Source organism: Niveibacterium sp. COAC-50, from assembly GCF_013184235.1.
Lineage (GTDB): Bacteria > Pseudomonadota > Gammaproteobacteria > Burkholderiales > Rhodocyclaceae > Niveibacterium > Niveibacterium microcysteis.
On record NZ_JABCJM010000002.1, the window covers coordinates 229,228 to 680,693 of the forward strand.

At 65.8% G+C, this 451,466-nt stretch carries 426 protein-coding genes, 1 tRNA gene, 1 pseudogene and 3 riboswitches (2 of these 431 only partly in view); of the genes and pseudogenes, 187 read left to right on the forward strand and 241 right to left on the reverse strand.

Translation table 11 applies throughout. The features are described 5' to 3' along the window. The 7 genes from HH302_RS08485 to HH302_RS08515 all read left to right on the forward strand — a co-directional run. On the forward strand, positions 1–544 hold the 3' portion of the coding sequence (locus tag HH302_RS08485; RefSeq protein ID WP_172201296.1) for a riboflavin synthase. 89 nt of this gene lie to the left of the window's left edge; only the last 544 of its 633 coding nucleotides appear in the window; its start codon lies beyond the left edge, outside the window; its stop codon occupies positions 542–544. Then, a complete protein-coding gene (ribBA, locus tag HH302_RS08490; RefSeq protein WP_172201298.1) occupies positions 541–1,638 on the forward strand; it encodes a bifunctional 3,4-dihydroxy-2-butanone-4-phosphate synthase/GTP cyclohydrolase II in 1,098 nt (365 codons plus the stop codon). Before HH302_RS08485 ends, ribBA begins: the two co-directional genes overlap by 4 nt. Before the next feature lie 45 nt (positions 1,639–1,683). Continuing rightward, a complete protein-coding gene (gene ribH, locus HH302_RS08495) occupies positions 1,684–2,157 on the forward strand; it encodes a 6,7-dimethyl-8-ribityllumazine synthase (protein WP_172201300.1) in 474 nt (157 codons plus the stop codon). Then, a complete protein-coding gene (nusB, locus tag HH302_RS08500) occupies positions 2,154–2,630 on the forward strand; it encodes a transcription antitermination factor NusB (RefSeq protein ID WP_172201302.1) in 477 nt (158 codons plus the stop codon). Before ribH ends, nusB begins: the two co-directional genes overlap by 4 nt. Continuing rightward, positions 2,627–3,199, forward strand: coding sequence for a GNAT family N-acetyltransferase (locus HH302_RS08505; RefSeq protein ID WP_172201304.1), 573 nt, complete (start codon positions 2,627–2,629; stop codon positions 3,197–3,199). Before nusB ends, HH302_RS08505 begins: the two co-directional genes overlap by 4 nt. 162 nt (positions 3,200–3,361) lie before the next feature. Beyond that, on the forward strand, positions 3,362–4,498 hold the full coding sequence (locus HH302_RS08510; RefSeq protein WP_172201306.1) for a type IV pilus twitching motility protein PilT: 1,137 nt from the start codon (positions 3,362–3,364) through the stop codon (positions 4,496–4,498). A 145-nt stretch (positions 4,499–4,643) separates the two neighbouring features. After that, positions 4,644–5,030, forward strand: coding sequence for a hypothetical protein (locus HH302_RS08515; protein ID WP_172201308.1), 387 nt, complete (start codon positions 4,644–4,646; stop codon positions 5,028–5,030). A gap of 76 nt (positions 5,031–5,106) precedes the next feature. Here the strand turns inward: HH302_RS08515 and nosZ are convergent, their stop codons facing one another. The 3 genes from nosZ to HH302_RS08530 all read right to left on the reverse strand — a co-directional run bounded on the left by nosZ (position 5,107) and on the right by HH302_RS08530 (position 8,950). Continuing rightward, positions 5,107–7,044 carry a TAT-dependent nitrous-oxide reductase gene (gene nosZ / locus HH302_RS08520; RefSeq protein ID WP_172201310.1) on the reverse strand — a complete coding sequence of 646 codons (1,938 nt, stop codon included), beginning with the start codon at positions 7,042–7,044 and terminating at the stop codon, positions 5,107–5,109. A gap of 137 nt (positions 7,045–7,181) precedes the next feature. Continuing rightward, on the reverse strand, positions 7,182–7,712 hold the full coding sequence (locus tag HH302_RS08525) for a response regulator transcription factor (RefSeq protein ID WP_172201311.1): 531 nt from the start codon (positions 7,710–7,712) through the stop codon (positions 7,182–7,184). Beyond that, positions 7,709–8,950 (reverse strand): HAMP domain-containing histidine kinase, encoded by a 1,242-nt coding sequence (locus tag HH302_RS08530; protein ID WP_172201313.1) that lies wholly within the window; start codon positions 8,948–8,950, stop codon positions 7,709–7,711. Before HH302_RS08530 ends, HH302_RS08525 begins: the two co-directional genes overlap by 4 nt. 117 nt (positions 8,951–9,067) lie before the next feature. On the opposite strand from HH302_RS08530, the gene HH302_RS08535 reads away from it, so the two are divergent. Genes HH302_RS08535 through HH302_RS08565 form a run of 7 tightly spaced genes read left to right on the forward strand, consistent with a single transcriptional unit; the run spans position 9,068 to position 13,756 of the window. Then, positions 9,068–9,619, forward strand: a complete 552-nt coding sequence (locus HH302_RS08535; RefSeq protein WP_172201315.1) for a YqgE/AlgH family protein — start codon at positions 9,068–9,070, stop codon at positions 9,617–9,619. Beyond that, entirely contained in the window at positions 9,619–10,056 is a 438-nt protein-coding gene (gene ruvX / locus HH302_RS08540) for a Holliday junction resolvase RuvX (protein WP_172201317.1), read from the forward strand. Before HH302_RS08535 ends, ruvX begins: the two co-directional genes overlap by 1 nt. Beyond that, the gene (gene pyrR / locus HH302_RS08545) at positions 10,037–10,537 is read left to right on the forward strand and encodes a bifunctional pyr operon transcriptional regulator/uracil phosphoribosyltransferase PyrR (RefSeq protein WP_172202610.1); all 501 of its coding nucleotides are present in this window, start codon (positions 10,037–10,039) and stop codon (positions 10,535–10,537) included. The genes ruvX and pyrR overlap by 20 nt, the downstream gene beginning before the upstream one ends. After that, positions 10,530–11,489: an aspartate carbamoyltransferase catalytic subunit gene (locus HH302_RS08550; RefSeq protein WP_172201319.1), complete on the forward strand. Its 960-nt coding sequence runs from the start codon at positions 10,530–10,532 to the stop codon at positions 11,487–11,489. The genes pyrR and HH302_RS08550 overlap by 8 nt, the downstream gene beginning before the upstream one ends. 10 nt (positions 11,490–11,499) lie before the next feature. Next, a complete protein-coding gene (locus tag HH302_RS08555; protein WP_172201321.1) occupies positions 11,500–12,774 on the forward strand; it encodes a dihydroorotase in 1,275 nt (424 codons plus the stop codon). 9 nt (positions 12,775–12,783) lie between these two features. Next, positions 12,784–13,386, forward strand: a complete 603-nt coding sequence (locus HH302_RS08560; RefSeq protein ID WP_172201323.1) for a cyclopropane-fatty-acyl-phospholipid synthase family protein — start codon at positions 12,784–12,786, stop codon at positions 13,384–13,386. A gap of 43 nt (positions 13,387–13,429) precedes the next feature. Beyond that, positions 13,430–13,756, forward strand: a complete 327-nt coding sequence (locus HH302_RS08565; RefSeq protein WP_172201325.1) for a nucleotide pyrophosphohydrolase — start codon at positions 13,430–13,432, stop codon at positions 13,754–13,756. 15 nt (positions 13,757–13,771) lie between these two features. Here the strand turns inward: HH302_RS08565 and HH302_RS08570 are convergent, their stop codons facing one another. The 6 genes from HH302_RS08570 to HH302_RS08595 form a co-directional block, all read right to left on the reverse strand. Beyond that, positions 13,772–14,377 (reverse strand): response regulator, encoded by a 606-nt coding sequence (locus tag HH302_RS08570; RefSeq protein WP_172201327.1) that lies wholly within the window; start codon positions 14,375–14,377, stop codon positions 13,772–13,774. A 271-nt stretch (positions 14,378–14,648) separates the two neighbouring features. Then, positions 14,649–15,269: a pyridoxamine 5'-phosphate oxidase gene (gene pdxH / locus HH302_RS08575; protein ID WP_172202611.1), complete on the reverse strand. Its 621-nt coding sequence runs from the start codon at positions 15,267–15,269 to the stop codon at positions 14,649–14,651. Further along, positions 15,266–15,556 (reverse strand): DUF167 family protein, encoded by a 291-nt coding sequence (locus HH302_RS08580; protein WP_172201329.1) that lies wholly within the window; start codon positions 15,554–15,556, stop codon positions 15,266–15,268. Before HH302_RS08580 ends, pdxH begins: the two co-directional genes overlap by 4 nt. Beyond that, a complete protein-coding gene (locus HH302_RS08585) occupies positions 15,553–16,119 on the reverse strand; it encodes a YggT family protein (protein ID WP_172201331.1) in 567 nt (188 codons plus the stop codon). Before HH302_RS08585 ends, HH302_RS08580 begins: the two co-directional genes overlap by 4 nt. 34 nt (positions 16,120–16,153) lie before the next feature. Then, positions 16,154–16,966, reverse strand: coding sequence for a pyrroline-5-carboxylate reductase (gene proC / locus HH302_RS08590; protein ID WP_172201333.1), 813 nt, complete (start codon positions 16,964–16,966; stop codon positions 16,154–16,156). 8 nt (positions 16,967–16,974) lie between these two features. Next, positions 16,975–17,682, reverse strand: coding sequence for a YggS family pyridoxal phosphate-dependent enzyme (locus HH302_RS08595; RefSeq protein ID WP_172201335.1), 708 nt, complete (start codon positions 17,680–17,682; stop codon positions 16,975–16,977). An 89-nt stretch (positions 17,683–17,771) separates the two neighbouring features. On the opposite strand from HH302_RS08595, the gene HH302_RS08600 reads away from it, so the two are divergent. The 7 genes from HH302_RS08600 (at position 17,772) to HH302_RS08630 (ending at position 23,683) form a co-directional block, all read left to right on the forward strand. Further along, positions 17,772–18,815, forward strand: a complete 1,044-nt coding sequence (locus HH302_RS08600) for a type IV pilus twitching motility protein PilT (protein WP_172201337.1) — start codon at positions 17,772–17,774, stop codon at positions 18,813–18,815. 151 nt (positions 18,816–18,966) lie between these two features. Beyond that, positions 18,967–20,100, forward strand: a complete 1,134-nt coding sequence (locus HH302_RS08605; RefSeq protein WP_172201339.1) for a PilT/PilU family type 4a pilus ATPase — start codon at positions 18,967–18,969, stop codon at positions 20,098–20,100. 100 nt (positions 20,101–20,200) lie between these two features. Continuing rightward, positions 20,201–20,896 (forward strand): head GIN domain-containing protein, encoded by a 696-nt coding sequence (locus HH302_RS08610; protein WP_172201341.1) that lies wholly within the window; start codon positions 20,201–20,203, stop codon positions 20,894–20,896. Between the two features lie 71 nt (positions 20,897–20,967). Next, complete coding sequence (gene thrH, locus HH302_RS08615) at positions 20,968–21,576, forward strand: bifunctional phosphoserine phosphatase/homoserine phosphotransferase ThrH (RefSeq protein WP_172201343.1); 609 nt, start codon at positions 20,968–20,970, stop codon at positions 21,574–21,576. Positions 21,577–21,623: 47 nt separating this feature from the next. Further along, a complete protein-coding gene (purU, locus tag HH302_RS08620) occupies positions 21,624–22,484 on the forward strand; it encodes a formyltetrahydrofolate deformylase (protein ID WP_172201345.1) in 861 nt (286 codons plus the stop codon). Between the two features lie 327 nt (positions 22,485–22,811). Next, positions 22,812–23,432: a flavin prenyltransferase UbiX gene (locus HH302_RS08625; protein WP_172201347.1), complete on the forward strand. Its 621-nt coding sequence runs from the start codon at positions 22,812–22,814 to the stop codon at positions 23,430–23,432. After that, positions 23,429–23,683 carry a hypothetical protein gene (locus HH302_RS08630; RefSeq protein ID WP_172201349.1) on the forward strand — a complete coding sequence of 85 codons (255 nt, stop codon included), beginning with the start codon at positions 23,429–23,431 and terminating at the stop codon, positions 23,681–23,683. The genes HH302_RS08625 and HH302_RS08630 overlap by 4 nt, the downstream gene beginning before the upstream one ends. 15 nt (positions 23,684–23,698) lie before the next feature. Here the strand turns inward: HH302_RS08630 and HH302_RS08635 are convergent, their stop codons facing one another. The 6 genes from HH302_RS08635 to thiL form a co-directional block, all read right to left on the reverse strand. Further along, positions 23,699–24,751 (reverse strand): two-component system response regulator, encoded by a 1,053-nt coding sequence (locus tag HH302_RS08635; RefSeq protein WP_172201350.1) that lies wholly within the window; start codon positions 24,749–24,751, stop codon positions 23,699–23,701. A 119-nt stretch (positions 24,752–24,870) separates the two neighbouring features. Continuing rightward, positions 24,871–25,359, reverse strand: coding sequence for an N-acetyltransferase (locus HH302_RS08640; RefSeq protein WP_172201352.1), 489 nt, complete (start codon positions 25,357–25,359; stop codon positions 24,871–24,873). A gap of 9 nt (positions 25,360–25,368) precedes the next feature. Beyond that, positions 25,369–25,866: a nicotinamide-nucleotide amidase gene (pncC, locus tag HH302_RS08645; RefSeq protein WP_216661898.1), complete on the reverse strand. Its 498-nt coding sequence runs from the start codon at positions 25,864–25,866 to the stop codon at positions 25,369–25,371. Then, positions 25,863–26,345, reverse strand: a complete 483-nt coding sequence (locus HH302_RS08650; RefSeq protein ID WP_172202612.1) for a phosphatidylglycerophosphatase A — start codon at positions 26,343–26,345, stop codon at positions 25,863–25,865. The genes pncC and HH302_RS08650 overlap by 4 nt, the downstream gene beginning before the upstream one ends. An 18-nt stretch (positions 26,346–26,363) precedes the next feature. Next, positions 26,364–27,230: a DMT family transporter gene (locus tag HH302_RS08655; protein WP_172201356.1), complete on the reverse strand. Its 867-nt coding sequence runs from the start codon at positions 27,228–27,230 to the stop codon at positions 26,364–26,366. Next, positions 27,227–28,183, reverse strand: coding sequence for a thiamine-phosphate kinase (gene thiL / locus HH302_RS08660; RefSeq protein WP_172201358.1), 957 nt, complete (start codon positions 28,181–28,183; stop codon positions 27,227–27,229). The genes HH302_RS08655 and thiL overlap by 4 nt, the downstream gene beginning before the upstream one ends. A 187-nt stretch (positions 28,184–28,370) precedes the next feature. Here thiL and HH302_RS08665 point away from each other — a divergent pair, with 187 nt between their 5' ends. From HH302_RS08665 to HH302_RS08675, 3 genes are all read left to right on the forward strand, one after another. Next, positions 28,371–29,609: a glycerophosphodiester phosphodiesterase gene (locus tag HH302_RS08665; RefSeq protein ID WP_253946076.1), complete on the forward strand. Its 1,239-nt coding sequence runs from the start codon at positions 28,371–28,373 to the stop codon at positions 29,607–29,609. A gap of 147 nt (positions 29,610–29,756) precedes the next feature. Continuing rightward, on the forward strand, positions 29,757–30,554 hold the full coding sequence (locus HH302_RS08670; protein WP_172201360.1) for an ABC transporter substrate-binding protein: 798 nt from the start codon (positions 29,757–29,759) through the stop codon (positions 30,552–30,554). A 147-nt stretch (positions 30,555–30,701) separates the two neighbouring features. Continuing rightward, positions 30,702–31,160 (forward strand): hypothetical protein, encoded by a 459-nt coding sequence (locus HH302_RS08675; RefSeq protein ID WP_172201362.1) that lies wholly within the window; start codon positions 30,702–30,704, stop codon positions 31,158–31,160. Here the strand turns inward: HH302_RS08675 and HH302_RS08680 are convergent. Further along, positions 31,157–31,567 carry a hypothetical protein gene (locus HH302_RS08680; RefSeq protein WP_172201364.1) on the reverse strand — a complete coding sequence of 137 codons (411 nt, stop codon included), beginning with the start codon at positions 31,565–31,567 and terminating at the stop codon, positions 31,157–31,159. The genes HH302_RS08675 and HH302_RS08680 overlap by 4 nt on opposite strands. A gap of 183 nt (positions 31,568–31,750) precedes the next feature. Between HH302_RS08680 and HH302_RS08685 the strand changes: the two genes are divergently transcribed. The 13 genes from HH302_RS08685 (at position 31,751) to ptsP (ending at position 45,885) form a co-directional block, all read left to right on the forward strand. Then, positions 31,751–33,904: a 4Fe-4S binding protein gene (locus HH302_RS08685; RefSeq protein WP_172201366.1), complete on the forward strand. Its 2,154-nt coding sequence runs from the start codon at positions 31,751–31,753 to the stop codon at positions 33,902–33,904. A gap of 10 nt (positions 33,905–33,914) precedes the next feature. Then, positions 33,915–35,180 (forward strand): nitrous oxide reductase family maturation protein NosD, encoded by a 1,266-nt coding sequence (locus tag HH302_RS08690; protein WP_172201368.1) that lies wholly within the window; start codon positions 33,915–33,917, stop codon positions 35,178–35,180. Beyond that, the gene (locus HH302_RS08695) at positions 35,161–36,063 is read left to right on the forward strand and encodes an ABC transporter ATP-binding protein (RefSeq protein WP_172201370.1); all 903 of its coding nucleotides are present in this window, start codon (positions 35,161–35,163) and stop codon (positions 36,061–36,063) included. The genes HH302_RS08690 and HH302_RS08695 overlap by 20 nt, the downstream gene beginning before the upstream one ends. After that, complete coding sequence (locus HH302_RS08700) at positions 36,060–36,875, forward strand: ABC transporter permease (protein WP_216661844.1); 816 nt, start codon at positions 36,060–36,062, stop codon at positions 36,873–36,875. The genes HH302_RS08695 and HH302_RS08700 overlap by 4 nt, the downstream gene beginning before the upstream one ends. Further along, on the forward strand, positions 36,872–37,378 hold the full coding sequence (locus tag HH302_RS08705; protein WP_371814638.1) for a nitrous oxide reductase accessory protein NosL: 507 nt from the start codon (positions 36,872–36,874) through the stop codon (positions 37,376–37,378). The genes HH302_RS08700 and HH302_RS08705 overlap by 4 nt, the downstream gene beginning before the upstream one ends. 45 nt (positions 37,379–37,423) lie before the next feature. Beyond that, a complete protein-coding gene (locus tag HH302_RS08710; RefSeq protein ID WP_172201372.1) occupies positions 37,424–38,692 on the forward strand; it encodes a class I SAM-dependent methyltransferase in 1,269 nt (422 codons plus the stop codon). A 61-nt stretch (positions 38,693–38,753) separates the two neighbouring features. Continuing rightward, the gene (gene gshA / locus HH302_RS08715; protein ID WP_172201374.1) at positions 38,754–40,046 is read left to right on the forward strand and encodes a glutamate--cysteine ligase; all 1,293 of its coding nucleotides are present in this window, start codon (positions 38,754–38,756) and stop codon (positions 40,044–40,046) included. Beyond that, on the forward strand, positions 40,043–40,993 hold the full coding sequence (gshB, locus tag HH302_RS08720; protein WP_172201376.1) for a glutathione synthase: 951 nt from the start codon (positions 40,043–40,045) through the stop codon (positions 40,991–40,993). Before gshA ends, gshB begins: the two co-directional genes overlap by 4 nt. A gap of 189 nt (positions 40,994–41,182) precedes the next feature. After that, a complete protein-coding gene (locus HH302_RS22305) occupies positions 41,183–42,178 on the forward strand; it encodes an FxDxF family PEP-CTERM protein (RefSeq protein WP_253946077.1) in 996 nt (331 codons plus the stop codon). A 178-nt stretch (positions 42,179–42,356) separates the two neighbouring features. Then, positions 42,357–43,394: an FAD:protein FMN transferase gene (locus tag HH302_RS08730; protein ID WP_172201378.1), complete on the forward strand. Its 1,038-nt coding sequence runs from the start codon at positions 42,357–42,359 to the stop codon at positions 43,392–43,394. A gap of 79 nt (positions 43,395–43,473) precedes the next feature. Beyond that, positions 43,474–43,881, forward strand: coding sequence for a PTS sugar transporter subunit IIA (locus HH302_RS08735; protein WP_172201380.1), 408 nt, complete (start codon positions 43,474–43,476; stop codon positions 43,879–43,881). Then, complete coding sequence (locus tag HH302_RS08740) at positions 43,868–44,137, forward strand: HPr family phosphocarrier protein (RefSeq protein WP_172201382.1); 270 nt, start codon at positions 43,868–43,870, stop codon at positions 44,135–44,137. The genes HH302_RS08735 and HH302_RS08740 overlap by 14 nt, the downstream gene beginning before the upstream one ends. Next, positions 44,137–45,885, forward strand: coding sequence for a phosphoenolpyruvate--protein phosphotransferase (gene ptsP / locus HH302_RS08745; RefSeq protein WP_172201384.1), 1,749 nt, complete (start codon positions 44,137–44,139; stop codon positions 45,883–45,885). Before HH302_RS08740 ends, ptsP begins: the two co-directional genes overlap by 1 nt. Positions 45,886–45,907: 22 nt before the next feature. Here the strand turns inward: ptsP and HH302_RS08750 are convergent, their stop codons facing one another. From HH302_RS08750 to HH302_RS08865, 23 genes are all read right to left on the reverse strand, one after another. Continuing rightward, positions 45,908–47,227: a patatin-like phospholipase family protein gene (locus HH302_RS08750; RefSeq protein WP_172201386.1), complete on the reverse strand. Its 1,320-nt coding sequence runs from the start codon at positions 47,225–47,227 to the stop codon at positions 45,908–45,910. A 35-nt stretch (positions 47,228–47,262) separates the two neighbouring features. Continuing rightward, a complete protein-coding gene (locus HH302_RS08755) occupies positions 47,263–50,940 on the reverse strand; it encodes a DUF4157 domain-containing protein (RefSeq protein ID WP_172201388.1) in 3,678 nt (1,225 codons plus the stop codon). Continuing rightward, entirely contained in the window at positions 50,937–52,904 is a 1,968-nt protein-coding gene (locus HH302_RS08760; RefSeq protein WP_172201390.1) for an ATP-binding protein, read from the reverse strand. The genes HH302_RS08755 and HH302_RS08760 overlap by 4 nt, the downstream gene beginning before the upstream one ends. Then, a complete protein-coding gene (locus HH302_RS08765; protein WP_172201392.1) occupies positions 52,901–54,823 on the reverse strand; it encodes a hypothetical protein in 1,923 nt (640 codons plus the stop codon). The genes HH302_RS08760 and HH302_RS08765 overlap by 4 nt, the downstream gene beginning before the upstream one ends. 2 nt (positions 54,824–54,825) lie before the next feature. After that, positions 54,826–56,067, reverse strand: a complete 1,242-nt coding sequence (locus HH302_RS08770) for a hypothetical protein (protein WP_172201394.1) — start codon at positions 56,065–56,067, stop codon at positions 54,826–54,828. 10 nt (positions 56,068–56,077) lie between these two features. Beyond that, positions 56,078–57,391: a hypothetical protein gene (locus HH302_RS08775; protein ID WP_172201396.1), complete on the reverse strand. Its 1,314-nt coding sequence runs from the start codon at positions 57,389–57,391 to the stop codon at positions 56,078–56,080. Next, complete coding sequence (locus HH302_RS08780) at positions 57,388–59,058, reverse strand: hypothetical protein (protein ID WP_172201398.1); 1,671 nt, start codon at positions 59,056–59,058, stop codon at positions 57,388–57,390. Before HH302_RS08780 ends, HH302_RS08775 begins: the two co-directional genes overlap by 4 nt. A gap of 967 nt (positions 59,059–60,025) precedes the next feature. Continuing rightward, on the reverse strand, positions 60,026–62,488 hold the full coding sequence (locus HH302_RS08785) for a phage tail protein (RefSeq protein WP_172201400.1): 2,463 nt from the start codon (positions 62,486–62,488) through the stop codon (positions 60,026–60,028). 153 nt (positions 62,489–62,641) lie between these two features. Further along, complete coding sequence (locus HH302_RS08790; protein WP_172201402.1) at positions 62,642–64,909, reverse strand: baseplate J/gp47 family protein; 2,268 nt, start codon at positions 64,907–64,909, stop codon at positions 62,642–62,644. Further along, on the reverse strand, positions 64,909–65,304 hold the full coding sequence (locus tag HH302_RS08795) for a GPW/gp25 family protein (protein ID WP_172201404.1): 396 nt from the start codon (positions 65,302–65,304) through the stop codon (positions 64,909–64,911). Before HH302_RS08795 ends, HH302_RS08790 begins: the two co-directional genes overlap by 1 nt. Before the next feature lie 904 nt (positions 65,305–66,208). Beyond that, positions 66,209–68,299 carry a hypothetical protein gene (locus HH302_RS08800; RefSeq protein ID WP_172201406.1) on the reverse strand — a complete coding sequence of 697 codons (2,091 nt, stop codon included), beginning with the start codon at positions 68,297–68,299 and terminating at the stop codon, positions 66,209–66,211. A 2-nt stretch (positions 68,300–68,301) separates the two neighbouring features. Beyond that, positions 68,302–69,027 (reverse strand): phage baseplate assembly protein V, encoded by a 726-nt coding sequence (locus HH302_RS08805; RefSeq protein ID WP_216661845.1) that lies wholly within the window; start codon positions 69,025–69,027, stop codon positions 68,302–68,304. Next, complete coding sequence (locus tag HH302_RS08810; RefSeq protein ID WP_172201408.1) at positions 69,006–70,070, reverse strand: phage late control D family protein; 1,065 nt, start codon at positions 70,068–70,070, stop codon at positions 69,006–69,008. The genes HH302_RS08805 and HH302_RS08810 overlap by 22 nt, the downstream gene beginning before the upstream one ends. A 2-nt stretch (positions 70,071–70,072) precedes the next feature. After that, entirely contained in the window at positions 70,073–70,246 is a 174-nt protein-coding gene (locus tag HH302_RS08815) for a hypothetical protein (RefSeq protein WP_172201410.1), read from the reverse strand. A 3-nt stretch (positions 70,247–70,249) separates the two neighbouring features. Continuing rightward, a complete protein-coding gene (locus tag HH302_RS08820; protein WP_172201412.1) occupies positions 70,250–71,053 on the reverse strand; it encodes a peptidoglycan-binding protein in 804 nt (267 codons plus the stop codon). Next, positions 71,053–71,532, reverse strand: a complete 480-nt coding sequence (locus tag HH302_RS08825; RefSeq protein ID WP_172201414.1) for a phage tail protein — start codon at positions 71,530–71,532, stop codon at positions 71,053–71,055. Before HH302_RS08825 ends, HH302_RS08820 begins: the two co-directional genes overlap by 1 nt. Position 71,533: 1 nt before the next feature. Beyond that, a complete protein-coding gene (locus tag HH302_RS08830) occupies positions 71,534–74,296 on the reverse strand; it encodes a phage tail sheath family protein (protein ID WP_172201415.1) in 2,763 nt (920 codons plus the stop codon). A 937-nt stretch (positions 74,297–75,233) separates the two neighbouring features. After that, on the reverse strand, positions 75,234–75,686 hold the full coding sequence (locus tag HH302_RS08835) for a phage tail protein (protein WP_172201417.1): 453 nt from the start codon (positions 75,684–75,686) through the stop codon (positions 75,234–75,236). Positions 75,687–75,701: 15 nt separating this feature from the next. Beyond that, positions 75,702–78,011, reverse strand: coding sequence for a phage tail sheath subtilisin-like domain-containing protein (locus tag HH302_RS22460; protein WP_253946078.1), 2,310 nt, complete (start codon positions 78,009–78,011; stop codon positions 75,702–75,704). 9 nt (positions 78,012–78,020) lie between these two features. After that, positions 78,021–78,866 carry a hypothetical protein gene (locus tag HH302_RS08850; RefSeq protein ID WP_172201419.1) on the reverse strand — a complete coding sequence of 282 codons (846 nt, stop codon included), beginning with the start codon at positions 78,864–78,866 and terminating at the stop codon, positions 78,021–78,023. Next, entirely contained in the window at positions 78,863–79,468 is a 606-nt protein-coding gene (locus HH302_RS08855; RefSeq protein ID WP_172201420.1) for a DUF4255 domain-containing protein, read from the reverse strand. The genes HH302_RS08850 and HH302_RS08855 overlap by 4 nt, the downstream gene beginning before the upstream one ends. Further along, entirely contained in the window at positions 79,469–79,729 is a 261-nt protein-coding gene (locus HH302_RS08860) for a hypothetical protein (RefSeq protein ID WP_172201421.1), read from the reverse strand. A gap of 165 nt (positions 79,730–79,894) precedes the next feature. Beyond that, positions 79,895–80,977, reverse strand: coding sequence for a sigma-54-dependent Fis family transcriptional regulator (locus tag HH302_RS08865; protein WP_172201422.1), 1,083 nt, complete (start codon positions 80,975–80,977; stop codon positions 79,895–79,897). Positions 80,978–81,226: 249 nt separating this feature from the next. Here HH302_RS08865 and HH302_RS08870 point away from each other — a divergent pair, with 249 nt between their 5' ends. From HH302_RS08870 to metW, 3 genes are all read left to right on the forward strand, one after another. After that, entirely contained in the window at positions 81,227–82,849 is a 1,623-nt protein-coding gene (locus tag HH302_RS08870; protein ID WP_172201423.1) for a methyl-accepting chemotaxis protein, read from the forward strand. 234 nt (positions 82,850–83,083) lie between these two features. Beyond that, complete coding sequence (locus HH302_RS08875) at positions 83,084–84,211, forward strand: homoserine O-acetyltransferase (RefSeq protein WP_172201424.1); 1,128 nt, start codon at positions 83,084–83,086, stop codon at positions 84,209–84,211. A 1-nt stretch (position 84,212) separates the two neighbouring features. Beyond that, the gene (gene metW / locus HH302_RS08880; protein WP_172201425.1) at positions 84,213–84,794 is read left to right on the forward strand and encodes a methionine biosynthesis protein MetW; all 582 of its coding nucleotides are present in this window, start codon (positions 84,213–84,215) and stop codon (positions 84,792–84,794) included. A 42-nt stretch (positions 84,795–84,836) separates the two neighbouring features. Here the strand turns inward: metW and HH302_RS08885 are convergent, their stop codons facing one another. After that, positions 84,837–85,649: an HAD family hydrolase gene (locus tag HH302_RS08885; RefSeq protein ID WP_172201426.1), complete on the reverse strand. Its 813-nt coding sequence runs from the start codon at positions 85,647–85,649 to the stop codon at positions 84,837–84,839. 47 nt (positions 85,650–85,696) lie between these two features. Further along, positions 85,697–86,086 (reverse strand): VOC family protein, encoded by a 390-nt coding sequence (locus HH302_RS08890; RefSeq protein WP_172201427.1) that lies wholly within the window; start codon positions 86,084–86,086, stop codon positions 85,697–85,699. 108 nt (positions 86,087–86,194) lie between these two features. On the opposite strand from HH302_RS08890, the gene HH302_RS08895 reads away from it, so the two are divergent. Then, positions 86,195–87,076, forward strand: a complete 882-nt coding sequence (locus HH302_RS08895; RefSeq protein WP_172201428.1) for a LysR family transcriptional regulator — start codon at positions 86,195–86,197, stop codon at positions 87,074–87,076. 20 nt (positions 87,077–87,096) lie between these two features. Here the strand turns inward: HH302_RS08895 and HH302_RS08900 are convergent, their stop codons facing one another. After that, on the reverse strand, positions 87,097–88,500 hold the full coding sequence (locus HH302_RS08900; protein WP_172201429.1) for a PLP-dependent aminotransferase family protein: 1,404 nt from the start codon (positions 88,498–88,500) through the stop codon (positions 87,097–87,099). A 125-nt stretch (positions 88,501–88,625) separates the two neighbouring features. Here HH302_RS08900 and HH302_RS08905 point away from each other — a divergent pair, with 125 nt between their 5' ends. Further along, entirely contained in the window at positions 88,626–89,027 is a 402-nt protein-coding gene (locus tag HH302_RS08905; protein WP_172201430.1) for a hypothetical protein, read from the forward strand. Positions 89,028–89,032: 5 nt separating this feature from the next. Further along, entirely contained in the window at positions 89,033–89,935 is a 903-nt protein-coding gene (locus tag HH302_RS08910) for a DMT family transporter (RefSeq protein ID WP_172201432.1), read from the forward strand. Here the strand turns inward: HH302_RS08910 and HH302_RS08915 are convergent. Continuing rightward, on the reverse strand, positions 89,911–90,450 hold the full coding sequence (locus HH302_RS08915) for a hypothetical protein (protein ID WP_172201434.1): 540 nt from the start codon (positions 90,448–90,450) through the stop codon (positions 89,911–89,913). The two genes, HH302_RS08910 and HH302_RS08915, sit on opposite strands and share 25 nt — an antisense overlap. A 232-nt stretch (positions 90,451–90,682) precedes the next feature. Continuing rightward, a riboswitch (TPP riboswitch) is annotated at positions 90,683–90,776 on the forward strand. A 50-nt stretch (positions 90,777–90,826) separates the two neighbouring features. On the opposite strand from HH302_RS08915, the gene thiC reads away from it, so the two are divergent. Further along, positions 90,827–92,740 (forward strand): phosphomethylpyrimidine synthase ThiC, encoded by a 1,914-nt coding sequence (gene thiC / locus HH302_RS08920; protein WP_172201436.1) that lies wholly within the window; start codon positions 90,827–90,829, stop codon positions 92,738–92,740. 95 nt (positions 92,741–92,835) lie between these two features. On the opposite strand, the gene HH302_RS08925 is transcribed toward thiC, so the two are convergent. Beyond that, positions 92,836–93,774 carry a LysR family transcriptional regulator gene (locus tag HH302_RS08925; protein WP_172201438.1) on the reverse strand — a complete coding sequence of 313 codons (939 nt, stop codon included), beginning with the start codon at positions 93,772–93,774 and terminating at the stop codon, positions 92,836–92,838. Positions 93,775–93,872: 98 nt separating this feature from the next. Here HH302_RS08925 and HH302_RS08930 point away from each other — a divergent pair, with 98 nt between their 5' ends. Continuing rightward, positions 93,873–95,096: an MFS transporter gene (locus HH302_RS08930; protein ID WP_172201439.1), complete on the forward strand. Its 1,224-nt coding sequence runs from the start codon at positions 93,873–93,875 to the stop codon at positions 95,094–95,096. Positions 95,097–95,205: 109 nt separating this feature from the next. On the opposite strand, the gene HH302_RS08935 is transcribed toward HH302_RS08930, so the two are convergent. The 8 genes from HH302_RS08935 to HH302_RS08970 all read right to left on the reverse strand — a co-directional run bounded on the left by HH302_RS08935 (position 95,206) and on the right by HH302_RS08970 (position 100,966). Continuing rightward, positions 95,206–95,790, reverse strand: a complete 585-nt coding sequence (locus HH302_RS08935) for a hypothetical protein (protein WP_216661846.1) — start codon at positions 95,788–95,790, stop codon at positions 95,206–95,208. A 7-nt stretch (positions 95,791–95,797) separates the two neighbouring features. Next, positions 95,798–96,421: a hypothetical protein gene (locus HH302_RS08940; RefSeq protein WP_216661847.1), complete on the reverse strand. Its 624-nt coding sequence runs from the start codon at positions 96,419–96,421 to the stop codon at positions 95,798–95,800. A 173-nt stretch (positions 96,422–96,594) separates the two neighbouring features. Next, a complete protein-coding gene (locus tag HH302_RS08945; protein WP_172201441.1) occupies positions 96,595–97,074 on the reverse strand; it encodes a nuclear transport factor 2 family protein in 480 nt (159 codons plus the stop codon). 35 nt (positions 97,075–97,109) lie between these two features. Further along, entirely contained in the window at positions 97,110–97,709 is a 600-nt protein-coding gene (locus HH302_RS08950; protein ID WP_172201443.1) for a glutathione S-transferase family protein, read from the reverse strand. A gap of 26 nt (positions 97,710–97,735) precedes the next feature. Then, on the reverse strand, positions 97,736–99,313 hold the full coding sequence (locus tag HH302_RS08955; protein WP_172201445.1) for a pyridoxamine 5'-phosphate oxidase family protein: 1,578 nt from the start codon (positions 99,311–99,313) through the stop codon (positions 97,736–97,738). A 68-nt stretch (positions 99,314–99,381) separates the two neighbouring features. Further along, a complete protein-coding gene (locus tag HH302_RS08960; RefSeq protein ID WP_172201447.1) occupies positions 99,382–99,927 on the reverse strand; it encodes a carboxymuconolactone decarboxylase family protein in 546 nt (181 codons plus the stop codon). Positions 99,928–100,162: 235 nt separating this feature from the next. Next, positions 100,163–100,396, reverse strand: coding sequence for a glutaredoxin 3 (grxC, locus tag HH302_RS08965; RefSeq protein WP_172201449.1), 234 nt, complete (start codon positions 100,394–100,396; stop codon positions 100,163–100,165). A 24-nt stretch (positions 100,397–100,420) separates the two neighbouring features. Beyond that, positions 100,421–100,966, reverse strand: a complete 546-nt coding sequence (locus HH302_RS08970; RefSeq protein WP_172201450.1) for a carboxymuconolactone decarboxylase family protein — start codon at positions 100,964–100,966, stop codon at positions 100,421–100,423. 155 nt (positions 100,967–101,121) lie between these two features. Between HH302_RS08970 and HH302_RS08975 the strand changes: the two genes are divergently transcribed. Together HH302_RS08975 and HH302_RS08980 are read left to right on the forward strand one after the other, a co-directional pair. Next, complete coding sequence (locus tag HH302_RS08975; protein ID WP_172201452.1) at positions 101,122–102,021, forward strand: LysR family transcriptional regulator; 900 nt, start codon at positions 101,122–101,124, stop codon at positions 102,019–102,021. 159 nt (positions 102,022–102,180) lie between these two features. Continuing rightward, positions 102,181–103,176: a GGDEF domain-containing protein gene (locus HH302_RS08980; protein ID WP_172201454.1), complete on the forward strand. Its 996-nt coding sequence runs from the start codon at positions 102,181–102,183 to the stop codon at positions 103,174–103,176. Here the strand turns inward: HH302_RS08980 and HH302_RS08985 are convergent. Further along, positions 103,129–104,070, reverse strand: a complete 942-nt coding sequence (locus HH302_RS08985) for a LysR family transcriptional regulator (protein ID WP_216661848.1) — start codon at positions 104,068–104,070, stop codon at positions 103,129–103,131. The genes HH302_RS08980 and HH302_RS08985 overlap by 48 nt on opposite strands. Positions 104,071–104,162: 92 nt before the next feature. Here HH302_RS08985 and HH302_RS08990 point away from each other — a divergent pair, with 92 nt between their 5' ends. From HH302_RS08990 to HH302_RS09010, 5 genes are all read left to right on the forward strand, one after another. After that, positions 104,163–104,402: a DUF2798 domain-containing protein gene (locus tag HH302_RS08990; RefSeq protein WP_172201456.1), complete on the forward strand. Its 240-nt coding sequence runs from the start codon at positions 104,163–104,165 to the stop codon at positions 104,400–104,402. Positions 104,403–104,589: 187 nt separating this feature from the next. Continuing rightward, positions 104,590–104,829, forward strand: coding sequence for a hypothetical protein (locus HH302_RS08995; RefSeq protein ID WP_172201458.1), 240 nt, complete (start codon positions 104,590–104,592; stop codon positions 104,827–104,829). 159 nt (positions 104,830–104,988) lie between these two features. After that, on the forward strand, positions 104,989–106,980 hold the full coding sequence (locus HH302_RS09000; protein ID WP_172201460.1) for a U32 family peptidase: 1,992 nt from the start codon (positions 104,989–104,991) through the stop codon (positions 106,978–106,980). Positions 106,981–107,066: 86 nt separating this feature from the next. Further along, positions 107,067–107,552 carry a hypothetical protein gene (locus tag HH302_RS09005; RefSeq protein ID WP_172201462.1) on the forward strand — a complete coding sequence of 162 codons (486 nt, stop codon included), beginning with the start codon at positions 107,067–107,069 and terminating at the stop codon, positions 107,550–107,552. Positions 107,553–107,654: 102 nt separating this feature from the next. Further along, positions 107,655–108,236 carry an NUDIX domain-containing protein gene (locus HH302_RS09010; protein ID WP_172201464.1) on the forward strand — a complete coding sequence of 194 codons (582 nt, stop codon included), beginning with the start codon at positions 107,655–107,657 and terminating at the stop codon, positions 108,234–108,236. Positions 108,237–108,296: 60 nt separating this feature from the next. Here HH302_RS09010 and HH302_RS09015 read toward each other — a convergent pair whose 3' ends face one another. The 3 genes from HH302_RS09015 to HH302_RS09025 all read right to left on the reverse strand — a co-directional run bounded on the left by HH302_RS09015 (position 108,297) and on the right by HH302_RS09025 (position 111,930). Beyond that, the gene (locus HH302_RS09015; protein ID WP_172201466.1) at positions 108,297–109,025 is read right to left on the reverse strand and encodes a hypothetical protein; all 729 of its coding nucleotides are present in this window, start codon (positions 109,023–109,025) and stop codon (positions 108,297–108,299) included. 75 nt (positions 109,026–109,100) lie between these two features. Beyond that, complete coding sequence (locus HH302_RS09020; RefSeq protein WP_172201468.1) at positions 109,101–110,156, reverse strand: acyltransferase; 1,056 nt, start codon at positions 110,154–110,156, stop codon at positions 109,101–109,103. 133 nt (positions 110,157–110,289) lie between these two features. Continuing rightward, positions 110,290–111,930, reverse strand: coding sequence for a methyl-accepting chemotaxis protein (locus HH302_RS09025; protein ID WP_172201470.1), 1,641 nt, complete (start codon positions 111,928–111,930; stop codon positions 110,290–110,292). Positions 111,931–112,098: 168 nt separating this feature from the next. Between HH302_RS09025 and thiD the strand changes: the two genes are divergently transcribed. The 5 genes from thiD (at position 112,099) to HH302_RS09050 (ending at position 116,821) form a co-directional block, all read left to right on the forward strand. Then, complete coding sequence (thiD, locus tag HH302_RS09030) at positions 112,099–112,935, forward strand: bifunctional hydroxymethylpyrimidine kinase/phosphomethylpyrimidine kinase (RefSeq protein WP_172201472.1); 837 nt, start codon at positions 112,099–112,101, stop codon at positions 112,933–112,935. A gap of 103 nt (positions 112,936–113,038) precedes the next feature. Next, positions 113,039–113,548, forward strand: a complete 510-nt coding sequence (locus tag HH302_RS09035; RefSeq protein WP_172201474.1) for a hypothetical protein — start codon at positions 113,039–113,041, stop codon at positions 113,546–113,548. A gap of 93 nt (positions 113,549–113,641) precedes the next feature. Beyond that, entirely contained in the window at positions 113,642–114,901 is a 1,260-nt protein-coding gene (locus HH302_RS09040; RefSeq protein WP_172201476.1) for an efflux RND transporter periplasmic adaptor subunit, read from the forward strand. A gap of 7 nt (positions 114,902–114,908) precedes the next feature. Beyond that, entirely contained in the window at positions 114,909–116,132 is a 1,224-nt protein-coding gene (locus HH302_RS09045; protein ID WP_172201478.1) for an ABC transporter permease, read from the forward strand. Between the two features lie 2 nt (positions 116,133–116,134). Then, on the forward strand, positions 116,135–116,821 hold the full coding sequence (locus tag HH302_RS09050; RefSeq protein WP_172201480.1) for an ABC transporter ATP-binding protein: 687 nt from the start codon (positions 116,135–116,137) through the stop codon (positions 116,819–116,821). A 14-nt stretch (positions 116,822–116,835) separates the two neighbouring features. Here HH302_RS09050 and HH302_RS09055 read toward each other — a convergent pair whose 3' ends face one another. Then, a complete protein-coding gene (locus HH302_RS09055) occupies positions 116,836–117,219 on the reverse strand; it encodes a hypothetical protein (RefSeq protein WP_172201482.1) in 384 nt (127 codons plus the stop codon). 434 nt (positions 117,220–117,653) lie between these two features. Here HH302_RS09055 and HH302_RS09060 point away from each other — a divergent pair, with 434 nt between their 5' ends. Further along, positions 117,654–120,965: a DEAD/DEAH box helicase gene (locus tag HH302_RS09060; protein WP_172201484.1), complete on the forward strand. Its 3,312-nt coding sequence runs from the start codon at positions 117,654–117,656 to the stop codon at positions 120,963–120,965. A gap of 129 nt (positions 120,966–121,094) precedes the next feature. Next, positions 121,095–121,694 carry a hypothetical protein gene (locus HH302_RS09065; RefSeq protein ID WP_172201486.1) on the forward strand — a complete coding sequence of 200 codons (600 nt, stop codon included), beginning with the start codon at positions 121,095–121,097 and terminating at the stop codon, positions 121,692–121,694. A 9-nt stretch (positions 121,695–121,703) separates the two neighbouring features. Here HH302_RS09065 and HH302_RS09070 read toward each other — a convergent pair whose 3' ends face one another. The 3 genes from HH302_RS09070 to HH302_RS09080 all read right to left on the reverse strand — a co-directional run bounded on the left by HH302_RS09070 (position 121,704) and on the right by HH302_RS09080 (position 124,342). Continuing rightward, positions 121,704–123,158: an ATP-binding protein gene (locus HH302_RS09070; protein WP_172201488.1), complete on the reverse strand. Its 1,455-nt coding sequence runs from the start codon at positions 123,156–123,158 to the stop codon at positions 121,704–121,706. Continuing rightward, the gene (gene ompR / locus HH302_RS09075) at positions 123,155–123,883 is read right to left on the reverse strand and encodes a two-component system response regulator OmpR (RefSeq protein WP_172201498.1); all 729 of its coding nucleotides are present in this window, start codon (positions 123,881–123,883) and stop codon (positions 123,155–123,157) included. Before ompR ends, HH302_RS09070 begins: the two co-directional genes overlap by 4 nt. Before the next feature lie 69 nt (positions 123,884–123,952). Continuing rightward, positions 123,953–124,342: an RNA-binding S4 domain-containing protein gene (locus HH302_RS09080; protein ID WP_172201500.1), complete on the reverse strand. Its 390-nt coding sequence runs from the start codon at positions 124,340–124,342 to the stop codon at positions 123,953–123,955. A gap of 154 nt (positions 124,343–124,496) precedes the next feature. Here HH302_RS09080 and HH302_RS09085 point away from each other — a divergent pair, with 154 nt between their 5' ends. Together HH302_RS09085 and HH302_RS09090 are read left to right on the forward strand one after the other, a co-directional pair. After that, positions 124,497–124,961, forward strand: a complete 465-nt coding sequence (locus HH302_RS09085) for a copper chaperone PCu(A)C (protein ID WP_172201502.1) — start codon at positions 124,497–124,499, stop codon at positions 124,959–124,961. Next, a complete protein-coding gene (locus HH302_RS09090) occupies positions 124,958–125,488 on the forward strand; it encodes an N-acetyltransferase (protein ID WP_172201504.1) in 531 nt (176 codons plus the stop codon). The genes HH302_RS09085 and HH302_RS09090 overlap by 4 nt, the downstream gene beginning before the upstream one ends. Positions 125,489–125,492: 4 nt before the next feature. On the opposite strand, the gene HH302_RS09095 is transcribed toward HH302_RS09090, so the two are convergent. After that, positions 125,493–125,843, reverse strand: a complete 351-nt coding sequence (locus tag HH302_RS09095) for a RidA family protein (RefSeq protein WP_172201506.1) — start codon at positions 125,841–125,843, stop codon at positions 125,493–125,495. Positions 125,844–125,867: 24 nt separating this feature from the next. Beyond that, complete coding sequence (locus HH302_RS09100) at positions 125,868–126,752, reverse strand: PhzF family phenazine biosynthesis protein (RefSeq protein ID WP_172201508.1); 885 nt, start codon at positions 126,750–126,752, stop codon at positions 125,868–125,870. A 181-nt stretch (positions 126,753–126,933) separates the two neighbouring features. Between HH302_RS09100 and HH302_RS09105 the strand changes: the two genes are divergently transcribed. The 3 genes from HH302_RS09105 (at position 126,934) to HH302_RS09115 (ending at position 129,364) form a co-directional block, all read left to right on the forward strand. After that, positions 126,934–127,539: an OmpW family protein gene (locus tag HH302_RS09105; protein ID WP_172201510.1), complete on the forward strand. Its 606-nt coding sequence runs from the start codon at positions 126,934–126,936 to the stop codon at positions 127,537–127,539. 134 nt (positions 127,540–127,673) lie between these two features. Beyond that, positions 127,674–128,552: an AEC family transporter gene (locus HH302_RS09110; RefSeq protein ID WP_172201512.1), complete on the forward strand. Its 879-nt coding sequence runs from the start codon at positions 127,674–127,676 to the stop codon at positions 128,550–128,552. Between the two features lie 77 nt (positions 128,553–128,629). Then, complete coding sequence (locus tag HH302_RS09115) at positions 128,630–129,364, forward strand: hypothetical protein (protein ID WP_172201514.1); 735 nt, start codon at positions 128,630–128,632, stop codon at positions 129,362–129,364. On the opposite strand, the gene HH302_RS09120 is transcribed toward HH302_RS09115, so the two are convergent. The 8 genes from HH302_RS09120 to HH302_RS09155 form a co-directional block, all read right to left on the reverse strand. After that, on the reverse strand, positions 129,365–130,447 hold the full coding sequence (locus HH302_RS09120) for an alkane 1-monooxygenase (protein ID WP_216661849.1): 1,083 nt from the start codon (positions 130,445–130,447) through the stop codon (positions 129,365–129,367). Positions 130,448–130,580: 133 nt separating this feature from the next. Beyond that, on the reverse strand, positions 130,581–131,156 hold the full coding sequence (locus tag HH302_RS09125) for a hypothetical protein (protein WP_172201516.1): 576 nt from the start codon (positions 131,154–131,156) through the stop codon (positions 130,581–130,583). Between the two features lie 71 nt (positions 131,157–131,227). After that, the gene (gene xerC, locus HH302_RS09130; RefSeq protein ID WP_305847221.1) at positions 131,228–132,151 is read right to left on the reverse strand and encodes a tyrosine recombinase XerC; all 924 of its coding nucleotides are present in this window, start codon (positions 132,149–132,151) and stop codon (positions 131,228–131,230) included. A 1-nt stretch (position 132,152) separates the two neighbouring features. Next, a complete protein-coding gene (locus HH302_RS09135) occupies positions 132,153–132,656 on the reverse strand; it encodes a GNAT family N-acetyltransferase (RefSeq protein WP_172201518.1) in 504 nt (167 codons plus the stop codon). An 18-nt stretch (positions 132,657–132,674) separates the two neighbouring features. After that, positions 132,675–133,325: a DUF484 family protein gene (locus tag HH302_RS09140; RefSeq protein WP_172201520.1), complete on the reverse strand. Its 651-nt coding sequence runs from the start codon at positions 133,323–133,325 to the stop codon at positions 132,675–132,677. Between the two features lie 42 nt (positions 133,326–133,367). Continuing rightward, complete coding sequence (gene dapF / locus HH302_RS09145; RefSeq protein ID WP_172201522.1) at positions 133,368–134,198, reverse strand: diaminopimelate epimerase; 831 nt, start codon at positions 134,196–134,198, stop codon at positions 133,368–133,370. A 34-nt stretch (positions 134,199–134,232) separates the two neighbouring features. Continuing rightward, the gene (locus HH302_RS09150) at positions 134,233–134,646 is read right to left on the reverse strand and encodes a CoA-binding protein (RefSeq protein WP_172201524.1); all 414 of its coding nucleotides are present in this window, start codon (positions 134,644–134,646) and stop codon (positions 134,233–134,235) included. 19 nt (positions 134,647–134,665) lie between these two features. Continuing rightward, positions 134,666–135,418 carry a helix-turn-helix transcriptional regulator gene (locus HH302_RS09155; protein ID WP_172201526.1) on the reverse strand — a complete coding sequence of 251 codons (753 nt, stop codon included), beginning with the start codon at positions 135,416–135,418 and terminating at the stop codon, positions 134,666–134,668. Between the two features lie 130 nt (positions 135,419–135,548). Between HH302_RS09155 and HH302_RS09160 the strand changes: the two genes are divergently transcribed. Further along, a complete protein-coding gene (locus HH302_RS09160) occupies positions 135,549–136,631 on the forward strand; it encodes a DUF2157 domain-containing protein (RefSeq protein WP_172201528.1) in 1,083 nt (360 codons plus the stop codon). On the opposite strand, the gene HH302_RS09165 is transcribed toward HH302_RS09160, so the two are convergent. The 5 genes from HH302_RS09165 to HH302_RS09185 form a co-directional block, all read right to left on the reverse strand. Next, positions 136,616–138,019, reverse strand: coding sequence for an exonuclease domain-containing protein (locus HH302_RS09165; RefSeq protein WP_172201530.1), 1,404 nt, complete (start codon positions 138,017–138,019; stop codon positions 136,616–136,618). The genes HH302_RS09160 and HH302_RS09165 overlap by 16 nt on opposite strands. A gap of 47 nt (positions 138,020–138,066) precedes the next feature. Continuing rightward, positions 138,067–138,255 (reverse strand): DUF3460 family protein, encoded by a 189-nt coding sequence (locus tag HH302_RS09170; protein WP_172201532.1) that lies wholly within the window; start codon positions 138,253–138,255, stop codon positions 138,067–138,069. 50 nt (positions 138,256–138,305) lie between these two features. Continuing rightward, positions 138,306–140,549 (reverse strand): bifunctional (p)ppGpp synthetase/guanosine-3',5'-bis(diphosphate) 3'-pyrophosphohydrolase, encoded by a 2,244-nt coding sequence (locus HH302_RS09175; protein WP_172201534.1) that lies wholly within the window; start codon positions 140,547–140,549, stop codon positions 138,306–138,308. A 104-nt stretch (positions 140,550–140,653) separates the two neighbouring features. Continuing rightward, positions 140,654–141,271, reverse strand: a complete 618-nt coding sequence (gmk, locus tag HH302_RS09180; protein ID WP_172201536.1) for a guanylate kinase — start codon at positions 141,269–141,271, stop codon at positions 140,654–140,656. Between the two features lie 3 nt (positions 141,272–141,274). Then, entirely contained in the window at positions 141,275–142,141 is an 867-nt protein-coding gene (locus tag HH302_RS09185) for a YicC/YloC family endoribonuclease (RefSeq protein ID WP_172201538.1), read from the reverse strand. 113 nt (positions 142,142–142,254) lie between these two features. Between HH302_RS09185 and HH302_RS09190 the strand changes: the two genes are divergently transcribed. The 6 genes from HH302_RS09190 to HH302_RS09215 all read left to right on the forward strand — a co-directional run bounded on the left by HH302_RS09190 (position 142,255) and on the right by HH302_RS09215 (position 147,442). After that, entirely contained in the window at positions 142,255–143,214 is a 960-nt protein-coding gene (locus tag HH302_RS09190) for a serine/threonine-protein kinase (protein ID WP_172201540.1), read from the forward strand. Beyond that, positions 143,211–144,128 (forward strand): PP2C family serine/threonine-protein phosphatase, encoded by a 918-nt coding sequence (locus HH302_RS09195; protein ID WP_172201542.1) that lies wholly within the window; start codon positions 143,211–143,213, stop codon positions 144,126–144,128. Before HH302_RS09190 ends, HH302_RS09195 begins: the two co-directional genes overlap by 4 nt. After that, positions 144,125–144,850: a ribonuclease PH gene (rph, locus tag HH302_RS09200; protein ID WP_172201544.1), complete on the forward strand. Its 726-nt coding sequence runs from the start codon at positions 144,125–144,127 to the stop codon at positions 144,848–144,850. The genes HH302_RS09195 and rph overlap by 4 nt, the downstream gene beginning before the upstream one ends. 120 nt (positions 144,851–144,970) lie before the next feature. Beyond that, complete coding sequence (gene rdgB, locus HH302_RS09205) at positions 144,971–145,564, forward strand: RdgB/HAM1 family non-canonical purine NTP pyrophosphatase (RefSeq protein ID WP_172201546.1); 594 nt, start codon at positions 144,971–144,973, stop codon at positions 145,562–145,564. A 152-nt stretch (positions 145,565–145,716) separates the two neighbouring features. Next, positions 145,717–146,940, forward strand: coding sequence for a radical SAM family heme chaperone HemW (gene hemW, locus HH302_RS09210; RefSeq protein WP_172201548.1), 1,224 nt, complete (start codon positions 145,717–145,719; stop codon positions 146,938–146,940). Positions 146,941–147,046: 106 nt separating this feature from the next. After that, entirely contained in the window at positions 147,047–147,442 is a 396-nt protein-coding gene (locus tag HH302_RS09215; RefSeq protein WP_172201550.1) for a hypothetical protein, read from the forward strand. A 21-nt stretch (positions 147,443–147,463) separates the two neighbouring features. On the opposite strand, the gene HH302_RS09220 is transcribed toward HH302_RS09215, so the two are convergent. Continuing rightward, positions 147,464–149,257 carry a DUF885 family protein gene (locus tag HH302_RS09220; protein ID WP_172201552.1) on the reverse strand — a complete coding sequence of 598 codons (1,794 nt, stop codon included), beginning with the start codon at positions 149,255–149,257 and terminating at the stop codon, positions 147,464–147,466. Between the two features lie 75 nt (positions 149,258–149,332). Continuing rightward, on the reverse strand, positions 149,333–149,839 hold the full coding sequence (locus tag HH302_RS09225) for a TlpA disulfide reductase family protein (protein ID WP_172201554.1): 507 nt from the start codon (positions 149,837–149,839) through the stop codon (positions 149,333–149,335). 15 nt (positions 149,840–149,854) lie between these two features. Between HH302_RS09225 and HH302_RS09230 the strand changes: the two genes are divergently transcribed. Continuing rightward, on the forward strand, positions 149,855–150,541 hold the full coding sequence (locus tag HH302_RS09230; protein WP_172201556.1) for a DUF4197 domain-containing protein: 687 nt from the start codon (positions 149,855–149,857) through the stop codon (positions 150,539–150,541). Positions 150,542–150,580: 39 nt separating this feature from the next. Here the strand turns inward: HH302_RS09230 and hslU are convergent, their stop codons facing one another. The 3 genes from hslU to HH302_RS09245 all read right to left on the reverse strand — a co-directional run bounded on the left by hslU (position 150,581) and on the right by HH302_RS09245 (position 153,786). Beyond that, positions 150,581–151,915, reverse strand: coding sequence for an ATP-dependent protease ATPase subunit HslU (gene hslU, locus HH302_RS09235; protein ID WP_172201558.1), 1,335 nt, complete (start codon positions 151,913–151,915; stop codon positions 150,581–150,583). 49 nt (positions 151,916–151,964) lie between these two features. Continuing rightward, positions 151,965–152,504, reverse strand: coding sequence for an ATP-dependent protease subunit HslV (gene hslV, locus HH302_RS09240; protein ID WP_172201560.1), 540 nt, complete (start codon positions 152,502–152,504; stop codon positions 151,965–151,967). 91 nt (positions 152,505–152,595) lie between these two features. Next, a complete protein-coding gene (locus tag HH302_RS09245) occupies positions 152,596–153,786 on the reverse strand; it encodes an STAS domain-containing protein (RefSeq protein ID WP_172201562.1) in 1,191 nt (396 codons plus the stop codon). A 376-nt stretch (positions 153,787–154,162) separates the two neighbouring features. On the opposite strand from HH302_RS09245, the gene HH302_RS09250 reads away from it, so the two are divergent. From HH302_RS09250 to HH302_RS09265, 4 genes are all read left to right on the forward strand, one after another. Further along, on the forward strand, positions 154,163–154,948 hold the full coding sequence (locus HH302_RS09250) for a DUF6502 family protein (protein ID WP_172201564.1): 786 nt from the start codon (positions 154,163–154,165) through the stop codon (positions 154,946–154,948). Further along, a complete protein-coding gene (locus HH302_RS09255; protein ID WP_172201566.1) occupies positions 154,945–156,789 on the forward strand; it encodes a DUF5666 domain-containing protein in 1,845 nt (614 codons plus the stop codon). The genes HH302_RS09250 and HH302_RS09255 overlap by 4 nt, the downstream gene beginning before the upstream one ends. Positions 156,790–156,977: 188 nt before the next feature. Next, a complete protein-coding gene (locus tag HH302_RS09260; protein WP_172201568.1) occupies positions 156,978–158,957 on the forward strand; it encodes a UvrD-helicase domain-containing protein in 1,980 nt (659 codons plus the stop codon). Between the two features lie 74 nt (positions 158,958–159,031). Beyond that, positions 159,032–159,457, forward strand: a complete 426-nt coding sequence (locus HH302_RS09265; protein ID WP_172201570.1) for an STY0301 family protein — start codon at positions 159,032–159,034, stop codon at positions 159,455–159,457. 22 nt (positions 159,458–159,479) lie between these two features. On the opposite strand, the gene HH302_RS09270 is transcribed toward HH302_RS09265, so the two are convergent. The 31 genes from HH302_RS09270 to HH302_RS09415 form a co-directional block, all read right to left on the reverse strand. Further along, entirely contained in the window at positions 159,480–159,755 is a 276-nt protein-coding gene (locus HH302_RS09270) for a MoaD/ThiS family protein (protein WP_172201572.1), read from the reverse strand. After that, complete coding sequence (locus HH302_RS09275) at positions 159,752–160,876, reverse strand: glycosyl hydrolase (protein WP_172201574.1); 1,125 nt, start codon at positions 160,874–160,876, stop codon at positions 159,752–159,754. Before HH302_RS09275 ends, HH302_RS09270 begins: the two co-directional genes overlap by 4 nt. Positions 160,877–160,886: 10 nt before the next feature. Beyond that, positions 160,887–162,185 (reverse strand): hemolysin family protein, encoded by a 1,299-nt coding sequence (locus HH302_RS09280; protein ID WP_172201576.1) that lies wholly within the window; start codon positions 162,183–162,185, stop codon positions 160,887–160,889. A 131-nt stretch (positions 162,186–162,316) separates the two neighbouring features. After that, entirely contained in the window at positions 162,317–163,801 is a 1,485-nt protein-coding gene (locus tag HH302_RS09285; RefSeq protein WP_172201578.1) for a peptide MFS transporter, read from the reverse strand. Positions 163,802–163,923: 122 nt separating this feature from the next. Beyond that, positions 163,924–164,463 carry a hemerythrin domain-containing protein gene (locus tag HH302_RS09290; protein WP_172201588.1) on the reverse strand — a complete coding sequence of 180 codons (540 nt, stop codon included), beginning with the start codon at positions 164,461–164,463 and terminating at the stop codon, positions 163,924–163,926. 144 nt (positions 164,464–164,607) lie between these two features. Further along, positions 164,608–165,768 carry a sugar ABC transporter permease gene (locus HH302_RS09295; protein WP_172201590.1) on the reverse strand — a complete coding sequence of 387 codons (1,161 nt, stop codon included), beginning with the start codon at positions 165,766–165,768 and terminating at the stop codon, positions 164,608–164,610. Between the two features lie 38 nt (positions 165,769–165,806). Then, on the reverse strand, positions 165,807–167,348 hold the full coding sequence (gene xylG, locus HH302_RS09300) for a D-xylose ABC transporter ATP-binding protein (RefSeq protein ID WP_172201592.1): 1,542 nt from the start codon (positions 167,346–167,348) through the stop codon (positions 165,807–165,809). 114 nt (positions 167,349–167,462) lie between these two features. Next, positions 167,463–168,479 carry a D-xylose ABC transporter substrate-binding protein gene (xylF, locus tag HH302_RS09305; RefSeq protein WP_206254821.1) on the reverse strand — a complete coding sequence of 339 codons (1,017 nt, stop codon included), beginning with the start codon at positions 168,477–168,479 and terminating at the stop codon, positions 167,463–167,465. Positions 168,480–168,735: 256 nt separating this feature from the next. Further along, positions 168,736–169,176 (reverse strand): SRPBCC domain-containing protein, encoded by a 441-nt coding sequence (locus HH302_RS09310; protein ID WP_172201594.1) that lies wholly within the window; start codon positions 169,174–169,176, stop codon positions 168,736–168,738. Positions 169,177–169,281: 105 nt separating this feature from the next. Beyond that, positions 169,282–170,205: an MBL fold metallo-hydrolase gene (locus tag HH302_RS09315; RefSeq protein ID WP_172201596.1), complete on the reverse strand. Its 924-nt coding sequence runs from the start codon at positions 170,203–170,205 to the stop codon at positions 169,282–169,284. A gap of 7 nt (positions 170,206–170,212) precedes the next feature. Further along, on the reverse strand, positions 170,213–170,428 hold the full coding sequence (locus tag HH302_RS09320; RefSeq protein ID WP_172201598.1) for a DUF1289 domain-containing protein: 216 nt from the start codon (positions 170,426–170,428) through the stop codon (positions 170,213–170,215). A gap of 1 nt (position 170,429) precedes the next feature. Then, on the reverse strand, positions 170,430–171,458 hold the full coding sequence (locus tag HH302_RS09325; RefSeq protein WP_172201600.1) for a hypothetical protein: 1,029 nt from the start codon (positions 171,456–171,458) through the stop codon (positions 170,430–170,432). A 9-nt stretch (positions 171,459–171,467) separates the two neighbouring features. Beyond that, positions 171,468–172,412: a hydroxymethylglutaryl-CoA lyase gene (locus tag HH302_RS09330; RefSeq protein WP_172201602.1), complete on the reverse strand. Its 945-nt coding sequence runs from the start codon at positions 172,410–172,412 to the stop codon at positions 171,468–171,470. Positions 172,413–172,449: 37 nt separating this feature from the next. Then, the gene (locus HH302_RS09335) at positions 172,450–172,992 is read right to left on the reverse strand and encodes an NUDIX hydrolase (protein WP_172201604.1); all 543 of its coding nucleotides are present in this window, start codon (positions 172,990–172,992) and stop codon (positions 172,450–172,452) included. 76 nt (positions 172,993–173,068) lie between these two features. Beyond that, positions 173,069–174,001, reverse strand: a complete 933-nt coding sequence (locus HH302_RS09340) for a glyoxylate/hydroxypyruvate reductase A (RefSeq protein WP_172201606.1) — start codon at positions 173,999–174,001, stop codon at positions 173,069–173,071. Then, entirely contained in the window at positions 173,998–174,297 is a 300-nt protein-coding gene (locus HH302_RS09345) for a Dabb family protein (protein ID WP_172201608.1), read from the reverse strand. Before HH302_RS09345 ends, HH302_RS09340 begins: the two co-directional genes overlap by 4 nt. Continuing rightward, positions 174,294–176,276, reverse strand: a complete 1,983-nt coding sequence (locus HH302_RS09350; protein WP_172201609.1) for an acetyl/propionyl/methylcrotonyl-CoA carboxylase subunit alpha — start codon at positions 176,274–176,276, stop codon at positions 174,294–174,296. Before HH302_RS09350 ends, HH302_RS09345 begins: the two co-directional genes overlap by 4 nt. A gap of 1,050 nt (positions 176,277–177,326) precedes the next feature. Continuing rightward, positions 177,327–177,824, reverse strand: a complete 498-nt coding sequence (locus HH302_RS09355) for a cupin domain-containing protein (protein ID WP_172201610.1) — start codon at positions 177,822–177,824, stop codon at positions 177,327–177,329. 4 nt (positions 177,825–177,828) lie between these two features. Next, positions 177,829–178,617 (reverse strand): enoyl-CoA hydratase/isomerase family protein, encoded by a 789-nt coding sequence (locus HH302_RS09360; protein ID WP_172201611.1) that lies wholly within the window; start codon positions 178,615–178,617, stop codon positions 177,829–177,831. A gap of 11 nt (positions 178,618–178,628) precedes the next feature. Continuing rightward, positions 178,629–180,236 carry a carboxyl transferase domain-containing protein gene (locus tag HH302_RS09365; RefSeq protein ID WP_172201612.1) on the reverse strand — a complete coding sequence of 536 codons (1,608 nt, stop codon included), beginning with the start codon at positions 180,234–180,236 and terminating at the stop codon, positions 178,629–178,631. A 63-nt stretch (positions 180,237–180,299) separates the two neighbouring features. Next, entirely contained in the window at positions 180,300–181,079 is a 780-nt protein-coding gene (locus HH302_RS09370) for a class I SAM-dependent methyltransferase (RefSeq protein WP_172201613.1), read from the reverse strand. A 1-nt stretch (position 181,080) separates the two neighbouring features. Continuing rightward, on the reverse strand, positions 181,081–181,683 hold the full coding sequence (locus HH302_RS09375) for a 2-hydroxychromene-2-carboxylate isomerase (RefSeq protein WP_172201614.1): 603 nt from the start codon (positions 181,681–181,683) through the stop codon (positions 181,081–181,083). A gap of 11 nt (positions 181,684–181,694) precedes the next feature. Next, positions 181,695–182,297: a 2-hydroxychromene-2-carboxylate isomerase gene (locus HH302_RS09380; RefSeq protein WP_172201615.1), complete on the reverse strand. Its 603-nt coding sequence runs from the start codon at positions 182,295–182,297 to the stop codon at positions 181,695–181,697. A gap of 119 nt (positions 182,298–182,416) precedes the next feature. Next, entirely contained in the window at positions 182,417–183,553 is a 1,137-nt protein-coding gene (locus HH302_RS09385; RefSeq protein WP_172201616.1) for an acyl-CoA dehydrogenase family protein, read from the reverse strand. 187 nt (positions 183,554–183,740) lie between these two features. Beyond that, entirely contained in the window at positions 183,741–184,019 is a 279-nt protein-coding gene (locus tag HH302_RS09390) for a hypothetical protein (protein WP_172201617.1), read from the reverse strand. Positions 184,020–184,210: 191 nt separating this feature from the next. Beyond that, complete coding sequence (locus tag HH302_RS22605; protein WP_256378332.1) at positions 184,211–184,333, reverse strand: hypothetical protein; 123 nt, start codon at positions 184,331–184,333, stop codon at positions 184,211–184,213. A gap of 149 nt (positions 184,334–184,482) precedes the next feature. Beyond that, positions 184,483–185,883 carry a thioredoxin family protein gene (locus HH302_RS09395; protein ID WP_371814715.1) on the reverse strand — a complete coding sequence of 467 codons (1,401 nt, stop codon included), beginning with the start codon at positions 185,881–185,883 and terminating at the stop codon, positions 184,483–184,485. A gap of 307 nt (positions 185,884–186,190) precedes the next feature. After that, on the reverse strand, positions 186,191–187,066 hold the full coding sequence (locus HH302_RS09400; protein WP_216661850.1) for a DMT family transporter: 876 nt from the start codon (positions 187,064–187,066) through the stop codon (positions 186,191–186,193). A 24-nt stretch (positions 187,067–187,090) separates the two neighbouring features. Beyond that, positions 187,091–187,774, reverse strand: coding sequence for an SDR family NAD(P)-dependent oxidoreductase (locus tag HH302_RS09405; protein WP_172201621.1), 684 nt, complete (start codon positions 187,772–187,774; stop codon positions 187,091–187,093). Next, a complete protein-coding gene (locus HH302_RS09410) occupies positions 187,771–188,682 on the reverse strand; it encodes a DMT family transporter (RefSeq protein ID WP_172201623.1) in 912 nt (303 codons plus the stop codon). Before HH302_RS09410 ends, HH302_RS09405 begins: the two co-directional genes overlap by 4 nt. 55 nt (positions 188,683–188,737) lie before the next feature. Next, positions 188,738–190,462: an AraC family transcriptional regulator gene (locus tag HH302_RS09415; protein ID WP_172201625.1), complete on the reverse strand. Its 1,725-nt coding sequence runs from the start codon at positions 190,460–190,462 to the stop codon at positions 188,738–188,740. 342 nt (positions 190,463–190,804) lie between these two features. Here HH302_RS09415 and HH302_RS09420 point away from each other — a divergent pair, with 342 nt between their 5' ends. Then, positions 190,805–193,582, forward strand: coding sequence for an ImpA family metalloprotease (locus tag HH302_RS09420; RefSeq protein WP_172201627.1), 2,778 nt, complete (start codon positions 190,805–190,807; stop codon positions 193,580–193,582). A 59-nt stretch (positions 193,583–193,641) separates the two neighbouring features. Here HH302_RS09420 and HH302_RS09425 read toward each other — a convergent pair whose 3' ends face one another. Together HH302_RS09425 and HH302_RS09430 are read right to left on the reverse strand one after the other, a co-directional pair. Then, entirely contained in the window at positions 193,642–194,838 is a 1,197-nt protein-coding gene (locus tag HH302_RS09425; protein WP_172201629.1) for an acetyl-CoA C-acetyltransferase, read from the reverse strand. 201 nt (positions 194,839–195,039) lie between these two features. Then, on the reverse strand, positions 195,040–196,209 hold the full coding sequence (locus HH302_RS09430; protein ID WP_172201631.1) for an isovaleryl-CoA dehydrogenase: 1,170 nt from the start codon (positions 196,207–196,209) through the stop codon (positions 195,040–195,042). A 215-nt stretch (positions 196,210–196,424) separates the two neighbouring features. On the opposite strand from HH302_RS09430, the gene HH302_RS09435 reads away from it, so the two are divergent. From HH302_RS09435 to HH302_RS09450, 4 genes are all read left to right on the forward strand, one after another. Continuing rightward, positions 196,425–197,474, forward strand: a complete 1,050-nt coding sequence (locus HH302_RS09435; RefSeq protein ID WP_172201633.1) for an MBL fold metallo-hydrolase — start codon at positions 196,425–196,427, stop codon at positions 197,472–197,474. 18 nt (positions 197,475–197,492) lie between these two features. After that, positions 197,493–199,319, forward strand: a complete 1,827-nt coding sequence (phaC, locus tag HH302_RS09440; protein WP_172201635.1) for a class I poly(R)-hydroxyalkanoic acid synthase — start codon at positions 197,493–197,495, stop codon at positions 199,317–199,319. A gap of 119 nt (positions 199,320–199,438) precedes the next feature. Then, entirely contained in the window at positions 199,439–200,740 is a 1,302-nt protein-coding gene (locus HH302_RS09445; RefSeq protein ID WP_172201637.1) for a DUF3300 domain-containing protein, read from the forward strand. 32 nt (positions 200,741–200,772) lie between these two features. Further along, positions 200,773–201,708: a DUF2950 domain-containing protein gene (locus tag HH302_RS09450; protein ID WP_172201639.1), complete on the forward strand. Its 936-nt coding sequence runs from the start codon at positions 200,773–200,775 to the stop codon at positions 201,706–201,708. A 78-nt stretch (positions 201,709–201,786) separates the two neighbouring features. On the opposite strand, the gene HH302_RS09455 is transcribed toward HH302_RS09450, so the two are convergent. Continuing rightward, positions 201,787–203,874, reverse strand: a complete 2,088-nt coding sequence (locus HH302_RS09455; protein ID WP_172201641.1) for a prolyl oligopeptidase family protein — start codon at positions 203,872–203,874, stop codon at positions 201,787–201,789. A gap of 91 nt (positions 203,875–203,965) precedes the next feature. Then, complete coding sequence (locus HH302_RS09460; protein ID WP_172201643.1) at positions 203,966–204,952, reverse strand: questin oxidase family protein; 987 nt, start codon at positions 204,950–204,952, stop codon at positions 203,966–203,968. 90 nt (positions 204,953–205,042) lie between these two features. Between HH302_RS09460 and HH302_RS09465 the strand changes: the two genes are divergently transcribed. After that, positions 205,043–205,483 carry a hypothetical protein gene (locus HH302_RS09465; RefSeq protein ID WP_172201645.1) on the forward strand — a complete coding sequence of 147 codons (441 nt, stop codon included), beginning with the start codon at positions 205,043–205,045 and terminating at the stop codon, positions 205,481–205,483. A gap of 34 nt (positions 205,484–205,517) precedes the next feature. Here the strand turns inward: HH302_RS09465 and HH302_RS09470 are convergent, their stop codons facing one another. Both HH302_RS09470 and HH302_RS09475 read right to left on the reverse strand, forming a co-directional pair. Further along, positions 205,518–207,491 carry a S9 family peptidase gene (locus HH302_RS09470; RefSeq protein ID WP_172201647.1) on the reverse strand — a complete coding sequence of 658 codons (1,974 nt, stop codon included), beginning with the start codon at positions 207,489–207,491 and terminating at the stop codon, positions 205,518–205,520. A 289-nt stretch (positions 207,492–207,780) separates the two neighbouring features. Next, positions 207,781–208,722, reverse strand: coding sequence for a hypothetical protein (locus HH302_RS09475; protein WP_172201649.1), 942 nt, complete (start codon positions 208,720–208,722; stop codon positions 207,781–207,783). A 136-nt stretch (positions 208,723–208,858) separates the two neighbouring features. Here HH302_RS09475 and HH302_RS09480 point away from each other — a divergent pair, with 136 nt between their 5' ends. From HH302_RS09480 to HH302_RS09490, 3 genes are all read left to right on the forward strand, one after another. Next, on the forward strand, positions 208,859–209,743 hold the full coding sequence (locus HH302_RS09480; RefSeq protein WP_172201651.1) for a dienelactone hydrolase family protein: 885 nt from the start codon (positions 208,859–208,861) through the stop codon (positions 209,741–209,743). A gap of 103 nt (positions 209,744–209,846) precedes the next feature. Beyond that, a complete protein-coding gene (locus tag HH302_RS09485; protein ID WP_371814663.1) occupies positions 209,847–210,464 on the forward strand; it encodes a trimeric intracellular cation channel family protein in 618 nt (205 codons plus the stop codon). 123 nt (positions 210,465–210,587) lie between these two features. Then, complete coding sequence (locus HH302_RS09490) at positions 210,588–211,298, forward strand: pseudouridine synthase (RefSeq protein WP_172201653.1); 711 nt, start codon at positions 210,588–210,590, stop codon at positions 211,296–211,298. Positions 211,299–211,323: 25 nt separating this feature from the next. On the opposite strand, the gene HH302_RS09495 is transcribed toward HH302_RS09490, so the two are convergent. Both HH302_RS09495 and HH302_RS09500 read right to left on the reverse strand, forming a co-directional pair. Next, positions 211,324–213,792 carry an IPT/TIG domain-containing protein gene (locus HH302_RS09495; protein WP_172201655.1) on the reverse strand — a complete coding sequence of 823 codons (2,469 nt, stop codon included), beginning with the start codon at positions 213,790–213,792 and terminating at the stop codon, positions 211,324–211,326. Between the two features lie 105 nt (positions 213,793–213,897). Then, on the reverse strand, positions 213,898–214,365 hold the full coding sequence (locus HH302_RS09500) for an SRPBCC family protein (protein ID WP_172201657.1): 468 nt from the start codon (positions 214,363–214,365) through the stop codon (positions 213,898–213,900). A gap of 134 nt (positions 214,366–214,499) precedes the next feature. Beyond that, positions 214,500–214,601: riboswitch (S-adenosyl-L-homocysteine riboswitch) on the forward strand. A gap of 93 nt (positions 214,602–214,694) precedes the next feature. On the opposite strand from HH302_RS09500, the gene ahcY reads away from it, so the two are divergent. The 4 genes from ahcY to metF are packed head-to-tail and all read left to right on the forward strand — an operon-like array spanning position 214,695 to position 218,398. Beyond that, positions 214,695–216,104, forward strand: coding sequence for an adenosylhomocysteinase (ahcY, locus tag HH302_RS09505; protein ID WP_172201659.1), 1,410 nt, complete (start codon positions 214,695–214,697; stop codon positions 216,102–216,104). Between the two features lie 10 nt (positions 216,105–216,114). Next, entirely contained in the window at positions 216,115–216,690 is a 576-nt protein-coding gene (locus tag HH302_RS09510; protein ID WP_172201660.1) for a hypothetical protein, read from the forward strand. 14 nt (positions 216,691–216,704) lie between these two features. Next, positions 216,705–217,562: a TlyA family RNA methyltransferase gene (locus HH302_RS09515; protein ID WP_253946079.1), complete on the forward strand. Its 858-nt coding sequence runs from the start codon at positions 216,705–216,707 to the stop codon at positions 217,560–217,562. Further along, entirely contained in the window at positions 217,562–218,398 is an 837-nt protein-coding gene (metF, locus tag HH302_RS09520) for a methylenetetrahydrofolate reductase [NAD(P)H] (protein ID WP_172201662.1), read from the forward strand. Before HH302_RS09515 ends, metF begins: the two co-directional genes overlap by 1 nt. Before the next feature lie 59 nt (positions 218,399–218,457). On the opposite strand, the gene HH302_RS09525 is transcribed toward metF, so the two are convergent. From HH302_RS09525 to HH302_RS09555, 7 genes are all read right to left on the reverse strand, one after another. Further along, the gene (locus HH302_RS09525) at positions 218,458–219,036 is read right to left on the reverse strand and encodes a DUF924 family protein (protein WP_371814666.1); all 579 of its coding nucleotides are present in this window, start codon (positions 219,034–219,036) and stop codon (positions 218,458–218,460) included. Continuing rightward, positions 219,029–219,520 (reverse strand): GFA family protein, encoded by a 492-nt coding sequence (locus HH302_RS09530; RefSeq protein WP_172201664.1) that lies wholly within the window; start codon positions 219,518–219,520, stop codon positions 219,029–219,031. The genes HH302_RS09525 and HH302_RS09530 overlap by 8 nt, the downstream gene beginning before the upstream one ends. 62 nt (positions 219,521–219,582) lie before the next feature. After that, positions 219,583–220,611 (reverse strand): extracellular solute-binding protein, encoded by a 1,029-nt coding sequence (locus HH302_RS09535; protein ID WP_172201665.1) that lies wholly within the window; start codon positions 220,609–220,611, stop codon positions 219,583–219,585. A gap of 10 nt (positions 220,612–220,621) precedes the next feature. Continuing rightward, complete coding sequence (locus HH302_RS09540; protein ID WP_172201666.1) at positions 220,622–223,168, reverse strand: DNA topoisomerase III; 2,547 nt, start codon at positions 223,166–223,168, stop codon at positions 220,622–220,624. Between the two features lie 102 nt (positions 223,169–223,270). After that, on the reverse strand, positions 223,271–223,759 hold the full coding sequence (locus HH302_RS09545) for a DUF494 family protein (protein WP_172201667.1): 489 nt from the start codon (positions 223,757–223,759) through the stop codon (positions 223,271–223,273). A gap of 14 nt (positions 223,760–223,773) precedes the next feature. Continuing rightward, positions 223,774–224,880, reverse strand: a complete 1,107-nt coding sequence (dprA, locus tag HH302_RS09550) for a DNA-processing protein DprA (RefSeq protein ID WP_216661852.1) — start codon at positions 224,878–224,880, stop codon at positions 223,774–223,776. Continuing rightward, a complete protein-coding gene (locus HH302_RS09555) occupies positions 224,877–225,908 on the reverse strand; it encodes a LysM peptidoglycan-binding domain-containing protein (protein WP_172201668.1) in 1,032 nt (343 codons plus the stop codon). The genes dprA and HH302_RS09555 overlap by 4 nt, the downstream gene beginning before the upstream one ends. A gap of 130 nt (positions 225,909–226,038) precedes the next feature. Here HH302_RS09555 and def point away from each other — a divergent pair, with 130 nt between their 5' ends. The 8 genes from def (at position 226,039) to HH302_RS09595 (ending at position 234,309) form a co-directional block, all read left to right on the forward strand. Further along, positions 226,039–226,542 carry a peptide deformylase gene (def, locus tag HH302_RS09560; protein ID WP_172201669.1) on the forward strand — a complete coding sequence of 168 codons (504 nt, stop codon included), beginning with the start codon at positions 226,039–226,041 and terminating at the stop codon, positions 226,540–226,542. Between the two features lie 60 nt (positions 226,543–226,602). Then, the gene (gene fmt / locus HH302_RS09565; protein ID WP_172201670.1) at positions 226,603–227,538 is read left to right on the forward strand and encodes a methionyl-tRNA formyltransferase; all 936 of its coding nucleotides are present in this window, start codon (positions 226,603–226,605) and stop codon (positions 227,536–227,538) included. Positions 227,539–227,595: 57 nt separating this feature from the next. Next, entirely contained in the window at positions 227,596–228,441 is an 846-nt protein-coding gene (gene htpX / locus HH302_RS09570; protein WP_172201671.1) for a zinc metalloprotease HtpX, read from the forward strand. Further along, a complete protein-coding gene (locus tag HH302_RS09575; protein WP_172201672.1) occupies positions 228,441–228,875 on the forward strand; it encodes a DUF3293 domain-containing protein in 435 nt (144 codons plus the stop codon). Before htpX ends, HH302_RS09575 begins: the two co-directional genes overlap by 1 nt. 206 nt (positions 228,876–229,081) lie before the next feature. Beyond that, entirely contained in the window at positions 229,082–230,350 is a 1,269-nt protein-coding gene (rsmB, locus tag HH302_RS09580) for a 16S rRNA (cytosine(967)-C(5))-methyltransferase RsmB (protein WP_253946080.1), read from the forward strand. Further along, on the forward strand, positions 230,310–230,930 hold the full coding sequence (locus HH302_RS09585) for a DUF4390 domain-containing protein (protein ID WP_172201674.1): 621 nt from the start codon (positions 230,310–230,312) through the stop codon (positions 230,928–230,930). Before rsmB ends, HH302_RS09585 begins: the two co-directional genes overlap by 41 nt. Continuing rightward, positions 230,927–233,050 carry an ATP-binding protein gene (locus HH302_RS09590; protein ID WP_172201675.1) on the forward strand — a complete coding sequence of 708 codons (2,124 nt, stop codon included), beginning with the start codon at positions 230,927–230,929 and terminating at the stop codon, positions 233,048–233,050. Before HH302_RS09585 ends, HH302_RS09590 begins: the two co-directional genes overlap by 4 nt. A 14-nt stretch (positions 233,051–233,064) precedes the next feature. Beyond that, the gene (locus HH302_RS09595) at positions 233,065–234,309 is read left to right on the forward strand and encodes a sigma-54 dependent transcriptional regulator (RefSeq protein ID WP_172201676.1); all 1,245 of its coding nucleotides are present in this window, start codon (positions 233,065–233,067) and stop codon (positions 234,307–234,309) included. Between the two features lie 65 nt (positions 234,310–234,374). Here the strand turns inward: HH302_RS09595 and HH302_RS09600 are convergent, their stop codons facing one another. From HH302_RS09600 to HH302_RS09625, 6 genes are all read right to left on the reverse strand, one after another. Continuing rightward, positions 234,375–235,112 carry an ABC transporter ATP-binding protein gene (locus tag HH302_RS09600; RefSeq protein ID WP_172201677.1) on the reverse strand — a complete coding sequence of 246 codons (738 nt, stop codon included), beginning with the start codon at positions 235,110–235,112 and terminating at the stop codon, positions 234,375–234,377. Then, a complete protein-coding gene (locus HH302_RS09605; protein ID WP_172201678.1) occupies positions 235,102–235,875 on the reverse strand; it encodes an ABC transporter ATP-binding protein in 774 nt (257 codons plus the stop codon). Before HH302_RS09605 ends, HH302_RS09600 begins: the two co-directional genes overlap by 11 nt. After that, positions 235,872–236,972 (reverse strand): ABC transporter ATP-binding protein, encoded by a 1,101-nt coding sequence (locus HH302_RS09610; RefSeq protein WP_172201680.1) that lies wholly within the window; start codon positions 236,970–236,972, stop codon positions 235,872–235,874. The genes HH302_RS09605 and HH302_RS09610 overlap by 4 nt, the downstream gene beginning before the upstream one ends. A 15-nt stretch (positions 236,973–236,987) precedes the next feature. After that, positions 236,988–237,920: a branched-chain amino acid ABC transporter permease gene (locus HH302_RS09615; protein WP_172201682.1), complete on the reverse strand. Its 933-nt coding sequence runs from the start codon at positions 237,918–237,920 to the stop codon at positions 236,988–236,990. Positions 237,921–238,053: 133 nt separating this feature from the next. Beyond that, positions 238,054–239,169, reverse strand: a complete 1,116-nt coding sequence (locus tag HH302_RS09620) for a branched-chain amino acid ABC transporter substrate-binding protein (protein WP_172201684.1) — start codon at positions 239,167–239,169, stop codon at positions 238,054–238,056. 484 nt (positions 239,170–239,653) lie between these two features. After that, entirely contained in the window at positions 239,654–240,952 is a 1,299-nt protein-coding gene (locus tag HH302_RS09625; protein ID WP_172201686.1) for a D-amino acid dehydrogenase, read from the reverse strand. Positions 240,953–241,084: 132 nt separating this feature from the next. Between HH302_RS09625 and HH302_RS09630 the strand changes: the two genes are divergently transcribed. Then, positions 241,085–241,549, forward strand: coding sequence for an Lrp/AsnC ligand binding domain-containing protein (locus HH302_RS09630; RefSeq protein WP_172201688.1), 465 nt, complete (start codon positions 241,085–241,087; stop codon positions 241,547–241,549). A gap of 6 nt (positions 241,550–241,555) precedes the next feature. Here HH302_RS09630 and HH302_RS09635 read toward each other — a convergent pair whose 3' ends face one another. From HH302_RS09635 to HH302_RS09680, 10 genes are all read right to left on the reverse strand, one after another. After that, a complete protein-coding gene (locus HH302_RS09635) occupies positions 241,556–242,953 on the reverse strand; it encodes an MATE family efflux transporter (RefSeq protein WP_172201690.1) in 1,398 nt (465 codons plus the stop codon). Between the two features lie 192 nt (positions 242,954–243,145). Next, complete coding sequence (locus HH302_RS09640) at positions 243,146–243,571, reverse strand: F0F1 ATP synthase subunit epsilon (protein WP_172201692.1); 426 nt, start codon at positions 243,569–243,571, stop codon at positions 243,146–243,148. 59 nt (positions 243,572–243,630) lie between these two features. Continuing rightward, positions 243,631–245,034 carry a F0F1 ATP synthase subunit beta gene (atpD, locus tag HH302_RS09645; RefSeq protein ID WP_172201694.1) on the reverse strand — a complete coding sequence of 468 codons (1,404 nt, stop codon included), beginning with the start codon at positions 245,032–245,034 and terminating at the stop codon, positions 243,631–243,633. 25 nt (positions 245,035–245,059) lie between these two features. Then, positions 245,060–245,929 carry a F0F1 ATP synthase subunit gamma gene (gene atpG, locus HH302_RS09650; RefSeq protein ID WP_172201696.1) on the reverse strand — a complete coding sequence of 290 codons (870 nt, stop codon included), beginning with the start codon at positions 245,927–245,929 and terminating at the stop codon, positions 245,060–245,062. Positions 245,930–245,944: 15 nt separating this feature from the next. Beyond that, positions 245,945–247,483 carry a F0F1 ATP synthase subunit alpha gene (gene atpA / locus HH302_RS09655; RefSeq protein ID WP_172201697.1) on the reverse strand — a complete coding sequence of 513 codons (1,539 nt, stop codon included), beginning with the start codon at positions 247,481–247,483 and terminating at the stop codon, positions 245,945–245,947. A gap of 11 nt (positions 247,484–247,494) precedes the next feature. Continuing rightward, positions 247,495–248,028 carry a F0F1 ATP synthase subunit delta gene (locus HH302_RS09660; protein ID WP_172201698.1) on the reverse strand — a complete coding sequence of 178 codons (534 nt, stop codon included), beginning with the start codon at positions 248,026–248,028 and terminating at the stop codon, positions 247,495–247,497. A 6-nt stretch (positions 248,029–248,034) separates the two neighbouring features. Continuing rightward, positions 248,035–248,505, reverse strand: coding sequence for a F0F1 ATP synthase subunit B (locus HH302_RS09665; protein WP_172201699.1), 471 nt, complete (start codon positions 248,503–248,505; stop codon positions 248,035–248,037). 37 nt (positions 248,506–248,542) lie between these two features. Continuing rightward, positions 248,543–248,788 carry a F0F1 ATP synthase subunit C gene (atpE, locus tag HH302_RS09670; protein ID WP_148579106.1) on the reverse strand — a complete coding sequence of 82 codons (246 nt, stop codon included), beginning with the start codon at positions 248,786–248,788 and terminating at the stop codon, positions 248,543–248,545. Positions 248,789–248,858: 70 nt separating this feature from the next. Continuing rightward, on the reverse strand, positions 248,859–249,719 hold the full coding sequence (gene atpB, locus HH302_RS09675; RefSeq protein WP_172201700.1) for a F0F1 ATP synthase subunit A: 861 nt from the start codon (positions 249,717–249,719) through the stop codon (positions 248,859–248,861). 1 nt (position 249,720) lies between these two features. After that, a complete protein-coding gene (locus HH302_RS09680; RefSeq protein WP_172201701.1) occupies positions 249,721–250,062 on the reverse strand; it encodes an ATP synthase subunit I in 342 nt (113 codons plus the stop codon). A gap of 236 nt (positions 250,063–250,298) precedes the next feature. Between HH302_RS09680 and HH302_RS09685 the strand changes: the two genes are divergently transcribed. The 5 genes from HH302_RS09685 to HH302_RS09705 all read left to right on the forward strand — a co-directional run bounded on the left by HH302_RS09685 (position 250,299) and on the right by HH302_RS09705 (position 254,421). Then, a complete protein-coding gene (locus HH302_RS09685; protein ID WP_253946081.1) occupies positions 250,299–252,179 on the forward strand; it encodes an MFS transporter in 1,881 nt (626 codons plus the stop codon). A gap of 41 nt (positions 252,180–252,220) precedes the next feature. Then, on the forward strand, positions 252,221–252,619 hold the full coding sequence (locus HH302_RS09690; protein WP_172201702.1) for an MAPEG family protein: 399 nt from the start codon (positions 252,221–252,223) through the stop codon (positions 252,617–252,619). A gap of 326 nt (positions 252,620–252,945) precedes the next feature. Then, positions 252,946–253,332 (forward strand): VOC family protein, encoded by a 387-nt coding sequence (locus HH302_RS09695; RefSeq protein WP_172201703.1) that lies wholly within the window; start codon positions 252,946–252,948, stop codon positions 253,330–253,332. Positions 253,333–253,349: 17 nt separating this feature from the next. Then, positions 253,350–253,739: a VOC family protein gene (locus tag HH302_RS09700; protein ID WP_172201705.1), complete on the forward strand. Its 390-nt coding sequence runs from the start codon at positions 253,350–253,352 to the stop codon at positions 253,737–253,739. A gap of 7 nt (positions 253,740–253,746) precedes the next feature. Further along, entirely contained in the window at positions 253,747–254,421 is a 675-nt protein-coding gene (locus tag HH302_RS09705; protein WP_172201707.1) for a YafY family protein, read from the forward strand. Positions 254,422–254,617: 196 nt separating this feature from the next. Here the strand turns inward: HH302_RS09705 and HH302_RS09710 are convergent, their stop codons facing one another. From HH302_RS09710 to HH302_RS09730, 5 genes are all read right to left on the reverse strand, one after another. Beyond that, positions 254,618–255,013 carry a bacteriohemerythrin gene (locus HH302_RS09710; RefSeq protein WP_172201709.1) on the reverse strand — a complete coding sequence of 132 codons (396 nt, stop codon included), beginning with the start codon at positions 255,011–255,013 and terminating at the stop codon, positions 254,618–254,620. A gap of 62 nt (positions 255,014–255,075) precedes the next feature. Then, a complete protein-coding gene (locus HH302_RS09715) occupies positions 255,076–255,624 on the reverse strand; it encodes a chemotaxis protein CheW (protein ID WP_172201711.1) in 549 nt (182 codons plus the stop codon). Between the two features lie 24 nt (positions 255,625–255,648). Continuing rightward, entirely contained in the window at positions 255,649–258,207 is a 2,559-nt protein-coding gene (locus HH302_RS09720) for a methyl-accepting chemotaxis protein (protein ID WP_172201713.1), read from the reverse strand. 36 nt (positions 258,208–258,243) lie between these two features. Further along, positions 258,244–260,577 (reverse strand): chemotaxis protein CheA, encoded by a 2,334-nt coding sequence (locus tag HH302_RS09725; protein ID WP_172201715.1) that lies wholly within the window; start codon positions 260,575–260,577, stop codon positions 258,244–258,246. A 17-nt stretch (positions 260,578–260,594) separates the two neighbouring features. Continuing rightward, positions 260,595–260,894: a lipid asymmetry maintenance protein MlaB gene (locus tag HH302_RS09730; RefSeq protein ID WP_172201717.1), complete on the reverse strand. Its 300-nt coding sequence runs from the start codon at positions 260,892–260,894 to the stop codon at positions 260,595–260,597. 359 nt (positions 260,895–261,253) lie between these two features. On the opposite strand from HH302_RS09730, the gene HH302_RS09735 reads away from it, so the two are divergent. Continuing rightward, positions 261,254–262,417 carry a triacylglycerol lipase gene (locus HH302_RS09735; RefSeq protein ID WP_172201719.1) on the forward strand — a complete coding sequence of 388 codons (1,164 nt, stop codon included), beginning with the start codon at positions 261,254–261,256 and terminating at the stop codon, positions 262,415–262,417. A gap of 37 nt (positions 262,418–262,454) precedes the next feature. Further along, positions 262,455–263,702 (forward strand): cystathionine gamma-synthase family protein, encoded by a 1,248-nt coding sequence (locus HH302_RS09740; protein WP_172201722.1) that lies wholly within the window; start codon positions 262,455–262,457, stop codon positions 263,700–263,702. A gap of 54 nt (positions 263,703–263,756) precedes the next feature. Here the strand turns inward: HH302_RS09740 and dapA are convergent, their stop codons facing one another. The 3 genes from dapA to HH302_RS09755 form a co-directional block, all read right to left on the reverse strand. Next, the gene (gene dapA, locus HH302_RS09745) at positions 263,757–264,647 is read right to left on the reverse strand and encodes a 4-hydroxy-tetrahydrodipicolinate synthase (RefSeq protein ID WP_172201724.1); all 891 of its coding nucleotides are present in this window, start codon (positions 264,645–264,647) and stop codon (positions 263,757–263,759) included. A gap of 355 nt (positions 264,648–265,002) precedes the next feature. Further along, positions 265,003–267,633: a S53 family peptidase gene (locus HH302_RS09750; RefSeq protein ID WP_216661853.1), complete on the reverse strand. Its 2,631-nt coding sequence runs from the start codon at positions 267,631–267,633 to the stop codon at positions 265,003–265,005. A gap of 88 nt (positions 267,634–267,721) precedes the next feature. Beyond that, a riboswitch (cyclic di-GMP riboswitch) is annotated at positions 267,722–267,808 on the reverse strand. A gap of 173 nt (positions 267,809–267,981) precedes the next feature. Next, positions 267,982–269,106, reverse strand: coding sequence for a S1C family serine protease (locus HH302_RS09755; protein ID WP_172201726.1), 1,125 nt, complete (start codon positions 269,104–269,106; stop codon positions 267,982–267,984). A gap of 163 nt (positions 269,107–269,269) precedes the next feature. Between HH302_RS09755 and HH302_RS09760 the strand changes: the two genes are divergently transcribed. From HH302_RS09760 to groL, 5 genes are all read left to right on the forward strand, one after another. After that, the gene (locus HH302_RS09760) at positions 269,270–269,707 is read left to right on the forward strand and encodes an Hsp20/alpha crystallin family protein (protein ID WP_216661854.1); all 438 of its coding nucleotides are present in this window, start codon (positions 269,270–269,272) and stop codon (positions 269,705–269,707) included. 11 nt (positions 269,708–269,718) lie between these two features. Continuing rightward, positions 269,719–270,087: an Hsp20/alpha crystallin family protein gene (locus HH302_RS09765; protein ID WP_172201728.1), complete on the forward strand. Its 369-nt coding sequence runs from the start codon at positions 269,719–269,721 to the stop codon at positions 270,085–270,087. A gap of 84 nt (positions 270,088–270,171) precedes the next feature. After that, positions 270,172–270,795, forward strand: coding sequence for a hypothetical protein (locus HH302_RS09770; protein ID WP_216661855.1), 624 nt, complete (start codon positions 270,172–270,174; stop codon positions 270,793–270,795). Between the two features lie 174 nt (positions 270,796–270,969). Next, positions 270,970–271,284 carry a co-chaperone GroES gene (groES, locus tag HH302_RS09775; RefSeq protein WP_172201730.1) on the forward strand — a complete coding sequence of 105 codons (315 nt, stop codon included), beginning with the start codon at positions 270,970–270,972 and terminating at the stop codon, positions 271,282–271,284. Between the two features lie 34 nt (positions 271,285–271,318). Further along, complete coding sequence (gene groL, locus HH302_RS09780; RefSeq protein WP_172201732.1) at positions 271,319–272,947, forward strand: chaperonin GroEL; 1,629 nt, start codon at positions 271,319–271,321, stop codon at positions 272,945–272,947. Positions 272,948–273,030: 83 nt separating this feature from the next. Here groL and HH302_RS09785 read toward each other — a convergent pair whose 3' ends face one another. The 4 genes from HH302_RS09785 to HH302_RS09800 all read right to left on the reverse strand — a co-directional run bounded on the left by HH302_RS09785 (position 273,031) and on the right by HH302_RS09800 (position 278,312). Further along, positions 273,031–274,761 (reverse strand): phospholipase D-like domain-containing protein, encoded by a 1,731-nt coding sequence (locus tag HH302_RS09785; RefSeq protein WP_216661856.1) that lies wholly within the window; start codon positions 274,759–274,761, stop codon positions 273,031–273,033. 103 nt (positions 274,762–274,864) lie between these two features. Continuing rightward, positions 274,865–275,593 carry an ABC transporter substrate-binding protein gene (locus HH302_RS09790; RefSeq protein ID WP_172201734.1) on the reverse strand — a complete coding sequence of 243 codons (729 nt, stop codon included), beginning with the start codon at positions 275,591–275,593 and terminating at the stop codon, positions 274,865–274,867. A gap of 105 nt (positions 275,594–275,698) precedes the next feature. Further along, positions 275,699–277,297: a GGDEF domain-containing protein gene (locus tag HH302_RS09795; RefSeq protein ID WP_172201736.1), complete on the reverse strand. Its 1,599-nt coding sequence runs from the start codon at positions 277,295–277,297 to the stop codon at positions 275,699–275,701. Positions 277,298–277,409: 112 nt separating this feature from the next. Then, positions 277,410–278,312 carry a LysR family transcriptional regulator gene (locus tag HH302_RS09800; protein ID WP_172201738.1) on the reverse strand — a complete coding sequence of 301 codons (903 nt, stop codon included), beginning with the start codon at positions 278,310–278,312 and terminating at the stop codon, positions 277,410–277,412. Between the two features lie 116 nt (positions 278,313–278,428). On the opposite strand from HH302_RS09800, the gene HH302_RS09805 reads away from it, so the two are divergent. Beyond that, complete coding sequence (locus HH302_RS09805; protein ID WP_172201740.1) at positions 278,429–279,151, forward strand: SDR family oxidoreductase; 723 nt, start codon at positions 278,429–278,431, stop codon at positions 279,149–279,151. A gap of 11 nt (positions 279,152–279,162) precedes the next feature. Then, positions 279,163–279,831, forward strand: a complete 669-nt coding sequence (locus tag HH302_RS09810) for an NAD(P)H-dependent oxidoreductase (protein WP_172201742.1) — start codon at positions 279,163–279,165, stop codon at positions 279,829–279,831. A 45-nt stretch (positions 279,832–279,876) separates the two neighbouring features. Here HH302_RS09810 and HH302_RS09815 read toward each other — a convergent pair whose 3' ends face one another. Further along, entirely contained in the window at positions 279,877–280,776 is a 900-nt protein-coding gene (locus tag HH302_RS09815; protein WP_172201744.1) for an AraC family transcriptional regulator, read from the reverse strand. Positions 280,777–280,918: 142 nt separating this feature from the next. Here HH302_RS09815 and HH302_RS09820 point away from each other — a divergent pair, with 142 nt between their 5' ends. The 4 genes from HH302_RS09820 to HH302_RS09835 all read left to right on the forward strand — a co-directional run bounded on the left by HH302_RS09820 (position 280,919) and on the right by HH302_RS09835 (position 285,228). Then, positions 280,919–283,039 carry a glycoside hydrolase family 52 protein gene (locus HH302_RS09820; RefSeq protein ID WP_172201746.1) on the forward strand — a complete coding sequence of 707 codons (2,121 nt, stop codon included), beginning with the start codon at positions 280,919–280,921 and terminating at the stop codon, positions 283,037–283,039. Further along, positions 283,036–284,118: an endo-1,4-beta-xylanase gene (locus tag HH302_RS09825; protein WP_172201748.1), complete on the forward strand. Its 1,083-nt coding sequence runs from the start codon at positions 283,036–283,038 to the stop codon at positions 284,116–284,118. Before HH302_RS09820 ends, HH302_RS09825 begins: the two co-directional genes overlap by 4 nt. Positions 284,119–284,325: 207 nt before the next feature. Then, positions 284,326–284,760 carry a PsiF family protein gene (locus HH302_RS09830; protein WP_172201750.1) on the forward strand — a complete coding sequence of 145 codons (435 nt, stop codon included), beginning with the start codon at positions 284,326–284,328 and terminating at the stop codon, positions 284,758–284,760. 174 nt (positions 284,761–284,934) lie between these two features. After that, positions 284,935–285,228, forward strand: coding sequence for a hypothetical protein (locus tag HH302_RS09835; RefSeq protein WP_172201752.1), 294 nt, complete (start codon positions 284,935–284,937; stop codon positions 285,226–285,228). 26 nt (positions 285,229–285,254) lie between these two features. Here HH302_RS09835 and HH302_RS09840 read toward each other — a convergent pair whose 3' ends face one another. Further along, positions 285,255–286,163 (reverse strand): YafY family protein, encoded by a 909-nt coding sequence (locus HH302_RS09840; RefSeq protein ID WP_172201754.1) that lies wholly within the window; start codon positions 286,161–286,163, stop codon positions 285,255–285,257. A gap of 90 nt (positions 286,164–286,253) precedes the next feature. Here HH302_RS09840 and HH302_RS09845 point away from each other — a divergent pair, with 90 nt between their 5' ends. The 4 genes from HH302_RS09845 (at position 286,254) to HH302_RS09860 (ending at position 289,801) form a co-directional block, all read left to right on the forward strand. Beyond that, a complete protein-coding gene (locus HH302_RS09845) occupies positions 286,254–286,424 on the forward strand; it encodes a hypothetical protein (RefSeq protein WP_172201756.1) in 171 nt (56 codons plus the stop codon). Between the two features lie 323 nt (positions 286,425–286,747). Further along, complete coding sequence (locus HH302_RS09850) at positions 286,748–287,410, forward strand: hypothetical protein (RefSeq protein WP_172201758.1); 663 nt, start codon at positions 286,748–286,750, stop codon at positions 287,408–287,410. A 173-nt stretch (positions 287,411–287,583) separates the two neighbouring features. Continuing rightward, positions 287,584–288,498, forward strand: a complete 915-nt coding sequence (locus tag HH302_RS09855) for a hypothetical protein (protein WP_172201760.1) — start codon at positions 287,584–287,586, stop codon at positions 288,496–288,498. Positions 288,499–289,042: 544 nt separating this feature from the next. Beyond that, positions 289,043–289,801: a class I SAM-dependent methyltransferase gene (locus HH302_RS09860; RefSeq protein WP_172201762.1), complete on the forward strand. Its 759-nt coding sequence runs from the start codon at positions 289,043–289,045 to the stop codon at positions 289,799–289,801. An 85-nt stretch (positions 289,802–289,886) separates the two neighbouring features. Here the strand turns inward: HH302_RS09860 and HH302_RS09865 are convergent, their stop codons facing one another. The 9 genes from HH302_RS09865 to HH302_RS09905 all read right to left on the reverse strand — a co-directional run bounded on the left by HH302_RS09865 (position 289,887) and on the right by HH302_RS09905 (position 299,696). Next, complete coding sequence (locus HH302_RS09865; protein ID WP_172201764.1) at positions 289,887–290,504, reverse strand: LysE family translocator; 618 nt, start codon at positions 290,502–290,504, stop codon at positions 289,887–289,889. A gap of 70 nt (positions 290,505–290,574) precedes the next feature. Then, positions 290,575–291,378, reverse strand: a complete 804-nt coding sequence (locus HH302_RS09870; RefSeq protein WP_172201766.1) for an AraC family transcriptional regulator — start codon at positions 291,376–291,378, stop codon at positions 290,575–290,577. A 121-nt stretch (positions 291,379–291,499) separates the two neighbouring features. Then, positions 291,500–292,357: an SHOCT domain-containing protein gene (locus HH302_RS09875; protein WP_172201768.1), complete on the reverse strand. Its 858-nt coding sequence runs from the start codon at positions 292,355–292,357 to the stop codon at positions 291,500–291,502. 195 nt (positions 292,358–292,552) lie between these two features. Next, positions 292,553–293,779: a carbohydrate porin gene (locus tag HH302_RS09880; RefSeq protein WP_172201770.1), complete on the reverse strand. Its 1,227-nt coding sequence runs from the start codon at positions 293,777–293,779 to the stop codon at positions 292,553–292,555. 255 nt (positions 293,780–294,034) lie between these two features. Further along, complete coding sequence (locus HH302_RS09885) at positions 294,035–295,129, reverse strand: ABC transporter ATP-binding protein (protein ID WP_172201772.1); 1,095 nt, start codon at positions 295,127–295,129, stop codon at positions 294,035–294,037. A gap of 4 nt (positions 295,130–295,133) precedes the next feature. Continuing rightward, a complete protein-coding gene (locus tag HH302_RS09890; RefSeq protein WP_172201774.1) occupies positions 295,134–296,462 on the reverse strand; it encodes a GH1 family beta-glucosidase in 1,329 nt (442 codons plus the stop codon). Between the two features lie 61 nt (positions 296,463–296,523). Continuing rightward, positions 296,524–297,366, reverse strand: a complete 843-nt coding sequence (locus tag HH302_RS09895) for a carbohydrate ABC transporter permease (RefSeq protein WP_172201776.1) — start codon at positions 297,364–297,366, stop codon at positions 296,524–296,526. A 4-nt stretch (positions 297,367–297,370) separates the two neighbouring features. Then, entirely contained in the window at positions 297,371–298,360 is a 990-nt protein-coding gene (locus HH302_RS09900; RefSeq protein ID WP_172201778.1) for a carbohydrate ABC transporter permease, read from the reverse strand. A 76-nt stretch (positions 298,361–298,436) separates the two neighbouring features. Continuing rightward, positions 298,437–299,696 (reverse strand): ABC transporter substrate-binding protein, encoded by a 1,260-nt coding sequence (locus HH302_RS09905; RefSeq protein ID WP_172201789.1) that lies wholly within the window; start codon positions 299,694–299,696, stop codon positions 298,437–298,439. A gap of 250 nt (positions 299,697–299,946) precedes the next feature. On the opposite strand from HH302_RS09905, the gene HH302_RS09910 reads away from it, so the two are divergent. Together HH302_RS09910 and HH302_RS09915 are read left to right on the forward strand one after the other, a co-directional pair. Then, positions 299,947–300,993 (forward strand): LacI family DNA-binding transcriptional regulator, encoded by a 1,047-nt coding sequence (locus tag HH302_RS09910; protein ID WP_246479732.1) that lies wholly within the window; start codon positions 299,947–299,949, stop codon positions 300,991–300,993. Between the two features lie 85 nt (positions 300,994–301,078). Continuing rightward, the gene (locus HH302_RS09915) at positions 301,079–301,612 is read left to right on the forward strand and encodes a GNAT family N-acetyltransferase (RefSeq protein WP_172201791.1); all 534 of its coding nucleotides are present in this window, start codon (positions 301,079–301,081) and stop codon (positions 301,610–301,612) included. 18 nt (positions 301,613–301,630) lie between these two features. Here the strand turns inward: HH302_RS09915 and HH302_RS09920 are convergent, their stop codons facing one another. The 6 genes from HH302_RS09920 to HH302_RS09945 all read right to left on the reverse strand — a co-directional run bounded on the left by HH302_RS09920 (position 301,631) and on the right by HH302_RS09945 (position 307,094). Next, a complete protein-coding gene (locus tag HH302_RS09920) occupies positions 301,631–302,200 on the reverse strand; it encodes a DUF805 domain-containing protein (protein WP_172201793.1) in 570 nt (189 codons plus the stop codon). Between the two features lie 70 nt (positions 302,201–302,270). After that, positions 302,271–302,954 carry a Fe2+-dependent dioxygenase gene (locus tag HH302_RS09925; RefSeq protein ID WP_172201795.1) on the reverse strand — a complete coding sequence of 228 codons (684 nt, stop codon included), beginning with the start codon at positions 302,952–302,954 and terminating at the stop codon, positions 302,271–302,273. Positions 302,955–303,003: 49 nt separating this feature from the next. Beyond that, positions 303,004–305,157, reverse strand: a complete 2,154-nt coding sequence (locus tag HH302_RS09930) for a TonB-dependent siderophore receptor (RefSeq protein ID WP_172201797.1) — start codon at positions 305,155–305,157, stop codon at positions 303,004–303,006. A 36-nt stretch (positions 305,158–305,193) separates the two neighbouring features. Continuing rightward, on the reverse strand, positions 305,194–305,613 hold the full coding sequence (locus HH302_RS09935; protein ID WP_172201800.1) for a biopolymer transporter ExbD: 420 nt from the start codon (positions 305,611–305,613) through the stop codon (positions 305,194–305,196). Between the two features lie 11 nt (positions 305,614–305,624). Further along, positions 305,625–306,389, reverse strand: coding sequence for a MotA/TolQ/ExbB proton channel family protein (locus tag HH302_RS09940; RefSeq protein WP_172201802.1), 765 nt, complete (start codon positions 306,387–306,389; stop codon positions 305,625–305,627). Between the two features lie 51 nt (positions 306,390–306,440). Beyond that, positions 306,441–307,094 carry an energy transducer TonB gene (locus HH302_RS09945; protein WP_253946082.1) on the reverse strand — a complete coding sequence of 218 codons (654 nt, stop codon included), beginning with the start codon at positions 307,092–307,094 and terminating at the stop codon, positions 306,441–306,443. A gap of 279 nt (positions 307,095–307,373) precedes the next feature. On the opposite strand from HH302_RS09945, the gene HH302_RS09950 reads away from it, so the two are divergent. The 6 genes and pseudogenes from HH302_RS09950 (at position 307,374) to HH302_RS09975 (ending at position 312,884) form a co-directional block, all read left to right on the forward strand. Continuing rightward, positions 307,374–308,333 carry a peptidase U32 family protein gene (locus HH302_RS09950; protein ID WP_246479918.1) on the forward strand — a complete coding sequence of 320 codons (960 nt, stop codon included), beginning with the start codon at positions 307,374–307,376 and terminating at the stop codon, positions 308,331–308,333. Positions 308,334–308,341: 8 nt separating this feature from the next. Continuing rightward, entirely contained in the window at positions 308,342–309,217 is an 876-nt protein-coding gene (locus HH302_RS09955) for a U32 family peptidase (protein ID WP_172201806.1), read from the forward strand. A gap of 78 nt (positions 309,218–309,295) precedes the next feature. Beyond that, a pseudogene (locus tag HH302_RS09960) lies at positions 309,296–309,700 on the forward strand (SCP2 domain-containing protein); the annotation flags it as partial. A 256-nt stretch (positions 309,701–309,956) separates the two neighbouring features. Further along, positions 309,957–310,781 (forward strand): class II glutamine amidotransferase, encoded by an 825-nt coding sequence (locus tag HH302_RS09965; protein ID WP_172201810.1) that lies wholly within the window; start codon positions 309,957–309,959, stop codon positions 310,779–310,781. Beyond that, positions 310,778–311,218 (forward strand): HIT family protein, encoded by a 441-nt coding sequence (locus tag HH302_RS09970; RefSeq protein ID WP_172201812.1) that lies wholly within the window; start codon positions 310,778–310,780, stop codon positions 311,216–311,218. The genes HH302_RS09965 and HH302_RS09970 overlap by 4 nt, the downstream gene beginning before the upstream one ends. A gap of 52 nt (positions 311,219–311,270) precedes the next feature. After that, the gene (locus tag HH302_RS09975; protein ID WP_172201814.1) at positions 311,271–312,884 is read left to right on the forward strand and encodes a hypothetical protein; all 1,614 of its coding nucleotides are present in this window, start codon (positions 311,271–311,273) and stop codon (positions 312,882–312,884) included. Between the two features lie 10 nt (positions 312,885–312,894). On the opposite strand, the gene phoR is transcribed toward HH302_RS09975, so the two are convergent. Both phoR and phoB read right to left on the reverse strand, forming a co-directional pair. After that, positions 312,895–314,214: a phosphate regulon sensor histidine kinase PhoR gene (phoR, locus tag HH302_RS09980; protein ID WP_172201816.1), complete on the reverse strand. Its 1,320-nt coding sequence runs from the start codon at positions 314,212–314,214 to the stop codon at positions 312,895–312,897. Positions 314,215–314,222: 8 nt separating this feature from the next. Then, positions 314,223–314,927 (reverse strand): phosphate regulon transcriptional regulator PhoB, encoded by a 705-nt coding sequence (gene phoB, locus HH302_RS09985; RefSeq protein ID WP_172201818.1) that lies wholly within the window; start codon positions 314,925–314,927, stop codon positions 314,223–314,225. 208 nt (positions 314,928–315,135) lie between these two features. Between phoB and HH302_RS09990 the strand changes: the two genes are divergently transcribed. Next, positions 315,136–316,374 (forward strand): phenylacetate--CoA ligase family protein, encoded by a 1,239-nt coding sequence (locus HH302_RS09990; RefSeq protein ID WP_172201820.1) that lies wholly within the window; start codon positions 315,136–315,138, stop codon positions 316,372–316,374. Between the two features lie 28 nt (positions 316,375–316,402). On the opposite strand, the gene HH302_RS09995 is transcribed toward HH302_RS09990, so the two are convergent. The 3 genes from HH302_RS09995 to HH302_RS10005 are packed head-to-tail and all read right to left on the reverse strand — an operon-like array spanning position 316,403 to position 318,524. Beyond that, positions 316,403–317,185: an SDR family oxidoreductase gene (locus HH302_RS09995; RefSeq protein ID WP_172201822.1), complete on the reverse strand. Its 783-nt coding sequence runs from the start codon at positions 317,183–317,185 to the stop codon at positions 316,403–316,405. Continuing rightward, on the reverse strand, positions 317,182–317,835 hold the full coding sequence (locus HH302_RS10000) for a thiol:disulfide interchange protein DsbA/DsbL (RefSeq protein ID WP_172201825.1): 654 nt from the start codon (positions 317,833–317,835) through the stop codon (positions 317,182–317,184). Before HH302_RS10000 ends, HH302_RS09995 begins: the two co-directional genes overlap by 4 nt. 23 nt (positions 317,836–317,858) lie before the next feature. Further along, complete coding sequence (locus HH302_RS10005; protein ID WP_172201827.1) at positions 317,859–318,524, reverse strand: SPOR domain-containing protein; 666 nt, start codon at positions 318,522–318,524, stop codon at positions 317,859–317,861. A 170-nt stretch (positions 318,525–318,694) separates the two neighbouring features. Here HH302_RS10005 and ubiB point away from each other — a divergent pair, with 170 nt between their 5' ends. The 4 genes from ubiB to mutY all read left to right on the forward strand — a co-directional run bounded on the left by ubiB (position 318,695) and on the right by mutY (position 324,191). Next, positions 318,695–320,218, forward strand: coding sequence for a ubiquinone biosynthesis regulatory protein kinase UbiB (ubiB, locus tag HH302_RS10010; protein WP_172201829.1), 1,524 nt, complete (start codon positions 318,695–318,697; stop codon positions 320,216–320,218). A 194-nt stretch (positions 320,219–320,412) separates the two neighbouring features. Continuing rightward, on the forward strand, positions 320,413–321,978 hold the full coding sequence (locus HH302_RS10015; RefSeq protein WP_172201831.1) for a sodium:solute symporter family protein: 1,566 nt from the start codon (positions 320,413–320,415) through the stop codon (positions 321,976–321,978). Between the two features lie 126 nt (positions 321,979–322,104). Next, positions 322,105–323,169 carry a VanZ family protein gene (locus tag HH302_RS10020; RefSeq protein WP_172201833.1) on the forward strand — a complete coding sequence of 355 codons (1,065 nt, stop codon included), beginning with the start codon at positions 322,105–322,107 and terminating at the stop codon, positions 323,167–323,169. Next, positions 323,166–324,191: an A/G-specific adenine glycosylase gene (gene mutY, locus HH302_RS10025; RefSeq protein ID WP_172201835.1), complete on the forward strand. Its 1,026-nt coding sequence runs from the start codon at positions 323,166–323,168 to the stop codon at positions 324,189–324,191. Before HH302_RS10020 ends, mutY begins: the two co-directional genes overlap by 4 nt. An 84-nt stretch (positions 324,192–324,275) precedes the next feature. Here mutY and HH302_RS10030 read toward each other — a convergent pair whose 3' ends face one another. After that, positions 324,276–324,881: an LON peptidase substrate-binding domain-containing protein gene (locus tag HH302_RS10030; RefSeq protein ID WP_172201844.1), complete on the reverse strand. Its 606-nt coding sequence runs from the start codon at positions 324,879–324,881 to the stop codon at positions 324,276–324,278. 135 nt (positions 324,882–325,016) lie between these two features. Between HH302_RS10030 and recA the strand changes: the two genes are divergently transcribed. The 12 genes from recA to HH302_RS10090 all read left to right on the forward strand — a co-directional run bounded on the left by recA (position 325,017) and on the right by HH302_RS10090 (position 335,420). Then, the gene (gene recA, locus HH302_RS10035) at positions 325,017–326,039 is read left to right on the forward strand and encodes a recombinase RecA (RefSeq protein ID WP_172201846.1); all 1,023 of its coding nucleotides are present in this window, start codon (positions 325,017–325,019) and stop codon (positions 326,037–326,039) included. 20 nt (positions 326,040–326,059) lie between these two features. Next, positions 326,060–326,509, forward strand: coding sequence for a recombination regulator RecX (gene recX, locus HH302_RS10040; protein ID WP_172201848.1), 450 nt, complete (start codon positions 326,060–326,062; stop codon positions 326,507–326,509). Further along, complete coding sequence (lptB, locus tag HH302_RS10045) at positions 326,496–327,218, forward strand: LPS export ABC transporter ATP-binding protein (protein WP_172201850.1); 723 nt, start codon at positions 326,496–326,498, stop codon at positions 327,216–327,218. The genes recX and lptB overlap by 14 nt, the downstream gene beginning before the upstream one ends. Before the next feature lie 16 nt (positions 327,219–327,234). Continuing rightward, entirely contained in the window at positions 327,235–328,710 is a 1,476-nt protein-coding gene (locus HH302_RS10050; protein ID WP_172201852.1) for an RNA polymerase factor sigma-54, read from the forward strand. An 11-nt stretch (positions 328,711–328,721) separates the two neighbouring features. Continuing rightward, the gene (gene hpf, locus HH302_RS10055; protein WP_172201854.1) at positions 328,722–329,045 is read left to right on the forward strand and encodes a ribosome hibernation-promoting factor, HPF/YfiA family; all 324 of its coding nucleotides are present in this window, start codon (positions 328,722–328,724) and stop codon (positions 329,043–329,045) included. A gap of 117 nt (positions 329,046–329,162) precedes the next feature. Continuing rightward, positions 329,163–329,630: a PTS IIA-like nitrogen regulatory protein PtsN gene (gene ptsN, locus HH302_RS10060; protein WP_172201856.1), complete on the forward strand. Its 468-nt coding sequence runs from the start codon at positions 329,163–329,165 to the stop codon at positions 329,628–329,630. Continuing rightward, positions 329,617–330,561 carry an HPr(Ser) kinase/phosphatase gene (gene hprK, locus HH302_RS10065; RefSeq protein ID WP_172201858.1) on the forward strand — a complete coding sequence of 315 codons (945 nt, stop codon included), beginning with the start codon at positions 329,617–329,619 and terminating at the stop codon, positions 330,559–330,561. The genes ptsN and hprK overlap by 14 nt, the downstream gene beginning before the upstream one ends. A gap of 71 nt (positions 330,562–330,632) precedes the next feature. Continuing rightward, entirely contained in the window at positions 330,633–331,097 is a 465-nt protein-coding gene (locus tag HH302_RS10070; protein WP_172201861.1) for a PsiF family protein, read from the forward strand. 112 nt (positions 331,098–331,209) lie between these two features. Then, positions 331,210–331,557, forward strand: a complete 348-nt coding sequence (gene cutA / locus HH302_RS10075; RefSeq protein WP_172201863.1) for a divalent-cation tolerance protein CutA — start codon at positions 331,210–331,212, stop codon at positions 331,555–331,557. Positions 331,558–331,568: 11 nt separating this feature from the next. After that, positions 331,569–333,395 (forward strand): protein-disulfide reductase DsbD, encoded by a 1,827-nt coding sequence (locus HH302_RS10080; RefSeq protein ID WP_172201865.1) that lies wholly within the window; start codon positions 331,569–331,571, stop codon positions 333,393–333,395. Positions 333,396–333,641: 246 nt separating this feature from the next. Further along, positions 333,642–334,235 carry a TetR/AcrR family transcriptional regulator gene (locus HH302_RS10085; RefSeq protein ID WP_172201867.1) on the forward strand — a complete coding sequence of 198 codons (594 nt, stop codon included), beginning with the start codon at positions 333,642–333,644 and terminating at the stop codon, positions 334,233–334,235. Between the two features lie 84 nt (positions 334,236–334,319). Next, on the forward strand, positions 334,320–335,420 hold the full coding sequence (locus HH302_RS10090) for an alkene reductase (RefSeq protein WP_172201869.1): 1,101 nt from the start codon (positions 334,320–334,322) through the stop codon (positions 335,418–335,420). A gap of 79 nt (positions 335,421–335,499) precedes the next feature. Here the strand turns inward: HH302_RS10090 and HH302_RS10095 are convergent, their stop codons facing one another. Further along, entirely contained in the window at positions 335,500–336,042 is a 543-nt protein-coding gene (locus HH302_RS10095; RefSeq protein ID WP_172201871.1) for a Spy/CpxP family protein refolding chaperone, read from the reverse strand. A 143-nt stretch (positions 336,043–336,185) separates the two neighbouring features. Between HH302_RS10095 and HH302_RS10100 the strand changes: the two genes are divergently transcribed. Beyond that, positions 336,186–336,842: an MOSC domain-containing protein gene (locus tag HH302_RS10100; protein ID WP_172201873.1), complete on the forward strand. Its 657-nt coding sequence runs from the start codon at positions 336,186–336,188 to the stop codon at positions 336,840–336,842. A gap of 22 nt (positions 336,843–336,864) precedes the next feature. Here the strand turns inward: HH302_RS10100 and HH302_RS10105 are convergent, their stop codons facing one another. The 5 genes from HH302_RS10105 to thiS all read right to left on the reverse strand — a co-directional run bounded on the left by HH302_RS10105 (position 336,865) and on the right by thiS (position 340,089). Further along, a complete protein-coding gene (locus HH302_RS10105; RefSeq protein ID WP_172201874.1) occupies positions 336,865–337,743 on the reverse strand; it encodes an aldo/keto reductase in 879 nt (292 codons plus the stop codon). A gap of 16 nt (positions 337,744–337,759) precedes the next feature. Further along, complete coding sequence (locus tag HH302_RS10110) at positions 337,760–338,263, reverse strand: GNAT family N-acetyltransferase (protein WP_172201875.1); 504 nt, start codon at positions 338,261–338,263, stop codon at positions 337,760–337,762. 3 nt (positions 338,264–338,266) lie between these two features. Beyond that, a complete protein-coding gene (trmB, locus tag HH302_RS10115) occupies positions 338,267–338,983 on the reverse strand; it encodes a tRNA (guanosine(46)-N7)-methyltransferase TrmB (RefSeq protein WP_172201876.1) in 717 nt (238 codons plus the stop codon). A 99-nt stretch (positions 338,984–339,082) separates the two neighbouring features. After that, positions 339,083–339,868 (reverse strand): thiazole synthase, encoded by a 786-nt coding sequence (locus tag HH302_RS10120; RefSeq protein WP_172201877.1) that lies wholly within the window; start codon positions 339,866–339,868, stop codon positions 339,083–339,085. Between the two features lie 17 nt (positions 339,869–339,885). Continuing rightward, on the reverse strand, positions 339,886–340,089 hold the full coding sequence (thiS, locus tag HH302_RS10125; protein ID WP_172201878.1) for a sulfur carrier protein ThiS: 204 nt from the start codon (positions 340,087–340,089) through the stop codon (positions 339,886–339,888). Between the two features lie 165 nt (positions 340,090–340,254). Between thiS and HH302_RS10130 the strand changes: the two genes are divergently transcribed. Further along, on the forward strand, positions 340,255–342,123 hold the full coding sequence (locus HH302_RS10130) for an autotransporter domain-containing protein (protein ID WP_172201879.1): 1,869 nt from the start codon (positions 340,255–340,257) through the stop codon (positions 342,121–342,123). A 92-nt stretch (positions 342,124–342,215) separates the two neighbouring features. Beyond that, positions 342,216–342,289: transfer RNA gene (locus HH302_RS10135), tRNA-Gly, on the forward strand. 128 nt (positions 342,290–342,417) lie between these two features. On the opposite strand, the gene HH302_RS10140 is transcribed toward HH302_RS10135, so the two are convergent. Beyond that, on the reverse strand, positions 342,418–342,873 hold the full coding sequence (locus HH302_RS10140; RefSeq protein ID WP_172201880.1) for a PEP-CTERM sorting domain-containing protein: 456 nt from the start codon (positions 342,871–342,873) through the stop codon (positions 342,418–342,420). A 335-nt stretch (positions 342,874–343,208) separates the two neighbouring features. Between HH302_RS10140 and HH302_RS10145 the strand changes: the two genes are divergently transcribed. Then, entirely contained in the window at positions 343,209–343,853 is a 645-nt protein-coding gene (locus tag HH302_RS10145; protein WP_172201882.1) for a hemolysin III family protein, read from the forward strand. Between the two features lie 9 nt (positions 343,854–343,862). Here the strand turns inward: HH302_RS10145 and HH302_RS10150 are convergent, their stop codons facing one another. Both HH302_RS10150 and HH302_RS10155 read right to left on the reverse strand, forming a co-directional pair. Further along, positions 343,863–345,041, reverse strand: a complete 1,179-nt coding sequence (locus HH302_RS10150) for an HD-GYP domain-containing protein (protein WP_172201884.1) — start codon at positions 345,039–345,041, stop codon at positions 343,863–343,865. A 93-nt stretch (positions 345,042–345,134) separates the two neighbouring features. Next, positions 345,135–346,814 (reverse strand): hypothetical protein, encoded by a 1,680-nt coding sequence (locus HH302_RS10155; protein WP_172201886.1) that lies wholly within the window; start codon positions 346,812–346,814, stop codon positions 345,135–345,137. Between the two features lie 115 nt (positions 346,815–346,929). On the opposite strand from HH302_RS10155, the gene HH302_RS10160 reads away from it, so the two are divergent. Next, positions 346,930–347,658, forward strand: coding sequence for an NYN domain-containing protein (locus HH302_RS10160; RefSeq protein ID WP_172201888.1), 729 nt, complete (start codon positions 346,930–346,932; stop codon positions 347,656–347,658). Between the two features lie 77 nt (positions 347,659–347,735). Here HH302_RS10160 and HH302_RS10165 read toward each other — a convergent pair whose 3' ends face one another. Further along, positions 347,736–348,017 carry a hypothetical protein gene (locus HH302_RS10165; protein WP_172201902.1) on the reverse strand — a complete coding sequence of 94 codons (282 nt, stop codon included), beginning with the start codon at positions 348,015–348,017 and terminating at the stop codon, positions 347,736–347,738. 162 nt (positions 348,018–348,179) lie between these two features. On the opposite strand from HH302_RS10165, the gene HH302_RS10170 reads away from it, so the two are divergent. Further along, positions 348,180–348,590 carry a PilZ domain-containing protein gene (locus HH302_RS10170; protein WP_172201904.1) on the forward strand — a complete coding sequence of 137 codons (411 nt, stop codon included), beginning with the start codon at positions 348,180–348,182 and terminating at the stop codon, positions 348,588–348,590. A gap of 19 nt (positions 348,591–348,609) precedes the next feature. Here HH302_RS10170 and HH302_RS10175 read toward each other — a convergent pair whose 3' ends face one another. The 8 genes from HH302_RS10175 to HH302_RS10210 form a co-directional block, all read right to left on the reverse strand. After that, a complete protein-coding gene (locus HH302_RS10175; RefSeq protein ID WP_172201906.1) occupies positions 348,610–349,767 on the reverse strand; it encodes a hypothetical protein in 1,158 nt (385 codons plus the stop codon). Between the two features lie 175 nt (positions 349,768–349,942). Then, complete coding sequence (locus HH302_RS10180; protein ID WP_172201908.1) at positions 349,943–350,158, reverse strand: SlyX family protein; 216 nt, start codon at positions 350,156–350,158, stop codon at positions 349,943–349,945. 147 nt (positions 350,159–350,305) lie between these two features. After that, positions 350,306–351,421: a hypothetical protein gene (locus tag HH302_RS10185; RefSeq protein ID WP_172201910.1), complete on the reverse strand. Its 1,116-nt coding sequence runs from the start codon at positions 351,419–351,421 to the stop codon at positions 350,306–350,308. 71 nt (positions 351,422–351,492) lie between these two features. After that, the gene (locus HH302_RS10190) at positions 351,493–351,756 is read right to left on the reverse strand and encodes a hypothetical protein (protein WP_172201912.1); all 264 of its coding nucleotides are present in this window, start codon (positions 351,754–351,756) and stop codon (positions 351,493–351,495) included. Between the two features lie 55 nt (positions 351,757–351,811). After that, the gene (ylqF, locus tag HH302_RS10195; RefSeq protein WP_172201914.1) at positions 351,812–352,729 is read right to left on the reverse strand and encodes a ribosome biogenesis GTPase YlqF; all 918 of its coding nucleotides are present in this window, start codon (positions 352,727–352,729) and stop codon (positions 351,812–351,814) included. A 92-nt stretch (positions 352,730–352,821) separates the two neighbouring features. Next, a complete protein-coding gene (locus HH302_RS10200) occupies positions 352,822–354,375 on the reverse strand; it encodes an ATP-binding protein (protein WP_172201916.1) in 1,554 nt (517 codons plus the stop codon). Beyond that, entirely contained in the window at positions 354,372–358,523 is a 4,152-nt protein-coding gene (locus tag HH302_RS10205) for an ATP-binding protein (protein WP_172201927.1), read from the reverse strand. The genes HH302_RS10200 and HH302_RS10205 overlap by 4 nt, the downstream gene beginning before the upstream one ends. After that, on the reverse strand, positions 358,520–359,686 hold the full coding sequence (locus HH302_RS10210; protein ID WP_206254704.1) for an urea ABC transporter substrate-binding protein: 1,167 nt from the start codon (positions 359,684–359,686) through the stop codon (positions 358,520–358,522). The genes HH302_RS10205 and HH302_RS10210 overlap by 4 nt, the downstream gene beginning before the upstream one ends. Before the next feature lie 229 nt (positions 359,687–359,915). On the opposite strand from HH302_RS10210, the gene HH302_RS10215 reads away from it, so the two are divergent. The 6 genes from HH302_RS10215 to HH302_RS10240 all read left to right on the forward strand — a co-directional run bounded on the left by HH302_RS10215 (position 359,916) and on the right by HH302_RS10240 (position 369,387). Beyond that, on the forward strand, positions 359,916–363,629 hold the full coding sequence (locus HH302_RS10215) for a DUF2339 domain-containing protein (protein ID WP_172201931.1): 3,714 nt from the start codon (positions 359,916–359,918) through the stop codon (positions 363,627–363,629). After that, positions 363,626–364,978: a DUF3999 domain-containing protein gene (locus HH302_RS10220; protein ID WP_172201933.1), complete on the forward strand. Its 1,353-nt coding sequence runs from the start codon at positions 363,626–363,628 to the stop codon at positions 364,976–364,978. Before HH302_RS10215 ends, HH302_RS10220 begins: the two co-directional genes overlap by 4 nt. Before the next feature lie 168 nt (positions 364,979–365,146). Next, entirely contained in the window at positions 365,147–366,802 is a 1,656-nt protein-coding gene (locus HH302_RS10225; RefSeq protein ID WP_172201935.1) for a DUF342 domain-containing protein, read from the forward strand. Between the two features lie 64 nt (positions 366,803–366,866). After that, positions 366,867–367,256, forward strand: a complete 390-nt coding sequence (locus HH302_RS10230) for a hypothetical protein (RefSeq protein ID WP_172201937.1) — start codon at positions 366,867–366,869, stop codon at positions 367,254–367,256. Between the two features lie 279 nt (positions 367,257–367,535). Further along, positions 367,536–368,219 (forward strand): GDSL-type esterase/lipase family protein, encoded by a 684-nt coding sequence (locus HH302_RS10235; protein WP_172201939.1) that lies wholly within the window; start codon positions 367,536–367,538, stop codon positions 368,217–368,219. Positions 368,220–368,328: 109 nt separating this feature from the next. Further along, on the forward strand, positions 368,329–369,387 hold the full coding sequence (locus tag HH302_RS10240) for an acyltransferase (protein WP_172201941.1): 1,059 nt from the start codon (positions 368,329–368,331) through the stop codon (positions 369,385–369,387). A gap of 6 nt (positions 369,388–369,393) precedes the next feature. On the opposite strand, the gene HH302_RS10245 is transcribed toward HH302_RS10240, so the two are convergent. The 3 genes from HH302_RS10245 to HH302_RS10255 form a co-directional block, all read right to left on the reverse strand. Continuing rightward, on the reverse strand, positions 369,394–369,792 hold the full coding sequence (locus HH302_RS10245) for a hypothetical protein (RefSeq protein ID WP_172201943.1): 399 nt from the start codon (positions 369,790–369,792) through the stop codon (positions 369,394–369,396). Between the two features lie 75 nt (positions 369,793–369,867). Beyond that, on the reverse strand, positions 369,868–370,752 hold the full coding sequence (locus HH302_RS10250) for an alpha/beta hydrolase (RefSeq protein ID WP_172201945.1): 885 nt from the start codon (positions 370,750–370,752) through the stop codon (positions 369,868–369,870). Next, the gene (locus tag HH302_RS10255; protein WP_216661858.1) at positions 370,749–372,254 is read right to left on the reverse strand and encodes a wax ester/triacylglycerol synthase family O-acyltransferase; all 1,506 of its coding nucleotides are present in this window, start codon (positions 372,252–372,254) and stop codon (positions 370,749–370,751) included. The genes HH302_RS10250 and HH302_RS10255 overlap by 4 nt, the downstream gene beginning before the upstream one ends. 407 nt (positions 372,255–372,661) lie before the next feature. On the opposite strand from HH302_RS10255, the gene HH302_RS10260 reads away from it, so the two are divergent. From HH302_RS10260 to HH302_RS10270, 3 genes are all read left to right on the forward strand, one after another. Then, entirely contained in the window at positions 372,662–374,650 is a 1,989-nt protein-coding gene (locus HH302_RS10260) for an OPT family oligopeptide transporter (RefSeq protein WP_172201947.1), read from the forward strand. A gap of 103 nt (positions 374,651–374,753) precedes the next feature. After that, the gene (locus HH302_RS10265; protein WP_172201949.1) at positions 374,754–375,890 is read left to right on the forward strand and encodes an FRG domain-containing protein; all 1,137 of its coding nucleotides are present in this window, start codon (positions 374,754–374,756) and stop codon (positions 375,888–375,890) included. Positions 375,891–375,999: 109 nt separating this feature from the next. Beyond that, positions 376,000–378,129 carry a DEAD/DEAH box helicase gene (locus HH302_RS10270; RefSeq protein ID WP_172201951.1) on the forward strand — a complete coding sequence of 710 codons (2,130 nt, stop codon included), beginning with the start codon at positions 376,000–376,002 and terminating at the stop codon, positions 378,127–378,129. Positions 378,130–378,216: 87 nt separating this feature from the next. Here HH302_RS10270 and HH302_RS10275 read toward each other — a convergent pair whose 3' ends face one another. Further along, positions 378,217–379,071 carry an SDR family oxidoreductase gene (locus HH302_RS10275; RefSeq protein WP_172201953.1) on the reverse strand — a complete coding sequence of 285 codons (855 nt, stop codon included), beginning with the start codon at positions 379,069–379,071 and terminating at the stop codon, positions 378,217–378,219. An 88-nt stretch (positions 379,072–379,159) separates the two neighbouring features. Between HH302_RS10275 and HH302_RS10280 the strand changes: the two genes are divergently transcribed. From HH302_RS10280 to HH302_RS10290, 3 genes are all read left to right on the forward strand, one after another. Next, on the forward strand, positions 379,160–379,576 hold the full coding sequence (locus HH302_RS10280) for a helix-turn-helix domain-containing protein (protein WP_172201955.1): 417 nt from the start codon (positions 379,160–379,162) through the stop codon (positions 379,574–379,576). 86 nt (positions 379,577–379,662) lie between these two features. After that, positions 379,663–380,145 carry a hypothetical protein gene (locus HH302_RS10285; RefSeq protein ID WP_172201957.1) on the forward strand — a complete coding sequence of 161 codons (483 nt, stop codon included), beginning with the start codon at positions 379,663–379,665 and terminating at the stop codon, positions 380,143–380,145. A gap of 70 nt (positions 380,146–380,215) precedes the next feature. Continuing rightward, positions 380,216–380,857, forward strand: coding sequence for a c-type cytochrome (locus tag HH302_RS10290; RefSeq protein WP_172201959.1), 642 nt, complete (start codon positions 380,216–380,218; stop codon positions 380,855–380,857). A gap of 77 nt (positions 380,858–380,934) precedes the next feature. Here the strand turns inward: HH302_RS10290 and HH302_RS10295 are convergent, their stop codons facing one another. The 4 genes from HH302_RS10295 to HH302_RS10310 all read right to left on the reverse strand — a co-directional run bounded on the left by HH302_RS10295 (position 380,935) and on the right by HH302_RS10310 (position 383,369). Beyond that, the gene (locus HH302_RS10295; RefSeq protein WP_172201961.1) at positions 380,935–381,105 is read right to left on the reverse strand and encodes a hypothetical protein; all 171 of its coding nucleotides are present in this window, start codon (positions 381,103–381,105) and stop codon (positions 380,935–380,937) included. 164 nt (positions 381,106–381,269) lie between these two features. Next, the gene (locus tag HH302_RS10300; protein ID WP_172201963.1) at positions 381,270–382,592 is read right to left on the reverse strand and encodes a DUF1996 domain-containing protein; all 1,323 of its coding nucleotides are present in this window, start codon (positions 382,590–382,592) and stop codon (positions 381,270–381,272) included. A gap of 122 nt (positions 382,593–382,714) precedes the next feature. Further along, positions 382,715–382,951 (reverse strand): DUF1272 domain-containing protein, encoded by a 237-nt coding sequence (locus HH302_RS10305; protein ID WP_172201965.1) that lies wholly within the window; start codon positions 382,949–382,951, stop codon positions 382,715–382,717. Further along, positions 382,944–383,369, reverse strand: a complete 426-nt coding sequence (locus tag HH302_RS10310) for a rhodanese-like domain-containing protein (protein ID WP_172201967.1) — start codon at positions 383,367–383,369, stop codon at positions 382,944–382,946. The genes HH302_RS10305 and HH302_RS10310 overlap by 8 nt, the downstream gene beginning before the upstream one ends. Before the next feature lie 97 nt (positions 383,370–383,466). Between HH302_RS10310 and HH302_RS10315 the strand changes: the two genes are divergently transcribed. Beyond that, positions 383,467–384,456 (forward strand): helix-turn-helix domain-containing protein, encoded by a 990-nt coding sequence (locus HH302_RS10315; RefSeq protein ID WP_172201969.1) that lies wholly within the window; start codon positions 383,467–383,469, stop codon positions 384,454–384,456. Here HH302_RS10315 and HH302_RS10320 read toward each other — a convergent pair. Continuing rightward, complete coding sequence (locus HH302_RS10320) at positions 384,453–384,842, reverse strand: S-adenosylmethionine decarboxylase family protein (protein ID WP_172201971.1); 390 nt, start codon at positions 384,840–384,842, stop codon at positions 384,453–384,455. The genes HH302_RS10315 and HH302_RS10320 overlap by 4 nt on opposite strands. A 128-nt stretch (positions 384,843–384,970) precedes the next feature. Between HH302_RS10320 and HH302_RS10325 the strand changes: the two genes are divergently transcribed. After that, complete coding sequence (locus HH302_RS10325; RefSeq protein WP_172201973.1) at positions 384,971–385,720, forward strand: diguanylate cyclase; 750 nt, start codon at positions 384,971–384,973, stop codon at positions 385,718–385,720. Between the two features lie 6 nt (positions 385,721–385,726). Here HH302_RS10325 and HH302_RS10330 read toward each other — a convergent pair whose 3' ends face one another. From HH302_RS10330 to HH302_RS10340, 3 genes are read right to left on the reverse strand one after another with little or no spacing between them, the layout of a single operon-like run. Continuing rightward, positions 385,727–386,665, reverse strand: a complete 939-nt coding sequence (locus HH302_RS10330) for a DMT family transporter (RefSeq protein ID WP_172201976.1) — start codon at positions 386,663–386,665, stop codon at positions 385,727–385,729. After that, complete coding sequence (locus HH302_RS10335) at positions 386,662–387,057, reverse strand: VanZ family protein (protein WP_172201978.1); 396 nt, start codon at positions 387,055–387,057, stop codon at positions 386,662–386,664. The genes HH302_RS10330 and HH302_RS10335 overlap by 4 nt, the downstream gene beginning before the upstream one ends. Before the next feature lie 8 nt (positions 387,058–387,065). Further along, entirely contained in the window at positions 387,066–388,004 is a 939-nt protein-coding gene (locus HH302_RS10340) for an isoaspartyl peptidase/L-asparaginase family protein (RefSeq protein WP_172201980.1), read from the reverse strand. Positions 388,005–388,324: 320 nt separating this feature from the next. On the opposite strand from HH302_RS10340, the gene HH302_RS10345 reads away from it, so the two are divergent. Continuing rightward, the gene (locus HH302_RS10345) at positions 388,325–388,708 is read left to right on the forward strand and encodes a hypothetical protein (protein WP_172201982.1); all 384 of its coding nucleotides are present in this window, start codon (positions 388,325–388,327) and stop codon (positions 388,706–388,708) included. A gap of 14 nt (positions 388,709–388,722) precedes the next feature. Here the strand turns inward: HH302_RS10345 and HH302_RS10350 are convergent, their stop codons facing one another. Continuing rightward, the gene (locus HH302_RS10350; RefSeq protein WP_216661859.1) at positions 388,723–389,040 is read right to left on the reverse strand and encodes a DUF3301 domain-containing protein; all 318 of its coding nucleotides are present in this window, start codon (positions 389,038–389,040) and stop codon (positions 388,723–388,725) included. Continuing rightward, positions 389,037–389,255 (reverse strand): RNA-binding S4 domain-containing protein, encoded by a 219-nt coding sequence (locus tag HH302_RS10355; RefSeq protein ID WP_172201984.1) that lies wholly within the window; start codon positions 389,253–389,255, stop codon positions 389,037–389,039. Before HH302_RS10355 ends, HH302_RS10350 begins: the two co-directional genes overlap by 4 nt. 84 nt (positions 389,256–389,339) lie before the next feature. Here HH302_RS10355 and HH302_RS10360 point away from each other — a divergent pair, with 84 nt between their 5' ends. Then, entirely contained in the window at positions 389,340–390,575 is a 1,236-nt protein-coding gene (locus tag HH302_RS10360) for a DUF1615 domain-containing protein (protein ID WP_172201986.1), read from the forward strand. A gap of 48 nt (positions 390,576–390,623) precedes the next feature. Here HH302_RS10360 and HH302_RS10365 read toward each other — a convergent pair whose 3' ends face one another. Together HH302_RS10365 and HH302_RS10370 are read right to left on the reverse strand one after the other, a co-directional pair. Beyond that, positions 390,624–391,061, reverse strand: coding sequence for a pullulanase-associated domain-containing protein (locus HH302_RS10365; protein WP_172201987.1), 438 nt, complete (start codon positions 391,059–391,061; stop codon positions 390,624–390,626). A 90-nt stretch (positions 391,062–391,151) separates the two neighbouring features. Next, positions 391,152–391,739: an ACP phosphodiesterase gene (locus HH302_RS10370; protein ID WP_172201988.1), complete on the reverse strand. Its 588-nt coding sequence runs from the start codon at positions 391,737–391,739 to the stop codon at positions 391,152–391,154. A 188-nt stretch (positions 391,740–391,927) separates the two neighbouring features. Here HH302_RS10370 and HH302_RS10375 point away from each other — a divergent pair, with 188 nt between their 5' ends. Both HH302_RS10375 and HH302_RS10380 read left to right on the forward strand, forming a co-directional pair. After that, positions 391,928–392,470, forward strand: coding sequence for a cytochrome b (locus HH302_RS10375; protein WP_216661860.1), 543 nt, complete (start codon positions 391,928–391,930; stop codon positions 392,468–392,470). A gap of 84 nt (positions 392,471–392,554) precedes the next feature. Continuing rightward, positions 392,555–394,135 carry a diguanylate cyclase gene (locus HH302_RS10380; RefSeq protein ID WP_172201989.1) on the forward strand — a complete coding sequence of 527 codons (1,581 nt, stop codon included), beginning with the start codon at positions 392,555–392,557 and terminating at the stop codon, positions 394,133–394,135. A gap of 105 nt (positions 394,136–394,240) precedes the next feature. Here HH302_RS10380 and HH302_RS10385 read toward each other — a convergent pair whose 3' ends face one another. After that, positions 394,241–394,678 carry a MaoC family dehydratase gene (locus HH302_RS10385; protein ID WP_172201990.1) on the reverse strand — a complete coding sequence of 146 codons (438 nt, stop codon included), beginning with the start codon at positions 394,676–394,678 and terminating at the stop codon, positions 394,241–394,243. 85 nt (positions 394,679–394,763) lie between these two features. Continuing rightward, complete coding sequence (locus HH302_RS10390) at positions 394,764–395,759, reverse strand: DUF4105 domain-containing protein (RefSeq protein WP_172201991.1); 996 nt, start codon at positions 395,757–395,759, stop codon at positions 394,764–394,766. A 123-nt stretch (positions 395,760–395,882) separates the two neighbouring features. On the opposite strand from HH302_RS10390, the gene HH302_RS10395 reads away from it, so the two are divergent. Beyond that, positions 395,883–398,363: a mechanosensitive ion channel domain-containing protein gene (locus HH302_RS10395; RefSeq protein WP_172201992.1), complete on the forward strand. Its 2,481-nt coding sequence runs from the start codon at positions 395,883–395,885 to the stop codon at positions 398,361–398,363. 149 nt (positions 398,364–398,512) lie between these two features. Next, positions 398,513–400,633 carry an acetyl-CoA hydrolase/transferase C-terminal domain-containing protein gene (locus HH302_RS10400; RefSeq protein WP_172201993.1) on the forward strand — a complete coding sequence of 707 codons (2,121 nt, stop codon included), beginning with the start codon at positions 398,513–398,515 and terminating at the stop codon, positions 400,631–400,633. Between the two features lie 31 nt (positions 400,634–400,664). Here HH302_RS10400 and HH302_RS10405 read toward each other — a convergent pair whose 3' ends face one another. The 3 genes from HH302_RS10405 to HH302_RS10415 all read right to left on the reverse strand — a co-directional run bounded on the left by HH302_RS10405 (position 400,665) and on the right by HH302_RS10415 (position 403,958). Beyond that, on the reverse strand, positions 400,665–401,405 hold the full coding sequence (locus HH302_RS10405; RefSeq protein ID WP_172201994.1) for a hypothetical protein: 741 nt from the start codon (positions 401,403–401,405) through the stop codon (positions 400,665–400,667). Positions 401,406–401,467: 62 nt separating this feature from the next. Then, positions 401,468–402,331: an N-acetylmuramoyl-L-alanine amidase gene (locus HH302_RS10410; RefSeq protein WP_172201996.1), complete on the reverse strand. Its 864-nt coding sequence runs from the start codon at positions 402,329–402,331 to the stop codon at positions 401,468–401,470. A gap of 136 nt (positions 402,332–402,467) precedes the next feature. Further along, positions 402,468–403,958, reverse strand: coding sequence for a DegQ family serine endoprotease (locus HH302_RS10415; protein ID WP_172201998.1), 1,491 nt, complete (start codon positions 403,956–403,958; stop codon positions 402,468–402,470). A gap of 168 nt (positions 403,959–404,126) precedes the next feature. Here HH302_RS10415 and HH302_RS10420 point away from each other — a divergent pair, with 168 nt between their 5' ends. After that, positions 404,127–405,050: a hydrogen peroxide-inducible genes activator gene (locus HH302_RS10420; RefSeq protein ID WP_172202000.1), complete on the forward strand. Its 924-nt coding sequence runs from the start codon at positions 404,127–404,129 to the stop codon at positions 405,048–405,050. 11 nt (positions 405,051–405,061) lie between these two features. Here the strand turns inward: HH302_RS10420 and HH302_RS10425 are convergent, their stop codons facing one another. Genes HH302_RS10425 through HH302_RS10435 form a run of 3 tightly spaced genes read right to left on the reverse strand, consistent with a single transcriptional unit; the run spans position 405,062 to position 412,098 of the window. Next, positions 405,062–409,879 (reverse strand): PAS domain S-box protein, encoded by a 4,818-nt coding sequence (locus tag HH302_RS10425; protein WP_172202002.1) that lies wholly within the window; start codon positions 409,877–409,879, stop codon positions 405,062–405,064. 15 nt (positions 409,880–409,894) lie between these two features. Further along, a complete protein-coding gene (locus HH302_RS10430) occupies positions 409,895–410,941 on the reverse strand; it encodes an HD domain-containing phosphohydrolase (RefSeq protein ID WP_172202004.1) in 1,047 nt (348 codons plus the stop codon). A gap of 17 nt (positions 410,942–410,958) precedes the next feature. Then, a complete protein-coding gene (locus HH302_RS10435; protein WP_172202006.1) occupies positions 410,959–412,098 on the reverse strand; it encodes a response regulator transcription factor in 1,140 nt (379 codons plus the stop codon). 214 nt (positions 412,099–412,312) lie between these two features. Here HH302_RS10435 and HH302_RS10440 point away from each other — a divergent pair, with 214 nt between their 5' ends. After that, complete coding sequence (locus HH302_RS10440; protein ID WP_172202008.1) at positions 412,313–412,783, forward strand: Dps family protein; 471 nt, start codon at positions 412,313–412,315, stop codon at positions 412,781–412,783. A gap of 55 nt (positions 412,784–412,838) precedes the next feature. On the opposite strand, the gene HH302_RS10445 is transcribed toward HH302_RS10440, so the two are convergent. From HH302_RS10445 to HH302_RS10480, 8 genes are all read right to left on the reverse strand, one after another. After that, positions 412,839–414,788, reverse strand: a complete 1,950-nt coding sequence (locus HH302_RS10445; RefSeq protein WP_172202010.1) for a prolyl oligopeptidase family serine peptidase — start codon at positions 414,786–414,788, stop codon at positions 412,839–412,841. A gap of 149 nt (positions 414,789–414,937) precedes the next feature. After that, the gene (locus HH302_RS10450; protein WP_172202012.1) at positions 414,938–415,402 is read right to left on the reverse strand and encodes a polymer-forming cytoskeletal protein; all 465 of its coding nucleotides are present in this window, start codon (positions 415,400–415,402) and stop codon (positions 414,938–414,940) included. 82 nt (positions 415,403–415,484) lie between these two features. Then, positions 415,485–415,886: a hypothetical protein gene (locus tag HH302_RS10455; protein WP_172202014.1), complete on the reverse strand. Its 402-nt coding sequence runs from the start codon at positions 415,884–415,886 to the stop codon at positions 415,485–415,487. Next, positions 415,852–416,703, reverse strand: a complete 852-nt coding sequence (locus HH302_RS10460) for a M23 family metallopeptidase (protein ID WP_172202016.1) — start codon at positions 416,701–416,703, stop codon at positions 415,852–415,854. The genes HH302_RS10455 and HH302_RS10460 overlap by 35 nt, the downstream gene beginning before the upstream one ends. A gap of 282 nt (positions 416,704–416,985) precedes the next feature. After that, entirely contained in the window at positions 416,986–417,588 is a 603-nt protein-coding gene (locus HH302_RS10465; protein ID WP_172202018.1) for an SCP2 domain-containing protein, read from the reverse strand. Positions 417,589–417,593: 5 nt separating this feature from the next. Next, a complete protein-coding gene (locus tag HH302_RS10470; protein WP_172202020.1) occupies positions 417,594–418,487 on the reverse strand; it encodes a Tim44 domain-containing protein in 894 nt (297 codons plus the stop codon). 110 nt (positions 418,488–418,597) lie between these two features. Then, positions 418,598–419,335: a bifunctional demethylmenaquinone methyltransferase/2-methoxy-6-polyprenyl-1,4-benzoquinol methylase UbiE gene (gene ubiE, locus HH302_RS10475; RefSeq protein WP_172202022.1), complete on the reverse strand. Its 738-nt coding sequence runs from the start codon at positions 419,333–419,335 to the stop codon at positions 418,598–418,600. A gap of 10 nt (positions 419,336–419,345) precedes the next feature. After that, positions 419,346–419,774, reverse strand: coding sequence for a gamma-butyrobetaine hydroxylase-like domain-containing protein (locus HH302_RS10480; protein ID WP_172202024.1), 429 nt, complete (start codon positions 419,772–419,774; stop codon positions 419,346–419,348). 108 nt (positions 419,775–419,882) lie between these two features. Here HH302_RS10480 and HH302_RS10485 point away from each other — a divergent pair, with 108 nt between their 5' ends. From HH302_RS10485 to HH302_RS10495, 3 genes are all read left to right on the forward strand, one after another. Next, the gene (locus tag HH302_RS10485) at positions 419,883–422,234 is read left to right on the forward strand and encodes a fatty acid cis/trans isomerase (RefSeq protein WP_172202026.1); all 2,352 of its coding nucleotides are present in this window, start codon (positions 419,883–419,885) and stop codon (positions 422,232–422,234) included. Between the two features lie 215 nt (positions 422,235–422,449). Next, positions 422,450–423,742, forward strand: coding sequence for a ferric reductase-like transmembrane domain-containing protein (locus HH302_RS10490; RefSeq protein WP_172202028.1), 1,293 nt, complete (start codon positions 422,450–422,452; stop codon positions 423,740–423,742). A 58-nt stretch (positions 423,743–423,800) separates the two neighbouring features. Continuing rightward, a complete protein-coding gene (locus HH302_RS10495; RefSeq protein WP_172202030.1) occupies positions 423,801–425,021 on the forward strand; it encodes a TCR/Tet family MFS transporter in 1,221 nt (406 codons plus the stop codon). 34 nt (positions 425,022–425,055) lie between these two features. Here the strand turns inward: HH302_RS10495 and HH302_RS10500 are convergent, their stop codons facing one another. After that, positions 425,056–426,669, reverse strand: coding sequence for a diguanylate cyclase (locus tag HH302_RS10500; protein ID WP_172202032.1), 1,614 nt, complete (start codon positions 426,667–426,669; stop codon positions 425,056–425,058). Positions 426,670–426,904: 235 nt separating this feature from the next. Here HH302_RS10500 and HH302_RS10505 point away from each other — a divergent pair, with 235 nt between their 5' ends. Next, positions 426,905–427,237 carry a hypothetical protein gene (locus HH302_RS10505; protein ID WP_172202034.1) on the forward strand — a complete coding sequence of 111 codons (333 nt, stop codon included), beginning with the start codon at positions 426,905–426,907 and terminating at the stop codon, positions 427,235–427,237. 4 nt (positions 427,238–427,241) lie between these two features. Here the strand turns inward: HH302_RS10505 and HH302_RS10510 are convergent, their stop codons facing one another. The 7 genes from HH302_RS10510 to HH302_RS10540 form a co-directional block, all read right to left on the reverse strand. After that, complete coding sequence (locus HH302_RS10510) at positions 427,242–428,039, reverse strand: metal ABC transporter permease (protein ID WP_216661862.1); 798 nt, start codon at positions 428,037–428,039, stop codon at positions 427,242–427,244. After that, positions 428,036–428,935 carry a metal ABC transporter solute-binding protein, Zn/Mn family gene (locus HH302_RS10515; RefSeq protein ID WP_172202036.1) on the reverse strand — a complete coding sequence of 300 codons (900 nt, stop codon included), beginning with the start codon at positions 428,933–428,935 and terminating at the stop codon, positions 428,036–428,038. The genes HH302_RS10510 and HH302_RS10515 overlap by 4 nt, the downstream gene beginning before the upstream one ends. A 20-nt stretch (positions 428,936–428,955) precedes the next feature. Continuing rightward, a complete protein-coding gene (locus HH302_RS10520; protein ID WP_172202038.1) occupies positions 428,956–430,365 on the reverse strand; it encodes a hypothetical protein in 1,410 nt (469 codons plus the stop codon). Positions 430,366–430,431: 66 nt separating this feature from the next. After that, positions 430,432–430,776, reverse strand: a complete 345-nt coding sequence (locus HH302_RS10525) for a hypothetical protein (RefSeq protein WP_172202040.1) — start codon at positions 430,774–430,776, stop codon at positions 430,432–430,434. Between the two features lie 74 nt (positions 430,777–430,850). Then, entirely contained in the window at positions 430,851–431,285 is a 435-nt protein-coding gene (locus HH302_RS10530; protein WP_172202042.1) for a MerC domain-containing protein, read from the reverse strand. Further along, a complete protein-coding gene (locus HH302_RS10535) occupies positions 431,282–431,722 on the reverse strand; it encodes a Fur family transcriptional regulator (protein WP_172202044.1) in 441 nt (146 codons plus the stop codon). Before HH302_RS10535 ends, HH302_RS10530 begins: the two co-directional genes overlap by 4 nt. A gap of 179 nt (positions 431,723–431,901) precedes the next feature. Further along, the gene (locus HH302_RS10540) at positions 431,902–432,204 is read right to left on the reverse strand and encodes a hypothetical protein (RefSeq protein ID WP_216661863.1); all 303 of its coding nucleotides are present in this window, start codon (positions 432,202–432,204) and stop codon (positions 431,902–431,904) included. Positions 432,205–432,498: 294 nt separating this feature from the next. Here HH302_RS10540 and HH302_RS10545 point away from each other — a divergent pair, with 294 nt between their 5' ends. Both HH302_RS10545 and HH302_RS10550 read left to right on the forward strand, forming a co-directional pair. Then, positions 432,499–433,965: a PLP-dependent aminotransferase family protein gene (locus HH302_RS10545; protein ID WP_172202046.1), complete on the forward strand. Its 1,467-nt coding sequence runs from the start codon at positions 432,499–432,501 to the stop codon at positions 433,963–433,965. A gap of 25 nt (positions 433,966–433,990) precedes the next feature. After that, positions 433,991–434,884 (forward strand): GNAT family N-acetyltransferase, encoded by an 894-nt coding sequence (locus HH302_RS10550; protein WP_172202048.1) that lies wholly within the window; start codon positions 433,991–433,993, stop codon positions 434,882–434,884. 120 nt (positions 434,885–435,004) lie between these two features. Here HH302_RS10550 and HH302_RS10555 read toward each other — a convergent pair whose 3' ends face one another. From HH302_RS10555 to HH302_RS10575, 5 genes are all read right to left on the reverse strand, one after another. Further along, entirely contained in the window at positions 435,005–437,521 is a 2,517-nt protein-coding gene (locus tag HH302_RS10555) for a S8 family peptidase (RefSeq protein WP_172202050.1), read from the reverse strand. A gap of 6 nt (positions 437,522–437,527) precedes the next feature. Further along, positions 437,528–438,505, reverse strand: a complete 978-nt coding sequence (locus HH302_RS10560) for an AAA family ATPase (RefSeq protein WP_172202052.1) — start codon at positions 438,503–438,505, stop codon at positions 437,528–437,530. A gap of 331 nt (positions 438,506–438,836) precedes the next feature. Beyond that, positions 438,837–439,883, reverse strand: coding sequence for an AraC family transcriptional regulator (locus HH302_RS10565; protein ID WP_172202054.1), 1,047 nt, complete (start codon positions 439,881–439,883; stop codon positions 438,837–438,839). A gap of 71 nt (positions 439,884–439,954) precedes the next feature. Next, the gene (locus HH302_RS10570) at positions 439,955–440,341 is read right to left on the reverse strand and encodes a type II toxin-antitoxin system RelE/ParE family toxin (protein WP_172202057.1); all 387 of its coding nucleotides are present in this window, start codon (positions 440,339–440,341) and stop codon (positions 439,955–439,957) included. Continuing rightward, positions 440,334–440,639, reverse strand: a complete 306-nt coding sequence (locus HH302_RS10575; protein ID WP_172202059.1) for a type II toxin-antitoxin system Phd/YefM family antitoxin — start codon at positions 440,637–440,639, stop codon at positions 440,334–440,336. Before HH302_RS10575 ends, HH302_RS10570 begins: the two co-directional genes overlap by 8 nt. A 287-nt stretch (positions 440,640–440,926) precedes the next feature. Between HH302_RS10575 and icmF the strand changes: the two genes are divergently transcribed. Both icmF and HH302_RS10585 read left to right on the forward strand, forming a co-directional pair. Continuing rightward, positions 440,927–444,193 (forward strand): fused isobutyryl-CoA mutase/GTPase IcmF, encoded by a 3,267-nt coding sequence (gene icmF, locus HH302_RS10580; protein WP_172202061.1) that lies wholly within the window; start codon positions 440,927–440,929, stop codon positions 444,191–444,193. Between the two features lie 61 nt (positions 444,194–444,254). Continuing rightward, a complete protein-coding gene (locus HH302_RS10585; protein WP_172202063.1) occupies positions 444,255–445,076 on the forward strand; it encodes a hypothetical protein in 822 nt (273 codons plus the stop codon). Here HH302_RS10585 and HH302_RS10590 read toward each other — a convergent pair. Next, positions 445,073–445,690 (reverse strand): TetR/AcrR family transcriptional regulator, encoded by a 618-nt coding sequence (locus HH302_RS10590; protein WP_172202065.1) that lies wholly within the window; start codon positions 445,688–445,690, stop codon positions 445,073–445,075. The genes HH302_RS10585 and HH302_RS10590 overlap by 4 nt on opposite strands. An 83-nt stretch (positions 445,691–445,773) precedes the next feature. Between HH302_RS10590 and HH302_RS10595 the strand changes: the two genes are divergently transcribed. The 6 genes from HH302_RS10595 to HH302_RS10620 form a co-directional block, all read left to right on the forward strand. After that, the gene (locus HH302_RS10595) at positions 445,774–446,832 is read left to right on the forward strand and encodes a prolyl oligopeptidase family serine peptidase (protein ID WP_172202067.1); all 1,059 of its coding nucleotides are present in this window, start codon (positions 445,774–445,776) and stop codon (positions 446,830–446,832) included. Beyond that, positions 446,829–447,668 carry a nuclear transport factor 2 family protein gene (locus HH302_RS10600; protein ID WP_172202069.1) on the forward strand — a complete coding sequence of 280 codons (840 nt, stop codon included), beginning with the start codon at positions 446,829–446,831 and terminating at the stop codon, positions 447,666–447,668. The genes HH302_RS10595 and HH302_RS10600 overlap by 4 nt, the downstream gene beginning before the upstream one ends. 117 nt (positions 447,669–447,785) lie before the next feature. After that, the gene (locus tag HH302_RS10605) at positions 447,786–449,318 is read left to right on the forward strand and encodes a S41 family peptidase (protein ID WP_172202071.1); all 1,533 of its coding nucleotides are present in this window, start codon (positions 447,786–447,788) and stop codon (positions 449,316–449,318) included. Further along, positions 449,315–449,710, forward strand: a complete 396-nt coding sequence (locus tag HH302_RS10610) for a hypothetical protein (RefSeq protein WP_172202073.1) — start codon at positions 449,315–449,317, stop codon at positions 449,708–449,710. The genes HH302_RS10605 and HH302_RS10610 overlap by 4 nt, the downstream gene beginning before the upstream one ends. 139 nt (positions 449,711–449,849) lie before the next feature. Then, entirely contained in the window at positions 449,850–450,797 is a 948-nt protein-coding gene (locus HH302_RS10615; protein WP_216661864.1) for an autotransporter domain-containing protein, read from the forward strand. Positions 450,798–450,893: 96 nt separating this feature from the next. Next, a protein-coding gene (locus HH302_RS10620; protein WP_172202075.1) for a DMT family transporter crosses the window boundary here: on the forward strand, positions 450,894–451,466 show its 5' portion. Its footprint extends 294 nt past the window's final position; only the first 573 of its 867 coding nucleotides appear in the window; its start codon is at positions 450,894–450,896; its stop codon lies off the right edge, out of view.

Consider the following 451,466-nt stretch of genomic DNA (forward strand, 5'->3'; position numbering starts at 1 on the left):
CTGGGATCTTTCCGATGTAGCGCTCGGTGATTCGATCGCCCACAACGGCGTCTGCCTTACCGTGATCGCGAAGGAAGGCCAGCGGATGCAGTTTGACGTGTCGGCCGAAACGCTGGCCTGCACCGTCGGGCTCGCCGAGCCGGGCGAGGTGAACCTCGAGAAGGCGCTGCGTCTGGCCGACCGAATCGGTGGCCACCTGGTCAGCGGCCACGTCGATGGCGTCGGCGAAGTGCTGAAGTTCGCGCCGATCGGCGAGAGCCACGAGCTGGTGATCCGTGCCCCGCGCGCATTGGCCGGCTACATCGCCCGCAAAGGATCAATCACGGTGGATGGTGTGAGCCTCACGGTGAACCGCATCGAAGGCACGGATTTCTCGATCAACCTGATCCCGCACACGGTTGAAGTCACGACCCTCAAGCGCCTCACGCCAGGAACCAAGGTGAACCTCGAAGTCGACCTGATCGCCCGCCACGTCGAGCGCATGCTGGCCTGGGAAAAAGAGGCGTCAGCCTCCGACATGCAGACCGGCGGAGGGCAGTCATGAGCGTCCTGGCACCGATTACCGCAATCATCGAAGACATCCGCGCCGGCAAGATGGTGGTGCTGGTGGATGAAGAGGATCGCGAAAACGAGGGCGACCTGGTTCTTGCCGCCGAGCATGTCACGCCTGAAGCGATCAACTTCATGGCCAAGCATGGCCGCGGCCTGATCTGCCTGACGCTCACGCAACAGCGCTGCAAGCAGCTGGGGCTGGGCTTGATGGTAAAGGACAACCGCTCGCCCTTTTCCACCGCCTTCACCACCTCGATCGAGGCGGCCGAAGGGGTAACGACGGGCATCTCTGCGCAGGACCGTGCGGTCACCGTGCAGGCAGCCGTCGCCCGAAACGCAACGCCGGATTCGATCGTGCAGCCGGGCCACATCTTCCCGCTGATGGCACAGCCCGGCGGTGTGCTGGTGCGTGCCGGCCACACCGAAGCCGGTTGCGATCTCGCACAGTTGGCCGGTTGCGAGCCTGCGGCGGTGATCTGCGAGATCCTCAAGGACGACGGCACGATGGCGCGCCTGCCGGATCTGCTGGAATTCGCGAAGGAACACGACCTAAAGATTGGCGCAATCCGCGATCTGATCGAGTATCGCGCCCAGGCCGAGGTGCTGATCGAGCGCGTCACCGAAAAGACCGTCGATACCGCGCACGGGCCGTTCCAGCTCTGTGCTTTCGCTGACCGGGTATCGGGCGATGTGCATCTGGCGCTGTCGCGCGGTGATGTGCGCCCCGACACCGAGGCGCTGGTGCGGGTGCACGAGCCGGTCTCGGTGCTGGACTTTCTTGACCCCGCCGGCAGTCACCACAGCTTCGGCATTGACGATTCGCTGCGCCGGATTGCCGCGCACGGTAACGGCGTGCTGATTCTGCTGCGCAGGCCCGAAAGCGGCGAAGAACTGATCGCCAAGCTCACGCCGGACAGCAACCGCCGCCCGGCGCTGAAATGGGACCCGCGGATTTTCGGTATCGGCGCGCAGATCCTGCGCAACCTCGGCGTCGGCAAGATGCGCGTGCTCGCAAGCCCGCGCAAGATCCCCAGCATGACCGGCTTCGGCCTCGAAATCACTGGTTACGACGCGCCGACCGCCTGAACCCAAACATCGCACGGCGCCCGCATGGCGCCTACAAGGACTGACATGCCCCGCTTCGAGAAGATTGCCGAGATCACCCCCGACCTCAACGGCGCCGGCCTGCGTGTCGGCATCGTGATGAGCCGTTTCAACCAGTACGTGTGCGAAGGCCTGCTGTCGGCCGCGACCACTGAACTGATCAACCGCGGTGTTGCCCACGATGCGATCCAGATCGCCACCGTGCCGGGCGCACTCGAGATCCCGCTGGCGCTGCAGACGATGGCACGATCCGGCCGTTTCGATGCCCTGATCGCGCTCGGCGCGGTAATCCGCGGCGAGACCTACCACTTCGAACTGGTGTCGAACGAACAGGGCGCCGGCATCACGCGAGTGACGCTCGACGAGAGCATCCCGATCGCGAACGGCGTGCTGACGACCGAGGATGACAACCAGGCCGAATTCCGCATGCATCAAAAAGGCACCGAGGCCGCTCAGGCGGCGATCGAGATGGCCAACCTGCAAAAGGCACTCCGCGCATGAACACCCCAACCCCGAACAAAACGCCGCGCCGCCTGGCGCGCGAACTGGTGCTGCAAGGCCTGTACCAGTGGCAGCTGACCGGCAATTCGGTTCCGATGATCGAGGAACACCTTGAGATCTCGGAAGAAACCGCCGGCGACTGGGTGCGTTCCGATCGCATCCTGCTGCGCGCGCTGCTGACCGGCGCGACCGAGCACGCCAGCGAACTTGAAGCCGAGTTCGTGCCGCACATCGATCGCCCGATCGGGGAACTCTCACCGATCGAACGCGCAATCGTGCTGCTCGGCGTGTACGAACTGAAGCACTGCCCCGAAACGCCGTATCGCGTGATCCTCAACGAAGCCATCGAGCTGGCAAAGAACTTCGGCGGTACCGAAGGGCACCGCTTCGTGAATGGCGTGCTGGACAAGTGCGCAGCGCGGCTGCGCGCGGTGGAAGTGGAACAGGCCAAGAAGGGCGCGCCACGCAAGTGAGCCGCGCGCCGGTTCTGCTCGACATGCCCGGGCAGATCGACACGGCGCGCCTCACGCTGCGCCCGCCCCGCGCGGGCGACGGCGCGGCCGTCATGGAAGCGGTGTGCGACTCGTTGGTGGCGCTGCGCCAGTGGCCGGCAAACCTGCCGTGGGCAGTGCCGGAGCCAACGCTGGAGAGCTTCGAAACCTTCTGCCGGCGCGCCGAAGCACAGTTCGTCCTGCGCGAAGACTTCACTTTCCTGATCCGGCACCGTACCGAGGATCGCCTTGTCGGTGCCTGCGGCCTTCACCGCTTCGATTGGCTCGCGCGACGGTTCGAGATCGGCTACTGGGGGCATACGCCAAGCCTTGGCCACGGCTACCTGAGCGAAGCAGTCCGCGCGATCCGCGACCTGGCCTTGCACACGCTCCATGCTCGCCGACTGGAAATCGTCACCAACGCACGCAACCTCCGCAGCCGCGCGCTGGCAGAGCGTTGCGGCTTTGTGCTGGAACACCTGCGACCGCAGAACACCCCCGAACACGGCGGCGACGCCGGCGAGGCAGCGGTTTACGTGCGTACCGCCTGAAGCGCCGCCCCCCATTCCGGCGCAAATCAGTAAACAGCTAGAATACTGAAATTACGTACAGCCACCGATCTGCTGGCCGCCTGTCGGCGCGCCCGTAGAAATCGGCGCACAGCGGTATATAGTCACGCCCGCACGAACAAAATGCTTGCGCAGGGAGCCTGAATGGAATTCCAGAACTACTCGATGATCGAGACGCTGTCCCCGGCCGAGAATGCGGGCTACCCCGCCCTCGGTACGCTGGTTGAGCAGATCCTGCACCTGCTCAACTCGAACATCGTGTTCAGCGACATCATCATTCACCAGAACAGCCCTGTGATGCTGCGCCAGCCCAAGCGCCTGGTGGCTGCCTGCGACACGCCGGTGACCGGCGAGGATCTGGAGGAGTTCTTCAAGGTCATCGAGCCGAACTGGGAAGAGCGCATCATGGAGCGCGCCTTCGATCGCTCGAAGGATCTCTACAGCGCCCGCATCCGCGCTAACTGCTTCACCTTCCAGGGCCGCAAGCGCCTCGGCTGCGTGATTCGCCGTTTCCCGACCGAGCCGATGCCGATGGAAGACCTCGGTCTGCGCCCGTCGATCCAGGAGCTGGTCAAGCTCAACAGCGGCCTCGTGCTGTTCATTGGCGACACCTGCCAAGGCAAATCGACGACGATCGCCTCGCTGCTCGACGAGATCAACAAGACCCGCTCCGGCCACATCATCACGATCGAAGACCCGGTCGAAACCCTGATCCCGCAGCGCCGTTGCATCATCACGCAACGCGAAGTGGGCGAAGACGGCGACGTTGGCAGCTACTACCTGGGCGCCCTCGATGCACTGCGCGAACGCCCCGACGTCATCCTGATTGGCGAGATCCGTGACGCGCAAACGGCGCAGGAAGCGCTCGCCTTGTCGGAATCCGGCCCGCTGGTGTTTGCCACGCTGCACGCAAAGACCACCGAGCTGGGCCTGCAGAAGATGCTGCGCCTGCTCGGCAACACCGAAACCCAGGCGCAGACGCTGGCCAGCTCGCTGCGCAGCGTGATCTGCCAGGCGCTGATTCCGTCACTGAAGGGCGACTCCTACTACCTCGCCACCGAATGCCTGACGCCCAACGCCGAAGCGCAGGCGCTGATCGCATCGCGCAACGTCGGCGGCATCCGCCCCTTGCTCGACAAGCTCAACGCGGTGCCGGACTCGCGCTCGCACACGATGAACTCCGACCTGCAGATCTTGCTGAAAGCCAAACGCGTCGGTCTCGCCGACGCCCGCAAGGCAACCACCGACCTGGCGCGCTTCCACGAGCTATTCGAACGCTGACCGCTTCGCAGGCAACAAACGAGACGGCGGGCGCTTGCTCGCCGTTTTTCTTTTGCGAAGTGCCGGAAGGCCGGCCGACTCGCGGCCCCCGACAATACGGGGCATTATTCACCGCATCGAAGTTCAGCGGATCGGAGCGCGTCGCATGCAATTCGAATTCGAGTTCTACAGTTCAGAGATCGAACGCATCGAGGCGGAAGGCAGCGAGCTCAAGGTACATTTTTCGGCCGCACATCTGCACGCGGTCGCGCCGGGCGGCACCCGCGTGCCCGGCTACGCCGGCAAGCTCGTGATGCACTTTTCGGACGCCCACTGGAGTGGTGCGCCTGAACGCTGCATCGGAGGGTTGGCTGACGGGAGCCTGTCGGTTGGCGCTGTGCGGCAAACACGCTTCCAACTACCGCTCGACGCATCCGGCTCGATCGTTGCGGAGTTCCGCTTGATCTCCGGTTCGCAGTTTTCCGTACAGGCGGCCCATGTCAGCTGCGCAGCCCCGGCGCCGGACCAGTTCGTCGAGAGTTATGCCTGCTGACGAATCGGCATAAAAAAGGGGAGCGCACGCGCGCTCCCCAACTCTCTTGCCGCCACCTCGGAGGCGGTGCGTTCGATCAGGCTTCCACGATCATGCGCGAGCGCATCTCCAGGTGCAGCGCGTGGCAGAAGTGCGTGCAGTAGATCCAGAACACGCCGACCTTGTCCGCCTTGAAGGTGACCGACTTGGTTTCCTGCGGGTTCACGATGAACTGAACGTCGTACTTCGGGATGCCGAAGCCGTGCGTCAGGTCTTCCACGTTGTCGAGGTTGGTCAGGATGATCGTGACCTCGTCGCCCTTCTTCAGCTTGAACTCCTGCAACTGGTACTGCGGCGCGTAGGACGCGATGCGCACCGTGACCTTGTTGCCCTTGCGCTCCACGCCGGAGTCTTCGGCCTTCTTGGTCGCGAGCGGGAAGTCGTCGAGCTGGAAGACCTGCTTGGTCTTGATGATGTCGCGCTTGACGATGATGAAGTCGTGCGGCTCCGGCCAGACCGGGTCGTCGCGCAGCAGGCGCATCTTCTCGCCCGAGATGTCGATGATCTGTTCGTTCTCGGGGTGCAGCGGGCCGACTGGCAGGAAGCGATCCTTCGAGAACTTGCAGCCGACGTTGAGGTACTTGCCGTCCGCTTCCTTGGTCTCCGACATCGAGGCGTTGATGTGACCTGGCTGGTAGTGCACATCGATGCGGTCAACCACATACTTGCTGTTCTTGTCGCCAGCGTAGAACTTGATCGCCGCGTCGATGTTCCACTTCACGACCTGCGAGTCGAGGAACAGCGTGGTGTAGGCATTGCCGCGACCGTCGAAGGCGGTGTGCAGCGGGCCGAGGCCGACTTCCACTTCGGCGACGATGGTCTTCTTGATGTCGTCGAGCTTGCCGTCGAACCACTCGTGCATCTTGGCGATTTCGATCGTGGTCGTCGTCGGCGAGAGTTTGCCGGCGCAGATGAAGTACTTGCCATCGGGCGAAGCATTCACGCCGTGCGGGTTCTTCGGCACCGGCACATACGCGGTCAGCGCGGTCTTCGGATCCTTGTTGGCTTCCTTGGTGCCGTCGACCACAGGCACCTTGCTGTCGCCGTAGGTCTTGAACTTGCCCGCCTTGACCGCTTCCTCGATGCGCGCAACGTGGAAGAACAGGCAGGCGTCCTTCTCGGCGGACATCATGTCCTGGTAGTGCACGCCCATCTCGGTGTTGTACTGGTTGGTCGCCGCAAAAGCGCCGTCGTAGGTAGTCGCAACGAGGTCGCAGTTGCCGTCGATCACCACCTGCCAGCGCACATCCATGGTCTCGGCGTCCACGCAGGTGAACAGCGAGCGGTAGGTCGCCGGATCATCCGAGGTCTTGCCGTTGTTCGGCAGCGGAATCGAGAACTCGGCGCCGCAGAACACACGCGTCGTGCGATTGATTGCCGCATCGACCGGGTCGCGCTTGTCCGGGAAGATGCCGTGGAAGCCCTGAACGTTCGGAATGTCGGTGATCTTGTCGCATTCCATGATGTCCAGGCGGATACGGGCAATGCGCGAATTGAGCTTGTCGTTCACCCACGCATACTTGCCGTCGTAAGTGCCGTCGGCATAGCTGCCGTGCACATGGTGGGTGTCGCCAACGTGGTACAGCGGCGTGCCATCGGGCTTCGTGCCGATGATGGCCTTGGATTCGTTGGTGGTACCCCAGCCGGTCAGCGGATCGGGCGTGAATACGGGAATGCGCTTGATCTGGCGGCCGGACGGCAAACCCAGCACGCGCACGTCGCCGGAGTGACCACCGGACCACAGGCCGTAGTACTCGTCGAGCTGGCCGGGCTTGATCTCGTGTGCATCGCCGCCTTCCGCCGCGGCTGCCTTGGCGGGGGCGGACTGTGCCGGCGTGGCGCCCTGTTCACCCTTGTTGCAACCGGCCAGACCCAAGGTCGCGCTGGCCAGACCAGCCATCGCCGAGCTGCCAAGGAACTTGCGGCGGCTGACGTCGGGGGTGCTCGGCTCCTGGTGTTCCTGCTTCTTGTCCATGTTCTCTCTCCTCCGGAATGGTCGGCGCGGGCCCACGCCGGTGTGGCACGGGTGCGACAATTTGACGCACGGACTCTATGCGCCGCGCGGAGGGAAAAAATTGACTCGCGACAATTTGTCGCAGGCGCCCCGAAGGCTCAGGACTCGGGCGGGCGCGCGAGCTTGCGCTGCAGGGTCCGGCGGTGCATGCCAAGCGCCCGGGCGGTCGCAGAAATGTTGCCGTCCTGCTCGGTCAGCACGCGATTGATGTACTCCCACTCGACCGCATCAACGCGCATCGGCTCATCAATCGCCTCCGCCTCGGCATCGCCTTCGGTGCGATCAAACGCCGCTTCGATTTCTGCGATGCTCGCCGGCTTGGTCAGGTAGTGCGTGGCGCCCAGCTTGATCGCTTCAACCGCGGTGGCGACGCTGGCATAGCCGGTCATCACGACGATGCGGCAATCCGGCTGCGCGGTTGCGAGCGCCTCGACGACTTTCAAGCCCGACCCATCCGGCAACTTCAGGTCCACCACCGCGCAATCGCTCGGCCACTCGCACGCGGCTCGGCAAGCGCCCGCGACATGCATTTCCGCATGGACCTCGTAGCCGCGCCGCTCAAAGGCGCGACACAGCACCTCGGACAAGGAGGGGTCGTCTTCAACGATCAGCAAACGGCGTACGTTCATGGGCTCAGTGCAGCCAGGGGGAGGGTTATCACCAGCTCGGTACCACCGCGGAACGGGCGTGCGTCCAAGCGGCCGCCGAGCCGGGCGATGGTAGCGTGGCTCAACTCGCCATGACTTTGCGTCGGATCACGCATCGCGTCGCGCAGCGCTTCAGGCACACGCGCCCCGCAGTCGCGCACCGCAATCTGCAGACTGTCGGCCTCCACGCGCGCCGCAAGCGACACCGCGGCGGGCGCCAACGACGCGGCATGGTCAAGCAGCCACTGCAGCGTATGGCCGAGGCTTTGTTCAGCCACGACGGTGTGCGCGCTGTCGCAGTCCAGATCCACGCGCACCTGCGGCTGGCGAATACGCCATTGGTCCGCCAGCTCGGCCAGCCAATCAGCCAGCGGCATGCGCCGCGCGTTTCCGCCGCGTGCTACGCCTGCCGCGCTGGCGAGCGTTTCCATGGCCGTGCGGCAACGGGCCAGTTGTCTGCCAAGTTGCGCCACGTCGCCGCGCAGCGCCGCGGGCAGCACGGCGTCAGCCGCCAAGTCCTCAAGCGTGACGCTCATCGTCGCCAGTGGTGTCGCCAGTTCATGCGCGGTTGTGCTCGCCAAGCCCGCCAGTGCAACCAGTCGCTCCTGGTGCAGTACCGCTTCGCGCGCCGCCGCCAACTCGCGTTCGCAGCGTCGCAGCAAGTCCGCCGCACGTGCCAGGAAGCCCGCCAGCAGTGCAGCGGCCGCAACCACTGTCAGCCACATGCCGGCCTGGTGCAGTGTGAACGCGGCGACGCCGTGCACATGGGGTACCGGGCTCGGCAGCAAAGCCTGCACGCAGTAGCTCGCCACCGCGCAGGCGAACATCGCCCAACAGCCAGCACGCGGCAGCAGGTTCGCGCCTAGCGCGATCGGTACCAGATATGCGCCCACTGCGGGGCTCGCCAGCCCGCCGGTCTGCTGCACCAGCACGGATAACGCCAACGTATCCGCAAGCAACTGAAGGAAGAGGCCGCGCGGCGTCAGCCAGGCCACCTGCCGCCTGCGCAGGGCACACAGCGTTGCAAGGTTGAGTGCCAGCAAGGCCAGTCCGGCCAGTGCAACGCCCTCAACCGGAAGGTGCGCGCCGAACAGCCCGAGCGCGGCAAGCACCCAACACACCGCGACAAACAGCCAGCGCAAGCGCACCAACAGCATCAGGCGCGCCTGCGCAGCGGGCTCGAGCGGCGACAGCGTGCGCGGAAGGCAATGGATCGACATGGGGCGCAAGCCTAGCGCCGGCCCCTGCCGCATGCCCTTGAGCGCAAACAATTACGCAAGCGCCACCGCGGTCACTGCACCCGGCGGCACGCCTGATAGAATGAGGGTGTGGAGCCCATGAACCTGACCCATCATTTCCTGATCGCCATGCCCGCCATGGACGATCCGAATTTCGCCCGCACGCTGACCTACATCGCCGAGCACAATGAAGACGGTGCGCTCGGCGTGATCGTCAATCGGCCGATCGACATGACGCTCGGCGAGCTCTTCAGCAAGGTCGACATCGCACTCGAATCGGCCGACCTGGCACAGCGCCCGGTCTACTTCGGCGGCCCGGTGCAGACCGATCGCGGCTTCGTGCTGCATCGGCCGGCCGGCGAGTGGCATTCCTCGCTGAAAGTGAATGACAGCGTGGCCCTGACCAGCTCGAAAGACATTCTCGAATCCCTCGGCGCGAACGGCGAGCCCGGCGAGGTACTGATCTCGCTCGGTTATGCCGGCTGGTCCGCCGGGCAGCTTGAGGACGAGCTCAAGCAGAACGCCTGGCTGACGGTGCCCGCCGACCTGAGCATCATCTTCGATCTGCCGCCCGAAGACCGGCTCGATGCCGCGATGAAACTGCTGGGCGTGGATTTCACCAACCTCTCGGACGTCGCCGGGCACGCCTGATGGCCACGGTGCTCGGATTCGACTTCGGCACCGCCCGCATCGGCGTCGCCGTTGGCGAGACTGAGGTGGGCATCGCCCAGCCGATTCAGGTGATCCAGGGCGAAGCCAACGATGCGCGCTTCGCCGCGATCGCCAAGCTGATCGACGAATGGCGGCCGACCACCCTGGTCGTCGGCCTCCCCGTGCATGTCGATGGCACCGAACACGACATGACGGCGCGCGCGCGCCGTTTTGCCAACCAGCTCAACGGCCGCTTCCGGCTGCCGGTGATGCTGGTCGATGAACGACTTACCTCGCTCGAAGCCGAAGCGATGCTGCGCGAAGCGGGCCACGGCTGGCGCGGACGCAAGCAACACCTCGATGCCGTTGCCGCGCAACGCATTCTGCAAACCTGGTTTGAAAGCTCACATGCCACCGATGACCTTACCGGACGCTGAGCAGCTGATCGCTGCGCTGACGGAGCAGATCCGTCCCCATGTCACCGCCGACACCGCGATGGTCGGCATCCACACCGGCGGGGTGTGGCTCGCCAAACGGCTGCATGCGGCACTCGGCCTGAGCAAACCGCTCGGCGTGATGGACGTTGCCTTCTACCGCGATGACTACGGCAAGAAGGGGCTGCACCCGAGTCCGCGCAAGAGCGAGATCCCCTTCGATGTCGCGGGCGCACCGATCATCCTGGTCGACGATGTGCTCTACACCGGGCGCACCACCCGCGCCGCACTCAACGAGCTGTTCGACTACGGCCGCCCGGCGCGTGTTGACCTCGCGGTGCTGGTCGACCGCGGCGGGCGCGAGCTGCCGGTTGCGCCGCGCTTCGTCGCGCACACGCTGGAAACCCCGCTCGCCCCCACCGATAGCCTGCAACTCGAAGAGGCCGGCGAAGGCGCACTGACCCTGAGGCTGATCCATGCTTAACCCGCAACTGACCAAGGACGGCAAGCTCGCGCACCTGCTGACGCTGGAAGGCCTGCCCAAGAGCATCCTCACCGATATCCTCGATATCGCGGCGCCGTTCACCGAGGTCGCCGAGCGCGAGGTCAAGAAGCTGCCGCTCTTGCGCGGCAAGAGCGTGTTCAACGTGTTCTTCGAGAACAGCACACGCACCCGCACCACTTTCGAGATCGCTGCCAAGCGGTTGTCGGCCGACGTGATCAACCTGAACGTGTCCACCAGCTCGACGAGCAAGGGCGAGACCCTGCTCGACACGGTGGACAACCTCTGCGCGATGGGCGCGGACATGTTCGTGATGCGGCACGCATCGAGCGGTGCGCCCTACCTGCTCGCCCAGCACCTGCGCGCCACCGGGCGCGACCACATCAGCGTGGTCAACGCCGGCGACGGGCGCCATGCGCACCCGACGCAGGGCCTGCTCGACATGTACACGATCCGCCACTACAAAAAGGACTTCACCAACCTGACGGTGGCAGTGGTGGGCGATGTGCTGCATTCGCGCGTGGCACGCTCCGAGATCGCCGCGCTGACCACGCTGGGCGTGCCGGAAGTGCGTGTGATCGGCCCGAAGACCCTGCTGCCGACCGACGTCGAACGCATGGGCGTGCGCGTCTTCCACGACATGCGCGAGGGCCTCAAGGGCGTCGATGTGGTGATGATGCTGCGCTTGCAGAACGAGCGCATGCAGGGCGCGCTGCTGCCTTCCAGCCAGGAGTACTTCAAGGTCTGGGGCCTGACTCCCGAAAAGCTTGCACTCGCCAAACCGGACGCGATCGTGATGCACCCGGGCCCGATGAACCGCGGCGTCGAGATCGACTCAGCCGTCGCCGATGGCGGCAATGCGGTGATCCTGCCGCAGGTGACTTTCGGCATTGCGGTGCGGATGGCCGTGATGAGCATGCTGGCCGGACACTGAGACCAAGACGATGAAGATCCAGATTGCCAACGGCCGTGTCGTTGATCCGGCCCACAAGCTCGATACCCAGCAAGACGTGTTCATTGCCGACGACAAGATCGTCGCGCTCGGCGCCGCGCCGGCCGGCTTCACCGCGGACCGCGTGATCGACGCGCGCGGCCTGGTCGTAGCACCCGGCCTGGTCGACCTCTCCGCACGCCTGCGCGAGCCGGGTTTCGAATACCGCGCGACCCTTGAATCAGAGATGCAGGCCGCGATGGCCGGTGGCGTCACCAGCCTCGCCTGCCCGCCCGACACCGACCCGGCGCTGGACGAGCCGGGCCTCGTCGAAATGCTGTGTCACCGCGCACGCAAGCTCAACTGCGCGCACGTCTATCCGGTCGGCGCGCTGACCGCGGGCCTCAAGGGCGAACGGCTGACCGAGATGGCGGAGCTGACCGAGGCCGGCTGCGTCGCATTCGGCCAGGCCAACACGCCGATGAAGGACAACCTGGTGCTGCTGCGCGCAATGCAGTACGCCTCCACCTTCGGCTATCGCGTCTGGCTGCAGCCGCTCGATCCCTACATGTCGCGAGGCGTTGCGCATGACGGCGAAGTCGCGTCGCGCTTCGGCCTGACCGGCATCCCGGTCGAAGCCGAGACCGTGGCACTCGCCACGCAACTGCAGCTCGCGAAGACCACCGGCGTGAAGCTGCACATCACCCGCCTGTCGTCTGCCGCTGGCCTCGACCTGATCCGCCGCGCACGCGCGGAGGGGCTGGACGTCACCTGCGACGTCAGCGCGCACCACCTGCACCTGTGCGACATCGACATCGGCTTCTTCAATCCGCTCACGCATCTGGTGCCGCCACTGCGCGCCCAGCGCGACCGCGAAGCACTGCGCGCAGCGCTGGCGAATGGCGAGATCGACGCGGTGTGTTCCGACCACACGCCGGTGGACGACGACGAGAAGCAGATGCCTTTCGCCGAAGCCGCACCGGGCGCCACCGGCCTCGAACTGCTGCTGCCGCTGACGCTCAAGTGGGGCGCGGAGATGAAGCTGCCGCTGCTGACCGCGCTGTCACGCGTCACCGCCGACGCCGCCCGCATCATGGGCATCACCAAGGGCGGCCATCTCGGCGTTGGCGCCCGCGCCGACGTGTGCATCTTCGATGCCGAAGCGCACCGTACCGTCACCCGCGAAAGTTTGCGCAGCCAGGGCAAGAACACGCCCTTCCTCGGCTACGAACTGCCGGGTGTCGTGAAGCACACGCTGGTCGAAGGCCGCGTGATGTTCGGCGGCTGAGCGCACGCGATGCAACATCGCTTCTGGGACGAGCGCTACGGCCGGCCGGGCTACTTCTACGGTACCGAGCCGAACGACTTCCTGCGCGCGCAGGCGGCCGCGCTGCCGATCGGCGAGGTGCTGTGCATCGGCGAAGGCGAAGGCCGCAACGCACTGCACCTGGCGCGGCTGGGGCATCGCGTCACCGCGGTGGATCAGTCCGAAGTCGGCATGGCCAAATTGCGCGAACGCGCTGCGGCAGAGCAGCTGGCGGTCGAGGCGATGGTCGCGGATCTGGCCGAGTTCGATTTCGGCGCAGCACGCTGGACGGCCATCGTGTCGATCTTCTGCCATCTGCCAAGCGCGCTGCGCGTCGATGTGCATCGCCGCGCCGCACACGCGCTGGCGCCCGGCGGGCGCATCATCCTTGAGGCCTACACGCCACGCCAACTGAACTACGGCACCGGCGGGCCAAGCGACCCGGACATGCTGTGCGAAGCGGAGGCGCTGCGCGCCGAACTCGCGCCGCTGACGTTCGATCACCTGATCGAGCTCGAACGCGAGGTCATCGAAGGCCCCGCCCACAACGGCCTTGCGTCGGTGGTGCAGCTCGTCGCGCGGCGGCCAGGATGACACCCCACACGCTCACTACGTTCACGGCCCGTCGCCTACCGCCATGAAACTGATCGACACCGCGGCACTGGAGACGCGCCTCGCCGACTTCGCGCGCGAACGCGACTGGGACCGCTTCCATAACCCGCGCAACCTGATCCTCGCGCTCACCGGCGAGGTTGGCGAGCTGGCCGAGATCTTCCAGTGGCTCACCGACGCGCAGGCCGAGGCAATCATGCAGGGGGACGAGGCCGAGCATGTACGGCAGGAGGTCGCCGACGTGCTGCTCTACCTGATGCGGCTGGCGATGGTCTTGAAGATCGACGTGGATGCTGCCGTGCGCGACAAGATCGCGCTCAACGCGAAGAAATATCCGCCGCTGGCTGAGTAGCGGCTCGCGCGGGGCTCAGGCTCCGCCAAGCAGTGTCGGCGCGCCGTGCTCGACGTTCCAGGTCAGTTCGCTCAGCTGCGTCAGCGCCGCCACACGGCGCAGCAGTTCGCGGTCGTTCCACGGCTTCTGGAAGATGCCGAATACGCCCTCGCAGTCCCGCACCCGGCCCTGCAGGGCTTCGTGCCCGGTGATGGCGATGATCGGTAGTTGTTCGGTCGCGAGACTACCCTGGACCGACGCGATCAGCTCGAAACCATCCATGCGCGGCATTTCAAGGTCGGTAATCATCAGATGGAAGCGCTCACGGGCCAGCGCTTCTTCCGCCTCTACCCCGTCCTGCGCCAGCGTCACGCGGTAGCCCGCCAGTTGCAGCAACTTGGCAAGCTTGGCGCGAACAACCGCCGAATCATCGACGACCAGGATCGATCTTTGGCGCGATGGCGCCTCGGGGCGCTCGCGCTGCTCGGCCGGTGTCAGCGGCTGCGTGCGAAAAATCGGTGCAGAACAGAAGAAGACCAGCGCGAGCCCCATCAACACCGCGATGAGGTAGCCGTAGCTCGACACGATGTCCGCGAACACGTTCCAGCTCTCCAACCATGCGCCCGAGAATACGTTGAGCATTGAATCGACCTCTGTGCGTCGCGCCGGCGGCGTGAAACTCTGACAAAAACGCCTAAATCATGGGCGCGTTCACGCGCGCGCGAAATGCCGTTCGCATTCCTGGGCGCGAAGCAGGTCACATTCGACTTCAATTCTTTCTATATGGGCCTGAGCGGAAGGCGAGTACCGGCGGCGGCGCAGGCAGCGCGGCGACCGAAGTCCCGCGCTTTGGAAACGCGAAAACCGGCGCAATCCGTCGATCGCCGCACGCCTGAGCGCTATCGCCCGCGCATCAGGGAAACAGCGGCGTACCTTTCCAGCTACCGTCTGCCTGCCGTTCGAGGCGAACGCGGTCATGGAGCCGGAAGGCGCCGGCTTTCCAGAATTCGATCACCTGCGGCGCAACGCGGAAACCGGACCAGAATTCCGGCCGCGGAATCTCGCCGATGCCGAACTTGAGCGCGAACGCAGCAACACGCTTTTCCAGCTCCCAGCGCCCTTCCATCGGCTGAGACTGTTTAGAGGCCCATGCGCCGATGCGCGAGTCACGTGCACGGCTGGCAAAGTAGGCGTCCGCCTCTTCCTTGCTGACTGGCGTGATCGTTCCCTGCACGCGGACCTGGCGCTGCAGGCTCTTCCAGTGGAACAGCAGCGCCGCCTTGGGGTGCGCGGCCAGCTCGCGCGCCTTCTGGCTCCCGAGGTTGGTGTAGAAGACGAAACCCTGCTCGTCGAAATCCTTCAGCAACACCATGCGGCAGGAGGGCATGCCGTCCTCGCCCACGGTGGACAGGGCCATCGCGTTCGGATCGTTCGGTTCGTTTGCGGTGGCCTCGGCCAGCCACTCGCCGAAGAGCGTAAAGGGGTTGTCGACTGCGATGCTCACAGCAGCGTCTCCGTTTCGGTATTCACTCAGTGTTCGGTAAGGCGCGCGAGACGCGCCGGATCTGCGTCAGTCACTCGCACGCGCTTCTGGCGCGACGTGGCGCCGGATTCCAGGCTGACCGAGCGCTTGGCAACGCCCAGCGTGGTCGCGATGAAGGCCAGCAGCGCCTCGTTCGCCTTGCCATCCACCGGGGGCGCAGCCAGGCGGATCTTCAGCGCCTCGCCGTGCAGCCCAGCGATTTCGGTTCGCTTGGCGCCGGGCTGGATATGCAGCGCCAGCAAGGCGCTGCCATCGTTGCAGAGCGTCAGCCAGCTCACATCAGTGCGAGGCTGGCGGGTGCCAGGCTTGCCAGCAGGTACACCAGCACCTGCAGGACCAGCAGCAGCACCAGCGGTGACAGATCCACTCCGCCGATCGGCGGCATTCGGCGCTGCAAGGGCAGCAGGAACGGGCGGCACAGTCCATTCACCAGCGGCGCGATCGGCGCGCGAGGATTCACCCAGGACAGCACCGCCGCGACGATCACCACCATCATGATCAGCCGCACCAGGCTGATCATGAACGCCACACTGCCGGTCAGAAGCACCGTGCCGATCAGCGCAGCCGGATCGGCGAAGACGCCTTTGAGTAGCAACACCGCGGCGATGACCAGACATTCGATCAGCCAGGCCGGCACGATGCACGACAGATCCAGCCCGCTGCGCGAACCGAACAGCTTCTGCATCGGCACGACGACCCAGTCCGTCGTCGCGAGAATGAAATGCCCGAGCGGGTTGATGAAGGAGAGCCGCTGCCAGCGCATCAGGGCGCGGACGAGCAGCAGGGATGTGATGAAGCTCCCGACGGCGTTCAGAACCAGAATGACCAGACCCGCAAACATCGTTGTGTATCTCCTTTGCGTTGTGCGGGGGGAATCAATCGCGCCCGAGTTCGTCGCCGAGCTCGCGACCGCGCGCGTCGGCGGCGGCCAGCGCCCGTGCGATCAGGCCTTTGAAGTCATCCTGCTCCATCGACGCGAGTGCCGCGGCGGTGGTGCCGCCTTTCGACGTGACCCGCGCGCGCAGCGTGGCCGCGTCATCCTCACTCGCCGCCGCAAGTTTGGCAGCGCCCAGCACGGTATCGATGGCCAGCGCCCGAGCCACCTCGCGCGACAGGCCAATCGCCTCGCCGCCCTCGATCAGCGCCTCGATGAAATAGAAGACATAGGCCGGGCCGCTGCCAGATAAGGCCGTCACGGCATCAACCTGAGGCTCGCTGTTCAGCCACGCAACCGAGCCGACCGCACCCAGGATGCGTGCCGCGGCATCGCGTTCGTCCGCCGTGACGCTCGTGTCGGCGAAGAGGCCGGCGGCACCCGCACCCACCAGGGCCGGGGTGTTCGGCATCGCACGCACGATTCGGCGATAGCCGCCAAGCCAGCGCACCAGCGCATCGACACGGATGCCGGCGGCGATACTCAGCACCAGTTGCGTCGTCAGTTGGCCGGCAATCGGCGCGAGCGCCTTGCGCATGCTTTGCGGCTTCACCGCCAAGACCAGCACGTCGCACGCAAGCGCTTGCGCATCAACGCGATCAGCAGTGCGCACACCGAAACGCGTTTCAAGCCCCTTGCGGGCATCGGCATTGAGGTCAATCGCCTGCAGGTCGCTCGCCGCGAAGCCGCGTTCGATCAGGCCGCCGATCAACGCGGCCGCCATGTTGCCGCCGCCAAGGAAGGTGATGCGCATAGGGTTCTCTATGGAGTCGATTCAGTAAGAGGGGTGCGAGTGCCGAAAATGGCCGTGCCAATGCGCACGACCGTCGCGCCTTCGGCGATCGCAAGGTCAAGATCGGCCGACATGCCCATCGACAGCGTATCCAGCCCCAACGCAAAGGTTTCGTTCAACTGGTCGCGCAGCGTACGCAGCAGCGCGAAACGGCTGCGAAGCAGGCCTTCGTCCTCGGTAGGCTCCGGTATCGCCATCAGGCCGCGAAGCCGCAGTTGCGGCAGAAGCGAGACTGCGCGGGCAAGTTCGATCACCTCGCCGGGAGCAACGCCGGATTTCGAGGCCTCGCCACTGACGTTCACCTGGATGCAGATGTTGAGCGGCGCGTGATGCGGCGCGCGCTGTTCGGACAGGCGCTGCGCGATCTTCAGGCGGTCGACCGAATGCACCCAATCGAAATGGGTGGCCACCAGGCGGCTCTTGTTGCTCTGCAGCGGGCCGATGAAGTGCCACTCCAGACCCAGCGCAGCGAGCTGTTCAACCTTGGCGCAACCTTCCTGAACGTAGTTCTCGCCAAAGGCGCGCTGGCCTTCTGCGGCGGCCTCGACAACCGCATCCGCCGGGAAGGTTTTGCTGACGGCGAGCAGGCGCACTTCGGCCGGATCGCGGCCGGCACGAAGGCAGGCAGACTCGATCCTTGCGCGAACTGCTTGCAGATTGGCCGAAAGGGCTGTCATATAATCGTTTCGAGTCATTCGACCGGGCTGGCCAAGTATAGCAGCGCGCTTGGCGCCCACTGTCTGCGCCCCGCTTCCAGAGAGACGCCATGGATATCACCGAACTGCTTGCCTTCGCGGTCAAGAACAAGGCCTCCGACTTACATCTATCGGCCGGCCTGCCGCCGATGATCCGGGTCCACGGCGACGTGCGTCGGATCAACCTGCCGCCCATGGAGCACAAGGAAGTGCACGCCATGGTGTACGACATCATGAACGACTCGCAGCGCAAGCAGTACGAGGACGTGTGGGAGACCGACTTCTCCTTCAACGTGCCCAACCTTGCGCGTTTCCGGGTCAACGCCTTCAACCAGGACCGCGGCGCAGCCGCCGTGTTCCGGACGATTCCGTCCAAGGTGCTGACGCTCGAAGAGCTCGAATGCCCGAAGATCTTCAAGGACATTTCTCAGAACCCGCGCGGCATCGTGCTGGTGACCGGGCCGACCGGCTCGGGAAAGTCGACGACGCTCGCGGCGATGATCGACTTCGTCAATGAGAACGAATACGGCCACATCCTCACGATCGAGGATCCGATCGAATTCGTGCACGAATCCAAGCGCAGCCTGATCAACCAGCGCGAAGTGTCGCGCGACACGCAGTCGTTCAACAACGCGCTGCGTTCCGCGCTGCGTGAAGATCCGGACGTGATCCTGGTCGGTGAATTGCGCGACCTGGAAACCATCCGCCTCGCGCTGACCGCCGCCGAAACCGGCCACCTCGTGTTCGGCACGCTGCATACCTCGTCGGCCGCAAAGACGATCGACCGTATCATCGACGTGTTCCCGGCGGCGGAAAAGGAGATGGTCCGTGCGATGCTGTCCGAATCGCTGCGCGCGGTGATCTCGCAGACGCTGCTGAAGAAAAAGGACGCCACCGGCCGCGTCGCCGCGCATGAAATCATGATCGGCACACCTGCGATCCGTAACCTGATCCGCGAGGCGAAGATCGCGCAGATGTACTCGCAGATCCAGACCGGCCAGCAATACGGCATGCAGACGCTGGACCAGTGCCTGCAGGAGCTCGTGAAGCGCAACATCGTAAGCACGGCCGAAGCCCGCCTGCGCGCCGCAAACAAAGACAACTTCCCCGGCTGATACGCATGCATAGGCCCGCTGCGCAAACCGATCTCGAAACTGTGCTGCTTGCCGTACCGGATGTACGGCGGCGCTGCGCGTTTCGACCTCGGTCCGCTCGCAACGGCCTCTGCACACGTCTCCCGCGCGAACAACAAAGGGACTGAACATCATGGAACGCGATCAGGCACTCAAATTCATGCACGACCTGCTCAAGCTGATGATCAGCAAGCGCGGGTCGGACTTGTTCATCACCGCGGGTTTTCCGCCGGCGATCAAGATCGACGGCAAGATCGTGCCGCAGTCGAACCAAGTGCTGACACCACAGCACACCGCTGAGCTGGTGCGCTCGGTGATGAACGACCGTCAGGCCGCGGAATTCGAGTCCACGAAGGAATGTAACTTCGCGATCTCGCCGGCCGGCATCGGCCGCTTCCGGACCAACGCGTTCATCCAGCAAAGCCGGGTGGGCATGGTGTGCCGGACGATTGCGCAGAAGATCCCGACGATCGACGAACTGGGGCTGCCGCCGATCCTGAAGGACATCGCGATGTCCAAGCGTGGCCTGGTGATCTTCGTCGGCGGCACCGGCACCGGTAAGACCACCTCACTCGCCGGCCTCGTCGATTACCGCAACGAGAACAGCTACGGCCACATCATCACGCTGGAAGACCCGATCGAGTACGTCCACCCGCACAAGAACTGCGTCGTGACGCAACGCGAGGTCGGCATCGATACCGACAGCTGGGAAATGGGCCTGAAGAACACGCTGCGGCAGGCGCCGGACGTGATCCTGATGGGTGAAATCCGCGACCGCGAGACAATGGACTACGCCGTGGCCTTCGCCGAAACCGGCCACCTTTGCCTCGCCACGCTGCACGCCAACAGTGCGAACCAGGCGATCGACCGGATCATCAACTTCTTCCCGGAAGACCGTCGTCACCAGCTGCTGATGGATCTGTCGCTGAACCTGCGCGGCATGGTGTCGCAGCGCCTGATCCCGATGAAGGATCGCAAGGGCCGCGTGCCGGCGGTCGAGATCCTGCTCAACTCGCCGCTGATTTCCGACCTGATCTTCAAGGGCGAGATCGCCGAGATCAAGGATCTGATGAAGCGCTCGCGCGAGCTGGGCATGCAGACCTTCGACCAATCGCTCTTCGAGCTGTACGAACAGGGGCTGATCAGCTACGAGGATGCGCTGCGCAACGCCGACTCGATCAACGACCTGCGCCTGCAGATCAAGCTCAACAGCAAGCACTCGGACCGCGACCTGTCGGCGGGCATCCAGAACCTCGACATCGTCTGAACGCCGCACCGCGCTGAATCGTGTCGGCACTTGGCGCCGACACACACTGCATACACATCAAGCGCAGCATGCCGACCTGCCCATTACCCGGAGGCTCGACATGCTGCGCTTGATGCTTTTCACCGCCGTGCTTTCGATCTCGGCGCCTGCCGCTTGGGCCGACAACGGAACCCTCGACAAGGCGCTACCTGCCTTTGATCGAATCGAAGTGAGCGTGCCCTTCGACGTGAGCTGGCAGGCGGGGACACCGCATGTGTCGGCCGAGGGCGATGCCGAATACATCGAACGCCTTCGGTTTGAGGTACGCGACAGCAAACTCTTCGTTGACGCCCGGCCTGGCAACTTAAGCTGGTTCGGGGCCGAGCGCAAGCTCAAGATCCGCATCAGCTCGCCCGGCCTGCGCGAAGCCCGGCTGATCGGCTCGGGCGATCTGATGCTCAATGCGCTGAGCGGCGAGGCGCTCGCGATCAGCCTTTCCGGCTCCGGCGACCTGGTCGCGCACGGCGTCAAGGCGAAGCGTCTCGATGTGCGTTTGTCCGGCTCGGGCGACGTGGTCGCAGACGGCGAAACCGACACCTTGCAGGCCGCGCTTTCGGGCTCCGGCGATATCAAGCTGAAGGCGCTGCAAGCGCGAGAGGCAACGCTGACGCTTGCCGGCTCCGGCGACATCGAAGCGCGCGCCGGCGAGCGCACTGCGGCGAGCTGCACCGGTTCGGGCGATATCGATGTGTATGGCCCCGCCGCGCAGCGCGAAGTCAGCAAGGTCGGCAGTTGCGAGATCGACTTCCACCCGTGACCCAGGCCGCGAGGCTAGCGCGCCGGCCTGTTAGAATTGCAGGTTACCCGCAACCCTAGCCAGGAAGTCCCGTGAAGATCGTCTGTCTCGACCTCGAAGGCGTACTCGTCCCCGAAATCTGGATCGCCTTCGCCGAAGCCACCGGCATCGAAGCCCTGCGCCGCACCACGCGTGACGAGCCGGACTACGACAAGCTGATGAAGTATCGCCTCGACATCCTGGCCGAGAAGGGGCTGGGCCTGCCACAGATCCAGAAAGTGATCGCCGGCCTGTCGCCGCTCGAAGGCGCCAAGGCGTTCCTCGACGGGCTGCGCGAGCAGTATCAGGTCGTGATCCTGTCCGACACCTTCTACGAATTCGCCAAACCCTTGATGGAACAGCTCGGCATGCCGACGCTGTTCTGCCATCGCCTCGAAGCGGACGCCACCGGCAAGCTGGTGAACTACCACCTGCGCATGCCGGATCAGAAGCGCGCCGCGGTGAAGGCTTTCCAAGGGCTCAACTTCAAGTGCATCGCCGCCGGCGATTCGTACAACGATACCGCGATGCTCGGCCAAGCCGAAGCCGGCATCCTGATGCACCCGCCCGAGAACGTGATCCGCGAGTTCCCGCAGTATCCGGTGGCGCGCGACTACGACACGCTGCGTCGCTACATCGACGAAGCCGCCGCCCGCATCTGAGCCTTGCCCGGGGCGCCGGACGGCGCCCCTTCTGGACGCATCCCCCCATGCACACGCAACGCTTCTATACCCTCACCGCCTCCTGCCCCGACCGCGCCGGCATCGTCGCCCGCGTGACCGGCTTCATTGCCGAGCACGGCGGCTGGATCTTCGAATCCAACATGCACACCGATCACGAAGCGCAGCGCTATTTCCTGCGCATCGAGATCCGCGCCAATTCGCTGCCCTTCCTGCTGGCCGAGTTGCGCGAGCGCTTCGCGCCGATCGCGCGCGAGTTCGACATGGACTGGAAGATCACCGACAGCGCGGTGAAGAAGCGAGTCGTGCTGATGGTGAGCAAGCAGGAGCACTGCCTGTACGACCTGATCGGCCGTTGGCAGAGCAAGGAGCTGGACATCGAGATCCCCTGCGTGATCTCGAACCACGACACCTTCCGCGGCTTCGTCGAGTGGCATGGGATCCCGTTCCACCATGTGCCGGTCAATGCCGACAACAAGCCGGCCGCGTATGCAGAAGTGCGCCGCATCTTCGAGGAGGTGCGTGGTGATGTGATGGTGCTGGCGCGCTACATGCAGATCATCCCGCCGGAGATGTGCCGCGACTATCCGGGCCAGATCATCAACATCCACCACAGCTTCCTGCCCAGCTTCGTCGGCGCCAAGCCCTATCACCAGGCGCACACCCGCGGCGTGAAGCTGATCGGTGCGACCTGCCACTACGTCACCGAAGAACTGGACCAGGGGCCGATCATCGATCAGGACGTGATCCGCGTGGATCACTCCGACTCGGTCGAAGACATGGTCCGCTACGGCAAGGACATCGAGAAGGCGGTGCTCGCGCGCGGCCTGCGCTACCACTTGGAAGACCGGGTGCTGGTGCATGGCAACAAGACGGTCGTCTTCCGCTGAACCTGCCCCCGTCCGCAATCAGGGCGCCCGCGAGTGGGCGCCCTTTTTGTTGGGGATGCCGCATAGCCGCCATCTATCGACGGCATCGAGACAGTCGATTGGCCTCAACGCTCGTGGCTACCTAAACTCGGCACATCGATCACACACGACCAGCGGGAGCACGACATGAGCGCCTTCCTCCACACAGCGGCCGAGGTTCTCATCGAGACGCTTGCAGCCCTCGGCGAGGCAGGCTGAACCGCAACACGGCGAGATCGCGCCGACGCGCGGGCACCACGGCCGCATGGCCACGTACAATTGCGCGATGCTCGCTCACGGAGTAAACCGATGACCCGCCGCATCGCCCTTGCCTTCACCGGCGCCTCCGGCATGCCCTACGGCATCCGCCTGCTCGAATGCCTGCTGGCGGCCGGCGTGAAGGTCGAGTTGCTGTACTCGCAGGTCGCCCAGATCGTCGCGCGCCAGGAGATGGATCTCGCGCTGCCGGCGCGCCCAGCCGAAGTACAGGCCCTCTTTGCCGAACGCTTCGGCGCCGCCGAAGGGCAGTTGGCCGTGTATGGCCGCGAAGAATGGTTCGCGCCGCTTGCCTCCGGCTCGAATCCGCCCGACGCGATGGTGATCTGCCCTTGCACGATGGGCACGCTGGCTTCTATCGCCGCGGGCCTGTCGTCCAACCTGATCGAGCGTGCCGCGGACGTTTGCCTGAAGGAGCGCCGCCCACTGGTGCTGGTGCCACGGGAGACGCCCTTCTCCACGCTGCATCTGGAAAACATGCTGAAGCTATCGCGCATGGGCGTCGTGATCCTGCCGCCCAGCCCCGGGTTCTACACGCATCCGCAGACTGTGCAGGACATGGTCGATTTTGTCGTCGCGCGGGTCCTCGATCAGCTCGGCGTGCCCCACACGCTGATCGCCCGCTGGGGCGAGACACCGGAGGTCGATGCATGAGACGCGTAATCTGGACGAGCGCACTGATCGCGCTGACGCTGGCCGGCTGCAGCAAGCTGACGATGCAGAACTATCAGAAGCTGCAAACCGGCATGACGCAGCAAGAGGTGGAAGCCCTGATCGGGTCAGCCGGCAGTTGCGACGAAACGCTGGGCATCCGCGCCTGCACCTGGGGCGATGAAGCGCGCAATGTGAAGGCGAACTTCGTCGCCGGCAAACTCGTGCTGATGTCGGCGCACAACCTCAAGTAGGCGCGAACGCGGGCGTTACAACTCGGCGCGCGTATCGCCAACGTCGAGATAGCGGCGGCGCAGCACCAGGATATCGGGCAGGCAGGCTTCGAAAGCAGCCACCACGGCAGGGTCGAAGTGCCGCCCCGACTGGCCACGGATGTAGGCCAGCGCCTCGTCGAGGGACATGGCCGGCTTGTATGGCCGCACCGACATCAGCGCATCGAACACGTCGGCGATCGCCACCACGCGCCCCTCGATCGGGATCGCTTCACCCGCCAGCCCGGCCGGGTAACCGCTGCCATCCCATTTTTCGTGGTGCGATAGCGCAATCGAGCGTGCCGCGCGCAGCAGGTCGTCGTCGTGAATGCCGATGATCTCGGCGCCGATCGTGGCGTGCAGCTTCATCGTCGCCCACTCCTGCGGATCCAGCGGACCCGGTTTGAGCAGGATGTTGTCCGGAATGCCGATCTTGCCGATGTCGTGCATCGGCGCGGCCATCAGGATCAACTCCGCAGTCGCCGGCCCGAGGCCGTAGGCCAGCGCGATCAGCCTTGCACTCTGGCTCATTCGCATGACATGGTTGCCGGTCTCGTTGTCGCGGAATTCCGCCGCGCGAGCCAGGCAGCCGATCAACTGGCGGCGCGATTCGCTCAGCTCACCGGTGCGCTGCGCCACCATGCGCTCGAGTTCCTGCGTCTGGTCATACAACGCGAGGTGGGTGCGCACACGTGCGCGCACGATCGCAGGGCTGATCGGCTTGGTGATGTAGTCGACGGCGCCAAGCGACAGCCCGAATTCCTCGTCCTCGGCGGCGTCCATCGCCGTTACGAAAATCACCGGGATACGGCGGCGGTCCGGATTCGCCTTCAGGCGCCGGCACACTTCATGGCCGCTCATGCCGGGCATCATCACGTCGAGCAGGATCAGGTCGGGCGGTGCATCCGAGTAGATCTGCCGCAGTGCGCGTTCGCCGCTGTTGGCCACCTTGACGCGGTACTCATCCTTGAGCACCGCGGAGAGCAGGTCCAGGTTGTCGGCGGCATCATCGACGATCAGCACCGTCGGCCGGGAACGCAGGTCAAGCATTGATGCACCCTTCTCGCGCGAACGATTTGCCGCCAGCCCGATGCCGGCGGTTCATCCGGGCCTGCGCGCGGCCCTCACGACCGGTTTACGGGCGAGTGGCCGCCCGCTTGAGCAAGCGCTCATTCGCCCAGCCAGCGCTGCATGAACATCGCCTTGCCCCACGCCGGGTCCAATGCGTAATCGGCAAAGCCACAGGCCTGATACAGCGCACGCGCCGGCGCATTGCCTTCGAGCACCTCCAGCGTCACCTTGCAGCAATCCAGCGACTGGGCCAGCGCGATCACCTGCTGCATCAGCGCGCGCCCGACCCCGCAGCCGCGGTGCGCGGGGAGCACGGCAAAGTCGTGCACATTGAGCAATGGCGCTGCCGCAAAGGTTGAAAAGCCCTCCATGCAGATCGCCAGGCCAGCCGGCTGCTCTTCGACATAGGCCAGCAACACATGAACGCCGGGGCGATCGGCGAGCGCGCGCGGCAGGCGTGCCTTGGCCTGATCGCTGAGCCCGTCGCCACCACCTGCCGGGTCGTGGGCGTAGGCGTCCAGCAGCAGCAGCATGGCGGCTGCGTGTTCGGGTTGGTGCAGGTCGGCGCGGAAGATGTCGAGCTTCATCGTGTCGGTTCAGGTGCGGGTCAATGGGAGTTGAGGCAGCGCCTCAAGCGCGCGAGTCACGGTCTGGCGGCGTACCGCTTCGCGCGATCCGTCGAAGCGGTGCAGTTCTGCAAGGGTAACGCCTGCCCGACTCGCCCAGGCGATCCAGACGGTGCCGACGGGCTTCTCGGGCGAACCGCCGGTCGGGCCGGCGACACCGGAGACCGCGATCGCGTGACTCGCATTCGACCGGGCAAGCGCGCCTTCGGCCATCTCGCGCACCACCGCTTCGCTGACGGCGCCGTGTTCGGCGAGCGTCGCGGCACGCACGCCGAGCATCTCCTGCTTGGCGTCGTTGGAATAGGTGACCCAGCCGCGATCGAACCATGCAGAGCTGCCAGAGGTTGCGGTGATCACTTCTGCGATCCACCCGCCGGTGCAGGACTCGGCGGTTGCAAGCGTGTGTCCGCGGGAGGCGAGCCAGTCGCCGGCGTCCTGCGAGAGTCGTTCGAGCTCGTGTTCCATCAGCCGATCAGCCTTTTCAGAATCGCCAGCACCAGTAGCGCATAACCGGCCGCCAGGAGATCGTCGAACATTACGCCGAGGCCGTGCTTGAAGCGCGCGTCGCACTGGCGGATCGGCGGCGGCTTGACGATGTCGAAGCCGCGAAACAGGACGAAGGCCAGCAGCTGCCACAACAGGCCCGCCGGGGTGAAGAACAGCACCAGCCACATCGCAACGAACTCATCCCATACGATGCCACCGTGGTCGATCTCACCCAGCTTGCGGCCCGTCACTTCAATCGCAAACGCCCCCAGCACGAAGCACCAAGCGAGAAACAGCAGGAAGCTCCATTCGGTGTGGAACAGCCCGCGCAGCATCGGATACAGCGCCCATGCGGCAAGCGTGCCGAAGGTGCCGGGCGCCTTCGGGGCAAGGCCGGACCCGAAGCCCAGCGCGAGAAAGTGCGCCGGATGCGCAAATAGGAAACGGACGGTGGGGCGGATGCTCATGGCGCGATCCTATCAGGCCGCATCGCTGACGGCTGCGGGCGCCGGCTGCCAGGCGGACACCAGCGCAGCACTGGCGACCAGCAGTGCGCCAGCGATTTCGCGAACGCCCATCGCCTCGCCGGCCCACCACCATGAGAACAGCGCGGCGAACACCAGCTCGGTACTCATCAGCATCGCCGCCAGGTTGGCGGGCAGGCGCTGCAACCCCCACTGCATCGCCACGATGATGCCGAGCATCGCAAGGCCGACGAAGGCCGCCATGCCAAGCGGCGCCGCATCCGGGGCCGGCATTTCGCCCTCGGCGAGCAGCCAGCCCGCTGCCAGCACCAGCTCGACAAGAAAGATCAGCGCCACGCGCGGCCGCTCGTCGCCGTGGGGCAGCGCACGGATAAGCACGTTGTAGACCGCGAGGCTGAGCCCGGCGAGGAGCGCCACCCATTCCCACGGCGTGGCGGGCCATGGATAGCCCAGCGCGGGATGCCACAGCATCAGCAGCGCGCCACCGCTGCACAGCGCCAGCGCAACGCAGCCGCGCAGGCCGGGGCGCTCGTGCAAGAGCCACCATGCGAGCGGCACCGTCCATAGCGGTGCGGTGTAGAGCAGCAGCACCACTTTCATCACCGGTGCATGGGTCGCGGCCGCGTTATAGCCGAGGTTGCAGATCGCCGAGGCAAGCGCCATCACGAGCAGCCGCGGATCGCGCAGGAAAGCTGGCAGGCGCCCGCGCGACCAGATCAGCGCGCCAACAGCGCCGAAGGCGAAGGCCAAGGTGTTGGCCTGCGCGCTGCTGAGGCCGCGCTCCAGCAACCAGCGGAACGGCCACCAGATTGCGGCCCAGCACATGGCAGTGCCGATCAGCGTCAGTGCAGGGCGGTTCATGCGAAGTGATCGAAACCGCGAGGGGGTAGTGCCACGATCGCGCCATCGCGCTGGCGCAGTTGCAGGCCGGGTGGGGCCACGCAGGTGCCGATACGGCTCAGCGGCAGGTCAAGCTGTTTTGAGATGGCCGCAATCGCGTCGCGTCTGTCCGGTGCGGCGCAGAAAAGCAGTTCGTAGTCGTCGCCGCCGGCCAGCACACAGCGCTGCGCCAGCGCGGCATCGCCACAGGCCGCTTGCGCGTGCGCCAGCGGCAGCGCCGCCTCGTCGAGCACCGCGCCGCAGGCCGAACGTTCGAGGATGTGCGCCAGGTCGCCGGCAAGCCCGTCCGACACATCCAGCATCGCCCTCGCCACACCACGCAGCGCCAGACCGAGCGCCACACGAGGCTGAGGCCGTTCGAGTGCCTCGACGCAGGCGTCGCGCCAGTCGGCGTCGAGCGGCGTGCCGTCGAGCAGATGGCGCAGGCCCAGCGCGGCCAAGCCCGGCCAGCCGGAAACCCAGATGTCGTCGCCCGCGTGGGCGCCACTGCGGCGGATTGCACCGCCCACCTCGACCTCACCGAACGCGGTCGCGCACAGGTTCAAGGGGCCGCGGGTCGTGTCGCCGCCGATCCAGTCGACGCCGTGGGCCTCGCTGCACTCGGCAAAGCCGCGCGCCAGCGCTGCGATCCAATGCTCGTCGACCGCGGGCAGCGACAAGGCGAGCGTGATCCAACGCGGCTGCGCGCCCATCGCGGCGAGGTCGGAAATGTTCACCGCCGCGGTCTTCCAGCCCAATCGTTCGGCGTCGGTATCCGGCAGGAAATGCGTGCCGGCAACCAGCATGTCGGTCGTCACCACCAGTGCGTGCCGAGCCGACGGCTGCACGATCGCGCAGTCGTCGCCCACCCCCAGCACGGTATGCCGCGTGGGGCGGGTGAAGTGGCGGGCGATCAAGTCGAATTCGGAAGTCATCGTTCTACGGGCAGGTCCGGCGGCAGCGCGAGGCGAGATTATCCCCTGTGCAGCCGGGTACGCGTCAGATGTTGGCGCTGCCACTCGCGCGCCACGCGGCCTGTCATGCGTTTGCCATCAAAGGCTCACGGAGGCGTCATCGGCGCTGCATAGGCTCGGGCGATCCACCCGACCACAGGATCCTTCGATGCACATCCACACCTCGCACCGCCCCCGCCGTCAAACCCTCGCCATTTCCCTCGCCATCGCGGGCATGCTCACGCTTGCCGGCTGTGGTGGCGACGACAGTTCGCCGGCCATCACGCCGACACCGCAAGCCTTTCGCACCCTCGGCGGCACGCAACCGATCGTCGTCGCCCACCGCGGCGCTTCCGGCTACCTGCCCGAGGAGACGCTGGAGGCCTACCAGATGGCGATCGACATGGGCGCCGACGTGATCGAGCCCGACCTGGTGTCGACCAAGGACGGCGTACTGATCGCGCGGCACGACCCCAACCTCGCCTACAGCACCGACGTCGCCAGTCACCCGGAGTTCGCCGATCGGAAGAAGACCACCACGGTCGATGGCGAAGTGCAGACCGGCTGGTTCGCCAGCGACTTCACCCTGGCGGAAATCAAGACGCTGGGCGGCATCTCGACCGACGCCGAGCGCCCCCAGCAGTACAACGGCCTCTACAAGATCGCGACCTTCAAGGAGATCATTGACCTCGCGAAAGCGCAGAGCGCCAAGCTCGGCCGCACGATTGCGGTGTACCCCGAGACGAAGAACCCGAGCTACCACCGCGACCTGGGCCTGCCGCTGGAGGGCGCGCTGATCTCGATGATCAATGCCGCCGGATGGAACAGCAAGACGGCGCCGATCTATGTACAGAGCTTCGAGCCGGGCAGCCTCAAGTACATGAAGGAAAACGGCCTCAACACCAAGCTGATCCAGTTGATCGACGCCGACGACGTGGACCTGAAGACCGGCCAGCTCACCTACGCGGCGCCCAACGACAAGCCTTACGACTGGGCCAAGGCGGGCGACCCGCGCGGCTTCAAGGACATGGTGACGCCGGCCGGCCTCGCCGAGATCGCCACCTACGCCGACGGCATCGGGCCGTGGAAGCCCTACATCGTGCCGGTGAAGGGCACGCTGGATGCGAACGGCGCGGTCAAGGACATGAACGGCGACGGCAAGATCAACTATGCCGATGCAACCACGCAGACGCCGACCACGCTGATTGCCGATGCGCACAAGGCCGGCCTGATGGTGCACGCCTACACCTTCCGCAACGAGAAACGGCGGCTTGCCTTTGACTACAAGGGCAATCCGCAGGCCGAGTACCTGCAGTACTACCGGCTCGGCATCGACGGCCTGTTCTCCGACTTCACCGACACCGCGGTTGCCGCACGCGCCGCTTACCTGAAGGAGCTCGGCCGCTGATTCCCGAGGCGGCGCTGCCCGCGTCGAGCGATCGGCGCGGGCAATATTCCCGCCACCCGGCATGCCTTGAGGGATACGATGCCGGCTGGCGCCGCAGCGTCTGTTGTAGCGGCGACCAGCAACCTCCATCGAGCATCCTGAAGTGCGATGACCCTCCTGCGCAGAGTTCTTGTCCTGATCGCCGCAGCGCTGCTCCTGCTGCCCCCCATGCCGGCCGCCGCCGACTGCACCCTGCTTCGCTACGCAACAAACCCGAACTACCCACCCTTCAGTTGGCCCGGCGAGCACGATGACTACAAAGGCGCCAGCGTCGAACTCCTCAAACTGGTGGCCCCGCCCGGCGTCACGCTGGTGCCGATGATGTTCCCCTGGAAACGCTCGCAAGCCATGGCCGAAGCGGGCCAGATCGATCTCCTGCTGAGTTTGCGCATCACCCCTGAACGCGAGCGCTACCTGAGTTTCACGCGCACGGCGGCCTTCGCCAACCCGATCGTGGTGTTCGTGCCGGAGACCAGCCCGATCAAGTACGCAGACTGGCAAACCCTGAAGAGCTACCAGGGCGGAGTGAGTCTGGGCGACGCCTTCGGCAACGGTTTCGACGAATACATGCGGGACAACCTGAAGGTTGACACCGCGCCGACGATGATCGAGAACTTCCGCAAACTCAAACTCGGTCGCATCGACTACTTCGTCTCCGGCGACTACCTCGGGCGCGCCTACCTGCGCAGTGCCGCTGGCAAAGCCGGAGCGCGCGTGGTCAGCATCGATCCGCCCATCAGCAGCGGCAGCATCCACTTCGGCTTCAGCCGCAGATCTGCCTGCATCGGCCTTCTCAAGGACATGGACGCGCGCCTTTCGGAGCTCAATGCCAAAGGAATACCCGCCAGATTGCTCGATGACGCACTCAGCGCTTTCGCGCTCGAGTCCGGCTATGAGTGGAAGTAGTGCGCAGAAGGCTCAGCCGAGCACGCTTGCATCCACTACCAATCGACTGAACGCCTCCGCGCTGCCGTCCACCACGCTGCGCCGCGAGCGCATCCGTCGCACAGGGCACAGCCTGCCCCGCCAGCTCCCGTGCGGAAGATTCACCTGATGCCCGACTACGAAACCCTCGATGCGATTGCCGACGCCTACACGCCCTTGCTCGGGGGCCTGTGGCTGATCCTGGCGCTGTCGCCGTTGGCTCAGCGGCAGTGGCGTCTCGCCGGCATGCGCATCGCGTTCGGGCTAGCGACACTGGTGGTCTGCTACAGCCTGATGTTTGCCGACAAGGCTTTGGGCCTCTGGCCCGCCGTGGGCCTCGACTACAGCACCCACAGTGCGGTCGCGATTGCCGCGGTCGCCATCCTGTGCACCCTGTTGCCGCGCGGGCGCCCGGTGTGGCTGGCATCGCTGCTCGCCTACTTCGCGCTGATGCTTTATCAGCGTTATCACAGCGTGGCGGACATCCTCAGCACCTCCGCGATCGTCGCACCGCCGATCGTCTGGCTATGCGTGCGCTTCGCCGCCTCGGTGGCGCCGCAGCGCAGCACGCGGGCGCAACAAACCTAGCGGCCGCATTGTTTCGCGGAACCCCCGTAATACACACGGTCGCGCCCCAACTCGAAATACAGCAAATCGTCGGCCGTCGTTCCAATGAAGGCCTCAACCGGCGCGTTCGCCGCGTCCTTTGGCGCCAGGCTGAATCCGATGGCGTCCTGCAAGCTCGCATCGGCCTCGGCGCCGAGGATCTTCAGCACCGGTTGATCATCGACACGCCCAGCAGTCTGCAGGGCGTACAGCGCCACATCCGTCCCCTCCGGCCGGCCGTATGTGAGGCTCACAACATCCCCCGCCTGCGCCATCTCAACGTAGTAACGCGGGTCGGCAGCGCAGAAGCGCTGCGTGAAGTCACCCGCTGCCACGATCGCCGGCATGGCGAGCAAAAGCGGTGAGAGACAGGTAAGCAGTCGGTTCATGAAGAGTCCTGAGCGTCGAGTCAGCGCAACGGCGAACGGCATTCTAATTCGCGACCATCACCAGTCAGCGGACCCTGCTACCTGCGCGCAACAGGACGGATCCCGTTTCTTGCCCCGCGACAAGGAAGCGACCGTCCCCGGACTGCGACACTTTGCCGCACCAAAGGTCCGGAGTGCCTGGCAATGCCCCGTTTCACCCGTTTTCTTCGCGCGACGATCGCCTTGGCCGGCGCGCTCTTGTGCCTGCAGCCCACGGCAGTACAGGCGCTGGCGTATGAAGCCAAGCTCGCGCCTGAACTCTTCACCGCACCGGATCTCTGCGCCTACACCGATTGCAAGGCGGTGCTGCCGGGTGCCGAGCGCTTCTCGCCTCGCGATGGGCAGCCGCGCTTCGCGACCGGCTACAAGGGCGACACGGCGATCGGTTACGTCTTTCTCTCGACCGATCTGGTCGACATCCCGGCCTACTCCGGCAAGCCGGTCATCACGCTGATCGGCATGGACACTGCCGGGCGCTTCACCGGCATCCGCGTGCTGAAGCATTCGGAACCGATCCTGCTCCTCGGGATTCCGGAAACGAAGCTGGACGCCTTCGTCGGCCAGTACCTCGGCAAATCGGTTGCGCAGCATTTCGAGGTCGGTAGTGGTGACAAGCAGACCGTCGGGCTCGATGCAATTTCCGGCGCGACGGTGACCGTCGTTGCCGAAAATCAGGTCATCACCCGCGCGGCGCAGCAGGTGGCGCGCAAGGTCGGCATCCTGAAGAGCGCAGTGCGCCCGAGCGCGCGTTACAAGGACGTCGGTGACATCGCCGACTGGGACTCGCTGGTGAAGGCCGGCGCCGTATCGCGCCTGACCCTGCAGCCGGCCGACGTGGGCGAGCCCGATACCGGCCAGCCTTACCTCGATTTGTGGGTCGGCGTGCTGAACCACCCGACGCTGGGCCGTGCGGTGCTGGGTGCGACCGAATGGCGTGCGTTGATGACGCGGCTCAAGCCGCATGAGACCGCGCTGATGGTGATCAGCGATGGCGCCGGCTCGTTCAAGGGCTCCGGCTTCGTGCGCGGCGGCATCTTCGATCGCGTTCAGGTGAAGCAGGACGCCGACACCTACACCTTTCGCGATCTCGACTACCTGAACCTCTATTCCCTGCAGGCGAAAGGCCACCCGAACTTCCGCGAATCGGGCATCTTCATCCTGCGCGACGCAAGCTTCTCCGCCGCCTGGCCGTTCCGCTTCGTCTACCTCGCCAACAAGCAGGACAAGTCGACCGGTCAGCGCCAGTTCATCAACTTCGAGACCAAGCTGTGGCTGCCGGATGCCTGGCTCGAAGGTGGCCGCCCGGCAGTGAGCGAACCCGAGGCCCCTTGGAAGAAGATCTGGCGCGACAAGGCGCTCAGCATCGTCTTCTTCGTCGCCTTCCTCGCCATCGTCGCCTTCACCTACTCGCGCCGCGACTGGCTGACTGCGCGCGCGACGATCCGCGACAAGCGCTGGGTGGCCTGGCCCAAGTATGTGTTCTGGACGGTCAGCATCGTGTGGATCGGTGGCGTGCTGATGGCGCAGCCCTCGATCACGCATGTGATGACCTGGTTCCACTCCCTGATCTCGCGCTGGGAGTGGGAGCTGTTCCTCACCGACCCCTTCATCTTCATCTTCTGGTGGTTCATCTTCATCACGCTTTTCGTGTGGGGCCGCGGGCTCTTCTGCGGCTGGCTGTGCCCCTTCGGTTCGCTGTCGGAGCTGGCCTACAAGATCGCCGGCAAGCTGGGTTTGAAGCGCTTCCAGCGCCATCTGCCCAAGCCGTTGCACGACAAGCTGAAGTGGGTGAAGTACGGCGTGTTCTTTGCGCTGATGGCAGTATCGCTGTGGTCGATGACTGTGGCCGAACAATTCGCCGAGGTCGAACCCTTCAAAACGACCTTCCTCGTCGGCCCGTGGAACCGCAGCTGGCCCTTCCAGTTGTTCTTCACGGTCGTGCTGGGGCTCTCGCTGTTCATCGAGCGTCCATTCTGCAAATACGTCTGCCCGCTTGGCGCCGGGCTTGCGATTCCAACCAGCTTCCGCCTCTTCGGCCTGCGCCGCAAAAAGGAATGTGGCCCCTGCAAGGCCTGCGCTGTGCAGTGCGGGTCACTGGCGATTGCGGCAGACGGCAAGATCGACCAGCGCGAGTGCCTGCTATGCCTCGACTGCATGGTGTATTACCACGACGCGCACGCCTGCCCGCCGCTGGCGACCGAACGCAAGCGGCGCGAGAAGGCGGGCCTCAAGCTCACCCCGATCGGGCGCGACGGCTACTTCATTCCGATCAAGGAAGTGCGGGGCGAGGCTCCGTAGGCTCAAGCGCATGTGCTCTGCCCTTCGCATCGCCTTCCTGTCGATCACGCTGCTGCTTGCCGGCACGGCCGCTGCCGCCGAACTGCATGTGGCGGCCGGCGAGTCGATTGCGGCAGCGATCGCGCGCGCCCAGCCGGGCGACACGATCCGCGTCGCGCGGGGCCTGTATCGCGAGCACCTGCGGATCGAAAAGCCGCTCACGCTGATCGGCGAGAACATGCCAACGATCAGCGGAGACATGTCGGGGGATGTGATCCGCATCGTTTCGCCCGACGTACGCATCGAGAGCTTCGTCGTACGCGATTCGGGCGACGACCTCGAAAAGCAGCAGGCGGGCATCTACATCCAGCCCGGCGCGCACCGCGCAGTGGTGCGCAACAACCAGCTCGCCTACAACCTGTTCGGGCTGTGGATCGAGAAAGCCAACGACGTGGTGGTGGAAAAGAACCGCATCGCCGGCAAGCGCGACTACCTCTCGCCCAACCGCGGCAACGGCATCCAGCTCTACAACACGCAGGGCGCGAAGATTCTCGACAACCACATCAGCTACTCGCGCGACGGCATCTATGTCGACGTGTCGCACCACGCGCTGTTCCGCGGCAACGAGATCCACGACAGCCGCTACGGCACGCACTACATGAACTCCTACTTCAACACCTGGGAGAAGAACTTCGTGCACCACAACCGCGGCGGGCTCGCGCTGATGGAGGTGCATGACCAGGTGGTGCGCAACAACGTCGCGTGGGCCAACACCGATCACGGCATCATGCTGCGCACGATCCAGCGCGCGGAAGTCAGCGGCAACATCATCGCCGGCAACGGCCGCGGCTTCTTCATCTACGACGCGCAGGACAACACGCTGACCGGCAACCTCGTGGTGCGCAACGAAGTGGGTGTGCACCTGTCGGCCGGCTCCTGGCACAACCTGGTCGACGGCAACGACTTCATCGGCAACCACGAAGGCGTGCGCTACGTTGGCGCGAAGGACGAGGTGTGGGGGCCGAAAGCCGGCAACCACTGGAGCGGCTACCTCGGCTGGGATCGCAACGGCGATGGCCGCGGCGACGTGCCCTTCGAAGCCGCCGACCTGGTGGACCGCCTGATGTGGCGCTACCCCGCGGCCCGCGTACTGCTCAACAGCCCGGCGGTCGAAACCCTGCGCCTTGCCGCCCGGCAGTTCCCGGTGCTGCGCGCCCCCACCGTGGTAGAACCCTCGCCCGCGATGCGCCCCCGCCACCCAGACTGGAGATACTGGCTTGAACGCGCCCGCCATTGAACTTACCGGCGTCACCAAGCGCTTCGGCGAAGTGGAAGCCGTGCGCGGCGTCTCGCTTGCCGTCGCACCCGGTCGCACCTTCGGCCTCATCGGCCACAACGGCGCCGGCAAGAGCACGTTGTTCCGCATGATGCTCGGGTTGATCGCGCCGGACGCCGGAACACTGCGCCTGCTCGGCGAGCCCAGCGACGGCGCGCGCTTCCGCGAGGTGCGCCAGCAGATCGGCTACCTGCCCGAACACGTCGCGCTGTACGACAACCTGAGCGGCCTCGAAACCCTGCGCTTCTACGCCAAGCTGCGCGGCGCGGCGCGCGCCGAGTGCGATGCGGCACTGGAACGTGTCGGCCTCGCCCATGCGGCGACGCGCAAGGTGCGCGGCTATTCGAAGGGGATGCGACAACGGCTCGGCTTTGCGCAGGCGCTGCTGGGCAAGCCGAAACTGCTGTTTCTCGACGAACCCACGAACGGGCTGGACCCGCAAGCGATCCACGATTTCTACCGCGTCATCGCCGAACTCAAGGCCGAGGGCGCAACCGTGGTGCTGACCTCGCACATCCTCGCCGAGATCGAGCAGCGGGTGGATGAGGTGGCGATCCTGCGCGAAGGGCGCATCGTCGCGCAGGGCAGCGTTGCTGAACTGCGCGAACGGGCCGAGCTGCCGGTGCGGCTGATCGTTCGGGTGACGGCCGAAGCGCGCGAGCGACTGATCGCAAGCCTTGGCGCAAGCGCGGAAGACGCGGCCCATGTGGCGCTGAGCGTGAATCGCGGCGACAAGCTCGCGCGCATCGCACAGCTGGCGGCGGAGCCGGGCGTCAGCGACCTGCGGCTGGTCGAGCCTTCTCTCGAAGCCGTGTTCCTCGAACACTCGCAGGAGGCCGCATGAACATCGTTCTGAGGCAAATCACCGCAATCGCCGGCAAGGAATTCCGCGACCGCGTGCGCAACCGCTGGGTGTGGGTGATCGCCACGGTGTTCGCCGGGTTCGCGCTCGCAATTGCGTACTTCGGCGCCGCCAGCGAAGGCCAGGTCGGCTTTCGCGGCATCGACGTGACGATCGCGAGCCTCGTCTCGCTGGTCACCTACCTGATCCCGCTGATCGCGCTGGTGCTGGGCTTCGACGTGATCGTCGGCGAACGCGAGCGCGGCACGATGGAACTGCTGCTTGCGCTGCCCGTAACGCGCGGCGAGGTGCTGGTCGGCAAGTTCGTCGGCCTTGCCGCCACGCTGACGGTGGCCACGGTGCTGGGCTTCGGGCTGGCCGGTGCGGCCTTCCTCACTGCGGGCGGCGACGCGTTGTTCCACTACGCCGGCTTTGTTGCGTCGGCGATCCTGCTCGGGCTCGTGTTCCTCGCGATCGCGGTACTGCTGTCGGTACTGGCAAGCGACCGCGCGCGCGCATCCGGCTACGCGGTCGGCGCCTGGTTCCTCTTCGTCATCGTGTTCGATCTGGTGTTGCTCGGCGGCCTCATCGCCCTGGGCGGCAGCGGCGCAGGTGACGCCCTGCCCTGGCTGCTGCTCGCCAACCCGACCGACGTGTTCCGCATCCTCAACGTGTTCAGCCTCGACCAGGTCGGCGCGCTGTACGGCTTGGCCACCGTCTTCCCGCCCGCGCTCGCCAACCCTGCGGTGCTCGGCGGCGTGATGGCCGGCTGGATCGCCGCACCGCTGGCCCTTGCCTACTGGAGATTCAAGTGAAACCCCGTTTCCGCATCCTGACCCTCGGCCTGTTTCTGGCCGTGGCCGCCTGCAGCAAGGCACCGGTCGACGACAAGCCGGCTTCCATCGCGCGTGGCGACGCGTGCTCGCTGGACGGCATGACGCTGGCCGACTTCCCCGGCCCCAAGGGCCAGATCGTCTGGGCCGACGGCCAGCACGACTTCTTCTGCGATACGCGCGAAATCGTCGCGACCCTGCTCAAGCCCGAACAGCAGCGCGCGATGAAGGGTGCCTATGTGCAGGACATGGCGAAGACCGACTGGGACAAGCCTCAGGACGCATGGATCGACGCGAAGGCCGCCTTCTACGTACAGGGCTCCAAGCGTCACGGCAGCATGGGCCCGACGCTCGCGAGCTTCGCCGAGCGCGGCGCAGCCGACGCCTTCGCACAGCAATACGGCGGCAAGGTGGTGGCCTACGCCGAGATCAAGCCGGACGCCGTGAGCATGGACGGCGGCATGGACCACGACCAGAAGATGTGAGCCCACGCGGGGCAGCCGGTCGGCTTGTGGGACAATGCCGCCCCGATGAACACCGTCTGCAGCCCCGCGCCCACCCGCCCCGATTTGCCCGACTTCAATGTTGCGCAACTCGGACAAGTCTTCACGCCAGAGTCGGTCGTGCAGGCGATGCTGGCGCTGCGGCAGCGCCACGGACGCGTGCTGGAGCCCTCCTGCGGCAACGGTGCCTTCCTGCACCATCTGCCCGGCGCGGTCGGCATCGAACTCGATCCGCGCCATGCCCCGCCCGGCGCCCTGGTCGGCGACTTCTTCGCGCTGCCGGTGCATGAGAAGTTCGATACCATCATCGGCAACCCACCGTACGTCAGGCACCAGGACATCGCCGCCAGCACCCGTGCGCTGCTGCCCAACGCGCTGGGCTTCGATCGCCGCAGCAACCTGTTCCTGTTCTTCATCGCCAAATGCCTGGATCACCTGGCCAGGGGCGGTGAGCTGATCTTCATCACCCCGCGCGACTTCCTCAAAGCCACCAGCGCACGGCCGCTGAACCGGCTGTTGCATGCACGCGGCACGATCACGCATGTGATCGAACTGGGCGACAAGAAGAGCTTCGATGGCGCCCTGCCCAACTGCCTGATCTGGCGCTTTGTCGAGGGCGATTTCTCGCGCCGCACTGCGCTGATCGACGCCGCCCACCACCGCACGCTCGACGGCGCGCTCGCCGCCGCCGCACGCGGCGACTGGGAGATGCGCGACTTCGTCGAACACGCCGGGCAACTCGCCTTCGTGCGCGACGCCCACGAGGTACCGCTGACCGAGGTGTTTGCGGTGCGCGTCGGTGCCGTGTCCGGCGCAGACCCAATCTTCGCCGACCCGCAACACGGCACCCGCGATTTCGTCTGCTCGCGCACCCGCACCAGCGGCGAGACGCGCCGCATGATCTGGCAACCCGAGTCACCCCACCCGGCCTTGCTGCCGCACAAGGCCGCGCTGCTCGCACGCCGCATCAAGCCCTTTGGCGAAGCGGACTGGTGGCAGTGGGGACGCGGCTATCCGCAAAGCAGCGCGCCGCGCATCTACGTAAACCACCGCACCCGGGTTGCGGAACCTTTTTTCCTGCACGACAGTCCCCATTTCGACGGGGCGGTACTTGCGCTTTTCCCGCATCGCCCCGATGTAGGGCTGAATGTGCTGTGTGCGATGCTGAACGCGGTCGACTGGGCGGAGCAAGGCTTCGTCTGCGACGGTCGTTTCATCTTCGGCCAGCGCGCGCTGCAAAACGCCCGCCTGCCGGCAGCGTTTGCGGCTTTTGCACGGAACCCCGACAGCGCCTGAGCGCCGACCCGCGCCGCCTCGTCGGGGTTAAACTTGGCGCCCCGACCGAGGAGACACCCCAATGGTCCCGCATCTGACGACGGCCCTGACCGGACCGCTTCTGGAACTCGAACGCTGCTTCCTCGATAACGCCACGAGCATCGAGGCTTGGCTGCGGCAACAATGGCTCGATCACATGCCGCCCTTCTACGGGTCGGTCGATCTGCGCAACGCCGGCTTCAAACTCGCGCCGGTGGACATGAACCTGTTCCCGGGCGGCTTCAACAACCTGCATGAAAGCTTCCTGCCGCTATGCGTGCAGGCCGCGCAATCGGCAGTCGAGCGCATCTGCCCGGACGCGTCGAAGGTGCTGCTGGTACCCGAGAACCACACGCGCAACCAGTTCTACCTGATGAACGTGGCGCGGCTGGCGAACATCCTCGGCCACGCGGGCCTGAAGGTGCGTATCGGCAGCCTGCTGCCCGACATCACCGAACCGACCACGCTCGATCTGCCGGACGGCCAGAAGCTCACGCTCGAACCACTGGTACGCAAAGGCGATCGCCTGGGCCTGAAGGACTTTGACCCCTGCGCGGTGCTGCTGAACAACGACCTCTCGGCCGGCGTGCCGACAATCCTGAAGGATCTCGATTCGCAGTGGGTGATACCGCCGCTGCACGCGGGCTGGACCACCCGCCGCAAGTCGATCCACTTCGCCGCCTACGACCGCGTTGCCGAGTCGTTCGCGAAGATGCTGAAGATCGATCCATGGCTGATCAACCCCTACTTCGGCCGCTGCGGGAAGATCGACTTCCATGAGCGTGTGGGCGAGGAATGCCTGGCAGCGCAGGTCGATGCCACGCTGACGAAGATCCGCGCAAAGTACGCCGAGTACGGCGTCGAGGATCAGCCTTTCGTGATCGTCAAAGCCGATGCCGGCACCTACGGCATGGGTGTGATGACCGTGCGCGATGCGTCGGAAGTGACCGGCCTCAACCGCAAGCAGCGCAACAAGATGTCGGTCATCAAGGAAGGCATGCAAGTCAGCGAGGTGATCATCCAGGAAGGCGTGCATACCGTCGAACAGGTCAATGGCGGCGTCGCCGAACCGGTCGTCTACATGCTCGACAAGTACGTCGTTGGCGGCTTCTACCGCGTCAATACCGAGCGCGGCATCGACGAGAACCTCAACGCGCCGGGCATGCGCTTCGAGCCACTCGCGTTCGAAACCTGCTGCAATACACCCGACTGCGCACAAGCCCCCGACGCAGCACCGAACCGCTTCTACGCCTACGGCGTGGTCGCGCGGCTGGCGCTGCTCGCTGCCTCAGTCGAGTTGGAAGAAACCGCACCGGCCGAACTGGAACTCGCATGAAAATCGCCTTCATCGTCGATCCGCTCGAAGGACTCAAACCCTACAAGGATTCGAGCATCGCGATGATGCGGGCGGCGCAGGCGCGCGGGCACCAGGTGTTCGCGATCCTGCGCAAGGATCTGCGGCTGCGCGATGGCATCGTCAGCGCGCGCGCAGTGCCGCTCACGCTGGCCGCCGACAATCACGACTGGCACACGGCGGGTGAGCCCGGCGACTTCGCGCTGAGCGACTTCGATGCGGTGTTGATGCGGCAGGACCCGCCTTTCGACTTCGAGTACATCACCGCCACCTGGCTGCTCGAACGCGCCAAGGTGCAGGGCGCGAAGATCTGGAACGACCCGCGCGCGGTGCGTGACCACTCGGAAAAGATCGCAATCACCGAGTTCTCGCAATTCACCGCGCCCACGCTGGTCGCCCGCGCCACGGAAGACATCGGCGCCTTCATCGACGAATTCGGCGACGTGATCCTCAAGCCGCTCGACGGCATGGGCGGCAGCGGCATCTTCCGCGTACGCCGCGACGATCCGAATCGCAACTCGATCATCGAGATGCTGGGCCAGCTTGGCAGCCAGACCATCATGGCGCAACGCTACATCCCGGCCATCAGCGCGGGCGACAAGCGCATCCTGATCATCGGCGGCGAAGTCATGCCCTACAGCCTCGCGCGCATCCCGAAGGCTGGCGAATCGCGCGGCAACCTCGCCGCCGGCGGCCGCGGCGTGGCGCAAGCACTGTCGCCACGTGACCGCGAGATCGCCGAAACACTCGCGCCGGTACTCTGGACACGCGGACTTCTGATCGTGGGCCTGGACGTCATCGGCGATTACCTCACCGAGATCAACGTCACCAGCCCGACCTGCATGGTCGAGATCGAGGCGCAGACCGGCTGCACGGTGGCGACGAAGGTGATTGAAGCGCTGGACGGCGCAACGTCTCAGCAATCCTGAATCCCCGTTCAGCGCTGGCGGCGAGAATTGACGAACCACTGCGCGACTGCCGCCGCCCGATAGCAGCTCGCCAGCCAGGCACGTACGGAAAATTTCACGAACGAAGAAAAATGCAAGGCATCGCCGGTCAAATTCCGGCGATGCCAATGGTATTGTTCGTGCCGTCCGAAACTCAACTGCACGTTCCCCATGAAAATGCTGCGAATCGCTGTACTGCTCGCGTCTGGCTTCGTTGCTTCGACCGTTCAGGCCTCCAACTACGTTGGCACCCGCGCCCTCTACGATGCTGTTCCATCGTCGATCGGGGATATCGTCAATTCGCAGTACGACGTTTCTGCACCGACCGAGAGCGTGTCATCCATTGCCCTGAATGCGAATGGTGGCGATCGATTGGCGAATGCATGGGCGCGGCTGGACACCACCACGGGTGCGTTCAAAGCCATTACTTCGGTGAGCAGCGCTGGACAGTTCGGCGGCCGTACCGCCGCATTTGCGGACAGCGCCATTTCTGACGTTCTGCGCGTCAATTCGGTGAACGCCTTTGAAACGGTGCGTTTCTCGGTGCGTTACGACTCCGTTATCGATACCAGCGCGGTTGCGGCGAGCGACACCCGCTACTCGTCTCCCTACCCGATTCGTCATACCGACAGCGAGTTTGCACTGTCTGTGTGGCACGAAGTTCCGAATCCGGATTACACCGAAGGCGGCGAATCTTCGCCCACTATCCGCGAACAGCTTGGTGGTCAGTTCGGCAGGCTCTGGTCCTACGCGTCCTTCGTAGATCCGGCGACCAACGGTGGCAGCAACATCAAGTATTCCTACTACGAACAGTTGGGCGGCGACGCGGCGAACTATACGGTTGATGCGCTCGGCAGCAAGAGCCACTGGAACGGCAGCCTGAGCTTTGACGTCCTTGTGCCGACCAACACTGATTTGACCTTCGACACGAGTTTCAGCCTCACTGCCTTCTGTTACCAGGCAATCAACTGTACGTCGCAGAACGATTCAAGCCACTCGTTCTACCTGGGCGTAACGGCGCTCGGCGGTACCGTGGTCTCGCAGAATGGTTACGGGTACACGATGGGCGTTCCCGCCGTGCCGGAACCCGAAACCTACGCCATGCTGCTCGCCGGCTTGGGTGTTGTGGCCGCCAAGGCCCGTCGCCGCGCACGCAACCGCGCCTGAGCCGACAGTCGCCGCGCGGCGGGCGTCCAGCAAGCCGCTGCGACCGAAGAAAAAAGGGAGCGACAAGCTCCCTTTTTTTGTTGAGCCGCCGAACATTACATTTGACCGCGGCCGAACTTGGCCCGTGAACGCAAGTGATAGGCTTAAGCCTCCGAAGCAACTGGCGCTGAGCCCATTCATGTCGTTCCTGAGATCCAGCCTTGCGCTGATGGTCGTTGTGCTGGCGCTGGCAGCCTGCGCTCGCGACACCGCCCACCATGAAGAATCCTTCGTCTTCGGCACTCGGGTTGAGATCACGACCTGGGGAGTGCCCGAGGCCAAGGCGCGCGAGGCCGTGGGGGCCGTGCTGCGCGAGTTCGACCGTATGCACCGGGCCTACCATGGCTGGCAGCCGTCGGAACTGACCGCACTGAACGAGGCGCTGGCCCGCGGCGAGACGGCGACGGTGTCGCCGGAGCTGGCCGGCATGCTGAGCGAAGCCAAGACCCTTGCGGCACGGGGCGGGCAGCTCTTCGATCCGGCGATCGGCAAATTGATCGGCCTTTGGGGTTTCCATCGCGACCAGTACGAACCGGTCACCCCGGATCCGGAGGCGCTGCGGGTGACCATGGCTGCGCACCCCTCGATGGAAGATCTGACGATCGATGGCGCCCGCGTCAGCAGCCGCAACCGTGCGGTGCAGCTCGATCTGGGTGGCTATGCGAAGGGCTGGGCTTTGGATCGGGCGGCAACCATCCTGCGTGACCAGGGCGTCGCCAACGCGCTGATCAATATCGGCGGAAACGTGCTCGCCCTGGGCGCGAAGGGCGAGCAGCCTTGGAAAGTCGGCATCCAGAATCCGCGCGGCGCCGGCGCGATTGCCGCGCTCCCGCTGAAAGACGGCGAGGCGATCGGCACCTCAGGCGATTACCAGCGCTTCTTCGAGCGCGACGGCCAGCGCTTCTGCCACCTGATCGATCCGCGTACCGGCAGCCCCGCGACCGAGACACGAAGCCTCACGATCCTGATCACAGCGCGGCCGCGTGCCGGCACTCTGTCCGACGCAGCCAGCAAGCCGGCCTTCATTGACGGCGCACACTGGCGCCAACGCATTGCAGCCTACGGCATCGACCAGGGCCTGCGTGTGGATGCCGCGGGCCGCATCCAGGTCACCGAAGCGCTCGCGCGGCGCATCGAATGGCTCAACGGCAGCAAGCCGGACGAGGTCGTCGAGTAATTGGCGCGACGCAGCACTTTGCCCGGCAGGGTGCTTTAGAATCGCAAGCTACCCTCTGCCCTGCAGACCGGAGTCAGGCATGCTCGGAATATTCCTCGTCACCCACGGCACGCTCGGCGAGTCACTGATCCAGTGCGCCTGCCATGTGCTGAACCGGCGTCCGGCGCAGATCGCGCAACTAGGCGTATCGGCAGCGGACGACCCGCTCGACGCGCTGCCAACAGCACGCGCGCTGATGCAGACCGTGGACAGCGGCGATGGCGTGATCGTGCTCACCGACATCTACGGGGCCACGCCGAGCAACATTGCCCTCAAGCTCCTCAAGCCCGGCGTCGTAGAAGGCCTGGCAGGCGCAAACCTGCCGATGCTGCTGCGAATCCTCACCTACCGCGAAAAGAACGACATCCACACCGTGATCACCAAGGCGATTGCGGGGGGTTGTGATGGCGTGCTCCATATGAAAGTGGATCGGGATGCCAAGAACTGAAGTCGAGATCGTCAACAAGCTCGGTTTGCACGCGCGCGCGTCGGCCAAGCTCACGCAGGTCGCGAGCGCGCATGAATCGGAGGTCTGGCTCGAACGCAATGGGCGTCGTGTCAACGCCAAGAGCATCATGGGCGTCATGATGCTCGCCGCCGGCAAGGGGGCGAAGGTGATCATCGAAACCGAGGGCTCGGACGCCGACACCGCCATGCAGGCGTTGGTCACCCTCGTGGCAAACCGGTTCGGCGAGTCCGAGTAATGCCGCAAACGGTGGCACGGCCGGAATCGGTCTCCTTTGCGCTGCACGGCCTGCCGGTCTCGCACGGGATCGCGATCGGCTACGCCCACCTGATCTCGCATGCGCTGCTGGAAGTGCATCACTACGTGGTGTCGCCCAAGGCCACCGCGAAGGAACTGGCCCGGCTTGACGATGCCATCGCCGCGGTCGGCGCCGAACTCGACGTGCTCCGCCAGACGCAAAGCGCCGCGGCGTCTGAAGTCGCCGTGTTCGTTGACCTGCAGCGCATGTTGCTGCAGGACCCACTGCTGATCGAGGAAGCCCGCGAGCATATCCGCACCCGCCGCTGCAATGCGGAGTGGGCGCTGGTGCAGCAGATGGAAGTGCTGGTCGAGCAATTCGACGCAATCGAGGACGCCTACCTGCGCGAGCGCAAGGCCGACGTCGTGCAGCTGGTCGAACGCCTCGTCAAGAGCCTGCTGGGCCACCCCGGCTACGTACCGCCGAAACAACGTGATGGCTTCGCGACGATCGTCGTCGCGCATGATCTGTCACCGTCCGACACGATCCATTTCAAGGACGCCAAGATCGCCGGTTTCGTGACCGACATCGGCGGCGCCACCTCGCACACCGCGATCGTCGCGCGCAGCCTGGCGATCCCGGCCGTAGTCGGCCTGCAGCATGTGCGCCACACCGTGAACGACGGCGATGTGCTGATCGTGGACGGCACGCGTGGCGTCGTGATCGTCGCGCCGGACGAGCGGGTGCTCGAGGAATACCGCATCCGCCAGGGGCAGCTCGAACTCGAACGCTCCAAGCTCAAGCGGATTACCGGCGCCACCGCACGTACGCTGGATACCGAACGCGTCTTCATCAAGGGCAACATCGAGCTCCCGCGCGACATGCAAGGCGTTCGCGAGGTCGAAGCCGACGGGGTGGGTCTGTTCCGCACCGAGTTCCTCTTCATGGGGCGCGACGAGCTGCCGGACGAGGACGAACAGTTCGAAGCCTATCGCAGCGTGCTCAAGGCCCTGCCGGGCAAGCCGGTGACGATCCGCACGCTGGACATCGGTGCCGACAAGGCGCTGCGCGGCATGGAGGTGCACGGCGATCAGAACCCCGCGCTGGGCCTGCGCGCGATCCGCTACTGCCTTGCTGAACCGCGCATGTTCCTGACGCAGCTGCGCGCGCTGCTGCGTGCCTCGCACTTCGGGCAGTTGCAGATCATGCTGCCGATGCTCGCGACGCTCGACGAGATCACGCAAAGCCTTGCGATGATCGAACGCGCGAAGGCCGAACTGCGAGCCGAGAAAGTGAAGTTCGCCGACGGCGTACCGATCGGCGGCATGATCGAGATCCCCGCCGCCGCGCTGTCGGTCGGGCTGTTCACGCGCAAGCTCGATTTCCTCTCGATCGGCACCAACGACCTGATTCAGTACACGCTGGCGATTGACCGCACCGACGCGGCCGTGTCACACCTGTACGACCCATGGCACCCGGCTGTGCTGATGCTGATCCATCGCACGATCCAGGCCGGCAACCGTGCGGGCGTCCCGGTCTCCGTGTGTGGCGAAATGGCCGGCGACGTGGCGAACACCCGCTTGCTGCTGGGCATGGGGCTGCGCGACTTCTCGATGCACCCGACGCAGATCCTCGAGGTCAAGCAAGAGATCCTGCGTGCCCACACCGGCGAGCTGGCGGTGAAAGTCGGCAAGCTGATGAAGCTCGACGAGCCGGACAAGGTTCGCGAAGCCATCCAGCGGCTCTGAATCCGGCTCGCCGCCTGGCCGGTCAGACGGGTGTCGTCTTCGGCCGCCAGGCCTCCTGATAGGCGCCGATGAGGCTGGCACGGGTGTCCTTGTAGCGTTCCCAGTCAAAACCTTCGAGGAATTCGAGCGCCGTCTTCGCGCCGCGATCGAACAGGTCCAGCTTGGCCGCGTCACTGAGCTGGAAGTTCAACCAGTCGTGGTCGGCCGTATCGATGTAGGCCACCAGTTGGCGGAAGTCCGGGTTCTTCCGGATGAACTCGTAGTCCAGGCAGTGGCGCGATGAGTTGAAGGTCTGTGTGATCAGCTTCAGCGCGCCAGTGATGGTGTGGGCGCGTTCATCCCATTGCAGCTTCACGCCGAAGGTCGGCCGCGTCGGCACCTTGTGCGTGGAATGGAAGACATCGATCGGGAAGTTGGACAGCACGCCGCCATCCACGAACACCGCCTCCGGCGGCGGAAAGCCGATGTTGTCGTCGGCCACCAGCCCGGCCATGTCTTCCCACTGCTTCAGATGGGGCTCGTCGCGCAGGCTCAAGGGCACCCGCACCGGCTTGAAGAAGAGCGGGATCGACATCGAGCAGCGCGCATAGTCCGCCGGGTTCACCGCACCGACATCGGCCCAATAGAGCGCGGCCATGCGCGGGAACTCGACCTTCGTTTCGGTCGCGATGTCCGCGGCCACCACACACAGATAGTCCTTTGCCGGGTCGAGCGGCGGCAGCGCATCCGCACCGTCGAGCTGCGAGGCACGGTGCCGCGTGCCATCGCGCAGGCGCCATCCGGCCGGCGTCGTACCCATGCGCGCCCGCAGCGCAGACGTGGTGGCGACCTCCTTGCCCAGCACCACGTCGCGCATCCAGGCATGGAAGCGTTCGCCGCGGTTCAGCCCGTGGATCTCGTTCATGTTGTCGACCACCTGCATCGCCTTCCAGATGCCCTTCGCGAGCCCGGGCCGCTTGAGCATGGTGTCGATGAAGTCGGGCGCGTCGTCGTCATCGTCGTCCTTGCCGTCGACAAAACTCGCCATCGGCATGTTGGCGACGATCTCGGTCAGGCGCTCGCTCTTCGCCTCGGCGGGCGTGCCCAGGGCAGCGAGCGCCAGCGCAGTGATCGAGCCGGCTGATGCGCCCCCAAGCCCGGAGAAGCGCAGCCCCGCCTGCTCCAGGATGTAGACGTAGCCGAGCAGCGCAACGCCCAGCACGCCGCCGCCCTCCATCACCAGGTCGACATACTGGTGGCCGGCGGCGTCGACCACATCGCTGTAGATCCGCTGATCCAGCCCCCGGGCTTTGAGCAGGGCGACCGTCGGCTTCACGCAATCGAAGAACTGTTGTGCCTGCATGCTTGATCTCCTGTCCGGCGGAGCCGGTCTGACCCTCAGGTCTGTGGAAAACCGTTGGGGAAGTTGGGCACCGATCCGCGCTGCGGGCTGCCCATGCGCTCGTAGCCGCCGCCCGTCTTCTTGCGCTTGAGCTGTTGCCATTCCCACGAAATCGCGGTGGCGAGGAAGCCCTCTTCGGGGGCGGCTTCCGGCGGCGTGGCGACCGGGCTGCGCGGATACTTCACACTGACTTTGTAGTACACGAACTTGCGTGCGGTGTTGATCATCGATTTGAGCGTGCTTTCCACCGCGGCCTGATGCGCCGCGTTGCAGCTGAAGGTGATCGGCGTGAGGTTGGCGATGTTGTCGCCGGGGCCGCCGAGCTTGTTGTTCAGCAGGTGGCCCATCACATAAAGCCGCTTGCCGTTGCGCCGCTGGTTTACCGCGGCCCAGATCGGCGGCACCACTGACGGCGAGCTGCCGGCGCCGTGTTCGGGCGTCAGTGGGTCGGCCGTCATGCTCTTGCCGCCACGTTGCGCATCGACGCCACCGTAGCTGACGCTGGTCGGGATGCCGTCGCCAAGCTCCAGCGCCGGGTCGCTGTCATCCGTCGGCACGCCGGCCTGGCGGAACACGCCGCCCAGCGCGTTCAGGTGCTTCTGTACCGTCTTGGCGTGCTTGTCCGCTTCCGCGTCGTCCTTGGCGTTCTTGCCATCGCGGATCGCCTTGTAGACATCGCGCTTGAGGTCCTTCGCCTGTGACTTGAGGCCGCCGTCGGCGATCTGCCCGATCGCCTCGTCGATCGCCGTCTTCTTGCTCTCAACGTAGATCGCCGGCGCGTCTTCGGTGCCTTCGGTCGAGATCGTATGCGATTCGCCGCTCTTGCTGCGGAAGCCCACGCGGGTCTTCCACCAGTCCGCAATCGCACCGGCCACCGCCTTGATGCCGCGAAGGATCGCATCGATACCCGCCTTGACCTTGTCGATCAGCCACAGGATCGCGTCGTCCACCTTCTTGCGGATCGTGTCGACCAGCTCGCGAATCTTCTTGCCGACGCCGCCCAGCCCGACTTGTTCGGCCAGGAAGCCGATCACCACCGGCATCGCGCGGCGCATCAGCCCTTCCACCCGCGCGCCCGCCTTGTCGATCGCGCCACTCGCGATCTCCGACGCCGAATCGAGCGCACTGATCGCGATGCGGATGATCTGCTGCGCGTAGCGCTTCACGGCCTTGAAGACCTTGTACACCCGACGTGCGATGTCGACGATCTCGGACAACCCGCCGGATGCCGCAGCAGCCGTCGCCACGATCGCGATTTCCTCCGCCACCTTGCCCGCCACCCATTCGGCCACACCCTGCAGCACCGTACTGCCGAATTCCTTGGCCTTGTCGATGATGCCCTTGGTGTTCTCGGCGGGCGACTTGGAGGTGTCGATTGCGCCACGCACCCAGGCGATCGCGCTGCCAAAGCGGCGCATCCAGGTGCGCAGCTTGTCCACCTTCTTCGGGTCAAAGCGCTTCTTCAGCAGATCGAAGATGTGGTTCACCGACAGCCCCAGCACATCCAGCGCGAAACCGAACACTGCCATCGGGTCCTTCCAGCTGCTCGGCGCGCTGATGCCCTTCTCGGCCAGTTCGCCGAACAGCCAGCCCTCGATGCCGAAGCCAAGGTGGCTCAGAATGTTCTTGCCGAATCGCTTGAAACCGGCGCCGGTGGCGCGCACCGCATTGCGCACGAAGTCGATCGGCGCGCGCATCACGCGGTCCCACACCGAGAAGGCCTTGCTGATGAGTTCGCCAAGCAGCTCCGGCGGCACGTCGAAGACCCGCAGCACCAACCGGAAGCTCGCTTTCACCGCCCCCATCAAGTCGCGGTTCTTGAACACCAGCTTGATCAGCGCACGGATCTCCGTCTTCGTGCGAGCCCAAGCCTCGCCGTCGCGCGCGAGCGCTTCGAACAGCTCGATCTGGCGCAGGATGATCGGGATCAGGAAGTCGACAAAGGGGTCGCGGATGCAGCTCGGGATCATGTCCCAGATCTTTTCGGCGAGCAGGATCGGGATGCCCCAAACGTCCAGCACCACGTTGGCGATGCGGCGCAGGAAGTTGAGCGCTCGGCCGAGGAATGCGCCGAGCCGATCCACCATCGCGAGCAGGCCATCGGCCACCTGCATCAGCTTGCCGCCGGCCCAGGCAGCCAGTGCGTCAATCTGGTCCGCCACCCACTGCGTCGCCGACACGATGAACGACAGCCCGACGCCGGCTGCCACACCAACCCAGCCGCCAACCGCCTTCGCCACCCGGCCGATCGCGCCCGTGAGGCCGCGCGCGAGATTCACCAGCCCGCTGCCGAAGCGATGGGCGCCGCGTTGCAGCGTAGGGATCAGGGTGTTCTGCAGGTAGGCACGCGCCTGCACCACCATGCTGCCCTTGCCCCAGTGGGCCTTGATCCAGCGTACGCCCTGCACCACCCCTACCACGGCCGCACCCAGCGCCACCAGCGGCCCGGCAGGCGAGGCCATCACCGCCACCGCGCCCACCACCGTGGCGACCGTCTTGATCTCTTTCTGATAGGGCGCCAGCACTTCCTTCACCGCGTCCCACAGCTTCTCGACCTTGCCCTGCACCCACTGCAGGATGCCGTTCTGGCCCTCCGGGCCGTCGCCGATCCCCAGCTTGTTCTTCACCCAAGTCCAGGCGTCGGCCGAGGCCTTGCGGATCGGTGCGCATTTGTCCCACACCCAGCTCGCCAGTTGTTCGATCTGATCCCACTGCTGCTTGGCGACCTTCTTGATCCAGTTCCACACCGGTGCGCCGACCTTGTCCCACAGCGATTGGCACAGGTCCTCGATCTTCTTCACCACCGGCTGCAGTTTCTCGACGATGGGTTGCAGCAGCTTGGTTGCCAGTTGCTCCACTTTCTCGGCCGCCTGGCGCAGTGGCGTGCAGTCGTTGGCGGCGATCTTCCCGGCCGCCTCCTGCACCCATTGCAGCATCGGTGCAAAGCGGGCAGTAAGTTGTTTGCCGGCCCCGGCCACCGCATACACCGGCGCCATGACGCCGTCGATGACCTTCTTGAAGCCGTTGGTGACGCGCTCCTTCAGGTAATCCAGCACGCCTTGCGGGCCCTTCTGAACAAAGGGCGCCAGTTCGGGCGCATAGCGATTGACCAGCTCCATCGCCAGATCGCCGGCCGCCTGCTTGACCGTATCCACGGCGCCGCCGAGCAGCGCTCGCCCGCGATCGAGCAGGCCCGGCTTCCGCTGCACCGTGTTGCCACTCGTGCGCCCGCTGACGGTGTAACCGCCGCCCGCCACCACCGCGGCGCTCGCGCTACTGGCTTCGGCTTCCAGCGCACCGCCATCGTCGCCAAGGCGCTGCACCTGCGGCCGCGCCGGCCCGCGTTGCTGGATCACATGGGCCACTTCGTGCGCGAGCAGCGCCAGATCGTCCGGCCGCTCGCCCTTCGCGAGCACGATGTCTTCGCCATACGTGAAGGCACGCGCACCGGCCTGGGCCGCCGCCCGCTGTGCCGCGGCGTCGGTATGCACACGTACGCTTGCCAGATCCGCATTGAGGCTCTGCTCCAGGCGGCGACGCACCGGCATCGCGAGCGCCTGGCCAGCACCGAGCCGGCCCGGCATGCGCTGGGCGGTACCCGCTGCCGGGCGCGCGCGCGCGGTAGTGCCCGGTGCAGGCCTCGCCACCACCGCCGCGCGCGCAAGGGCGGTCACGTTTCGCCCTCCTCACGCAGCGGGCAGACCTGGCCGCTCTTGCGATACTCACGGCGAATCGCCGCCTCCAGCGCCGCGGCGTCGATGCGGCTGCCGGCCTCCAGTGCCAGCAGCGCCGCATGCAGCACCACATTGCGCCACTGCCCGCCCGCGAAACTGCAGCGCGCCGCAAAGCGCGCCAGCACCTGTGGTGGCACCGCATGGTCGCGCGGCAGGTGGATCGCAAGGATGCGTTCGCGCACCGTGGCATCGGGCGCCGGGAAATCGATCGTCACGTCGATGCGGCGCAGGAAGGCGCTGTCGATCCGTTCCGCGCTGTTGGTGGTCACCAGCAGGATGCCGTGGAAGCGCTCCACCGCCTGCAGCAGGAAGTTGGTTTCCAGGTTCGCATAGCGGTCGTTGGCGTTGCTGACCCCCGTACGCCCCGCCATCAGCGCATCGCCTTCGTCGAGCAGCAACACCGCATCGATGGCTTCGGCCGCCTCGAAGATGCGCGCGAGATTCGCTTCCGTCTCGCCGATGTACTTGCTGACAGTACGCGCCAGATCGATGCGGAAGGCCGGTTTGCCCAACTGCGCGGCGAGGATGCGCGCAGCGGCTGTCTTGCCGGTTCCGGAAGGCCCTTTGAAAAGCGCCCGCACGCCCGGTGTGAGCCCAGCCGCCAACGCATCGCCTACGCCTTCGGCGAGCCGTTCGCGCTGCCGGCAACGCAGCTCAAGCCAGCGCATTTCCTCAGCCGCGCGGGGCGGCAAGGCCAACTCGCTCCAATCACCCGCGCCCGGCAGGGCCTCGGCCAGCGACGCCAGCGTCGCGTCGCTGCGCGCGGCCAGCAGCTGAGCCAAAGCACGCGCCGGCTCGGGCCGTGTCAGCGCGCGCGCGATCAACCGCTGCCAGATGCCGGCAGGCAAGCGATGCGGCGCGGCCAGGAAGTCAGGGGAATCTTCGAGCCCCGCACTGCGCCACGCGCGTTGCAACATCGCGGCACGCGCCTGCGGCGCGGGCGGCGCCAAGCGGAGCACCGTCACCTGTGGCGGCAGCTCGCCACCGGCCAGGGGCAGCAGGCAGATGTCAGCAAGCGGCGCGACCAACGCCAGCGATTCCGGTAGTTGCCGTCGCGCGTCCAGCACCAGTGCGGCGTCCGACAGCAGTGCGATGCAGCGTGCCGACGCCAGTTCGGCAGCCGACGTCGTTGCGCTCGCGCGCAGGCTCAAGCAAGCGTGGCCGGCCGCAGCCGCGAGCGCAGCCGCGAGCGTCATGCGGCCGCTGCCAGGCAGCCCGCGCAGCGCAAGCGGCCGAGGGGCGTCGGCCGCCGCCTTCGGCACAACCAGAGCATCGAGCGGCGACGCAGCCTCGCGCGGACGCAAACGCAGCGTCGCGTCCTCGACCCGCCGCGCGCACAGCGCGTCCCACACCGCGAGCGGCACCGACAGCGTCCACGCGGCACGCGGGCCTTGCTGCTCGGCGTGCAGCAACCCGGCGTTGAGCAGCGCCTGCAGGCGCTCGCGCACCGCGTCCGGCTCCAGCGTCGGGTGGCAGGCAGCAAGCCAGCCCCAAGCCGGGCGTGCGGTGCCATCCTGCAAATCGGCGGCGAGCGCGGCAAAGCGCGGGTCGTCTTCGATCAGGCCGATCTGGAAGACCAGCCCGATCGCCGCGTCGTCCAGCGCCAGTGCTGCTTGCATGCGACGGACCGGCAGTCCGGTCTGCGCACCCGCCCATGCGTCGGCGGCCTCATGCCAGGCATGCCAGCAGGTCTCCAGCGCGAGCCCTTCGAGTTCCGGGCGGTCGATCTGGTCGAGGTAGTCCTGCAGGAAGGGGTGGTGCGCGAACAGCGCGTCGGGCGAGCCGGCCTTGTGCAGGGCCGGCGCCAGCCACGCGAGCACCGCGCCGAAGAAGAACAGCCGCGCATGGTTGGCTGCCCCCGGCGGCACCTCGGCAAAGGCGATCGGCGCACGCGGCGCGTTCATGGCCCCACCCCTGCGTCAAAGCGATAGCGCAGATCGCAGCCCGCAGCAGGCAGCCAGCCGAGATCGCGGTCCAGGCCAGCGAGGCGCACCTCGATCGGCAACGCGGCAAGACTCATCTGCACCACCACGCGCTCAGCGCTGCGGCGGATCGTAGCCGGCCTGTGCAGCAGGCGATCAGCGGCACTGGCCTGCGGCCATCCGGTCGCGAGTGCGAGGCGCGCACGCACGAAGGGTGCGAAACGTGCGGCCCAGTCGCCCCAAGAGCGAATCGCCCCCGGCACCACTCGGGCGGATGCGCGGACGCGACGGGGTGCAACCCAGCCGGGCCACTGCGCCCCGTCCACCACTTCATCTGCCGGCAGATCGGCGACACAGAAGCCGGCCGGATGCCAAAGGCCGCAACGCCCGTCCGCCTCGACGCGTCGCCATGCGCGCGTTTGTGCGGCCCAGGGTGCGAGCCAATGCGCTGGCAGGCGCCAATCGGCATTCGGGGCGTCCGCCCAGCAGCCTGCCGCACAATCCTGCGGACGGCCGGCTGCATTCGCCAGCCAGGCGCTGAGCGGGTCGGCATCGAAATCCGTGCCAATCAATTCTCGCGCCAGCAGCGCGATGAAGTCCCAAGGGTGCAGCGCAAGACCGCGGTCTGCCGGGCGGGTGAAGTCCGGGTAGAGACCGAGCGCGACCGCCAGGTTGAGCAGATGAAAGGCGCCGCCATACTCGGTGGCGATACCAGCGCCACCCGCATCCACGGCTGGCGCCGCCGGCATGTTGGCCTGCGGCGCCGGAACGGCCAGTACATCAGGTGTGGCGAAGATCGCCGCATCGACCCCATCGCCATCGGGCGACGACATGTTCGGCGGATTTGTCGCGGGCGACGGCGCCGGCAGCCCCCAGCGCATCGGCGGCTGCCGCGCGCCGCGGGTGGTCGATTCGGGCTGTTGCTCCGGCGGCGTGCCCTCAGCTGGCGGCGGCGCAAGCGGATCGTTTGCCGCCTGCAGAATCGACGCGACGGTGCGGCCGATCGCATGGTGAACGCGGATCGGCGCCACGGGCGGCTCGGACGCGACGCCTTGCTGGCCGCCGCGCGCTACGCCGACCGATGGTTGATCGCGCAAGGGCGGCGGCGCGTCCGCTTCGCCGATCTGCATCGCCGCACGATCGGACGGTTCGCGAGTCGGTAGCGCGGCCAACCAGCGCGCCGGCGGCCGGGGCGCTGCGCTGACCGCGGCGGGCGCACGCGCCAGCCCCAACGCAAGCCACAGCCAATGGCGCGCAGCTTCCGGCACGCCCTCAGGCGCACTCGCCGCGCAGTCCGACAGGGCGTGCTCGAGAGCCACCGACGCGGGCGATTCAGCTGGGGTTGCAAGCTGGCCGACTGCGAAGTGGCGGATCAGGGCCTGACGCAACACAAGGGCCTGGGTGCCGACCGCTTGTGCGAAGTGCACCGCGCGCCCTCGTTGGGCGAGCAGCGCCAGTGCGCCGGGCACTGCTTGCGGATGCTGCTGCCACGCGGCGATGACACCGGATGCACCGTGCAGCGGCAGGCTGCACCACCACCAGCAACGCTCGATGCGCTGCGCGAGCAGATCAAGCGCTGCGCACGCGAGCCACTCGGCGGTGTCGGCGAAACACACTGCAAGTGCGTCCGGCATGACGGCCTCGCGCCACGGGTGGCGCGCAGCGGCAAGGCGCGCCTGTGCCTGCCGCACGATCGGCCCCCAGACGGCCGGAGCACGCGACAGCGGTGCGGCGAGCGCATCGTCGGTGAGTACGCCGCCGGCCTCACGCAGGCAGAGGATGGCCGCCCCGGGGTCGAGCCCCGACAGCGCCACCTCGGCGCGGCGCGCAAAGCGTGCAGCAAGCTCGTGCGTCTGCGCGCTGCCACGCACCCGTGCCCGCACGATGCGCAGGCCATCCATGTTCAGCCGCCTTTTCCGCCCTTGGGCGCCGGCTTCTTGCCGGCGGTGCGCTTGGGCGCCGGTTTCACCGGCGCGGCGCGCGCAGGCGACTTCTTCTTTGCTGGCGCACTACGCAGGTTGGTTACCGCGCTCGGCGCCAACGCAACGCCAGACACATTCAGCGCCGGTTGCGTGCTGACTGCAGACGCCGCTGGCGCAGCGCTTACCGTGCTCGCCACGGGCGTCGCCGCCATCACCACCGGTTGCGCCAGTACGGTGGCAATGCTCGGGTTGCTCACCGTCGGCGATACCGTAAGGCCCGCGTTCAGCACCGCGGGGTTCACCGTGAATCCGCCGCTTGGCGCCGGCGCAGTGGTGGCCGCGCTGTTGCCAGCCACTGCCGAAGCAAGCCCGGCGTTGAGCGCGCCGGTGGCGGCAGCGCCAATGCCGCTGGCGACTTCGGTGACGCCAGCGAAGAACAAGCGCAGACGCGGATACGCAACCACTTCCACCTGCAGGATCAGGCCGGGGTCGAAGTTGCCATTCACGCCCAGCGGCTGGAAACCGATCTCGAAGAAGCCGGGGTCCACACGCAACACATACGGCATCACCGTGGCGATGCCGCCGCGGTGATCGGCATCGACCAAGGTGAAGCGGAAGAAGTAGGTGTTGAAGGTCGGGTTGTAGCCGTCGAACGTGAAGCGCGGCGCGATCAGATCCGCGCTGACGAAATTGCCGAGCATCGAGCTGACGCCCCAACGGCTGCCGCTGGTGACGATGCCGCGATTCTGGATCGCGGCGGCGGCCACCACCACCGGTGTCGCCTGCGGCGCGGCAACCGGCCGCCACGCGTTGTTGGAGAAGCCCAGCAACTGCCCTTCGGCCGGCGCATTGGCGAGCACGCTCTTGCCCTGCAACGCGCTGATCTGGTTCGCCGCGGTGGTCCCGGTGACATCCCCCGTCATCGTCGCTGGCCCGGTGTTGCCGGCGAGCGCGTTGAGGCGGTCGATGATCGCGTTCATCAGCGTTGCCGTGATCAGCTCGCCGGGCTGCACATGCGACAGGGTCGCCGTAACGGTGGGCCGCAGCACGCCGGGGTCGATGGTGCCGATGATGCCGGTGTTGAGCAGGCCCGGCGAAATCTGCAGCAGGTCGTCGCGGATCGCGCTGCTGGCGAGCGGTTGTGCAAGGGCCGCGGCGGACGCGCGTTGCACGCCGGTGGCGTTGAGGGCGGTGCTGGTCACGCTCTTGATCAGGTCGGCCATGTCGGTCTCCTCAGAAAGTGGGGTAGCGGTCGTGATCGAAGCGGGCGCGGTTCTCGCGCGACGCCGCAGGAAGGGGCAGATGGCGATGGCCGAAGAGCAGTGCGCCGCTGGCATTGCCGTCGTCGCCACGCAAACGGAAGCGCCAGATCAGCTGTGCCGGTTCGCTCGTCAGGTTGATCGGCGGCAGCATCGCCGCGCCGCGCCATAGCGGTTCGAGCAAGGCGCCATCGAGGAAGTCGTCTTCGCTCACCGCGAGGCCGGCAAAGAAGGTGTCGACATCAATGCCGCGCCGCGTGCTGCTCGCGAGCGGCAGCACGCCCACCGGCGGCAGGTAGCGGAACACGCTGGCCGCCTGCAAGCCAGCAGGCAATACGTCGCCCGCGTTGATCAGCTCGGCAATCTGCAGCGCGAACTGGCGGATGAAGGCTTCGCCCTCTGCCGCGCGGCGCCCGCTGCCGAGCAACAGAAGATCGGCCGCCGAGGCCGGCGCATGCAGGCTGCGACGCACCGCCCACATGTCCAGCCAAGCAAGGCCACCGGGTTGCCAGCCGAACAGCGCAAGCGGCACTTCGTTATCCGCCACCACGCCGGCCGCATCGAGCAGACCGTAAGCGCGCAGCGGGTTATCGAGCCCGCCGAGCGGATCGGCGAGCGCCTCGGCCACCACGTCGCCGCCGAGCGCCGCGAAGGCCGCGAGGTGGCGCGCACGATGCCGGCCGAGCGTGCTGGTGTCGTTGAACAGCGGTGCGTCCGACCCCAACAGCGCACCGGGTATCGTCGCCAGCCGGAAGCGCAGCCCCGACAGCCGCCAACGGGCGCCGCAACGGTTCAACGCCGCGCCGCCCTCGCCCGATACACCGGGCGCCTGCTCGGCGGACAGCGCCTGCGCGGGGCCGACCAGCAGCACCTGCAGCGCGGTGCCGTACTGCACCGAGGGCGTCGGGTTTCCGCTGGGCTTGGGCCCGCACAGGCGGAATTCGCCCGGGCCGAGCGGTGCCGCTGGCGCGTGTGAATCGTCCGGCACCAGCGCGATGCGCAGTGCGGCGGCGAGGCGCAGCACGCTGCCGTCTGGCGCGATCGCGGTGCCGGGCGACAGATCCACTGTGTTGAGCAGTGAACCGTTCGCACTGCGCGCACGAGTGACGACCAGCCCACGGGCGATACCGGTGCCGGCCGCGCTGGCGATGGCGGCATCGCGTGCCGCGCTGGCGGCCTGCTCATCGGCCATGTCGCGGCCGGAGAGCAGGCGCCCGCCGAAGAAGTTCACCGCGCGCAGCGCACCATCGAAGTAGCCGGGTGCCGCGGCTTCAGCCAGCGCGCTCATGGCAGCTCCCCGTACTGGCTGATTTCGACCATCAGCTCCATGCCGTTGTCGAAGCCGATTGGCTTGCCACCGAGCGCCAGCGTGACGACGATGCCCTTTTCGCCAAAGCTGCTGAAGCCCACCGTCAATACCGGGCTGTCGAGCTTGGCCACCGCGATCGCCTTGAGGATGTACATGTGCTTGCGGTCGGCATTGGGCTGGATGTAGCCATCGAAACCGATCGTGAAGGGCGCGCGGTCTACAAGCTCGAGCTTGCCGAACACCGGCCCGCGCGTGCCGTCGAAACCGATGATGCCGGCCGCGACGATCTTCACGCCCGCAGCTGCGGGCGGCGCGCTCACCGCACCGGGCCGCCACGCGTCGATCGTGGCATCCCACACCAGCGCGTCGCCGTTGCTGGGTGCCGTATCGACGACTTTGCGCTTCTGCAGGCCGGCCACCGTGTTGTCGCCCGCGGGGCCGTTCGCGTCACCCCCCAGCACCACCGGCGCGCCATCACCGGTGGGCGCGGGTACTGGTCGCCAAACGCTGCCGTCAAAGCCCAGCAGTTGCCCGCTCGCAGCGCCGGTCGCGACGAGGCCGACGCCCTGCAGGGCGGTGACCTGCGCCGCGGTGATCGCCCCGGTCAGATCGCCGCCGGTCGCCGGCAGCGTCGGCGACCCGTGTGTGTGGTCTGCCCGCGCATAGGCGAGGCTGGCGCCCACCGCAGGGGTCTGGTTGAACAGGGTCTCCGGCACCACATCGGTCGCGGCCGCCGGCTGCGCGGTCTGGCCGACGCCGTAGAGTTCCTGCAGCGTGCGCGTCGGCAGCAGCAGCGGGCGGGCGCTGTCGTCCAGCGTCAGCGAGGCCACGTCGAGCGCGCCGGCATTGAGGCGGAAATGCAGGCTCGCGAGCAGCACCGGTTCTTCCGGATGCAGCGCGGTCGGCGCAGCAGGCGGGCCTGCATCCACCGGCACTTGCGGCCGCACCTCGGTCACCCACACCCGCTCGGCCAGCGCGATCGCCGCATCGAAGTCCGCCACCGCCACCTGCCACGGCCCGCCCACCGCTTCACCGGCGATCAGCGTGCGCACCAGCGCCGGCACATCGGCCAGCGCGAGCGCGGTACCCGCCGAGGGCGCGGGACGGATCGCGCGGATCAGGCGACCGAAGCGATCCGTCAGCCATTCCTCGACCTGTGCCGGCGGTTCGGCGACGAAGGCGAGATGGAAGGTTTCCGCGATCCGCGTCGCGACGCCCTCGCCTTCGCCGCAGCAGGGCGTAACCGGCAGCGGCAGTCGGTCGGTGTCGCACTCGTGGTAGCCGAGCACGACATGCGCGCGCTGGAAGCCCGCGTCGTCCGCCGGCAGCAGCGTCGCCGCATTCGCGCCGACCCAGGCGGCGAAGTCAGCGCACTGCCGTGCATCGACCCGCACCACCTTGCCGGCGACGGTCAGCGCCAGCCCGGGCTCGACCCGCACCTCGCTGCCCGACAGCGACACCGCCAGGCCCAGCGCGGTGCCGTAGCCGTGCAGCACGCGGTTATGCTGGCGATCGCGCTCGAGGAAGTAGAACTGCTCCTGCTCGAATTCATCGGCGCCAAGAATCTGGCCCAGGCTGTAGCGCACACGCTTGTCGGCTTCAGGCGTCGACGGCGTGGCGGCAGTGGAGAAGGCGGCATCACTCATGAGCGATTCTCCCGGAGAGGGATTGTGGTGAACGGGGAGGCCGGTCGGGCCTCAGTGTTTTGAATGCGGTACTCGCGCATCGCCGCGGAGTCGACACCCCAAACGGCGCGCGTGGCGGACTGAGCACGTCTGTCTGGGAGAGTGGTACCAAGCCCGACGCTTGATTTGCGAATTGGCGATTGCGACTTGCGATTGGCGCAGTCGGTTTGCTGGCGTGCGTTGGCCGGGGTCCCGCCCCCGGCTGGCGTGTTACTTCTTTTGCTTCGCCAAAAGAAGTAACCAAGAAAAGGCGACCCGGCGTTCGCGGTCAGGCACTGCGTGCCTGACTTCCCTGCGTTGCTCGCGCGACCGGGGGCCTGCGGAACTCGCCCTCGCTGCGCTCGGTGCTCAAACAGTCCTCGGCCTTCTTCCCGGACGCGCTCCGCTACTCGGCGCTCTCGACGGGACCCGAAAATCAAAACCATCGGTTGAGCAACGATTGCGTGTGTTTCGTAGCCTGGATGGAGCGCAGCGAAATCCGGGGCAGGCGTATCCAGATGCTCAACTGCACATCCCGGATTCCGGCCTTCGGCCTGCATCCAGGCTACGGAAATCCGACAGCGGTGAAACGTCGACGCTTTTCCCTCCCCCTCTGAAACGCCGAGCAGCACAGAAGCATCGGGTTCCGACGCGCACAGCGCGGCGGTGGCGAGGACTGTCCGAGCTCCGAGCGCAGCGAGGGCGAGTTCCGCAGCCACCCGATGCTTCGAGCAGCACAGGGCACCGTGCGCGAAGCGCGCGGCGTTGAAGCGGGGGCCGCTTCTTTGGTTCCTTTCTTGTCGGCACAAGAAAGGAACCCGCCCGCCGGGGCGGGACCCGGCTTCAGCGGGAAGGCCTCCGAAAAGTGCCAACGCGGACCGTAAGCCAAGAGCAGAAAGTTGGGCCGCGCGACGCTTAGCCCAACCCGCGCTGAAAACCATCGCGCCAGTCACGACAACACCCCCAAACTCCCCAAGCGATCCCTATCCACCGCCCACCGCGCCGCCCCTTCCGGCGGCGCAGCCAACCTCGCCATCCCCAAATTCGCGAAATCAACGATGGCCGCCGCAATCGGGTCGTCCGCCGCGAGCTGCGTTTCGTACCCGACGCGCGCAGCCCCCAGGCGGAAGGCGTAGTCGGCCGTCTCCACCGAGCCGGCAACATGGGCCGGCAGCGCAATCGCGAGCACGTCGCGCACACGCGTGAGCGTGGCAGCAGCGCCGACCGCAGTGCGCCGCAGCGGCACCCGCACAACGAGTGTGTGCGCGGCGCCATTCGGGCGTTCGAGGTAGCGCACGTCGCCAGGGCGCTCGGCGAGCGGTGCGTCGTCGTCGAAGATCGACGGGTCGACGCACGGGTCGGTCGCGATGCGAACGAGGCGTTGCAAGGCCGGCAGCGTGCCGCGGCGTGCCAGCAGACGGTGGCCGTAGCGCACCAGCAGGCGGCGCCGGCGTTCATCGAGTTGCGGATCGAGCGCAAGGCCCAACCAGCCGGCCAGCCAGGGCAGCGCTTCGCGCGGCGCGGTGCGTGCGTCGAACAGCAGCTGCACCGCGGCGAGGCGATCTTCCCAGCTGGTGAACAGACCCTCGACGTTGGCGAGGAATCGTTCGAGGAAGTCCGCAGCAATCGCGTCCTCGCGCCAGCAGGCAGGCAGGTAGCGCAGATAGTCGAAGCGCGGGTACCAGATCCGCAGCGCGCCAACGCGTGGCGTGGCGAGGCCGTTGCCGAGCAGTACGATGCGCAGTTGCGCATAGCGGCCTTGCACACCTTGCAGCAGGAGTTCGCGACTGCCGCGTTCGCACTGGATCGGCTGTGCATCGCGGCGCGCGAGCCAGGGCAGTTCGGCGCCGATCGCTCGCGGCACCAATGCGGGTTGATCGCGCCAGGGCGCATTGCGCAGTCCGGCAAGGTCGTCAGCCGCGCGCGCCTGGATTCGGATCGCACAGGCGGGCGGAATCGCTACGTCCATCACGATGCGGTGCCAGGTGCAGCCGGGCTCGCCGGCATCAAAGGGCGGGCGCGCCGCCGTGCCGGGCCAGGTATCGACCTGCAGGCTGCGGCTGTAGCGCGGCCGCCGCTGCACGACCAGCGGCACCCAGTGCCCGTCGCTGTCGTACTTCGGCGCGCCGGCAACCGACACCAGGCCGCGCCCGCCGTATCGCCGCATCGGCAGGAATTCGGGCAGCGGCTCCAGCGACAGCACACCCGCACGCTCCACCAGCAGGATGCGGAAGGCCTGGTTGCCATCGTCGCCCACCACCCACAGTTGCGCGCGTGCCGCGCTGCCGTCGTCCGCTGTGGGGGCCTCGGCCAGAAGCGCATGGCCGGCGAGGCGGAAGGCATCGGCGTCTTCGTCGGCAATCACCGCGCGCACCGCGTCAAGGCTCAGCCGCACGCGCGCCACCGCGGGGTCGGCCGACACGATCACCAGCGCGCCCCAAGGCTCAGCGTCGCCCGCCAGCGGCGTGTCGAGCAGGATCGCGCGGCCATCCGGCAAGGACTCGACCGCGATGGGCGCGCGCAGCGCCAGAGCGATCGCATGGGCAAAGTCGATCCGCTTCGGCGCAGGTGGCAGGGCTCGCGGTCCGCCGCCCTGCGGTCCGAAGTCACCCACTTCAGCAACCGATGCCGCGCCGGCTGGCCCGACGCTGGCGAGTCGGCGATCAAGCCGCCATAGCCGGGCATCGACCGGCATGGCGGGCGGTGCGTCAGCGGGTAGCGCGCGGTCGAGAATCCACAGACCACAGGCATCCGCCGCGATGTCGCAGGGCATGAAGGCGCGCACGCCGGGCGCCGCGTCAGGCCACGCCAACCAGCGTGGCGGCCCGCCGGCGATGAGGTCGAAATCAAGCAGGCCGGCCGGTGCGATGCTGCCGGCGATCAGCCGGTGATCGGGGGTCATCGCGAGGCCGGCGAGTTGTGGCGCGGCTTCATCGGCCACCGAGGCATCACCAAAGCGCGGCTGCCCCACGCCTCGGAACGCCGGCGTCGGTTCGCCCAGCAGCGGCAGCTCGGGGCCGAAGGCCTGGGTCACCGCGCCGACAACTTCCGGCATCGGCCGCGTCACTGGCCAGAACACGCTGAGCTGCCCGCTCTGCGCGCACTGGCGCAGGATGCGGCCGCCGTCTTCGTCGATCCAGAACACATTGCCGTCGGCATCCGCCGCGGCACCGCGGCGGCGCGCGGCGCCGGGCTTCACGTCGAGCGGTGCCGCGCGGAAGCGGAAGGCCTCGCGCGGCAGCATCAGCTCGGCGTCGTCTGCGTCCCAGCCTTCTGCAGCGAGTTCGCCCGCGCTGGCACCCGCCGGCCACAGGGAAGCGAGCGTCGGCGAACCGGCGAGATCGCTGCGCACGCAAGCGCCCCAATCCTCGGGGCCGAGCAGCAGCCAGTAGCGGGAGCCGTTGGAATCCATGTCAGAGCCCGCCCGGCCGCCCGAAGGGCTCTGAAGCCCCCTCGGGGGGGTGGCGCGAGGCATTCGCGAAGCACTGCTTCGCGCTCGCCGAACGGGCCGGCGTCTTTAAGCCGGCCCTGCGCGAATAATTTGAGCGTGGGGGCATCATGGTCCTTAGCACTGATCCGGAATGAAAGGCACCGGCAGGCGGCGATCGCCGCTGGCGCTGCCTGCACGGCCCAAGGTCGCATCGCGCAAGCCAACCAGCGGGTTCTCGCCGGGTGCGAAGTCGCGTGCTTCGACCAGCAGGCCCAGCAGTTCTGGCTGATCGAGATCGGCGAATGCGATGCGCTCGGTCGGTTGCGGGCCGGAAGACGATTCCTCGCCCAGCAGCAGGTCGTTCACCAGCCGCACACCGGGCACCCGCGCGACCACTGCAAGTAGCTGTGCAGCGATCACTGGCGCACGCAGCGGCCAGCCGCCGGGCGTGATGTCGTCGATGCCGCCTGGCCGCGTGCTGGCGTCGGCAAGCGGCAGCGGCGACAGGAAGGCGAGCAGCGCGGCCCGCACCCGCGGCCGCAGCTCGGCCAACGCGACACCGGGATCGGGTTCGAGCCCGACCGCGATCCACAGGCCGCGATAGCGCGGGCCGGTGACGTAGACATCGGTGGTGACGAGGCGGCGCGGATCAAGCCATTCGCACACCGCGCGCAGCACCACCGGATCGGGCCGCGGCGCGGCCGGGTGTTTCGGGTCGCTGGCCGGCACCACCATCACGGTGACGGCCCCCGCCTGCGTGCCCACATCCGCCTTGAAGGCACTCAGCACTTCCACGCGTGCGAGCCGCACACTGGGCGTACGCAGCGCGAGGTCGCGGAAATCTTCCGCCGTCACCGCGCGGTCGCGATGCCGCAGCCAGGCCTGGATGCTGCGCTCGCCCTCATCCGCCGACTCCGCATTGCGCCCACCCCAGGTGGCAATCGGATTCGCAACGCTGAGCCCTGCGGGCAGGCGTGGCCCCAGCTTCACCGCACCCGCGGCGACGTTGCCTTCGGCGCCCTGGGTGATGTCGTAGTCGACGAGGATCGTTGCATCGAAAGGCGGCCGCGCACCGCGCAGACCGTCGCCGAATTTCAGCAGGCCAGCCTCCGCATCCACCGCGAACACGCGGCTCAGCTCGCCGCCGCCAGCGGGTTGCAGGCTCTGTGGCAAGCGCGCGTCGCGCAGCGCGATCTCGGGTGACGCGGCGTACAGCTCGTCGGTCGCGGCCCACGGTGTGCCGGCGACCGAGACCTGCACGCTGCCGGTGACGATAGGCCCCCGCGCGAAGCGGAACTGCTGATCCGGCGCACCGCTGCCAAGCCCGATCACCTCGTTGCGCACCAGGTCGCGCTGTTCAACGGCGCAGGCGTTGATGCCGGCCCACAGCGGCGCAAGACGCGCACCGCCCAGATCGCCTTCCGGCCGGATACGCAGCCACAGCGCCACACGCGCATCGGTCTGCGGATCTTCGAACAGCGGCGGCAGTTCGCCCGAGCCCGCTTCAAGCGGGTCGACATCATCAAAAGTCAGCAGCCCTTCGGCAGCCGGCAGTTCCACATCCAGGCGCAGCGGTTCGACCTCGCCATCGCCGCTCATGCGCAGCGGCAGGCTGCGCCAGCTGGCGAGGCGATCCGGTGGCGGGCCAAGGTGATCGGCCGCAGCGATCTCCACCACCAGCTGCGGGGGCTTGTGCGTGACGCCCTCGCCGGCGGCGAGTCGTCGTGTGGTCGCGGGTTCGGGCGCGAGCACCATGCAAATCGTCAGCACCTTGCTGGCGATCGCGGCGCGGACGTCTTCGCGCGTGGCATTGCGGTCGGCGCTGCGGCGCAGGAGTGCAAGCCAGAAGCACTGGCCTTCGGTTTCGCCGATCTCGGTGCCGGGCGCGCTCGCCAGATCCACGGTCTCGTACAGGCTCAGCTCCGGCGCGGCGCCACCCGACGAGAAGCTGGCGTAGAGATCCTGATACGCGGCGAGCGTCATCGCGTCAGGCGCGGCGAGTGTGCGCTTGAACACCAGCGCGGATTCGACCGGCAGCACATCCAGCCCCTGTGTAGTGCGGAAGGGCAGGCTACCAGCGCGCAGCGGTTCGCCGCGATTGAGCGTGAGTGTCGCAAGCGGGCCGCGCGCATTGTCGAACGCCACCACGCCACGTGCCGGCTGCGCCGGCAACAGCGGCACCCCGAGCAGCTGCAGGAACTTGAGGCGATTGCGCTCCGGAATCTGGTTCGCGCGGTAGAGCATGTTCTCCGCCATGAAGGCGAAGAGCTCCAGTAGCGTGACCCCCGGATCGGCCTCGTTGAAGTTGGTCCACTCCGGTGTGTGCGACGGTATCCGTGCGATCGCCTCATCGGCGATATCGCGGAATGCGCGGTCGTCGAGCTTGGGCAGTTCGATCGGCATCAGCTGCCTCCGAGCGTGAGCGTCAGACCGACCCGTTCCTGCCGGCCGGTCGCAACAAGGCTGTAGGTGATCGTGACGCGCGCCGCAAACGGATCGTCCGGCAGCACATCGACATCGACCTGCGATACGCGGATACGCGGCTCCCATCGCGCCAGCGATTGCTCGACGCGGCCGCGGATCAGCTGGTGGGTGGTAATCGTGTTCGGCTCGAACAGGAACTGCTCGAGCCCGGCGCCGAACTCCGGCACGCCGACGCGCTCGCCGCGGTTGGTGGCAAGGATCAGGCGCACGTTCTCGCGGATGTTGTCCTCGCCCGACGAGCGGGCGAGTCGCCCGTCAGGGGTGATCGTGAGCGGCCAGGCCAGGCTGCGGCCGAGGAGGTGGTCAGCGTTCATGGTCTGGCCTCTACTTCTGTCTCGCGTTCGCAGCCAGCACTCAACTGCGCGTTGAACCGCGCGCTGTGAAGCACAGCAACTTCGGCTACCGTGTGCGGCATGCGATACACGGTGTCGTGGCTCAGCCGCGCGTTGGCCGGGGTCCCGCCCCCGGCGGGCGTGTTACTTCTTTTGCTTCGCCAAAAGAAGTAACCAAGAAAAGGCGACCCGGCGGTCGCGGTCAGGCACGGCGTGCCTGACTTCCCTGCGTTGCTCGCACGACCGGGGGCCTGCGGAACTCGCACTCGCTGCGCTCGGTGCTCAGACAGTCCTCGGCCTTCTTCCCGGTCGCGCTCCGCTACTCGGCGCTCTCGACGGGACCCGAAAGTCAAAACCATCGCTTGAACGACGCTCATGTGTTCTTCGTCGCCTAGATGGCGCGAAGCGAATTCCGACGTGGCCCCAAATGGTTCAGGCGCAGTTCGCGAAGTCCGGCCTATCGCCTGCATCGGGGCTGCGAGATTCAGGCAGCGACGAAACGTCGACGCTTTTCCATCCCCCTCTGAAACGCCGAGCAGCACAGAAGCATCGGGTTCCGACGCACGCAGTGCGGCGGTGGCGAGGACTGTCCGAGCACCGAGCGCAGCGAGGGCGAGTTCCGCAGCCACCCGATGTTTCGAGCAGCGCAGGGGACCCCGCCGCAGGCGGGGCGTTGAAGCGGGGCGACTTTCTTTGGGTACTTTCTTTGTTCGCACAAAGAAAGTACCCCGCCCGCCGGGGCGGGACCCGGCTTCAGCGGACAAACGACCGCAACGCGACACGGCCAATCGCAAGCCGCACGAAGAACGTTGGGCTTCCCGAAGCTCAGCCCAAGCTACGCGACCATTACCCGTGGCACCGTTGCGCCCAGCAAAAAGACCAAAAATCATGACCCGCCCCCCTTCTTCTTCAAGATCGGGAAACAGATCGCAAAGAACGGCAGCCACGCAAAGATCATGTCCAGCAGCGCGACCATCACGAGCAGCAGGATCAATGCGCACAGCGTGATGATCGGAATCGACAGCGAGCAGATCATGCCGAGTTGGTTGGGGTCGTTCTTCGAGCACGGCCCCATGTCGCCGACATCGAGGTCCTTGTGCAGCGGCCACGGCAGCACCGAGCGCACGAGATCGATCAGGCCGAGCCCCTTGGCGCGGGCGACTTGGCCGCAGAGCAGATCGCTCATGACGAAGGCGGTGTTCTTGTCGAACTTGCGCAAGCCCGCGGCGCTGGTGTCGACCGGCAGGCCAATGCGGATCGGCCGCGCGGGCGCGTCGGGGTCGAAGAAGCTGGCGAGCTGGAAGGCTTCGGTGGGTGCCGAGAGCAGCGCACCGTGCTTGAAGCATTCCGGCTTCAGATACACGCAGCGGATCACGAACCAGTTCTCCGCGTCGAGCCGCGGCGGCGCGGTAACGTTAAGCAGCTTGGCGCGATCGGGTGCTGCCGGCAGCGCAGCGGCGGCGAGTTCAACGAGCCGGTTGAGCGCGCGGAAATGGCGACGCTCGAGCGGCGAGATCTGGAAGGCTGCATCCTGTTCCACCAGCGGCATCGGCAATGGCGCATCGGTGGGCACGACGCCGTCGGCGAGCGGATACAGGAAGCCCGGCCAGCCGCGCCGCGCCGCGAGCCCGGTCCAGGCGAACACACCCGATGCCGCTTCCAGCACGCTGCGTGCCGCATCGGCCGCGACCAGCGCAGCACACAGCGAGGACGGCATTGCGAACAAGCGCCGGGCGTTCTCGGAGACCGACTTGCCGGCGTCATAGGCGAGCCCCTCCGGGTTGGCCTGATACGCATTGCCCACCGCCTCGGCGAGCGAGTTGGCGAGCCCGCCCCCGACCTGCGCCGCATCCAGCGCATCGAAGAAGGCGCGCTCCGCCGCGCTCATCGCTGGCAGCGCGGTGCCGGCTGCACGTGCGCGCACTCCCTGCCACACGTTAGGGAGTTCGGCCGCCAGCCAGCCCGCGAAGTCGGTCAGCACATACCAGCCGCCGATCTGCATCGACTCGCGCAGACGACGACGTGCGAGCGTCGAACGCCCCTCTTCGTCGTCGAGGAATTTCTGATCCACCGCCACCGGGCTGATGCGTTCATGGCGGTTGTAGTGCGCCCAACCCTGTTCGATCAGCTGCCGCCAGGGGCCGGTGACGGTCTTGCGCAGCAGCGTGAGGCGCGCGTCATCGTCCTCCACCGCGCCGCTGTCGGGCGCCGGCGGGGCTGCGGCGTCGTCGATTGCGCCGCCGAGGTAGGCCTCGCGCTTGCCGACCGGCACGAGGCCTGCCCACATCCTGCGCGGCCGCTCGCCGGCGGGGCCCGCCTCGCGCCATGCGAGCGGGAACAGCGGCAGCATCTCTTCGCCGTCCGCCGCCGCGTCGCTTGCCGCGGCCACCCAACGCGCACCGACCCAGGCGTACTCCTGCCACTGTTGCGGGTCGTAGGTGGTGTGCGTCGGCTTCGCGAAAACACCTGCGGTATTTGCGGTGGTCGGCAGCAGCCGCCGCACGACGAATCGCACCGCCTCCTTCTTCGCGCTGTCGAGCGCGCGATCCGGCAGACCCGGCACACCGCACACGAGGCTCGCACCGACCAGGTAGTAACGTTGATGCGCGGGCTGGAACAGTTTCAGCGGCCGTTCGACCGGCGCCGCCACCTCGCGCGCCTCAGCCTGCACGTTGAGACGTAGCGGCTTGCCAATGCGCGCGGCAATGCGTCGTGCCAGGGGCGACGCCGCGGGTGCAGGCTTCGGTGTCGCAGGCATGCCGTCGCGCCAGGTTTCGCCACGTGCCTGCAAGGCTGCCAGCGCCGCGGTACGCGCCGCCGAATCGGGCTGCGCGAGGATCGCGGCGATGCGCTCCATGAAGTCATCGTCGGCAAACCGCAGCAAGGCTGGCCGCAGCGTGCGCTCACGCGCCCCGCCCCACAGCGGCGCAGGCGCCTGCCAGACGCTGTCGTGATGAGGGAAGCGCGCGCGGTCCATGGCTACCAAATATTCCCGGCGCCGGGGGTATAAGAAGCGCTGATCACCGAGTTCGAGATCAGCGTGTCGCACTGGACCACGCCGGAGAAGCGCGACATGCCGGCATTCACCGTGACCATGCCGGCATTCACCTCGACCGATGCGCCGGCATTGACGGTGACCTTGGCTGCGGCCTCGATCGTGATGCCCGCGGTTTCGAGCTTGATCGAGTTGCCGTTGGAGTCGACCACCTCGACCTTGCCAGGGCCGTCCTGCAACGTGATCTTCTGGCCGCCCGGGGTTTCGACGATGAACCTCTCCTGCCCGTCCTGATCGTCGAGTGTGAGCTTCACGCCGTTGCGCGAGCGGATCACCTTGCGGTAGTTGTTGCCGGCACCGTCCATCGAATCCGGCGGTGCATCGCTGCCGTTCCACAGTGCGCCGACCACGCAGGGGTGGCGTACATCACCGCCCACAAAGGCCACCAGCACCTCGTCCCCCACATCCGGGATGAACCAGCTGCCGCGGTTGTTGCCGGCCATCAGCGTGGTCAGGCGCGCCCAGCTCTCGTAGTGCGCGCTGCCGGAATCCGGCACCCAGGGCAGCTTCACGCGAACGCGGCCCTGGCCGTCCGGGTCCTTGATGTCGGTGACCTGGGCCGGATAAACGCCGTACCACGGGCCGCCAAGGCCGCTCGCGGCGCGGGTGCGGAGCTCGTCGCTCGGCATCATGACGCGTCCCCGATCCATGCGCGCTCCAGCGCGATGTCGCTGCGCAAGCCGATCCGATTGTCGAAACGATGCGTCACGCCAACAAGATCGTATGCACCCGAAAAGAGCGGGCCGACTTCGGCGATCTCGATCCGCGCGCCGACCTTCAGATCGGCGGTGGTTTCGGCCACACCATGCGCGACGACGAAGCGCCGCGCACGTGCGGCGAGCCAAGCGCGGGCAATCGCGTCGGCCTCGGACTGTGTGGCGGGGAACACATGCGAGACAACTTCGGTGCGCGCCCCGAGTGCCTGCGAAATCAGATCCGCACCGCGAGTGCCGCCGCCCTCGGACGACAGCGACGAGGCCGCCGCCTCGCCGGTCAGCGCGTCCTTCGCCGACACATCCCAGCCGCCCACACGCGCCGTACCGACCTGATGCGCCAGGTCCGCAACGACACGGAAGCTGCGCAGGCTCGCACCGATCGTCAGCGTGAGCGACGAACCGCGCCGGCTGCTGCGTTCGGCCGCATGCAGGGAGCGGTCGTCCACCCAGATCTCGAAACCACCACGCCGCGCGCGTTCGCGCAGGAAGCGCAGGTCAGTTTCGTTCACCTGCGCGAGCACGCGATGCGTATCGCCGGAGAGATTCACCTCCGGCTGCAGGCCGTGATCGTTCGCGATCTGGCGGATCACATCGGCATCGCTCATCTGCTCGAACACCCGCGTGCGGCGCGCCATGCGCAGGCTTTGCAGGGGGTCTTCAGCGAGCACCGTGATGCCCGGCGGCGTGCCCTCTTCAAACGCAGCCTCGATCGCGCTGATGCGGCCACGGAACAGCGTCGCGTCGCCGACACGGATTTCGAGCTGCTTGCCGAAATCGAACACGCGGCGGTCGAAGTACAGGTAGTCCGGTGTGCCGTTGCGCGGGCCCCAGTTCTCCAGCGTCAGGCTGCAATGCGCGAGGCCGGCGTCGCTATCGCTCACCGCGAGTTCGCGCAGCCCGCTGGCGACCTGCGGATAGGTCTCGCCATCGATCACGACGGTCGGGCGTGCGGAGCGAAGGGCTTCCGGCGGCGGCATGTTCAGTCGTCCTTGAGCCGGTCACTGCGGGCAGCCAGCCAGGCCAGCACCGCAGCGAGGGTGTGCGGGTCGGCGGCCGGCGCGCTGTCGGCGGCAGGTGTGTCGGGCGCGGCGCTGGCTGCACCGGACGGTGCGGGCGCCGTCACCACTTCGAAATCGTTGATCACGATCGGCATCGCTCAGCCCCGCCCGATGTTCAGGTTGATCAACTGACCCGGCGCCAGCAGGCGCGGATTCTCGATGCCATTGGCCTGCGCGATCGCCCGCCAGTCGCCGCCCTGCCCGCTCGCGGCGGCCATCTGCTGCAGGCTGGCGCCGGTGGGTGCGGCGGTCAGCGCCTGTGCGCCCGGGCCGGTGCTGCCGGCACCGGCTGCGCCCGGCGCGGTGGCACCCGAACCGCCACCGGTGAGCGGTGTGCGCGGTGCTGCGTCGGGGCGCCCGACCGGCTGCGCGAACTTGAAGGCCGAGATGCGCGGCTGCGACATCGCCAGCGAGACTTGCGCGCGCAGGGGCTTGCCCTCCGGCGCGAAGAACTCCAGCGACTCGTCCATCGAATCGATCATGCCGTTGAACTGGAAGGTGCCCCAGAAGAAGGCCACCGCCGGCGGCACGAACTTCTTCTTGTCCTTCGGTGCCGGCTGCGGGGTGATGAACCACGCGACTTCCTGGGTCAGCTTGCGCACATCGTCCACCTTGCCGGCGCCACGTTCGGCTTGCGGCAGCGCACGCGCCTCGATCGGCGCGGTGGCGTCGAACCACAGCTGCACGGTGAGCTTGGTGGTGCCCGCCCCGACGAACTGGATCGATGGCGGCGCACCGGAATCCCCCCCGCCCTGTGGCTGCTGCACCTGGTTGGCGAAGCTGACCTTGAGGCTTTCCGGGTTGAACTGCACGAACACGCTGCGGCCGCCGGACTTCACGGTTTCGAAGTCCGGTTCGAGTTCGACCAGGCGTGCCTTTTCGAGCGGAATCGCGACCGGCATCAGCGGCCTCCCGGCGGTTTGAGCGACAGGGTTTCGTAGGCGAGCTGCAGTTCCTCCACCGCGACCATGCCGTCCTTGGCATTCAGCGCGGGCGCCTTCAGCTTCACGGGCAGGCAACGCGCAGCAAGGAAGCGCACGCGCTCGGTGCTTCCGTCGGCAGCAAAGATCACCACCTCGCAGTCGGCGCGCACACGCGGGTCTTCGACGGTCTGCTCAACCCATTCCCACAAATCGAAGTTGGCGGTCATGCCGCGCTTGAGCGTGAGCGTGCCGTAGCTCACCGGCGAGGCGAGGCGCACCAGCTGCCCGTTCGCGCCGCCTTCGCGGATCGTCTTCGCCTCCATCGTGATCTCCAGTCCATCGCACTCGGCGAAGGACGCTGCGGCCATGCGCTCGGCGCTGCCCGCGCGATTGATCTCGACCGCAAAGTTGAAGGCGGTGAAGGGATACACGACGGTTTCAGGGCGCGGGTTGTCCATGTCAGCCGGCCTCCACCCTAAGGGCATCGCCATTTCGGACGAGGCGCACGGTCAGGAACTCCAGCGGCGTCGCCGGTGCAAAGCGCAACTCCACGATGAAGCGGCCGTCGTCGCGGTCGCGCTGCTGCCCCGGATTGAGCGTGAGCTGCCACGCCTCGGCCGGTTTTCGCCCGGCAAAGGCACCACGGGCATGCAGTTGCGTGAGCCATGCGGTGAGGCCGCGTTCGACCGAACGCTCCAGCGCAGCGCCGTTCGGCTCGAAGACCCATACGTTGCCTTCGCGGATCAGCAGGCGGCGCAGCAGGCTCATCAGGCGGCGCACATTCAGCGGCACCCAGTCGGGATCGAGACTCAGCGTGCGCGCACCCATCAAGCGCACCCGCAGGCCGTCGTAACGCCACAGGTTGGCGCCTGCACCGAACAGGCGCAGCGGGTCGGCGGGCGGGCGTTCCAGACCAATCGCGTCGGCCACCACTTCGTTCGCGGCGGCGATCCACGCGCCACGCGACAAGGCTCGCCGCGCAATCAGCCCGCAGGCCGCCCCTTCCGGTGCGAAGGCGACCACACCATCGGCCCGGCGGCGGCGCAGCCAGGGGTGGTAGATCGCCGCGTAGGACAGTGCCGCGACCTCGTCGTCACCCAGCATGGATTCGTCGCCGCCCGGGCCGTGGCGCGACAAGGCGGCGATCTGGCGCTGCGCATCGGCGTCGTCCATCCAGGCGGGCGCACCGAGCACAGCAAGGCTGTCGGCCCGCGCCGCGACGATGCGCAACATCGCGCGCTGCACGCGCAGCGCGGTGCGGAGCCCTTCCGGCGCATCCGGCTGCGCTGCCCAGCCGGCCGTTTCCGCCTGCGGCACGATCGCACCGAGCGACCAGTCGCTGTAGCAGCCCGGCGCCGCGACGCGCACCCGCAGGTAGCGCCAGGGTGTGGGTTCGCTGTCAAAGGACCAGCGCGTTTCGCCGCCCTGGTACAGCACCACCGCGTCCTGCCAATCCGGATGGCGCGCGCCTTCAAGGATGAATTGATCCGCCACCGGGTCGGCGGTCCACTGCGCGGTGAGACGCGATTCGCCGTCAACCGCTATCGTCAGCAGCGGCGGCGCCACGCGCACCGGCACGCAGGCGGCAAAGGGGAGCGCCGCACCGCAGGGGCCGGTCGGGCCCGCAACCGGGTCGGACGGCGCCGGTGCGGGCCATGAAGCCGCGTGGGCCGGGCGCCACGGCGGCAGGGCCAGGTCGGGCGCCGCGAGCAAGGTGGCCTCTTCCAGCGCGAGCAGGCTATGCACACCGCGCACCGAGCGCGCCGGCATGCGCGCAGGGTCGAAGGGGAAGCGCAAGGCCTCGGCGCGGGCAACGAGGGTGTGCATCGTCGCGTCCGCGAGGCGCGGGTCGAGGAACAGCGCCGCCGACAAGCGGCGCAGCCCGTCGCGCGCCATGCTGCTGCGCGCATCCTGCACCGCGTCGAGCCAGCTCGGTGCAGCCCATGGAAGACCGATCGGCAGGCAATCGCCCAAGCCACGGCCCGCAATCGGGAACGCATTCGTTCGCGCCTCGGCCCACAGTGCCGCGTGCTTGGCGGGAATCACGACCTCGTGGGCCGGGTCGGCACTCCAGCGCGCATCGTCGCGCGGCAGCGCCTGCCAGGCGCGCGCATGGCCGGGGCACAGGCCAATGTCGGTCAGCGTGCGCGCACCTTCAAGTTCGTCGTCACTCATCAGCGTGATGCGCAGACGTTCGCCGAGCGGCTCGTCGTTCAGCGCGCAGGGCGCGGGCAGTTGTTCCAGCAAGGCCACCTGTGCCTTGAGCGTGACGGTGCTGGCGTCGCGCGCGGCGAGCACACAGTCGCCCAGCGTGGCGAGGAACACCCGTGCGCCCGCCCGCAGCCGCAGCGGATGACCCGCCTGCGGCCAATCCGCGCTGCGAAGCGTGGCCGGCAATTCGATACGCAGCACGCCGCACCATTCCGGGCCGATCGGCAACGGCGCCGCCGCCTGATCGTCCGCCGCAAAGCGCACCGTCACCGACCTTGCTCGCGGCAGCGCAAGGCTGCCGTCGAAACTCGCCGGCATAGCCTTCGGTACGCCGAACCACCAGGATTCGGCAATGCGCGCATCGACACGCGTGCCGTGCTGGCCGTCGTTGCGTTTGAGCACACTGGCAACGCGCAGGAACGTGACGACCCGCGAGAAATCCGTTGCCACAACCACGTCGGGCGCATCGCTGACGAAGCGCAGCAGGTCGCCCGCTTCCGGCAGCGCCGTGCTCGCCGGGTCCAGCGCAATCCGGTGCGGCGCCTGCCCATCCCATGGGTTGCCCGCGCTCAGCACGCCCAGCGCCGCGCGTTCCAACCGCACACCGGCGCGCAAGCCGAAGCCCCAACGCCCGCCGCTCGCCGCACGTGCCTGAACCGCGCGCCAGCCCAGCTTGGTCTCGACCCACAAGCCCGCCAGCGGCAATTTGGCCGTCACCGGCCGCAGCGCTACCCGCACCACCCAGCAGCGCCGCCCACCGTTGGCAAAGAAGCTCTGCACCGCCGGCGCAAGTTGCGCGGTGACCGGCGCACCGCTGCCTGCATCGATGAACAGATCGTGCTCCGGGCCGAACACCGAAGTGAAGGCCGCGTAGTCCTCGCACAGCACCGGCCGATCGATCGGGCCGCGACGCGCGAAGCCGACGAACAGCGCGATGTCCATGCGGGGGAGGCGCTCGTCGAGTGCGACGGGGGCGGATTCGAAGGCGAGACCCGGCAGACGGAGGCTCATCGCCATGGCCTCCGACGCATGTTCTGGCACTGGCGGTCGTGGTCACGCGTTGGCGTTGGCGTGGCTTGAGCTGAAGGCATTGAAGCCCAACGCGCAGAACGACGGATGACGCCTAGCAACCGTGCTTCGGCCGGGGTCCCGCCCCCGGCGGGCGTGTTACTTCTTTTGCTTCGCCAAAAGAAGTAACCAAGAAAAGGCGACCCGGCGTTCGCGGCCCTACGGGCTGCCCTCACTGCGGCATCGCCCGTCGGCCGGCCTCGCGAACTCGGCGCTACGCGCCTCAAACAGCGAGTCCGGACAGCCCCGCCGGCCGACACGTCCGTTCGGCGCTCTCGACGGGACCCGAAATTCAAAACCATCTTCGGCGCGACGCTTGTCTCGTGTTCGCAGTCTGGATGGAGTGGAGCGGAGTCCAGAGCAGCTGCGAGTCGCTCATACTCAGATCCAGGATTCCGGCCTTTCGCCTGCATCCAGGCTACGGAAATCCGACAGCGGTGAAGTGTCGACGCTTTGCCCTCCCCCTCTGAAACGCCGAGCAGCGCAGAAGCATCGGGTTCCGACGCGCGCAGCGCGGCGGTGGCGAGGACTGTCCGAGCTCCGAGCGCAGCGAGGGCGAGGACTGTCCGAGCTCCGAGCGCAGCGAGGGCGAGTTCCGCAGCCACCCGATGCTTCGAGCAGCGCAGGGGACCCCGCCGCAGGCGGGGCGTTGAAGCGGGGCGGCTTTCTTTGGGTACTTTCTTTGTTCGCACAAAGAAAGTACCCCGCCCGCCGGGGCGGGACCCGGCTTGAACGGGAAGGCCAACACAAAACCGCAGCACAAATCGCAAGCTGCACGAAGCACGTTGGGCTTCGCCAAGCTCAGCCTGACCTAAGCCCGCCGCCATGTCGGCTGCGACAAGCGCGAGGCCATCCCGTGCGAAAAGCACGATGCCTCCCCTCACTCCATCTCCAGCCGCTCGTAAGCGAGCACCAACTCCTCCATCGCCACATCCGTCCCCTTGGCGTTCATCGGCCCCGAGGTGTGTTTGATGATGCGGGCGCGCAGCAGCTTCCAGGTCTGCACGACTTCGGTGTGATCCTCGTTCTGTAGCTGGATCGTCACCGTGCGCATTGCGTTCTGGTTGCCGTTGCGGATTTCGTTGAGCCAGTTGTAGAGGCGCAGCGAGCCGATGACGCCGCGCTTCAGGGTGACGTCGGTGCTCTTGTTGAGCCCGGTGATCTTGCGCACCGAGTTTTCACGCTCGTTGCCGTTGCGGTATTCGGCGACGGTGACTTCCATACCGATGCCGGAGACTTCCTGGAAGCCCGCGTCCGGCCCCTCGGTGTTGCCGTCACCGAGGTCGACGAGGAAGTTGAACTGCACATAGGGGCGATCGCGTAGCACGGCCATGGTCGGGGTCTCCAGTTAGCGACGTGCATCGGCAGTCCACTGCCCGATGCGGAAGATGACGAATTCGGCGGGTTTGAGCGGTGCGACGCCGATCAGGCAGATCAGGCGCCCGTTGTCGAGATCGTTCTGCGTCATGGTCGAGCGGTCGCAGCGCACGAAGTAGGCTTTCTCCGGCCGGTCGCCGAGCAGCGCACCGGACTGCCATTCGTTGAGCAGGAAGTCTTCGATCGTGCGACGCACGTTCGCCCACAGACGCTCGCCATTCGGCTCGAACACCGCCCACTGCGTGCCCTTGTCGATCGAGCGTTCGAGGTAGCAGAAGTAGCGGCGGATATTCACGTACTTCCACTCGGGGTCGGAGCTGATCGTGCGTGCCCCCCACAGCCGCATGCCGCGACCTTCGAAGTAGCGGAAGCAATTGATCCCCTCGGGGTTCAACACCTCTTGCTGCGCGCGGTTGAGCATCAGCTCGAAACCGATCGCGCCGCGCACCACTTCGTTCGCCGGTGCCTTCCACACCGCGCGTTCGATGTCGTTGCGCGCGTAGATGCCGGCGACGAATCCCGAGGGCGGCAGCATCAGGTCTTGCCGCGTGATCGGGTCGCGCACCTTGACCCAGGGGTAGTACAGCGCGGCGTACGTCGAATCGAAGCGGGCGCGCATGGTCCGCACGGCGGCGATGGACTGGTCGTTGCCGCTGTCGAGCACGGCGATGCGGTAACGCATGCGGGCGGCGTGTGCGATGACGGTGTTGAGGATCGCCTGCGCATTGCTGCGGGATGCGTCCGACAGCTCGTAGCCGAAGGTGCTGCCCGGTGCCGCGACGATCGAGATGTCCTCGATGTCTTCGAACGATGCGAGGCCGGTCTTGTACGGATCCGTCAGCTCGGCACGGCCGGTGTATTCGGTGGCGGTGAGCGGCGCGCCATCGTTGCCGCCAGCCAGGCGAATCTCCATGCTGCCGAGCGCGCCGTCGGCATCCGGCGCGCGCAGCGCGTTCGCCAGCGTGTTGGTCGGGTCGGCGGTCACGCCAGCGCCGAGCGGGTTGGCCGCGGCATGCGCGCCTTCCAGCGCAGCGATGACCGCGAGCGCGTCGTCAAGGTTCTCGCCAGCCAATACTTCGATCGGAATTTCGCGCGCCTGCGGATCGGCCGCCGGCAGCACGCGGAAGCGCGCGGTGAGCGAATCCGGCGCGCCGCTGCGGGTGTGCGCCGGATCGGCCGCAAGGCCTTCCCAGACTTCAGCGCCGCGCGAGCCATCCATCGGCTCCACCGCGACCGACAATGTCAGCACGCGGACGCGGTTGCGCGCGGCCGGATCGGTGTTGTCCGGATCAAGGTCGGCAAGTTCGACATGCGTTCCGCCGTCGGCAGGCTCGAAGGACCAGGTGCGGGTTTCCGAATCCCAGCGGGCGCGGTGCAGTTGCCCGTTCTCGCCGTCGGCGGTGTCGATCAGCACCAGGTCGTTGTGCAGCAGCGTGGATACGCCCGGTGCGCCGTCGCGCAGCCCGAGCACGTTCTGCCCATAGTGGAAGAACACGCGGATGCGGAAGTTGCCAGCGCGGCCCGGGAAGCGGGCGCGCAACTCAAGGCCGCCGCCAAGCACACGGTCTTCCAGCAAGTTGGCTGCGGAGCGAGCCGCGGTGACCGCAGCTGTCACATCGTCCGGCACCACCGGGACGGCGTTGGCCGCTTCGGCGGCGGTGGCGGCTGCGTCGCTCGCGGCCTTCGCGGTGTCGTGCAAGGGTGCGGCGGCAAGGATCTCCGCAAGTGCCGCCGCTGCTGCGTCCGCAGCGGCGGTTGCGGCGGCACCGTCGCCACTGGTTGCAGCGCTGGCCGCCTCACGTACCTGGCGCACGATCTCCAGCGCGTGGATGGCGTCTTCAGACACCAACAGCGCACGCGCATGGCCATCGCCCTGGGTCTCGCCCACCTCGGCGGCGAGCGCGGCCTCGGCGTCGTCGCTCAGCGTGGCAGGCGGCGGGCCGTAGGGCTTCGGGTTGTCCGGATCGGTGTCGTCGAGGCGGCGGAAGATGCGGCTGATGTAGAGGCGCTTGCCGCCTTCCTCGAAGAAGCTGCGCGCGGCATGCCACAGATAGTTGGTACCGCCGACCGGCGTGCCGCTGTCGTCGAAGGCCAGCGCGCGGCCGTCGCCGTAGAAGTATTCAAACTCGACCAGCCCGGTCAGGATGTCCGGCCGCTGTGTGATCGGGCCGTAGCGGCAGGGGCCGACGAAACCGGTGGTCGTGGTGCTGACGCCTTCGATGGATTTGGCACGGAAGGACGTCTCTTCGACGTACACGCCGGGTGCGAGATATTCGGGCATGGCGAGCTCCTAGGGTTGCACGAAGAGCGCCCGCGCGCCGGGGGTTGCCACCGCAAGCGGCTGGCCATAGCGCAGGCTGATGGAGAGATCGGCGCCCATAACGACAACCGGCGGCTCGCCGGCGGCGGAACGGGCAACGGGCTTGGCAGGCTGAGCGAGCAGATCGCACAGCAGTGGAATCGACGCCGCGGACTGCCGGCGATAACGCAGCGACAGGGTCAGCGGCCAGGTCACATCGAATGCGCTGCGCGTACCGGCGCCCGCATCCGGCGGTTCTGGGTAAGGGAAAGCAAGCAGCGCCTCGCCGCGCGCGTCGGCCAGCCCTGTCGCCAGCCGCGTCGCGCCCTGAAAGACATCGACCAGCGCCCATGCCGCCGGCGGCGCCTTGTCAGGGTCGGCCACCGGCAATTCGCGCACGCTGGTACGAACACAGGCCCAGCCGGCCGGTACGCTGCGCGCCGGCGCCGCGAACAGGGGAATCGGGAAGTGCTCGATCGGCGGATCGCCCGGCGCAACGCCGGGGCAGGCCAGATGGGCGAGCCGGTTCTGCGGCAGGCGGACGCGAAAACGGCTAGGCAGCACCCGGCCGCGCGGATCGTTGACCGCCACCTCGAACAGCCGCGCAAGCAGCGCCGGGTCGTCCCCTTCGCCCGCCTCCCACGCACGCAGGCCGGGCAGACCTTGCGCCGTCCAGTACCCGGACGGCGTGGGCAGCAGCGAGACCGGCGGCAGGCCGCTGTCGGCAAGCACGATGCTCGCCTGCAAGCCCTCGCCCAAGGGCCCGCCAAAGGGGTCTTCGAGGCGCAGGCCGACACCGGGGCGCAGGCGAAGGCGCTCCATCTCGCGCACGCTCACGGCGTCACCTCGCCGACCGGAAACACCCGTTCGAGTACCGGCGCGTAACTGTGCAGCGGCACGCTGGAGTCGAGCAGGACCGCGCGCGCCACATACGTCATGCCGATCACGAGATGCGGTTTGAGCTTGTCCCACAAGCCAAGCCAGTCGGCGATCTGCAACGGGTCGCAGACCACTTCCACGCCTTCGTTGTCCGCAAAAACGTCGCTGGCCGGCGCGTAGTGATTGAGCAGGCTGGCCGGCAGCAAGGGCACGTCCTCGACCTGCCGCATCGCCCAACCCAGCATCATCTGGCTGGTCTCGACATCCTTGTGCCAGCTCACCAGCAGGTAGTGCAGATCCACCGGCAGCGAGGGCCGCAGGCGCGTGCCATCGGGCGCGGTGCGCGGCGGCAGCGAACGCCGCGCGGTGTTGATCGTGACGCGGTGCAGCAAGAGCCCAAAGCCGCCGTCGGTCGCGTCCTTCACGTCCTTGTAGGCGTTGTCGAAGTCGGCTGGCCGCAGCAAGGCGACCGGCAGCTCGGCAAACGCCGCGGGCCGTGCTTCGGCGAGCAGGCCCTGCAGGGTCTTGCTGACAGTCGCGATCGCGTTGGTTCCAGCCACTCAGTGATCCCCCTGACTTGTCTCGCGCGCCACGCGAAAGATCACGCGGCCATCGGGCAAGGTCTGACGTTCAACCCGTGCGTGCGCCACCAGCCAATCAAGTGCCGCCGCCACGTCGCGCGGATCGGCATCGACCCCCTCGGTGGGCAGCCACCATTCGGCAATGCCCAGCTCGCTATCCGCAGCCCCGGGGTGCGCGGAGAGGTAGCTCTCGATCGCTTCGACGACCCGACCCACATGCGAATCGCTGGCTGGACACACGCCAACCTCCATCAGGCGCAACAGCCCGCTTATGCGAATGGCGTGCCAGCTCCTGCGACTAAACGCAAGCGACTGATTTGAATGGGGATTGATTGCTGCCGGGATGCGGCTGCGCCGAACGGCCGGGTGGCTGGCGACCCACCCCCTGGCCGTCCGGCGCCGGCCTCAGGAGTTCAAGCTGCGCCGCTCGAATGCGACCGGCAGATGCCGCCGCGCCGGGGAGCGGCGTTCGCGCGGGGCGGGTGCGATTTCACCCGGGTGGGTCTGGAATGACCCAGTCGCGGGTGTCGAGGCCACGGCGCCGCGGTCAAGGCCGTACTTCTTCAACATCTTGCCGAGGCAGCGGCGTTCCTTGCCTGCGATCCGCGCCGCCAGGCTGACGTTGCCGCCGGCTTCGCGCATCAGGTTTTCGAGGTACTGCCGCTCGAAGCGCTCGATCGCCGCCGCACGCGCTTCGTTGAATGACAGCGGGCCGGATGCGGACGGTCGCGGCACCGGGGCGGACTGGCCACCCAGTCGGAGCACGCCGCCCTCGCACAGCAACAGGCTGCGGTGGACCAGGTTGTCCAGTTCGCGCACATTGCCGGGCCAGAGATGGGTCTCAAGCCATTGCAGGCTCGCCGGGTCGAGCGAGCAGGGACCGAGGCCATAGCGCCGGGCGTAGCGAACAAGGAAGTGCTCGGCCAGCAGGCTGGCGTCGCCCGGCCGTTCGCGCAGCGGCGGCAGCTCGATCGCCAGCACATTGAGGCGCCAGGCCAGGTCCGGGCGAAAGCTCCCGGCTTCGATCAGCGCCGTCAGCCGCGGGCTGGACGCGGCCACCACACGTACGTTCGCCGCCCGTTCGCGGCTGCAGCCAAGCGGGCGATAGCTCTGGTCCTGCAGAAAGCGCAATAGCGAAACCTGAGCGCGCGGCGGCAGCGCATCCAGCTCGTCGAGGAACAGCGTGCCGCCATCGGCCGCTTCGATGAGGCCGCCGCGCGTCTGCCGTGCATCGGTATAGGCGCCCCGCTCTGCGCCGAACAGCTCGCTTTCTATCAGCGCATCGGGCAAGGCGCCGCAGTTGAGCGGCACAAAGGGCGCCTCGCGCCGCGCCGACAGGTAATGGATTGCCCGCGCCGCGACTTCCTTGCCGGTGCCTGTTTCACCGGTGATCAGCACGGGCGCGTCGAAACGCGCCAGGCGCTCGATCAGGCGCAGCGCATGCAGGAAGACCTCGGATTGGCCGATCAGATTCTGCAGTGCAGACATATGAGCCTCCACGTCCGCCCCCCGGCGTGGGACGACAACTCTTTTGGAACGAGTAGTCGTTATAGGTGAGCATCACGCAACCGTCATGTTTTTCGGTCGAACCAGCTCAGCCCGCGCGGGCATGGGAAATTTGCCCCGAACGCCCCAGCCAGCGCGGCCAGGACTTAGCCCGGATTGCTCAAGTTGGCCCGATTCCGACCGATAACGTACTTGTCACTTGCCAGTCCACCTCCCGGAGCCAATAAAAACATGTTCAAGAACCTGCGGATCTCTTCAAGACTGGTTCTGCTTTCGAGCTTTCTGCTTGCGCTCGTCGTGGTCGTCGTCGTGATCGGGCGCAATGGCCTGTCCAGCGCTACCGACAAGATCGAGGCGGCGTACGTCACGCACACGGTGCCGATGTCGCAGCTGGGCGTGTCGCTCGATACGCTGCACCGCAGCCGGATGCGCATCGTGCTGGCAATGGAGACACAGTACGTCAAGACCGCCGAAGAGCACTTCGAGGCCATGCGCCAGCTCGACGCCGAGGCGCTGAAGGGGCTCCAGGCCGCCTTCAAAACCATGACCGACCCGGCAGCGAAGAAGCAGATCAAGGCCTTCCAGACCAGCTACAAGGACTTCACCGAGTCGCGCGACAAGATGATCAAGATGTACGGCGAGGGCGACCGGATGCAGGCAGTGTCCGAATTCCGCTCCAACGCTTTGCCCGCGTTCGAGCAGGCGATCGATGCCCTCACCGCCCTGCTGAAGATGCAGGTGAAGGAGACCGAGAACTCCAATGCCGTCGTGGCCGCCACTGCCAGCAAGATCAAGAACACCACGATGGCGATCGCGCTGGTCGGCCTCATCGCCGCGGCGGCCCTGTCGTTCTCGATCATCCGGTCGGTAACCAAACCGCTCGGGCAATCGGTCAAGCTGGCCGAGAAGATTGCCGACGGCGACCTGAGCACCGAGATCCGCGTCGAGCGCAACGACGAGACCGGCAAGCTGCTGACCGCGCTTGACGCGATGCAGCAGCAGCTGCGCGCGATGATCGGTGCAATCGAGCAATCGAGCGCCAATATCGCCGGCGCCGCCCAGCACCTGAATGGTGCCTATCACGAGATCGAAGGCAGTGCCGCACAGCAGAGCGAAGCCGCCGCCGGCATCGCCGCCGCCGTGCAGGAGATGACCGCCGGCCTCGACCACGTCGCCGAGCGCGCCGCACGTGTGCGCGAAGAAGCCCAGAACGCCCACCGCATGTCGGAAGAAGGCTCGGTGCTGGCCGACGCCGCAAGCGACGAAGTCGGCCGCGTTGCCGAGTCGGTCAATACCGCAGCGTCGAACATCGGCCGCCTTGAAGAACACTCCACCCGCATCAGCGGCATCGCCGGCATCATCAAGGAGATCGCCGACCAGACCAACCTGCTCGCGCTCAACGCTGCAATCGAAGCGGCACGCGCTGGCGAACAGGGCCGCGGCTTCGCGGTGGTGGCGGACGAGGTACGCAAGCTGGCCGAGAAGACCGGCAAGGCAACCAGCGAGATCATGACCGCGCTAGGCGCGATCCACGGTGAGACCGAAAGCGTCGCCCGCGTGATGCGCGCATCGGCCACCCAGGCGAATTCGTCAGTCGAAGCGATCAGCCGCCTCGGCCCGGCCCTCGGCTCGCTCAAGAGCGGGGCCGATACGACCCGCCACGAAGTCGCCGAGTTGGTCGAGACCTACAACGAACAAAGCGCGGCCAGCCATGCGATTGCCGAGCACATCGAGCGGATCGCGCAGATGAGCGATTCGACCAATGCGGCGATCACCCGCAGCGCCGGCTCGGTGAACGACCTCGAATCGATGGCGGCAGAACTCCGCGCAGCGGTATCCAAGTTCAGGCTTTGAGCGGACCGGGAGAGACGCTCCTGACGGCGGGCCGCCCACATGCGGCGGCCCACCGTTTTCTTTCCTGCCTTGATGCGGCGGTTTGACTTCCAGCCGCCCCCGCGTTAGTTTCCTGCCACTGCGCCGATTTGATCTACAGCTTGCGGGCGCAATACAAATCCGGCTAAAGCGAGGGCAGCCCGACCGTTTGCTCTCCGAGAGCCGGTCGGGTTTTTGTTTTTCTGACGGGCAACCATGACTTCTTCCGGATCCGTTGGCGTCGTCTCGCCGCAGACGGCGCATTTCGCAGAGCCGCTCACGCTGAAAAGCGGCGCGGTGCTGCCGGCCTACGATCTCGTCTACGAGACCTACGGCACCCTTAACGCCCAGCGCGACAACGCGGTGCTGGTCTGCCACGCGCTGTCAGGCTCGCACCATGTGGCGGGCACCTACGCCGGCAAGCCCAAGAGCGTGGGCTGGTGGGACAACCTCGTCGGCCCCGGCAAGCCGCTGGATACCAACAAGTTCTTCGTGATCGGGGTGAACAACCTGGGCGGCTGCTATGGCTCGACCGGCCCGACCTCGATCAACCCAGCCACTGGCAAGCCCTGGGGCGCGGACTTCCCCTTCGTGACGGTGGAAGACTGGGTCGCGGCACAGGCCCGGCTGGCCGATCTGCTGGGGATCGAACGCTTCGCGGCCGTGCTGGGTGGCAGCCTCGGCGGCATGCAGGCGCTGGAGTGGACGCTGGCCTTCCCGGACCGCGTGCGGCACGCTGCGATCATCGCCGCGGCGCCGAAACTCTCGGCGCAGAACATCGCATTCAACGAAGTCGCGCGGCAGGCGATCAAGTCCGACCCGCAATTCCACGGCGGCCACTACTACGAGCACGGCGTGGTGCCGGTAAATGGCCTCAAGCTCGCGCGCATGGTCGGCCACATCACCTATCTGTCGGACGACGCGATGGGCGAGAAATTCGGCCGCAAGCTGCGCCACGGCGAGCACAAGTACCACTGGGACGTGGAGTTCGAGATCGAGTCCTACCTGCGCTATCAGGGCGACAAGTTCGCCGGTTACTTTGACGCCAACACCTATCTGCTGGCGACCAAGGCGCTCGACTACTTCGACCCGGCCTTCGACTACGACGGCGACCTGGCCGCCGCGCTCGCGCGTGCCAAGGCCGACTTCTTCGTCGCCTCGTTCTCGACCGACTGGCGCTTCTCGCCGGAGCGCTCGCGCGAGCTGGTGTTCGCGCTGATCCAGAACGGCCTCAAGGTCAGCTACGCCGAGCTGGAAAGCACGGCCGGCCATGACTCCTTCCTGCTCGACGATCCGCAGTACCACGCGGTGTTGCGCGCGTGGTTCGACGGCATTGGAGTTTGAGATGTCTACCCGTTTCGACTTTGAAGTGATCGCGCGCTGGGTGCAGCCCGGCGATACCGCATTGGACCTCGGCTGCGGCGACGGCAGCCTGCTCGCCTTCCTGCGTGACACCCGGGGCATCAAGGGTTACGGCGTGGAAGCGGACCCTGACCGCGTCGTGGCCTGCATCCGCAACGGCGTGAATGTGTTGCAGATCGACCTTGAGAAGGGCCTTACCGATTTCAACGACGGCCAGTTCGATCACGTGATCATGAGCCTGTCGCTGCAGGCGGTGCACCACACCGAGAAGATCCTCGACGAGATGCTGCGCGTCGGCCGCGAAGCGGTGGTGAGCTTCCCGAACTTCGGTTACTGGAAGCACCGGCAGGCGATCCTCAACGGCCGCATGCCGGTCTCCGAGACCTTGCCCTACGAGTGGTACGACACGCCGAACGTCCGCTTCTTCACGATCGCGGATTTCGAGGCGCTGTGCGAGCAGCGCGGCATCCGCATCCTTGAGCGCGCCGCGTTCGACGAAGATAAACCCGTGGCCGAAGAGGCCAACTTCCTCGCCAGCATGGCGATGTACCGGCTGGCACGCTGAAGCACGGCCCGGCTTGCCGGGCCGCCCTGCACCACGCCGGACTCAGACCGCTGCGCCGGCCAGCAGGCTGTGGATCACCCGTTGCACGCCGCGCTCGGTATTGCAGGGCGCGCGGAAACGCGCACGCGCCACGACCGCCGGATGCGCGTTCTTCATCGCATAGGAGTGGGCGGCCTCGTCGAGCATTTCAAGGTCGTTGACGAAGTCGCCGAAGGCCATCGTCTGCTCGCGGGCGATGCCCAGCGCCGCCTGCAACTGCTGCAGCCCGCGCCCCTTGTTGACGCCTGCCGCCATCACGTCGACCCAGCGCTCGCCCGATACCACCGCTTTGAGCGACGGGCCCAGCACGGCGAAGTGCGGGTAGATGTCGCGTTCGGCAGATCCCGGCACGCACAGGGCCAGCTTGAGGAAGTCATCCGCCACGGCGGCGAGGTCATCGACCACTTCCAGCCGCGGGTAGTACTTGGCGACCTCGTCGATGAATCCCGTGCCGCCGCGCTCCACATAGGCCGAGCGTTTGCCGCACATCACCGCGCCGACATCGAGGCCCTGCTGCACCAGCCCGCGCCAGATCGCCACCAGTTCGCTCACATCCGCGCGCGCGAGGCAGCTCGACGCCAGCTCCCGCTCGCCCATCATCACCAGCGCGCCGTTTTCCGCGATCACCGGCATCGTCGCCGCCAGCTCGGGAAACAGCGCCAGGATGCTGTGATACTGCCGCCCGCTCGCCGGGCAGAACACCACATCGCGCGCCGCGAGTTGCGCCAGCGTGTGGGCGAAGTCAGCCGGCAGCTGCTTCTGTTCGTCGAGCAGGGTGCCATCCAGATCGCAGGCGATCAGTCGTATTCCGTTCATCTTTGTTCAACCTTGTTGCGCGTACTGGGCGTGTTTTGAACCGCCCCTCAGATCGTGACTTCGATTCGGTTGTCTTCCGGATCGAGCAGCACGTATTCGTAGTAGCCATCGCCGGTCCAGCGCGGGCCGTCGAGCACGCGCAGCCCTTCGGCCACGCTTTGCGCATGGTGCTGGTCTACCGCTTCCTGGCTGCCGACCGAGAAGGCCAGATGGATCAGCCCGAGACGTTGGGCCGCCACGCTGTCCTGACTGGCGGGGATGCCGGGCATCGCCATCAGCTCGAGCCGCGCGCCATCGGCGAACCTGAGGAAGTAGGAGCGGAAGTCCTTGCGCGTGTTGTGGTAACGATCGCCGGCGGTAGCGCCGAAGCGCGTTTCGTAGAAACGCCGCTGTGCTTCAAGGTCCGCCGCCCAGATCGCGACGTGCTCGATCTTCATGCCTGAATCCTTTCAACCACGCCCCGTCAGCGGGGCCATGACTGCATCTTGCGCGGCGGCCAATCAAAAGCCAAACTTGTATTTCTTCTGTTTTTATAAGTTCTACTTGTGATCAGAACCCTGCTGCATCATCTGCCGGGCTTTGCTGCGGTGGCGCGCCATGCGAGCTTTTCCAAGGCCGCGGAGGAACTGGCGCTGACGCAGGCCGGCGTGAGTTACCAGATCCGCCAGCTCGAAGAACGGCTGGGCTTTCCGCTCTTCATCCGCGGCCATGGCCAGCCGCTCAAGCTCACTGAACGCGGTGCGCTGTTGCTGGAGGAATACCGACTCGCCGAGAAGTCGATCGAGCGCACGCTGGACATGATCCGCGTCGGCAGCGAACGCCAGCGCATCCGCGTCACGGCGCCGGTTGACCTCGGCAGCTGCTACATCACGCCGCGCCTGCCGCAGATCGAGGCACGCGGCCTGATCGTCGACCTGCATCTGTCCGACCAGCCGGTTGCGCTGGTCGATAGCCGCTTCGACCTCGCAGTGCGCAACGAGCCGAACGAGGAACGGCTGGTGCACGAACCGCTGCTGACCAGTGCGAACGTGCTGGTGTGCAGCCGCGCTTACGCCGACGCACACGGCATTCCGGACACGGTGAGCACGCTGGCCCGCCACCGCCTGCTGCTGCGCAATGCCGAGCGCAGCCACAGCTGGGGTGATCTGCTTGCGGTAGCGGGGCTGGAACTGGCATCGTTGGCCGATACGCGGGTGCTCGGCAACAGCTTCGCGCTGCTCGAAGGCGTGCGCGCCGGGCTGGGCATCACGCTGCTACCGCGCTATCTGGTGGCCGAGCAGATCAACCTCGGGCGCCTGCTTGAGATTCCGCTGGCCGACGCCAAACCCGCCGCAACCGGCTTTTACCTGAGCTACTACCCGTCGGTCACCGCGCGGCTGTGGGCCGCCGTGCTGCTCGACTGCCTTGCCAGTGCCGACGCCGTCTAGCGGCCGCTCCGGATCGCGCCTCAGCCCGGCGCGTACTGCGACAGGAAGCGCTCCAGCCGGCGATCGCCGCCGTAAGCGATGTTGATGCGGAAGTACGGCGAGGCCTGCATCTGCGGCCTGAACGTTTGCCCCGGCGCGAGCAGGATGCCGGACTGTGCCGCTGCGTCCACCAGCGGCGCGGCGTCCTCCACGCCGGTCTTGCGTACCCACAGGAAGACGCCAGCCGAGGGCACGTAGGGTACTTCGCAGCCAGTGCGCTCCAGCATCCGCAGCGTGCTGGCGCGCGCGGCGTCGAGCCGTTCGCGCAAGCGTTCGCAGTGGCGGCGATACTGCCCGCCGATCAGCATGCCGTGCACCACCGATTCGTTCATCTCCGGCGAGGTGTTGTTGGTGAGCAGTTTCAGATCACGCAAGGCCGCGATCAGCGCGGGGTTCGCGGCCACATAGCCGACGCGCAAATCCGCCGAAATGGTTTTCGAGAAACTGTTCACGTAGATCACCCGCGCAAGCTGATCGAGCGTTGCGAGCCGCACCGTCGGCGTGGGCTGGAAGCCGCCGAACACGTCGTCCTCCAGGATCGCGAAGTCATGCTGCTCGGCACAGCGCAGCACGCGGTGCGCAACGGCCGGCGAGAGATCGGTGCCGGTCGGATTGTGCAGCGCCGACTGGGTGTAGAAGAAGCGCGGCTTGTGCTCGGCCGCGAGCCGTTCCAGCGCCTCCGGGTCCGGCCCCTGCGCGGTGCGCGGCACGCCGATCAGGCGGGCGCCTTGCAGCCGCAGGTTGCCAAAGAAGGCGTGGTAGCCGGGGTCATCCACCAGCACCGCATCGCCCGGGCGCACCAGATGCCGCGCCACCAAATCCAGCGCCTGTGACGCGCCCTGCGTCAGCAGCACCTGTTCGGGCTGGGCCGCGACGCCGCGCGCCGCCAGCCTCACGCAGATCTGCTCGCGCAACGGCAGGTAGCCCATGGAGTTGCCGTAGCGGGTGAGCCGCGGATTCTCTTCGCGCGCGATCGCCCGCAACTGGCGCCGGATCTCTTCCTCAGGCAGCCACGATGGCGGCAGCCAACCGGCGCTCGCGCGTAGCTGTTCATCCGGCGCATCGAGCCCGCTACGCACCACCCAGGCCACATCGAGCGCGCGATCCGGCACCGGTTCCGCAGCGCGCACCGGCCCGCTGTCGTCGCGTGACTGCACATAGAAGCCGGAGCCACGGCGCGACTGCAGGTAGCCAAGTGCGACCAGGCGTTCGTAGGCCTCGACCACGGTGAAGCGGCTCACGCCGTAGTGCGTGGCGAACTGGCGGATCGGTGGCAGCCGGCTGCCGCCGCGCAGCAAGCGGTCGTCGATCTGCTCGCGCACGCCGCGCACGATCTGCTCCACCAGCGGCAGGCTGGTCGATGTGTCGAGAGTAAGGCTCAGCATGGGGTACTCCGCGTGCAGGTGTCATGGCGAAACGACCGGTACGGTCCCGCACACGCCACAACAAGTGTCAGGGTTCAATGCATCAAGTGTCCGGTATTGTCCGTTCAAACGCAACGGAGGTCACCATGTCGCAGCTCCTCTCACCACAAGCCCCCTCGCAACGGCGCCCCCGCCCGTATGTCCGCTACATCGCCGCCGCGCTGGCCCTGTGCGCCACCACCGCAGACGCTGGCCCGCCGCGCCCGGAAGTGGTCTGGGCCGAACGCCAGATCGTGTTCTGGGCCGAAGCGGACACCGGTGCGGTGCACGCCGTTGGCATCCGGCAAGGCGTCAGCGAATTCGGCGTGCTGCGCGCGCCACAGCGCCGAGGTGTATCGCAGCTGTCGCTGGATGCGCGCAATGCAGTGCTGACGGTTTGGGGCGACGATGCGATCTACCGCTACGACGCACACAACCTGAGGCTGCTGAGCCGTAACGAGACCCGCATTGCGCGTGCGACCACGCAACCGCACCGTTGGGTGGAATGAGGCCGATGCGCACTGCAGCGCCAGCAACCGGCGCCTACCTGCTGGGCTTCCTTGGCGTGGCCAGCTTCAGCCTCACCTTCCCGATGACACGCGTGGCGGTCGCTGAACTGGACCCGGTATTCGTCGGCCTCGGCCGCGCCATCGTTGCGGCGCTGCTCGCGTTGCTGGTGCTGCAATGGCAGCGGGCACCCTGGCCTACGCGGCATCAGGTGCGGCGGCTCGTCGTCGTAGCGCTGGGCGTTGTCGTGGGGTTTCCGCTGCTCAGTGCGTGGGCAATGCGTTCGGTCGATTCAAGCCACGGCGCGATCATCGCAGGCCTCTTGCCACTCGCCACCGCCGCAGGCGGTGCCTGGCGCGCCAAGGAGCGGCCAACGCTGCAGTGGTGGCTGTGCGCAGCACTCGGTAGTGCGCTGGTGCTGGCCCATGCCTTCCGCGTCGGCGATGGCCAACTGGGCGCTGCCGACCTCGCGCTGACGGGCGCCGTGTTGGCCGCAGCGGTCGGCTATACCGAAGGGGCGATGCTCGCCCGCGAGATGCCGGCGGAAAGGGTGATCTGCTGGGCGCTGATCATCGCCGCGCCCCTGATCCTGGTGGTGCTGCTGGTCTATCCGTTGCACTGGCAGCCGGCCTCGCTCGCTGCCTGGGGGGCCTTCGGCTACGTCAGCGCCTTCAGCATGTTCCTCGGCTTCTTCGCTTGGTATCGCGGCCTTGCGAAGGGCGGCATCGCTCGCATCAGCCAGATTCAGCTGCTGCAGCCCTTCCTGACCCTGTTGGCAGCCGCCTTCCTGTTCGGCGAGCTGGTCGAACCCGGCATGTGGCTATTCGCCGCCGGGGTCGTGACCTGCGTGGCCATCGGGCGACGCATGCCAGCGGTGCCAGTGAATCAGGGGAACACGAACAGCCGGTAGCGGCGCGGCAGGCCCGGCCGATACTCAATCCGCCCGCCATTGGCGACCGGCCCGGCAAGGTTCTGGTCACGTGCATAGACCTTGATGTTGCCGGAGGGATTCGCGAGCAGCGAATCGGCGTCACACAGGATCGCCCCGCCTTCGTAGCGCTTCGTGACACAGCGCGAAAGCCAGGCCGGCCCCTTGATCTCCGGTTCGGGCTTGGCGACCGGCGCCGGTGGCAGCGCGGCCTCACCCTCCACCTTGGGTGGCGCAACGGCGGTCGTACCCGCTGCTGCCGCAGCGGCCGCAGCAGCGGCTTTGTCCTTCTCGGCTTTCTCGGCCTTCTTCGATTTCGGTTTGGCTGGCTTCGCCGGTGCCGCCGGCTTGGCCGCGGGTACGACAGGCTCCACCGACGAGATCGCCGGCGCGGGCGCCGGTTCGGGCGGCGCGGGCGGAGGCGGCTCGGGCGCCGTGGCACACGCACCAAGCCAGAGCGCCGCCACCATCGGCAGGATTCGCGCTGTTGCTGACATGCTTGCACCTCCAGTAATCATCAGTCCTTTGTATACCACCGCGCCGATTTCCGCTCGCCCGACCGGATCAACGGTTGCCGCCTCAGGCGCAGCCGCGGGCCCACAAGCTACATAACGGGCCGAGTTCTCACGGCTTGAGACAGGGCGCCGGCTGCGCCCGTTCCCGCCAAGGCGCGCCCAGCCTGGGCGGACAGATCCGACTTGCCAGCCCTTGCCCCATTGGTTAGCCTCTTCGTTTCGCCAGGGGTCCCCGGAAGTCGGGGTGAGAGACACCCTCTGCACCTGATCCGGGTCATGCCGGCGTAGGGAGGCGAAGCCGCCACCGGGCACCCTGCCCGCCTGCCTGCTTCCTCCCCGCCCCAAGAGAGGAAGCACCATGAACGCCAAAGAACAATTCATCGCCTCGAACGCGCATGTCGACGAGGCCGCCATCCAGCCGCTGCCCAATTCGCGCAAGGTGTACTTCGAAGGCTCGCGCGCCGACATCCGCGTACCGATGCGCGAGATCACGCAGGCCGACACGCCCACGGCTTTCGGCGGCGAGAAGAACCCGCCGATCTATGTGTACGACTGCTCCGGCCCCTACACCGATCCGGCGGTGAAGGTGGATGTGCGCAACGGCCTCGCCGCGCTGCGCGCGAGTTGGATCGAGGAACGCGGCGACACCGAGGTGCTGCCGCATCTGTCGTCGGAATACGGCCGTGCGCGGGAAGCCGACAAGAAGCTCGACGAACTGCGCTTCAACCTCCAGCGCAAGCCGCGCCGCGCCAAGGCGGGTGCCAATGTCACGCAGATGCACTACGCCCGCCGCGGCATCATCACGCCGGAGATGGAGTTCATCGCCATCCGCGAGAACCTCAACCGCGCCGCCTACATCGAATCGCTGAAGGCCACCGGCCCCACTGGCGAGAAGATGGCCGCCTTCATGGGCCGTCGTCACCCGGGGCAGAGCTTCGGCGCCGCGATTCCGGACGTCATCACGCCAGAGTTCGTGCGTGACGAAGTCGCCCGCGGCCGCGCCATCATCCCGAGCAACATCAACCACCCCGAAAGCGAGCCGATGATCATCGGCCGCAACTTCCTCACCAAGATCAACGCCAACATCGGCAACAGCGCGGTGTCGTCGTCGATTCAGGAAGAAGTCGACAAGCTCACGTGGAGCATCCGCTGGGGTGGCGACACGGTGATGGATCTCTCGACCGGCAAGAACATCCACGAGACGCGCGAGTGGATCCTGCGCAATTCGCCGGTGCCGATCGGCACGGTGCCGATCTACCAGGCGCTGGAAAAGGTGAACGGCAAGGCCGAAGACCTGACCTGGGAGATCTTCCGCGACACGCTGATCGAGCAAGCCGAGCAGGGTGTCGACTACTTCACGATCCACGCCGGCGTGCTGCTCAAGTACGTGCCGATGACCGCCAACCGCATGACCGGCATCGTCAGCCGTGGCGGCTCGATCATGGCCAAGTGGTGCCTCGCGCATCACAAGGAAAACTTCACCTACACGCACTTCGAAGAGATCTGCGAAATCATGAAGGCCTACGACGTGGCCTTCTCGCTTGGCGATGGCCTGCGCCCCGGCTCAATCTGGGACGCCAACGACGAAGCGCAGCTCGGTGAGTTGAAGACGCTCGGCGAACTCACGCAGATTGCGTGGAAGCACGATGTGCAGGTGATGATCGAAGGCCCCGGCCATGTACCGCAGCAGCTGATCAAGGAGAACATGGACCTGCAGCTGGACTGGTGCGACGAAGCACCGTTCTACACGCTGGGCCCGCTGACCACCGACATCGCGCCGGGCTACGACCACATCACCAGCGCCATCGGCGCCGCGCAGATCGGCTGGTACGGCTGCGCCATGCTGTGCTACGTCACCCCGAAGGAACACCTTGGCCTGCCGAACAAGGACGACGTGAAGGCCGGCATCATCGCCTACAAGATCGCCGCCCACGCCGCCGACCTCGCCAAGGGCCACCCGGCCAGCCAGATCCGCGACAACGCGATGAGCAAGGCACGCTTCGAGTTCCGCTGGGAAGACCAGTTCAACCTCGGCCTCGACCCCGACACCGCGCGCTCGTACCACGACGAAACCCTGCCGCAGGAAGGCGCCAAGGTCGCCCACTTCTGCTCGATGTGCGGCCCGCACTTCTGCTCGATGAAGATCACGCAAGACGTGCGCGACTTCGCCGCCGCGCAAGGCGTGTCGGAAGAAGAGGCGCTGAAGAAGGGCATGGAAGTGAAGTCGGTGGAGTTCGTGAAGACCGGCGCACAGGTCTATCACAAGGTCTGATTCGGGCCTTCTCTTCAAGCACAAGGGCCGCGTCTGCGGCCCTTGTTGCTTCCGCGCTTCCGCGTGACGCAGCAGGCATCCGGCTCCGCCTGGACTCAGACGCCAGCGCGCTTGCTGCAGCTGCGCTCCGCGCCAGGCAGCACATCCATCGCATGCCGCATAAAGTCGACAAAGCTGCGCAGCTTGGCGGGGTAGTGTGCGGCGTAGGGGTACATCAGGTACACCGGCAGCGGCGGTGCTTCCCAGTCGGGGGCAAGCTGCACCAGGGCGCCGCGCTTGAGCTCGTCTTCGACCACCCAGGCGGAAACCACCGCAATGCCGACGTCGCGCAACAGTGCGCTGCGGATCGCGTAGAGGCTGTCCGACGCGATGCGTGGCTGGATCGCGATGCTGACCTCGGTGCCATCGGCATCGCGCAGCGTGACGTCATTCCGATAGAAGGGTCGCAAGGCCAGCCACGGCAGGTCAGCCAAGTCGTCCGGGGTTCGCGGCGCTGGGTGACCATCAAGCAGCGCAGGACTGCCGACAACGATGCGCGGCACCTCGGCCAGCTTGAGCGCAACCACCGATAGATCGCTGACCGCACCCACCCGGATCGCACAGTCGACACCCTGCTCGATGAAGTTCAGCGGCGCGTCGTGCAGCAGCCATTCGACTGAAACCTTGGGGTAGCGCTCAAGATATTCGCTGAGCGGGCCAACCAGATGGTGCTGCCCGAACGCATGCGGTGCGACCACGCGCAGCACGCCTTGCGGCTCGTCGATCGACCCGCGCAGGCCCGACTCGAATTCGCCCCACGCGGCCAGCAAGTCCTTTGCGCGTTCGAAGTAGCGCGCGCCGGCCTCGGTCAACGTCATCGCGTGCGTGGTCCGGTGTAGCAGGGTCAGCCCCAGCGACTCTTCGAGCGCTTTGAGGCGCCGGCTGATGGTGGGCTGGGTTGCATTCATCTGCAGCGCGGCGGCAGAGAGGCTGCCGGCCTCCACGATCCGCACGAAGGTTTGCATCAGCGCGAGGCGATCCAGGCTCGGTTTCATACGTTAAGTGTATAGCCGTTCTTCGCCTCATACGCCTACCGCGCAGACCGGAACGCTCTCAGACTGCCTGCACAAAATCATCCCCATGCAGGTCGCCCATGAACACCCAAGTCCTGTCGACAGAGAAGCCCTTGCAGAACGCCGATACACCGCTTGATGCGGGCCTCGTTTTTCTACTCGCGAGCGCAGCGGGCCTCAGCGTCGCGTCGCTGTACTACAACCAGCCGATGTTGAGCACGCTGGCGGCTGAGTTCCATGCTTCGCCAACCGTCATCGGCCGTATCCCCACGCTGACGCAACTCGGCTACGCGCTCGGGATCCTTTTGCTTGCGCCGCTGGGTGATCGCTTCGATCGCCGTACGATCATCCTGTGCAAGGTGGCGCTGCTCGCGCTGGCCCTGCTTGCAACCGCAGCTGCACAGTCGATCACGCAACTCGGCGCCCTGTCGGTCGTCATCGGCATCACCGCCAGCCTTGCGCAGGATGCGGTGCCCGCCGCAGCGGCACTGGCGCCGGAAAGCCGCCGCGGCAAGATCGTCGGCAGTGTGATGACAGGCCTGTTGCTCGGCATCCTGCTGTCGCGGGTGGCGAGCGGACTGGTAACGGAACTGTTCGGCTGGCGCGCGTTGTTCATGATCGCTGCGGGCTTGGTCGCGCTACTTGGCATTGTGGCCGCGCGCCGCCTGCCCCACTTCGCGCCGAGCACCGATCTGCCCTATGCGGCCCTGCTCGGCTCGCTCGTCACGCTATGGCGGCGCCATGCCGACATGCGGCGCGCTGCCCTCGCCCAAGGGCTGCTCAGCGCGGCATTCAGTGCGTTCTGGTCAACCCTTGCCGTGATGCTGCACCAGCCCCCGTTTGGCTACGGCAGTGCTATCGCGGGCGCGTTCGGCCTTGCCGGCGCGATCGGCGCACTCGCTGCGCCGGTTGCAGGTAGCCTCGCCGACCGCCGTGGGCCCGAACACGTCACACGCATTGGCGCGGTACTCGTGATCATCAGCTTCGCCGGCTTTGCGCTGCTGCCACACAGCCTCGGCATGCTGATCGCCGGAACACTCGTCTTCGACCTGGGCGTACAGGCCTCACTGATCGCGCACCAGAGCATCGTCTATGGCCTGGAGCCCGGTGCGCGTAGCCGGCTCAATGCCTTGCTGATCGGCGCGATGTTCGTGGGCATGGCTGGCGGGTCAGCGCTTGGCAGCCTCGCACTCGATCTCGCCGGCTGGCGAGGCCTGTGCGCCTTCGCCGGAAGCGCGGCACTTGCGGCACTGGCGGTACGTCTGTGGCCGCACAAGGCGTCCGGTGAGCCGATTCATCGCTAACGCCGCGAAGTGACGAACCCTGCACGCAAGATCGACGGACAAAAAATGGGCCGCAAATGCGGCCCATTTCTTTGCGCGCGCCAGCTGCAGCCGGCACCGCCAACAATGCTTAGCGTTTTACCGCAGTGACGAAGTCCGGGTCGTCAAGCAACTTGCCCACGATCTTGCGGAACAGCGCTGCAAACTCGTTCATCGCGGCGGGAATTGCCACAGCACCGACAAACGGCGAATCCCAATCGGCGCTTACGCGTAGTTCCTTGTCATACCGCTGAGTGCCATCACGGGTCACCACAAACCGAGCAGCGAGCGTACCGGCGCCTCGCCCAACGGGTGCATCCAGCACACTATCGGTCAAGGTGCCGGCGATCACCGTGCTCGATGCAGGATCCACCAGTCCGGCCGCTGCCAACTCCGCAGCGAGCGTCTCCTTCAAATGCAGCGCGAAGGATCCGCTTACTGGCGACTGTACCGAGTTCGAACGGACACTCATCGCCTTGTCCATATCGGCAGGCTTGCCGGCTGCAAGGGCGAAGCTGCCAAGCGCAACCGGCGTCATGCCCGCAGCGCGCGCCTTCTGAAGATTTTCGGCGCTTGCTTGCGGCTGACCGAGCATCAACTGCGCGCAGCCGGTCATGGAACCACCCACGGCAAGCCAAAGGGCGATAAGGCTAAGTCGAACGATCACGCGTGTCATCTCAGCCTCACTTGAACGACGGGTCGGTGGACAGATCCCGCAGCGCGGTGCCGACAATCTGGCGCGTCATGGTCCGCACTGCGGCCTCGATGCCCTCAGACTTGACGGCGTTGGCCGGAGCCCCGCCTGAACCCAATACAGTGTGAATCGCATGGCGTGCCGTCTTCACAACCGGTGCAGCGGCCGAACCATCGCTGTAGTTCACGGTGCAAACATACCCATCGGTGACTTGGCTACCCGCTGCACCAAACGTAAGGCCGGTGACAAAGCCCTTCGAGAACGCATCGTCGGTCAGAGGTATGTTGTTCAGCGCGACGCTCAGCAACGCGCCGCCTTCTGCAGGAGTTGTCTTCACTTCAGAGAAAAGACCGCTTTGCTTGATTTGCTGGAGGACCTGGTCCTTCAGCATGCCGGTTGCCGCTGCGTTGGCAGTGCCCTTGGTCTGGAACTCAAACAACACCTGCACTGGCTTCGGCTGGGCCGGCACCTTGTATTCCGTGGCCGCGACGTCTTTCGTTGCCGTATCGACGTAGAAGCTCGCGCAACCAGTTACCAGAGTGGTTCCGACCATGGCAGCACCGAGGGCGGCATGACGAAGCCAAGGGGAAACCCGAGAAAGGACAGTAAGCATTCCAAAACTCCCACAATGTGGCGAAATTGTTATTAGTTCTGAATTTGGCAAGATTTGCCGGACGTGATTCTGCCTGCGGGTTCCGGAACCCGAGCAGAACCACGGCGCGCAGGCTTGCGATTCGTCACAGGAAGCGTCGAAAAGCCCTCATTACCCTTAGCGTCGGCGACAGCCTATAGCCCCAACTCACTCAGCCCCGGATGCTCATCCGGCCGCCTCCCCTGCGCCCAGTGGAACTTGCGTTCCGACTCGGCGATCGGCAGGTCGTTGATGCTGGCGAAGCGGCGGGCCATCAGGCCGTTCTCGTCGAACTCCCAGTTCTCGTTGCCGTAGGAACGGAACCAGTTGCCGGCGTCGTCGCGCCATTCGTAGGCGAAGCGCACCGCGATGCGGTTGTCGGTGAAGGCCCAGAGTTCCTTGATGAGGCGGTATTCGATCTCGCGTGCCCACTTGCGGGTGAGGAAGGCTTCGATCTCGGCGCGGCCGCGCGGGAATTCAGCGCGATTGCGCCATTGGCTGTCGGGCGTATAGGCCAGCGCCACGCGCTTGGGGTCGCGGCTGTTCCAGGCATCTTCGGCCATGCGGACTTTCTGGATCGCTGTCTCGCGCGTGAAGGGCGGCAATGGCGGGCGGGCTTCAGTGGCTTGTGTCATCGGGGACTCCGTTCGATTGGTTTCGGGGGCAGTGCTTACATGCCGGGCATGCCGACGTAGCCGGGCTGCGCTTGCATGCGGACAAGCCATTTGCGCACGGCAGGGTAGGCGGAAAGATCGACACGCCCTTCGGGTGCAAGGGCAATGTAAGGGTAGACGGCGACATCCGCGATGCTGGGGATTTCCAGTGCGACCCAGTCGTGCTGAGCAAGCCGGGTTTCGAGGATGCCGAGCAGGGTTTCGGTGATCTGCGTGGCCTCGTCGACCGCGATGCCGACGCGGCCGAATTTGTGATGCAGACGCAGCGCGTTGGGGCCGCGGGCGACCTCGTTGGCCGCGGTGGATAGCCATGCCGACACCGCCGCGAGCGCGGCCGGATCTTGCGGCCACCACTGCGCACCACCGTAACGGCTGGCGAGGTAGACGAGGATCGCCTGGCTGTCGCGCACGACGGTGTCGCCGTCTGTGAGCACCGGCACTTGGCCGAAGGGGTTCATTGCGATGAAGTCGCGCGATTTGTGCTCGCGCGTGGCGCCGCTCACCACCACGCTCTGGTAGGGCAGGCCGAGCAGGTTCAGCATCAGGCGCACCTTGTGGCTGTTGCCGGAAAGCGGGAATTCGTAGAGCTGGATCATGGTGATTTCCGTGTAACGGTCGGGGTTCAGAGGTCGAGTACCAGCTTGGGCGTGCTGGCGCGTGAAACGCAGATGCACATCTGCCGGCCCTGCGTGCGTTCGCGTTCGTTGAGGGCGGTGTCGGCATGCTGCGGCGTGCCTTCGATGACCTTCACCGCGCAGCTGCCGCAGTTACCGACGCGGCAGTCCGATCGGGCCGGCACACCGGCGGCCTCCACCGCGGCGAGGATGCTCTGCGTCGGCGCGACATGAATCGTCTTGCCGCTGCGGCGCAGTTCCACTTCGATCGCGCTCGTGCGGCCGTCGTCGTTCGGCGCGGCAAAGCGCTCGCTGCGGATTCGCGCGGCGTCAATGCCCAACTCGGCAGCGGCGGTCTGCACGCCGTCGATCAGGCGTTGCGGGCCACACACGTAGATCACCGCATCGGCGGGCGCGCTGTGCAACACCTCGGCCACCGGCATGGCGCGCTGATCGCTGGCCCACACGGTGAGGCGCGCGCCGAACTCGCGCTGCATGCGGTCGCGGTAGGCCATGTCGCCCGCGCTGCGCCCGGCGTAGTGGATCTCGAATGCGCGACCCTGCGCCTTGAGCGCGAGCGCCATCGCCTTGATCGGCGTGATGCCGATGCCACCGGCAATCAGCACCGCCGGGCGCGCATCGTCGTGCAGCGCGAAGTCGTTGCGCGGCAAACCGCAACGCAAGCGCATGCCGAGCTGGTAGTGCTGATGCACGAAGGCTGAACCGCCGCTGCCGTTTTCGTGCCGCAGCACGGCGATCTCGTACGCATCGCGGCGCGCCGGGTTGGAGCTGATCGAGTAGTGCCGCGTCGCCTCGCTGCCATCGGGCAAGCGCACCGGCACCTGCAGATGCGAACCGGCGGTGACCTGCGGCAATTCAGCGCCGAGCGGATGGCGCAGTTCGTAGGCCCGCACGCGGGGGCTCAGTTGCCGCACGCCGCTGATCACCAGCTCCAGTTCGCCGTCGCCGAGTTCGTTCGGTGAGCGTGCGGCCAAGGCACCGGCGCGCAGGGCGCGGTTCTCTTCGAGCAAGGGCGCGATCATCTGATCGAGCTCCGCCTCGGTGAAGCGCGGGGTGATGTGCTGCGGGCAGTTCCACTCGATCGCCTCGACATGGATCAGCACGCCGCGTTCCACGCGGGCGCGGTAGCTGGGCACTTCAAGTTGCGCGATCAGTTCGGGCGCGTCGGCCTCATGCACGATGCGCGCGCGGCCCCAGATCTTGAGGCGGCGGCGGTTCGCGTAGTCCATCAGGATCAGCGAGATGCGCTCGTTGGCGTTGAGGTTGCCGACGCTGAGGTACTGGCGGTTGCCGCGGAAATCGGCGTAGCCGATCGTGCGGGCGTCGAGCACACGCAGGAAGCCGGCCGGGCCGCCGCGGTGCTGCACATAGGGCCAGCCGTTCTCGCCCACGCTGGCCTGGTAGAAGCTGTCGCGCGCCTCGATGAATTCGATGTCGTGGTCTTGCAGTTCGTTGCGGGGGTCTTCCGCCAGCTCGAAGCCGAGATTGTTCTCGCGGCTGCCGTAGCGCGTCTGCGCCGCTTTGACGCTGGGGGTGAAGCTGATGTCGGCGAAGGCGCGGGGCATGGCGAAAGTCCTTTCATTCAGGGGCGGTGGCCTGAGCGCAGGGCGTCAGGCCACCGGGGGGGCAGCAATCAGGCCGCCTTGCGGGTGACGTGCGGGAAATCCACGTCGGTCTCGGCCACGTTGTTGATGTAGTTGGTCAGCACATTGAGCGCGACGTTGAGCACGATCTCGACCACGCTGGCGTCGTCGAAGCCCGCCGCACGCAGGCTGGCCAGGTCGGCATCGCTGACGCGGCCACGCTCGGCAGCCACACGGCGGGCGAACTGCAGCGCGGCGCGGGTCTTCGCGTCAGCCGAGTACGCATCGCGGGCAGCGTCGATTTCCGCTGCGTCGATCTTCGCGACATGCGTCGACAGATACGTGTGGGCCGAGAGGCAGTAGTCGCAGCCGTTGTATTCGGCAATCGCCAGCGCGATGCGCTCACGCAGTTGCACGCTCAGCACGCCCTTGGCCAGCGCACCGTTGAGCGAGAGGTAGCCTTCGAGCGCCGCCGGGCTGTTGCCGACCAGCTTCATCAGGTTGGGGACGACGCCCAGCTGCTTGTGGACCGCGTCGAGCAGCGGCTTGGCGGCGACGGGCGATTGTTCGACGGTGGGGATGGCGATGCGGGACATGGTGTAACTCCTGTGTTCGGTTGGGTTCGGATTCCGCTGCACACCGTGTGCTGCGGGGTGATTGCATTCTTTCAACTTCCGGATTAAAGAAGAATCCGCGCGAAGCGCAATAATTTGTTCCACAAAACGGAACACTGAGGGAACACTTAGCACCGCAGCAGCGCCGGACGCGTGAACGAAAAAAAGGAGCCCGAAGGCTCCTTGTGTGGGGTGTGTGAATCGTGGGGTGGCGCGTTCAGCCTTGCCCGCCGAAATGCGCCTGCAAGTCGTCGAACCCGCCGATGTGGCGCTCGCCGAAGAAGATCTGCGGCACCGTGCGGCGCTGGCTGCGCGCGATCATTTCATGCAAGCGGACGGGGTCTTCGCTGACCTTGATCTCGGTGTAGCGCAGGCCGCGCGAATCGAGCAGCGACTTGGCGGCGGTGCAGAACGGGCAATGCTCGCCCGAGTAAACGGTGATGTCGTCCATCGTGATTCTCCAATCGGTTGCTTATCAGGGGGCTGCGTTGAGCGCGACCTTGGGGAAGTCGATCTCCAGCCGGCTCGCCTTGCCGAGGATGTTGGTCAGCACGTTCATGCCGACGTGGGTGATGATTTCGACCAGGTCTGCGTCGCTGTAACCGGCGGCGCGCGCTTCGGCGATCTCGGCGCTGGTGACGTCGCCGCTGTGCTCGACCAGCGAGCGGGCGAACTTCACCGCGATGGCGGCCTTGGCGTCCTGACTGGTGCCGGCGCGGTTGGCGCTGATCTCGTCACCGGTGAGGCCCGCCTTGCGGCCAATCGCCGTGTGCGCCGAGAGGCAGTACTCGCAGGCGTTCTGCTGCGCCAGCGCCAGTGCGATGCGTTCGCGGGTGGCGGCGTCGAGGCTGCCCTCGTTCGCCACGCCATGCAGGCCAAGGAAGGCGCGCAGCGCAACCGGCGAGTTCGCGAAGACCTTGAGGAAGTTGGGCACCATGCCCAGCTGCGACTGGATCGCTTCGAGCAGCGCCTTCTGTTCGGCGTTGGCGGTTTCGAGGGTGACGACGTTGATGCGGCTCATGGGAATTCCTTTCAATGGAGGTGCTGGGTTTCGTTGCCGCGTCACAGGTGCTCAGCGGATGGATGCATTCTTCCAACTTCCACCGCAGAGAAGAATCCACATCAAATACAATTGATACTTGCGTTTGGTGGAATACAAGAACGGAGCCCGAGCACATGGATCGACTGCATCTGATGAGCGTGTTTGTCGCCGTGGCCGAGGCCGAGAGCTTCGCCGGCGGTGCGCGCAAGCTGGCGATGTCGCCACCGGCGGTCACCCGCGCGATCGCGGCACTGGAAGAGCGGCTCGGCGTGAAGCTGCTGACCCGCACCACCCGCTATGTGCGCGTGACCGAAGCCGGCCAGCGCTATCTGGACGACGCACGGCGCGTGATCGCCGCGGCCGACGAAGCGGACGAAGCCGCGGTGGGCATCAATGCCGAGCCGCGCGGCCACCTGACGATTACCGCACCGGTGCTGTTCGGCCGCATGTACGTGATGCCGGGCATTTCGGACTACCTGCAGCGCTACCCGGACACCACGGTGTCCGCGATGTTTCTCGATCGCGTCGTCAACATGCTCGAAGAAGGCATCGACGTCGGTATCCGCATCGGCGAGTTGGCCGACTCCAGCTACAAGGCGCTGCGCGTGGGCCATGTACGGCGGGTGATCTGCGCGTCACCGGCCTACCTCGCGCAGCACGGCATCCCGCAGCAACCGGAAGACCTCGCAGAACACCCGATCATCGTCGCCAGCAGCCTGAGCCCGACCGTCGAATGGAAGTTCATGCGGGAGGGCAGCCCGATCGCGGTGCGCATCAAGCCCCGCCTCACCGTCACCAGCAACGACGCGGCCATCGAGGCGGCGCTGCGCGGCACCGGCATCACTCGCCTGATTTCGTACCAGATCGCGCCGCAACTGGCGGCCGGCGAACTGAAGGTGGTGCTGAGCGAGTACGAACCGGCGCGCATGCCGATCCATGTGCTGCATCGCGAAGGTCGCAACGCCTCGGCCAAGATCCGCAGCTTCGTCGACCTGATCGCCGAGCGGCTGCGCCGCGACCCCTCGTTGAACTGAGCCCCGCACCCTCGCATTTGCGCTGGGTCACCATCGGCGAACGCGCTCTGTGATGTGCTGTCACTGACGGTTGCTGCCTGGCCACTGATCGGTATCAGGCGCCAGCGGCAAACCGTTTGCAGCCTGTGACCGACCATGAACCCGCGAGCGGAGTCCCGATTGCCGCGACGTTTCGTTACGCTGCTGAGGCGGCGCTTCCCCGCGTTTGAGCAGTTGTGGCTGCGCTTCCCGGACAGCGTGTTCGTGATCCGCTGTGAATCCGATGGACGCTTCGTCATCGAGGCGATCAACCCGGTGCTGGCCGGCGTGATTGGGCGGGCCAGCGATGCAGTCGCCGGGCTTGAGCTGGATGCAGTCGTGCCGCCGGACTACCTGGCCGCCACCCTGCAGCACTATCGCGATTGCGTCGCGAGCGGCGAAGCGATGACCTACGAGGAGACCGGTGGCCCGGCGGGCACTGAGCCCCGCTATTGGCAGACGCTGCTGGTGCCCGCCAGCGACGAGTCCGGGCGGGTCGAGTACATCCTCGGCATCTCGCGCGATGTCACCGCACTGCGCCGCGCCGAAGCCTCATTGCGCGACGCGAACGAGGCGCTCGAGCAGCGCGTCGTCGCGCGCACGGCGGAGCTCGAACACGCCAACCGGCGCCTGACCGACCTCGCCACCCATGACGAACTGACGCGCCTCTACAACCGCCGCCACCTGTTCGAACTGGCCGCGCGGGAATTCAGCCGCGCGCAGCGCAGCGGGCAGCCGCTGGCCGCACTGATGCTGGATCTGGATCACTTCAAGGAGATCAACGATCGCTTCGGCCATGCAGCAGGCGACGATGTACTTCGGCGACTGGCGATCGCGCTGCAGGGCGCCCTTCGGCAAACCGACGTGATCGGCCGCTACGGCGGCGAGGAGTTTCTCGTACTGCTGCCGGACACCGACGCCACCGAAGCCCACCGGACCGCAGAGCGCCTGCGCGCATGCTGCGCGGCATGCGAGCACTGCTGGCAGGGTCGCCGGATCAACTGCACGCTGAGCATCGGCATCGCCCACTTCGACCCTGCGCGCGACGACCGGCTCGACAACCTGCTGCAGCGCGCCGACATGGCTTTGCTACGCGCCAAGGCCGCTGGCCGCGACTGCCTGGTGGTCGCCGCCTAGCAGCGGTGACGTCGCCGCGTAGGCGGCCAGATGCTCGATCAAGGCCTTCACCCGCGCCGGCGTGAAACCCTGCTGCGGCCACACGGCAAATACATCGCGGCCCTCAGGGCGCCAGGGCTCCAGCACGCGCGTCAGCGCACCACGCTCGACCGCCGCATGGCATTCGGTCATCGGGCACAGCAAGAGCCCGAAGCCCTGCTCCGCCATGGTCACGGCCAGCCGCATGTCGTTCACGCGCAAGCGGCTCGCGGTTGGCATCAGCGTCCGCTCGGCGCCGCTCGCCGGATCGCGAAAGCGCCACGCGCGGATCGGCTCGGCCACGATCAGCGCATGCTGCGACAGCGCATCCGGGTCGGCCGGGCTGCCATGCTGGGCGAGGTAGGCGGGTGAGGCGACCAGCACCAGCTCGATCCGCCCCAGCCGGCGTTGCACCAGCAACGAATCCGCCTGCGGGCCAACACGGATCGCGAGGTCGGCGCCGCGCCCGACGATGTCCTGCACCTCGTTGCTGAGCTCCAGCTCCAGGCTCACCGCCGGATAGCGCGCAAGAAAGCCGGGCCAGGCCCCCCGCAGCGCACCGTTGGCAAGGTTCACCGGCGCCAGCACGCGGATCGAACCACTCACCTGATGCATCGATTGGTCGAGCGACTGCGTGGCCTGCGTCAGCGCATGCAGCAGCGGGCGGCACTGCGCGTAGTACTGCCAGCCCTCGGCAGTGGGCACGAGGCGACGCGCGGAACGGTGCAAGAGCCGCACGCCCAGCTGCTGTTCAAGCCGCTGCAGACGGCGCGTCACGGTGGCAGGCGGCGTGCCGCTGCGCGCCGCCGCCTGATTAAGGCTACCGGCCTCCACGATCGCGACGAAAAGCGCGAGGTCATCGAACACATATTCCATTTTTGGAATCCATCATTGAATTTCTGCCCGTAGTTGCATTCAAGCATGAACCCTAGACTCCAATCACGTCTTTCCAAATAAGGAGTCCGAACATGAGCGCCCCACAACGCCAGCGCATCCTGTTCGCTTTGCTGATGTCGCTGTTGATGTCCGCGCTGATGACCGGCTGGGTTACCTGGCTCAACCTGGGCCTGCAGCCCGGCTTCTTCGCGCACTGGCGCGCCGCATTTGTCGCAGCCTGGCCGGCGGCCTTCCTGATCGTCGTCAGCTGCGGGCCGGCCGTGCAGCGTGCAAGCCAGGCACTGCTGGCGCGCATCAGCCCGCAGGGCTGAGTGCGGCACCGCAGCGTTGCGCTCCGGCCTGCGCGCGCCTATCAAGAAGCATGGCGCACCGGTGTGCACGGCATGCGCCGGAACGAAGCCTCACACGAGGCGTCCAACACAGGCGGCGGGCAGGGACCCTGCCCCCGCTACGCGCGGCGCCGCCCACCGGCGGCGCGACAAACAGGGGGAAACCGGCATGGACACGCGATCCACCAAGGCAACGCACGACGAAGACCCGATCGGTGATGCCCGCTTCAGTAGCGAGCGACCGACGCTGTTCGGCGATGTCGGCTTCGACGCCGCCTACGCCACCGAAAGCCACCCGGAAGGCCTGCGCTACGGCGAGAAACCGCGCGCACCGGGTGTCGAACCCCACCGCGCGAAAGCCGACCCAGCGCCGGACGCCGATGGCCACGGGGTCATTTCGGTCGGCTGAACCCGCGCGCGTCCGGCGCCGCCAAGTGCCGGATGCAAAACGATTTTTATCGATCCGACGGGTCGGATCGGGCTACAATCCGCGCCCTCGCGCAGCGGGCCCGGAGAGCTTCGCGCGCCTGCCGCAATCACATCCGCCAGACCCCGACGAGACGCCCCGATGAGCCTGCCCACCCATACGCTTGAACTGCTTTCCCCCGCGAAAACCGCCGAGATCGGCCGCGAGGCGATCCTGCACGGCGCGGACGCGGTGTACATCGGCGGTCCCTCGTTCGGCGCGCGCCACAACGCCAGCAACACGGTCAGCGAGATCGCCGGGCTGGTGGCCTTCGCGCACCGCTACCGGGCGCGCATCTTCGTCACGCTCAACACCATCCTGCACGACGCGGAGCTGGAGCCTGCCCGCAAGCTGGTGCATGAGCTCTACGACGCAGGCGTCGATGCGCTGATCGTGCAGGACATGGGCCTGCTCGAACTCGACATTCCACCGATCGAGCTGCACGCCTCGACGCAGTGCGACATCCGCACCGTCGAGAAGGCCAAGTTCCTCGCCGAGTCGGGCTTCTCGCAGCTCGTGCTGGCGCGCGAGCTGACGATCGAACAGATCGCCGCGGTGCGGGCGGCGGTGCCGGCCGACACGGTGATCGAACACTTCATCCACGGCGCGCTGTGCGTGGCCTTCTCCGGCCAGTGCAACATCAGCCACGCCCACACCGGGCGCAGCGCCAACCGCGGCGACTGCTCGCAGGCCTGCCGCCTGCCCTACACGCTGCAGGACCAGCAAGGCCGCGTGGTGGCTTTCGAGAAGCACCTGCTGTCGATGAAGGACAACAACCAGAGTGCCAACCTCGCCCACCTGATCGCCGCCGGCGTGCGCAGCTTCAAGATCGAGGGGCGCTACAAGGACGCGAGCTACGTCAAGAACATCACCGGCCACTACCGCCGCCTGCTCGATGAGCTGATCGAGGCGCAGCCCGAGCTTGGGCGCAGTTCCAGCGGCCGCACCGAACTCTTCTTCACGCCGAACCCGGACAAGACCTTCCACCGCGGCGCGACCGACTACTTCGCCACCGGGCGCAAGGCCGACATCGGCGCCTTCGACACACCAACCTTCGTCGGGCTCTCGCTCGGCACCATCACCCGCGTCGGCAAGGACAGCTTCGAGATAGACGCGCTCGAGCCGCTCGCCAACGGCGACGGGCTCAACTACATGCACAAGCGCGAGGTCGTCGGCCTGCAGGCCAACGTCGTCGAGAATCTCGGCGCCGGCGAGGAAGGCACACTGTGGCGCGTGTTCCCAAACGAGCCGGTGGCGCAGTTGCCAGGCCTCAAGCCCGGCGTGGCGGTGAGCCGCAACCGCGACCACGCCTGGGAACTGGCGCTGCTCAAAAAATCGGCCGAACGCCGCATCGCCGTGTGGGCGCAGTGCGCTGAAACCGCCACCGGCCTCGCGCTGACGCTGACGGATGAGGACGGTTTCAGCGCCACCGCCGAAGCCACTTTCGACAAGCAGCCGGCGCAGAACGTAGCCCGCGCCGAGTCGACGCTGCGCGAGCACCTCTCCAAATTCGGCGCCACCGAATTCGCGCTGCAGGAACTCACGCTGGCGTGGTCGGCGCCGCTGTTTGTGCCGGCCTCGGTCGCCAACGCGCTGCGCCGCGACGCCGCCGAGCGCCTGATGGCCGCGCGCCTGGCCGGCTGGCAGCGCCCGCTGCGCCGGCCGGAAGTGGAACCGCCGGTGCCCTACCCGGACGAAACCCTGAGCTTCCTCGCCAACGTCTACAACCAGGCCGCGCGCGACTTCTACACCCGCCACGGCGTCAAGCTGATCGCCGCGGCCTACGAAGCGCACGAGGAAGCCGGCGAAGTGCCGCTGATGATCACCAAGCACTGCCTGCGCTTCTCGTTCAACCTGTGCCCCAAGCAGGCCAAGGGCGTGCAAGGCGTGCAGGGTCAGGTACGCGCCGAACCGATGACGCTGGTGAATGGCAACGAACGGTTCACGTTGAAGTTCGACTGCAAGCCCTGCGAGATGCATGTGATCGGCAAGGCCAAGAAGCACATCCTGCAAAGCCCGCCGCCCTCGCAGGTGCCGGCCAGCGCGAAGCTCACCTTCTACAAGCGCCGCGCTGACGCCCCTGCGCTGTCCTGATATCCGCTCGTCGCTGCTGCTTGGGTCCGGAAGGCAGATGGGCCTAGACTGAAACATTGCCCCTGGGCTGACGCACGGCGACAGCAGTGGACGACCTGCTTTTCCTCGACGACAGCGAAGATGCGGAACCCCCTGCCGCCGAGGCTGACGAGGCCGGCTGGGTCGTCTTGGTCGTCGACGACGACCCAGATGTGCATATCGTGACGCGCATGGCGCTGCAGCACTTCCGGTTTCAGGGCCATCCACTCAAGTTCGTCGGCTGCTACAGCGCCAGCGAGACGCTGGCGATACTGCCAACGCTGCCGGACCTTGCGTTGATCCTGCTGGACATCGTGATGGAGAGCGAGGATGCCGGCACCGGGCTCGCCCGTAAGATCCGCGCTATACCGCGCTACGACAAGGTCCAAATCGTCGTTCGTACTGCGAGCGGCGGCTATGGCGGCACTGCAGCGTTTAGCGACATTCCGATCCATGCGTTCATCTGGAAGCACGAGACCGGCAAGGCAGAGCTGGAGCACATCGTCGCTGACGCCCTGGCAGCCCACTGCGCCGCCACACCAGCGCCCGCCTGAGGCTTCGTCCGACTTGCAAGTTGGCAACACGTTCTGCCTACAGCCTTGCCCGATCACTGCCCTCCGCATAGCCTGTGGGGCCCCAACGCTGGAGACTGGCCAATGAGCGTCCGTGACCGAGTCCGAGTGATCGAGGAGCGCCTGCTCTCCGACAACTGGTACATCCTGAAGACCACGCATTTCGAGTTCCGCCGCGGCGACGGGCGCTGGCAGGCACAGCACCGTGAAACCTACGATCGCGGCAATGGCGCGGCGATTCTGCTCTACCGCCTGACGCGACGAAGCGTGATCATGACGCGCCAGTTCCGCTACCCGGCCTTCGTCAATCACTACGACGAGCTGATGATCGAGGTGCCCGCCGGTCTGCTCGACGAGGCCGACCCCGAAACCCGCATCCGCGCCGAGGCCGAGGAAGAAGCCGGCTACCGCGTCGGCAATGTGCGCAAAGTGTGCGAGGCCTTCATGAGCCCGGGCGCGGTGACCGAGCGCCTGCACCTGTTCGTCGCCGAATACGACCCCGGCGACAAGGTCAGCGACGGCGGCGGGCTGGAACACGAAGGCGAAGACATCGAAGTGTTTGAACTCGACTTCGACGATGCGATAGCCATGGTGGCCGATGGCCGCATCTGCGACGCCAAGACCATCATGCTGCTGCAGTACGCGGCGCTGAACCTGTTCCGCTAGGCGCTTCCGACACTGGCGGCGCAAGCATGGGCCGCCACCTGCGTTTGCAGCAAGCCCTCCCTAGAACTTCAGCTCAAGCCCGACTTTCAGATCCGGGCTTGTGCTGTTGCGCGCAGTGTCGACGGCCATGCCGACGCCGTAGCGCAGCAGCACACCATCGTCGAGCAGATAGCGGCCGCTCACGCGCGGAGTGAGCGTTGGTTCCGGCGTGTTGAGCAGGCTCTCGTCGACACGACGCGAGCCGGACGCAGCAATGCCGAACGACAGTGCGGGGCGGTATTCATAGTCGGCGCGCCAGGCGTAGTTCATCTCGGTCTTGCGCAGATCGGCCATCGGCTCTCGCTCGACCGAGATGTCGGCGTCCATCGTCAGGCGACCAATGCGCGAGTGCACGCGCGGTCGCAGCCCCATACCCCAGCGGGCGTCGTCGTCGAACTGACGGTCGAGCCGCATGCCCATGTCGAGCCGCAGCGGCACAGGGCCGAGTCTGAACTTGCCGAAGTCCACGTCGTGATCGAGCCGCAGCGAGTCGAGCCTCGGCCCTCCACCGCCGGTGCTGAGGGCCTCAGTGGCGAAGGAGGTGCTGCCGGCCGCGCTCTTGCCGAAATCCACGCTCATGCCGAGCGTATCGGTGCCGCGCGTAGCGGCGTCGGACTGCGCACGCAGCTTGAGCTGCGGATCGTCCGGACGCACCGTGAGCGTTTGTTCGCGTACGTATTCCGTGCCGCTGGCGGAGGTCGCAACACCGAGCGTTGCGAGCGCCAGCAGGCTCACCTTGCAAGACAACATCGCCCGAGTATCGCGGATCGAGCGGCCACCGCGCGCCCGTCGCGCCCGGCAAATTGCAAGCAAATGCTAAGTCCCTCAGGCGGGCCGCAGACGCGGCCAGGCCAGGGTGCCAAGGCGCGATTCAAAGCCGTGATGAAAGGCGGCACCGGCTGCCACGCTGCCGAGCCAGGCGAGCAGCACGCCCGCACCCTGCACGACCGGATCGGCCGGCAGGTTGGGCCAAACGATCGCCGTAACCGCCATGCAAACCGGGAAATGGATCAGGAAGACGGAGTACGAGATCCGCGACAGGTAGGCGAGCACCCGATGCGAAGTCCAGCCTGCGAGCGATGCATGCCGCTGCGTGAGCGACAGCGCCACCGCCAGTACGGCGGCCAGCGCAAGGCGATCGCGGAAGTCGACCAGCAACGCCAACGTCGCCATTGCCAGCATCAGCACCAGCCAGCTCGCGCGCCCGCATTGAGCCCCCCACCAGGCGAATGCGCCCAGCGCGTACGAACCAAAGAAGTATGGCGCCGCCACATCCCAGGCCGGATCGCGGTTGAAGCCGAACATAGACAGCACGGCGAGCAAGGCAACCAACAGTGGCGGCGGCAAATGGCGGCGCACCACCCGCCAGCGTGACACCTGCATCAACGCGGCGAACAGCAGGAAGAGCTGGAAATCGATCGCAACGTACCAGACCCCGGCCGACAAGGCGGCGTGCCCGACCAAGTCCTGCAGCAGGAACACATGCGCCAGCACTTGTGCCGGCGTCGGCGCGGCGGGCAGCAGGTCGTGGTCAAACTGCGTACGCGCAAACGCCGCCGTGAGCATCGCGATCGACAGTACGACCAGCATCGGCAAGGCGAGCCGCACGTAGCGCTGCCACGCGAGGGCCGGCAGCGAAGTGTCCACGGTAAGGCGCCCCTGTGGCGCGAGGCTACGCGCGGCAAGAAAGCCACCCACCACGAGGAAAGCCTGCACCGCCAGACGTGCGTCGCGGGCCAGCCATTCGAAGAGTGCGGGCGCCAGCACGGCCGCCACGTCGGACATGGGCCCGTAGAACGCGAGGTGGTGCAGAACGATCAGTTGGGATGCAACTGCCTTGATGAGATCGACAAAAGGCAGGCGTGAAGCGGGACGGGTCATCAAACCAGCATCCGGCTGCTGTTCGGCCGGATGGTGAAACGAAAGATCGCGATTGTAACGCCTGCCTCGACAGCGTGCGAGACGTCGTGCGCCGGCGACGCCCAGGGCTTGGCCTGGCGTCGCCGGCGAGGTTCTAGAACAGCTCGACCTCGGTCGCGGCCGTTGCGCCGAGCTTGAAGTAGCCGACGTCCTGCGCCAGGGCTTGCGCGATATGGTCGATCCGGTCGCTGGTGACGGAAACGCTTTCCGACGCGTCGGCGTTTTCGGCCGCCATCTGCGCGATCTGTTCGACCTTGGTGGCGATGTCGTGGGTGTTGGCCCGCTGTTCCGACAGCGCGGTATGAATGCGGCTGACCTGATCGCACGCGCCAAGGGATTCCTGCTTGAGCGCGTCCATCGCCAGGCGCGCATCCTCGGCCATCGCCGCGCTGGTTTCAACGCGCTCGACACCCCGCGAGATGGTGCTGACGACTTCGCCCGTGACCGCATGGACGTCCGCGATCATCTGCGCGATCGACACCGTCGCCCCGCTGGTGCGCTCGGCCAGCTTGCGCACCTCGTCTGCCACCACGGCGAAGCCGCGGCCTGATTCGCCGGCACGCGCGGCCTCGATCGCCGCATTCAGCGCCAGCAGGTTGGTCTGGTCGGCAATCGCACGGATCGTCGTGACGATGCCGGCGATGTCCTGCGCCCGCGCATCCAGCCGAGTAACCTGGCTGGCGGCCTCCTGCACGGTGCGCGCCACCTCCTCGACCTCCTGCCGCACGAAGGAGATGATCTGGCTCGACTCCACCGCCGACTGCCCCATGCTGCGCACATGCGTGTTGGCGTCGCCCGCATCGGCCGCAATTTGCTCGGCGCTGGTCGAGAGCTGTTCCACGTTCGCCGCAATCGCGGCCGCGGCCTCACTCTGCCGCGCACCGTTGGACGCAAGCGCATGCGCCTTGTGCTGCAGCTCGCCGGCCCCGGTGCTCATCTGCACGGCCTGGCCGCGCAAGCTGCTCGCCACATCGGTCCAGCGCGCCCGCATCACGGCAAGCTGGGCCATCAGGCTCTCGGTGTCGCCGGGGCGTACTTCAATCGTATGCGTCAGATCACCCTGAGCGAGATAGCCCGCGAGCTTCGCACCATGCACCGGCTCCGCCCCAATCAAACGGTAGATCAGGCCCACCAGCTTCCACGCCACACCGCTGACCACCGCGCAAATCAGCAGGGCCAGCCCTACCGCCCCCCACAGGGTGCGATCGATCGAGTTCTGCACCCGCACACGGGTTTCATCCTGCAAAGCATTGATGCGGGCACTCAGCCTGTCGATCGCCGCCTGCGCCACCTCGGCCCGCTTGTCGAAACCGTCGGCACCCTTCATGACCTGATTGCCGGCCTCGCGACCGCCTTTGTAGGCCTCGACCATGCGCAAACCCACCTCACGCAGCGTATCGACCTCGCGCGACAGCGCATCGATGTCGGCGCCGAAGGCGGGGGCCAGCGCAGTCAGCTTGGCGAGCGATGCGCGCGCGGCGCTGTAGGCTTTTTCGGCATCCGCCACGCCATCCTGCTCACCGGTGGCCGATGCGTCGGTGAGGAACTGCTGCACCTGCACGATCTGCAGCTTGGTCACCGCCAACTGGTCGACCATCACGTCGGTAACGCTGTGCTCGTATTCACTTTGCGCGCGCAGGGCACTGAGCTGCAGCACGACAACGGCGGCCAGCACCACGACAAGTGCGATCGTGATACCCACGAACGCGAACATGAGGGGGCGAATCTTTTTCATCAGGGGCTTTCGCTTACGGAATTGGCCGGTTCGGACTTTGGAGCACTGCACTGAATACCAGATTACGGCAGCGAATGGCATCCCTACAGGTCAACCGCGCTTGCCAGATGCGATAACCTTGGACCGAGCCGCAGCCAGGGCGGCTCGCAACACGCCAGGAGCCTCGTCTTGTCTTCCCGTATCCCCAACGCGCTGACCATCGCCGGCATCGACCCCTCCGGCGGCGCCGGCATCTATGCCGACCTGAAGGCCTTTTCCGCGCTCGGCGCCTACGGCTGCGGTGTCGTGGCCGCACTGACGGCGCAGAACACCCAGGCAGTCACCGGGGTGCACACGCCGCCCACCGATTTCCTCCGCCTGCAGATCGACACCCTGTTCGCCGACGTACGCATCGACTCGGTCAAACTCGGCATGCTCGGCACCGCAGACATCGTCGCGACGGTAGCCGACCGGCTGGCGCATCACGCAGCGAAGTTCGTGGTCTGCGACCCGGTGATGGTTGCCAAGAGCGGCGATCATCTACTGGCGAAGTCCGCAGTGGCCATGCTCAAGGAAGCCCTGCTGCCGCAGAGCTTCATGATCACCCCCAACCTGCCCGAAGCCGGCGTGCTGCTGGATCAGCGCGCGCCCGAATCGGTCAAGGAGATGTACCGCGCCGCCGAACGCCTGCGTGAGCTGCTGCCGCTTTCCAGCGAGCGCTGGGTGCTGCTCAAGGGTGGCCACCTGCCTGGCGGCGAGTTGATGGATCTGCTGTTCGACGGCGACCGCATGGTCGAGATGCCGGGCCAGCGCATCGAAACCAAGAACACCCACGGCACCGGATGCACCTTGTCTTCGGCAATTGCCGCGCTGCTGCCGCAAGCGGCCGACCAGCTCCGGCCAGTGGAAGCGGCGGTCCGCCACGCCCGCGAATGGCTGCTGCGCGCGATCGCCGCGTCGGGCGAACTGGAGGTCGGCAAAGGCCACGGGCCGGTGCATCACTTCCACGCCCTCTGGCGGCGCTGATTGGGGTCAGCTGCAAGCGGGCGCATGGCGGCTTGCGGCGCCGGAAAATCGGTTGCAATCTGCAGGCGCCGCGATCGCGCGGTCTGACCGGAGGAAGACAGCCATGAAACGCCCTGCGTCCGCCCTTGCCCTTGCTGTATCCCTCGCCGCCAGCCCGATGAGTTACGCGGCGCCGCCTGACGCCAGCGCCGCCTTCACCCAACTCAAGGCGCTTGAAGGCCGCTGGGTCGGTCATGTCCAGAAGGCCGACGGGCCGCCGGCGGAAGTCACATACCGCAACATCTCGGGCGGTACCGCAGTAATGGAAGTGCTGTTCCCCGGCACGCCACACGAGATGACGTCGATCTACCACCTCGATGGCGATCAACTCGTCATGACGCACTACTGCGCGATGGGCAACCAGCCACGCATGAAGCTCGTAGCAGTCGATGGCAATCGCCTGCGCTTTGACTTCACCGGCGGCAGCAACATGGATCCACAGCAATCGACCCACATTCACGGCGGAGAGATCCGGCTGCAAGGCCCTGACACGATAGAGGCCGAGTGGGACGTGTTCGCAAAAGGCAAACCGGCCGGCACCAACCGCTTCTTCCTCATGCGCCCGAAGACCTGAGCGCATTGCAGCGCTGCAACCGCAAAGCGGCAGCGGGAACTGCCGCGCATAATCGCGGTCAGGGCAAACGCCGCCCGAACAGACAAGAACAAGATGCCCACACTGAACCAACTTCGCACGCGTCTGCGCCCCTGGCGCCTGCCCGTCGCCTTCGTCCTGGCGCTGGTCCTGTTGATCGGCTGGATGCTCAGCCGCGGCAAGGAAGTCGAGTTGCGCAGCGCGACACGGCAAGCCATCGCCCAGACGCTGATCGCGACCGGCCGGGTCGAAACGCCTGCCCAGGTGCAGTTGGGCCTGCCTGTGGCCGGCATTGTCGAAACCCTGGCGGCGAAGGAGGGCAGCATCGTCAAGCAAGGCGAGCTGCTGATCGCACTGCGCGCTGACGAAGCCCGTGCCAGCCTCGCCGCCGCCGAAGCGGCGGTGGTCGAAGCGCGTGCGCGGCTTCGGCAGGTGGAACAGGTGGCCGGCCCGGTAAGCAGCCAGCAGCAACGGCAAGCGGAAGAAAACCTGCGTGTCGCCCAGCGTGAATATGAACGGGTTGAAGCGATGATTGCGCAGGGCTTCGTATCGCCGAGCCGGCGTGACGACGCCCGCCGCATCCTGCAGAACGCCGAGGCCGCACTGGCCGCCGCGCGCAGCCAGGCCGCGGCGAACCTGCCCGCCGGTAGCGAGATGGCCGCCGCTGCAAGCCGGCTGGTGCAGGCCGAAGCCAACCTGCGCGCCGCCCGCGCCCGCATGGCCAACCATGAGCTGCGCGCACCGGCCGATGGCACCGTGCTGTCGCGCGAGGTGAACGTGGGCGACATCACGCAGGCCGGCCGGGTGCTGATGCGCTTTGCCGCCGGCGGCACCCTGCGCATCGTCACGCAGATGGACGAAAAGCACCTCGCGCGCCTCAAGCCCGGCGTGGCCGGCAAGGCCGTGGCCGATGCCTACCCGGGCCAGCCTTTCGACGTGGTGATCGACTACGTCGCCCCCGGCGTCGATGCACAGCGCGGCACGGTCGAAGTGAAGTTCTCCGTGCCGCAGCCGCCGGCCTTCCTGCGCCCGGACATGACCGTCTCGGTCGAGATCGTGGTGGCACGCAAGGACAGCGCCGTGGTGCTGCCGCTCGACGCAATCCATGCAGCCGAAAGCGAATCGCCCTGGGTGCTGCGGGTGCGCGATGGCCGCGCCGAACGGGTCGCCGTCACGCTGGGCGTGCGCGGCATGGGTGCCGCCGAGATTGCGAAGGGCATCGACGCCGGCGAGCTCGTCGTCACCGCATCGGAGCCGACCCAGCCCGGCGAGCGCGTGCGCGGCAAGGCACCGCGCAAGGCTGGCCTGCAGGGCGCGCCCGGCATGACGCGCTGAACCGCCGATGCGCATCCGCCTGCCGTTTGAACTGCTCGTCGCGCTGCGCTTCCTGCGCGAGGGGCGTACCCAATCACTGCTGATCCTCGGTGGGGTGACCGCAGGCGTCGCGGTGACGATCTTCCTCACCCACCTGATCGGCGAGTTGCAAAGCTCGATCATCGAACGCGTGCTCGGTAGCCAGCCACATGTGGTGATCCGCCCGCCCGACGAGGTCAATCGCCGCGCGCTGCCTGACGCCCCCGGTACGCTCGCCACCGACCAGCCTCGCGCACAGCGCCTGCGGCCGGTGGATCAGTGGGAATCCGTCGCCAAGCTCGCCGCCGCGACGCCGGATGTCGTGGCCGTGTCGCCGCTCGTCACCGGCCCCGCCTTCGCGCTACGCGGCGAGGCGAGCAAGTCGGTCGCGCTGATGGGGGTCGAGCCGGACGCTTACCGCCGCATCGTGTTGATGGACAAGTACCTCACCGCCGGCCGCTTTGCGCCGTCCGGCACCAACACCGTGATCGGCATCGAACTGGCAAAGGATCTGGGCGTATCGCTCGGCGACCGTATCCGGGTGCAGACCGCCGGTGGCCGCGAAGAAGTGCTGACGATCACCGGGCTGTTCGACATCGGCAACCGCGACCTGAACCGCCGCTGGGTCTTCGTGTCGCTGCGCCTGGGGCAATCGCTGCTCGACCTGGCGGGCGGCGTCTCGCAGGTCGACCTTCGGGTGACGGATATCTTCGAGGCCGAGGCAATCGCCCGCCCGCTTGCCGACGCCACCGGTCTCAAGGTCGAAAGCTGGATGACGACCAACGCGCAGCTGCTCGCCGGCCTGAAGAACCAGAGCACCTCGCTCAACCTGATCCGCAGCTTCGTCACGCTAATCGTCGCACTCGGTATCGCCAGCGTGCTGGTCGTGTCGGTGGTGCAGAAGCAGCGCGAGATCGGCATCCTGCGCGCGATGGGCGCCGGCCGCCGGCAACTGCTGGCGGTGTTCCTGATCCAGGGTGCGCTGGTCGGCAGCGTGGGTTCTGCGCTCGGCGCCTCGCTCGGCTGGGGGCTGCTGCAGATCTTCGCCTCGGTGTTCCGCAACGGCGATGGCACGCCGATCTTCTCGCCCGAACTGCCGGCCAATATCGTCATCGGCGCCTGCCTCATCGCCACCGTGGTCGGCACGCTCGCCGCAATGATCCCGGCGCGGCGCGCCGCCTCGCTCGACCCGGTCGACGCGATCCGGAGCTGACGATGGCGCAGCCCGTGATCCGCCTCGCCGGCATCCGCAAGTCCTACAACATCGGCACCGAAGTCGAGACCGAGATCCTGCACGGCATCGACCTCGACATTGCAGCGGGCGAGTTCGTCGCGCTGATCGGCCCCTCCGGTTCCGGCAAGAGCACGCTGCTCAACATCGTCGGCCTGCTCGAACGCGCCACCGCCGGCCGCATCGAAATTGACGGCATCGACTCGGCGACGCAGGACGATGCGGGCCTCACCCGCCTGCGCAACCGCAGCATCGGTTTCGTGTTCCAGTTCCATCACCTGCTGCCCGCCTTCAGCGCGCTGGAGAACGCGATGATGCCCGGCATCATCGCCGAGGGCCGCGCCACCGACGCCCACGAAGCCGCCGCGCGCGAACTGCTGCGCCGCGTCGGCCTCGAAGCGCATTCGCACAAGAAGCCGAACCAGCTCTCCGGCGGGCAACAGCAACGGGTGGCAATTGCGCGCGCGCTGCTGCTGGGGCCGCGCCTGATCCTCGCCGACGAGCCGACCGGCAACCTCGACACCCACACCGCCGACGAGATCTTCGCGCTGATGCGCGAGGTGAATCGCGAGCGCGGATCGGCCTGCCTGATCGTCACCCACGACCCGCGCCTCGCGGAACGTTGTGACCGCGCAGTGACCATGATCGACGGCCGTCTGCGCGCAGACTGAGCAGCACCGAACGATCAGCGTGAAGAGAAGCGCAGCAACGTCACTTGGACATCGACCTTGAATCCAATCTGGCCCATTCTCGTCGGCATGTCATTCGCCGCGCTTTTGCCGTTAGCGATCGCAACTGCGCTGCGACGACTTAGCAGTTCGCCCGGAACGACGCGTCGGGGGATCTTCCGGTGGGCCGCGAACCCGTTCGCGATAGGATCGGTTGCATTTGGTGGCGCGATGGCTGCGGCACTTCTGTCCGCTTCTTCGTGGGAGATACCCTCGGCCTGCAGGGAGTTTCGAGGCGACGCCCGCCTGATACAGATTAATAAGAACTTCGGCGGTGGCACGCTTGAGCTGAAGACCAGTACAGGAATATCGCGCCAGAGCTTGAATTGCACCGCAGTCACGGATTTCTGCAAATGGCTCCGAGGCAAGAGCGAAACCGGACGTTCTGTTGAATATGTGCCAGTACATATCTGCCTTCGGCACAACAGTGAGAGCGAAGCCGCACAGCTCTCTTGGTCCAGGCCGCCAAGCATTGCGCTAAGTGCGGAGGAAGTGGCAAGACGTGGGCGCCTGCTACGGGCGTCTGACCGGACAACGTTTCTTGTGATTGCGTTCATCGCAATTTCGCTTGCGACCTCGACCCTCGCATGGTTCATCGTCGACGAAGCGCGCAAAAGTCGAGCGAAATAAGGCCGCGAAAGATCAGGGCAGCGCCCTGTTTGTCGGCCTTGAATGTACGCGCTATATCGAGGCACGGATTCGCTCGCTATCAGCCACGCCTTCGTGAGCGACGCGCTAACCGGTATGCTGTTGCACCCCATTTTTTGCCGCGACAATGCCGCTTGCCGATCTGCTCAGCCGCGTTAACGACGACGTGCTGCAGGAACTCTTCACCAGCGCCGCGATTGCGAAGGGCCGCCAGTACATCGGGCGGGTGCGCGAGCTGACCGTCTCTGGCGACGCGCTGAGCGCGCTGGTTACCGGCAGCGCGCCGCGCCCGTACCGCACGACGGCGCGCATCAGCCAGCGCGAACTGCTCGGCGAGATCTCGCTGGAGTTGCACAGCCGCTGCTCCTGCCCGGTCGGCACGCGCTGCAAGCACGTCGTAGCCCTGCTGCTGGCCGCGCAGCGCCCCGGCGCATTGGTGGAGAAGCCGCGAAGCGAAGTGCTCGAATGGGCGCAGCAACTGCGCACCCGGATCGGCAAGCAACGCCTTGGCACCAAGCCCAAGGCGGCAGCCAACCGCCAGATGCTGCATTACACGCTGACGCCCGGACTGCACGGCACCGGCGCGAGCCTGCGCATCGACAAGGTCCGGCGACTCGCCGACGGCGAGATCGCGCAGCGCGAGCCTTGGTACAACATCGATCAGGCGCTCCTCAAGCCACCCGCTTTCGTCGACGACGAGGACCTCGCGGTGTTGCGGCAGATTCGCGCGATTGAACGCAGCAACGCACGCACGAGCGACTGGGGCGAAGTGCCGATCAGCGGACGCTATGGCAGCGCCTTGCTCGACGCCCTGCTCGACACCGGCCGCGCCTTCCTCGGGCAGGCACACGACGCCGTGCCACAAGCGGAGATCCCGTTGCAAAAGGGGCGCAGCCGCAGTGGCCGCATGAGCTGGCAGCCCACTCGCGAGGGCGGCCTGCGCGCACACCTCGACACCACGCCGCCAGCGCTGGCGGTGCTGCACACGCAACCCTTCCGCTACATCGACGCCGAGGGCCGCTGCGGTGTGCTCGACGTGCCCGACGCTGAAGTCGTGGCTGAGGCACTGTCGCTACCGCCGCTCAACAGCGCCGAGTTGAGCCTGGTCGCCAGCGTGCTGGCCGAAGTGGCGCCGAAATTGCCGCCACCCACGCCCGCATCGCTGCCCCGGCTCGAAGCCCCGGCGCGCCCGGTCCTGCGGCTGCAAAGCCTGCATGTGTGGCAGTTGCAGGCGCATCGTGACTACCGCGACACGCTGCACGCCACCTACGACTTTGCACAAGCCGCATTCCGGTATGGCGATGCGGAATTGCCCGCTGGCAGCAGCGAAACGCTGACGACGCTGCCCGACGGCCGTGCCGCCCGCATCGTGCGCGACAGCGCCGCCGAAACCGACGCGCTGGCCGCATTGCGCCGCGCCGGGTTCGCGCCAGTGCCAACGCGCGTGCTGAACACCTTCGAACGCCTGCCCGAAGGCATCCTGGGCCTCGCCAGCGAGACCGCATGGCGCGAATTCTTCACGGCGGAAGCCCCAGCCCTGCGTGCCGCCGGCTGGCAGATCGAATGCGCACCAGACTTCCGCCACCATGTGCTGACAGTCGATGACTGGCATGCCGAGCTGGAAGAGGATGCCAACGGCTGGCTCGCGCTCTCGCTCGGTATCGAGGTCGCCGGCCAGCGGCTCGATCTCGCCCCGCTGCTGCATGCGCTGTTCCAGCGCGACGCCCGCTGGCTGGACCGCGCCGCCATCGAAGCGATCGCCGACGACGAAGCGATCGAGCTGATCGGCCCGGACGGCGCGCGCATTCAGCTGCCCGCGGCGCGCGTCAAGCCACTGGCCTCGACCCTGGTGGATCTGTTCGACACGCCGGGCGCGACGCTGAAACTGAGCGCCCTGGATGCGCCGCGCCTCAAGCAGGCCTTCACCAACGGCGACTGGACGCTGGATGGCGTAGACCGCCTTGCGCCCTGGATTGCGCGCCTCGCCGATGCCGCGAACGTGGCACCGGTGGAACCCCCCGAGGGATTCGCCGGCACGCTGCGCGCCTATCAGCGGGAAGGCCTCGCCTGGATGCAGCACCTGCGCGCACATGAGCTGGGCGGCATCCTGGCGGACGACATGGGGCTCGGCAAGACCGCGCAGACCCTCGCTCACCTGCTGACCGAAAAGTGCGCCGGCCGCATGGACCGCCCCTCGCTGGTGGTGCTGCCGACCTCGCTGGTGTTCAACTGGCAGCAGGAAGCCGCACGCTTCGCGCCGGACCTACGCGTGCTCAAGCTGCACGGCGCCGATCGCCGTGAACACTTCGAATCGATCGACACCCACGACGTGGTGCTGACCACTTACCCGCTGCTCGCACGCGACCGCGAGGCGCTCACCGCGCGCAGTTGGCACTTCCTGATCCTCGACGAAGCGCAGACGGTGAAGAACGTTCGCAGCCTCGCCGCCCAGGTGGTACGCGAAGTCGATGCACGGCATCGCCTCTGCCTCACCGGCACGCCGCTGGAAAACCACCTCGGCGAGCTGTGGTCGCAATTCGACTTCCTGATGCCCGGTTTCCTCGGCGACGCCAAAGCCTTCACGCAGGCCTGGCGCACGCCGATCGAGAAGCACGGCAACCTGCTGCGGCGCGAGCTGCTGGCGCGGCGCCTGGCGCCCTTTATCCTGCGGCGCCGCAAGCAAGAAGTGGCCGCCGAGCTGCCACCCAAGACCATCATCGTGCGCCGCGTCGAACTCGAAGGCCGCCAGCGCGACCTCTACGAGACCGTGCGCGCGACGATGGACAAACGCATCCGCGACGAAGTGGCCGCGCGCGGCTTTGCCCGCAGCCAGATCGTGATCCTCGATGCGCTGCTCAAGCTACGCCAGGTCTGCTGCGACCCGCGCCTGCTGCAGACCCCCGCCGCCGCGAAGGTGAAGGAACACGCCAAGCTCGACCTGCTGATGGACCTGCTGCCCGGCCTCGTCGAAGAAGGTCGCCGGGTGCTGCTGTTCTCGCAATTCACGACGATGCTGGACCTGATCGCCGACGCGCTAGGCGAGGCCAGGATCGCGCATTTGAGGCTGGACGGCAGCACGCGCGACCGCCAAGCGGTGGTGGAAGCGTTCCAGAACGGCGATGCGCCGGTCTTCCTGATCAGCCTGAAAGCCGGTGGCGTTGGCCTCAACCTCACCGCCGCCGACACGGTGATCCACTTCGACCCTTGGTGGAACCCCGCCGCCGAAGACCAGGCCACCGACCGCGCCCACCGCATCGGCCAGACGAAGAATGTGTTCGTCTACAAACTCGTGGTGGCGGGCAGCATCGAAGAGAAGATCCTCGCGCTGCAGGAACAGAAGGCCGCACTCGCCGCAGGCATCCTCTCCGAAGACCACGCGGGCGACGCGAAATTCGACGAAGCCGGGCTACAGGCGCTGTTCGCACCGCTGCCGGACTGATGCCCTGATCGCGGCCAGCGAGCCGCCTTGGCCCTGCGTCAACGACACCGCCGGACCCGCTTGCGATCGTGCGCTGCGGGCCTAGGCTGCAATCAGGCATCTCGCCGTATTTCTCGTGGAGCTTGGATCATGGCCTATGAGACTTTCGTGGCGTTCAAGTCGGACTTCCTCGCCGCACACAAAACCACTTACCAGTTCGACGCAAAAGCGGATTTCGCGCAAGCCGCAACCGCCTTCAGGTACTACCTGCACGGGCTTGAGCAGGGTGCCCGCAGCGGGCTCAACATCGGCCTGATCGAACACCTGCAGGACCTGCTTGCGAAGAACAAATCCGTCTTCGATGGTGGCGGCATCTTTGTCGATACCAGCAACCAGGACCGCTGGCGCCTGTTCTACAACGACGCCTTCATCCTCGGCGGCATCCACTCGCACGGCCCGTTCACGCTGGTACACACCGATCGGCTCGAAAGCGCCTGGGTCGCCGCCGGCAACGATAAGCGCATGGGCTTCGCCGGCGCGAAACAGCTCGACTTCCACGCGGGCGACAAACCCTTCCTGCGCGTGACCCAGCGCGAAGTGCTCGCACTCAACATCTTCGGCTACGCCGGCTCGCCGGGCGAAGACGGCAGCATGGTCTTCAAGTGCACCAACCCGCAGCTGGCCGACAGCGCGACCTTCGTGCGTTACAAGAACGAGGTAGGTGGCGTGGAAAGTGCGCTCGCCGCCTGAGTACCCGCGTTAGCCCTGCAACGGAAGCATCACCCGCGCCAGCAGCCCGCCTTCCGGGCGATTCTCGAGTTCGAGCCGCCCGCCCATTTCGCCGATCAGGCGGTCGACGATCGCGAGGCCGAGCCCGCTGTGGCCACTGCCGCCGCGAGCGGCGTCAAGGCGGGCGAACGGGCGGCGGGCTTCGTCGAGGCGATCGGGCGGGATGCCGGGGCCGTGATCGGCGATCTCGATCAGCGCGTGCGTGCCGTCGCGGCGCAGCGCCAGTTGCACGGGCGGTGCGCCGTAGGCGAACGCGTTACCGAGCAAGTTGGCGACGATGCGTCGCAACGCGGCGGAACGCACCTGCGCGCGCAGGCCGGGCTCGAGGGTGAGCTGCAGGCCCTGATCGCACCAAGGCGCGGCCATCTCTTCGAGCAGCAAGGCGAGCTCGCGGGTTTCGAGCGGCTCGCCACCGGCGCCACCGGCGAAGAGGCGGAAGTGATCGATGATTTCGCCGAGCTGATCGAGTTCGCGCAGCATCGCGGCCTTACGTTTGTCGTCGATGCCCTGCGGACCAGCGGCAAGTTCGATCTGCAGTTGCAGGCGGGTGAGCGGGGTGCGCAGGTCGTGCGCAATGCCGGCCAGCATCGTGGTGCGGTCGCTCTCAAGCCGGCCGAGGCGCGCGAGCATGTCGTTGAAGCGACCCGCGAGCACGCGGATCTCGCTCGCGCCGGTCAACGACAAGGGCTGCGGCGCGCTGGCCGAGCCAACCGCCCCCAGCGCATCGCCCAGGCGACGCAGCGGGCGATTCACCTGCACGACGAGGAACAGCGCGGCCGCAAACGCAATCACGAAGCCGAGTACCGGCACAACGATCGCTGAATCGAAACGGCGGATAGGCGGCGGAAACGGCAGTGCGGAAGCAGGCACCCACAGCCACTTCGGCGCGTCGCCGGCAAGGCGGATCCAGATGCCGGGCCCCTCGCCGCGCATGCCGCCGGGGCGAATCTCGGCACTATGCCCGAGCGCCTGGGTCAGCGCGGTTTCGAACTGTTCAACACGCAGGCCATGGCCGCGCAGATGCGGTGGCACGCCGGGGCCGGCGTCGTTGGGCGGCGGTCCGCCAGGGCCGCCCAGATCACCGTCAGGCGGGAGGCGACGGCCTCCACCGGAAGGCGGCGGCCGACCTTCGTCCGCACCGGGCGGCTGCGCGTGCATCCAGCCGCGGCCCCGGCCGAACATCGGCGGTTCATCGCCCTCGGCGATCCGGACATCGTCGCGCACTGTGCCGCCCGCCTGGGCGAGCTGCGCCTCGGCGGCCTTCACCCGTGCGGCAATTGTTTGCGCCGCCTGGGCGGCACGCAGGTCGGCAACATGGGTCTGCAGCAGCCAGGCCATCAGGCCGTAGCTGCCACCCAGAACGAGGAACAGGATCAGCGCGAGGCGCAGGTTGAGCGACTGCGACCAGCGGCGCAGTCGGCTCATGGGGCGGCGGCGTCGGGCGGATCCGGCACGAACACATAGCCCACGCCCCACACCGTCTGGATGTGGCGCGGGCGTGCCGGATCGGGTTCGACCAAGCGGCGCACGCGCGAGATCTGCACATCCATGCTGCGCTCGTAGGTTTCGGACTCCGGTCCGCGCGCGATTTCGATCAGGCGTTCGCGCGTCAGCGGCTGATGCGGATGGCGCGCCAGCGCCGCAAGCAGGGCAAATTCACCGGTCGTCATCTCGATCCGCTCGCCGCGTCGCCACAGGCTGCGGCTGGAGAGATCGAGCCGGCAATCGCCGAAGCTAACAGCCTCTTCTTCCGGCAGCGGGGCGCCAGCGCGCGGCGCGGTGCGGCGCTTGAGCACCGCGCGGATACGGGCGGACAGCTCGCGCGGCAGGAAGGGCTTGCCAAGGTAGTCGTCGGCGCCCATCTCGATGCCAACGACGCGGTCGATCGGATCATTGCGCGCGGTCAGCATGATGATCGGCACATCGTCACCGGTGGCGCGAATGCGGCGGCAGACCGACAGGCCATCCTCACCCGGCATCATCAGATCGAGCACCAGCAGATCGGGGCGTTCGCGCGGCAGGCGGCGCACCGGATCGGCAGCATCGGCAAACACGCGCGTGTCGAAGCCCTCGCGGTCGAGGTACTCGGCGAGCAGCGCGCGCAGTTCGGGGTCGTCATCGATCACCCAGATCAGCGTTTTTCGTTCCATGCCTGCCACTCTAGCGCGCGCACGCGACGCTGCGCATTCACGATTCTTACAGAGTGCAACCGGCCCGGCTCACGAGCGCCAACGCTCGTAGTCGCGCCGCTCGCGCTTGGTCGGTCGGCCATGGCGTTCGGCGGCCGGCTCCACCTTCAGGCGCCGGGCATCGGCCAACTGCTCGCGTGCGGCGATGCTCTCCGCCGTTTCCTCGTAGAGCAGCTGGGCCACCGGGGCTGGGCCGCGCTTGTCCGCAATGCCGAGCACGATCACCTCGCGGCTGACCGGGCCATTGCTGAAGGCCACGCGGTCACCCGGGCGCACTTCCTTCGCCGGTTTCACGCCCAGGCCATTGATCCGCACCTTGCCACCCTCGACGGCCTCGGTCGCGAGACTGCGGGTCTTGAAGAAGCGGGCGGCCCAGAGCCATTTGTCGATGCGCGTTCGCGCGCCAGGATCCTGATCCATGCGCAGATGTCCTTGCCAATGAAGCAGTGAGAATAGCGCGCGCTCACGCCATGTGCGCGGCAGCAGCGCCGGGCGCACCCGCGGCACAACTGGAAACTCGCCCTACAATCGCGGCTTGCGTTTGATCGGCTCACCCATTTCAAAGGAGTTCCGCATGCGTCACCACGTCATCGCTTCACTGCTCGCCTCTCTGCTCGCATTCGGCACGGGAAGCGCTCTCGCTTCCGACGTCAAGGTCGAAGGCGCCTGGGTACGCGGCACGACGCCGTCGCAGAAGGCCACGGGCGCCTTCATGCGACTGAGCAGCGCACAGGGTGCAGCGCTCGTCGGCGCCTCGTCGCCAATCGCCGGCAAAGCCGAGGTGCACGAGATGAAGATGGTGGCCGACAACATGAAGATGAACCCGGTGCAGAAGCTCGCGCTGCCGGCCGGCAAGACTGTCGAACTCAAGCCCGGCGGCTATCACGTGATGCTGCTCGATTTGAAGGAGCCGGTGAAGGATGGCGACATCGTGAAGCTGACGCTGGAAGTCGAACAAGGCGGCAAGCGTGAGCAGATTACGGTGGATGCCGCCGTGCGGCCGCTTGGCGACATGAGCACGCACGAGCACATGCATTGATCGCAGAGGATCTCCGCTTCCGCATTGCCGGCGCGGCCGATGCGCCGGCCGTCGCACAACTGCACGCAGCGAGCTGGCGCAGCGCCTATCGCGGGGTGCTGCGCGATGACTACCTGGACGGCGCGCTCGCCAGCGAACGGGCCGCGTTGTGGCATCGCCGCCTAGTGGATGGCGTGGACGCCCCGCTGGAGGTAGTGCTGATGGAGGACAGCCGCGGCCTGCTCGGGTTCGGCTGCCTGTGTCCGGATGCCGACCCGGCATGGGGGCCGCTGATCGATAACCTGCATGTACAGCCCGCGCTCAGGGGCGAAGGGCTGGGCCGGCGCCTGATGATGGCGCTGTGCGACCGGATGGCCGCAAGCGCCACCACCACCGGGTTTCACTTGTGGGTGCTGGAGGCCAATCTCGCGGCGCGCGCGTTCTACCGCCGGCTCGGCGGTTGCGAGCAGACGCCCGAATACCATGAGATGCCAGATGGCAAGCGTTACCCCTGCCTGCGGGTGAGTTGGGCCCGCAGGCCGATCTGAGCGCTCAAACCGCCGCGGCGCTGACCACCACTTCGACTCGCCAGCCGGCACGCGCCAGCCCTGCCACCTTGACGCAGGCGCGCGACGGCGCACACCCCGGCACCAGCCAGGCATCCCACACCGCGTTGAAACCGTCGTAGTCGGCCATGTCGGTCAGGTAGACCGTCGCGGTGAGCAGCCGTGCCTTGCTGCTGCCGGCACGCTCAAGCGTCGCCTCAAGCGCGCTCAGCAAGCCCCGCGTCTGCTCGGCGATGTCGCCGTGTTCGTCCGCGGGCACTTCAACGGCGTGCACAACGCCGCCGTATGCCACGGCGTCGGCATAGCGCGGCGTTACGCCGATACGCTGGATATCCATGTCGGTCATTCGTTTCGTTTGAGTTCAGTATGTGAAGAGCTGGCCTTCGCCCATGAAGACGGCTTGCCCCGCGACACGCACCGCAGCCACGCGTCGCTGGCGGATCTCGGTGGTCACAACGATTCGGCTCGGCCGCCCCAGATCCTCACCCTGCGAGATCTCCCACGAGAGGTCCGCTTCGCTGCGCGAGTCATGGGTGCCCAGAAGCCCGCCAAGCGCGGCTGCGGCCGAACCGGTCGCCGGGTCTTCGACGATGCCAAGGCCGGTCGCGAACATGCGCGCATGCAGCAAGGTGGGGCGATCGAGATCCTCGGTGTAGGCGTAGATGCCGTGCGCAAGACCCGCCAGGCCCGTTTGCATCTCGGCATTGTTCGGCACGATGCGCGCGAGCGCCGCGCGGTTGCGCAGCGGCACGCACAAGAACGGCACACCGCACGACGCCACGCTGCTGCGCGGCAGGATGTCGTCCTCGCCGAGGCCGAGCATCGCGGCGATGCGCTGCGGCGCCGGTGCAAAGCTCGGCGCCTGGGCCGCGGCGAATTCAGCCCGTACCGGCTGTCCGCCCTGCACGGTCACTCGCACCGGCACAGGCCCGACGCCCTCTTCCAGCACCAGCAGATGCTCACCATCCGCCATCGGCTGCGGTGCGAAGCGTGCCAGCAACAGGGCGGTGCCAACCGTCGGGTGACCGGCGAAGGGCAGCTCGCTCGCAGGCGTGAAGATACGCACCCGCGCGGTATGGGCCGGATCATCGGGCGGCAGCACGAAGACGGTTTCAGAGAGATTCAGCTCGCCCGCAATCGCCTGCATCTGCCCTGGATCGACTGCAGCACCGTCGGCGAACACGGCCAGCGGATTGCCCGAAAACGGGCGGTCGGTGAAAACGTCGGCAAGCCAGTAGCGGTGCATCGCGGTGCGCTCGAGAAAAAGGTGTTTACAGATCAACCGGTTGCGAAAAAACGACAGTCATTGCAAGCGGCCTGGGCTTGGAATTTGAACACTTGATGCGGCTCAAACGCCAGCGCCCCCCAAAAACCACACTGCACGTGCAGTTTTTCTGCACAGCAACAATCAATCAATTGGGGGAGTTATGTCCAGCATCATCCGGACTGCGATCGCGGGGGCGATCGCGACCAGTATGTTTGCCGCGGGGGCGGCATTCGCTGCCGACGGTAACTGGCTCGTACGTGGCCGAGCCGTTAGCATGATCAATGACAACAGCAACACCGACAACTTGCTGCCGGCAGAAGTGACGGCCAGCGACAAGTGGTTGCCCGACCTCGACATCAGCTACTTCTTCACGCCGAACTTCGCGCTGGAAGTGGTGTTGAGCGTGCCGCAAACGCACGACATCGAGCTCGGCGGCACCAAGATCGGCACCGTCAAGCAACTGCCGCCGCACTTCATGCTGCAGTACCACCACCCGATGGGGGCGTTCAAACCCTACGTCGGTCTGGGCGTGAACATGACGCGCTTCTGGGATGTGGATCTGCCAGCCGGCATCGATATCGAGCGCACCAGCTGGGGCGCTTCGCTCCAGGCAGGCCTCGATTACGAGATCAGCCCGCAGTGGTATCTGAATGCCGATATCAAGAAGACCTGGATCGGCACCGATGTGAAGGCCGGTGGCGTCGTCGTCGATACGCTGAACATCGATCCGTGGTTGATCGGTATCGGCGTTGGCTACCGTTTCTGACCGACACGGCACTGCATGATCAAGGGGCGCTTCGGCGCCCTTTTTGCTGAGCGACGGCGGCTGGCACGTAACACTACGGATGGCCGGCCGGCGCCGGCTGGCTAGAATCCGCTTTCCAACCGGCGGATAGCCTCATGTTCCTGCGCATCGTCTCGATCCTGTTCCCGCTCTTTGCCATTGTCGCCCTCGGCTGGCTGGTTGCACGCCGCGCGAAGCCCGATCTCACGGTCGCGAACAAGCTGAACATGGATGTCTTCGTGCCGGCGCTGGTGTTTGCGGCGCTGGTATCGAAGGAGTTCCACCTCGGCGACTTCCTGCCGCTGGCCGGCATTTCGGTCCTCATGGTCATCGCGTTCGGAGTCGTCGGCTGGATTGGCGCGCACCTGAGCGGCGTAGCGGTGAAGACACTGGTGCCGCCGACGATGTTCAACAACTGCGGCAACCTCGGCCTGCCGCTCGCGGTGCTGGCCTTCGGCGAACAGGCACTGGCGCCGGCCGTGGTGATGTTCATGGTGTCGAACTTCCTGCACTTCTCATACGGCGCCTGGCTGCTCGATCACAAGACCCGGCTCGCGACGATCTGGAAAGTGCCCTCGGTGCTCGCCACGCTCGCGGGCATCGCGGTCGGCAGCGCCGGCATTGCGGTATGGCCGCCGCTGATGCTCGCGATCAAGATGGTTGGCGACATCTCGATCCCATTGATGCTGTTCTCGCTTGGCGTGCGCCTCACCGACGCCAACTTCCACGCCTGGCGCATCGGCGTTGGCGGCGCGCTGCTGCGGCCGGTCGGCGGCCTGCTGGTCGCAGCCGTGGTGGTGTCGGTCGTCGAGCTGCCGCCCTTGCAGCGCGCGCTGGTGATCGTGTTCGGCGCGCTGCCACCCGCGGTGCTCAACTTCATGTTCGCCGAGCGTTACCGACAGGAGCCTGAAAAAGTTGCCTCGATCGTGATGATCGGCAACCTGTTCGCGCTGCTCTTCCTGCCGATTGCACTCGCACTGACGCTGCAGCACTGACAAACGCTTACGTTTCCGACACTTTGTCGATCCACGGCGCCGCGAGAATCGCGGCAGATCGACTACCAGGACCTGCCATGAAACGCATCGCCCTCGCTCTGCTGCTCGGCCCGCTGGTCGCCCTCGCAGAGGAAGCGCCCCTGCCCGCCACCGACGCACCCGCCGAGAAACTGGTCGTAAAAGGCGTACGCGATCCGGCGATCATGCCGTACGCCGACGCCTACAAATTCTTCAGCCAGATCGACCGCGTCGAGCACGACAAGGTACGCATGCGCATGCAGGTGAAATCGGCCGACAAGTCGGTCAAGGCCTCGGACATCAGCATCCGCCTTGTGGGTGACAACACCGACATCGCAGTACCGCTCGGCGAGGAGGGTGACATCGAGGTACCGCGCTCCGAAGCGGCCCTCGCCGACAAGGCCGAGTTCGTCACCAACCAGAAGAAGGACAGCCTGCAGGTGCATCTGACCCTGACGCCCAACCTCCCGGTTGCCGGGCGCGTGAGCTACGCGGACGCGCTGACGTCCGCCGACCAGGCCCGCCGCCTCGTGAAGGAAATCGTCCCCTGGTACTTCCGACTGCTGATCTCGGACCCGAACGCGATACGCGCCTGCTTCGAGCGCGACGGCGGAGAAGCTGCGCTGCTCACCGGCAACGGCAGTGAAGCCCTCGCGATCAAAGGCAAGCGTCAATGCGCCGTGGTGCCGCTGGACCCCAAACAGAGTGATCGCTGGCAAGCATTGGCACTCAGCCCGCCCTACAAGCTCGAATTCACCCACATCGGCTGGTTCTCCGACGGGCTTCCGGACTGATCAAGCAAGCCCCTGCTGCGCGCGCCAGGCCGCCACGCGCGGATCCATCACGCGGCGCCACAGCGGCGGCACCAAGGCCAGCAGCACGAGCGCGGCGTACCCCGCAGGCAACTGCGGCGCGGCCGCCATGTGGCGCAGGATCTGGTAACGCCGTGCGGCGTGGGCGTGGTGATCCGAGTGGCGTTGCAACTGGAACAGCAGCAGGTTCGTCAGCAGGAAGGGGCTGTTCCAGGAATGATGCTCGGTGACCGGCCCGTAGCGGCCGTTGGGCAGTGGAGCGCGGATCAGACCGTAGTGTTCGAGGTAGTTCACGATCTCCAACAAGGCGATCGCGCCGAAGCCTATACCCAGGTAGGCGACCAAGCCGGGCGCCCCCAACCACAGCGCGAAACCAACCGCCCAGGCGAGCGACAGCCCCCACCACAGCAAAAGCTCGTTGCGCCACCACGGCAAATTGCGGCGCGACAGGCGGGCCCGTTCGAGTTCCCAGGCCCGCACCGGATTGGTCGTGAACGCGCGCCACAGGAAGCGATACACGTTCTCGCCCAGGCGCGCGGTAGAGGTATCACGCGGCGTGGCGACATCCACATGATGGCCGCGGATATGCTCGATCTTGAATCCACCGTAGCCGACACTCGCAAGCAGCCAGCCGCCGGCGGCACGCTCTGCGCTGCGAGTCTTGTGGATCAGTTCGTGCCCGACGTTGATCGCCACCGCACCGCCCACGGTTGCAAGCGAGGCGAGCAAGCCGACACGACCGGCCAGCCCCAACGTTGCCTGGCTCACCGCCCATACGCCCCACACCAGCAGAGCGCTCCAGGCCGGCACTGCCAGCAGCGTCAGGGCCGGATACCAGGGATCGGCCAGCAGCGCGCGCTCTTCGTCCGGGCCGGGGTTCGCTGTATCGCGACCCAAGCAGGTGTCGAGCAGGGGCACCAGACCGAACACCACGACCACCGTCAGCCAAGCCCCCCAGTCCGGCACCGCGTAATGCGCGCCGAGCATCAAACCGGCGGGCGGCAAGACCAGCGGAATCAGAAACAGTGCGTAGGCATAGCGCTTGAAACGAATCACCCTTTGCACGCAGCGCCCTCCTGTAAGCCGGCATGTAGCTTACGGTCGGCCCACGGCTTCGCGTCTTGTCGAATCACGTCACGCGAGCAGCCATGAAAAAGCCCCGCTCGCGGCGGGGCTTTCGGGCAACCGGGGCCGACGCTTACTTCGCGCCGATCTCCAGCGCCACGGCTTCGACGTAGGTCACTTCGACCTGGTCGCCAACCTTGACGTTCTTCAACTTCGCCGGATCATCCACCTTCAGGGTGCGCGACTGCTTCGGACCACGCAGCGTTACGGTGCCCGCCTTGTGATCGACCTTCGTCACATCGGCCACGATGATCATGCGGCGGCCCGCTGCGCCGGCCGGCTTTTCACCGGGTGCGGCAGCAACCGCATCGGTGGCTTCACGGCGCTCACGCACGCCCTTGCCGCCCTTCTTCAACTCGAAAGCGATCGCTTCGGCATAGGTCACCGTCAGCACATCGCCAACCTTGATCTGGTCGAAGTTCTTCACCTCGTCGCCAGCGACAACTTCAAACACATTGCCCTTTTCACCCTTGAAGGTAACGGTGCGGGTAGCGGCATCCACCGCTTCGACCTTTGCCTTGGCGCTAACGCGACCAGCGGCACCAACCTTACCCGGGGCCTGGCCCACGGCAACGGCGGCATCCGCAGCCATACCGGCAACTGGGACACACGCAAGCAGGGCAACAAGCAGGGCGGAATGAAGTTTCATGTTTTGCTCCGGCGCAAATGAAGGAACTGCCGATCATACGCGCGCAGACAGTGCGAGCGTTATGACATGACTCACTCTTTCGGCTTTCGCCGCGCACGCGGATGCGCCGCGTCGTAAGCCTTGGCGAGGTGCTGGAAGTCGAGATGGGTATAGATCTGCGTGGTGGCAATGCTCTCGTGCCCCAACAACTCCTGCACCGCACGCAGGTCACCGGACGACTGCAGCAGATGACTCGCAAAGCTGTGCCGCAGCATATGCGGATGAACATGCACGCCAAGGCCGCTGCGCTGCGCCCAGAGCGACAGGCGCTGCTGGACCATGCGCGGGCTGATGCGGCCACCGCGGCTGTTGACGAACAGCGCCACCTCGTCGGCGCGTGCATGCTGGCTGCGTGCAGCCAGCCAGGCCGCCAGCGCCTCACGTGCCTTGGCGCCGACCGGCACGGTGCGCGTCTTGTTCCGCTTGCCGGTCACCATCACTTCGGCCTCGCGCAGGTCGAGTGCCGGCCCGATGTCCAGCCCGGCGAGTTCCGACAAGCGCAGGCCTGACGAGTAGAAAAGTTCGAACATCGCCCGATCGCGCAGCGCAAACGGATCGTTTTCCGCCGCTTGCGGCGCATCCAGCAGCGTCGCAGCCTGATCGGGCGAGAGTGCCTGCGGCAGCGCCTTCGGTGACTTGGGCGGCCGAATGCCGACGACGGGATTGGCGCCCAGCGCACCCGACTTTGCCCACCAGGCGAAGAAACCGCGCCAGCACGACAGATGCCGCGCGATCGAACGCCCGCTCAGCCCCTGGCCATGCAAGCGGGCCACATAGCGCCGGATATCGTGTGGCGAGACCTGTTCGAGCGCCCGCCCGGCGCTCAGCTCGAGCAAGCGCTGCAGATCGCGCCGGTAGTTGCTGATCGTCAGCGCCGCGAGCCGCCGCTCATGCGCGAGCATCGCCAGCCACGCCTCCATCGGCGCCGTGAGCTCCGCTGGTGCTGACAGATCCATCTCAGCCCAGCGCCGGCGAGAGGCGCGCCATGATCACGACATCCTCAAAGCCATCCGGCACCCGCACGGCGAAGCGCTTGAGCCCTTCCTGCACGAATCCATGCTTGCGATACAGGGCGATCGCCGCGGCGTTGTCGGCCCGCACGCTCAGCTCGATACGCAGGAAGCCGGCTTGCGCCGCGCGCGCCAGCGCAGCATTGATCAGCGCATTGCCGATACCGCGGCGGCGCCAACCTGCAACAACGCCGATCCCGAGCAGGCCGACATGGCGTTTGAGTGGGCGACCTTCCGGCGTGATGTCGCACCAGCCAACCAGGGCACCATCAGCGAGCGCGACAACGTGCGGATAGCCGTGCTCGATATTGGCATTGACGAATCGCCCGACCGCGTCGAGCGACGGCGCTTCATAGCTGGCGAGAAAACGCCCTTCGCGGGCCACGCTATCGACCGCCGCGCGAAAGGGCAGGATGTCGTCAGCGCGGATGTTCTCGATCGCGACGCTCATCGGGAGAGCAACGCTGAGCTAACCGAGATGGTTGATCAGCGAAGCGCTGACCAGATCGGCGATGCGCGCCACGTAAAGCGTGCCCATTTCCGGATAGAAGCGCTCGATATCTTCGCTGCCCAGCGCGAGCAGGCCGAACACCACGCCGTCGCGGCGCAGCGGCAGCAGCGCGACCGAGCGCACATGAGCACCGGCCTCGCCAAACCAGCCGACCACTTCCGGCTGCGTCGCCGGGCCGCAGTAGGGGTGGCGCAGATCCGCCGCGAAGAAGCGGAATTCTTCAGAGACGGGCGAGAACTCAACCGTGTCGCGCTGGATGATGCTGTTCCACACACGCAGCGCCACATGCGGCACTGCGAAGTCTTCAACGAGATGCGTGTCGATCACGCCGACCACCGCTTCAACGCTGTTCGACTCAAGCAGGCCCAGCGTCAGCCGATGCACCTTCTCGCCGATCACGTCGTTCTCTTCGCCAAAGCGCACCAGCTCGGCCATCTTCTCCTGCATCAGCTGCAGCTTCTCGCGCATCGCGAGCAACTGGCGCTCGGTCAGCGAGATCGCCTGGCCGGTATCGGGATGCGGCACGGCCAGTTCGGCCAGCAGCGCCGGCTGCTCGTTGAAGAACTCGGGATTCGCCTGCAGGTAGGCAACGACTTCCTGATCGGTCATGCGTGTAAACCTCGTTTCTGCGGTGGCTTGCCACCGCAGTCATCAATCGATTTCGATCTCGCCTTCGAACACCGTAACAGCCGGGCCGGTCATCAGCACCGGCTGGCCCGGGCCAGCCCAGGCGATGCTCAACTCACCGCCACGCGCATGCACGCGCACCGGGCTGTCAAGCAGACCACGGCGAATGCCGGACACCACCGCCGCACAGGCACCGGTACCGCAGGCGAGCGTTTCACCGGCTGCACGCTCGAACACGCGCAAACGGATGGTGTGGCGGTCGACGACCTGCATGAAACCCGCGTTCACCCGCGCCGGAAAGCGCGGGTGGTGCTCGATCAGCGGACCTTGCGTCGCGACCGGCGCGGAATCGACATCGGCCACCACCTGCACCGCGTGCGGGTTGCCCATGCTCACCGCACCGATCGTGATTGTCTCGCCCGCAACGTCCAGCGGCTGGGCCGGCGCATCGGTATCGGAAATGAACGGGATGCGCGCCGGATCGAGCACCGGGGCGCCCATGTCGACCGTCACCAACCCATCGGCACCGAGCCGCGGCGAAATCACGCCCGCGAGCGTCTCGACGCGAATCTCGTCCTTGTCGGTGAGGCCCTTGTCGCGCACATAGCGCGCGAAGCAGCGCGAGCCGTTGCCACACTGCTCCACCTCGCCGTCGAGGTTGAAGATGCGGTAGCGGAAGTCGACGCCGGGCAGGCGGCTTGGCTCGACGATCAGGATCTGGTCGCAGCCCACGCCAAAGCGGCGGTCGGCCAGGAAGCGCGCCCGCTCGGGCGTCATCTCGAAGGGCTGGCGCACCGCGTCGATCACGACAAAGTCGTTGCCCAGGCCCTGCATTTTCGTGAAGCGGAGTTTCATGTGTGCAATTGTCCCACAGGCCAGCGCGGCTCGATCATTCAGTCAGCTGCCGCCAGCGGCGATAGATGCAGTCGTCCATCACCACCGTGGCGCCCGCATCGCGTGCACGCTGAGCAGCCGCCTCGTCGACAACATGGTCCTGCATCCAGATGAAGGGAATGCCGAGCGCTACTGCCTCGTCCACCATCGGGCCGACGCGCTCCGCGTTGATGTAGAAGTCCGCCAGATCGATCTTCTCTGGCACGTCGGAGAGGCGTTTGTAGACCTTCTCGCCGAAGATCTCCGCCGCCGCCGGATGGATCGGGATCACCCGATAGCCTTGCTGCTTAAGGAAGGCGCCGATGTAGTGACTGGGCCGCTCGGGCTTGGGCGATGCGCCGACGATCGCGATCGTCTTCACCTTGCCCAGCGCCGCGCGCAACGCGCTGGTGTCCGGATTCTTGAACATCCCATGCTCCACAGATGTTTCAGCGCGCCTTGCGCTGCGGGGTGGTGCGAATGAAGGGCCGGATCGCCGCAACCTGCCACGGTCGGCACGCCAGTAGCAGGCTCACCGGCTGGCGCTCGCTCTGCGGCAGCGTGCCCTCGTCCCAATGCAGCTCCGCAAACTCACGCGCGAGCTTTTTCAGTCGTTCGGCCAGCGCATGACGCGCACCGGGCGTAAGGCGCCCGTTGAGCAGAAACATCGCCTCGCCGGCGCCAGCGAAGTCGCTCGCGAAGAAGTCCGCCACGTTGTCCTTGAAGGCTTCCATGATCGGCCCGTTCGGCGTCCACGAGAAGGTGCGGGCCACACGCAAACGTATCCGGTTGTTAGGCATCAGCTCGATGAAGCCGATGCGATCGAGCCGCGCGAGCAGGCCGATCAACTCGGCGCGCTCGAATTCGTAGAGCGCAAGCATGTCCTCGAAACCGAGCAGATTGAGTGCGGACAAGGCCGCGAGGAAGAGCTTGGGCTCGCTGACGATCTCGCGCTCCTGCGCGACGGTCAGCCGAGATACCAGCCGTGCCTCGCGATCGAAGCCGCCGGTCAGCTCGGCAAAGTCGATGCCGACCGCATCGCACACGGTATCGAGTCGCGCCAAGGTGAAGTTGCGTTGCGCAAACCAGCGCTTGACGCTGGCCTCTGACTGCCCGACGCGACGGGCCAACTCGGCGTAGGTGATACCGCGCGCCTTGAGTGCGGCTTTCAGCAGATCAACGACTTCCACAGCTTGGGTCATGGTGGCTGGCCAGTAGTGCGTATCAGGAAATGATACCGGCGGCGGCGCGTACCTCGACAGCGAATCCGCCACGCGAGCATCCGGTGCGTGCAGGCACAATGGCGCCATCGCTCCGCCCCAAAGGCCAGACATGACGCTCCGCATTCAACGCGCCGACCTCGATGCCGCCAGCCAGGCCGGTCTGTTGCCCGCCGATTCGGCCGACGCACTGTGGCAGTTCCTTGCCGCCCGCCGCGCCGGCGACCCCGACGCACCGCGTTTCGACTTTACCCATGTGCTGTACTACCTCGGTGGCCTGCTCGCGATCGGCGCGATGTCGCTGTTCATGACCCTGGGCTGGGAGCAGTTCGGCGGCTGGGGCATCTTCTTCATCGCACTGCTGTATGCAGGCGTTGCATGGAAGCTGGCAGAACGCTTCGAGCGTATGGGGCTGGCCGTGCCCAGCGGCATCATGGCTGCGCTGATCGTGGTGCTGGTGCCGCTGGCGGTGTGGGGCCTGCAGAACGCCTTCGGGCTGTGGGCCGAGGCGGAGCACATCAAGGGCTACCGCGATTACCACGTGTACATCGACTGGCGCTGGATCACGCTGGAATTCGCCACGCTGTTCGCCGGCGCGCTGATGCTCTACCGCTGGCGCACGCCCTTCCTGGTCATGCCGATCGCGGTGACGCTGTGGTACATGAGCATGGACCTCGCCGTCTTCATCCTCGCTGCGGACGACAACTACCACTGGAGCGAAGCGTCATGGACCTTCCGCAAGTGGTTCTCGCTCGCCTTCGGTCTGATCATGCTGCTGGTGGCCTTCTGGATCGAGCTACGCAGCCGTTCGCGCAAGGATTACCCCTTCTGGCTCTACCTGTTCGGCCTGATGGCCTTCTGGGGCGGGCTCAGCTCACTCGGCTCCGGCCTGTTGTCCGGCAAGCTGATCTACCTCGCGATCAACCTGCTGCTGATCGGCGTTGGCGCACTACTCGTGCGGCGGACTTTCGTCGTGTTCGGGGCGCTGGGCGTCGCGATGGTGCTGGGCGATCTGTCGCACCACTACTTCCGCGACAGCTGGCTGTTCCCGCTCGCGCTCACGGCGATCGGGCTCGGCATCGTGTTTGCCGGCGTTGCGTGGCGCAAGCATGAAGCGCGGCTGACCGAACAGCTACGTGCGCTGCTGCCTGGCGAGCTGCGCACGCTGATCGAATCGCGTCAGACCACGCGCTGAGGCAGTGCGCGCACCGCGCTGGCGTGACCCGGATGCATCAGCCAGCGCTGCAGCAGCCGCGCGATATCGAGATCGAAGCGGCGCGGCGGCGGCTCGCTGAGCAGGGTGGCGAGCGCCGCCTCGTCGCGCGCGCTGCCAAGATGGCACCACTGGTCGAACACATGCGTCGCTGCGCGGCCACTTTCCTCATGCAGCTCCGCGATCGCCACCGGGCCTGGCCACGGCCACGCGCGCGGCGCGAGTGATGCCAATGCACGCAACAGGCGCGCATCGTGGATCTCCGGCCGCTCGGCATCCACGCAGACACCGTCGCAGCGCTTCAGGCCGTACGCCTGGCAGGCGCCGCGGCCGTTCTCCAACCCCAGGCGCTGCGGACACAGGCGGTGCAGCAATGCAAGTTCGCGCAGCGTGTTGTCGGCCTCGCGCTGGCCGCGGAAGCTGCCAAACACCTCGCGCCACGCAAGCGGATCGCTGCCATGCAGTTCGATCTCTTCGAGCACCGGTGGGCGGCGCCGGTTCGGAATGAAGCTCCAGCCAAGCGAGCGGGTCGGGTATTTCTCGGGCACATGACGGCGCAGCAGGGCCAGCTCGCGCAACTGCGAATCCAGATCGCCCGCAGTGAACTCGGTTTCCACCCTCCGCACCTGGTTGCCCAGCTTCACGCTCTTGGCGTCGCCCCTGCCGGTGAACAAGCCCAGCACCTTCGAACGCAAATGGTTGGAGCGCCCGCACTGCAGCAACTGCCCGCCGGCACCGAACAGCAGATAGACGCCCGGTGCCTCGGGCAATGCTTCGAGATCGCCCTCCGGCAGCTTGGGCACGGCCGCCCCTTCGCTACCAGCACGGCGCAGGGCCAACAGCAGGCGATCATGATCGAAGCTCGCCGCGGCATCCTGCATCAGGCGCCAAACGAGGTCGGCATCGGTCATCGCACGATGGCGGTTCTCCACCGCGTAGCCGTGGCGTTCGATGATCGCGTCCAGACCGTGTCGCGCGTGCTCCGGGTACAGCGCCCGCGACAGCTTCACGGTGCACAGCACCGGCGGGTCGAATGCAATCTGGCGCGCTGCGAATGCTGCGCGAAGGAAGTTGTAGTCAAAACGCGCGTTGTGCGCGACGAACACCGCGCCGGCCAGGCGCTGCGCGATTTCGTCGGCCAGCGCACGAAAGTTCGGCGCGCCGGCGACCATCTCGTTGGTGATGCCGGTGAATTCCTGGATCCGGTACGGAATCGGCATTTCCGGGTCGACCAGGCTGGACCAGCGATCGACCACCTCACCGCCCTCCACCCGCACGATCGCGACTTCGGTGATGCGGTCCCGATGCGGATCAGCGCCGGTGGTTTCTAGGTCGACAATCGCAAGCGGACGTTCAAAGAGCGGATTCATGGGGACCGGAAAAGCGAAAAGCCTCTCGGACGAGAGGCTTCGGGAATTCAGACTTCGCTCTGATAGGGATAGGGCTTTTGCGCGACCTTGGCTTCCGCGTTGCGGCGCGAGGTTTCCAGATCCTGCGGCTTGTCCCACCACAGGGCGCGGCCTTTGCGTTGCTCTTCGGCTTCCTGCGGATGCTTTTCCATCCACTCGCGCATGAATTTGGTGTGCTCGGATTCGTACATCGCCATGGTGATTCCTCCTCAGCCCGCAATTCTAGCAGGCTGAGCCACCCGGCAGTTCAGCCCGGGCGGGCTTCCGAGGCCTTCAGCCGCGCGATGCGGACCACTTCCGGGATGCGGCGCACCGCACGCATCAGCCGCGCAAGGTGGAGGCGATCGCTCACCTGCAGCGTGAAGTAGATCTGGTGGTGCGACGCACCCTCGCCATCCATGCTCACATGCTGGATGTTCGAGTGCTCCTCGGCAATCGCGGCGGCGATCTTAGCCAGCACGCCACGGCGGTTTTCGGTGATCACACGGATCTGCACGTCGAACAGGCGCTCGGTCTCGGATTCCCACTCGACGTCGACCCAACGCTCGCGGTCAGCGCGGTTGCGCGACAGATTGGGGCAGTCGTTCAAATGCACTTCCATGCCCTGGCCCTTGCGCAGCAGGCCGACGATCGGGTCGCCGGGAATCGGCCGGCAGCAGCGTGCGAGCTGCACTGCCATGCCTTCGCTGCCGCGAATCAGGATCGCCCCGGCCGGGCGCGGCCGGATCGGCTGCCCTTCGACGCCCTCGACGCCGACCGACTCGACCACCGTCGCAAGCCGCTTCGCCACCACTGCCGGCAAACGCTTGCCGAGCCCGATATCGGTGTAGATGTCGTTCTTCTCGCGCGCACCGGCGTCGCGCAGGAAGCGGTCCCATACCAACTTGTTCAGCGCCGCCGGCGTCAGCCCGTGGGCACGCAGGGCCTGCGCCAGCAAACGCTCGCCCAGCGCGACGGACTCTTCCTGCTGGGCGGTCTTGAGGAAATGGCGGATCTGCGCGCGCGCCTTGCCCGAACGCACATACGACAGCCACGCCGGGTTCGGGCTGGCATGCGACGCGGTCACCACCTCCACCTGATCGCCGTTCTTCAGCTCGGTGCGCAGCGGCATCAAATCGCCGTTGATGCGACAGGCCACGCAACGGTTACCGATATCGGTATGTACCGCGTAGGCGAAATCGACCACCGTCGCACCGCGCGGCAGATTGAAGATCTTGCCCTTGGGGCTGAACACGAAGACCTCGCCCGGGAAGAGGTCAATCTTCACGTGTTCAAGGAATTCGGTTGAGTCGCCCGATGTGGATTGCAACTCGATCAGCGACTGCAGCCAGTTGTGCGTGCGCTGCTGGATGTCCGACAGCGGGCCTTCGGACTCCTTGTAGAGCCAATGCGAGGCCACGCCGCTGTCCGCCACCTGGTTCATCTCGCGTGTGCGGATCTGCACCTCGACCGGCGTGCCGTAAGGGCCGAACAGCGTGGTGTGCAGGGACTGGTAGCCGTTCGCCTTCGGGATCGCGATGTAGTCCTTGAACTTGCCCGGCACCGGCTTGTACAGCTCGTGCAATGCGCCGAGCGTGAGGTAGCAGGTCGGGATGTCCTTCACGACAATGCGGAAACCGTAGATGTCGAGCACCTGCGAGAAGGTCAGGTGCTTGTCGACCATCTTGCGATAGATGCCGTACACATGCTTTTCACGGCCCCACACTTCGGCATCGATCTGCCAGGTCGGCAGGCGTTCCTGGATCGCGCCGAGCAGCTTGCCAACGATCTCGCGGCGATTGCCGCGCGCCGCGCGCACCGCCTTCGACAGCACGCGATAACGCATCGGATGCAGGTAGCGGAACGACAGCTCCTGCAGCTCGCGGTAAAGATTGTTGAGCCCCAACCGGTTGGCGATCGGCGCGTAAAGTTCAAGCGTTTCACGCGCCACACGGCGCTGCTTTTCCGGCCGCACCGCATCGAGCGTGCGCATGTTGTGCAGCCGGTCCGCGAGCTTGATCAGGATCACCCGCACGTCGCGCGCCATCGCGAGGAACATCTTGCGGAAGTTCTCCGCCTGCGCCTCCTCGTGGGTACGCGCCTCGATCTTGTCGAGCTTCGACACGCCGTCGACCAGCTCGGCGGAGACCTTGCCGAAAGCATCCGCGATCGCCTGCTTGGTGATCTCGGTGTCTTCCATCACGTCGTGCAGCAGCGCCGCGATCAGCGCCTGCGCGTCAAGATGCCATTCGGTAAGGATCTCGGCGACCGCGACCGGGTGCGAGACATAGGGCTCACCACTGCTGCGGAACTGCCCGAGGTGAGCTTCGGCGGAGAATCGCGCGGCCCGCTCAAGCCGCTCACGGTCATCTTCCTTCAGATACTCCGCGACCCGTCGTCGCAGGGTCGAGAGGTCGACGCCTTCAAGCGGATCAATCTCGCCGCCGTGCGGCGCAGCGGCGGCGTTGGCAAGCGTCGTCGGGGTCGGCATCTGTGGCGCGGCGGCTTCCATGCTCACCCCCGGCACCATCGGCGTGCATGCACACGACCCGCCTCGCCCTGCGCGGCCGGTCGACTGCGATGCATGCCATCAGATTCCATGCGCTCTTCCCCGATTCAGTGTTCAGCCCGCAGGAAGGAGAACGCGTCGGCATGACGCGCCTTCTGCACGTTGAGGCGCACGCGGCAGGCGCGGACAACCGCCGCCAGATCCGCCTGAGCCTCGGCTAAGTCATTGTTGATAATACAGTAATGAAATTCGTCCACATGCTCCATCTCGCCCAGCGCGGCATCGAGACGGCGGGCGATCACTTCATCGGCATCAGAGTTACGACCACGCAGACGGCGTTCGAGTTCGTCCATCGACGGCGGCAGGATGAAGATCCCGACCGCCTGCGGGAAGGCGAGCCGAACCTGGCGTGCGCCCTGCCAATCGATTTCGAGCAGGATGTCCATGCCGGTCGCCATCTGCTGCTCGATCCAGGCGCGCGACGTGCCATAGAGATTGCCATGCACCTCGGCCGACTCGAGAAAGCCGCCAACCGCGCGCAGCGCTTCAAAGCTCGCACGATCGGTGAAGTGGTAGTGCTGGCCGTCGACTTCGCCCGGGCGCGGTGCGCGCGTGGTGTGAGAGACCGACAGGCGGATGCCGCGATCACGTTCGAGCAGGCCGCGTACCAGGGTGGTCTTGCCCGCGCCGGATGGGGCGGAAACGATATAGAGCTGTCCGGGCATGGCTTACTCGATGTTCTGAACCTGTTCGCGCATCTGCTCGATCAGCAGCTTCATTTCCAGCGCAATGCTGGACAGCGCGCCAGATACCGCCTTCGAAGCCATCGTATTGGCCTCGCGATTGAGTTCCTGCATCAGGAAGTCGAGCCGCTTGCCGGCCTGACCACCGACCTTGAGCACGCGTTCGACCTCGTCGCAATGCGTGCGCAGGCGGGAAAACTCCTCGACCACGTCGGCACGCTGCGCGAACAGGCTCACTTCCTGGCGGATGCGGTCCTCGTCCAGCGTTGCGACGGCGTCGCGCAACCGGGTGGTGAGCTTTTCCTGATACTCGGCCACCGCGGCCGGCAGGATCGGCTCAGCCTTGGCAACCAACGCACGGATCGCCTGCACCCGTTCGAGGATCATCGCGGCGAGCTTTTCACCCTCGCGAGCCCTCGATGCAACGAGATCATCCAGCGCCAGCTTCACCAACTCGCCGGCGGTCGCCAGCAGGCTCTCGAAGTCCGGCCCGGTCTCGCCCAGCATGCCCGGCCAGCGCAACAGCTCGCCGACCGACAGCGGCGCGGCGTCGGTGAAGCGGTCCCGCAGTTGCGCCTGCGCGGCGCTCAGCTGATCGACCAGGGTCTGGTTGAGCGACAACTCGGCCGGCAGCGCCGCGTTGGCCTGCCAGTAGAGCCGGCACTCGACCTTACCGCGCGACAGCCGCGCCGTGATCGCCTCGCGCAGGGCGGGTTCGGCCAGGCGCAGCTCTTCGGCCATGCGAAAGCCCAGATCAAGGAAGCGCGAATTGACGCTTTTGAGCTCAAGATTGAGGCGCGCGCGACCGCTTTCACGGGCGCAGACCGCATAACCGGTCATGGAATGAATCATCGGAAGCTTCCGCTGTGGCGGCCGTGAAATGACAAATTCACGCGGCCGAATTGCAGGGGTGGGACAAAAAGCTGAAAATCAAGGCCCTTTCGCCGAATGATACGTGCGCCCCGATGCCCGCTCAAGCAAACTGCCCGTTGCCATCCGGCTTTCAGCTGGAGCAGTACCGCATCGAGCAGCAGCTCAGCCTCGGTGGTTTTTCGATCGTTTATCTGGCGACCGACCCGGACGACATGCCGGTGGTCATCAAGGAATACCTGCCGAACTCGCTGGCGCTGCGCAAGGACGGCGAGATCGAGCCGCGCGTACCGGACGAGCACCAGGCCGCCTTCCGCTACGGCATGAAGTGCTTTTTCGAGGAAGGCCGCGCGCTGGCGAGCCTGAACCACCCCAATCTCGTCCGCGTGTTGAACTTCTTCCGGGCCAACAGCACCGTCTACATGGTGATGGCCTTCGAGCGCGGCCGCACGCTGCAGGACTTCATCAACAAGAACAAGGGCGACATCCGCGAGAAGTTCATCCGCGGCGTGTTCACCCGGCTGCTCAACGGCCTGCGCGAAGTGCACGCGAACAAGCTGCTGCACCTCGATATCAAGCCGTCGAACATCTACCTGCGCAACGACGGCACGCCGGTGCTGCTCGATTTCGGCGCGGCACGGCAAACGCTGTTCAATGACGCGCCGATGCTCAAGCCGATGTACACGCCCGGCTACTGCGCACCGGAACAGTTCCGCGACCGCGAACACCTCGGGCCGTGGAGCGATATCTACTCGGTCGGCGCCAGCATGTACGCCTGCCTTTCCGGTGCGCCGCCGCAGCGCTCGGACGAACGCATCAAGAAAGACCAGCTTGAACCGGCGCGCAAGCGTTGGTCGCAGCAGTACTCCGCCCAACTCCTGGACACGATCGACTGGTGTCTCAAACTCGATCCGCTGGAGCGCCCGCAAAGCGTGTATGCGCTGCAAAAGGCGCTCGCACGACGGGTTCGTCAGCCGCATCCTGGTGATGTGGTGGCCGCAACCTGGATCGGCACTCTCGGCACCCGACTTCGGTCTTTTATCTCGCGCTCATGAAATTCACCATCTATCAGGAAAGCCGGCCCGGCAAGCGCCGCTCCAACCAGGACCGCATTGCCTACTGCTACTCGCGCGATGCGCTGCTGATGGTCGTCGCCGACGGCATGGGCGGCCATCTGCATGGCGAGATCGCCGCGCAGATCGCCGTGCAGTACATCACCGAGAGCTTCCAGCGCGAGGCGCGCGGGCAGTTGCAGGACGAGATGCTCTTCCTCTCGCGCGCACTGACCAACGCCCATCACGCGATCCTCGACTACGCCTTCGACAAGAACCTACCCGATCCGCCGCGCACGACCATCGTCGCCTGCGTGGTGCAGAACAGCCTCGCGCACTGGGCGCACGCGGGTGACTCGCGGCTCTACCTGCTGCGCGACGGCCGCGTCGCCTTCCACACGCGCGACCACTCGCGCGTGCAGGTGATGGTCGAGCAAGGCCTGATCAAGGAAGGCGAGCAGGCCACGCACCCGTTCCGCAACCGCATCTTCAGTTGCCTGGGTGGCACGCACTCGCCACAGATCGAGTTCTCGCGCCGAACGCCGCTGTACGCTGGCGACACGCTGCTGCTGTGCTCCGACGGCGTGTGGGGCCCGGTCGGCGCGGAAGAGGCGATTGCCGAGGTCGATACCCGCAACATCCTCGAATCATTGCCGAAGCTGATGAACCGCGCCGAAGTGCTGGCCGGCCCGACGGCCGACAATCTGTCGATCGTCGGCATGACCTGGCACGACGATTTCGCCGAATCGCCGCCGACGACGATCTCGACAATGACGATGCCGATGGACAGCTTCACCACCAAGATGGAAGGCTTTGCCGCCGGCCAGGCCGCCCCCGCCAACAGCGAACTGAGCGACGACGACATCGAGCGCGCGATCGCAGAAATCAACTCCGCGATCAGGAAGTACACCAAATGACCAGCACCCGTCCGAGTGGCCGTTCGGCCAACGCCCTGCGCGAAGTGCGCATCACCCGCGGCTTCACGCGCCACGCCGAAGGCTCGGTACTGGTCGAATTCGGCGACACGCGGGTGCTGTGCACCGCCAGCGTCGAGGAATCCGTACCGCCCTTCCTGCGCGGCAAGGGTGAAGGCTGGGTTACGGCGGAATACGGCATGCTGCCGCGCTCCACGCATACACGCAGCGCCCGCGAAGCAGCCAAGGGCAAGCAAAGTGGCCGCACGCAGGAGATCCAGCGCCTGATCGGTCGCAGCCTGCGCGCGGTAGTCGACCTCAAGGCACTCGGCGAACGCCAGATCACGCTGGATTGCGATGTGCTGCAAGCCGATGGCGGCACCCGCACTGCCGCCATCACCGGTGCCTGCGTGGCGCTGCATGAGGCGCTGGACAAGCTCGTCGCCGCTGGCAAGCTGCCCGCCAACCCGATGCGCGAGCGCGTAGCGGCGGTGTCGGTCGGCATCGTCGATGGCCAGCCTGTGCTGGATCTCGACTACGCGGAAGACTCGAACTGCGACACCGACATGAATGTCGTGATGACCGCATCGGGTGGCATTGTCGAAGTGCAGGGTACCGCCGAGGGCGCCCCCTTCTCGCGCGCCGAGCTCGACACGCTGCTGGCGCTCGCGGAACGCGGCATCGGCGAGCTGGTCGAAGCACAAGGGCGCGCGCTGGCCGCCTGATCCCGCTGTCCCGGTCCGTGCCAGGGCGGCGCCCCTGGCTCTGCGCCGCGCCCCAGGCACGGTGCCCGAACGGGCAACCGCGCCAGCATCCCAATCAATGCTTTTCGTGAGCCTTCCACGATGAAACAACTTGTCCTCGCCTCGAACAACGCCGGCAAGCTGCGGGAGTTTTCCGCGCTGCTCGCGCCGCTCGGTATCGAAGTGCTGCCGCAATCGCACTTCAACGTGCCGGAGGCCGAGGAGCCGCATTGCACCTTCGTCGAGAACGCGCTCGAGAAGGCCCGCCACGCAGCGCGCCACACCGGCTTGCCGGCGCTGGCGGACGATTCCGGGTTGTGTGTGTCGGCCCTCGGCGGCGCGCCCGGCGTGCAGTCTGCGCGCTTTGCCGGCGAGCCCAAGTCGGACGCACGCAACAACGCGCTGCTGCTCGAGAGACTTGCTGGCGTTGCCGATCGCCGTGCGCACTATGTGTGCGTGCTGGTACTGGTGCACAGCGCGGATGACCCGCAACCGCTGATCGCAGACGGTGAATGGCATGGCGAGATCATCGACACGCCTCGCGGTGAGCGTGGCTTCGGCTACGACCCGCTGTTCCTGCTGCCGGATCTTGGGCAGACCGCCGCGGAACTCGATCCGGCGCTGAAGAACACGCTCTCGCACCGCGGCGCGGCCTGTCGTCACCTGCTCGATCGCCTCAAGCGCAGCGCCGACTAAGGAAGGTCTGAATAGGTGAGCGAGACGGATGCAAGGCAAGGTGCGGCGCGCGCAGCGATCAAGAGATATCAAGTGGATAGGCGCGGGAGCAAGCGCGCCGCAACGCCGCGATGCGCCGTCGCAGTCATTGATTCAGTCCTTCCGTGAGCGGCATGTCGCAACGCCGGATTATCCCGCTCGTCGTCCGTCCGCCAGCGATCACCCGCGCGCAGCTGGCCGCACCGCCACCGCTGTCGCTGTATGTGCATTTCCCCTGGTGCGTGCAGAAGTGCCCCTACTGTGACTTCAACTCGCATGCGGTGCGCGACGGCATACCCGAACAGGCTTACCTCGACGCGCTGATCGCCGACCTTGAGGCCTCGCTGCCGCAGGTATGGGGTCGCCGGGTGCAGTCCATCTTCATCGGCGGCGGCACGCCGAGCCTGATTTCCGCCGCAGGGCTCGAACGCCTGCTGGGCGACATTCGCATGCGCCTGCCGCTTGCAGGCGATTGCGAAATCACGCTTGAAGCCAACCCGGGCACCGTCGAGGCCAGCCATTTCGCGGACTTCCGCAGTGCCGGCGTAACCCGGCTCTCGCTCGGCATCCAGAGCTTCGATGACGCCTTCCTCGCGCGCATCGGCCGTATCCACGGCGGCACCGAAGCGCGCCGGGCGGCTGAGCTGGCCGCCAAGCATTTCGACACCTTCAATCTCGATCTGATGTATGCGCTGCCCGGGCAGTCGCTCGCGCAGGCGCTCGCCGACGTCGACACCGCCCTGGGTTTCAAGCCGCCGCACCTCTCCTGCTATCACCTGACGATGGAGCCGAACACTGCCTTCGGCGCCAACCCGCCGGCCGACCTGCCAGACGACGATACCGGCGCCGACATGCAAGAGGCGATCGAGGCCCGGCTTGCACAGGCCGGCTACCAGCACTACGAAACGTCCGCCTTCGCGCAGCCGGGTCACCGCTGCCGCCACAATCTGAATTACTGGGGTTTTGGCGACTATCTGGGCATCGGCGCTGGCGCGCACGGAAAGCTGTCGTCACACACGGGCATCGTGCGCGAGATGCGGCACAAGCATCCAAACGCCTATCTCGACGGTGTCGCGAAGGGCTCGGCAGTGCAGGAGCGGCGAGAAGTCGGCACCGAAGACCTGCCGTTCGAATTCATGATGAATGCACTGCGCCTGACCGATGGCGTACCAGCAGCGCTGTTTGCGGAGCGAACCGGCCTGCCGCTGGCGGCCATCGAGGCCACGCTGGTGCAGGCACGCCGCGACGGCCTGCTGGAACCGGACGGCGAACGCCTGCGCCCGAGCGCCAAGGGCCAGCGCTTCCTGAACAGCTTGCTCGAACGCTTTCTGCCGGAGATCAACACTTCGGCGGAATGATTGCGGCCCGTGCAGCTTGCCACCGACAGCTGTCACGCAAGCTCGTTAGCATCGCGTCTTTGCCCTCTGGCCAGATCGGCAACCGAGCCGGTCGGCGCCCCATAACGTGCGCATCTTCCTGATTCTGTTCACACTGTCCGCAATCGCGATCGTGGGGCTCTTTTCGCTGGTTCATGGCGACCCGCGCCCGCAACTAGAAGCGACCTACTGGCGCGCCAAGCCCGATGTATCGCGCTTGCCCGATCCGCGCGACGTAATCCCGATCGAACCGGCTCAGCCCGAGGGCGCCGGCATCCACAAGTGTGTCAAGCGCGGCAAGATCAGCTACACGGACCAACCCTGCCCGGCCGACCACGACCAGCGCGCGCTCGATCCGGAGCGCAGCAAGATCGTGACGCTTCCGGCACAGAAGCCAGCGGCGCCCGCTGGCGCACCGGCCGCCCGCCCGGCCCCAGGCGGGATCGACATCGCCGACGACGGCAGCATCCGCCGAACCCACTGACGGCCACTTCGCGGCGACCGATCAGATTGCCGCCTGGCTGTCGATCCAGCGCCGGATCTTTGTTTCAAGTACCGGCAGCGGCAGTGCGCCGTCGACCAGCACCTCGCGATGGAAGGCACGCAGATCGAAGCGCGCACCAAGGCGTTGCTCGGCCTCGTGGCGCAGTGCGAGGATACGCAGCTGGCCCAGCTTGTAGCCCAGCGCCTGCCCCGGGTCGGCCATGTAGCGTTCGACTTCGATCACTGCGTCGCCATCCGACATCAACTGGTTCTGCTGCATGTAGGCGATCGCACGCTCGCGTGACCACCCCATCGCATGCAGCCCGGTATCCACCACCAGGCGTGAGGCGCGCAGCATTTCGTCGTTGAGTTTGCCGAACCACTGGTAGGGGTCGGAAAACAAGCCCAGCGAATGCCCCAGCGTCTCGGCATAGACCGCCCAGCCCTCGACGTAGGCGTTGTCGTTGGCGAAGCGGCGGAAGCGCGGCAGACCACCCAACTCCTGCGCAATCGACATCTGGAAGTGGTGCCCGGGCGCAGCCTCATGCAGCGACAGCGTCTCCATGCCCCAAACCGGAATCGCGCGTAGGTCGTGCGTATTCACATAGAAGATGCCAGCGCGGCTGCCATCCTCCGACGGCATTTGATAGAACGCACCGGGTGACGCATTGGCGCGGAAGGCTTCGACGGCGCGCACCTCATAGTCGGCATTCGGGCGCTGCGAGAAGAGCTCTGGCAGATGCGGATCGACACGCCGCTTGATCTCCCGAAAACCTTCCAACAGCGCTTCGGGCGTGCTGTGATAGCTGCGCGGATCGCTCGCAAGGTGGCGGAAGAAGGCCGCCAAATCGCCCTTGAAACCGACCTTGATGCGCACCCGCTCCATCTCGCCACGAATACGCGCAACCTCGCTGAGCCCGATCGCATGGATCTTCTCAGCCGGCAAACTCAAACCGGTATTGGCAAGAATCCGCTCGCGATACCACGCCTGCCCATCGGGCAGCGCAGACCATCCGTCCGTCGTACGGCAAGCAGGCACGTATTCGCGGGCATAGAACGTTGCCAGCTTGCGGTAGGCGGGTAGCAACTGCTCGCCGATCAAGGCCTCGTAGGCCGCCTCCAGCCGCGCGCGTTCCGCCGCGGGAAGGTCGGCCGGCAAGCGCGCGATCGCGCCGCGGAAAACGCTTTGCTGAGGATCGGACACCGCAAGCGCGTCGAGCTGAGGTTGCACCTTCAGCGCAGCACGGCGTGGCAGCGTGACGCCGCGCGCGATGCCTTCGCGCATATTGGCGATCGCACTGTCGACCCAGGCAGGAAACTCCGCGGCGCGCGCCAGCCATGCCTCATGCTGCGCCACCGTCGCCAGGGGCTGCTGCCCGGCCCCCGAGCCCAGCACAGCAAGATCCACCGCAATGCTGTTGAGCTGCGTGATCGGCATCAGGTGCTCGGGGAACCGAAGCGCGGCGATCGTCTTTTCGCGTTCGTCGATGAATACGTCGAGCGTCAGTTGATCCGCCGTTGAGAGCCGGTCGCGCGGCAGGGCGCGCGCAGCGGCCAGCGAACGCTGCTGCAGCGCCGCGAAACGGGCACGCTCGGCCAGGCTGGCCGGATTGCCAAGCCGGTCGTCGTAGCGCGAATCGCCGATCGCGGTGGCCAGCAAAGGCGCGAGCTCGAGCGTTTGCTCAAAATGGGATTCGACCAGGGCATGCAGGGTGGCTGCGGGGTCACTCTGCTGCAGGGCCGTCAGGGGCGCAGGTTCCACGCCGTGGGCGGGGCTCAAGGCAAGCAACAGAGCAAGCCCGAGTCCACCCGCCATGCGGGTTATCGTCAATTCAGTTGGCATGGGGGTCGAGAATACCCCAGTGCGCATGCGCGACGATTCGTAGATGCGTCAGGCTGGGTCGGTAAGCAGACGTTCGATGCGCGCGTGCAACGCGTCCCAGCCGGGTTCGCCGAGATACTGCACGACGATTCGCCCCTTGCGATCGATCAGGTAGCTGGTCGGGGTGAGGCGCACGTCGCCAAAGGCCTTTGCCGCGTCGCCATTCCGGTCGATCGCTACTGTTACCGGCAGACCAGTGCGTCGGGTGTAGTCCTTGACCCAGTCCGGGTTGTCGTACTGCATCGCTACCGCAACCATTTCATAGCCGCGCGGTGCGTACTTGCGCCAGGTATCGACCATGCGCGGCATTTCCTTCACGCAGGTGGTGCACGTGGTTGCCCAGAAGTTCACCAGCACCACCTTGCCCTTCAAGTCAGCCATGCGCAGCGGCTGGCCATCGAGGCGTGTCACGGCCACGTCGGGCACCGGGCGCTCGCGACCGAACGCAAACCAGCCGCCGAGCGCGAGCAGGGCAAACAAGGCGACGATGCTAAGCTGCTTGGAGATTCGATTCATTGTTTGGAGTTCGCGATGCTGGCCAGACGCACGATTGTCACTGCATTGACCGCCCTTGTCACCGCAGGTTCAGCCCTCGCCGGCGGGCTCGACATGTTCAGCGACAAGGATGCCAGCGCAGGCCTGCGTCAGGCGCTCACACAGGGCGCCGCGGCGGCTGTGGGCCAGCTTGGCCGCAAGGATGGCTTCTACGGCAATCCGAAGTTGCAGATTCCATTGCCGGAAGGCCTGCGTCGCGCCGAGAGCGTGATGCGTCTGGCGGGCAAGGGCGGCGAAGTGGATGCGCTGCACGCCGCGATCAACCACGCGGCGGAAGATGCCGTGTCGCAGGCGCTACCTTTGTTGACAAGCGCGGTGAAACAAATGACCGTATCCGATGCGAAGGCGATCATCACCGGTGGTGACGACTCCGTGACCCGCTACTTCCGTAGCAAGACGGCCGAACCACTGACTGCGCGCTTCACGCCCACGGTGAAGCAGGCAACGGCGAAGATCGGCCTCGCCCAGCAGTACAACGCGCTGGCCGGCACGGCTGCCGGCTTTGGCCTCGTCAAGGCCGAGGATGCCGATATCGACCGCTACGTGACGCGCAAGGCGCTCGACGGGCTGTACACCGCGATCGGCGAAGAGGAGCGGGCGATCCGCCAGAACCCCGCCAGCGCGGCCGGTGCGCTGGCGAAGAAGATATTCGGCGCACTCTGAACGCGCGCCGGGCGGCGGCCCGCCCGGCAGCGCCACCGCTCAGAGCACGTAGCGGGAGAGGTCCTCGTTGCCAGCCAGGGTTTCGAGCCGGCCATCGACATAGCTGGCATCGATCCGCAAACTTTCGGTGCCAGGCTTGCCCGCGTCAAAACTGATCTCTTCGAGCAGTTTCTCCATCACGGTGTAGAGCCGGCGGGCGCCGATGTTCTCGGTCTTCTCATTCACCTGGAAGGCGATTTCGGCGAGCCGACGGATACCATCCTCGGCGAAGTCCAGCGCAACCCCCTCGGTCGCCAGTAGCGCTTGGTACTGGCGCGTCAGGCAGGCGTCAGTGGCCGTCAGGATGCGAACGAAATCTTCAACGGAGAGCGAGTCCAGCTCAACGCGGATCGGGAAACGCCCCTGAAGTTCGGGGATCAGGTCCGACGGTTTGGCCAGATGGAACGCGCCGCTTGCGATGAAGAGGATGTGATCGGTCTTGATCATGCCGTACTTGGTCGTGACGGTCGTGCCTTCGACAAGCGGCAACAGGTCACGCTGAACGCCCTGGCGCGAAACGTCGGCCCCGCCGACTTCCGAGCGCGATGCGATCTTGTCGATCTCGTCAAGGAACACGATGCCGTTCTGCTCAACGTTCTTCACCGCGTCGAGCTTCACTTCCTCGTCGTTCACCATGCGCGCGGCTTCCTCGTCCGCGAGCAGCTTCAGCGCTTCGCGGATCTTCAGCTTGCGCAGCTTCTTTTGCTGGTTACCCAGGTTCTGGAACATGCCCTGCAGTTGCTGCGTCAGCTCTTCCATGCCGGGCGGCGCGAAGATCTCGGCGGTAGCGCCTTGCACGCTCGCTTCGATCTCGATTTCCTTGTCGTCCAGTTCGCCTTCGCGCAGCTTCTTACGGAATTTCTGGCGGGTCGCACTGTCCTCCGGCGTCGCCACCTCGGTCGCGAAACCGACCGGGCGCGCGGGTGGCAACAGCACATCCAGCACGCGGTCTTCCGCCGCGTCCTCAGCGCGCGCGCGCACCCGGCGCATAGCCACTTCGCGCGCATCCTTGACGGCAATCTCCACCAAGTCACGGATGATCGTATCGACATCACGGCCGACGTAGCCGACCTCGGTGAACTTGGTTGCCTCGACTTTCACGAAGGGCGCGTTCGACAGCCGCGCCAGACGGCGCGCGATTTCGGTCTTGCCGACGCCGGTCGGGCCGATCATCAGGATGTTCTTCGGCGTGATTTCCTGGCGCAGGGACTCATCCACCTGTGCGCGGCGCCAACGGTTGCGCAAGGCAATCGCGACCGAGCGCTTGGCGCGGTGCTGGCCAACGATGTGTTTGTCGAGTTCGGAGACGATCTCCGGCGGGGTCATCTGGGTCATGCTTAGCCCTTCAGAAGTCGGCGACGAGAAAGCGCACAGCGGCGCCGCCTCACCACTCCAGGGTTTCGATCGTATGGTGCTGGTTGGTGTAGATGCAGAGGTCGCCGGCAATCTTGAGCGACTTTGCGACCACCTCGTCAGCCGGCAGTTCGGTGTTCTCGAACAGTGCGCGCGCAGCGGACTCAGCGTACGCGCCACCCGAACCGATCGCTCCGAGGCCCTGTTCAGGCTCCAGCACGTCGCCGTTGCCGGTGATCACCAGCGTGTGTTCCTTGTCGGCGACAAGCAGCATGGCCTCGAGTCGGCGCAGCATGCGGTCGGTCCGCCAATCCTTGGCGAGCTCAACTGCGCTGCGCATCAGGTGGCCCTGGTGTTTTTCCAGTTTCGCTTCGAAGCGTTCGAAGAGGGTAAAGGCATCGGCCGTGCCGCCTGCGAAACCCGCAAGGACCTTGCCGTGGAAAAGGCGGCGCACTTTGCGTGCCGTGCCTTTGATGACGATATTGCCGAGGGTGACCTGCCCGTCGCCGCCCAGTGCAACCTGGTTTGCGCGACGTACCGACAGGATCGTGGTGCCGTGATATTGCTCCATGGCTCTTCCGGTAGCAGCCGGAGACCCCGGCCCGTTTTACCAGTGTGGGGGCGGCGGAGCGAAACGCAAGGACCGAAAAAGGCCCTGCCAATCAGATGCGGCGCAACTCCATCGTTGCCACCTGATGCACGCCCATCACGCGCAGCAGCGCGGCAACCATGGCGTTGAGCCCGCGGAAGACGCACAGCTTGCCTTGGGCTTGGAACTGAACCAGCACATTGAACAGGTTACCGGCGGTAACAAAGTCCATGCGCTTGAGCCGACTCGCATCAACCTCGACCGTCGTGCGGTCTGCGCCATATCTCGCGAGCTTGCGAATCGCGTCGGCCTGGGCCGAGGTCAGTTCGCCTTCCATGACGAAGCTGGCGGATTCCTCCTCGATCGGCACCAACTCGAGGCTGGGGATGCTCGCAGTCGGGGACTCCTTGGCCTTGGCAACAGCATCTGCAGGCGGCGCTTCGTAAGAGGGCGGCGACTCCTCAAAGGTGATCGCGTAGTCGAGGGCAACTTCCTCAAAGCGGTCTGCTTCGGCAAGGGCCTGCAGGAGCTCAAGCACCATCAGCCAGATCGCCTGGCCCTCGCGACGCCCCTGCACCGCGTGACCTTCAATCATCGGCAGCATGTTGCGCGCGTTCAACAGCGTGACGCTGACACGTGCGCGGCGCAAATTCTGCAGACCATGCACCAGCACTTCACAGCCCGCTTCGTCCGCCCCGCGCAGTTTGCCCAGGTCGATTCGCAGCTTGCCGGCCTTGGTCGCGATCTTTGAAATCTGCTCGAATTGCGGACCGACCGCGGCACCCAGCGTACCGGTCAGGCTGACCGAGGGCGTGGCGTCGCGCGAACTGGGCTTGGGCGCTTTGGCGGCATCATCCGCATCGCTCCAGATCGGCGGCGAGCGGCCGAACTGTTCGGCGTAAGCCACACCGCGCTGATCGAATGCTTCGCGCCGGCCAGTTAGGCGGTACAGATCGAACAGCATGTTCCAGAGCGTCTCGTTGCCGCTGCCGCCTTCATCCAGCGCGGCTTCAAGCACCATTGCGGCGGCTTCGTCATTCGCGTTGGCAAACAGAATGGCGGCCTCTTCAACGGCCGGGTGGTCGGCGTCAGACAACTCGTCGACATGGATCTTCCCCGCGGCGAGCGCAAGTGCGCGCGCATCGCCCTGAGTGAAGTCGAGGGTCGAGGTACTTGGATCGCCTTTACCGCTGCGTGCGCCGGACTTGTTACCGGACGCAGGCTCCTGCGGTTGTGGCCCTTTGCGGAAGAACGGAATCGCCAAGATAGTCTGCTCTGAGATGACGAGGGTGCCCCACCTGAAACCCTCGCACGGCCGCATAGGATAGGCAGCAAATGCCCGCCCTGCAAATGAGGTTACCCTACAAATTACGACTGACGCCGAGCTTTCATGAGTTGCAGTAGCTGCCAACGCCGTGACCGAAGTCACCATTCTGGTCGATTTGCCCCGCCGGCCTGGCGCGCGTTAGCGTTCTAACTCCTGTTACAAGTTTGGCGGCAGATAGCACTTGAAGTTCCACGAATATGGGAAATAATTCCATTTATGGAACGCCTCCCACGGATTCCTTGCTGACGAGATCATGGACGCTCCCACCGGACACCCGACCCGCGCCGACATCCTGCTGGATGAAACCGAACGCATGCTGCTGCCGCTCGCGCGGCTGCTGATTGCCAACGGAATTGGTTATCCGCAGCTCGCTGCGCGGCTCAAGCACGTTTTTCTTGCGGCTGCGCGGTTCGAGCTCGCCTCGGAAGGGGGCCGCCAGACCGACTCGGCGTTGAGCTTGCTCTCGGGCGTGCACCGGAAGGATATCCGCGCCGCGAAGATGGCAGCCGAGAATGGCGAGCCCGCCATGGGCGCGCCGCTGTCCCGCGCGGCCGAAGTCTTCACCCGCTGGATGCACGACCCCGACCTGCGCGCACCGGATGGGTCGCCCAGGGCGCTGCCGCGAACCGGCCCGGCGCCGTCGTTCGAGACGCTCGTTGCCTCGGTGTCCACCGACTTTCACGCACGCAGCATGCTCGATGAACTGTTGCGCCTGGGCGTTGTTCGGATCGAGGGGGAGTCGGTCGTGCCGAGCCGCGACGGCTTCGTACCGCGTGAGGGCTTCCGCGAACTCGCCTATTACTTTGGCGAAAACCTGCGCGACCACATGGCTGCAGCGGCAACGAACCTGTGTGCTGCAGATCGGGGCGAGAAGCCGGTCTTTCTTGAACAAAGTGTTTTTGCCGACGGGCTGACGGAAGCTTCGGCGGCCGCGCTCGGCGACGTTGCGCGCGGACTCTGGCGCACCGCTTTTGACAGCATGGTGGGTGAAGCCGCCCGTCATTGCGAACAGGACAACACGGCGGTCGCCGACCGCCGGATGCGTTTCGGCATCTATTACTACGCCGAACCGACAACACCCCAGGAGGACAAATCGTGAAACTCGGTATCAAGGGATGGATTGCCACGCTGGCGACGGGCCTCGTGCTCGCCGCTTGCGGTGGTGGCGGCGGCGGGGACTCGGGTGTCGGCTCGGGCGGCACGGGGGTTGCGCCCAATGGTTTCAGTAGCGGCACCGTAACGGGCTTCGGCAGCGTCATCATCGACGGTGTGCGCTTCGACGATAGCAGCGCGAGCATCGAAGTCGAACGCAACCCGGCGAGTCCGACCGCGGGTACCAGCAGCGACATCAAGCTCGGCATGAAGGTTGAGACCGAGCTGAACCCGGACGACACGATCAAACACCTGACCGTTGCGCCGGAAGTGATCGGCCGCATTACCAGCCTCAGTGGCACTGGTTTCGTTGTTGCCGGCCAAACGGTGGTGATTTCGACCGACCCGGCAACGCCGACGGTCTTTGAAGGTGCGACCGGCCTTGCTGACCTGGCGATCGGCGACATCGTCGAAGTGCACGGCGCGCGCGACGCCAGCGGCGCAATCGTCGCCACACGTGTCGAGCGCAAAGACCCGACCAGCGCCACGCTGGTACGCGTGGTCGGCATCGTGACCGCGCTGGACAGTACCGCCAAGACCTTCAAGATCGGCACGCTGACCGTCGACTACGGTACTGCGACCGTGCTGCCGGCAACCGCTACGCTGACCGAAGGCCAGCGCGTCGCGGTGTGGAGCAACGTCGCGGTGAGCGATGCGGGTGTGTTGACCGCCAAGGCAGTGCGAATCAAGAACCCGAGCATCGCGGATGGCGCAAAGGTTCGACTCGGCGGGCTGGTGGCCGACCTCGACACCACGAACGTGACCTTCAAGCTTGCTGGCGTGAGTGTGGATGCCAAGACCGCCACGTTTGAGAAGGGCACTGTCGCGGATCTGGCCAACGGCCGTGCCGTGCGGGTTGAAGGCACATGGACCGCGGGCAAGGTTGTTGCGAGCAAGGTCAAGTTCGTTCGCGACGAGGGCGATGCCGAAGTAAGCCTCACCGGCGCGATCACCGATTTCGTATCGGTATCGAGCTTCAAGGTGCGCGGCGTACCGGTTGACGCCTCCACCGCAACGCTGTCGGGCGGCACGGTCGACAACCTCGCCAACGGCGTGCTCGTGAAGATCGAAGGGGCCTACGATGCCGGCGTCGTCAAGGCGACCTCGCTGACTTTCTCCACCACGCCGGACGGTGGCAAGCGCACCTTCCCCGGCAAGGTCAATAGCTACAACGCTACAACCGGCAACTTCCGGCTTTCGGGCTTCGACATGATCTTCCATGTCACCGACACCACGGCGTACACCAACGCCAACGGTAGCGCCGCCAGCGTTGATGACCTCGCCAACGGCAAGCGCATCCTCGTGCGCGGCAGCTTCAGCGCCGGCGTGCTGGTGGTCAGCGAAGTGAAGTTCGTGCCGGATGCCGGCATGGGTGTGCGGCTTGAGGGCCTGCTCTACGCACTCGACGCCACTGCGAAGAGCTTCGAACTCAACGCCGTCGTCGTGACCTGGAACGACGCCACGGTGTTCGAGAACGGCAGCGCGAGCGACCTCGCGAATGGCGTCAAGGTCGAGGTCACCGGTACGGTCAGCGCTGGCAAGGTGATCGCGACCAAGATCGAGATCAAGCGCAGCGACCTGCCGACGATTGCCGAGGTGCGTGGCGTGATCACCGACTTTGTCTCGCCGACCGACTTCAAGGTCGCCGGCCAGAAGGTCACGACAACCGATACCACGGTCTTCAAGGACGGCCTCGTCGGCGCACTGGCGAACGGCCGCATCGTGGAAGTCCATGGCACGCTCAATGCGGGCCTGCTGACCGCCACGATGGTCCAGTTCGAAGACTGATGCGGTGCCGGGCAAACGCCCGGCGCTGAGATCAAGGGGGTCGGGCACTGCCCGGCCCCTTTTTCGTGCACCAAACGCCAGCGACAGCGCCCCCTGCCACCGGAACGCCGCAGCAGACGCGTCGTCGCCCGGTTTGCCGCGCCGCCTCCGGTAGAATCACGACTCCACGCCTGCGGTTCCCGATCCCGATGCTGTCCACCCTCAACGCCCCGCAACGCGAGGCGGCGAAATATCTTGATGGTCCCTGTCTCGTGCTGGCCGGCGCCGGCTCGGGCAAGACGCGCGTCATCACCGCAAAGATCGCGCACCTCGTGAAAACCTGCGGCATGAGCGCGCAGAACATCGCCGCAATCACCTTCACGAACAAGGCCGCGAAAGAGATGCAGGAGCGCGTCGGCCACCTGCTCAGCGGCGGCGAATCGAAGGGCCTCACGGTGTGCACCTTCCATGCGCTGGGCGTGCGTATCGTGCGGCAGGAGGCCAAGCTCGCTGGTCTCAAGCCGCAGTTTTCGATCCTTGATGCCTCCGACACACACCAGATCGTTGCCGACCTCGCGACCAACGCCGACAAGGCCATGCTCAAGGCGATCCACTGGACGATCTCAGGTTGGAAGAACGCGCTGATCACGCCGCAAGAGGCCGAAAAGCTCGCCAGCGACGAGATCGAAGCCGCTGCGGCAAAACTCTACCCGGCCTACGAGAAAACCCTGCGCGCTTACCAGGCGGTGGACTTCGATGACCTGATCGCGCTGCCGGTGCGCCTGTTCGACGAGCACCCGGAGGCCCGCGAGCGCTGGCAGAACAAGCTGCGCTATCTGCTGGTCGACGAATACCAGGACACCAACCGCGCTCAGTACAAGCTGCTGCGCCAGATCGCCGGCGTGCGCGGCGCCTTCACCGCGGTCGGCGACGACGATCAGGCGATTTACGCCTGGCGCGGCGCCGATGTGGAAAACCTCAACCAGCTCGCGCGCGACTATCCGAACCTGCGCGTGATCAAGCTGGAACAGAACTACCGCTCCACCAACCGCATCCTGACCGCCGCAAACACGCTGATCGCCAACAACGAGAAGATGTTCGACAAGCGGCTATGGTCCGAGCACGGCATCGGCGACCCGATCCACATCGTTGCCACGCGCGATGCAGAAAACGAAGCCGAGGTGGTGATCAAGCGGATGCAGGCGCACAAGTTCGAATGCCGTACGCACTGGCGCGATTACGCGATCCTGTATCGCGGCAACCATCAGGCACGCCTGATCGAACAGACCCTGCGCAACTTCAAGGTGCCCTACGTCATCTCCGGCGGGCAGAGCTTCTTTGACCGCGCCGAGATCAAGGACATCACCAGCTACCTGCGCCTGCTGCTGAACCCGGACGACGATCTCGCCTTCATCCGCTCGATGACCACACCGCGCCGCGGCATCGGGCCCGCGACGCTTGAAGCGCTCGGCAACTACGCCGGCAAGCGGCATATTGGCCTCTTCTCGGCCGCGTTCGAGGAAGGCGCGGAGCAGCATGTGCCGCACCGCCAGCTCGAAGCGGTGCGCGAGTTCGGCAACTTCATCAACAAGATCGAATACCGCGCCCAGCGCGAACCTGCCAAACAGGTGCTCGACGACCTGATCCGCGCGATCGGCTACGAAGCCTGGCTGTACGAGCACTGCGAGCAGCGCGAGGCGGAAACCAAGTGGAGCAACGTCTCCGACTTTGTCGGCTGGCTTGGCCGCAAGGGCGAGGAAGACAACAAGAACCTGCTCGAACTGACGCAGACGATCGCGCTGATCTCGATGCTCGACAAGGAAGACGAGGATTTCGACGGCGTGCAGCTCGCGACGCTGCATGCGAGCAAGGGCCTTGAGTGGCCGCATGTATTCCTGATCGGCGTCGAGGAAGGCCTGCTGCCACATCAGAGCAGCATTGACGAGGACAAGGTCGAGGAAGAGCGCCGCCTGATGTACGTCGGCGTAACCCGCGCACAGCGCAGCCTGACGATCACCTACTGCGACCGTCGCAAGGCAGCGGGCGAATGGCACACGGTGGAGCCCTCGCGCTTCATTGAAGAACTGGGTGCCGACAGCGTGAAACGGCCGGACAAGAACGCAGTGGTGTCGAAGGAAGACGCAAAGGCCAAACTGGCCAACCTGCGTGCGATGCTGGGGCGGACCTGAAGATCGCTTGGCACCCTGACGAAACACGCGGCTTGCACTACGCTGAACAGACCTACCGAGCCCACGGAACCGCCATGCGCTACCTTGCACTGCTGCTTGCCGTCCTGATTTGCCCGGCCGCATTCGCACAACGTTATGTCGAGGTGAAGTGCCCGCCCGCCTTCGACACATCGCTGAAGCTCGCCGGTGGTTACGCCACCTTTGCGCCTGCTTCGGCCGAAGCAAGCGCCGCCGAAGTGCCGAGTACCCCCGCCGCGCTGGCCGGCGCCGAGGTGTATGTCGGCGACCCGACCAAGACCCCGCAGCTTCAGGAAGAACAGGGCAGCAAGGGCAGCCAGCGCGTGACGTGGTATCTGCCGGGCCCGAAGATCATCGCGTGCCGTTACGAAGGCACCGAACGGCGCATCTACAGGATGATCTACCCGCCTGCGAACGAGTGCTCGGCGCTCCGCACACCGCCCGCCGGCAAGCCGCTGATCGTCAGCTGCCGAACAAGGTAGTCACGGTGCGGCTGTCGCGTCGTTAACCGCCCGACAGCGCCGCGACAATCATCACGTCCTCGCCCTCGCCCACCGGCACCGCGATGCCGGGCACAGCCGCGCTGCCGACGAAGATGCGGATGTGCCGACGGATGCCGTCTTGCTCGTCGATCAGCCGATGCCGCACACCGGGCCAGCGGGCATCCAGCGCCGCCATCACATCCGCCAGCGTCGCAGGCGCGGCGCAGTCAACCAGCACATCGGCCAAGCCGCCGCTGTACTGATGCAGATGCGTCGGCAGGCGCACTCGCACGATCACGCAAGTCGCTCCGCTTCAAGCGCGTAGATCTCGGGCAAATGCCGCGCGATGCAGCGCCAGTTATCGCCTTCGTCCGTGCTTGCCCATACCTCGCCACCCGTGGTGCCGAAGTAGACGCCGGCGGTCGACTCGCCATCCACCGTGAGGGCCTGGCGCAGGACGGTGAACCACGCCTGCTCGCCCGGCAGGCCGCCACGGCACATCTGCCAGCTGTCGCCGCCATCGCGCGAGCGCATCACACACGGCTTGCCTTCGGGCGACACCCGCGGCCACACGCTGCCGGCATCCATCGGGATGGTCCAGATCGTATCGGGCTGGTGCGCGTGTATCACGATGCCGAAGCCGATATCGCGGCGCACGCCATCCTGCGGCAGATTTGCGCCAATATCGACCCAACCGCCATCCGCCTCGTCGCGGCGGAATAGCCCGCAATGGTTCTGCTGATAGAGCCGACTCGGGCGCGCCGGGTGCATGCGCACGCAGTGCGGGTCTTGCCCGAACACCGGATAGGGGTCGGGGTAGAACTCGGCGCGCACGCCCTGATTGATCGGCGTCCAGTCCGCCCCGCCCGCGCGTGACTCGAAGGTGCCACCGCTCGACATCGATACGAACAGGTGTGCAGGGTCTCGCGGGTCAACCAGCACGGAATGCAGCTTGCCGCCATCCGGCGTCTGGTCCTTGTCATCGCCGCACCATGCGCGTCGGTCCGGGTGCGCGTTGAAACCCTCGACACTGGCCCAGTTGAGGCCACCGTCACGCGAAACGAAGAGGCCTTGCGGACTGGTACCGGCATACCAGGTACCGGGCTCGCTCGCGTGCCCCGGGGTGAGCCAGAACACGTGCTCAACCACCCGCCCGCCTGCCGCCTTTGGGAAAGCGGGTGGTGTCACCGCCTCCTGCCAGCTGGCCCCCGCGTCGGTGGAACGGAAAACGGTCGGCCCCAGGTGGCCGGTGCGCGCAGCAACCAGCATGGTGCGGCCGTCGCGCGGGTCGAGCCGGGCATGGTGGATCACGTTGCCGAGGAAGTGCGGCCCTTCGAGGCGCCAGTCTGTGCGCGCAGCATTGCCACGCAGAATCCAGAGTCCCTTGCGGGTTGCGATCAACAGTGCGGTGGCAGCCATGGCGCGCTCCTCACTCGATCCGGGTCACCATGACCTGGTCGATCTTGAAATTGTCGATATCGACCGCCTCGAAGCGGTGGCCGGCAAACTCGAAGCCTTCAGCGCGTTTGGGGATGCGCTTCATCATGTACATCATGAAACCGGCGGCGGTGTCGTAGCCCTCTTCACCCGGTGCGTACTCGACGTCGATCAGGCCCTTCACATCGCCGATCGGCGTCATGCCATCGACCAACCATGACCCCGGGCCGCGCTGCACGATCTGCTGGTCGTACTGTGGCACGACGATGTGGTCCATCAGGCAATGCACCAGATCGTCCAGCGTCACGGTGCCGACCACCAGCGCGTACTCGTTGACCACCACGGCGAAGTCATTGCGCGCGTCCTTGAAGCGTTCGAGCATGTCGGCAAGATTCAGTGCGTCCGGCACCACCAGCGGCTTGCGCAGTTCCAGGTGACTGAGTACCGCGGGCAGGTTGTCGATGTCACCGGCGGCAAGCACCGGCATCAGATCGCGCAGTTCTAGGAAGCCGATCACGTCGTCGATGCGTTCGCGGCACACCAGGAAGTCCTCGGCGTGGCCGGTCATCAGCTTCTCGCGCAGCGTGGCCGCGTCTTCGGTGATATCGAGGAAGACAACGCTGTCGCGCGGCGTCATCGCAGCGGCGACCGGGCGTTCGCCAAAGCCAAGCACGTTGCCGATGAGCTGGTGTTCGTTGCCCTGCAGGGCGCCGGAATCCGCCCCTGCATCGACCATCGCCACGATGTCGTCGGTCGTCACGCGGTCTTCGCGTGCAGCCGGCAATCCGGTGACATGGAAGAACAGATTCGCGACGCCGTTGAAGAGCAGCACCAGCGGCGCCAGCACAATGGTCAGCACACGCATCGGCCGCACGATGCGGATAGCCCAGCGCTCAGGATCCGCCATCGCAATGCGCTTTGGAATCAGATCGGCAAACTGGATGAACAGCGCGGTGATGGTGACAAAGGACATCAGAAAGCCGAGCGAGGACGCCACCTCCTCGCTGCCACCGCCTAGCTGGATCAGGCGCGCAAACGTTGGCGACAGCGCACCCTCGCCGACGATGCCGCCGAGAATCGCAACGGTATTCAGCCCAACCTGCACGACGGTGAAGAAGTAGCCGGGCCGCTCCTGCAGCCCGATCACATCGCCGGCGCGCGGTTCACCACCGTCCAGAATCGCGTGGAGCTTGATCTTGCGCGCGCTGGCGAGCGAGATCTCGGCAATCGAAAAGAAGGCGCTCAGCGTCATCAGGCCAAGCACGATCAGGAGTTGCAGCGACATCGACATCCGGTTTCCCCGTTTTGCACCCTGCCCTGCGGACTATAGGTGATGACGCGCCGGGCTGCGAGCGCCGCCCGGAAACAACAAGGGCGGGCCACTTTCGCGACCCGCCCCGTACAGCAGCCGTGCCCGACGCCTTAGCCGCGGCCGTGCATCAACTTCTTGAGCATCGGCGTCAGCGCCAGCAGCACCAGACCCGCACCGATCGATGAGCCGACGAGGAACCAGTAGAGCGGAATATCAAAGCGCTGCAGCATGTGCTCGAGCGTGCCGGAGAGGTAGTTCGCAACCGCCGAACTGAGCAGCCAGACCCCCATCAACAGTCCGGCGAAGCGCGCAGGCGCCAGCTTTGAGACCATCGACAGCCCGACCGGCGACAGCATCAACTCACCCACCGTGTGCAGGAAATAGACGATGAACAGCCAATGCGGGCCGACCTTTCCGGTCTGCTGCGCTTGGGCCTGTGCGATCGCCAGCACAATGAAACCCAGCCCCAGCACGATCATGCCGAGCGCCTGTTTGGCGGTAACCGGCAGCGCGAACCGGGACCGATCCAGCTTGGTCCAGAAAGCCGAGAACACCGGCGCCAGCAACACGATCACAAGCGGGTTGATCGACTGGAACCACGATGCCGGGATCTCGAAGCCGAAGGCGTGGCGATCGGTCTGCTGGTCGGCAAACAGGTTCATCGTGCCGCCGGCCTGCTCGAAGCCCATCCAGAAGAAGATCACGAAGAAGCAGGTGATACAGATCGCGACGATCGCATCCCAATCCTCTCGGCTGAGCGGCTTGGCGTTCGGATCCTTGCTGCCGAAGCGGTTCGGCAACCATAGCGCGAGGCCGATCACCGCAAAACCGAGCGCAAGCTTCGCCACCAGCGGCAGCGGCGCAACCGCCGCCGAGATCAGCCCCCACAGCGCAATCGCTGCGTACACGAACGGCACACTCGCGGCGCTGATCGCGAGAATGCGCGACCAGTCGCGGCGATCCATCGCGCGCTGACCGGCACGCAGACCGGCATCGCCGAGCAAGTGTTGCCAGCGCAGCAGCGTGAACACACCAATTGCCATGCCCACACCAGCCGAGGCGAAGCCCCAGTGCCAGCCCAGCTTTTCGCCCAGCGTGCCGGCGACCAGCGGCGAAAAAAAGGCACCAAGGTTGATGCCCATGTAGAAGATCGTATAGCCACCGTCGCGGCGCGGATCGTGCTCGCGATAGAGCTGGCCGACCATCGTCGAGGTATTCGGCTTGAAGAAACCATTGCCGAGAATCAGCAAGCCGAGCGCGAGGTGGAGCAAGGGCTCGAACGCCATCGCGAAATGGCCCAGCATCATGATCAGGCCACCAATGACAGCCCCCTGCCGCAAGCCAAGGTACTTGTCCGCAAGGTAGCCGCCCAGCAGTGGCGTGAGGTAGACCAGGCCGGTATAGATGCCGTACAGCTCCAGCGCATCCTTGCGCTCATAGCCCAGCGCATTGACCAGATAGAGCACCAGCAGTGCTCGCATGCCGTAGTAGGAGAAGCGCTCCCACATCTCGGTGAAGAAGATGACCTTGAGACCGGGCGGGTGGCGCTCGAACTCGTCAGCGGCGGGGACTGCCGGATGCACGATGGCGGACATGGGTTCTTTTCTATTGTGGTTGGGGCCGGGTAGGCCGAAAAGAAGACGGCGCTCCGGTGGGAGCGCCGCGATTGTCGCATTCTGCTGCGGGGGGCGCAGCCCCCCGATTCGCATGGAACCGCTCAGTGGCCGTGACAGCCGCCGCTGCCGTCGCACGCATGAGCCGCATCGCCATCATGGCTGTGACAGTGTTCGCCGTCTTCATGATCGTGATCGTGGTTCTTGCAGGCGTGCGAGCCACCGCAGGGCGAGGCGATCGGCGCCTGATCGATGTCGGCCATCGTCAGGCCGTTCTTCAGCATGGCGGCCAGCGCAGCATCCATGCTCGCAGCGTGATGGCGGAACCATACCGGCAGCTCTTCGGCCAAGCGGCGGCCAAGCCCGAAGTCACCTTTGTCCAGCTCGCTGCGCACCGCGCGCATCACGCCCAGCACACGCTCATGCTCATTGCGATGGCAGCCCGGGAAACCGATCGCTTCGGCCCAGGCGTTTTCCTGCTCGAAGTGGGCAACACAGTGCTCGATCAGCGCGTCGAGCGTGGCTGCAAGGTCGGCATCGGTCGCCATGCACATCGCGTTGACCGCGGCGGCAAAGTCTTCGTGGGTGGCATCCATCTCGGCATGGCCGAGCACGAGTTCTGGCGTCAGTTCAAATGCGGCCATGGCGGCCTCCTGCAATGCAAAGTCGGGCAGTTTAAGCGAAGCGGCGCGCCGGCGAGGTGACCCGAGTCAACGTAAAAAGGGGGCGCATAGCGCCCCCGCAAGGCATCCGGGAGGAGACCCGGAGAGCCGACTACAAGCGAACTATTAGCGTTCGTTGGAGCCCGACATCACATCGACCCAGACCGCCAGCAGCAGGATGCTGCCCTTGACGATCATCTGCCAGAAAGTTTCCACGCCGAGCATCGACATGCCGTTGTCGAGGCTGGTCATGATCAGTGCGCCGATCATCGCGCCGGACACCGTGCCGGCACCACCGCGCATCGACGTACCGCCGATGAAGCAGGAGGCGATCGCGTCAAGCTCACCCATGTTACCGGCCGAAGGCGAACCCGAGGCCAGGCGTGCCGTGGTGGTCAGGCCGGCGAAGGCGCACATCAGACCCATGATGCCGAAGATCGACATCTTGATGAACTGCACATTCACACCAGAGAGGCGGGTCGCTTCAAGGTTGGAGCCGATCGCATAGATGCGACGACCGAACACCGTGCTGTTGGCCATGAAGCTGAACACACCGGCCACCACCAGCAGAACCAGCACCGGCACCGGCACACCCTGGTAGGACTCCAGCGTATGAACGAAGCCGAAGATCAGCGCGCCGGTCACACCGAGCTTGATCGCGTCCTGCCACATCGGCGCGACAGTCAGGTTGTATTTGGCGCGGTTGGTACGGGTACGCAGGCTGATGAAGACCAGCACCGCGAACAACACGAGCGCGAGGATGTAGCCGATGTTGGCCGGCAGGTAGGCCTGACCGATCGCGATGAGCCCTTCGGATTCGACCGGCACCGTGGAACCCTGTGTCAGGCCGACCAGGATGCCGCGGAAGGCCAGCATGCCCGCGAGACCGACGATGAAGGACGGCACACGCAGGTAAGACACCCAGTAGCCGTTCATCAGACCGACCAGGACACCGGCAAAACACACGATCGCAATCGTGCCCGCAACCGGCACCTTGTAGGTCGCATCCAGCACGGCCGCGAGACCGCCGAGCAAACCGAGCAGCGAGCCAACCGACAGATCGATTTCACCCGCGATGATCACGAACACCATGCCGGAAGCCAGCATGCCGGTGATCGCCATCTGCCGCAGCAGGTTGGAGAAGTTGCGTGACGTGAGGAAGGACGAGCCGTCCGCAGTCATCGTCATGTAGCCAAAGAAGGACCAGATCACGACGATCGCGATCCCCAGCGCCAGGACTTTGTACTTCCCGAATAGTGTTTTGATGTTCTTGGCAACGGAACTCATTTGGTGTGCCTCTGTAGTTTTTTTAGTGGTCTTGCGAATCAGGCTGCAAGCGATTGTTCGGATTGGCCCAAGGCGGCAGTCAGCACCTGTTCCTGCGTCAGGCCCTGATTGACGAAGTCGCCGCGCAGCTTGCCTTCGCCCATCACCAGCACGCGGTCACTGATGCCCAGCACTTCCGGCAGCTCGGAGCTGATCATGATGATCGAGAGCCCCTGCTTGACCAGCTCGAACATGAGCTTGTAGATCTCGTACTTCGCACCGACGTCGACGCCGCGCGTCGGCTCATCGAGGATCAGCACCTTCGGGTTGGGCAGCAGCATCTTCGAGACCACCGCCTTTTGCTGGTTACCGCCCGAGAGGCCGCGGATCTGCAGCAGCGGCGTCGCTGTCTTGATGCGCATCCGCGCAATCGACTGCTGAATCGTGTGCATCTCGGCCTCGGCGTCGATACGACCCATGTGGGCGTAGCTCGGCAACGTCGAAATCGTGATGTTGTGGCCCACGCCCATCAGCGGCACGATGCCATGGCGCTTGCGGTCTTCCGGCACCATGCAGATGCCCTGCTCGACAGCGTCCTTCGGCGAATTCACATGCAGCGGCTTGCCTTCGAGCGTCATCTCGAGCGAGTGATGGCCCGCGTAGTAGCCGAAGATCGCCATCGCGAGCTCGGTACGCCCGGCGCCCACCAGCCCTGCAACGCCCAGGATCTCGCCCTTGCGCAGCTGGAAGGAAACGTTATCCACCCGCTTGCGCTTCGGATTGTTCACGTCGTAGCAGGTGACGTTCTTCGCTTCGAAGATCACCTCACCGATCGGGTGTTCTTCGCGCGGGAAGAGGTTCTTGATTTCGCGGCCGACCATCATCGTGATGATCTCGTTGGTGTCCATTTCGGACATCGGCCGGGTGCCGACGTGGGTGCCGTCGCGGATCACGGAAATCGTGTCGCAGACCTCGGCAATCTCGTCGAGCTTGTGGCTGATCATCACGCAGGCCACGCCCTTCTTCTTCAGATCCTTGATGATGTCGAGCAGGATCTGCGTTTCGGACTTGGTCAGCGATGAGGTCGGCTCATCGAGAATCAGCAGCTTGGCCTTCTTGTTGAGGGCCTTGGCGATCTCGATCAGTTGCTGGTGACCACCGCCGTAGTGCATCACCGGCAGCGCCACGTTGATGTCAGGCATCTTCAGTTCGTGCATCAGCTCTTCGGCGCGCTGATACATCGCCGAATAGTTCATGCGGCCACCGGGCAGCGTGATCTCGTTGCCCATGAAGATGTTCTCGGCGACCGAGAGCTGCGGTACGAGCATCAATTCCTGGTGGATGATGACGATACCGGCTTCTTCGGTTTCGCGGATGGTACGGGCCTTGAGCTCCTGGCCTTCCCAGAAGATCTGACCTTCCCAAGTGCCGTGCGGGTAGACCGCGGAGAGCACCTTCATCAGCGTAGACTTGCCTGCGCCGTTTTCGCCACACAGGCCAACGCATTCGCCAGCGCGCACTTTAAGGTCGATTCCGTCGAGCGCCTTGACGCCGCTGAATTCCTTGACGATGCCTCGCATGTCCAGGAGGTATTCGGACATGGCTTTTCCTTCTAGTGAGTAAAGAAGGCAGGCGCGCCGGGAAGGGGAGGTGGCGCGCCCACCGGGGCCGGCGTCGCTTCCGCACCGGAGCGGAAGCGGGCCGGTGCTGCTGACTTACAGGCCGAGCTGCTTGGCGGTGTAGAAGTTGTCCTTCACCAGCGTGTCGATGTTGGCCTTGGTGATGATCGTCGGCGTCAGGAGCAGCGAGTCGATCTTCTTGGCCGAACCATTGTCGAGCGCGTTGTTGAAGGCCGGCTTCTCACCCTTGGCGAGCTGCACCGACAGCTTGGCGGCTTCCGAAGCGATCAGCTTCAGCGGCTTGTAGACCGTACCGGTCTGCGTACCAGCGATCACGCGCTTGCAAGCAGCCAGGTCGGCGTCCTGACCGGACACGGCAACCTTGCCAGCCAGGTTCTGGGCAGCCAGCGCCTGGATTGCGCCACCGGCGGTACCGTCGTTCGAGGCGACGATCGCGTCGATCTTGTTCTTGTTCGCGGTCAGCGCGTTTTCGATGATCGACAGCGCTTCAGACGGGTTCCACTCCTTCACCCACTGCTGGCCGACGATCTTGATGTCGCCCTTGTCGACGTACGGCTTGAGGACCTTCATCTGGCCTTCGCGCAGCAGCTTGGCGTTGTTGTCGGTCGGCGAGCCGCCGAGCATGAAGTACGAGCCCTTCGGCTGAGCCTTCACGACCATTTCGGCTTGCAGTTGGCCAACGCGCTCGTTGTCGAACGAGATGTAGGCATCGACATCGGCGTTCAGGATCAGGCGGTCATACGACACGACCTTGATGCCGGCCTTCTTGGCTTCCTTGATGACGTTCGTCAGCACCTTCGAGTTGAAGGGAACGATCACGATCACGTCGACTTTTTGCGCGATCAGGTTTTCGATCTGCGAGATCTGGCGCTGCTCGTTCGCATCAGCCGACTGAACGCTGACGGTCGCACCCATGGTCTTTGCCGCTTCGACGAAGTAGTCGCGGTCACGCGCCCAACGTTCGACGCGCAGGTCGTCGATGGAGAAACCGATCTTCGGGTTTGCCTTGTCAGCAAAGGCCGGAGCGGCCATCAGGGCGGTACCAACAGCAAAAGCGGTCAACAGGGCACGACGCATCGGGCTGGTTTTCATTGAAGTCTCCTTTGTAGTGGCGCTTGCGGGCTTTTGCCCGCCATCTCTTCTGGCCCGTCCGCGACGCGGGCGGGGGTGAAGGCTCGGGATGCTGCCGGGACAACCGAACTAGGGTTATCCCTGATTGGGGTGAACCCTAATCCAGAATGTGAGCGTTGCCAATGGGGTCATCAAAATATTTTTTGATCTAACCCCAGGCCGAGCAATCAACGTCAAGCAGAAGGCCAGAGATATCCGGCCAAAGGAGGGAAAACGGTCAGCGGCGGCGTTCGGCGCGCGACTTGAGGGCGGCGTTCATGGCCTCGAATCCGGGCCGGGCTTCGCGCTCAAGGCGCGCTCGGAAGAATGGAACCAGCACTCCGGTGAAGCATTCGCTGTGCACAAGGCGGGTGGTGCCATCGGAACGGGGCACCAGCTTGAAACGGTGTTCGCCGTTGAGCAGCCCGCTCATCAGCAGGCGGCCTTGCCAACGCAGTTCGCGCGGCGCTTCGGAGGTCAGCACACGCGGCCAGAAGTTGCGCCGTTGCGCTTTCGGACCACAGAAGACGCTGATATTGAGCGAGCGTCCGGCGATCGGCTCGCCACGCACTTCGCGGATGAAGGGGTTCCACTCCGGGTAGGCGGCAAAGTCGGTCAGGATCGTCCAGACCTGGTTCGGCGGGGCCTGGATATCAACCGTAGTACGCAGCTCATGCATCGGGGCAACCCTCGGGTCGGCTCGTGGCGGACCCAGTCATTTTGAATTTTCCGGCAGTCTAGCAGCGGCCCCGAACGCCGGGCAGCACCAATTCGGGCAAAGTGCTCAACCCAATGCGGTTGGCACCAGAAAACCGCCGCTGCGGCGTGCCACCCCCGCGTGCACCAGCGCATCGGCCAGCCACGCCGCGAGCGCATCGGGCGCTTGTTGCAGGTAGCGCTGATTCGCTTCGCGGTAGAGGGGCACACTCGCAAGGTAGGCGGGCAGCGTATCGAGCGCCAGCTGGCCACGTTCAAGCAGGGTGAAGCTCAGGCAGCCGCGCAGCGCGTTGCGCGCAATCCGGCTGCCGTCCTGCTCGAAAGCCTGCAGCCGAGCAAAGGCCGACTCGAAAGCCTGGTCGACCTCGACGAACGGGGCGCCATGACCCGGGATCACGCAATCGATCGGCAGGCGGGCGAGTCGTTCGAGCGTCTCGCGCGCCGCGTCGAGACCGCCACCTGCACCGATCACATCCGCGAACAGGATGCCAAAGCCGTGGCGCCACAGCGCGTCACCCGAGATCAGCAGCCGGTGATCGGCGGCGTAGAACACCAGCGCGTCCATGTCGTGCCCTGGCGCGGCCAACGCCTCCCAGCGCATGCCGCCGGCGACAAAGAGGTCACCCGGCTGGATCACCGCATGCGCGGTGAAGCGCTCGCCGCGCTGATCCGCAGCGGAGAGCAACAGCGCGGCCTCGTCCCAGGTCGCGACGGCGCCCGCGATGCCCGCCGGCACCGCTACTGCGCAGCCGAACGCGTGAGTCAGCGCCGCATTGCCCCCGACGTGGTCGGAGTGGGAGTGGGTGTTGATGAGCCGCGTCAGGCGTCGCCCGTCGAGCGCTTCTCGCACCAGGCGCACCGTTTCCAAGGCATCGGTGACATAGCCAGAATCCACCGCGCAGGCATCCGGGCCGTCCAACAGCAAGACCGTATTGGCCGACAGCCAGCCGCGCTCCAGCACGCGGATCGACGGCGGTAGCGGCGCCCCCATCCGCGGTTTAGCGGTCGCAGTCTGAACGCAGGTCGACGTCGAACCAGTCGGCACACGCGCGGCGTTCGGCAACCCTGCGCAGGATCAGGTGTTTGTCGGCGTCACTCGCCTGCGACCAGCCGGCAATCTCGTCCAGCGTGCGCTGACAGCCCTCACAGCACCCGCTGCGCGGGTCGATCCGGCACACCCCGGTACAGGGCGAAGCGGGTGGCAGGCGCGACATGTCAGGCAAACACCCAGGGCATTGCGTGACTCAACACGATATCGACGAGTCGGCGATCGCGTTCCGAACGGGTCGACGCCATCTCCAGCAGCCGCTCGTAGGCGCGCGCCTGCAAAGCCAGATCGCCGGCCTCGATCGCCATCTCGATCAGCAACTCGTGTGCCTTGCGCAGCCAGTCCTCGCGCATCGCGTCCGGCGTCGCGACAACCCGCGTCAGCAGCTCGAGTGCCGTCGCGTTCTGCCCGCGCAGCCTTGCCACGCGGGCGCGGTGGAACAGTTCCGCAACTTCCGAATATTCGGTGCGGTGGCTTTCAAACGGGTCGGTCGCACGACGGATCATGAACTCGGCTTCATCCGCATCGCCCCGTGCGAGCAGCACGTCGATCAGCGTGTCCGACACGCGAGCCTTGATGTAGCGCGGCAGTCGCGCATCGCCCAGGTAAGGGCGCAACACGTCGTAGGCTTCGTCGATGCGCCCCAGTTCGATCAGGCTGCAGCCCAAGTTGTTCGCCGCGCCGACCTCGCGTTGCAGATCGCCGCAGGCACGCCAGCCATCGACCACTTGGCGGCCGGTGAGCACCGCGGCCGCATGGCTGCCGGATATCGCAAGCAGGAACTGAAGGTCGGCACGTGCAGCGAGGACCTCGTTTTCGCTGCCATTCGCCTCGTAGAACGCCAAGGCGCCACGCAGCGCCCGCTCAGCCGGCCCTGACGCACCAAGCAGTGCAAGCACCAGACCGATGGATTGGCGCGCGGCGGCACGCAAGGCCTCGTCGCCAACCTGATCGGCAAGGCTGCAGGCACGTGCCGCGCACTCGAGCGCCGGTTCGCCTTCGTTCAGGATCGCCGCGTAGCGGGCCTCCAGCACGAGCAGACGCGCTTCGGGCAGCGTGAGATCCGCCTCGCGGCAGCGCAGCGCGCCCTCGGCGCACAGATTGCGGGCACCACCGACATCGCCCTCCTGATAGCGGGCGATCGCGGCTTCGCGAAAACGTGCGGCGGCCTCTGGCGTGAAGTCCTCGTTATCCATGCTTGCAGCCTAGCACTGCCCCTGCGCCGTGTTTGCAAGACCTTGTCGCCGCGCCATCATTGCGCGCGCTACGCGGCTCGCCGGCGCACGACCAAGCGCATCGGAAATGAAGGCCGCGGCATCAACCAGCGCGTCCAGCGACACGCCGGTCTGAATGGCGAGGCCGTCGAGCATGTAGACGAGATCCTCGGTCGCGGCGTTCCCGGTCGCGCCAGGCGAGTACGGGCAACCGCCGAGTCCGGCGACCGAGCTGTCGAAGGTGGCAACGCCGAAGTCCAGTGCCGTCAGCACATTCGGCAGCGCCTGGCCCCAGGTATCGTGAAAATGCCCTGCCAGCCGCTCGGCAGGCAGGCGAGCACAGAGCTGTTCAAACAACCGGGCGGTGGAGCCCGGCGTGCCGCGCCCGATCGTGTCGCCCAGGCTCACTTCGTAGCAACCGATGGCGAGCAGGCGTTCGCTCACCGTCAGCACCGCCGCAGGGGCGATCTCGCCCTCGAACGGGCACCCCAGCACGCAAGACACGTAGCCCCGGACAGCCACCCCCGCATCGCGCGCGGCGGCCATGATCGGTGCAAACCGCTCGAAACTCTCATCCACCGAACAGTTCGTGTTCTTGCAGCAGAAGGTCTCGGATGCCGCGGTGAAGATCGCCACCTCTTTCGCCCCCGCAGCCACGGCAGCCTCAAACCCCTTGAGATTCGGTGCGAGCACCGGGTAGCGGATACCGGCCCGCTGCGGCAGACCGGCCATCACCTCGGCCGAATCGGCCATCTGCGGCACCCACTTGGGTGACACAAAGGCGGTCGCCTCGATCACCGACAAGCCCGCGTCCGCGAGCTTCGTGATCAGCGCGAGCTTGGTCGCGGTGGGCACCGCCTGCTTCTCGTTCTGTAGCCCGTCGCGCGGGCCGACTTCGACGATCCGCACGCTATCGGGAAAAACACGTGACGCCATCATTCTCTCCAGCTGATTCAGAAGCGCGCGATCGAAATCAAACTAATCCCTTCATCTTCAGCAAGCCCCACACCGCAACCGTGGTTGCATCCTTGATCTCGCCGCGGCAGATCATCGCCTCGACCTCAGCCTGCGCGAACGCCTTCGCAACGAGGCCCTCCTCTTCGGCATCACGCTGTTCGCCAGCGAAACCCAGCCCGGTCGCATGGAACACGTGGTAGCCCTGGTTGCAGAAACCGTAGGCAAGGAACAGATGGCCAACCGGGCGGATCGAGCTCGCGACGAGGCCGGTTTCTTCACGCAACTCGCCCGCGGCGAGCGCCTCCGGATCCGCGCCCGGCGTGTCTTCCCACGAGCCTTGCGGCAGCTCCCAGTAGCGCCCGGCAACCGGGTAACGGTATTGCTCGACGAGATAGACCATGCCGTCCTGGATCGGTGCGATAACGACGAAGTCCGGCTTCTCCACCACGCCGTAGATGCCGCGATGTCCGCTCGGCCGCCGCACCTGATCCTCACGCACGCACAGCCATCGGTTCTGATAGACAACCCGGGAACTCAGGCATTCGATTTCTTCGCTCATCTCGCTCGATCCGGCAGTTTTACTCGCGCCATTCTCACAGGATGAGGCGGAAAAGCTGTTTCACGACGTGTCGAAATCAGTAGCCGCGCGCGCGCTCGACGAGCCCGCTCACCGAGAGACCAGCCTCAAGCCGCGCAATCTTGTCGGCCACCTGACGCGCGGTCAGCGGGATCTGCGTGCGGGCGGCGATATGCGGCGTGGCAGTCACGCGTGGATGGGTCAGATAGGGGTGGCCCGCCGGCAAGGGTTCTTCCCGGAATACGTCGAGCACCGCCGCGCCGAGCTGCCCACTGTCGAGTGCGGCAAGCAGGTCGGCGTCAACAATCAGGCTGCCGCGCCCGGCGTTGAGCACCAACGCCCCCTTCGCCAGCCGCGCGAACCGCGCGGCGTTGAGCAGGTTTGCGGTGTCGGGGGTGTGCGGCAGCACGCAGACCACGGCATCGAGCCCGTCGAGAAAACGATCCAGCGCCGCCGTGCCGGCGTGGCATTCGACCCCCGCGATCTCGCGCGGGCTGCGGCTCCAGCCGCGCAGCACGAAACCCAGCGGGGCCAGCGCGGCAAGCGTGGCCTGCCCCATCATGCCAAGGCCCATCACGCCAACCGGTGCCCCGGTGGCCGGCGGGCTGCGCCAGCCGCCCCAGTCTTCGCCGCGCCGCGCAGCCGCGGCGCTCTCGTCGAAGCGCCGCAAATGGCGCAGCACACCCCACACCGCATAGCCTGCCATCTGTGCGGCCATGCCCGCATCTTCAAGGCGTATCAGCGGCAGATCGGCAGGCAGGGATGGGTCGCTCAGCAAATGCTCAACGCCGGCGCCCATCGAGAACACTGCACGCAACCCTGGCTGCGCGGCGTACAGCGCGGGTTGGGCGCCCCATGCCAGCGCGTAGCGGCATGCCGGCGCATCGGCCACCTCATGGACCCTGATCGGCGCATCGCAGGCGTCGAATCCGGCCTGCCATTCCGCCGCGCTGTAGCCCCCCGCGGCGACCAGGTCGATATGCGTCTTCATGTGCGATTCCAGTCGAACACCAGCGCCTCGTGCAGCAACGGCTGGATGAACGCCACAAAGGCTTTGTGCGCCGGATGCTCAAGGTAGGCGTCGCGCGCTGCAGCGGTCTCGAACGCAAGCAGGAAGGCGTGCGTGTAGCCGTGAGCGAGCCCCTCGGGGCTGACGTTGGTGCCGTCCTCGAAAGCCTTCACGGTATCGATCGCCCACTGCAAGGCACGGAACGCGGCCACCGCCTCGTCCACTTGCGTTGCGGGCAGATCGGGCCGGAAGCGGAACAACACCAGATGCCGGATCATGCCGCGACCTCCTCGAAATCAAGCAGGGCAGCACCGTCGCTGACCTGGTCACCAACCGCAAATCGGAAGGCCTTTACGATGCCCGCGCCGGGTGCGGTGATCGTATGCTCCATCTTCATCGCTTCCAACACCAGCAGCGGCGCGCCGCGTTCGACACGCGCGCCGGCCTCGGCCAGCAGCGCAACCACCTTGCCCGGCATCGGCGCTGCGAGCCCGCCGCCCGCCTCGCGGCCCTGTGCGCTGCGTACCAGCGGGTCGACCGCCGCGACCACCCAGCAACGGCCGTGCAGGAAGACATGTCGGCGTTCGCGCGCGACGACCACCGTCGCGTTCAACCGGCTGCCATCGAACACCGCACGCAGTTCGTCGCGCGGCCCAAGTTCGCCACAGGCATGCACGCTGCGGCCCTCGCACTCCAGCCGGAATCCGCCCGCCTCGTAGGCAATCATCACCTTCACTTCACGCTCGTTATGGCGATAAACGAGCACGCGTCGCGCGGCACCGGTGATGCGCCAACCGTCACGCGCAGCCCACGGTGACGCATCGACCACCGCATCCTGACGTTCCCGCAGCAGACGCGCCAGCGCTGCCAGCAGAAAGACTTCGCCCGGCGCATCGGCCTCGGCGGGGAACAGGTAGTCGTGCTCGCGTTCGATCAAACCGGTATCGAGATCCGCCGATGTAAACGCCGGGCACGCGACCAAGCGCGAGAGGAACTCGACGTTATTGCCTACGCCGACGATGCGGTAGCCGCCCAGGGCCTGCAACATGCGCGCGATGGCGCGCTCGCGGCTGTCGTCCCACACGATCAGCTTTGCGATCATCGGGTCATAGTGGGGCGTGATCGCATCACCTTCCTCGATGCCGGAATCGATGCGCACGTGCACGCCTTCGGTCGGCGTATCGAGATGGCTCAGCGTGCCGGTTGCGGGCAGGAAGCCGCGCGTGGGGTCTTCGGCATAGATGCGGGCCTCGATCGCATGCCCGCGCAACGCGATCTGCTCCTGCACCAGCGGCAGGGCCTCGTCCGCCGCGACACGCAGTTGCCACTCGACGAGGTCGAGGCCGGTGATCATCTCGGTCACCGGGTGCTCGACCTGCAACCGGGTGTTCATCTCCATGAAGTAGAAGCGCCCATCCGGCTCGCAGATGAATTCCACGGTGCCCGCGCCGACATAGCCGATCGCGCGCGCCGCCTCGCACGCCGCCGCGCCCATGGCCGCGCGCCGCTCTGGCGTCATGCCGGGCGCCGGCGCCTCTTCAAGCACCTTCTGGTGGCGACGCTGCACGGAACAGTCGCGCTCGAACAGATGCACGACATTGCCACGGCGATCTGCGAATACCTGGATTTCAATATGCCGGGGCCGCTGCAGATAACGTTCGACCAGCACCTTGTCGTCGCCAAAGGCGGCCAGGGCCTCCCGCTTGCAGGACCCCAGCGCCGCCATGAACTCGTCCGCATGATTGACGATGCGGATACCTTTGCCGCCGCCGCCGGCGCTTGCCTTGATCAGAACCGGGAAGCCGATCGTCGCCGCTTTTGCAGCGAGCAGGTTCGCGTCCTGGTCATCGCCGTGATACCCCGGCACCAGTGGCACACCGGCTTTCTCCATCAACGACTTCGCGGCGGACTTCGAGCCCATCGCGCGGATCGCCGACGCCGGAGGCCCGATGAACACCAGCCCCGCCGCCTCGCACGCCTCGGCGAAATCTTCGTTCTCGGAGAGGAAACCGTAGCCGGGGTGGATCGCCTGCGCACCACTGCGTTTGGCCGCATTCAGGATCGCGGTGATGGACAGGTAGGACTCGCGCGCCGCAGCCGGGCCGATGTGCACCGCCTCATCGGCCAGGCGCACATGCCGCGCCCCCGCATCGGCATCCGAATACACCGCCACGCTGCGGATACCAAGGCGGCGCGCGGTGCGGATCACACGGCACGCAATTTCGCCGCGATTGGCGATCAGGATCTTGTCGAACATTCATCTCCCCCGATGATGTTTGCATCGCGCCGCTGGGGCGGCGTTCTGTTGTGGATTGCGTTGCACTGGCAGATCCCCCGATCTGCCGTGCGACGGTGGTTCTGGTGGCTCGTCATGCAGGACCGAGTGAGGCAAACATGGGCGCCATCGATGGCGCACCAGGGTTCGGTCGGCAGAGGGTCGCCAAGCCCAACCCTCACATTGAGAGTCGACTTCGGCTCGCGATGGCCGTTGTTGGTTTGCAAGCGTGCATTGGCCGGGGTCCCGCCCCCGGCGGGCGTGTTACTTCTTTTGCTTCGCCAAAAGAAGTAACCAAGAAAAGGCGACCCGAAATAGTGCAGTGTTTGCACACACTGCCCGCTCCAGCGGCACGGAGCAGTGCTCCGCGAAACCCCGCTTACGCCGTTCGCGGTCAGGTGCGGCGCACCTGACTTCCCTGCGTTGCTCGCACGACCGGGGGCCTGCGGAACTCGCCCTCGCTGCGCTCGGCGCACAAACGATCCTCGGCCTTCTTCCCGGTCGCGCTCCGCTACTCGGCGCTCTAGACGGGACCCTAAAGTCCAAACAATCGATAGCGCAACGCCAATGCCCTGTTCGTAGCCGCAACGGCGCGGAGCGGATTTCAGGTTGGGCGAATCCAAACAATCGACCGCACTTCGCGGCTTCCGGCCTTCGACCCGCACCCGAGCTACGAGAACAAGGATACGGTCAATCGTTGACGCCTTACGATCCCCCTCTGAAACGCCGAGCAGCGCAGAAGCGTCGGGTTCCGACGCGCAGCGGCGGTGGCGAGGACTGTCTGAGGCCCGCAGGGCCGAGTTCCGCAGCCACCCGATGCTTCGAGCAGCGCAGGGCACCGCGTGCGAAGCGCGCGGCGTTGAAGCGAGTCGACTTTCTTTGGGTACTTTCTTTGTTCGCACAAAGAAAGTACCCCGCCCGCCGGGGCGGGACCCGGCTTGAGCGGGACAGCCGCCACAAAGCGGCAGCGCTGATCGTAAGCCGACCACACCGAAAGGTCGGGCCAGCCGGCCCAAGCCCGCCCTCACTCCCTTACTCCCCGTCCCAATAATCCACCGCATCCCCTCGCCGCCCGACATGGCGAAAGCTCGCCTGGCCATCGGCGCCGGGCGCCTTGCCCGCCATCACCAGGAATTTGTCCGAATCGGGGTACTCGCAAACATCCGGCTCGCGCATCGAGCTGATCACCAGTACACGCATGGGCACGCTGCCGGTGTTGATGAGGTGGTGCGCCGTCTCACGGCCCCCTGCTGGCGCCCCCATCACGTCACCAGCGCTTACCGGATGGCGCTGCTCGCCAAAGCGGTAAGTGCCCTCGCCCTCAAGCACGACATAGAACTCATCGTTGGCGTGGTGGTTGTGGAAGGGGCAGATCGCCTTGCCGGGCGGAATCACGTCATAACCCACACCGAGATGGCGCAGGCCGAGCAAAGGGCCGAGGGCCGCATAGGCGTCGGCGAAACGTTCGCCGTGGCTGAAGGTTTCGAGCGGCAGATCAGCCAAACGCAGCACGGGTTTCGCGTCGCTCATCGGCCTACTCCACGGGCACCCAGTTGGGTTTGCGCTTTTCCAGAAACGCGGTGATGCCTTCGCGGCCTTCGCGGCTGGCGCGGATCTCGGCCAGGCGTCGTGCAGTCGCATCGGTCAGTTCGCGCGAGAGCGGCTCACCTTCCACGTCGCGGATCAGGTCTTTCACGGCGGCCTGCGCGGCCGGGCCACCGAGCAGCAGCAGCGCGATGACGCGGTCCACCTCGGCGTCGAGCTGATCGGCGGCCACCACCTCATGCAGCAAGCCGTACCCCTTCGCGCGGTGGGCGTCGAAGCGCTCGCCGGTGAGTACCAGTCGGCGCGCCTGGCGCGCGCCGATCGCCGCAAGCACGTAGGGGCTGATCGTCGCCGCAGCGATGCCGAGCCGGACCTCAGTCAGTGCGAACTGCGCGCCTTCGACACCGACGGCGATGTCACACACGCTGATCATGCCGACACCGCCGCCGTAAGCCGAGCCCTGCACCCGCGCCACCACCGGCTTGGGACAGGTCGCAATCGCATACAGCAAAGCCGCGAGCTGGCGCGCATCGTTGAAGTTGGCCTGCCCGTCAAGATGCGACGCGCGCTTCATCCATTCGAGGTCCGCTCCGGCGCAGAACGAGGGGCCATCCGAGCACAGCACGATGACCCGCACCGCCGGATTGCCCGCGAGCAGATCGAAGGCGCGGTGGGTGTCATGGATCAGTTGCTCGTCGAGCGCATTGTGGCGCTCTGGTCGATTGAGTTTGAGGCGGCCGACACCGCCGGCCACCGACATCTGTACGACTTCGCTCATGTTGCTCTCCCTTACATCCGGAACACGCCGAAGCGTGTCGCTTCAATCGGCGCATTCAGCGACGCGGCGATCGCGAGACCCAGCACGCGGCGGGTGTCGGCCGGGTCGATGATGCCGTCGTCCCACAGGCGCGCGCTGGCGTAGTAGGGGTGGCCCTGGGTTTCGTATTGCTGGCGGATCGGTGCCTTGAAGGCCTCTTCCTCCTCCGCGCTCCAGCTGCCGCCTTTCGCCGCGATGCCATCTTTCTTGACCTGCGCGAGCACGCTTGCGGCCTGCTCGCCGCCCATCACCGAGATGCGCGCGTTGGGCCACATCCACAGGAAGCGCGGTGAGTAAGCACGGCCACACATGCCGTAGTTGCCCGCGCCGAAACTGCCACCGATCACCACGGTGAACTTGGGCACCTTCGCGCAGGACACCGCAGTCACCATCTTCGCGCCGTCCTTCGCAATGCCGCCGTTCTCGTACTTGCGGCCCACCATGAAGCCGGTGATGTTCTGCAGGAACACCAGCGGAATGCCGCGCTGGCTGCACAGTTCGATGAAGTGCGCGCCCTTCTGTGCGCTCTCCGAAAACAGGATGCCGTTGTTCGCGACGATGCCGACCGGGTGGCCGTGGATGTGTGCGAAGCCGGTGATCAGCGTTGCGCCGTAGCGCGCCTTGAACTCGTCGAAGCGCGATCCGTCGACGATGCGCGCGATCACTTCGCGCACATCGAAGGGTTTCTTCGAATCGGCCGGAATCACACCGTAGAGCTCACTGGCGTCGTACAACGGTGGTTCGGGCTCCGCCATGGCGGGGCCAGTTGGGGGCTGCGTATTCAAGTGCGAAACGATGCGGCGCACCTGCCCGAGGGCGTCGTGATCGTCTTCAGCGAGGTAGTCGGCCACGCCCGAGAGCCGCGTGTGCACATCGCCGCCACCGAGGTCTTCGGCACTCACTTCTTCGCCAGTGGCGGCCTTCACCAGTGGCGGGCCGCCGAGGTAGATCGTCCCCTGGTTCTTCACGATCACGGTTTCATCGCTCATCGCCGGCACATAAGCGCCGCCCGCGGTGCACATGCCCATCACGCAGGCGATCTGCGGGATGCCCGCAGCACTCATGTTGGCCTGGTTGAAGAAGATGCGGCCGAAGTGATCGCGATCGGGGAACACCTCGTCCTGCATCGGCAGGAAGGCGCCGCCCGAATCGACTAGGTAGATGCACGGCAGCCGGTTCTCGGCGGCGATCTCCTGCGCGCGCAGGTGCTTCTTCACCGTGATCGGGTAGTAGGTGCCGCCCTTTACCGTGGCATCGTTGGCGATGATCAGGCACTCGCGGCCCGACACGCGACCGATGCCGGCCACCACGCCGCCGGATGCGACATCGCCGCCATACATGCCCCACGCCGCCATCGGCGAGAGTTCAAGGAAAGGTGTGCCCGGATCGAGCAGTGCTTCGATGCGCTCGCGTGCGAGCAGCTTGCCGCGTGCGCGATGCTTGTCGCGCGCATCGGCGCTACCCCCTTGCGCCGCCTGCGCGAGTTTCGCGCGCAGGTCGTCGACCACCTTGCGCATCGCCTCGGCATTCGCCTGAAAGTTCGCGTCGCGCGGGTTGAGTTGTGAATGCAGTACGGTCATTGCGACAGGCCACCCCCCTGGCCGGAATCACAAGGCGCGCCGCTCATGCGGCGCGCGGCGGTACTAGCCCGCTTGCGCAGGCCCCCCAAAGGCCGCGGTGGCATACACCGTGGCGCGATAGTTCAGCGCGTAGCGGCCCCCCGCCGCGTGCGCACTGAAGGTGTCATCGACCATGGCTTCCGCCTCGGCACGACGCGGCGTGCCCAGCCGCGGCATGTAAGAGCGCGAGAACACCAGCGCGACAAAAGCACCGTGATCGAGCGAGAGCCGATGCGGCACTTCAAAATGCAGTGTCGCGGGCCCGAGGAACTCGGCGGGCGCGCAGTCGTCCAGCATGCGCATCTGCTCATGCGCATCGTCACGAAAATGCGCGAGCAGATCGCCCAGCGCGCGATCGGCAGGATCCAGCATGGCGCGCTCATTCCCGATCAGCGCGACCCAGCCGCGTGGGCGCAGGATGCGCGAGAACTCGGTGCGGCTCGCGAGCGGATCGAACCAATGAAAAGCAGTTCCGACGACGATGCCATCGACCGATGCGTCCGGCAGACCAGTGCGTTCGGCTGTGCCGGACAACATGCGGAAGGACGGCAGCGCCGACAGCAATTGCGCGCCGGCGGTCCGCATCGCGTCATTCGGTTCCACGCCCGTTACCGAAAAGCCATGCTGCAGGAAGGCCTGCGCGAGCAGGCCGGTGCCGCAGCCGACATCGGCCAGCTGCTGGCCCGGGCGCGCGCCGACCGCTTCCATCAACAGACCGGCGAGAGAGACCGGGTAGCCCGGTCGCCCGACGATGTAATCGCGAACCTTGTCGGTGAAGAGGGTGCTGACCTCGGCATGCGCCATCTCAGAACGGCCCCCCCGCGAGCCACTTCTCCAACTGCGGCAGGCGGTCCACGCCCCAGAAGGGCTCACCCTCGACGATGAAGAAGGGCGAACCGAACACGCCGCGCGCAAGCGCAACGTCGACCTCGGCCTTGAAACGGTCCTTGATCGCGCCCGAGGCCATCGCATCGGCCAGCTCGGTGCGATCGATGCCAAGCTCGGTGGCAATCGCCAGCACGACGTCCGCCTCGGAGATGTTCTGATCTTCGACGAAGTAGGCCCGGTAGGCGGCGCGCGCGAACTTGCGCGCAAGGCCGGTGTTGCGATCGTTCAGCCACAGGAACGCGCGCGCAGCATGTTGCGTCGGAATCGGGAAGTGCGTCGGCATCCGGAACGGCAGGCCGAGAAAGCGCGCGGATCGTGCAACGTCGCGCTGCACATACTCGCCCTTGAGCGGCACGCTGGGCAGCGGCGCGGCCCCCATTGCCTTGAAGGCGGCGCCGAGCAGGATCGGGTGCCAGATCACAACCCGCCCGTACTTGGCGGCGATCTCGTCGATCACCTCGGCGGCGAGATAGCCGTAGGGGGAAGCGAAGTCGAAATAGAAGTCGATTGGAGCAGGCATGCGGTGTGTCCTCAGAAGGGGCCGTCGGCCAGCCACTTTTCGAGAATCGGCAGGCGCGAGTAGCCCCAGAACGGCTCGCCGTCGACGATGAAGAAGGGCGCGGAGAACACGCCACGCGCCATCGCCAGATCGGTTTCGGCCTTCAGGCGATCCTTCAGCGGCGCGCTGTTGAGCGCCTCATGCGCTGCAGCGCGTTCGAGGCCGAAGGATTCGATGATTTCCAGAATCACATCGAGGTCGGCGATGTTGCGATCCTCGACGAAGTAGGCCGCGAAAACCTTGCGGGCAAACTCCTTCGCACGCTCCGGGTCACGATCCTGCCCCCACAGGAATGCGCAGGCCGCGGCCTGGGTTGGCACCGGATAGGAACTCGGATGCTCATACGGCAACCCGAGATAACGCGCGAGGCGCGCAACGTCCTTTTCCACATACTCGTTGCGCAGCGGCAGCGTCTGCATCGGTGCGCCGCCAACCGCCTTGAAGGCATTGCCGATGACGACGGGATGCCAGATCACGCTACGTTTATGCCGCTCGGCGATCTCCTCGATCATGTGGGCCGCGACATAGGAATACGGGGAAGCAAAGTCGAAATAGAAATCGATGAAGGCGCTCAATTCAGCTCTCCAGGGGATTGGACAACGCTCGGGCGGTCACCTTTGCGGCACCCGCCCATGCTAGTCCAAGGCGCTGTCAGCGTCTTGCGCAATCGCGTTGCAGCGGCGCAGTTTTTGCGTCAGGCGCCGGCCAGCGCCCGGCTGATCACCAGCCGCTGGATATCGCTGGTGCCTTCGTAGATCTGGCATACCCGCACATCACGGTAGATGCGCTCGACCGGGAAGTCGCTCACATAGCCATAGCCGCCATGGATCTGGATCGCGTCCGAGCACACCTGCTCGGCCATCTCGCTGGCGAAGAGCTTTGCCTGCGAGGCTTCCTGCAAACACGGGCGGCCCGCATCCTTGAGCGCCGCCGCATGCCACACCAGCTGGCGTGCGGCCTCGATGCGCGTGGCCATGTCGGCGAGCCGGAAGGCCACCGCCTGGTGGCCGATGATCGGCTGACCAAAGCTCTCGCGCTCCTTTGCATAGCGCAGCGCGGCTTCCAGCGCCGCCCGCGCCATGCCGACGGCCTGCGCGGCAATGCCGATTCGGCCACCTTCGAGGTTCGCAAGCGCGATGCGGTAGCCCTCACCTTCGGCGCCGAGCAAGGCATCGGCGCCGACGCGGCAGTCCTCGAACAGGATCTGCGCGGTGTCGGACGCACGCTGCCCCAGCTTGTCCTCGACCCGCGCCACGATGTAGCCGGGGGCGCTGGTCGGTACGACGAAGGCGGAGATGCCTTTCTTGCCCGCTGCAGGATCGGTCACCGCAAACACAATCGCGACATCGGCGTGCTTGCCGGTGGTGATGAATTGCTTCACGCCGTTGATGCGCCAGCCATCGCCGTCGCGCAGCGCGCGGGTACGGATTGCACCGGCATCGGAGCCGACATGCGGTTCCGTCAGGCAGAAACACCCAAGCTTTTCGCCGCGCGCCAGCGGCGCAAGCCATTCGCGCTTCTGCGCAGCGCTGCCGAAGGCCTTGAGGGGCCCGCAAACGACGGAGTTCTGCACGCTGACGATGGTAGAGGTCGCGCCGTCGGCCGCCGCGATTTCTTCAATCGCCAGCGCCAGCGACACATAGTCGAGGCCCGCGCCGCCATCGCCTTCCGGCACCACGATGCCCAGCACACCAAGGGCGGCCAAGCCTGCGAGCGCCTCGCGCGGAAATTCATGGTCGCGATCCCAGGCCGCGGCGTGCGGGGCGATGCAGTCCTGCGCGTAGGCGCGCACCGCATCGCGGATCATTTCCTGGTCTTGCGTCAGCAGCATTGCGTGTCTCCTCGCCGCCGATAGGCGGACGGGTAAGGCCTGATCGGGATCGCCCCGGGTCGCAGGGCAGTCGCCGGCGTGACGCTTGTGGCACCCGCCGTGGGGGCCCGATTGTCGCCGCCCGCGACGCCTGAGACTGACTTCCCGATGACGATCTTTGATCGGCCAGCCCGCCGCAAAGGCCCGCTTACGGCCCTGCCGTGGAACCGCCGCTGCTACCCGGCGTGGAATGGCGCGACGCGCCACCGAGAATCGCGTCAGGGGCTACCGTCTGCACACCCTCACCCGCGCGCGGCTTGCGCGGAATGATGCTGCCGGTGATGTAGACGCGCTCTTCGCCGTCGTCCGCCGTAGCAGCCGTGCTCGTATCGCTTGCGGCGGCGCCGTCTGTCGCGGGGTCTGTCGCGCAAGCGCTCAGGGCCGACGACAAGGCCGCCGCCAGCAGGCATAGAAGGATCTTGTTCAAGAGTGTCACTCCACAAGGGGTTGAGAGGGCATCGGGTGGATGCCTGCCGACAGCCTATCGGCCCCCGTGCCGATTGAACAGTCACCCAGGCGGTGATTTGCCACAAACGCAAAAGAAAACGCCCCGGCCGGCAAGCAGTCGGGGCGCTTCAGGTACTGGAACCGGCGGGCTTTGCCCGCGCCGTCGCCGCGTCAGTGCCGCTGCGATTTGTTCTGATTTTCGAGCGTCGTGACCATCGCGATCAGCAGCGCACCAACCACCACTGCCACGACATAACCACCGAAGAATCCGATCAAGCTTGCTGTAATGTCCATCCTCGCCTCCCCTGGCGTTTGGGCGTGATCGCGCCCGTTCTTGTCCCGTTCCACCACAGTACGGCGAGCTCAATCACCACACTGCCAACAGGGGAAAGATTACGGACGGGCGGCCGCTGGGCGTTGATGCCGGTCAACGGCCGCCGGCATCAGCCACGCGCCTTGAACAAGCCTTCGCACACCGGCCGCTGTGCATCGTCGGCCGGCAGCTTTGCGCACATCTGCGCCGCCTGCGCGACGATGCGCCGATAGCTGGCCTGGTGCTTGCCGCCCGCGTTCCACTCGGCGAGCTTCTTGGCGCTGCGCTCAAGCACCGCGCGATTGCGTTCATAGAACGCGTTGGGGGTGGAGGCTGTTTCGGCGAAGAGCTTGCTGCTGGCCACCTCGATGCGCGCCTCGTCGGATGGCGCCAGATCGAGCAGACCATTGAGGTAGCCGCCGCCCCACTGCAACCGCGTTGCCGAACCTTGCGACGCCGTCCACGCCTCCTCGTACCACTTCAAGGCAGCGGCCACATCGCCGCGCTTCTTCGCATTGCCGCCCAGCATTCGCATGAAGTAGTAGGGGGCGTGAGAACGCTTGAGTTCAGCCTTCAGCAATGCATCCGAATCGTCGAGCAAACCGGCGTCGGTCAGCACGCCAGCTGCGGTATAGATCACCGACTGACGCTCGAAACCATTGCTGGTGGCCGCGTCCGCAGCGCTCACCTGGTTGCGCAGCAGTGCCGGGTCCAGCGGCGTTGCGCCCGCCAGCTTGCCGAGCGCGACTCGTGCACCAAGCGCCGACAGGTGATCGGTGGTGGACAGCGTGGCGTCCTGCGTCAGCGATTCGAGCGACTTGCTCCATTGCGCAGCCAGCGCAAGGCGCGGCGCGCCGCCAGCCGGTGTGAGCAAGGTCACGACCTTGTCCGGCTCAACGATCAGCAAGTCAAAATGGCTGCGCACCTCCGCCGGATCAGCAAGCAGCTTTGCCAGCAGTTGCGCACCGGCGTCGCCGGCCAGCTTCGGTAGCGGTTCCACCTGCGCATGGGCCACAAAGGCCTTGAGCGCGAGACGGGTCGCCAGCTCGGCTTCCGCAGGCGGCACGGCGGCCGCGAGGCGCGCCAGCGTGCCGGGCAGCGCGGCCTTACTGACCAGCTGTTCTTCGTCGGCATCGAACGGGTAGAAGGCCAGCAGGCGCCAGTCGTCCGCCGTGGTCGGCTTGCCGGCCAGCGCAGCTGCAAGGACCTCCTTGACCGGCCGGTTCGCATTCATACCCAGCGCGAGCACCTGCAGATAGCGTTGCGCATCGACTTCGCCAGGCAGGCGCGTCAGCTCGGTGCCGTCGGGGCGGAACAGGATCATCGAGGGGTAGCCGCGCACCTTGAAGCGGGCCGCCAGCTTCTGGCCTTCCGGCGAATCACCGTCGAGCTCGAGCGGGATGAACTGCTTGGCGCGTTCGGCAAAGTCGGCGCGGTTGAACAGCGTCGCCTTGACCTGGTTGCAGTACGGGCACCACACCGCCCCCCAGTACAGGAAACCGGCTTGTTGCTGCGCCTCGCCTCGGCAAATGCGGCATCCACGTCACCCTTGAACCACGCGACGGCCGCGCTGCCGCTCGCAGCTGGAACAGCCGGCGGCGTCGTGGGTGCGGCGGGAGCGGCGGTTTCGGGGGTTTTGGAACAGGCGGCAAGCAGAAGCAGGCAGAGCGGCGCGAGGCGCCATGGGGCGAGGGTCATCGGGCGATCCGGTTCGGGCCGGCGGGTGGCGCCAGCGGTGTGGGGCATGCCGCGCTTCTGGCGCGGCCTTCAAGCCACCATTTTGCCGCATGGCCCTGGCCTGCGTATGCCGAATCCCGACAATGCTTTGCAGCAAAGGATCAACGCGCGCAGGCGAGCGCCGCCACCCCAGCCAACATGCACAGGGTGCCGGCCAGCCGCAGCGGGCTCAGCGTCTCGCGCAGCACGCGGGCCCCCAACCATACCCCGAGCAGCATCGACAGTTCGCGCAGCGGCGCCACATAGCTGAGCGGCGCGATCACCATCGCAGTCAGCACCAGCATGTACGCGAGCGGTGATAGCAGGCCAACCGCCAAGACCGGGCCACGAAACGCCAACCACTGTGTGCGCACCGCCGCCGCATGGCGTGCGGCCAGCGGCGCGAGCAATACCGTGCGCACGCCAAGGCTGAGGCAGTAGTACAAAACCGGCGACATGCCGACGCGCTTGACCGCCCACGCGTCGATCAGCGTGTAGATGGCGATGCACAAACCGGTGAGGCCGCCCCAAAGCAAACCCCGCCGCTGCACCGACGAGCGAGCACGCAGCGGCACAAGACCACTCACCAGCACGATGCCCGCCAGCAACAAGGCGATGCCGGAAGCGCCGATCAGGCCCGGCAGTTCGCCGAGACTCAACACGGCGGCAAGCACCGAGAACAGCGGCCCGGTTCCGCGTGCGAGTGGATAGACGATAGAGAAATCGCTCGCGCGATAGCCCTTCTGCAACACCAGGCCATACAGCACGTGCACCGCAGCGCTCGCCGCGATGACCGACCAGCCGGATACGCCGGGCCATTGCGAAGGGTCACGCCACAGCAGCAGCGCAATCAGCGGCATCGCGGCCACCAGGCTGACAAGCCCGTACAACCAGACGAAGGGCAAGCCGCCGGAAGCCCGCTTGGCTTGCAGATTCCACAGCGCGTGCAGCAGAGCGCCGCACAGCACCAGCGCAAACGCTTCAACGCTCAGTGCCACGCCCCCGCAGTGCGATGCAATCGCTCACCATGTGATCGGTGTACCGTCGTAGTTGAAGTAGCCGCCGTTCTCCGCGGGCCCGACTCGCTCAAGCACGCCGCGCATGCCGACCACCGAGTCGTAAGCCTCGATCTCGGCGTTCGGGCCGCCCATGTCGGTCTTGACCCAGCCCGGATGCAACGTCACCACCGTGGCACCACGCGGGCCGTATTCGTTCGCCGCGCACTTCGCAACCATGTTCACCGCCGCCTTCGATGCGCGGTAGAGCAGCCCCTTGCTGCCGCGGGCACCGCTGATCGAGCCCATCTCGGACGAGATCACCGCGATCGTGCCGCGCGCACCGATCACCGAATCGGCGAAGGCCTGGATCACACGCATCGGGCCGAGCACGTTGGTACGCATCACGGCATCAAAATCGGCATCGCCCGGCGCCAGAAAACTTGTCGTCTCCGGCCCATACAGTCCGGCACACACGATCAACAGGTTGAGCGGATCTTCGTCGGCATGCCATGCGGCGCCGGCAATCGAATTGGCCGAGGTCACGTCGAGGGGTAACACCTCTACACCCTTCACACGCAGCAGCTCGGTCGCCTTCGCCGGGGTACGCACGCCGGCGTAGACCTTCCAGCCCTGGATCGCGTATTGCCGCGCGAATTCCAGACCGATACCGCGTGAAGCCCCTGCGATCAGAACCGTCTTGCGCGTCATGCCTTGCTTCCTCCAGATTGAGTCCGATTCGTCAGCCATACGCCCAGCAGCACCAGCGCGCCGCCCGCGAGCACCAGCAGGCCGACATGTTCGTCGAGTATCAGCGCGCCGAGCAACACGGCGCTGAGCGGCACCAGATTGATGAAGGCTGCCGCGCGCGCAGCGCCGAGCCGCATCACGCCCTGCGCGTACCAGACATACGAAAAGCCGCTGCCCAGCACACCGAGATACAGCAGCGAAGCCACGGCGCGCCCGGACACCGTGGGCATGCCGCGCAGGCTGCCCTCAATGAGCCCGGTCGCCAGCAACATGACGCCGCCCGCCAGGGATGCATAGAAGGTCATCGTCAGCGGTGCGAGCGTGCGGCTCGCACGCCGCCCGATCAGGGTGTAGGCACACCATCCGGCCACGCAGCCGAGTATCGCCAGCTCGCCGACACCGATCTCGCCACGCAGCAGTGCCAGCGGGTCGCCGCGACCGATCACCAACAGGCAGCCCGCCAGCGCGATCGCCACGCCGGCAAGCCGCGTGCGGCTCAAGGATTCACCCATCAACAGCCACGCGGCGAGCGCCACCGCCACCGGATTCAGCGCAATCACCAGCGCGCCACGGCCCGCCTGCACATGCTGCAGGCCATAGAAGAAACACAGGTTATAGAACAGGATGCCGGTGGCACCCATCGCGCAGACACGCCCCAGGTCGGCGCGGCCGATTCGCGGCAGACCGCCGGCGCTGCGCCACACCAGCAGGCCAAGCGTCAGCGTGCCCAGCACGAAGCGCCAGCCGGCGGCAGCAAGAGGAGGCATCTCGGCCGCGACGATGCGGCCCGCGATCCAGGTGCCGCCCCAGATGAATGCAACCAGCACCTGCAGGAGGATGACCATGGACGGGCGGGATGCGGCTTTCAACGGAGAGTTCCTCGGTGTCGGACGCTCATCATAACGGCCGCCCGGGCGCCACCGATCAATCCACAACGCTCCGCGCAATCGCTGCGAGCTCGGCACACACCTGCGCGGATGCTCGCGCGGCAATTTGCGACTCTACGGCACAACGCGCGGTGGTCTCCGCGCCGGCGAGCACCGCTTCCGCCCAAGCCACCGCAAGCGCCAACGCCTCGCCGGCCGCCGAGGCGGGCGCATGGCGCTCACGCAGCCAGCCCAGGATCGCCGGCGGCACGTGCCAGGTGGCAAGCAACAGCCAGGTGGCATCGATGCCATCCACCGCACGCCCTGCCGCCGCGGGCGCAGCGAGCCGCCCCAGATTGTGCGCAAAGGCCGCCAGCCGGAGCGCTGCCGCGTCGTCCGGCGCCAGCTGCGGCGCCAGCAGGCCCACCGCACGCGCGGCCAGCGCTCCGCAACGCCATGCGTACAGCGCCTCGGCTGTCGGCGCTTCGGCTGGCAAGCTCGATTCGACCACCTGCTGCACGCTTGCCCGCGGCATGCGTGCGAGCAAGTCGCTATCGATCACCGCCGATTCGCGTGCGCCGTGCACCGGCTCCCCACACAGCCCGAGCAACCGCAATTGCAGCACCGGGTCGGACGCAAACGCGTCGCACACCAGTGCAGGCCCAGCGCCCCCTTCGGCGAGCACCTGTCGGAGCCAGTCGAGCTTCGGGCTGTGCCGCGGCCAGGCCTGTGGCGCGCCCCAGTCGCCACAGCGTCGTGCGCCAATTAACTCCTGGGCGGCTCGGCGCACCTGCGCGGGCCTTACGCCGAAGCGATCGCAGAACCCGCGTTCGAAGCTGCTGCGATCGGCATAGCCCATGCGCAGCGCCAGGCGCTCGGCCTTCTCGTCCGTGCAGAGCACCGCGTCAAGCGCGAGGCGCGCGCGATGCGCCGCGAGCAGCGTCGAGAAGCGACAGCCCTCCGCCGCCAACTGTCGCCGCAAGGTGCTTGCACCCATCGCCAGCGCGGCCGCGGCTGAATCGAGGCCTGCGCCACCAAGGTCGGGCAGCGCGGCGAGCCACCCGGCCACGCGACGCACCGCGCTGGTGTGCTCGAGCATCTGGGTCAGTTCGCGCTCGTACATCGGTCGTATCGTCTGGCGCAGCGCCTCACTGGCGCCTGGCAAGTGCAGCTTGAGCACATCAGCCGCGTAGGTCAGCGAGAAAGTGGTGGCGCCCATGCGGGGCGTAACGCCCAGTAGCGCCGCAAGCGTTGCCGGGTCGCCGGCGTCTTCGGTCATCACCTCGGCATGCAGCACGGGCAGCCTCACCCCGCAGATGTAGTCGAGCACGCGCACCAGCCATACGAGAATCGACTCGTAGCGCTGGCGCCTGCCGAGGCGCTCCGGACGCAGCACCGGCACCAGCACCATCGTCAGCTGGTGACCATCGCTCGCCCAACGAAAACTGCCATCGGGAAAAAGCACCGGAGCGAGCCGCGCGAGCTCATCGAGTGCCGCCTGCAGGGTGTCATGGGCGCGCAGGTAGTAGACCAGGCCATCGCCCGCCCCCATGTCGAGCTGCCCCGCCAGCCATGCAAACGCATGCGGATCGCCAGCGGCATGCAGCCATTCGCTCATCTGCAACGCACTCTCGGCCGGGAATGGCGTGGTGTCGGAGGGCGCCACGCGTTGCAGCCCGAAACGCGACTGCAGCACTGCCAGTCGATCCGTATCGTCGCGATAGCGTGTAAACAACGCCTGGAAGTGCCGCATCTGCGGCACGTATTCTTGGTTCTCGCTCATCCTCTGTCCCGCCATCCCCCGCGTTGCAGTCTACCGCGCCGGCGAGAAAGCAAAACAAGGTGACAGAGCGCGGCGGCCGCAGTCGCGAGCGGATTTGCAGTATGCCGGCCTCATCCGGCTCATTAGAATGCCGCCTCCCGCTGGCCTGTGGCCGCCACGCCGCGCCATTCAGCACGGTGCCCGGACAGACGGCCCGATGCACAAAGCCACCCAAGCACTGCGAAACGGCGGCTTGCGAATCGCAAACGCTGCGCTGGCGCGCGGACTCCGAATCAAATCCGTCCGGCTGATCCCCGGACGCCGAGGATGACGGCATTCATCCACTCGATTTTGGTAACCAGCATGTTCAAGCGAAGACTCAACCCCCTCATCTGCGCCCTCGGCGCCCTCTCGATTTCCGTCTTGCTCGTCGCGTGTGGCGGCGGGGGCGGCGGCGGCGAAACGGCGAGCGGTGGCAATAGCAATAGTGGTGGCACAAACGGCTCAGGGGGCACGAACGGATCTGGCGGCACGACGACGCCTGACCCCATCGCGCTTGCCCTGCAAAGCGGCGACGCCACGGCACTGACCGCCAAGGACCGCGAAGTCCTGCTCGCACGCGCGGTGTCCGCCGCAACGACGCTGGGCGCGAAACAGACCCAGGCCTTGGCCTCGATCTACAGCGCCGACATCACGCAGCTGGCGCTCGACCACACCACCAACAGCAGTTCGATCACCGCAGCCAAGACCACGATCGCGACACCGCTGATTGTCTCGGACAATGGCACCGGCATGGCAGCGATCGCGCAGATCGGCAGCGGCCGTGGTCTGGCCTACGGCGCCAATGTGCTGAGTTGGATGGCCGGTACCACGCGCGAGCAGCAGCATCTGCCGCTGTTCAACCGTGCCTTCGCCTGGCTGATGACCGGCGACGGCGCCGCCAAGCTGCCTGCGACGATCGCCGTCGGCACCGCCGGCTACGACGCCAACACGGTGAAGAACTACATCGTTCGGGCCGGCAGCAGCGCCACCGTGACGACCTGCAAGATCGATGATCCGGACAACACCTGCTGGAAAGACCTGAACCTGATCGTGTTCGGCTCCGGCACCACCGACAGCCCGCGCCTCTCGGCGCTGGTGCGCAGCTACCTGGAAGCGGGCAAGTCGGTGATCTACATGCACCCGAGTTGGGTCGATTCGGCCGGCGGCCGCACGGTGCTGAGCGCGATGGGGATGAACCTCGGTGGCTATCCCGGCAACTACTTCGCCAGTGCCGCGGGCGTATCGGTCGGTGCCACGCGCACCCTTGCCGACAGCCTGGCGCGCGGCGACCAGTTCGGCGCGCTGGTGAGCACGCTCAACCTGCTCAACCGCACCGATCTGACACTGGATTTCACCGATACCACGCCGCTCAAGCCGATCGATGCGGTGCAAACCGCGCTCTCGTCGATGCAGTCGCGCGGCATCAACGTCTTTACCGACCCCGACAGCGAGCTCTACCGCCTGCTGGTGCTGTGGGCCGACCAGGTTCGCACCGGCGTCGTCTACGGCGCACCGCTCTCCAGCAAGGGCGATTCGGATGATTTCCTGCGCGCCTATGCCTCGGACTCCTGGCTGGTGTTCAACCGCGCGGCGACCACGATTCCGCCGAAGGGTGCCGGCGATTACATGCCGGCCAGCGCAAACAGCATCGCAGTCAGCAGCGACTTCGAAGACGTCGATGTGACGATCGCGCAAACCGGCGGCACCACGCTGATCGGGCGCGGCGCGATCCCGGGCAAGCCGGTGACGATCCAGGTCGTCGATGCGGCGGGCGCCACCAGCCTGGGCGTGCAGACGAGCTATCTGCGCACCTATGGCAATCCGGTCACTGACACCACCTATGCGCGCCCGCGCCGGCCGCATTCCTACACGATTCCGCTCGCCGCCACCGGTGACACGAGCTTCGTCACGCCTTTCGGCGGCCCGCTGATGCTCAACTACGGTGGCGCCACCGCCGGCACGGTGGTCAAGCTGCGTATCAAGGGTGCGGCCAAGTACGCGCACTTCGACTTCACGCAGAATCCTTCGCAGGCGCAGATCGACGAGGCCGTTGCGGCGCTCAAGCGCGCCGATTTCGGCTGGCAAACCAACAAGCTGGTTGGCGGCGAAATCCAGCAGACGATTGGCTATGCGCAGAAGGTGATCGGCACGCTGGACCCGAAGACCTACGTCGTCGACCGCATCAAGGGCATCCTGTTCGACAGCAACCACTTCGCCAACGGCTACAACAACATGCCGATGTCGACGCTGGCACAGAGCCTCTGCACCCAACTTGGCTGGACCTGCGACGGCCCATTGCACCGCGCGCCGAACGTGCAGCACTTCATCGGCTGGCTCGCCGCCTGCGGCTATCTGTGTTCCGGCAACCCGTCGGACGGCTTCGCCGGCATCGACACGGGCTGGGGCTGGCCGCACGAACTGGGCCACAACACGGTGCAGCGCGTGATGCACATTGCGCCTAACGGCAAGGGCTGCGTTGTGGAGTGCGACAACAACATCCTCGCCAGCGCAACGATGATGCGGCAGTACGCGCTGATCGGTATCGACACCGGCCACGCCACCGACCACCCGGGGCTCTACGCCGACATCGTCGCCAACCGCGCCACCGGTCTCAGCGACGAAGCGCTGCGTGCCGATATGGAAGTACGCCTGTGGCAAGGCCCGAGCCAGGACCCGATGCGCGCAGTGCACTTCCAGATGGCCTTCCAGTACGCCAAGCTGCGCGCCGGGCTCGCAAAGCCGACGATGGAAAGCACGCTGGAGTTCTTCCAGTTGCTGACCAAGGCCGATCGCCTCGTCGCCAAGGCCTGGGACGCCAACAACAAGGGCAAGTACGGCATGGGCCGCTTTGCCGACAACAAGATCAGCAACGAAGACCTGTTCTACGTACTGAGCTCGAAGATCATCGGCCAGGACATGCGCAAGCACTTCGCGATGTACGGCATCCCGCTGAGCCAGACCGCGCTCGATTCGATCGCCGATCTGGGCCTGCCGCAGGCGTCGCGCAGCTTCTACGCGCTGGCGAACGGCAAGCACAACCAGCCCGCCACCGGCGCCTGGATGGACATCGAAAGCAGCGCACCGGCCTACGCGTTCTGAGCGCTCGAGCCAACAAAAAAGGCCGCCCTCGGGCGGCCTTTTTCATGTGTGGAACGACTTCAGAACAGCTCGACCGCCATCGCCGTGGCTTCGCCGCCACCGATGCACAGGCTGGCCACGCCGCGCTTGAGGCCGCGCCTCTTCAACGCGCCAATCAGCGTCACGATCACGCGGGCGCCCGAAGCACCGATCGGGTGGCCCAGCGCGCAGGCGCCGCCGTTCACGTTGACCTTCTCGTGCGGCAGCTTGTGGTCGTGCATCGCGGCCATGGTGACCACCGCGAAGGCTTCGTTGATCTCGAACAGGTCGACGCTGTCGGTGTTCCAGCCGGTCTTGGCGTAGAGCTTTTCGATCGCGCCAACTGGGGCGGTCGTGAACCAGCCCGGCTCATGCGCATGGGTGGCATGGCCGACAATCTTCGCGACCGGCTTGAGGCCCAGCTTGTCGGCGGTCGAGGCGCGCATCAGCACCAGCGCCGCGGCGCCGTCGGAGATCGACGACGAGGTTGCGGCGGTCACAGTGCCGTCCTTGCGGAAGGCCGGCTTGAGCGACGGAATCTTCTCGGGCTTGGCCTTGAACGGGGATTCATCCTTGGCGATCTGGACGTCACCGCCCTTGCCGGCCACCGTCACCGGTGCGATTTCCCACTCGAAGCTGCCATCGGTGTTCGCCGCCAGCGCGCGGCGGGTCGATTCGATCGCGAACGCGTCCTGCGCTTCACGCGTGAAGCCGTACTTGGCTGCGGTGTCTTCGGCGTAGTTGCCCATCGACTTGCCGCCACCATTCGCGGTCTTCTCGTAGGCGTCTTCCAGACCGTCCAGAGCCATGTGGTCGAACACCGTGGAGTGGCCATAGCGGTAGCCGCCCCGCGCCTTCGGCAGCAGGTAGGGCGCGTTGGACATGCTCTCCATGCCGCCCGCGACGATCACGTCCACCGAGCCGGCGAGCAACTGGTCATGCGCCATCATCGTGGCCTTCATGCCGGAGCCGCACACCTTGTTGATCGTGGTGGCGACGGCCGACAGCGGCAGCCCTGCGCCCAGCGTGGCCTGGCGCGCCGGGGCCTGACCCTGACCGGCGGGCAGCACGCAACCCATGATGACTTCCTGCACCTGCTCCGGCTTCAAGCCGGCGCGCTCTACCGCTGCTTTGATGGCAACACTGCCCAGCTGGTGACCAGCGAAGCCGGACAGTTCGCCCATCATGGCGCCGATCGGCGTACGGGCGACAGAAACGATGACGACGGGATCAGACATGGTGAAAACCTCGATTTGGGTAGAGAGGAATCAGAATGTGGCGGCGCGAGCCTACGGCAGCCTGACGGGGGCGAAGCATAGGCGCAAATTGTTGCAGCGCGCCATAGGTATTAGCCCAGACATTTGCGGCCTAAGCCGTAACAGCAATGTCCGCCAAACCCCTGCGCGCATTGCCTTTGCGCCTATCGGGTCACCTTTTTGCTACAAGGTCTCGGCGAACAACTCTCTCCCAATCAGCATACGGCGGATCTCGCTTGTGCCGGCACCGATCTCGTACAGCTTGGCGTCGCGCCACAGCCGCCCAACCGGATATTCGTTGATGTAGCCATTACCGCCCAGCGTCTGGATCGCCTCACCCGCCATCCAGGTTGCCTTCTCGGCTGAGTAGAGGATCGCGCCCGCGGCATCCTTGCGCAGACTGCGGGCATGGTCACCACGGTCGCAGGCCTGGCCGACCGCATACACGTAGGCACGCGTGGCCTGCCATGTGGTGTAGAGGTCGGCCACCTTCCCCTGCATCAGCTGGAATTCACCGATCGCCTGGCCGAATTGCTTGCGATCGTGGATGTACGGGATCACGACATCCATGCAGGCGGCCATGATCCCCAGCGGCCCACCGGAGAGCACTGCGCGCTCATAGTCGAGCCCGCTCATGAGCACCTTCACGCCATTGCCGACGCCGCCCATCACGGCATCGATCGGTACCTCGCAGTCCTCGAACACCAGCTCGCCGGTATGCGAGCCGCGCATGCCGAGCTTGTCGAGCTTCTGCGCGACCGAGAAGCCCTTCATTCCCTTCTCGATCAGGAAGGCGGTAATGCCGCGCGGGCCGGCCTCCGGGTCGGTCTTCGCATACACCACCAGCACATCGGCGTCGGGGCCGTTGGTGATCCACATCTTGGTGCCGTTGAGCACATAGTGGTCGCCGCGCTTGTCTGCACGCAAACGCATCGACACCACATCGGAGCCTGCATTCGGCTCGCTCATCGCGAGCGCACCAACGTATTCGCCGGAAATGAGTTTCGGCAGGTACTTGTCCTTCTGCGCGGCGTTGCCGTTGCGGTGGATCTGGTTCACGCAGAGATTCGAATGCGCGCCGTACGACAAGCCCACCGACGCCGAGGCGCGCGAGATCTCTTCCATTGCGATGATGTGCGCGAGGTAGCCCATGTTGGCGCCGCCATAGTCCTCACTCGCCGTCATGCCCAGCACACCCAGATCGCCGAACTTGCGCCACAGGTCCATCGGGAACTGGTCCGTTCGATCAATTTCGGCCGCGCGCGGCGCGATCTCCTTCGCCGCGAAATCGGCGACCGTGTCGCGCAGCATGTCGAGGGTTTCGCCGAGGGCGAAATTGAGGCCAAGGCTCATGGATCAGCTCCTGAACAGGTCTGGAAGGCCGCGCCGCGCCCCTCTTGTGGAGGATCGCCGCGCCGCCGGATTCGGGTGATGTCCGCCCCGTGCGGTGGCCGGATCTTAAGCCCGCACGCCACCGTATGGTGTCCTGCACCCGACAAACAGCCTTGACAGCCAATGCCGCAGCGCAACATAACCCGAGTTACACTGATCCGCTGGATGCTGCTGCCATGAGTGACGCACTCGATTTCCCCTTCGCCGACCTGCCCGCGCCGGGCGCCACGCTGACCGTTGAGTCCGGCGTGCGCTGGGTGCGCATGCCTTTGCCCTTCGCGCTGGATCACATCAATCTGTGGTTGCTCGACGACGGCGAGGGCGTCGCGATTGTCGACACCGGCATTGGCGACGCGACCACGCGCGGGCTTTGGGAGCAGGTGTTCGCACGCATCGACCGCCCGGTCACGCAGATTGTCGTCACCCATGCGCATCCCGATCACATCGGCAATGCGCGCTGGTTGTCGGACCGCTTCGGCGTACCGGTACACGCCACGCTCGGCGAGTACCTCTGGGCGCACGCGATCCGCGACGGCCGCGCCGGCTTCACCACCGAAGCACTGGTTGCGCTGTTCCGCCGCCACGGTCTTGACGATGCACGCGCGGAAGCGCTGCTGACACGCGGCAACCACTATGCGCGCGGCGTGCCGGAGCTGCCCGAGAGCTATCTGCGGGTCCGCGACGGCAGCACGATCATGATCGGCGGCAAGGCCTGGCGGGTGATCAGCGGCTACGGACATTCGGCCGAGCACGCGGCGCTATGGTGCGAAGCGCTGCATGTGCTGATTTCGGGCGACATGCTGCTGCCGCGCATCTCGACCAACGTCAGCACCAGCACCGTGACACCGCAGGATGATCCGGTCGCGCAGTACATCGAATCGCTCGGCCGCTTTGCGGAATTGCCTGCCGACACGCTGGTGCTGCCCTCGCATGGCCGCCCCTTCCGCGGCGCCCAGGCGCGCATCCAGCAACTGGTAGCGCACCACGAAGAACGTTGTGGCGCGCTGCTCGCAGCGCTGGATCAGCCGATGAGCGCGGGCGAACTGCTCGCGACGCTGTTCCCGCGCGAACTCGATACCCACCAGGTGATGTTCGCCATGGGCGAAGCGATCGGGCACCTCAACCACCTCGCCGCTCGCGGTCTTGTCAGCAAGCTGGAAGCTGGCGGGCGCATCCTGAAATTTGCGCGTACGGGCGACGCTTTGTCCGCCCCTCAGAACAAGTAACTCCGGGAGAGAAACACCATGGCCGTCAACGCAGAAACCGCTAAGCCCGAACTGCCCGATCCGCAGGAGGTCGCGAAGACCTATGCCGAGGTCGCCCAGCGTGCATCGAAGCTGCTGCACGAACATGTGAAGCGCCAGGCCGCGCGCGGCATTTCGCCGCCGGAAGATGAACTGGGCATCGCGCAGGCCTTCATGGACATGATGGCGAAGCTGCTCGCCAACCCCTACAAGCTCGCCCAGGCGCAGATGAATCTGGTGTGGGATTACTTCTCGCTGTGGCAGCACTCGACGCTGCGCTTCATGGGCATGAGCGGCGCGCCAGTCGCCACGCCGGCGAAGGAAGACAAGCGCTTCAAGGACGAAGAGTGGCAGGACCACTTCCTGTTCGACTTCATCAAGCAGAGCTACCTGATCTCCGCACGCCACATCCATGACGTGGTGGGCAGCGTCGAAGGGCTCGACGAGATCTCGCGCAAGAAGGTCAACTTCTTCACCAGCCAGTACATCAACGCACTGTCGCCGTCGAACTTCGCGCTGACGAACCCGGAAGTGTTCCGCGAAACAGTGAAGAGCCACGGCCAGAACCTGGTGAAGGGGCTCAACAATCTGCTGCGCGATGTCGAAGAGGGCGATGGCCAGCTGCGCGTGAAGATGACCGATACCTCGGCGTTCGAGTGCGGCAAGAACGTCGCCACCACGCCGGGCAAGGTCGTGTTCCAGACCGACCTGATCCAGCTGATCCAGTACACGCCGACCACCACCGAGGCGCTCAAGCGCCCGCTGCTGATCGTGCCGCCGTGGATCAACAAGTACTACATCCTCGATCTGCGCGAAAAGAACTCGCTGATTCGCTGGGCCGTCGAACAAGGCCACACCGTGTTCGTGATGAGCTGGGTGAATCCGGACGAGAAGCTCGCCCAGAAGGGCTTCGATGATTACGTGAAGGAAGGCGTGCTCGCCGCCGTTGATGCGATCGAGCAGCAGACCGGCGAGAAAGAGATCAACGCTGCGGCGTACTGCCTCGGCGGCACGCTGCTGGCCACCACGCTCGCCTACATGGCCGCCAAGAAGGACAAGCGCATCGCCAGTGCCACCTTCTTCACCACGCTCACCGATTTCTCGCAGCCGGGCGAGCTGGGCGTGTTCATTGATGAAGGCCAGGTCGCCAGCCTCGAGAAGAAGATGGCCGAGCGCGGCTACCTTGAAGGCACCGAGATGGCCAACACCTTCAACATGCTGCGCAGCAACGACCTGGTCTGGTCCTTCGTCGTGAACAACTACCTGATGGGCAAGGACCCCTTCCCCTTCGACCTGCTGTACTGGAACTCCGATTCCACCCGCATGCCGGCGAAGATGCACAGCTACTACCTGCGCAACATGTACATGAAGAATGCGCTGGTGCAGCCGGGTGGTATCGAGATCGACGGCGTGAAGATCGATCTGGGCAAGATCAAGGTGCCCTGCTACTTCATCTCGACGATCGAAGACCACATCGCGCCGTGGAAGAGCACCTACCTTGGTGCCAAGGTATTCGGCGGGCCGGTGCGCTTCGTGCTGGGTGGCTCGGGCCACATTGCCGGCATCGTCAACCCGCCGTCGGCGAACAAGTACGGCTACTGGACCAACCCGACCAAGACGCTGCCGGAAAGCGCCGAAGACTGGCTCGCCGCCGCGACGCAGAACCCGGGCTCGTGGTGGACCGACTGGCAGGCCTGGGTCACCGCGCACGACGACGCAAAGGTGCCGGCGCGCGACCCGATCAACGGCAAACTCAAGATCCTCGAAGATGCGCCGGGCAGCTTCGTCAAGGCACGCCTGGACAAAGCGCCCAAGACGGCAAGCTGAGCGACATCAAATCCGCGCAAGAAGGGGCTTCGGCCCCTTCTTCTTTTTGCGCCCAGGCTTTCCTGCGCGGCGATCCGCGTTCTACACTGCCCGTCTGCCGCGCATCCAGGAGAAAACGCATGCCGTCCCGGCCGTCCCGAATCCTTTCGCTGCTCATGTCCGGCGCTGTCGCATTGACGGTCAGCGCCCCGCTTGTTCCGGCGTTTGCCGAAACCGCTGCGGCGAGCACGCCCGCCAAACAATCGTCCGGCAAAGTCTTCTCGCAGCAGGAACTCGATGAGCTGCTGGCGCCGATCGCGCTGCACCCGGATGCGCTGCTCGCGCAGATCCTGATGGGCTCCACTTACCCGCTCGACATCGTAGAAGCCGCGCGCTGGCGCAAGGCCAATCCGAAGGTCGACGGCAAGGCGCTCGAAGACGAACTCGCGAAACAGACCTGGGACCCCAGCGTGAAGTCGCTGGCGACGTTCCCGTCGGTGCTCGACATGATGAGCGAGAAGATCGACTGGACGCAGAAGCTGGGCGACGCCTTCCTCGGCCAGCAGAAGGCCGTGATGGAGACGGTGCAAAAACTGCGTACCAAGGCCAAGCAGGCCGGCTCGCTCGCCGACACCAAGGAGCAGAAAGTCAGCACCGCCAATGAAGGCGGCACGACCGTGATCAAGATCGAGCAGGCTGATCCGCAGGTGGTGTACGTGCCGACTTACAACCCGGCGGTCGTTTACGGCACCTGGTGGTACCCGGCGCCGCCGCCCTACTACTACTACCCGCCCGGCTACGTGCCCGGCGCAGCCTTCTTCACCTTCACGGCCGGTGTGGTCGTCGGTGGCGCCTTGTGGGGTAACTGCAACTGGGGCGGCAACGACATCAACATCGATATCGACCGCTACAACCAGGTCAATCACTTCGACAAGAACACGGTCAACAACGTCAAGAACGGCAAGTGGGAACACAACCCCGAGCAACGTCGTGGCGTGCCCTACCAAAGTCAGGGTGCGCAAAGCAAGTTCGGCGGCGCACAGGTCCAAAACAACAAAGCCCGCGATGAGTTCCGCGGCCGCGCGGAAACCGGCCGGCAAGACCTCGGCCAGCAGGGCTTCGATCGCAATGCGGCGGGCAGTCGCCCCAGCGCCGGCACCAGCGATCGCGCCAGCGCGAGCAACCGAGCCGGCAGTGGCGCAGCCGACAATCGCGCGGGAAGCATGGATCGCAGCGCGGCTGGCGACCGCGGGAGTGCGCAACCGCGCGCGTCGACGAGCGATCGCAGCTCCAGCTCCGCTTTCGGTGGCGTGAACTCCGGTGCGCGAGCCAACGACTACAGCAGCCGCGGCAGCGCCAGCCGTGCCGGCATGAGCAGCAGCGGTGGCGCGCGTGCGAGCGGCGGCGCACGGGCCGGTGGTGGCGGCGGACGCCGCCGTTGAGTGATGCGCAACGCAGAACGGATGATGAACCGATGACCAATTCGCACTCTTCGCGCCTCGCGCGCACCCTGCGTGGAATCACCTTCGCCAGCGCACTGATCGCCCTGCCCGCTTTCGCTGCCGGCGGCGCGCCACGCATCTTCCCACAACCTGAAGAAGCAGCCGCCGCACTGGTCGACAGCCTCAAGGCCGCCGATGGCAAAGCGGTGCTCGCCGTCCTCGGCGGCAAGGCACGCGACTGGGTATTCACCGGCGACAGGCCGACCGACATCAAGGTGTGGCAGAGCTTTGTCGAAGCCTACGACGCACAGCACACCGTGGTCGAAGTAGCCGACGGCCGCGCGGTGCTGATCGTTGGGCCCGGCCGCTACCCCTTCTCGTTTCCGATCATGCGCGTGGCGGGCGGCTGGCGTTTCGACGCCGAACAGGGCAAGGAAGAACTGATCAACCGCCGCGTCGGCATGAACGAGCTCTCGACCATCGAGGTGCTCAAGGAGGTCGTCGCTGCCCAGCGTGAGTACGCGCTGATGGATCGCAACGGAAACGGCTCGCCGGAGTACGCGGCACGCTTTACCAGCAGCGAGGGCAAGCGTGACGGCCTCTACTGGCAGACCGCCGAGGGTGAGGCGCCGAGCCCGCTGGGGCCGCTCGTCGCCGATGCACAGGCCGAAGGCTACGGCAAACACGCGCGCGGCGCGCCCTTCCACGGTTACCTGTTCAAGATGCTGACCGGGCAAGGTCCGGATGCCGTGGGTGGCGCGCAGACCTACACCGTGAATGGCCTGGTCGGCGGTTTTGCGGTGCTCGCCTATCCCGCCAAGTACGGCTTGAGTGGGGTGAAGTCGTTCATCGTGAACCAGAACGGCGTGATTCTTGAGAAGGATCTCGGGGCAAACACCGCGGCGATCGCGGCCAAGACGACGCTGTTCAACCCCGACAAGGGATGGACGCCGGTCGCCAAACGCTGATCAGCCACGCAAAACAGAAACGGGCCGGTCGCTTGAAGCACCGGCCCGTTTTCATTGGCTAGGCGAACGCTGGGCTTTTCAGCGCAGCGTCTGGTCGAGGAAGGTCCAGGTCAGGGCCCACATCCTCGCCCGCTGCGTGTTGTCGGCGGCCCCAGCGTGCCCGCCCTCCATGTTCTCGAAGTACCAGACGTCCTGGCCGAACTCGCGCATGCGCGCCGCCATCTTCCGCGCATGGCCGGGGTGTACCCGATCGTCGCGCGTGGACGTGACAAACAGGGTGCGCGGATATGTCACGCCCGCCTTCAGGTTCTGATACGGCGAGTACTTCGAGATGTAGGCCCACTCCTCGGCGATGTCAGGATTCCCGTATTCGCCCATCCACGACGCGCCCGCCAGCAAAAGGTGATAGCGCTTCATGTCCAGCAACGGCACCTGACACACCACTGCCGCAAACAGGTCTGGTCGCTGCACTTCGGTCGCCCCCACCAACAGCCCGCCGTTGCTGCCACCCATGATCGCGAGCCGCTTCGGCGAGGTGATGCCGCGCTGGATCAGGTCCTCTGCGACCGCGATGAAATCGTCGTAGGCGTTCTGGCGCTTCTCTTTCAAGGCTGCCGCGTGCCAGCGCGGGCCGAATTCCCCCCCGCCGCGGATGTTCGCCACCACATAGGCGCCGCCTTTTTCGAGCCAGCCTGCCCCAACGCCACCGTTGTACGCGGGCGTCAGGGCGACTTCAAAACCGCCGTAGCCGTACAGCACCGTGGGCAGAGATCCGTCGCGCGGCACGCCCTTCGGCATGACGATGAAATAGGGCACCCGGGTGCCGTCACGTGACGTGGCTTCGTACTGTGCCGCCTCCAGCCGCGACGCGTCGAAGAAGGCTGGCAAGCGTTGCAGCACCTGCGCGCCGGGTTTGCCAAAGTGCAGGTAGCTGAGTGTTGACGGCGTGAGGTAGTCCGAGGTGGTCAGCAGGTAGTCGTTCGAGCGTTCGGCATCAAGCGGCATCGTCTTGCTCGCGCCCAACTCGGGTACCGGCACAACGCGCTGCGACCATCCCTTGCGACCGGGGCGCACCTCCATCACCCGCCCGCGCACCCGGTCGAGCAGATTGAGCACGAAGCCGTCCTTCACCGCGTGCCATTCCTCCATTGCCACCGTTGCGCTCGGGGCGAACAAGACCTTAGGTACGGCGGTGCGCTCACGGGTGCTGTCGAGCGGCAGCGCGAGCAACGAACCCTTTGCATAGCTGTGGCCGTTGCGCGTCCAGTCGTCGCGCAGCTCAAGTATCAAGCGGTCGCGCCACACCAGCGCCTTGGCGCTGTCCGGCTTGTCGAGTTTCACCGCTTTGCCGTGCTGCCCGATGGCGTAAATCTCCTCGGTGAAGAAGCTCGGCCGGCGGACGATGAAGTTGCGCGGCGCAGCCTGCGTCTGGTCGAGAACGGCGGAAACCATCATGTCCTCTTTGCCCGCCTCGAAGATCGTCTGCGCCTGCTCGATCGGCGTGCCGCGCTTCCAGCGCTTGAGGATGCGCGCATAGCCGGAATCGGTGAGGCTGCCGGGCCCGAAATCGGTACCCACGATCAGCGTGTCGCGATCTACCCAGGTGATTTCGGTCTTCGCATGAGCGATGCGGAACCCCCCGGCGACGAAATCGCCGGTACGCGTGTCGAACTCGCGGATTTCCACCGCATCACCACCGCCGCGAGAGAGCTTTACCAGGCAACGCTCGCCGCTCGGCCCAAGGCATTCAACACCTTTCCACACCCACGACTGCCCCTCCGCGCGGCCCAGCGCATCAACGTCGAGCACCGTGCGCCAGCGTGGTGTGCCCTTGCGGTAGTCGGCCAACGGGGTGCTGCGCCAGATGCCGCGCGGGTGCTCGGCGTCTTGCCAGAAGTTGTAGGCGCGCGATCCAATCAAGGTCACCGGCACCAGCCGTTGCGGCGAGTTGTAGATGTTCAGCAGGCGCGCATGCAAGGCCTCATATCCCGGTGCCTGCTCGAGCTTGGGCAGGGTCTCGGCGTTGCGGGCACGCACCCAGTCCAGTGAGGCAGGGGTATCAACCGCCTCCAGCCATTGATACGGGTCTTCGTCACCCGCGAACACAGCGCAAGGTGCGGAAACGGCGACCAGACAGGCCGCCGCCAGGGTAAAGCGAACGAACATCGGAACAGGCTCCCGCGACAGATCGATTAGGAGCAGGGGCCAAAGGCCCGTGCAGCCCGGCAGGCTATCACCGCCCACCGGGAACACTTTGTCAGTGTGTATCGGCCGTCACCACCTGCGCCGCGCAAGCATGCAGCAAGCCCGGCAGCTCCGAGGTATCCGGGTCGAAATCGCGTGCGAGCGCGTCACAGCTATCGACCAGTTTGATCACATGATCGTCGCTGCTGGCGATCGCCGCGGCGCGCAGCGCCGCCCAGGGCGGCAATGGATCGGGCAGCGGCCGCAAGCTCATCGGCCACGGTCGGCCAATCGCAACATAGGCCGCGCAGAAGCCCAACCAGTAGCGCTGAAGCACCGGCTCCGGCGCGGCCATCCACGGCCACAGCACGCGCAACGCATGCAAACTGGTGACCAGGTGCAACGCGGTGAAGTCACCGGTGGCACGGTAGAGGCGGGCGGCGGTGACTGCGAGCGAGTGCCAGGCGCGCGCCGCACCCTTCTCGATCCGCAAGGGCGGCAGCGCGGCCAGAAACGCGGGATGCGCCAGCACTTCCGCCAAGCGCCCCATGATCATCGGGCGCTCGAACACCACGTTCGCGAGCGCCGTGCCTTGCGACAGACTGCGCAAGCCCTCCGCCGCGCCGGTGCTGCCGGCAGCGGTCGGAAGCGGAGTCTCCCGGCGGAAGGCGCTCAGCACCGCAAGCCCTGCGGCCGCCTCGACATCCACGCCGAAACGTACACCGTAGGCGAGCCGGATCAAACCGTGAAACGCCGCGGTAACCAGCCCCTCGAGCAAGTGTGGCAACTCGCGACGCAGCACTGCATCGCGGCCGTCCGCAGCGATCTGCGCCTCGAAGTCAGCCCAACTGGCCGCAAAGCCGCCAGCTGGAGTCTGCACCGCCAAGGGCCTGATCAGGCCGCGCTGCGCTTCGGCAAAGGCATCCAGCCGCGCTGGCGCGGCACCCAGCGCATGCAGCGCCGCCAGCACCATCGGCAGGTGATTGCTGTTGCCATTGGTCAGCGACGGATCATCACCACGCAAGGCGTTGAGACGGAGGAGAAGCGCATCGTTCGGCATGATCAGTTCATCGGGGCAGGACGACCCGCGATTGTGACACCCGCGGCGGTGGTACGCTCCGCGTTCCCGATCTCGCACGCACCTGCATTCATGTCGTACACCCGCACGCTTTTGATCGCCGCCGCCCTGCTCAGCCTGCCCCTGCCCGCCGCGGCCGAGGACTGGCTCGTAATCTCGGGCTATTCCTACCACTTCGAGCGTCGCGACGAATACCGCGCCGACAACCCCGGCGCCGGTTGGGAACGCCCCTCCGAGGAGTATCCGCTGTCATGGATGGCCGGCTACTACCGCAACAGCTACGACAAGGACACGTTCTACGCCGGCGCCCGCTGGGAACCCGAGCTGGTGAAGTGGGAGCATGTGAAGCTCGGCGTGTTCGTCGGCCTCGCCAGCGGCTACTGGACACCAGTCGTCGCGCTGCCGATGGCGAGCTTCCAGTGGGGCCGCTTCGGCTTCAACCTCGTCGGCGCCCCATCGATCCGCGAATACTCTGGCTACATCGGTGGGCAAGTGAAGCTCAAGTTCGACTGAGGCGGCACGGCGAATGCCGCCTCGGTCACGAGGGTCAGTCGGCCGGGTTGTACTTGGCCAGGAAGCGCTCGATTGCGTGATAGAGCTTGAACTGGTTTTCCTCAATATGAAAACCATGCCCTTCACCAGCAAAGACATGCCATTCAACTGGGGTGCCGTTTGCCTGCAACGCATCGCGCATCTTCTCGCCATGCGGGAGCGGCACGCGGGAGTCCTCGGCGCCGTAGGCCATCAGCACCGGCGCACGGATCGACTTGGCGTTCTTCAACGGTGACACCCGGTTGAACATCTCGGCATCCGCGTCCGGATCGCCGATCATGATCTTTGCGTCATTTTCGATCCAGGCGCTGTCAGCATAGTCAGACCAACTGATCGAGAAGAACAGCGCCGGATCGGTCACACCGACCATGTTGATGCCGCAGCGATACTTGTCCGCGTCGCGCGCCAGCGCCGACATCGTTGCAAAGCCACCGTAGCTCGCGCCCATGATGCAGACACGCGAAGGGTCGATCGTGCCCTGCTTCGCCAGCATGCTGACCCCGTCGTTCAGATCGTCCTGCATCTTCAGGCCCCACTGCTTGAAGCCCGCCGAAAACAGGTGGCTGCCGAAGCCCATCGACCCGCGGAACTGGGGTTGCAGCACCGCGTAGCCCCGGCTGGCCAGGAACTGAACCTCGGCATTGAAACCCCAGCGGTCGCGGGACCAGGGGCCACCATGCACCAGCACGACAAGCGGAAGGCGCTTCGGCGCCTTGCCTTTTGGCAGTGTGAGGTAGGCCGGGATCGCAAGTCCGTCGCGCGCGGGGTAGCGAAGTGCTCGCGTTGCAGAAAACTCGGCGCCGTCAAGATCCGGTCGCGTCTTCAGCAGCGGTTCGATATGGCCCGCCTTGACGTCGTAAAGGAAGTACTCACCGGGCGCGGTATCCGAATAGGAGTAGACAAGGACGCGCCCGGAAGCATTGCCGCGCACCATGTTGACACGCCCTTTGAGCGTTGCGTCAACGCGTGCCTGCACCGTCGCCCACGCCTCGTCGAACCATGCCGTCTCAGGCTCGGCGTCGCCAAAGACGGTGACGCCCTGAAGCTCGCGCGACTTGCGGGCGAAGATCAGACCGGAATCCGCCAGGTCGGCCACCGGGTGGGCGACCAATTGCTCGCCAAGCTTCCGGTTTGCAATGTCGTACGCGAACAAGGCCGTGGTGTCCCGCCCCCGCGCGCTCAACACATAAAGCTCTTTGCCCGATGCATCGAAGGCCGCCGGCCAGACCTGATCGTGCTCAAGCATGCCGAATTCTTCGAGCTTCACCCATGGCGCGTCAGCGCTGTCACGCAGCCACAACGTGCCGCGGGTCTCGCTTTTGTTGACCGTCACTACTGAACGCACGACACCTTTTGCATCGACCACGGCGTCGATGACCTGACCAGGCATGTTGTAGGTCAATGTCTGCCGTTTTGCATTGCGCGTGTTGACCCGCTCCAGTACGAGCGCCTTGGTGCCGTACTTGGCGGTCTGGACGATTACATCGTCACTGCCGTCCTCCATCGCCCGGCGCAGGTAACCGTACGTGGGGTGCCACGCACCGTCGCCAACCTGCTTCTTGGGCGACGGAATCACCTCGCGCCAGTTGCTGCCGTCGCGATCAACCGCATAGATGCCGCCGCTGCCGGCGAAGAACTGATCGTAGCCGCTGGAGCCGGAGCGATCGTCAGTCGCTGTAAGAACAAGACGGTTGTCGTTAACCCAGGCGAAGCGGCCGACATCCATGTCCTTGAAGCCGGTCACCGGGAAAGCCTTGGTGTTGTCCAGATCGACCACCACGAGGTTGATGCGACCGCCAACCGTTGCGAGGCCCGCTACAAAGCGCCCGTCGGGAGACAGTTGCATGGCGCGGTTCTGGTCATGGCGGAACAGCGTTTCAACCGGAATCGGCGCGGCAAACACGGATGGGAATACCGAGGAAATCAGCAGCGCACATGCAATGCTGGCGTTTACAAGTGTCTTGAACATGGATTGAGGGGACGGTCGGGTCGGGGCGGATGTGGGGACTGTGCCTGCCGAATCGGATTCAATGCTTCCAATCGGGAGAGCAGTCTTGCGGCGAGCACCACGGGTCAAAGGGCGAAATTCTAGGTGGCCCGTCCGTCACCCGATATGACGGGGCTCACATCCATGCTGCGACTCCCAGACGAGTTCGCAGTGCACCGAGAAATATGTCGTCACATCGGCAGCGCGGTGCACGATAGGACGCGCTGGCGGGACCCCGAACACCCGCTCGCAAGGCTCAGGCTTCAGCGATTCAATCGCCGATCGCGGTGAGCAAGCCCCGCGCATCGCCGCCAACGTTCGGCAGCACGCTGGTGCGTGCGATCTCCGTCAGCGGTTCGCGCGCAACGCGCTGCAACGTGCCGCGGATTTCCGGGTGTAGTGCGTAGAGCTGACCCAGTGCGGCGAGCGCCTTGGTGCGATCGGTGTGGCTGGGCAACGTAAGTACCTGCGCCAGCGTGCCGGCAAGTGCATCGGCCACCGCGGGATCCTTGATCCATTCGATGAAGGTGAGCACCAGGCGGCCGGTGAGGTTGCGCACCTCGTTGTCCGGGTCGAGCAGCCGGCCGTGCAGCGCGGCGATCGAGGCTTCCGGCCGCCCGGTCCAGGAGAGCATCGCGATGGCGTCCTTGCGCTCGGGGTGGCGGGCGTCGAGCGCGATCGCGATCATGCGGTCCTGCTGGCCGTTTGCAAGATCGCGCAATTGCGCATCGAAAGTGCGCAGTTCCGGATCTTCCGCAACCACGATGCCCGATGGCGTAATGCGTTCCCCCGGCATGTAGCCATCCGCGAGCACTTCCTGCACGCGGTACTCGCGCTGCGCGATCAGCTGGCGCGCTTCCGGCGGCACGCGGGCGGCGGCGCGCGGCGCGGTGGAGGGTTGCAGCACCGGGTCTGCGCTGGCGTCTTCAAGAATCTCGACGACGTAGTGCAGGCGGCTTCCGACCATCGCACCATTGCACGACACCGCGGCGATTGGCAGCTTCTTGAGTTTTTCGCACCACTTGAGCATTTCCTTCTCGTTCTGCGTGACGGCCTCACCCGGCTTGATCGGCAACTGTGAGGTGACCTGCTCGCGCGTCAGGCGCTTGATGCCGATGATTTCGGTTTCGCCCCAGACGAGCTGGCGCTGCGCAAACGCGAGCGTGGGCAGTAGCGTGAGCAGGGAGAGCACAACACCGGAAACGAGGCGCATGGAAGAATCGCAGCAGGAAGGATTGCGGATTGTCCGGCGATCCCACCACGCGCTCAAGTCCCGATGGCAACACATGGCCGGGAATCTTTTCCGGTCTGGCGCGTCCATTGCAGACCCCAACCACGGAGAGCCCACGATGCAAACCGGATCGCAGCAGCCCCTGCAACAGGAATTCGACAGCCTCTCACCCGCCCGTGTGGCGAACCGACGTGAGTTCGTCGCCGGTCTCGTGGCGAGCGGCTTCGCGCTGGCCGTGCAGCCTGTCGCTGCGCAGAGCGTGATCAAAACGCCTGCCGACGGCCTCGTCGCCGGCACGGTAGAGATCCCGGCCGGCGACATCACGCTGCGCGGCTACCGCGCGATGCCTGCCGGAAAAGGGTCTTTCCCGGTCGTGCTGGTGGTGGAAGAGATCTTCGGCGTGCATGAGTGGATTCAGGACATCTGCCGCCGCCTCGCCAAAGTGGGCTATCTCGCGGTTGCGCCCGATCTGTTTGCGCGCCAGGGCGATCCAACCCAGTACGACACGATTCCCAAGATCTTCGAGAACGTGATCTCCAAGGTACCGGATGCGCAGGTCATGCGCGACCTCGATGCCGCCGCCGCCTGGGCCGGCAAGAACGGTGGCAACGCAGCACGGCTCGGCATCACCGGCTTCTGCTGGGGCGGCCGCATCACCTGGCTTTATGCCGCACACAACCCGAAGCTGAAGGCGGGCGTGGCCTGGTACGGACGCCTGGTCAGCGCGCCGAGCGAGTTGTCGCCGAAGCACCCGATCGACCTGGTTGGCGAGATCAAGGCGCCGGTGCTGGGTTTCTACGGTGGCAAGGACCAGGGCATTCCAGTCGATTCGGTCGAGAAGATGGGGGCCGCGCTGAAGGCGGCTGGCAGCCGATCCGAAGTGCGCATCTACCCGGAGGCGGATCACGGTTTCCTCGCCGACTATCGCCCAAGCTTCAACCCTGCCGCGGCGGCAGACGCCTGGCCCAAGGCGCTGGCGTGGTTGCAGCAGCACGGCGTCTGATCGCCGCGCATTTGGCCCGGCGCAAGGGCGGGTGTGCGCGCAAGGGTATGCTTGGCGGCTCTCTCCGCATGCCCTGAACGTGATGCAACTGCCCGCGCCTGCCGTGAGTATTTCCCTGCTTGGTTACTGGCTCGGCATCGCCGCGGTAGCTGCCTGCGCGGCGGCGGCGGTGCTGGAAGTCGGCCGCAAGCAGTTCGACGCCTTCGGTGTGGTGGTGGTCGCTTTTGCCGCAGCGCTGGGCGGCGGCACAACGCGCGACCTGCTGCTGGGGCGCACGGTATTCTGGGTTGCCGACCCGACCTACCTGATCGCCGCCGCCCTGGCCGGTATTGCGGCCTTTGCGCTGGCGCGCCGCATGCGCCTGCCGCTCGACCTGTTCCTGATTCCCGACGCAATCGGCCTCGCGCTGTTTACGATCGTCGGCACCAAGGTGGCGCTGAACGCCGGGACCCACTGGACAGTCGCCGCGCTGATGGGCGTGATCACTGGCGTGGTCGGCGGCATCCTGCGCGATGTGCTGGCGAATGAAGAGCCGGTGGTGTTCCGCGGCGAGCTGTACGCCACGGCCGCGGGCGCCGGCGCGCTGAGCCTTGTCGCCCTGCTCGCACTGGATTTCAATGCGCCCTGGGCGGCGTTCTGGAGCGGCACGCTGATCTTCCTGCTGCGGCTGGCGGCAATTCGCTGGCGGCTTGCGCTGCCCAAATTCGAGTCACTACGCTAGCCGCTGTGGCATCCACGCCCTGACTGCACGGCGCGCTCGTTCCCTGCCATGCCGCCCATGTCGGCGCCAAGTGAGGGCGAGTTGGGCGTATAGTCCGCGCCTTCGCGAACAAGGAATCTCCCGATGCAACTCGACCGCATCCTCCAGTCTCAGGGCTTTGGCAGCCGCAAGGAATGCCGCGGCCTGGTACGCCACGGCTTTGTCCGCGTGAATGGCGAAGAGATGGACGACCCCTTTGTCGAACTTGATCCGGCCGGGCTGGAATTCGAGGTCGATGGCGAGCGATGGTCATACCGCGAGGTGGCCTATGTGATGCTGCACAAGCCCGCCGGTTACGAGGTGTCGCACAAGCCGGTGCACCACCCCAGCGTGTTCGCGCTGCTGCCCGCACCACTGCGCGCACGTGGCGTACAGGCCGTCGGTCGTCTCGACGAAGACACCACCGGCCTGCTGATCCTCACGGAAGACGGCCAGCTGATTCATCAGCTCAGCTCACCGAAACGCGCGATCCCAAAGATCTACACCGTCACGCTGAAGCACCCGGCCACGCCGGAGCTGGTCTCGGCGCTGCTTGCTGGCGTGGAACTGCACGACGAGCCCGAGCCGGTGGTCGCGGCAGGCTGCGAAATCATCGGTGAGTGCCTGCTGCGCCTGACGATCACTGGCGGCAAGTACCACCAGGTCAAGCGCATGATCGGTGCAGCCGGCAACCGCGTCGAAGCACTCCACCGCGGCGAGATCGGCCGCCTCGCCTTGCCGGCCGACCTCGCACCCGGCGAATGGCGCTGGCTCAGCGAGGCCGATCTCTCGGCGCTGCGCTGCGACGCCGCCTGAGCGGCGTGCAGCGACCGCTGCCCGCTTAGCGGGCGAGTGTCAGCGAACGGGCGTTGAAGCCGCCCGAGAGACTGAATTCCCACTTGCCGCCGGCCGGCACGCCAGTCAGCGGCAACGTGGCCTTGCCACCAGTCAGTTGCAGCGCCAGCACCATCGGTTCCGTGCCGAGCTGGCGCACGCGAAGCACCGGGTAACGTGCGGCATCCCAGGTCACGCTCAGCACGCCATTCGCCTCGCTCCAGCTGAGCGGTGACGCACTGGTCGCCGTGTCGCCCACCGACTGCGCGGCGGCTACCGGCGGCGAATCCAGCGTCAGCGGCAGTGTCATCGCGCCCTGCAACACCTCGACCTTCGCAATCGTGCCGGGGTTGGGCAGGGCCACATGGAAATGCTGCAGGCTGCTGCCAGCCTCGTCGGCCACCTTCACTGGCGTGAAGGGCACCTCGACCACGGCACCCACAGCAGTCGTCACACGCAAGGTGAAGGCGCCTCCCGCGGCATAGGGCTGGGTTGACATGCGCGCGCCGGGGGGCGCCAACCGCACCTTGCCATCGCGGATATCACCGAAGAAATCCAGCATCTCGATCGGCTCGGCGAACGGCGTGATCTGCGGATAGGTGAAGCTCTGCATGAAGGTCTGCACGCGGCTGTAGTTGTAGTCCGAGAACCACTCGCTATCGCAATAGCCCATCACGTCGTGCGCGACGCTGGTGGCCGGGAAGTAGACCGTTTCAGGGCCCACAGTGCCATTCCGGTCGCTGTCGAACTCGTGCACCGGATAGGGCCCGAGGCCACCTCCGGCGTAGGGGAAGTCGGCCTCGGCGTCGGTTGCTCCTCCACAGGGTGCGTGACCCAGGCTCATGTTATGGCCGACCTCGTGCGTCATCGTGTCAAGCCATGCATTCGCGCCGAAGCGGTTTGCAGCAAGCGCGACCGAGTCCAGCCCTATCGCTGCCAGCCAGGCGCCGCCGCCCGAATTGGTTGCTCCATTCTGGTAGGCGAGGCCAGATGTACCGCCGGAGAATCCGGGCGAAGGCACAAGGCCGTAGTAGTGCTTGCCACCGCCTTCGAGATCGCGCAGTTGCCGCACCTCCTGCAGCGCGTTGCTCCAGCTGTCCGCAACAGTGCCACTTACTGTCTTGGTCGCCAGCGTGTAAGGCGTCCGCACACTGATCGTGATCCTCGACGCATCGATCGGGTAGGCGCGCGCAAACATGCGTCGTACGACCTCGACATCGGGCACCGTACCCGTCGAGTTGTTCGTCACCAGCGGTACGAGCACCAGGTTCAGGTTGGTTGGCCGGCCGACACTCGGCGTCGCGCTACGGGTTGCGCCGCTGTTGGCGGGCGAGGTATTGGCCACCGTCACCCCGATTTGCAGCCCGCTCTGCACGCATGAAGCGGGGATCTGCGCGGAGAAAGTACCCGCCAGGTCGTCCAGCGCCGGGGCTGTCGTCGGCAGCGCAGACGGCCCGGTCAGCGTGAGCGTCGGGCTTGCCGCACAACCGCTGATCGTTGCCGTCACCTTGGGGCTCGCGATGCGCTGGTTGGCGCTGATGTAGGCCCGTACCAGCGCGATCTTGCCGGGAACGAGGAACTGATAAGTTGCGCCAACCGGTTGCGAGTACGCCTGAGCGACATCGACGCGCGAGATGGTCACGACCGGCGCCGAACCGGTGGTCAACGTGAACACGCCGGCCTGCACCGACTGCCCGCCAGGGCCACTGAGGATCACATTGCCGCTCTTCGCCGGGGCGGCAAAGTCGAGTGACGTGGCCGTCTTGTCCAGCACCGTTGCGGCCACACCGCCCACGCTGACCCCCGTGACGGTATCGAGCGCGAGGCCGGTGACCTGCACCGAGACGCCTTCCGGCCCGCTGGTGGGCGACATGGCGCTGACGGAAATCAGCGCCGGCAGTAGCGTAAAGGTCTGCGTGAGCGTACGACTGCTGCCGTTGGAAAGCACCAGGGCCAGGCTGCCGTCGGCAGCACCGGCCGGCACGACAACGATGAGCTGGGTGCCGGTCCGCGCCGTCGGGGTCACCGCAACACCGCCCACACGCACCTGACTCACGTTCGCCAGATTGGTGCCGGTCAGCGTCAGCGAATCGCCCGGACGTGCGCTGGTCGGCGACACGCTGCTGACCTGCGGCACGCCGAGCACGGTCAGCGTGGTCGGCGAATCGACCGTCGCGGTGCCCGATACCAGCGTCACCGTGCCGCTGACTGCGGAGTCGGGCACGACAAAGCTCAGCCGCGTCGTGCTGATCAGCGTGAAGGGGACGTCAGCGGTACCGAGGCGCAGGCCGGTGACACTGTTGAAGTTGGTGCCGATCACCGTCACCGTATCGCCCGGGAAGGCGAAGGACGGGCTCAATCCGGTCACCGTGACCGTTGCGGTCTGCGTGCCGCCGCCCCCGCCGCCGCCACCACCGCAGCCGGCAACGAAGGCGGCGCTCAGGAACAGGATCAGAAATCGGTACAGGTAGTGCATGACAGCGTCCTCTCAGGCCGACGGGCCTGCGTGCGGGAGGTCGGATTATGACAAAGCGTTGGCGCGAAAGATCCGGCGAGACGTCGACCGCCGGCAGCTGGCCGATCAGTGGCCGCGACCGCGTGCGGCGAACTCACGAATCAAGCGCACCGTATCAATATCGGCGGCACGGTAGGCGGCCTTAACGTAACCGGCGAATTCGGCGTCGCCTCCGCTCTGCTCGTTCAAAGTCGTCCGGTAGGCAAAACGCAGCACGAGCAAGCCTTCGCCCGGCTCTTCGATGCTGACAGCCAGCTGTGCGCCCGGTCGTTCGCCTTCTGCGGCCGATTCGAAGCGCACCACGCGATCAGGCTCGATACGCACGGTGTCGCGCATGCGGAAGCTGCCGAAATCCAGCACACGCTCCACCTGCGTCCCGCTGCGGCTGAGGATCTCGCAGCCCACCAGCGCCGGCTGGAAAGCGCAGGGATCTTCGACGCGCCACATCAACCCGGCCCACACCTGCTCACGCGTGAGCGTATCGGCCAAGGCCTCCAGCGGATCGTTGATCACCACCACATGTTCGAACTGCACGGATTGCCTCGTTGCCGCTTCGGATTGTGCAAAGTCTCGCACAGGCAACGTGTTTCCCGCCGGGTCGCAGCGGTTTCCATTTGTATTCAGCGGCATAGCGTCGGCAAAGCGGGCGAGTTGATCTATACTTCGAGACTTCCGAGGAGCGCTGCGAGAGTCGGGCATGCCCCGAATCCCAGGCTCGGACCCTGCCAGAGCGCGTTCGCGCAGGCGGGCAAGAACTGCGCTCACCCTGTCCAACCCTCGCCGGGCTTGGGTAGCGTGAGCGAACCGGAACTTGCCGGTCACATCCCTGCTTCCCTCCCGGCCACACCGTTCAAGGAGTTCGTATGAACACTGTGGTCGATACCAAAGATTACGTCATCGCCGACCTGTCGCTCGCCGACTGGGGCCGCAAGGAAATCAAGATTGCCGAGGGCGAGATGCCCGGCCTGATGGCGATCCGCGAAGAGTACGCCGCTGCGCAGCCGCTCAAGGGCGCGCGCATCACCGGCTCGCTGCACATGACGATCCAGACCGCCGTGCTGATCGAGACGCTCACCGCGCTGGGCGCCGAAGTGCGCTGGGCCTCGTGCAACATCTTCTCGACGCAGGATCACGCCGCCGCCGCAATTGCCGCGCAGGGCATCCCGGTCTTCGCCGTGAAGGGCGAAACGCTGACCGACTACTGGGACTACACCCACCGCATCTTCGAATGGGCCGACGGTGGTTTTTCCAACATGATCCTCGACGACGGCGGCGACGCCACGCTGCTGCTGCACCTGGGCGCGAAGGCCGAAAAGGATCTGTCTGTGATCGCCAAGCCGACGTCCGAAGAAGAGACGATCCTCTTCGCGGCGATCAAGGCCAAGCTCGCGACCGACCCGACCTGGTACTCGACGCGTCTGGCACAGATCAAGGGTGTCACCGAAGAAACCACGACCGGCGTGCATCGCCTGTACCAGATGCACCAGCGCGGCGATCTGAAGTTCCCGGCGATCAACGTGAACGACTCGGTCACCAAGTCGAAGTTCGACAACCTCTACGGCTGCCGCGAATCGCTGGTCGACGGCATCAAGCGTGCCACCGACGTGATGATCGCCGGCAAGATCGCCGTGGTGTGCGGCTACGGCGACGTGGGCAAGGGCTCGGCCCAAGCACTGCGCGCACTGTCGGCGCAAGTGTGGGTCACCGAAATCGACCCGATCTGCGCACTGCAGGCCGCGATGGAAGGCTACCGCGTGGTGACCATGGAGTACGCCGCCGACAAAGCCGACATCTTCGTCACCACCACCGGCAACTTCCATGTGATCCAGCACGACCACATGGCCGCGATGAAGAACAACGCCATCGTCTGCAACATCGGCCACTTCGACAACGAGATCGACGTCGCCTCGCTCGAGAAGTACCAGTGGGAAGAGATCAAGCCGCAGGTCGATCACGTGATCTTCCCGGACGGCAAGCGGATCATCCTGCTCGCCAAGGGCCGCCTGGTGAACCTGGGCTGTGGCACCGGCCACCCGAGCTACGTGATGTCGTCGAGCTTCGCGAACCAGACCATCGCGCAGATCGAGCTCTTCACCAAGACCGCCGACTACCCGGTGGGCGTCTACACGCTGCCCAAGCACCTCGACGAAAAGGTCGCGCGCCTGCAGCTGAAGACCCTCAACGCCCAGCTGACGACGCTGCGCCCCGAGCAGGCCGCCTACATCGGCGTGCCGGTCGAAGGCCCGTACAAGGCCGAGCACTATCGCTACTAAGCCGGCATTGATGCGCACCCGCGTCGCGCTTGGCTGCGCCCTCCTGCTGCTCGCCGCCTGTGGTGGCGAGCAGTGGGTGCGGCTATCGCCCGAAGAGCAACAGAAGCTCGCCACGCCCGGCATTCGCATCAACGCGATCGCGGAACAGGCGACGCCAGTGATTGCGGATCTGCTCGCCGCGACCGAAGCAGAAGTGCTGATCAACGGCCGCCCGCTGAGCGAGGCGGAACTGGCGATGGCACAGACGCTCGGCATCGCCGCGCCGCAGAAAATCCGCATCGAAGTTCGCCGCCGCTTTCCGATGCCGGAGGATCCGCGCATGGCCAATGCGGCGCGTGAGCTGGGCCTGATCTTCGGCACCGATGACGAAGCCGGTCGCACGCAGGGTTACGCAATTCTGCTCAAGCCAGAGTTCGCCAACTCGCGACGGCTGATCTCGCATGAGCTCGTCCATGTCGCGCAGTACGAACGGCTCGGTGGCATTGCACCGTATGCGCGGCAGTATCTGGTCGAGATGCTGGCGCTTGGCTACAGCCGCGCGCCGCTCGAACAGGAAGCCTACGCGCGGCAGATCACCACGCCGTAGTCCGAACGATGTCGATGAACTCCTTCCACGCGCGCAACAGCAAGCCGCGCGCCACGCAAAGCAAACGCAGCGTCACCGCGCATGCCGGCACCCGCGCAGACCAGTTGTTGGTCGAACGCGGCCTAGCTGCATCGCGCACCGCGGCGCAGCGGCTGATTGCGGCGGGCCGAGTGAGCTGGCAGTCGCCGCAAGGGACGCAGCAGGTTGGAAAACCGGCCGACTACCTGCCCGACAGTGCCGAGCTGCAGGTCGCCGAGGATGCCGAGGACCGCTTCGTGTCGCGCGGCGGTCATAAGTTGGCTGGCACGCTGGCGCAAAGCGGCGTCGCAGTCGCCGGGCGCTGCTGCCTCGACCTGGGCCAGAGCACCGGTGGTTTCAGCGACTGCCTGCTGCAGGCGGGCGCGGCGAAAGTAGTTGGTGTCGAGGTCGGGCATGGCCAGTTGCATGCGCGCCTCGCTGACGACGCACGCGTCGTCACGCTGGAAGGCCTCAATGCCCGTTCGCTGAGCACCGGCGATCTGGGCGAACACTTTCCACAAGGCGGCTTCGATCTGGTCACCGGCGATTTGAGTTTCATCTCGCTGACCCTGGTCTTGCCCGCCGCTGCCGCGCTGATGCACCCGCGAGCCGACCTGCTGATGCTGGTGAAGCCGCAATTCGAAGTGGGCCCAAAAGGCCTCGCGAAAGGCGGCATCGTGCGCGACACGGCGCTTTACCCGGAAGTCGAAGCCAAGATCCGTGCGGCCTGCGCCGACTGCGGCCTCACCGTGCAAGGTTGGTACGACTCGCCGATCACCGGCGGCGACGGCAACCGCGAATTTTTCGTCCATGCGCGCCGCGCAGCGGACGCCCCCGAATCAGCAGGTCAGTGATGACAGACAAACCCACATTCAGCATCGAATTCTTCCCGCCCGCGACGCCCGAAGGCGTCGAGAAGCTGCGCCTCGCACGCGCCCAACTGGCGCAACTCAACCCGGCGTTCTTCTCGGTCACCTACGGGGCCGGCGGCTCTACGCGCGACCGCACGCTGGAGATCGTGCGCGAGATCCAGGCCGAAGGCCTGCACGCGGCGCCGCACCTGTCGTGCATCGGCGCAACCAAGGACAGCATCCGCGACCACCTGGCGGAGTTCCGCGAGATGGGCGTGACCCGCATCGTCGCACTGCGCGGCGACCTGCCCTCCGGCATGGCCGACCCGGGCGAGTTCCGCTACGCCAACGAGCTGGTTGCCTTCATCCGCGCCGAAACCGGTGATGCCTTCCATATCGAGGTGGCCGGCTATCCGGAATTCCACCCGCAGGCGCGCAGCGCCACCGCCGACCTCGACGCTTTCGCGACCAAGGTGCGCGCCGGCGCCAACTCCGCGATCACGCAGTACTTCTACAACGCCGACGCCTACTTCCAGTTCGTCGACGAAGCGTGGGCCCGTGGCGTGGAGATCCCGATCGTGCCAGGCATCATGCCGATCGCCTCGTTCAGCAAGCTGGCGCGCTTCTCGGACGCCTGCGGCGCCGAGATCCCACAATGGATGCGCCGCCGCTTCGAGGCACTGGGCGACGACACCGCAAGCGTGAAAGCGCTGGGCCTGGATATCGTGACCGAGCTGTGCGAGCGTCTGCTCGAAGGCGGCGCACCGGGCCTGCACTTCTACACGCTGAACCAGGCGGGCCTGACCAGCACGATCTGGCAACGCCTCGGGCTCGCCTGACACAACCGCGCCAGGGCCGCCCACTGGGGCTGCGCCTGGCGCCACCGGCCCCTGCCCGCTCAGAAGCGGGAGCCGGGCTCGGTGAGGAAGCGCTGCTCTTCGACTGTCGACGCGCGCCCCAGCACCGCATTGCGATGCGGGAAGCGACCGAACCGCTCAATCACATCGCGGTGGCGGCGCGCATAGTCGAGGTAGGGTGCGCCATCCGGCCACGACGACGCGAGCGCTTCGAACAAGCGCACCGAGTGCGCCTGCGCGTGAGCATCTTCGGCATGTTCAAACGGCAGGTAGGCGAACACGCGCTGCACAGCGCTCAAGTGCTGGTCGTCGCCGCGCGCGACCAATGCGCTGGCGGCGGAGAGCGCCGACGCATCGCCCGCAAAGGCGCGCGGCGTATCGCGGAAGACGTTACGGGTGAATTGGTCGAGCAGCAGGATGCGCGCCAACCCGCCCGCTGGCACGGCATCCCATTCGCTCAGGTCGCCGGCGAGCGCACGCTCGATCCACACGCCAAACTGGTCAGCGATGCTGCGATCGAAGGCATCGGATTTGCGGAACCACTCAGCGCGCGGCGAACCGAAGCCAATCGCTCCGGGCGGCAGGAACCAGAAATCGAGTATCGGCTGCCAGTCAGTCACGTGGCGCATCCGCCGCGCGAACAGTGGCCAGACCCGGCTCAGCCTCGCCGTAGGCCTGCCGCCAGCGCGTGGTCAGGGCATCGTAGTCGCTCGCCTTCTGCTCGGGCAGACCATCCGGTACATGCCAGGCCGCTACGCGCGTCTCCACCGCGAAGTGGCTGGCGGGCGGCACGCGCGCCGGGTCGTCGAGGCTCCCGACGGAGAGATCCATGCGCGGCGAATCGATGAAGTGAAAACTGAGCGGGGTGCCGCATTCGGCGCAGAAAGCGCGCTCGGCGATACGCGAGGAACGGTAGCGTTTGGGCGCCACACCAAGCCAGCTCACATCACTGACCGCCACATTCACCCACGGCGCAAAGACGCTGCCAAAGGCAAGCTGGCACATTCGGCAATGGCAGTAGTAGCCCTCTGGTTTCTCGATCCGGACACGGTAACGCACCGCGCCGCACAAACAACCACCTTCCAGCTCCACCGCTTCGCTCATCACAGCCCCCTCGCAGCACGCAGCCGGAACACTTCTGGCTCCACGACGAGCCAGACGGCTGGTCAACGTGCCTTGTCGTAGCCCGACATCAAACGTTCCCAGTAGAGCGTACGTCGCGCGTAGTCCTCCACAGGCTCCAGCCAGATCAGCTTGGCCTCCTGGCGGGACGTATCGCTGCCGGAGGTCAATGTGCTGGCGAGCCCTTGTCGCACCGGCAGCTGCCCACTGACAGCGGGGGTCAGCGTGTAGTTGATCCACGCCTCGGCAAGGTTGCGGTCGCGCGCGCCACGCATCACCGCCCAGCAATCCAGCCAGGCGAGCGCCCCTTCACGCGGGATCACATAGCCAATATCGGCGCCGGCCTTCTCCAGCATCTGCACCTGTTGGTCGCCATAGTTGGCGTAGACCAGCGCGATGTCCTTGCTGCGAAACAGCTCCACAACTTCTTCGGGCTTGCTGTAGAAGCCCTGCACGTTGTCGCGCAAGTCCCGCAAGCGCGCCACCGCCTGCGAAAACTGCGGTTGCGAGAGCCGGAAGGGATCGCTGAATCCCAAGGCCAGTGCAGCGAGGCTGAAGTTGTGGCTGCTGCCGTTGTAGGCCAGCACTTTGCCGCGGTACTTCGGATCCCACAGCGCAGTGATCGATACCGGTTGTTTGGTAACGAGCTTGCGGTTGTAGATCAGCCCCATCGCCGAGTAGGTGTAGGGAATCGCGTAGGCCTCGCCCTTGCGCGTAAGGCCCGGGATATTGGCGAGGTTGCGGAAGCGCGCAGTCTGATTGTGGGTGTTCGGGATATTGCGCAGCCGCAACGGCAGCACCAGACCGTTGTCGATATAACGTTGCAGCTCTGCGGTATTGGCGGCGATCACGTCGAACGGCGTACCGTCCTTGCCGCTGTTCGCACGCTCCCACATCTCGTCGTCGGAACCGACATAGGTGACGTCGACGCTGACGTTGAAACGCTGCTCGAAGGCCTGCACCAAGTCACGATCGGCATAGCCGGGCCAGGTCAGCAGGCGCAGGGTCTCGCCCGCGCCCGCCGGCGACGCCAGCAGCAGAACCGACAGGAGGCTGATCAGGCGCCGCAACATACGGAATTGGCTACGCGGTCTTGCGGCGTGTGCGCGGTGCTGGCTTCTCGGCCGGGGCAGCAGCCTCGTCAGCACCCGCCTTCTTGCGGGCTGGCGCCTTGGGCGCCTTCTTCTCGAACTCGAAACCGACCTTGCCGTCGTCACCACGCACAAGGAATGCCGAGAACTTGCGACGCGTACGCGACGAGACGAAGTTCTTCAGCAGATCCGTACGCCCATCTGTCAGCAACTTCTTCATCTGCGTCGGCTCGATCTCCTGCTGCAAGATCACCTTGCCGGAGCGGAAATCGCATGATTTGCCCGGGCCGACCGATTTCTCGCAGACATAAGAGAGGCCATGGTCGTAGACGTTCGCGCGGCACTTCGGACAAGCCCCGAGCGCCTCCTGGCCCGAGAAATCGACCGGCTCGGCGAGTTCGTCGTCCTTAGGCTGCCCAAAGTCGAACTCAGGCTGCTTCTCGTCGTTGAGCTTGATGATCGCGTTGAACGGCCGACCCATCTTGTTGCGGAAGCCCACCAGCGGCCCCACCTGTCCCTCGGTCAGCAGCGTCTCGATTTCATGCGGTTCGAACTGGCGCCCCGCAACGATCTTCCACAACGAGTATTCGCAGTCGCTGCACTGGAATTTCTTGTAGGTCTCGCGAATCAAGCCGCTGCACTTCGGGCAAGGCGACTTCAGGATGCCGAAGTCGCCGGGAATCGTGTCGCTATCGTAGGTTTTCGCACGCTCGACGATGTGCTTGGTCATTTCGGCGATTTCGCGCATGAAATCTGCGCGCGAGAGTTCGCCACGTTCAATCCGGCCCAGCTTGTATTCCCACTCGCCGGTCAATTCGGGCGAGGTCAATTCCTCAACCGACAACCCCTTCAGAAGCGTGATCAGCGAAAACGCCTTGGCGGTCGGGATCAGCTCACGGCCCTCGCGCAGCATGTACTGCTCGGCGATCAGGTTTTCAATGATCTGCGCCCGCGTGGCAGGCGTTCCGAGGCCGCGGCCGCCCATCGCTTCGCGCAACTCTTCATCATCCACGAGCTTTCCGGCGCCTTCCATGGCGGACAGCAGCGTCGCTTCGTTGTAGCGTGCCGGCGGCTTCGTGACGTTGGGCTTCACCAGCACATCGTCAGTGCGCACCACCTCACCCGGCTTGACCGGCGCGAGGGCGGGCGTGGCATCGTCCTTGTCCTCGGCGCTCGCGGCTTCCTTACCCCAGATCGCGAGCCAACCCGCGTTGACCAGCACCTTGCCCTCGGTCTTGAAGGCTTCGCCCTCGACGCGGGTGATGCGTGTCGTCACCAAGTACTCGGCGGCCGGGTAGAACACCGACAGGAAACGCTTGACCACCAGGTCGTAAATCTTCGCCTCAGCCTCGGACAGGCTCTTCGGCACCGTCCCGGTCGGGATGATCGCGAAGTGGTCCGAGATCTTGGCGTTGTTGAAGATGCGCTTGTTCGGCTTGACCCAACCTTGCTTGACGATCTGGTTGGCGTAGGGCGCGTAGCGATCCGGCAGCCCAGCCAGCACACCACCGACGGTCGGCAGATAGTCTTCCGGCAGCGCGCGTGAATCGGTTCGCGGATAGGTCAAGGCCTTGTGCTTCTCGTACAGGGCCTGCGCGAGTTGCAAAGTGGTACGAGCGGAGAAACCAAAGCGGCCGTTTGCCTCGCGCTGAAGACTGGTGAGGTCAAACAGCAGCGGCGAGAGCTGGGTCGACGGCTTGCTCTCTTCCTCAACTTTGCCCGGCTTACCGTCGCACTTGGCGCGGATCGCCTCAGCGTGAGCCTTGTCCCACAGCCGGCTGGCGGTCGCGTGTTCGTCGTTCTCGTCCTTCTTGAACTTCTCGTCGAACCAACGGCCGACATAGCCGCCCGCGGCGGCACCAAACTGACCTTCAAGCTCCCAGTAGTCGCGAGACACAAACTTGCGGATGCGTTCCTCGCGCTCGATCACCAGAGCCAGCGTCGGCGTTTGCACACGGCCGACGGTCGTCAGGTGGAAGCCGCCACTCTTCGAGTTGAAGGCCGTCATCGCACGCGTGCCGTTGATGCCGATCAGCCAGTCGCTCTCGGCGCGGCTCATCGCCGCATCGGCGAGGCCAGAGAGCTCCTTCGCCGGGCGCAGACGGGCAAAACCCTCGCGGATTGCGGCAGGCGTCATCGATTGCAGCCACAGGCGCTGGACCGGTTTGTCGGTCTTTGCGTGCTGCGCGATGTAGTTGAAGATCAGTTCGCCTTCACGGCCCGCGTCACAGGCATTCACCAGCCCGGTCACGTCCTTGCGCTTGATCAGCTTGGTCAGCAACTTCAGTCGGTCGGCCGTCTTCTCGATCGGATTCAGCGCGAAATGCGGCGGAATCATCGGCAGGTGCGCAAAGCTCCACTTGCCCCGCTTGACCTCGTATTCCTCCGGCACTGCCAGTTCCAGCAAGTGGCCGATGGCGGACGACAGCACGTACTGCTCCGACTCGAAATAGTCGCCTTCACGGGTAAATCCCCCAAGCACCCGGGAGATGTCCTGCGCCACGGAGGGCTTTTCGGCAATGATCAGTAGCTTGCTCATGTTGGGTCGATTACGGCAGCGGCCGTTGCACCTTAAGGGTGCGAACGTCCAGCAAGAATGGGTGGGCGCCGCGCGCGCAGCCGCGCAACGGCGATCGGTGTCTCAGTGCAGCAGCTCTGCGGCCGGGCTCTCGTCGCCCCATGCCGGCCCCTCGGCGCTGGACAGCAGTTCTTCCATGATCAGTGCATCGACGTTGTCCTGCTGTTGCCACAGCACCATCAGCACAATCACTTTCAGCTTCGCCAGGCTCAGGTCGGCGCCCGGAAGGGCCATCGCACGCTCGATGATGCGCTCACGGCCCAAGGGGTCAAGCACGCCCGAGTGCTCCAGGAAGGTAATGAAACCACGGCATTCGGTATCGAGCCGGGCCAACTCCGGACCACTGTAGATCCGACTCGATCGGTTATCGCGATCGATTTTCGGTGAGTCGCTGCCGGCAACCCGCTGCAAGCCGGACAACCATTCCAGCGCCGAATCGATGTCTTCCGGCTCGAAGCCCGCCGCGCTGAGCTTGCGCGCGAGCAACTCCGGCTCGGGGCAGGCCTCAGGGTAGCCATAGCTTTCAAACACATAAACAAGGATATCGATCATCGCGCAGCCAAGGGTCATTGCAGGCGCTGGAAGCGTCCGCCGGGCAGTCGTGCGACCCGGCCAGCGAGTTCCAGCTCCAACAGAATGGCGAAGAGGGCATCAGGCGTCAACTTGCTGCGAGTGCACAAGGTGTCCGGATCGACCGGATCGAAACCCAGCGCGTCGAGAACCTGCGCCTCTGCTCCGACCCCGCCGCCTTCTTGGGCGGCAGCGTTCGGGGCGGCCAGAGCAGGTGCCACGCCCCCCTGCCAACGCAGTTCGTCGAGCACATCCTGCGCAGACTCCACCAGTTTCGCGCCCTGCTTGATCAACTGGTGACAGCCTTTTGACAGCGGCGAATGGATAGAGCCAGGAATCGCAAACACCTCACGCCCGAGTTCGCCGGCAAGCCTTGCGGTAATCAGCGAGCCGCTCGCAGGCGCAGCCTCGACAACCAGCACACCCTGTGCGAGCCCGGCGATCAGACGATTGCGCCTTGGAAAATTGTGCGCCACCGACGGGGTCCCCAGCGGGAACTCGCTGACGATGGCGCCGGCCTCGGCAATCCGGTGCGCCAGCGGCGCATTGCGCGCCGGGTATATCCGGTCGGCACCGGTGCCAATGAAAGCCACCGTGCTGCCGGCCCCGTCCAATGCCCCGCGATGTGCCGCAGCGTCGATACCCAAAGCCAGTCCGCTGACAATGGTCAAGCCAGCCTCAGATAGCGCACGCGAAAACGCCTCCGCATTCGCAATGCCCTGGGCCGTCGCACTTCGGCTGCCGACAACCGCAAGCGCGCGCCGGCCAAGCAAGGCCACCTGCCCTTTGACGTAGAGCAGCAGAGGCGGATCAACGGTCTGCAGTAATGCCGCAGGGTACTGCGCGTCAGCCAGCGTCAGCAGCGTGTTACCTGGCTGCGACGCCCATGCAAGCGCGGCATCGACGGCTGCGGCATTGTCGGTATCAAAAAGGCGTGCGGCAAGCGCTTCGCCGACGACACCCGCCACCGCACGCCGCCCCGAAGCGAAAACGGCCTCCGGAAGTCCGAAGGCCGCAAGAAGGGCGCGCTGCTTCTCCGGCCCGACACCTGGTATCAGCGTCAGGCGGAGCCATGCCGCCAGGTCGGCGGTGTCGTCGATCAAGGCTGACGGACGGCGTCAGCCACCTTGACCGGACCTGCGCTCTCAACCACAAGGGCATACGCCACGCGGTCAAATACGCGGAACACGAAAAGCGCGCCGTAGCGTTCTTCGGGCAGTGCAATCGTCTCTTTCTTGCCGTCCATGTCGTACTTGGCATCGCCACGGGTGCGGTAGATCGCCAACACATGGCCCGGCTCCAGACCTGCGGCGCGACCGGCCGAGACCGTCACGATGCTGTACTTGCCGGTGTACTGGATACCGTCGTGGACCTTGACGATACGCGCATCAACCTTGCCACTCGGTGCATGCGGCACATAGGACATGATCTCCGGCTTGCCAGCCGGCAGCATGCGGTCGCCGGCGTTCACTTCGCGTTGCACCGACGTGATTTCCATCGTTGCCGGCGAGCCGTCCTGAACCACGCGTGCAGAGCCGAGATAGGCGGCTTCGTAACCGAGCAATTCGTTGGTAACCGGGTCCTTCAAGGGTTGCGCGCGGCGGTAGATCTGCCAATCGCTGACGCCCGCGGTGACGTTGCGAGCGAAGATCGTGTCACCCGGCCCGTTGAGCAGACGGTTGTCGTCGGACGCAACGATCGTGGCGCTGCCGGCCAGGTCGTTTTCCGACACGAAGAGTGGGCGCGACAGGAAGGGTTCGATCCGGTGCAGCGGCACGCTTGCGATCGGGCTGAGGTCTTCGGCGCGAACCTGCGGCTTCAACTTCACGGTGCCACCATCGCCCGACGGCGGCGTGGTCGTCAGATATGGACCACTGCGATCCAGGTAGATCGTCTGGCCAGGATAGATCCAGTGCGGGTTCTTGATCTGTTCGCGGTTAAGGCGCCAGACTTGCGGCCACAGCCACGGGTGCTTGAGGAACTTACCGGAGATATCCCACAGCGTGTCGCCCTTGACGACGGTGTAGGAGTCGGGGGCGTTGTCCGCCAGTTTGACGGTATCTGCCACCGCCGAAGCCGAAGCGACGGACAGTCCCAGAGCCAGGGCCAGCGCGGATATAATGCGGAACATGAATCTGCCTCGGTGTTGTTGAGCCATTATCGGGCGGACGCCCTGGCGGCCTGTTATCGGTGCTTTAGCACACGGGCATCGAGATTTCACTTCAGATTCTGCACATAGTCACTTCATCCAGCAAGCATTTATGGCGCTACTGCCCATCCTTCACTATCCCGATCCGCGCCTTCATACGAAGGCTTCGCCGGTGGCCGAAGTCACCGACGAGTTGCGCACACTTATTCGCGACATGGCTGAAACCATGTACGAGGCGCCGGGCGTCGGGCTCGCGGCGACCCAGGTCAACGTCCACAAGCGCATCGTGGTGATTGACGTCTCCGAGGACAAAACCGGCCTGCGCGCCTATATCAACCCGGAGATCATTGCGCGCTCCGGCGAGCAGGTGTGTGAGGAAGGCTGCCTCTCGGTGCCCGGCATCTACGAGAAAGTGACCCGCGCCGAGCGTGTGAAGGTGCGGGCGCTCGACGAACAGGGCAAGCCCTTCGAGCTGGAAGCAGATGGGCTATTGGCCGTGTGCATCCAACACGAAATCGATCATCTGGATGGCAAGGTTTTCGTCGAATACCTGTCGCCACTCAAGCTCAACCGTATCAAGTCGAAGCTCGCCAAGCGCTCGCGCATCACGGCCTGACCACACCGGGGTCGCGCGCCGCGCGGCCCGGTTCAACCAATCCATGCCTTCCGCCCCCAGATGAGAGTCGCTTTCGCCGGAACACCCGAATTCGCCGCCGAGGCACTGCGCGCAATCATCGCTGCGGGCTTTGAAGTGCCCTTGGTGCTTACACAGCCAGACCGCCCTGCCGGCCGTGGCATGCAGTTGATGCCCAGCCCGGTCAAACAAGTGGCGCTCGCCCACGGCATCCCCGTCGACCAGCCCGAAAAGCTGCGCACCGATGCACAGCAAGCCACGCTGCGCGCAGTCAATGCCGAAATCCTGGTAGTCGCCGCGTACGGCCTGATTCTGCCGCAAGCGGTGCTGGATCTTCCGCGCCACGGCTGCGTGAACATCCACGCTTCACTCCTGCCGCGCTGGCGTGGCGCCGCGCCGATCCATCGAGCAATCGAGGCGGGTGACAGCGAGACCGGCATCACGATCATGCAGATGGACGCCGGACTCGACACAGGGGACATGCTGCTCAAGCGCGCGATCCCGATCGCGCCCGACGACACGACAGCCAGCCTGCACGACAAGCTCGCCGCTTTGGGGGGCGAGATGATCGTGGACGCGCTGCACCAGATCGCGCTGTGCGAATTGGCGCCTGCGCCGCAACCGGCGGAAGGCGTCACCTACGCCAGCAAGATCGCAAAAACCGAAGCTGCGCTGGATTTCCGCGAGCCTGCCGAGGTCCTAGCGCGACGTCTGCGCGCTTTCGACCCGTTCCCTGGCGGCGTAGCCACAATAGATGGCCAGACGATCAAACTCTGGCGGGCCGTCGCGGAAGCGGGTGCGGGCGAACCGGGCACGATTCTCGGGGCCGACGGCCATGGCGTGCGCGTCGCTTGCGGCAGCGGCGTCCTGCGCCTGACGGAGTTGCAGAAGCCGGGCAGCAAACGCCTGGCGGCAGCGGATTTTCTGCGGGGTTTGCCCTTGCAAGCCGGCCAGCGTTTCGCGCTTCCCGACGCTTGATTTGCGGGCGCATCGCGCCCATATCGAAACGGACACGCCTTCGCACAAGGAGCCCAGATGTTCGGAAACTGGCTGAAAACCTCGATCCTGATGGCCGGGATCATCGCGCTGTTCGGCGTCGTCGGCGCGGCGATCGGCGGCAAGGGCGGCATGATCCTGGCGCTGCTGCTCGGCGGCGGCATGAATCTGTTCTCGTACTGGTTCTCGGACAAGATGGTGCTGCGCATGTACAACGCGCAGGAGGTCGACGCGGCGACCTCGCCCTACCTCTACAACATGGTGGAGGGGCTCGCGCGCAACGCGGGGCTGCCGATGCCGCGCGTCTACATCATCAACGAACAGCAGCCCAACGCCTTCGCCACCGGCCGCAACCCCGACAACGCTGCGGTGGCCGCAACCACGGGCATCCTGCAGATGCTGACCGAGCGGGAACTGCGCGGCGTGATGGCACATGAACTCGCGCATGTGAAGCACCGCGACATCCTGATTTCAACGATCTCCGCCACCCTCGCCGGTGCGATCTCGGCGCTCGCCAACTTCGCAATGTTCTTCGGCGGCCGCGATGAAGACGGGCGCCCGGCCAATCCGCTGGTCGGCATCCTTGTCGCGATTCTCGCCCCACTCGCTGCCAGCCTGATCCAGATGGCGATTTCACGTGCACGCGAGTACGAAGCCGACCGCGGCGGCGCCGAGATCAGCGGCGACCCCGGCGCACTCGCCGATGCCCTGCAGAAGATCGATTACTACGCTCGCGGCATTCCGATGCCCTCGGCCGAAGCGCACCCCGAGACCGGACAAATGATGATCATGAATCCGCTTTCGGGCGGCGGCCTCGCCGGTATGTTCTCCACGCACCCGCCCACCGAAGAGCGAATCCGCCGCCTGCGGGCAATGCGCGGCTGATGATCGACGCAGCAGCGAGCGCACTTCCGGCGGACCTGATCCAGGCCTACCGGGCGGCGCATTACCGGGTGCTCACGGCCCCTCCGCTGCTGCTTCGGATCGACCAGCCAGATCCGGCGCTAGCCAATTTGTTGTCGGGTCACGGCGCCAAACGGGCCGTGCTGCTTACGGCGAGCAACCCTGCCAGCGCCCTGTTATCCGACAACGACAACGCACAACGGCACACCCGCCTGCTCGATGCGCTCGCGCAGCGGAAACTGCTGGCGCTTCCCGCATGCAACGAATCACCGAAGGGCGATTGGCCCAACGAAGCGAGCGTGCTTGTCTTGCATGCCGATATTGCGCTGGGGACTGAGCTGGCCATGGCGTTCGGCCAGAACGCCTTCGTCGCGATTGCATACGACGCAACGCCCAGGCTGGTGCTGCTGCGCTGAGACGGCAGCGCGGGCAGCTTGCGCCGCCGGCGGCAAACAGGTAAACCTCAGTTCCAACTTCTGACCGGGCCGGCGACGGCCCCCTTCCCATGTCCAGTTTCCGCCCCCGCCCTGCCGGCCGCGCAAGTGTGCGTTCCGACTCGCCCCGCACGCCGCAGCGCAGCGCCCCTCGCCCGCCGGCACTACCGCCGATGCCACCGGACTCGATGGCCCGCGCGATGTGGGTAGCAGCGGAGGCCGTCGCACGGGTGCGCGACGGCTATGCGCTGAACGACGGCCTGGCCAGCTTGTGGGCGGCCCACCCCGATCTGCCGCCCAGCACACGCGGTGCGGCACAGGATCTGATCTACGGCACGCTGCGCGACTTCGGCCGCGGCGACGCCATGCTCGCCCGCCTGCTCCGGCAACCATTGACGGAGCCGACCATCGACGCGCTGCTGCGAGTCGCCCTGCACCGCCTCGAAGTCCGTCCGGAGACGGCGCACACGGTGGTCGACCAGGCAGTCGAGGTGGCAGCCCGCGTCGCCCGCGGCGGTCTCAAGAGCCTCGTCAATGCGGTGTTACGTAACGCGCTGCGGCAGCGCGATACGCTCGCCACCGCGCTCGCGCGCACCCCGGAATCGCATTGGCGGCATCCGGCATGGTGGATCGATCGCATCAAACGCAACCAGCCGCAAACCTGGGAAGCCGTTCTTGGCGCGGCGAACACGCACCCGCCGATGACGCTGCGGATCAACCCACGCCGCACAGCACCGGACGCGATGGCCGCCGAACTGGTCGCCGCCGGCCACGCCGGGCGCTGGCTCGGTCCCTACGCCTGGCGCCTGGATCGTCCGGCGCCTGTGGCATCGCTGCCAGGCTATGCGGATGGCCGCCTCTCGGTCCAGGATTGGGGCGCGCAGCAAGCGGCCGCAATGCTGGATGTGCGCGACGGCATGCGGATACTCGACGCCTGCGCCGCACCGGGCGGCAAGACCGCACACATGCTCGAACTGCATGACTGCCGCCTGCTGGCGTTGGACGCCGACCCTCGCCGCGCGCAACGCATCGCCGCCAACCTGGAACGCCTTGGTCTGAGTGCCGACGTGCGTTGCGGTGACGCTCGCTCACCGCGCGAATGGTGGGATGGGCAAGGTTTTGACCGCATCCTCGCCGATGTACCCTGCTCCGCCTCAGGCGTCGCGCGCCGCCATCCGGACATCAAGTGGTTGCGTAGAGCCGACGATATTGGCAATTTTGCAACAGTTCAGCGCGAGATTCTCGACGCGCTCTGGCCGCTACTCAGTCCGGGCGGCAAAATGCTATACGTGACGTGCTCGTTGTTCCCGGAGGAAAACAGTCTTCAGGTTGCCCGCTTTGCGGCGCGGCATTCAGACTGTCAGCGCGTCCCGCTCGACGCAGCGCTCGAGCGAACGCTGCTGCCCGATGCGGACCATGACGGTTTCTTCTTTGCCTTGCTCGAAAAACAGGCCTGACTTCCTAGCGCTACTGCGCCAGCTGCTGATCGGCTGCACGCTGCTGCTCGGTCTCACGGCACTGCCGGCGGCGGCGCAGAGCACGGCCGCGATCCGCTATGCCGAGCTCCTGCCGACCGACGACCAGTACGTCCTGAACGCCGACGTCTCGGTCGAACTCAATCCGCGCCTCGAAGAGATCGTGCTGCGTGGCATTGCGCTGCATTTCGTTGCCGAGTTCATCCTCACCCGCGGCCGCTGGTACTGGCTCGACGAGACGATCGTCGAACGTCGCATCGCCTTCCGCCTGACCTATCACGCACTGACGCAGAAGTACCGGCTTGCGACCGGGTCGCTGGGGCAGAACTTCGACACGCTCGAAGAAGCGCTGCGCACGATGACCCGGCTGCGCAACTGGGCCATCGTCGATCGCAGCCGGCTACGCGGCGGCGAGTCCTACAACGCCGCGCTGCGCTTCCGGCTCGACACCGACCAGCTGCCCAAGCCCTTCCAGGTCACCGCGATCGGTTCTCGCGATTGGACGCTGGAGACCGACTGGTCGCGCTGGACTTTCCTCGCATCGGCGGCTGAGCGCCGATGAGGGCAGTCATTGCGGCGGTGTCCGCGCTGGCCGGCATCATGCTGTTTTTGCTGGCTGCCGCGAGTTCCAAGTCCTCCGCCCTGATCCGCAACTACCCACTGCTGCTGGGTCTCAACGGCACGGTTGCCGCGGTGCTGCTGGGGCTGGTCGGCTTCCAGATGCGCACGCTGTGGGTGCAGTACCGCGAACATCAGTTCGGCTCGCGCCTGAAGCTCAAGCTGCTGGGCCTGTTCGCGCTGATGGCGCTGGTGCCGGGTCTGGTGATCTACGGTGTCTCGCTGCAGTTCGCCACGCGTTCGATTGAATCCTGGTTCGATGTGAAGGTGGATGCCGCGCTCGACTCTGGCATCCAGCTCGGACGCAACGCCCTCGACTACCTGCTCGACCAGCTCGCCGGCCGCGCGCGAGATACCGCCGACACGCTGGCCGAATCGCTCGGCGATACCGGCACCGCGGTATCAGCCGCCCGCCTTGATCGCCTGCGGGATGAAGCCGGGGCCGACGTCGCCGCGCTGCTTGCCGGCAACGGCAAGGTCATCGTGTCGAGCGTTGGCAGCGGCACCACGCTGGCGCTGGAAACACACTCGAGCGCCTCGCTCCGCCTCGCGCGCGGCGCACGCGGCCTGCGCACCGTGGAGGGCGAAGGCAGCGGCGAGCTGTGGCTGCGCGTGATCGTGCCGATTCCGGCTCGCAACCTGGCCGCGAATATCGAGTTCCTGCAGATGTCCAAGCGTGTGCCGCCGCAGATCGTGCGCACCATGGAGAACATCCAGAACGGCAGTCGTGACTACCAGGAGCTGCTGCTCGGCCGCGAGGGCCTGATGCGGATCTACAGCCTCACGCTGACGCTGACGCTGCTGCTTGCGCTGTTCGCTGCGCTGGCGGCGGCGTTCGAGATTGCACGCTCGCTCTCCGCCCCCCTGTCCATCCTCGCCGAGGGTACGCAGGCGGTTGCGGCGGGCGACTTCTCGCCGCGCCAGGCACTGCCCGGTCGCGACGAACTGGGTGTGCTGACACAGAACTTCAATCGCATGACGCGCCAGCTGCAGGACGCACGCGCGCAGGCGGAGCGCAACCGCGCGGAGGTCGAAGCCGCGCGGGTGTACCTTGAAAGCGTGCTCGGCAACCTTTCGGCCGGTGTGCTGGCCTTCTCCGACAACGGGCGTCTGCGCGCAGCCAACCGCGGCGCAATGCTGATTCTCGGCGACGATCTGGCCGGCTTCGAGAGCCTCACGCTCGATGCCTGGCCACGGCATCAGGCCTTTCGCGACGTGGTGATCGCGGAGTTCGACAAACACGACGACGACTGGACACGCGAAGTCGAGCTCACCCGCGACGACGGCCGAAACCAGACCCTGCTGCTGCGCGGCTCGCGCCTGCCGCCCGGCAGCGCCGGTGGCTACGTGGTGGTGTTCGACGATGTGACCGAGCTGATTTCCGCCCAGCGCAATGCCGCATGGGCTGAAGTGGCGCGCCGGCTCGCGCACGAGATCAAGAATCCACTCACGCCGATCCAGCTCTCGGCCGAACGCCTGCAGCACAAGCTGGCGTCCAAGCTCGATCCGGATTCCCAGGCGATGCTCGCGCGCGCCACGCAGACCATCGTCAACCAGGTCGAGGCGATGAAGAACATGGTCAACGACTTCCGCGACTACGCGCGGATGCCGCCATCCAACCTCGCGCCGCTCGACCTGAACGCGCTGATCGGCGAAGTGCTCGGCCTGTACGAGAGCTCACGCGTAAAAATCGAACTGGAGCTCGCGCCCGAGCTGCCGCGCGTGCTCGGCGACGCCACACAGCTGCGGCAGGTGATCCACAACCTGCTGACCAATGCCGAGGACGCCCTGAGCGAGGAGGCCAACCCCACCGTCACGCTCGCCACACGTCGCGACAATCGCCGTGTCGAATTCATGGTGCGCGACAACGGCCCGGGCTTTCCGCCCGCCATGCTCGCGCGCGCCTTCGAGCCCTACGTCACCAGCAAGGCGCGTGGCTCAGGGCTCGGTCTGGCGATCGTCAAGAAGATCACGGACGAACACCACGGCGAAATTTCGATCCTCAATCTGGAACCCCACGGCGCGGAAATCCGTCTCCGACTTCCGCTTGCTCCAACCGTCTGATACCGTTGCATGCTATGGCAAAGATTCTGGTGGTCGACGACGAAGTCGGCATCCGCGAACTGCTCTCCGAAATCCTCTCGGACGAAGGCTACGATGTAGTGCTCGCCGAGAACGCTACGGCGGCACGCAATGCGCGGCTCGCCGCGCGCCCGGACGTGGTATTGCTCGACATCTGGATGCCGGATACCGATGGCGTCACGCTGCTCAAGGAGTGGTCGGCGAACGATCTGCTGACGATGCCCGTGATCATGATGTCCGGACACGGCACCATCGACACGGCTGTCGAAGCGGTGCGCCTCGGCGCAATGGATTTCCTCGAGAAGCCGATTGCACTGCAGAAGCTGCTCGCAGCGGTGCGGCGTGGCCTGCAGCGGCAACCGGCGGTGCGCCCGCGTGCGGCGCTTTCGCTGGCGTCCTTCCCTCGCTCGGGTCCGCTCAAGGAGTTGCGGCGCCGACTCGAACAGATCGCGGAAAAATCCCGTGTTCTGACCTTGCGCGTCAGCGGCGGCAGCATCGTCGAACTGTGCGCGCGCTGCCTGCAGACGGGCGGTGCACCGTGGTTCGATCTGGCAGCGTTGACGCAGCCGATTGATCTATCGGCGCTGGAGAACGCACGCGGCGGTGTGCTGTTCGTGGAAGATCTCGCAAACCTCTCGCGCGCGCAGCAAAAAAACCTCAGCTTCGCACTGGAGCGCCTCGATAAGTACGACCTGCGTGCGGTATTCGGCTGCAGCCGGAGCAGCGAAGAACTCGCGAACGACGGCTGGGATCCGCTGACACTCAAGCGCCTGTTTGAGGTCACGCTTGCCCCGCCCTCGCTGACCGAACTGAAGGACGAAGTACCGGAGATGGCCAATCAGGCGTTGGTGCAGCTGTCGGAATCCGGCGAGGTACCGCCGCGCCGCTTCGCCACAGCCGCACTGAACGTACTGCGCAACAAGGCCTGGCCGGGAGGCTTCAACGAGCTGCGCGCTGCAGTGCGTTCGCTCGCCCTGGGCACACTGGAAGACGAGATTGGCGCCGAAGATGTGCAGCGCCTGCTCGGCCGTACGCCAAGCGCCGCTGCATCGGCCCTGCCACTCGATCTGCCGCTGCGTGAGGCACGCGAGAGCTTCGAGCGGATGTACTTCGAGTACCACCTGCAGCTTGAGAGTGGCAACATCACCCGACTGGCTGAAAAGACCGGGCTGGAGCGCACGCACCTTTACCGCAAGCTCAAGCAACTGGGCATCCCGCTCGGTCGCCGCAACGACGGCTGAGTCTCCCGAGACTCAAAAAAGAAGCCGCCCGAGGGCGGCTTCGTGCTTTCAACGGTGCACTTCGATCAGGCCGCTTCGCCGAGGTAGGCGGAACGCACCTTCGGGTCGTGCAGCAGATCCTGCCCGCTACCCGACAAGGTGATCTTGCCGCTTTCCATCACATAGGCGCGGTTCGAAAAGCCCAGCGCGAGGTTGGCGTTCTGCTCCACCAACAAGACCGTGACGCCCTGCTTCATGACGGTGTGAATCACCTCGAAGATCTTCTCGACGATCAGCGGCGCGAGGCCCATCGACGGTTCGTCCAGCAGCAGCAGCTTCGGGCGTGACAGCAGCGCACGGCCGATTGCGACCATCTGCTGCTCACCGCCGGAAAGGGTGCCGGCCACCTGCGGCAACCGTTCCTTCACGCGCGGGAGCATTTCGTACACTCGCTGCAGGTCGGCCTCGATCTCGGCCTTGTCGGTGCGGGTGTAGGCACCCATGCGCAGGTTCTCTTCGACCGTGAGGCGGGTAAAGATGCCACGCCCTTCCGGCACCAGCGCGATACCGGCGCGCAAGCGCTTGTGAGCGGGCATGCCGGCGATCGCGCTACCGGCATAGCTCAAGTCTCCACCGGACAATTGCAGGGTGCCGGCGATCGCGTTGAGGGTCGTTGTCTTGCCGGCTCCGTTGGCCCCGATCAGGGAAACCAGCTCACCCGAGAACAGTTCAAGATCGATACCCTTGACGGCCTGGATCTGGCCGTACGCGATCCGCGCGTCGCGCAGCTGCAGCAGCGGTGCAGCCGGATTGTCATGCGGCATGGTGTGCGCCTCCCAGATAAGCCTCGATCACCGCGGGATTGCGCTGCACTTCAGCGGGTACGTCCTCAGCGATCTTCTTGCCGAAGTCGAGCACCGCGACACGATCGCAGAGGCCCATCACCAGCTTCACATCGTGTTCGATCAACAGCACCGTTGTGCCGTCGCCGCGGATGGTTTCGATCAGGTTGCGCAGTTGCGCGGTTTCGGTCGCGTTCATGCCGGCAGCCGGTTCGTCGAGCGCCAGCAAGCGCGGTTCGGTTGCAAGGCCGCGCGCAATTTCAAGCCGACGCTGATCGCCATACGAGAGATTGCGCGAGAGCGTACGGGCGTGCTTTTCGATGCCCACGTACTTGAGCAGTTCATACGCGCGCTCGGTCGTCAGCTTTTCCTCTTCGCGTGTATGCCGCGTCTGAAGCAACACACCGAGCAGGCCGGTCTTGGTGCGGATGTGATGGCCCGCCATCACGTTCTCAAGCGCGGTCATCTCGCGGAACAGGCGGATATTCTGGAAGGTCCGCGCGATGCCGCGATTGACAATGCGATCCGGCTTGCCGAGAGGCAGTTCGGAGCCGTTGAAGACGAACTCGCCGTCCTCCGGCGTATACGCGCCAGTCAGCACGTTGAAGAAGGTCGTCTTGCCGGCGCCGTTCGGGCCGATCAGGCCGTACACCTCACCCTTGTTGATCGTGAGCGAAACCTCGGTGAGCGCCTTCAGGCCACCGAAGCGTTTGCTCACGGCGCGAGCTTCGAGCAGGGTGATCATTGCGCGATCTCCTTGTCGCCGAGCAGATCGGCCTTGGAGTAGCGCGACTGGGCGGGCACGAGGCCCGCAGGCTTGAGCAGCATCATCAGGATCATGGCAAGCGAGAGCAGCAGCATGCGCAGCACTTCAGGATCAAGGAAGACCTTGCCGAAGATCGCCATCTGCACCGGCAAGGCGATGTAACGCAGCACTTCCGGCAAGAAGGAGAGCGCCAGCGCGCCAACGATGACGCCGGCAAGGTTGCCCATGCCACCGAACACGATCATCGTCAGGATCGCGATCGACTCCATCAGCGTGAAGCTCTCGGGACTGACGAAGCCCTGAAACGCGCCGAACAGTCCGCCGGACACGCCACCAAAGGTCGCGCCCATCGCAAAGGCCAGCAGCTTGAGGTTGCGCGTGTTGATGCCGATCGCCTTGGCGGCGAGTTCGTCATCGCGGATCGCAGCCCAAGCACGCCCGATTCGCGAAACCTGAATGCGTTTGACCAGGATCACCGCGAGCACGACAAAGGCGAGGAACACGTAGTAGTAGAGGAACAGCGACTTGATCTGGAAGCCTTCGGTGATCTGCAGGCCGCGGTTCAGCTCGAGCCCGAACAAGGACATGCCGTCGATCTGATCGATGCCTTGCGGGCCGTTGGTGATGTTGACCGGGTGCGTCAGGTTGTTCATGAAGATCCGGACGATCTCACCGAAGCCCAGCGTCACGATCGCGAGATAGTCGCCGCGCAGCCTCAAGGTCGGGAAGCCCAAGGCGATGCCGGCGAGCGCGGCAAACCCGGCGCCGAGCGGCAACACGATCCAGAAGGGCAAATGCAGCCCGAAGTGGGGCGACGCGAGGAAAGCCCAGGTGTAGGCGCCGACGGCGTAGAACGCGATGTACCCCAAATCGAGTAGCCCCGCGAAGCCGACCACCAGGTTGAGGCCGATCGACAGCAGGATGTAGAGCATCGCGAAGTTCAGGATGCGCACCCAGGTATTGCCGAACATCGCGGCAACAACCGGTGAAACGAGCGCGATCACAACCAGCGCGACCAGCGCTGCCTTCGGGTTGCGCTTACCCAGAAACGGAATGGCTTGCGAAATATCGTTCATGTCTGCGTCCCCGCGTTACGCACGGTCGGCCACACGCTCGCCGAGCAGGCCAGTGGGGCGGAAGATCAGCACGATGCCGAGGATGATGAAGGCGAAGATGTCCTGGTAGCTGGAGTTGAGCCAGCCACCGCTCCATGTCTCGATATAGCCCGCGCCGATCGCCTCGACCAGACCGAGCACGATGCCGCCGACCATGGCGCCGGCAAGGTTGCCGATGCCACCGAGCACCGCTGCCGTAAAGGCCTTGAGCCCCGGCATGAACCCCATCGAATAGTGTGCGACGCCGTAGTTCGAGGCGATCATCACACCGGCCACTGCAGCCAATGCCGAGCCGATGATGAAGGTCAGCGCGATGATGCCGTTGGTGTCCACCCCCATCAGGCTTGCGACGCGATGGTTCTCGGCGGTCGCGCGCATCGCGCGGCCCATGTTGGTGCGCGTCACCAGCAGCACGAGGCCGACCATCATCGCGGCCGATAGGCCCACGGTGGTCATCTGCACCGGCGTCATGAACACGCCGGTCACCACCTCGATCGGCGCGGTCTGAATCAGTTGCGGGAAGCTGTGATAGTTGCGGCCCCAGATGATCATCGCGAGGGTCTGCAACAGAAACGAAACGCCGATCGCCGTGATCAGCGGCGCCAGACGCGGCGCATTGCGCAAACGTCGGTATGCGGTGCGTTCGATCGTGTAGCCGATCGCCATGCAGGCAGGCATCGCCACCATCAAGCCGAGCGCGAAATAGACGATCGGGCTGAGGCCCGGAATGGCCGCCTGAAAGAAAGTGATGGCCGTGTAGGCGACGAGGGCGCCGACCATCAAGACATCGCCGTGGGCGAAGTTGATCAGGCCAAGAATGCCATACACCATCGTGTAGCCCAGTGCAACGACAGCATAGACGCTGCCGACCACAAGGCCGTTGATGATCTGTTGAAGCAGGGTTTGCATCACGGGAGGAATCCTCGCGGAAAAACACACGGCCCCGATCTGGAAAGGGCTGCGCACCGCAGGGCGCAGCCCCCTAACCCGTCGCTGGGTCAAGCCGCGTTAGTGCGCACCGGACGGTGCGCACTTCGGCACATCAGTTCTTCAGCGCCTTCCAGGCACCGTTTTCAAACTGATAGACGGTGACAGCACCGTTCTTGATGTCGCCCTTGTCGTCAAACGCGATCGTGCCGGTAACGCTCTTGAAGTTGCTGGCCTTCAGCGCCGGCAGGTACTTCGCCGGATCGGAAGAGTTTGCCTTCTTCATTGCCTCGATGATCGCGGCAGCAGCGTCGTACGCATACGGCGCGTAGATCTGAACATCGGCGCCGAACTTCTTCTTGAAACGCTCCTTGAAGTCCTTGCCGCCCGGCATCTGCTCGAGCGGCAGGCCAGCCTGGGTGCAATAGTCGTTCGGGCCGATCGCATCGCCCGCCAGCTTGATGATCTCGCCGGTGCAACCGCCGTCGCCGGTGATCCACTTTGCGGTGATGCCCAGTTGCTTCAACTGCTTGAGCATCGGGCCGCCTTGCGCGTCCATGCCCGAGTAGACGATCACATCCGGGTTAGTGGCCTTGATCTTGGTGAGAATCGCCATGAAATCGGTGGCCTGGTTGTTCGTGAACTCACGTGCAACCACGGTGCCGCCGCCAGCCTTCACACCCTTGTCCACCTCGTCCGCGAGGCCCTGACCATAGGCCGTACGGTCATCGATGATGGCGACCTTCTTGCCCAGCTTTTGCGCCGAGTATTTGCCGATCACAGCGCCTTGCTGCACGTCGTTCGCGATGGTACGGAAGACGCCCTTGTAACCCTGTTGGGTCAGCTTCGGGTTGGTCGCCGACGGCGTGATGACCGGGATGCCAGCCTGATCATAGATACGCGAAGCCGGGATCGTGGTGCCCGAGTTCAGGTGGCCGACAACGCCCTTCACGCCGGCATCGACCAGGCGCTGCGCAACCGTGGTGCCCGTCTTCGGGTCGGCCGCATCGTCTTCACCGATGAGTTCGAACTTGACTGCCTTACCGCCGATCTTGATGCCCTTGGCGTTGTATTCCTCAACGGCCAGTTTGGCGCCGTTCTCATTGTCCTTGCCGAGGTGCGCGATGTTGCCGGTCAGCGGACCGACGTGGCCGATCTTGATGACTTCCTGGGCCTGGGCGGCGGAAATTCCGAGCCCCAATACGGCGAGGGCAATAACGGTCTTCTTCATGAGCTGTTCCTCCTGTTGAGAAAACGAACTGGTGCAAGGCTGATCGAAATGCGCACGCGCCGTCCGGCAAGCCGGTGCGGCCGCGTCGCGTTGAATAACGATACGAGCGGGGGTCAACGACGATCCACCCAAGCGGGCACCCGGATCGCCCAACGGCCGCGCCATGTTACCCAATGCGGCAAGGCGTCGGGCATTATGCCCCAGCGCGGGGCACCGAAAAGCGCGGAATGTACGTATCCGGACATCTGCACAGGCAGTGTCGCAAGGGGCGTGCCAGGCAAGGCGGGGCAGCAGGGAAAAGTGAAGCCGGTTTGAGCTGACCCGGGTTGCAGCGCAGCGCGACCGCCGAGTTCCGGGCCGTACACCGCGTGGCGATACCCGCCTGCCGGCGATCCGGCAGCCCAAATGAAAACGCCCCACGTGGGTGGGGCGTCCTGTCAGGTCTGCGATGCGCCGCGTTGGTGCAGGCGCCGGGCGTGTGAGTTCAGGCCGTTACGGTGCCCGGCGTGACAGCGGCAACGTCACGCTGCGAGGCGTAGCGTGCAAGTGAGAGGTCGTCGGCGCGAATCGCCGGACACCGCCCGAGCACCAGGTCCGCCATCAGCTGGCCGGAGCCAGTCGCCATCGTCCAGCCGAGGGTGCCGTGCCCAGTGTTGAGGTAGAGGTTCTGAATCGGTGTGGCCCCAACAATCGGCGTGCCGTCTGGCGTCATCGGGCGCAAGCCGGTCCAGAACTCCGCGCGAGGTAGATCGCCGCCGCCCGGGAAGAGGTCATGGGTGACCATCTCCAACGTGGCGCGGCGCTTCGGATTGAGGCCCAGGTCGAAGCCCGCCAGCTCCGCCATCCCGCCAACGCGGATGCGGTCGTCGAAACGGGTGATCGCGATCTTGTAGGTCTCATCGAGCACGGTCGAAACCGGTGCGCGCTCGGCGTCGATCAAAGGCACCGTGAGCGAATAGCCCTTCACCGGATAGACCGGAATGCTCACACCGATCGATTTCAACAGGCCTCGCGAGTAGCTGCCTGCGGCGAGCACGACACGATCTGCCGTGAGGCGTTCGCCCCCCACGCGCACCGCGCTGATGCGCCCGGCTTCCACGTCGAAACCATCGATCGTGGCAGCCATTTGGAAGCGGACGCCCAGCCCCGCCGCCAGTGCAGCGAGGCGCGCAGTAAAGAGTTGGCAATCGCCGGTCTCGTCGTTAGGCAGGCGGAGCCCGCCGACCAGACGATCCGATACGCGGGCCAGTGCGGGTTCCGCGGTCGCCAGACCAGCGCGATCGAGCAGCTCATGCTCAACGCCCAGCTCGCGCAGCACCTGCACGTCGCGCTGCGCCGCGTCCACCTGGGCTTCCGAGCGGAATAGCTGAAGGGTGCCGCGGCTACGCTCCTCGTAGGTGATGCCCGTTTCGCTGCGCAGCTCGCGCAAGCAGTCGCGCGAATACTCCGCCAGTCGCAGCATTCGCGCCTTGTTTTCGCTGTAGCTGCGGATGTTGCAGTTGGCCAGCATCTGCAACATCCAGCGCAGCTGGAACAGACTGCCATCCGGGCGGATTGCCAGCGGCGCATGCTTCTGGAAGAGCCACTTCATGGCCTTGAGCGGAATCCCGGGCGCCGCCCAGGGCGTCGAGTAGCCTGGCGACACCTGACCCGCATTGGCAAAGCTTGTTTCAAGGGCCACGCCAGCTTGCCGATCGATCACCGTAACCTCGGCGCCACCCCGAGCGAGGTAGTAGGCGGTGCTGACACCGATCACGCCACCACCAAGAACCAAGACTTTCATCGCCAATTCCTCAGCCAGACTTTGATGTTGCTAGTCTATTGACGCCAAGGCAGTGCTATTCACTAACATTGAGGTGCATTAAAGTGATCTTTACGCCCAATCTTCGGGCATGCGCGACATGAACAGGGAAATATGCGCCAACTCGATAAGATCGACCGGAAGATCCTCGATGTGCTGCAGCAGGACGGCCGCGTCACGATGACGGAACTCGCTGAACGTGTCGGGCTGTCGACCACCCCCGTCGCCGAACGGGTGAAGCGGATGGAGCGCGAGAAGGTCATTACCGGGTACCACGCGAGGGTCGATCCGCGCGCGCTCGGACTCAACCTTCTCGTGTTCGTAGAGATCCGGCTCGCCTCGAAATCCGGCGAGCTGTTCGACGAGGTCAAGCGCGCATTGGCCTGGCTGCCCGAGGTGATGGAATGCCACCTCGTATCGGGCGACTACGACTACTTGATCAAGGCGCGCATTACCGAGATGGCGGACTACCGGCGCCTGCTGGGTCACGTTCTGAACCGCCTGCCCGCGGCCGCCGAGTCGCGCAGCTATGTGGTCATGGAAGAGGTCAAAGAGACCCTCTTCCTGCCAACCGATTGAAGCACGTCAGGTTGCCTGAACCGGCTCCGGGTAGCACGGCTGCTGCGCCTGAATGCGGCGGCGTGTCGCGCGAGCATGGGGCACCCATGCCAGCAGTCGCCAGCGGATGAACATCGCAATGCCGCGCACCCACTCATCTGCCGCCATTGCGAGCCAGACGCCAAGCAGGCCCCAACCGGCATGCACACCCAGCAGCCACGCTACGCCCACCGCCACGCCGAACATCGAGAAGACGCCGAAGCCCACCGGGAAACGCGCGTCGCCGGTGGCGCGCAGTGCATTGATCACGACCAGATTGAATGTCCGCCCCGGCTCCAGCAACACCACCACCCACAGCAACTGACTCCCTGCGGTAATGATTCGCGGATCGTCAGTAAAGAACGTAAATATCGCTTTCCCCGACAGCGCAGCGAGCAACGCCAGCGTTGTGGACGCGGCAAAGCCCCATAGCAAGGCTTTGCGCACCACACGGTTCGCGTCGTGCAGATGGCCGGCGCCAATCTGATGCCCGACCACGATCTCGGTGCCAAAGCCGATCGCCAGGCCAGTCAGCAGGATGAAATAGCTGACTTGTAGCAGGTAGGTATGAGTCGCCAGTTCGCCCGACCCCATGGCAGCAACGAAGGCCAGCACCCAGGTAAACGCGATGCGATAGGCGACGTTCTCGCCGGCGCCCGGCAGACCGATATGCGCCATTTCTCCAAGTTCGGCCCGCCGCACGATGAGCCAGTCCGTTCTGTTGGGCGTAACGGCCAGGCGCTGCCGCCACAGCCAGATGTGCATCGCAAGCGATGCCACCCGTGCAAGCAGGAAGCCAAGTCCAATCCCGACCAAACCCAGGCGCGGCGCCGGCCCCCAGCCGAACATCAACGGTAGGCCCGCGAGCAGCGAGAGGGCGTACATCGCCAGCATCAAACGCAGCGTATCGCGGGTGAAGGTGTAGGCCCGCAGCACTGAGGACATGGTCGCGATGATTGCATCGACCGCGAGTACCACACCGAGGATCACGAGGTAGGGCTGGGCTTCTGGCCGCAACGCCGGCGGCAGCTTCATCAGACTCAGCAGCGGGCCGGCGCCAAAGCCGACGATCGCGGCCGATAGCAGGCCAAGCCACACCGCGGCCGCCAGGCTCGCACGCGCGATGCGTTCCGCCCCCTTGCGATCACCCGCGCCCAGATACTGCGTAATCACCACACTCGCACCAACGCCGATCAGCCGAAACAGGATGATGAAGAACGCCATGATCTGGTTCGACAGACCGAATGCGGCAGCGGTGTCGTCAGAGATCCGCGCGGTCAGCCACACGAACAGGAGGCCAACCGAGGCATGAAGCAGGTGTTCGGAGAAGATCGGCCAGGTGATGGCAAAGAGCCGGGGGCGTGGGGGCGCAGGATGTCGTGTCATTCGCAGCAGGTCCGTTGTTCATGCCGCGTTCGAGCTGTGCGCTTCTGTTTGGTTACGCGGCGAACTAAGTATGCCTGTCGCGGCGCGCGCCGACCGGGTGGATTTTCGGGGGTTGATCGTCACCGGGTGTAAGCGGAAATGAACAAGGGCAGCTTTCGCTGCCCTTGTTGGGATTTTGCGTTTGTCCGCGAATCAGTGACCGCGCTTCTTCATCCGCTCGATCATCGCCAGCTGCGCAGCGGCTTCGGCCAGTTCGGCCTGGGCACGTGCGTAGTCGAGCTTCGACTCCTGGTTCGACAGCGCCTCTTCGGCCTGACGCTTGGCTTCCATCGCCTTGGCTTCGTCCAGATCGCGACCACGGATTGCCGTGTCCGCAAGCACCGTCACCAAACCCGGCTGCACCTCAAGGACGCCGCCAGCGACGAAGATCAGCTCGTCGTGCTCCTGGTTCGGCAGCTTCAGACGCACCGCGCCAGGACGGATCCGGGTCAGCAGCGGTGTATGGCCAGGCAGGATGCCCAGCTCGCCCGCTTCACCCGGCAGCGCGACAGCTTCAGCCAGACCCGAAAAGATCTGCTCTTCGGTGCTGACCACGTCGACATGAACCGTCATTGCCATTTGCTTTTCTCCGCTCTAGGTCGCGCGCCCCGCTTACACGGAGCGCGCAAACCTGCGCCTTACTGCAGCGTCTTGGCCTTCTCGAAAGCCTCTTCGATGCCACCGACCATGTAGAAGGCCTGTTCCGGCAGCGCATCGCACTCGCCAGAGGTGATCATCTTGAAGCCCTTGATGGTGTCCTTCAGCGTTACGTACTTGCCGGGCGAACCGGTAAACACTTCAGCAACGTGGAAGGGCTGCGACAGGAAGCGCTGGATCTTACGGGCGCGGGCGACAAGCAGCTTGTCTTCCGGTGCCAGTTCGTCCATACCGAGAATCGCGATGATGTCGCGCAGTTCCTTGTACTTCTGCAAGGTGGCCTGCACAGCGCGCGCGGTCTGGTAGTGCTCTTCGCCAACAACCAGCGGATCCAGCTGACGCGAGGTCGAGTCGAGCGGATCGACCGCCGGGTAGATACCCAGCGCAGCGATGTCACGCGACAGCACGACGGTCGAGTCGAGGTGGAGGAAGGTCGTCGCCGGCGACGGGTCGGTCAAGTCATCCGCAGGCACATACACGGCCTGAATCGACGTGATCGAACCCACCTTGGTCGAGGTGATGCGTTCCTGCAGGCGGCCCATTTCTTCCGCCAGGGTCGGCTGATAGCCCACCGCAGACGGCATACGGCCCAGCAGCGCGGACACTTCGGTACCGGCCAGCGTGAAGCGATAGATGTTGTCGATGAACAGCAGGATGTCGCGGCCTTCGTCGCGGAACTTCTCTGCCATCGTCAGGCCGGTCAGCGCGACGCGCAGACGGTTGCCCGGCGGCTCGTTCATCTGGCCGAACACCATCGCGACCTTGTCGAGAACGTTCGACTCTTTCATCTCGTGATAGAAGTCATTGCCCTCACGGGTACGCTCACCAACACCGGCAAACACCGAGAGACCCGAGTGCTGCTTCGCGATGTTGTTGATCAGCTCCATCATGTTCACGGTCTTGCCGACGCCGGCGCCACCGAACAGGCCAACCTTACCGCCCTTGGCAAACGGGCAGATCAGGTCGATAACCTTGATGCCTGTTTCGAGCAGCTCAACCGACGGCGACAGCTCGTCGAACTTCGGCGCGGCCTGGTGAATCACGCGCTTCTCGTCACCAGCGATCGGGCCGGCTTCGTCGATCGGACGGCCCAGCACGTCCATGATGCGGCCGAGCGTGCCATGACCCACCGGCACCGAAATGCCGGCGCCGGTCGCGTTGATCTTCATGCCACGACGCAGGCCATCGGACGAACCCATGGCAATCGTGCGCACCACGCCGTCGCCCAGCTGCTGCTGAACTTCCAGGGTCAGGCCAGATTCGACCAGACCGTTATCTTCGGCGGCATCCAGTTGGAGCGCTTCGAAGACCTTCGGCATCGAATCACGCGGGAACTGAACGTCCACCACCGCACCGATGCACTGAACAATGGTTCCTTGACTCATCGTCTTTCCCCAATCATTAAAACCGTTACACCGCCGCGGCGCCGCCGACGATCTCGGAGATCTCGCGGGTGATCGCTGCCTGACGGGTCTTGTTGTAGACCAGCTGGAGTTGCTTGATCACGTTGCCCGCGTTATCGGACGCAGCCTTCATCGCCACCATGCGTGCGCTCTGCTCGGACGCCATGTTCTCGGCCACGGTCTGATAGACCGCCGCCTCGACCAGACGGAGCATCACCTCGTCGATCACCGCCTGCGCATCCGGCTCGTAGATGTAGTCCCACGAGCTGTCCGGAGTACCCATGCTCTCGCCGGTGAGCGGGAGCAGCTGAACAATCCGCGGCTCCTGCTTCATCGTGTTCACGAACTGGTTGAAGGCGATGTAGACCGCCTCAACCTGCCCGCCGAGGTAGGCATCGATCATGACCTTGACCGGCCCGATCAGACGCTCAAGGTGCGGGGTGTCACCCAGCTGCGTGACGTGCGAGATGACCTTCGCACCCATGCGCTGCATGAAACCCAAGCCCTTGTTGCCGATACAGGTCACGCGGATATCGTTCGCACCAGCCTCTTCCCATTCCTTCAGGCGGTTGACCGCCATCCGGAACAGGTTGGTGTTGAGACCGCCACAGAGCCCCTTGTCGGTGGAGATGAGCACCAGCCCCACCTTCTTGGGATTCTCGACCTTGGCGAGGAACGGATGCCGGTAGTCGGTGACGTTCGCAAGCGCGAGGTTGGCGGCAAGCCGGCGAATCTTCTGGGTATAGGGGCGGCCCGAACGCATGCGCTCCTGAGCGCGACGCATCTTGGATACCGACACCATCTCCATGGCCTTGGTGATCTTGCGCGTGTTCTGCACGCTCTTGATCTTGTTACGGATTTCCTTTCCGCCCGCCATGTCGCTCTCCGCCTCTTACTGCCAAGTCTTCTTGAAGGCGTCGAGCGCGGCAGCCAGAGCCTTTTCGCCGTCGGCGTCGAGGTCCTTGGTCTGTTCGATCTTGGCGTGGAGATCTGCAGCCTGGCTACGCACATGCTGTTGCATGGCGGACTCGCAGGCCAGCGCACGGTTGACCGCGACGTCGTCGAAGTAACCCTTGTTCACTGCGAAGAGCGTGACGGCCATGTCGGCAACCGACAGCGGGGCATACTGCGCCTGCTTCATCAGTTCGGTCACCAGACGACCACGCTCGAGCTGCTTACGGGTGGCTTCGTCGAGGTCCGACGCGAACTGAGCAAAGGCTGCGAGCTCACGGTACTGCGCCAGTGCGAGACGCACACCGCCGCCGAGTTTCTTGATGACCTTGGTCTGCGCTGCACCACCGACGCGGGAAACCGAAATACCTGCGTTGATTGCGGGACGGATGCCGGCGTTGAACAGATCGGTCTCAAGGAAGATCTGGCCGTCGGTAATCGAGATCACGTTGGTCGGAACGAAGGCAGAAACGTCACCAGCCTGCGTTTCGATAACCGGCAGAGCGGTCAGCGAACCGGTCTTGCCCTTGACGGCACCGTTCGTGAACTTCTCGACGTACTCCTCGTTCACACGAGCGGCACGCTCAAGCAGACGCGAGTGCAGATAGAACACGTCGCCCGGGTAAGCTTCACGGCCCGGCGGACGGCGCAGCAGCAGCGAGATCTGACGATAGGCCCAAGCTTGCTTGGTCAGATCGTCATACACCACCAGCGCATCCATGCCGCGATCGCGGAAGTATTCGCCCATCGTCGAGCCGGCGTACGGCGCGATGAACTGCATGGCTGCCGATTCGGAGGCCGATGCGGCGACGACGATGGTGTATTCCATCGCGCCGTTCTCGGTCAGCTTGCGCACCACGTTGGCGATGGTCGAGGCCTTCTGGCCCACCGCCACGTAGATGCAGATCATGTTCTGACCCTTCTGGTTGATGATCGCGTCGACCGCGACGGCAGTCTTGCCCGTCTGACGGTCGCCGATGATCAGCTCGCGCTGACCACGGCCGATCGGCACCATGGAGTCGACCGACTTCAGGCCGGTCTGAACAGGCTGCGACACCGAACGGCGCCAGATCACGCCCGGCGCGACCTTTTCGATCTTGTCGGTTTCTTTCGCGTTGATCGGGCCTTTGCCGTCGATCGGCTGACCCAGCGAGTTCACGACGCGGCCGATCAGCTCAGGGCCAACCGGAACGTCGAGAATCTTGCCGGTGCACTTGACGGTGTCACCTTCAGAAATGTGTTCGTACTCGCCCAGCACCACGGCGCCGACGGAGTCGCGCTCAAGGTTCATCGCGAGGCCGAAGGTGTTGCCCGGGAATTCGAGCATTTCACCCTGCATGACGTCTGCCAGACCGTGCACACGGCAGATGCCGTCGGTCACGGAAACCACGGTGCCTTCGTTGCGCGCCGTCGCCCCCAGTTGCAGGTTCTGAATGCGACTCTTGATGAGATCGCTGATTTCAGACGGGTTGAGGTTCATACCTAGAGCTCCTAATTCTGTAGCGCGGCGGCCATCGCGGCCAGCTTGCCGCGGACCGAGGCATCGATCACTTCGTCGCCGACGGCGATCTTCACTCCGCCGATCAGTTCAGGGTCGATCTGCACGGTAGCCTTGACCTTTGCCTTGAAGCGGTTTTCAAGGTCGGCAACCAGGCGCGCAAGCGTTGCGGCATCAATCGGGAAAGCGGAACTCACCAAGGCATCCTTGATGCCTTCGTGCGCATCTTTCTGCGCGACGAAAAGCGAAAGGATCTCCGGAAGAACAATCAGGCGCTCGTTTTCAGCAAGCACATTGACGAAGTTCTTCTGGTCGGCGGTGAGGTCGCCTGCGACCTCGACGAATACGCGTGCGGCTTCAGCAGCCGTGACGCGCGGATCGCCGAGGTTTTCCCGGATACGCGGTTCGCCTGCGACCGCCGCCAGGCGCGCTAGCGCCTGAGCCCACGCTTCGAGAGCGTTGGCTTCACGTGCCAGCTTGAACGCCGCTTCGGCGTAAGGGCGCGCGACGGTGACGTTTTCGGCCATGGCGTCTTACAGTTCCTGTTTCAGGTTGGCCAGCAGGTCGGCGTGGACTTGGGCGTTGATTTCCTTGCGCAGGATCCGCTCTGCACCGGCCACGGCGAGCTGGGCGACTTGCTCGCGCAACCCTTCCTTGGCTTTCTGCATGGCGGCGCCAGCTTCCTTCTCGGCGGCCTCGCGGGCGGCAGCGACAATACGTGTCGCTTCGCTACGGGCTTCATCGATCAGAGCGGCAGCCTGCTTCTCGGCTCCGGCACGGACATCGGTTGCGGACTCGCGCGCCTTGCGCAGTTCGTCGACAACCTTTTTCTCGGCCAGAGCGAGATCGGTCTTGGCCTTGTCCGCAGCGGCGAGCCCGTCGGCGATTTTCTTCGCACGCTCGTCGAGTGCCTTCGCGATCGGCGGCCACACGAATTTCATCGTGACCAGCGCCAGCACGAAGAACACAACGAGCTGGGCAAACAGCGTTGCGTTCAGATTCACGGCATCACTCCCGAATCAGTGGAAGGAATGAACCGGATCAGAGCTTGAACGGGTTGGCGAAGGCAAACATCATCGCGATACCGACACCGATCAGGAACGCAGCGTCGATCAGACCGGCCAGCAGGAACATCTTGGTCTGCAGGGCGTTCATCAGCTCGGGCTGACGGGCGGACGCTTCGAGGTACTTCGAGCCCATGATGCCGATACCGATACAGGCACCGATAGCACCGAGACCGATGATCAGACCAGCGGCCAGAGCAACGAAACCAAGAACGTGTTCCATGACGACTCCTCTATTTCAGAAAAAGTGGGGTTGAATCAAAAAACTTACTGCTTTCGGTGCAACGCTAGTGTCAGTGGCTTTCGTGAGCCTGACCGACGTAAACAAGCGTCAGCATCATGAAAATGAAGGCCTGCAGTGCAACGATCAGAATGTGGAAGATCGCCCAGGCGGAGCCCGCCAGCACATGGCCCGCAAACAGCAGCGGACCCGCGACACCCGACGTACCCCAGGCGGCACCCATCAGCGCGATGAGCATGAACAGCAGCTCGCCTGCGTACATGTTGCCGAACAGTCGCATACCGTGCGAAATCGTCTTCGCGGCGAACTCGATCATCTGCATCAGGAAGTTGATCGGGTACAGGAACCACTTGTCGCCGAACGGCGCTGCGAACAGTTCATGGACCCAGCCGCCAAGACCTTTGATCTTGATGTTGTAGTAAAGGCAGACGAGCAGCACGCCGGCCGACATCCCGAGCGTCGCGTTCAGGTCGGCGGTGGGGACAACGCGCAGGTAGGCGTGCTCGTTGCCGCTGATCTTCTGCCAGATCATCGGCAGCAGGTCGAGCGGCAGGAAGTCCATCGAGTTCATCAGGAACACCCAGACGAACACGGTCAGCGCAAGCGGTGCGACGAACTTGCGCGATTCAGCGCTGTGGATGATGCCCTTGGCCTGGTCGTTAACCATCTCGACCAGAATTTCGACGGCGGCCTGGAAACGCCCCGGAACGCCGGAGGTCGCCTTGGACGCCGCGCGCCACAACAGGAAAACAGTCAGCAGACCCAGGCCGACCGAGAAGATCAGCGTGTCGACGTTGAGAACGCTCCAGTCGACGATGTTCTGCTGTGCGTGGCCGGTGGTGTTGTTATGGGTAAGGTGGTGAACGATGTACTCGCCCGCGGTAGGCGCGCTTGCTTCGTGTCCGGTGGCCATGTCAGGTTTTAACCAAAAAAGCGAAAACGTTAGCTTGAAGCGTCACGACCAAACCGATGACCACCGCGCCCCAATGGACGTCGGGATAAATCAGGCGGGCCGCAGCCAGTAATCCGATACTCAAGGCAATCTTGATCAGTTCGCCCAAAAAAAAGGCCAGCGCATAAGAAGCGCCAGGGCGCTTCGAAGCAGCATGGAGCCTGATGGCGAACAGCCAAGCAGGGAGGACACAGGCGACGCCCCCCAACGCCGCCGAGAGCGCGCCGCGAGTACCGAAGGCCACCATTCCTAAAACGGTGCCAATCAGTGCGGCCATAAGCTGCAGGACGATAACTTTATACATTCCCTGCACTGCCGCGAACATCTGCGCGCCTCGAAAAACCACGCAATGTTAGGTATTTAGCTGATTGAAGTCAAACTTAGTACTTGCCCTAGGCGGGCGATCTGGTGCATTGCACAACGCACCGCATTGGTGCATCAGTCACCTCGCGGATGACGTGACGTAAGGATCGAATTCCCAACCGGACACTGCATAATTGGCGCGCCGGGAAGCCCCCCGGCGCCCGCCCCCAAGAGAACATGACAATCGAACATAACCCGATGATGCTGCTGAAGACGCGGCGCTTCTTGCCGCTCTTCACGACCCAGTTCCTGGGCGCATTCAACGACAACGTGCTCAAGCAGGCACTGCTGCTGCTGATCACCTTCCAGGGTGGCGAGGTGATGGGGCTCTCGCCGGCCTTGATGGTCCAGGTGGCATCGGGCCTCTTCGTACTGCCGATGTTCCTGTTTTCGGCCTCCGCCGGCCAGATCGCCGACGCATTCGACAAGGCAACGCTGATCCGCTGGGTGAAGCTGGCCGAGATCGGCATTGCGCTGATAGCCGCGGCGGGATTCTTCTTCAAACTCGTGCCGCTGCTGCTGACTGCGCTGTTCCTGATGGGGCTGCACTCCACGGTATTCGGTCCGCTGAAGTACTCGATCCTGCCGCAGCATCTCCACAACGACGAAGTGGTCGGCGGAAACGCATGGGTGGAAAGCGGCACCTTTGTCGCCATTCTGCTCGGCTCGATCATCGGCGGCCTCCTGATCGCAGTACCTGGAACCGGCCCGATGTGGGCGGGCTGCGCATGTGTCGTGCTGGCCGCCAGCGGCTGGCTGGCAAGCCTGTCGATCCCGGCGGCGCCGCCGCTGGGTCAGGTCAAACTCAACTGGAATCCGTTCAGCGAGATCGCGCAGAACATGCGTATCGCGGCGCGCAACCGCACCGTGCTGATGGGCATGATGGGCATTTCGTGGTTCTGGTTTTACGGTGCGATGCTGCTCTCGCAATTCGGGCCGTTCGTGAAGGATACGATCGGCGGCAGCGAACATCTTTCAACCTTTCTGCTGTCGACCTTCATTGTCGGTATCGCGCTCGGCTCGCTGCTTGCGGAGCGCGCGTCGGGCGGCAAGGTTGAATTGGGGCTGGTGCCGCTCGCATCGCTCGGTATGACCGTGTTCGGCGTAGACCTTTATTTCGCAAGCCCCGCAACGCCGCATCAAGGCATTGATGTTGCGGGCTTCGTGGCAATGCCGGGATCGTGGCGCCTGATGGCAGACCTCGCGCTGATCGGCGTGTTCGGCGGGCTTTATACGATTCCGCTCTACGCATTGATCCAGACGCGTTGCGAGCCTGCCTACCGCTCGCGCATCGTCGCGGCGAACAACATCCTGAATGCCGGTTTCATGGTGGCCTCGGCCGGTTATGCGTTCTTCGCGCTGAACCAGGGTGCGAGCATCCCGCAGATGTTCCTGTATGCGGCACTGATGAACATCGCGGTGGCTGCGTTCATCTACAGCCTGGTGCCGGAGTTCATGCAGCGGCTGCTGGTGTGGCTGCTGGTGCATACGTTCTACCGGGTGAGCGCAAAGGGCTACGAGAACATCCCGGCGGAGGGGCCCGCCGTGGTGGTGTGCAACCATGTCAGCTTCGTCGATCCGCTGATCCTGATGGCGGAGAGCCGTCGCCCGATCCGCTTCGTGATGGACCACCGCATCTTCAAGATGCCGATCATCAACTTCGTCTTCAAGGAAGGGCGGGCGATTCCGATTGCGCCGGCGAAGGAAGACGCCGCCATGCTCGAAGCCGCCTACGACGAAGTCGCCAAGACGCTGGAAGCCGGCGAAATCGTCGGCATCTTTCCGGAAGGCCGGATCACCGACAGTGGCGACCTGTCGCCCTTCAAGGCAGGTGTTACCCGGATTGTCGAGCGCACGCCGGTCCCCGTCGTACCCATGGCGCTCTCCGGGCTCTGGGGCAGCTTCTTCTCACGCAAGGACGGCCCCGCCATGACTAAGCCGTTCAGGCGTGGATTGTTCAGCCGGATCGAGCTGAGTATCGGCAAGCCGCTGTCGCCGGCCGAGGCAACGCCCGACGCTTTGCGTGCCGCGGTTGCACAGCTGCGCCAGCGCCCCTGAACACCAGGACTCCATTCCCTCTACCCGCAGGCCGAACCCTCATGCATGACTACCCACTCACCGCCGGCACCACTCTTCTGATCGTGTTGCTGATGTTCGGCACCGCGTGGAATGTAGGGCGTGCACGCGAGAAGTACGGCGTGAAAGCCCCGGCCACCACAGGCAACGAGTACTTCGAGCGCGCTTACCGGATCCAGCTCAACACGATGGAATGGGCGATGGTGTTCTTGCCCACCCTGTGGCTGTTCGCTGCCTATGTGAACGATCGTTACGCGATGCTCGCCGGGCTGATCGGCCTCGCCGGCCGTGTGCTTTACGCCGTCAGCTACCAGCGCGACCCTGCCACACGCGGTACCGGCTTCATGATCGGAATGATCGCTTTCGGCATCATCGGCCTGTGGGCAGGCTTCGCCGTGCTGCGTACCCTGGTTGGTTTCTGAACGCGGCAGGCGCGTCACACTGCAAATCCTCGCCGAAGCGCATCCGTGTCGGCGACTACGGCTGGCGATCGCGATAGCCCAGGGGCCGCACACCAACGCCGGCGCGCGGCCTCGGCCACGTAGCGCAGTCCGAGCGCCCGCTCGACACCGCCACGCCACGCAACCGATCGATCAAGTTACGGCGCCACATGCCTGGCTTGCTCGTTGGTATGCAGAGCTGATCGGCGGAATCGCTTTGTGGCGAGCCTCCGTCACCCTCCTGACACCACGCTGTCAGGAGCCCCCCTGCATCCTGTCTGCACCTCAACCGCAACAGGAGCAACATCATGGACAAAGCACTCCGCCAACAGCAGCGCGTCGTCTGGTTCGAACTGCCGGTACTCGACCTCGATCGCGCCTGCGCTTTCTACGAGCAGCTTTTCGGTGCGCCGCTGCAGCGCGAGCAGATGGGGCCGGAGGTCACGATCGCGGTGTTCCCGTATGACGGAACCGGCGTGTCCGGCTGCTTGCAACGCGCGCCCGGCGTGGTGCCCGCGCGTACCGGAACGAAGGTCTATCTGAACGCTGATTGCGGGCTGGATGCCTTGCTCGCGCGAGTGGAGGCTGCCGGCGGTAAAGTGGCACTCCCGCCAGTCATGCTGCCGGGCGACATGGGCCGCTTCGCGCATATGATCGACACCGAGGGCAACCTCGTCGGCCTGCACGAAGCCTGATGCGAAAGGACCCTGCCATGAAGTTCGGTTACACCATCGTCTATGTCGCTGACGTGCGCGCGGCGCTCGATTTCTACCAGCGCGCCTTCGGCTTTGCGACGGCCTTCGTCACCGACGACGCGCAGTTCGGTCAACTCGACACCGGAGCGACGGCGCTGGCGTTCGCACGACACGACGTCGCGGCCGCCTCATTGGGCGGCGAGTATCGGCCGCTGAATGCCGACGCCATGCCTGCCGGTATCGAGGTGGGCTTCACGACCCACGACGTACCGGCCGCGTTCGAGAAGGCAGTCAACGCCGGGGCAACCGCCCTTACGGCACCGTCCGTTAAACCGTGGGGGCAGACGGTGGCCTACCTGCGAGCGCCGGAAGGCACGCTGATCGAGTTGTGCACCCCGATGGGCTGAACCCCAGATGCGCCGCGCCGACCGACTCTTCCAGATCACCCAGATCCTGCGCGGCCGCCGGCTTACCACGGCCGCGCAGTTGGCGGAGCGGCTCGCGGTGTCGGAGCGCACGATCTATCGCGACATCGCCGATCTATCCACCTCCGGCGTGCCGGTGGAAGGCGAGGCTGGCGTCGGCTATCGCTTACGGCCCGGCTTCGATCTGCCACCGCTGATGTTCAGCGCGGACGAGTTGGCGGCACTCGCCCTTGGCGCCCGCGTGGTCGGTGCCAAGGGCGGCAGCGAGCTCGCGCTGCATGCCGCCAGCGCATTGGAAAAGATCAGCGCGGCGGTCGGTCCGGCGCTGCGCGCCCGCTTGGAAACCACCGCACTCCTGGTGCCTGACTTTGGCGTCACGCCTGGAACACAACATATCGAAGCACTGCGCCGTGCGGTTGATCAGCGCCTGCGCATCGCCTTCGACTATGTCGACGAGAAGGGTGCGCGCAGCACCCGCTTCGTCTGGCCGCTCGGACTGTTCTTCTGGGGGCAGGTATGGACGCTCGGTGCGTGGTGCGAACTGCGCAACGACTTCCGCAGCTTCCGGCTCGATCGCTTGCTGCAACTCGCGCTCGCCGGCGACCAGTTCCCCGATATGGAAGGCCGGCGCCTGGCGGATCTGCTACGCCACTGTCACGCCTGAACGCGCGGCAGCCAAAGGCCGAAGCCGCAAGCAGCCTTCCAGCGATGACGCGCTGACGGTGCCCCGAGCCAAACAGACGCCTTCTATGCGACGGGCGATGCCGGACGAAGCGCATGTCCACTCAGCGTCAGGGGCCGGGGATCACGCGCGCCGGGCATCGATTATCGGCTTGGCGCCAGCCCCCCGATCGGCACGCTCAGTCCGCGCCCGGGTGGTCCTTCAAGTAGCCGGCAAGCCGCGTGTCTTCCTTGACGATGTGGACCTGTAGCCAGTTCTCCATGAAGTCCGCAACGCTCTCCGTTGTCCAGCGATCGTTGTGGATGTCGGCACTGATTTCGGACAGGCGCGCGAGCTGTTGCTCGTGCATGGCGTAGTGCGCCGCGTAGCCGGGATAGCCGACCTCCCGCATCACCGATTCTTCGTGCCGGAAGTGGGCGCGAACGTAGCGGAAGAGCTCCATTGCACAGCCGACCAGATCCTGCTTCTCGGTCGCTTCGACGAGCTTGTTTGCTAGCGTGAAGAGATATTCGTGCTGAGCGTCGATCTTCGTCTCGCCTACACGATAGGCGTCGTTCCATTCAAATCGTGTCATGTCGTATCCCGACCTGCAGAAAGCGCTCCGAGAAAGGCGTCCATCGCAAGCAACCACCGCGCTCAAACACCGGCGTCCGCCGACTGGCCGAGTGCCGCCACCACCGCGACCTCCTTCACCGACAGCACGCGGTTGACGTCCAACAGTACGACGAACTTCCCGGCGATCTTTCCCATGCCCTTGATGAAATCACTGCGAACCCGCGCGCCGAACTCGGGAGGCGGTTCGATCTCGGTCGGCGGAATTTCGATCACTTCATTCACTGCGTCGACGACGATCCCCATTTCCTGAACGCCGTTCTCCGTGGTGACGTCGACAATGACGATGCAGGTGCGGCGCGTGTTCTTCTGAGGCTCGCGACCGAATCGCACCGCCAGGTCGAACACCGGCACCACTGCGCCACGCAGATTGATGACACCGCGAACAAACGGAGGCGTCATGGGCACTTCAGTCAGCGCGCCGTATTCGATGATCTCGCGGATCGAAAGGATGCCGATTGCGAAGGTCTCGTTGCCGAGCTGGAACGTCAGGTATTGCAGATCGCTCGGCTCGACAGCCGGCCCAGCGCCGTCCGGCGCGCGACCCTTGACGGGCGGCTTGGCCAGTTCCATTCCTGTGCTCACCATCGCCGCCCCCTAGAACCGCGAAAAGCCGGTGTCGCTCATCGCCGCACTACCGTTGCCGCGCTTCGCGCCGATCGGGGCAGATGGTGACCGCGCACTCCGCGATTTCGCAGCCCCCTGGCGTGCGCCATCCTCGCGCGCGCCAATCGAGAAGAAGGACATCAGCTGCTGAAGCTCATTCGCCTGCGTGCTCATTTCGCCCGCGGTTGCGGCCAGCTCTTCGGACGCTGCCGCGTTCTGCTGGGTGATCGTATTGAGCTGATCCATCGCCGAATTGATCTGCTCAACGCCGACGCTCTGCTCGCGAGACGAGGCCGTGATTTCCTGCACCAGATCGGCAGTCTTGCGCGTCGCAGGGACGATCTCGTCGAGCAGCTTGCCGGCCCGCTCTGCCAAGCCCACGCTGTTGCCGGCCAGTTGCCCGATCTCCTGCGCCGCCACCTGACTGCGTTCCGCCAGCTTGCGCACCTCGGCCGCGACCACGGCGAACCCTTTTCCGTGTTCGCCGGCGCGGGCGGCTTCGATGGCAGCGTTGAGTGCGAGCAGATTGGTCTGGTACGCAATGTCGTCGATGATGCCGATCTTCTTGGCGATCTGCTTCATCGCAGCAACCGTCTCGGTTACGGCCTGCCCACCTTCAGCCGCCTTCTTGCTGCCGTCACCGGTCATCGTGTCGGCAACCTTTGCGCTCTCGGTGTTCTGCTTGATCGAGGCCGACATCTCTTCAACCGACGCTGAGGTCTGCTCGACACTCGCAGCCTGTTCGGACGACGCTTGCGACAGTGCCTGCGCAGTCTCGGTGACCTGCTCGGTGGCCGACACCAGCGCCTCGGAGGTGTTGTTGACCGCCGCAATGGTTTCGGAAAGCCGCGTCACGGTGGCATTCACCGCATCGCTGAGTTCCTTGATCTGGCCGCGATATTCCGTGGTGATGCTCATCGTCAGGTCACCCGTCGACACCGCCGCCATGACTTGCTTGACCTCGTTGACCGGGCCGACCACACCATCCATCGTCGAATTCAGGCCTTCGATGATTTCGCGATAGCCGCCCTGATGCTGACTGGCGTCAGCACGCACATCGAGCCGGCCTTCCGCGGCCGCGTTGGACACCGTGACCGCATCCTTGATCAGCGCGTTGATGTTGTTCTTCATCATCATCAGCCACTGGTGGATCTGGTCGCGCTCTGAGGCCTTGCCCATCGTGGCGCTCATGTCGCCGTTGGCGATCTTCGTTACATAGGCCACCAGTTCGGTCAGCCATGCATGCACCGCATTGACGGCGTCCTTCATGCGCTGGTGGTCGCCGTAGCAGGTAATCGTCACCGACTCGGACAGATCACCCCCAGCGATGCGCCGCAGTACCCGGTTGCCCTCGGCAACCGGATTGACGATGTTCGATACGGTTTCGTTGACGCCCTTCACCAGCTGATTCCAGCCACCTACGAACAGATCGGCATTGGCACGTTTGTCGAGTTCGCCCGCTGCGGCCGCCTTGATGATGATGTCCGTCTGCGCCAGCAGGTCGTTCATCATCTTCACTGCTGCGTTGAGGTTGGTCTTGATGACGTCGAATTCACCGTTGTAGTGGTCGGTGATGGTGGGCGGGATGACGCCCTTCGAGATCTTGTCGACATAGTCGGCCGTTACATTGAGTGGACCGATCACCGCGTCGAGCGTGTCGTTCACGCCTTGAACGATGGCCCGATACTCGCCCTTGTACTGCGAGGCATCGGCGCGGGTCGACAACTGCCCCGCGACCGCGGCTTGCGACAGCCGGCCTGCCTCGGCGCTCATGTTCTTCAGGGCCGCGACGGCTTTGTCCAGCGCCACAAGCAGCATGGCCACTTCGTCCTTGCCGGATGCATCGATCTTCACGTTCAGATCGCCTTCCGCAATCTTGCTGGCCGCATCCAGTGCAGCGGAAACCGGGCGGGTGATGCTGCGGGTGATGAAGAAGCCGAACACGCTCGCAAGCAGCGCCGCCGCAACCGCCAGGCCAATCACGATACGGTTGGATTCGGCGGCGGTCTGCTCGGCCTGCTTGCCTGCGTCTTCCATCAGCTTGGTCTGGAAGTCGTTCAGCTTGTGCAGCGTATCGAGGTAGGTCGCCTGAGCCTTGCGGACATCACCCAACATGTAGGCAATCGCCTCGTCGCGCTTTCCGGCCTTCACCAGATCGACGAATGCGCCTTGCGTCACCAGGTACTCCTTGCGCGCATCGACGACGTTTGCCAGCAGGCGCTTGCCCTCTTCCGACTGGATCAGCTGTTCGAGCTTGCCAAGCGCATCGCTGATGGTCTTGCGTGCCTCTTCGAGCCGGTCGAGTTCCTTGGTCGCTGCGGCCGGTGGCAAGAGCAGCGCGTTGCGCATCGCACGCGCGATGACGTTGACCGCATCCATCACGTCATTGACGAGCACGGTCTTCTTGAACTTGTCGTTGGCCATGTTGCTGACTTCGGCGCTCAGCACGTTGATTCGGCTGACCGAAAGCACGGAGACCACGATCAGAAGAACGAGGACAGAAACAAACCCGAACCCGAGCCGGGCTCCGATTTTCAGGTTGTTAAGCATGCTTTGCTCCTTCGGTCATTCAGCGGGCTGACTTGTTCATTCGGACGCCGCAGCGGCGGCAGTGATTTGCAACTTTCGGTTCGGTTCATGGCGGGCGAGTCGTCTGACCAAGCCCGGCACATCGAGAATCATCGCGACGTTGCCGTCACCGAGGATCGTGAAACCACTGATGCCGTCGAGGCCGCCGAACACGGCGCCAAGCGGACGGATCACGGTCTGGAATTCACCCATCAGGCGGCCTACAACCAGGCCCGCCCTGTGGCCGGCGTACTGCACGACCACCACGTTCTCGCGCTTCACCGGATGCAGCAGGAAGGCCAGTTCCGGGTCGCTCGCCAGCGCGGCGGCGCCTTCGCGCGTCAGCAGCGCAGTGCCTAACGAAACCGGGCCGCCGGAAGCCTCCAGCTCGTCGGCATCGTCGGCCTCAAGCGTCTCGGCTTCGCTGTCCTTGACATTGAATAGCTGTCTGAGGCGGATGAAAGGCAGCACCTCTCCGCGCAGGTTGAGGTAGTCGCTTCCGTGCGCGGCCTGTGATTCGTCGGCGGTCAGCTCGACACACTCGACGACCATGTCGAGCGGCACCACATAGGTGGAGCGACCGACCCCGACCAGGAAGCCATCGATGATCGCCAGCGTCAGCGGCAGGCGGATCCGCGTCGTGGTGCCCTGGCCTTCGCTGCTTTCGATCTCGACCGCGCCACGCAAGGCGTTGATGTTCTTGCGTACGACATCCATGCCGACACCGCGCCCGGACAGGTTGCTGACCTGATCGGCGGTCGAGAAGCCGGGCTCGAAGATCAGGCTGTAGATGTCCTGATCCGACAGGTGCTGGTCGCTCTTGACCAGGCCGCGTTCGCGCGCCTTGGCAAGTATCCGCTCCCGATTCAGGCCGCCACCGTCGTCCGACACTTCGATCACGATGCTGCCGGAATCGTGGTAGGCGTTGAGCCGCAGCGTGCCGTAGGCCGGCTTTCCGCGCGCAATGCGAAGCTCGGCGTGCTCGATGCCGTGGTCCATCGAGTTGCGTACCAGATGCGTGAGCGGATCGCCGATCTTTTCCACCACGGTCTTGTCGAGTTCTGTTTCGGCACCGCTGATCTCCAGCCTGATGTCTTTGCCGAGATCCGCGCTCACATCGCGCACGACGCGATTGAAACGATTGAAGGTGGCACCGATCTGCACCATGCGCAGGGTGAGCGCCGAGTCGCGCACCTCTTCGACCAGACGCGATAGCCGTGCGGCCGCTTCGAGCAGATTCGGCAGCCCGTGTTGCTGTGCCAGCAGGCTGGCGCCGGCGCTCGCAATGATCAACTCGCCGATCAGGTTGATGTGCTCGTCGAGTTTGTCGGCGTTCACCCGGATCAGGCCGGCCTCGCCGCCGGAGCGTTCCTTGGCCTGCTTCTGCTTGTCGAGCGCCGCCTCCACCACCTTCGGCTGGACGACCTTCTGGTCCACCAGCACCTCGCCGATTCGTGGCGCCTGGGCAGTATCGTTCCCCGCCTGCCGATTGAGGGCGGCGGCCAGCTCCGATTCGGTCAGGGTTCCACACTTCACAAGGATCTCGCCGAGCTTGAGATCCTCGTCCGGCATCTCTTCGATCAGCCGCAGGTAATCGGCAACCTTGCTATGCGGAGGCAGGATCGAAATCTGCGCCTCGTCGCGTACGAACTCGAACGCCGATTCGATCTTCGCCTTGTCGGCATCCGTCCTGAAACGGATCTCGTAGCCGAGATAGCTGGCCTCCGGATCGAGCGCCGATAGCGGCGGTACGAGATCGGCCAGCGTGATGATGTGTGCGATTTCGCCGAAGCTCGTGAGGTAGCGGATCATCGCCAGCGGGTCGAGACCGCTTTGCAGCACCGTGGCATTGAAGCGCAGCGAGAGGTGCCAGTGATCCGTCCCGACGCCGCCTTCCTGCGGCGTTTCGGCGGTCCGCACCGCAGGCGACGGTGCGGCGGCTTGGATCGTTGCCGGCAGCGACGTTCCAACATAGGCCCGCAGTCGCTCGGTGAGCAGCTCCGCAGTGTGCCGGGTGTTTTCGTCCGGTTCGCCGCCCTGCGCCACCAGGTTGATCAGCGACCCGATGTGATCGCGAACAGCCAGGAAGGTGGCAACCAGCGGCGAGTCGATCTTCAACTCGCCATTGCGCACCCGGACCAACACGCTTTCTGCGATGTGCGTGAACGCGACGATGTGGTCGAGGCCGAACAGCCCGGCGGAGCCCTTGATGGTATGCGCCGCGCGAAAGATCGCATTGATGGTTTCGGCGTCGTCCGGCGCCTGCTCCACCCGGAGCAAGGCCTCTTCCATCTCCTCCAGCAGTTCCCGCGCTTCGATGATGAAGATTTGGAGAGCGTCATCCAGATTCATGTCAGGCATCCCGCTCGTTACTGCGCCGCCGTTACTGCCACGGCGTCGAATTGATCAGAGAGGTTGCACAGGTGAAGCACATCGAGCACCGCACCGCTATGGCCAACGAAGTGCAGCGGAACCTCACGCGCCGTCGCTTCGCGCCGGGCCGCGATCATCAACTGCAGCCCCGCACTGTCGAGTTCGTTGACGCGCGAGAGGTCGACTTCAACCTGGCGTCCCGAATTCAACGCCTCAAGCAACTGTTCGCGGGTCAGACCGGCGTTGACGATGGTCATTTCGCCCTCGATGACAACGGCGGTCGTCTTCTGAGTCATGTTTCCCTGCCTCGAAGCGCGGAACGAGTCCGCTTGCCCAAGCGATCGATCGGGAGGCCTTGAACCACTGTGCGCCCGAGGAATCGGTGCTGGTGTGTACATGTTGGACAGGAACGAAGCGCTCGTCGCATCCACATGCCACGTGCATCCAACGGCGGCGTTTCCGAAACATGAAGGGTGCCTTTTGGCCAAGTTCGTTGGCATTTGCGCTGGCTCAAAAGCGGATTGGCACCCACGCGCCGGAGAACGGGCTGATGACTAACAGTTTCTAGGGCTAGCGCCTTTTTGCCCGACTTGAGCGGTCGGGGCAGGCATTGCAGGCGCACAATCAGGCTTCGCCGATGCGTCAGGGGTACGCCATGAGCAAGCACGACAAACCCAAGCCCAAGCCGAGCTATGCGCCCGCGCTGCAACGCGGCTTGCATGAGGTCAGCCATCAGGTCGAAGCCATGCACCGCGCGATTGCCGGGAAAACCTTCGGCGCCCTCAAACAGGTTCCGGTGGTGGCGCAACCCGCCGCGTTGATCGAAAGCATCCACGATGCGGTGAGCGCGGGGGTTCACGCCGCGGTGCGGCTGGGCAACCGCGGCTTCTTCAGCCTCGCCGGCGAGGCGGAGCGCGCGCTCGCCAGCGACGCGCCGCCCGGGCCGCGCGAGAGCGGGCTACGCGCCGCGATCAACGGCGTCTTCGGCGACCATCTCGCTGCACACGGCGAAGCGCTGGCGACGCCAATGCAACTATTCGAACGTGGCCGACACAGCGCTGCGGTGCTCGATCACCTGCATATCCCGCAGCGTCGGGTCTGCATCTTCCTGCACGGGCTCGCGTGCGACGAGCATTGCTGGGTGCCGGATGCCGACAGTGGCGAGCCGGATTACGGCACACGGGTCCATGCGGATTTCGGCTATACCGTGCTCTACCTGCGCTACAACAGCGGCCTGCCGATTGCAGACAACGCCAACGCCTTCGCCGAACTGCTCCAGACGCTGTGCGCGGCGCAGCCCAGCCTGCAAGAGATCCTACTGATCGGCCACAGCATGGGCGGCCTGATTGCGCGTTGCGCGCTGTGGCAGGGCGCCGGCAGCCCGTGGCTGGCGCGTACCCGCATGCTGATCTGCCTGGGCTCGCCACAACTCGGCTCGCCGCTCGAACGGCTGGGCATGGTCACCAACCGCTTGCTGGATAGCTTCGACGTGACCGCACCGATCGGCGCCATCGCGCGCCGCCGCAGTGCCGGCATCCGCGACCTGCACGACGGCATCGGCGCCGATGCGGGCCAGGACCCGCCCGAGGTCGAGCTGCGCTTCCTTGGCGCAACGATTGCCGAGGACAGCGACAGCGCGCTCGGCAAGCTGGTTGGCGACGGACTCGTGACCCCGGACAGCGCGCTGGCCGAGCGGCCTCGCGCAAACATCGCCCGCGCTCAGCTCGGTGGCCTCGGCCACATGGCGATGCTGCATGAGGCCCGCGTCTGGCAACAAGTCCGCACATGGATCGCCGAAGGCTTCGTGCCGACAGCGTAAAATCCCGCTTCCGCCCGCATCCAGACCCCCGACGATCATGAGCAAACCCGATCCCGCCCGCTGGGGCTTCACCACCCGTACCGTTCACGGAGACCGTCTCGGCGGTGTCGAACACGGTGGCATCCACAAGCCAATGCACACCTCGGTGCAGTACGGCTACGCCAACGCGGCCGAACTGATCGGCGTCTTCAAGGGCGAGATTGCCGGCTTCAATTACGCACGCCAGGGCACGCCCACCGTGGCCGCGCTGGAAGCCTGCGTCAATCGCATGGAAGACGGCCGCGGCACGATCTGCTTTGCCACCGGCATGGCTGCCATCGTTGCGGTGTTCACCACATTACTGAAGGCGGGCGATCACCTGATCGCCAGCAAGTTCGTGTTCGGCAACACCAACAGCGTGCTCGGCACCCTGCAGGGCCTCGGCATCCGCGTAAGCATGGTCGACGCGACCGACGCAGCCGAGGTGGCAGCCGCTGTAACCCCGCAGACCCGCATGGTGTTCGTCGAGACGATTGCCAACCCGCGCACCCAGGTCGCCGACCTCGCCGGCATCGGTGCGGTGTGCAAGGCACATGGCCTGATCTACGTGGTCGACAACACCGTCACCTCGCCCTGGCTGTTCAAGCCCAAGGCGGTGGGCGCCTCGCTGATCATCAATTCGCTGACCAAGTCGATCGGCGGCCACGGCAACGCGCTGGGCGGCGCAGTCACCGACACCGGGCTGTTCGACTGGTCGAACTATCCGAACATCTTCGAGGGCTACCGCAAGGGCAACCCGGCCACCTGGGGGCTCGGGCAGATCAAGAAGAAGGGGCTGCGCGACCAGGGCGCGGCGCTGTCGTCCGAAGCCTCGCACCACCTGGCTGTGGGCGCCGAAACGCTCGGCCTGCGCATGAATGCGACCAGCGCCAATGCACAAGCCCTCGCCGAAATGCTGGAAGCCCACCCCGCCGTGCGTCGCGTGTACTACCCTGGTCTCGCGTCACACGCGCAGCATGCTCGCGCGCAGGAACTGTTCTGCGGCAATAGCTGGCTGCTCGCCTTCGAGCTGAAGGACGATGCCGACTGCCTGCCCTTCATCGACCGCTTGACCCTGCCGATCATCGCCACCGGCCTCGGTGACACCCGCACACTGATCATCCCGGTCGCCCACACGATCTTCTGGGAGATGGGTGCCGAGAAGCGCGCCGAAATGGGCATCGCCGAATCGCTGATCCGCGTGTCGGTCGGCATCGAAGACCAGCAGGACATCCTGGACGACTTCAAGCAGGCGCTCGGCGACTGAAGCGCAGTTGCGGCATCGTGCCCCGCCAGCCGCGCAGCACGATGCCGATTTGCTTCAGCCGCCAAGGCTGGCAACACAACGCTGAAGCGTTGCGTGTACTTCCCGCAGCCGCCCGCGCAGCGCCTCGGTCGCCGGCACGAAAGGCAGCCTGACATCGGCCTCGCACCACCCGAGCTCAGCCAGCAAGGCCTTCAAGGGCGCGGGGTTGGGTTCGGCGAAGAGCGCGCGGGTCAGCGGCAGCAGCGCCACTGCAATGCGCCGTGCGTCGACGAGCTGACCGTCACGCAAACGCGCATGCATGCGCACATGCAGCGCCGCCTCGATATGCGCCGACGCCGCGATGGTGCCGTGCGCGCCGGCACACAGTGCGGCGAAGTTCTGCGCGTCGTCGCCGGAAAGAACCCGCAGCGGTGTCTCGTGCACCAGCCGCAACAGGCGCTCGACGCTGCCGCCGCATTCCTTGATACCGACGACGCGCGGATCGCGCGCAAGCGCCTGCAAGGTCTCCAGCTCCACATTCACCGCCGTGCGATAGGGGATGTTGTAGACCAGCACGGGCAGATCGGCCGCTTCGACGATCGCTTCGAAATGCCGCTGCACGCCGTCCTGTGTCGGGCGCACATAGGTTGGCGGTGTGACCAACAAACCCTCGGGCCGCAGCGCAGCGAGATGGCGCGCCTGGGCGACGGCTGCCTGCGTGGCGGCCTGCGACACGCCGAGTACGATCGGCAACGATGGCGCTGCGCCACGCAGCGTCGCGAACACCGCGGCCTGCTCGTCAAGGCCGAGCAGCGCGCCCTCACCCGTCGTCGCACCCGCGACCAAGCCGGCGATGCCTTGTGCGGCCAGGTGCCGCGCCAGACGCGCGAGCGCCGCATGGTCGACGGACTCGCCGCTGAACGGCGTGATGATGGGGACCCAGATACCTTCGAAACGTGATTGCATGAATGGCCTCATTCAGAACGGATTGAAGAGCCGTTCCGCCGGAAGGGTTCCGGAGCGGGGCAGAAGATACAGATGCAACACGTGAGCGACCCCGTCCGGCATTCCGCCCGACGGGACGCGACATCCCCGTCAGCGGAGAAGTCGTTTTTTGGATTTCAGCCCGAGCGCGCACACGCACGCCGCCGCAGTCGCGGGGCTTGCCTGAAGACGATTCGGGAAACGCAGGTGCATGGCGTCGGGGATTAGGGCTGAGGCGCCATTCTGACCGAAGTGCGCCCGCCACGGGGGCGCGTGTTGCACACGCGCCAATTCGCGGACGGCGGCCAGCGCTTTGCCAGCGCGGCCGCCGCTGCGGCTACTTCGCGTTGATCGTGATCGGCATGCTCGCCTGCGAGGTGCGGCCCGCGGCGTCCCTGACCGTGATGTTCAGCAGGTAGCTGCCCGTCACTGGCTTTGCCCAGTTCAGCATGATCGACTGACCGCTGAGCGAGAAGGCAACCCCCAGCGGCACACCGGTGATGGTCACCGACATGGCACCGCCAGACACATTCGAGATGCCGATGGTGCCGTTCAATGGCTTGCCGGCCACCCCGGTCAGGGCCGGGGCGGTAATCGTCGGGCCCGCCGGTGCGCTGGCAATCGTGACCGTGAAGACCCCCTTGCCGCTCAGACCAGTCTTGCTGTCCTTCGCGGTTACGGTGACGGTGTAGGTGCCGGCAAGCGGACTGGCCCAGCTCACCACCCCGCTCGCGCTGATCGCCATGCCGGCCGGCGCGCCGGCCAGCGTGTAGACCACCGGGTTGCTGGCAACCGCGGCGGCACTGAACGAGAGCGGCGTGCCGACCTTGCCGCTGATGGCGCCCGATGGCACGGCCGGCGCCGGCTGTGCCGCGATCTTCACACTCAGCACGCCTTGGCCGGTCAGGCCGGTCTTGCTGTCTTTCGCGGTCACCGTCACCGTGTAAGTGCCCAACACCGGGCTCGCCCAGGTGACGACACCTGTGCTGCTGATCGCCATCCCGGCCGGGGCGCCTGTAAGCGCGTAGCTCACCGGGTTGCTCGCCGTTACAGCAACGCTGTACGAGAGCGGCGTACCCACCATGCCATTGACGGTCGCGGCGGTCACCGCCGGCGGCAGCGGCGCCTCGATCTTGACGGTGTAAACGCCTTGGCCGCTGAGCGCTGTCTTGCTGTCCTTGGCGATCACCGTCACCGCATAGCTGCCGAGCACCGGCGTCGCCCAGCTCACCACACCCGCAGTGCTGATCGTCATGCCAGCCGGAGCGCCGCTGAGCGTGTACGTCACCGGATTGGTCGCGCTCACCGTAACGCTGAAACTGAGAGGCGTACCGACCTTGCCGCTGATCGACGCCGGCGACACCACAGGCGCCTTCGCGACCGCGCTGCTACCCGCGAGCGTGCTCAGCAGGCTCGATACGTTCGGCGTACCCAAGCCGGTGAGCTGGTCATACCCGGTCCGCGCGAAGCAGCTTGCGCAGGTTCCGTGCGAGCCCTGAGCAACGTCGGCGAACACCGATGCATAGGTTCCGGGAATTGCACCGATCTGCCCGTACAGCGACGCATGCGGCGCGCCGACCAGGGTCTTGCCGTTTTGCAGCCGCATGGCATTGGCCACCGCCAGCACGCCGGCCCACTGCGGTGTCGACAGGCTGGTGCCGCCCGCGCTGATCCAGTTGACCGTCGAGCTACCCGGCGGAATCACCGCCACGAACTGGCCCGTCGAAGGATCAGCATTGAAGGCCACATCGGCAACCCCGCGGCGCGGCAGGCTGCCAACCCCCGGCACCGCGCTCGCCTGGTAGGACGGCGTCGGCACATACGCGCTGATACCACCGCCGGTGCCGGACCAGGCGATCTCGGTTCGCGTGCCCGAACCGGTGTAGGTGAGCGAGGTGCCGCCGACGGCCACCACGTTGGTCGATACCGCTGGCCACGACACCGCGGCGCCGGAATCGCCGGTGGCGGCGAGGTAGGTCATGCCGGTGCCGGTGAATGCCGAGTCGACCGAACTCGTCCAGTTGCCCTCGGTGGCACCGAAGCTCATCGACACCACACCGGGGCCCATCGTGTTGGCAAGGCGAACCGCGCCGACCAGGCTGTTGAGCGACGGGTCGGGCGCTTCGATCAGCACGATGCGCGCCAAGGGCGCCGTAGCGTGCGCCCATTGAACATCCAGCGTGATCTCGGTTGCCCAGCCGGAATCGAAGGCCGGCGCGGCATTTGTCAGCACGCCGCTGGCGTTGCTGTAGGCCACCACCAGCGCGCAGCCGTCGGTGGCGGCCGGGGCGGGCAAGGGCAGTGCGGTGCTTGTCGTGAGCGTACGGCTGGTGCAGCTCGGCAGGCCGAACTTCTGGTTGAACGCATTGAGCTCCGCGGCGACATTCGGATCGTGATACGCATCGACGATGTAGATCGTCTGGCCGGCACCCAACTGGGCGGCCTGCGCGGAGGTCAGTGCGGTGCCCGCAGCGGGCAGCGCGGGTAAACCATAGGCGGCGCGGATCTGTGCCGGCGTGTAGGTGGACACCGCGGTGCTCGATGCCATCGGCGTGACCGACCCATCGGCATTGAGCGGCTGCACGCTGCGCTCCTGCATCCGGCGCGCGGTGAGCAGGGATTCCACCGTGAGGCGGCGGCTGCTCATGGCTGCCTGCGTCGCAGGCACGTACTGGGCACGGGGGCGGATCAGCGCCGATGCGCTGTTGTCGATCGCATCACGGTCGTCCGGCTCGTCGAGCAGCACCGGGGCGACGTGAAACGCCGGCTGCGCTAGCTGGTCCGCGGCGGTCGCCGGCACCGTTTCGGCGGGCACCTCGATCGTCGTTTCGGTCAGCACGACCGGCTGGGCTGCCGGCGCGCTGTTTGCGCCGTCGCCAGCGCCGCCGCATGCGGCAAGCAGCAGCGATGCGGATGCCGCCAGCAGCATGCCGCGTTGCGACGCCTTAAGTCGGGAAATTCTCTTCATGGCCACTCCAGGTTCAAGTCACGGAGGGCCGATTGGCGACAACGCCGGTGCGCGCTTTGCGCAGTGTCGCCGGTGATCACCGGCGGGCGTTGGCAACCCCGCTACCGTAGCGCTTGTGCGCCGTAGGCCGGAGGCTTTGCGTCCCCGCCTTTCGACGGGTTTGCCCTCACTGATGTGTGTGCGACGCCGCCAAGCAATGCTGGCAGCTCACGTCACGTATTCAGCGTAAGAAATCGCGGCGCGAATAGGAAGGTCGGCTGTGTGGACTTGTGTGTCACCGAGCCGTGATGCGGCTTTCCGCGGCGATACATGCCTGAGCAACAAGCGCATCACGGCGCCGTATGCGGCTCAGCGCGGAGTGCGCACCGGCACCACGACCGATTTACCCTGCCGTGTCACGGTGAGCTGCACCTGCGCCGCGCCGCGGCGGTCGTCGAGCAGGGCAAGCAGCTTGTCGACCGATTCGATCGGCTTGCCATCCACCGCGGTGATCACGTCGCCGATGATCACCGAACCGTTCGCGGTGAAGCCCACGCCACGCAGGCCGGCCACCTCGGCGGCGGAGCCGCGTTCGACCTTGACGACGAACACGCCGCGCATGTCGAACATGCGGGCGAGCCGCGCGTTGATGCGCTCATCCAGCTCCAGGCCGAGGTTGGGGCGCTCGTAGCGGCCGCTGCGGATCAGCTCCGGCACCACGCGGTTGACGGTATCGGCGGGCACCGCGAAACCGATGCCGGCGCTCGCCCCGCTGGGGCTGTAGATCATCGTGTTGATGCCGATCAGCCGGCCGGCCGAATCGAGCAGCGGGCCACCGGAGTTGCCGGGGTTGATCGCGGCATCGGTCTGGATCAGATGGTGGATCGCGCGCCCATCGTCTTCACCCAAGGAACGATCCAGCGCCGAAACGATGCCGCTGGTGAGCGTCCAGTCCAGGCCGAAGGGGTTGCCGATCGCGAACACCTTCTGCCCGACGCGCAAGTCGCCACTGCTGCCGAGCGGAATCGGCGCGAGCCGCTTATCACCGAGCTTGATGCGCAGCACCGCGATGTCGTGCTCGGGGCTGGCGCCGACCAGCGTGGAGCGGTAGTCCGTGCCGTCGGCGAGCCGCACCGTCGCTTCGCTCGCGCCCTCGATGACGTGGTAGTTGGTAACGACGTAACCGGATTCGTCCCACAGGAAGCCGGAGCCACTGCCCTTCGGCACGGTCATCACGTTGCGGGTCCACAGGTCGCGTACCCGTTCGCGCGTGGTGATGAACACCACCGCGTCGCGGCTGCGCTCGAACAGGGCGATCGTGGCCTTTTCGTCCGGCTGCAATTCGCCGCGGGGGGTGACGGCTCGTGGCGTGGCCGCGTTGCCGGCCACGCGCGCCAGCAGATCGGGCGCGACCATCGTCGCTGCCGAAGCAAGCACGGCGCCCGCAAGCAGCCAGCCCCAACGCTGCAATCCCTGGTTTCGCTGCCCTGCCATGTGCGTTCTCCCGTTCGGGCTGCGCCCCTTCGCGCGCCTGGTCGCGTGTGATGTGGCGGCGCACCGTGCGAACTTCAAGTGCTTGAATCGTAGCGGCCCAACCCCCATTTTTGGTCCATGGGCCGCCATGCCGGCGCGCCGTGAGGACGACAAGGAGACATCCATGATCTACCGGAGTTTCATCCCCCGCGAAGTGCTTGCCCAGCTGGACCGGCTGCAGCGCGAACTCCAGCCCACCGAGCGTTCGTCGAGCATCCGCGGTGCCGCGCAGGGCAGCTTTCCGCCGATCAACATCGGCAGTACCGCCACCGCCGTTGAGCTGTACGCATTCGCGCCGGGCATCGACCCCGCCACGCTGGATGTGCAGATCGAACGCGGCGTGCTGACGCTGTCGGGCGAACGCAAGTCCGATCTGCCGTCAGCGGATCAAAAGGCCACGGTGCACATCGGCGAGCGCTTCAGCGGCCGCTTCCGCCGCGTGGTCACGCTGCCGGACGACATCGACGCCGGCGCGGTGAGCGCCCGTTACCGCGACGGGCTGCTGCATGTCAGCGTACCGCGCCGCGTTGCCGAACAACCGCGCAAGATCGAAATCCTGTGAGGAGCCCCGCCATGACCCAGGCCACCCCCAACACCGCCGCACGTGAAGACGATGTGCTGATCCCTGCTGTCGACGTGATCGAAGATCCGCAGGGCATCCTGCTGATCGCCGACCTCCCCGGCGTGCCGAAGGAGCACCTCAACATCCAGGTCGATGGCGACTTGCTGACGCTGGAAGGCGCGATCGCGCTGCCGGCACCGCAGGGCATCACGTCGATCCATGCGGAAGTCGAGGCGCCGCGCTTCCGCCGCGCCTTCACGCTGTCGCGCGAACTCGATGCCGAGCGGGTTGAGGCGGAGCTGCGCCACGGCGTGCTGCGGCTGCGGATTCCGAAGAAGGCGCATGCGCAGCCGCGCCGCGTCGAGGTCCGTATCGACTGACCCCACACCCGGCCCGCCCCGCTTCACGGCGCGGGCCGGTTTTGCTAGCGTTATCGGCCTGACTTCTGCAATCAGGGAGGTCTTGTGTCGATCCTCGATAGCATCCTCGGGCAGGCGCAACCGCTGCGCATGCCGCTCTTCGCGGTGAGCCTCACCGCACTGCCCCACGCCAACACCCCCGTCCTGCTCGGCCTGCACTGGCACGCATTCCGGCGCGACGCCGGGCAGCGCGACGCGCCGCTGCGTGCGGTGCCGCTGTCACTGCTGCAACTCAATCCGCACTGGCGCGCACTCGCCGAGCTTGAACACGAAGTGCTCGATGCCGCGTGGCAATTGGGCGCCTGGTCGCTCGACCGCGACGAGCACCGCGCCTGCAACACCGTGGGCGCGCCCGGCGCCGAGGCGCTGGCCTGCCGACGCGCGTTTGCCGACCCGGTGTTGTGGGCCGAACGCGACGACGATCTGCCGGTGGAATCCGCCCCCGATCGTGAGGCGCTGATGCATCGGGCCGGTGACGTGGGTTATGTGCAGTGGCAGTTCCGACCGGTATCGGGCGGCATCTGGCCGAGTGCGGACGGCGACGACACGCTGCGCGCCGATGGCCGCCGCGAGCCGCCCTGCCCGGTGACGCCCCAGCCCCCGCACGGCGACGGCAACCGCCACATGAGCTATCGCCTGGGCCGCACGGCACGCCTGATCTTGCGCTGAAGGCCTTGTCGCGCAAGGGCGGCGCGCGATGTTGCGCAACCCTCTTGAAAGCCGGAATTTCGCTCCTACATCGGCTGTTGCCGGCACACCCGGCCGGGTTGGTCGCCGCGTTCGAACGCGGCGGGCGCACCCGTATCCCTTCCTGGTGATCTGAATCGTAAAAGGAGAAAGGACATGAAACTCCGTCCCCTTAATGACCGGATTATCGTCAAGCGGATCGAAGCTTCGCGCACGACGGCATCCGGCATTGTCATCCCCGATACCGCCTCCGAGAAACCGGTGCAGGGCGAAGTCATCGCCGTCGGCCCCGGCAAGACACTGGACAACGGCAACCTGCGCGTGCCGGCGGTAAAAGCCGGCGACCGTGTGCTGTTCAGCACCTACGCCGGCCAGACGGTGAAGCTCGATGGCGAGGAGTACCTGGTCGTCCGCGAGGACGAGGTGCTCGCCATCATCGAAGCCGCGGCCGACCTGAAGAAGGCCGCCTGAGCCATCCCCCGTTCAAGACAATCAGGAGTCAGACATGGCAGCCAAGGACGTCAAGTTCCATGAGAACGCCCGTGCCCGCATTCTGAAGGGCGTGAACACGCTGGCCGATGCGGTGAAGGTCACCCTCGGCCCGAAGGGTCGCAACGTCGTGCTCGCACGCAGCTTCGGCGCACCGGTGATCACCAAGGACGGTGTGTCGGTCGCCAAGGAGATCGAACTGAAAGACCGGTTCGAGAACATGGGCGCGCAGATGGTGAAGGAAGTGGCCTCGAAGACCGGTGACATCGCCGGCGACGGCACCACCACCGCCACCGTGCTGGCGCAGGCGATCGTCAAGGAAGGCATGAAGTACGTGACCTCCGGCATGAACCCGATGGATCTCAAGCGCGGCATCGACAAGGCGGTGAGCGCCGTGGTCGCCGAGCTGCAGACGCTCTCCAAGCCGATCACCACGAGCAAGGAGACCGCCCAGGTCGGCACCATCTCGGCCAACGCGGATGAGTCGATCGGCAAGATCATCGCCGACGCGATGGACAAGGTCGGCAAGGAAGGCGTGATCACCGTCGAGGACGGCAAGAGCCTTGAGAACGAACTCGACGTGGTCGAGGGCATGCAGTTCGACCGCGGCTACATCTCGCCCTACTTCATCAACAACCCGGACAAGCAGACCGCGGTGCTTGAAGATCCGCTGATCCTGCTGCACGACAAGAAGATCTCCAATATCCGCGACCTGCTGCCGGTGCTCGAAGCCGTCGCCAAGGCCGGCAAGCCGCTGCTGATCATCGCCGAGGATCTGGAAGGCGAAGCGCTCGCGACCCTGGTGGTCAACAGCATGCGCGGCGTGCTGAAGGTGGCCGCGGTGAAGGCGCCGGGCTTCGGCGACCGTCGCAAGGCAATGCTCGAAGACATCGCGATCCTCACCGGCGCGACGGTGATCTCGGAAGAGACCGGCCTGCAGCTGGAGAAGGCGACGCTGGCCGAGCTGGGCCGCGCCAAGCGTGTCGAGGTGCAGAAGGAAGCCACGCTGATCATCGACGGCGCAGGCGACCAGGCAAAGATCGAAGCGCGGGTGAAGACGATCCGCGCCCAGATCGAGACCACCACCAGCGACTACGACCGCGAGAAACTGCAGGAGCGTGTCGCCAAGCTCGCCGGCGGTGTCGCGGTGATCAAGGTGGGTGCTGCGACCGAAGTCGAGATGAAGGAGAAGAAGGACCGCGTCGACGACGCGCTGCACGCGACCCGTGCGGCGGTCGAGGAAGGCATCGTGCCGGGTGGCGGCGTGGCGCTGCTGCGTGCGCGCAGCCGCATCGAATCGCTCAAGGGCGACAACGCCGACCAGGAAGCCGGCATCCGCATCGTGATGCGGGCGCTGGAAGAGCCGCTGCGCGCCATCGCCGCGAATGCCGGCGACGAGCCCTCGGTGGTCGTCGCGAAGGTGCTCGAAGGCAAGGGCAACTACGGCTACAACGCGGCAACTGGCGCCTACGGCGATCTGGTGGAGATGGGCGTGATCGACCCGACCAAGGTCACGCGCACTGCGCTGCAGAACGCCGCCTCGGTCGCCGGCCTGATCCTCACCACCGACGCAACGGTCGCCGAAGCGCCGGCCGACGAGAAGCCGGCCCGCTCGCCGGCTGATATGGCCGACGCCGACTACTGATCCATGATGCGGCCGCCGCCCGGCGGCCCGTCATTCGCCCTTTGGCCACCGTTCGCGGTGGCCTTTTTTGTTCTGCCGCGGGCCTACGCAAACAGCTCGCGATCGCGGCGCTTGAGCGGGTCGCTGTAGTACCGCGCCCACCACGCTTCCTCACCGGGGGCGCGCGGCGGTTTGGCGAGTTGCAGCGCACGCCGTGCGGCCCGGGCGCGCTGCTCGACCACGCGGAAGTGGTAGTGATCGAAGATGCGCAACGCTTCGATCATGTAGCTCGTTGCGATGCGCCGATCGCGGATGCACAGCAGGTTCTCGCCGTTGGCGCTGTCAGCAGCGACCGAGAAGTTGTACGAGCCCATGTAGACGCGCGCCGAGGGCTTGTCGAAATCGATCACGACGAACTTGTGATGCATGCGCGTGCCCCAGTTGCCGGCAAGCCCCGTCGGTTCCGATTTGAACGGCTCCGGCACCTTGCCACTCAGCGCCGCCGCGTGCACCGGCGCGATGTTGCCGCCAGGGCGTTGCAGGTCGATGCCCGCAAGGCGCCCCTTCACCGCGCGATCCGAGATCCCATACACAAAACGGTCGGGCCGGCTGGTGAGCTGCGTGATCGCGTCCTGAATCGGGCCTGGCGTCTGGTACAGGAAGGCGAGTGAGTAGAACAGGCTGGAACGGGCCTTCGCGATATCGGCCGCGATTGCGTCGAGGCAGCCCGCACTGGTCGCGTGCGGCGAGAAGGTGACACGCGCATCGACACCGTCGAGCCCCAGACTCTGCCAGCCCGCAGGCGGCATCGCGGCGAAGTCCGCCGCCTTGTCGCTCGCCCAGTAGGCCTCGAACGCGGCTTGAAAGGGAGTGATTGCCGCGGCGCCGCGCACCAGGATCGCGTTGTTGGATTGCACGTACAACCCGCGCCAGCTGAAGTTGGTCGAGCCACACACGGCCGCTTTCACCTGTTCGCCATCGACCACGATCGTCTTGTTGTGTTGCAGCCCGCCAAGGTGGTGCCGCTTCACGTTGGCCGCGCCGGCAGAAAGGCGCAAGCGTGCAGCGACCTGCGATTCGGCGGACTCCGCTTTCGCATGCGAAGCGCTGTCGTCGATCACGATGCGCAGGCGCGGGCCAAGCGCTTCAAGCCTTCGCACGATATCCGGCTCGCAGATGTCGTAGGCGACGACACACACCTTGGCCGTCGGGTCACGCAGCACTTCGTCGAGCAGTTCGATGACCGTGCTGCGCGCTTCAAAGCCCATCCACGCGAGCGCCTCCGCCGCTTTCGGATGCGACGGCACGAAGCCCAGCCCACCCTCGCTCGACGGCGGTATCAGCGTATCGAGGCCCTCCGCGCCCTTGCAGTAACGATCGACAAACGCCTGCGAGGACACGAAGCCGCGGGTGAAGGCGACATTGAGCTGGCCAGGGTAGGTTTCGCGGCGGAGCGCAATCTCGGCCTCCTGCGGAATGCCGTAGCTGAGCTCGTCCTGCGCGTTCATGAAGACCGGCGTGACCCGGTAGGCGAACGCGCCCGGCAGATCGGCGTTGCGCGGCACATGCACCCAGCGGAACATATGCAGCGGCGACAGCCGGCTGCTCAGGCTGCTGGCCCTGACCTTGCCATCCGGTCGCGGGAATCCAATGCGGTTATGCAGCGCAAAGTAGCGATCCCTGCCCGGCTCCCGGTACTCCACCGCGAAGCCGACGAAGTCGGCAGGTGGCGGACCATTTCGCCAGTTCATCGCAAGCAGGGCCATGCCTTCGCCGCGATGGATCTTCAGCGTGAATGCTGCGTCTTTGTTTCGGCCGATCACCTGATAGCTCACCGCTTCGCCCCCAGAAAGGATTTCGCCACCTGTTGGTATAGCGGCGGGCGGACAGGCTGCCAAGCGAACAATTCACCTTTTGCCGCAGCGTGCCTGGCGGGCTTCAGCGATACCGGTCCAGCAGGCGTGCGATGGCGTGTTCGCGCACCAGATCCGCCGCCGCACGCTGGATCTTTGCGGCGTTGATGCGCGAGCGAGGCGAGATGCCACAGGCCGGTTCGAACACCGGTTGCATCAGCGGTGGATGGATCGCGACGCTGCTGCCGCTCTGTTTCAGGTAGTAACGAAAGCTCAGTTCGTTCACCAGCGCGTAGTCGTTGTAACCACGGAGAAACTTCTCGATGTTGGCACGCATCGAGGGCGCATCGTCACGCTCCAGCCGCGCCTGCACCGCGGGCGGCGGGTCCACGTAGACATAGCCCTGCACCATGCCGACTCGCTTGCCGGCGAGCTCCTCCATCCGCCGCACCGGCGGCTGGCTGCTGCGCACGACCAGCCAGCCTCGATCCTGAAACAGCGGCACCGTCCAGATCAGCACCGCGCTGCGCCACGCCGGCGTCTGGTTGCAGGCGACGTCGACCTCACCGGTCGTCAGCGCAGTGTCGAGCCGCTTGCTCGGCAGCACACGGTATTCGGGCGTACGCCCGATGCGCGCCGCGAGCGCATCGCCAATGTCCTTGAGCAAGCCGCTCTTGAGCGTATCGCCCCGGATCTCGGCAATCGGAAGGTGGTTTTCGGCGGTGACGGCGAACACGATTCGGTCCGCCGCGCACGCTGGCGAAGCCAACGCGCAGCACAGCAGCAGGGCGCGCAGATTCCTGTGCAGGCTCAAACGGACACTCCGGGATTGTGGGGGGACGCGGCACCGCTCACGGTGCCGCGATGGGCATGCTAACGCAGCCCGCAATCCAAGCCCCGGCAGCTTTGTGCGGCGACGCTAAGCCTCGTCCGGCGCGGCGACCACGCAGTTGCGGCGCTGCTTGGCGGCACGCGCGAGCGCGCTGACGCGATCGAAGAGGCGCACGGCGGTGGTTTCCGAGCCGCGCTGCACCACCCCGACGCTGGTCGTGACGCGCACCAGCCGGCCATCGCTGGCGACGATCTCGAGTTGTTCGGTGTGCTGGCGGATGCGCTCCGCCACTTCGACCGCCTCCTGCAACTCGGTGTCGGGCAGCACCAGGCAGAACTCCTCGCCACCGTAGCGCGCCGACCAGTCGATCGTACGCACGCTGCGTTCGAGGATGCCGGCAAAGGCGCGCAGCACGGCATCGCCGGTCGGCCAGCCGTAGGTCATGTTGATGTCGTGGAAGTGGTCCAGGTCGAGGAACACCAGCGACAAGGCACGATGATTGCGCCGCGCGGCTTCGAGTTCGCGCTCGACATGCTCGTCGAGGTAGCGGCGGTTGTGCAGGCCGGTCAGCGCGTCGTGATAGGCGTCGCGCGTGGCTTCGCTCATCAGCCTGCGCCCCATCAGCGTGATCAGGCTGGTCACCCGCTCGGTGACCACGCGGGTCACGTTCTCGAAGTGGTCGATGCGCAGATCCTTGCCCTCGCGCGCAAGGCTTTCGGCCAGCTCGTCGGCCACCACCAGCCGACCGCGGCCGTCGCCCTTGGCGCGGTAGAGCGCCTGATCGGCGGCTTCGAGCAGATCCTCCAGCCCGAGCGATGCGTGCGCCAGCGCCAGCCCGCCGCTGATCGACAGCGGCGTCACATCGCGCTGCGCCGGCGCCGTTGGCACCGCGGCACGCCAGAACTCGCGATGGCGCAGGCGCGACGCATGCGCATCCTGCGGGCCGCCGGTCAGGATCGGGAAGCGGATCGTGCAGAAGTGTTCGATGAAGCGGCGCGCATCGCGGGTGACCGCTTTTTCGTCCTGCCGCTTGAGCATCACGACAAACTCGCCGCCGCCAAAGCGCGCGATCAGGTCGTCTGGCGCAAACCACTCGCGCAGGCAATCCGCGAGGAAGACAAGGATCTCGTCGCCGGCCTCATGGCCATAGCTGTCATTGACCTGCTTGAGGTGATCGACATCGAGCAGCAGCACGCCGATCGCGCCCTCGCCATCCACCTGATTCCGTGCGAGTTTTTCCGCGCGTTCCTGCCAGGTACGGCGGTTCAGCAGCGCGGTGAGGCGGTCGTAGTACACCTGCGCCAATTGTTCGGATTCGCGCCGCTCTAGCCGCAGCAGACGCTTCACACGCCACGCAAGTTCGACCGGCGCCGCGCTGGCGGCCATCACGTCGTGCAGGCTGCCGGAATCGCCCCGCTCGTCGAGAAAACGTTGCACCAGCGCAGCATGGGCCGCATCGCGCATGACGATCAGCGCCGGCCGGCTACCCGCATGCAGCGTGCGCTTGAGACCCTCGATGCCGTCCATCAGGTCGGCGCGGATCACATACACCGCGTCCGGGTGCTGTGTCTGCAAGCCCGGCGCGATGCACTTGACCTCATGCCCCGCCAGCCGCAGCAGATCCGCCCTGATCGCATCCGGATGTTCGACGCCGTCGGGCGTCACCCAATACACCTTGGCCTGCACTGCCGTTCTCTCCCTCTGAGCCCGCCGGTCGCCCAACACGGCTTTCGAACCAGGCTAGGGTAACGGCATGAAGATCTCGCGACTTGATGCAAACCATGCGATATGACGTTCGTCAGTCATCTGTCATTGCAGTCGCCAGCGCATCGCGCAGCCAGATCTGCGCCGGGTCGGCGTGGGCGCGGGCGTGCCAGCCCATCAGCACCGAGAAGCCGGCGACTTCGCAGGGCGGGGCGAGCACTGCGAGGCGGTCGGACCATGCGCGTGCGAGGCGTGCGGGGACCGTGGCGACGAGGTCGGCGCCGGCCAGCACGCCGGGCACCAGGAGGAAGCTGTTGAGCGAGATCGCGACGCGGCGGCTGCGCCCGAGGGTGGCGAGCGTGTCGTCCACGGTGCCGTGAAAGCCGCCACCGGTCGGCGAGACCAGAACATGGTCGAGCGCACAGAAGCGGTCGAGATCGAGCGGTGCGGCGGCGGCGGGGTGATCGCGGCGCATCACGCACAGGAAGCCTTCGTCGTAGAGCGGCCGCGCGCGCAGCGTGGCCGGCATGGACGGGCGTGCGGCGAGCATCAGGTCGATCTCGCCGGCGGCCATCAACTCAACGGTGTTGCGCGCATCAAAGCCGATCAGCGCGAGGCGGCAGCCCGGCGCGATTAGCGGCAGGCGGGCGGCGAGCCGCGCCGTGGCAACGCTGTGGATCGCATCGCTCGCGACGATGCGGAAGGTGTGCTGCGCGCTGGCGGGGTCAAAGCCACGGCCGGCTGCGACCAGGCCTTGCAGCTCGCCGAGCAGGTTGCGCAAGGGTTCGCGCAGGGCCTCGGCGCGCTCGGTGGGCGTCATGCCACGCGCGGCGGGGATCAGAAGCGGATCGCCGAAGGCATCGCGCAACTGCCGTAACTGCGCGGACAGCGCCGGCTGCGAGAGGCCGAGACGGTTGGCGGCGCGGGTGACGTTGCACTCGGCAAGCAGTACGTCGAGGGAAACAAGCAGATTCAGATCGAGCCGGGGCGGAATCATGGGTCTCCGATGAGGTATCCAATTTTCGGATGGCTCGTATCACGATAATCCATTTCTCCGATGGTTGGCACAGCCCTACAGTGGGTACATCGACCACACGCACTCGGAGTTCCACGATGTCTCTCGCACAGCAACGCATTCTCATCATCGGTGGCAGCAACGGCATGGGCCTGGCCGCCGCACAACGCCTTGGCCGCGCCGGCGCCGAGGTGTTCATCGCAGGCCGCTCGCAAGCCAAGCTCGACGCAGCACTGGGCCAGATCGAAGGCCGCGCGACCGGCGTGGTCGCGGACTTCACCGACGCGGCATCGCTCGCCGCCGCCGCGGGACGCATCGGCCGCCTCGATCACCTGGTGCTGGCTGCGTCGAGCAACGCCGCCTGGGGCCCCTTTGCGCACACCAGCGCCGATGCGCTGCGCCAGGCGATGGAGGGCAAGCTGATCGGTTACTGGCAGAGCCTTCAGGCAATGCTGCCCATCCTGCGCGGTGATGGTTCGGTGGTGATGCTCAGCGGCGCCGCGTCGCGTACCGCAATGCCCGGCACGGCCGGCCTTGCCGCGGTGAACGGTGGCATCACGCAGATGGCGCAGACGCTGGCGAAGGAACTCGCACCACTTCGGGTGAACGTGGTGTCGCCCGGCCTGGTCGACACCCCCGCCTACGACGGCCTGCCCGCGGAAGCCAAGCAGGGCATGTTTGCCGGCGCCGCGAAGAGCCTGCCAGCCGGCCGCACCGGCACCAGCGAGGACATCGCCGCCGCGATCGAATTCCTGCTCGACAACGGCTTCACCACTGGCGCGCTGCTCGATGTCGACGGCGGCGCCCGCATGAGCCTGTGAGGACGCACGCGATGAACATCCTGATCGTGTTCGCCCACCCGGAGCCGAAGAGCTTCAACGGCGCGCTGTTCGACACCGCGGTGGAGACCCTGCGCGCCGCCGGCCACACCGTGGCGACCAGCGACCTCTACCGCATGGGCTTCAATCCGGTATCGGACCGCCACAACTTCAACACGGTGAACGACCCGGCCTTCCTGAAACTGCAACTGGAGGAGCTGCATGCGGCCGAGACCCGCGGCTTCGCGCCGCAACTGGAAGCCGAAATCGCCAAGGTGGAAGCGGCGGACCTGATGATCTGGCAGTTCCCGCTGTGGTGGTTTGGCCTGCCGGGGATTCTGAAGGGTTGGGTCGACCGCGTGTTCGCGATGGGACGCGCCTACCGCTATGGCCACATCTACGACACCGGCGTGTTCCGCGGCAAACGCGCGCTGCTGTCGCTGACCACCGGCGGGCCGCAAGAGGCCTACACGGCAGACGGCTTCAACGGCGACCTCGACGCGATCCTGCGGCCGGTGCAACGCGGCATCCTCGAATTCACCGGCTTCTCGGTACTCGCGCCGCAGGTGCATTACCAACCGGTGCGCGTCGAACCCGCGCAGCGTGAGGCCTGGCTCGCAGATTGGGCGACGCGTTTGCGCAACATCGAGAACGAGACGCCGATTCTCGTCGGGCGCTACTGATCTGCAACGCGGCGGCACCGGTAACGCCGCCGCGCCCGTGCCGCGTCAGAGGCCTTGCGAGCGGCGGTACTGCAACGGCGAAACCCCGCACCAACGTTTGAACTGGCGCGAGAAGTGCGCCGCATCGGTATAGCCCAAGGCCTCGCCGACCGCGGCAATCGCATAGCGCGAATCACGCAGCAGCTCGCATGCCCGCTGCAGCTTGATGCGCGAACGGTACTGCCGCGGCGCCACGCCGTACACACGCGAGAACAGTGCCTGGCCGTGTGCCGCGCTGTAGCCGGTTCGGCGGATCAGGGTTTCGATCGGCTCTTCGCTGTGCGGCGCGGCGACCTGCGCCTCGATCCAGCGCGCGAGTCGCCCCACCGCCTGCAGATGCGCCGGCGGTGGCGTGCTGCTGCCCGCGCCGTGCGCTTGCAAGCCGCTCGCAAGCGCGGCCAGCAATTCGCACAGCAAGGCCATGGTGCTCAAGCGCGCACCGGGGCCATCGAGCAAGCCATCGCGGGTGCAGGCAATCAAGCGCTCGATCACCGGCGCCACCGCGTTGCAGACCGGGCTGCCGGCCCGCAGCACCGTGGTGCCGGCCAAGCACAGCAGTTGCCGCAGCCCGGGGTCGTCCACATCGAAATGCAGGCACCAGTAGGCCATCTCGCCCAGCCCTTCGTTGCGGCTCGCATGTGCCTCGCCGGGCGTGATCAGCAGCAGGTCGCCCGGCGCCTGGCTCATCGCTGCAGTCGCGGTCTCAATGCGCTGGCGACCGCTCACCAGATAGTTCAGCTCGAACTGGCGGTGCTCATGCTCGGGGTAGTGCCAGCGGCCGCGCACGCGGCGGAAGTGCGCACCGCTGACAGCAAAGCTGCCGTTCATGTCGGGCAGATAGGCGCTCTCGCACGCTGCGCTGAGCGGATGCGCCGTGTCGCGATTGCTGTTTTCGAACCGGATCATGTTCATGACCGCATGATAACGTTTTCAGATTTATGGTCCAATGGTGGCCAGAATCCGGAAAAAGGGCAAGCGCCCCCCGCCACGGGGCATCGGCCCTGCGCCGATCGGGGATTAACCTGCCGGGCAAAGGAGCAGCAAAGCCATGTCTGATTTCAGTTTCATCAACGCACACCATTCCCCCCTCGGGGCCTTTGCCAGCTTTACCTTGGGCTTCCCCGGCCCGAACGGAGGCTTCGATCTGGAGCGCGCCCAGCCGCCTTGTGAAGAGGTTTTTGTCGGCCTCGAGAGCGCCGAGCAGGAAAACGTTTTCTGCGCGTTGCCCTTCACCCGCGATACCCGCAAGGACGAATCTGCGCGCTTTTCCTCTGCGCATAGCGAGATCCAGGAAATCGGCGACCGCGTGCGCCTGGAAACCTTCGCCGCCGGGCAGATCCGGCGCGAATTCGGCATTGCCACCGATACCTGGCATGCCGGCGACTTGCGCTTTTCGCTGATTTCGCCGGCGCTGTCGGCACCTGATCCGGATACCGCAGACGAGGCCAGCCTGAAAGCCGCGCTGGTGCCGGCGATCTATGCCGAAATCGAGGTCGACAACCGCGCCGGGCGGCGCGCACGACGCGTGGCCTTCGGCTATATCGGCAACGACCCATATCGCGGCATGCGCCATATCGCGGGCGAAGGCTTCGTCGGTGTCGGCCAGGGGCGCGAAGTTGCGCTGATGACCAACGCACCTGGCGCATGGAGCGGCATCGGCTTCCACCCGGCCTTGATCCTCGGCGAAGCGCACCCGGAGAACCGCGTCTGGGCGCTCGGGCAATGCGGCCTGCTGGTCGCCGAAGCCCCGGCCGGTCAGATCACGCGAATCCGCTATGCGATCGCGTTCCACCGCGCCGGCATCGTGACCACCGGGCTCGATACGCAATACCTCTACAACCGCTGGTTCAACAGCGTGGAATCGGCCGGCGCGTTCGCGCTGTCACGCTTCGACGCGGCACAGGCGGAAGCGGCGGCGCACGAAGCGCGCCTTGCGCAAAGCCGCTTGTCGCAAGCGCAGCGCCTGATGCTGGCCCACGCTACACGCGCCTACGTCGGCTGCACGCAGCTGCTCGAACACGAGGGCCGCCCGCTGTGGGTGGTCAACGAAGGCGAGTACCGCATGATGAACACCTTCGATCTGACGGTGGATCACCTGTTCCACGAACTCGCGCTGCACCCCTGGGCGGTGCGCAACGTGCTGGATCTGTACCTCGCGCGCTACAGCTATGTCGATCAGGTCGCGCTGCCGGGGCAAGCGCCCGTGCCGGGCGGGCTGTCCTTCACGCATGACATGGGCGTCGCCAACGCCTTCTCGCCGATCGGGCATTCGTCATACGAGCGCGGCGGGCTCGCCGGCTGCTTCTCGTACATGACGCAGGAACAGCTGTGCAACTGGTTGCTGTGCGCCGGGGTGTATATCGAAGCGCAGGGCGACGAGGCCTGGCTCGCCGCCCAGGCGGGCACGTTGGCGGCGTGCCTCGACAGCCTGCTGCAGCGCGATCACCCGGACGCCGCACAGCGCGACGGCGTGATGCACGCCGACAGCAGCCGTTGCCTCGGCGGTGCCGAGATCACCACCTACGACAGCCTCGACACCTCGCTCGGGCAATCGCGCGCCAACACCTACCTTGCCGGCAAATGCTGGGCCGCTTACCTGATCCTCGAACGGCTGTTCGCCCGCCTCGGCGATGCCGCACGCGCCGAGCAGTCGGCCACCCAGGCGCGCCGCTGCGCCGACACGCTGGTCGCGGCCGTAGCGCCAGACGGCAGCCTGCCCGCACTGCTGGAGCCGGACAGTGCCGGCTTCCACTCGCGCATCATCCCGGCGATCGAGGGCCTCGCCTACCCGTGGTTCGCCGGCCGCCGCGACGCCTGCCAGGCTGACGGCCCCTACGGCGACTATGTGCGTGCGCTCGCCCGCCACCTCGATGCCGTGTTGAAGCCTGGCATCTGCCTGTTCCCGGATGGCGGCTGGAAGCTCTCGTCGAGCAGCGACAATTCCTGGCTCTCGAAGATCTACCTGTGCCAGTTCGTCGCGCGCGAAATCCTCGCGCTGCCGGCCAGTGCCACCGCACAAGCCGACGAAGCACACGCCGCCTGGCTGAGCGACCCGCGCAACGCGTTCTGGAGCTGGTCTGACCAGATCGAAGCCGGTGTCGCAATCGGCAGCAAGTACTACCCGCGCGGCGTGACTGCCACGCTATGGCTCGGAGAGCGCACATCATGAAACGCTGGCTTGCCGCGATTCCGCTTTGCCTTGGCGCGTTCAGCGCCGCCGCGCAAACGCAACCTGACTCACTCGCCCAGGCCTGGCAGGGCATCTTCAAGGTCGGTGCGGCGATCTCGCCCGGCCAGGTGATGTACGGCGGCACGCTGATCGAACAGCAGTTCAACATCATCGTGGCCGAAAACGCGATGAAGGCGGGCAGCCTCGCGCGCGCCGGTGAAGGCCAGTACGACTTCACCACCGCCGACGCGATGGTCGACTGGGCGCTGGCACACAAGGTCGCCGTGCGCGGCCACACGCTGGTGTGGCACAACCAGTCGGTCGACTGGATGTTCGACGATGGCCACGGCGGCACCGCCAAGCGGGAAGTCGTTGTCGCACGACTGCGCAAGTACATCCACGATGTGGTCGGCCACTTTCGCGGCCGCGTATTCGCGTGGGACGTGGTGAACGAAGCCTTCGTGCCGGACGAACCCGGCACCGAACAGGTCGCGGGCTGGCGCAACAGCGCGTTCTACCGCGTGATCGGCCCGGACTTCATCGCGCTTGCCTTCCAGTTCGCGCATGAAGCCGACCCGCAGGCGCTGTTGTTCTACAACGACTACAGCACCGAGCACCCGGCCAAGCACCAGATGATCCTTGCGCTGATTCGCGACCTGCAGGCCAAGGGCATTCCGATCCACGGCATCGGCCATCAATCGCACTACACGATCGCGCAGCCGGCGGACTTCAAGGTGCTCGAACAGCACATCGTGGACATCGGCAAGCTCGGCCTGACCAACCACATCACCGAGCTGGATATCAGCCTGCATCGCGATATTAAAGTCAGCAGCGCCGACGACGCCACGCCGGAACTGCTCGCGCTGCAGGCGCAGCGCTACAGCGATCTGTTCGCGATGTGCGCACGCCAGCGCGACAAGGTCTCGGCAGTGCTCACCTGGGGCATCTCGGACGCCGGCTCATGGTTGCGCCAGTGGCCACAAGCGCGCTTCGACGCACCGCTGCTGTTCGACGACGACATGGAACCCAAGCCCGCCTTCGACGCACTGATCAAGCTCGGCAAGGCCAGCCCACGCTGAGCGCGTGACGTCGTGACCCAGCCAACGCAAGAACTCGCGATGCCACGCTGGCTCTCGAATCAGCAACGTGATAACGTTTTCATAGCCTGGGCATCAAGGTGCGGCGGGACGCGGATAACAAAGTTGGCGGAAGGTGAACCCGGCATCAGCCGGCGCGCCCGCCCCCACGCTCAAGGCCATCCAGAAACCAAAGCAAGGAGACGTTTCATGAGAAGTCAGCTCGCCATTCTGGCTCTGCTGCTGGGTAGCACCGCCCTGCCCGCCGCGGCCGACGAAGTCCCGACCGAAACCCTGAACGCATGCCAGACCGCCGCCAACGCCAAGAAGCTCAAAGGCGAGGCGTTCAACAAAGCGGTTGGCGACTGCATCGCGAAAGCCCGCCCGGCCAACCCGGCCGTCACCCCGGCCGCCGTGCCGCAAGAGAAGAAGCAGAAGTGCGGTGCCGCCGCCAATGCCAAGAAGCTCAAAGGCGCTGAGCGCGAAGCCTTCATGAAGCAGTGCTTCGAATCAGGCGTCACCACCGGCGATTCCTCCGCCGCGGTGCCCGCCGAACTCAAGGCCGCCTGCGACGCCGAAGCCAACCAGCGCAAGCTCAAGGGTGCAGACCGCAGCAGCTTCGTCGCCGAATGCGAGAAACGCTGAACGCCTAGCACCCCGCAAGAGCGCCTCGCGTACGGGCGCGGTGCTCTTGCCTCACGCAGGCCGCGCAACGCGGCCCCACAGCGCGCACGCGCTGCGCGCGCCGCACCGTGCCGTCCATCCGCGCACTAGAATGCAGGCCCTGCCCTGCAACGCAAACGCACCCGCGCACCACCCATGCCGCGCCTCGCAAGCCTGATGACGCTCGCCCTGGTCGCCTGCCTGCTCGGCGCTTGCGCCAACGTCCACCTCGCCGGCCCTTACAACCAACGCGCGATCGAACAAGCACAACGCGATTCGATCGAATGGCAGAAGATCGGCGTACCCGAGCGCGCCGCCGACGCCAACGCCCGCGCCCACCAACTGCAGCAGCGCGTCGATCGCGATGAAGTCAGCTTCACGGAATTCGCGTTGTCGGTGTTGATGGATGCGTTGTTTGGTGGATGGCGCGATGCGCCGGGGAGGCGTTAGCAACGTCTGGCAATGCCGCGGCCGGATTAAACCTCAGCGGCAGAAGCAACAAACGCCCGCAGCTCCCGGACGAGCGCCGCCCACAAGTGCTCGGGTTGCTCGATTCGGAGATGCGGAATCCAGTAGCGCACGATCGGTAGTACCTGATTTTCGTGCCCAACCACAGCACGAATCCTCAGCCCACCGTTTGGCAGTTCGGCTTCGATTTCCTGATTTGCGATCAGTTTGCGCCGGCGAAAGAAGGGCGCAGCTTCGGGGGACACCGTCAAAATGAACGCGATCGGTTTCTCCGCGAACCAGATCCCGTCCTCGCGCCTCAAGCGCTCGCCAATAGACCCGTCCGGCTGGAAGGTTCCTCCCTCCCTCTCAATCGCAACAATTCGGGTAAATGCGAAGGTCTTCAATGTTTCGCCATCGACGGCCGCCAAATACCAGATGCCCTTGTGATTCATGAGCTTGTAGGGCTTCAGGCCGCCGTAGCGTTTCGGGCCCTCGCTCTTTTGGTATTCGATGACGATTAGCGCTCGTTCGATGATCGCCAGTTCCAGCGCCCGAAAGTCGGCCTCACGGCCGGTCAGCGTCTCGTAGTGGTGACCTTTGACCAACAGCGCCTGATGCAGCCGAAGGTCGAACAGTTCACGCAAGACTGATCCTGCCGCCTGCGGAAATAGCCCCGTCAGACCGGCAAGTGCAGTGAACTCACGGATCTCGCGCACGCCCAGATGACCCAGGTACTGGCGCTCAAGTCGATATCGCCCCTCCACCTTTTCGAACGGCAGGGCGCCAAGACGAACGTTCAAGTCCCGCTGGATAGTCCGCACATCGACGCCGAAGCGATCTGCCAAATCCTTCGGCTCCAGGCTTTCTCCTTGGTTGAGAAGCAACAGGATCTCGCTCAGCCGATATGCCAAATGCTCGTGATCACGTGAACTCAAGAAATTTCTCCGGCCTCTGGAAGGAACGACACCACCTGTCGCCGCGGCGGCTCAACATGGCCGCACCGTAACCCGAAAAGGAGCTGGCGTATGTTCTGGATTGTTCTTCTGGCAGGAAGCCTCGGTCTGGCCTTCACCCAACTCGGCGCGCTGTCCGTCACCGTCGCTTTCCTATCCATCGCACTGCGGTTTGCCCTGCTCGCGCTGCTGCTGATTGGGGCCGTGGCGCTGTGGCGCCATCTCTTCACGAAGAAGGCGTAATTGCGTCTGGCAATCACGGCGCTGTGCCTCGGCCTGGCGGCGTCGCAGCTTGCTGCATGCAACACAGCACGCTTCCTCCTCACCGGGGAAGCGCCTGACCTTGGCTCGTCGTCCTACTCCTTAACGCGCTATGACCGTAATGCACAGTCCCGTCACGCCACGCGATCTCAACGAATCAAGTGGTACGACCGGCACATCACTCCTCGCCTTCACTCAGGTTGCGGCAAATGAAAACTGGCAGTCAAGTCACCCTGCTCATATGCCAGAATCGCCAGCACCGCAGTCACTCCCACCTCGCTTCATCCAACATCGAGTCATCCGGCATGGCCAACTGGTTTAAGGAAGAGATCGAGCATTTCGGCGTGGTCGTCGAGAAGTCTATCGAAAACGCCAGCCATCAGATCCAGCAACACATCGACGCGATCGGGAGCGAAGTCTCCAAGCAACGATCACTCACACGACAAGATATCGAGCAGTTAATCGACTACGCCGCCGAGAAATTCGGCCAAGCAGTCGACCACCGCATTGAGAAGGCGAAGCAGGAGACCGCCGCACTAATCACCGAAAAGCTGAACGAAGTCCGCAGCCAGCTTTCCGACGCTGCGATGGAACAAAAGCAGGCGGCGGTCAGAAATGCAACCGTCGGCGTGCTCGCTGCAGTCGGGATCGGCCTACTCTCGCTACTTTACAAACGCGCGCTGCATGGCGAACTCGACTTGCTCGCGATCTTTCGGACGACAGTGCTTGCAATCACCTTCGGGCACGGCGTATGGCTCGCGATCCGCTACGTGACCGAATATCGGAACTTAAGTCGGCAGAAAAAGAACCTCGTACTTGCCGGAGGACAGTACTTCGGCGTTTTCAATGCGCGCGGCATGCTTGGCCACATCGTTGTCTTCGTTTCGATGGGCCTGACATGGTTGCTTTTGAACTATTGGCCCGCTGTCCTGGACCTAGCAAGGCTGAGAATGCTATCGCTGAAGTAGTCCAAACCATCTGCCCACATCGGCCATGCGTCTGAATCGCGAGGTCATTCGCCCCGACCCTGAACGCTGTCTTAGCCTTGCCAGCTGCAATCGCACACCTGCAACAAGGAACATTCGAGACAATCGACTTTCACGAGTGTTTCAATCCGATTGACTTTCAGGAGGACTGAGCTGTGGACCCACTTACCGCCACAATTGGCGCTCGAGCATTGGAGATAGGCGTCAGAACATCGACCACGATGATGACCGGCGCGATCAGGGCCATCTACAACGTTGCCGATAGTTTGGATGACTGGCTTGATGCCCACATCGGCCAAATGAAGGAAAGCGAGAACACGACGATTGCAAGGACAGGGCGCGTTCTCGAAGCAACCAAATTTGGGTTTGGCCTTGGCTATATCGCACCGACTGTTGCTATTGCTGCAGGCCAGCTTCTCCTCGGAAACCAGCTTTCGGCCGCCATGACGCTCGTAACATCGGCCACGCTTACGAATCCCATCGCGATGACGTGCGCAGCGATTGGCGCGATTTACTACGGTTGGTCCGCCTTGTCAGACCAAGAACGCGATGAAATCATCGAAAAGCTGAGTGCCGGTTTTGCTGTGGGTATCGAACTGATTCGATCCGTCGTCAACTTCGTAATCGGAAAGACAAAGGAGCTGCTGAGTTCAAAGCAGCTGTCCGAGCTTAAAGACTTGATTCGTAGCGCGGCCTCCACGTTTGGGAGGAAGCTCGGCGACATTACTCAGAGCGTTGCGGACAAGGTGGCCGACGCTGCACTGGCGGCCAAAGACGCTGCCAGCACGCTCGCTAGAAATGCGTCTAGCGGAGTGGCTTACTCCACCACCGTCGCGGCGGAAACCGCAGCCGCGGCCGCTGCGACCACTGCTCGCGGCGCCAAGCTTGCATCTTCAGCCGTCGCGGGTGCAGTCGGACGCGCCAAGGAGGGCACAGCCAGGACACTCGACGTCAACGGCGATGGGTCGTTGGATTGGAACGATGTTGCCGCGACGGGCAAAAAACTCGCCGGAAAATTCTCTAAACGGCGTCCGCGCTCAATCAACGGCGAACCACCCGATCAAAAATAGCCTGTCACAAAGGCGATTCGTATCGCCCACCTTCTGTTTGCAAGAGCGGAGAAAATTGAGCGGGAGGCTTATCGTCTTCCTTGCGCATGCGGATTCTGCCGCACTCCATCCCGGCTACGGACCGTCGACGAGCGTTGCCTGCTGGACGGTTTTGACTTGGGTCCCGTCGAGAGCGCCGAGTAGCGGAGCACGGCCGGGAAGTAGGCCGAGGACTGTCTGAGCTCCGAGCGCAGCGAGGGCGAGTTCCGCAGGCCCCCGGTCGTGCGAGCAACGCAGGGAAGTCAGGTGCGCAGCACCTGGCCGCGAACGCCGGGTGCCTTTCTCTTTGGTTACTTTCTCTTGGGCAAGCAAGAGAAAGTAACCCGGCCGCCGGGACGGACCCCCGGCCAACGCACTGTTGAACAACAACACACGGTTGACCAAGCCTGTGCCATCACATCGCTCAACCAAAATTGCGACGCACCGACATCCCTCCGGCGCGAGCACCTTCGCAGGCCACGCCAGTGGCGCTACGCTTGCCCCTTCCACAGCGAGGGCAACGCCAATGGCCGACGACACCACGCCACCCCGTAACTGGTTCGACCAGGGCGGCGAAGCCTATGCGCGCTTTCGCCCCGAATACCCGGCCGAAGTGACGCAGTTTCTCGCCTCCGTTTCACCCGGAAGAGCACTGGCAGTTGATGTCGGCTGCGGCAATGGCCAGCTGACCGGGCATTTGGCGCAGCACTTCGACAAGGTGCTGGGGCTGGACCCGAGCGCTGAGCAGATCACGCACGCTACACCGCATCCGCGCGTCGAGTATGGATGCGCCGCTGCAGAGCGCTTGCCCGTCGTGGACCACAGCGCGGATCTCATCACCGCCGCGCAGGCCGCGCACTGGTTCGAGTTGCCGCGCTTCTACGAAGAAGTGCGGCGCATCGCCGTGCCGCACGCCATTGTGGCGCTGGTCAGCTACGGTGTGTTGCGACTGGAAGAAGGGTTGGACACCCGTTTCCGACGCTTTTACTGGCAGGAGATCGGCCCCTACTGGCCCCCGGAACGGAAGCTCGTCGACAACGGCTACGTCGATCTGCCGTTTCCGTTCGATGAACTGGCGGCGCCGGTGCTGGAGATCTGCAAGGCGTGGACGTTGGAAGAGTTGCTGGGCTACATCTCGACCTGGTCGGCTGTTCGCAACGTGCGGGAGGCAGGGCGTGAGAGCATCCTGCAGCACTTTGCCGCAGACCTGGCGCAGCTATGGGGCGAGCCAGCGTTGCGAAGGGAAGTGCGCTGGCCGATCAACATGAGGGTGGGGAGGCTTTGAGTGCTCAGCGCCACGATTGCGAACGTCCGGTGGTCGGGCGGCGGTTCGGGCTGCAACACGTTGGCGCAAACCGGAGAATTCGTTCTCATCGCCAGGACACAACAAGGCCCGCGGCGATGCCGACGAGCACGACTGCGCCGGCGCGGTGCAGCAGCCCGTGGTATCTGCTGAACGCAGCCAGCGTGCGAGGCTGCGTGAACAACCAGCTCACCGAGCAGTCCCAGACCAGCACAACGGCGACCATCCAGGCCGCGGCGACACCCCTGCCCAACATCGTCGTGTCCTTGCCCGCCAGCACGGTGAATAGTGTCAGGTAGAACATCGCGTTCTTCGGATTCAGAATGCCGGACGCAAATCCACGCCGAAAGAAGGCCGTAAGATCGGACCGCTCAGCTGCAGCTACGGACACGGACCCCGACGAGGCCGCACCCCTCCAGAACTGCATCCCCAGCCAGGCCAGATAGGCACAGCCGCTCCAGTACATGAGGGCGTAGGTAAGCGGGCTGCGTTGAAGCCAGGTCACGCCGCACAACGCCGCGATGATGAAGACACCATTGGCGCACGCGATACCCTGGGCGGTCTGGTAGCCCGCGCGCCGGCCGTAGCCCAGCGAATGATTGATGAGCAGGAAGAAGTCGGGACCGGGGCTTAGCAGCGCGAGAAAATGGGCGCCAGCGAGCACCACGAATTGTTGCCAGGACATGCGGAACTCCGTCAGATACAGAGCCGCAAAGGTGATTCACGATTGGTGATCGGGTATAGAAGGATATTGCTCAGCGGCCAATCCGACGCTGATAGTCGCCCGGCGTAACGGAGACACGCTGGCGAAATGCCCGCTGAAAGTGGCTTTGGTCGCTGAAGCCGAGTTGCGAAGCAACATCGGCGATCGCTTCGCCATCGCGCAGCAGTTCTCGCGCCTTATTCACCCGGCAATCAATCTGGAAGGCATGAGGCGCAAGCCCGGTATTCAGTTTGAAGACGCGAATCAGGTGGTATCGGCTGACGCCGAATAGCTTTGCAAGTTCGAGTATCGACAGATTCTGATCACAATGGCGATCGAGGTAGGTCGTTAGATCGGCGACCCAACGCGGAGGCGAATCCTCGGGAGCAGCGGCATCAAACGCGAGGCCACCAACAAAACCGATCAGCGCCTCTTCTTTGGCTGCGGCCTGTTGAGGGCTGAACAAAACGTCGTTCAGCTGGCAGAAGCGTCGATGCGCGTCCGGGTTTCGAAAGTGCTTTGGGCGAGCCGGGCGCATCGCGTTGGCGTGTTGAGCAATCTCGTCATGCAGAGCCCCGACCCACCCCACGTCGAGATACAGCATCTGGTAGCTCCACGCGGCTTCCGGCACAGGGTTGCACGCATGCACGCGATTGGCCGGGATTACGACGACATCGCCTGCCTGCAAGGCTTGATCGGCCTGGCCTTCCACCTGCAACAACGAACACCCGGCATCAACAGCGCCGATGGATAGCGTCGGGTGGGTGTGCGGGCGATAGCAGGCGCGGCTCTGCCACGCGCGGCGGCTTTCGACAAACGGCAGCGAGGGGTCACGCCAGAATTGTTGTTGCGTCATCGGTGCGATTGCTCAACGCATGAATGCCTGGCGATCATGGCACATCGCACGTCGCGCCACCGCACCGGTTGCGCCGTCGGCCAACGCATTCTGCGTCGGCCGCGGCACCCGCGCAGCGCACTCAAATGCTCTTGAGCAACTCCTCGCGCTTCTTCTCGTACTCCGCATCCGAGATCAGCCCCTTGTCATGCAGGCGCTTGAGCAGCTCGAAGCGCTCTTCCTGCGCCTTGATCGCGGGGCTCGCGCCGGCGGGTTGCGCAACGGCCGCGGCGGCACCGGCTGCGGGTGCCGCACTGGTGGAGGCCGACTTGGCCTGGGCGGCGAGCGGCACACGCAGCCAGTCGCTGCGTACCAGGGTGACGCCGGCCTGCGGGGCGGCGACGAGAGCGACGGTCTTTTCGGCTTCAGCGCGTGAGCCGTGGTTGAAGTTCACGGTGAGCTGGCTGCCCTGTTCGGTGCGGACTTCATGCATGACGTCGCGGCCGGCTTCGCCGACCAGCACGTTCAGCGCGCCGTCTGCATAGAAGGCGCGGCCGGCTGCGGTGAGGGTGCGGGTGTAGCCGCGCTCCTTCTTCGGGCCGGTCGACACGAAGAGCACGTCTTGCGTGCCGTTCGCGACACCCAGTGCGGCCGCGAGCGCCATCTGCACGCGCTTGATCTCTTCCGCCGAGAAGAGCGGCAGCACCTCGCCGCGCGCGGAGCGGTACTGAAGCTTCGCGAGCGCAGCGGCGAGTTCGGCTTCGCCAATTTCGGCAGGCTGCTGGTTGGGGGCGTTGTCGGGCGGGCCGCCGCGCTGGCTGAGTTCGACGCGGTCGATCTGGTTCCAGTACAGCGCACCTTGCGGCGCGGCGCGCCAGGCTTTGACCTTGGCCGGCGTGAGATCGAACAGGCTGGTCAACGCGTCAGCGTGCGCCGGGCCGGCGAGCAGGCCCAGGGCCAGGGCAGACACGCTCACGAGGGTACGGAATCTTGGGGACATACCTGACATCCTTTCAGTCAGCGGCCGGGCCAGGCCGGCCAATATGCAGCGCGCTCATGCGCACCGTGATCACCATGGCAATCAAACCACGCCTGTCAGCCAAACGCCAAAAGCGGGGCACGCCGATGAGGCGCCCCCGCGGGTATTTCGCGACCGGTCACACCCACCTTTTGGGCGGATGTAACCGACGGGTGATCACCACCAGGCTTCAGCTTGAACGCCGATCGTGCTGCCGCTGGTCTGCGTCACGTCACGACCCACGCTCTGGGCTTCGGAGCTCCAGCGGTACGGGTTGGTAACGCTGTCGCTCCACGAGGTGTAGTTCCAGTAGAGGCGGAAGGTCGGGCGCGACCACGGGTCGTTGCCGGCGCTCAGCGCGAGGGTCGGCGTGATCTTCCACATCGACTGGCTTTCGCCCTGCGACGGCGAGACATGGTTGTAGCCACCCTCAACCAACCAACGGAACGGGCCGGAGATCTGGCCATCGAGGCGGGCGCCGATTGCATATTCGGTGCTGTCGATGCCGTTGTTCTTGGCCGAGTTCTTGCGGTAACGCGCGATCGCGTCCCAACCCATCTTGGCGCCCGTTACGAAGCCCGATTGCTGGATCGTGATGTCGAACACGTCCTTGTCGTTCTCGTAGCTGGTGTAGCCGATACCGATGAGGTTCGAACCACCGAGCACGCCGTTGAGGTTGTGATACGCGGCGATGTGGGTGGTGGCGTTGGCTTCCGGCGCCGTGGTGACCGGCGTGGTGGAATGGTCGTCGCGGTTCGAATCCTTGCGATAGTGGCCGTAGAACGACAGCGTGCCTTCCGGCATCGTCTTCACGCCAGCAAAGCGGGCCGAGATGGTGTTGCCGGACAGCGTTGCGAAGCGGTCGGTCGAGGCATTGCCGTAGATGTCGCCGTGCCAGGCCACCGAGAACTTGCCGACGCCGAAGTCCATGTCTTCGATACCGACGCCGTCGCCGTCCAGGTTTTCCAGGAACTCATCGTTGATCCCGGTCTGCAGGCGCTGGTAGTAGCGCTTGCCGCCCCAGATGCGGCCGTTGAGCAGTTGCGGCACGTTCTCGCCGAACAGGTAGATCTGGCCGAACTCGGTTTTCAGCGTGCTGCTGCCGCCAACTTCGCCCCAGCGCTGATACGTCTTGGGCATCACCGTGACACCCCAGGCCGACTTGTCGGTCGGCGATGCGATGCGGCCGGTGAAGGTGGGTTCGATCACCGTGTCGCATTCGTTGCCGAGACGGAACGGATTGATCGACCCGAGGCCGTAGCAGGCGCCCTTGCCGCCATCGGCGTTGATCCCCATGCCGGCGCGCATGTAACCGTGGAACTCCAGCGCCTCGGCGCAGAAGGCCACGCTGCTGAAGCCGGCCAGCGCCAGCGCAAACGTGCTGCCTACAACGATGTGCTTCATCTCCTACTCCTCCTTGGTTGAGCGCCGCTTACTGCGCCCTGGTCGTCGTGCGGGGCGTTATAGCCCCTTTTGTGAAAACGTTTTCATTGCAGCCCTGTGCATGTACGCCATAAACAGGACCAGCCCTCCACCCGAAAAAGGGCGTTGGGAGGCGGCCTGAGGACCACCTCCCAACCGAAGCCACTGAAAGTGGCGGGAGGTGAACCTGGTGTTGCGCCGGCCGTAACGCCGATTGCGCTGAGCGCGGCCCTGCGCTCATGCCATCACCTGCACCGCACGGCCGTCCGGACGGAACAGGTGGCAGGCGGAAGCGTGCGGACGCAGGCCGATCGCATCGCCCGCGCGCAGGCCGCTGCGGCTACCCGGCGCCTTGACGGTGACAACCTGATCGGTGCCGTCGATCGCGGCGTAGACGATGGTGGTGTCACCGAGGTGTTCGAGCAGATCGACGCGCGCGGAAATGCCGTCACCGGCAGGCGCCAGATCAAGGTGTTCCGGCCGCACGCCGAGGGTCAGCTCGCTGCCGGCGTCGGCCGCGATGCTGCGGGGCAGTTCGAAGCCCGAGGCCCGGCCGACCTTGAGCGCGATGCTGTCGGCACGGCGCTCGGTGATGGCGCACTGGATGAAGTTCATCTTCGGGCTGCCGAGGAAGCCGCCGACGAACTGGTTGGCAGGCTCCTGGTACAGATCGAGCGGGCGACCGACCTGCTCGATCACGCCGTGGTTGAACACCGCGATGCGGCTGCCCAGCGTCATCGCCTCGACCTGGTCGTGGGTGACGTAGATCATCGTGGTGCCGAGTTCTTCGTGCAGCTTCGAGAGCTCGATGCGCATCTGCACGCGCAGGGCGGCGTCGAGGTTGGAGAGCGGCTCGTCGAACAGGAAGACCTTGGGCTTGCGCACGATCGCGCGGCCAATCGCGACACGTTGACGCTGGCCGCCCGAGAGCGCCTTGGGCTTGCGATCGAGCAGATGGGTGATCTGCAGGATCTCTGCGGCGCGGCCGACGGCGGCGTCGACCTCGGCCTTGGGCTTGCCGGCGAGCTTGAGCGCGAAGCCCATGTTCTCGCCCACCGACATGTGCGGATACAGCGCGTAGCTCTGGAACACCATCGCGATGCCGCGCTCGGAAGGCTGCACATCGTTGGCACGCTTGCCGTCGATCAGCAGATCGCCGCCGGTGATGTCTTCCAGGCCGGCGATCATGCGCAGCATGGTGGATTTGCCGCAGCCGGAAGGGCCAACGAAGACCATGAATTCACCGTCGGCAACGTCGAGGTTGATGCCCTTGATGACTTGCGGGCCCGATTCGTAGGTCTTCTCGATGTTGCGCAGATGCAGGGTGGCCATGTGCTTACTCCAATCCGGTAGCGGCGCGCTGCGCCGTGATGTAGCCGCGATACCAGTGGGCGCTGTCCTTGAGCACCCGGCGCTGGGTCGCGTAGTCGACGTAGATGAGCCCGAAGCGCTTGGCGTAGCCGGAATCCCACTCGAAGTTGTCGAGCAGACTCCAGGCGAAGTAGCCGCGCAGATCAACGCCCTGCTGCAGCGCCGCCGAAGCGGCTTCGAGGTGCCAGCGCAGGTAGTTCACGCGGTCGGCGTCGTGCACCGCATCGCCTTCCAGCGTGTCGGGCGTGGCGGCGCCGTTCTCGGTGATGTAGATCGGCGGCGGGTTGTAGCCGCGGGCGAGGCGCACCAGGTGTTCGGTCAGCCCTTCCGGGTAGACCTCCCAGCCCATGTCGGTAAAGCCACGCTCGCCCGGCGGCTGCACACGGCCTTCGCCGCTGCAGTAGCTGCGCATGTAGTAGTTGAGGCCGAGGAAATCCATCGGCTGGCCGATGATCGCCATGTCGCCCGGCTCCACTTGCGGCGCATCGCTGCCGAGGTGGGCGACGACATCTGCCGGATAGGCACCGCGGAACAGCGGGTCCATGTACCAGCGGGTGGAAAGGCCATCGGCAAGGCGCGCGGCGCGACGATCGGCCTCGCTGTCCGGGTTGGCCGGGTAGGCCGGGCTCTGGTTCAACACGATGCCCAGTTGTGCCTTGCAGCCGGCGGCACGCATCGCCTGCAGCGCCATGCCATGCGACAGCAGCAGGTGGTGCGACACCAGGAAAGCCGCCGCGCGATCGCGCAGCCCCGGCGCGAACTGCCCGGTCTCGTGCCCCAGGGTGGCGGTACACCAGGGTTCGTTGTGCGTTGCAATCGTTTTCACGCGAGATCCGAAACGCCGCGCGAATTCCGCGGCGTACTCCGCAAAAAGCGCACAGGTCGCACGGTTGCGCCAGCCGCCGGCGTCTTCAAGCGGTTGCGGCAGATCCCAGTGGTACAGCGTGGCGTGGGCGGCGATGCCGGCTTCGTCCAGCGCATCGAGCACGCGGGCGTAGAAGTCCCAGCCCTTTTCATTCCATGCACCGCTGCCGGTGGGTTGCACGCGCGGCCAGGCACACGAGAAGCGGTAGTCAGTCACGCCCATCTCGCGCATCAGCGCGATGTCTTCGCGATAGCGTTGGTAGTGCTCACAGGCGATGTCGCCGGTATCACCGCCGTCAGTCTTGCCGGCGGTGTGGGAGAAGGTGTCCCAGATCGACGGTCCGCGACCGTCAACCTGGGTGGCGCCTTCGATCTGGTAGGCGCTTGTGGCGACCCCCCAGGCGAAGTCGGCCGGAAACAGGTGCTTCATCTTGGGCTCCGGAATGATGTCTTTTTTGTGGTCTTCATTACGCGCAGTTCGTTGTTTTCATTCAGCCCTTGACCGCACCTGATGTCAGCCCTTCGATCAAGCGCCGCGAGGCGATGACGAACAGCACCATCAGTGGCAGCACGGCAATCGCCGAGCCCGCCGAAATCGCACCCCACGGCACTTGGCCGGTGCCCTGCAGCGCACGCAGCGCCAGCGGCACGGTGAACATGTCCATGTCGCGCATGATCACCAGCGGGCCTGCGAAGTTGTTCCAGGTTCCGATGAAGGTGATCAGGCCGAGCGAGCCGAGCGCAGGGGTCACCAGCGGCAGCACGATGCGCCAGAAGATGCCGAACTCGCTGCAGCCGTCGATGCGCGCCGCCTCGACGAGTTCCTTCGGGATCGCGGTGCCGATGAACTGGCGCATCATGAAGATGCCGAAGGCGCCGCAGGCACCGGGCACGATCAGTGCCTTGGCCTCGTTCATCCAACCGATCGCGCTCATGATCAGCACGGTCGGAATCATGAAGATGAAGGCCGGCAGCATCATCGTCGCCATGATCACGGCGAACAGCGATTCGCGGAACTTGAAGTGGTACATCGCGAAGGCGTAGCCGGCGAGCGAACAGAAGAACAGGTTCAGCACGGTGACCGAGAACGCGATGAAGAAGCTCAAGCCCAGGTTGCGCCAGAAGAAGGGCAGCTTTTCGATCAGCAGGCGCACGTTTTCGATGAACGCGGTGCCGAACCACAGCGGCGGCGGTACCGACAGGATCTCGGTGTTCGTGTGCGTCGCGAAGACGAACATGAACCAGAACGGGGCGAGCATGATCACGCCACCAAGGGCAACGATCACATAGGCGAGCCAGCGGCTGGGGCTCACGCGCTTTCTGACGGCAGCCATGGCCTCAGTCCTTCTGAGCAAAGAATTTGTTGTTGGCCCAGGTCATCAGGCCAATGATCACGAACAGGATCCATGCGACCGCGCTCGCGGTGCCGAAATCGCTATCGACGAAGGCGGTGTTGTACATGTGCATCGCGGCGGTCTTGCCAGCCTGATTGATGCCACCCGTGCCACCGGTGATGATGAAAGGCTCTTCGAAGAGCTGCAGGTTGCCAATGATCGTCAGCGTCACGGCGAAGAACATCATCGGGCGCAGCAGCGGCACCGTGATGTGCCAGAACTGCTGGCGTGACGATGCGCCATCGATCGTTGCAGCTTCATACAGATCACGCGGAATCGTCTGCAGGGCCGAGAGGTAGAGCACCGTGTTCCAGCCCACGTAGCGCCAGAACACCAGCGATGAAATCATCCATTTCGTGTATTGCGGCTGGGCCCAGTCCACATTGGTTGTGGGGAACAGCCAGGCGAGCGGGTGCAGGCCGGCAATGCTGAAGTTGCCGATGCTGGTGAGCGCCATGTTGATGACGCCGAAGTCGCGTGAGAACAGCGAGTTCCACACCAGCGCAATCGCGACCGTCGAGGTGATGAAGGGCAGGAAGTACACGCCGACCACCGCGTTGCGATGCTTGCGCAGGTAGGTGTGGGCAAAGTAGGCCAGCGGTATCGCAACCAGGTGCTGCGGCAGACCCGAGACGATCGCGATCCAGAAGGTGTTGTAGAGCGACTTCTGGAACCAGTCGTCTTCGAGCACGAACTTGAAGTTCTCGATGCCCACCCATTCCATGCCCTGCAGGCCGGTGGACGGGTCCCAGGTCTGGAACGCGAGCCACATTGAAAACAGCAGCGGGAACAGGCCAAAGACCAGGAACAGGATGAAGAAGGGCGAAATGAAGACATACGGCGCCCATTCCCATGCCTGCAACTTGCGGCGGCGCCGCGGCGGCGAGGCAGCCAGTTCGCTGGCGGCAGGGCTGTCGGAACTCGTGACGGACATCATGCAACTCCAGTGTTTCGGGGGGCCGGAACAGGCGGTGGGGGTTCGGGGGGTGCCTGTTCCGGCGGGCTAGTGCTTACTTCTTGCGACGAACGCGCTTCTCGATCTGGGTCTGCGCATCGGCAAGGGCGGTCTTGATGTCCTTGTTCTGCTCAAGCACCTTGTCCAGTTCGGCGTTCACGATGTCCTGCGCGGTGCCGTCGAACTTGTCGACCGCCACGGCCGGGATCTTGTCCGCCGCAACCTTCCACAGCTGACGGGCCTTCTGGCCGCCGAGGAACTCGATCGGCTGGTCGAGGAAGGGGTCGTTCTGCGCTTCGATCAAGGCCGGGAATGCGTCGAGCTTGCGGAAAGCCTCGATCTGCATGTCCTTGTTGAGCGTCATGAACTTGATGAACTCCCAGGCTTCCTTCTTGTTCGCGGCGGCCTTCGGGATCGCGTAGAACGAACCACCCCAGGACGCGAAGCCGCCGTTCGGTAGCTGGGCCGAACGCCAGTTGCCCTTGGTGTTCGGAGCCAGCCACTGCGCGAAGTGACCCGCGAGCCAGGCACCCATCATCTGGGTCGCAACCTGGTTGCGCTTGAAGCCTTCCGACCATTCCGGCGACCACGCGGCGATCTTGGCATCGAGGCCCGCGGTCCGCGCCGCCTTGGCAAGCTCGAAGGCCTTCGCAAAGCGCGGCGAATTCACCAGCACCTTGCCCTTGCTGTCGAAGTAGATGCCCTCGCCGTCCTTGAGGCCGGTGCGGATGTAGATGTCCTTCAGGTCCACCGCGTTGGAGAGCAGGTAGGTGCCGGATGCGGCCTTGAGCTTCTTACCGCTTTCAAGGAAGGAATCCCAGCTCTTGGTCAGGTCGCCTTCGCTGATGCCGGCCTTCTCGAGCAGGTCCTTGCGGTAGAACAGTGCGCCGGGGCCGATGTCAGCCGGCATCGCGGCGACATTGCCGACCCCGCCGGTGGCCTGCGGGAAGGTGAACTTGGCGAACTTGTTCTGGTACTGCATCGCGCTGTAGGGCGCCTTGCTCAGATCTTCCAGGCCGCCCGATTCGGCGAACTTGCCGATGAAACCGACTTCAACCGCCATCACGTCCGGCAGGTTGGTGCCGGTGGCCAGCGCGGTCGTCATGGCGTTGTGGTGATCGCCGAAGGCCAGGCTCACCAGCTTGATCTCGACATCGGGGTGGGCCTTCTTGTACAGCGGAATCGCCGCCTTGACCGCTTCGTCAAAGCTCGGGAACGACGCGACGGTTACGGTGGTGGCGGCCTGGGCGCAAGCGAAGGCCAAGCCGAAGCTCAGCCCGAATGCGATGCGCGTCAGTCGGTGGGTGACAGTCATCCTCTTCTCCTCTGGTGTGCCGGGCGCGAGTCTGTCACGCCCGATTGATCTTGCACGCTTCACGTCTTTTTCTGAAAACGTTTTCACGCGACGGGCACATTGAAAAGCAATTCCCGGATGAAGTCAACGGCTTGACGCAAATTGCTGATTGCCGCGCAACGTTCGGCAAATTAAGGGGATAGCGAATCCCGCTCGCACCATTTAAGTGCCGCGTGTTCTAGAATCACGGACAACCCAGCGGTGCAATGCCATGAAAACGACTGCCAAGCCAAGTATTCGCAAGAAGGACCCGTCCATGCCCTCCGGTGCCACGTTGATCGAGGTGGCCGAGGCGGCGGGGGTTTCCGCCAGCACGGTGTCACGCATCCTCAACGGCACTGCGCGCGTGTCGGCCGACAAGCGCAAGGCCGTCGAAAAGGCGATTGTTGATCTGAACTTCACACCCAACGTGCTGGCGCAGAGTCTCAAACGCGGGCAGTCGAAAACGATTGGCGTGATCACGCAGGCGGTGGACAGCCCGTTCTTTACCGAGACCCTAAAGGGGATCGAAGACGGCATCAGCGGCAGCGGGTTCGCCGCGCTGATCGTCAGCGGCCACTGGAACCCGGATGAGGAAGCGGAGCGCGTCGGCCTGCTGATGGCCCGCAAGGTGGACGGCATCATCATCGTCAGCGGCAACATCCCCGACGACCAGATCGTGCGCTTCTCCGAGCATGTGCCGATGGTGGCGACCGGCCACGGCTGCGAATCGGACCGCCTGCGCGCAATCCGTGTCGATAACGTGTGGGGCGGCTACCGGGCAACGAAGCACCTGATCGAGTTGGGCCACCGCCAGATTGCCCACATTGCCGGTATTCCTACCCTCACTGACGCCACCGATCGCCTGGCCGGTTACAAGCAGGCGCTGGAGGAAGCCGGCATTCCGTACAACGACGCGCTGGTGGTACAGGGTGACTTCCGCGAATCCGGCGGCCTGCTGTGCGCAAACCAGTTGCTAGATCGTGGCGTACCGTTCACCGCGTTGTTCGCCGCCAACGACCAGACCGCCTATGGCGCACGGCTGGCCTTCTTCCGCCGCGGCATCCGTGTGCCGGACGACATCTCGCTGATCGGCTTCGATGATCTGCCCGGCAGCCCCTACACGACGCCGCCGCTCACGACGATACGACAGCCGGTGTACGAAATCGGCCGCATGGCCGCCGCCGCGATGCTGGCCCTGATCGGCAACAAGCCCTTCAAGATCGAACCCCCGCAGCTAGAGCTGACGATCCGCGAAACCACCCGGCGCCTGCGCTGAGCGGGCACCCGCCAATCATCGGCCGGACGACGGTCCGGCCGCGTCGCCTGTGGTCAGATGCGCTCAGTCGCCGACGAGCATCGCCATGTCTTTCAACATCGAATCGAACGAGGGTCTCCGGATCCGCCCGGCCAAAACGCGCGACGCCACACGCATCGCCGCACTCGGCATCCAGGTCTGGCTGCATACCTATGCCACCAGCGGCGTATCGGGTGTGATGGCGGACTATGTGCTGCGTGAGTTTTCGGAGACGCGCCTGGTCGAGAAGATCGAAGATCCGCAACGCCTCGTGCTGATCGCCGAAGACGCCGACCATCTGCTCGGCTATGCAGTGCTGCACTTCGCCGCGCCACAAGCGGATCTGCGCACCGAGCTGGAAACCCTCTATGTGCAGGCGCATTCGCACGGTCAGGGCATTGGCCGTGCGCTGCTTGTCGAAGCCCGCTCGGCCGCTGCGCGCGGTAATGGCAGCAGCGCAATCTGGCTGACCGTCAATGCGCGTAACGATCGCGCGATCGCCTTCTACCAGCGTCAGGGTTTCGTCGAAATCGGCGAGACGGACTTCATGCTGGGCGGCGCGCCACACCGCAATCTGGTGATGGTGGTGCGGCCGGACTGAGGCCCGGCCGGGGCGCCCTCAGAACCCGCCCTGCACCTTCACCGCACGGGCGCGATGCAGGTAGTCGTTGTAGGCCGGTATCGCGATCGCAGCGAGGATGCCGACCACGAACACCGCCAGCAAAGCGACCACCGCGAAGGTACCGGCCTTGCCGTTGGGGGGCGGTTTGGGGCCGAAGCGGTTGCTGCCACGGCTACCCGGAATCAGCAGAAAGGCGAGGTTGGCAAGCGGCACGAAGGCGAGCAACGCCAGCCAACCGCTCTGGTCGAAATCGTGACTGCGCTGGATCGCCAGAATCGCGTGGAAGACCACAAAACCCACGTAGCCGACGACGATCAGGATGCCGCCCAACATTGGCATGCCCATCGCGGCAGACAGGAAACCGGCAAGCGCACCGATCAACCCGACCAGCAGCGTCGCGCCAATGCCATATGCAAGATAGCGCACACGACCGATACGGCCGCGGGGCGAAAACGGGCGAACCACACCGACCGCGTCGTCGGCAGCAGGCGCATCCAGCACCTCGGCCTGCGGCGGCGCGTAGGGGTTCGCAACAGTGGATGCAGCGGTGTTCGACTCAGCACTCATGCGCACGGCTCCATCGGCGGGGGAAGCGCAATCATAACGGGGGCCGCCCGATGGCGCGGCCGCGCCGCGCTTACACCTCAGCCCACATTCGCAACAGGTTGTGATAAGTGCCGGTCAGCTTCACCAGCTCGCCGACGTCGCCGAGCTGCTGACGCAGCTGCGTGATCGCCAGATCCATGTCGAACAGCAGCGCGCGCCGGCTGTCGTCCCGCACCATGCTTTGCAGCCACATGAAGCAGGCCACCCGTTCGCCGCGCGTGACCGGCTCGACGCGGTGCAGGCTGGTCGAGGGGTAGAGCACCAGGCTGCCTGCGGCGAGCTTCACTTCATGCTCGCCGTAAGTGTCTTCGATCACCAGTTCGCCGCCGTCGTAGCTCGCCGGGTCGGCAAGGAACAAGGTTGCCGACACATCGGTTCGCACCGGCCGGCCACCGCCCCCCGGCAAGCGGCGGACCGCATTGTCGACATGCGCACCGAAGTGCTCGCCGCCGGCATAGCGGTTGAACAGCGGCGGATATACCTGCGCCGGCAGCGCAGCCGAAAAGAACAGCGCGTTGCGCGACAGCGCCGCCAGCACGATCTCGCGCGCCTCGGCAATCGCCGGCGAGGATTCCGGCAATTGCCGGTTGCGCTTGACCTGCGCGCTCTGGCTGCCTGCGGTGACCCGACCGTCCGCCCAGTCGGCAGCGTCGAGCACCTGCCGCAGGCGGGTGAGTTCTTCGGCGTCGAGTACGGAGGGGACTTCAATCAGCATGGCAGCTCCAGCAAGTTGAAAGGCCGCCAGGTTGTGGCGGCCGGCAAGGTTAGAACAAGACTTCGGCGGTGATCGAACCGGAGCGCCCGACACCCGGCACCACATGGCCGCGGTAGAGGCCGTCGTAGTAGAGCTTGTCGAGCAGGTTATCGAGGTTCACGCGCAGCGTGTAGTTGCGCAGCGTGTATTGCGCCATCGCATCCCAGCGCGCATAACCCGGCGCCCAGTTCGTGTAGTTCTCGGGCGGCGTGCGGCCACTGACACCCTGCACCCCGGTGCCGACCTTCCATTGGCCCAGTGCATACGTGGTCCACAGGCTGCCGGAGTGCTTGGGTGTGTTGCCCGGCACATTGCCAACCTGCGACGCGGTGCCGGCGTCGATCTTCGCCAACATGAAGGCGTAGTTCGCGAACACTTCCCAGCCCTCGACGATGCGACCGGCGACCGACAGCTCGATGCCATTGGTGTGCCGCTTGCCGGAGAGCAGGTAGTTGGTCTGGCTCGCCGATTCCACGTCGGTATTCCGCTCGTGGTACTTCTCGGTGCGGAACAGCGCGGTCGCGATCGACGCGTTGCCGTCGAAGAGATCCCACTTCGCGCCCAGCTCGATGTTGCGGCTCTCTTCCGGCGGCGTGTTGGCGCCACGGGCGTCGAACTGGTAGAGGTCGCCGGAGGTCGCGAACGCGGTGCCATAGCTCAGGTAGTACGAGGCCACATCGTTCGGCTGATAGATCAGGCCGGTGCGGTAGCTCCACTCGCGGTCGCTGCGCTCGTAGATCGGGTTCGGGTCGGCCGCAGTCGGCGTGCGTTCATAGCGGCCGCTGAAGTTGTCCCAACGCACACCCAGCAGTGCCTTCCAGTGCGGCACGAACTCGACCAGATCTTGGCCATAGATCGCAAAGCTCTCGGCATCGAAACTGTTGAAGTTGTTGCGCACCCGGGTGTCCGCCACCGTCGCACCGGTGTTCGGGTTGCCGATCGTCGCCGCCGGTTTCGCAAGCGTACCGGCATAGCCCCAGCGCTCGTCCGACTCGCGCCCGATCTCGATGCCGCTGGCAATCTGGTGCGTCATGCCGAACCAGTTCTGCTCAGTGGTGTAGTCCGACTGGATGAAGCGCTGCTGGTAGTCGCCACCGCGCGTCTGGTTGCCGCGCACCACCGGCGTCGCATCCGTCACCGGGGAGGTCAGCGGCCACTGCCCCGCGCCGTTGCCGCTGTTCACGCCTGCGGTGCTGGCCCAAAGGTCGCGTTTGTATTCGCCGTAACGCGCGCTCGTCTTGATTTGGCTCTTCGCATCGAAACGATGTGTCCAGCTGAAGGTACCGACGTCGGCCGAATCACGCTGATAGTCCTGATCCAGCCCGTACCACTTGTCCGCCGCCTCATCCACCGGGCGGCCGTTGCGCCAGCGGAAGCCGTAGTCCGGGTTGTCGTTGTAGTCGAGGTGGTAGTAGGCGAGGTTGAACTCGTCGGCGGTGCCGATACCCCAGCGCACGCTGGGTGCCACGCCGATACGGTTGGTTTCCGGCCCTTCACGGCCCGGTTCGCCGGCGGTGTACATCGCATTCACACGCACCGCGGCCTCGTCGCCGATGCGCTGGTTAACGTCCGCAGTGATGCGTTGGTAGTTATCGAACCCCAGCGTGCCGGACAGCCTCGTCTGGTCCATCAGATACGGCTGCTTGCTGACCTGGTTGATCACGCCGCCGGTGGTGCCACGGCCGAACAGCATCGAAGCGCCGCCCTTGAGCACTTCGACGCGGTCGTTGTTGAAGAGATCGCGGTTGTACTGGCCGACATCCTTCATGCCATCGATGTAGATGTCGTTCACCGCCGAGAAGCCGCGGATGTTCATGTTGTCGCCAATACGGCCACCCTCGCCGGCGTTGAAGGTGATGCCCGCGACGTTCGACAGCGCTTCGCGCATCGTGTCCTGTCCGCGATCACGGGTCAGCTGCTCCGGCACCGCGGTGTAGGTGTTCGGAATATCGCGCGGCAGTTGCTTCGATTTGCCGATGGTCGTCGCGCCCGGCTGGTAGGTCTGGCGCGGTGCGTCCTGCACCTCGCGCGTGGCCTCCACCGGCACTTCCTTCAGCGTGTTCTCGGTGGGCTCGTTGCTGCTCTGCGCATGCGCGCCCTGCGCCGCGAGCAGGCTCGCCGCGATCAGTGACGCAACCGGTTTCTTTCGACTCTTGATGCTCACAAGTGACTCCGTGGGGTTGGGGTGGCGCTTCCGCACTTAGCGGCGGATTGCGTCGGGTTTGGTAACGAACTGGATGCGGGTGAGCCCCGCTTGGGCGGCGTCGGCGATCAGCTTCGCGACGTCGCCGTAGGGCACGGTTTCATCGGCCAGCAACTGGATCTCGCTGTCCGGCTTGTCACGGCCGAGCGTCGTCAGCCGCTCCGCAAGTGCCTCGCGGGTAATCGGCTCGCCGTTCCAGTGCGGCTGGCGCGCAGCATCGATCGCGATGCGAAGCGGATCGGGTGGCGTCTGCATCGGTGCGGCGCTGGCGCGCGGCAGTTGCAGCTTCACCGCCTGCGAGACGGACGCGGTGACCATGAAGATCACCAGCAACACCAGCATCACGTCGATCAGCGGCACCATGTTGATTTCAGCGCGCGGCGCGCCGACTTCGGACTCGAAACTCCCGAATGCCATGGCGGGCGACCTCAGGCCACCTGGCCGCGCGTGCGCGCCGCCAGGCTCATCACACGCTCGCCGGTCTGGCGCGCATCCTGGCTGCCGAGATCGGTCTTCACACCGGTCGACAGGAAGGCGAACACGTCGTACGCGAAGGCGTTGAGCTGCGAGAGCGTCTTCGCGTTCTCACGCGCGATCAGGTTGTAAGCCAGCGCCGCCGGAATCGCGACAGCCAGCCCCACACCCGTCATGATCAACGCCTCGCCAACGGGGCCGGCGACCGCCTCAAGGGTATTGGTGCCCGCCGCGCTGATCGCCGACAGCGCGTGGTAGATGCCCCACACCGTGCCGAAGAGGCCGACGAAGGGCGCGATCGATGCCACCGAGGCGAGGAAGGTAAGGCCGTTCTCCAGCCGCGTGCGGTCCTGCTCGATCGCGCGGCGCAGCGCACGGGTGAGGAATTCGTCCGGGCTCGCCGACGCAATCACGCCTGCGACTTCACGGCCACGGGTGCGCAGGGTGTCCACCGCATTGAAGCCGTGGTGCACCAGATGCGAGAACGGGTCGGTCACACCGCGGCCGCGCAGCCACTGCGCGATCTCCTCGATCGACGCGGCCTGCCAGAAGTGCGTCAGGAAGCCGCGGCTCGCACGGCGCTGGCGAACACCACTCACCAGGCGCGTGAGGATCAGCGTCCAGCTACCGATGCTGGCCGCCAGCAGGATCACGAAAGTGCCACGGATCACGCCGTCGGCATGGGCGATCAGGGGGCTGAGGTTGGCGAGGGCTTCCAAGATGGGCTCCAGTCAAAATGGGCGAAGGCGGTCGTATGCCGGCGTCGCGGGTCAATGCAGGATGAAAGGAATGGGCACCAGCACCCATTCCGCGATCGCCTCGCTTCCGCGGCGGGCGGGTACGAATTTCCAGCGGCGCACCGCTTGCAGCGCCGCCTCGTCGAGGCGGCTGAAGCCGCTGCTGCGTTGCAGTTCGACCTGGCTTGCGGCGCCACTCGGCTCGACCCGCACGCGCAGCACGACGCGGCCTTGTTCGCCGAGTCGGCGAGAGAGTGAGGGATAGTCCGGGCGCGGGTTCTGCAGGTAGTCGGCATCAAAGCGCGGCGCGCTGACCGGCGCCGGCTCCGCGCTGGCCTCGCCGCCGGCGGGTGGCGCCGCGGGCGCGGCCACCGGCACAGCCGGCGCATCGTTGCTTGCCGCGCTGCTGGCCGGTGCGCTGACGACGGTCTCACGCACCGGGCGCGGTTGCGGCTGGCTCGTCGGTCGCGTGTTCGTCTGCGGCAAGGGCTTCGGCGGCGTGACCGGCGCCGGCTCCGCCTGCGGCATCGGGGCTGCGCTAACCGACACCGACATTGACGCAATGCGCGGCATCGTCGCGGACGGCGCACGCGTCACCACGAATACCCATAGCACCAGCGCATGGGCAAGGATCGCGGCGATCGGAATCCAGAATCGGTGTGTCGGCACCGGCAGGGCGAATTGCATGGTGTGGGGCTCAAAAGAAGCGGGTGTAGATTGCGCAAAGCTCAATCTGTTAACGCGAATTATTCGCATTTGCAGTAAATCGGTCAAGTCGAATCGCCCGAAGCCGCTTGCGCCAAGGTCCAATTGCGCTTGTTCATGCGGCAAATCGCGCTGATCGGCCCCGCCTTGACACGCCGCAAGGCCCCCCCGCTGCGACCGACATACCCTCGCCCGGCTTATTTCTGGAGGGGTGTTTTGCGTAAACCCGAACTCGTTTGTCCGGCCGGCAGCCTGCCTTCGATGAAGGCCGCGATCGATCACGGTGCCGATGCCGTCTACATGGGCCTGAAGGACGCCACCAACGCGCGCAACTTTGCCGGCCTGAATTTCGATGCGGCCGCGGCGCGTGAGGGCATCCGCTACGCGCACGCCAAGGGCCGCAAGGTGCTCATGGCGATCAACACCTTCCCGCAGGCGGGCCAGTCCGCCACTTGGCGACGCGCGGTGGACACCGCGGCCGACTGGGGCGTCGACGCGGTGATCCTGGCTGACGCGGCCTTGCTCGACTACGCCGCGAAAACCCATCCGAACCTGCGCCGCCATCTCTCGGTGCAGGGCTCCGCAACCAACTATGAAGCAATCAACCTGTGCCGCGACCTGTTCGGCATCGAACGCGCGGTGCTGCCGCGGGTGCTGACCGTGCCGCAGGTCGAGCATGTGATCCAGAACACCCCAGTCGAGATCGAAGTGTTCGGCTTCGGCAGCCTGTGCGTGATGGTGGAAGGGCGCTGTTTGCTGTCCAGCTACGCCACCGGTGAATCACCGAACACAGCAGGCGTCTGCTCGCCGGCCAAGGCGGTGCGCTGGGCGCAGACGCCGCAGGGCATGGAATCACGCCTCTCCGGCATCCTCATCGACCGCTACGGCAATGACGAGCCGGCCGGTTACCCGACGCTGTGCAAGGGCCGTTTCGAGGTCAATGACGAAACCTACTACGCACTCGAAGAGCCGACCTCGCTGAACGTCGTCGCGATGCTGCCGGACCTGATGAAGATCGGCGTCTCGGCGATCAAGGTGGAGGGCCGCCAACGTAGCCCCGCCTATGTTGCCGAGGTCACCAAGACGCTGCGCGCCGCGATCGACGCGGCCGTCAGCGAAGGCGCGCGTTACCACGTCAAACCCGCCTGGCAGGCCGGCCTCGGCAAACTCGCCGAAGGTCAGCAGCAAACCCTCGGCGCCTACAGCCGCCCGTGGAAATGAGTCGTTCGATGAAGCTCTCTCTTGGTCCCCTGCTTTACTTCTGGCCGCGCGATACCGTGATGGCCTTCTACGCCGAAGCGGCCGCATGGCCGGTCGACACCATCCACCTTGGCGAAGTGGTCTGTAGCCGCCGCCAGCAGATGCGTCTGGCGGACTGGCTGGATCTGGCCAAGACGCTGACCGCCGCGGGCAAGGAAGTGGTGCTGTCGACGCAGGCGCTGCTCGAATCCGAATCCGAACTCAAGACACTGCGCCGCCTCGCGGAAAACGGTGAATTCCTTGTCGAAGCGAATGACCTGGGTGCGGTGAACTGCCTGCGTGGAAAAGGCCCCTTCGTGGCCGGCCCGCATCTGAACATCTACAACGCCGATACCCTGGCGCTCTACGCCGGACTCGGTGCGACCCGCTGGGTGCCGCCGGTCGAGATGAGCCGCGAGCGACTCGCCACGGTGCTCGAAGGCAAACCGGCAGGCATCGAGACCGAGCTCTTTGCCTGGGGCCGCCTGCCGTTGGCCTTCTCGGCCCGTTGCTTCACTGCACGCCACTTCAACCTGCGCAAGGACGACTGCGAATTCCGCTGCCTCGAGTTCCCGGACGGCCTGCAGCTCGACACCCGCGAAGGTCAGCCCTTCCTCGCGATCAACGGCATCCAGACGCAGTCGGCGGCGAGTCATTCCTTGCTTGGTCACCTGGCCGAAGTGCAGGCCCTCGGTGTTGAACGCCTGCGCATCAGCCCGCAAGCACAGCACACCGAAGCACTCATCAAGCACTTCCGCGCCGAACTCGCAGGCCAGACACCCCCGGATGCCACCACGCTGGCGCCCACCACCACCTGCGACGGTTACTGGCGCGGCGTGCCCGGAATCGAACTGGAGACAACATGAAACGACCCCCACGCTTACTACGTGCGCTGCCCCCCGAGGGGGCTGCAGCCGCCTTGAGACGGCTCGGCGGAGGCTGCCATGCCCTTGCCTGATTTCACGCTGCCGGGGCCGCTGGCCGCGATTGCACGCCACCTGCCCGAGCGTCCCGCCGCGTTCGCCTTCACGACTGCACTGAACCTCGCCAAACGCGCCGGCAAACTACCGGGCGACTGGGACTTTCTGGAAGGCCGCACGGTACGGATCGAAATCGAAGACCTCGGGAGCGGTGTCACCTTCACCGCCGCCGCCGGGCGCTTCCATCCGGTCGGCAACGAACCGGAAGTGCGCTTCGCCGCGCGCGCGGCGGACTACCTGAAGATCGCGCTGCGTGAAGAAGACCCGGACACCCTGTTCTTCCAGCGCCGCCTCAAGATCGAGGGCGACACCGAACTCGGCCTCGAACTGAAGAACCACCTCGACGCGCTGGAACTGCCCGCCTTTCTCGATCGCCTGCGGCCCCACTGAGGCCCGCGCGAGCCACACCCCCGTGCGCGGCTGATCCACCGCGCTGCCAGGCGCAGCGCGGGTTTCAGCTCAGCGTCATACGTTCGGTGACGTGACACACGTCACCGACGCGACAGGCGATACGCGGCAATCTCCGGTCAGGCACGATCCGTCCCGGCGCCCGCCGGCGGGTGCCTGTATGCCGGCCCGCGCGCCGGCCCGAACGCGGCTGGTGCCGCAGGAAGGCAAGTCGCCCATGTGCCAGCTGCTTGGCATGAACTGCAATACGCCGACGGACATCTGTTTCTCGTTCACCGGCTTTCAGGCGCGCGGTGGTCTGACCGACCAGCACCGTGACGGCTGGGGCATTGCGTTCTACGACGGCTGCGGCGTACGCGTTTTTCTCGACGCGCAGGCGACGATCGATTCGCCAATCGCGGCCTTGGTGCGCAGCTACCCGATCCACTCGAAGAACGTCATCGCGCACATCCGCAAGGCCACCCGTGGCGCGATCGGACTCGAGAACACGCACCCGTTTCAGCGCGAACTGTGGGGGCGCTACTGGATCTTTGCCCACAACGGCCATCTGCGCGACTTCTCACCGAGCTTCAACGGCAGCTACCAGCCGGTTGGCGCAACCGACAGCGAGCGCGCCTTCTGCCATATTCTTCAATCACTGCGTGCACGCTTTCCGGCCGGCGAGCCCTCACCTGAAGCGCTTTATCAGGCGCTGCGTGCGCTCGCCGCAGAGATTGGCGCGCATGGCGAGTTCAATTTCCTGCTGTCCGATGGGCGTCGGCTTTACGCTCACTGTGCGTCGCGCCTCACCTATATCGTGCGGCAAGCACCATTCGGTGTCGCGCACCTCAAGGATCAGGACCTCAGTGTCGATTTCAAGGAAGTGACCACCCCCCACGATCGCGTGGCCCTGATTGCCACGACGCCGCTGACGGACGATGAAACCTGGGAATCGGTGCCACGCGGCACACTGCTTGCATTCAGGGACGGCATGCCTGAACACTTTGACGACATGAGTACCGGCGTTGGTTGCGAACCCGGCGCCAGCCTGGAGGCCGCATGAGCGCGCAAACCTGCGAGCTGTGCGAGGTCACGGGCGGCGAACTGCTGTGGCAGGACGCGCGCTGCCGCGTGATCCGCGTCGCCGACGCGCACTATCCGGCCTTCTGCCGCGTCGTGTGGCGGAGGCATGTGGCGGAAATGACCGATCTTGATATGACCGACCGCGCGCATCTGATGGCCGTGGTGTGGGCCACCGAACGCGTGCTGCGCGATGCGATGCAGCCCGACAAGATCAACCTGGCAAGCTTCGGCAACATGGTGCCGCATGTTCACTGGCACGTGATACCGCGTTTTTCCGACGACCGGCACTTTCCGCAGTCGGTGTGGGGCACGCCGCAGCGGGATGGCCTTGCTCACGCGGGGCCGGCGTCGTCAGTGCTGACAGCAGCGTTGGAACAGATACTCGGGCCGGCCACTGACGCCGTGCCCGGACGATAACGACAAGCAGGTAATGCAGCGCCGTCCCCGACGGCACCGAGAGGAACAGAACATGGCCATCGCGACCGAAAACCGGCCCGATTTCAGCAGCCCTGAGGCCTGCCTGGCGTGGCTTGCAAGCCTGAATCCGACCAACCTGCACGAAACGCACGATGCGCTGGCTGCGATGCTCGGCAGCCTGCAGGAGAGGCCGCCATTGCCGGCGCAGCACCTTCAGGTGCTCGAAGCGGCGCGCAGCGCGGTGGAGTTCGTACAGACGGAACTGGCGCGTCGCTACGCGGCGCGGCCCTTGCCGCCGGTCAGTCAGGAAGACGAGACGCTGCGCATCGTCGTCGAGCTGTGGCAACAGATGCTGCGCGGCTACACGCTGATCGCGCAGCGCAGCGCACTCGACCCGGCCTTCATCGACCGCCGGCCGATGCTCGCGCAACGCCGTATCCACTACCACGGCAGCCTGATCCTTGAATACTTCCGTGCCCGCCGCGAAGTGCCCCCGGGCATGTGGGCCGAACTGCACCGGCTTTACGGCGCCGCCGAGGACTGGAACGTCGCGACCGTGCGCGTCGGCGAGCCGCTTAATGAGACCTGGCGCGCACAGAGTTGCGCCGAGGCCTACATCGCGATCCTGCTGGTCGACGCTGCCAACCCGTACGGCCGCACGCCACGCGAATTCACCTGGATCCTGCGCTGGGCGCAGCGCTTCGCACCGCACTGCACGATTCACACCGACGTCGCCGTCGAGGAGAAGTCCGCCTATGCGATCGACCTGTCGCAGGACTTCGGCCTGCGCCCGATCGCAGTCGCCAACCCGGGCAAGACCCTGCGCCGCGTTGATAGCCAGCGCCTCGCCGCACACATCCAGGCTGTCGTGGCGCAGTTCAAGCGCGGCGCATCGCCCGCTTCGCTTGGCCTGGGCGAAGACTGCGTGCAACCCGCTTGCGCGCGCCTGCTGGTGTCGCTTTACCGTCCCTGGGGCCTCGCCGCCGCCGGCCGCCGCTTTGCTCGAAAGACCACTCACGGCGCGATCCAGATCGCAACCGATCTGCCGTCGATCGGCTATTTCGTTGCAGGACGGCCGTTCGAGCAGCCCTCCGAGGTCCGCGCCGGCACCTTCCGCGACATGATGTCCGTCTACACCATCGGTGAGCAGGTCGAATCAGCCGATCGCACCGAAGGCGAGCTTTATGCCCGCGCAGCACAACTTGGCCTGGTACTCGAGCATTGGGAGATCGCCGACCAGTCGCTGCAAGGCTTCCGGATTGCGCGCCACACCTCTGGCTCACGGGTCGACCACCGCCAACTGGTCGCGCTACGCCCTGCCGACGGCGAGAACTTCCTGCTCGCCGAAATCAGCTGGCTGATGTATCGCAGCAACGGCCAGTTGCTCGCGGGCGTGTCCTTGATGGCGGGCGTTCCGGTCATGGCAGGGGCGCGCATCCGCAATGCCAACGGCGCCGGGCTACGCGAGAACTACCACCAGGCCTTCATCCTGCCGGCGGTGCCTGCGCTCAAATCCGAATCGAGCCTCGTGCTGCCGGCCGGCTGGTATCAGGCCGACCGGCTGATCGATGTGCACGCGGAAAAGCCCTTCACCGCCCGCATCATCAAACTGATCACCCGCGGCACCACCTTCGACCGCGTGAGCTTCGAACGCCTGCCGGGCTGAACGCCAGCGCTTACAGCACCGGCCGCGCAACACGTTCGGCCGGGAACACCGCGGAGAAGGTGGAACCAACCGCCGGCGTCGACTCGATCTGAAGGCTCGCCTGGTGGCGGCTGAGTGCGTGTTTGACGATCGCGAGCCCCAAACCGGTGCCACCGCTCTCGCGTGAGCGACCGCGGTCGACACGGTAGAAGCGCTCGGTCAGGCGCGGCAGATGGTGCGGCTCGATGCCAAGTCCGGTATCGGTCACGGCGAAGCGCGCACCGCCGCCCGCCGCCACATTCCAGCGCAAGCGCACTTCGCCGCCTTCTGGCGTGTAGCGCACCGCATTGGATACCAGGTTCAGCAAGGCGCTATGCAGTTCCTTGCGGGAGCCGCGCAGCCCAACCGGCCCGTCAAGCTCCAGCGTAATGCGGTGGCGGCCGGCCGACAGCGCGAGCGCCTCGTTCATGATCGTATCGAGCAGCGGCCCCATCTCGACCGTTTCATCGTAGGACGCGGCGGCACTGGTTTCGAGCGCTGCCAGCTCAAGCAGATCCTCGACCAGATGCTGCATGCGGCCCGCCTGTTCGGTGGCGAGGCGCAGATAGCGGCGCGCTTCCTCGGGTGGCAGTTCGTCCAGCATCTCGTCCAGCGTTTCGAGGAAGCCCGAGACGACTGTGAGCGGCGTCTTGAGCTCATGCGACACATTGGCCACGAAGTCGCGCCGCATCGTTTCCAGCTTTTCAAACTGCGTCACGTCGCGCGACAGCACCATGCTCTGCTCTTCGCCGAAGGGCACGATCTGGATCGACAAGACCATGCCAGCGTGGCGAGCAAGGCGGCAGGTCAGCGGCTCGGCGGTGCGCTCGCCGGTCAGGTAGGCGACGAAGTCCGGCTGGCGGACCAGGTTGGTGATCGGCTTGCCAGTGTCGCGTTCGCCGTCGAGGCCAAAATGCAGCTCAGCGGCCGGGTTTATCCACTCGATGAAGTTCTCCGCCGACAGCAGGATCACGCCAGACGGCATCGCCGACGTCGCTTCGCGGAAGCGCGCCAGGGCCTGCGCGAGCCGGTCGCGCTGATTGAGGCTGCGGCGCGCATGGCGCGACAGGTCGGCGAACACGTAGTCCCACACGCCGAAGGCCTGTGGCAACGGTGTACCGATCGGTTCGCGTGTCCACAGCACAAGCTTCTTCAGGCTGCGCAGGTGGTAGAAGAACAGCGCGCCAAGCAGGGCAACAAACAGCAACAATGCGGCGGTTGCCCCGAACAGTGGCCAGCATGCGAGCGCGACCACTAAGAAGGCAATCAGCGCTCCACCGAAACCACCCCAAACATAACGCGCAGGCCGCATCGCTCGCCTTATTCGCTCGTCAGCGCAACGTCGGACGAGAAGCGATACCCCGCGCCCCGCACTGTCTGGATCAGGCTGTCGTGCTGCGTCGGTTCGAGCGCGCAGCGCAGGCGACGGATGTGGACATCGACCGTACGCTCTTCCACAAACACATGGTCTCCCCACACCTGATCGAGCAGCTGTGCACGCGAGTGCACGCGCTCCGGATGCGTCATCAGGAAGTGCAACAGGCGGAATTCGGTCGGGCCCAGCGCCAGCGGCGTCGGCCCGGCGCTGACACGGTGAGTGGCCGGGTCAAGGCGCAGGCCGCCCAGCTCGACGGCGTCGTCCGTCACCTGCGGTGCGCGGCGGCGCAGGAGCGCCTTGATGCGCGCCACCAACTCGCGTGGCGAGAAGGGCTTGGTGATGTAGTCATCGGCACCGATCTCGAGTCCGGCAATCTTGTCCGACTCGTCGGAGCGTGCAGTCAGCATGATGATCGGGATCGACCGCGTACGCTCCTCGGCACGCAGGCGCTTCGCCAGCTCGATGCCGGAGATGCCGGGCAGCATCCAGTCGAGCAGGACGAGGTCGGGCAAGGCATCGCGCACGATGCGCTGGGCGGTCTCGGCGTCCGCGGCACGCACCACGGTATGGCCGGCGCGGGTGAGGTTGGCTGCGATCAGTTCTTGGATCGCGGGCTCGTCTTCAACGAGCAGGATGTTGGCTGGCATGGTCTGACTCCGGTCGCCTCGGGGTAGAGGGTTCGGCGACGAGTCTATTGCGTTCACTTGAACGATTTATGACACGTCACGTTATTGAAACACAGCCGTCGCCGCGCTGACGTCCCGGCGACACATGACGCCCGGGCGACAGACAGCACCGCGGCCCCGTCGCAGCATGGCGTTGCGCGATCCCGCGCGCTCCGCACGGTGTCGTCCGATGACCGAACACTTCGATGCGCTGGAAACCCGCGCGCCCGCCGACCGTGAAGCTGCGCTGATGGCCCGGCTGCCGGCGCAGATCGCGCTGGCGCAGGCTCACGCAGTGGCCTACGCCGATAGCTTTCGCGGCATCGATGCGGCCGCGATACGCTCGCGCTCGGCACTTGCCGCGTTACCCGTGGTCCGAAAAGCCGACCTGCTCGCGCGACAACAGCAGCACCCGCCCTTCGGCGGCTTTTCCACGGTGGGCTGGGGCCCCGATTGCGCGCGCGTCTTCGCCTCGCCAGGCCCGATCCATGAGCCTGAGGCGCCACGGCGCGACTACTGGCGCATGGCGCGCGCCCTTTACGCGGCCGGTTTCCGGCAGGGCATGCTGGTACACAACAGCTTTTCCTATCACTTCACACCGGCCGGCTCGATGCTCGAATCCGGCGCGCAGGCACTCGGGTGTACCGTTTTCCCGGCGGGCACCGGACAGACCGAATTGCAGTTGCAGGCGATCGCCGCGCTGCGCCCCCACGCCTATGTCGGCACGCCATCATTCCTGCGAATCCTGCTCGAGCGCGCTGCCGAGAGCGGGCTCGCATTCGACAGCCTGCGTCATGCGGCGGTATCCGGCGAGGCTTTTCCCGAGACGCTGCGCGAAGCGCTTGCCTCACAGGACATTGCCGCCTACCAGGTATATGCGACAGCGGATCTCGGTGTGATTGCCTACGAAACCGCGGCACGTGACGGGCTCGTCGTCGACGAGGACATCATCGTTGAAATCGTGCGACCGGGCAGCGGGGACCCGGTACCCGAAGGTGAGGTCGGTGAGGTCGTGGTAACCAGCTTCAACCCGACCCATCCGCTGATTCGCTACGGCACTGGTGATCTATCGCGGGTGCTACCGGGCACAAGCCCGTGTGGGCGCACGAATACGCGCCTGGCTGGCTGGTTGGGGCGTGCTGATCAGGCGGCGAAAGTACGCGGCATGTTCGTCCATCCCGGCCAGATTGCGGCAATCGTAAGGCGTTTCAGCGAGGTCAGCCGCGCCCGACTGGTGGTCGACAACCCCGACGGCAAAGACCGGATGGTGCTGCACTGTGAGACCCCGGAGCATGGCGGCAACCTTGAAGCCTCGCTCACCGATGCGTTGAGGGAAGTCACCAAATTGCGGGCCGAGGTACGCCTGCTTGCACCCGGCGCCCTGCCCAACGACGGGAAGCTGATCGAGGATCTACGGCGCTACGACTGAACCCGCCTCGCCCACCAAAACGGCGGGCTCAGGTCGGCAGCTTGCGCGGCTTGTGCTTGGCCTTCGCGAACACGCGATCGAACAACCAGTTCGGCGCGATCGCGAGAAGCCGGGCGACGATACCCATCTGCCACGGGATGACGGTGTAGCTGGTCCCGCGTTCAATGGCCCGCGCAAAACGCCGCGCGGCGACATCCGCATCGAGAATGAAAGGCATCTTGTACGGATTGACCGCGGTGAGGGGGGTGCGGATGTAGCCCGGCGCGATCGTCACGACCTGCACACCACTGGCGCGCATCTCGACGCGCAGGGCTTCAAGGTACTTCACGGCTGCCGCCTTCGAGGCGCTGTAGGCGCTGCCACCCGGCAAGCCACGCACGCCAGCGACCGAAGCAATACCAACCAGCCGGCCGACGCCGCGTTCGCGCATCGCTGCAACGAAAGGATGAAAGGTGGCGAACAGGCCGAGCACATTGGTGCGCAGCACCGCGTCGAACACCTGCAAGTCCTCGGCGTGTTCGGTCAGCACGCCAACCGAGATGCCCGCATTGGCAATCACCACATCAGGCAAACCATGGCGCGCAATGAAGGCGTCGGCCGCGGCCTTCATCGCCGGCAGATCGGCCACGTCGGCCGAGAGGGCCATATGGCCCTCGCCCGGCAGTGATTCGACGAGCGCTGCGAGTTTGTCCGCACGGCGCGCCACCAGCCCCAGCACGGCACCCTGCGCGGCGTAATGCCGCGCGAGCGCCTCGCCGATGCCGCTCGACGCACCGGTCAGGAAGACCCGTTGCCGTGCGCTGTCGCTCACTTGCGTCCGCGCTCGCCGCGGGCGCGCACGATCAACTGATCAACGACCGCGAGCGTGCCTTCAAGCGAGTTGGTCATGCTCGGTGCGGTCATGTACTTGCCGTCGACCGCCAAGGTCGGCACGCCCTGGATCTGGTAGGCGGCAGCAACCTGCGTGGCGCGCTGCAACTTGCTGGCCACCGAGAAGGAGCGGAAGTTCTCGTTGAATTTGGCGACGTTGACGCCGTTCTTCTGCAGCCAGGCGTTACGGGTCGCCTCGTCCTCGAGATTCACACGGTCGTTGTGGATCGCCGAGAAGGTCGGCAGCGACATGCGCTCGGTCTCGCCCATCAGTTCGTAGGTCAGGTACATCTTCGCCAGCACCGTCCACGCGTCACGATTGAACGTGATCGGAATACGGCGGAACTGCACATCCTTGGGCAGCTGCTTGAGCCAGGCCTCAACCACCGGCTCAAGCTCGTGGCAATGCGGGCAACCGTAGGAGAAGAACTCCAGCACCTCGATGCGATCGCCGCTCTCGGTCGGCCGCGGCGGGTTGATCACGCGGAAGTCCTTGCCAGCCTGCAGCGCCTTCTGCGCAAAGGCGCGCGAAGACATGGCCGCAAGCGCGGCGAGCGAAACGATCTGCTTGAAGAGGTCACGACGATTCATGCGTTGGGGCTCCGATAATGGGTTCAGTGACCCGACTGCGTGGCGGCAGGGGTCGATGCTTTGACCTTGACCACGTTCGATTCGATCCCGGCCTGCGCCAATTGCGCACGCGCGGCGTTCATGTCTTCCGGCTTGGCGTAGGGGCCAATGCGCACGCGGTGCAGCGTGCCCTTGTCACCCGCCTCGATGCGCTGAACGCTCGCCTCAACGCCCATCAAGGCGAGGCGAGCCTTCAGGTTGTCGACCTCGGACGGATCGGCAAAAGCGCCAAGCTGCAGATAGAAGCGATCGGCCGACTCGGCTTGCGCGGCCGGTTTGGCGTTCTGGGCCGGCGGCAGCGCCGCCTGATCGCCCTTCGGCAGGATGTCGTAGAAGTCGAATTTCTTGTCGGCATCGGGCGCCGACTGTGCAACAGGCTGTGCCGGGGCTGCGGTGGCGGCCTGCTCCGCCGGCTTCTCGACCGGCTTGTCGCCGGGCTTGCCGGGCAGGGCGATCGGTGCGCCACCAATACTTTGTGCCGCGTCGGGCTTGCCGCCGGCCTTCTGGAAGTCGTAGGGCCGAGAGAAGTACCAGGCAAGCGCGGCTGCAATCAACACGCCGATGATGAGACCGACAAAGACGCCGATCAGGGTACTGCCCTGGCTACTGTTGCGCGCGGGCTGGGGACGCGGTTTCTGGGCGCGGCTCATCGTAAATGCACGGTTGACGGATAACGGGCAAGTATAGCCTGCCGCCCGCCGCGTTGCGGTGCGGCGCCCGCGGCTTTGTCCGGCGTGGCTTTGCCGGTAGAGTCTCGGCTTTGCCCGGCGGCGGCTCGTGCCCCGGGCCGAACCCCGGTTTTCCATCAGAAGAATCGCCTGTGCGCCTGTTCCGCCTGATCAAGATCGTGCATGTGAGCCTGCGTTTCGGGCTCGACCGGATCGTCCTCGACGGCACCTCCGAGCGTTTGTCCGCCTGGGCCGGCCGGCTGTTCTTCTGGCGCGATCTGTCCGCCCCGCGTGCGGTGCGGCTGCGCGAAGCACTTGAGTCACTCGGGCCGATCTTCGTCAAGTTCGGCCAGGTGCTGTCCACCCGGCGCGATCTGATCCCGCCGGACATCGCCGACGAGCTGGCAAAACTGCAGGACCGCGTCCCCCCCTTCCCGACCGAGCAGGCGCTGGCCGTGATCGAGGCCGAATACGGCCGATCGGTCGATCAAGTGTTCAAGCGCTTCGATCGCAAGCCGATCGCATCCGCCTCGATCGCGCAGGTGCACTTCGCCGAGCTGCATGACGGCACGGAAGTCGCGCTCAAGGTGGTGCGTCCGGGCATCGAACGCGTGATCGAGCATGACCTCGGGCTGCTCGAAGCCGCCGCCTACCTGATCGAGCGCGTGTGGGTGGACGGCCGGCGGCTCAAGCCGCGCGAGGTGGTCGCCGAGTTCGCCAAGCATCTGCGTGACGAGCTCGACCTGATGCGCGAAGCCGCCAACTGTTCGCAGCTGCGGCGCAACTTCAAGGGCTCGCCGCTGCTGGTGGTGCCCGAGGTGTACTGGGACTACTGCTCGTCGCGCGTGATGGTGATGCAGCGCATGGTGGGCACGCCGATTTCACAGCTGGAGCGTCTGCGCGAGCAGGGCGTCAACCTGCCGGCCCTGTCGCGCGCCGGCGTCGAGATCTTCTTCACCCAGGTGTTCCGCGACGGCTTCTTTCACGCCGACATGCACCCGGGCAATATCTTCGTGTCGGCGACCGGCAAGTACATCGCGCTCGACTTCGGCATCATGGGCACGCTGGAAGAGCGCGATAAACAATACCTCGCGCAGAACTTCATTGCGTTCTTCCGGCGCGACTACAAGCGCGTCGCGCAGGCCCATGTCGACGCGGGCTGGGTGCCGGCTGGCACACGGGTCGATGAATTCGAGAGCGCCATTCGCGCCGTCTGCGAGCCGATCTTCGACAAGCCGTTGAAGGACATTTCGTTCGGCAAGACCCTGCTGCGCCTGTTCCAGACGGCCCGCCGCTTCCAGATGGAAGTTCAGCCGCAACTGGTGCTGCTGCAGAAGACCCTGCTCAATATCGAAGGCCTGGGTCGCGAACTCGACCCCGAACTGGATCTGTGGAAGACCGCCAAGCCCTTCCTTGAACGCTGGATGAACGAGCAGATCGGCTGGCGCGCCTTTGTCCGCCATGTCGAGGAAGAAGCGCCAAGCTGGGCGGCGTACTTCCCGCAGCTGCCGCGTCTGGTGCACCAGGCCTTGCAGCACGAAGACCGCGATGCGCTGCGCGAATCGCTGGCCGAAATCGAACGCCAGCAAGCGCGTACCGCCACCTGGCTGCGTGTTGTCGGATTCGCGGCCTTGGCGCTGGCGGCGATCGAACTGTGGCACCTCTGGCACGGTTGAAATCCGGCCCCGGATCGCACGCAAAAAATCGGGAAATCTTCAATCGTATCAGGGCTATAATCGCGCCCGATCGATTGCGCCGGCGTCATCCGTAATGCCGGCACAGGCTGTCGAGTAGGGCCTCCGGTGCGCACCGGGGGCTTTTTACTGGCCTCGCGTTCCCGCCTGGGTTCGCCGCATCCCTCTCCCTGACCATGCTGCTGAGCTTTGTCATTGCCTACTGGCTGATCTCCATCGGAATCGGCCTCTACGCCGCGCTGCGGGTACACAACAGCCGCGACTACGCCGTCGCGGGCCGCAGCCTGCCGATGTACATCGTCACCGCGACGGTGTTCGCAACCTGGTTCGGCTCCGAAACCGTGCTGGGCATTCCCGCCACCTTCCTGAAGGAAGGCCTGCACGGCGTGGTGGCCGACCCCTTCGGCTCCTCGCTTTGCCTGATTCTGGTCGGCCTGTTCTTCGCCAAGCCGCTGTACCGCCTGAACCTGCTGACGATCGGCGACTACTATCGCCAACGCTTTGGCCGCACGGTCGAGATCATCACGACGATCTGCATCGTGATCTCGTACCTGGGCTGGGTTGCGGCGCAGATCAAGGCGCTGGGCCTCGTCTTCAACGTGCTGTCGGACGGCGGCATCTCGCAAGACATGGGCATGGTGCTGGGGGCCGGTTCGGTGCTGATCTACACGCTGTTCGGCGGCATGTGGTCGGTGGCGATCACCGACTTCATCCAGATGATCGTGATCGTGATCGGCCTGCTCTTCATCGGCTGGGAAGTGTCGGATCAGGTGGGCGGCGTCGGCGTGGTGGTGAACCACGCGCTGGAGCACGGCAAGTTCAACTTCCTGCCGGAACCGACGATGTCGGCCATCGTGCCCTTCATGGCAGCGTGGATGACGATGATGCTGGGTTCGATTCCGCAGCAGGACGTCTTCCAGCGCGTGCAATCCTCGGCCAACGAGAAGATCGCCGTGCGCGCATCGGTGCTGGGCGGTTCGCTGTACTTCGTTTTCGCCTTCGTGCCGATGTTCCTCGCCTACTCGGCGACCCTGATCGCACCCGATCTGGTGGCCAAGTACATCGACAGCGATTCGCAGCTGATCCTGCCGGAACTCGTGCTGCAGAAGGCACCGCTGTTCGCACAGATCATGTTCTTCGGCGCACTGCTGTCGGCGATCAAGAGCTGCGCCTCGGCGACGCTGCTGGCGCCGTCTGTCACCTTCTCGGAAAACCTGCTGCGTCCGCTGATCACGACCTGGCGCCCGAACCTGACCGACCACCAGTTCCTGCGGATCATGCAAGCCGTGGTGCTGGTGTTCACCGCGAGCGTCACCTACATCGCGATGAACTCGAAGCTGTCGATCTACGGCCTGGTCGAAAACGCCTACAAGGTCACCTTCGTCGCAGCCTTCGTGCCGCTGGTCACCGGCCTCTACTGGAAGCGGGCCACCAACCAGGGTGCGATCGGCTCGATGGTGCTGGGCCTGATGACCTGGCTCTCGCTCGAAGCGCTCGCCGCGATGCCGACACCGCCAGAGTGGATCGCGACCTGGCCGCCGCAGTTCGTCGGCTTCCTCGTTGCGATCGGCGCGATGGTGCTGTTCTCGTTATTGCCGCAGAAGATCGGCAACAACGGGGTGCTGGTCGGTCACACAGGTCCGGTGGGCTACCACCCAGCGGCGGGCCACGGCCCGCACCACACCGGCGAGCCCGCACACCCGCACCATGGTGCTGCACGTCCGCCGCACCCGCAGCCTTGAGCGCGTAGCCACGCCAGGCAAGGGGTCGCCACCCGATCGGGGGCGGCCCCTTTCTGCATTTTTGGGGTGCCGCGCGAGCCGTGCTACCGTTCTACGCAGGGCGCCACATCGGCGCAGGACACCGGCTTGCAATCCACCAATCGAAATCATCTTCCGCGCGATCTCGCCATCGCCGTCACCCTGCTGACGACGTATGCCTGTCTGCACCCGTTTTCCGGCTGGCATTCGATCGGCGTCGGACCCTTCGACTTTCTCGTCGCACCCTGGCCCCGCTACTTCACCGGCCTTGATATCGGCTTGAACGTGCTCGGCTTTGCGCCGATCGGCTTCGCATGGGGCACGGTGATGTCGCGCGGCATGCCGCCGGGGCGGCGGGTGTTGATCGTGTGGATCGCCGCGACGCTGCTGAGCCTGACGATCGAGACGATCCAGAACTACTTGCCAACACGCGTCGCGAGCAACATCGACCTCTTCGCCAACAGTGCCGGCGGCCTGCTTGGCGCGATCCTCGCGCTGCGTTTCGGCCGCGTCTTCGACGACAACGGTGCGCTCGCGCGCTGGCGCGAACGCCGCATCCTGCCCGGCCGCACCGGCGGGTTCGGCCTGCTGGTGGTCGGCCTGTGGTGGGTGTCGCTGCTGAACCCCAGCAGCTATCTGTTCGCAAATGGCGACCTGCGCAACCTGATCGACCTGACGCCCAGCTATGTGTTGAGCGGCCACGGCTTCCTGCGCGTTGAGCTCGCGCTGACGGCGGCCAATGCGGTGGCGATTGGCTTGCTGGCGCGGCACGCGATGCGCTCGCCCTCGCTGCTGCTGGCCGCCACCGTGCTGCTCGCGGGCATCGGCGTGAAGACGCTCGCCAGCTCGCTCTTCCTGGTTCCCGCGCAGCCGTGGCACTGGGCGACCCCCGGCGGGCTGCGGGGGCTCGCAATTGGGGTCGCCTTGCTGGCGTTGTTCTGGCGGGCCAGTGTGCATACCCGGCATACGCTGATCGGCCTCGCGCTGATGACGGCCACCGCGCTCGTCAACCTCGCACCGGACAACCCCTACTGGGATGCCATGACGCGCATCCGGCAGCAAGGCCATGTGCTGAACTTCCACGGCCTGACGGAGCTCGTCGGTAGCTTCTGGCCCTTCTTCGCGCTGCTCTGGCTGAGCTTTGGCACACGGCGTGCGGAGAGCGTGCGATGAGCCAGTTCGCGGACACGCTGATCGCATGGCAGCGGGCGCATGGCCGTCACGATCTGCCTTGGCAAGCCAGCCGCGACGCTTATCGCGTGTGGCTATCCGAGATCATGTTGCAGCAGACGCAGGTGGATACGGTGATCCCGTACTACCAGCGTTTCCTGGCACGCTTTCCCGATCTGGCCTCCCTCGCCGCCGCACCGGTCGACGACGTGCTCGCGCTATGGAGCGGGCTCGGTTACTACGCCCGTGCGCGCAACCTGCATGCCGCGGCGCAACAGATTGCGCGCATGCACGGCGGCCGCTTTCCGCAATCGGCCAGCGCGATCGCGGAACTTCCGGGTATCGGCCGCTCGACGGCCGCGGCGATCGCAGCGTTCTGCTTCGGCGAACGCGCAGCCATTCTCGACGGCAACGTGAAGCGGGTACTCGCGCGCCACTTCGGCATCGAAGGCTTTCCTGGCGTAAGAGCGGTAGAGCAATCGATGTGGGCGCTCGCAGAATCTCTGCTGCCCGCGCAGGGCGTCGACACCTATACCCAATCATTGATGGATCTGGGCGCCACGGTCTGCACCCGCAACCGGCCACGCTGCGCGGATTGCCCGGTTGCCGGCAGCTGTGTGGCGCGTCAGCAGGGTCGCCAAGCTGAACTGCCGACGCCGCGCCCAACACGTGTTGTGCCGGAGCGCCAGAGTCGGGTGCTGATTGCCCGCAATGATGGCGCGGTGCTGTTGCAGAAGCGCCCGCCACACGGCATCTGGGGTGGCCTGTACGCATTGCCGGAGATCCCGGACGAGCTCGACGCCGAAGCCCATGCGCTGACGCTCGGGCTGCGCGCAAACGGGGTAGCAACGCCCTTGCCACCGCTACGACATGCCTTCACGCATTTCCGGCTAACGCTGGAGCCCCAACTAATCGATGTGAGCGGCGAAGGCATTCGCGACCCCGCCTGGCGCTGGGCCGCACCGCATGAATGGGACTCGCTGGGTTTGCCAACGCCAGTGCGACGCCTGCTCGATAGCCTCTAGGAAAACGGCAGCCAGGTCGGTCCGACGGCGCCCGACTGGGGGCTGGGCGAGCGGTGCCGATACGTCCCCGGTCGCGCGACGCCGTCAGGCGTCCTGCTTGAGCAGACCGCGTTGAACGAGGAACTGCTGGATGATCGTCAAGCGCATCAGTGGGTCGTCCAACTCAAGCAACTTTTGTTTGGCCTTGACCGGAATCGGCAGGATTTCGGTATAGCGGTACCCCACCCATGCCGCGTCGTCGAAACGATGCGGCGCCGGAATCGCCTTTTCACCCGCGTCGGCAACCACCGCCTGCAACAAGGGCAGGGTATCGGCCAGCGTTTCGGGCGGCGCTTGCACTTCCGGCTCCGGCACCCACTCGACTACAGCCCTGAGCAAACCATCGGGCTGGGCGACGGCCTGAGCGATGCGAAACCGGCGCTCGCCGGTCACCACGATCTGCAGGATGCCGGGCTGATCCATGTCCCACTCGACGATGCGCGCGCTCGTGCCGACCTGGGCGGGCGTTGCCGGCGCGCCGGTTTCCTCGCCCTCTTCGATCAGGCAGACGCCGAAACTGCTGCCGTCCCGAATGCACGCCTTGACCATGTCCATGTAGCGCACCTCGAATACCTTGAGCGGCAATCGCGCTTCGGGAACAAGTACGGTGTGCAGGGGAAACAGAGGCAGTTCGGCGGGCAGTTCGGGCATCGGATTGGTCTCGCGGGCCCGCGAAACGCGCGCCGGGTGAAGTGGCGGAAGTGTGCCATGTTTTCCTGCACGCGCCCGACCGAGACGCACGCAATCTCTGTGCCATAATCGTTTCCAACGAATCGAGGAAACCCCATGGACGACAACAAGGCGAAAGCACTTCAGGCCGCGCTGGCCCAGATCGAAAAACAGTTCGGCAAGGGCTCCATCATGCGGATGGGCGATGGCGAAGTGGAATCGGACATCCAGGCGGTGTCGACCGGCTCCCTCGGGCTGGACATCGCGCTGGGCATTGGCGGCCTGCCGCGTGGCCGCGTGATCGAGATCTACGGCCCGGAATCGTCAGGCAAGACGACCCTCACGCTGCAGGCGATTGCCGAGATGCAGAAGATGGGTGGCGTGGCCGCCTTCATCGACGCCGAGCACGCGCTCGACGTGTCCTACGCGCAGAAGCTGGGCGTCAACGTCGGCGACCTGCTGATCTCGCAGCCGGATACCGGCGAGCAGGCGCTTGAGATCGCCGACATGCTGGTGCGTTCTGGCAGCGTCGATATCGTCGTGATCGACTCGGTCGCCGCGCTGACGCCGAAGGCCGAAATCGAGGGCGAGATGGGCGATCAACTGCCCGGCCTGCAGGCCCGCCTGATGTCGCAGGCGCTGCGCAAGCTGACCGGCAACATCAAGCGCACCAACACCATGGTCATCTTCATCAACCAGATCCGCATGAAGATCGGCGTGATGTTCGGCAACCCCGAAACCACCACGGGCGGCAATGCGCTGAAGTTCTACGCCTCGGTGCGTCTGGACATCCGCCGCACCGGCACGATCAAGAAGGGCGACGAAGTCATCGGCTCGGAGACCAAGGTCAAGGTCGTGAAGAACAAAGTGGCGCCGCCGTTCAAGGAAGCGCACTTCGACATCCTTTACGGCGAGGGCATCTCGCGCGAAGGCGAAATCATCGACATGGGCGTCGAACAGCGCTTTGTCGACAAGTCCGGCGCGTGGTACGCATACAACGGCGAGAAGATCGGCCAGGGCAAGGACAACGCGCGCGAATTCCTGCGCTCGCACCCGGAAACCGCACGCGAAATCGAGAACAAGATCCGCGTACAACTGGGCCTACCTGAACTGCCGGCTGGGGAAGCCGCCGCGGCCTGAACCGACGAGGCACATTGGCGATGAGCGGCGACGAGCTGAAGGCCCGCGCGCTCCGAACGCTGGCGCAGCGCGAACACAGCCGGGCCGAGTTGGCGCGCAAGCTGGCCGCGCACGGTGAGCCGGACGCGGTCGAAGCGGTACTCGACCGGATGAGCGAACTGGGCCTGCTGTCCGACAGCCGCTTTGCCGAAAGTTACGTGCGCAGCCGTGCCGGCCGGCTCGGCCAGCGACGCATCCAGCATGAACTCGCACAGCGCGGCGTGGATCCGGAAACGATCTCCGAAGCGCTGGCGAGTGAGTTGGGCGAGACAGAACTGGAGCGCGCCCGTGCAGTGTGGGCGCGCAAGTTCGGCAGTACGCCGGGCGATGCAAAGGAATGGGCGCGCCAGGCGCGCTTTCTGACCGCCCGCGGATTTTCCGCGGAGGTCGTAAGAAAAGTGTTGAAAGAGCCGTTCGATGAGTCTGCTTAAGGTAGGCGGTCTATCCAAGCGCTACAAGGCACGCACTGTCGTGCGCGATGTCGGCTTCGAAGTCGGCAGCGGTGAGGTGGTCGGCCTGCTCGGCCCCAACGGCGCCGGCAAGACGACCTGTTTCTACATGATCGTTGGCTTGGTGCGTGCCGACGGCGGCACGATCACCCTCGACGACAAGGAAATCACCCACCTGCCGATCCACAAGCGGGCGCATCTGGGCTTGTCCTACCTGCCGCAGGAAAACTCGGTATTCCGCAAGCTCACGGTGGCCGAGAACATCCTCGCAGTGCTCGAACTGCAGAAGCTGCCGAAGGACAAACTCACCGCGCGGCTCGATGAGCTGCTGGGCGAGTTGGGCATCACGCACTTGCGCGATGCAACCGCGATGTCCCTCTCGGGCGGCGAGCGGCGGCGGGTTGAAATTGCCCGCGCGCTGGCCACCAACCCGCAGGTGATCCTGCTCGACGAACCCTTCGCCGGCGTCGACCCGATCGCGGTGATCGATATCCAGAAGATCATCCGCTTCCTGAAGGATCGCAACATCGGCGTGCTGATCACCGATCACAACGTGCGCGAGACGCTGGGCATCTGCGACCGCGCTTACATCATCACCGAAGGGGTGGTGCTCGCCAGCGGCCGCCCCGACGAAATCGTCCAGAACGACAAGGTTCGCGAGGTTTACCTCGGCGAGCATTTCCGACTCTGATCGCGCAACCCCCACGATGAAGCCCTCGCTCCAGCTCCGCATCTCCCAGCAGCTCGCGCTGACCCCGCAGCTGCAACAGTCGATCAAGCTGCTGCAGCTATCGACACTGGAGCTCAACAGCGAAATCGAGCGCATGCTGCTCGAGAACCCCTTGCTCGAACGCGAAGACGCCGAGTCGGACCCGGAAGCCTGGGGGCAATCCGCCACCGCGCCGAGCGGCGACGAACGCACCGACACCGCCAACGATGCGGCGGCCGAAGCGGCCGAGACCTCGCCCGAACCAAGCGAGCCGAGCTTCGACGATGCCGGCAGCTATGACGACGGCCCCACCGAGTGGTCCGGCGAAGGCGGCGGCAGCGGCAGCGGCAATCGCGACGATGACGACGAGACGGATTTCCAGGAATTCCGTGCTGCGCAGACGAGCCTGCGCGACCACCTGGATGAACAAGTTGCCCTAATGCCGCTGTCGGACCGCGATCGCGCGCTGCTGCGCTTCATGATCGAAGCGCTCGACGACGATGGCTATCTGACCCAGCCGCTCGACGAACTGCTGGAGCTGTTGCCGTCCGAGTTTGAAGTTGACGTCGACGAGCTGCAGATCGCCCTCGCGCACCTGCAGAACCTCGATCCGCCGGGCATCGGCGCACGCTCGCCAGGCGAATGCCTGAAGCTGCAATTGCGCCTGCTGCCTGAGAGCGCTGCGCGTGAAGCCGCGATCATCATCGTCGAGCAGCATCTGGAGCTGCTGGCCGCGCGGGATTTCGTGCGACTCAAGCGGCATCTGGGTTGCAGCGACGAAACCCTGCGCGAGGCGCACCAGCTCGTTTGCAGCCTCGATCCGCGCCCCGGTGCGCGGTTTGCCGCAATCGAGACGCGATATGTGATCCCGGATGTGATCGTGCGCAAGGTGCGCGGCCACTGGAGTGCGACACTGAACCCGGACGCGATGCCCAAGCTGCGGATCAACCAGCTCTACGCCGGAATCCTGCAGCAGAACCGCGGCTCGGCCGGATCACTGGCCGGGCAGTTGCAGGAGGCACGCTGGATGATCAAGAACGTGCAGCAACGGTTTGACACGATCCTGCGGGTATCCCAGGCAATCGTTGACCGCCAGCGGCAGTTCTTCGATTATGGGGACGTGGCAATGCGTCCGCTGACACTGCGCGAAATCGCAGAGCAGCTTGATCTGCATGAGTCGACGATCTCTCGGGTGACCACGCAGAAGTACATGGCCACGCCAAGAGGTATCCTTGAACTGAAGTATTTTTTCGGCAGCCACGTCGCCACGGATTCTGGCGGCGCGTGTTCAGCTACGGCGATTCGTGCGCTGATTCGCCAGCTGGTCGCGGCAGAGGATCGCAAAAAACCGCTATCCGATGCGCGGATTGCCGAGCTTCTCGGCCAGCAGGGGATTGTCGTTGCGCGGCGTACCATCGCAAAGTACCGCGAGTCGCTCAACATCCCGCCGGTCAGCCAGCGCAAGATGATCTGAGAGGATAAATCATGAACCTGAACATCACCGGACACCATCTCGAAGTTACCGCCGCGCTCCGCGACTACGTAACATCGAAACTGGATCGCGTGATTCGCCACTTCGATCACGTCACGAGCGTTAACGTGATCCTGTCGGTGGAAAAGCTGAAGCAAAAGGCGGAAGTGACGGTACATGTACGCGGCAAGGACATTTTCGTCGAGAGCATTGACGAAGATTTGTATGCCGCAATCGACGCCATGACGGACAAACTGGACAGGCAGGTTCTCAAGCACAAGGAAAAGTCCTACGATCACGGCCACGAGGCGCACAAGCGCCAATCTGCAGAATCGTAATCACGGTCGCTCTAGTGAATCCCGGCGCGTAAGCTTGCGGAAAGCCCCCGCGCCGAACATGAGCTGACCCCGGATCTGCGCGCCTTCGGGCGCGCAGTGCATTTCTGAACCCCAAGCATGAATCTCATCGCCCCGCTGCTGCCGCCGTCCAATGTGCTCGTCGATCTTGAGGCGAGCAGCAAGAAGCGCGTCTTCGAACAGGCTGGCCTGCTCTTCGAAAACCATCAGGGACTCGCGCGCAGCGCCGTCTACGACGCACTTTTCACGCGTGAAAAGCTCGGCTCCACCGGCCTTGGACAAGGCATTGCGATTCCGCACGGCCGTATCAAGGGCCTGCGCGACGCCGTCGGTGCCTTCATCCGCCTTGCGCAGCCCGTGCCATTCGAGGCCCCGGACGGCAAGCCGGTGAATCTGATGTTCGTGCTGCTGGTGCCGGAAAGCGCCACCGAGCACCACCTGCGACTGCTATCGGAGCTCGCACAGATGTTCTCCGACCGCAGCTTCCGCGATGCACTGGCGCAGGCCAGTGATGCGTCCGAGGCCCACACCCTGTTCGTGAACTGGAACCCGAATGCGGCGAACTAGCGTCGCCCGGATCTACGAGGACAACCGCGACCGGCTCGGCCTGAGCCATCTCGCCGGCCCGCTCGATGTCGAGGTTCAGGTTCCAAATGAGAAAGTGTGGCCAGCCGAGCTGGTAGGCCACCTCAACATCATCCACCCGAACCGCATTCAGGTGATGGGCGAGGCGGAGCTGGGCTGGATTCGTCGCCAGGCACGCGACAAGGTACAGCATCAGCTGGAGAGCATCTTGCTGGCGCACCCGCCAGCGATGATCGTGGCGGACGGATGTGAAGTGCCGCCGCTGATCCAGAGTGCGTTCGAAAGCGCACGCGTCGCAATGTTCACAACCTCGGCCGAGACGGCCCGCGTGATCGATTCGCTGCGCACCTATCTTGCGCGCAACCTTGCCGAGAAGACCTCGCTGCACGGCGTGTTCATGGATGTGCTCGGGCTCGGCGTGCTGATCACCGGCGATTCCGGTGCCGGCAAATCCGAGCTTGCGCTCGAACTGATCTCGCGCGGTCACGGTCTCGTCGCGGACGACGTGGTCGAAGTCTCGCGCATCGCGCCCGGTGTGCTGGAAGGGCGCTGCCCGCCAATGTTGAAGGACTTCCTGGAAGTCCGTGGTCTCGGCATCCTGAACATCCGCACGATCTTCGGCGAAACCGCATGCCGCCGGAAGATGAAGCTCAAGCTGGTGGTACATCTGCATCGCCAGATCCGCGGCGAAAGCGCGCAGATGCCACGCCTGCCGCTGGAAGACGATATGCAGGATATCGTCGGTGTACCAACCCGCCGCGTCACCCTGCCGGTTGCCGCCGGCCGCAACCTTGCGGTGTTGCTGGAAGCGGCGGTGCGAAATACCATTCTTCAGTTACGTGGCATAGACTCGATGCAGGAATTCGTTGATCGCCAACGCTCTGCGCTGGATCTCGACGAAGAAGACCTGTAGCCCGAACGCCCGCATCTCCTTCCGCCACATCGGTGGCGGCTCTACCCCAATCTCTCCTCCGGAGGCCTAGCATGAATAAGCTTGTGATCTTGGCTGCAGCTCTGGCCGCGCAGTTCGCCCTGCTCCCCGCCCACGCCGCCGACGAGGCGAAAAAGCCGACTGCGCAGCAGGAAAAGATGAAGGTCTGCAACGAGAAGGCGACCGGCATGAAGGGCGATGAGCGCAAGAAGTTCATGAGCGACTGTCTGAGCGCCAAGCCCGCCGCCGCCGAAGCGGATGCCAAGGCACCCAGCGCCCAGCAGGACAAGATGAAGGTTTGCAATGAAAAGGCGACGGGCATGAAGGGCGATGAACGCAAGAAGTTCATGAGCGACTGCCTCAGCGCCAAACCCGCTGCCGCGCCCGCCGCCGATGCGAAAGCGGACGCCAAGTCCAGCACCTCGCAGCAAGACAAGATGAAAGTCTGCAACGAAAAGGCAACCGGCAAGACGGGTGACGACCGCAAGAAGTTCATGAGCGAATGCCTTAAGGGTTGAACCCTCGCCGCTGCGACCAAACCCCGCCCTTAGGCGGGGTTTTTGTTTGGAGCCAAGGTGCGGCTGGCCGCTGCCGCTAGAATTCAGAGGCGGAGTCCTCAGGGGTAAGGCCATGACAGAGCCTGTGCTGATCGTGATGTGCAACTTTCCTGACGCGGCGACGGCAGAACGCATCGCGCAGCGTCTTGTGGAACGTCGGCTCGCCGCCTGCGTCAACATCCTTGCGCCGATTCGTTCGATCTATCGCTGGCAAGGCGCCGTCGAACAGGCGGAGGAAGTGCCGGCCCTGATCAAGACCGCCGCATCCCGCTACGCGGCGCTCGAAGCGACGTTGCTGGCCGAGCACCCCTATGAGGTGCCAGAGATTCTCGCAGTTGAAGCAAATCGCGGCGCCGCGGCCTACCTGCAATGGGTGGTCGCGATGACCGAACCTGACGAACAATTGCCCGACGGGCTCTAGAAACACGACCGATGAAGTTCCTGATCTCGCTGTTGCTTTGCTGCCTCACAACAAGCGCCCTTGCGGCGCCGGAATTGCTGGAACCCGAGAAGGCGTTCGGCGTCACGGCCGAAGCCAAGGACTCGAAGACGATTTCGCTGCATTTTGCGATCGAGAAGGGTTACTACCTCTACAAGCATCGGTTCGCATTCGAGCCCAAGGACGCTACCTTGACGCTCGCACCCGCCAGCTACCCTGCCGGCGAGCGAAAGCAGGACGAGTTCTTCGGCGAAGTGGAGATTTTCCGCGGCGACCTCGCAGTCTCGGTGCCCGTTGCGTCCGGAGCGCTCGGCAACGGACAACAGCTGAGCGTTACATACCAAGGCTGTGCAGACGTGGGGGTGTGCTACCCACCGCAAACGACATTGGTGACGCTCGGCGGCGCCGAAGGTGGTGGCTTGCTGTCGCGCGCGCTCGGCAAGCTCGGTGCTCGTGACGAACCCGCCTCGGCTGCCACCGCGCCCGCGATCGCGGCGGCAGCGCCGGTCACGGCGGACGAGAGCGGGCGTCTTGCTGGGCTGTTGAGCACCGGCAAGCTCTCATTGATCCTGCTGAGCTTCTTCGGTGCCGGTCTGCTGCTTGCCTTCACGCCTTGCATGCTGCCAATGCTGCCGATCCTCTCCGGCATCATCGTAGGCCAGGGCGCACACGTGACCCGTGCGCGCTCAACCGCCCTGGCAGGCGTCTACGTGCTGGGCATGGCGCTGACCTACGCGGTGGCGGGTGTAGCGGCGGGTCTTTCCGGCACGCTGCTGTCGGCGGCATTGCAGAATGCCTGGGTGCTCGGCGGCTTTGCGGCGATCTTCGTCGTCCTTGCATTCGCGATGTTCGGCTTCTACGAACTGCAACTTCCCTCGGCATTGCAGAGTCGTCTGTCCGACCGCGCCAACCATCAGCGCGGCGGCTCAGTGCTGGGTGTGGCGGTGATGGGCGTGTTGTCGGCCCTGATCGTCGGCCCCTGCGTCGCGGCGCCACTCGCCGGCGCCTTGCTCTACATCGCCAAGACCGGTGACGCGCTGCTCGGCGGCGTGGCGCTGTTCGTGATGGCGCTGGGCATGGGCGCCCCGCTGATTCTGGTGGCCGTTGCCACGCGCGGCCTGCTGCCGCACGCCGGCCCTTGGATGGAGTCCGTCAAGCGCAGCTTTGGCGTGATCCTGCTCGCGCTCGCGCTGTGGCTGGTCACGCCGGTACTGCCGCAGGTTGTCGTGATGCTGGCGTGGGCCGCGCTTGCGATCGTGTGCGCCGTATTCCTGCATGCGCTGGACCCGCTGCCGCCGCAGGCGAAGGGCGCGCGGCGCTTCTGGAAGGGGGTCGGGGTACTGTTGCTGATCGTCGGCAGTGCGCTGCTGATCGGCGCTTTGGGTGGCAGCCGTGATCCACTGCAGCCACTCGGCTTCCTGCGCGGTGCAACGGCCGCCGAGGCCAATACGAAACTGCCGTTCCAGCCAGTGGCCAGCGTCGAAGAGCTCGATGCCCGGCTCGCCGAAGGGCGGCCGGTAATGCTCGACTTTTACGCGGACTGGTGCGTCAGCTGCAAGGAGATGGAGCGCTTCACCTTCAGCGATCCGCGCGTCGCAGCAGCCCTGAAAGACACGGTGCTGCTAAAGGCGGACGTTACCGGCAACACCGAGGCGCACCAAGCGCTGCTGAAGCGCTTCGGGCTGTTCGGCCCGCCCGGCATCGTCTTTTTCGACGCCGCCGGGAAGGAAATCGATTCGAGCCGGGTCGTCGGTTTTCAGCCCGTGGATGACTTTCTAGCGACGCTCGCAGCCCACAGCGCGCAAAAAAGTGGGTCGTGAAGCCCCCGCCTCACGACCCGATACGACTACCGACCACGAACCTCGGATCCGTGGTTTGGACCACCGGAGCCGAAAATCCCGCCACAAGGGAGCCATGCAACGGGATCGGGGCGCATTCTGCCTTAAAGGTTAGGCACCTGTCTATGCGTATGGCATTTTTGTGTGGAATTCTTCGCAGCTCAGCAAGCCGACACAGGGATTTGCGACGCTTGCATTGTAGACGACCGGTCTAGTACGATTCACCCCATGAACCGGACCACTGACACCCGCGAGCACATCCTGAAGACCGCCGAGAGCCTGATTCTCGGCAAGGGCTTTGCCGCCGTAGGGCTTGGCCCGATACTCAGCGCCGCCGGCGTACCCAAGGGCTCCTTCTACCATTGGTTCCCCTCCAAGGAAGCGTTTGGGGTTGCCTTGCTCGAGCGCTACTTCGAGCGCTATCTCGAAAGCCTCGATGAGCGTTTTGGCAGCGCCGCCGGCACCGGACGCGCGCGGGTGCTCGGCTATTTCGCCGACTGGATGGACCGCCAGCGCGACGGCGGCTGCGCGCAGCAATGCCTCGCGGTGAAGCTGGCCGCCGAAGTGGCCGACCTCTCCGAGCCGATGCGCCAGGCACTCGAAGTCGGCACGCGGCGCATCACTGCGCGAATTGCGGGCGCCCTGCAGGCCGCCTCGCAAGACGGTTCGCTGCCGGCAGGCGCGGACCCGGCAAGTCTGGCCGTCACGCTCTACACCTTGTGGATCGGCGCAAGCGTGCTGACCAAGGCACAACGCGACGCCACGCCGTTTGAAGCCGCCTGGGCGCATACGCTGCACCTCCTAGGCGCCGATCTGCACTGACCGATTGAAATCATGTTTTCCGATCGACTTCGTCCTGACTCTAGCCGACCGGTCTAATCACAACACCCCACCCGGAGTCTCACCATGAACGCTGACAAGCTGCTGCACCCGATTCAGGTTGGAAACCTGAGCCTGCCGAATCGCATTTTCATGGCGCCACTGACGCGCCAGCGCGCGAGTCAACCCGGCAATGTGCCGACTGCACTGAACGCCACCTACTACGCGCAACGCGCCTCGGCCGGCCTGATCGTCACCGAAGCCACGCAGGTGATGCCCGAGGGCCAGGGCTACGCCTGGACCCCCGGCATGCATACCGACGCCCAGCAGGCTGGCTGGAAACTGGTGACTGATGCGGTTCACGCGGCCGGTGGCCATATCGCGCTGCAGCTCTGGCATGTGGGCCGCATCTCGCACCGCCATGTTCAGCCGGACGGCAAGCTGCCGGTTGCTCCTTCGGCGATCCAGGCCAATGCGCAGACCTTTGTCGTCCACCCAGACGGCAGCATGGGCATGGTGCAGACCGATCTGCCGCGTGCGCTCGAGGTCGAGGAATTGCCGGGCATCGTCGCCGCATTCCGCGCTGCCGCGCGCCGCGCCATTGATACCGGCTTCGACTTCGTCGAAATCCACGGAGCCAACGGCTACCTGCTGGATCAATTCCAGAGCACCGGCCCGAATCAGCGTACCGATGCCTACGGTGGAAGCGTCGAGAACCGCGCTCGCCTGACGCTCGAAGTGGTCGATGCGATCGTTGCCGAAATCGGCGCCGCGCGCACGGGCATCCGCCTGTCGCCTTTCGGCACCTTCAACGACATCGCTGACACCGAAGCCGAGGCGATGGCCTTCTACCTCACCGAGCAACTCGATGCCCGCAAGCTGGCCTACGTGCATATCGCGGAACCGGACTGGGCGGGCGGTCCGCAGTTGGCCGACGCTTTCCGCGCCGCGTTGCGCCAGCGCTTCAAAGGGACGCTGATCTTTGCCGGCGGCTACACGCTTGAGAAGGCCGAAGCGCTGATCGCCAGCGGCGTGGGTGACGCGGTCGCGTTCGGCCGCCCCTTCATCGCCAACCCGGATCTGCCGGCACGCTTTGCCAAGGGCGCGGAGCTGAACGCCCCGGACGCATCGACCTTCTACGGCGGCGCGGACAAGGGTTATACCGACTACCCCAGCCTCGCAAGCTGATCAGCTGTAAACGAAAAACCGGCCGGGTTACCCCGGCCGGCCAGCGGCTTGCCCTCACGCAACCCCGCTCTGCAAGCGCTCAGGGCTGCAGGTCTTTCGGCGCCGGTGCGGGTGCCGCACCACGCGGCCCGCGCATGCCGCCACGCCCACCATGCGGCCCCATCATGCTGTGCGCGTCAAACGCCTTCTTCTGCTCTGGCGTGAGCTGGTCGTAAAACTTGCGTGTCTCGACGAGGTGCTTTTCCATCTGCGCCTGGCGCAGCTTGGAGTGCTCGAGCATCGCTGCCATACGGTCCGGTGCCGACTTGTCGCGCAGCGCATCGAAGTCCGGGCGATTCTTCGCCATCGCTTCCATGTCGGCGAGGATGCCGTCGCGATAAGCCTTCCACGCTGGCTCTTGCGCGGCGCTGAGCTTGAGTGTGTCGTGTAGCGCGTCGAAGCGCTTGGTGGCCATCTGCTGCATGCGCGCCGGGTCGATCGGGCGCTTCTGGCCGTGCATGGGCGGCATGCCGTCGCCCATCGGGCAGTCTCCCGGTCCGGGCGCGGCAAGGACCGCCGCGGTGGTCAGCGCAGCTGCACCGGCCACGAACAGCAAGGCAACATGTCGTTTCGTGTTTTTCATGTGATCCTCCGGTATTCGGTTCTGGGCCGACACACCGTGTCCGACCCTGCACTTGCATTGAAGCACCGTCCGCGCGCCAAGGTGTTTACCCCGCAGGCGGGCATGTTTCCGGTTGTTACCGGCGCCCTTGTCTGGACCACTGCATGAGCACACGCTATTTCACAGGCCGTGCTGGCCACCTGGCCGATGGCACGCCGTCCGCGATTGCCAAACAGCCCGTGGTGGCGGCGCTGCGGCTCGGGCCGCTCGGTTTCGCGGGCGACGAGCAGGCGGATCATCGCTTTCATGGCGGTCCGGATCAGGCCTTGCACTACTACCCGGCTGAGCACTACGCCGCGCTGGCGGCACGCTTCCCCGCGCTGGCGCGCTTCGGCCCCGGCGATCTGGGCGAGAACATTTCCGACACCGGCTGGCTTGAGCACGACGTGCGCCTTGGTGATGTATTCGCGCTGGGCGAGTGCCGTATCGCCGTCACGCAACCACGGGTGCCTTGCCACAAGATCGCCAAGCGTCTGGACGAGGCGGACGCGCCGGCGTTTGTCGCAGAGACGCTGCGCCTCGGCTGGTACTTCCGCGTGATTCAGGGCGGCATCGTCACGCCGGAAGCGCAGCTTGAGCGGGTGGAAAGCGACCCCGCCGCGCCGTCGATCGCGACGCTGTGGCAACTGCGTCTCGACCCGGCGGCCGACCCTGAATTGATCAACTGGCTCGCGAACCACCCGGCGTTGGGCCGAGCATGGCGCGGCAAATTTGCGCAGCGCGCCGAATGGCTGGCCCGCAATCCGCCACTGTTCCGCTAAGGCTACACGGCGGCGGCGTGAATCAGATCTGGCCGATCCAGTCGTGATCGTGCTGCAGGAAGGCCGCCCGCAGGTTGCCGATCTGGTAGTCCGGCAGGGGGCCAAGGCCGAACCATTCGATGTTCTGCGCCAGGTTTGCCGCATTGGCGGTGCCGACGATCGCGCTTGAGACGCCCGGCACCGAAGTCGCAAACCGGATTGCAATCTCGCCCCAGGCATGGCCGAAATTCGAGATCTCCATCGCGCGCCAGCGCAGCCAGTATTCCTCACAGTAGTCGCCGAGCGGCCTCTCCGCAAAGCGCCAGGGATGGTTCGCTGACGGACGCTTGGCGATGAAACCCTTACCCGAGATGCGCGGCAGGACGCGATCGATGACGCGTTGGTCGCACAGGTTCAGCGAGGCCATGAAACCGTCGAAACGGCCACAATCGACGGCGTAGTCGAGGTCTGCGTTCTCGCCCGAATAAGCGACCGCGCGCACTTTGCCAGCCTGCTTGGCCGCCTCAAGCGCATCGATGACTTCGCCGCGCGCGAGCGTTTCGGCCGGGCAGGAATGCAGATGCACGATATCGATCCGGTCGGTCTGCAAACGCTGCAGCGCCGCCTCGACGCCCGCGGTGATGCAAGGCCCGGTCCAGTCGGCGAAACCGTCAATGCCGTAGCCGAGCTTGGTCGACAGCACGATCTCGCTGCGCCGCCGCGCGAGATGGCGCCCGATGCGCTCCTCCGACAAACCGTAGCCGCGCGCCGTGTCGATCAGCGTGATCCCGGCATCCACGGCGGCATTCAGCAGCTTGCCGACACTCGCTTCGTCGAGCCGTGCATCGCCAATCTGGCCGGCTCCCAGGCCCAGCGCAGACACTTCGATGTCGCTTTGGCCGTAACGGCGGCACGGAATCATGGTGGATCTCCTTGAATCAGGCCCGGCTCGATCGCAGCAAGCGGGCCAGGCGGGCGCCGCCCGGCGACGGAATGAGCGGCAGGCGGAATTCGACCCCGGTAGCGTTTTCGCGTTGGACCTCGAAACCCAGCGCACGGTGCAACCGCAGCAGGGCCGGGTTGGCCTTGTACACGTAGCTCCACAGGACTTCGATGCCCAGCGCTTCGATCAGCGAGGCAAGGCCGCCCAGTAGCTCGCGCAGCACGCCAGCCGTGCGGTAGCTAGGATGCACGGCGAAGGCCGTCACGAACCAGCTTGTCGCCGTTTGCTGGGTGACCATGCCATAGGCGACCAGCCGGCCGTCACGCCACACCTGGCACAGCTGCGACACTGGGAGGCTTTCCGCGATGCGCGCGCGGCAAGCCTCGGCATCCGCGGCCAACCCGCTGGCGCGGCGCGTTAACAGTTCGAGCGCCAGCAGCGCATCGACCAAGGCGTCGTCGGTCGCCGCATCGTCCAGCGCGGGAGCCGCCTCCTGCATCACTCAGGCCTTGCGTCGGAAGACCAGGTCCCACACACCATGCCCGAGCTTCAATCCGCGATTCTCGAACTTCGTCAGCGGGCGGTAGTCGGGCTTCGGCGCATAACCGTCGGCGGTGTTCTCGAGCATCGGTTCGGCCGACAGCACTTCCAGCATCTGCACCGCGTAGTCTTCCCAGTCGGTTGCGCAGTGGATGTAGCCGCCCGGCACCAGCCGCTTGGCGAGCTCATGCACAAAGGGGCTCTGGATCAGACGCCGCTTGTTGTGACGCGCCTTGTGCCACGGATCGGGAAAGTACACATGCACGCCGGCCAAGGACGCATCGGCCAGCATGTCGCGCACCACCTCGAAAGCGTCGTGCTGCATCACGCGAATATTGGAAATGCCGCGCTCTTCGATCAGCTTGCACAGGTTGCCGACACCGGGGCCATGCACCTCAATGCCGAGGAAGTTGTCGCCCGGTCGTGTCTGCGCGATGGCGGCCGTGGTGTCGCCCATGCCGAACCCGATCTCGAGGATCGTCGGCGCGGCGCGGCCGAACGCCGCAGCGTAGTCGAGCGGTGCGGCGCTGTACTCGACGCCCCAGCGCGGCATGCCTTCCGCAATGAAACGTTCCTGCGCCGGCGACATGCGCCCCTGGCGCACGACATAGCTGCGGATCGGGCGCGTCTTCGGGTCGTCGACCGACAGATGCTTGCGCGGTTCGGGTGTGTCGCTCATGCGGTGGTTCCGGAAATAACACCGCCGCGGCGCTGCGCGGGCAACGGCGAAATCCGTCCGTCTTGCCCCGCCGAGTCCGCGGCGTCAGGGATTACATGGTCAGCTGCCGATCAGGCCCGTCGTAGGCGAACTCGGGCTCGCCGAATAGAACTTCTTCGGCATGCGGCCGGCACGGAAAGCCTCGCGCCCCGCTTCGACCGCCTTCTTCATCGCACCGGCCATCAGCACTGGATCTTGCGCCAGTGCGATGGCAGTGTTCATCAGCACGCCGTCGCAACCGAGTTCCATCGCGATCGCCGCATCGGACGCGGTGCCGACACCAGCGTCCACCAGCACCGGTACTTTCGACTGCTCGATGATCAGCTTCAGGTTCCACGGGTTCAGGATGCCCATGCCGGAGCCGATCAGCGACGCCAGCGGCATCACCGCGACGCAGCCGATCTCTTCGAGCATGCGCGCCTGGATCGGGTCGTCCGAGCAGTAGACCATCACCTTGAAGCCGTCCTTCACCAGCGTTTCTGCAGCCTTCAGGGTCTCCGGCATGTTCGGGAACAGCGTATTCGGGTCGCCCAGCACTTCGAGCTTCACGAGGTCGTGTCCATCGAGCAGCTCGCGCGCCAGGCGCAGCGTACGCACCGCATCGTCCGCGCTGTAGCAGCCGGCGGTGTTGGGCAGGTAGGTGAATTCGGACGGCGGCAGTGCGTCGAGCAGGCTCGGTGCGTTCGGGTCCTGGCCAATGTTGGTGCGACGGATCGCCACGGTGACGATCTGCGCGCCGGAGGCGACAATAGCCTCGCGTGTCTGCGTGAAGTCGCGATACTTGCCGGTGCCGACAAGCAAGCGGGAACGGTACTCGGTACCGGCAATGATCAGCGGGTCAGTCATGTTCTTGGGCTCGGGCTTCAGCCGCCGCCGACAGCGACGACGATTTCAAGGCGGTCGCCCGCTGCGAGGGCTAGCTCGGCGTGGCGACCCTTAGGAACGATCTCGCCATTGCGTTCAACCGCGAGCCGCTTCCCGGCATAGCCGAGGCGCTCGAGCAGTTGGGCAACGGTTGTATTGGCGGGCAGGGATTGCGGGGCGCCGTTGAGGACGATCTCGATCATGGCATTTCCGCGACAGAGGCGCGGATTCTAACACGCGGGCTGCTACGCTTAAGGCTTGCCGCCCGTCGCAGTCAGTGCCAAGATCCGGCACCATACGCATCCGTACTGGGTGCGGGCCGGATCAATCAGTCGCAAAACCAAAAATACCTACACGAGGAGACCCTGATGTTCGCACGCCAACCGCTAGGCCTGGCCATTGCAGCGCTGTTCGCGCTTCCCGCATCGGCAGCCGATTTCACGAATACCTTCTTCTTCGGCGACAGCCTGACCGATTCGGGCTACTTCAAGCCGATCCTCACGGCGAGCGGTGCAGGCACCCTCGTGAATGCCGGCTTTGCCGGCAAGTTCACCACTAACCCGGGCCCGGTGTGGTCCGAGGCGCTGGCAGCCAAGCTTGGCACCACCGCCGCACCGAGTAACACCGCCGGCGGCACCAACTACGCACAAGGTGGCGCCCGCGTGAATAGCACGCCCGGTTTCGGCGGTGGTCCGGCCACGACGGCCACGCCGATCACCGGCCAAGTCGGCGCCTACCTCACTGCCAACGGCGGCGCGGCCGACTCGCATGCGCTCTACACCGTTTGGGGCGGGGCCAATGATCTGTTCTACGCCGCAGGTGGCGGGGTTCCGGTAGCCAGCCTGCCGACCTTCGTGCTGACAACCGTAACGCAGCAGGTCGGTGCCGTCGAAGCCCTGAAGAATGCCGGCGCGAAGTACATCATCGTGCCGAGCCTGCCGAACATGGGCAAGACACCCGCTGCGCTGGCCGCCGGCGCCACGGCTGCTGCCGGCCTGACGCAACTGTCCGCCTCGTACAACTCGCAGCTGTTCGGGCAAATGGCCGCCAAGGGCCTGAACGTGATCCCGCTCGACACGTTCAACCTGATTACCGAAGTACAAGCCAATGCCGCCGCCTTCGGCTTCACCAACTCCGGCACCGCCACCGCCTGTCTGACCACCGCCACGAACCCGACCGGCACCTCGCTGTTGTGCGGTGCGCCGGGCTCGACCGTCGCCAATCCGCAGGAATACATCTTTGCCGACGGCGTGCATCCGACCACGCACACCCACGCGATCCTCGCGGACTACGCATACTCCATGCTGGTGGCCCCGCAGCAGATCGGCATGCTGGCCGAAACGCCGGTCCGCACCCGCAACACGCTGACCAACACGCTGCTCGATCAAGGCATGGAATCGCCGACCAAGCCGAGCCGCCTGTGGGTAAGCGCCAATGGTGGCCAACTCAAGTACGCCGACTCGCCTGAATTCGGTGGCGCCGATGGCATGCCCTGGGGCATCACGGTCGGCTACGACACGCGTACGCAGTTTGGTGGCCTGGGCGTCGCCTTCAACGGCGGCAGCTACAAGCCGGACTTCGCCGCCGACGGTGGTTCGTACTCGCAGACCGAACTCTCCGCCAGCCTTTATGGCGGCATGGTGTTCGGCCAGCTCGGCCTGTCCTTCGCCGGCACGATCGGCTACATCAACTACAACACCGACCGCGATGTTCACCTCGGCAACGTGACCCGCACGATGAGCGGCGAAACCGAAGGTTCAAACGTGTCAGCCGGCATGCAGGCCTTCTACCAGCTGCAATCGGGCAAGCTGACGCACGGCCCGGTCGCCGGCCTGACCGCTCAGCGTGTCCAGGTTCGCGCCTTCAACGAATCGAATGCAAACGGCGCTTCCACCGCGCTGAGCTTCGGTTCGCAAGTCCGCCAGTCGGTACTCGGCCGCCTCGGTTATCAGCTGAGCTACGACGCGACCAGCTTCATCCCCTACGGCCGCATCGGTGTCGAGCACGACTTCATCAAGTCGACCGATCGCGACATCGAAGTGGGCCTGCCGTCGCTGTACTCAGGCAGCTACAAGCTGCCGGCCGGCGAAGTGGATCAAACCGCGGCAACGGTGCAGCTGGGTAGCCGTTTCCACCTGAGCCCGGCTCTCGGTGCATGGGTGGAATTCAACGGCAACTTCGGCCGCAAAGATGTCACCGACTACGGCCTGTCCGGCGGTCTGCGCTACGCCTTCTGATCGACGGTTTGCCTGAAACCCCGACGGCCCGGTACAATCCGGGCCGTTTTCACGTTCTGGTGTTGCCACCCGAACGTTCGAATCGGCCCTGAGCGGGCGTCGTATAATGGTAATACCCTAGCTTCCCAAGCTAGAGCCGTGGGTTCGATTCCCATCGCCCGCTCCACTTCTGCCTGCCGCAAAGCTCCCGGACTTACCTGCACGCACGGCCAAAGGCCATCGCGATGTTTCTGCACGTCAAAAGACAACCGCCCGACTGCGCGGGCGGTTTGGACAACGCTGCAGCGCGGGCGCTTAGCGGCGCATGCGACGGCTGCTAATCGTGATGATCATGCCGAGGCCACCCAGCAGCAGTGCATAGGTCTCGGGCTCCGGCACCGCCGGGATTGCGCCGGCACTGGCAATCGCGTAACCGGTGCCGAATAGCGGCTTGATCGAAACACCAAGCAGGTAGTCACCGGCGGCAAGGTTGAAGAAATCGTATGCACCGAGAACGTAGCTGGTGGACAGCTTGTTCAGGCCGGTATCAAACAGTGCCCAGAAGCCTGTCGCGCCAGCGCCGCTGACTTGGGCATACACGGATGAGGGGCTGTCGATCGTGAAGGACACGAATTCGGCAAAGCTCTTGGTACTGCTAGAGGTGACGGCTGTACTGAGGTTTGTGTCGAGGGTTCCGAGGTCCGCCGAATTGGCGCTCAGGGCGGTGGCCATGAGCACGAGTGCGGCAAGGAAGGTTCGCATGGTTTTCATGGCGATACTCCTGTTGAGGTTGGGGCCATAGCCTCAACGCATAAGCCGTGCCATCTCGCGGCAGACCGCAACGTCAGCGAAAAGTAAGCGCCAAGCATTTGATTTCGTTGGCGATTATCCAAATACCGGACCGACAAAGCTGGGATCCGGACAGCTCGCGGCGCCGCCCGCCACGAGTGGAATTGGTGCGCCGCACCAAAACCGGTGCATCGTTTTGTCGCTAGACGTAAGCGAAGCCAGCTGCAAGATGCCGCGGCTGATCCTGCTCAATGCGGTTCGAATGCCGGCGTCCGATGCTGGTACCTTAGCGAAGCCAGCTCACGGAAAGGATTGTCATGAAAGTCAAAAAGCGCCCACAGTCGCGCGCCGAAGAGCTCGCCAATTCCATCAGCCACGGTATCGGCCTGCTCGCGGCACTTGTTGCTGCACCGATCCTGATCGTCGTAACCGCACGCAGCGGCAATGCCGCGAACATTGTCGGCGCGGCGGTGTTTGCGGTGTGCATGGTGCTGACCTACCTGAATTCCTCGATCTATCACTGGATGCCGCAAGGGCACCTGAAGCAGGTGTTCCGCAAATTCGACCATGCGGCGATCTTCCTGCTTATCGCGGGCACCTATACACCCTTCACGCTTGGCGTGCTCAGCGGGGCGATGGGCTGGACGCTCTTCGGGCTGGTGTGGGGCATTGCGGCGCTGGGTCTGCTGCTGATGCAGTTCAACCGACTCGGCAACCAGTGGGTGTCGAACGGCCTGTATCTCGCCATGGGGTGGCTGATCGTCGTCGCGACGGTGCCGCTGGTGACGCACATGGCACCGGCGGGTCTATTGCTGCTTCTTGCCGGCGGGCTCGCCTACAGCGGTGGCGTGGTGTTCTATGCGCTCGATGCGCGCCTGCGCTTTGGCCACTTCGTGTGGCATCTGTTCGTACTGGCCGGATCGACTTGCCACTTCTTCGCGGTGCTTTGGTACGCCAACTGAGCAGCCGAATCAGAACTCGAATTCCAGCGTATCGAAGGGCCGCATCCGGCTGCGCGACTCATAGCCGAAGATCAGCGCCGGGTTCAGGTTGAGCTGGCGGAAACGCTCGACCGGCACCGTCGCGACGACCGCAAACTGCGATCGCGCGCTGTCGCGGATCACCGGCTCCATGTAGAACTGGCCTTTGCGATTGATCAGCGCATACACCAGCGGCTGATCGGCCCGCGCGCCGCGGCGCATGACCAGCCCCAGCTCGCCGCTCGCGAGCCGCACACCAGAGCCGGGTGGATAGATGCCCAGCTCGCGGACCAGCGCATTGACCAGCGGATTGTCTGCCCCGCCGTGGCTGATGAAGGTTTCGCGCAAGGCCTGGTCCGCCGACAGGGCTGGACGGCTCGCCCGCGGGCTGACCTTTGCGCCGAAGATGTCGGCGAGGCGGATCACTTCCGCCAGTTGCGCCGCCGACCCATGGCGCACCCGCGTCGGCAGGGCATCCGGCGCTTCGTGATGCAACGCGACGGCGCGCAGCCAGTCGTTGTCGGTCACTCCGGCAGACTCCAGGAGATACAGGCCACGCACCGGATGCTGGTGGATGATCTCGCGCTGCGGTGCGCTGGGTGGCGCGGTTTGGGTGACCAGGCTGGTTTGCAGCTGCCGCATGCCGATGTTCATGCTCAACGCGGCACGCAGCATCTGTTCGCGCTGGTGCGGTGGCCAACCCAGGCGGCGGGCGACCAGTTCGCACAGGGTGGCGGCATGGATCGCATGGGCAACCGCATAGTTGGCGCCGTTCCAGCGCATCATCTGGAACAACGCGAGATCGGCGTCGCGCTCGCAAAGCTCGCTGATCAGCGGTGCGAGCTCGCTCAGGCGATCTGAAAAGTCTGGCGTACGCTCAAAGGCATGCAGCAAGCTGGCGAGGCGGGCCTCGGTTCGCGCCCAGCTGCCCACCGGGTCACTGAGCACCTGCCGCCTTGCGGGCTCCGGGCGCACCGGCGGCCTTTCTAACGGCGCGGGCGGGCTGGCGTCGGCGACATAAGCGCCGCGCACGACCAACTGATCAAGCTGGTCCGGCATCTGGATGCGGTAACCACGGCGCAGCAGCAGCTTGCCGCCGGCGTCGAACACATCCCACGGCAGCGGCTCATTCAGGCGCAGCGAGCTACGCGAAAGGCGGATCGAACGCATCAGCTAACTCCCCCGACCCTGCTCACAGGGTCTGAACGGTTTATCGGCGCAGCGGGTATCCGGCTTGAGCCAGTCGCTCACGATGTGCGTCCCTCAGCCCGCACCTGCGCCGCGATCACCGCCGGGCCGCATCGCGCGAAGAAAGGCTCGGCCCTTCTGCCGCAGACTCAAGTTCTCGTCCGACAGCTCTTCGAGGAAATCCGACAGGCGTTTCGACTTGGCGACGGCAATCAGGGTCAGTACGGTAGACAGGATCAGCACAAAGAAGAACACATTGACCCGGTCGATCAGCGGCGCTTCCGCTTCGGCGATCAGGTTCATGCCAAGGAAGCCGGTCGAGATCGTGCCGATCAGCCCGAAGATCGTCACCACAGTCAGCCGGACCACGGTGTTCGACTGGCGCCGCGCGCTGTCGCTATCAAGGTAGTCGTTCATCTCGGCGACCTGCTCCTTCACCTGCACGAACAGGGCATCGTTGCCCAGTTGTGTCGACGCACGGCGAAACAACGATTGCACCTGGCCGCGCTCGGAAATCTCCGGGAACCAGTAGCGATGCGTGAAACCGAGGAACAAGGCGTAATTCGCACGGATGCGGCGCTTGAATCGGCGCACCGATTCGACGCGACGAATATCAAGCCCGCCAATCGCGGCGGCCAGGCGGTCCGAGAACACCAACAAGGCCGCACGATGGAAGTGCGCGATCAGGAACAGCAGAAAGTACTGGTGGCGGAACTGGGCCAGCAGCCCGCGCTCGGCATCGCGGTAGAACTCGCAATCCGCCTCGCCAACGACGATCAGCGACTGGCCCGAGCAGAGGAATCGGGTATTCGGCCCCGCCGCGGAGTTGGACCAATAGCGGTCGTCGCAGTGGCGCTGCTCGAATTCACAGACCGAGGGGTCATTCAGCGGCAGCGGATCGCCCGGGCGCAGATGGGCGACCAGGCCGAGCCGGATGAAGTCCTCGCGCGACAGCGCGCGAGGCTTCTCCAGCGCGAGGTAGGCCATGAACGGCATGCGGTGGTATTCGATCTGGCGGTAGCGCAGCGGCCCATCCTCGCGCACATGGTCCGACACCAGCGGCTGCAGCAGCCACGCCCAGTGCACGCCGACACACGGAGCCCGGTTGCGGCAAACGAAAGCGAGGTAACGCGAACGGGCATCGCTGTCGGAACTGCTCAGCACCACATCGTCCGCCCCAAGCCACTCGGCGCGATGTACGTTGTGCAGCCCCTGCCCGGCATCGTCCCAGCCCGACGGATAGGCGCGGCCGAAACGGTAAAGCAGTTCCTGCGCGGTGCTCAGCGGCAACGATTCGGCGTGGAGCTCCACGTTCAGCAGGATCAGATCCAGCTCAAAGAAGAAGTACAGGTCGACATGCGCGACCGCCAGTCGAACCGGCGTATCGCCCGGCGCGACCGTGATCCGCAAAGCCTGAACATCGTCGCGGCGAAACACGCGCATCGGCCCCGCCGGCAACGGGCCGTCCGGCAGGTCGTCGGCACAGCGCGGATCCCCGTACAGAAAGCGCTGCACATACGGCAGGAAGGAGACGAACTCCTTGTAGTGGCGTTCGTGGAAGTGCTGCGGGTCTTCGGTGAACTCGTCCGCAACGCGGCGCCAGGGGTGCTGCCAGCGTGGATCATCCAGCGTGCGCCAGGGCTTGCGGCGCACTTCCTCGCCGTGCGCGCCCTCCAGCTGCAGCGGCCACAGCAAGACATGGCGGAAATGGCGGACGATCTGGTCCGCAGCGGATCCCGGTTCGCTCGATGACATCGGCCCCTCCGGCTTTCAGCGTCGGCCGCGGAATACCCGCCCCTGACGCGAGAACACAAGGATAGGTCAGCCGTGCGAGACTGTCTGCCCTCGCCCTACTCGCAAGAGGCTCGCCATGCCGCTGGACGAACGCCGCGTCGCCCTGTTCATCGACGCCGACAATGCCCCCGCGCTGTATATCGACGTGATTCTCGCCGAGCTGGCGCGCCACGGCACCGTCTGCATCCGCCGCGCCTACGGCAACTGGAAGAGCGATCGCCTCAACAGCTGGGAAGCGGTGCTGAACCTGCATGCGATCCAGCCAATGCACCAGATCGACTACACCAAGGGCAAGAACGCGACCGACCTCGCGCTCGCGATCGACGTGATGGACACGCTGTATTCGCGCGAGATCGACGTCTTCGCGATCGCCTCGTCGGACTGCGACTTCACCCCGCTGGCGACCCGACTGCAGGCCGCAGGCAAGCGGGTGATCGGTTTCGGCGAGCGCAAGACACCTGTGGCCCTGGTGAACGCGTGCTCCACCTTCCTCTACCTGGAGCAGGAAACCAGCGGCGAGACGCCGGAGGAAGTCACCTCGATCGCACCGCGCGACGCCAAGGCGCTGAAGGGCGACGCGCGACTGATGAACCTGCTGCGCAACGCGGTCCACGCTGCGGAAGATGATCAAGGCTGGGCACCGCTCGCCAAGGCCGGCGCACTGATCGGCAACCAGGCTTCGTTCGATTCACGCAACTACGGCTTCAAGAAACTGGTGGATCTGTTCGATGCAATCGACCTGTTTGAAGTAACCCGCCGCGACGGGCACCCCTTCGTGCGCGACAAGAAACGCAAGATCAGCTGATTGCCGGGCCACAAAAGCAGAACGCCCCGCATTGCGGGGCGTTCTGCTTGATACGAGGCTGAATTGCGGTGTCGCTATCAGTCCGCTGCCAGATTCGCGGCAAACACGCTGTCGGCGTTGTCCGGGAATTCGTAGCGGGCAAACGCACGGCGGATGCGGGCCTTGTTATGGCGCGCGCCGTGGTCGATGAAGCGGATACCGATTGCCTTGCCGTTCTGCGCCATCGTCATGAACGCAAACCGCCAGCGGGCGGTTTCCGCCAAACGCTCACGCAGTTCGCACTCATTGGCGATTTCCACACCCGCCGCCTTCAGCGAGTCGAGGAATTCAGCGTAGGACTCTTCGCAAAGCCTTCCCATATTTCTGCTCCGTTATTCTGCGGTGGTCGTCCACCATGACGCCTCTAACGGGGGGCATTACGGAAAGGTTGACAGCGCTTTTCAGCCGCTTTGAGCGCCGCCACTTGCGCGAAACCGGCTCTGCGGCCGAGACTTCGCCTTCCTGACAAAAAACTGACGCCCATGAGCGACACCTCTGCCAGCAACGAACGCCGCACACGCCAACGCTTTGCCGCCCAGCGCGACGGCAAGACGATCTTCTGGGTTGAACTCGATGGCCACCGGCTGCCGCTCAACGACCTATCGCTTGAGGGCTTCAGCTACGCCTCGGAGATTTCGCCCGAGCTTGGGCTTGAATTTCCGTTCGCACTGCGGCTCGAAGGCATTCCGGACCGCGTCCGCGGCCGCGCGCGCATCGTCAATTACGTCAATGCCGCTGCGGGCGGGCAGGTGGGCTGCCGTTTCCTGAGCTTCGATGGCGATGGCGCCTTCGATCTGCACGACTGGCTGACGGTGCATGTCATCACCAGTGCATCGGTGCGCATCTCGGAGCAGGAAGCCAAGGCGATCGTGGCCGGGCCCTCGCTGATCTGACACCCGCCCGCTTAGAAGGTCAGCCGCCGCGACGGGCGACGCGATCGTCGCGCCTTACTTTGTCGGCTTGCGGCGCAAATGCCGGCAGCTCGCGTCTGAGCAAGGTCAGCAGCAAACGGTCACCGTGCACCCGCAACACCGGCCACACGGGTCGCAAAACCGCCTCAGCCTCGTCGCGGCGCCCTTGTTGCGCCAGGGCCAGCGCATAGGCGCCGCTGCATTGCGCAAGCGATAGCCATGTCGCGGGGTTGGCCGCATGGGCCTGCAGGCTGCGTGTGGCGCCGGCCAGGGCGGTGACGGCCTCGCTGCGGCCATGGCGTAGCGCGATCATTCCGCGCGCCCAATCGTGGAAGGGGCAGCGCGACGCCGGAAGCTTGCGCGGATCGACGCCGGCAAGCAGCTCCAGCGCCGCCAGCAAATCACCGACCCGCGCTTCGGCCAGCGCCAGATCAACACGGAGCGCCAGATCCGCCGGCGCCGCCAGGTGCGCCGCGCGGCTTGCGGCGACGAAGCCGGCGTAGTCACCGGCCGCGTAGTTCACCATCGCAAGGCGTTGATCGACCAGCGTTGGCGACTTCGCATGCAGACGCTCGCGCCAAGGTTCGAGCGCCGTGCGCGCCTTTTCGAGCTCCCCCTGCGCCGCGCAAATGCACGCCGCACGCGCAGCAAGATCGAAGGCCGGCATCGGCTTGCGCACTTGGCTGGCCAGTTGACCGGCGAGGGCGGCGGCATCAGTCCAGCGGCCGAATGCCATCGCCCGAAGCAGGCGGTCGTGGCAGATCGCGTAGCGATACTGCAACAGCGCCGGCAGCAGGGCGAACGCCAGCACACCCAGTGCCAGCAACACGACGATTGCTTGCGCCAGAACGAGACCGGACGCGAGCAGGAACGCGGCCAGCGCGACCCAGTAGCGCTGACGGCGCAGAAGTTCGGCACAGAAAGTGCACAGGCTGGGCTCTGGCTGCTGACGTAGCGGCAACAGCGCCTGGGGCGCCGCCGGCGGGTAGCCACCGCGTTCGTCACGCGGCGCGATGAGCTCCGCCACGTCGCGCAGGCGAATGTTGGCCAACCCGCGCGCCGCCAACGAGGCAATCGCCTGCTCTGCGTTGCCGGCGTCGACCGAATCCATCACGGTGTGCCCCGCCGGATCATGGGCACTGAAGAAAATGCGTGCCATCGTGAGCCCCCTGGCTGCGGGGCCACACCTGCCGAGGCCTCGCGAATCACGATGCTGGCATACGCCTTTGGCATTTTCGACGCCGTTCGTCCGGCCCTTCCGACCGGCCTTCGGCGCGCGGCGGATGACACCTTGCGCGGGTGTCGGAGCGTGGCCTACGTAGTGCGGCGAGCGCTCAGTAGTGCGGTGGAATCTCTTCGCGCAGATCGCGCGGCTCGCCACTTCCGCCCCCCCCGCCAGCGCCGGCACGCACCTGCTCGGTCAGCGCGCGGACGTGTTTCTGCAAGGCTTCGATCTGCTGCTGCTGGCGATAGACGGTGTGATTGAGCTCGTCGAGCAGGTCTTCGGCGAAGCTGAGTTTGACTTCGAGGCGGGTGATGCGCTCTTCCATGGGCAATCCTTGAGTGGCGGCGCCATTCTAGGGCAGGACCGGAGAAGTCGTTATGGCAGCGCGCCGGCAGCGGAACCCGGATGTCGCGACCCGCACTGCCGGCGTGCCGCGCGAGCCGGCACGCCGCTGCACTCAGGCAATGCTGGTTCAGCCCGCCTTGACCTTGGTGGTGTAGGCGAGATCGCTCTGCAGATTGGTCTGGGCCACGCCAATGCGCAGCAGCGCGTAGGTGACGCTGGCGAATGGATCCTCGTAGTCCGGCCGGCTCGCTTCCAGCACCGAAACACCCTTCGGAATCAGGCGCCCGCGGCCGGTATCCACCGTCGGTTCCGCCTTCAACACCCGTTCGTAATCGGCGCCACGCACGAGCAGGCTGAAGCCCGGGCGCAGCGACAGCACCTTGGCGCTGGAGAGCCCGCCGCTCACTTCCTCACGCGCGCGCTTCGTCAGCACATAGCTGATCGGATCACCGGCGAACACTGCTTCGCTGGTTTGGTCGCCGAGCAGGCGGTCGAGACTCTGGTTGAGGAAGTTCAGGCAGGGCGTGGTCAGCGCCGGCAAGCCGAGCAGGCCGATCAGCTCCTTGCCGGTATCGCCGGTGATGAAGTTGAGTGCCTCCCGCCACAGCGGCGGTTCTTCGTGCCGCAGCACCTTGAACTGCAGCTTGAGCGCGCCGCCCGGCACTTCCATCACGCGGTTCTGGAACGCGCGGCGGAACGACAGGCCCAGCTCGGTCGGCTCGGCCGCGACCGGCTCCTTGCCGCTGGCTTGCTTGTAGAGCTTGAGCCCGGCGTTGAGCACCCAGTTGAGATTTTCCAGGCCGGGGTTGTTCTCACCGCGATCCTGCGCGATCGAGAACTGGAAGGTCAGCCTGTCCTTCGGGCCAAAGCGCTTGTCGTCACGCGCGAAGTGGAAACCGACCACCGAGATGCCGAACAGCGCGTCCGGATTGTCGTCGTTGCCGTCCAGCGCGGGGTCTGCCTCTTCCGGGCCGGCAACGCGATCGGTGTTGCCCTCGCTGATGAAGGGCAGCACGAAGAAGCTGGTTTCCCCCTGGCTCGTATCGGTCAGCTCCATGCGCCCCTCGCGCATGCGGAACTCGACCCCGTGCAGCGCATGGTGGCCGTTTGCGTCGCGGCCGAAGGCGCGGGGTGTCCAGATCTTGGGGTCTTCGACCAGGGCGCGATCGCTCACGCTCATCGGGTCGATGCGGATCAGGCCGGCACGTGTCGGCCCGGACGGGGCACTGAAGAAGGCGGGCATGGTGCAGCTCCTGCGGGGTGGTCTTTCAGACTAGACCCCCCGCGTGAAGCTGCAATGTCGGATTGCGCCGTTCAGCGGCGGCGCGGCAACGCGCGCAGGGCGCCCCGCAGGCATGCCGACTGCAGGCGCCAGCCGAGCACCGCGGCAATGCAGAATGGCGCGAGCCCCAGCCGCACCGCACCGCTGGCGAGCGGCGAAAGATCCGGTACGCGCGGGCCGCGCATCACGCGCCGGCCCAGCGCGAGTGGTGTGGCCACGGTCCAGGCCACCAGGCGATAGGTGAGATCAACGCCGGCGCGGCGCGGCAGCGTTTCTTCACTGGGAATCGGATGCATGGTTCGCTTGTCCGGCAGAGTCAATCGAGCAGCCTAACCGATCCACGGCCCGATTTCAGGCGGGTTCGGCATCGTCGTCGGGCTGCGCCGCCTCGGGCACCACATCGCGCGCCTTGGCCGCCGCCAGCATCGCGGCACGGGTGCTCGGGGTTTCAAGGCTGATGCGGCCCAGCGTGCCGCTGCGGTAATCGGTCAGCAGGATCAGCGCGGCCTTTTCCAGGTCGAGATCGCCGCCCTTCATGCGGCAGCCACGGCGCTTGGCGACTTCCTCGACCACGCCGGGCCCGTCGAACCCAGCCGGGTTGAACTTGTAGCGCGCGCCCAGCTGGGTCGGATAGCGCGCCAGCAGGCATTCGGCGAGGAAGGCGGCCACCGCTTCCTCGATCACCGCGTTGGTGCCCACCGCATGGCTCGCGGCAAGCATGTAGCCGTCGCTGTCATGCTCGATCTTCGGCCACAGCAGGCCGGGGGTGTCGGTCAGCGTCATGCCGGGGCCCAGATCCAGCGTCTGCTGGCCCTTGGTCACGGCGGGCTCGTCGCCGACGGCGGCCACCTTGCGTTTGAGCAGCGCATTCATCAGCGTGGATTTGCCGACGTTGGGAATGCCCATAATCATCATGCGCAGCGGCTTGGTGTTGTCGTCGCGGTGCGGTGCGAGCTGGCGGCAGGCGGGCACGATGCGCGCCACGTCCGCTGGCTTCTTGAACGATAGGGCGAGCGCTCGCACACCGGGCTGTGCGTTGTAGTAGTCGAGCCACTCGCGTGTGGCTTCGGGGTCGGCGAGGTCCGCCTTGTTCAGGAGCTTCAGGCAGGGGCGCTGCCGAAACAACCGCAACTCCTCAATCATCGGGTTGCGGCTGGCCTCCGGAATGCGGGCGTCCAGCACCTCGATCACGATGTCGACAATCTTCAGGCTTTCGGCGGCTTTCTTGCGCGCCGAGGCCATGTGTCCGGGAAACCACTGGATCGCCATCGGGGTCGTGTCCGTTCGGAAAGCGTTGCAAAAGGGGCGTCATTGTCCCACCCCTCGGGCGGAAAGGCACCCTGCCCCAGCAGCCGGGTGCCTCAGGGGGCGTCGACTGCACTCGGCAAGGTGACGGCGAAGCTGCTGCCGGTGCCGGGTTCGCTGCGAACCGAGATCTGCCCGCCGAGCGTCTTTTCGACGATGCTGCGCACGATATCCAGCCCGAGCCCGGTGCCGCCGCGCCCGGCCTTGGTGGTGAAGAAGGGTTCGAAGATCTGCCCCAGCAGCGCCGGCGGCATGCCGACGCCGTCGTCACTGACGCACAGCTCGATCGCGCCGGTGGGCAGGCGGCTTGCCGAGATGCGGATCGTGCCGCCGCTGCGCGCCTCGAACGCGTGCGCCACCGCGTTGGATACCAGGTTCGCGATCACCTGGCCCAAGGGGCCGGGGCTGGTGTGCAGCCGCAAGCCGGCCGGCAGGTCGAGCATGAAGCGGTGTTTGCCCTCGGCCAGCATCGGTGTCAGCGTGTAGCGGAACTCGTCGACCCACTGCGCGAGATCGATCTCGCGTCGTTGCGACGTCGCCTGATCGAGCGCCATGCGCTTGAAGGATTCGAGCAGCTCGCAGGCGCGCCCGAGGTTGCTTGCCAGCATCGTGGTGGCCGCTTCGCTGGTGTCGAGGAAAGCGTCGAGCTCGGAGCGCCGCAGCCCGCCGGTCTTGAGGTCTTCGCGCACGGCGCGGATGCGGCCGGTGAGTGACGTGGCGAGCGCAGTGACGTTACCGATCGGGTTGCCGATATCGTGCGCAAAGTTCGCCACCAGGCGGCCGAGCGACGCAAGCTTTTCCGCCTGCATCACCTGCTGTTCGAGCTCGCTGTTGATCTGCCGCAGCCGACCTTCGGTCTGACGCCGTTCGCTGGTATCGAAGATCGACACCAGCACGCTGGTGCCGTCGTCCCCCGGAATCGGGCTGAGGCCGATCTCGCACGGAAAGGTACTGCCATCGCGCCGCAGTGCCTCGAGGGCGCGCCCCTGCGCCATGCGGCGCGGGCGTGCCGCGCCGAAGTACTCGGTCACGCGCTCACGATGCTGGACAACCTGGTCCTGCGGAATCAGCACATCGACCAGCTCACCGACCAGCGCCGCGGGTGCGTAGCCCAGGAGTGCCTGCACCATGCCGTTGGCAAAACGGATGCGGCGCTGCTGATCGACGATCAACAGCGCCGAGGGCATCAGTTCCACCACCTGGCGGAAACGCACCTCGGCGGTCTTGCGGCGCAGCAGGCTGCGCACACGCGCCAACAGCAGGCCGGGTGACACGGGCTTGGTGAGGAAGTCATCGGCGCCCAGTTCCAGGCCTTCAAGCTGGCTCGCCTCGCTGGTGTCCGCGGTAATCACGATGACCGCGACATCGCGCGTTTCGGCACCGTCGCGCAGTTGCCGCAACACATCGAAACCGGAGAGCTCCGGCATCATCACATCGAGCAGAATCAGTTGCGGGCGATCCGCCAGGCGAGCAAGTTCCAGCGCCATGCGGCCGCTGGTCGCGGTCTTGATCCGGTAGTGGTGTTTCAACGTGGCCGCCAGCACATGCAGGTTGGCCGGCTGGTCGTCGACCAGCAGCACAAGCGGCTTGTCGTGTTCGCCTTGGGTCATGCGGACACCTCCAGATCCAGGGTCGCGATCAGCTGCGCCACGCTGGCGAGCGCCCCGTCGTGATCGAAGTGATCGATCTGCCGCAGCAGTCGCCGCAGGGGCTCACCCGGCCCATCGTACGCCGTCAGCTGGCGCAGTGTCTCGATCAGTGCGTCGGGGATCAGTTCGCGACGCTCAAGATAGGGCGGCAACGCCCGCAAGGTATCGCGCAGACCGGGCAACTCGCGCGCGCGCGGCCCGGCGTCCGCATCCGAGAAATGCGCGCGGATCACCGCGACCGCGGTAAGCAACGCCGCGGCGAAGTCTGCCCCAGGGCGCTGCGTGCCGTCGCTACGCAGCGCCTGTTCGGCGGCCGCGGCGGCGCCGGCCAACGCGACCGCGCCGAGGTTGCTCGCCGCACCCTTGATCGCATGCAGCCGGCCGAGCGCATCGCCGATACGGCCATCGGCCAGCAGCGCGTCAATCGCATCGGCCGCGCCGGCGCAATCATCCGCCAGCTCGCAGAGCAGTCGTTTCAGGCTGGCCACATCGCCGTCGAGTCGCCGCAATGCGGCAGACAGATCGAAACCGGGCAGGGGCGGCAGCACCGGCTCCGCATCAGCCACCACCACATCGGCGGCAACGCCGGCCTGTGGCAGCCAGCGCAGCAGCACCTGATCGAGCAGCGCCGGGTCGATCGGTTTGGGCACGAAGTCGACCATGCCGGCCTCCTGGCTCAGCCGACGATCTTCGGGCAGCACGGCCGCCGTCATCGCAACAACGGGAATGCCCGCGCAACCGGGCAGCGCATGAATGCGCTGCGTGGCTTCGAGCCCGCCCATCACCGGCATGTGCAGATCCATCAGCACAAGGTCGAAGGGTGCCTCCATGACACATTGCACCGCTTCGCCGCCGTGCTGCGCGGTATGCACCACGATGCCCCGACGTGCCAGGAAGCCCGCCGCCACCTGCTGGTTCTGCGCGTTGTCTTCCACCAGCAGCACACGCGCGCCGTCGAAGCGCAGTGTCGGTGTCGGCACCGCCATCACGTCGCCAGCGGGATGGGGAGCCGGCGGCCAGTGCGCGGGAAGCTCGTCGGCCGCAAGCGCCGGCAAGGTAAAGCTGAAACAGGCGCCCTCGCCAGGCTGGCTCTCGACGCTGATCTCGCCACCCATCGCGTTGACGAGGCGCTTGCAGATCGCCAGCCCGAGGCCGCTGCCGCCATGCCGCCGCGTAACGCTGCCATCGGCCTGCGTGAAGGGCTGGAACAGGCGTTCGATCTGCGTTTCGGACAAGCCAATGCCACTGTCGCGAATGCTGCAACGAAGCATTGGCGTGCCATCGCTGCGCGCCTCGGCGGGCTCTGCCTGCAAGACAACCTGCCCCTGTTCGGTGAACTTCAGAGCGTTGCCCAGCAGGTTGTTCAGCACCTGCGCAATGCGCAGCGGATCGCCGAGGATTGGCTCTGACAGGGCTGGCGAAATGTCGATCCGCAGACCAAGCCCGCGCTCCTCGGCGCGCGCCGCGAACAGGTTGGCCGCATCCTGCGCCAGCTCGCCGAAGCGCAGCGGAATCTGCTCGACCTGGAGCTGGCCGGCCTCGACCTTCGAGTAGTCGAGAATATCGTTGAGTACGCCCAGCAAGGTGCGGCCCGAAGCGATCGCGGTGTTGAGGTAGTCGCGCTGCTCGGCGGAGAGCTCGCCGTCGAGCACCAATTGCGTCAGTCCGAGCACGGCGTTCATCGGCGTTCGGATTTCGTGGCTCATGTTGGCCAGGAATTCCGACTTCGCGCGGTTGGCCGCCTCGGCCGCCTGGCGGGCCGAGGCCATTTCGGCGGCGAGCTGGCGCTCCTGTGTCACGTCTTCGAAAAGCCAGACCGTGCCGCGCGACAGATCGCGCGGATCGATCGCCCGGCCTGCCAGGGCACAGATGAAGCGGCTGCCATCCTTGCGCTTGAGCTCCTGATCGCGCCGGTGGATGCCGCCCGTCTCAAGCTCGGCATAGATGGTGCCGCCGGCAACATAGGCGGCCTCGTCGAGGTACCAATCGCGCGTGGTGCGCCCGATCAGCTCGTCGCGACCGTAGCCGAGCATTTCTTCAAGGCGCCGGTTGCACTTCTCGACGACACGGTTACGCAGCAGCGAAATGCCGAGCGAAGCGGATTCGAAGATCGCCGTTTGCTCGTCGGCCACATTGCGCAGCGCTGCCTCCTGTCGCCGCGCCTCGGTCACGTCGCGGTTGACGCCGACAGCGCGCAGCGGCGTGCCATCGCTCGCGCGCACGATCACCGCCAGTGCGCGCAGGTGCCGCACCTCGCCCTCCGGCGTGACGATGCGGAACTCGGTGTCGAAGCTGCCCGCACCGCGCAGTGCGGCATCGAGCTCGGCCGCGGCACGAGCGCGGTCTTCCGGGTGCATGCGCGAGACCCACGCCTCGTAAGCACCCGAGAATTCGTCGCGTTTGGCGTGGTAGAGATCAAACATCCGGTCGTCCCACAGCAGCACGTCGGCGACCACGTCCCAATCCCAGATGCCCGCGCCCGCCGCCTGCGTGGCCAGCGCCAGACGCTGTTCGCTCTCGTGCTCGGCCTCTTCGACCAGTTTGCGCTCGGTGACGTCGGTCACCACGCCGTTCCACAAACTGCCGCCGTCGCCGCTGGGCGTGCCGTCCGACTCGATGCGGAACCAGCGCGTCTGCTCGCGCACGACGAAGCGGCACTCCATCCGGAACGGCGCCATCGCCGCGACCGCCTCACCCTGCCGCCGCATCAGTTCAGGCAGATCCTTCGGATGTGCGCGCGAGAAGGGCAGCAGGGGGTCGCGCGCAATCGCCGCCTCGTGAACGTCAAGCAGCTCGCAGAAGCGCGGGCTGACATAGTCGAAGCCATGACTGCCGTTGGCGCCGACGCGAAAGGTGTAGATGCCGGCCGAGATGCGACGCACCAGGTCGTCGAAACGCGCATTGCTGCGCGCCAGTTCCTGCGTGCGTGCGGTGACGCGCTGCTCAAGCAAGGCCTGCTCTTCGGCAAGCCGCTCTGCCATGCGATTGAAACTCGCGCCGAGCTCGCGGAACTCGCTGCTGCCCGCAAGCGGCGCGCGTTCATGCAGATCGCCGGCTGCGATGCGCTGCGTGGCGCCGAGCAGCTGGCGGATCGGCTTGACGATGCCGCGCGCAAACATGCTGGCGACGACGAAGGCAGCGAACACGAGCAACGCCAGCGCTGCAAGGCTTTGCATGCGCAACGCGGTGGCCGGCGCAAAGGCCTCCTCGGCATCGATCTTGACGACCATGTACCAGCGCAAGGCCGGCAGATAACGCCATGCCGCCGCCACTTGCACACTGCCGTAATCGCGCCCGATGCCGCTGCCACGCTCGCCGCGGATGGCGGCCTGCATCGGCTCGCCGAGCTTGTCGAGCGGCCGCCGCAGGCGGAACGCGGCATCCGGCACGCGCCGCAACGGCACTACGTAGAGCGCCTTGTCGCCCTCGACCTGGGTAACGATCGTCTCACCGGTATTGCCAAGTCCGGTCGGATCGGTGACCACCGCGTTGAGGTGTTCCAGCGACAACTGCAGCGCGACGGTGCCGATCGGTTTGCCGTCGCGGATCACCGGCGACACCATGAAGACGGACGGCCGCCCGCCGGATGGCGCGTAGGCGGCCACCGGCGTGACCTGCGTCGTCAGCAAGGCCAGCGCCTGGCGGTGTGCCTGCGCGAGAATCGTGTCGCGGTAGGGGCCGGTTTCGAGGTTGCTGTCGAAGTCCGCCTCATGCAGCACCGAGAACACCACGGTGCCGTCGGCGGCGATCAGCAGCAGATCGTAGCCGCCGCTGGTGTCTTGCACGCTGAGAAAGTAATCGCGGTAGCGGGCTGCTTCGATCTGGTACTGCGTCGCCTCGGTGCTGGCCAACAGCGAGGGCAGCACGCTCAGCGCATGCTGGGCCGTTGGCGAATTGGCCAGCGCACGGCTGTCGCTGACGCGCTCTTCGAGGTAGCTGTTGATCTGGTCCGACTTCTTGTCCGCGATCGCCGACAAGTGCGTCAGCATCGTCGCCGTGAGCGTGCGTTCGAACGCGGTATCGGCCCACCAGGCAAGGCCGCCGACCGGCAGTGCCGACAGCAGCAGGAAGCCCAGCAGCAGGCGCGGCAGGATGCGGCCCGGGCTCACGGCGTGCCGCCTTCAAGCATGTGCTGCCAGGCTTCGCGGCTGCGATAGGCGGGCCAGGGCGCCGGCCGCAACGGGTAGTCCGACGCGAAAACCTGTTCGAACTGGCCGTCCGGCAATGCGCGGCCGACGCGCATGCGCTTCCACAGGTGGCGTGTGGCGGCATCCACCGCTTCAATCGATGAGGGGCCGCCGACCGATTGGTGCAGGAGCGCAGCATTGACACGGACCGGGTCGTCGCTGCCGGCGTCGCGCACCGCCTGCGCCCATAACTTCACCCCGACGTAGGCGGCTTCGACCGGATCGCTGGTCGGCCGATCCGCGCCGAACCGGGCACGCCAGGCCGCGACGAAACGCCGGTTCTGCGGCGTATCGACAGACTGGAAGTAGCTCCAAACCGCATAGTGTCGTGTCAGGCGCCCGCCACCCCAGGCCCGCATTTCAGGTTCGGCAACGCTGAAGGACATGACGGGTTGATCGACAAGCCCGGCCGCGACCAGGGCGGCGAAGAAGGCCGCGTTGCTGTCACCGTTGAGCGTGTTGAGCACCGCGACCGGCCGTGCGGCGCGCAGTTCGGCGATGACCGCCTCGAAATCGTGGCTGCCCAGCGGAAGGTAGTGCTCGCCGGTGACCTCGCCGCCGCGCGCCTCCACCAGATCGCGGATGATCAGGTTGGCGGTGCGCGGGAAGCGGTAGTCAGAGCCAACAAGGAACACGCGTTTGCCGTATCGCTCCAGCATCCAGTGGGTGCCGGGCACGATCTGCTGATTCGGCGCCAGGCCGGTGTAGAGGATGTTGGGCGACTGCTCCATGCCCTCGTACTGCACCGGGTACACCATCAGATGACGATGCCGCTCAACCACCGGGCGTACCGCGGCGCGGCAGGCCGAGGTCCAGCACGCGAACAGTGCGCTGACATGTTTTTCGGAGATCAGGCGCTCGGCCTCGCGCGCGGCCTGGTCTGCATCGGAACGGCTGTCCGCCAGTTCCACTTCGACCGGCCGCCCCAGCACGCCGCCATCGGCGTTGAGTTCAGCCACCGCCATCTGCACCGCATCGACCAGCGGCCGCTCGCTCGCCGACATCGTGCCGCTCAGCGAATGCACGACACCGATACGGATCGGGGCGGGCGCTGGCCGGTGCCGGATGAACAGCACGGTGCCCACAATGCATATCGGCAGGAGGACGAGTAAGGCGTATCGCCTGGGCATGGAAGGCACGTTCCGGCTGGTCGCTTCCTTCAATTACGGCCGTGGCGGGCGCGCCTTGAACCGGCCGCAGTGGCAACGATCTGCACCCGACCGCGTTTTCGCTCACGCTGTGCAGCACCGCGCTGTGGGAGACTGCCCGCCGTGCGGCGTATCGGCCGCGTCGCCCGAAAACGGAGTGGATGCTGTGAGTCTTCTGTTGCTGTTGATCGGCCTCGTGGTGGGCCTCACGACCGCGCTCGCCAATGACCTGAGCGGCTGGCTGGGTGCGGTGCTGGGCGCCTTGCTCGGCTTTCTGCTTGGGCGGGTGGTATGGCTGACGCAGCAGTATCAGGACGTCGCTGAACGGTTGGAAGCCAGCGAGAACGCGCTCGCCGCACTACGCGAACATTTCGACCGCGTCACGCTGGCGATCCATCAGCGTTTCGTTGCACTGGAATCGGGCTCCGGGGCCACCGCTGCGGCGAGCCCAGAGGCAGAGCGCGCGACCGAAGCGCCTGACATCGTGGCGGTGCCATCGCCGAGCGTCGAACCCACGCCGGCCAGCGAACCCGAGCTCACGCTCGACCTGTCGCCGACGCCTGCGCCAATCACGCCCGAGCCGCTTGAGCCGATCGCAACAGCGCAAACCGTCGCAACGGAGGTAAGCAAGGACGAGGCACCACTTGAGGCTGCAATGGCTCAAGTGCGCACGGGCGACGCCGCGACCGGCCCGATTTCGCCCGATTCCGGGGCCGTCAACGCGCCGGCCGAGGCGATCGACGAACCGCCCCCGGAACCAGCCGGCCCCAACCTGATCGAGCGCACCTTCGACGCCGCGCGCGCCTGGCTCTTCGGCGGCAACACGCTGGTGCGCATGGGCATCGTGCTGCTCTTCCTCGGGCTGGCCTTCCTGCTGCGCTACGCGGCCGAACGCACCACGCTGCCGATCGAATTCCGCTACGCCGGCGTCGCCGCCACGGCGCTCGGTCTTCTGGTGGTCGGCTGGCGGCTGCGCGAGCGCAACGGACCTTACGGCTTGCTGCTGCAGGGTGCGGCGGTGGCGGTGATGTACCTCACCACCTTTGCGGCGATGCGGCTGCATCCGCTGATCCCCCTGCAGTTTGGCTTCGTGCTGATGGTGGCGGTCGCGGCGCTCGCTGGCCTGCTCGCGGTAAAGCAGAACGCGCCCTCGCTGGCAATCGCCGGCACGCTGGGCGGCTTTGCGGCACCGATCCTTGCTTCCACCGGCGGCGGCAGCCATGTCGCGCTGTTCTCCTACTTCCTGCTGCTCAACGCCGGCGTGCTGGGCATTGCCTGGTTCAAGGCCTGGCGGGTACTCAATCTGGTCGGTTTTGCCGGCACCTTCCTGATCGGCACCGCATGGGGGCTGCGCAGCTACCAGCCGGAGCTCTTCGCCAGCACCGAACCCTTCCTCGTCGCGTTCTTCCTGATGTACGTGACGATCGCGCTGCTGTTCGCACGCCGCCGCATGGCCGAGTGGACATCGCCGATCCGCGATGCCGACCACGGCGAACTGCTGCGCGGCGCGCTGGCGCACGCCAACGCAATCGACGGCACCCTGCTGTTCGGCGTGCCGCTGGTGTGCTTTGGCCTGCAGGTGGCGATCATCCGGCACATCGAATACGGCATGGCTTTCAGCGCCTTCGCGCTGGGCGCCTTCTACCTGATCCTGGCACGCGCGCTGCTCGGCCGCGATCGAGTCCGCAACCTGTTGCTGGTGGAAGTCTTCCTCGCGCTCGGCGTGATCTTCGCGTCGCTGGCGATCCCGCTCGCACTCGACGACCAATGGACCGCCGCCGCGTGGGCGGTGGAGGGTGCCGGCATTTACTGGCTCGGCCATCGCCAGCAGCGCACGCTGGCGCGCGCCTTTGCGCTGCTGCTGCAGGCCGGTGCCACGCTGTTCTTCCTGCGCACGCTGGGCAGCGGCACTGCCGACCCCGGCCCCCTGCTGGCCGGTTCCTGGCTCGGCACGCTGATGCTGGCCGGCGCGCTGTTGTCGAACTGGCGTGTCGCCCGTGCGGCGGCAGCGCTCGACAATCCGCCCGCCGACGCCGCCCTCAAGCCGCTCTTCGCGGTGCTGGGCCTGATCTTCGCCTACCTGCTGGCGCCGATGCTCGCCGGCAGCACCACCACCGCGGTGGCCTGGGCGCTTGCCGGCGTTGCCACGGTGTGGGCCGCGCTGCGTTTTGCGGACCGCGCCGCGCTGCTCACCGGCATGCTGGTGCAGGTGGCTGCCGGCATCGTCTTCTTCGCCAACAACCACGGCGCGGCGGCGGACGGCGCGCAGGTCTTCGCGGCCGGGCTGTCGGGCCTGGTGGTATGCGGGCTGATCGGCCTCACGGTGCTCGCCAGCACGATCCTCACGACCCGCCATGCTGATGCGCTGCCGGGGCTGTCGGCCGGGGTCGGGCTCTTCCTCGTCTTCGGCCTCGCGCTGATCAACCTGGCGGTGCTCTTCGTGCTGCCGTGGCGGGTTGCGAGCGGCGTGTGGGCGCTCAGCGGCGTGCTGATCCTGTGGCTCGCGATTTCGCTGCGGCAGGCGGTGGCGATGTGGTTCGGCATCGCGCTGCAGGTAGCGGCCGCGGCGGCCTTCCTGATGCAGGTGTGGCCGAACGTCGCGCTGCATGCCGACCCGGATCTCTCACCGCTGCGCCATGCCGGTTTCCTGGTGCCGCTGGTGATCGCGCTCGCGGCGTGGGTCGCCGCATGGCGCCTGCAGCAGCGCGGCGACGAGCAGTTTGCCGACATCGCACCGAAGCTCTCGCTGCTCGGCCTGCTGTGGGGCGCGCTGTGGTGGGGCTATGCCTGGCTCGCCGAGATCGAACGCTTCGTCGTTCCGGCGCAGCAGCACGCCGCAACGCTGGGCCTGATCGCTGCCACCGCGATGCTTTGGACGCTGGCGGCACGCCGCTGGGCCTGGGCTACGCTGGCGAACCTGTGCCTCGCATTGACGCCGCTCGGTTGGTTCGCACTCGCGGCCGACTATCACGCCGGCTATGCGCCCTTCGCCGGACTCGCGGGCGCGGGCTGGCTTGCGATGCTGGTCGCGCACCTGCTCGCACTGCGCCTGCTCGGGGAGGGCGATGAAGCGCCGTGGCCGGCGATCGGCATCAAACTCGCTCACGCGCTCGGTGCATGGCTGCTGTTGACGGTGCTGGCGCTCGAAGCGCGCGCGCTGTTCGCCGAACTGGGTGACGAACGGTCTGCATGGCGCTGGCTCGGCTGGGCGCTGGTGCCCGCCGCCTACCTGATCTTCACTGCGCGCGAGAAGTGGCCTCGGCGCTGGCCCTTCGGCGCGCGCGAATCCACCTACCGCACACTGGTCGCAACGCCAGTGGCGCTGTTGATGATGCTGTGGGTGGTGGCGGCAAACCTGCACTCGACAGGCTCTGCAGCACCGCTGCCGTACGTCCCCATCGCCAACCCGCTGGAGATCGCCTGCGGCATCGTGCTGCTCGCGGTGTGGCGCTGGCTCACGCGTGTCGATCTGGCAGACGACGCGCAGCAATTGCTGCGCCCGAGCTTCGGCGCGGTCGCCTTCCTCGTCTACACCTGCGGCGTGGCCCGCGCGGTGCATCACTGGGCCGGCGTACCCTTCGAATCGCACGCGCTGTTCGCATCGATGACGCTGCAGGCAAGCCTGTCGATTGCGTGGAGCATCGCCGCGCTGGCGCTGATGGTGAGCGGCCACCGCGCGCAGGATCGCTTGCGCTGGCTGATCGGCGCGGTGCTGATCGGCGTGGTCGTCGCCAAGCTGTTCCTGATCGAACTCTCGAACACTGGCGGGCTCGCGCGCATCGTGTCCTTCATCGCGGTGGGCGTGTTGTTGCTGGTGGTCGGCTACTTCGCGCCGCTACCGCCGAAACAGAACGACCAGCAGGAAGGAGCCGCATCATGAAGCGCATCATCCCTTTGCTCGCGCTGCTGTGCTGCGGCGCCGCCCATGCTGCCGAACAAGTGGCGGACTTCGCCACCCGCGCCAGCATTCGCGTCGCGCAGGCGGCGCCGTACGCGCGGCTCACGCTGCCGATCGACGCCTACCTCGCGGCCCGCTCGCCGGAGCTGCGCGATCTGCGCGTATTCAACGCAAACGGCGAGGCCGTGCCCTTCGCGCTGATCGCCACACCGACGCAGACGCGTGCCAGCGAACAACAACGTGTGCTGCGCTGGTTCCCGCTGCACGGCGAAGCCAACACCACTGGCGGCGACCTGCAGGTGGATGTGCGGCGCGACACCACCGGCACTGTAGTGTCGGTACGCGAGCAGGCGGGCAAAGCGGTCGGCAAGCCGCTGCGCGGCTACCTGATCGATACCGGCAGCAAGGATGCGACGCTGGCGGCGCTCGACATCACGCTCGGCGAGGGTGTCAGCGGCTTCCACCGCGTCAGCGTCGACGGCAGCGACGATCTCGCGCAGTGGCAAAGCCTGCAGCCCGACGCCGTGCTCGCAGTGCTCGATTTCAACGGCGAACAGATCCGCCGCGAGCGCATCGAACTTGGTCAAACCAACGCGCGCTACCTGCGCGTGCTGTGGCGCGAGCCCGCCGAAGCGGCGCCGATCACCGCAGCGAAGTTCATCACACGCGAAGCGCACACCGAGCCCCCCGCGATGGTCTGGACACCCGCGAGCGCCGCCCAGCGCGACGCCAAGGGCGACTATGTGCTGAAGCTGCCGACGCCGATCCGTGCCGAGCAACTGCGTGTCACGCTGCCGCCGGGCAATCTGTTGGCCCCTGTCGAAGTCGCTACGCGCAACGACGAACGCGCGCCCTGGCAGCGCCTCACCAGCGGTGTCGTCTACCGCCTCGGCGGCGAAGGGCCGGATCGCACCTCGCCCGACATCGCACTCGGCTACATCGCGATTCAGCATCTGCGCCTGCACGCCGACCCGCGCAGCGGCGGCCTCGGCAACACCGCGCCCACGCTGCAGCTCGGCCTCACGCCGCAGCAGCTCGTCTTCCTCACCCGTGGCCCGGCGCCCTACACCCTCGCCCTCGGCAACCCCAAAGCCGCCCCCGCCGCGCTCGCCGTCGACACCCTGGTCCCCGGCTACGGCCAGCCCGGCGCACCCAAGATCGCAGACGCCGAAGCAGCCTTCGGCCCCCAGGCCAGCGCCGCCGACAGCAGCAGCCCCAGCACGCCGGATTCACCAGCCGCCACGCGCAAATGGGTGCTGTGGGTAGTGCTCGTCGTGGGCGTCGCGGTGATGGGCGGCATGGCGTGGTCGCTGGTGAAGCAAACGAAGTAGCTGCTGGTGATCGCCGCTCGGCGTCGCGCGCAGCAGAGGCCGGCCCGCGTTGGGCGCTGCAAAACAAGCTGATCGCCCGCCAACGGCCAAGCTGATTAGGCTTTCCTTTCCCCACGTGTCGCGGCATCCTGTTCCATCACCGCGTGACGTTCGGATCGGGGGCCACAGATGGGCGACGTATCCGCAGAGCAGGAAGACCAGCCGCTGACGTTGAGTTTCGACGAAGCGCAGCGGGCGGTGTTGGTGGATTTCACACCGCAGCCGGGGGCGGCTGCGGTCACCGAAGAAGGCTTGCGCGCAACACTCGCGGAGCACGGCTGGGGTGCGTTCCGGATGTCCGCAGAGGCGCTCGCAGCCCTGCTGGCGGCCTGCAGCGCCGGTACTGCCGTGGCGTCGCTTCGAATTGCCGAGGCCGTGGATGCGACGTTCAGCGTCGCTATGAGCGAGGATCAAATGCTGGCGCATTTGAGCCTGGTACCCGCAGAAGGCGGCGCAGCAATATCTCGGGATGCCGTGCTCGCTGCGCTGACCGAACTCGGCGTTCAATCCGGCGTTGACCAGACTGCCCTGACCGAAGCGCTCGCGGCCGGCGTTGCCGATCACATGGTGATCGCACGCGGCCTGGCGCCGGAACACGGCGCCGACGGCAGGCTTGAACCCTGCCAGACACAGCCCCGCACCCGCAGCCCGAAGGTCAGCGAAAGTGGGCAGGTGGACTATCGCGATCTGGGCGATCTGCTGGTGGTGCATCCGGGTGACGCGTTGATGCGCCGGATACCACCCACGGCCGGCACGCCCGGCCGTACGCTCACCGGCACCATCGTGCCGGCGCAACCAGGCAAGGCCGTTGTGTTCGGCGCAGATCTGCCGGGCACGAAACGAAGCGCAGAGGACCCGGATCTTCTCGTGGCTGCGATCACGGGTCAGCCGGTCTTGCGGCACGACGGCATGATCGTGGAGCCAGTGCTGGTGATCGAGTCGGTGAGCATGACGAGCGGCAACATCCGCTTCGAAGGCAGCGTGAAGATCAAGGGCGATGTCGAGTCGGGCATGACGGTCAGCGCCACCGGCGATATCGAGGTCGGCGGCGTGGCTGAACTCGCGACGCTGGACGCCGGCGGCAGCGTGGTCGTGCGCGGTGGCATCATCGGCGCACTGGGTCGCAAGGACGGCAAGAGCAGCGGCGCGCCGATCACCCGCGCGGCGGTGAGCGTGGAAGCGGGCTATGCGCAGAACGCGCATATCGAGGCCGGTGACTGCATCGTGATCGAGGACGCCGCGATCCAGTGTGAGCTGGTCGCTGCAAACCATATCGTCGTCGGCAGGAAGAAGCGCGGCTGCCTCATCGGTGGCCGTCATCAGGCGACGCTGAGTCTCACGGCAAAAGAAGTCGGCAGCCCGCAGCGCCTGACGACGCAGATCGAACTGGGCATCAATCCGGCGATGCACAAGCAGATGCTGGAGCTGGCAAAGAGCCGCGACGCCAAGGAAACACAGTTGCTCGAAGTCAGCAAACTGCTCGCGCTGGCGCGTCAGCATCCGGGCAGGCTGCCGGATGCCACCGTGACGAAGGCGCGCCAAACGGCCGCAGCGATCGCGGCTGCAATCGCTGAGCTGCGCGAGCAGTACGAAGAGATCAACCGCAAGGTTGCGCTGTCGCTCGGCGCACGCGTGATCGCAACACAGAAGATCTACGAATCGGTGGAAGTGCATCTCGCCGGGCACCGGTTCCGCGTGCCACGCGAATATGGCGCCTGCGCAGTGGGGCTCGACCGCGAAGGTCAGCTTGGCCTGCTGGCGCCGGATGAGCCCGCGTTGGACTGAACGGCCGAATCCATCGCCACGATGAACCGGACGGCATCGTCGGCCGGGGCGTATCATCGATCGCATGGCCACCTCATCGAAACGCAAACCGGCAGCGCCGCCCGAAAGTACCGCGGCCGTATCGGAGAAGCCGTTTCTGCGCTTCTACCATTCGGAAGCATTGCGCCAGAAGACGCTCGAACTGCTGGCCTTGATCGAAGGCGCGGACGATCCCGGCGAACATGGTGTGGCGCTCGCCGATCTGGTCGTCGAGCTGATGAACAGCGGCATGGACTACTTTTTCATGCAACCGCTGAAGGAGTCGAAGGCCGGCTTCATCGTCCAGCAATCCGCGAACCTCGGGCTGGCCGGCGCACAGCAGGTGATCGGCTCGGTCATTCGCAAGATCATCCAGCGCATGGACGACGACCAGCTCATCTCGGTCTGCGGTTCGATCCGCCGGCTGATGGCTTGAACCGCGCAGTCGACGCCTGGCCGCACCAGCAAGGACAATGTCATCGGCTTTTGCGCTGGATGAAGTCAGTAGCGCTTCATGTCCGGTATAGAGGGTGTCTTCCCCTCATACCCGATTATCGCCATGACTCACGCCCTGCCCCGGTTTGCGCACGCATTAAAACCGAATGTCGCCCGGAGAGTGCTGCGGCTCGGCCTGCTTGCGGCGTTACCGCTCTGTGTTCTGCCCGGCTGCGGCAGCGGCGCGTCGGAAACGCAAACCGCGCCGACGAGCGTGCCCATGTCGATTGAAACGCCCGCCTGGCTCAATACCGGCGTACGCGTGATGGCGCTGGGCGATTCGCTGACCGAAGGCTGGCCCTCGACCTACGGCGGCTTCCGCTTCGAACTCTACCGCCGCTTCATCGCGGCAAACCTGCCGGTGAACTTCGTCGGCTCGCTGACGCTCACATCCGCCGGCCTGCCCGACCCCAACCATGAAGGCCACGGTGGCTGGAGTTCCTACGAATTGCGCGACGGTCGTCGCAGCGATCCCGAAGCCGGCAACGTGCGAACCTGGCTCGCGGCAGGGCACCCTGCGGTAATCCTGCTTCTGGCGGGCACCAACGATGTCTACACAACGCAGGGGGACGACGCGATCGCCGCCAACCTGCTTGCGCTGGTCGACCGCATCCGCGAACTCGCGCCCGAGGCAGAACTTTTCGTCGGCTCGACCCCGCCCTTGGCGGACTCGTACCTGGCCTCGCGCATCGAGCACTTCAACACCCTCGTTCAAGAGGGCCTTGCCGCGCGAATGCTGCAGGACACCCGCCTGCACAGCGTGCCGATTCACGACGCGGTCAGCGTGAACGACCTTGCGAACGACGGCGTACATTTCCGCCCCGACGGCACTGGCAACGCAAAACTCGCCGACGCTTGGTTCAGCGCGATACGCAGCACGCTGGAACGTCTGAGCACTCACTGAACCTTCGGCCAAACAGGAAATACCGCGCGGCGGGTGAGCGGCCGCCGCCGTTAGAATCCCCCGTCGCCACGCCCACCGGGCTGGCCGCTGCTTGGAAACGGGATTCTGGATGGCAAACGCCCGCTATGTTTTTCTCGACGGCATTCGCGGCGTTGCCGCACTGTTGGTGCTGACCCGACACACGGATGCATTCTGGAACTTCGAGATTTACCGGGGCTACCTCGCCGTCGACCTGTTCTTCGTGCTGAGTGGCTTCGTGATTGCCAGCGCCTACGACCGACGATTGCGCGATGGTCAGCTGACAAAAAGCGGCTTCATGCTGGTGCGGTTGATCCGGCTCTACCCGATGTATCTCCTGTCGCTCGTACTTGCCATGCTGGCCTGGAGCCTGTCGGCTACCCCAACACCAATGCTCGCCGAGTCGCTGTGGGTGGCCAGCGCGATGACGGCATTCTTTCTGCCGACACCGCCGCACCGCGATTCAATCCTGTTCCCTCTCAACGGGCCATACTGGTCGCTGTTTTTTGAACTCATTGCGAACCTCGGCTACGCGGTCTGCCACCGGGTTTTGAGCAATCGTGTGCTGGTTTGGATTCTGTCGTTCGCGGCCCTGGTACTGGCGCGGATGGCAGTTCGCATGGGCGGCCTCGACGACGGCTACTCGTTCACCGCCGAGTCATTGCTGATCGGGCTGACACGCGCGGTGTTTGGTATCGCGATGGGCGTGCTGCTGTTCCGCAACGGTGCTCGCGTCAGTAACTGGGTCGAGCGCCTTGGTTCGCCATGGCTTGCCTTCCTCGTTGTGTGTGGCGTCATGCTCTCGCCCGATATGGGCCGCCTCAACGTCGTAGTGGACCTTGCCGCGGTCTGCCTGCTCTTCCCGCTCGCGGTACTCAGCATGTCGCGGGATAGCGCCACCCGTTTCGACCGCGGGCTGCTCGCACTCGGTGCAGCGAGTTACCCGATGTACGTGCTGCACGCGCCGGTCGGCGAACTCGTGCAGCACCTTGCACCGACAATGATTACGACGTTCGCGCCATACAGCGGTGTGGTCTTCGTCGCGCTGTTCGTACCCTTGGCAGTCTGGCTGGAGCGACGCATCGACGTCCCCTTACGTCGATCGCTGACGGGCCGTTTGATCGGACGCACCCCGCTTCAGCGCGCATAAAGGCAGTCAGCGAATCTGCAGATCCTGCTCGGCTAGCCAGGCGAGGGCGTCGTCGATGTTTTGGCTGCGGCGGTAGCGGACCATGCGGCGTGCGCGCTCGGCGAGTTCGCTGACGATCAGCGCGTGCAGCATGGAAGGCAGGATGTCGGTTGCTGCAACCATGCCCGCGGCGACCCCCGCTTCGAAGAAGGCCCACCAGGCGTCGAAGCACTCGGGCGTGCCGCCGCCCCATTCGCGCGCGTCGGTCAACAGACCCCAGGCTTGCCCATTGCGGGCCTGCCACAAGGCGCGCGCATCGCGGTGCATGTTGCGCGCAGCAACGTCATTCCACTCACCGACGAGACGGGTGACCAGAATTGCGCCCTGCCATTCCAGCGAATACGTTCCGTGCTGAGCCCATTGCATGTGCGCTCCCGGCAGACGGTTGGCGGATGCGATGAGTATAGACAGCCGCCGCTCTGCGTGCGGCGGGGCGCAGCATCAGCGCGCGCAGTGTTGTGCGATCGCATCCACCAGGATCGCCTGCACGCCGGGCGCGAGATCATGTCCCATGCCTGCGATCACCTGCAGTTGCGCGCCGGGAATATGGCGTGCGGTATGGCGGCCTGCCGCGAGCGGCACCAGGGGGTCAGCGTCGCCATGCAGCACCAGCGTCGGTGCAGCGATGCGCTTGAGAAGGCGGCGCCGGTCGCCGCAGGCGATCACCGCCAGCAGCTGATTCACCGTGCCGGCCGGGTGATAGGCACGGCGCACGCCGGCTGCGATCTGGCGCCGCAAGTGCTCACGCGCAATCGGGAAGCCGGGGCTGCCGATCACGCCGAAGACACCGATCAGATGCTCGACGACGCTTTCCGGATTGCCCGGTTCGGCGGGCCGGCTCAGCAGCGCACGCATCGCATGCAGCTTGGGGCGTGAGAGCCGCGGATTGCCGCTCGACGACATGATCGATGTGAGGCTCAGCACTTTCTCCGGATGCCGCACAGCCAGCAGCTGCGCGATCATGCCGCCCATCGAGGCGCCCACGATGTGGGCCTGCGCGATACCGAGCGCGTCGAGCAGGCCGGCGCTGTCATCGGACATGTCGGCCAGCGTGTAGGGCACACGCGGCGGCAGGCCCAGCGCACTGCCGACGATCGTGCGCAGCAGCCCGGGCCGCTTGCGCGCCTTGAGGTGCGTCGACAAGCCGCTATCGCGATTGTCGAAGCGGATCACGCGGAAGCCGCGCGCCACCAGCGCGTTGCAGAAAGCGTCCGGCCAGCTCACGAGTTGCATGCCCAGGCCCATGATCAACAGGATCACCGGCGCCGCTGGGTCGCCCAGCGCTTCGTACTCGATCTCGATGCCGTTTGCCGCAACGCGGCTCATGTCCGCGCCCCCGTCGCGCCGGCGCGCCGCTTTCGTGCTGGCTTGAGTGACACAGCCGCCGGCCGCGATGCCGCACACAGTTCATCAAAACTCTGTCGCAGCGCATCGGCGAGCTTTTGTGGCTGCGGCATTGCGATACGCGCGCTGGTGATGCCAAAACCCAGCTGGCCTGCGTAGCTCATTACCGTGATGTTGAGCCCAAGCCCGTGTTCGACGATCGAGATCGGCCAGTAGTCGATCATGCGGGCACCGCAGCAGTACAAGGGTGCCGTGGGGCCGGGTACGTTGGAGATCACGAGGTTCGCAATCGGCGGAATCCGGTTCGCAAGCGTGCTGCGACCATACAGCGCCGCGAGCCCGCCCAGCACCCAGGGCAGGCCAATCGACGGGAAGTCGGTCGGCAGGATGGATTCCGCGCGCTTGGCCACCGCCTTCACCGCGCCTGCGGCTTCGCGAATCGTTTGAAGACGGGCCAACGGGTCGGCGATCTGTGTCGCAAGGCTCACCACAGCCATCGTGGCCTTGGTGGTGAACTCCGCATTACCGGCTTCGCGCAGCGAGATTGGCATTGCTGCGATCAGTGATTTCTCGGGCACGCCGCCGCGGTGCGCGAAGTAGCGACGCAGCGCGCCGCTGCACAGCGCAAGGACCACATCGTTGAGCTTGGCGTCGTTCGCCGTGGCAATCTGCTTGAGCGCGTCGAGCGGCAGGCTGATCGCGGCGAAGCGCCGCTCACCGGTGATCTGCACATTCAATGCCGTCTTCGGCCCCAGCGCGAGATTGCGCCGCAACGCCGATTCGCCCGATGCTTCGCCGCGCGCGCCAAGCGCGTGTTTCGCCAGCCCGCCGAGCAGACGGGCCGCTGCAGGCAGATGGCGCACCAGTTTCAGGTACTGCACCGCGTCGTGCTGCACGGCGGCAGCGGCCAGGCTCAGCACGCCCGGAGGCGGTGCAGTTCGTGCTCGACGTGCGGGCGCGGCAGGCGTCGCGGCAGGCTGCGCCTCGCTGTCGAACAAGGCGTGTGCGAGTGCGACGCCGGCACTGCCGTCGAGCACCGCGTGGTGGATCTTCACGTAGAACGCAGCCTGCCCCTCGGCGAGCCCGTTGATCACGTACAGCATCCACAGCGGGCGCTCGCGATCGAGCAACTGCGCATGCAACTCACCGATGCAGTCTTCCAGTTCTGCTTGGCCGCCGGGCATCGGCAAGGTCACGCTGCGGACATGGTCGTCGAGGTTTACCGCCGGGTCGTCGATCCACACCGGGTTGGCGAACTGCAGTGGCATCGTCGCCAGCTTGCGCCGCAGCACCGGCGTGCGCGGCAGGCGCTCGGCCAGCATCTGGCGGATCGCGTTGCGGAACTGCGCGGCACCACCGGGGGGTGGCTCGAAGCAGTGCAACGAGCCCACATGCATCGGCGTTGCCGCCGTTTCCAGATGCAGGAAGCTGCCGTCCAGTCCGCTCAGGGGCTTCACGAATCGACCTTTCGATAGGGCAGCCATGGGTGGCCGCCCGCCCAGCGTAGTCGATTCCGGCGCCGCATGCGCGCCCGCTCGGTCCACCTGCACCGTCACTGGCCCACCGTGGATCACGCGATCCCGACCTTGCGCGCCCACGCAGTCTATCCGCCAGCGTTGAGCCGCAGCGTCGGGCCTGCGCTTTGATCTTGCCATGACCATTGCGCGCGGACGAAAACCAAGGCCAGCGCTCGCTGATCAGCACGCCGTGCGCCCGATCGCCGACCGCGGCGGATCAGCGGCCGGTTTGTGCCGGCGCAAGCGTGCTGCGGGCGGCCCTATCTTCCGCGGTCACGCCTCTGTCACAATGCGCGCGCCCCGGCAACGGGCGCCCTACCCGGGCGCCGGCTGTTGCGGGGTAAGGCCCTTCAACCAACCGGCTCAAACAGCACATGGCCCTGATACATCTGACCGATGAACAGACCCGCACCTGGACGCGGGCACAAAAAGACGAATGGTGGTTCAAGAACGTGTATCGGGGCGACATGGCCCAGCTCACGATCCGATCCGCACTCACCGGTTTCCTGCTCGGCGGCATCCTCTCCGCCACCATGCTCTACATCGGCGCGAAAACAGGTCTTGGCCTGGGCGTCGGGCTCACCTCGGTCATCCTCTCGTTTGCGCTGTTCCGTTCGCTCTCCAAGGCGGGCATCACGCGCGACATGACGATCCTGGAAAACAACTGCACCCAGTCGATCGCCACCGCAGCGGGCTACATGACCACGCCGCTCACGGCGAGCCTGGTGGCCTACATGCTGATCACCGACAAGATCATTCCGGCGTGGCAGATCGTCGTGTGGCAGGTGATCGTCGCGATCCTTGGCGTGCTGATCGCCTTCCCGCTCAAACGCTACTTCGTCAACGACCAACAGATGCCCTTCCCCGAGGGGCGCGCCTGCGGCGTGGTGCTCGATTCGCTCTACACCAGCGATGCCGCGGTCGGCATCTTCAAGGCGCGACTGCTGGCCGTGGTGGCAGGGGTCACCGGCCTCTACCAGATGATCGTGTCGGACGGCTGGATGAAGCTGATCCAGTTCAAGCTGCTTCAGATGGACAAGTGGGCCGGCATGACCGAGCCCTGGACCTTCCATGAGCGGCTCGACACCTACTACTACAACCTCGCGACCGCCTATCACTTGTGGATCCCGAAGATCCTCGGTACCGATATCCGCCAGCTCGGCTGGCGCGCGACGCTGGACGCCTCGCTGATCGGCGTGGGTGGCCTGATGGGCATCGCGGTCGCGAGCAGCGTGCTGCTCGGCGGCTTCATCAACTTCGCGGTGCTCGCGCCGATCGTGATCCAGCTCGGCGACATCGTGCCGCGCGTGGCGGCCGACGGCACGCCGATCCCGATCAACCGCGGCGAGATCGTCAACCAGTGGTCGCTGTGGTGGGGTGTCGCGATGATGGTGACCGGGTCGCTGGTCAGCCTCGTCGGCCGCCCGGAGATCTTCAAGAGCGCCTGGAAGTCGATGAGCGGCCGCAACAAGGCGGTCAGCAACGGCCCTGACATCCTCAAGGACATCGAGCTGCCGCTGTGGGTCTCGTATGTCGGTGTGCCGCTGTTCAGCGTGCTCGGTGCCTGGGTCACGCACGAGTTCTTCGGCGTGCCCTGGCTGCTGAGCGTGGTCTCGCTGCCACTGATCTTCGTGCTGACCATCATCGGCACCAACTCGATGGCGCTGACCTCGTGGATTCCACTCGGCGCGATGGCGAAGATCACGCAGTTCTCGATCGGCGCACTCGATCGCAGCAACCCGGCGAGCAACCTGCTGCCCGCCGGCATGACGGCCGAGATCTCGGCCAACGCGGCGAACCTGCTCTCCGACATCAAGCCGGGCTACATGCTCGGCGCCAAGCCGCGCCAGCAGGCGATCGGCCATGTGATCGGCATCTTCTCCGGCGCGCTCGCCTGCGCACCGCTGTTCTTCCTGCTCTTCCTGCCGAAGAACGCCGAAGGCGTGCGCTCGACCACCACCATCGTCTCGGACGCCTTCGCCTTCCCGGCTGCGCTGCAGTGGAAGGGTGTCGCCGAGATCATCGCCAAGGGCGTGGCCTCGCTGCCGACCTCCGCCGTCATCGCGATGGTGCTCGCCTGTGTCGCCGCGATCGCGATCGAAGTGGCGAAGATCGTCACGAAGGGCCGCTTCCCGCTGTCTGCGGTGTCGATCGGCCTTGGCGTCGTGCTGCCGCCGGATGCATCGCTGACGATGTTCGTCGGTGCGCTGCTGTTCTGGGTCATGAGCCGCCGCAACGAAGGCAAGCCCGGCACCCGCGGCCACGCGATCTGGGTCGACGGCCTTGAACCGATCTGCGCCGGCCTGATTTCGGGCGCCGCGCTGCTCGGGATCGGCAACGCGATCGTGAATGTGCTGATCTGATCGTCCGCTCACGGCAACTGAAAAACGGCGTGCGCATCCGGCACGCCGTTTTTGTTTTTGCGCACCGTAGAATCTGAGCCCCCACGCGAAGCGAGCCTGCCCCATGCGCGAGATTCCTGCCGAATCCAAGACCATCGAAAGCGTCGCGCAGGCGATCGACGCGCTGACCCGCGGCAAGCTGCTCGACGCGCTCGCCCCGGAAGCCAGCGCACGCCGCGGCGATGCGCGCTTCGGGCTGTGGTTTCGCGGCCATGAACGCGCCAGCTACCGGCTCGTGCCAAGCCTGCTACGGCCGGCACCAGGGCGCGCGCCGATGGATGAGGTTTCACTGACGCGCCACTTTCGCGCACTGAACCCGGATGCAGCGCCGGCCGGCACGCCGGACTTCGCCGCGCTGGTCACGATGCAGCACTACCTCGCGCCAACCCGGCTGCTCGACTGGACCGAGAACCTGCTGGTCGCGCTGTTCTTCGCGGTGCGCGAGCCGCACCTGGACGACTGCGGCGAAGACGCCGCGATTTGGATCCTCAACGCGAGGCGCCTCAACTACTACAGCTCCGCCACGCGCCGCAGCGCCGAGCTGCTGTACGCCCACGACGCCGACGTCGTAGCCCGTGCCGCGCTGTGCCGCGTACGCAATCGCGACGAATGGCGCGACTGTGTCGCCCGCAGCCTGCAAGCTCCCGACATCGACGGCGAGCACTATCGCCACGCGCGGCTGCTCGGCGCGATCGGCGACACGCCGATCCCGGTATCGCAGATCGCCAGCGAGGCGCAAACGGTGGACCTGCGTGCAGTGCCCCTGAACACGCCGCGCGGCATCAGGCCCGTCAAACTGTTCGACGACACCAACTGGGCCAGTTCGGAGCGCCTCGCGCTGCGGCTATCGATGCCGGTGGCCGTGTTCCCGCCGCGGGCCAACCCACGCATCCGGAACCAGGCTGGCACCTTCACCTTGCACGGCGGCCGCTACGTTGCCGACACCTCTGCCTGGGCGGGCAAGACCCTGTCGCCAAGCGCGATCGGTGCGCCAGTCGATCTGCTCGACATCGATGCCGCGCTGAGCCGGACGCGCATCCTCAAATGGCTGCGCGTCCCGTGCGCCAAGCGTGCCGCCATGCGGCGCGAACTGGCGCTGATCGGCATCACCGAGGCCGCGTTGTTCCCCGAACTGGACTACCAGTCGCGCCATCTCGCCGAGCGCTGGACGCCACCGCGCGAGAGCGACAGCGACGATTGAGCCGCCACGCGGGGCATCCGCCCCCTGCAGATATTCGGCAAACGGCGCCGCGTCGGCGATACTTCAGGGTTGGCCCGTGTTTTCGGGCCGTCCTCGCAGGGCCCCCGCCATGACTACACCCGACACCCCGACCACCTTCGCCGAGCTCGGCCTGCCCGAAGCGCTGCTGCGCGCGCTGGCGGACGTGGGCTACGAAACCCCCTCGCCGATCCAGGCCGCCTGCATCCCGCTGCTGCTGGAAGGCAATGACATCATCGGCGAAGCGCAGACCGGTACCGGCAAGACGGCCGCCTTCGCGCTGCCACTGCTCTCGCGCATCGACATCGCCGAGCGCCGCCCGCAAGCACTGGTGCTCACGCCAACACGCGAACTCGCGATCCAGGTTGCCGAGGCCCTGCAGAAGTACGCACACCACCTGCCCGGCTTCCATGTGCTGCCGATCTACGGCGGCCAGAGCATGGTGGTGCAGCTGCGGGCGCTGTCGCGCGGGCCGCAGGTGATCGTCGGCACGCCGGGCCGGGTGATGGACCACCTCGAGCGCAAGAGCCTCGAGCTCGATGCGCTGCGCGTGATGGTGCTCGACGAAGCCGACGAGATGCTGCGCATGGGCTTCATCGACGATGTTGAATGGATTCTCCAGCACACGCCGCCCGAGCGGCAGACCGCGCTGTTCTCGGCGACCATGCCGGAGCCGATCCGCCGTGTCGCGCGCACCTACCTGCGCGAACCGCGCGAGGTGAAGATCCGCGCCGCGACCAGCACCGTCGAGGCGATCCGCCAGCGTTACTGGACCGTACGCGGCATGGACAAGCTCGATGCCCTCACGCGCATCCTTGAAGTGGAAGAGGACTTCGACGCCGCGATCGTGTTCGTGCGGACCAAGATCGCCACCGAAGAGCTGGCGCAGAAGCTCGAAGCACGCGGCATCGCCGCCGCGGCGCTGAACGGCGACATGACGCAGGGCCTGCGCGAACGCGTGATCGAGCAGCTGAAGAACGGCCAGCTCGACATCGTCGTCGCGACCGACGTGGCGGCGCGCGGTATCGATGTGCCGCGCGTCACCCACGTCATCAACTACGACATCCCCTACGACACCGAGGCCTATGTGCACCGCATCGGCCGCACCGGCCGTGCGGGGCGCACCGGCAACGCGATCCTCTTCGTCAGCCCGCGCGAGTTCCGCATGCTGAAGACGATCGAACGCGTCACCCGCGCGACGATCGAACCGCTGCGCCTGCCGACGCGCAGCGAAGTGGAGATTAAGCGCGCCGAGCAGTTCAAGCAGCAGATCACCGAGGTGATCGAGAACGAATCGCTGGAATACTTCGTCGAGCTGGTGAGCCAGATGGAAGACGACCAGGACCTCACCGCGCACGAAATCGCCGCTGCGCTGGCCTGGATCGCGCAACGCGAGCGCCCGCTCAAGCTCGACCCCGCCGAATGGCCGGATGAACCCGCTGCAAGGCCGGAACGCGAACGCCCGGCGCGCGAGAACCGCGAAGAGATCCTCGCCAAGCGCCGCGAGTTCTCAGCTGGCGCACTGGCGCGCTACCGCATCAACGTGGGCCGCAACGACGGCGTGATGCCGAAGGAGATCGTCGGTGCGATCGCCAACGAAGGCGGCATCGAAGGCCGCTACATCGGCCAGATCAACCTGTTCCCGGACTTCTCGACGGTGGAACTGCCGCGCGACCTGCCCGCCGACGTATTGGCGCAGATCGGCGCGATCCGCGTGCGTCGCCAGGCACTGGCGATCCGACCGCTCGAAGAAGGGGAAGCCGAAGGCATGGAGCGCCGCCCGCCGCGCCGCGATTTCCGTGATGAGCGCAGTGGCGGCGGCTGGGGTGACCGCGGCAAACAACGCGAAGGTGATCGCGGGCGCTTTGAAGACCGCAAGCCACAGGGCCGCTGGGCCGACGACCGCCCGCCGCGCCCGCGCCCACAAGGCGACCGCCCCTACGGCGATCGGCCGCAAGGTGAGCGCAGTTTCAGCGAGCGTCCGCGTTCAGACCGACCACAGGGCGACAGGCCGCAGGGCGAACGTTCGTGGGGTGACCGGCCACAGACCGACCGGCCCGCGAGTGACCGCCCGCAGGGTGATCGTCCTTGGGGCGACCGACCGCCACGTCCGCAAGGCGACCGGGCCCCGCGCCCCTTCGGCGACCGCCCCCCCAAGCCCGCTTACGCGGGTGACAAGAAACCCTGGGGCCCGCCCAAGGGCCGCAAGAACGATCGCTGATCGATAAGGAAAGGGGCTGCACATGCAGCCCCTTCTTTTCATCGGCCACGGGCAACGCCCGGGGCCGACCATCGTGCTGGACGCGGCTTACTTCAACGCCGCCTGCATCAGCGCAGCGAGCGATGCCGTCGGGCGACCGATCAAGGTGCTCAAGGTGTGCGAATCGTCGAACAGGCCGCCCTTCGAGGCGCCGGTGTCGGAATCGGCCAGTAGGGCGGCAATCGGCTCCGGCAGGCCGGCGCCCAACAACGCACCCTTGAACTCGGCTTCGGCCATGTTGATGTAGGGGATCTGCTTGCCGGTCTGGCGGCTCAACTCGGCGGCGAACTCGGCAAGCGTGTAGCTCTCGTCGCCGGCCAGTTCGTACACCTTGCCGGCCTGATCTGGCGTGGTCAGGACAACGGCCGCCGCATCCGCATAGTCGGCTCGCGCGGCCGATGCGATGCGGCCTTCGCCGGCGCTGCCGATGTAAGCGCCATGCTGCACGGCGGGCGGGATGCTGGCGAGGTAGTTCTCGGTGTACCAGCCATTGCGCAGCACCACGTGGGGCAGGCCGACTTCCAGCAGGTACTGCTCCGTCGCGAAATGCTCATCGCGCAGCCCGAGCGGCGAGCTGTCGGCGTGCAGCAGGCTGGTGTACGCCAGCAACTTCACGCCACCGCGCTTCGCGGCGTCGATGACGTTCTTGTGCTGCGGAAAGCGTTGGCCCACTTCGCTCGACGACACCAGCAGCACCTGGTCGGCACCCTTGAAAGCCGCGTCGAGGGTGGCGGGCTGGGTGTAGTCGGCGGCACGCACTTGCACGCCCAGCGCAGCGAGATCGGCCGCACGAGCCGGGTTGCGCACGGCGGCGACGATCTGAGCTGCGGGCACCTTGCGGGCGAGCAGGGAATTGATGACGAGGCGGCCGAGCTGGCCGGAAGCGCCGGTAACGACGATCATGATGCGAACTCCTGTAGTGGAAGGTTGGTGGTTCGCAGCCTATCGACTAAACTTACTTTTCGTAAGTACGCACCTGAAAGTTAGTGTCATGCCCAACGCTCACCCCGCCCCCGCCGAAAGCGCAGAAACCTTGTCGGAACGCCTGATGCGCGGCAACGTCTTTGCCGAGCTGTGCCCCTCACGCGAAGTGTTGCAACACGTCACCAGCCGCTGGGGCGTGCTGGTGCTGGTCGCTCTGCTGGGCGGCACGCATCGCTTCAGCGACCTGCGCCGAAAGATTGGCGGCGTGAGCGAGAAGATGCTGGCGCAAACGCTGCAATGGCTGGAGCGCGATGGCTTCGTGCTGCGCGTGGCCTACCCGGTGGTGCCGCCGCATGTCGAGTATTCCCTCACCCCGCTCGGCCAGGAAGTCGCACAGCGGGTTCAGGCGCTGGCCGACTGGATCGAAGGCAACCTCGCCACGATCCTCCGGGCCCGCGGCACCCAGACCGAGGCAAAGCACTGATACCGGCCAGGGCTCGCTGACGCGAGCGGCAACGACCACCGTCCTGCTAACGTATGAGTCCTCATCCGGTACGCCAGACCACCACCATGCGCCGAGTTCTGCGAAGAGCCTTCTTTCTTGCCCTGCTGATCCACGCGATGCTGGCAGGTGCTGCACCGCTCGCGGTGGGCGACACGCTTCGACTGCCACGCCTTGAGGACCAGCACGGCCGCGCGTTCGACATCGCACCCGCGACACGCACCTTGCTCTTTGCAGCAGACAAGGCCGCCAGCGATCTGGTGATACAGGTCTTCGACGGCATCGGTGCCGAGCACCTCGACGCCATGCAACTGCACTATGTCGCCGATATCAGCGCCATGCCGGCGCTGGTCACAAGCATGTTTGCGCTGCCTGCGCTGCGCAAACGCGCCTATCCGGTGGGCCTGGCGCGCGATGCCACGCTGACCGCCGAACTCCCCCGCGAAGGCGGTAGCGTCACCGTGCTGCGCCTGGAAGGGGGCCGCATCGCCGCGCTTGCCTATGCCGCCACGCCAGGCGCGCTGCGCCGCGCGTTGGGGCTCGCTGAGTAGGTCATGCCGACCCTCATGCGCGGCCATCCCACGCCTGACAAGCCGAAGAACCGTTAGGAGCATCGTGTCCATGCGCAGCATCGTCTTCGTTCTGGCGATCCTCGCCAGCGCCCCCGTAGTCGCCGAAGTGCCGGCCTCGCTGAGCGGCCCGCAGTTCGACGCCGCCTTGCAGCAAAAAGGTGATCCGGCACGCGGCAAGGCGGTATTCGCGGAATGCGCCGGATGCCACCACAAAGATGCGTCAGGACGCAGCAGCGGCACGATTCCGCGTCTCGCCGGGCAACATGCGTCCGTGATCCGCAAGCAGTTGCTCGACATTCGCACCGGCAAACGCAACAACCCGCTGATGGCGCCGATTCTGGACGACCCGGATCTCACACTCGACGCGATCGCCGACATCGCCAGCTACCTTGCCTCGTTGCCCGTAGCCGGCCCCACCGGCAAAGGGCCAGGTACGATGATCGGCCGCGGCCGATCGCTGTATGTCCAGGACTGCGCGCGCTGCCACGGCGCGAACGGCGAGGGCATCGCCGAACAGTTCAACCCGCGCCTCGTCGGCCAGCACTACGGCTACCTGTTGCGCGAACTCAAGCTGATCCGCAGCGGCGAGCGCGGCAATTCCAACGCCGACATGGTCGGTGTGCTCAAGCCGTATGCGGAGTCGGATCTGGAAGCGCTGGCGGATTTTCTGTCGCAGCTTCCAACGCCCTGAAGGATCACGTGACCGCCGGCGCTGAGCACAACGGGGCAACCCGAGGACACCGCTTGGCGTCTCGCGCGCTGCGTAGCTTAGCCACGCGGAGCAGCGGCGGAGGCGACAGTCACTGGCGTCTGCACGACCGCCTGCGAGGCGACTTGCTGATAGCCGACCACCGTACCACCCACTGTGGCAGCAAAACCGGCAACGGCGATCAGGGCAGCGACGAGGGCTTGGGTCGGGCGGATGCGAAGGGCGTTCATGGCGGTCTCCTGTCTTTCACTTGGGGGCAGCATCGGTGCTGCGTTGAGTGAAGAATGGATGAGCGCCCTGGTAGCCGCGAGCGGCCTGCGATGAACTGCAGCCGGCGCGGAACAGGCTGCAGAAAACCGGCCGCAGACGGCGTGAGCCGCCTGCGGTAGCGATGTCAGTAAAGGGTGCGCCCGTCGCCCAGCAGGTAGGCGTGGCAATCCACGGCTGCCTGGTCGCAGTGCTTGATCCAGGTGTCGCGGATCTCGGGGTTCCAACCGTCGAACCAGTCGGCGTGCACCGAATAGCCGGCCGGCAGCGACAAGTCGTCGGACGCCAAGCGCCAGTTCAGCGGTGCGTCGGCAGTGCGGACGAGGTAGAGCACGTTGAGCGTGATCTCGGGCAGCGCGACCGGGTGCGTGGCCGGGCAGCCGCTGCCGGTGGGGTAGGCCATGTGGCTCTTGTGGTTGGGCGAATCGAGGTTGACGCCGTCCCAGCACTGCGGGAAGCGCACCGACATCTGCACGTTGTCGCCCACCGCGCAGTTCGGGATGGTGGCGAAGTGTTCCGGCGAGCTGCGGCAGGACCAGTTGGCGACGTCCTGCGCGCCCTTGGCCTTCATGTCGCCGGCGATCATGCGCAGGCCGGCGGGCATCGGCTTCACATCGGCCGCCTTCACGCCGCCGTAGCCGGTCTTGTAATACCAGATCGGGTCGCTCGGCACGATCGGTTTGTGGCTGACCGTATCGATCAGCGCAGGCACCCAGTAGGCCGAGCGGTTGGCGATGCCGCCCGCACAGGTGGAGTTGCCGCTGCCGGCGAGCGACTGCGCGGTGGAATACGCGTTGGTGCCGGTGTTGCCAAAGAAGGCGTGCAGGTGCGACATGCCGGGCTTGCCCGGAAACACGATCGGATCGTCGAAGGCCATGTGCGAGAAACCACAGATGGTGCGGAATGCGCCGACGCCGTCGCTGGAGGGCGTGCCGAGGTCGGTGGTGGGCTGCACCCGCAGCTCGCCATAGCCTTCGGTACCCATCGGAATCGCCGAGAGGTCGATCTGCGGGCACATCCCGCCGGCGTAACAGACATTGGGCGCCGCGATGGTGCCGGTCATCATCACGTCCGACACTTCACAGCGCTTCGTTTCGCCGGGCGCCGGGTCGCTGCCAAAGTTGGCCGCGCTGCAATGCCAGCCGGGGAAGCTGTTGAGGTAGCGCTGGATCACCCACTTGCCGTCGGTGCCGTAGCGGATCTCGCGCAGGCCCTCGAATTCACACCCGCCAAAGTATTCAGCGCTGCACGGCGACCATGAGGTCGCGGCGACCGGGTTGAGAACAGGGCGTTCGGCAGGGATCTGGCCGCTGGCAGGCGGCGTGGAGCCCCCGCTTGTACCGCCCGGCGTCGCAGTGTTGCCGGTGTCGCCAGCGCCGCCACCGCCGCAAGCCACAAGCAGCACGCAAGCCGTGGCGACAACCGCCAGGCCGGCCCACCAGGCATTCATTCGATCTTCGATTCGCATTGCTCGGCGCTACGGCAGGCTGGATTCGGGCGCGCAGTGTAGCGAAGCTGGTAGCGCCTATGACAAACGGCTGACGAGCGGTGCGGCGTCTGCCCCGGCAGCTGTCAGTCCGGGCAGGGCTTATGGATGCGATGGTCCGATGCAGGATTGACGTCCAGCTTTTCAGCCGGGCGTCGCGGGCGCCGTAGCAGTTCGCCACCACAGTTGGGGCAGAGGCCCTGCAGGCGGTGATCGGCACAGTCCGCGCAGAAGGTGCATTCGAAGCTGCAGATGCGGGCCTCGGTGCTGTCGGGCGGCAGGTCGCAATCGCAGCACTCGCAGTTGGGGCGGAGCTCAAGCATGTTCGGCCACCTTGCCGGGCTGCTCGCCGGTCGCGAATTCGAAGCCTTCATCGGCCCAGCCGGTGATGCCGCCGATCATCTCCTTGACCGGCAAGCCCAGTCCGGCGAGCCGCAGCGCGGCCTTGTTGGCGCCGTTGCAGTGCGGGCCGGCGCAATACACCACGAACAGCGCGTGCGCCGGGAAGCGGCGCATCACGCCCTCGGTGATCTTGCCGTGCGGCAGGTTGATTGCGCCCGGAACATGCCCTTGAGCGTACAGCGCCGGGCTGCGCACATCGAGCAGCACGAAGTCCGGCGCGCCGGCGGCGAGGCTGGCGTGAACATCCCAGCAATCCGTCTCGAAACCGAGGCGGGCGGCGAAATGGCGCAGGGCTTCATCGGGCGACGCGGCTGGAACAGTTGCAACCGGGCTTGGCATGGTGGGCTCCGAACGGGTTTGGGTGCTGCAATTGTGGCCAAGCACGCCGGCACGCTACAGTGGCGGCGACGACACAGATCGGTGCATTACCGCCAACATGAACACCACGCCTCTGGTTCTCGCAGTGCTGCATCCGCGCGTTGCTCTGTTCGAACTGGGCATCGCCGCGGAGCTGTTCGGCCTCGCGCGGCCCGAGTTGGGCGTGCCGTGGTACCGCTTCGAAACCCTCATCGCCGGCGAGGCTGCGGCGCAGGCCGTTGGCTCACTGCGGCTGACCAGTGACGGCGGCATGGACGCCATCGACCGTGCAGACCTGATCGTGATTCCCGGTTGGTCCACCGACGCCGCGCCGCCCCCAGCCGAACTGCGCCGCGCACTGCAGCGTGCCGATGCGCGCGGCGCGCGCTTCATGTCGATCTGCTCCGGCGCATTCCTGCTGGGCCATGCCGGCCTGCTGAACGGGCGCCGCGCAACCACGCACTGGCGCCACTGCGAGCGTTTTGCCGCACTGTTCCCGCAGGTTCGGCTCGACCCGGATGTGTTGTATGTCGATGAGGGCCGCATCCTCACCGCGGCCGGCAGCGCAGCCGGCATCGATGCGGGCCTGCACCTGATCGCGCAGGACTACGGCAGCGCAATCGCCAACCGGGTCGCGCAGCGCATGCTCGTCACGCCGCATCGCGACGGCGGCCAACGCCAGTTCATCCCGGCCGCTTACCCGCAGCGGCGCAGCCAGCGCTTTGACGCGGTGCTCGCATGGGCGGAAGCGCATATCGCCGAGCCGCTGAGCGTCGCGACACTCGCCCGGCGTGCCGCGATGAGCGAACGCAGCTTCCTGCGCCGCTTCCAGGACGCCACCGGCCTCACCCCGATGAGTTGGCTCAGCCAGCTGCGTATCGGCAGGGCCCGCGCGATGCTTGAGTCGAGCGACGCGCAGCTGGATGCCATCGCCACCGCGTGCGGCTATGGCTCGCCGGAATCGCTGCGCGCGGCGTTCCGCCGCGAAGTGGGGCTGTCACCCGCCGCCTACCGGCAACGCTTCAGGATGCGCAACGCACCGGGCGCAGCGGCAATCACGCCCCCCTAGCTCGGCGGCTGCATCAGTGCGCCCCGCTGCAGCCGGTTGCGACACAGGCGCTGGGGCTGAAAATGCGCCAGCAGGGCTTCGATCAAGGCTTCGGCGCGCGCGGAGTTATCCGCCGAGTAATTGCAGACGTAGGCATCGAGCGTCACCCCGCGGAGCTCCGGCCAGGTGTGCACCGCGAGGTGCGATTCAGCCAGCAGCAGCACGCCGGTGATGCCGGCGGGCGCGGTGTCCGGCGCAGGGAAGCGGTGGAACAGCTCCGACACCACGGTCAGCCCCGCCGCCAGCGTCTCAGCCCGGCAGACCGCGGCGAGCGCGCCGGTATCGGTCAGCAGCGTCAGATCGCAGCGGCAGTCGAGCAGGTCGGCGGTGAGATGGAGTCCGTGCATCGCGGCAGTTTGTGGGGGTCCGGCTGCGATGGTGCCACAGCAGCGCGCCAGATCGCAGTATGCTGATAGGGTCAGCGGGCTCCGCCGTCAACGTGGTGCTCGCCGCCCCGATCCAGCCAGGAGTCCGCATGGACGTACTGCACGATACAGCTCGGCCCGCCCAAGGAAGCGGCTTGGGGCAGGTCGCCGACACACTGCTGCACCTTGGGCCGCGCCGCGGCCTGCTGCTTGCCACCGCGTTCGCGGTGCTGCTGTCGCTGGCGCTCACGCTCGCGGCCTATGTGGTGGTTGGGCGCCTGCCAGGCGTCGCCCCCTTGCTGATCGCCGCGCTTGCGCCACTAATCGTGATCCCGCTCTGCGTGGCGCCCTTCCTGCGCCTGCTGCACACGCTCGAGGCCATGCGCATGGAACTCGCCCGGCTGTCGCAGATCGACGAGACCACCCACACCTACAACCGCCGCTTCTTCCTGCAGATGGCGCAGCGCGAGTTCGACCGCGCCCGCCGCTATCACCACCCGCTCGCGATCGTAATGTTGGAGATCGAAGACTTTGCGGCCATCGTCGCGCGGCACGGCCATGTCGCGAGCGACGCCGTGCTGCGGCGCATGGCGGGCATCGCACTCGGCAGTACCCGCACGCTCGATGTCGTCGCGCGCTTCGAAGGAGCCCGCTTCGCGCTGCTGCTGCCCGAGACCGACGGCGCCGCCGCAGACCTTGTCGCCACCCGGCTGGCGCATGAACTGGCGGGCGACCCGGTGCAGTGGACCGGGGGCGAGATCATCGCCAGTGCGCGTAGCGGCAGTGCCCAATTGCAGCCCGAAGACGAAGCGCTCGACAGCCTGCTGCGGCGCGCCGAACTCGCGCAGCGCCGCCACTAAACCCGCTCACACGCCACGCTGGCGTTGCACCGCCCAGACTGCCGCTACAACCCCGGCGAGCATCAGCGCCATGCCGGCCAGCGCCGGCAATGCGGGCATCTCCGCACGCCACAGAAAAGCGTAGGCAAACGCCGCGAGCGTTTCGAACACGATCAGCTGGCCGCTCAGCGCAGCAGGCAGCAGACGACTCGCGCGGTTCCAAAGCAAAGTGCCCAGCCAGGATGCAAACAGGCCCATCGCCAGCATCAGCATCAAGTAGCGCTGCGGTTGCGGGCCGAACGGCAGCGCGTAGCCCGCTGGTCGCGCCACAGCAAGCGTCGCGACAAAGCCGAACAGCGCGAGCGGCAGCGTGGCGAGCCCCTGCGCCGTGGCCCAGGTGCTGGAACCCAGCGTGGCATGCTGCTTGAGCCAGCGAGCATTGCGGATCGGATACCAGGTCCAGCACAGCAGTGCGCCGAGCGCAAACAGCACGCCAAGGCCGTAGTGACGCCCGGCGCCCGGCGCGAGGCGGGCGAGTTCCTGCTGATTGACGAGCCCGATGCCAAGCCCGATCAGACCCAGCGCCGGCAACAGGCTGCGCCAGGGCAAGGTGGCGTCGCGCGCATTGCTCAACAGCGCAATCACCACCGGCAGGGTGCCGATGATCAGCGTAGGCAGGGGCGCATCGGCAAGCTGGATCGCGCTCGCAAGACACAGGTAGTAGAGGATGTTGCCGGCCAGCGCCAGCTCGAAGGCCATGCGCCAGTCGGCGGCACGCAAGCGCGCCAGCGCGGCTCGGTCGCGCCAGGCGAGCGGCAGCGCGATCAACCCGAAAGCCAGATAGCGCCCGAACGCAAGCAGGGTCGGCGGATAGTCGGGGAGCATCCGCGGCGCGACAAATACGAGCCCCCACAAGAGGCCCGCACCCAGCGCGCACAGCACGCCGGTGCCAAGTGCCTGCTTCATCCGGTGACTCGGCGCAGCCAGCGTTCCAGCGTGGGCAAGCCGTTCGGAAAACGTGGTGGCGCCAGCGCGAGTCCCAGCAGCACGCCGCAGCTGTTTGCCAGCATGTCGAGCGGATCGTAGGTGCGATAACCCGTCATGCCCTGCAGGAATTCGAGCACCACGCCCATCGACACAAGCAGGCCCAAGGCAAGGAAGCGCGAACGCCGCGCGTACAGCAAGCGGGTGAACCAGCCTGCCAGCGTGCCGTATGCGATGAGGTGGCCGCTCCAGTTGCCCGGATCGCCCGGCACTTCGGGCGGCTTGGGTTCGAGCGAGAAGAAGATCACCAGGGCGACAAGCGCCCAGCCCATGCCCCACCACAGGCGCGCACGCTCGAAATGCGGGGCGCTCATCGGTCCGCTCATACCGCGTCCTCGCGATAGATCGCCACCTGCACGGCACCGCCCTCGCTCACCGCTGCGCGATACATGCCCTCGCTGTTGAATGGCATTGCAATTTGACCGTTACGGTCGACCGCGATCACACCACCGGTACCACCAAGCTCGGTCAGCGTCTCACGCAAGGCCGATTCGGTCGCTTGCGCGAGCGATTGCCCGGCCAGGCGCATGCGCGCCGAGATCTCGTGCGCGACCGCGCCGCGCACGAAGGATTCACCGTGCCCGGTGCATGACACCGCGACGGTGTCGTCGGCCCAGGTACCGGCACCGATCACCGGGGTGTCGCCAATACGGCCCGCCATCTTCGCCGTACGCCCGCCGGTGGAGGTGGCGGCAGCGAGGCACCCCGCCGCGTCGCACGCGACTGCACCGACGGTGCCGTGGCGGACTTGCTCGGAGGCTTCACTTTCGCGCCCACCCGCCGCGATGCGTGTCAGCTCCCGCTGAAGTGCCTGCCAGCGCGCCTCGGTGTAGAAGTAGTTCGGCAGATCGAGCGCCAGACCACAGCGCTCGGCGAATCGCTCGGCCGCTTCGAAGCCAAGGGTCACATGGGGCGTGCGGCGCATCACCTCGCGCGCCAGCTTCACCGGGTTCCGCACACGTCGCAGGCCGGTCACCGATCCGGCCGCGCGTGTGCTGCCGTCCATCACCGCGGCTTCGAGTTCAACGAAGCCGGCCTCGTTGAACACCGCGCCGCGCCCCGCGTTGAAACGCGGGTCGTCCTCCAGTGCCACCACGGCCGCCTCAACCGCATCGAGCGCAGGGCCGCCGCGGCGCAACACCGCATGACCGGCTTCGAGTGCGGCCGCAAGGCTGGCGCGCAGCGCGACCTCGTCGCCGGCGCTCAAGTCACAGCGCCGGATCGTGCCGGCGCCACCATGGATCGCAAGTGAGAAACGCATTGTCGACTCGACACGTGGGGGGGGTTGCAATTGTAGGCGCTGCGCGGCGCTTACATCTGATTGCACCTCCACCCGCGGCAAGCGCACATCGCAACCGCGCAGCCACTAAGGTGTTGCACTTTCATCCACGCGGTCTCTTGAACATGTTGCGCGCCTCACTTTTCAGCCTTCTTGTCGCGGTAGTCGTCGCCGGTTGCGCGACGCAATGCGGTCCGGACGAAAGTCGTCGGGGGCCGCCATCGGGTGAGGGGCGATCGCAGCGTGGTGGCCCCGGCGGGCAACGCGGCGGCGCAATCGAGCAGCCGCAGGATTCGCTCACGATGCAACTGGAGCTGGTGCACGATGCGCTGCGGTTGGATCGCCGTCAGGAGGCGCTTTGGCTCGCCTATACCGACCGCCTGCAGGCGCTGTTGTCTGACATGCAGCGCCCGCGCGCCGTATCGGCGCAGGGTGACGCACTGCATCGCGTGGAGGACCGCATCGCCCCCTTGCGCAACCGCCTCGCCGCACTCGACCAGATCAGCGCCGCAGCGGGCGATCTCTACCGGGTGCTCGACGAACGTCAGCGCGGCGTCGCCGATGAAATGCTGCCGGCGACGGTGCCGTTGCTCGCCGACCGGATCGAGATGGAAAACAGCCGCAACGGCGACATGCGTGGCCCCGGCGGCGATATGCAGCAGGGCGGCCAGCGCCGCCGCCGCTGACGTCATGCCGTGCCCTAGTGCAGCACGCGCGGCCCCGTGTAGAGGCTGACCACCTCGGCGCCGGTCAGCGTGACCTCGCCATTGCGGCGGTTGTCGCCGGTATCGGAATACTCGAAGCGGTAGGTACGCTGCAGGCGCAGCTGGCCATCGTCGTTGCGGGCCAGCCGCAGCTTGGCGATCGCCACCGTCTCGTCGAGCAGCTGCAGGCCTTCGCGCTCGCACTGCCGGCGCGCCGCGACAATGCCTGCATCACGCGCGCGCAGGCTATCGAGCCAGAGCCAGACCAGGCCGGCGAGCAGGAGCAGCGCAGTGAGTTCCCAGCCGCCAATCATGGGCGCTTCACGCGGATCGTGGCGCCCGCTGCGCGGACGACTTCACCGCCAACGAGCTTGCGTTTCTTGCGTGTTTCGACCTCGCCGTCGACCGTGACGACACCGTCGGCGATCATGGTCTTGGCATGGCCGCCAGACTGCGCAATGGCCAGCAGCTTGAGCAGATCGCACAGCGCGACATGCTCGCGGGTGAGGGGGAAGACGTGTTCGGACATGATCAGTGCGCGAAGTGGGGCCAGCGCCTAGCTTACCGCGTCCGCTGCCTTATCATCCGTCACCCGATGCAGCGCCGCGCCAAGATGATTCGCCCCGTCCTTCAAGCCCTGATTCCGGCCCTGCTCCTGGCCGCCTGCGTGACCGCGCCACAGGGTCTGCCGCCCGAGAGCCCGTCGATCGAAACCCCGCCAGCTCCGCAACCAGGCGCAGCGCCGGGCATCGTGATTCCGCCGGCGGACGCAGGTCGGCCTTTGCCGCCGGTCGTGCCGGTTCCACCACAACAGCCACCACGCCCGCCTTATCCCTCAGAGCGCGAGGGCGTCGCGCAGGTGCTGCGCCTGATTCCACCCAAAGCTACCGACCGCAACGGCTGGGCAGAGGACATCTTCCGCGCCTTTGCCGCGCAACAGCTCGCGCCGACCCAGGCGCAGTTCTGCGCCGCAATCGCAGTGATCGAGCAGGAGTCGAGCTTCGTTGCAGACCCGCCGGTGCCGGGCCTCGGCCACATCGTGCGCGAGGAGCTCTACCGCAAGGCCGCCGGCTACCTGGTGCCGCCAGTCGTTGTCGACATGGCCCTGCTGAAGCCCTCAAGGGATGGCCGCAGCTACGGCAAACGCATCGATGCGCTGCGCACCGAGCGGGAAATGAACAGCCTGTTCAACGAGATGGTCGCCGAGTTGCCGGACTTCGCGAAGGCGCTCGGCAACAAGAATCCGATTCGCACCGGCGGGCCGATGCAGGTGTCGGTGAGTTTTGCCGAGGACTACCTGCAGACGCATCGTTACCCGTATCCGCGTCGCGGCACGGTACGCGACGAGGTGTTCACGCGGCGCGGCGGGGTCTATTTCGGCATCGCCAACCTGCTCGACTATCCGGCGAGCTATCCGTCGCCGCTGTATCGCTTCGCCGATTTCAACGCCGGCCGCTATGCGTCGCGCAACGCGGCATTTCAGGCCGCGGTGGCACGCCTTTCGGGGCGGAAGCTCACGCTGGATGGCGATTTGCTGCGCTATCGCGATGGCCAGGCCTTGCGCGAGCAGAGCAGCACCGAGCTTGCGCTGCTCGGTCTGGCGGGCAAGCTTGGCCTGAACGCCAGCGAGATCCGGCGCGATCTGCTGCTCGAAAAGTCGGCGGCTTTCGCACAGAGCCCCTTGTGGCTGCGTGTGATGGCGCAGGCGGACCATGTCGCGGGCAAGCCTGTGGCGCGCGAGTTACTGCCGCAGATTCAACTGCAGAGCCCGAAGATCACGCGCAAGCTCACCACCGAATGGTTTGCAAAGCGTGTCGACGGCCGCTGGCAGGCCTGCATGCAGCGCTGAAATGAAAAAAGCCCGCATCAAGCGGGCTTTTTCTCGGGTGGCCGGGGTTCAGCCCTTCGGGCGTGCCGAGTAGAGCTTGCATTCGCCCTGACGGATCCAGACTTCCTGGCCCTTGTGAGCAAGGTTCGACGAGAGTTCGAGCTTCTGGTCGTTCGGGCAGTTCTTGTTGCCCTTGCCGTCGGTGATGAGGAATTCCATCATCGTCGCGCCCTCGCCGAGTGCGACGTCGTAGAACACGCCGTAGCTATCCTTGCGGTTGAAGCGCCAGTTGCCCGGCCACTTCGGCGCGCCGTTGCGCGGGCCTTTCCATGCGTAGACGCCCCAGCCCTCGTAGTCCTTGTTGTCGCGCGCGTAGTGCACGCGCAGCGTCCACGGCTGCAGGCCGGTCGGCTTTTCCGGCAGATCGGCCGGATCCTGTTCCTGAGCAAAAGCCGCCGAAGTGCCAAGCAGCGCAACGGCAAGCAGCGAAATCATTGTCTTTTTCATGGTGTCCGGAGTCCGGTGTGGTCGATCTGGGAAATTTTCTCAGGGGATTGCGTCCCGAATCTTGATCGTAGTTGCCTCTCCGGGTTTCGATCAAGAGCCGCGACGCCGGCTGACAACAAATTGCAATGCATCGGGCAGGAAGGCGAGGCAATCCGCCTCGAAATCGTCGTAGGCAGCGTGCAGCTCGGCGATCGCCCCCGCAAGCGGATTCGGCTGCCGCGCGCGGCGCAGGCTCATGCCATCCAGCGCGGCGCCGACATGCTCGGTCTCGACATAAGCGGCAAGCCAGTCGTGCCGCTGCATGCGCGGCAACACCACGGCAAAGCTCGCAGGCAGCGCCGCGGCCCGCGCCGCCGCTTCGGCATAGAGCTGGGCGGTGAACAGCGTCAGCGGCGAAGAATGGAAACGCGACCAGTGACGCGCGAGGAAATGGTCATAGAAGAGATCGACGAGGATGCCGGCGTAGCGGCGCCGCTCCGCGCTGACGCGTGCGCGGCTCGCGCGGAAGGCCGGATGCTGTTCCGCCCACACGTCGATCGCGCGGTGCAGCGCGACCCCGGCGGCGAGATCCGGCGGCAGATCGCCAGGCAACGGCCCCTTGACGAAGTCACCGGCAAGCCCGCCAACGCGGTCGGCCGCCGCGTCCCCGGCGAGCCAGGCGTGGGCGAGGTAGTTCATGACAAGCTCTGAAACGCACTCATAGTGCGAGGGTGCGCGCATGCCGGCCTTTCGCGCAAACCCTGCCTGAGCAGACTTAGCTTGTTGCAGGTCAAGGCGCCCTCCGTTGCAGCTCGCTAGCGTGGCCGGACGCGCTGCGGGCGTCTGTCGCCCTTGCGGCCGGAAACCGGGGGAGGTGGATGATGGGATTGGGGAATACGGATCAGCAATTCGGGCCGGTGGCGCGCGCGCTGCACTGGTGGAGCGCGCTTCTGGTAATCGGCGCCATCGCGCTGATCGAGGCCAAGGGGTGGTTTGAGAAAGGCAGCGACACGCGCGCCTTGCTCGGTCTGCTGCACATGCAGGCCGGCGCGCTGATCTTGCTGCTGACCGTGCCGCGCATCGTCTGGCGCTTCACGCAGCCGCTGCCCCCTATCACCCCGGCGCCACCACCGTGGCAGGACGGGCTCGCGCATCTGATGCACTTCGTCTTCTACGCCGCACTGATTGCACTACCGATCAGCGGAGTGCTGATGAAGCAGGCCCATGGCGACGCCTTGGTGTTGCTTGGCATGAGCCTGCCCGCGCTGATCGCGCCCGATCCGGGCCTGCGCGAGTATCTGCATGAGCTGCACGAACTGCTGGGCAACGCGATGATCGCGTTGATCGTGGCGCATGTGGCGGCCGCAGTGGTGCATCACCGCGTGCAGCGCGACGACACCCTGACACGCATGTTGCCGGGTAAAGGCTGAAACGCCGTGCATTTCGGCCAAAGGATTTGTGCTCAAATGCCGTAAAGTCGGTTTGTTACACATTACGCACGAACTCCCCCCGAGATGATCAACCGCGTCGAACTGCATTCGGCATGGAATGCATTGGTCCAGGCTTGGCGCCCGGTCTGGCAGGCAAGCCATGACATGGCCCGCTGGCAGGCCTTCGCGACGCATTGCGAACGGCTCGCGCAGCTGGCCCATGCGGGGGAGCTGGCGGCGGTTGAAACCGCCATGGCACCGCTGGTGGATTTCCTCGCGACGCTGCGCACGCCAGGGGACGCAGAGAAGGCGCGGGTCGATCAGCTGCTGCCCGGCGTCTTCGCTGCCGTGCGTTCAGCGCTCGCCGAACGCGCCCGTCAGCCGGAGCGTGTACCGGGCGATGACAGCCTTCCGCTGGTCGTGATGCTGGCGCGTGACGGCCAGGCCTACACCGACCTGGCCCAGCAGATGGAACACTACGGCTACAGCTTCAAGGTGTTCAGCCAGTATCGCCACGGCGTGCGCTACGCCGCGATGAACCGCGCGGTGGCAGTGATCGCGGAACTCAGCGGCGAGCTCGACGCGGAAACCACGGCGGTCATCACCGAGATGAACCGCTGCAATCTGAAGTGGTTCGCGCTATCGCCCGAGGGCAGCTTCAACATCCGGCTGCAGGCGGTGCGGCACGATGCGCAGGGCTTCTTCGTTGCACCGATGTCGGTGTCGGCGCTGGTCGACGCGGTCGATCCGCTGGCCTTCGAGTACAAGGACGAACCCTACCGCGTGCTCACGCTGGACGACTCGCCCACGGTACTTGCAACCGTTGAACGCATCCTCGGCCAGTTTCCGAACATCCATGTGCGCGGCCTGCGCGAACCCTCGCGCATCCTCGAAACGCTGATGGATTTCGCGCCGGATGTGCTGCTGCTGGACTTCCACATGGACGGCTGCACCGGCCTTGAAGTGGCGCGCATCATTCGCCAGAACAAGGCCTTCGAGTCGATCCCGATCGCCTTCCTGACCAGCGAGACCAGCGAATCGATCCAGCAAGAGGCGATGCGCCAGGGCGGCGACGACTTCCTGACCAAGCCGATCTCCGCCGCGCAACTGGTAAACGCGGTGGTGAGCAAGGCCGAGCGCTACCGCGGGCTGCGCCGCCTGATGGTGGAAGACAGCCTGACCGGTCTCTACAACCATGTGAAGACCAAGACGCTGCTGCAGCAAACGCTGCTGCTGGCTGACCGTCAGGGCGTGCCGGTGAGCTACGCGATCCTCGACATCGACCACTTCAAGCAAGTGAATGACACCTACGGACACACCACCGGCGACAAGGTGATCAAGTCACTCGCGCGCTACCTGCGCTTGCGCATGCGGCGCTCGGACGTGGTCGGCCGATACGGCGGTGAAGAGTTCGTCGTGGTGCTGTTCGACAGCACGCCTGAAGACGCACTGGAGCGTGTGGAAGCCCTGCGCCGCGGCTTCAGCGGAATCTTCCACCAGACCGATCAGGGCCTGTTCGCGGCGAGCTTCAGCGCCGGCATCGCACACTTCCCGGCCTACCCGACGATGATGGAGCTGATGGTCGCGGCCGACGATGCGCTCTACGCCTCCAAGCGCGCCGGGCGCAACCGCTGCACGCTGGCGGAACGCAGCATCCCGGACTGACGTTCAGGCGCTCGCTGGCGGTTCGCCAGCGTTGCAGCGCCCAATCCGATCCCGCTGCACCGACGCGGCGGCCCGGGCCGCCACGATGGCAACGCCAGGCGGGACTCAGGCCGGCCGAACTGGCGCCATCACCAGCGCATCACCTTGCAGCACCGGTTTGCCGCCCACGCTGCAGACGCAATCGAGCTCGATGCGGTTCTTTTCGCGGTCCACCGATTTCACCGTGACGCTCGCGGTGACGGTATCGCCGAGCTTCACCGGCCGGCGGAAGCGCAGCGACTGGCCGAGATACACGGTGCCTGGGCCAGGCAGGTGATTGCCGAGCAGCGCGGAGATCAGGCTCGCCGTCAGCATGCCGTGCACGATGCGGGCGCCGAACTGCGTTGAGGCGGCGTAGTCCGCGTCGAGGTGCACCGGGTTGGTATCGGTGGAGACGTCTGCGAAGGCGCGCACGTCGGCGTCGGTGAAGGTCTTGCTGATGCTTGCAGTCTCGCCCGCCGCGATCTCATCGAGGTAGCGCGGGGCGGAAGGGGTGACACTCATGCGGAACTCCGGCTCGAAAGGAATAGCGGATTGTGCGCGCGATGCGTCACAGCACATCGCTGCAGATCAAGACCTGGCCGGCCTGCTAGGGCGCCGGCCGCTCGGGCAAGCCCGCGCGGATACGCTGCGAGAAATCAGGCGACGAACCGGCCTCGCGGGCCCGTGCGGTGATATCGCTGCGCACGCGTAGTTCGGCCAGCGGCATGCTGGTGTTGATGACCTTCTCCTCGTACGCGAGCTCGTCGAGGTGGCCATTCGCGAGAATGCGCCAGTCGGTGAGCTTGCTGATGCCGAACACATGCTTCACGTTCTTGAAGATCATCGTCGTGCAATTGCCGGTGAGCGCGTTGTACCAGGCGGGGTGGCTGGCGAGCTCGTTGAACTCCTCGACGTAGCCTTCGAGCAACGCGCGCGCGGCCGCTGGCGAGGTGCCGAGCTTGTAGAGCCGGATCTGCTCGTTGCGGTGATTGGTCCGCACGCCGAGCACATCGCGCTCGTCGGCGACCACGTAGTACAGCTCGAACTGGCGGAAGAAGCCGAGCAAGGCGGAGTATTCCTCACCCTTTTCCTTGCGCGTCTCGATCGACACCGCGAGCGGCGGCGCATCGTCAAACTCCCACACCATGATCGTGTGGCCGTACTGCGTCGGGCCCCAGAAGCTGATCGCCAGATCCAGCCCACGCAGCTTCGTCAGGTCGTAGCGGCGGATTTCCCAGTGCGGCTCAAAGTCGGTGTCGCTGCTGCGATAGGCGAAATTGCGCACGTTATGCACGGTCAGGATGTTACCGTCGATCGTCGCGGTCGGCGGGTTCGCCACATCCGGCAGCCAGTCGCGCTGGTTGCTCGCCGGAATCGCCAGCCACCACATCAGCACCACCGCAAACGCAGCGATCGCGGCCAGGGCACCGCGGCGGAACGGGCGAATCCGCACCAGCAGCGCGATCACCGCGCCAGCGTAAAGCCCACACAGCCCTGCCGCCACCGGGCGCGACGCGGGGCCGTCAATCCACAAGGCCGCGACAGCCCAGAGGCTGACGAGAACGGCCACCAGGCCTAGCAGGAAGCGTGCGATCGGGCGCATGCAGAATCTCCGGACGTGAACGCGGTGAGGTTAGCCGCTTGGCCGGCACTTGTCTGCACTAAGTCATGACAAGCGCTGGCAGCTTGCCCACAATGCGCCGCAAACGCCTTTACTAGGATCTGCATGTACACACGCGCCCTGCTCGCCGCCATCGCCCTGCTGACCACCGAAGTGATCGCCGCACCGATAGCCGGCATCGCTGGCGTGATGGACGCGGCGGGCGCTTCGCAATCGGCGCCGGCTGCGCACAGCCCGGCCAATCCGGATGCGATGGACGCCGCAAGCATCACCGCCCGTATGAAGGCTGCGCAGGATGCACTGGCGCGTGCGGACAACCGCCAGGCGGCCGACGAAGCGCTGCCGCCCGGCATACCGCCCGAGCTGCTCAGCGAGCGCCGCTACCTGCTGCAGCAACAGGTGACGGCCTACGCCTTGCAACTCGACATGATCCGCCGCGCCGAAGCACTCAAGACCCGCGCGGAAATCATCTCCGGCGCCGACGTGATGACGCCGACGGACGAACTCGGCAAGCCGCCGTACTCGATCGTGCTGGTTGATCGCCTGCGGCAGCAGTTGCAGACGGTGGCGCTGGCGGTCGATTCGATCGAAGCGCAGCAGCTCGTGGTGGCCAAGGAACGCGAGATCGTCACGCGCGACTACGACGCCGCGGAGCTCAGCCGCCGCCAGAGCTTCGAAGCGCTGGAACGCAACCGGGTGGCCGGCGATCTGCCACGCCTGCGCTGGCTATGGCAGTTTTCCGAGCTGCGCGCCCATAGCCATGGCGCCCGCTTGCAAGCCCTGCGGCAACAGGAAGGGGTACTGGCGACCGAACTCGCCCAGACAAGCAGCGCCTTCCGCGAGCTCGAAGCGCGTGTGGCGCAGACTGAGAGCAAGGTGCGCTTCAACGCGGCGGACCGCGAAGTGCTGTTGGCCCGTCAGGCCGAACGCCGCACCGCACTGGAGGGCGAGCTGGCGAACGCGCGCGCAGACGCAAACGCACTCGAACAGAGCCTGCGCCAACGCCAGCAGGAACGCGACGAACAGCGGGACACGCTGGTCAAGCTGCGGGCCGCGCTGGATGCCGCGCGCAACCAGATGAAGACGCCGGGCGCGGCGGGCGGCAAGGACAAACACAGCCATACGGTCAGCATCGCCGAGCTGGAAGCCAAGATCGCGCGCCTGAACGACAGCATGACGCAAGCGCAGCGCCTGCTCGAACTCGAGCAGGTGCGTGCGATGACCGCAGGCGACAAGATCGACATCCTGACCCGCCTCATCGAATCGCAGCACTTCCAGCATGTGTTCTGGGATCTGCGCTATGCGGCCGAGCAGCCCGGCGCCACGCAAGCCACCACCGAAGCACTGCGCAATGGCGTGCGCGAACTGACCGAGCGGATCAAGGAACCGTCGCGCAGTCTGCGGCATGAGCTGCAACTGACCCTCGATCAGATTTCGGCAATGCAGGATCGACAGGCGAACGCAACGCCGGAAGAAGCCGCGCTGATCCGGCAGACCATCAACGCCATGCAGGATCGGGTGCAACTGCAGTTGCGCGGCCTGACCGAGGTGGGCCAGCTTCGCCTGATGGCCACCCGCTGGAGCGAGGAATTCAACCGCGAAGCCGCCGACCGCAGCGCCAAGGCAAGGCTGGACGCGATCCGCAACGAGGTTGTCGACACCGTCGGCGACATCTGGTCCTACGAGTTCACGACCGTCAGCGACACCGCGATCGTCGACGGTCAGACGATTGCCACGCAGCGTGGCGTCACCGTGGGCAAACTGGTCATTGCACTGATAACGCTGTTCGCCGGCTTCTGGCTGGCGCGGCGCGTGGCGCGCTTGTTCAACAACCACATCCATGCGCGCTTCGGCATTCCGTTGCAGACGCTCAACACCGCCAGCAACTGGGTGCTCTCCGGCGTGTTCGCGATGCTGTTCGTGATCAGCCTCGCGATCGTGCGGATTCCGCTCACCGTGTTCGCCTTTCTCGGCGGCGCGATCGCGATCGGTGCCGGCTTCGGCATGCAGACGCTGCTGAAGAACCTGATGAGCGGGCTGATGCTGCTGGTCGAACGCCCGTTCAAGCTGGGCGACACCGTCGAAGTTGCCGGCAAGCGCGGCACCGTAACCGACATCGGCGTACGCGCCAGCACGATCCGCAACATCGACGGCATCGAGACCCTGGTGCCGAACGCAAGCTTCATCGAGCAGGAAGTCACCAACTGGACCTACACCTCCGGCAAGGTGCGCTTCGCGGTGAAGATCGGCGTGGCCTACGGCTCACCCGCACGACGCGTGGCCGAACTGCTGCTGGAGGTGGCCCAGCGCCACGGCAAGATCCTGAAAGACCCGGAGCCCGAGGTACTGTTCGAGGACTTTGGCGCCGACGCGCTGAACTTCGGCCTCTATTTCTGGCTCGATCTGGATGCCGGCACCGCAGGGCGGATCGTCACCAGCGACGTGCGTTTCATGATCGACAAGGCCTTCGCCGAAGCGGGAATCGTGATCGCCTTCCCGCAGCGCGACGTCCACCTCGACACCTCGCGTCCGCTGGAAATTCGCATGCTCGACACCGCGGCGCCAGGCAGCCCGGTGGCGACTTGACTGGCCTCAAGCCCGGCCAACACGCACCGTGACAAGCGCGTCGGGCGCACCGCAGAATGAGTTCGTTGCCAGCGCGTGATCCGCCTTGCGACGTGTCCATCGAGACCATGAATCAAGACCGGCACAGACCGGCAACCGGGGGAGAAACCATGACTGCGCCACTGCGCTGCGCTCGCATCGAAGACTCGATCGATGCGCTGATTGACCGTGTCGGCAAGAACATCGTGATGGCGATGCCGCTCGGCATCGGCAAGCCCAATGCCTGGATCAACGCGCTCTACCGGCGGGCGAAGGCGGATCCGACGCTCAAGCTGAAGATCTTCACCGCCCTGTCGCTGGATCGCCCGCGCGGCAAGAGCGCGCTGGAACAGCGCTTCCTGGGGCCCTTCGTCGAGCGCGTGTTCGGCAACTACCCGGACATGGACTACTCGATCGACGTCAAACGCAACGCGTTGCCGCCTAACGTCGAGATCTGCGAGTTCTTCCTGAAGACCGGCGAGTATCTCGGCAACGCCAACGCACAGTCAAACTACGTGTATTCGAACTACACCCACGCGGTACGCGATGCGCTGGCGCAAGGCGTGAACGTGTTCGCGCAGGCGATTGCGGTGGAGGACACGCCAGACGGACCGCGCTATTCGATGTCGTGCAACACCGACCTGACGATCGATGCGCTGGAACAGGCCAATCGCGACGGCGTCCAGCACATGCACCTGATCGGCGTCGTGAATCGCGAATTGCCCTTCATGCCGAACGACGCGCTCCTGCCCGAAGAGGACATCTCGATCCTGGTCGACGATCCGGCATCCACGCACACGATCTTTGCGCCGCCCAACATGAAGGTGGACGACCAGGACTACGGCATTGCGCTGTATTCCAGCAGCACCGTGAAGGACGGCGGCACGCTGCAGATCGGTATCGGATCGCTCGGCGACGGCATCGCGCATGCGCTGATCCTGCGCGACCGCGATAACGCCACCTACCGGGCGATGCTCAAAGCCCTCGGTGGCCCGCTGCATGCCGGCCACAACTACCAGGAGGCCTTCACGGAAGGCCTCTACGGCTGCAGCGAGATGTTCGTGAATGGCTTCATGGAGCTGATCGACGCCGGCATCATCCGCCGCGAAGTGTTCGACAACGTCGCGCTGCAGACGCTGCTGAATGCCGGCAAGGTCGGGCTAATCCCGGACGAAGCCATGCTCGAAGCCCTGCTCGAAGCCCGAGCGATCGGCTCGCCGCTGTCGCGGGCCGACTTCGACTTCTTGCACCACTTCGGCATCCTGCACGCCGATGTGCGGCTCGAAGACGGCGCACTGCTGCGCGGTGCCGAGCGACTCCCCGCCACTCCGGCCGATCCCGCAGTACGCAAGGAGATCGCCGCCCGGATGCTGGGCGAGCGACTCACGCACGGGCGCCTGATGCACGGCGGCTTCTTCATCGGCCCGACGCATTTCTACGACCGCCTGCGTACCATGCCGCGCGAGCTGCTGGCCAAGATCAACATGACGCGCATCAGCTTCATCAACCAGGTGATGGGTCAGGAGCAGCTCGCCGCCACGCATCGGCGCGACGCCCGCTTCATCAACACCACGATGATGGTGACGCTGCTCGGCGCAGCAGTGTCGGACGGACTCGACACCGGCAACCTCGTGTCCGGCGTGGGTGGCCAGTACAACTTCGTCGCGATGGGCCACACCCTGCCCGGCGCACTGTCGATCCTGATGTTGCGCTCCTGGCGCATCGGCAAGGACGGCAAGCCGACCTCGAACATCGTCTGGAACTACGGCCACGTCACGATTCCGCGCCATCTGCGCGATGTGTACATCACCGAATACGGGATCGCCGACGTGCGCGGCCAGTCCGACGCCGATGTGATCAAGCGCCTGCTGGCCATCACCGACTCGCGCTTCCAGGACGAACTGCTCGCCCGCGCCAAGGCCAACGGCAAGATCGCGCAGGACTATCAGATCCCGCCGGAGCAGCGGCAGAACCTGCCCGAGGTGCTATCGCAGCGCCTCGCCGAGTTCCACCAGCGCGGCCTGCTGCCGGACTTCCCCTTCGGCACCGATCTCGATGCGACCGAGCTCACGCTCGCCAAGGCGCTGATGAAGCTCAAGGCCCAGCAGAAGTCACCGCTGTCTCTGGTCGGCTCCCTGATCCGCGGAATCTCGGCGACACCAAAACCCGAACTGCTCGCACGCATGGGGCTGGATCAGCCGAAGGATTTAAAGGAGAAACTGATGCGGGCCTTGGTGGCGGGGAATTTGTAAGACCGGCCGCCGCGCGCATCAGCCATCCGGATCAGCGGCCCTTGGCGGGTTCCTTCACGATCCCGCGCAAGGTTCGCTCCATCTCGCCATTGCACAGCTGCCGATAGCGCTGTGATTCTTCCACCGAGTCGATGATCGCGTGCTCGCGGTCGACCTGGTGGAAGTTCGCTTCGAGCTGCGCCATCCAGCTGACGCGGGCACGCTCCAGCACCGCTTCGCGGAGTGCGGCCGGCTCGCCCATCCACGGCGGCGCGCCGCCCTCCTGGGCGCGCAGGCTTTCTTCGACGAAGCGGGCCGTCTTTTCGAGCTGGGCCAGGTTGGCGGCGACATGGCGCTGTTCATGCGCCAGCACTTCATCATGGCCGCAGGTGCCGGGCGGGAACTCGGTGGCGACGTACACCTGCTGGTTGAGGATCAACTTCACTTCAATGCGCGAGCGGATGCAGCTGCGCGCGCCGTTGCGTTCGCGCAGTCCCTGGTAGCTCCAGCGCATGTCGTAGCGCTGCCGCACCTGGGTCAGCCCAACCACCACTTCGCCGGCCTTTAAGGGTTGCTTGCGCAGCACCGCAAGCTCGGCGGCGCTGTGTGCGAGATCCAGTGGCGGTGTTTCGAGTTCGGTGAGGACGCGGATCTCCACCGGCTGCAGTCGCGCCTCGCACAAGGCCGCAAAGGCGTCCGGGCCCCGCTGCGTGCCCTCGGCATATGCCACGTTGGCGACAAGCCCGAGCAACAGCGCCAAGCGGGAGAAAACGGGACGGATCGATCTGAACACGATACGCATCGGCAACGGCGGGGCGCCCATTCTGGCAGCCCCGCAAGCGCGATGCGAGGGTGTCAGCCAGCCTTCTTGCGCTTGGCGGCGGGTTTCTTCACGGCAATCGCACGCGCCGCACCGGCGTTGAGCGGTTCGATGAACTGGTTGTTCACCCAACCCTCGATGTCGGTATTGCCGACCACCTCGACACGGTTCCAGCGATCGCCCGCCTCCAGCAGCACGAGCTCGGTGCCCTTCTTCAGGGCGGGCGCCACTGCGGGGAATTCGGCACCGGCACCGGCGCGGATGTTGAGGCTGCTGGCGGTCACGCGGTAGTGCGGCGCGCTGTCGTCGGCACGCCCGTGCATGCGTCCGCGCAGGGCTTCGAGCGGGAAGGCCGGGCCGGGGTCGGTCTTGCGGCCGCGTGCAATGTCCTCATGGCCCAGGATGTCTTCCAGACCGTAGCGCGCCACCAGCAGTTCCGCCAACTCGAAGGCGCGCTCGATCTGCACCGCGGTGTAGGCCTGCCAGGGCATCACCGGCCCGCCGTACTTGTGTGCGGCGATTACCACCTGATCCTTCGGCACCGGTTTGCCAAAACTGGTCTGGAAACTGTCGCCCACCTGCCGCAGGCCGCCAGCGTTATCCATCTCGATGCCGATCGAATGCTGGTTGAGGCCAATCACACCGTTCCACTGGCTCACGCCGGCATGCCAGGTGACGACATTGAAGGGGGCAAGCTGGATGATGCTGCCGTCGCGCGCCAGCACGAGGTGGGCGGAAGCCTTCGCGGCAGGGTTGCACAGCCAGTCGGCCGAACTCTGTGCCGAGGCGCCGCCGGTGAAATGCATGATGAGAAAGCGCGCGGTCAGCGCACCACCGCGGTTCGGTGTTTCCTGCTTGCGCACCTGGTCGCCGGTGAGCCAGTGGTTTCGGATGTCCATGATTCGCCCCGTCCGCGCGCAGCGATTGCCGCGCCTCAGTCCTAGGCGTAGACGGTGCTCCGTGAAGAGTCAAACCGCCCATGAAAAAGGGCGATGCGGTCACCCGCATCGCCCTCTGGTTCGCAGTCGGCGCGACTTACTTCAAACGCACCGGTATGAACAGACGCTGATTGCCGCGCAGCACCAGCAGCGCAAAGCGATCACCCGCGGCATCCAGCCGCGCCGTCATCTCCTGCATCGTCGTAACGCGCTGGTTGTTCACCGCGATGATCACGTCACCGGGGCGCACGCCCGCCTGTGCCGCGGGGCCAGCCACGTCCTCGACCAGCAGCCCGCCCGGCACGCCGAGCTTGCCGGCTTCGCGCGATTCGAGCTGACGCAGTGCGAGGCCAACCTTGCCACTGGGCTTCTCGCCACCCTTGCCAGCCGTCGGCTTGCTGCCTTCGCCCGGCATCTCGGCCAGCGTCGCGGTGAATTCGCGGCTGGCCTTGTTACGCCACACCTGCAGCTTCACCTTGTCGCCCGGCTTCAGGTCGCCGATCACGCGCGGCAGGTCGGTCGATTCCTTCACTTCCTGACCATTCACCGCGAGGATCACGTCGCCCGATTCCAGGCCCGCCTTCGCAGCGGGGCCATCGGGCTCGACCTGCGAAACCAGCGCGCCCTTGGCTTTGTCGAGGCCGAAGGTCTGCGCCAGGTCGTCGTCCATGCCCTGGATCAGCACGCCGAGACGACCGCGCTGCACCTTGCCGTACTTCTGCAACTGGTCGCGCACCTTCATCGCGGTGTCGATCGGGATCGCGAACGAGATGCCCATGAAGCCGCCCGAGCGCGAGTAGATCTGCGAATTGATGCCGATCACCTCGCCGTTCAGGTTGAACAACGGGCCGCCGGAGTTACCGGGGTTGATCGCGACGTCAGTCTGGATGAAGGGCACATAGGTTTCGTCCGGCAGGCGGCGCGCCTTGGCCGAGATGATGCCGGCGGTCACCGTGTTGTCGAAGCCGAACGGCGAACCGACCGCGATCACCCATTCGCCGACCTTGGCATGCTCGGCGTCACCGATCTTCACGGTCGGCAGGTTCTTCGCGTCGATCTTCAGCAGCGCCACGTCGGTGCGCTTGTCGACGCCGACCACCTTGGCCTTGAACTCGCGCTTGTCGGTCAGGCGCACGGTCACTTCGGTTGCGCCATCCACGACGTGGGCGTTGGTCAGCACATGGCCGTCCGGGCTCACGATGAAGCCGGAGCCGACGCCTTGCTGCACGCGCGGCTGACCGCCCTGCTGGCCACCCTGGCCGGGCACCGGCACACCGAAGCGGCGCAGGAAGTCGTAGAACGGGTCATCGGCAAACGGATTCTCGCCGGCGGTCTCACCGCCGGAAGCGCGCACGCTGGAGACGGCGATGTTCACCACCGCTGGCCCCACCTGTTCGACGAGGGCCGAGAAGTCGGGCAGGCCGGCACGCGCCGTGGCGGTGGCCGTGCTGCTCGCCGCGGCAACCGGGGCCGAGGCCAGCGCGCTGGCATGCGAGGTCGATACACCGGGCCCTTCCTGCAGGCATCCGGCAAACGCCACCGCAGCCACACTGGCGAGCGCGAGCGAACGGGGTAGCGTCATCTTCATCTTTGCATCTCCGTATTGGAATGGAAGTGGGATTATCGATGCGACACCGGCGACCGCAATCCGGCCGCTTACATGGCATTACAAACTGGGGATGCCTGTTGCAATTTTCAAGCCGGTACGGCGTCAGGGATACAATCGCAGGCTCCCTCCCGGCACCGGAATCGCTTCGTGACGCTCACCGATCTGCGCTACATCGTGTCCCTCGCACGCGAACGCCATTTTGGCCGCGCGGCGGAAAAATGCCACGTCAGCCAGCCCACGCTGTCGGTGGCGGTGAAGAAGCTTGAAGACCAGCTCGGCGTGATGCTGTTCGAACGCAGCGCGGCCGACGTCAAGCTGACCGAAATCGGCGCGCAGATCGTGGCGCAGGCCGAACGCGTGCTGATGGAAGCGCAGCAGGTGCGCGAGATCGCCGAAGCCGGCAAGGACCCGCTGTCCGGGCCGCTGCGCCTGGGCGTGATCTACACGATCGCACCCTACCTGCTGCCGCGGCTGATTCCGCTGATGCGCGAGCGCGCGCCGCGCGTGCCGCTGATCATCCAGGAAAACTACACCGCCAAGCTCACCGAGGCGCTCAAACGCGGCGAGCTGGACGTGATCGTGATCGCGCTGCCCTTCGTGGAAAGCGGCATCGTCGCGCAGGCGGTGTATGACGAACCCTTCCGCGTCGTGATGCCGCCGGGCCACCCGTGGGCCGCGCTGCCCGAGGTGCCGGCCAGCAAGCTGATGGAAGAACCGCTGCTGCTGCTGGGTGCGGGCAACTGCTTCCGCGACCAGGTGCTCGAAGCCTGCCCGCGCTGCGCCAACCCGAACGGCGGCAGCGGCTTGCAGAAGACGCTGGAAGGCAGCTCGCTCGAAACGATCCGCCACATGGTCGCGACCGGCGTCGGCGTGACGGTGCTGCCAAGCGCCGCCGCCGACGGCCTGAACACCGCGCACGGCCTGGTCGAAGTGCGCCCCTTCGTCGACCCGCAACCGCATCGCACGGTGGCGATCGCGTGGCGTGTGACCTATCCGCGCAACGGCATCATCGACGTGCTGCGGCGCGCGATGCTCGACACCGCGCTGCCGGGCACCAAGCCGCTGCGCTGAGCAAGGGCCGCTCAGGCGGTCGCCGTCTGCAGCGCTGCGAGCGCCGCCAGCAGCGGTGTCAGGGCGTCGCACAGACGGTCGCGTGCGGCGCTCACCGCGGCGGCGTCGCCACCCTCGCGCAGCAGGCTCTCAAGCGCGATTGCGGCGGCTTCCACCTCCAGCGCGCCGATGCTCGCGGCGCCGCTCTTCAGCGTATGCGCAAGCCGCTGTGCGAGCGCTGCGTCGCCCACGCTGCGCGCGGCGTCGAAGTTGGCCGCAAAGCCGGCGTGCGATTCGTGGAAGATGCGCAGGTACTTCAGGTAGGTCTTCGGTCGCCCCATCGCGCGGGCGAGACCCACTGCGGTATCGACGCCCGGCAGCGGCGGCACGCCGTCGGGGGGCGTTGAAGTACCCCCCGGGGCCCCGCCGGTTCCCGCCGCGGCGGCCGACAGCATGGCCGGCATCGATGCGCGAGCCGGCGCTGCGGCCAGCGGAGGTGTAAGTGGCGCGATCCAGCGCATCAGCACGTCGAACAAGCGCTCCGGATCGACCGGCTTGGAGATGAAGTCGTTCATGCCTGCCTCCAGAACCCGCTCGCGTTCGCCGGCGAGCGCATTGGCCGTGAGCGCGATGATCGGCAGACTCGCCAGTGCGTCTTGCTGGCGCAGGGCGCGTGTTGCCGCATAGCCATCCATCACCGGCATCTGGCAATCCATCAGTACCGCGTCGAAACGCTGCTGGGCCAGCATCGCGACCGCCTCGGCGCCGTTGCTCGCCAGCGCGACACTGACGCCGACGCTCTGCAGGTATTCGCGCGCCACTTCCTGATTGAGTTCGGCGTCGTCGACCACCAGCACGCGGCTGCCTGCAAGCGCAGCAAGCGCTTCGGCTGCGGTGTGCCGACGCACCTCGGGTGCCGGCGCGTCCTCACAACCGAGCGCCCTGGTCAGTGCGACCACAAGGGCCTTGCGTGTGACCGGGCGGTCAAGGCGTTGAATGGTGCAAAGGCCGGTCGTCGCGAGGTGCAATTCGAACTCGGCGCATGAACTGCCGCTGCACACGTTCACAAGCGGCGGCGGCGCGGCACAACGCCACGCAGGAAGCACGTCGCCCGGAAGGCTGCAGTCGACCAGCAGCACGTCGTATGGCGAGCCTTGCTCACGTGCAGCGTCGATCGCGTGACACAGCGCCGGCATGCTGTCGGCGAGCGAGACCTCCAGCCCGAGTTCCACACAGCGCTCGCGCAGCAGCTCGCGGCCGCGGCTCGGTGGTGCAGCCCACAGCACGCGTCGGCCCACCAGCGCGCCGGGCATCGGGAACTCGGCTGCGCTGCCGACCCGCCCCAGTTGCACCGTAAACGCGAAGCTACTGCCAACGCCTTCGGTGCTGCGCACCCGGATCTCGCCGCCCATCAGGCGCACCAGCTGACGACAGATCGCCAGCCCGAGACCAGAGCCGCCGAAGCGCCGCGCAATCGAGGCCTCGGCCTGCGAGAACGCATCGAACAGCAGCGGCAGGCGATCGGCGGGGATGCCGTCGCCACTGTCTTCAACCTCAAAGCCCAGCGTCACCGTCCCCGGCGTCGCCTCCACGCAGCGGACGCGCACCGCGATGAAGCCGGTACGCGTGAACTTGGTCGCGTTGCTGCAAAGGTTGACGAGCACCTGCCCGAGCCGCAGCGGATCGCCGACGAAGCGTGCCGGCACCTCAGGCGGCGTATCGAAGTAGAGCTCGACACCGTCATGTACCCGCGTGTGCACCATGTCGGCGAGGTGTTGCAGCACATCGTCGAGCGCGAACTCGACCGATTCGAGCTCGAGCCGGCCGGCGTCGATGCGCGAGAAGTCCAGCACATCGTTGATGATGCCCAGCAGCGATTGCGCGGAGCGATTCACCTTGATGATGAAGTCGCGCTCGCGCAAGGCCAGCGGGCCCTGCAGGGCGAGGTCGGACAGCCCGATGATCGCGTTCATCGGCGTGCGGATCTCGTGGCTCATGCGGGCGAGAAACTCGCTCTTCGCGCGTGCGGCGGTTTCCGCCACCTCACGCGCCTGCGTGAGCTCCGACTCGATCGCCTTGCGTTCGGTGATGTCCTCATGCACACCGATGAAATGCGTCGGTCGGCCGTCCGGGTCACGCAGCGATGCGATCGCCGCGGCCACCCAGCGTGCTTCGCCGTCCTTGCGCAGATTCAGGAATTCGCCGTGCCATTCGCCACCGCCCAGAATCGTGCGCCAGAGGCCCTGATACTCGGCCGCGGTCGTGTGGCCGGACTTGAGCCGCCGCGGCGTCTCGCCGATCAGTTCGCTCGGCTCGAAGCCGTAGAGCGCACAGAATTTCGGGTTCACATATTCGATGTGCCCGTCGGTGTCGGTGATCAGGATCGCCGAGGCGCTCTGCTCGACCGCACTGGACATCAACTGCAGACGTAGCTGCTGGCGCTCGCGCTCGGTGATGTCGCGGAACACCAGCAACACGCCGCTGCCGGCCGCCGCCGCGAGCGGGCGGATGTAGTAGGCCGCGCGCAGTGCGCCGCCATCGGCCATGCGCACCGTCGCACCCTCGCCCGAGACCGGCTCGCCCGTGCGCAACACATGCGCAAACGGGCCGTCCGTATCGGCGGAATGATCGGGAATCTCCAGCGGCACGGCATCGCGATAGTGGCGCCCGATCACCGCCTCCGCGCTCACGCCAAAGGTACGCAGCGCGGTCTGGTTCATGTAGCGCACATGGCCTTCGCTATCGACCTCGACGACACCTTCGTCCACCGCATCGAGGATCGTTTCGGCGCGCACTTCGGCGCGCAGCGCGCGCGCCTCGATGAGCTCCTGTTCGAGCCGCGCGCGTTCGGCTTCTGCGGCGCGAAGTTCGGTCACGTCGGTGAAGAAACCGAACATCGCCGCGCGCTCCTCGTAGCGGATCTCCGACGCGAAGATGTCGACCACGAAGCGCTCGCCGTTGCTGCGCACCGCCGGCAGGTTGCTCGCGCGCCCGCCATGCGCGCGGATCAGCGCGCTGAACTCGGCCTCGACCTGTTTGCGCGCGTCCTCCGGGTAGAGCACGGTGGTCGGGAAGCCGAGCAGTTCATCCTTGCCGCGCCCGAACATGCGCTCGGCAGCGGGGTTTGCATAGAGGATCGAGCGATCGGCCCGGCTGATGATGATGATGCCTTCCTGCGCAGCCTCCAGCACCGACCGCGCACTCGCCTCGGAACGCCGCAACGCCTGTTCCGCCAGTTGGCGCTCGGTGATGTCGATGACGATGCCGACACTCTTCGCGGGCCGCCCTTCATCGTCGAGGGCGGTGTCGCCTTCCTCGCGCACCCAGCGGATGCTGCCGTCGTCCATCGCAAGGCGAAACTCGATCGAGAAGCGCTTGCCGTCCGCACACGCGCGTTCGATGACTTCCGACACCAGGGCTCGATCGTCTTTGTGGATGCGCTGGCGGAAGGCAGCCGGATCGGGATTGCCGGGCCGCAGCCCGAGAATGCGATAGACCTGCGGTGACCAGTAGCGCCGCCCGTTGCGCCAGTCGGTTTCCCAGTGCCCCAGGTTCGCGACGCGCTCTGCCGCTTCAAGGTTCTGCGCCTTCTCGGTGAGCTCGGCGGTTCGCTCGGCCACGCGCACCTCGAGCATGCCCTTCGCGCGCTGCAACGAGGCGGTCGAGTACGCCAGGCGTGCTGACATCGCGTTCAAGGTGCTCGCGAGCTCGCCCAGTTCATCGTGGCCGGCATAGCCTACCTCGCCCCCCAGGTTGCCCGCCGCCACTTCCCGGCTGAAGGCGGTAAAGCGCTGCAGCGGGCGCACCAGGCGCCAGCCGAGCACGATTGCAATCGCGGCGGTGGCGAGCAGCAAGCCCGCGACGATAGGCAGCAAGGCCAGCTTGATCGCGCGCACCGGCGCCAGCGCTTCTTCCGCCCCGATGCGCGCCACCAGCCCCCAGCCATAGTCGGGCAAGGGGCGCCACGCCGCGAACACCGGCTCGCCGCGGTCGCCCTGCGTCAGCCCGCGCCCGGCCGGGCCCGCGAGTGCAGCCTGCAGACTGAGGCCACGCGTGCCTGCCAGGTTGAAGCGTTGCGTGAAGGCAAGCTCCGGATGGCCACGCGGTGGCGTGAGCACCAGCACTTCACCCTTGCCTTCCCGGCGCAGCAGCAACAGCTCGCCGCTGCGGGTGTCGGCCATGCCGGCTTCGAGCGGCCGCAGGAATTCGCGGTTGTTGAGCTGCAGCACCAGCACGCCAAGCACTTCCGCCCCGCGCACGATCGGTATGGTGGCGAAGGCGGATTCCGCGCCGGTGGGGGCATACATCTCGTGCGGCACGAAGCTCGCACCTTGCTCGTCAATCGCGGTATGCAGGCCCTGCGCGAGGCGCGTCGCGCCCGACGTGGCGGCGCCCACGAAGAGCGAAGTGGAGGGGGGGGTTTCCTTCTGCTGCGACATCACGACGCGGCCGTCGCGATCGACCAGCATCACGTCGTAGAGGAAGGAAAGGCCGATGAAATTGAGGGTGGCGAGGCATTCCGCATCGCGCTTGCGGTAGTCCGCGCTGTCGGCGTCGCCTCGGTCGAGCGCGCGCGACAGGCTTTCGAGACACTGCGCAGTCGCCGGCAGCGCGGCGAACACGCGGCCGTCGTTGAGCACCTGCTCGATCCATGCGCGCAAGGCCCGCTCGCGCCCTTGCGCCACCTCGTCCATACGCTGGCCGGTGGCACCGCCGATCTGCTCTTCGAGGCTGGAAATGACGAAATAGGCGGTCAGCGCCGTGGGCACCAGACTGCTCAGCAGCAGCCAGCCCAGCAGGCGGGCGCGAATCGAGCTGAACAGCCTCGGTTTGGGCGTGCTGCCGACCACGGCTGCGCAGCCCGCCTAACCCGCGCCGCGGCCCAGGCCGGCGATGTCGGCGAACACCGCGCGGCCGAGATCGCCCGCCTCGGGGGCCGACGAAGCGAAGATGTCCGGGTCGCGCGCCAACAGGTCGAGGAAGACTGCGAGCAACTGCGGGTCGCGCCAGCCACGCGCGCCCTCGTCGCGCAGGATGCGCAGCACCTCGGTCTGCGGCAAGGCCGGCTTGTAGGGGCGGGCATAGGCCAGCGCATCGTAGATATCAACGATCTGGAACACGCGCGCCAGCAGCGGAATCGCCTCGCCCGCGAGGCCGTCCGGATAGCCACTGCCATCCCAACGCTCGTGGTGCGAGCGGATGATCGGCACGGTGCGCGCCATGCTCTTGAGCGGCGAGCACAGCCGCGCGCCGATCAGCGTGTGCTGCCGCATCACCTTCCATTCGTCGTCGGTGAGCTTCGCCGGCTTCATCAGGATCGCGTCCGGGATGCCCAGCTTGCCGATGTCGTGCAGCACGCCACCGCGGCGCAAGGCCTGCAGATCGGCTTCGGCGAGCCCCAGCGCACGGCCGAACTCGACCGAGTTGTGCGCCAGCCGGCTGCAGTGGTCACCGGTGTTCTCGTCCTTCGCCTCGACCATGCGGGCGAGCGCGAAGAGCATGGTTTCCGCGTTATCAAGCTGGTCGGTCAGGCGTTTGTGTTCGACCGCCGCGCGCACGCGCGCATGCAGTTCCACCGGATCGAAAGGCTTGCGGATGAAGTCGGTGGCGCCGGCATCGAGCGCGGCGGCGAGATCCTGGCTGCCGGAGTCCCCGGTGAGCATCAGGATCGGCAACATTGCGTCGCCCAGATCATGGCGAATCCGGCGACAGACTTCGTCACCCGATAGGCCGGGCATGTGGCGGTCCAGCAGCACCGCGTCGAAGTGCTGCGAGCCCAGCAGGGCCAGGGCCGCGGCGCCGTCGGTGCATTCGGTGACACGGATGCCCACTTCGTCGAGACAGTCGCTCGCCACCGCTCGAGCGAGCGGATCGTCATCGACAACCAGCAGGTGGTAGCCGTTCGCGGACATGATGTGCCCTCCCCCGCTTATGCGGTGCCGGTCTCCTGCGCCAGGCGCGCGGCAAGTGCGCGAAGGCCGGCGCTGGCGTCGTCCGCGCTGTCGTAGACGTTGGATACTTCGTAGGTCGCCGCGCGCAGCAACATCGCGACGCGTTCTTCCTGCGATTCGCTCAGGCCCATGTGCAGGAACTCGCGCTCGGTGCCGTGCAGCATGGTCTCCAGCGCCACCGTGATGGCGCCGCGCTGCGCGCGCCGCTGCGCTTCGATCGCGTCGATCGCCCGGCGCGTCTCGTCCAGCATCTCGCGTAACTGGCGCTCGCGCAGCCGCACCGCCGCGTCGGCATCGAGCGCGCGAACGCGCGCCGAGGCGGCCTCAGCCAGAATCGCGAGATGGTCGCGCAGGCGCCCCGCCCGGTCCGGATCATCGAGCGGCATGTTCTTCACCAGCAGCGTTACCCCGGGGTAGTTGAAGGCCGCGCGGCGGCCGAGGCTGACGATGCGATCCTGCCCGCCCATCAGAGCCAGCACACCTGCTTCCATCGCGCTGGCTTCGCCCTGCGAGGTGCGGATCAGGGGTGTAGCGCTGCCACGCAGGCTCAGCGCGCCATCGAGCCCGTACTGCGTGAGCGCGGCGAACACCGCCGTCGCGAGCGCATCGTAGTCGGTGCAGCCAAAGCCGCTGCGCATGAATTCGATCACCACGCCCAGCTCACCGGCGCTGCTCATCGCGGTGAAAGCGGTGCTGAAGGCGCTCTGGGCGCTTGCGGCGAGGCGCTTGCGCTCGGCGAGCTGGCGCACGATGCCCTGCACCCGCGCGTTGAGCTCGACTGCGTCGAAGGGCTTGGCGATGAAATCCTCTGCGCCGGCTTCCAGCCCCGCGAGCCGGTCCTCCAGCGTGTTGAGGCCTGAGAGGAACAGCACCGGGATGTCGGAAGTCGCGAAATCGTCCTTCAGCCGACGGCAGGCCTCGAAACCATCGATACCCGGCATCTGCACATCCAGCAGGATCAGCGCCGGCTGAAGTTCGGCCGCCATGTGCAAACCCTGGCTCGCGTCCTGCGCACCGGCCACGCGCCAGGAGGGCTCCAGCGCATCGGTCACCATCTCCCGGATCAGGGCATCGTCATCGATGACGAGCACCAGCCCGACGTCATGTTCGTTTTGCATCGCTTCCCCCAGATTTCCCACCATGCTTATCGGGTGAATCGAGTTCCGCCTTGAGGGGTATCAGCTTCAGGCGCGGCGGCGATCACGATAGCCCTGCACTATGCGAAGCATCCACACCCTCAATTGGGCGGGACAGACGCGGGCGTCTAGGCTTCAGTGTAGGCAGATCGGGGCGCGATGCCAGCCGATCGCGCACAAACGCAGGAGAAACCGCATGAGCATCGATATCGGCATCAACGACAGCGACCGCGCGCGCATCGCGGACGGGCTGTCACGCCTGTTGGCGGACACCTACACGCTCTACCTGACCACGCACAACTTCCACTGGAACGTGAAGGGCCCGATGTTCAACACGCTGCACCTGATGTTCGAGGCGCAGTACACCGAACTGGCGCTGGCGGTGGACCTGATCGCCGAGCGGATCCGCGCACTCGGCCATCCCGCGCCCGGCACCTACTCGGCGTATGCACGCCTGAGCTCGATCGGCGAGCCGGCCGACGGGCTGTCGGCACTCGACATGATCCGCCATCTGGTGGCCGGGCAAGAGTCGGTGGTGCGCACCGCGCGGCATGTGTTTCCGCTCGCGGATTCGGCGCACGACGGCCCGAGTGCGGACCTGCTGACGCAACGCATGCAGGTGCATGAGAAGAACGCCTGGATGCTGCGCAGCCTGCTGGAGAGCTGAAACGAAAACGCCCCCGGCTCGGCAGGGGCGTGTGTCGCGGGCCGCGCTGGGCCGCTTACTGCAGGTGCTGCTGGAAGAAGCGCAGGATGTGGCCCCATTCGAGCGCCTGGTTCTCGCGCTTGGCGGTGCCATGGCCCTCGTCGGCAAAGATCATCAGTTCGACCTTGGCGCCTTTGGCTTTCGCGGCCTCATACATCTGCACCGCCTCGCCGACCGGCACGCGCGGATCCGACGCGCCCTGGCTGATCAGCAGCGGCGCCTTCAGGCGGTCGATGTAGGTGGTCGGCGAGAGCTTCAGCAGCGCGATGCGATCCTTCTCCGGGTCGCCATACTCGGTGATGCGCAGCTGGCGACGATAGGGTGCAGTGTTCTGCAGGAAGGTCAGCAGGTTCGCCATGCCGACTGCCGAGGCGCCTGCATCGTAGGCACCGGCGAACATCGTCATCGCGATCAGCGTGGAATAGCCGCCGTAGCTGCCGCCGAACACGCCGACCTTAGGCACCACGCCGTTCTTCGCCCAGGCACTGCGGATGTACTTAGACGCGTCCTCGATGTCGGTGATCACATCGAGCCGTTTGAAGCCGTTGTCGGCGTCGAGCCAGTTGCGCCCGTAACCGTCGGAGCCCCGCACATTCGGATCGACGACGATGAAACCGGCATCGACGAACATCTGCCACAACGGCGAGAAACCGGGGCGAGACTGGGCCTCCGGGCCGCCGTGGAAGTGCACCAGCACCGGGCAGACCGGCGCCTCGGCGCCTTCGCACTGCGGCGGGCGGCGCACGAACATCGGGATCGGCGTGCCGTCGCGGGCCGGGTAGCTCTCCAGCCGTGCGGTGACGAAGCGGCCGGTATCCTCTTCCGGTGCCGACGGCGTGATCCAGCGCGTCAGCTTCTTCGTCTGCCAGTCCCACACATAGCTCTGGCGCGGTGCCTTCGGCGTGCCGACGGCAAGCGTCACGAAACGGCCATCCGGTGTCGCAGATCCAACCAGCTGGTGGTCCGCGTCGGCCGGCCAGGGTAGCGCGAGCGGCTTGCCGGTCTTCAGGTCGATCGCATGGGTGCGGCTGTAGCCGGCTTCATTCACCGTGTAGTACAGCCGCTTGCGCGCATGGTCGGTGCCGAAGGATTCGACATCCCACTTCAGCTCACCGGTAATCGGCGTGAAGTTACCGGCGCGCCAGCGGTAGAGGCGCTGGAAATTGCCGAACTTGTTGGTGCTCACCAGCAGCTCACCGGGCGCGGCACCGAACTGCGCCTCGTAGTTCTCCTTCTCGCCCTGGCCGAACAGCGTCGTGACGCGCCCACCGCGTTCGAGCACCACATATTCACGCGATTGCGAGCCGGTGTACTTCACCAGCAGCAGGGTGCCGTCGTCGGCCAGATCGGCCACGTTCCACAACCCGGCCTCGTTGAAGATCTGCACCTTCTCGCCGCTTGCGATGTCGTAGCGATAGACCGCATAACTGTCGGGCTTCTGGTCATTGGCAGTGAAGTAGAGGAAGCGGCTGTCACGGCTGATCGCGCCGAAGCGCGACTGCACCTTCGGCAGGTGCTGCACCATCTTCAAGGCGCCGCCGCCCACCGCTTGCAGGTAGATGCCCGGGTTTTCCTCGCCCTTGCGATCGCGCGATACGACCAGCCACTTGCCGTCCGGCGTCACTGCCAGCGGCAGGGTGCGGTCTTCTCCGCCGGTCATCTGTACCGGGAAGCGATCCGGGCCATCGAGCCGCCACACCTGATCGCTGCCGCTGACGCGCCAGCTGAAGAAAAGGCGCTTGCCGTCCGGCGCGAGCAGGCCAGTACCCGGTGCACGCAGATCCAGCATCGACTGGATGCGGCGCGAGACTTCGGGCGGCAGTGGTTTCGGGCGGAATTGCTCAAGCGTCGCGGGGCTGACCGATTCGACACCAAGGCCGGCGTAGTCGGTCTGTGCGCTGGCCGGGGCCGCGAACAGCGGGGCGCCCAGCAACAAGAGCAGCGCGAGTTTCGGGATGCGGGACATCGGTACAGGCTCCATCTTTCGGGGCTGCCGCGCGTTGCCGCACGGCCGGGAAGTCGCGAAGCGCGATTGTAGGACGAGCGACGCCACAAAAGACAACGGGGCACCGAAGTGCCCCGCTGCGTCGGGCGACCACCGTTTTTTCGGCGCTCTCAGGCGCTGCGCGCGCGCTCGGCCTTGTCGCCCTTGTCCGCCTTCTCGGCGGGCAGTTCGACCACGTTGTCACGCAAGGCGTCGCCGCCAACCTGGGTAATCGTGCCCTGCACGCCGGCGCCCACTTCCATCTGAAGCTTGTGGTAACGGATCGTGCCGGAGACGCGCGCCTTCGGCTGCAGTTCGAGGAAGTGTTCGACTTCGAGATCGCCGATCACGGTGCCGTTGATCACCGCGTCGTAGCAACGCACGCTGCCTTCGATGCGGCCCTTGTCCGACAGCACGAGCAGGCTCTTCTCCTTCTTGCTGTCGCCGTCCTTGCCCATCGCATTGCCCTTGAGCGTGCCGTCGATGCGCAGGCCGGAGCCGAACACGATGTCGCCGGTGATCTCGACGTCCTCGGCGATCAGGCTCGAGAGTTTGCTGACTTCGATCAGGTGCGGTTTCTTGCTCTTGCCGAACATCGGGGGTCTCCTGCAATGGTGTGTCGCGCGCCGGTGCCAACCGTTGGCCGGCGCATCATGGAATCGGATGGTGCGTGGCGGGCTAGCGCCGACCCTCCTGCGCCTTGCGGAAGAAGGTCACTTCATCTTCCAGCGCACGGATGCGTTCATTAAGGCCATCGACCTGGCGCTCCAGCTCGTTTGCGCGCGCCTCGCTCATGCGCGAGCGCAAGGTGCTGTCTTCCAGCGCCTTGTGCAGCGTTCGCAGTTCGCTGCGTGCCTCGGCCAGCTCGCGCACGTTGGCGCTTTCCGGCGCGAACAGCAGGAAGCCGCCAACCAGCAAGCCTGCAACGACGATGCCGCTGAGCACGCCGATCGCCAGATGCGTGGTCGGCCGCTTGCGGCGCGACAACACCAGGCCGGCATGGGTCAGCTGGCGCGTGCGGCCGGCGCGGAACGGGATCGCCACGTCAAAGCCCGGCGAGGTAGTCGCGCGGGTCGACATACTCGCCGTCGCGGATCACCTCGAAGTGCAGATGCGGCCCGGTCGAACGGCCGGTGGAGCCGACACGCGAGATCTCCTGACGCGGCTCGACGAGTTGCCCGGTCTTCACGAGCAGCTTCGACGCATGGGCGTAGCGCGTCATCAGGCCGTTTCCGTGGTCCAGTTCCACCACCCAGCCGAAATCCGGGCTCCAGCCTGCAAACGCGACAACGCCGCCCGCGGCCGCGCGGATCGGCGTGCCCGGGTCAGCAGTGAAGTCCAGTCCTGCATGAAAGGCCAGCCGCCGCGTGATCGGATCGACACGGTTGCCGAAGGTCGAGCCGATTTCGACGCTTTCGATCGGGCGACGGCTGGGGAAGGTCATGAGGCCAAGGTTGCGTTGTGCGGTGACCTGGCCGATCTCGCTCAGTTGCGATTCGACACGCGCGAGTGCGGCATCCAGCTCGGCCATCGGGTCATGGCTGCTGATCACGCGCGGCGGCAGCATCGGGCCGCCGCTGCCACCCTTGCCCTGGGTTTTCTTCTCATAGTCTTCGAGCACGCCGATCTTGCGGCCAAGATGGGCGGCCTCGTTTTCGAGCTTGAACACGCGCCCGGCGATCGCGCCGAGCTGCTCAACGGTGTAGGGGTTCTGCCGGAAAGAGGGCAGCTTCGGCAGTGCAGCGGGCGAGCCGCCGGCCATCAGGTAGCCAAGCACGGCGCCAAGCGTCAGCAGCAGGGCGGCCACGCCAAGGCCGGCGACCAGCAGAGTGCGGGTCGACAGCGTGCGCACCCCCGAGGCGGTCAGCCCGCCGGTGGACAGCATCACAAACGCCATTCTTTTGTCTCCCTCCCTTGGATCTACTTTTGGTGTCTCGCGCCCGGGCCGGGATTGCCGGAGGGGCCGGGGCTGTCCGGGTGGCAGCGCCTGGCGTTGGCAGCTGATGACCTCGGACGAGCGGGTGGAAAGCGCGACTTTAAGTGTAAAAGCCACCGACGCGCAATGCCGCCGTCAAGCAGAAAGTCGAGCTGGATCAAGCCACTGCATGCGGCAGCGCAATGAAAAACGCCCCGTATCCGGGGGCGTTTGTGTCTTCAGGCAGAGCAGTTCGCGCCGTGTTCAGGCGCTGCCGCGTTCGATCCGCTCTATCCGCTTGCCAAGCCGCGCAAGGTCGTCGCGCAGCGCGGCCACGTCGCGGCCGAAGGCCTCCAGCTCAGGCCGTGGCGGTGTCAGGCGCGCTTCTTCGATCGCGTATTCGCGCAGGTTGTCGACCAGGTTGCGCGCCGCTTGCCGGCCCCAGCCGGCAAATTCACGGGCGCCCTGATGCAGCCGATGCGCAAGCGGGTCGCCAACAATGCGCGAGAGGTCTTCCTCGGCATCCCACTCAAGGTTGCGCAGCACGAAGCCCAGGGTTTCGGCGAAATGCGCGTCGCCCGAAATGCGCGCCTGGCGGAACAGGGCGTCAGGGCCGTCCGGCAGTTCAGCCAGGGCGCCGGCCGGCAAAGCAAGCCGCACATCGGCATCGTCCGCTTCCGCGCAGGCTGCGATCTGGCCGTTATCGCCGATCACGAAATCCACCGCCACCGCGCCCAGCGCCAGGTGGGCGCGGCGTCCGGCGAAAGGCAGCAGCCGTTCGCGCGCCCAGGCATTGCGCGCCAGCAAGTGCCCCAGCAGGCGCGCAAAGGCGTTGCTGGGGAGCGTCGGACGAGCGACTTCGCTCATCGCGTTCAGGCGACCTGCTGGATACCCGCCAGCACCCAGCCGCCGTTGCCGGCAACCGGCTTGGTCAGGTGCCAGACCTCGTTGAAGCCGGAGGGCGGCGCATCCTTCTCTTCGCGCAGCAGGCCGTGGAAACGCACGCTGGCAATGTAGCGATTGCCTTCCTCAGCCACTTCGAGCACTTCAGCATCGAGCTGGATCACGTCGGTCTGGTTCGCCGCGCCGCGACGCTCGTCGATGTCGAGCTTGAACTCGGCGAACATTTCCGGCGTGGTGAATTCGCGGATGTCGTCGAGGTTGCCGGCGTCGTTGGCCGCCTGCAGCCGCACGAACTGAACCTTGGCATTGCGGGTGAAACCCTCGGCATCGAACCCGGCTGGCAGCGTGTTGGCCACCGGCTCGGCGGCGAGCGGCGCAGCGCCGCCGCCAATCGAAGTCACGACCGGGCGATCAGCCTGTGCGTTGTACGGCGCACCCGCACCGGCGTACTGCATCGGCGAAGCCTGCTGCGGTGCTTTGCTGGCCATGAAACGGCGGATCAGCATGAACACGACACCGGCCGCGAGTACGGCAAGCAGGATGCCGGCAAAGTCACCGCCGACGCCGAAGTGCGACAGCAGCGAAGCCAGCCCGATACCGGCGGCGAGGCCCGCCAGGGGGCCCGCCCACTTGCGCCAGCCGGAGGGTTGCGCCGCCGGCGGCGTGACGCCCGGCTTGGCAGCAGTCGGCGATGCCGGTTGCGGCGCGGCCTGCGGCGGCGTAGCCGGGCGCGCCGGTGCAGTGGCCGGTGTGCGTTGCATGCCGATCGAACGGCTGCCACCCAGGCGCTTGGCCTCGGCATCCGCCACAACCATCGCGCTACCGATAAAGATTGCAAACACCGCGATCATCAGACGTTTCATTCGTTGGACTACTTTCGTGTCAGTGGGGTCGGGCTGTTAGATGCGAGCGAGCACGACAAGTTCAAGGGCTGGCCGCGAAAGCCAAACCCTTGGCACTTGCGGTAACGGAATCAGAACTTGTAGCCGCGATGCAGCGCCACCGCGCCAGCCGCGAGGTTGAAGTACTGCACGCGTTCGAGCCCGGCGCCGCGCATGATGTCGGCCAGCGCGTCCTGATCCGGGTGCATGCGGATCGATTCGGCGAGGTAGCGGTAGCTGTCGGCGTCGTTGGCGACCTTCTTGCCCATCCACGGCAGCAGCTTGAAGGAGTATGCGTCGTACACCGGCGCGAGCGGCTTCCAGATCTTGGAGAACTCGAGCACCAACAGGCGGCCGCCCGGGCGCAGCACGCGGCGCATCTCGGCCAGCGCGACGTCCTTGTGCGTCATGTTGCGCAGGCCGAAGGCCACGGTGACCAGATCGAAACTGTCCGACGCAAACGGCAGCTTTTCGGCATCGCACTGCGCAGTCGGCAGGTTGAAACCCTTGTCGAGCACACGGTCGCGGCCGACGGCCAGCATCGCGTGGTTGATGTCGGTCAGCCACACCTGGCCGGTGTCGCCGACGCGCTTGGCAAACGCCAGCGAGAGGTCGGCGGTACCGCCGGCCACGTCGAGCACGCGCTCGCCAGGACGCACGTTGGCGATGTCGATCGTGAACTTCTTCCACAGCCGGTGCATGCCCATCGACATGAGGTCGTTCATCACGTCGTACTTCTGCGCCACCGAGGTGAACACCCCGGCAACCTTCTTGGCCTTTTCGCTCTCGGCAACGGTTTCGTAGCCGAAGTGCGTGGTCTTGTCGTTCATCGTCAATTCCTCAATGGCTGCCGCAACTGCCCGACCCACAGCCGCCCTTGGGCGCCTTCGGCGTTTCAGTGTCGCGGCTCGCGCCGGCCTCTTCGAGGCGGCGCAGGTATTCGGCCCACAGCGGTTCGTGCCGCGCGCCCAGCTGGTACAGGTAATCCCAGGTATAGAGCCCGCTGTCGTGCCCGTCGGTGAAGACAAGCTTCACCGCATAGTGGCCGACCGGCTCGATCGCGCTGATGTTCACATCGCGCTTGCCGGTCTGCAGCACTTCCTGACCTTCGCCATGGCCGCGCACTTCAGCCGACGGCGAATAGACGCGCAGATATTCGCTGGGCAGCTCGAAGCGCTCGCCATCTGAGAACGCGATCTCAAGCAGGCGCGAGCGCTGATGCAGGCGAATATCGGTCGGGATCGGGGTATCGGTATCGAGTCCGCTCATGGGTGGCCTCCGCGCACGCTTTCGTGCAAGCCGGGCAGTTTACCCCAGCGGCGGCGCCGGGTCGGCGGGTTACCATCGCGCGCTCCTGTTCCCCGGCCCCGCAAACCGATGCCTGTCCTGTCTCCGACCCGTCTGATCCTGCTCGCCACGCTGCTGCTGGCCGGCTGCGGCATGCTTGCCCGCGAAGCCTTCGAGCGCGAACACGCGCCGGCCGATCCGACACGCTACGACCACGCGGTGGCACCGAGCGCGGGGCAAGTCAGCTACCGGCGCCAGATCCAGCCGCTGCTGGGCCAGCGCTGCGTGGTGTGCCACGCCTGCTACGACGCCCCCTGCCAACTCAAGCTCGGCAGCTGGGAAGGCATCGCGCGGGGCATCAGCCCGGAGCTGGTGTACGACGGCACGCGCCTGAACGAAGCGCCGACGACACGCCTGTTTGCCGATGCCTTGCGGGCCTCCGAGTGGCGCGCAAAGGGCTTCGCGCCGGTGCTCAACGAGCGTGAAGCCACGCCCGCCGCCAACCACACCGCGAGCCTGCTGTACCGCGCACTGGCGCTGAAGCAGGCGCACCCCTTGCCGCAGGTGGATGTGCTGCCTAAGGACTTCGACTTCGGGCTCGATCGCAAGCAGAGCTGCCCGCGCATCGAGAACTTCGAGGACTATGCGCGGGACAAGCCGCTCGCCGGCATGCCCTACGGCCTGCCCGGCCTGACGCAAGCCGAGTTCGATCTCGTCGCCCGCTGGCTCGAACAGGGCGCACCGGACGAAGGCCCGGCGCCAGTACCTGCGGCAGAGCAACGCGAGGTCGACAACTGGGAACGCTTTCTGAACGGCAATTCGAACAAGGAACGGCTGATGAGCCGCTACCTGTACGAACACCTGTTCCTCGGGCATCTGTACGTCAGCAACGCGAAGGACGCCAACGCCTACAAGCTGGTGCGCAGCGCCACGCCGCCGGGCCAGCCGATCCAGCTCGTCGCCACGCGCCGGCCCTTCGACGACCCCGGCGTGATACGCGTCTTCTACCGCCTGCAGCGCGATCAGGAGCCGATCGTCGCGAAGACCCACATGCCCTACCGGCTCGACGCCGAACGCATGGCGAAGTATCGCGGCTGGTTCCTGAAGCCGGACTACACCGTCGATACGCTGCCCGGCTACACCGCGCAGACGGCCGCGAATCCGCTCGCCACTTTCCACGAGCTTCCGGTCAATTCGCGCCATCGCTTCCTGCTCGACGAAGCGCAGTTCTTCGTCATGAACTTCATCAAGGGCCCGGTATGCCGCGGGCAACTCGCGCTGGACGTGATCGAAGACCGTTTCTGGGTCTTCTTCACCGACCCGGATGAGGGCGCGGTCAGCGATGCCAGCGAGCGGGTGCAGCGCGAGGCGGCCAAACTGAAGCTGCCGGCCGCCTGGGGCAGCGACGCAGGCCTGCTGAAGCCATGGCGCGCCTATGCCGAGCAAGAAGAGGAATTCGTGCGTGCGCGCACCGCGGCGCTGCGCGAAGTGGCGCAAAAGCGTGGCGGCCCGGCACTCACGACGATCTGGGACGGCGACGGCCACAACACCAACGCGGCGCTGACGATCTTCCGCCACTTCGACAGCGCCACGGTGGTCAAGGGCCTCGTCGGCGAACCGCCGAAAACCGCCTGGGTGATGGGCTACAACCTGTTCGAGCGGGTCTTCTACCTGCTCTCGGCCGGCTTCGACATCTACGGGAACATCGGCCACCAGCTGCACAGCCGGCTGTACATGGACTTCCTGCGCATGGAAGGCGAAACCAACTTCGCGATGATGCTGCCGCAGGCCGCACGCAAGGACACCTTGTCGTACTGGTATCGCCACGACGGCGACGCCCTCAAGCGGGTGCTGGGCATGGATGCCGGCGTCGAAACCGCCGTGCCTTTCCGCAGCGACGACCCGAAGACCGAGCTGTTCACGCTGCTGAAGAAGCGCCTCGGCCCTGCGCTCGACACCCGGCTCGCGCTCGACACCTACCCCGACGCCGCGCTGCGCCGGCCCCTGCAAGCGCTGGCCGCGGTGCAGGGCGCCAGCCTCGACTGGATGCCCGAGGTCGCCTACCTCGAAGTGAGCGACGCCGCGGGCCGCCCGCACTACTTCTCGCTGCTGCGCGACACCGGTCACTTCAACGTCACGCATCTGCTGCGCGAATCCAAGGCGCTGGCGCCGGCTGAAAACCGCCTGACCGTCGTACCGGGCTTCGTCGGGGCCTATCCGAACGCGCTCTACGAGCTCAAGGCGGCCGATCTGCCGGCGCTAACCGAGGCGGTGCGCGGGCTCGCCTCGGAAGCGGACTACCGCCGTTTGGCCGACCGCTTCGCGGTGCGCCGCACGCGGCCGGACTTCTGGGCCTTCAGCGATACGCTGCACGACGCGATGCGGCGTGAGGGGCCGATCGACGGCGGCCTGCTCGACTACAACCGGCTGGAGAACCGCTGAGGGGGCCCGACCTGCCAGCCTCCGTGCCTCGTTAATCGCTGCTTAAGCTTGGAGTCGGACACTGACCGGGCGTCTCAGCTCACCCCGCCCTGAAGGGCGGGGTGAGCTGAGACAAGTTTGGAACAAGAACGCCCGCAGGGCGTTCGCTCAAACTACCGGGAAGCTCCAGCAAGCATGCTGGGGTCTTCACGCCATCCTTCCCCCGGAGATGCGTCATGAATCGATATCTGTACGGCCTGCTCGCCCTCGTGGCTGGCGCCTGGCTGATGAGCCCGAGCGCCAACGGCGCCGGCTTCTGGGCCTGGCGCCGCGAAGCGGTACTGCTGACCGGCCTGCTCGGCCTCGCCACCATGAGCGCGGCGATCCTGCTCGCCACCCGCCCGCGCTGGCTGGAACAACGCTTGAACGGGCTGGACAAGGCCTACGGCCTGCACAAGTCGCTCGGCATCGCGGCCGGCGTTACGCTGGGCCTGCACTGGTTCGCCGAGAACGGCGCGAAGTGGCTGGTGCAACTGGGCCTGGTGATGCGCCGCGCGCGCGGCGGCCCGCACGGCCCCGAGAATGCGCTGATCGACTTCGCCAAGGACAGCGGCGAGTGGGCCTTCTACGTGCTGATCGCGCTGGTGCTTGTCGCGCTGGTGCAGCGCATTCCCTATCGCTACTTCCGCTGGGTGCACAAGGCGCTGGCCGTCGTATTCCTCTTCGGCGCCTTCCACGCGGTGGTACTGATGCCGGACAGCTGGCTCGCAGCGCCGGCAGGCTGGGTGTTGATCGTCGCCGCAGCAGTAGGCGGTGCCGGTGCGCTGTGGTCGCTCGCCGGCCGCATCGGCAAGACACGCACCCTCCAGGGCCGCATCGAATCGGTCGCGGTGTCGCCGAGCGGCCTGATCGACCTGCGCCTCGCGCTGCCGGCACCGGGCCTGCGGTATCGGGCCGGGCAGTTCGCCTTCCTCAAGTTCGACGCGCTGGAAGGGCCGCACCCCTTCACGATCGCCTCGGCCGACGACCCCTGCCGCCCGCGTTTCGTGATCAAACCGCTCGGCGACTACACCGACACGCTCGCTGCACGCCTGGCGGCCGGTCAGGCGGTGGAGCTGGAAGGCCCCTACGGTTGCTTCGACTTCAGCGCCGACGGCAAGCGCGAGATCTGGGTCGCTGGCGGCATCGGCATCACGCCCTTCCTCGCCCGGCTTGATGCGCTGGCGGCACAGGGCGGCGCCAAGCGGCCGGTGGATTTCTGGTACTGCACGCAGCAGCACAGCGAAGCGCTGTTCCCGGCTGACCTGGAGGCGCGCTGTGCGCGTGCGGGCGTGACGCTGCATCGCATGGCGGCCGATTGCGCCGGCCTGCTGTCGGCCGACCGCGTCGCCGCCACCACCGGCTCGCTCGACGGCGCGCGGGTCTGGTTCTGCGGCCCCCGCGGCTTTGCGCAGACCCTGCGCAGCGGGCTCGAAGCGCTGGGCCTGCCGCGCGACGCCTTCCACAGCGAACGCTTCGCGATGCGCTGACACACCCGGTGCGCGAGGCCTCTGCCACAATCGGCGCTTTCCTGTCGCCGAGCCCGCCGTGAGCCCAGCCCCGCGCACCGCCACCGTCGTCTTCATCTTCATCACCGTGGTGCTCGACGTGCTCGCGCTGGGCGTCGTGATCCCGGTGCTGCCCAAGCTGATCGAAGCCTTCATGGGCGGCAACACTGCCCGCGCGGCAGAGATCAACGGCCTGTTCTCGACCGCCTGGGCGCTGATGCAGTTCGTCTTCTCGCCGCTGCTCGGTGCGCTGTCGGACCGCTTCGGCCGCCGCCCGGTGATCCTGATCTCCTGCCTCGGCCTGGGCCTCGATTACCTGCTGATGGCGCTGGCGCCGACGCTGTGGTGGCTGTTCGTCGGGCGTGTGATCTCCGGCATCACCGCGGCGAGCTTCTCCACCGCTGGCGCCTACATCGCCGATGTCACGCCGCAGGACAAGCGTGCCGGCGCCTTTGGCATGATCGGCGCGGCCTGGGGCCTGGGCTTCGTGGTCGGGCCGGCGGTCGGCGGCCTGCTCGGTGGTATCGACCCGCGCCTGCCGTTCTGGGTCGCCGGCGCGTTGGCGCTGGCGAACTTCGGCTACGGCTTCTTCGTGCTGCCCGAATCCCTGCCGCGCGAACGCCGCTCGCCCCGGTTCTCATGGCAGCGCGCCAACCCGCTCGGCGCGCTGACGCTGTTGCGCTCGCACCGCGAGCTGTTCGGGCTGGCCGGTGTGAACGCGCTGTACTGGTTCGCGCACTACGCGCTGCCGTCGACCTTCGTGCTCTACACCGGCCACCGCTACGGCTGGAATGCGCAAACGGTGGGCCTCACGCTCGCAGCGGTCGGCATCTGCAACGTGATCGTGCAGGCCGGACTGGTGCGTCGGGTGGTGCCGGCAATTGGCGAGCGCAACGCACTGCTGCTGGGGCTGGCAGCGGGCGTCGCCGGTTTCACGGTGTACGGACTGGCCCCCACCGGTTTCTGGTTCTGGGCCGGCCTGCCGGTATTCGCGGCGATGGGTTTCTTCGGCCCCGCGCTCCAGGCGCTGATGACGCGCCATGTCAGCCCGCAGGAACAGGGGCAACTGCAAGGCGCCAACAGCAGCATGTCGGCCCTGGTCGGGCTGCTCGCGCCGGGCACCTTCAGCCTGGTGTTCGCGGCCTCGATCGACCCGGCTGTCGGCTGGCATCTGCCGGGTGCAGCGATGCTGCTGGCCGCCGCCGTTACGCTGGTGGCGCTCGTACTAGGCGCCCGCGTGACACGGCGCGAAACAGCCTGACACCAGGCCTGACGCCGGGCCCGACGCCACCGCGTCAGATGCGGCTGGTGTTGCCGGGCGACTCGATCACCACCGGCAGCCCCTCGCGCGCGAGCTCGATCCGGTTGCGGCCGCCTTCCTTGGCGCGATACAGCGCGGCGTCGGCGCGCATGTAGAAGCTCTCGCCGTCTTCGCCGTACTCATGCAGCGCAACGCCGATGCTGATCGTCAGCCGACCGTGCTGCGAATTTTTGTGCGGGATGTTCATCGATTCGATCGTGAAGCGCACATGCTTGGCGACATTCATGACGACGGCGCTGTCCGCATCTTCGAGCAGGATCGCGAATTCCTCGCCGCCCAGCCGTGCGCAAAGGTCGGTGGCACGCGCCGCCGCACCGCGCATCACCTCGCCAACCTTCTGTAGCGCATGGTCGCCGGCAGCATGGCCGTAGCGGTCGTTGAAGGATTTGAAGCTGTCCAGATCCAGCATCACCAGGCCGAGACCAGCGCCGGTGCGCTGCTGGCGGCGCAGCGCAAGCGCCAGACGTTCGTCAAACGCCCGCCGGTTTGCCAGGCCGGTCAGCGAATCGGTGGTAGCGCGCAGTTCAAGGTCGCGCACCTGTTCGCCAATCACCGCGAGCAAGGCATTGGTGTGCGCCGCAAGGTGACCGATCTCGTCGCTCCGGCTCTCCGTCACACGCAGCGTCCAGTCCTTCTGCTGCCAGATGCGGTCGATCTCGCCCGAGAGCTTGCGCAGCCGGTAGACGAGTACGCGATCGAGCACGAACACCAGCGCCACCGCGAACAGCGCCGCCACAGCCAGCAGCTTCAGGCCGACATGCGCGAGGCTGCTGCGGCCCAGTGCGCTGATCTCGCGCGGCAGGCTCATCACCAGTTCGCCGAACACCCCGCCGCCCAGATCGGAAACGGCATGGCGCACTTCCAGCGTGTCGGGTGTCGAGCGGATCACCGGCGAGGCACGGCCGAACACTGGCGATGTGATCGGCGAGCCGGTGATGTCGGGGCTGACAGCCGGCCCGGAGGGCGGCGCCAGCGTGAAGTCGATATGGCTTTCCGCCTTTACGCGCTGGATCAGCGTGGCATCGAAGCGGCGCGCAATCACGACCACGCCGCGCGGCGGTTGCGACACCGCGGTATCGCGGATCGCCATGCGGCAGGTGAGGAAGTTCTCCGCGCCGAGGCGCGCTACCCCGCACCGGCTCGCGTCCGCCGCGATCGGGCCGGTCAGCGTGCGCAGCAACGGGCTGGACGGGGATTTGAGGGGCGAAAGATCGGGCGCCGCGCCCTTCGTCGCTGGTGCCGCAATCGCGTCGATGACATGGCCATCCGGCCCGATCACCAGCACCCAGGCCAGATCGGAGGGGACCAGCACCGTGGGCTGAAGGTTCTCGGCACGGAAGGCCGCACTCGGCGCCGCAACATAGCCGTACAGCTCGCTCCAGTGCGCCCAGCCAAGCAGCAGTTGACCGAGCGAACGGGCCTCGATTTCCAGCGCGTTCACCAGGCGCTCGGTTTCGTGCTCGGCCGCCTCGCGTTCGATCTGCACATAACTGGCACCGATGCCGCTCGTGAGCAAGCGTGCCGCCAACAGCACGGCGACGGCGAGCACGCCGACAACGCCAAGGATCAGGCGCGCGATCAGTGGCATGGCGTGCTCCGAAATGCGCGCAGGCGGAGCCGGAATCGTGCGGAGCGCAGGGACATACGACGGTTTACGGCCCCGCACCACCGGGCTTGACCCCGATGCCGCGCAGCGCGCGATCCGTCACGGACGGCGGCGGCCGTTGAGGCGGAAACTGGCGCCACAGGCTCCGCTCAGGCGTGGCACACGGTTTGCGTGCCCACTGCAAAGGCAACCCCAAGCCTGGCTAAGGAGGTGCTTGATGCAAAGCACGAAACGCGAGACGGTGCTCGCGCTGAACCTGATCTTCGGCCTGACCCTGATCGGCTGGCCCTTCATGGCGACTTTCTCGCTCACGCTTTTCGAGGGCAGCGGCGCCGCCAACGACAACTACCTGGTGCTGATGCTGGTGTGCGTGTGGCTCTACCCGCTGACCTACATCGTGGCACTCGCGTGGAGCCGGATGTCGCTCAACCACAGCCGCACCCGCCGCCGGGCGATCCGCATCGCGTTGCTGCCCGGCCTCAACCTGTTGGCGGCGGTGGGCGTGACAATCGCGGTATGGCTGCACTGCGGCGGCGAATTCGCGTGCTGACTGGCTAGCGTATTTCGGTCAGCGGCGCTGGCGCCACGTCCGCCGTCCGCGGGCGCACCAGCATCGCAAGCATCACCGCAGCCACCGCCAGCACCCAAACCACCACCGCCCCCGAGGGCAGGTCGAACACCGCCGAGGCGGCCAAACCCAGCGCATAGCCAACCGCCCCGAGCGCCCACGCCGCCAGCAGGCGGGGCGTGCCGCTCAGCTCACGCGTGGCGAGCGCCGGGATGATCAGGCTCGAGAACACCAGATACACGCCGACGACCTGCACCGATGCGGTTACCGCGATCGAGAACAGTGCGTAGAACACGAAGCTGCCGCGCTTGCTGGCGCCGCCGAACCACAGCACCAGCAACACCGCCGTCAGCACCGCAAGCCAGCCGATCTGCTTCGGGCTGACCCACAGGATCTGGCCGACCAACAGATCTTTCAGGTGCTCGCCACCGTGCGGATTGCTCGCGAGCAGCAGCAGCCCGCCGCTCGCAGCGAGCACGAAGAGCACGCCGATCAGCGCCTCCTGATGGCGCCCCGCGCGCCGCTCGGTGAAGGTCAGCAGCAACGCCCCGGCCAGTGCGGCGGCGACCGCCGCCACCTGCACCATCAGACCCTGCGGCTCCCAGCCCATGAAGTCGGCGGCGATCACGCCGAGCCCGGCGATCTGCGCGATCGCAAGGTCGATGAAGACGATGCCGCGATCGAGCACCTGCATGCCCATCGGCACATGGGTGGCGAGCACCAGCAGGCCGGCGACGAACGCCGGGCCGAGGATGGACAGATCGAGTGCCGAGAAGTCGATCATTTTCCGGCTCCCTTGAGCAGGCGCGCGATGGTGTCGTCGAACAAGCCGAACAGGTCTTTCGCGGCCGGCGTGCCGCCGACCGTGAAGGGCAGTTGCACCGCCGGGATCTTCGCGCGCTCCGCGAGCCAGTCGGCAGAACGGGCGTCCTGATAGGCGGCGTACACGATCAGCTTGGCCGGGCGGTCCTTCTGGCGCGTGAGGATTTCCTGCAGGTGGGCCGCGGTGGGCTCGACGCCCGGCTTCGGTTCGAGCGCATCCACGTATTGCAGGCCGAGCCAGTTCTCCATGTAGGTCCAGGCCTTGTGCTGGGCCAGGATAGGCGTGCCGCGCAGCGGCGCCGCCTGCGCCGACCAGCGCGCGAGTGCGGCATCCCAGCGCTTGGCGAAGTCCTGCGCGCGCTGTTGATAGGTGGCGCGGTTGGCGGGGTCGATCTGCTCCAGCCGTTGCGCAAGCGCCACGGCCACCTTGGCGATGTTGCGCGGATCGGTCTGGATGTGCGGATTGCCTTCGGGGTGCACATCGCCGTCGGCGCGGTCGACTCGTGTCGGTACATCGAGCTTCTGCACGAAGTCGGACGCTGCGAAATTGCCCGGCTTGCCGGGCTGGATCGCGGCGTTGCCCGATTGCTGGATCAGCACCGGCAGCCAGCCGATCTCAAGCCCCGCGCCGGTGCAGGCGAGCAGCTCGGCATTGCGGGCACGCGCGATCAGGCTGGGCTTGGCTTGCACATGGTGGGGGTCCTGCAATGCGGTTGTGGCGAGGGTGACATCGACCTTGTCGCCCCCGAGCTCCTGTACCAGGGCGCCCCATTCGGGCTCGCAGGCGAGGACCTTGAGCGCGGCAGAGGCCGGGGTGACGGCTGCGATCAGCAGCGTGGCGGCAAAGAGTTTCTTCATGTCCGGTGCTCCGTGGTGGCTCAGTAGGTGTGCGCGCCGTGCGCGCCGAGGCTCATCTGGTACTGGATGAAGGCCTGGCTGTCGGCGAGGCCTTCGCGCGACAGATCGCGGGTGAATTGCAGGCGGATGCGCGAGAACTCGCTCGGGTTGTAGTCCAGCATCAGGCTTGCACGTGCCGGGTCGTAGCTGCTGGCGGCGAGGCTCGCGGCGTTGAGGCCATAGTCCACCGTGCCGTGCTGCAGTTGCTCGCCGCGCAGGCCAACGCGCCATTGCGGCATGAACTGGTAGATACCCTGCAGGTACCAGCCGGACTGCGTGCTGCGATACGCATCGCTGCTGTTGGCGCCCGCGGTGTCGTAGGCGAGATCGCCCTTCTGGCTGCGGCGCAGGTATTCGCCCTGCAGCTTGAAGTTCTGCAGCGTGGCATTGCCCATCGGCGCCCACTTCCACACGAAGTCCGCGATCCAAAGCCGCGTGTCGCCGGTGAAGGCGTTGCTGACGCTGTTGCCGGCGAGGTCAGCGGCTTCCCACGCCTGCTCCTTCGCTCGCGCCTGCAGGTAGGAAAGGCCTGCGCGCCAGCTGTGGCTCTCGCCGATGTCGCCGCCGATATGGCCATACACCGCGCCGCCACCGGCGCCGTTGCCGCCCGCATCGCTACCGGGGAAGGCACGGCCGCGGCCGAGTTCGGCACCGAATTCGAAGTAGGTGTCGGTCGGCGCCAGCCAGCGCAGCTGTACGCCATCGTCGCCGTACTGGCCGCCTACGAAGGCCTGGTAGGCAAGCGGCGCGTCGACGAAGTCCCAGGTGTGGGCGTGGGTTTCGTTGAGGTAGCCGATGCCGGAAAGATAGCGGCCGACCTTCAGGCCCAAACCGTGATCGAGGCCCATCGTCTGCACATACGCTTCCTCCACCGACAGCGAGTTGTCGCCGTGCAGCGCGATGTTCGCGACGCCACGAAAGCGGTGGTCGATATTGGCCGACAAGCCGAGCTCCGATTCGCCAAGGTTGAAGCCGCGATCGCCGGGCCCGATTTCGGCATCCGACGGCACCGGGAAGCCGGTGATCGCGTAGTTGGCCGGATCGCGCTTGGTGTAGGTGTACTGGCCGGCCAGGATCAGCGAAATGGCCGGGTTGAAGGCGCTGTCGCTCGACTGCGGTGCGGCGGCCACCGGCGCTGCCTGCGGTGCAGCCACAGCGGGTTCGGTCACGGTGGCCGGCGCCACGCTCGGGGCCACGGCCACCGCAGGTGCGGTGCTACGTGCCTCGGCGGTTTCAAGCCGCTTTTCAAGCGCCTGGATGCGCGATTCGTAGTTCGCGCGCATCGCTTCGATTTCCTTGCGCAGCTTCGCCACGTCGGCGCTTTCGGCCGCGTGAACAGGGGTGGTCAGCGCGAGCAGCAGGCTCGCGGACAGGAGTTTCCGTTGAAACATCGATGCCTCACGTCAAACGCAATGAACAGGAACGGCTGATCCCGTGCGGGATGCCGTCAGCGGGGTTCAGGCGAGGGCGTGAGGGGGTGCGCGAGACGCGTAGGGCAGCCGCGCGACGGCGCGCGGCGTGGGGGCAAAGCAGGGCAGTTCGAAAACGGCTTCCGGTGCCTGCAGCGCGGCGATGCTTGCCGCGCCGGCTATGCCGCCGGTGACGCCGCTGAAGGCGAGGCAGGCCTCGCACTGCGTTGCGTCCGGCGCCAGTGGCGCCTGCACCGTGCGGCTCGCCTCCGTAGCCTGCGCCGCATGCCCGTAGCCGTGCGCAAACGCGCCCAGCTGCATCAATGGCAGCAGTAGCAAGACCCACAGGAGGAACAGGGCCGGCAGCAGTCGCCGGCGCTTCGGCACGGTCACGGCAGGCGAAGAACCCGAATCAGGTTGAACAAGCGATTACAGCGCCACAAGGTTGCAGCCGCATGACGCCAAGCTCAGGCGGGGCATCCGCTGAGGCAGGTCTGCGTGCGCATGCGGCGCAGGTTCACCACATGCGCGCCAACCAGCAGCAGGCCACCCGCCACGGTGAAGGGCACGTCCAGGGTTTCGATGTGGAACAGCGCCTCGGCACCCACGGCGATGCTGCACAGCGCGATGCCGGCGAGCGCTGCCACGCCGACGAAGCGCGAGCGATGGCGCCGATAGCCCGGCAGCAGGGCCAGCAGCGACAGGCCAACGATAGGCACCAGCAGCAGCGCGTGCACGCCGGTGTGCGGCACCAGTGCCAGCGCCGGCAGCAGCGGAATCAGCAAAGGCAGCGCAAGGCAATGCACCAGACAGGCGGCGGACGCGAAGATGCCCAGCTTGTCCCAGGTGCTGCGCGGCAGATGGGTATGACCGTGGTGGCCGTGCAAATCGTGCGCGCTCATCGGCGGGCCTCCACCGGCACGTTGCAGGCCGCGCAGTGACCGTGCACCTCGAATTCGACCTGCGTGCTGGCAAACCCGGCCGGCAGGCGTGGCGCGGCGCGCGGCGTGTCTTCCAGGCAGAACACCTTGCCGCAGTCGTCGCACACGAAATGCGCATGCGCCTGATGCGGCTCGCCGCCCGTGCTGGCAGCGGAGAAGCGGAACACGCGTTGCTCGTCCGCGGTCTTGTGGGCGAGACCTTGTTCGACCAGCCAGTCGAGCACACGGTAGAGCGTCACGCGGTCAACCGGCGTGCCGTCGTCGAGTGCTTTTTCAACGTCGTGATGCGAGAGCCCGCGCTCGGCGCCGCGCAGCAGCGCGAGCACACGCAGGCGCGCCGGCGTGACGCGGGCGCCGCGTTCGCGCAGCAGGCGGGAGATGTCTTGCGTTTCCTTCATGAACGCAATTGTATTTGCAACCATGTTGCAATAGCAACCCGCTGCATCAGCGCTGCCACGTCCGGCACCGCCTGCCCGCCCACCCGGACTACGCCGGCGTCCGCGCACGCGCGCTCAGCGCAAGCCCTGCGCCGGAGCGCAACGCGCGCTGGGCTGTCGTGTCACGTCATCACGGGCGTTCAGTAATCGTCGTCCGAGATACGCGGCACATGGTCTTCGGCGGGCAAACCGGTGTCCGGGTCCACCCAGTCCGAGAGCCCCAGCGAATCCTCCGCCTCGCGCAGCGACGTGCCTTCATCGTCGTCGCTGGCGCCGTAGTCCGAATTGGCGAGCGCCTCCTCATAGGTGGCGAAGGGGCCGAACTGCTCCAGCGAGCCGGGGTCCAGCCAGTAGAACCCGTCCGCGCGTTCGACGATGCGGATCTCCTCGGATTCGGGCCCTTTGTCCGGCCCGGTGTCGGGGTCAATGATGGGCGTGCTCATGACGGACTCCTTCCGCTTGTGCTGCGTTGCTCACGACCGGCTCGCCACAGGTGCCACGCACGCGGCGCGGACGGCGAGGGACCCTGTTGCTGCACAACCCCACTATATGCCTGTCGCCAGCGCGCGGTGCACTTGCCGATACGACATCGCTTGAGCGGTACACCAGCCCCTGCCGGCCGATCAGTGCCCGGCATCGACACCGGCGAATTGGTTGCATCAAATTCGGCGAAACTGGGTGGTTCACACCAACCAGCACTGTGTCAGCATGGGCCCACTCTCCCGCTTCCGCCGACCATGCTGCTCCTGAACCTTGACCGCGCCAGCGCCGTGCCGCTCTACCTGCAGATTGCGCAGCAGCTGGCCGCGCGCATCGACGCCGGCGCGCTTGCAGCGGGCGAAGCCCTCAGCCCGACACGCTTGCTCGCGCAACGGCTCGGCGTGAATCGCAGCACCGTGTGCCGCGCCTACGCGCAACTGCAGGCCTCGGGCCATGTTGAAAGTTGCGCCGGCGGCTACACCCGGGTACGTGCCCGCGCGGCGGCCACGGATGCCGCCCGCACCAGCGATGGCCATTTCGATTGGGGATCGCGCGTGCGCAGCGCGACCTCGCCGGCCCGATCGGTGCAGGCCGTGGGCGATGGCATCGACTTCCGCCCCCTCGCGCCCGATCCGCGCCTGGCGCCGGTGCACGCGCTGCGGCGCGCGATGAAACTTGCACTGGCGGACGACACGGCCGGCCTGCTCGACTACCCCAGCCCACTCGGCCACTTACCACTGCGGCAGTGGATCGCCGAGCGCATGGCCCACCTCGGCGCACCCGTCACCGCCGATTCGGTGATGCTGTGCAACGGCGCCCAGCATGGGCTCGACCTCGTCTTCCGCACCCTGCTCGCGCCGGGCGCAAACGTGGCGGTCGAAGCACCCGGCTATGCCTGCGCCAACGCATTGATCGCGCAGCACGGCGCCAACCCCATCGGCGTGCCGATGCGCGACGACGGCCTCGATCTGGCCGCGCTCGCCGCGGTGATCGCGCAACACCGGCCCACCGCGCTCTACACGATGCCCAACTTCCAGAACCCCACCGGCATCACCACCCCCATCGCGCACCGTGAGCAACTGATGCGCCTGTGCGAAGCGCATGCGCTGCCGATCATCGAAGACGGCTTCGCCGAAGACATGAAGTACTTCGGCCGCGCGGTGCCGCCACTCAAGGCGCTCGATCGGCAGGGCCTCGTCATCCATGTCGGCACCTTCTCGAAGCTGCTGTTCCCCGGCCTGCGGGTCGGCTGGATCGCCGCATCGCCCACGCTGATCGCCGCGCTTGCCGCCACCCGCAGCACCGCCGATCTGGGTGGCAGCGCATTGCCGGCCGCTGCGCTGTGGCAGCTGTGCGCCAGCGGCGAGTTCGACCGCCACCTGCGCCGCCTGCACACCGAATATCGCCGCCGCATGCAGCGCCTGATCCGCGCCACCCGCACCTGGCTGACGAGCGAGCGCGTGCGCTGCAGCATGCCGCAAGGCGGCTATGTGTGCTGGGTTGAAGTGGATGGCGGCCAAGCCGGCACCCACGCAGACGAAGCCGAGCTGATCGCCGCGCTCGCCGCCGCCGGTGTGCGCGTCACGCCCGGCGCTGGCTGCTACCCGGCCGGCCACACGCCCGCCCGCACGGCCTTCCGCCTCTCGATCGCGCAAGTGGACGAAGCCGCCATCGAACGCGGCGTGCAGCGCATCGGCGAAGTCCTCCGCGCTCGGCGCCCATGACCCGGAACATCGAAATGGAAGAACCATGGAAGCGCTGAGGCCCTCGCAGTTCGCCGCCCTGCTGCCGATGCTGCGGCAAGTGACCATCAACCACCTGTTCGCGCGCAGCGTGCTCGAACGCAAGGTCGATGGCCGCGTGTGGGTGCATCGCGACGCCACCGGCGCACCCGCGTTGGTCTGGGTCGCCCACCCCTACGGCATGTCCCTGCTGTTTGGCGACGCCACGCTGGCCAGCCCGGCAGCCCTGCAAGCCATGCTGCGCGAACGCCCCGCACGTGCGGAGGACGAATGGCTGCAGTGCAGCCCGCCGCCGCTGGCCGATGCCCTCGTCGCCGTGCTGGGCCTCCCGCCCACGCCTAGCAGCGCCACGCCGGGGGGCGAGGCCCCGCAACTCTTCACCCGCACCAACTTCCGCTTCGATGCTGCGCGCTATGCCCAGGCACGCGCCCGCTTCTGCCCCCGGCATCCGGTCGTCGAGATCGACGCAGCGCTGTTCGAGCGCATCGACTTCAGCGTCGCACCGCGCCGTTTCTGGCGCGATGCCGCACAGTTCCAGCGCGAAGGCGCCGGCTACTGCAGCATCGCCGGCGCGCAAATCGCCGCCTGCGCGTTTGCATCCTTCGTGTTCGACGACCAACTCGAAATCGGCATCGAAACCCACCCCGACCACCGCCACCAGGGTCACGCTCTCACCGCCGCCATCGCCCTGATCGACCACTGCCTGCAAATGGGCCTCACCCCAGTGTGGTCCTGCCGCAAACAGAACACCGGCTCATGGCGGCTCGCGCAGAGACTTGGCTTTGTGCCGAGCGTCCATTTGCCCTATTTGCGGCTGCCAGCCGGAGGCGAGGCCGGTGCGTTCGCACATGCTGGGCGGGAATTACCGATGGAGTTAGCTAATCCGTTGGTTCCGGAATAGTCAACAGACAATGTGTAATTGACGATCTGCTGACCGGCCTGAGCAGTCGTTCTCCGATGCAACAAGGCATGGCTGCTTTAGAAACTTTCCGGGTACGTCCGGAAGGAGATGCGCTAAGGCTCAGACAGAAATTTCCGTGGAAATCTGGTTGCTGACTTCGGTATATATATCCAATGATTGATCTGGCGACTCGATGCTGACTACAAGGCTGTAACGCGCCTTTTTGTTCCACCGCCCGTCGCTCTTTCGCGACTTCCACCAACCGCTTACCGGATAAACGGCAATTGCATTCATTCGAGCGAGTTGTGCTGCAGGGCCCGTCCAAACGTCGGAATGAAGAGACCCTCTCGTACGCAGTTGAGGACCAAAGCGCCAGCCAGAGCCGTCACCTTCTGGACCGTCGTAGTCGTCGTAACTCGCAAGCTTGTTCACCGCCGCTCGGAAGTTTTTCAGCGACTGCTCGGGCCGGATGACTTGGAAGCGCAAACCGTGAGAGGGGTAAGAAAATCGATCTCGGTAACCCCGACGGCCCGGGTTAGGCTCGACGAAATACGAGAGAGTCACTTTCAAGCGCAGTTCGACGTCCGGGTCAATTGCCTCCAAGGACGCCCTCGGCCAAGGCAACTCGAACAAATGCATCTCGTTGAGCGTCGCATCCGCAGACGGCGCGGCCCCATCTGGGCGCTTATATGGCTGGATTTCGTTCTCTGCGATAAGTGTCAGCGCGTGGTTTGCGCTGTAGAGCGCACGTTCGACATTGGGCACCCCGTGGCCAAATATGCGAAGCATGTCCTCGTTGGCAACCTTTTCACTGTGGGTCTTCTCCAGTTGCCCTTTGCGTTGATACATACGGTCAGTCCACTCGGCCGAATGTACTAACAGCGCGCGGTGGGTTTCAGGCCAAAGGGCGGGATGCTCGGCCAGCAAGAGGGCCAACTCCCGCGACACTAGAGCGGTAGCGGCGCTGGTTGCTCCGGTGGCAGCAAACAACTGCCCAGCCGATCGACCAGACGTGGTGAGTAGCGACACACAATTGCTATCGGAAATTTCAGTCTTGCTGGGCGAGAGGAGAACATTCCCGCCCTCCTCAACAACATCCGGTTTGAAGGGCGCCTGTTTGCGCCACGGCCACATCAGCGAAGTGCGAGAACGCGGGCTCAAGTCTCCGTGGTCCGCAAACGGACTCCAGCCATCAAACCCTTCGTCATCATTGGTCGTAAGTTCCGTATAAGCGCCGACAGTCAAGGCGTTCCAGGATTGCGCGGGGTCTTCGATCTCGCAATACGCTGATTGATCCCAGCAGTGAGGGGCGGGGAGGAGCTCCCGGTTATTTCCGGCTGCAACGACCATAAGTCGCCTCTTGCCGTCTGCCTCGCCAGCACAAAAGCTATCAACCGCTGATGACCAAGAACTGGGTTGCCCACCCTGGCGCTCAGAAGTAGCCGTCACGGCCATAGAGTAAATCCGCTTGGAGTCAGGGCGCACCGCCTCGAGTTTTTCTGCCGTCTTAACGGTAATCGCACCGTAAAGCTCGGGGTCGTTGACACCATGCGGCGGCAGAATGCGTCCCGACTCCACTCTGTGCCGAAGCGAAATGTGGTCACCGGCCAGAAGCGCCGGAAGAAGGTCGCCAAACAACGCAAGACCGGCCTGCTCTGAACCGTGGTGCATGCCCGCGCCGCTGGTGCTGAAATGTGGCCACGTGTCATTCCAGCGTGCGGACAGACCTTCATCCGTCGCAACTGCCAGCAGGGGATGAGAGTAGTTAATGCCCGTGTCGAGGATGCTCACGTAGATGTCGGTTTCGGACGGAGCATCGACGCGCTGCAAGAGGTCTTCAACCCACTGTCGCTGTTCCGGGGGCCTCGCATTCACGATCACAGAGGGTGTTTCTTTGGCCCTCCGCAGTTCTGCGAGGCAGGAAATGAGTTCCGTTGCTTGCTCCAATTGCGCTGCAGAGGCACGAATCAAGACGACTGCGCTGTCGTGAAACGTGATGGCGGTGTTGCCGAGTTTGGCATCGACGCGTTCAGCAAACGATTTAGCCGCGCCGAGTAAATCAACGCCTGGTTGCTTGTTTAGCCAGAGCTCCCACCAACGAACGGCGTTTGGGTCGTCCGGGAATTCGTTGGGGTGATCGGTCCAGAAGGAGCGAAGATGGGCCAGTCGAATTTCGGCAATACTGTCGATTAGGGGCTGATTGGCAGGCTTATGCCCCTTCTTCGTATCGCGTCCGGGATCGAGATAGGCCAGCAGCTTTCCTTCAAGAGTCGCCCGTCGAGTATCCGGAACGAATATAACGGCGACCTCAACTTGATGTGGGGTTTCGCCGACGACGTGCATGCTTTGCAGGCGATAGTCCTTGGCGGTGTCGAGCATGGCCAGCGGTAGCCTCTGCCCGGATACCCCTACCAATTCTAGGTAGATCCCCGTTTCCTCGGTTACGGTGGGCGGTTTGTCTTGCGTTCGCCTGTTCATCGCCTCCTGCATGGCGCCGCGATATTGCGCAAGCAGTGCCGTACCGTGATCTTGGCGATTGAGAAGCGGTATCCCTTTAGTTCGAGGCTGATGCGTCGACTTGTAGTCGTGCTTCTCGCGAAAGGCGTCGATTCGAAGATGCGGTTTGCGTTCGGGCATTCAGTGTCATTTCACACTTTGCCTGTCGTCAATCGCCTTCCGCAATAAATCGTTTGTGAGAATGGAATCGTGGTGCAGAACTGCTTCTTTAGCCGCGTCATCACAGGCCAGCACCACCTCGGCACAACTGAGTCCCTCGGCTTGCCGAGCAAGAGAATCGAGGGCTAGCGACGACAGGCGGAAGGCAGCTAGGCGATTCTCAATGATCTGAGAAATTCTATCAGCGTCCGGTCGGTCGAACTTAATGATGTCGTCAAATCGGCGATGAAGAGCTCGATCAAGCAGTTCTGGATGGTTTGTCGCAGCAACGATCACGCTATCTGATCGATCTTGTTCGACGAACATCAAAAACGAATTCAAAACGCGGCGAATTTCGCCGACATCATTGGACGCGCCACGTTGAGTGCCGATGGCGTCGAACTCGTCAAAGAGATAGACCGCCCGCGTTTGTTGAATGTGATCGAAGATCAGCCTGAGCTTGGAGGCCGTCTCCCCCATGTAACGGGTGATCAGTCCATCGAGGAGGATGGTGTAAAGAGGTAGCTTCAGTTCGGTAGCCAACACCGCCGCAGCCATCGTCTTTCCCGTGCCCGGTGATCCTGTAAAAAGGAGTTTTCGACGAGGTTGAAGTCCAAACCGTTCAAGCTTGTCCTTCTGCCGTTGTTCAAGGATGACTCGCTTGAGCCTTCCAGAAACATCTTCGGACAGGACAATCTCGCCTGCACCCGTGCCAGGATTCGAAATCTCAAGAATGCCGCTTAGGTCACCCTTGGGCTGCTTTAGCAGTGGAACGGGTGTGCCTACGGGCGCCATTGGCGCCCGGTTACGGGCGCGTTCGACCAAGGTCTTGATGTCCCCAGCCAACTTCGTATGGCCAGTGCGCGCTGCACCCGCGGCGACCTGTAATGCCACGGCGTAAAAACGCTCCTCGTCACGCTCTGCGTGCGTCTTGAGAAGTGCTTTTATCTGCTCAGCGGTGGCCATCGAGTACTTGCCATTACTTCGGTTGCTTCAAAGGTTAGATTGTGCCAAAGATCCGCGGTTCTCGCTCTCTCAAGACTGACGGCGCGCCTCGCTTGAAACACCTAGGCAACCTTAGACAGAAGTGGTTCCAAAGAAAGAGATAGCCACGTTGAAGAGCTGTCTGCCGTTCGCTTTGATCAGACGGCGAAAGGCCGGTTACCAATTTATGGCAGTCTGAATCGGCTTCCAGACTCAAGGTCCGTCTTGGCCTATGAATAGACGCTGCCACTTAGCGCTGTGTGGACTCGACCTCTCGAATTCCCGCCACGCTAAGCGCTGTAACTGCGCGTGATCAACTAGGCTGACGTACACGCCGCCAAGCACTCGGCGATTGCCCAGTCCAGCCGACAAACGCCCGGAAGAAGGCCGACGGTTCGGCGTAGCCGAGCTCGGCGGCGAGTGTGGCGACTGGCACGTCGGTGTGCCCCAGCCGTGCAAGGGCGAGGTCGCGGCGCAGGGCTTCGCGGATGGCGCGGAAGCTGGACGCTTCGGCTTCGAGCCGGCGCGCGAGGGTGCGGGGGGAGAGGTGCAGGCGGACGGCCACGGTTTCGAGCGTGGGGAGTTCGGGCAGGGCTTCGCGCAGCAGGTCGCGTACGCGGGTAACCATTTCGCGGTCGCGCCGGTAGAGCGTGGTGAGCCGCCCCGGCCCGCCGGCGAGGAAGCGGGCGAGCGCGGCTTCGTCGCGCCGCAGGGGCAGATCGAGCAGGTTGGCGGCGAAGTGTGCGACCAGTGGGGCCACCAGCGGCGCTGCGGGTGAATCGCCCGGCGCTGCGAAACGGCTGTGCGCGGTGTAGATCAGCCTGTAGTCGGCCACATGCGCCGGGGGCGGGTAGGGGAAGTCCACCGCGTCGAGCGCGATGCCGCGCCCCACCAGCCAACACGACAGCCCGTGCAGCAGGCGCAGCAGCCATTCGAAGCTGAACACGCGATCCACCGCAAAGGGCTGGCGCTCGCTGATCGTGAGCTGCGCATGTTCGCCGCTTCGCACCACCGTGATCGACACATCGGGCAGCACCAGCCGCAGGAAGCGCACCGCGCGCGCCAGCGCCTCGCCCAGCGTTGGGGCGCTGAGCACACCCCGGCACAGGAATTCAAAACTACCCACCCGCATCGGCTGGGGGAACAGCCCGAAGGCCTCGTCGTCGAGCGTGGCCGCGACATGGTTGTAGAGCGCCGCGTAGCGGGCGAGCGGCACGCGCAGCTCGTCATTCGCCAGGCAGGCGGCGTCGATCTCGACTTGCGCCAGCAGCGCCGCAACATCCAGCCCGGCCGCACTGGCGCCGGCCAGCATGCCGCGCACGAAGGCGGGGGCGACGGTGGCTGAACTTTGTGCGGACATACCGACCTACGCGCCGAGGGCTTGCCGCAAACGGGCGAAGGGTGAGGTTCCGGCGGCACTGGGCCGCGGTGTCATGCGTTGCCGGGCCATAGCCGTGCAAAGTCGAAGGAGAGCTGCCGGTGGTGGCGGATCGAGAGCAAGTAGACCGCCGCTTGGGCGTCGGCCACCGCGTACAGAATCAGGTAGTCGCCGTTGACCAGCACCCGTAGCGTGGATGCGGCACCGGCCGGCAAGCGGGCGAGCTGGTTGAGGGCTTCGACCGAGCGGGGCGGGGTATCGAAATAGGCACGCCCCATACGCGGAAAGCGCTGCAGATTGGGGATGACCGTGCTGCGCAGGGTTTCGAGCAGCGCATCGTAGGCGCTGTCGGCGCCCGCTTCGGCGAGGAAGGCTTCGATGCTGGCGAGCCGTTCGAGAAAGCTCGCCGTGAGTTCGACGCGGAACGGCGTATCAGCCATTTTTGCCGGTGGCCTTGCGGCGCGCCTGAAGGCGGGCGATGGCGGTGTCGGCGTCTTCGCTGCGGCCGGCGGCAACGTCTTCAAGACCGCGGCGGGCGTCTTCGATCAGCAGCAAGTGAATGCGTTCGCGTTCAAGCGCGTGGTAGTAGTCGAGCCGCGCAGCGTCGATCAGCGCGACGTAGCTTTCGCCGTTCTTGGTGATGATCTTCTCGGCGCCGGCTTTGACCTCGTCCGCCAGTTCGGACAAGTGGGCACGGGCGTGCGAAAGCGGCGTGACATCGCGGCTGGTGATCGCCATTTTTGCCTCCTTTGATGTACAGATTAATGCACAGTATCGACGCCATCTTAGCGTGCATCGATCCAACGGCGTGCATCGAAATTCAGGAGTTCCCATGCAGATCGTCGGGACGGGTATGAAAAATCCGCCCACCGACCTGCTTTTGCGCCGCGCCTGTGCCAGCGCACGAGTGATTGGCGGAGTTTGCACGATCGGCGGCCAATCCGGCACTGGCACTGCGATGTGCAGGCGGCTACTTTCACAGGAAGCCCGCCGATTCTTCACGATGCGGGCACTGGAGAACACCGATGACCGACCCGCGCGTCCACACCCAATTGGCCCCGTACAAGACGAAGCACCGCGTCCGCTTCGTCACCGCCGCGGCGCTGTTCGACGGCCACGACGCCTCGATCAACATCATGCGGCGGCTGTTGCAGGCGACCGGCTGCGAGGTGATCCACCTGGGCCATAACCGCTCGGTGGGCGAGATTGTGAACGCGGCGCTGCAGGAGGATGTGCAGGGCATCGCGATCACCTCGTACCAGGGCGGGCATGTCGAGTTCTTCAAGTACATGGTCGATCTGCTGCGCGAGGCGGGCGCGGGGCACATCAAGGTGTTCGGCGGTGGCGGCGGCGTGATCGTGCCGGCCGAGGCGCGCGAGCTGATGGACTACGGCGTGACGCGGATCTACTCGCCGGAAGACGGCGCCGCGCTGGGCCTGCAGGGCATGATCAACGACGTGGTGGCGAAGGCGGATTTCGAGATCGCGCGCGAGCTGCCGACCGATACCGAGGCGCTGCTCGACGGCCTGCGCGGTGGCGACCGGCGCCTGCTGGCGCGCACGATTACCGCGCTGGAGGCGGGCACCGCCGCGTCGGCTTTGCGCGAGGCGATCCTGCGCGAAGCCGAGGCACTGACCACACCGCGGCTGGGCATCACCGGCACCGGTGGTTCGGGCAAGAGTTCGCTGACCGACGAGCTGATCCGCCGCTTCCGCCTCGATCAGGCGGATCGCATGAAGATTGCGGTGATCGCGGTGGACCCCTCGCGTAAGCGCACCGGCGGCGCACTGCTCGGCGACCGCATCCGCATGAACGCAATCGAGCACGCGAACATCTACATGCGCTCGCTGGCAACACGGGACACGGGCAGCGAGATCTCCGCCGCGCTGCCCGAGGTGATTGCCGCCTGCAAGCTCGCCGGTTTCGATCTGGTGATCGTCGAGACCTCCGGCATCGGCCAGGGCGACGCGGCGGTGGTGCCGCATGTCGACAAGTCGCTGTATGTGATGACGCCGGAGTTCGGTGCTGCGAGCCAGCTCGAGAAGATCGACATGCTGGACTTCGCCGACTTCGTCGCGATCAACAAGTTCGACCGCAAGGGCGCGGCCGATGCGCTGCGCGATGTGGCCAAGCAGGTGCAGCGCAACCGCGAGGCCTTCAACCAGCGCCCGCACGAGATGCCGGTGTTCGGCACGCAGGCGAGCCGCTTCAACGACGACGGCGTGACTGCGCTGTACCAGGCGGTACGCGCCGAGCTGCAGGGGCTGGGCCTGCACTTCGAAGCGGGCCGCCTGCCGGAAGTGCATGTGCGGCATTCGACGCACCAGACGCCGATCCTGCCGCCGGAGCGCAGCCGCTACCTCGCCGAAATTTCCGACACGCTGCGCGGCTATCACAAGCGCGTTGCCACGCAGAGCCGCATCGCGCGCGAACGCCAGCAGCTGGCCGCAGCGAAAGCGATGGCGGCCGCCTGCGGCAAGGCGGCCGATCTGGACGAGCTGATCGCCGAGCGCGAGGCGCAGCTCGGCGCGCACGAGAAGAAGCTGCTCGCCGACTGGCCGCAGGTGGCTGCGTCCTATGCTGGCGACGAGTACGTCGTGAAGATCCGCGACAAGGAGATCCGCACCCGGCTGGTATCCGAAACCCTTTCCGGCAACTTCATCCGCAAGGTGTCGCTGCCGAAGTACGAAGACCACGGCGAGCTGCTGCGCTTCCTGATGCGCGAGAACCTGCCCGGCGCCTACCCTTACACCGCCGGCGTGTTCGCCTTCAAACGCGAGAACGAAGACCCGACGCGGATGTTCGCTGGCGAGGGCGATGCCTTCCGCACCAACCGCCGCTTCAAGCTGCTCTCCGAAGGCATGCCGGCAAAGCGGCTTTCGACTGCCTTCGACTCGGTGACGCTGTACGGCAACGACCCCGATCTGCGGCCGGACATCTACGGCAAGGTCGGCAACTCCGGCGTGTCGATCGCGACGCTGGACGATCTGAAGGTGCTGTACTCGGGCTTCGACCTCTGCGCACCGAACACCAGCGTGTCGATGACGATCAACGGGCCGGCGCCGACGATCCTCGCGATGTACCTGAACGCGGCGATCGACCAGCAGCTGGAGAAGTTCGAAGCGGACAACCACCGCGTGCCGACCGAGGACGAGATCGAAAAGATCCGCGCCTGGACGCTGGCCACCGTGCGCGGCACGGTGCAGGCCGACATCCTGAAGGAAGACCAGGGCCAGAACACCTGCATCTTCTCGACCGAGTTTTCGCTGAAGGTGATGGGCGATATCCAGCAGTACTTCGTCGAGCACGATGTGCGCAACTTCTACTCGGTGTCGATCAGCGGGTATCACATCGCCGAGGCCGGCGCGAACCCGATCTCGCAGCTGGCCTTCACGCTGGCCAACGGCTTCACCTATGTCGAAGCCTATCTGGCGCGCGGCATGCACATCGACGACTTCGCGCCGAACCTGAGCTTCTTCTTTTCCAACGGCATGGACCCGGAATACGCGGTGCTGGGGCGCGTCGCGCGGCGCATCTGGGCGGTGGCGATGCGCGAGAAGTACGGCGCCAACGAGCGCAGCCAGAAGCTCAAGTACCACATCCAGACTTCCGGCCGCTCGCTGCACGCGCAGGAGATCGACTTCAACGACATCCGCACCACGCTGCAGGCGCTGATTGCGATCTACGACAACTGCAACTCGCTGCACACCAACGCCTTCGACGAGGCGATCACCACGCCGACCGAAGACAGCGTGCGCCGCGCGATGGCGATCCAACTGATCATCAACCGCGAGTGGGGTGTCGCGAAGTGCGAGAACCCCAACCAAGGCAGCTTCCTGATCGACGAGCTGACCGATCTGGTCGAGGAGGCGGTGCTGAAGGAGTTCGAAGCGATCGCGGCGCGCGGCGGCGTGCTCGGCGCGATGGAGACCGGCTACCAGCGCGGCAAGATCCAGGAAGAGTCGCTCTACTACGAGCACAAGAAGCACGACGGCAGCTACCCGATCGTCGGCGTGAACACCTTCCGCAATCCGCATGGCGATGCGGTGCTGGAGAAGCTGGAACTCGCGCGCTCGACCGAAGACGAAAAGCAGTCGCAGCTCGCACGCCTCGCGGACTTTCATGCGCGCCATGCCGACGAATCGCCAGCGATGCTTGTGCGGCTCAAGGAAGCGGTGATCCACGACGAGAACGTGTTCGCAGTGCTGATGGACGCGGTGCGCTGCTGCTCGCTGGGGCAGATCACGAATGCGCTGTTCGAGGTCGGCGGGCAGTACCGCAGGAACATGTAGGCAGTGAGGGGCGATACGCCGGGGGCATAATCCGCCGCTCCTGTCATTCGCCCCCGCTGCCATGCGTTACCTGTTGTCGTTCTGGCTGTGCCTGTGCCTCACCGCCTGCGGGCCTGAAGTACCCCACGCGAAAGCGCTCGACCGCAACGGGCTGATGCGCCTTGTTTTCCCGACGTGGGCACCGAAAGGCAAGGCGGCCAATCAGACGGTTTACTTACCGGCGGAGTCTTCGCAGCCGGACAAGACAGACGAGACCGAGGCCCGCGTCAGCCCCTTGCATGTGATCCGGCTGGACGACACGCACGCGGTGATGGTGACCGAGGCGGTGGCGGTTGATGAGCACGGCGAGCCGGTGAACTGCCACGCTTGTTCGGCCAGCCTTGGCGCCTATTTCTTCAGCCGCGACGACAAGGGCTGGAAGCTCGATGCGCGGCAGGACAGCGTCGGCACATCCGGCGTGAACGGCGCCATTGGCACTACCCGTGTTGAACGCCTCGGCAACGCCTTCGTGGTGTTCGCTGAATGGGGTAGTTGCTGGCAGGGAAACTGCGGCAGCTGGCTGGAAGCCTTCGGTGTCTGGCCCGGCAAGGCGAAGTCACTGACGCCCGGCATTCCGCTCGAAGCCGAAAACTCGGGCGCGGTGGGCGACTGCCATAACGCCGACCCGGAGCTTGGCGCGATGCAGCCCTGCTTCGACGTCTCCAGCAAATGGGCGGTGCGGCAGGGGCAGGTGGTGATCGACTTCAAGGGTGAAACCCGAGACACACCCGATGACGACGGAAAACGTCCGCCTGCGGTGAAGATCGCGACACAGGCACGCTACACGCTGCAGGGCGACGAGCTCAAGCTCGTTTCAGGCGCCAATCCTGTGCCGGGATTCTAGGGGTCGCATGTCGGCAGGTTCAGACCTGCCGGCAGCAAGCCCGGCGCGTCGTCCGGTGCGAGCAGCTGCGTCTGAAGCTGCTGCATCACGCCGCGATACAGCGCCAGATCGCCGGTCACGCGGCTGCACACCAGCGCGCCTTCGATCAGGATCTTGGCTTCCCAGGCCCGCCGTTTCGCAACGGCTGGGTTGACGCCGCAATCGACCAGCAAGTCGGCCAGGTGTTCGGCGCGCTTCACGAAGCGTTCTCGCAAGCCGCCCCCAAAACGTGCGAGTCCGTTGCCGATACCGAAGGCGTTGGCCGGCGTGAGCTGGCTGGCGCGGTACTGCACCTCGTCGATGACCTTGAGGTAGGCGGCCAAGCGTTCGCGCGGCGGTAGCGGGCTTGCCAACAGCGTGTCGACATGTGCGCTGGCCCAGGCGTCGGCCTGCATCAGCACGGCAACCGCCATCTCGTCCTTCCCGCCCGGAAAGTGGTGGTAGATGCTGGCGCGGCCGAGCCCGGTGCGGGCGGTGATCAGCGCCAGCGTGGTGCCGTCGTATCCGTACTCGTAGAACAGATCGACCAACTGGCCGATGAGTTGTTCTCGCGTGTCGCTCTTGGGTCGGGCCATTGCGTTTTCGCTGCTGCGGACTGGTTGACAATCCTACCGTGATAATTACTATACCGATCGGTCGGTGAATAAACGAAATCGCCATGGCCCTACCTGCAATGTTCCGCCGCTTCGTCGCTGCGCTTTTGCTTGTGCAGATCCCCGCGCTCGGCGCGGCCGCATCGCCTTGGCAGGCCGGCAGTTTGCCGGCTGGGGCGGAGAGTCGTTACGGCCAGCACTACCTCGTCGCGCTGCCTGACGGCTATGAGGCAGAACCGCAGCGCGCGTGGCCGCTGATCGTGTTTCTGCATGGAGCCGGCGAATGGGGCACCGATCTCGCCAAGGTGAAATCGCAGGGGCTCCCGGCCTATATCGAAGGCGGCGGCAAGCTGCCGGCGATCGTGCTCGCACCCCAAACGCCCCAGGGGCAGATGTGGCATCCGTTGTTTATCGACGCGGTGCTGCGCGAAGTCTGCGGGCGGTTGCGCGTGGACGCCGACCGCATCTACCTGACCGGTCTATCGCTGGGCGGCATGGGCACATGGAGCACCGCCCTCGCCTACCCCGACCGGTTTGCGGCCCTGGCACCGGTGGCGGGGGCTTTTCCGAACGACATGATGGCCTACAACCGCGGATGGCCTGAGCCGAGCGCCGGCGACTGGCTGCCGGCGATCAGCCACCTGACGCATCTGCCGGTATGGATCGCGCACGGCGAGGTGGACCCGGTGGTGCCTTTCGCGATGGATCAGCGCGTGGCTGCGGTACTCAAGCAACTCGGTGTGACGCCGCGGCTCGACTGGATGGCCAATGTCGGCCATGACGCCTGGACACGCACCTACTCGGAGACACCCGGGTTCTACGACTGGCTGCTCGCCCAGCGTCGCGGCGCGCAAGCCACGCAGCGGCCCCCGCAGCCTTCCGTTCGACTCGCGGGCGAATACCGCTCGGTTGATGGTCGCGTAGCGAAGGTCGAGGTGCGCGGCGATCGTCTCGAAGTGGCGCTGGGTGAGGCGTACCGCAGCGAGTTCCTGCCGATCGATGGCCAGCGCTTCATTGGCGCTCACCTGGTCCGCTTCGAGCTCGATGCCAGCGGCCAGCCACGCCGCCTCGTCGCACCGGGCATCGGGCGTTTTGAACATCAATCGGGGGCTACACAACCATGAGCATCCGCCTCGCACGTCTGTGCCGCTTCGCACTCGTGCTCGTCTGCCTGATGCCACTCGCCCGGGCTAACTCGGCGCAGGACGATGATGCGCTGCGCGCCACGCTGGATGCCTATGTGGACGGCTGGTACGCCGGCGATGCCGCACGCCTCGAAGCGGTGACGCATCCGGACCTGATCCGCCGGAAGCCCGCCCTGGTGGGCACCAGCGGCGCGATCCAGCTCGAAGAGATCGATCAGCTTGGCTTGCTCGGTGCCGCGCGCAGCGGTATCGGCCGCCGCGCACCGGAGGCGGACCGCGTCCGCATGACGACCGAGGTGCTGGCGCAACGTGGCATCTCAGCGATGGCTGTGGTCGAAACCGGCGGGACTTTCAGTTACCTGCAACTGGTGAAGAACGCCGGGCGCTGGCAGGTGCTGAATGCCTTGTGGGAACCGAAGCTCGACCCGGCGGACGGCCGCGACATGCGTGAAGCCGACGCGGTGGCGTCCGTCGTGCAGGACTACGCGCTCGGGTGGTACGAAGGCAATGCGGCGCAGATGCAAGCTGCACTGCACCCTGCACTGCTCAAGCGCAAACCGGCGCTGCTCAATCGTGCTGGCGAAATCCGCATCGAGGCGCTCGATGCTGCGGCGCTGATCGCCGCCACGCGCGCCGGCGGCGGCCGCAACACCCCTGCGGACATGCGCGGCATTGCGGTGAAGGTGCTGGACATCCGTGGCCGCTCGGCAATTGCAGTGCTGGAAACGCGTGACTTCTTCGACTTCCTGGCACTGACTCGCGACAAGGGCCGCTGGCAGATCGTCAACGCGCTGTGGGAGCCGACGCTGGAGTGATCCATCAGCGGCCGGCAAACCCGTTGCCCGGCGTCAAAGGTGTGCGCCAGTCGAGCCATACGCGCCGGCAACTTGCGGCAGAATGGCCGGCTGATCCCCCGTCGAGAAGCCACACCGATGCGCGCATCCCGTACCGCCCTTGCTGCCAGTTGCCTTGCCCTGCTGCTTGCCGCCTGCGGTGGCGGGGGCGGCGGCTCGTCGGGCGGCACCACGACCAAGGACTTCCCGCCCTCAGGCACCCTGGCGGCGCAGTGCATCGCCCCCCGCAGCGGCACCAACCCGGCCACCGGCCAGGCCTATGCGGACAAGGCCGGCAGCGCGGCAACCGAAAAGGCCTGGCTGCGTTCCTGGATCCATGAGTTCTACCTCTGGTACTCGGAAGTGCCCGATCCGGATGCGAGCGCCTACGCCACGCCGCAGGACTACTTCGATGTGTTGAAGACACCGGCGCTGACACCCAGCGGCCGCGAGAAGGACCAGTTTCACTTCACCTACGCCACCGACAAGTGGATCGCGGAATCGCAGTCCGGCGTAACCGCCGGTTACGGCGTGGAATGGAGCAGCATTTCGCGCAAGGCGCCACGCGAGATCCGCGTCGCCTACCTGCAGCCGGGTTCCCCCGCCGAAGCGGCCGGCCTCACGCGCGGCATGGAAGTCATCGCAGCCGATGGCATCGACGTGATCTACAGCAGCAACGTGGATGGGCTCAACGCAGCGATGTTCCCGGATCAAGTCGGCGCCACGCATACGCTGACCGTCCGCGACCCGGCGACCAACACCACCCGCGATGTGGTGCTGACTTCCACCGCCGTAACGCTGAGCTCGGTGATGAACACCCGCACGCTGGATACCGCCGATGGCAAGGTCGGCTACATGCAGTTCAACGACCATATCGCACCGGCGGAGGCCGATCTGGTGACCGCGATCAGCCAGCTCAAGGCGCAGGGCATCAAGGATCTGGTGCTCGACATCCGCTACAACGGCGGTGGCTACCTCGCGATCGCAAGCCAGCTCGCCTACATGGTGGCCGGGCCTGCAACGACGACTGGCAAGACCTTTGAACGCACCGTGTTCAACGACAAGTATCCGAACACCGACCCGATCACAGGCCGCGCGCTGACGCCGACACCGTTCTACAACATCACGCTCGGCTTCTCGCTCGCGTACGGGCAGAACCTGCCGACGCTGGGCCTCAACCGCGTCTACGTGCTTACCGGCAGCGGCACCTGTTCGGCCAGTGAAGCGATCATCAACGGCCTGCGCGGAGTCGGTGTCGAGGTTGTGCAGATCGGCAGCACAACCTGCGGCAAGCCTTACGGCTTTTACCCGCAGGACAACTGCGGCACGACCTACTTTGCGATCCAGTTCCGCGGCGTCAACGCGGCCGGCTTTGGCGACTACGCCGACGGCTTCGTGCCCGCGGGCAGCGGCACCGCAGGCCTGCCCGGTTGCATGGTGGCCGACGACTTTGCACACCCGCTGGGTGATCCAGCTGAGGCTCGCCTCGCAGCGGCGCTGAGCTATCGCACCAACGGCGTCTGCCCGGCACAGACGGCAGCGCGGGAAACGCGCATTGCGGCCATCAGCAGCGGCCCGGCCATCGGCAAGCGTGCGCCCTGGCGCGACAACCGCATCGTGGGCCAACCATGAACCGTGCAACGGCCCTTCCGCTTTTTGCCGGCCTGGTGCTGACGGCATGCCAGACGCCGCAGCAGCTGGCGGAGCACGACGCACTGCTGATCGAACCGGACGCCGACACACGCGCCGAGGTACGCGCAGCGGCCAGCACCCTGCTCGGCGGCACGCCGGTGCTGCTGGCGCCCGACGCCTTCACGCAAGAGAGCCGGCTGACGCTGGAACGGATGCCACGGCGATCGCTGCTCGATTTGCCGCTCGCCGATCGCGCGCGTTTCGAGCCGCACCGGCTGCGCCTCGTGACCTCGGGCGGTAGCTGCCTGCTGCGCAATGAAAACAGCGACACGGCGGTGTTGCTGGAATCCGCACACTGCCGCGTACAAATCACGAAGACGGACGATCGCTAGTGCCTCATAGGCGCGCCGCGCGCAACACGCGCCACACCAGGCTGTGCTAGCTTCCGCTACGTCACCAAGACCAACCACGACGTCAGTCTTGCAAGCAGCCACTTGCGACTGCGGCGGTTCAACCCCGGAGCGCGTTCCGATGTTTGCCGTTCGCCTTGCCCTGTCCGCCCTCGCCGTGGCGCTGGCGATCCCGCCCGCAGTGGCGCAAGTTCGGCCGTACCGGATTACCGGTTCCAACATCCAGAAGGCAGCAAACGGCGTGCTGTCGCTGATGAGCTATTCAGCAATCCCCGACATCACTTCCAGCTCGCTGTCGATCAGCAGTGATGCCACTGGCAACCCGGACCTGCTGATGTCGCAGGTCGGCGGAGGCTTCACCTGGAGCCGCGAAGCCCCGATCTATCTCGAAGGCGCGGCAGCCTACAGCCGCTACGACCCGAGCTTCGTCGCCACGGACGGCACCGAGACACGCTCGGTGCCCGTGAAGTGGACCTCCTTGTCCGGCACCGGCGGCATCGGCTGGGATTTCCCGATCGCGGACCACCTCGTCTTGCGCCCGATCTTCAACTTCTCGCTCGGTACGGTGGCGAGCGATCTCACCGTTGCGCGCGCCTTCATCGAGAACAAGCTCGACCACGACATCGCCTTCCTCGATGGCGGCACCCTGAACGCCTACGGCCTGGGCGGCAGCCTGATGCTCGACTATGAGGCGGCATACGAGAGTCACGAAACCGACATCGAAGCACGCATCACGAACCTGACGCTGCGCAGCTTCAATAACACCAGCGAGGCGGTGCAAGGCAGTTCGAATTCCACCACTGCCAACATCTGGGCACGCTACCGCGCCCCGACACCGTGGCGGCTGATGGACCGACCGGTGCGCTACGTGCTCGAGTGCGCGCATTCCGAATACTTCGGCGACCAGCGCGGCGCGCTCGGCTTCGTGCGCCTGAGCCAGGTCGGCGCCGGCATCGAATTCGACTCCAGCGCTTACGACATCATCGTGACCCGCACGCGACTCGTCGCACGCTATGTATTCGGCGATGGCGTGGGCGGCATGTCGGTCGGTTTCGCGGTGAGTTTCTGAACGCCGGCGGGTAGGCACATCGGCCCCTCGCGGGGCCGTGCCGGCGCTTGGTAAACTCGCTGCTTTCCCCGCCCGCCGCTTGCCGGCGCCCCGTCCGTGAATCTCAACGTCGTCCTGCTGCTGCTCGTCACCCTCGTCTGGGGCACCACCTTTCCGCTGATGAAGGCGGCCTCGGCCACGCTCAGCGGCGTCGAGATCTCCGCGTTGCGCTTCCTGGTTGCCGGTGTCGTGATGCTGCCCTTTGCACTGAAGGCATCGCGCGCGACCTGGCGCGACGGCGCAGTGCTCGGTGTCGTCGCACTGGTGTCTTACGTGACGCAGGCCTTCGGCCTGGAGTACATCTCATCCAATCGCAGCGCCTTCATCACGAGCCTGAACGTGCTGATGGTGCCCTTCATCGGGCTCGTGCTGGGTGGCCGGCTAAGCGCGCAGGTGCTGGCCGCCGCCGCGCTCGCGTGCATTGGCATCGGGCTCTTGTCATGGGAAGGCGGCGGTCACTGGATCGGCGACGCGGCCACGCTGGTCTGCGCGCTGGCCTACGCGGTCTACGTGATCCTGCTGTCGCGCCGCGCTGCGCAACACAACCCGCGCACGCTGGCCGCCACGCAGATCGTGCTGATGGCCGGCTTCGCGCTGGTCTGGATGCTGGTTGCCGGGCTCGGCAGCGAC

What these genes read in the sequence shown, in the direction of transcription:
- HH302_RS09640 (WP_172201692.1), bottom strand. Translation starts at nt 243,571, where the DNA reads ATGGCAATGACGGTTCATGTCGACGTGGTCAGCACCGAAGAGCAGATC.
- HH302_RS09715 (WP_172201711.1), bottom strand. Translation starts at nt 255,624, where the DNA reads ATGGAACTGGCCAAGCCGCCCGTCAAGGGTCGCGCGCCGGACGGCGCT.
- HH302_RS09850 (WP_172201758.1), top strand. Translation starts at nt 286,748, where the DNA reads ATGGCCAACTGGTTTAAGGAAGAGATCGAGCATTTCGGCGTGGTCGTC.
- HH302_RS10585 (WP_172202063.1), top strand. Translation starts at nt 444,255, where the DNA reads ATGCGTTACCTGTTGTCGTTCTGGCTGTGCCTGTGCCTCACCGCCTGC.
- HH302_RS08625 (WP_172201347.1), top strand. Translation starts at nt 22,812, where the DNA reads ATGACCCGCCGCATCGCCCTTGCCTTCACCGGCGCCTCCGGCATGCCC.
- HH302_RS10240 (WP_172201941.1), top strand. Translation starts at nt 368,329, where the DNA reads ATGGCAAACGCCCGCTATGTTTTTCTCGACGGCATTCGCGGCGTTGCC.
- HH302_RS09230 (WP_172201556.1), top strand. Translation starts at nt 149,855, where the DNA reads ATGCTGGCCAGACGCACGATTGTCACTGCATTGACCGCCCTTGTCACC.
- HH302_RS09135 (WP_172201518.1), bottom strand. Translation starts at nt 132,656, where the DNA reads ATGAGCGTCGCGATCGAGAACATCCGCGCTGACGACATCCTGCCCTTT.
- HH302_RS10485 (WP_172202026.1), top strand. Translation starts at nt 419,883, where the DNA reads ATGCCTGTCCTGTCTCCGACCCGTCTGATCCTGCTCGCCACGCTGCTG.
- HH302_RS22460 (WP_253946078.1), bottom strand. Translation starts at nt 78,011, where the DNA reads ATGCCCGAATATCTCGCACCCGGCGTGTACGTCGAAGAGACGTCCTTC.
- HH302_RS09095 (WP_172201506.1), bottom strand. Translation starts at nt 125,843, where the DNA reads ATGGATATCCAGCGTATCGGCGTAACGCCGCGCTATGCCGACGCCGTG.
- thiS (WP_172201878.1), bottom strand. Translation starts at nt 340,089, where the DNA reads ATGATCGAGATCGTCCTCAACGGCGCCCCGCAATCCCTGCCCGCCAAT.
- HH302_RS08795 (WP_172201404.1), bottom strand. Translation starts at nt 65,304, where the DNA reads ATGAACGCTGACCACCTCCTCGGCCGCAGCCTGGCCTGGCCGCTCACG.
- HH302_RS09280 (WP_172201576.1), bottom strand. Translation starts at nt 162,185, where the DNA reads ATGTCGATGTCGCTGCAACTCCTGATCGTGCTTGGCCTGATGACGCTG.
- HH302_RS09035 (WP_172201474.1), top strand. Translation starts at nt 113,039, where the DNA reads ATGAAACGCCCTGCGTCCGCCCTTGCCCTTGCTGTATCCCTCGCCGCC.
- HH302_RS09685 (WP_253946081.1), top strand. Translation starts at nt 250,299, where the DNA reads ATGACAATCGAACATAACCCGATGATGCTGCTGAAGACGCGGCGCTTC.
- HH302_RS09800 (WP_172201738.1), bottom strand. Translation starts at nt 278,312, where the DNA reads ATGATTCCGCCCCGGCTCGATCTGAATCTGCTTGTTTCCCTCGACGTA.
- HH302_RS08560 (WP_172201323.1), top strand. Translation starts at nt 12,784, where the DNA reads ATGCAACATCGCTTCTGGGACGAGCGCTACGGCCGGCCGGGCTACTTC.
- HH302_RS09765 (WP_172201728.1), top strand. Translation starts at nt 269,719, where the DNA reads ATGACCCAGGCCACCCCCAACACCGCCGCACGTGAAGACGATGTGCTG.
- HH302_RS09875 (WP_172201768.1), bottom strand. Translation starts at nt 292,357, where the DNA reads ATGTCCCCAAGATTCCGTACCCTCGTGAGCGTGTCTGCCCTGGCCCTG.
- pyrR (WP_172202610.1), top strand. Translation starts at nt 10,037, where the DNA reads ATGACCTTACCGGACGCTGAGCAGCTGATCGCTGCGCTGACGGAGCAG.
- HH302_RS09545 (WP_172201667.1), bottom strand. Translation starts at nt 223,759, where the DNA reads ATGATCGATATCCTTGTTTATGTGTTTGAAAGCTATGGCTACCCTGAG.
- HH302_RS10380 (WP_172201989.1), top strand. Translation starts at nt 392,555, where the DNA reads ATGATCAACCGCGTCGAACTGCATTCGGCATGGAATGCATTGGTCCAG.
- HH302_RS10565 (WP_172202054.1), bottom strand. Translation starts at nt 439,883, where the DNA reads ATGTCCGCACAAAGTTCAGCCACCGTCGCCCCCGCCTTCGTGCGCGGC.
- gshB (WP_172201376.1), top strand. Translation starts at nt 40,043, where the DNA reads ATGAAAATCGCCTTCATCGTCGATCCGCTCGAAGGACTCAAACCCTAC.
- HH302_RS08665 (WP_253946076.1), top strand. Translation starts at nt 28,371, where the DNA reads ATGCACATCCACACCTCGCACCGCCCCCGCCGTCAAACCCTCGCCATT.
- htpX (WP_172201671.1), top strand. Translation starts at nt 227,596, where the DNA reads ATGTTCGGAAACTGGCTGAAAACCTCGATCCTGATGGCCGGGATCATC.
- HH302_RS08515 (WP_172201308.1), top strand. Translation starts at nt 4,644, where the DNA reads ATGCAATTCGAATTCGAGTTCTACAGTTCAGAGATCGAACGCATCGAG.
- HH302_RS09805 (WP_172201740.1), top strand. Translation starts at nt 278,429, where the DNA reads ATGTCTCTCGCACAGCAACGCATTCTCATCATCGGTGGCAGCAACGGC.
- metW (WP_172201425.1), top strand. Translation starts at nt 84,213, where the DNA reads ATGTCTACCCGTTTCGACTTTGAAGTGATCGCGCGCTGGGTGCAGCCC.
- HH302_RS08750 (WP_172201386.1), bottom strand. Translation starts at nt 47,227, where the DNA reads ATGCAGGCACAACAGTTCTTCGATTGCGTGAAGCCGACGGTCGCCCTG.
- HH302_RS09810 (WP_172201742.1), top strand. Translation starts at nt 279,163, where the DNA reads ATGAACATCCTGATCGTGTTCGCCCACCCGGAGCCGAAGAGCTTCAAC.
- HH302_RS09925 (WP_172201795.1), bottom strand. Translation starts at nt 302,954, where the DNA reads ATGCTGATTGAAGTCCCCTCCGTACTCGACGCCGAAGAACTCACCCGC.
- HH302_RS09975 (WP_172201814.1), top strand. Translation starts at nt 311,271, where the DNA reads ATGGCCATCGCGACCGAAAACCGGCCCGATTTCAGCAGCCCTGAGGCC.
- HH302_RS08655 (WP_172201356.1), bottom strand. Translation starts at nt 27,230, where the DNA reads ATGAACCGCCCTGCACTGACGCTGATCGGCACTGCCATGTGCTGGGCC.
- HH302_RS10590 (WP_172202065.1), bottom strand. Translation starts at nt 445,690, where the DNA reads ATGGCCCGACCCAAGAGCGACACGCGAGAACAACTCATCGGCCAGTTG.
- HH302_RS10530 (WP_172202042.1), bottom strand. Translation starts at nt 431,285, where the DNA reads ATGAGCGCGCACGATTTGCACGGCCACCACGGTCATACCCATCTGCCG.
- HH302_RS09260 (WP_172201568.1), top strand. Translation starts at nt 156,978, where the DNA reads ATGCTGTCCACCCTCAACGCCCCGCAACGCGAGGCGGCGAAATATCTT.
- HH302_RS09225 (WP_172201554.1), bottom strand. Translation starts at nt 149,839, where the DNA reads ATGAATCGAATCTCCAAGCAGCTTAGCATCGTCGCCTTGTTTGCCCTG.
- HH302_RS10470 (WP_172202020.1), bottom strand. Translation starts at nt 418,487, where the DNA reads ATGAAACGTCTGATGATCGCGGTGTTTGCAATCTTTATCGGTAGCGCG.
- metF (WP_172201662.1), top strand. Translation starts at nt 217,562, where the DNA reads ATGACAGACAAACCCACATTCAGCATCGAATTCTTCCCGCCCGCGACG.
- HH302_RS10030 (WP_172201844.1), bottom strand. Translation starts at nt 324,881, where the DNA reads ATGCCCGAACTGCCCGCCGAACTGCCTCTGTTTCCCCTGCACACCGTA.
- HH302_RS08820 (WP_172201412.1), bottom strand. Translation starts at nt 71,053, where the DNA reads ATGCCGGTCGCGATTCCGCTCGAAAAGGCACGCCTGGTCGAACTCGAA.
- HH302_RS08810 (WP_172201408.1), bottom strand. Translation starts at nt 70,070, where the DNA reads ATGCCGCCGCCGGAAGCCCTTCGCTCCGCACGCCCGACCGTCGTGATC.
- HH302_RS10185 (WP_172201910.1), bottom strand. Translation starts at nt 351,421, where the DNA reads ATGCCCGCCTTCTTCAGTGCCCCGTCCGGGCCGACACGTGCCGGCCTG.
- HH302_RS10465 (WP_172202018.1), bottom strand. Translation starts at nt 417,588, where the DNA reads ATGAGCGAAGTCGCTCGTCCGACGCTCCCCAGCAACGCCTTTGCGCGC.
- HH302_RS08975 (WP_172201452.1), top strand. Translation starts at nt 101,122, where the DNA reads ATGGATCGACTGCATCTGATGAGCGTGTTTGTCGCCGTGGCCGAGGCC.
- HH302_RS09495 (WP_172201655.1), bottom strand. Translation starts at nt 213,792, where the DNA reads ATGCACTACCTGTACCGATTTCTGATCCTGTTCCTGAGCGCCGCCTTC.
- HH302_RS09555 (WP_172201668.1), bottom strand. Translation starts at nt 225,908, where the DNA reads ATGTTCCGCATTATATCCGCGCTGGCCCTGGCTCTGGGACTGTCCGTC.
- HH302_RS08740 (WP_172201382.1), top strand. Translation starts at nt 43,868, where the DNA reads ATGCCAAGAACTGAAGTCGAGATCGTCAACAAGCTCGGTTTGCACGCG.
- HH302_RS08525 (WP_172201311.1), bottom strand. Translation starts at nt 7,712, where the DNA reads ATGAACGTACGCCGTTTGCTGATCGTTGAAGACGACCCCTCCTTGTCC.
- HH302_RS09250 (WP_172201564.1), top strand. Translation starts at nt 154,163, where the DNA reads ATGCTGCTGCCGCTCGCGCGGCTGCTGATTGCCAACGGAATTGGTTAT.
- HH302_RS09175 (WP_172201534.1), bottom strand. Translation starts at nt 140,549, where the DNA reads ATGGAAGCCGCCGCGCCACAGATGCCGACCCCGACGACGCTTGCCAAC.
- HH302_RS10370 (WP_172201988.1), bottom strand. Translation starts at nt 391,739, where the DNA reads ATGAACTACCTCGCCCACGCCTGGCTCGCCGGGGACGCGGCGGCCGAC.
- HH302_RS09690 (WP_172201702.1), top strand. Translation starts at nt 252,221, where the DNA reads ATGCATGACTACCCACTCACCGCCGGCACCACTCTTCTGATCGTGTTG.
- HH302_RS09060 (WP_172201484.1), top strand. Translation starts at nt 117,654, where the DNA reads ATGCCGCTTGCCGATCTGCTCAGCCGCGTTAACGACGACGTGCTGCAG.
- HH302_RS09295 (WP_172201590.1), bottom strand. Translation starts at nt 165,768, where the DNA reads ATGAGTTCCGTTGCCAAGAACATCAAAACACTATTCGGGAAGTACAAA.
- HH302_RS08790 (WP_172201402.1), bottom strand. Translation starts at nt 64,909, where the DNA reads ATGCCGATCGAACTGCCCAAGCTCGACGACCGCGCATTCCGCGATATC.
- HH302_RS09740 (WP_172201722.1), top strand. Translation starts at nt 262,455, where the DNA reads ATGAGCAAACCCGATCCCGCCCGCTGGGGCTTCACCACCCGTACCGTT.
- HH302_RS10140 (WP_172201880.1), bottom strand. Translation starts at nt 342,873, where the DNA reads ATGAAAACCATGCGAACCTTCCTTGCCGCACTCGTGCTCATGGCCACC.
- HH302_RS08605 (WP_172201339.1), top strand. Translation starts at nt 18,967, where the DNA reads ATGGAACGCGATCAGGCACTCAAATTCATGCACGACCTGCTCAAGCTG.
- xylG (WP_172201592.1), bottom strand. Translation starts at nt 167,348, where the DNA reads ATGTCCGAATACCTCCTGGACATGCGAGGCATCGTCAAGGAATTCAGC.
- HH302_RS09110 (WP_172201512.1), top strand. Translation starts at nt 127,674, where the DNA reads ATGTTCCTGCGCATCGTCTCGATCCTGTTCCCGCTCTTTGCCATTGTC.
- HH302_RS09845 (WP_172201756.1), top strand. Translation starts at nt 286,254, where the DNA reads ATGTTCTGGATTGTTCTTCTGGCAGGAAGCCTCGGTCTGGCCTTCACC.
- HH302_RS08825 (WP_172201414.1), bottom strand. Translation starts at nt 71,532, where the DNA reads ATGGACAACCCGCGCCCTGAAACCGTCGTGTATCCCTTCACCGCCTTC.
- HH302_RS10355 (WP_172201984.1), bottom strand. Translation starts at nt 389,255, where the DNA reads ATGTCCGAACACGTCTTCCCCCTCACCCGCGAGCATGTCGCGCTGTGC.
- HH302_RS10445 (WP_172202010.1), bottom strand. Translation starts at nt 414,788, where the DNA reads ATGTCCCGCATCCCGAAACTCGCGCTGCTCTTGTTGCTGGGCGCCCCG.
- HH302_RS09880 (WP_172201770.1), bottom strand. Translation starts at nt 293,779, where the DNA reads ATGAAGCACATCGTTGTAGGCAGCACGTTTGCGCTGGCGCTGGCCGGC.
- HH302_RS08735 (WP_172201380.1), top strand. Translation starts at nt 43,474, where the DNA reads ATGCTCGGAATATTCCTCGTCACCCACGGCACGCTCGGCGAGTCACTG.
- HH302_RS10325 (WP_172201973.1), top strand. Translation starts at nt 384,971, where the DNA reads ATGGACGTACTGCACGATACAGCTCGGCCCGCCCAAGGAAGCGGCTTG.
- HH302_RS10130 (WP_172201879.1), top strand. Translation starts at nt 340,255, where the DNA reads ATGTTCGCACGCCAACCGCTAGGCCTGGCCATTGCAGCGCTGTTCGCG.
- HH302_RS09900 (WP_172201778.1), bottom strand. Translation starts at nt 298,360, where the DNA reads ATGTCCGTCACGAGTTCCGACAGCCCTGCCGCCAGCGAACTGGCTGCC.
- HH302_RS09935 (WP_172201800.1), bottom strand. Translation starts at nt 305,613, where the DNA reads ATGGCATTCGGGAGTTTCGAGTCCGAAGTCGGCGCGCCGCGCGCTGAA.
- HH302_RS10555 (WP_172202050.1), bottom strand. Translation starts at nt 437,521, where the DNA reads ATGCCCGAACGCAAACCGCATCTTCGAATCGACGCCTTTCGCGAGAAG.
- HH302_RS10450 (WP_172202012.1), bottom strand. Translation starts at nt 415,402, where the DNA reads ATGTTCGGCAAGAGCAAGAAACCGCACCTGATCGAAGTCAGCAAACTC.
- HH302_RS10390 (WP_172201991.1), bottom strand. Translation starts at nt 395,759, where the DNA reads ATGCGCCCGATCGCACGCTTCCTGCTAGGCCTGGTGGCCGTTCTCGTC.
- HH302_RS08550 (WP_172201319.1), top strand. Translation starts at nt 10,530, where the DNA reads ATGCTTAACCCGCAACTGACCAAGGACGGCAAGCTCGCGCACCTGCTG.
- HH302_RS08730 (WP_172201378.1), top strand. Translation starts at nt 42,357, where the DNA reads ATGTCGTTCCTGAGATCCAGCCTTGCGCTGATGGTCGTTGTGCTGGCG.
- rdgB (WP_172201546.1), top strand. Translation starts at nt 144,971, where the DNA reads ATGAAACAACTTGTCCTCGCCTCGAACAACGCCGGCAAGCTGCGGGAG.
- HH302_RS08935 (WP_216661846.1), bottom strand. Translation starts at nt 95,790, where the DNA reads ATGACACGCGTGATCGTTCGACTTAGCCTTATCGCCCTTTGGCTTGCC.
- HH302_RS10305 (WP_172201965.1), bottom strand. Translation starts at nt 382,951, where the DNA reads ATGCTTGAGCTCCGCCCCAACTGCGAGTGCTGCGATTGCGACCTGCCG.
- HH302_RS09605 (WP_172201678.1), bottom strand. Translation starts at nt 235,875, where the DNA reads ATGATCACCCTGCTCGAAGCTCGCGCCGTGAGCAAACGCTTCGGTGGC.
- HH302_RS09070 (WP_172201488.1), bottom strand. Translation starts at nt 123,158, where the DNA reads ATGAGCCGACTGCGCCGCTGGTCGCAGTCGCTCAACCTGCGCCTCGCG.
- HH302_RS10280 (WP_172201955.1), top strand. Translation starts at nt 379,160, where the DNA reads ATGCCCAACGCTCACCCCGCCCCCGCCGAAAGCGCAGAAACCTTGTCG.
- HH302_RS10165 (WP_172201902.1), bottom strand. Translation starts at nt 348,017, where the DNA reads ATGGGAAGGCTTTGCGAAGAGTCCTACGCTGAATTCCTCGACTCGCTG.
- HH302_RS08940 (WP_216661847.1), bottom strand. Translation starts at nt 96,421, where the DNA reads ATGCTTACTGTCCTTTCTCGGGTTTCCCCTTGGCTTCGTCATGCCGCC.
- HH302_RS10605 (WP_172202071.1), top strand. Translation starts at nt 447,786, where the DNA reads ATGCGCGCATCCCGTACCGCCCTTGCTGCCAGTTGCCTTGCCCTGCTG.
- HH302_RS09530 (WP_172201664.1), bottom strand. Translation starts at nt 219,520, where the DNA reads ATGAGCGAAGCGGTGGAGCTGGAAGGTGGTTGTTTGTGCGGCGCGGTG.
- HH302_RS08670 (WP_172201360.1), top strand. Translation starts at nt 29,757, where the DNA reads ATGACCCTCCTGCGCAGAGTTCTTGTCCTGATCGCCGCAGCGCTGCTC.
- HH302_RS10490 (WP_172202028.1), top strand. Translation starts at nt 422,450, where the DNA reads ATGAATCGATATCTGTACGGCCTGCTCGCCCTCGTGGCTGGCGCCTGG.
- HH302_RS09360 (WP_172201611.1), bottom strand. Translation starts at nt 178,617, where the DNA reads ATGAGCGAAGTCGTACAGATGTCGGTGGCCGGCGGTGTCGGCCGCCTC.
- phaC (WP_172201635.1), top strand. Translation starts at nt 197,493, where the DNA reads ATGGCCGTCAACGCAGAAACCGCTAAGCCCGAACTGCCCGATCCGCAG.
- HH302_RS08600 (WP_172201337.1), top strand. Translation starts at nt 17,772, where the DNA reads ATGGATATCACCGAACTGCTTGCCTTCGCGGTCAAGAACAAGGCCTCC.
- HH302_RS08805 (WP_216661845.1), bottom strand. Translation starts at nt 69,027, where the DNA reads ATGGATCGGGGACGCGTCATGATGCCGAGCGACGAGCTCCGCACCCGC.
- mutY (WP_172201835.1), top strand. Translation starts at nt 323,166, where the DNA reads ATGAGCCAGTTCGCGGACACGCTGATCGCATGGCAGCGGGCGCATGGC.
- HH302_RS08835 (WP_172201417.1), bottom strand. Translation starts at nt 75,686, where the DNA reads ATGGCCGTGCTACGCGATCGCCCCTATGTGCAGTTCAACTTCCTCGTC.
- HH302_RS08770 (WP_172201394.1), bottom strand. Translation starts at nt 56,067, where the DNA reads ATGGCCGACCTGATCAAGAGCGTGACCAGCACCGCCCTCAACGCCACC.
- HH302_RS08815 (WP_172201410.1), bottom strand. Translation starts at nt 70,246, where the DNA reads ATGCCGATCGTGATCAACGATTTCGAAGTGGTGACGGCGCCCGCACCG.
- HH302_RS10430 (WP_172202004.1), bottom strand. Translation starts at nt 410,941, where the DNA reads ATGTCCGCGAACGGCTACCACCTGCTGGTTGTCGATGACGATCCGCTC.
- ompR (WP_172201498.1), bottom strand. Translation starts at nt 123,883, where the DNA reads ATGGAACGAAAAACGCTGATCTGGGTGATCGATGACGACCCCGAACTG.
- HH302_RS09150 (WP_172201524.1), bottom strand. Translation starts at nt 134,646, where the DNA reads ATGTTCAAGAATCCGGACACCAGCGCGTTGCGCGCGGCGCTGGGCAAG.
- HH302_RS09025 (WP_172201470.1), bottom strand. Translation starts at nt 111,930, where the DNA reads ATGAAAAAGATTCGCCCCCTCATGTTCGCGTTCGTGGGTATCACGATC.
- HH302_RS09020 (WP_172201468.1), bottom strand. Translation starts at nt 110,156, where the DNA reads ATGACCCGTCCCGCTTCACGCCTGCCTTTTGTCGATCTCATCAAGGCA.
- HH302_RS09320 (WP_172201598.1), bottom strand. Translation starts at nt 170,428, where the DNA reads ATGTCGCGCCTGCCACCCGCTTCGCCCTGTACCGGGGTGTGCCGGATC.
- HH302_RS08995 (WP_172201458.1), top strand. Translation starts at nt 104,590, where the DNA reads ATGGACACGCGATCCACCAAGGCAACGCACGACGAAGACCCGATCGGT.
- HH302_RS09370 (WP_172201613.1), bottom strand. Translation starts at nt 181,079, where the DNA reads ATGGCGCATGCCGAGGTCAGCACCCTCTTCACCGACAAGGTTCGCGAT.
- HH302_RS10200 (WP_172201916.1), bottom strand. Translation starts at nt 354,375, where the DNA reads ATGACCCAAGGCGAACACGACAAGCCGCTTGTGCTGCTGGTCGACGAC.
- HH302_RS10050 (WP_172201852.1), top strand. Translation starts at nt 327,235, where the DNA reads ATGAAGCCCTCGCTCCAGCTCCGCATCTCCCAGCAGCTCGCGCTGACC.
- hslV (WP_172201560.1), bottom strand. Translation starts at nt 152,504, where the DNA reads ATGGAGCAATATCACGGCACCACGATCCTGTCGGTACGTCGCGCAAAC.
- ribH (WP_172201300.1), top strand. Translation starts at nt 1,684, where the DNA reads ATGCCCCGCTTCGAGAAGATTGCCGAGATCACCCCCGACCTCAACGGC.
- HH302_RS09425 (WP_172201629.1), bottom strand. Translation starts at nt 194,838, where the DNA reads ATGTCTGATCCCGTCGTCATCGTTTCTGTCGCCCGTACGCCGATCGGC.
- HH302_RS09705 (WP_172201707.1), top strand. Translation starts at nt 253,747, where the DNA reads ATGCGCCGCGCCGACCGACTCTTCCAGATCACCCAGATCCTGCGCGGC.
- HH302_RS09870 (WP_172201766.1), bottom strand. Translation starts at nt 291,378, where the DNA reads ATGACGCAACAACAATTCTGGCGTGACCCCTCGCTGCCGTTTGTCGAA.
- rph (WP_172201544.1), top strand. Translation starts at nt 144,125, where the DNA reads ATGACCAGCACCCGTCCGAGTGGCCGTTCGGCCAACGCCCTGCGCGAA.
- HH302_RS09160 (WP_172201528.1), top strand. Translation starts at nt 135,549, where the DNA reads ATGACGCTCCGCATTCAACGCGCCGACCTCGATGCCGCCAGCCAGGCC.
- gshA (WP_172201374.1), top strand. Translation starts at nt 38,754, where the DNA reads ATGGTCCCGCATCTGACGACGGCCCTGACCGGACCGCTTCTGGAACTC.
- HH302_RS10105 (WP_172201874.1), bottom strand. Translation starts at nt 337,743, where the DNA reads ATGATTCCGTGCCGCCGTTACGGCCAAAGCGACATCGAAGTGTCTGCG.
- HH302_RS10070 (WP_172201861.1), top strand. Translation starts at nt 330,633, where the DNA reads ATGAATAAGCTTGTGATCTTGGCTGCAGCTCTGGCCGCGCAGTTCGCC.
- HH302_RS09475 (WP_172201649.1), bottom strand. Translation starts at nt 208,722, where the DNA reads ATGCGCCTCGTTTCCGGTGTTGTGCTCTCCCTGCTCACGCTACTGCCC.
- HH302_RS10340 (WP_172201980.1), bottom strand. Translation starts at nt 388,004, where the DNA reads ATGCGTTTCTCACTTGCGATCCATGGTGGCGCCGGCACGATCCGGCGC.
- HH302_RS09465 (WP_172201645.1), top strand. Translation starts at nt 205,043, where the DNA reads ATGTCGTACACCCGCACGCTTTTGATCGCCGCCGCCCTGCTCAGCCTG.
- HH302_RS09710 (WP_172201709.1), bottom strand. Translation starts at nt 255,013, where the DNA reads ATGACACGATTTGAATGGAACGACGCCTATCGTGTAGGCGAGACGAAG.
- HH302_RS09540 (WP_172201666.1), bottom strand. Translation starts at nt 223,168, where the DNA reads ATGAGCAAGCTACTGATCATTGCCGAAAAGCCCTCCGTGGCGCAGGAC.
- def (WP_172201669.1), top strand. Translation starts at nt 226,039, where the DNA reads ATGGCGCTACTGCCCATCCTTCACTATCCCGATCCGCGCCTTCATACG.
- HH302_RS08830 (WP_172201415.1), bottom strand. Translation starts at nt 74,296, where the DNA reads ATGAGCCTCCGTCTGCCGGGTCTCGCCTTCGAATCCGCCCCCGTCGCA.
- HH302_RS08930 (WP_172201439.1), top strand. Translation starts at nt 93,873, where the DNA reads ATGAACACCCAAGTCCTGTCGACAGAGAAGCCCTTGCAGAACGCCGAT.
- HH302_RS09115 (WP_172201514.1), top strand. Translation starts at nt 128,630, where the DNA reads ATGAAACGCATCGCCCTCGCTCTGCTGCTCGGCCCGCTGGTCGCCCTC.
- HH302_RS10330 (WP_172201976.1), bottom strand. Translation starts at nt 386,665, where the DNA reads ATGAAGCAGGCACTTGGCACCGGCGTGCTGTGCGCGCTGGGTGCGGGC.
- HH302_RS10545 (WP_172202046.1), top strand. Translation starts at nt 432,499, where the DNA reads ATGCTGCTCCTGAACCTTGACCGCGCCAGCGCCGTGCCGCTCTACCTG.
- HH302_RS10395 (WP_172201992.1), top strand. Translation starts at nt 395,883, where the DNA reads ATGTACACACGCGCCCTGCTCGCCGCCATCGCCCTGCTGACCACCGAA.
- HH302_RS10440 (WP_172202008.1), top strand. Translation starts at nt 412,313, where the DNA reads ATGAGCATCGATATCGGCATCAACGACAGCGACCGCGCGCGCATCGCG.
- HH302_RS09890 (WP_172201774.1), bottom strand. Translation starts at nt 296,462, where the DNA reads ATGAAGCACCTGTTTCCGGCCGACTTCGCCTGGGGGGTCGCCACAAGC.
- HH302_RS10320 (WP_172201971.1), bottom strand. Translation starts at nt 384,842, where the DNA reads ATGCACGGACTCCATCTCACCGCCGACCTGCTCGACTGCCGCTGCGAT.
- HH302_RS10175 (WP_172201906.1), bottom strand. Translation starts at nt 349,767, where the DNA reads ATGGCACGCATTTTCTTCAGTGCCCATGATCCGGCGGGGCACACCGTG.
- HH302_RS10365 (WP_172201987.1), bottom strand. Translation starts at nt 391,061, where the DNA reads ATGAAAAAGACAATGATTTCGCTGCTTGCCGTTGCGCTGCTTGGCACT.
- HH302_RS09590 (WP_172201675.1), top strand. Translation starts at nt 230,927, where the DNA reads ATGAGGGCAGTCATTGCGGCGGTGTCCGCGCTGGCCGGCATCATGCTG.
- HH302_RS10510 (WP_216661862.1), bottom strand. Translation starts at nt 428,039, where the DNA reads ATGATCGACTTCTCGGCACTCGATCTGTCCATCCTCGGCCCGGCGTTC.
- HH302_RS09140 (WP_172201520.1), bottom strand. Translation starts at nt 133,325, where the DNA reads ATGACCGATCAGGAAGTCGTTGCCTACCTGCAGGCGAATCCCGAGTTC.
- HH302_RS09750 (WP_216661853.1), bottom strand. Translation starts at nt 267,633, where the DNA reads ATGAAGAGAATTTCCCGACTTAAGGCGTCGCAACGCGGCATGCTGCTG.
- ahcY (WP_172201659.1), top strand. Translation starts at nt 214,695, where the DNA reads ATGAACACTGTGGTCGATACCAAAGATTACGTCATCGCCGACCTGTCG.
- groES (WP_172201730.1), top strand. Translation starts at nt 270,970, where the DNA reads ATGAAACTCCGTCCCCTTAATGACCGGATTATCGTCAAGCGGATCGAA.
- gmk (WP_172201536.1), bottom strand. Translation starts at nt 141,271, where the DNA reads ATGCCCGGACAGCTCTATATCGTTTCCGCCCCATCCGGCGCGGGCAAG.
- ruvX (WP_172201317.1), top strand. Translation starts at nt 9,619, where the DNA reads ATGGCCACGGTGCTCGGATTCGACTTCGGCACCGCCCGCATCGGCGTC.
- HH302_RS09835 (WP_172201752.1), top strand. Translation starts at nt 284,935, where the DNA reads ATGCCGCGCCTCGCAAGCCTGATGACGCTCGCCCTGGTCGCCTGCCTG.
- HH302_RS09755 (WP_172201726.1), bottom strand. Translation starts at nt 269,106, where the DNA reads ATGGCAGGGCAGCGAAACCAGGGATTGCAGCGTTGGGGCTGGCTGCTT.
- HH302_RS10120 (WP_172201877.1), bottom strand. Translation starts at nt 339,868, where the DNA reads ATGACTGACCCGCTGATCATTGCCGGTACCGAGTACCGTTCCCGCTTG.
- HH302_RS10455 (WP_172202014.1), bottom strand. Translation starts at nt 415,886, where the DNA reads ATGTCGACCCGCGCGACTACCTCGCCGGGCTTTGACGTGGCGATCCCG.
- HH302_RS10520 (WP_172202038.1), bottom strand. Translation starts at nt 430,365, where the DNA reads ATGTTTCAACGGAAACTCCTGTCCGCGAGCCTGCTGCTCGCGCTGACC.
- HH302_RS10245 (WP_172201943.1), bottom strand. Translation starts at nt 369,792, where the DNA reads ATGCAATGGGCTCAGCACGGAACGTATTCGCTGGAATGGCAGGGCGCA.
- HH302_RS09860 (WP_172201762.1), top strand. Translation starts at nt 289,043, where the DNA reads ATGGCCGACGACACCACGCCACCCCGTAACTGGTTCGACCAGGGCGGC.
- HH302_RS09190 (WP_172201540.1), top strand. Translation starts at nt 142,255, where the DNA reads ATGCCCGCTCAAGCAAACTGCCCGTTGCCATCCGGCTTTCAGCTGGAG.
- HH302_RS09905 (WP_172201789.1), bottom strand. Translation starts at nt 299,696, where the DNA reads ATGACTGTCACCCACCGACTGACGCGCATCGCATTCGGGCTGAGCTTC.
- HH302_RS09445 (WP_172201637.1), top strand. Translation starts at nt 199,439, where the DNA reads ATGCCGTCCCGGCCGTCCCGAATCCTTTCGCTGCTCATGTCCGGCGCT.
- HH302_RS08875 (WP_172201424.1), top strand. Translation starts at nt 83,084, where the DNA reads ATGACTTCTTCCGGATCCGTTGGCGTCGTCTCGCCGCAGACGGCGCAT.
- HH302_RS09725 (WP_172201715.1), bottom strand. Translation starts at nt 260,577, where the DNA reads ATGAATCTGGATGACGCTCTCCAAATCTTCATCATCGAAGCGCGGGAA.
- HH302_RS08640 (WP_172201352.1), bottom strand. Translation starts at nt 25,359, where the DNA reads ATGAAGCTCGACATCTTCCGCGCCGACCTGCACCAACCCGAACACGCA.
- HH302_RS10535 (WP_172202044.1), bottom strand. Translation starts at nt 431,722, where the DNA reads ATGAAGGAAACGCAAGACATCTCCCGCCTGCTGCGCGAACGCGGCGCC.
- HH302_RS08530 (WP_172201313.1), bottom strand. Translation starts at nt 8,950, where the DNA reads ATGTCGATCCATTGCCTTCCGCGCACGCTGTCGCCGCTCGAGCCCGCT.
- HH302_RS09920 (WP_172201793.1), bottom strand. Translation starts at nt 302,200, where the DNA reads ATGAGTGCTGAGTCGAACACCGCTGCATCCACTGTTGCGAACCCCTAC.
- HH302_RS09950 (WP_246479918.1), top strand. Translation starts at nt 307,374, where the DNA reads ATGAAGGCCGCGATCGATCACGGTGCCGATGCCGTCTACATGGGCCTG.
- HH302_RS09735 (WP_172201719.1), top strand. Translation starts at nt 261,254, where the DNA reads ATGAGCAAGCACGACAAACCCAAGCCCAAGCCGAGCTATGCGCCCGCG.
- proC (WP_172201333.1), bottom strand. Translation starts at nt 16,966, where the DNA reads ATGCGCATCACCTTCCTTGGCGGCGGCAACATGGCGGCCGCGTTGATC.
- HH302_RS08905 (WP_172201430.1), top strand. Translation starts at nt 88,626, where the DNA reads ATGTCGCAGCTCCTCTCACCACAAGCCCCCTCGCAACGGCGCCCCCGC.
- HH302_RS10345 (WP_172201982.1), top strand. Translation starts at nt 388,325, where the DNA reads ATGCAACTGGAGCTGGTGCACGATGCGCTGCGGTTGGATCGCCGTCAG.
- HH302_RS09185 (WP_172201538.1), bottom strand. Translation starts at nt 142,141, where the DNA reads ATGATTCATTCCATGACCGGTTATGCGGTCTGCGCCCGTGAAAGCGGT.
- HH302_RS10100 (WP_172201873.1), top strand. Translation starts at nt 336,186, where the DNA reads ATGAGCACACGCTATTTCACAGGCCGTGCTGGCCACCTGGCCGATGGC.
- HH302_RS08685 (WP_172201366.1), top strand. Translation starts at nt 31,751, where the DNA reads ATGCCCCGTTTCACCCGTTTTCTTCGCGCGACGATCGCCTTGGCCGGC.
- HH302_RS10570 (WP_172202057.1), bottom strand. Translation starts at nt 440,341, where the DNA reads ATGGCTGATACGCCGTTCCGCGTCGAACTCACGGCGAGCTTTCTCGAA.
- ptsN (WP_172201856.1), top strand. Translation starts at nt 329,163, where the DNA reads ATGAATCTCATCGCCCCGCTGCTGCCGCCGTCCAATGTGCTCGTCGAT.
- HH302_RS09895 (WP_172201776.1), bottom strand. Translation starts at nt 297,366, where the DNA reads ATGGCTGCCGTCAGAAAGCGCGTGAGCCCCAGCCGCTGGCTCGCCTAT.
- HH302_RS09345 (WP_172201608.1), bottom strand. Translation starts at nt 174,297, where the DNA reads ATGATCCGGCATCTGGTGTTGTTCCGCTTCCGGCCCGATCTGCCCGCA.
- HH302_RS10460 (WP_172202016.1), bottom strand. Translation starts at nt 416,703, where the DNA reads ATGGCGTTTGTGATGCTGTCCACCGGCGGGCTGACCGCCTCGGGGGTG.
- HH302_RS10550 (WP_172202048.1), top strand. Translation starts at nt 433,991, where the DNA reads ATGGAAGCGCTGAGGCCCTCGCAGTTCGCCGCCCTGCTGCCGATGCTG.
- HH302_RS10435 (WP_172202006.1), bottom strand. Translation starts at nt 412,098, where the DNA reads ATGCAAAACGAACATGACGTCGGGCTGGTGCTCGTCATCGATGACGAT.
- HH302_RS09970 (WP_172201812.1), top strand. Translation starts at nt 310,778, where the DNA reads ATGAGCGCGCAAACCTGCGAGCTGTGCGAGGTCACGGGCGGCGAACTG.
- HH302_RS22305 (WP_253946077.1), top strand. Translation starts at nt 41,183, where the DNA reads ATGAAAATGCTGCGAATCGCTGTACTGCTCGCGTCTGGCTTCGTTGCT.
- HH302_RS10225 (WP_172201935.1), top strand. Translation starts at nt 365,147, where the DNA reads ATGGGCGACGTATCCGCAGAGCAGGAAGACCAGCCGCTGACGTTGAGT.
- HH302_RS09815 (WP_172201744.1), bottom strand. Translation starts at nt 280,776, where the DNA reads ATGATCCGGTTCGAAAACAGCAATCGCGACACGGCGCATCCGCTCAGC.
- HH302_RS09435 (WP_172201633.1), top strand. Translation starts at nt 196,425, where the DNA reads ATGAGTGACGCACTCGATTTCCCCTTCGCCGACCTGCCCGCGCCGGGC.
- HH302_RS10275 (WP_172201953.1), bottom strand. Translation starts at nt 379,071, where the DNA reads ATGATCGTCGTTACCGGCGCTTCCGGCCAGCTCGGCCGCCTCGTCATC.
- nosZ (WP_172201310.1), bottom strand. Translation starts at nt 7,044, where the DNA reads ATGGACAAGAAGCAGGAACACCAGGAGCCGAGCACCCCCGACGTCAGC.
- HH302_RS09385 (WP_172201616.1), bottom strand. Translation starts at nt 183,553, where the DNA reads ATGCTGCTGACGCAAGACCAGGAAATGATCCGCGATGCGGTGCGCGCC.
- dapA (WP_172201724.1), bottom strand. Translation starts at nt 264,647, where the DNA reads ATGCAATCACGTTTCGAAGGTATCTGGGTCCCCATCATCACGCCGTTC.
- HH302_RS10260 (WP_172201947.1), top strand. Translation starts at nt 372,662, where the DNA reads ATGGCCCTGATACATCTGACCGATGAACAGACCCGCACCTGGACGCGG.
- HH302_RS09340 (WP_172201606.1), bottom strand. Translation starts at nt 174,001, where the DNA reads ATGAAGACGCATATCGACCTGGTCGCCGCGGGGGGCTACAGCGCGGCG.
- HH302_RS09355 (WP_172201610.1), bottom strand. Translation starts at nt 177,824, where the DNA reads ATGAGCGACGCGAAACCCGTGCTGCGTTTGGCTGATCTGCCGCTCGAA.
- HH302_RS08950 (WP_172201443.1), bottom strand. Translation starts at nt 97,709, where the DNA reads ATGATCCAGCTCTACGAATTCCCGCTTTCCGGCAACAGCCACAAGGTG.
- HH302_RS09365 (WP_172201612.1), bottom strand. Translation starts at nt 180,236, where the DNA reads ATGACCGTACTGCATTCACAACTCAACCCGCGCGACGCGAACTTTCAG.
- HH302_RS09105 (WP_172201510.1), top strand. Translation starts at nt 126,934, where the DNA reads ATGTCCAGCATCATCCGGACTGCGATCGCGGGGGCGATCGCGACCAGT.
- HH302_RS08870 (WP_172201423.1), top strand. Translation starts at nt 81,227, where the DNA reads ATGTTCAAGAACCTGCGGATCTCTTCAAGACTGGTTCTGCTTTCGAGC.
- HH302_RS09695 (WP_172201703.1), top strand. Translation starts at nt 252,946, where the DNA reads ATGGACAAAGCACTCCGCCAACAGCAGCGCGTCGTCTGGTTCGAACTG.
- HH302_RS09165 (WP_172201530.1), bottom strand. Translation starts at nt 138,019, where the DNA reads ATGAATCCGCTCTTTGAACGTCCGCTTGCGATTGTCGACCTAGAAACC.
- xerC (WP_305847221.1), bottom strand. Translation starts at nt 132,151, where the DNA reads ATGGATCTGTCAGCACCAGCGGAGCTCACGGCGCCGATGGAGGCGTGG.
- HH302_RS08885 (WP_172201426.1), bottom strand. Translation starts at nt 85,649, where the DNA reads ATGAACGGAATACGACTGATCGCCTGCGATCTGGATGGCACCCTGCTC.
- HH302_RS09450 (WP_172201639.1), top strand. Translation starts at nt 200,773, where the DNA reads ATGACCAATTCGCACTCTTCGCGCCTCGCGCGCACCCTGCGTGGAATC.
- HH302_RS08890 (WP_172201427.1), bottom strand. Translation starts at nt 86,086, where the DNA reads ATGAAGATCGAGCACGTCGCGATCTGGGCGGCGGACCTTGAAGCACAG.
- HH302_RS09275 (WP_172201574.1), bottom strand. Translation starts at nt 160,876, where the DNA reads ATGGCTGCCACCGCACTGTTGATCGCAACCCGCAAGGGACTCTGGATT.
- HH302_RS09220 (WP_172201552.1), bottom strand. Translation starts at nt 149,257, where the DNA reads ATGGCGGGTGGACTCGGGCTTGCTCTGTTGCTTGCCTTGAGCCCCGCC.
- HH302_RS09085 (WP_172201502.1), top strand. Translation starts at nt 124,497, where the DNA reads ATGCGTCACCACGTCATCGCTTCACTGCTCGCCTCTCTGCTCGCATTC.
- trmB (WP_172201876.1), bottom strand. Translation starts at nt 338,983, where the DNA reads ATGAGCGACACACCCGAACCGCGCAAGCATCTGTCGGTCGACGACCCG.
- HH302_RS09350 (WP_172201609.1), bottom strand. Translation starts at nt 176,276, where the DNA reads ATGTTCGACAAGATCCTGATCGCCAATCGCGGCGAAATTGCGTGCCGT.
- HH302_RS10540 (WP_216661863.1), bottom strand. Translation starts at nt 432,204, where the DNA reads ATGAGCACGCCCATCATTGACCCCGACACCGGGCCGGACAAAGGGCCC.
- HH302_RS09330 (WP_172201602.1), bottom strand. Translation starts at nt 172,412, where the DNA reads ATGGCGTCACGTGTTTTTCCCGATAGCGTGCGGATCGTCGAAGTCGGC.
- HH302_RS10360 (WP_172201986.1), top strand. Translation starts at nt 389,340, where the DNA reads ATGATTCGCCCCGTCCTTCAAGCCCTGATTCCGGCCCTGCTCCTGGCC.
- HH302_RS10150 (WP_172201884.1), bottom strand. Translation starts at nt 345,041, where the DNA reads ATGCGTTCGATCCGCCTTTCGCGTAGCTCGCTGCGCCTGAATGAGCCG.
- HH302_RS10310 (WP_172201967.1), bottom strand. Translation starts at nt 383,369, where the DNA reads ATGCCAAGCCCGGTTGCAACTGTTCCAGCCGCGTCGCCCGATGAAGCC.
- HH302_RS09620 (WP_172201684.1), bottom strand. Translation starts at nt 239,169, where the DNA reads ATGAAGAAGACCGTTATTGCCCTCGCCGTATTGGGGCTCGGAATTTCC.
- HH302_RS10220 (WP_172201933.1), top strand. Translation starts at nt 363,626, where the DNA reads ATGAAGCGCATCATCCCTTTGCTCGCGCTGCTGTGCTGCGGCGCCGCC.
- HH302_RS10615 (WP_216661864.1), top strand. Translation starts at nt 449,850, where the DNA reads ATGTTTGCCGTTCGCCTTGCCCTGTCCGCCCTCGCCGTGGCGCTGGCG.
- HH302_RS08970 (WP_172201450.1), bottom strand. Translation starts at nt 100,966, where the DNA reads ATGAGCCGCATCAACGTCGTCACCCTCGAAACCGCCAACGCCGAACAG.
- HH302_RS09720 (WP_172201713.1), bottom strand. Translation starts at nt 258,207, where the DNA reads ATGCTTAACAACCTGAAAATCGGAGCCCGGCTCGGGTTCGGGTTTGTT.
- HH302_RS09490 (WP_172201653.1), top strand. Translation starts at nt 210,588, where the DNA reads ATGCAACTCGACCGCATCCTCCAGTCTCAGGGCTTTGGCAGCCGCAAG.
- HH302_RS10610 (WP_172202073.1), top strand. Translation starts at nt 449,315, where the DNA reads ATGAACCGTGCAACGGCCCTTCCGCTTTTTGCCGGCCTGGTGCTGACG.
- HH302_RS10295 (WP_172201961.1), bottom strand. Translation starts at nt 381,105, where the DNA reads ATGAACGCCCTTCGCATCCGCCCGACCCAAGCCCTCGTCGCTGCCCTG.
- HH302_RS10285 (WP_172201957.1), top strand. Translation starts at nt 379,663, where the DNA reads ATGCGCCGAGTTCTGCGAAGAGCCTTCTTTCTTGCCCTGCTGATCCAC.
- HH302_RS08675 (WP_172201362.1), top strand. Translation starts at nt 30,702, where the DNA reads ATGCCCGACTACGAAACCCTCGATGCGATTGCCGACGCCTACACGCCC.
- HH302_RS08510 (WP_172201306.1), top strand. Translation starts at nt 3,362, where the DNA reads ATGGAATTCCAGAACTACTCGATGATCGAGACGCTGTCCCCGGCCGAG.
- HH302_RS09615 (WP_172201682.1), bottom strand. Translation starts at nt 237,920, where the DNA reads ATGCAAACCCTGCTTCAACAGATCATCAACGGCCTTGTGGTCGGCAGC.
- HH302_RS09310 (WP_172201594.1), bottom strand. Translation starts at nt 169,176, where the DNA reads ATGCATGAGCTGCGTACTACGGTTGATATCCAGGCCCCGCCGAACCAG.
- HH302_RS08945 (WP_172201441.1), bottom strand. Translation starts at nt 97,074, where the DNA reads ATGACACAAGCCACTGAAGCCCGCCCGCCATTGCCGCCCTTCACGCGC.
- HH302_RS08585 (WP_172201331.1), bottom strand. Translation starts at nt 16,119, where the DNA reads ATGTTTGCGGGTCTGGTCATTCTGGTTCTGAACGCCGTCGGGAGCTTC.
- HH302_RS09635 (WP_172201690.1), bottom strand. Translation starts at nt 242,953, where the DNA reads ATGACACGACATCCTGCGCCCCCACGCCCCCGGCTCTTTGCCATCACC.
- HH302_RS08565 (WP_172201325.1), top strand. Translation starts at nt 13,430, where the DNA reads ATGAAACTGATCGACACCGCGGCACTGGAGACGCGCCTCGCCGACTTC.
- HH302_RS10350 (WP_216661859.1), bottom strand. Translation starts at nt 389,040, where the DNA reads ATGATTGGCGGCTGGGAACTCACTGCGCTGCTCCTGCTCGCCGGCCTG.
- HH302_RS09955 (WP_172201806.1), top strand. Translation starts at nt 308,342, where the DNA reads ATGAAGCTCTCTCTTGGTCCCCTGCTTTACTTCTGGCCGCGCGATACC.
- ubiE (WP_172202022.1), bottom strand. Translation starts at nt 419,335, where the DNA reads ATGAACGACAAGACCACGCACTTCGGCTACGAAACCGTTGCCGAGAGC.
- HH302_RS08555 (WP_172201321.1), top strand. Translation starts at nt 11,500, where the DNA reads ATGAAGATCCAGATTGCCAACGGCCGTGTCGTTGATCCGGCCCACAAG.
- HH302_RS08760 (WP_172201390.1), bottom strand. Translation starts at nt 52,904, where the DNA reads ATGAACGCGCCGCGTGCGCCGATCGCCTTTGCCGAGGTGCCGCCGGGG.
- HH302_RS10575 (WP_172202059.1), bottom strand. Translation starts at nt 440,639, where the DNA reads ATGGCGATCACCAGCCGCGATGTCACGCCGCTTTCGCACGCCCGTGCC.
- atpB (WP_172201700.1), bottom strand. Translation starts at nt 249,719, where the DNA reads ATGGCCACCGGACACGAAGCAAGCGCGCCTACCGCGGGCGAGTACATC.
- HH302_RS09010 (WP_172201464.1), top strand. Translation starts at nt 107,655, where the DNA reads ATGAGCGTCCGTGACCGAGTCCGAGTGATCGAGGAGCGCCTGCTCTCC.
- HH302_RS08985 (WP_216661848.1), bottom strand. Translation starts at nt 104,070, where the DNA reads ATGGAATATGTGTTCGATGACCTCGCGCTTTTCGTCGCGATCGTGGAG.
- HH302_RS09700 (WP_172201705.1), top strand. Translation starts at nt 253,350, where the DNA reads ATGAAGTTCGGTTACACCATCGTCTATGTCGCTGACGTGCGCGCGGCG.
- HH302_RS08955 (WP_172201445.1), bottom strand. Translation starts at nt 99,313, where the DNA reads ATGCCCCGCGCCTTCGCCGACATCAGCTTCACCCCCAGCGTCAAAGCG.
- atpG (WP_172201696.1), bottom strand. Translation starts at nt 245,929, where the DNA reads ATGGCGGGCGGAAAGGAAATCCGTAACAAGATCAAGAGCGTGCAGAAC.
- HH302_RS08570 (WP_172201327.1), bottom strand. Translation starts at nt 14,377, where the DNA reads ATGCTCAACGTATTCTCGGGCGCATGGTTGGAGAGCTGGAACGTGTTC.
- HH302_RS09040 (WP_172201476.1), top strand. Translation starts at nt 113,642, where the DNA reads ATGCCCACACTGAACCAACTTCGCACGCGTCTGCGCCCCTGGCGCCTG.
- HH302_RS08610 (WP_172201341.1), top strand. Translation starts at nt 20,201, where the DNA reads ATGCTGCGCTTGATGCTTTTCACCGCCGTGCTTTCGATCTCGGCGCCT.
- HH302_RS09885 (WP_172201772.1), bottom strand. Translation starts at nt 295,129, where the DNA reads ATGGCCACCCTGCATCTGCGCAACATCGAGAAGACCTACGAATCGGGC.
- HH302_RS10560 (WP_172202052.1), bottom strand. Translation starts at nt 438,505, where the DNA reads ATGGCCACCGCTGAGCAGATAAAAGCACTTCTCAAGACGCACGCAGAG.
- HH302_RS09515 (WP_253946079.1), top strand. Translation starts at nt 216,705, where the DNA reads ATGAACTCCTTCCACGCGCGCAACAGCAAGCCGCGCGCCACGCAAAGC.
- purU (WP_172201345.1), top strand. Translation starts at nt 21,624, where the DNA reads ATGCACACGCAACGCTTCTATACCCTCACCGCCTCCTGCCCCGACCGC.
- HH302_RS10000 (WP_172201825.1), bottom strand. Translation starts at nt 317,835, where the DNA reads ATGAATCGTCGTGACCTCTTCAAGCAGATCGTTTCGCTCGCCGCGCTT.
- HH302_RS09470 (WP_172201647.1), bottom strand. Translation starts at nt 207,491, where the DNA reads ATGTTCAAGACACTTGTAAACGCCAGCATTGCATGTGCGCTGCTGATT.
- HH302_RS10095 (WP_172201871.1), bottom strand. Translation starts at nt 336,042, where the DNA reads ATGAAAAACACGAAACGACATGTTGCCTTGCTGTTCGTGGCCGGTGCA.
- ylqF (WP_172201914.1), bottom strand. Translation starts at nt 352,729, where the DNA reads ATGGCGATCCAGTGGTTTCCCGGACACATGGCCTCGGCGCGCAAGAAA.
- HH302_RS08595 (WP_172201335.1), bottom strand. Translation starts at nt 17,682, where the DNA reads ATGACAGCCCTTTCGGCCAATCTGCAAGCAGTTCGCGCAAGGATCGAG.
- HH302_RS09050 (WP_172201480.1), top strand. Translation starts at nt 116,135, where the DNA reads ATGGCGCAGCCCGTGATCCGCCTCGCCGGCATCCGCAAGTCCTACAAC.
- HH302_RS08710 (WP_172201372.1), top strand. Translation starts at nt 37,424, where the DNA reads ATGAACACCGTCTGCAGCCCCGCGCCCACCCGCCCCGATTTGCCCGAC.
- HH302_RS08990 (WP_172201456.1), top strand. Translation starts at nt 104,163, where the DNA reads ATGAGCGCCCCACAACGCCAGCGCATCCTGTTCGCTTTGCTGATGTCG.
- lptB (WP_172201850.1), top strand. Translation starts at nt 326,496, where the DNA reads ATGAGTCTGCTTAAGGTAGGCGGTCTATCCAAGCGCTACAAGGCACGC.
- HH302_RS10480 (WP_172202024.1), bottom strand. Translation starts at nt 419,774, where the DNA reads ATGAGCGGACTCGATACCGATACCCCGATCCCGACCGATATTCGCCTG.
- HH302_RS09575 (WP_172201672.1), top strand. Translation starts at nt 228,441, where the DNA reads ATGATCGACGCAGCAGCGAGCGCACTTCCGGCGGACCTGATCCAGGCC.
- HH302_RS09155 (WP_172201526.1), bottom strand. Translation starts at nt 135,418, where the DNA reads ATGACCCAAGCTGTGGAAGTCGTTGATCTGCTGAAAGCCGCACTCAAG.
- HH302_RS08690 (WP_172201368.1), top strand. Translation starts at nt 33,915, where the DNA reads ATGTGCTCTGCCCTTCGCATCGCCTTCCTGTCGATCACGCTGCTGCTT.
- HH302_RS09315 (WP_172201596.1), bottom strand. Translation starts at nt 170,205, where the DNA reads ATGGGGGCGCCGCTACCGCCGTCGATCCGCGTGCTGGAGCGCGGCTGG.
- HH302_RS10235 (WP_172201939.1), top strand. Translation starts at nt 367,536, where the DNA reads ATGTCGATTGAAACGCCCGCCTGGCTCAATACCGGCGTACGCGTGATG.
- cutA (WP_172201863.1), top strand. Translation starts at nt 331,210, where the DNA reads ATGACAGAGCCTGTGCTGATCGTGATGTGCAACTTTCCTGACGCGGCG.
- HH302_RS10290 (WP_172201959.1), top strand. Translation starts at nt 380,216, where the DNA reads ATGCGCAGCATCGTCTTCGTTCTGGCGATCCTCGCCAGCGCCCCCGTA.
- HH302_RS09080 (WP_172201500.1), bottom strand. Translation starts at nt 124,342, where the DNA reads ATGGATCAGGATCCTGGCGCGCGAACGCGCATCGACAAATGGCTCTGG.
- HH302_RS09405 (WP_172201621.1), bottom strand. Translation starts at nt 187,774, where the DNA reads ATGACGCGCAAGACGGTTCTGATCGCAGGGGCTTCACGCGGTATCGGT.
- HH302_RS10110 (WP_172201875.1), bottom strand. Translation starts at nt 338,263, where the DNA reads ATGCAGGAGGCGGCTCCCGCGCTGGACGATGCGGCGACCGACGACGCC.
- HH302_RS09375 (WP_172201614.1), bottom strand. Translation starts at nt 181,683, where the DNA reads ATGCCTGCTCCAATCGACTTCTATTTCGACTTCGCTTCCCCCTACGGC.
- ribBA (WP_172201298.1), top strand. Translation starts at nt 541, where the DNA reads ATGAGCGTCCTGGCACCGATTACCGCAATCATCGAAGACATCCGCGCC.
- grxC (WP_172201449.1), bottom strand. Translation starts at nt 100,396, where the DNA reads ATGGACGACATCACCGTTTACTCGGGCGAGCATTGCCCGTTCTGCACC.
- HH302_RS08535 (WP_172201315.1), top strand. Translation starts at nt 9,068, where the DNA reads ATGAACCTGACCCATCATTTCCTGATCGCCATGCCCGCCATGGACGAT.
- icmF (WP_172202061.1), top strand. Translation starts at nt 440,927, where the DNA reads ATGACCGACCCGCGCGTCCACACCCAATTGGCCCCGTACAAGACGAAG.
- HH302_RS10270 (WP_172201951.1), top strand. Translation starts at nt 376,000, where the DNA reads ATGACTACACCCGACACCCCGACCACCTTCGCCGAGCTCGGCCTGCCC.
- HH302_RS10515 (WP_172202036.1), bottom strand. Translation starts at nt 428,935, where the DNA reads ATGAAGAAACTCTTTGCCGCCACGCTGCTGATCGCAGCCGTCACCCCG.
- HH302_RS09825 (WP_172201748.1), top strand. Translation starts at nt 283,036, where the DNA reads ATGAAACGCTGGCTTGCCGCGATTCCGCTTTGCCTTGGCGCGTTCAGC.
- HH302_RS09455 (WP_172201641.1), bottom strand. Translation starts at nt 203,874, where the DNA reads ATGTTCGTTCGCTTTACCCTGGCGGCGGCCTGTCTGGTCGCCGTTTCC.
- rsmB (WP_253946080.1), top strand. Translation starts at nt 229,082, where the DNA reads ATGGCCCGCGCGATGTGGGTAGCAGCGGAGGCCGTCGCACGGGTGCGC.
- HH302_RS09945 (WP_253946082.1), bottom strand. Translation starts at nt 307,094, where the DNA reads ATGCAATTCGCCCTGCCGGTGCCGACACACCGATTCTGGATTCCGATC.
- thiL (WP_172201358.1), bottom strand. Translation starts at nt 28,183, where the DNA reads ATGACTTCCGAATTCGACTTGATCGCCCGCCACTTCACCCGCCCCACG.
- HH302_RS09335 (WP_172201604.1), bottom strand. Translation starts at nt 172,992, where the DNA reads ATGAGCGAAGAAATCGAATGCCTGAGTTCCCGGGTTGTCTATCAGAAC.
- HH302_RS10160 (WP_172201888.1), top strand. Translation starts at nt 346,930, where the DNA reads ATGCCGCTGGACGAACGCCGCGTCGCCCTGTTCATCGACGCCGACAAT.
- HH302_RS08765 (WP_172201392.1), bottom strand. Translation starts at nt 54,823, where the DNA reads ATGGATGGCCTGCGCATCGTGCGGGCACGGGTGCGTGGCAGCGCGCAG.
- HH302_RS10090 (WP_172201869.1), top strand. Translation starts at nt 334,320, where the DNA reads ATGAACGCTGACAAGCTGCTGCACCCGATTCAGGTTGGAAACCTGAGC.
- recX (WP_172201848.1), top strand. Translation starts at nt 326,060, where the DNA reads ATGAGCGGCGACGAGCTGAAGGCCCGCGCGCTCCGAACGCTGGCGCAG.
- HH302_RS09170 (WP_172201532.1), bottom strand. Translation starts at nt 138,255, where the DNA reads ATGGCGATGTACGAATCCGAGCACACCAAATTCATGCGCGAGTGGATG.
- hpf (WP_172201854.1), top strand. Translation starts at nt 328,722, where the DNA reads ATGAACCTGAACATCACCGGACACCATCTCGAAGTTACCGCCGCGCTC.
- HH302_RS10190 (WP_172201912.1), bottom strand. Translation starts at nt 351,756, where the DNA reads ATGCATCCGATTCCCAGTGAAGAAACGCTGCCGCGCCGCGCCGGCGTT.
- groL (WP_172201732.1), top strand. Translation starts at nt 271,319, where the DNA reads ATGGCAGCCAAGGACGTCAAGTTCCATGAGAACGCCCGTGCCCGCATT.
- HH302_RS08910 (WP_172201432.1), top strand. Translation starts at nt 89,033, where the DNA reads ATGCGCACTGCAGCGCCAGCAACCGGCGCCTACCTGCTGGGCTTCCTT.
- atpE (WP_148579106.1), bottom strand. Translation starts at nt 248,788, where the DNA reads ATGGAACACGTTCTTGGTTTCGTTGCTCTGGCCGCTGGTCTGATCATC.
- HH302_RS08680 (WP_172201364.1), bottom strand. Translation starts at nt 31,567, where the DNA reads ATGAACCGACTGCTTACCTGTCTCTCACCGCTTTTGCTCGCCATGCCG.
- HH302_RS08780 (WP_172201398.1), bottom strand. Translation starts at nt 59,058, where the DNA reads ATGAGTGATGCCGCCTTCTCCACTGCCGCCACGCCGTCGACGCCTGAA.
- xylF (WP_206254821.1), bottom strand. Translation starts at nt 168,479, where the DNA reads ATGAAAACCAGCCCGATGCGTCGTGCCCTGTTGACCGCTTTTGCTGTT.
- HH302_RS10300 (WP_172201963.1), bottom strand. Translation starts at nt 382,592, where the DNA reads ATGAATGCCTGGTGGGCCGGCCTGGCGGTTGTCGCCACGGCTTGCGTG.
- HH302_RS08630 (WP_172201349.1), top strand. Translation starts at nt 23,429, where the DNA reads ATGAGACGCGTAATCTGGACGAGCGCACTGATCGCGCTGACGCTGGCC.
- HH302_RS10155 (WP_172201886.1), bottom strand. Translation starts at nt 346,814, where the DNA reads ATGTCATCGAGCGAACCGGGATCCGCTGCGGACCAGATCGTCCGCCAT.
- phoR (WP_172201816.1), bottom strand. Translation starts at nt 314,214, where the DNA reads ATGCGGCCTGCGCGTTATGTTTGGGGTGGTTTCGGTGGAGCGCTGATT.
- HH302_RS09595 (WP_172201676.1), top strand. Translation starts at nt 233,065, where the DNA reads ATGGCAAAGATTCTGGTGGTCGACGACGAAGTCGGCATCCGCGAACTG.
- HH302_RS09045 (WP_172201478.1), top strand. Translation starts at nt 114,909, where the DNA reads ATGCGCATCCGCCTGCCGTTTGAACTGCTCGTCGCGCTGCGCTTCCTG.
- HH302_RS09420 (WP_172201627.1), top strand. Translation starts at nt 190,805, where the DNA reads ATGTTCAAGCGAAGACTCAACCCCCTCATCTGCGCCCTCGGCGCCCTC.
- HH302_RS09195 (WP_172201542.1), top strand. Translation starts at nt 143,211, where the DNA reads ATGAAATTCACCATCTATCAGGAAAGCCGGCCCGGCAAGCGCCGCTCC.
- HH302_RS10180 (WP_172201908.1), bottom strand. Translation starts at nt 350,158, where the DNA reads ATGGAAGAGCGCATCACCCGCCTCGAAGTCAAACTCAGCTTCGCCGAA.
- HH302_RS10600 (WP_172202069.1), top strand. Translation starts at nt 446,829, where the DNA reads ATGAGCATCCGCCTCGCACGTCTGTGCCGCTTCGCACTCGTGCTCGTC.
- HH302_RS09910 (WP_246479732.1), top strand. Translation starts at nt 299,947, where the DNA reads ATGAAAACGACTGCCAAGCCAAGTATTCGCAAGAAGGACCCGTCCATG.
- HH302_RS09015 (WP_172201466.1), bottom strand. Translation starts at nt 109,025, where the DNA reads ATGTTGTCTTGCAAGGTGAGCCTGCTGGCGCTCGCAACGCTCGGTGTT.
- hemW (WP_172201548.1), top strand. Translation starts at nt 145,717, where the DNA reads ATGTCGCAACGCCGGATTATCCCGCTCGTCGTCCGTCCGCCAGCGATC.
- HH302_RS09730 (WP_172201717.1), bottom strand. Translation starts at nt 260,894, where the DNA reads ATGACTCAGAAGACGACCGCCGTTGTCATCGAGGGCGAAATGACCATC.
- HH302_RS08700 (WP_216661844.1), top strand. Translation starts at nt 36,060, where the DNA reads ATGAACATCGTTCTGAGGCAAATCACCGCAATCGCCGGCAAGGAATTC.
- HH302_RS09585 (WP_172201674.1), top strand. Translation starts at nt 230,310, where the DNA reads ATGACGGTTTCTTCTTTGCCTTGCTCGAAAAACAGGCCTGACTTCCTA.
- phoB (WP_172201818.1), bottom strand. Translation starts at nt 314,927, where the DNA reads ATGCCAGCCAACATCCTGCTCGTTGAAGACGAGCCCGCGATCCAAGAA.
- ptsP (WP_172201384.1), top strand. Translation starts at nt 44,137, where the DNA reads ATGCCGCAAACGGTGGCACGGCCGGAATCGGTCTCCTTTGCGCTGCAC.
- HH302_RS08865 (WP_172201422.1), bottom strand. Translation starts at nt 80,977, where the DNA reads ATGTCTGCACTGCAGAATCTGATCGGCCAATCCGAGGTCTTCCTGCAT.
- HH302_RS08635 (WP_172201350.1), bottom strand. Translation starts at nt 24,751, where the DNA reads ATGCTTGACCTGCGTTCCCGGCCGACGGTGCTGATCGTCGATGATGCC.
- fmt (WP_172201670.1), top strand. Translation starts at nt 226,603, where the DNA reads ATGAGAGTCGCTTTCGCCGGAACACCCGAATTCGCCGCCGAGGCACTG.
- HH302_RS09990 (WP_172201820.1), top strand. Translation starts at nt 315,136, where the DNA reads ATGACCGAACACTTCGATGCGCTGGAAACCCGCGCGCCCGCCGACCGT.
- HH302_RS09915 (WP_172201791.1), top strand. Translation starts at nt 301,079, where the DNA reads ATGTCTTTCAACATCGAATCGAACGAGGGTCTCCGGATCCGCCCGGCC.
- HH302_RS08915 (WP_172201434.1), bottom strand. Translation starts at nt 90,450, where the DNA reads ATGTCAGCAACAGCGCGAATCCTGCCGATGGTGGCGGCGCTCTGGCTT.
- HH302_RS09965 (WP_172201810.1), top strand. Translation starts at nt 309,957, where the DNA reads ATGTGCCAGCTGCTTGGCATGAACTGCAATACGCCGACGGACATCTGT.
- HH302_RS09625 (WP_172201686.1), bottom strand. Translation starts at nt 240,952, where the DNA reads ATGAAAGTCTTGGTTCTTGGTGGTGGCGTGATCGGTGTCAGCACCGCC.
- HH302_RS10400 (WP_172201993.1), top strand. Translation starts at nt 398,513, where the DNA reads ATGACTGCGCCACTGCGCTGCGCTCGCATCGAAGACTCGATCGATGCG.
- HH302_RS09510 (WP_172201660.1), top strand. Translation starts at nt 216,115, where the DNA reads ATGCGCACCCGCGTCGCGCTTGGCTGCGCCCTCCTGCTGCTCGCCGCC.
- HH302_RS10505 (WP_172202034.1), top strand. Translation starts at nt 426,905, where the DNA reads ATGCAAAGCACGAAACGCGAGACGGTGCTCGCGCTGAACCTGATCTTC.
- HH302_RS09760 (WP_216661854.1), top strand. Translation starts at nt 269,270, where the DNA reads ATGATCTACCGGAGTTTCATCCCCCGCGAAGTGCTTGCCCAGCTGGAC.
- atpA (WP_172201697.1), bottom strand. Translation starts at nt 247,483, where the DNA reads ATGAACCTCAACCCGTCTGAAATCAGCGATCTCATCAAGAGTCGCATT.
- HH302_RS09125 (WP_172201516.1), bottom strand. Translation starts at nt 131,156, where the DNA reads ATGAAACTTCATTCCGCCCTGCTTGTTGCCCTGCTTGCGTGTGTCCCA.
- HH302_RS10145 (WP_172201882.1), top strand. Translation starts at nt 343,209, where the DNA reads ATGAAAGTCAAAAAGCGCCCACAGTCGCGCGCCGAAGAGCTCGCCAAT.
- HH302_RS09265 (WP_172201570.1), top strand. Translation starts at nt 159,032, where the DNA reads ATGCGCTACCTTGCACTGCTGCTTGCCGTCCTGATTTGCCCGGCCGCA.
- HH302_RS09415 (WP_172201625.1), bottom strand. Translation starts at nt 190,462, where the DNA reads ATGAGCGAGAACCAAGAATACGTGCCGCAGATGCGGCACTTCCAGGCG.
- HH302_RS10255 (WP_216661858.1), bottom strand. Translation starts at nt 372,254, where the DNA reads ATGGCTGCCCTATCGAAAGGTCGATTCGTGAAGCCCCTGAGCGGACTG.
- dapF (WP_172201522.1), bottom strand. Translation starts at nt 134,198, where the DNA reads ATGAAACTCCGCTTCACGAAAATGCAGGGCCTGGGCAACGACTTTGTC.
- HH302_RS10410 (WP_172201996.1), bottom strand. Translation starts at nt 402,331, where the DNA reads ATGGACATCCGAAACCACTGGCTCACCGGCGACCAGGTGCGCAAGCAG.
- HH302_RS09480 (WP_172201651.1), top strand. Translation starts at nt 208,859, where the DNA reads ATGCAAACCGGATCGCAGCAGCCCCTGCAACAGGAATTCGACAGCCTC.
- hslU (WP_172201558.1), bottom strand. Translation starts at nt 151,915, where the DNA reads ATGACCCAGATGACCCCGCCGGAGATCGTCTCCGAACTCGACAAACAC.
- HH302_RS08800 (WP_172201406.1), bottom strand. Translation starts at nt 68,299, where the DNA reads ATGGACCGCGCGCGCTTCCCTCATCACGACAGCGTCTGGCAGGCGCCT.
- HH302_RS10500 (WP_172202032.1), bottom strand. Translation starts at nt 426,669, where the DNA reads ATGCCACTGATCGCGCGCCTGATCCTTGGCGTTGTCGGCGTGCTCGCC.
- HH302_RS10005 (WP_172201827.1), bottom strand. Translation starts at nt 318,524, where the DNA reads ATGAGCCGCGCCCAGAAACCGCGTCCCCAGCCCGCGCGCAACAGTAGC.
- HH302_RS09830 (WP_172201750.1), top strand. Translation starts at nt 284,326, where the DNA reads ATGAGAAGTCAGCTCGCCATTCTGGCTCTGCTGCTGGGTAGCACCGCC.
- recA (WP_172201846.1), top strand. Translation starts at nt 325,017, where the DNA reads ATGGACGACAACAAGGCGAAAGCACTTCAGGCCGCGCTGGCCCAGATC.
- HH302_RS09325 (WP_172201600.1), bottom strand. Translation starts at nt 171,458, where the DNA reads ATGGATAACGAGGACTTCACGCCAGAGGCCGCCGCACGTTTTCGCGAA.
- HH302_RS08960 (WP_172201447.1), bottom strand. Translation starts at nt 99,927, where the DNA reads ATGTCCCGCATCGCCATCCCCACCGTCGAACAATCGCCCGTCGCCGCC.
- HH302_RS10315 (WP_172201969.1), top strand. Translation starts at nt 383,467, where the DNA reads ATGAACACCACGCCTCTGGTTCTCGCAGTGCTGCATCCGCGCGTTGCT.
- HH302_RS09000 (WP_172201460.1), top strand. Translation starts at nt 104,989, where the DNA reads ATGAGCCTGCCCACCCATACGCTTGAACTGCTTTCCCCCGCGAAAACC.
- HH302_RS22605 (WP_256378332.1), bottom strand. Translation starts at nt 184,333, where the DNA reads ATGGACATTACAGCAAGCTTGATCGGATTCTTCGGTGGTTATGTCGTG.
- HH302_RS09680 (WP_172201701.1), bottom strand. Translation starts at nt 250,062, where the DNA reads ATGTATAAAGTTATCGTCCTGCAGCTTATGGCCGCACTGATTGGCACC.
- HH302_RS09660 (WP_172201698.1), bottom strand. Translation starts at nt 248,028, where the DNA reads ATGGCCGAAAACGTCACCGTCGCGCGCCCTTACGCCGAAGCGGCGTTC.
- HH302_RS10085 (WP_172201867.1), top strand. Translation starts at nt 333,642, where the DNA reads ATGAACCGGACCACTGACACCCGCGAGCACATCCTGAAGACCGCCGAG.
- HH302_RS08925 (WP_172201438.1), bottom strand. Translation starts at nt 93,774, where the DNA reads ATGAAACCGAGCCTGGATCGCCTCGCGCTGATGCAAACCTTCGTGCGG.
- atpD (WP_172201694.1), bottom strand. Translation starts at nt 245,034, where the DNA reads ATGAGTCAAGGAACCATTGTTCAGTGCATCGGTGCGGTGGTGGACGTT.
- HH302_RS09065 (WP_172201486.1), top strand. Translation starts at nt 121,095, where the DNA reads ATGGCCTATGAGACTTTCGTGGCGTTCAAGTCGGACTTCCTCGCCGCA.
- hprK (WP_172201858.1), top strand. Translation starts at nt 329,617, where the DNA reads ATGCGGCGAACTAGCGTCGCCCGGATCTACGAGGACAACCGCGACCGG.
- HH302_RS10595 (WP_172202067.1), top strand. Translation starts at nt 445,774, where the DNA reads ATGGCCCTACCTGCAATGTTCCGCCGCTTCGTCGCTGCGCTTTTGCTT.
- HH302_RS09600 (WP_172201677.1), bottom strand. Translation starts at nt 235,112, where the DNA reads ATGCCGCATGACAATCCGGCTGCACCGCTGCTGCAGCTGCGCGACGCG.
- HH302_RS10265 (WP_172201949.1), top strand. Translation starts at nt 374,754, where the DNA reads ATGCGCGAGATTCCTGCCGAATCCAAGACCATCGAAAGCGTCGCGCAG.
- HH302_RS09535 (WP_172201665.1), bottom strand. Translation starts at nt 220,611, where the DNA reads ATGTTGCGGCGCCTGATCAGCCTCCTGTCGGTTCTGCTGCTGGCGTCG.
- HH302_RS10385 (WP_172201990.1), bottom strand. Translation starts at nt 394,678, where the DNA reads ATGAGTGTCACCCCTTCCGCCCCGCGCTACCTCGATGAGATCGCGGCG.
- HH302_RS09290 (WP_172201588.1), bottom strand. Translation starts at nt 164,463, where the DNA reads ATGGCCGCATTTGAACTGACGCCAGAACTCGTGCTCGGCCATGCCGAG.
- HH302_RS09865 (WP_172201764.1), bottom strand. Translation starts at nt 290,504, where the DNA reads ATGTCCTGGCAACAATTCGTGGTGCTCGCTGGCGCCCATTTTCTCGCG.
- nusB (WP_172201302.1), top strand. Translation starts at nt 2,154, where the DNA reads ATGAACACCCCAACCCCGAACAAAACGCCGCGCCGCCTGGCGCGCGAA.
- HH302_RS09820 (WP_172201746.1), top strand. Translation starts at nt 280,919, where the DNA reads ATGTCTGATTTCAGTTTCATCAACGCACACCATTCCCCCCTCGGGGCC.
- HH302_RS08785 (WP_172201400.1), bottom strand. Translation starts at nt 62,488, where the DNA reads ATGGATTCCAACGGCTCCCGCTACTGGCTGCTGCTCGGCCCCGAGGAT.
- HH302_RS09460 (WP_172201643.1), bottom strand. Translation starts at nt 204,952, where the DNA reads ATGCCGAACGATGCGCTTCTCCTCCGTCTCAACGCCTTGCGTGGTGAT.
- HH302_RS10170 (WP_172201904.1), top strand. Translation starts at nt 348,180, where the DNA reads ATGAGCGACACCTCTGCCAGCAACGAACGCCGCACACGCCAACGCTTT.
- HH302_RS09100 (WP_172201508.1), bottom strand. Translation starts at nt 126,752, where the DNA reads ATGCACCGCTACTGGCTTGCCGACGTTTTCACCGACCGCCCGTTTTCG.
- HH302_RS10415 (WP_172201998.1), bottom strand. Translation starts at nt 403,958, where the DNA reads ATGAAGATGACGCTACCCCGTTCGCTCGCGCTCGCCAGTGTGGCTGCG.
- HH302_RS10015 (WP_172201831.1), top strand. Translation starts at nt 320,413, where the DNA reads ATGCTGCTGAGCTTTGTCATTGCCTACTGGCTGATCTCCATCGGAATC.
- HH302_RS09430 (WP_172201631.1), bottom strand. Translation starts at nt 196,209, where the DNA reads ATGAGCCTTGGCCTCAATTTCGCCCTCGGCGAAACCCTCGACATGCTG.
- HH302_RS08900 (WP_172201429.1), bottom strand. Translation starts at nt 88,500, where the DNA reads ATGCTGAGCCTTACTCTCGACACATCGACCAGCCTGCCGCTGGTGGAG.
- HH302_RS09285 (WP_172201578.1), bottom strand. Translation starts at nt 163,801, where the DNA reads ATGTCCGCCATCGTGCATCCGGCAGTCCCCGCCGCTGACGAGTTCGAG.
- HH302_RS10335 (WP_172201978.1), bottom strand. Translation starts at nt 387,057, where the DNA reads ATGAGCGCCCCGCATTTCGAGCGTGCGCGCCTGTGGTGGGGCATGGGC.
- HH302_RS10230 (WP_172201937.1), top strand. Translation starts at nt 366,867, where the DNA reads ATGGCCACCTCATCGAAACGCAAACCGGCAGCGCCGCCCGAAAGTACC.
- HH302_RS10250 (WP_172201945.1), bottom strand. Translation starts at nt 370,752, where the DNA reads ATGAGCCGCGTTGCGGCAAACGGCATCGAGATCGAGTACGAAGCGCTG.
- HH302_RS08775 (WP_172201396.1), bottom strand. Translation starts at nt 57,391, where the DNA reads ATGAGCGCGCTGGCTGAAGCCGCGGCACCCGGCTACTTCGATGGTGCG.
- HH302_RS10080 (WP_172201865.1), top strand. Translation starts at nt 331,569, where the DNA reads ATGAAGTTCCTGATCTCGCTGTTGCTTTGCTGCCTCACAACAAGCGCC.
- HH302_RS09630 (WP_172201688.1), top strand. Translation starts at nt 241,085, where the DNA reads ATGCGCCAACTCGATAAGATCGACCGGAAGATCCTCGATGTGCTGCAG.
- thiC (WP_172201436.1), top strand. Translation starts at nt 90,827, where the DNA reads ATGAACGCCAAAGAACAATTCATCGCCTCGAACGCGCATGTCGACGAG.
- HH302_RS09610 (WP_172201680.1), bottom strand. Translation starts at nt 236,972, where the DNA reads ATGAACGATATTTCGCAAGCCATTCCGTTTCTGGGTAAGCGCAACCCG.